At 47.5% G+C, this 461373-nt stretch carries 410 protein-coding genes, 7 pseudogenes, 4 riboswitches and 1 other annotated feature; of the genes and pseudogenes, 338 read left to right on the forward strand and 79 right to left on the reverse strand.

Going from position 1 to position 461373, the window contains the following annotated elements:
• Positions 1–36 precede the first annotated feature (36 nt).
• Complete coding sequence (locus ACWXW9_RS00005) at positions 37–813, reverse strand: sporulation protein (protein ID WP_494927751.1); 777 nt, start codon at positions 811–813, stop codon at positions 37–39.
• 171 nt (positions 814–984) lie between these two features.
• On the reverse strand, positions 985–1581 hold the full coding sequence (locus tag ACWXW9_RS00010; protein ID WP_134913757.1) for a thymidine kinase: 597 nt from the start codon (positions 1579–1581) through the stop codon (positions 985–987).
• 230 nt (positions 1582–1811) lie between these two features.
• Here ACWXW9_RS00010 and ACWXW9_RS00015 point away from each other — a divergent pair, with 230 nt between their 5' ends.
• The 6 genes from ACWXW9_RS00015 (at position 1812) to lipB (ending at position 7955) form a co-directional block, all read left to right on the forward strand.
• Entirely contained in the window at positions 1812–2024 is a 213-nt protein-coding gene (locus tag ACWXW9_RS00015) for a hypothetical protein (protein ID WP_494927752.1), read from the forward strand.
• 127 nt (positions 2025–2151) lie between these two features.
• Positions 2152–3573 carry a dihydrolipoyl dehydrogenase gene (gene lpdA / locus ACWXW9_RS00020; RefSeq protein ID WP_494927753.1) on the forward strand — a complete coding sequence of 474 codons (1422 nt, stop codon included), beginning with the start codon at positions 2152–2154 and terminating at the stop codon, positions 3571–3573.
• Positions 3574–3714: 141 nt separating this feature from the next.
• Positions 3715–4743: a thiamine pyrophosphate-dependent dehydrogenase E1 component subunit alpha gene (locus ACWXW9_RS00025; protein ID WP_494927754.1), complete on the forward strand. Its 1029-nt coding sequence runs from the start codon at positions 3715–3717 to the stop codon at positions 4741–4743.
• Positions 4744–4745: 2 nt separating this feature from the next.
• Positions 4746–5732, forward strand: coding sequence for an alpha-ketoacid dehydrogenase subunit beta (locus ACWXW9_RS00030; protein ID WP_192510863.1), 987 nt, complete (start codon positions 4746–4748; stop codon positions 5730–5732).
• An 87-nt stretch (positions 5733–5819) separates the two neighbouring features.
• On the forward strand, positions 5820–7211 hold the full coding sequence (locus tag ACWXW9_RS00035; RefSeq protein WP_494927755.1) for a dihydrolipoamide acetyltransferase family protein: 1392 nt from the start codon (positions 5820–5822) through the stop codon (positions 7209–7211).
• Between the two features lie 45 nt (positions 7212–7256).
• Positions 7257–7955, forward strand: a complete 699-nt coding sequence (gene lipB / locus ACWXW9_RS00040) for a lipoyl(octanoyl) transferase LipB (RefSeq protein ID WP_494927756.1) — start codon at positions 7257–7259, stop codon at positions 7953–7955.
• Positions 7956–8077: 122 nt separating this feature from the next.
• Here the strand turns inward: lipB and prli42 are convergent, their stop codons facing one another.
• Positions 8078–8182 carry a stressosome-associated protein Prli42 gene (gene prli42, locus ACWXW9_RS00045; RefSeq protein WP_014282171.1) on the reverse strand — a complete coding sequence of 35 codons (105 nt, stop codon included), beginning with the start codon at positions 8180–8182 and terminating at the stop codon, positions 8078–8080.
• A gap of 85 nt (positions 8183–8267) precedes the next feature.
• On the opposite strand from prli42, the gene ACWXW9_RS00050 reads away from it, so the two are divergent.
• Positions 8268–9401: a tripeptidase T gene (locus ACWXW9_RS00050; protein WP_494927757.1), complete on the forward strand. Its 1134-nt coding sequence runs from the start codon at positions 8268–8270 to the stop codon at positions 9399–9401.
• A 57-nt stretch (positions 9402–9458) separates the two neighbouring features.
• Here the strand turns inward: ACWXW9_RS00050 and mciZ are convergent, their stop codons facing one another.
• On the reverse strand, positions 9459–9602 hold the full coding sequence (gene mciZ, locus ACWXW9_RS00055; RefSeq protein ID WP_494927758.1) for a Z-ring formation inhibitor MciZ: 144 nt from the start codon (positions 9600–9602) through the stop codon (positions 9459–9461).
• Positions 9603–9724: 122 nt separating this feature from the next.
• On the opposite strand from mciZ, the gene ACWXW9_RS00060 reads away from it, so the two are divergent.
• From ACWXW9_RS00060 to ACWXW9_RS00090, 7 genes are all read left to right on the forward strand, one after another.
• Entirely contained in the window at positions 9725–10336 is a 612-nt protein-coding gene (locus ACWXW9_RS00060) for an NUDIX domain-containing protein (protein ID WP_494927759.1), read from the forward strand.
• Between the two features lie 5 nt (positions 10337–10341).
• Complete coding sequence (locus ACWXW9_RS00065; protein WP_494927760.1) at positions 10342–11538, forward strand: endonuclease Q family protein; 1197 nt, start codon at positions 10342–10344, stop codon at positions 11536–11538.
• A 186-nt stretch (positions 11539–11724) separates the two neighbouring features.
• Positions 11725–12378 carry a stage II sporulation protein M gene (gene spoIIM, locus ACWXW9_RS00070; RefSeq protein ID WP_494927761.1) on the forward strand — a complete coding sequence of 218 codons (654 nt, stop codon included), beginning with the start codon at positions 11725–11727 and terminating at the stop codon, positions 12376–12378.
• Positions 12379–12481: 103 nt separating this feature from the next.
• On the forward strand, positions 12482–12979 hold the full coding sequence (fur, locus tag ACWXW9_RS00075; protein WP_149093554.1) for a ferric iron uptake transcriptional regulator: 498 nt from the start codon (positions 12482–12484) through the stop codon (positions 12977–12979).
• Between the two features lie 168 nt (positions 12980–13147).
• Entirely contained in the window at positions 13148–13390 is a 243-nt protein-coding gene (locus tag ACWXW9_RS00080) for a YqzK family protein (RefSeq protein WP_134913777.1), read from the forward strand.
• Between the two features lie 67 nt (positions 13391–13457).
• Positions 13458–14402 carry a site-specific tyrosine recombinase XerD gene (xerD, locus tag ACWXW9_RS00085; RefSeq protein ID WP_494927762.1) on the forward strand — a complete coding sequence of 315 codons (945 nt, stop codon included), beginning with the start codon at positions 13458–13460 and terminating at the stop codon, positions 14400–14402.
• A gap of 109 nt (positions 14403–14511) precedes the next feature.
• Entirely contained in the window at positions 14512–15336 is an 825-nt protein-coding gene (locus tag ACWXW9_RS00090; protein WP_494927763.1) for a purine-nucleoside phosphorylase, read from the forward strand.
• A 91-nt stretch (positions 15337–15427) separates the two neighbouring features.
• Here ACWXW9_RS00090 and ACWXW9_RS00095 read toward each other — a convergent pair whose 3' ends face one another.
• A complete protein-coding gene (locus ACWXW9_RS00095) occupies positions 15428–16639 on the reverse strand; it encodes an O-antigen ligase family protein (RefSeq protein WP_494927764.1) in 1212 nt (403 codons plus the stop codon).
• Positions 16640–16807: 168 nt separating this feature from the next.
• Between ACWXW9_RS00095 and ACWXW9_RS00100 the strand changes: the two genes are divergently transcribed.
• The 27 genes from ACWXW9_RS00100 (at position 16808) to ytfJ (ending at position 45807) form a co-directional block, all read left to right on the forward strand.
• Complete coding sequence (locus ACWXW9_RS00100; protein ID WP_494927765.1) at positions 16808–18469, forward strand: glycosyl hydrolase family 28-related protein; 1662 nt, start codon at positions 16808–16810, stop codon at positions 18467–18469.
• Positions 18470–18680: 211 nt separating this feature from the next.
• Complete coding sequence (locus tag ACWXW9_RS00105) at positions 18681–19874, forward strand: D-alanyl-D-alanine carboxypeptidase family protein (protein WP_149093561.1); 1194 nt, start codon at positions 18681–18683, stop codon at positions 19872–19874.
• Between the two features lie 96 nt (positions 19875–19970).
• Positions 19971–20324 (forward strand): anti-sigma F factor antagonist, encoded by a 354-nt coding sequence (gene spoIIAA / locus ACWXW9_RS00110; protein WP_014282157.1) that lies wholly within the window; start codon positions 19971–19973, stop codon positions 20322–20324.
• Positions 20321–20776 carry an anti-sigma F factor gene (gene spoIIAB / locus ACWXW9_RS00115; protein ID WP_134913783.1) on the forward strand — a complete coding sequence of 152 codons (456 nt, stop codon included), beginning with the start codon at positions 20321–20323 and terminating at the stop codon, positions 20774–20776. Before spoIIAA ends, spoIIAB begins: the two co-directional genes overlap by 4 nt.
• 11 nt (positions 20777–20787) lie before the next feature.
• Complete coding sequence (gene sigF, locus ACWXW9_RS00120) at positions 20788–21543, forward strand: RNA polymerase sporulation sigma factor SigF (RefSeq protein ID WP_014282155.1); 756 nt, start codon at positions 20788–20790, stop codon at positions 21541–21543.
• 175 nt (positions 21544–21718) lie between these two features.
• Complete coding sequence (locus ACWXW9_RS00125; protein WP_494927766.1) at positions 21719–22372, forward strand: stage V sporulation protein AA; 654 nt, start codon at positions 21719–21721, stop codon at positions 22370–22372.
• Positions 22372–22794: a stage V sporulation protein AB gene (locus ACWXW9_RS00130; protein ID WP_494928144.1), complete on the forward strand. Its 423-nt coding sequence runs from the start codon at positions 22372–22374 to the stop codon at positions 22792–22794. Before ACWXW9_RS00125 ends, ACWXW9_RS00130 begins: the two co-directional genes overlap by 1 nt.
• A gap of 26 nt (positions 22795–22820) precedes the next feature.
• The gene (locus tag ACWXW9_RS00135; RefSeq protein WP_494927767.1) at positions 22821–24506 is read left to right on the forward strand and encodes a spore germination protein; all 1686 of its coding nucleotides are present in this window, start codon (positions 22821–22823) and stop codon (positions 24504–24506) included.
• Positions 24507–24616: 110 nt separating this feature from the next.
• Positions 24617–25984, forward strand: a complete 1368-nt coding sequence (gene lysA, locus ACWXW9_RS00140) for a diaminopimelate decarboxylase (RefSeq protein ID WP_494927768.1) — start codon at positions 24617–24619, stop codon at positions 25982–25984.
• Between the two features lie 161 nt (positions 25985–26145).
• Positions 26146–26580 (forward strand): peptidylprolyl isomerase, encoded by a 435-nt coding sequence (locus ACWXW9_RS00145; protein ID WP_014282150.1) that lies wholly within the window; start codon positions 26146–26148, stop codon positions 26578–26580.
• Positions 26581–26830: 250 nt separating this feature from the next.
• A complete protein-coding gene (locus ACWXW9_RS00150; RefSeq protein ID WP_494927769.1) occupies positions 26831–27844 on the forward strand; it encodes a 2-oxoacid:acceptor oxidoreductase family protein in 1014 nt (337 codons plus the stop codon).
• On the forward strand, positions 27844–30132 hold the full coding sequence (locus tag ACWXW9_RS00155; protein ID WP_494927770.1) for a thiamine pyrophosphate-dependent enzyme: 2289 nt from the start codon (positions 27844–27846) through the stop codon (positions 30130–30132). The genes ACWXW9_RS00150 and ACWXW9_RS00155 overlap by 1 nt, the downstream gene beginning before the upstream one ends.
• Before the next feature lie 220 nt (positions 30133–30352).
• Positions 30353–30820 (forward strand): IDEAL domain-containing protein, encoded by a 468-nt coding sequence (locus tag ACWXW9_RS00160; RefSeq protein WP_134913797.1) that lies wholly within the window; start codon positions 30353–30355, stop codon positions 30818–30820.
• A 67-nt stretch (positions 30821–30887) separates the two neighbouring features.
• A riboswitch (FMN riboswitch) is annotated at positions 30888–31061 on the forward strand.
• Positions 31062–31395: 334 nt separating this feature from the next.
• Complete coding sequence (gene ribE, locus ACWXW9_RS00165) at positions 31396–32061, forward strand: riboflavin synthase (RefSeq protein ID WP_494927771.1); 666 nt, start codon at positions 31396–31398, stop codon at positions 32059–32061.
• Positions 32062–32089: 28 nt separating this feature from the next.
• The gene (gene ribB / locus ACWXW9_RS00170; RefSeq protein WP_494927772.1) at positions 32090–32782 is read left to right on the forward strand and encodes a 3,4-dihydroxy-2-butanone-4-phosphate synthase; all 693 of its coding nucleotides are present in this window, start codon (positions 32090–32092) and stop codon (positions 32780–32782) included.
• Between the two features lie 45 nt (positions 32783–32827).
• Positions 32828–33292, forward strand: coding sequence for a 6,7-dimethyl-8-ribityllumazine synthase (gene ribH / locus ACWXW9_RS00175; RefSeq protein WP_044646811.1), 465 nt, complete (start codon positions 32828–32830; stop codon positions 33290–33292).
• A gap of 173 nt (positions 33293–33465) precedes the next feature.
• Positions 33466–34260, forward strand: coding sequence for a segregation and condensation protein A (locus ACWXW9_RS00180; protein WP_025685827.1), 795 nt, complete (start codon positions 33466–33468; stop codon positions 34258–34260).
• Complete coding sequence (gene scpB / locus ACWXW9_RS00185; protein ID WP_025685826.1) at positions 34229–34831, forward strand: SMC-Scp complex subunit ScpB; 603 nt, start codon at positions 34229–34231, stop codon at positions 34829–34831. Before ACWXW9_RS00180 ends, scpB begins: the two co-directional genes overlap by 32 nt.
• Positions 34832–35017: 186 nt before the next feature.
• Positions 35018–35731 (forward strand): DUF2953 domain-containing protein, encoded by a 714-nt coding sequence (locus ACWXW9_RS00190; protein ID WP_431088218.1) that lies wholly within the window; start codon positions 35018–35020, stop codon positions 35729–35731.
• A gap of 164 nt (positions 35732–35895) precedes the next feature.
• Entirely contained in the window at positions 35896–37950 is a 2055-nt protein-coding gene (locus tag ACWXW9_RS00195; protein ID WP_494927773.1) for a hydantoinase/oxoprolinase family protein, read from the forward strand.
• Positions 37947–39914, forward strand: a complete 1968-nt coding sequence (locus ACWXW9_RS00200; protein WP_494927774.1) for a hydantoinase B/oxoprolinase family protein — start codon at positions 37947–37949, stop codon at positions 39912–39914. Before ACWXW9_RS00195 ends, ACWXW9_RS00200 begins: the two co-directional genes overlap by 4 nt.
• A 36-nt stretch (positions 39915–39950) precedes the next feature.
• Positions 39951–41069 carry an ABC transporter substrate-binding protein gene (locus ACWXW9_RS00205; protein ID WP_494927775.1) on the forward strand — a complete coding sequence of 373 codons (1119 nt, stop codon included), beginning with the start codon at positions 39951–39953 and terminating at the stop codon, positions 41067–41069.
• Positions 41066–42172, forward strand: a complete 1107-nt coding sequence (locus ACWXW9_RS00210) for an ABC transporter ATP-binding protein (RefSeq protein ID WP_494927776.1) — start codon at positions 41066–41068, stop codon at positions 42170–42172. Before ACWXW9_RS00205 ends, ACWXW9_RS00210 begins: the two co-directional genes overlap by 4 nt.
• A 2-nt stretch (positions 42173–42174) precedes the next feature.
• Positions 42175–43053 carry an ABC transporter permease gene (locus tag ACWXW9_RS00215; RefSeq protein ID WP_494927777.1) on the forward strand — a complete coding sequence of 293 codons (879 nt, stop codon included), beginning with the start codon at positions 42175–42177 and terminating at the stop codon, positions 43051–43053.
• Between the two features lie 37 nt (positions 43054–43090).
• Positions 43091–43912: an ABC transporter permease gene (locus ACWXW9_RS00220; RefSeq protein WP_494928145.1), complete on the forward strand. Its 822-nt coding sequence runs from the start codon at positions 43091–43093 to the stop codon at positions 43910–43912.
• A gap of 103 nt (positions 43913–44015) precedes the next feature.
• Positions 44016–45209 carry an amidohydrolase gene (locus ACWXW9_RS00225; protein WP_494927778.1) on the forward strand — a complete coding sequence of 398 codons (1194 nt, stop codon included), beginning with the start codon at positions 44016–44018 and terminating at the stop codon, positions 45207–45209.
• A 106-nt stretch (positions 45210–45315) separates the two neighbouring features.
• Positions 45316–45807 (forward strand): GerW family sporulation protein, encoded by a 492-nt coding sequence (gene ytfJ / locus ACWXW9_RS00230; RefSeq protein WP_494927779.1) that lies wholly within the window; start codon positions 45316–45318, stop codon positions 45805–45807.
• A 98-nt stretch (positions 45808–45905) separates the two neighbouring features.
• Here the strand turns inward: ytfJ and tgl are convergent, their stop codons facing one another.
• Positions 45906–46622 carry a spore coat transglutaminase TGL gene (tgl, locus tag ACWXW9_RS00235; protein ID WP_494927780.1) on the reverse strand — a complete coding sequence of 239 codons (717 nt, stop codon included), beginning with the start codon at positions 46620–46622 and terminating at the stop codon, positions 45906–45908.
• A gap of 208 nt (positions 46623–46830) precedes the next feature.
• On the opposite strand from tgl, the gene ACWXW9_RS00240 reads away from it, so the two are divergent.
• The 6 genes from ACWXW9_RS00240 to ACWXW9_RS00265 all read left to right on the forward strand — a co-directional run bounded on the left by ACWXW9_RS00240 (position 46831) and on the right by ACWXW9_RS00265 (position 52544).
• Positions 46831–48093: a D-alanyl-D-alanine carboxypeptidase family protein gene (locus tag ACWXW9_RS00240; RefSeq protein WP_494927781.1), complete on the forward strand. Its 1263-nt coding sequence runs from the start codon at positions 46831–46833 to the stop codon at positions 48091–48093.
• Positions 48094–48133: 40 nt separating this feature from the next.
• Positions 48134–48886 carry a nucleoside recognition domain-containing protein gene (locus tag ACWXW9_RS00245; RefSeq protein WP_494927782.1) on the forward strand — a complete coding sequence of 251 codons (753 nt, stop codon included), beginning with the start codon at positions 48134–48136 and terminating at the stop codon, positions 48884–48886.
• A 7-nt stretch (positions 48887–48893) separates the two neighbouring features.
• Positions 48894–49424 carry a spore maturation protein gene (locus ACWXW9_RS00250; RefSeq protein WP_494927783.1) on the forward strand — a complete coding sequence of 177 codons (531 nt, stop codon included), beginning with the start codon at positions 48894–48896 and terminating at the stop codon, positions 49422–49424.
• Positions 49425–49502: 78 nt separating this feature from the next.
• Complete coding sequence (locus ACWXW9_RS00255; protein ID WP_025685819.1) at positions 49503–50261, forward strand: pseudouridine synthase; 759 nt, start codon at positions 49503–49505, stop codon at positions 50259–50261.
• A gap of 110 nt (positions 50262–50371) precedes the next feature.
• Complete coding sequence (locus tag ACWXW9_RS00260) at positions 50372–51088, forward strand: response regulator transcription factor (protein WP_025685818.1); 717 nt, start codon at positions 50372–50374, stop codon at positions 51086–51088.
• 1 nt (position 51089) lies between these two features.
• The gene (locus ACWXW9_RS00265; RefSeq protein ID WP_494927784.1) at positions 51090–52544 is read left to right on the forward strand and encodes an ATP-binding protein; all 1455 of its coding nucleotides are present in this window, start codon (positions 51090–51092) and stop codon (positions 52542–52544) included.
• Between the two features lie 228 nt (positions 52545–52772).
• Here the strand turns inward: ACWXW9_RS00265 and serA are convergent, their stop codons facing one another.
• Entirely contained in the window at positions 52773–54365 is a 1593-nt protein-coding gene (gene serA, locus ACWXW9_RS00270) for a phosphoglycerate dehydrogenase (protein WP_494927785.1), read from the reverse strand.
• A gap of 259 nt (positions 54366–54624) precedes the next feature.
• Positions 54625–54876 (reverse strand) — a binding site (T-box leader).
• Between the two features lie 185 nt (positions 54877–55061).
• Here serA and ACWXW9_RS00275 point away from each other — a divergent pair.
• Together ACWXW9_RS00275 and ACWXW9_RS00280 are read left to right on the forward strand one after the other, a co-directional pair.
• A complete protein-coding gene (locus ACWXW9_RS00275) occupies positions 55062–55649 on the forward strand; it encodes a type II CAAX endopeptidase family protein (RefSeq protein ID WP_149093578.1) in 588 nt (195 codons plus the stop codon).
• Complete coding sequence (locus ACWXW9_RS00280; protein ID WP_494927786.1) at positions 55646–55981, forward strand: hypothetical protein; 336 nt, start codon at positions 55646–55648, stop codon at positions 55979–55981. The genes ACWXW9_RS00275 and ACWXW9_RS00280 overlap by 4 nt, the downstream gene beginning before the upstream one ends.
• A gap of 128 nt (positions 55982–56109) precedes the next feature.
• On the opposite strand, the gene ACWXW9_RS00285 is transcribed toward ACWXW9_RS00280, so the two are convergent.
• Entirely contained in the window at positions 56110–57042 is a 933-nt protein-coding gene (locus ACWXW9_RS00285) for a polysaccharide deacetylase family protein (RefSeq protein WP_494927787.1), read from the reverse strand.
• 93 nt (positions 57043–57135) lie between these two features.
• On the opposite strand from ACWXW9_RS00285, the gene ACWXW9_RS00290 reads away from it, so the two are divergent.
• From ACWXW9_RS00290 to spoIVA, 16 genes are all read left to right on the forward strand, one after another.
• Positions 57136–57513, forward strand: a complete 378-nt coding sequence (locus ACWXW9_RS00290) for a hypothetical protein (protein ID WP_494927788.1) — start codon at positions 57136–57138, stop codon at positions 57511–57513.
• A gap of 197 nt (positions 57514–57710) precedes the next feature.
• The gene (locus tag ACWXW9_RS00295) at positions 57711–58325 is read left to right on the forward strand and encodes a genetic competence negative regulator (protein WP_014282120.1); all 615 of its coding nucleotides are present in this window, start codon (positions 57711–57713) and stop codon (positions 58323–58325) included.
• An 87-nt stretch (positions 58326–58412) separates the two neighbouring features.
• On the forward strand, positions 58413–59108 hold the full coding sequence (gene prsW / locus ACWXW9_RS00300) for a glutamic-type intramembrane protease PrsW (RefSeq protein WP_494927789.1): 696 nt from the start codon (positions 58413–58415) through the stop codon (positions 59106–59108).
• 266 nt (positions 59109–59374) lie between these two features.
• Positions 59375–60757 (forward strand): germination protein YpeB, encoded by a 1383-nt coding sequence (gene ypeB, locus ACWXW9_RS00305; RefSeq protein ID WP_494927790.1) that lies wholly within the window; start codon positions 59375–59377, stop codon positions 60755–60757.
• 176 nt (positions 60758–60933) lie between these two features.
• Positions 60934–61590: a flagellar brake protein gene (locus tag ACWXW9_RS00310; RefSeq protein WP_494927791.1), complete on the forward strand. Its 657-nt coding sequence runs from the start codon at positions 60934–60936 to the stop codon at positions 61588–61590.
• A 132-nt stretch (positions 61591–61722) separates the two neighbouring features.
• On the forward strand, positions 61723–62430 hold the full coding sequence (gene cmk / locus ACWXW9_RS00315) for a (d)CMP kinase (protein WP_149093583.1): 708 nt from the start codon (positions 61723–61725) through the stop codon (positions 62428–62430).
• Positions 62427–63020: a lysophospholipid acyltransferase family protein gene (locus ACWXW9_RS00320; RefSeq protein ID WP_494927792.1), complete on the forward strand. Its 594-nt coding sequence runs from the start codon at positions 62427–62429 to the stop codon at positions 63018–63020. Before cmk ends, ACWXW9_RS00320 begins: the two co-directional genes overlap by 4 nt.
• A gap of 120 nt (positions 63021–63140) precedes the next feature.
• Positions 63141–64367, forward strand: coding sequence for a 30S ribosomal protein S1 (gene rpsA, locus ACWXW9_RS00325; RefSeq protein ID WP_431088242.1), 1227 nt, complete (start codon positions 63141–63143; stop codon positions 64365–64367).
• A 144-nt stretch (positions 64368–64511) separates the two neighbouring features.
• Positions 64512–65834 carry a ribosome biogenesis GTPase Der gene (der, locus tag ACWXW9_RS00330; RefSeq protein WP_025682256.1) on the forward strand — a complete coding sequence of 441 codons (1323 nt, stop codon included), beginning with the start codon at positions 64512–64514 and terminating at the stop codon, positions 65832–65834.
• Positions 65835–65845: 11 nt separating this feature from the next.
• Positions 65846–66454 carry a glycerol-3-phosphate 1-O-acyltransferase PlsY gene (gene plsY, locus ACWXW9_RS00335; RefSeq protein ID WP_494927793.1) on the forward strand — a complete coding sequence of 203 codons (609 nt, stop codon included), beginning with the start codon at positions 65846–65848 and terminating at the stop codon, positions 66452–66454.
• Positions 66447–67487, forward strand: coding sequence for an NAD(P)H-dependent glycerol-3-phosphate dehydrogenase (locus ACWXW9_RS00340; RefSeq protein ID WP_494927794.1), 1041 nt, complete (start codon positions 66447–66449; stop codon positions 67485–67487). The genes plsY and ACWXW9_RS00340 overlap by 8 nt, the downstream gene beginning before the upstream one ends.
• A 171-nt stretch (positions 67488–67658) precedes the next feature.
• Positions 67659–67934, forward strand: coding sequence for a stage VI sporulation protein F (locus tag ACWXW9_RS00345; protein WP_494927795.1), 276 nt, complete (start codon positions 67659–67661; stop codon positions 67932–67934).
• A 183-nt stretch (positions 67935–68117) separates the two neighbouring features.
• Entirely contained in the window at positions 68118–68747 is a 630-nt protein-coding gene (locus tag ACWXW9_RS00350) for a hypothetical protein (RefSeq protein ID WP_494927796.1), read from the forward strand.
• A gap of 53 nt (positions 68748–68800) precedes the next feature.
• The gene (locus ACWXW9_RS00355; RefSeq protein ID WP_494927797.1) at positions 68801–69151 is read left to right on the forward strand and encodes a 2Fe-2S iron-sulfur cluster-binding protein; all 351 of its coding nucleotides are present in this window, start codon (positions 68801–68803) and stop codon (positions 69149–69151) included.
• 202 nt (positions 69152–69353) lie between these two features.
• Positions 69354–69635, forward strand: coding sequence for a hypothetical protein (locus ACWXW9_RS00360; RefSeq protein ID WP_494927798.1), 282 nt, complete (start codon positions 69354–69356; stop codon positions 69633–69635).
• 13 nt (positions 69636–69648) lie between these two features.
• Positions 69649–71127 (forward strand): stage IV sporulation protein A, encoded by a 1479-nt coding sequence (spoIVA, locus tag ACWXW9_RS00365; protein WP_494927799.1) that lies wholly within the window; start codon positions 69649–69651, stop codon positions 71125–71127.
• 328 nt (positions 71128–71455) lie between these two features.
• Here spoIVA and ACWXW9_RS00370 read toward each other — a convergent pair whose 3' ends face one another.
• Positions 71456–72367 carry an MmyB family transcriptional regulator gene (locus ACWXW9_RS00370; protein ID WP_494927800.1) on the reverse strand — a complete coding sequence of 304 codons (912 nt, stop codon included), beginning with the start codon at positions 72365–72367 and terminating at the stop codon, positions 71456–71458.
• A 134-nt stretch (positions 72368–72501) separates the two neighbouring features.
• Between ACWXW9_RS00370 and ACWXW9_RS00375 the strand changes: the two genes are divergently transcribed.
• From ACWXW9_RS00375 to ACWXW9_RS00395, 5 genes are all read left to right on the forward strand, one after another.
• Positions 72502–73434 carry a zinc-binding dehydrogenase gene (locus ACWXW9_RS00375; protein ID WP_494927801.1) on the forward strand — a complete coding sequence of 311 codons (933 nt, stop codon included), beginning with the start codon at positions 72502–72504 and terminating at the stop codon, positions 73432–73434.
• Between the two features lie 392 nt (positions 73435–73826).
• The gene (locus tag ACWXW9_RS00380; protein ID WP_494927802.1) at positions 73827–74930 is read left to right on the forward strand and encodes a sugar ABC transporter substrate-binding protein; all 1104 of its coding nucleotides are present in this window, start codon (positions 73827–73829) and stop codon (positions 74928–74930) included.
• Positions 74931–74997: 67 nt separating this feature from the next.
• Complete coding sequence (locus tag ACWXW9_RS00385) at positions 74998–76515, forward strand: sugar ABC transporter ATP-binding protein (RefSeq protein WP_494927803.1); 1518 nt, start codon at positions 74998–75000, stop codon at positions 76513–76515.
• On the forward strand, positions 76512–77498 hold the full coding sequence (locus ACWXW9_RS00390; RefSeq protein WP_149093591.1) for an ABC transporter permease: 987 nt from the start codon (positions 76512–76514) through the stop codon (positions 77496–77498). Before ACWXW9_RS00385 ends, ACWXW9_RS00390 begins: the two co-directional genes overlap by 4 nt.
• Positions 77499–77755: 257 nt before the next feature.
• Positions 77756–78028: an HU family DNA-binding protein gene (locus ACWXW9_RS00395; RefSeq protein WP_137063469.1), complete on the forward strand. Its 273-nt coding sequence runs from the start codon at positions 77756–77758 to the stop codon at positions 78026–78028.
• 70 nt (positions 78029–78098) lie between these two features.
• Here ACWXW9_RS00395 and ACWXW9_RS00400 read toward each other — a convergent pair whose 3' ends face one another.
• Positions 78099–78272, reverse strand: coding sequence for a hypothetical protein (locus ACWXW9_RS00400; protein WP_162833902.1), 174 nt, complete (start codon positions 78270–78272; stop codon positions 78099–78101).
• Between the two features lie 154 nt (positions 78273–78426).
• On the opposite strand from ACWXW9_RS00400, the gene mtrB reads away from it, so the two are divergent.
• From mtrB to ACWXW9_RS00545, 29 genes are all read left to right on the forward strand, one after another.
• Complete coding sequence (gene mtrB, locus ACWXW9_RS00405; protein WP_354452766.1) at positions 78427–78657, forward strand: trp RNA-binding attenuation protein MtrB; 231 nt, start codon at positions 78427–78429, stop codon at positions 78655–78657.
• Positions 78658–78752: 95 nt separating this feature from the next.
• The gene (locus ACWXW9_RS00410) at positions 78753–79304 is read left to right on the forward strand and encodes a hypothetical protein (protein ID WP_494927804.1); all 552 of its coding nucleotides are present in this window, start codon (positions 78753–78755) and stop codon (positions 79302–79304) included.
• A 116-nt stretch (positions 79305–79420) separates the two neighbouring features.
• Entirely contained in the window at positions 79421–80290 is an 870-nt protein-coding gene (locus tag ACWXW9_RS00415; protein WP_494927805.1) for a heptaprenyl diphosphate synthase component 1, read from the forward strand.
• Between the two features lie 9 nt (positions 80291–80299).
• A complete protein-coding gene (locus tag ACWXW9_RS00420; protein WP_431091420.1) occupies positions 80300–81028 on the forward strand; it encodes a demethylmenaquinone methyltransferase in 729 nt (242 codons plus the stop codon).
• Positions 81021–81896 carry a UbiA-like polyprenyltransferase gene (locus ACWXW9_RS00425; RefSeq protein WP_494927806.1) on the forward strand — a complete coding sequence of 292 codons (876 nt, stop codon included), beginning with the start codon at positions 81021–81023 and terminating at the stop codon, positions 81894–81896. Before ACWXW9_RS00420 ends, ACWXW9_RS00425 begins: the two co-directional genes overlap by 8 nt.
• Complete coding sequence (locus ACWXW9_RS00430) at positions 81893–82555, forward strand: UbiX family flavin prenyltransferase (protein ID WP_494927807.1); 663 nt, start codon at positions 81893–81895, stop codon at positions 82553–82555. Before ACWXW9_RS00425 ends, ACWXW9_RS00430 begins: the two co-directional genes overlap by 4 nt.
• On the forward strand, positions 82512–83378 hold the full coding sequence (locus ACWXW9_RS00435; RefSeq protein ID WP_494927808.1) for a menaquinone biosynthetic enzyme MqnA/MqnD family protein: 867 nt from the start codon (positions 82512–82514) through the stop codon (positions 83376–83378). Before ACWXW9_RS00430 ends, ACWXW9_RS00435 begins: the two co-directional genes overlap by 44 nt.
• Complete coding sequence (locus tag ACWXW9_RS00440) at positions 83375–84349, forward strand: polyprenyl synthetase family protein (RefSeq protein ID WP_494927809.1); 975 nt, start codon at positions 83375–83377, stop codon at positions 84347–84349. Before ACWXW9_RS00435 ends, ACWXW9_RS00440 begins: the two co-directional genes overlap by 4 nt.
• A gap of 110 nt (positions 84350–84459) precedes the next feature.
• On the forward strand, positions 84460–84903 hold the full coding sequence (ndk, locus tag ACWXW9_RS00445) for a nucleoside-diphosphate kinase (protein ID WP_494927810.1): 444 nt from the start codon (positions 84460–84462) through the stop codon (positions 84901–84903).
• 30 nt (positions 84904–84933) lie between these two features.
• Positions 84934–85734, forward strand: coding sequence for a CheR family methyltransferase (locus tag ACWXW9_RS00450; protein WP_494928146.1), 801 nt, complete (start codon positions 84934–84936; stop codon positions 85732–85734).
• A 229-nt stretch (positions 85735–85963) separates the two neighbouring features.
• The gene (aroC, locus tag ACWXW9_RS00455) at positions 85964–87133 is read left to right on the forward strand and encodes a chorismate synthase (RefSeq protein WP_494927811.1); all 1170 of its coding nucleotides are present in this window, start codon (positions 85964–85966) and stop codon (positions 87131–87133) included.
• A gap of 1 nt (position 87134) precedes the next feature.
• Complete coding sequence (aroB, locus tag ACWXW9_RS00460; protein WP_494928147.1) at positions 87135–88229, forward strand: 3-dehydroquinate synthase; 1095 nt, start codon at positions 87135–87137, stop codon at positions 88227–88229.
• Positions 88230–88231: 2 nt separating this feature from the next.
• Positions 88232–88606: a chorismate mutase gene (aroH, locus tag ACWXW9_RS00465; protein ID WP_134913873.1), complete on the forward strand. Its 375-nt coding sequence runs from the start codon at positions 88232–88234 to the stop codon at positions 88604–88606.
• A 374-nt stretch (positions 88607–88980) separates the two neighbouring features.
• Entirely contained in the window at positions 88981–90531 is a 1551-nt protein-coding gene (trpE, locus tag ACWXW9_RS00470) for an anthranilate synthase component I (protein ID WP_494927812.1), read from the forward strand.
• Positions 90532–90566: 35 nt separating this feature from the next.
• Entirely contained in the window at positions 90567–91613 is a 1047-nt protein-coding gene (gene trpD, locus ACWXW9_RS00475; protein ID WP_494927813.1) for an anthranilate phosphoribosyltransferase, read from the forward strand.
• Positions 91603–92397, forward strand: a complete 795-nt coding sequence (gene trpC / locus ACWXW9_RS00480) for an indole-3-glycerol phosphate synthase TrpC (protein ID WP_494927814.1) — start codon at positions 91603–91605, stop codon at positions 92395–92397. Before trpD ends, trpC begins: the two co-directional genes overlap by 11 nt.
• A complete protein-coding gene (locus ACWXW9_RS00485; RefSeq protein WP_494927815.1) occupies positions 92394–93080 on the forward strand; it encodes a phosphoribosylanthranilate isomerase in 687 nt (228 codons plus the stop codon). The genes trpC and ACWXW9_RS00485 overlap by 4 nt, the downstream gene beginning before the upstream one ends.
• Positions 93077–94273, forward strand: coding sequence for a tryptophan synthase subunit beta (gene trpB, locus ACWXW9_RS00490; RefSeq protein WP_044646764.1), 1197 nt, complete (start codon positions 93077–93079; stop codon positions 94271–94273). The genes ACWXW9_RS00485 and trpB overlap by 4 nt, the downstream gene beginning before the upstream one ends.
• Positions 94270–95076 carry a tryptophan synthase subunit alpha gene (gene trpA, locus ACWXW9_RS00495; RefSeq protein WP_025682229.1) on the forward strand — a complete coding sequence of 269 codons (807 nt, stop codon included), beginning with the start codon at positions 94270–94272 and terminating at the stop codon, positions 95074–95076. The genes trpB and trpA overlap by 4 nt, the downstream gene beginning before the upstream one ends.
• Before the next feature lie 59 nt (positions 95077–95135).
• Complete coding sequence (gene hisC / locus ACWXW9_RS00500) at positions 95136–96239, forward strand: histidinol-phosphate transaminase (protein WP_149093608.1); 1104 nt, start codon at positions 95136–95138, stop codon at positions 96237–96239.
• 26 nt (positions 96240–96265) lie between these two features.
• Entirely contained in the window at positions 96266–97354 is a 1089-nt protein-coding gene (locus ACWXW9_RS00505) for a prephenate dehydrogenase (protein ID WP_149093609.1), read from the forward strand.
• Positions 97355–98332: 978 nt separating this feature from the next.
• Entirely contained in the window at positions 98333–98929 is a 597-nt protein-coding gene (locus ACWXW9_RS00510; protein WP_014282079.1) for an RNA polymerase sigma factor, read from the forward strand.
• The gene (locus ACWXW9_RS00515) at positions 98926–99552 is read left to right on the forward strand and encodes an anti-sigma factor (protein WP_134913888.1); all 627 of its coding nucleotides are present in this window, start codon (positions 98926–98928) and stop codon (positions 99550–99552) included. The genes ACWXW9_RS00510 and ACWXW9_RS00515 overlap by 4 nt, the downstream gene beginning before the upstream one ends.
• A gap of 70 nt (positions 99553–99622) precedes the next feature.
• Positions 99623–100225 (forward strand): histidine phosphatase family protein, encoded by a 603-nt coding sequence (locus ACWXW9_RS00520; protein ID WP_494927816.1) that lies wholly within the window; start codon positions 99623–99625, stop codon positions 100223–100225.
• Between the two features lie 165 nt (positions 100226–100390).
• Complete coding sequence (locus tag ACWXW9_RS00525) at positions 100391–101500, forward strand: hypothetical protein (RefSeq protein WP_494927817.1); 1110 nt, start codon at positions 100391–100393, stop codon at positions 101498–101500.
• A gap of 51 nt (positions 101501–101551) precedes the next feature.
• Complete coding sequence (locus tag ACWXW9_RS00530) at positions 101552–102058, forward strand: gamma carbonic anhydrase family protein (RefSeq protein WP_134913894.1); 507 nt, start codon at positions 101552–101554, stop codon at positions 102056–102058.
• A gap of 22 nt (positions 102059–102080) precedes the next feature.
• Positions 102081–102260, forward strand: a complete 180-nt coding sequence (locus tag ACWXW9_RS00535) for an IDEAL domain-containing protein (protein ID WP_025682222.1) — start codon at positions 102081–102083, stop codon at positions 102258–102260.
• Positions 102261–102431: 171 nt separating this feature from the next.
• Positions 102432–103091: a DUF1405 domain-containing protein gene (locus ACWXW9_RS00540; RefSeq protein ID WP_494927818.1), complete on the forward strand. Its 660-nt coding sequence runs from the start codon at positions 102432–102434 to the stop codon at positions 103089–103091.
• A gap of 56 nt (positions 103092–103147) precedes the next feature.
• Positions 103148–103993, forward strand: coding sequence for a sporulation protein YpjB (locus ACWXW9_RS00545; RefSeq protein WP_494927819.1), 846 nt, complete (start codon positions 103148–103150; stop codon positions 103991–103993).
• Positions 103994–104069: 76 nt separating this feature from the next.
• Here ACWXW9_RS00545 and ACWXW9_RS00550 read toward each other — a convergent pair whose 3' ends face one another.
• On the reverse strand, positions 104070–104939 hold the full coding sequence (locus ACWXW9_RS00550; protein WP_494927820.1) for a YitT family protein: 870 nt from the start codon (positions 104937–104939) through the stop codon (positions 104070–104072).
• Positions 104940–105151: 212 nt separating this feature from the next.
• Between ACWXW9_RS00550 and ACWXW9_RS00555 the strand changes: the two genes are divergently transcribed.
• The 31 genes from ACWXW9_RS00555 to thiE all read left to right on the forward strand — a co-directional run bounded on the left by ACWXW9_RS00555 (position 105152) and on the right by thiE (position 135386).
• Positions 105152–105481: a nucleotide pyrophosphohydrolase gene (locus ACWXW9_RS00555; protein WP_354452799.1), complete on the forward strand. Its 330-nt coding sequence runs from the start codon at positions 105152–105154 to the stop codon at positions 105479–105481.
• Positions 105482–105531: 50 nt separating this feature from the next.
• Positions 105532–106050, forward strand: a complete 519-nt coding sequence (locus tag ACWXW9_RS00560; protein ID WP_025685879.1) for a tetratricopeptide repeat protein — start codon at positions 105532–105534, stop codon at positions 106048–106050.
• A 30-nt stretch (positions 106051–106080) separates the two neighbouring features.
• Entirely contained in the window at positions 106081–106884 is an 804-nt protein-coding gene (gene dapB / locus ACWXW9_RS00565; RefSeq protein WP_494927821.1) for a 4-hydroxy-tetrahydrodipicolinate reductase, read from the forward strand.
• A gap of 57 nt (positions 106885–106941) precedes the next feature.
• A complete protein-coding gene (mgsA, locus tag ACWXW9_RS00570; RefSeq protein ID WP_134913910.1) occupies positions 106942–107379 on the forward strand; it encodes a methylglyoxal synthase in 438 nt (145 codons plus the stop codon).
• Positions 107376–108068: a bacillithiol biosynthesis deacetylase BshB1 gene (bshB1, locus tag ACWXW9_RS00575; protein ID WP_494927822.1), complete on the forward strand. Its 693-nt coding sequence runs from the start codon at positions 107376–107378 to the stop codon at positions 108066–108068. The genes mgsA and bshB1 overlap by 4 nt, the downstream gene beginning before the upstream one ends.
• 132 nt (positions 108069–108200) lie before the next feature.
• On the forward strand, positions 108201–109364 hold the full coding sequence (bshA, locus tag ACWXW9_RS00580) for an N-acetyl-alpha-D-glucosaminyl L-malate synthase BshA (protein ID WP_494927823.1): 1164 nt from the start codon (positions 108201–108203) through the stop codon (positions 109362–109364).
• Between the two features lie 88 nt (positions 109365–109452).
• Positions 109453–110775, forward strand: coding sequence for a CCA tRNA nucleotidyltransferase (locus ACWXW9_RS00585; protein ID WP_494927824.1), 1323 nt, complete (start codon positions 109453–109455; stop codon positions 110773–110775).
• On the forward strand, positions 110768–111748 hold the full coding sequence (locus ACWXW9_RS00590; protein ID WP_494927825.1) for a biotin--[acetyl-CoA-carboxylase] ligase: 981 nt from the start codon (positions 110768–110770) through the stop codon (positions 111746–111748). The genes ACWXW9_RS00585 and ACWXW9_RS00590 overlap by 8 nt, the downstream gene beginning before the upstream one ends.
• A gap of 338 nt (positions 111749–112086) precedes the next feature.
• A complete protein-coding gene (gene panB / locus ACWXW9_RS00595) occupies positions 112087–113016 on the forward strand; it encodes a 3-methyl-2-oxobutanoate hydroxymethyltransferase (protein ID WP_494927826.1) in 930 nt (309 codons plus the stop codon).
• A complete protein-coding gene (panC, locus tag ACWXW9_RS00600; protein ID WP_494927827.1) occupies positions 113013–113951 on the forward strand; it encodes a pantoate--beta-alanine ligase in 939 nt (312 codons plus the stop codon). The genes panB and panC overlap by 4 nt, the downstream gene beginning before the upstream one ends.
• Positions 113944–114327, forward strand: coding sequence for an aspartate 1-decarboxylase (gene panD / locus ACWXW9_RS00605; protein ID WP_494927828.1), 384 nt, complete (start codon positions 113944–113946; stop codon positions 114325–114327). Before panC ends, panD begins: the two co-directional genes overlap by 8 nt.
• An 82-nt stretch (positions 114328–114409) precedes the next feature.
• Complete coding sequence (locus tag ACWXW9_RS00610; RefSeq protein ID WP_494927829.1) at positions 114410–115042, forward strand: tetratricopeptide repeat protein; 633 nt, start codon at positions 114410–114412, stop codon at positions 115040–115042.
• Between the two features lie 156 nt (positions 115043–115198).
• Complete coding sequence (dinG, locus tag ACWXW9_RS00615) at positions 115199–118066, forward strand: ATP-dependent DNA helicase DinG (RefSeq protein WP_494927830.1); 2868 nt, start codon at positions 115199–115201, stop codon at positions 118064–118066.
• A gap of 45 nt (positions 118067–118111) precedes the next feature.
• Positions 118112–118765: a redox-sensing transcriptional repressor Rex gene (locus tag ACWXW9_RS00620; protein ID WP_494927831.1), complete on the forward strand. Its 654-nt coding sequence runs from the start codon at positions 118112–118114 to the stop codon at positions 118763–118765.
• On the forward strand, positions 118752–120053 hold the full coding sequence (locus ACWXW9_RS00625; protein ID WP_494927832.1) for an amidohydrolase: 1302 nt from the start codon (positions 118752–118754) through the stop codon (positions 120051–120053). The genes ACWXW9_RS00620 and ACWXW9_RS00625 overlap by 14 nt, the downstream gene beginning before the upstream one ends.
• Before the next feature lie 37 nt (positions 120054–120090).
• Positions 120091–120615 carry a cell wall elongation regulator TseB-like domain-containing protein gene (locus ACWXW9_RS00630; RefSeq protein WP_494927833.1) on the forward strand — a complete coding sequence of 175 codons (525 nt, stop codon included), beginning with the start codon at positions 120091–120093 and terminating at the stop codon, positions 120613–120615.
• Between the two features lie 3 nt (positions 120616–120618).
• Positions 120619–120843, forward strand: coding sequence for a hypothetical protein (locus ACWXW9_RS00635; RefSeq protein WP_494927834.1), 225 nt, complete (start codon positions 120619–120621; stop codon positions 120841–120843).
• Positions 120844–121487: 644 nt separating this feature from the next.
• Positions 121488–122270 (forward strand): (S)-acetoin forming diacetyl reductase, encoded by a 783-nt coding sequence (locus ACWXW9_RS00640; RefSeq protein WP_494927835.1) that lies wholly within the window; start codon positions 121488–121490, stop codon positions 122268–122270.
• 721 nt (positions 122271–122991) lie between these two features.
• The gene (locus tag ACWXW9_RS00645) at positions 122992–123525 is read left to right on the forward strand and encodes a hypothetical protein (protein WP_494927836.1); all 534 of its coding nucleotides are present in this window, start codon (positions 122992–122994) and stop codon (positions 123523–123525) included.
• Positions 123518–125020, forward strand: coding sequence for an AAA family ATPase (locus ACWXW9_RS00650; RefSeq protein ID WP_494927837.1), 1503 nt, complete (start codon positions 123518–123520; stop codon positions 125018–125020). Before ACWXW9_RS00645 ends, ACWXW9_RS00650 begins: the two co-directional genes overlap by 8 nt.
• A 136-nt stretch (positions 125021–125156) precedes the next feature.
• Positions 125157–126029, forward strand: coding sequence for a 3-hydroxyacyl-CoA dehydrogenase family protein (locus tag ACWXW9_RS00655; protein ID WP_044648436.1), 873 nt, complete (start codon positions 125157–125159; stop codon positions 126027–126029).
• Positions 126026–127222, forward strand: coding sequence for an acetate/propionate family kinase (locus ACWXW9_RS00660; RefSeq protein WP_431088308.1), 1197 nt, complete (start codon positions 126026–126028; stop codon positions 127220–127222). Before ACWXW9_RS00655 ends, ACWXW9_RS00660 begins: the two co-directional genes overlap by 4 nt.
• A 135-nt stretch (positions 127223–127357) precedes the next feature.
• Positions 127358–128653, forward strand: a complete 1296-nt coding sequence (asnS, locus tag ACWXW9_RS00665; RefSeq protein WP_494927838.1) for an asparagine--tRNA ligase — start codon at positions 127358–127360, stop codon at positions 128651–128653.
• A gap of 3 nt (positions 128654–128656) precedes the next feature.
• The gene (locus tag ACWXW9_RS00670; RefSeq protein ID WP_494927839.1) at positions 128657–129385 is read left to right on the forward strand and encodes a DnaD domain protein; all 729 of its coding nucleotides are present in this window, start codon (positions 128657–128659) and stop codon (positions 129383–129385) included.
• Positions 129386–129617: 232 nt separating this feature from the next.
• On the forward strand, positions 129618–130106 hold the full coding sequence (locus tag ACWXW9_RS00675; protein ID WP_494927840.1) for an RNA polymerase sigma factor: 489 nt from the start codon (positions 129618–129620) through the stop codon (positions 130104–130106).
• The gene (locus tag ACWXW9_RS00680) at positions 130103–130573 is read left to right on the forward strand and encodes a hypothetical protein (protein ID WP_494927841.1); all 471 of its coding nucleotides are present in this window, start codon (positions 130103–130105) and stop codon (positions 130571–130573) included. The genes ACWXW9_RS00675 and ACWXW9_RS00680 overlap by 4 nt, the downstream gene beginning before the upstream one ends.
• Positions 130574–130663: 90 nt before the next feature.
• Positions 130664–131926: a multi-tm2 domain protein gene (locus ACWXW9_RS00685; RefSeq protein WP_494927842.1), complete on the forward strand. Its 1263-nt coding sequence runs from the start codon at positions 130664–130666 to the stop codon at positions 131924–131926.
• A 4-nt stretch (positions 131927–131930) separates the two neighbouring features.
• A complete protein-coding gene (locus tag ACWXW9_RS00690) occupies positions 131931–132710 on the forward strand; it encodes a hypothetical protein (protein ID WP_494927843.1) in 780 nt (259 codons plus the stop codon).
• Between the two features lie 183 nt (positions 132711–132893).
• Complete coding sequence (locus tag ACWXW9_RS00695; protein ID WP_494927844.1) at positions 132894–133505, forward strand: flavin reductase family protein; 612 nt, start codon at positions 132894–132896, stop codon at positions 133503–133505.
• A gap of 362 nt (positions 133506–133867) precedes the next feature.
• Positions 133868–134737, forward strand: a complete 870-nt coding sequence (gene thiD, locus ACWXW9_RS00700; RefSeq protein ID WP_494927845.1) for a bifunctional hydroxymethylpyrimidine kinase/phosphomethylpyrimidine kinase — start codon at positions 133868–133870, stop codon at positions 134735–134737.
• A complete protein-coding gene (gene thiE, locus ACWXW9_RS00705) occupies positions 134724–135386 on the forward strand; it encodes a thiamine phosphate synthase (RefSeq protein ID WP_494927846.1) in 663 nt (220 codons plus the stop codon). The genes thiD and thiE overlap by 14 nt, the downstream gene beginning before the upstream one ends.
• Positions 135387–135748: 362 nt before the next feature.
• Here thiE and ACWXW9_RS00710 read toward each other — a convergent pair whose 3' ends face one another.
• The 7 genes from ACWXW9_RS00710 to ACWXW9_RS00740 all read right to left on the reverse strand — a co-directional run bounded on the left by ACWXW9_RS00710 (position 135749) and on the right by ACWXW9_RS00740 (position 143140).
• Positions 135749–136399 (reverse strand): methylthioribulose 1-phosphate dehydratase, encoded by a 651-nt coding sequence (locus ACWXW9_RS00710; RefSeq protein WP_494927847.1) that lies wholly within the window; start codon positions 136397–136399, stop codon positions 135749–135751.
• Entirely contained in the window at positions 136400–137077 is a 678-nt protein-coding gene (locus ACWXW9_RS00715; protein WP_494927848.1) for a 2-hydroxy-3-keto-5-methylthiopentenyl-1-phosphate phosphatase, read from the reverse strand.
• Positions 137074–138285, reverse strand: coding sequence for a 2,3-diketo-5-methylthiopentyl-1-phosphate enolase (locus ACWXW9_RS00720; protein ID WP_494927849.1), 1212 nt, complete (start codon positions 138283–138285; stop codon positions 137074–137076). The genes ACWXW9_RS00715 and ACWXW9_RS00720 overlap by 4 nt, the downstream gene beginning before the upstream one ends.
• On the reverse strand, positions 138282–139148 hold the full coding sequence (gene proC, locus ACWXW9_RS00725; protein WP_494927850.1) for a pyrroline-5-carboxylate reductase: 867 nt from the start codon (positions 139146–139148) through the stop codon (positions 138282–138284). The genes ACWXW9_RS00720 and proC overlap by 4 nt, the downstream gene beginning before the upstream one ends.
• A 39-nt stretch (positions 139149–139187) precedes the next feature.
• The gene (locus ACWXW9_RS00730) at positions 139188–140480 is read right to left on the reverse strand and encodes a glutamate-5-semialdehyde dehydrogenase (RefSeq protein WP_494927851.1); all 1293 of its coding nucleotides are present in this window, start codon (positions 140478–140480) and stop codon (positions 139188–139190) included.
• Positions 140481–140498: 18 nt separating this feature from the next.
• Positions 140499–141599: a glutamate 5-kinase gene (proB, locus tag ACWXW9_RS00735; RefSeq protein ID WP_494927852.1), complete on the reverse strand. Its 1101-nt coding sequence runs from the start codon at positions 141597–141599 to the stop codon at positions 140499–140501.
• Positions 141600–141958: 359 nt separating this feature from the next.
• A complete protein-coding gene (locus tag ACWXW9_RS00740; protein WP_494928148.1) occupies positions 141959–143140 on the reverse strand; it encodes a pyridoxal phosphate-dependent aminotransferase in 1182 nt (393 codons plus the stop codon).
• Between the two features lie 176 nt (positions 143141–143316).
• Between ACWXW9_RS00740 and ACWXW9_RS00745 the strand changes: the two genes are divergently transcribed.
• The 5 genes from ACWXW9_RS00745 to ACWXW9_RS00765 all read left to right on the forward strand — a co-directional run bounded on the left by ACWXW9_RS00745 (position 143317) and on the right by ACWXW9_RS00765 (position 147349).
• Positions 143317–144135 carry a carbon-nitrogen family hydrolase gene (locus ACWXW9_RS00745; protein ID WP_494927853.1) on the forward strand — a complete coding sequence of 273 codons (819 nt, stop codon included), beginning with the start codon at positions 143317–143319 and terminating at the stop codon, positions 144133–144135.
• 32 nt (positions 144136–144167) lie between these two features.
• Positions 144168–145448, forward strand: a complete 1281-nt coding sequence (locus ACWXW9_RS00750) for a helix-turn-helix domain-containing protein (protein ID WP_494927854.1) — start codon at positions 144168–144170, stop codon at positions 145446–145448.
• A 235-nt stretch (positions 145449–145683) separates the two neighbouring features.
• On the forward strand, positions 145684–146103 hold the full coding sequence (locus ACWXW9_RS00755; RefSeq protein WP_494927855.1) for a hypothetical protein: 420 nt from the start codon (positions 145684–145686) through the stop codon (positions 146101–146103).
• A 225-nt stretch (positions 146104–146328) separates the two neighbouring features.
• On the forward strand, positions 146329–147129 hold the full coding sequence (locus ACWXW9_RS00760; protein ID WP_494927856.1) for a hypothetical protein: 801 nt from the start codon (positions 146329–146331) through the stop codon (positions 147127–147129).
• Between the two features lie 79 nt (positions 147130–147208).
• The gene (locus ACWXW9_RS00765; RefSeq protein WP_162833909.1) at positions 147209–147349 is read left to right on the forward strand and encodes a hypothetical protein; all 141 of its coding nucleotides are present in this window, start codon (positions 147209–147211) and stop codon (positions 147347–147349) included.
• Between the two features lie 338 nt (positions 147350–147687).
• On the opposite strand, the gene ACWXW9_RS00770 is transcribed toward ACWXW9_RS00765, so the two are convergent.
• Positions 147688–148605 carry a LysR family transcriptional regulator gene (locus tag ACWXW9_RS00770; protein ID WP_494927857.1) on the reverse strand — a complete coding sequence of 306 codons (918 nt, stop codon included), beginning with the start codon at positions 148603–148605 and terminating at the stop codon, positions 147688–147690.
• 341 nt (positions 148606–148946) lie between these two features.
• Here ACWXW9_RS00770 and ACWXW9_RS00775 point away from each other — a divergent pair, with 341 nt between their 5' ends.
• The 10 genes from ACWXW9_RS00775 to hydG all read left to right on the forward strand — a co-directional run bounded on the left by ACWXW9_RS00775 (position 148947) and on the right by hydG (position 160836).
• Positions 148947–150551: an ABC transporter substrate-binding protein gene (locus tag ACWXW9_RS00775; protein WP_494927858.1), complete on the forward strand. Its 1605-nt coding sequence runs from the start codon at positions 148947–148949 to the stop codon at positions 150549–150551.
• Between the two features lie 40 nt (positions 150552–150591).
• Positions 150592–151554 (forward strand): ABC transporter permease, encoded by a 963-nt coding sequence (locus ACWXW9_RS00780; RefSeq protein WP_494928149.1) that lies wholly within the window; start codon positions 150592–150594, stop codon positions 151552–151554.
• Positions 151551–152417: an ABC transporter permease gene (locus ACWXW9_RS00785; RefSeq protein WP_494927859.1), complete on the forward strand. Its 867-nt coding sequence runs from the start codon at positions 151551–151553 to the stop codon at positions 152415–152417. Before ACWXW9_RS00780 ends, ACWXW9_RS00785 begins: the two co-directional genes overlap by 4 nt.
• Positions 152402–153172, forward strand: a complete 771-nt coding sequence (locus ACWXW9_RS00790; protein ID WP_494927860.1) for an ABC transporter ATP-binding protein — start codon at positions 152402–152404, stop codon at positions 153170–153172. Before ACWXW9_RS00785 ends, ACWXW9_RS00790 begins: the two co-directional genes overlap by 16 nt.
• Positions 153172–153957 carry an ABC transporter ATP-binding protein gene (locus tag ACWXW9_RS00795; protein WP_494927861.1) on the forward strand — a complete coding sequence of 262 codons (786 nt, stop codon included), beginning with the start codon at positions 153172–153174 and terminating at the stop codon, positions 153955–153957. Before ACWXW9_RS00790 ends, ACWXW9_RS00795 begins: the two co-directional genes overlap by 1 nt.
• Entirely contained in the window at positions 153941–155011 is a 1071-nt protein-coding gene (locus ACWXW9_RS00800) for an aminotransferase class V-fold PLP-dependent enzyme (protein ID WP_494927862.1), read from the forward strand. Before ACWXW9_RS00795 ends, ACWXW9_RS00800 begins: the two co-directional genes overlap by 17 nt.
• Positions 155001–156137 (forward strand): amidohydrolase family protein, encoded by a 1137-nt coding sequence (locus ACWXW9_RS00805; RefSeq protein ID WP_494927863.1) that lies wholly within the window; start codon positions 155001–155003, stop codon positions 156135–156137. Before ACWXW9_RS00800 ends, ACWXW9_RS00805 begins: the two co-directional genes overlap by 11 nt.
• 312 nt (positions 156138–156449) lie before the next feature.
• Complete coding sequence (locus ACWXW9_RS00810) at positions 156450–158069, forward strand: alkaline phosphatase (protein ID WP_494927864.1); 1620 nt, start codon at positions 156450–156452, stop codon at positions 158067–158069.
• Between the two features lie 245 nt (positions 158070–158314).
• The gene (hydE, locus tag ACWXW9_RS00815) at positions 158315–159358 is read left to right on the forward strand and encodes a [FeFe] hydrogenase H-cluster radical SAM maturase HydE (RefSeq protein ID WP_494928150.1); all 1044 of its coding nucleotides are present in this window, start codon (positions 158315–158317) and stop codon (positions 159356–159358) included.
• 65 nt (positions 159359–159423) lie between these two features.
• On the forward strand, positions 159424–160836 hold the full coding sequence (gene hydG, locus ACWXW9_RS00820; RefSeq protein WP_494927865.1) for a [FeFe] hydrogenase H-cluster radical SAM maturase HydG: 1413 nt from the start codon (positions 159424–159426) through the stop codon (positions 160834–160836).
• 112 nt (positions 160837–160948) lie between these two features.
• Here hydG and hydF read toward each other — a convergent pair whose 3' ends face one another.
• From hydF to ACWXW9_RS00870, 10 genes and pseudogenes are all read right to left on the reverse strand, one after another.
• On the reverse strand, positions 160949–162202 hold the full coding sequence (hydF, locus tag ACWXW9_RS00825; protein WP_494927866.1) for a [FeFe] hydrogenase H-cluster maturation GTPase HydF: 1254 nt from the start codon (positions 162200–162202) through the stop codon (positions 160949–160951).
• Complete coding sequence (locus ACWXW9_RS00830) at positions 162189–163637, reverse strand: aspartate ammonia-lyase (RefSeq protein ID WP_494927867.1); 1449 nt, start codon at positions 163635–163637, stop codon at positions 162189–162191. Before ACWXW9_RS00830 ends, hydF begins: the two co-directional genes overlap by 14 nt.
• A 1-nt stretch (position 163638) precedes the next feature.
• Complete coding sequence (locus ACWXW9_RS00835) at positions 163639–164229, reverse strand: 4Fe-4S dicluster domain-containing protein (protein ID WP_431088351.1); 591 nt, start codon at positions 164227–164229, stop codon at positions 163639–163641.
• 186 nt (positions 164230–164415) lie between these two features.
• Positions 164416–165921, reverse strand: coding sequence for a [FeFe] hydrogenase, group A (locus tag ACWXW9_RS00840; RefSeq protein ID WP_494927868.1), 1506 nt, complete (start codon positions 165919–165921; stop codon positions 164416–164418).
• A 33-nt stretch (positions 165922–165954) separates the two neighbouring features.
• Positions 165955–166554: a 4Fe-4S dicluster domain-containing protein gene (locus tag ACWXW9_RS00845; RefSeq protein WP_494927869.1), complete on the reverse strand. Its 600-nt coding sequence runs from the start codon at positions 166552–166554 to the stop codon at positions 165955–165957.
• Between the two features lie 47 nt (positions 166555–166601).
• Positions 166602–168764, reverse strand: coding sequence for a formate dehydrogenase subunit alpha (gene fdhF, locus ACWXW9_RS00850; RefSeq protein WP_494927870.1), 2163 nt, complete (start codon positions 168762–168764; stop codon positions 166602–166604).
• Between the two features lie 129 nt (positions 168765–168893).
• Complete coding sequence (locus ACWXW9_RS00855; protein WP_494927871.1) at positions 168894–169376, reverse strand: DUF2294 domain-containing protein; 483 nt, start codon at positions 169374–169376, stop codon at positions 168894–168896.
• Positions 169377–169588: 212 nt separating this feature from the next.
• A pseudogene (locus ACWXW9_RS00860) lies at positions 169589–169687 on the reverse strand (MerR family DNA-binding transcriptional regulator); the annotation flags it as partial.
• Positions 169688–169785: 98 nt separating this feature from the next.
• The gene (locus ACWXW9_RS00865; protein ID WP_494927872.1) at positions 169786–170766 is read right to left on the reverse strand and encodes an aldo/keto reductase; all 981 of its coding nucleotides are present in this window, start codon (positions 170764–170766) and stop codon (positions 169786–169788) included.
• A gap of 505 nt (positions 170767–171271) precedes the next feature.
• Positions 171272–172228 carry a copper amine oxidase N-terminal domain-containing protein gene (locus ACWXW9_RS00870; protein ID WP_494927873.1) on the reverse strand — a complete coding sequence of 319 codons (957 nt, stop codon included), beginning with the start codon at positions 172226–172228 and terminating at the stop codon, positions 171272–171274.
• Positions 172229–172623: 395 nt separating this feature from the next.
• Between ACWXW9_RS00870 and leuC the strand changes: the two genes are divergently transcribed.
• The 23 genes from leuC (at position 172624) to ACWXW9_RS00985 (ending at position 203176) form a co-directional block, all read left to right on the forward strand.
• Entirely contained in the window at positions 172624–174048 is a 1425-nt protein-coding gene (gene leuC / locus ACWXW9_RS00875; protein WP_494928151.1) for a 3-isopropylmalate dehydratase large subunit, read from the forward strand.
• A 21-nt stretch (positions 174049–174069) separates the two neighbouring features.
• Positions 174070–174672 (forward strand): 3-isopropylmalate dehydratase small subunit, encoded by a 603-nt coding sequence (gene leuD / locus ACWXW9_RS00880; protein WP_025683287.1) that lies wholly within the window; start codon positions 174070–174072, stop codon positions 174670–174672.
• 224 nt (positions 174673–174896) lie between these two features.
• Positions 174897–176471 (forward strand): N-acetylmuramoyl-L-alanine amidase family protein, encoded by a 1575-nt coding sequence (locus tag ACWXW9_RS00885; protein ID WP_494927874.1) that lies wholly within the window; start codon positions 174897–174899, stop codon positions 176469–176471.
• 316 nt (positions 176472–176787) lie between these two features.
• A complete protein-coding gene (locus ACWXW9_RS00890; RefSeq protein ID WP_494927875.1) occupies positions 176788–178287 on the forward strand; it encodes an N-acetylmuramoyl-L-alanine amidase family protein in 1500 nt (499 codons plus the stop codon).
• A gap of 45 nt (positions 178288–178332) precedes the next feature.
• The gene (locus tag ACWXW9_RS00895; RefSeq protein WP_494927876.1) at positions 178333–178983 is read left to right on the forward strand and encodes a GerMN domain-containing protein; all 651 of its coding nucleotides are present in this window, start codon (positions 178333–178335) and stop codon (positions 178981–178983) included.
• 211 nt (positions 178984–179194) lie between these two features.
• Positions 179195–179869 (forward strand): endonuclease III, encoded by a 675-nt coding sequence (gene nth / locus ACWXW9_RS00900; protein ID WP_494927877.1) that lies wholly within the window; start codon positions 179195–179197, stop codon positions 179867–179869.
• 57 nt (positions 179870–179926) lie between these two features.
• The gene (locus tag ACWXW9_RS00905; protein WP_014282011.1) at positions 179927–180199 is read left to right on the forward strand and encodes a hypothetical protein; all 273 of its coding nucleotides are present in this window, start codon (positions 179927–179929) and stop codon (positions 180197–180199) included.
• A 161-nt stretch (positions 180200–180360) separates the two neighbouring features.
• Entirely contained in the window at positions 180361–180906 is a 546-nt protein-coding gene (locus ACWXW9_RS00910) for a glutathione peroxidase (protein WP_431088367.1), read from the forward strand.
• A gap of 192 nt (positions 180907–181098) precedes the next feature.
• Positions 181099–184773 carry a dynamin family protein gene (locus ACWXW9_RS00915; protein WP_494927878.1) on the forward strand — a complete coding sequence of 1225 codons (3675 nt, stop codon included), beginning with the start codon at positions 181099–181101 and terminating at the stop codon, positions 184771–184773.
• A 267-nt stretch (positions 184774–185040) separates the two neighbouring features.
• Entirely contained in the window at positions 185041–186816 is a 1776-nt protein-coding gene (locus ACWXW9_RS00920; RefSeq protein WP_494927879.1) for an ABC transporter ATP-binding protein, read from the forward strand.
• Positions 186813–188651 carry an ABC transporter ATP-binding protein gene (locus ACWXW9_RS00925; protein ID WP_494927880.1) on the forward strand — a complete coding sequence of 613 codons (1839 nt, stop codon included), beginning with the start codon at positions 186813–186815 and terminating at the stop codon, positions 188649–188651. Before ACWXW9_RS00920 ends, ACWXW9_RS00925 begins: the two co-directional genes overlap by 4 nt.
• A 130-nt stretch (positions 188652–188781) precedes the next feature.
• On the forward strand, positions 188782–189966 hold the full coding sequence (gene purT / locus ACWXW9_RS00930; protein WP_494927881.1) for a formate-dependent phosphoribosylglycinamide formyltransferase: 1185 nt from the start codon (positions 188782–188784) through the stop codon (positions 189964–189966).
• A complete protein-coding gene (locus tag ACWXW9_RS00935; RefSeq protein ID WP_137063378.1) occupies positions 189959–190420 on the forward strand; it encodes a GNAT family N-acetyltransferase in 462 nt (153 codons plus the stop codon). Before purT ends, ACWXW9_RS00935 begins: the two co-directional genes overlap by 8 nt.
• A 221-nt stretch (positions 190421–190641) precedes the next feature.
• Positions 190642–191379 (forward strand): CAP domain-containing protein, encoded by a 738-nt coding sequence (locus ACWXW9_RS00940; RefSeq protein ID WP_494927882.1) that lies wholly within the window; start codon positions 190642–190644, stop codon positions 191377–191379.
• Between the two features lie 246 nt (positions 191380–191625).
• Positions 191626–192306 carry a TIGR00266 family protein gene (locus tag ACWXW9_RS00945; RefSeq protein ID WP_494927883.1) on the forward strand — a complete coding sequence of 227 codons (681 nt, stop codon included), beginning with the start codon at positions 191626–191628 and terminating at the stop codon, positions 192304–192306.
• Positions 192307–192545: 239 nt separating this feature from the next.
• Positions 192546–193493: a GDSL-type esterase/lipase family protein gene (locus ACWXW9_RS00950; RefSeq protein WP_494927884.1), complete on the forward strand. Its 948-nt coding sequence runs from the start codon at positions 192546–192548 to the stop codon at positions 193491–193493.
• The gene (locus ACWXW9_RS00955; protein WP_494927885.1) at positions 193493–194569 is read left to right on the forward strand and encodes an ABC transporter ATP-binding protein; all 1077 of its coding nucleotides are present in this window, start codon (positions 193493–193495) and stop codon (positions 194567–194569) included. The genes ACWXW9_RS00950 and ACWXW9_RS00955 overlap by 1 nt, the downstream gene beginning before the upstream one ends.
• Entirely contained in the window at positions 194562–195551 is a 990-nt protein-coding gene (locus ACWXW9_RS00960) for an ABC transporter permease (protein ID WP_494927886.1), read from the forward strand. The genes ACWXW9_RS00955 and ACWXW9_RS00960 overlap by 8 nt, the downstream gene beginning before the upstream one ends.
• A gap of 98 nt (positions 195552–195649) precedes the next feature.
• On the forward strand, positions 195650–197629 hold the full coding sequence (gene parE / locus ACWXW9_RS00965; protein ID WP_494927887.1) for a DNA topoisomerase IV subunit B: 1980 nt from the start codon (positions 195650–195652) through the stop codon (positions 197627–197629).
• Positions 197630–197651: 22 nt separating this feature from the next.
• Positions 197652–200114, forward strand: coding sequence for a DNA gyrase subunit A (gyrA, locus tag ACWXW9_RS00970; RefSeq protein WP_494927888.1), 2463 nt, complete (start codon positions 197652–197654; stop codon positions 200112–200114).
• Positions 200115–200389: 275 nt separating this feature from the next.
• The gene (locus tag ACWXW9_RS00975; protein WP_134914017.1) at positions 200390–200860 is read left to right on the forward strand and encodes a MarR family winged helix-turn-helix transcriptional regulator; all 471 of its coding nucleotides are present in this window, start codon (positions 200390–200392) and stop codon (positions 200858–200860) included.
• Between the two features lie 344 nt (positions 200861–201204).
• Positions 201205–201690, forward strand: coding sequence for a MarR family winged helix-turn-helix transcriptional regulator (locus ACWXW9_RS00980; protein WP_137063370.1), 486 nt, complete (start codon positions 201205–201207; stop codon positions 201688–201690).
• Entirely contained in the window at positions 201674–203176 is a 1503-nt protein-coding gene (locus ACWXW9_RS00985; RefSeq protein WP_134914021.1) for a DHA2 family efflux MFS transporter permease subunit, read from the forward strand. Before ACWXW9_RS00980 ends, ACWXW9_RS00985 begins: the two co-directional genes overlap by 17 nt.
• 94 nt (positions 203177–203270) lie before the next feature.
• Here ACWXW9_RS00985 and ACWXW9_RS00990 read toward each other — a convergent pair whose 3' ends face one another.
• From ACWXW9_RS00990 to ACWXW9_RS01000, 3 genes are all read right to left on the reverse strand, one after another.
• Entirely contained in the window at positions 203271–204017 is a 747-nt protein-coding gene (locus ACWXW9_RS00990; protein ID WP_494927889.1) for an RluA family pseudouridine synthase, read from the reverse strand.
• Positions 204018–204025: 8 nt separating this feature from the next.
• A complete protein-coding gene (locus ACWXW9_RS00995) occupies positions 204026–204889 on the reverse strand; it encodes a class I SAM-dependent methyltransferase (RefSeq protein ID WP_014281993.1) in 864 nt (287 codons plus the stop codon).
• A gap of 745 nt (positions 204890–205634) precedes the next feature.
• A complete protein-coding gene (locus ACWXW9_RS01000; RefSeq protein ID WP_494927890.1) occupies positions 205635–206027 on the reverse strand; it encodes a transposase in 393 nt (130 codons plus the stop codon).
• Here ACWXW9_RS01000 and ACWXW9_RS01005 point away from each other — a divergent pair.
• The 15 genes and pseudogenes from ACWXW9_RS01005 (at position 206026) to ACWXW9_RS01075 (ending at position 230277) form a co-directional block, all read left to right on the forward strand.
• The gene (locus ACWXW9_RS01005; RefSeq protein ID WP_494927891.1) at positions 206026–206526 is read left to right on the forward strand and encodes a hypothetical protein; all 501 of its coding nucleotides are present in this window, start codon (positions 206026–206028) and stop codon (positions 206524–206526) included. The two genes, ACWXW9_RS01000 and ACWXW9_RS01005, sit on opposite strands and share 2 nt — an antisense overlap.
• Positions 206527–206668: 142 nt before the next feature.
• On the forward strand, positions 206669–206935 hold the full coding sequence (locus ACWXW9_RS01010) for a hypothetical protein (RefSeq protein WP_494927892.1): 267 nt from the start codon (positions 206669–206671) through the stop codon (positions 206933–206935).
• Positions 206917–207465 carry an MFS transporter gene (locus tag ACWXW9_RS01015; protein WP_494927893.1) on the forward strand — a complete coding sequence of 183 codons (549 nt, stop codon included), beginning with the start codon at positions 206917–206919 and terminating at the stop codon, positions 207463–207465. The genes ACWXW9_RS01010 and ACWXW9_RS01015 overlap by 19 nt, the downstream gene beginning before the upstream one ends.
• An 860-nt stretch (positions 207466–208325) precedes the next feature.
• Positions 208326–217196: pseudogene (locus ACWXW9_RS01020) on the forward strand (amino acid adenylation domain-containing protein); the annotation flags it as partial.
• Positions 217197–217571: 375 nt separating this feature from the next.
• Positions 217572–219053, forward strand: a complete 1482-nt coding sequence (gene araA, locus ACWXW9_RS01025; protein ID WP_431088388.1) for an L-arabinose isomerase — start codon at positions 217572–217574, stop codon at positions 219051–219053.
• A 206-nt stretch (positions 219054–219259) separates the two neighbouring features.
• Positions 219260–219718 (forward strand): flavodoxin, encoded by a 459-nt coding sequence (locus ACWXW9_RS01030; protein ID WP_043922447.1) that lies wholly within the window; start codon positions 219260–219262, stop codon positions 219716–219718.
• A gap of 20 nt (positions 219719–219738) precedes the next feature.
• The gene (locus ACWXW9_RS01035; RefSeq protein WP_494927894.1) at positions 219739–220557 is read left to right on the forward strand and encodes a hypothetical protein; all 819 of its coding nucleotides are present in this window, start codon (positions 219739–219741) and stop codon (positions 220555–220557) included.
• Positions 220558–220920: 363 nt separating this feature from the next.
• Complete coding sequence (locus ACWXW9_RS01040) at positions 220921–221574, forward strand: HlyD family efflux transporter periplasmic adaptor subunit (protein WP_431088391.1); 654 nt, start codon at positions 220921–220923, stop codon at positions 221572–221574.
• Between the two features lie 15 nt (positions 221575–221589).
• Positions 221590–223110 carry a DHA2 family efflux MFS transporter permease subunit gene (locus ACWXW9_RS01045; RefSeq protein WP_494927895.1) on the forward strand — a complete coding sequence of 507 codons (1521 nt, stop codon included), beginning with the start codon at positions 221590–221592 and terminating at the stop codon, positions 223108–223110.
• A 65-nt stretch (positions 223111–223175) separates the two neighbouring features.
• Entirely contained in the window at positions 223176–224642 is a 1467-nt protein-coding gene (locus ACWXW9_RS01050; protein ID WP_494927896.1) for an efflux RND transporter periplasmic adaptor subunit, read from the forward strand.
• A gap of 247 nt (positions 224643–224889) precedes the next feature.
• Positions 224890–225732 (forward strand): STM4015 family protein, encoded by an 843-nt coding sequence (locus tag ACWXW9_RS01055; RefSeq protein ID WP_494927897.1) that lies wholly within the window; start codon positions 224890–224892, stop codon positions 225730–225732.
• 59 nt (positions 225733–225791) lie between these two features.
• Positions 225792–227129, forward strand: coding sequence for an STM4014 family protein (locus ACWXW9_RS01060; protein WP_494927898.1), 1338 nt, complete (start codon positions 225792–225794; stop codon positions 227127–227129).
• Positions 227126–227908: an STM4013/SEN3800 family hydrolase gene (locus tag ACWXW9_RS01065; protein ID WP_134914720.1), complete on the forward strand. Its 783-nt coding sequence runs from the start codon at positions 227126–227128 to the stop codon at positions 227906–227908. The genes ACWXW9_RS01060 and ACWXW9_RS01065 overlap by 4 nt, the downstream gene beginning before the upstream one ends.
• Positions 227909–227977: 69 nt before the next feature.
• Complete coding sequence (locus ACWXW9_RS01070; protein WP_494927899.1) at positions 227978–229402, forward strand: STM4012 family radical SAM protein; 1425 nt, start codon at positions 227978–227980, stop codon at positions 229400–229402.
• A complete protein-coding gene (locus ACWXW9_RS01075; protein ID WP_494927900.1) occupies positions 229399–230277 on the forward strand; it encodes an STM4011 family radical SAM protein in 879 nt (292 codons plus the stop codon). The genes ACWXW9_RS01070 and ACWXW9_RS01075 overlap by 4 nt, the downstream gene beginning before the upstream one ends.
• Positions 230278–230383: 106 nt before the next feature.
• On the opposite strand, the gene ACWXW9_RS01080 is transcribed toward ACWXW9_RS01075, so the two are convergent.
• The 4 genes from ACWXW9_RS01080 to ACWXW9_RS01095 all read right to left on the reverse strand — a co-directional run bounded on the left by ACWXW9_RS01080 (position 230384) and on the right by ACWXW9_RS01095 (position 232656).
• On the reverse strand, positions 230384–230662 hold the full coding sequence (locus tag ACWXW9_RS01080; RefSeq protein ID WP_134914723.1) for a YxcD family protein: 279 nt from the start codon (positions 230660–230662) through the stop codon (positions 230384–230386).
• A 3-nt stretch (positions 230663–230665) separates the two neighbouring features.
• Positions 230666–231121 (reverse strand): hypothetical protein, encoded by a 456-nt coding sequence (locus ACWXW9_RS01085; RefSeq protein WP_044647776.1) that lies wholly within the window; start codon positions 231119–231121, stop codon positions 230666–230668.
• 156 nt (positions 231122–231277) lie between these two features.
• On the reverse strand, positions 231278–231844 hold the full coding sequence (locus ACWXW9_RS01090; protein ID WP_044647777.1) for a PadR family transcriptional regulator: 567 nt from the start codon (positions 231842–231844) through the stop codon (positions 231278–231280).
• A gap of 251 nt (positions 231845–232095) precedes the next feature.
• Entirely contained in the window at positions 232096–232656 is a 561-nt protein-coding gene (locus ACWXW9_RS01095) for a beta-class carbonic anhydrase (protein ID WP_494927901.1), read from the reverse strand.
• A 257-nt stretch (positions 232657–232913) separates the two neighbouring features.
• Between ACWXW9_RS01095 and ACWXW9_RS01100 the strand changes: the two genes are divergently transcribed.
• From ACWXW9_RS01100 to ACWXW9_RS01120, 5 genes are all read left to right on the forward strand, one after another.
• Entirely contained in the window at positions 232914–234431 is a 1518-nt protein-coding gene (locus tag ACWXW9_RS01100) for a carboxypeptidase M32 (protein ID WP_494927902.1), read from the forward strand.
• A gap of 145 nt (positions 234432–234576) precedes the next feature.
• Positions 234577–235665 (forward strand): ABC transporter substrate-binding protein, encoded by a 1089-nt coding sequence (locus ACWXW9_RS01105; RefSeq protein WP_494927903.1) that lies wholly within the window; start codon positions 234577–234579, stop codon positions 235663–235665.
• A complete protein-coding gene (locus ACWXW9_RS01110) occupies positions 235662–236474 on the forward strand; it encodes an ABC transporter ATP-binding protein (RefSeq protein WP_494927904.1) in 813 nt (270 codons plus the stop codon). The genes ACWXW9_RS01105 and ACWXW9_RS01110 overlap by 4 nt, the downstream gene beginning before the upstream one ends.
• An 8-nt stretch (positions 236475–236482) precedes the next feature.
• Positions 236483–237316, forward strand: a complete 834-nt coding sequence (locus tag ACWXW9_RS01115; protein WP_494927905.1) for an ABC transporter permease — start codon at positions 236483–236485, stop codon at positions 237314–237316.
• Positions 237317–237427: 111 nt separating this feature from the next.
• Positions 237428–238384, forward strand: a complete 957-nt coding sequence (locus ACWXW9_RS01120) for an aromatic acid exporter family protein (protein WP_149094966.1) — start codon at positions 237428–237430, stop codon at positions 238382–238384.
• A gap of 30 nt (positions 238385–238414) precedes the next feature.
• Here the strand turns inward: ACWXW9_RS01120 and ACWXW9_RS01125 are convergent, their stop codons facing one another.
• Positions 238415–239725, reverse strand: a complete 1311-nt coding sequence (locus tag ACWXW9_RS01125; protein ID WP_494927906.1) for an amino acid permease — start codon at positions 239723–239725, stop codon at positions 238415–238417.
• 115 nt (positions 239726–239840) lie between these two features.
• Here ACWXW9_RS01125 and ACWXW9_RS01130 point away from each other — a divergent pair, with 115 nt between their 5' ends.
• The 16 genes from ACWXW9_RS01130 to glnA all read left to right on the forward strand — a co-directional run bounded on the left by ACWXW9_RS01130 (position 239841) and on the right by glnA (position 260074).
• Positions 239841–240737: a LysR family transcriptional regulator gene (locus tag ACWXW9_RS01130; RefSeq protein ID WP_483871880.1), complete on the forward strand. Its 897-nt coding sequence runs from the start codon at positions 239841–239843 to the stop codon at positions 240735–240737.
• 126 nt (positions 240738–240863) lie between these two features.
• Complete coding sequence (locus ACWXW9_RS01135) at positions 240864–241421, forward strand: outer spore coat protein CotE (RefSeq protein ID WP_014281435.1); 558 nt, start codon at positions 240864–240866, stop codon at positions 241419–241421.
• Positions 241422–241555: 134 nt separating this feature from the next.
• Positions 241556–242779, forward strand: a complete 1224-nt coding sequence (locus ACWXW9_RS01140) for a putative amidoligase domain-containing protein (protein WP_494927907.1) — start codon at positions 241556–241558, stop codon at positions 242777–242779.
• A 112-nt stretch (positions 242780–242891) separates the two neighbouring features.
• A complete protein-coding gene (gene mutS / locus ACWXW9_RS01145) occupies positions 242892–245636 on the forward strand; it encodes a DNA mismatch repair protein MutS (protein WP_494927908.1) in 2745 nt (914 codons plus the stop codon).
• 60 nt (positions 245637–245696) lie between these two features.
• On the forward strand, positions 245697–247886 hold the full coding sequence (mutL, locus tag ACWXW9_RS01150; protein WP_494927909.1) for a DNA mismatch repair endonuclease MutL: 2190 nt from the start codon (positions 245697–245699) through the stop codon (positions 247884–247886).
• A gap of 12 nt (positions 247887–247898) precedes the next feature.
• Positions 247899–248750, forward strand: coding sequence for a class I SAM-dependent methyltransferase (locus tag ACWXW9_RS01155; RefSeq protein WP_494927910.1), 852 nt, complete (start codon positions 247899–247901; stop codon positions 248748–248750).
• Positions 248734–249714: a tRNA (adenosine(37)-N6)-dimethylallyltransferase MiaA gene (gene miaA / locus ACWXW9_RS01160; RefSeq protein ID WP_494927911.1), complete on the forward strand. Its 981-nt coding sequence runs from the start codon at positions 248734–248736 to the stop codon at positions 249712–249714. The genes ACWXW9_RS01155 and miaA overlap by 17 nt, the downstream gene beginning before the upstream one ends.
• Before the next feature lie 20 nt (positions 249715–249734).
• Complete coding sequence (gene hfq / locus ACWXW9_RS01165; RefSeq protein ID WP_023989043.1) at positions 249735–249980, forward strand: RNA chaperone Hfq; 246 nt, start codon at positions 249735–249737, stop codon at positions 249978–249980.
• A 188-nt stretch (positions 249981–250168) separates the two neighbouring features.
• Positions 250169–252814, forward strand: a complete 2646-nt coding sequence (locus tag ACWXW9_RS01170; protein WP_494927912.1) for a PBP1A family penicillin-binding protein — start codon at positions 250169–250171, stop codon at positions 252812–252814.
• Between the two features lie 166 nt (positions 252815–252980).
• Positions 252981–253538: a ribonuclease FAU-1 family protein gene (locus ACWXW9_RS01175; protein ID WP_494927913.1), complete on the forward strand. Its 558-nt coding sequence runs from the start codon at positions 252981–252983 to the stop codon at positions 253536–253538.
• The gene (locus tag ACWXW9_RS01180; protein ID WP_494927914.1) at positions 253535–254230 is read left to right on the forward strand and encodes a YdcF family protein; all 696 of its coding nucleotides are present in this window, start codon (positions 253535–253537) and stop codon (positions 254228–254230) included. Before ACWXW9_RS01175 ends, ACWXW9_RS01180 begins: the two co-directional genes overlap by 4 nt.
• Before the next feature lie 150 nt (positions 254231–254380).
• Positions 254381–255364 (forward strand): AAA family ATPase, encoded by a 984-nt coding sequence (locus ACWXW9_RS01185; RefSeq protein WP_025684039.1) that lies wholly within the window; start codon positions 254381–254383, stop codon positions 255362–255364.
• A 114-nt stretch (positions 255365–255478) separates the two neighbouring features.
• On the forward strand, positions 255479–256765 hold the full coding sequence (gene hflX / locus ACWXW9_RS01190; RefSeq protein ID WP_494927915.1) for a GTPase HflX: 1287 nt from the start codon (positions 255479–255481) through the stop codon (positions 256763–256765).
• 112 nt (positions 256766–256877) lie between these two features.
• Positions 256878–258131: a methionine gamma-lyase family protein gene (locus tag ACWXW9_RS01195; RefSeq protein WP_494927916.1), complete on the forward strand. Its 1254-nt coding sequence runs from the start codon at positions 256878–256880 to the stop codon at positions 258129–258131.
• Positions 258132–258214: 83 nt separating this feature from the next.
• Positions 258215–258628 carry a MerR family transcriptional regulator gene (locus tag ACWXW9_RS01200; protein ID WP_007430683.1) on the forward strand — a complete coding sequence of 138 codons (414 nt, stop codon included), beginning with the start codon at positions 258215–258217 and terminating at the stop codon, positions 258626–258628.
• Between the two features lie 117 nt (positions 258629–258745).
• On the forward strand, positions 258746–260074 hold the full coding sequence (gene glnA / locus ACWXW9_RS01205) for a type I glutamate--ammonia ligase (RefSeq protein ID WP_494927917.1): 1329 nt from the start codon (positions 258746–258748) through the stop codon (positions 260072–260074).
• A gap of 103 nt (positions 260075–260177) precedes the next feature.
• Here glnA and ACWXW9_RS01210 read toward each other — a convergent pair.
• From ACWXW9_RS01210 to ACWXW9_RS01220, 3 genes and pseudogenes are all read right to left on the reverse strand, one after another.
• Positions 260178–260379, reverse strand: a pseudogene (locus tag ACWXW9_RS01210) (site-specific integrase); the annotation flags it as partial.
• A 427-nt stretch (positions 260380–260806) separates the two neighbouring features.
• Positions 260807–261685 carry a (Fe-S)-binding protein gene (locus tag ACWXW9_RS01215; RefSeq protein WP_494927918.1) on the reverse strand — a complete coding sequence of 293 codons (879 nt, stop codon included), beginning with the start codon at positions 261683–261685 and terminating at the stop codon, positions 260807–260809.
• Positions 261686–261948: 263 nt separating this feature from the next.
• A complete protein-coding gene (locus ACWXW9_RS01220; protein ID WP_494927919.1) occupies positions 261949–262404 on the reverse strand; it encodes a MarR family winged helix-turn-helix transcriptional regulator in 456 nt (151 codons plus the stop codon).
• Between the two features lie 302 nt (positions 262405–262706).
• Here ACWXW9_RS01220 and ACWXW9_RS01225 point away from each other — a divergent pair, with 302 nt between their 5' ends.
• From ACWXW9_RS01225 to ACWXW9_RS01240, 4 genes are read left to right on the forward strand one after another with little or no spacing between them, the layout of a single operon-like run.
• Positions 262707–263339, forward strand: a complete 633-nt coding sequence (locus tag ACWXW9_RS01225; RefSeq protein WP_494927920.1) for a hypothetical protein — start codon at positions 262707–262709, stop codon at positions 263337–263339.
• The gene (locus ACWXW9_RS01230) at positions 263317–263847 is read left to right on the forward strand and encodes an accessory gene regulator B family protein (RefSeq protein ID WP_494927921.1); all 531 of its coding nucleotides are present in this window, start codon (positions 263317–263319) and stop codon (positions 263845–263847) included. The genes ACWXW9_RS01225 and ACWXW9_RS01230 overlap by 23 nt, the downstream gene beginning before the upstream one ends.
• Before the next feature lie 4 nt (positions 263848–263851).
• Entirely contained in the window at positions 263852–263998 is a 147-nt protein-coding gene (locus tag ACWXW9_RS01235; RefSeq protein WP_494927922.1) for a cyclic lactone autoinducer peptide, read from the forward strand.
• A gap of 7 nt (positions 263999–264005) precedes the next feature.
• Positions 264006–264410 carry a LytTR family transcriptional regulator DNA-binding domain-containing protein gene (locus tag ACWXW9_RS01240; RefSeq protein ID WP_494927923.1) on the forward strand — a complete coding sequence of 135 codons (405 nt, stop codon included), beginning with the start codon at positions 264006–264008 and terminating at the stop codon, positions 264408–264410.
• Positions 264411–265160: 750 nt separating this feature from the next.
• Here ACWXW9_RS01240 and ACWXW9_RS01245 read toward each other — a convergent pair.
• From ACWXW9_RS01245 to lexA, 4 genes and pseudogenes are all read right to left on the reverse strand, one after another.
• Positions 265161–265334 (reverse strand): annotated as a pseudogene (locus ACWXW9_RS01245) (ran-binding protein 10); the annotation flags it as partial.
• 261 nt (positions 265335–265595) lie between these two features.
• Positions 265596–265772 (reverse strand): hypothetical protein, encoded by a 177-nt coding sequence (locus ACWXW9_RS01250; RefSeq protein ID WP_494927924.1) that lies wholly within the window; start codon positions 265770–265772, stop codon positions 265596–265598.
• Positions 265773–266042: 270 nt separating this feature from the next.
• Positions 266043–266339 carry a hypothetical protein gene (locus ACWXW9_RS01255; RefSeq protein ID WP_494927925.1) on the reverse strand — a complete coding sequence of 99 codons (297 nt, stop codon included), beginning with the start codon at positions 266337–266339 and terminating at the stop codon, positions 266043–266045.
• Positions 266340–266598: 259 nt separating this feature from the next.
• On the reverse strand, positions 266599–267225 hold the full coding sequence (gene lexA, locus ACWXW9_RS01260; protein WP_013310545.1) for a transcriptional repressor LexA: 627 nt from the start codon (positions 267223–267225) through the stop codon (positions 266599–266601).
• Between the two features lie 190 nt (positions 267226–267415).
• Here lexA and ACWXW9_RS01265 point away from each other — a divergent pair, with 190 nt between their 5' ends.
• From ACWXW9_RS01265 to ACWXW9_RS01280, 4 genes are all read left to right on the forward strand, one after another.
• Entirely contained in the window at positions 267416–267784 is a 369-nt protein-coding gene (locus ACWXW9_RS01265) for a LysM peptidoglycan-binding domain-containing protein (protein ID WP_494928152.1), read from the forward strand.
• 107 nt (positions 267785–267891) lie between these two features.
• Positions 267892–268098, forward strand: a complete 207-nt coding sequence (locus tag ACWXW9_RS01270) for a DUF896 domain-containing protein (RefSeq protein ID WP_025685283.1) — start codon at positions 267892–267894, stop codon at positions 268096–268098.
• Between the two features lie 114 nt (positions 268099–268212).
• On the forward strand, positions 268213–268722 hold the full coding sequence (locus ACWXW9_RS01275) for a hypothetical protein (RefSeq protein ID WP_025685282.1): 510 nt from the start codon (positions 268213–268215) through the stop codon (positions 268720–268722).
• A 191-nt stretch (positions 268723–268913) separates the two neighbouring features.
• Positions 268914–269708 (forward strand): HAD family hydrolase, encoded by a 795-nt coding sequence (locus ACWXW9_RS01280; RefSeq protein WP_494928153.1) that lies wholly within the window; start codon positions 268914–268916, stop codon positions 269706–269708.
• Positions 269709–269820: 112 nt separating this feature from the next.
• Here the strand turns inward: ACWXW9_RS01280 and ACWXW9_RS01285 are convergent, their stop codons facing one another.
• Complete coding sequence (locus ACWXW9_RS01285) at positions 269821–270363, reverse strand: 1,2-dihydroxy-3-keto-5-methylthiopentene dioxygenase (RefSeq protein ID WP_494927926.1); 543 nt, start codon at positions 270361–270363, stop codon at positions 269821–269823.
• Positions 270364–270593: 230 nt separating this feature from the next.
• On the opposite strand from ACWXW9_RS01285, the gene metH reads away from it, so the two are divergent.
• From metH to ACWXW9_RS01415, 26 genes are all read left to right on the forward strand, one after another.
• The gene (gene metH / locus ACWXW9_RS01290; RefSeq protein WP_494927927.1) at positions 270594–274034 is read left to right on the forward strand and encodes a methionine synthase; all 3441 of its coding nucleotides are present in this window, start codon (positions 270594–270596) and stop codon (positions 274032–274034) included.
• Between the two features lie 79 nt (positions 274035–274113).
• A complete protein-coding gene (gene rnz / locus ACWXW9_RS01295; RefSeq protein ID WP_494927928.1) occupies positions 274114–275046 on the forward strand; it encodes a ribonuclease Z in 933 nt (310 codons plus the stop codon).
• A 507-nt stretch (positions 275047–275553) separates the two neighbouring features.
• Complete coding sequence (locus ACWXW9_RS01300) at positions 275554–276360, forward strand: TIGR01457 family HAD-type hydrolase (protein WP_494927929.1); 807 nt, start codon at positions 275554–275556, stop codon at positions 276358–276360.
• A gap of 73 nt (positions 276361–276433) precedes the next feature.
• Positions 276434–277252: an Fpg/Nei family DNA glycosylase gene (locus ACWXW9_RS01305; protein ID WP_494927930.1), complete on the forward strand. Its 819-nt coding sequence runs from the start codon at positions 276434–276436 to the stop codon at positions 277250–277252.
• Positions 277242–278090, forward strand: a complete 849-nt coding sequence (locus ACWXW9_RS01310; protein WP_494928154.1) for a deoxyribonuclease IV — start codon at positions 277242–277244, stop codon at positions 278088–278090. Before ACWXW9_RS01305 ends, ACWXW9_RS01310 begins: the two co-directional genes overlap by 11 nt.
• Before the next feature lie 73 nt (positions 278091–278163).
• On the forward strand, positions 278164–278502 hold the full coding sequence (locus ACWXW9_RS01315; protein WP_494927931.1) for a cyclic-phosphate processing receiver domain-containing protein: 339 nt from the start codon (positions 278164–278166) through the stop codon (positions 278500–278502).
• A complete protein-coding gene (locus ACWXW9_RS01320) occupies positions 278499–278813 on the forward strand; it encodes a thioredoxin family protein (RefSeq protein ID WP_134914746.1) in 315 nt (104 codons plus the stop codon). The genes ACWXW9_RS01315 and ACWXW9_RS01320 overlap by 4 nt, the downstream gene beginning before the upstream one ends.
• A complete protein-coding gene (locus tag ACWXW9_RS01325; protein ID WP_494927932.1) occupies positions 278810–279583 on the forward strand; it encodes an ABC transporter ATP-binding protein in 774 nt (257 codons plus the stop codon). The genes ACWXW9_RS01320 and ACWXW9_RS01325 overlap by 4 nt, the downstream gene beginning before the upstream one ends.
• Before the next feature lie 22 nt (positions 279584–279605).
• Positions 279606–280664, forward strand: a complete 1059-nt coding sequence (locus tag ACWXW9_RS01330) for a 23S rRNA (cytidine(2498)-2'-O)-methyltransferase RlmM (protein WP_494927933.1) — start codon at positions 279606–279608, stop codon at positions 280662–280664.
• Between the two features lie 186 nt (positions 280665–280850).
• Complete coding sequence (locus tag ACWXW9_RS01335) at positions 280851–282344, forward strand: serine/threonine protein kinase (RefSeq protein ID WP_494927934.1); 1494 nt, start codon at positions 280851–280853, stop codon at positions 282342–282344.
• Positions 282345–282382: 38 nt separating this feature from the next.
• Positions 282383–283369, forward strand: coding sequence for an SAF domain-containing protein (locus ACWXW9_RS01340; RefSeq protein WP_494927935.1), 987 nt, complete (start codon positions 282383–282385; stop codon positions 283367–283369).
• Between the two features lie 22 nt (positions 283370–283391).
• Positions 283392–284105: a hypothetical protein gene (locus ACWXW9_RS01345; protein ID WP_494927936.1), complete on the forward strand. Its 714-nt coding sequence runs from the start codon at positions 283392–283394 to the stop codon at positions 284103–284105.
• Positions 284102–284959, forward strand: coding sequence for a hypothetical protein (locus tag ACWXW9_RS01350; protein WP_494927937.1), 858 nt, complete (start codon positions 284102–284104; stop codon positions 284957–284959). The genes ACWXW9_RS01345 and ACWXW9_RS01350 overlap by 4 nt, the downstream gene beginning before the upstream one ends.
• The gene (locus ACWXW9_RS01355; RefSeq protein WP_494927938.1) at positions 284960–286795 is read left to right on the forward strand and encodes a pilus assembly protein CpaF; all 1836 of its coding nucleotides are present in this window, start codon (positions 284960–284962) and stop codon (positions 286793–286795) included.
• On the forward strand, positions 286785–288869 hold the full coding sequence (locus ACWXW9_RS01360; protein ID WP_494927939.1) for a hypothetical protein: 2085 nt from the start codon (positions 286785–286787) through the stop codon (positions 288867–288869). Before ACWXW9_RS01355 ends, ACWXW9_RS01360 begins: the two co-directional genes overlap by 11 nt.
• 48 nt (positions 288870–288917) lie before the next feature.
• Positions 288918–289397 (forward strand): hypothetical protein, encoded by a 480-nt coding sequence (locus ACWXW9_RS01365; RefSeq protein ID WP_029517430.1) that lies wholly within the window; start codon positions 288918–288920, stop codon positions 289395–289397.
• Positions 289398–289438: 41 nt separating this feature from the next.
• On the forward strand, positions 289439–289834 hold the full coding sequence (locus ACWXW9_RS01370; protein WP_354452902.1) for a hypothetical protein: 396 nt from the start codon (positions 289439–289441) through the stop codon (positions 289832–289834).
• A 1-nt stretch (position 289835) separates the two neighbouring features.
• Positions 289836–290390, forward strand: a complete 555-nt coding sequence (locus ACWXW9_RS01375; protein WP_494927940.1) for a hypothetical protein — start codon at positions 289836–289838, stop codon at positions 290388–290390.
• Positions 290377–291366: a hypothetical protein gene (locus ACWXW9_RS01380; protein ID WP_494927941.1), complete on the forward strand. Its 990-nt coding sequence runs from the start codon at positions 290377–290379 to the stop codon at positions 291364–291366. The genes ACWXW9_RS01375 and ACWXW9_RS01380 overlap by 14 nt, the downstream gene beginning before the upstream one ends.
• Before the next feature lie 204 nt (positions 291367–291570).
• Entirely contained in the window at positions 291571–293124 is a 1554-nt protein-coding gene (gene abc-f, locus ACWXW9_RS01385) for a ribosomal protection-like ABC-F family protein (RefSeq protein ID WP_149095101.1), read from the forward strand.
• Positions 293125–293222: 98 nt separating this feature from the next.
• A riboswitch (TPP riboswitch) is annotated at positions 293223–293331 on the forward strand.
• Between the two features lie 294 nt (positions 293332–293625).
• A complete protein-coding gene (locus ACWXW9_RS01390; protein ID WP_494927942.1) occupies positions 293626–294225 on the forward strand; it encodes a thiamine phosphate synthase in 600 nt (199 codons plus the stop codon).
• A 64-nt stretch (positions 294226–294289) separates the two neighbouring features.
• Positions 294290–295438, forward strand: coding sequence for a glycine oxidase ThiO (gene thiO / locus ACWXW9_RS01395; protein ID WP_494927943.1), 1149 nt, complete (start codon positions 294290–294292; stop codon positions 295436–295438).
• The gene (gene thiS, locus ACWXW9_RS01400) at positions 295435–295638 is read left to right on the forward strand and encodes a sulfur carrier protein ThiS (protein ID WP_014281483.1); all 204 of its coding nucleotides are present in this window, start codon (positions 295435–295437) and stop codon (positions 295636–295638) included. The genes thiO and thiS overlap by 4 nt, the downstream gene beginning before the upstream one ends.
• 2 nt (positions 295639–295640) lie before the next feature.
• A complete protein-coding gene (locus tag ACWXW9_RS01405; RefSeq protein ID WP_494927944.1) occupies positions 295641–296408 on the forward strand; it encodes a thiazole synthase in 768 nt (255 codons plus the stop codon).
• Positions 296405–297463, forward strand: coding sequence for a ThiF family adenylyltransferase (locus tag ACWXW9_RS01410; RefSeq protein WP_494927945.1), 1059 nt, complete (start codon positions 296405–296407; stop codon positions 297461–297463). Before ACWXW9_RS01405 ends, ACWXW9_RS01410 begins: the two co-directional genes overlap by 4 nt.
• Before the next feature lie 144 nt (positions 297464–297607).
• The gene (locus tag ACWXW9_RS01415) at positions 297608–298303 is read left to right on the forward strand and encodes a response regulator transcription factor (protein WP_494927946.1); all 696 of its coding nucleotides are present in this window, start codon (positions 297608–297610) and stop codon (positions 298301–298303) included.
• 71 nt (positions 298304–298374) lie between these two features.
• Here ACWXW9_RS01415 and ACWXW9_RS01420 read toward each other — a convergent pair whose 3' ends face one another.
• Positions 298375–298872 (reverse strand): C40 family peptidase, encoded by a 498-nt coding sequence (locus ACWXW9_RS01420; RefSeq protein ID WP_494927947.1) that lies wholly within the window; start codon positions 298870–298872, stop codon positions 298375–298377.
• A 280-nt stretch (positions 298873–299152) separates the two neighbouring features.
• On the reverse strand, positions 299153–299794 hold the full coding sequence (locus ACWXW9_RS01425; RefSeq protein ID WP_494927948.1) for a thiamine diphosphokinase: 642 nt from the start codon (positions 299792–299794) through the stop codon (positions 299153–299155).
• Between the two features lie 149 nt (positions 299795–299943).
• Here ACWXW9_RS01425 and ACWXW9_RS01430 point away from each other — a divergent pair, with 149 nt between their 5' ends.
• Positions 299944–300408: a low molecular weight protein-tyrosine-phosphatase gene (locus ACWXW9_RS01430; RefSeq protein ID WP_483871926.1), complete on the forward strand. Its 465-nt coding sequence runs from the start codon at positions 299944–299946 to the stop codon at positions 300406–300408.
• 155 nt (positions 300409–300563) lie between these two features.
• Here ACWXW9_RS01430 and ACWXW9_RS01435 read toward each other — a convergent pair whose 3' ends face one another.
• Positions 300564–301298 carry an alpha/beta hydrolase gene (locus ACWXW9_RS01435; protein ID WP_134914783.1) on the reverse strand — a complete coding sequence of 245 codons (735 nt, stop codon included), beginning with the start codon at positions 301296–301298 and terminating at the stop codon, positions 300564–300566.
• Positions 301299–301553: 255 nt separating this feature from the next.
• Between ACWXW9_RS01435 and pdhA the strand changes: the two genes are divergently transcribed.
• The 11 genes from pdhA to ACWXW9_RS01490 all read left to right on the forward strand — a co-directional run bounded on the left by pdhA (position 301554) and on the right by ACWXW9_RS01490 (position 325866).
• Positions 301554–302621, forward strand: a complete 1068-nt coding sequence (gene pdhA / locus ACWXW9_RS01440) for a pyruvate dehydrogenase (acetyl-transferring) E1 component subunit alpha (protein WP_137063862.1) — start codon at positions 301554–301556, stop codon at positions 302619–302621.
• 110 nt (positions 302622–302731) lie between these two features.
• Positions 302732–303712, forward strand: a complete 981-nt coding sequence (locus ACWXW9_RS01445; protein WP_494927949.1) for an alpha-ketoacid dehydrogenase subunit beta — start codon at positions 302732–302734, stop codon at positions 303710–303712.
• Between the two features lie 34 nt (positions 303713–303746).
• On the forward strand, positions 303747–305360 hold the full coding sequence (locus ACWXW9_RS01450; protein WP_494927950.1) for a 2-oxo acid dehydrogenase subunit E2: 1614 nt from the start codon (positions 303747–303749) through the stop codon (positions 305358–305360).
• 3 nt (positions 305361–305363) lie between these two features.
• The gene (gene lpdA / locus ACWXW9_RS01455) at positions 305364–306785 is read left to right on the forward strand and encodes a dihydrolipoyl dehydrogenase (protein WP_494927951.1); all 1422 of its coding nucleotides are present in this window, start codon (positions 305364–305366) and stop codon (positions 306783–306785) included.
• 328 nt (positions 306786–307113) lie between these two features.
• Positions 307114–307908, forward strand: coding sequence for a thymidylate synthase (gene thyA, locus ACWXW9_RS01460; RefSeq protein WP_476124920.1), 795 nt, complete (start codon positions 307114–307116; stop codon positions 307906–307908).
• Positions 307909–307927: 19 nt separating this feature from the next.
• On the forward strand, positions 307928–308416 hold the full coding sequence (locus ACWXW9_RS01465; protein WP_494927952.1) for a dihydrofolate reductase: 489 nt from the start codon (positions 307928–307930) through the stop codon (positions 308414–308416).
• Between the two features lie 236 nt (positions 308417–308652).
• Positions 308653–310140, forward strand: coding sequence for a glutamate synthase subunit beta (locus ACWXW9_RS01470; protein WP_134914778.1), 1488 nt, complete (start codon positions 308653–308655; stop codon positions 310138–310140).
• A 754-nt stretch (positions 310141–310894) separates the two neighbouring features.
• Entirely contained in the window at positions 310895–313282 is a 2388-nt protein-coding gene (locus tag ACWXW9_RS01475) for a type IA DNA topoisomerase (protein WP_494927953.1), read from the forward strand.
• Positions 313283–313644: 362 nt separating this feature from the next.
• The gene (locus ACWXW9_RS01480; protein WP_494928155.1) at positions 313645–314655 is read left to right on the forward strand and encodes an aldo/keto reductase; all 1011 of its coding nucleotides are present in this window, start codon (positions 313645–313647) and stop codon (positions 314653–314655) included.
• Between the two features lie 742 nt (positions 314656–315397).
• Positions 315398–315487, forward strand: a riboswitch (cyclic di-GMP riboswitch).
• Between the two features lie 131 nt (positions 315488–315618).
• Positions 315619–324540 carry a non-ribosomal peptide synthetase gene (locus ACWXW9_RS01485; protein ID WP_494927954.1) on the forward strand — a complete coding sequence of 2974 codons (8922 nt, stop codon included), beginning with the start codon at positions 315619–315621 and terminating at the stop codon, positions 324538–324540.
• Between the two features lie 27 nt (positions 324541–324567).
• Positions 324568–325866 carry a hypothetical protein gene (locus tag ACWXW9_RS01490; protein ID WP_494927955.1) on the forward strand — a complete coding sequence of 433 codons (1299 nt, stop codon included), beginning with the start codon at positions 324568–324570 and terminating at the stop codon, positions 325864–325866.
• Positions 325867–326050: 184 nt separating this feature from the next.
• Here ACWXW9_RS01490 and ACWXW9_RS01495 read toward each other — a convergent pair whose 3' ends face one another.
• Both ACWXW9_RS01495 and ACWXW9_RS01500 read right to left on the reverse strand, forming a co-directional pair.
• Entirely contained in the window at positions 326051–326815 is a 765-nt protein-coding gene (locus tag ACWXW9_RS01495; protein WP_494927956.1) for an HAD family hydrolase, read from the reverse strand.
• Between the two features lie 64 nt (positions 326816–326879).
• Positions 326880–327797 carry an ArsR family transcriptional regulator gene (locus ACWXW9_RS01500; protein WP_134914773.1) on the reverse strand — a complete coding sequence of 306 codons (918 nt, stop codon included), beginning with the start codon at positions 327795–327797 and terminating at the stop codon, positions 326880–326882.
• A 440-nt stretch (positions 327798–328237) separates the two neighbouring features.
• Between ACWXW9_RS01500 and ACWXW9_RS01505 the strand changes: the two genes are divergently transcribed.
• The 5 genes from ACWXW9_RS01505 to ACWXW9_RS01525 all read left to right on the forward strand — a co-directional run bounded on the left by ACWXW9_RS01505 (position 328238) and on the right by ACWXW9_RS01525 (position 333655).
• Positions 328238–329395, forward strand: a complete 1158-nt coding sequence (locus ACWXW9_RS01505) for an MFS transporter (protein ID WP_494927957.1) — start codon at positions 328238–328240, stop codon at positions 329393–329395.
• Positions 329396–329477: 82 nt separating this feature from the next.
• Entirely contained in the window at positions 329478–330203 is a 726-nt protein-coding gene (locus ACWXW9_RS01510; protein ID WP_494927958.1) for a phosphonate ABC transporter ATP-binding protein, read from the forward strand.
• On the forward strand, positions 330200–331534 hold the full coding sequence (locus ACWXW9_RS01515) for a hypothetical protein (RefSeq protein ID WP_494927959.1): 1335 nt from the start codon (positions 330200–330202) through the stop codon (positions 331532–331534). The genes ACWXW9_RS01510 and ACWXW9_RS01515 overlap by 4 nt, the downstream gene beginning before the upstream one ends.
• A 1-nt stretch (position 331535) precedes the next feature.
• On the forward strand, positions 331536–332234 hold the full coding sequence (locus ACWXW9_RS01520) for a response regulator transcription factor (protein WP_025682710.1): 699 nt from the start codon (positions 331536–331538) through the stop codon (positions 332232–332234).
• The gene (locus ACWXW9_RS01525; protein ID WP_494927960.1) at positions 332231–333655 is read left to right on the forward strand and encodes a sensor histidine kinase; all 1425 of its coding nucleotides are present in this window, start codon (positions 332231–332233) and stop codon (positions 333653–333655) included. The genes ACWXW9_RS01520 and ACWXW9_RS01525 overlap by 4 nt, the downstream gene beginning before the upstream one ends.
• Positions 333656–333752: 97 nt before the next feature.
• On the opposite strand, the gene ACWXW9_RS01530 is transcribed toward ACWXW9_RS01525, so the two are convergent.
• Positions 333753–334979, reverse strand: a complete 1227-nt coding sequence (locus ACWXW9_RS01530) for a glucose-1-phosphate adenylyltransferase (RefSeq protein WP_494927961.1) — start codon at positions 334977–334979, stop codon at positions 333753–333755.
• A 238-nt stretch (positions 334980–335217) separates the two neighbouring features.
• On the opposite strand from ACWXW9_RS01530, the gene glgB reads away from it, so the two are divergent.
• Complete coding sequence (gene glgB / locus ACWXW9_RS01535; protein ID WP_494927962.1) at positions 335218–337140, forward strand: 1,4-alpha-glucan branching protein GlgB; 1923 nt, start codon at positions 335218–335220, stop codon at positions 337138–337140.
• 54 nt (positions 337141–337194) lie between these two features.
• A complete protein-coding gene (gene glgA, locus ACWXW9_RS01540; protein ID WP_494927963.1) occupies positions 337195–338637 on the forward strand; it encodes a glycogen synthase GlgA in 1443 nt (480 codons plus the stop codon).
• A 108-nt stretch (positions 338638–338745) separates the two neighbouring features.
• Here the strand turns inward: glgA and ACWXW9_RS01545 are convergent, their stop codons facing one another.
• Positions 338746–339822: a UCP032817 domain-containing protein gene (locus tag ACWXW9_RS01545; RefSeq protein ID WP_494927964.1), complete on the reverse strand. Its 1077-nt coding sequence runs from the start codon at positions 339820–339822 to the stop codon at positions 338746–338748.
• Between the two features lie 42 nt (positions 339823–339864).
• Positions 339865–341043 carry a M20 family metallopeptidase gene (locus tag ACWXW9_RS01550; protein WP_494927965.1) on the reverse strand — a complete coding sequence of 393 codons (1179 nt, stop codon included), beginning with the start codon at positions 341041–341043 and terminating at the stop codon, positions 339865–339867.
• Positions 341044–341190: 147 nt separating this feature from the next.
• Between ACWXW9_RS01550 and ACWXW9_RS01555 the strand changes: the two genes are divergently transcribed.
• The 3 genes from ACWXW9_RS01555 to ACWXW9_RS01565 all read left to right on the forward strand — a co-directional run bounded on the left by ACWXW9_RS01555 (position 341191) and on the right by ACWXW9_RS01565 (position 344460).
• Positions 341191–342654, forward strand: coding sequence for an ABC transporter substrate-binding protein/permease (locus ACWXW9_RS01555; RefSeq protein WP_494927966.1), 1464 nt, complete (start codon positions 341191–341193; stop codon positions 342652–342654).
• Complete coding sequence (locus ACWXW9_RS01560) at positions 342641–343363, forward strand: amino acid ABC transporter ATP-binding protein (protein WP_494927967.1); 723 nt, start codon at positions 342641–342643, stop codon at positions 343361–343363. Before ACWXW9_RS01555 ends, ACWXW9_RS01560 begins: the two co-directional genes overlap by 14 nt.
• Before the next feature lie 246 nt (positions 343364–343609).
• A riboswitch (cyclic di-AMP (ydaO/yuaA leader) is annotated at positions 343610–343784 on the forward strand.
• Between the two features lie 7 nt (positions 343785–343791).
• A complete protein-coding gene (locus ACWXW9_RS01565; RefSeq protein ID WP_494927968.1) occupies positions 343792–344460 on the forward strand; it encodes a 3D domain-containing protein in 669 nt (222 codons plus the stop codon).
• 156 nt (positions 344461–344616) lie between these two features.
• Here ACWXW9_RS01565 and ACWXW9_RS01570 read toward each other — a convergent pair whose 3' ends face one another.
• Complete coding sequence (locus ACWXW9_RS01570; RefSeq protein WP_494927969.1) at positions 344617–345423, reverse strand: polysaccharide deacetylase family protein; 807 nt, start codon at positions 345421–345423, stop codon at positions 344617–344619.
• 303 nt (positions 345424–345726) lie between these two features.
• Between ACWXW9_RS01570 and ACWXW9_RS01575 the strand changes: the two genes are divergently transcribed.
• The 7 genes from ACWXW9_RS01575 to mobB all read left to right on the forward strand — a co-directional run bounded on the left by ACWXW9_RS01575 (position 345727) and on the right by mobB (position 351387).
• Positions 345727–346749 (forward strand): NADH:flavin oxidoreductase/NADH oxidase, encoded by a 1023-nt coding sequence (locus tag ACWXW9_RS01575; RefSeq protein WP_494928156.1) that lies wholly within the window; start codon positions 345727–345729, stop codon positions 346747–346749.
• A 116-nt stretch (positions 346750–346865) separates the two neighbouring features.
• Entirely contained in the window at positions 346866–347534 is a 669-nt protein-coding gene (locus tag ACWXW9_RS01580) for a PspA/IM30 family protein (RefSeq protein ID WP_025682699.1), read from the forward strand.
• Between the two features lie 130 nt (positions 347535–347664).
• Entirely contained in the window at positions 347665–348072 is a 408-nt protein-coding gene (locus tag ACWXW9_RS01585) for a DUF350 domain-containing protein (protein ID WP_025682698.1), read from the forward strand.
• A gap of 26 nt (positions 348073–348098) precedes the next feature.
• Complete coding sequence (locus ACWXW9_RS01590; protein ID WP_494927970.1) at positions 348099–348605, forward strand: DUF4178 domain-containing protein; 507 nt, start codon at positions 348099–348101, stop codon at positions 348603–348605.
• Positions 348606–348618: 13 nt separating this feature from the next.
• The gene (locus tag ACWXW9_RS01595; RefSeq protein ID WP_494927971.1) at positions 348619–349377 is read left to right on the forward strand and encodes a DUF4247 domain-containing protein; all 759 of its coding nucleotides are present in this window, start codon (positions 348619–348621) and stop codon (positions 349375–349377) included.
• Positions 349378–349570: 193 nt separating this feature from the next.
• Positions 349571–350848: a molybdopterin molybdotransferase MoeA gene (locus tag ACWXW9_RS01600; RefSeq protein ID WP_494927972.1), complete on the forward strand. Its 1278-nt coding sequence runs from the start codon at positions 349571–349573 to the stop codon at positions 350846–350848.
• On the forward strand, positions 350845–351387 hold the full coding sequence (gene mobB, locus ACWXW9_RS01605; RefSeq protein WP_494927973.1) for a molybdopterin-guanine dinucleotide biosynthesis protein B: 543 nt from the start codon (positions 350845–350847) through the stop codon (positions 351385–351387). Before ACWXW9_RS01600 ends, mobB begins: the two co-directional genes overlap by 4 nt.
• A gap of 10 nt (positions 351388–351397) precedes the next feature.
• Here the strand turns inward: mobB and xerS are convergent, their stop codons facing one another.
• Entirely contained in the window at positions 351398–352498 is a 1101-nt protein-coding gene (gene xerS, locus ACWXW9_RS01610; protein ID WP_494927974.1) for a tyrosine recombinase XerS, read from the reverse strand.
• A 125-nt stretch (positions 352499–352623) separates the two neighbouring features.
• Here xerS and ACWXW9_RS01615 point away from each other — a divergent pair, with 125 nt between their 5' ends.
• From ACWXW9_RS01615 to ACWXW9_RS01645, 7 genes are all read left to right on the forward strand, one after another.
• Complete coding sequence (locus ACWXW9_RS01615; protein WP_494927975.1) at positions 352624–353133, forward strand: GNAT family N-acetyltransferase; 510 nt, start codon at positions 352624–352626, stop codon at positions 353131–353133.
• A 287-nt stretch (positions 353134–353420) separates the two neighbouring features.
• Positions 353421–355037 carry an ABC transporter substrate-binding protein gene (locus tag ACWXW9_RS01620; RefSeq protein WP_494927976.1) on the forward strand — a complete coding sequence of 539 codons (1617 nt, stop codon included), beginning with the start codon at positions 353421–353423 and terminating at the stop codon, positions 355035–355037.
• Between the two features lie 51 nt (positions 355038–355088).
• Entirely contained in the window at positions 355089–356009 is a 921-nt protein-coding gene (locus ACWXW9_RS01625; RefSeq protein WP_494927977.1) for an ABC transporter permease, read from the forward strand.
• Positions 356010–356045: 36 nt separating this feature from the next.
• Positions 356046–356942 carry an ABC transporter permease gene (locus tag ACWXW9_RS01630; RefSeq protein WP_494927978.1) on the forward strand — a complete coding sequence of 299 codons (897 nt, stop codon included), beginning with the start codon at positions 356046–356048 and terminating at the stop codon, positions 356940–356942.
• 45 nt (positions 356943–356987) lie between these two features.
• A complete protein-coding gene (locus ACWXW9_RS01635) occupies positions 356988–359120 on the forward strand; it encodes an ABC transporter ATP-binding protein (protein WP_494927979.1) in 2133 nt (710 codons plus the stop codon).
• Positions 359121–359231: 111 nt separating this feature from the next.
• Entirely contained in the window at positions 359232–360404 is a 1173-nt protein-coding gene (locus ACWXW9_RS01640) for a M20 metallopeptidase family protein (RefSeq protein ID WP_494927980.1), read from the forward strand.
• Between the two features lie 483 nt (positions 360405–360887).
• Complete coding sequence (locus ACWXW9_RS01645) at positions 360888–363959, forward strand: cellulose binding domain-containing protein (RefSeq protein WP_494927981.1); 3072 nt, start codon at positions 360888–360890, stop codon at positions 363957–363959.
• Positions 363960–364483: 524 nt separating this feature from the next.
• Here the strand turns inward: ACWXW9_RS01645 and ACWXW9_RS01650 are convergent.
• Complete coding sequence (locus ACWXW9_RS01650) at positions 364484–365401, reverse strand: AEC family transporter (RefSeq protein WP_494927982.1); 918 nt, start codon at positions 365399–365401, stop codon at positions 364484–364486.
• Positions 365402–365582: 181 nt separating this feature from the next.
• On the opposite strand from ACWXW9_RS01650, the gene ACWXW9_RS01655 reads away from it, so the two are divergent.
• Positions 365583–366371 (forward strand): SDR family oxidoreductase, encoded by a 789-nt coding sequence (locus tag ACWXW9_RS01655; RefSeq protein WP_494927983.1) that lies wholly within the window; start codon positions 365583–365585, stop codon positions 366369–366371.
• 102 nt (positions 366372–366473) lie between these two features.
• On the opposite strand, the gene ACWXW9_RS01660 is transcribed toward ACWXW9_RS01655, so the two are convergent.
• Complete coding sequence (locus ACWXW9_RS01660; RefSeq protein ID WP_494927984.1) at positions 366474–367199, reverse strand: DsbA family oxidoreductase; 726 nt, start codon at positions 367197–367199, stop codon at positions 366474–366476.
• 209 nt (positions 367200–367408) lie between these two features.
• On the opposite strand from ACWXW9_RS01660, the gene ACWXW9_RS01665 reads away from it, so the two are divergent.
• The 11 genes and pseudogenes from ACWXW9_RS01665 to ACWXW9_RS01715 all read left to right on the forward strand — a co-directional run bounded on the left by ACWXW9_RS01665 (position 367409) and on the right by ACWXW9_RS01715 (position 379530).
• Positions 367409–368437, forward strand: coding sequence for a LacI family DNA-binding transcriptional regulator (locus tag ACWXW9_RS01665; protein ID WP_494927985.1), 1029 nt, complete (start codon positions 367409–367411; stop codon positions 368435–368437).
• Positions 368430–369308 (forward strand): ribokinase, encoded by an 879-nt coding sequence (rbsK, locus tag ACWXW9_RS01670; protein ID WP_494927986.1) that lies wholly within the window; start codon positions 368430–368432, stop codon positions 369306–369308. The genes ACWXW9_RS01665 and rbsK overlap by 8 nt, the downstream gene beginning before the upstream one ends.
• Before the next feature lies 1 nt (position 369309).
• A complete protein-coding gene (gene rbsD, locus ACWXW9_RS01675) occupies positions 369310–369744 on the forward strand; it encodes a D-ribose pyranase (protein ID WP_494927987.1) in 435 nt (144 codons plus the stop codon).
• Positions 369745–369789: 45 nt separating this feature from the next.
• Positions 369790–371271, forward strand: coding sequence for a sugar ABC transporter ATP-binding protein (locus ACWXW9_RS01680; RefSeq protein ID WP_494927988.1), 1482 nt, complete (start codon positions 369790–369792; stop codon positions 371269–371271).
• A 1-nt stretch (position 371272) separates the two neighbouring features.
• Positions 371273–372241, forward strand: coding sequence for a ribose ABC transporter permease RbsC (rbsC, locus tag ACWXW9_RS01685; RefSeq protein ID WP_014281544.1), 969 nt, complete (start codon positions 371273–371275; stop codon positions 372239–372241).
• A gap of 33 nt (positions 372242–372274) precedes the next feature.
• Positions 372275–373195, forward strand: coding sequence for a ribose ABC transporter substrate-binding protein RbsB (gene rbsB, locus ACWXW9_RS01690; protein WP_494927989.1), 921 nt, complete (start codon positions 372275–372277; stop codon positions 373193–373195).
• A gap of 215 nt (positions 373196–373410) precedes the next feature.
• A pseudogene (locus ACWXW9_RS01695) lies at positions 373411–374419 on the forward strand (ABC transporter substrate-binding protein).
• Between the two features lie 32 nt (positions 374420–374451).
• Complete coding sequence (locus ACWXW9_RS01700; protein WP_494927990.1) at positions 374452–376167, forward strand: ABC transporter ATP-binding protein; 1716 nt, start codon at positions 374452–374454, stop codon at positions 376165–376167.
• A 33-nt stretch (positions 376168–376200) separates the two neighbouring features.
• The gene (locus ACWXW9_RS01705) at positions 376201–377184 is read left to right on the forward strand and encodes an ABC transporter substrate-binding protein (RefSeq protein WP_494927991.1); all 984 of its coding nucleotides are present in this window, start codon (positions 376201–376203) and stop codon (positions 377182–377184) included.
• A gap of 233 nt (positions 377185–377417) precedes the next feature.
• Complete coding sequence (locus ACWXW9_RS01710; protein WP_494927992.1) at positions 377418–378482, forward strand: FecCD family ABC transporter permease; 1065 nt, start codon at positions 377418–377420, stop codon at positions 378480–378482.
• 1 nt (position 378483) lies between these two features.
• The gene (locus ACWXW9_RS01715) at positions 378484–379530 is read left to right on the forward strand and encodes a FecCD family ABC transporter permease (RefSeq protein ID WP_483871428.1); all 1047 of its coding nucleotides are present in this window, start codon (positions 378484–378486) and stop codon (positions 379528–379530) included.
• 125 nt (positions 379531–379655) lie between these two features.
• Here the strand turns inward: ACWXW9_RS01715 and ACWXW9_RS01720 are convergent, their stop codons facing one another.
• Positions 379656–379970, reverse strand: coding sequence for a hypothetical protein (locus ACWXW9_RS01720; RefSeq protein WP_494927993.1), 315 nt, complete (start codon positions 379968–379970; stop codon positions 379656–379658).
• 206 nt (positions 379971–380176) lie between these two features.
• Here ACWXW9_RS01720 and ACWXW9_RS01725 point away from each other — a divergent pair, with 206 nt between their 5' ends.
• The 4 genes from ACWXW9_RS01725 (at position 380177) to ACWXW9_RS01740 (ending at position 383829) form a co-directional block, all read left to right on the forward strand.
• Positions 380177–381145: an ROK family protein gene (locus ACWXW9_RS01725; RefSeq protein WP_494927994.1), complete on the forward strand. Its 969-nt coding sequence runs from the start codon at positions 380177–380179 to the stop codon at positions 381143–381145.
• A gap of 210 nt (positions 381146–381355) precedes the next feature.
• Positions 381356–382318, forward strand: coding sequence for a tyrosine-type recombinase/integrase (locus ACWXW9_RS01730; RefSeq protein WP_494927995.1), 963 nt, complete (start codon positions 381356–381358; stop codon positions 382316–382318).
• A gap of 471 nt (positions 382319–382789) precedes the next feature.
• Positions 382790–383188 carry a hypothetical protein gene (locus ACWXW9_RS01735; RefSeq protein ID WP_494927996.1) on the forward strand — a complete coding sequence of 133 codons (399 nt, stop codon included), beginning with the start codon at positions 382790–382792 and terminating at the stop codon, positions 383186–383188.
• A gap of 305 nt (positions 383189–383493) precedes the next feature.
• Complete coding sequence (locus tag ACWXW9_RS01740; protein WP_494927997.1) at positions 383494–383829, forward strand: RNA polymerase sigma factor; 336 nt, start codon at positions 383494–383496, stop codon at positions 383827–383829.
• Between the two features lie 1025 nt (positions 383830–384854).
• Here the strand turns inward: ACWXW9_RS01740 and ACWXW9_RS01745 are convergent.
• Complete coding sequence (locus ACWXW9_RS01745; RefSeq protein ID WP_494927998.1) at positions 384855–386816, reverse strand: endonuclease MutS2; 1962 nt, start codon at positions 386814–386816, stop codon at positions 384855–384857.
• A 693-nt stretch (positions 386817–387509) separates the two neighbouring features.
• On the opposite strand from ACWXW9_RS01745, the gene ACWXW9_RS01750 reads away from it, so the two are divergent.
• The 5 genes and pseudogenes from ACWXW9_RS01750 to ACWXW9_RS01770 all read left to right on the forward strand — a co-directional run bounded on the left by ACWXW9_RS01750 (position 387510) and on the right by ACWXW9_RS01770 (position 392754).
• Positions 387510–387935, forward strand: coding sequence for a hypothetical protein (locus tag ACWXW9_RS01750; protein WP_494927999.1), 426 nt, complete (start codon positions 387510–387512; stop codon positions 387933–387935).
• Positions 387936–387962: 27 nt separating this feature from the next.
• The gene (locus ACWXW9_RS01755) at positions 387963–388499 is read left to right on the forward strand and encodes a helix-turn-helix transcriptional regulator (RefSeq protein WP_494928157.1); all 537 of its coding nucleotides are present in this window, start codon (positions 387963–387965) and stop codon (positions 388497–388499) included.
• A gap of 145 nt (positions 388500–388644) precedes the next feature.
• Positions 388645–390514: pseudogene (locus tag ACWXW9_RS01760) on the forward strand (ABC transporter ATP-binding protein).
• Positions 390483–391388: an ATP-binding cassette domain-containing protein gene (locus ACWXW9_RS01765; RefSeq protein ID WP_494928000.1), complete on the forward strand. Its 906-nt coding sequence runs from the start codon at positions 390483–390485 to the stop codon at positions 391386–391388. The pseudogene ACWXW9_RS01760 and the gene ACWXW9_RS01765 overlap by 32 nt, the downstream one beginning before the upstream one ends.
• Positions 391389–391650: 262 nt before the next feature.
• The gene (locus ACWXW9_RS01770) at positions 391651–392754 is read left to right on the forward strand and encodes a DUF3900 domain-containing protein (protein ID WP_494928001.1); all 1104 of its coding nucleotides are present in this window, start codon (positions 391651–391653) and stop codon (positions 392752–392754) included.
• Between the two features lie 115 nt (positions 392755–392869).
• On the opposite strand, the gene ACWXW9_RS01775 is transcribed toward ACWXW9_RS01770, so the two are convergent.
• The gene (locus ACWXW9_RS01775) at positions 392870–393799 is read right to left on the reverse strand and encodes an L-lactate dehydrogenase (protein WP_137063240.1); all 930 of its coding nucleotides are present in this window, start codon (positions 393797–393799) and stop codon (positions 392870–392872) included.
• A gap of 229 nt (positions 393800–394028) precedes the next feature.
• Here ACWXW9_RS01775 and bcaP point away from each other — a divergent pair, with 229 nt between their 5' ends.
• From bcaP to ACWXW9_RS01830, 11 genes are all read left to right on the forward strand, one after another.
• On the forward strand, positions 394029–395420 hold the full coding sequence (gene bcaP, locus ACWXW9_RS01780; protein ID WP_494928002.1) for a branched-chain amino acid transporter BcaP: 1392 nt from the start codon (positions 394029–394031) through the stop codon (positions 395418–395420).
• A 164-nt stretch (positions 395421–395584) separates the two neighbouring features.
• The gene (locus ACWXW9_RS01785; protein ID WP_494928003.1) at positions 395585–396835 is read left to right on the forward strand and encodes a YCF48-related protein; all 1251 of its coding nucleotides are present in this window, start codon (positions 395585–395587) and stop codon (positions 396833–396835) included.
• Between the two features lie 198 nt (positions 396836–397033).
• Complete coding sequence (locus ACWXW9_RS01790) at positions 397034–397216, forward strand: hypothetical protein (RefSeq protein WP_025684293.1); 183 nt, start codon at positions 397034–397036, stop codon at positions 397214–397216.
• A 188-nt stretch (positions 397217–397404) separates the two neighbouring features.
• Positions 397405–397800, forward strand: a complete 396-nt coding sequence (locus tag ACWXW9_RS01795; protein ID WP_137063236.1) for a DUF2500 domain-containing protein — start codon at positions 397405–397407, stop codon at positions 397798–397800.
• Between the two features lie 132 nt (positions 397801–397932).
• The gene (locus ACWXW9_RS01800) at positions 397933–398682 is read left to right on the forward strand and encodes an SDR family NAD(P)-dependent oxidoreductase (protein WP_494928004.1); all 750 of its coding nucleotides are present in this window, start codon (positions 397933–397935) and stop codon (positions 398680–398682) included.
• A 126-nt stretch (positions 398683–398808) separates the two neighbouring features.
• Positions 398809–399231 (forward strand): cell wall hydrolase, encoded by a 423-nt coding sequence (locus ACWXW9_RS01805; protein ID WP_044647384.1) that lies wholly within the window; start codon positions 398809–398811, stop codon positions 399229–399231.
• Positions 399232–399283: 52 nt separating this feature from the next.
• Positions 399284–399736, forward strand: coding sequence for a spore coat protein GerQ (gerQ, locus tag ACWXW9_RS01810; protein ID WP_494928005.1), 453 nt, complete (start codon positions 399284–399286; stop codon positions 399734–399736).
• Between the two features lie 396 nt (positions 399737–400132).
• Complete coding sequence (locus ACWXW9_RS01815; RefSeq protein WP_494928006.1) at positions 400133–401434, forward strand: hemolysin family protein; 1302 nt, start codon at positions 400133–400135, stop codon at positions 401432–401434.
• Between the two features lie 242 nt (positions 401435–401676).
• A complete protein-coding gene (bioB, locus tag ACWXW9_RS01820) occupies positions 401677–402684 on the forward strand; it encodes a biotin synthase BioB (protein WP_494928007.1) in 1008 nt (335 codons plus the stop codon).
• Positions 402685–402720: 36 nt separating this feature from the next.
• Positions 402721–403839: a glycerol dehydrogenase gene (locus ACWXW9_RS01825; RefSeq protein ID WP_494928008.1), complete on the forward strand. Its 1119-nt coding sequence runs from the start codon at positions 402721–402723 to the stop codon at positions 403837–403839.
• A gap of 154 nt (positions 403840–403993) precedes the next feature.
• A complete protein-coding gene (locus ACWXW9_RS01830) occupies positions 403994–404485 on the forward strand; it encodes a hypothetical protein (RefSeq protein WP_494928009.1) in 492 nt (163 codons plus the stop codon).
• 77 nt (positions 404486–404562) lie between these two features.
• On the opposite strand, the gene ACWXW9_RS01835 is transcribed toward ACWXW9_RS01830, so the two are convergent.
• Positions 404563–405795, reverse strand: a complete 1233-nt coding sequence (locus ACWXW9_RS01835; protein WP_192511095.1) for an aminopeptidase — start codon at positions 405793–405795, stop codon at positions 404563–404565.
• A gap of 164 nt (positions 405796–405959) precedes the next feature.
• On the opposite strand from ACWXW9_RS01835, the gene ACWXW9_RS01840 reads away from it, so the two are divergent.
• The 8 genes from ACWXW9_RS01840 (at position 405960) to ACWXW9_RS01875 (ending at position 415529) form a co-directional block, all read left to right on the forward strand.
• Positions 405960–406256 carry a hypothetical protein gene (locus tag ACWXW9_RS01840; RefSeq protein WP_494928010.1) on the forward strand — a complete coding sequence of 99 codons (297 nt, stop codon included), beginning with the start codon at positions 405960–405962 and terminating at the stop codon, positions 406254–406256.
• Positions 406257–406383: 127 nt separating this feature from the next.
• Positions 406384–407187, forward strand: a complete 804-nt coding sequence (locus ACWXW9_RS01845; RefSeq protein ID WP_494928011.1) for an MBL fold metallo-hydrolase — start codon at positions 406384–406386, stop codon at positions 407185–407187.
• A 136-nt stretch (positions 407188–407323) separates the two neighbouring features.
• Positions 407324–408343, forward strand: a complete 1020-nt coding sequence (locus ACWXW9_RS01850; RefSeq protein ID WP_494928012.1) for an aldose 1-epimerase — start codon at positions 407324–407326, stop codon at positions 408341–408343.
• A gap of 181 nt (positions 408344–408524) precedes the next feature.
• The gene (locus tag ACWXW9_RS01855) at positions 408525–409235 is read left to right on the forward strand and encodes a FadR/GntR family transcriptional regulator (protein ID WP_494928013.1); all 711 of its coding nucleotides are present in this window, start codon (positions 408525–408527) and stop codon (positions 409233–409235) included.
• Positions 409236–409334: 99 nt separating this feature from the next.
• Complete coding sequence (locus tag ACWXW9_RS01860; RefSeq protein ID WP_494928014.1) at positions 409335–410879, forward strand: 2-isopropylmalate synthase; 1545 nt, start codon at positions 409335–409337, stop codon at positions 410877–410879.
• A 159-nt stretch (positions 410880–411038) separates the two neighbouring features.
• Positions 411039–412427, forward strand: a complete 1389-nt coding sequence (fumC, locus tag ACWXW9_RS01865; protein WP_494928015.1) for a class II fumarate hydratase — start codon at positions 411039–411041, stop codon at positions 412425–412427.
• Positions 412428–412629: 202 nt separating this feature from the next.
• Positions 412630–414096 carry a potassium/proton antiporter gene (locus ACWXW9_RS01870; RefSeq protein ID WP_134914678.1) on the forward strand — a complete coding sequence of 489 codons (1467 nt, stop codon included), beginning with the start codon at positions 412630–412632 and terminating at the stop codon, positions 414094–414096.
• A 311-nt stretch (positions 414097–414407) separates the two neighbouring features.
• The gene (locus tag ACWXW9_RS01875) at positions 414408–415529 is read left to right on the forward strand and encodes a phosphodiester glycosidase family protein (protein ID WP_494928016.1); all 1122 of its coding nucleotides are present in this window, start codon (positions 414408–414410) and stop codon (positions 415527–415529) included.
• 90 nt (positions 415530–415619) lie between these two features.
• Here the strand turns inward: ACWXW9_RS01875 and ACWXW9_RS01880 are convergent, their stop codons facing one another.
• Positions 415620–416159 (reverse strand): helix-turn-helix domain-containing protein, encoded by a 540-nt coding sequence (locus tag ACWXW9_RS01880; protein WP_494928017.1) that lies wholly within the window; start codon positions 416157–416159, stop codon positions 415620–415622.
• A gap of 271 nt (positions 416160–416430) precedes the next feature.
• Between ACWXW9_RS01880 and ACWXW9_RS01885 the strand changes: the two genes are divergently transcribed.
• Positions 416431–416844 (forward strand): DoxX family protein, encoded by a 414-nt coding sequence (locus ACWXW9_RS01885; protein ID WP_494928018.1) that lies wholly within the window; start codon positions 416431–416433, stop codon positions 416842–416844.
• Between the two features lie 48 nt (positions 416845–416892).
• Complete coding sequence (locus ACWXW9_RS01890) at positions 416893–417759, forward strand: VOC family protein (RefSeq protein WP_494928019.1); 867 nt, start codon at positions 416893–416895, stop codon at positions 417757–417759.
• 73 nt (positions 417760–417832) lie between these two features.
• On the opposite strand, the gene glsA is transcribed toward ACWXW9_RS01890, so the two are convergent.
• Positions 417833–418771 carry a glutaminase A gene (gene glsA / locus ACWXW9_RS01895; protein WP_494928020.1) on the reverse strand — a complete coding sequence of 313 codons (939 nt, stop codon included), beginning with the start codon at positions 418769–418771 and terminating at the stop codon, positions 417833–417835.
• A gap of 137 nt (positions 418772–418908) precedes the next feature.
• Between glsA and ACWXW9_RS01900 the strand changes: the two genes are divergently transcribed.
• The 10 genes from ACWXW9_RS01900 (at position 418909) to katA (ending at position 437500) form a co-directional block, all read left to right on the forward strand.
• The gene (locus ACWXW9_RS01900; RefSeq protein WP_494928021.1) at positions 418909–419772 is read left to right on the forward strand and encodes a DUF1835 domain-containing protein; all 864 of its coding nucleotides are present in this window, start codon (positions 418909–418911) and stop codon (positions 419770–419772) included.
• A 261-nt stretch (positions 419773–420033) separates the two neighbouring features.
• The gene (locus ACWXW9_RS01905) at positions 420034–423462 is read left to right on the forward strand and encodes an amino acid adenylation domain-containing protein (protein WP_494928022.1); all 3429 of its coding nucleotides are present in this window, start codon (positions 420034–420036) and stop codon (positions 423460–423462) included.
• The gene (locus ACWXW9_RS01910) at positions 423463–431997 is read left to right on the forward strand and encodes an amino acid adenylation domain-containing protein (protein ID WP_494928023.1); all 8535 of its coding nucleotides are present in this window, start codon (positions 423463–423465) and stop codon (positions 431995–431997) included. It begins immediately after the preceding gene.
• Positions 431994–432875, forward strand: a complete 882-nt coding sequence (locus tag ACWXW9_RS01915) for a hypothetical protein (RefSeq protein WP_494928024.1) — start codon at positions 431994–431996, stop codon at positions 432873–432875. Before ACWXW9_RS01910 ends, ACWXW9_RS01915 begins: the two co-directional genes overlap by 4 nt.
• A 235-nt stretch (positions 432876–433110) precedes the next feature.
• Positions 433111–434016, forward strand: coding sequence for an NUDIX hydrolase (locus tag ACWXW9_RS01920; protein ID WP_494928025.1), 906 nt, complete (start codon positions 433111–433113; stop codon positions 434014–434016).
• 29 nt (positions 434017–434045) lie between these two features.
• Positions 434046–434528: a riboflavin biosynthesis intermediates N-glycosidase gene (gene ybiA, locus ACWXW9_RS01925; RefSeq protein ID WP_494928026.1), complete on the forward strand. Its 483-nt coding sequence runs from the start codon at positions 434046–434048 to the stop codon at positions 434526–434528.
• A 5-nt stretch (positions 434529–434533) separates the two neighbouring features.
• The gene (locus ACWXW9_RS01930; protein ID WP_494928027.1) at positions 434534–434803 is read left to right on the forward strand and encodes a hypothetical protein; all 270 of its coding nucleotides are present in this window, start codon (positions 434534–434536) and stop codon (positions 434801–434803) included.
• Positions 434739–435179, forward strand: coding sequence for a TIGR02452 family protein (locus ACWXW9_RS01935; RefSeq protein WP_494928028.1), 441 nt, complete (start codon positions 434739–434741; stop codon positions 435177–435179). Before ACWXW9_RS01930 ends, ACWXW9_RS01935 begins: the two co-directional genes overlap by 65 nt.
• A 62-nt stretch (positions 435180–435241) precedes the next feature.
• Positions 435242–435844, forward strand: a complete 603-nt coding sequence (gene cysC, locus ACWXW9_RS01940; RefSeq protein ID WP_494928029.1) for an adenylyl-sulfate kinase — start codon at positions 435242–435244, stop codon at positions 435842–435844.
• A 198-nt stretch (positions 435845–436042) separates the two neighbouring features.
• A complete protein-coding gene (katA, locus tag ACWXW9_RS01945) occupies positions 436043–437500 on the forward strand; it encodes a catalase KatA (protein ID WP_494928158.1) in 1458 nt (485 codons plus the stop codon).
• Between the two features lie 503 nt (positions 437501–438003).
• Here the strand turns inward: katA and ACWXW9_RS01950 are convergent.
• From ACWXW9_RS01950 to ACWXW9_RS01980, 7 genes are all read right to left on the reverse strand, one after another.
• A complete protein-coding gene (locus tag ACWXW9_RS01950; RefSeq protein WP_494928030.1) occupies positions 438004–439314 on the reverse strand; it encodes an MATE family efflux transporter in 1311 nt (436 codons plus the stop codon).
• The gene (locus ACWXW9_RS01955) at positions 439281–440123 is read right to left on the reverse strand and encodes an ABC transporter ATP-binding protein (RefSeq protein WP_494928031.1); all 843 of its coding nucleotides are present in this window, start codon (positions 440121–440123) and stop codon (positions 439281–439283) included. The genes ACWXW9_RS01950 and ACWXW9_RS01955 overlap by 34 nt, the downstream gene beginning before the upstream one ends.
• Complete coding sequence (locus ACWXW9_RS01960) at positions 440116–440949, reverse strand: ABC transporter ATP-binding protein (protein ID WP_494928032.1); 834 nt, start codon at positions 440947–440949, stop codon at positions 440116–440118. Before ACWXW9_RS01960 ends, ACWXW9_RS01955 begins: the two co-directional genes overlap by 8 nt.
• 7 nt (positions 440950–440956) lie before the next feature.
• Positions 440957–441811 carry a nickel transporter permease gene (gene nikC / locus ACWXW9_RS01965; protein WP_494928033.1) on the reverse strand — a complete coding sequence of 285 codons (855 nt, stop codon included), beginning with the start codon at positions 441809–441811 and terminating at the stop codon, positions 440957–440959.
• The gene (nikB, locus tag ACWXW9_RS01970; protein WP_494928034.1) at positions 441808–442752 is read right to left on the reverse strand and encodes a nickel ABC transporter permease; all 945 of its coding nucleotides are present in this window, start codon (positions 442750–442752) and stop codon (positions 441808–441810) included. The genes nikC and nikB overlap by 4 nt, the downstream gene beginning before the upstream one ends.
• A gap of 1 nt (position 442753) precedes the next feature.
• Positions 442754–444295 (reverse strand): nickel ABC transporter substrate-binding protein, encoded by a 1542-nt coding sequence (gene nikA, locus ACWXW9_RS01975; RefSeq protein ID WP_494928035.1) that lies wholly within the window; start codon positions 444293–444295, stop codon positions 442754–442756.
• A 207-nt stretch (positions 444296–444502) separates the two neighbouring features.
• A complete protein-coding gene (locus ACWXW9_RS01980) occupies positions 444503–445966 on the reverse strand; it encodes a DHA2 family efflux MFS transporter permease subunit (protein ID WP_494928159.1) in 1464 nt (487 codons plus the stop codon).
• A 137-nt stretch (positions 445967–446103) separates the two neighbouring features.
• On the opposite strand from ACWXW9_RS01980, the gene ACWXW9_RS01985 reads away from it, so the two are divergent.
• The gene (locus tag ACWXW9_RS01985; RefSeq protein WP_494928036.1) at positions 446104–446673 is read left to right on the forward strand and encodes a TetR/AcrR family transcriptional regulator; all 570 of its coding nucleotides are present in this window, start codon (positions 446104–446106) and stop codon (positions 446671–446673) included.
• 183 nt (positions 446674–446856) lie between these two features.
• Positions 446857–447108, forward strand: coding sequence for a YolD-like family protein (locus ACWXW9_RS01990; protein WP_025685709.1), 252 nt, complete (start codon positions 446857–446859; stop codon positions 447106–447108).
• Positions 447109–447320: 212 nt separating this feature from the next.
• Here ACWXW9_RS01990 and ACWXW9_RS01995 read toward each other — a convergent pair whose 3' ends face one another.
• A complete protein-coding gene (locus tag ACWXW9_RS01995) occupies positions 447321–447650 on the reverse strand; it encodes a DUF3817 domain-containing protein (RefSeq protein ID WP_494928037.1) in 330 nt (109 codons plus the stop codon).
• A 659-nt stretch (positions 447651–448309) separates the two neighbouring features.
• Here ACWXW9_RS01995 and ACWXW9_RS02000 point away from each other — a divergent pair.
• On the forward strand, positions 448310–450331 hold the full coding sequence (locus ACWXW9_RS02000) for an oxidoreductase (protein WP_494928038.1): 2022 nt from the start codon (positions 448310–448312) through the stop codon (positions 450329–450331).
• A 68-nt stretch (positions 450332–450399) separates the two neighbouring features.
• Positions 450400–450879, forward strand: coding sequence for a hypothetical protein (locus ACWXW9_RS02005; protein WP_494928039.1), 480 nt, complete (start codon positions 450400–450402; stop codon positions 450877–450879).
• Between the two features lie 84 nt (positions 450880–450963).
• Here the strand turns inward: ACWXW9_RS02005 and ACWXW9_RS02010 are convergent, their stop codons facing one another.
• Positions 450964–451395, reverse strand: a complete 432-nt coding sequence (locus ACWXW9_RS02010; protein WP_494928040.1) for a hypothetical protein — start codon at positions 451393–451395, stop codon at positions 450964–450966.
• Positions 451396–451615: 220 nt separating this feature from the next.
• On the opposite strand from ACWXW9_RS02010, the gene ACWXW9_RS02015 reads away from it, so the two are divergent.
• The 4 genes from ACWXW9_RS02015 (at position 451616) to ACWXW9_RS02030 (ending at position 455110) form a co-directional block, all read left to right on the forward strand.
• Entirely contained in the window at positions 451616–451789 is a 174-nt protein-coding gene (locus ACWXW9_RS02015; protein ID WP_494928041.1) for a hypothetical protein, read from the forward strand.
• Positions 451790–452062: 273 nt separating this feature from the next.
• A complete protein-coding gene (locus ACWXW9_RS02020) occupies positions 452063–453046 on the forward strand; it encodes an ABC transporter substrate-binding protein (protein ID WP_494928042.1) in 984 nt (327 codons plus the stop codon).
• 34 nt (positions 453047–453080) lie between these two features.
• Positions 453081–454106: a FecCD family ABC transporter permease gene (locus tag ACWXW9_RS02025; RefSeq protein ID WP_494928043.1), complete on the forward strand. Its 1026-nt coding sequence runs from the start codon at positions 453081–453083 to the stop codon at positions 454104–454106.
• Positions 454103–455110, forward strand: a complete 1008-nt coding sequence (locus ACWXW9_RS02030; RefSeq protein ID WP_494928044.1) for a FecCD family ABC transporter permease — start codon at positions 454103–454105, stop codon at positions 455108–455110. The genes ACWXW9_RS02025 and ACWXW9_RS02030 overlap by 4 nt, the downstream gene beginning before the upstream one ends.
• 69 nt (positions 455111–455179) lie before the next feature.
• Here the strand turns inward: ACWXW9_RS02030 and ACWXW9_RS02035 are convergent, their stop codons facing one another.
• On the reverse strand, positions 455180–455599 hold the full coding sequence (locus tag ACWXW9_RS02035; RefSeq protein ID WP_354453278.1) for a VOC family protein: 420 nt from the start codon (positions 455597–455599) through the stop codon (positions 455180–455182).
• Between the two features lie 269 nt (positions 455600–455868).
• On the opposite strand from ACWXW9_RS02035, the gene ACWXW9_RS02040 reads away from it, so the two are divergent.
• From ACWXW9_RS02040 to ACWXW9_RS02050, 3 genes are all read left to right on the forward strand, one after another.
• Complete coding sequence (locus ACWXW9_RS02040) at positions 455869–456066, forward strand: DUF3934 family protein (RefSeq protein WP_134914697.1); 198 nt, start codon at positions 455869–455871, stop codon at positions 456064–456066.
• Positions 456067–456205: 139 nt separating this feature from the next.
• Positions 456206–456898 (forward strand): pseudouridine synthase, encoded by a 693-nt coding sequence (locus ACWXW9_RS02045; RefSeq protein WP_494928045.1) that lies wholly within the window; start codon positions 456206–456208, stop codon positions 456896–456898.
• Between the two features lie 187 nt (positions 456899–457085).
• The gene (locus ACWXW9_RS02050; protein ID WP_494928046.1) at positions 457086–457439 is read left to right on the forward strand and encodes a VOC family protein; all 354 of its coding nucleotides are present in this window, start codon (positions 457086–457088) and stop codon (positions 457437–457439) included.
• A gap of 66 nt (positions 457440–457505) precedes the next feature.
• Here ACWXW9_RS02050 and ACWXW9_RS02055 read toward each other — a convergent pair.
• The 5 genes and pseudogenes from ACWXW9_RS02055 to ACWXW9_RS02075 all read right to left on the reverse strand — a co-directional run.
• Positions 457506–457862, reverse strand: a pseudogene (locus ACWXW9_RS02055) (thioredoxin reductase); the annotation flags it as partial.
• Between the two features lie 243 nt (positions 457863–458105).
• Positions 458106–458705: a hypothetical protein gene (locus ACWXW9_RS02060; protein WP_494928047.1), complete on the reverse strand. Its 600-nt coding sequence runs from the start codon at positions 458703–458705 to the stop codon at positions 458106–458108.
• 641 nt (positions 458706–459346) lie between these two features.
• On the reverse strand, positions 459347–459544 hold the full coding sequence (locus ACWXW9_RS02065) for a hypothetical protein (RefSeq protein ID WP_494928048.1): 198 nt from the start codon (positions 459542–459544) through the stop codon (positions 459347–459349).
• Positions 459545–459555: 11 nt separating this feature from the next.
• Entirely contained in the window at positions 459556–459882 is a 327-nt protein-coding gene (locus ACWXW9_RS02070; protein WP_494928049.1) for a hypothetical protein, read from the reverse strand.
• Between the two features lie 430 nt (positions 459883–460312).
• The gene (locus ACWXW9_RS02075; protein WP_494928050.1) at positions 460313–460531 is read right to left on the reverse strand and encodes a helix-turn-helix domain-containing protein; all 219 of its coding nucleotides are present in this window, start codon (positions 460529–460531) and stop codon (positions 460313–460315) included.
• Between the two features lie 114 nt (positions 460532–460645).
• On the opposite strand from ACWXW9_RS02075, the gene ACWXW9_RS02080 reads away from it, so the two are divergent.
• Positions 460646–460924: a DUF6809 family protein gene (locus ACWXW9_RS02080; protein WP_404592270.1), complete on the forward strand. Its 279-nt coding sequence runs from the start codon at positions 460646–460648 to the stop codon at positions 460922–460924.
• A gap of 89 nt (positions 460925–461013) precedes the next feature.
• On the opposite strand, the gene ACWXW9_RS02085 is transcribed toward ACWXW9_RS02080, so the two are convergent.
• The gene (locus tag ACWXW9_RS02085) at positions 461014–461232 is read right to left on the reverse strand and encodes a helix-turn-helix domain-containing protein (RefSeq protein WP_494928051.1); all 219 of its coding nucleotides are present in this window, start codon (positions 461230–461232) and stop codon (positions 461014–461016) included.
• Positions 461233–461373 lie beyond the last annotated feature (141 nt).

The following is a 461373-nucleotide window of genomic DNA, read 5'->3' on the forward strand; positions in this document are numbered from 1 at the left end:
TTAAACGGCGGGGATTTTTTTGTTATATCTACATATTTACCGAATCTGTCTGTCGATCAGTTCCTCCAGCGCATCTGCGATATGATCTGGTCCATAAGACAGCTCTTGTCTGCTTAAGCTCAACCAGGCATGACACTCGTCCATATCAAAGGCAGTCTCCAGCCAGCCGGATAACCCTCTGCCTCTGCGATCCACCTCGACAAGCACATGCACGCCTTCGGGCTCCAACTGCATAATCAGCTCCAGCTCCTCGATATCGCGTGCATATTCCGATCCGGGCGTAAATTCAAATTCCTGCACGTACGGAACACCGCGTCCCAGCTTGGGATGACGTTCGCAGGTGGAGGAACGGAATCGGAAGCCCAACAGGTGAACGGCCTCAAACACCGTACTCATATAAGGATGCGGCTCGATTTTGAGCGAGTCACGGTCGGTCGGGTCCAAGGCCATACCGATGTCTAATGCTGTATCCAGCCATACGGGCTGTTTGGCATGAGTGACAGGTGTTTCCAATGGCAACCGAAAAGAAAAAGGGATTTCAAGCTCCTGTCCTTGCTTTAAATGAAAGCCGTCGGATACCTTGACCCGAGCGATGCAGCAGGTGGAAGTGGTTTTCTTGTCATCGTGCTCTTCGATATATTCTGTTTTGAGTTCGATGTCAATTTTGCCGATTTCCTGATCAATTTTACCGCCTTTGATGCGCATGATGCCACTAAGCTCCTCACCAGGGACATACACGGCCTGGTCCACCAATGTATCGACTTTAGCTGAACCGATTCCTGCGCTTGCCAAGATCTTGTTGAAAAAACTCATAAGTAAGCCCCCCGATAATATCATGGTCATAGTGTTCAAACGAAAACTAAGAAAACTTGTACAGCTTAACCGGATATACGGGGTAATTGCTCGAATCGTTCCAAAAAAATACAAGAAAAGAATCTGCTGGTTGTCGTGCCTTTATCGCAGTCTGACGGCAAATTCTCCGTGCTAATCGCAGTTCACTTTATGGGGTGGTATAAAGCAATTACGGCAACGTGGCTCATACGCCTCAGAGTCGCCAATCATTACAATGGGTCCTACAGTGGAAGGCTTTCCGTTCACCATACGCTGGGTATATACAGCTTCCGAACTTCCACATACGGCGCAAAAGGAAGCTAGCTTTTCGATGTCATCTGCCATGGCGAGTAAACCGCCAACATATCCGAATTCCTTACCCCGGTAGTCCAAATTGAGTCCATCTGCAATGACGTGCTTGCCACAGTAGGCTAACTCCTCCACTAACATCATAATATGACGGCTGAAAAACTGTACTTCGTCAAAGGCGACCACATCGGCATCCTTCGTTTCTTCCAAAATCCGCTGAACGAGCTCATCTGTGAGCTTTTTCGGAATGGAGATGGCGGGCAGCCGATATCCGATGCGGCTTACAATTTCATCCTTGGCGTAGCGGTTATCTTCAGCCGGTTTGTAAGCGACCACCTTACGGTGCCCGTATTGAATTAATTTTTGACAGCGGCGAATCAGTTCGCCGGATTTTTCGCTAAACATGGGGCCTGTAATGATCGTAATTCGTCCTGTAGGCAACGCGAATTCCCCTCTCTGTAACATGCGCATAACGCTGTTAATCATCATTCCCGAAAGAAAAGGCCATTATAGATTACCATAATGTGCAGCAAACAGACTAGAGAAAATATATTGTTTTTCGACATGTTACTGTATATCTATTCTTTGAACGTAAATGTGGACGTCATTGCCCTGTTGCCGTGAGCATGATATGGTGAAGTATAGTGGAATAGAGGGAAGAGGGGACAGGCATGAACCAAAATGATACGGATTATAGTGCCAAAATAGAAGCATTACTGGAGCAAGGGCTGGTAAGCCCAGAGGCACAGGAATTGATCACGGAGCTGGAGACAGAGCTGGATCTTCTGCGCAAGCAAAATGAATCCTTTCGCAAAGCGCTACGGGCCAAAACAGCCCAAACTCCAAGAATGTCTACCAAGTTACGGGACGCCTTGTACGAGTAATATACAGCAGATGTCGGGAACAGGTTGTTAGACGTCCTATAGTCTATGTATAAACACTTTATTTTGTACAGAGAAATAAAGAGAGTACAATAAGCTATATATAATCAATGTTAAATGGAGGAGAAGCATGACTATACATTGTGATGTCGCTATTTTGGGCGGAGGAACCGGAGGGTATGTTGCAGCGATTCGCGCTGCTCAGCTCGGCAAGGAAGTCGTTATTATAGAAAAGGACAAGCTAGGTGGAACCTGTCTGCACCGTGGATGTATCCCAAGCAAGGCTTTGCTGCGCAGTGCAGAAGTGTATGCGACGATCAAGGAAAGTGCGAAATACGGCATTGAGACCTCGGGAGCGCAGCTTGTTTTTCCCAAGGTACAAGAGCGCAAGGAGGCCGTTGTAGAGCAGTTACATCAGGGCGTGCAATTTTTGATGCGTAAAAATAAAATCACGGTGCTGAGCGGCAAAGGGCGCGTGATTGGGCCATCGATTTTTTCTCCAAAAAGCGGCGCAGTTGCCGTGGAGCTGGAAGATGGCGAGATGGAGACGATTGTTCCTACCCATCTCATTATTGCAACGGGATCACGACCGCGTGTGTTACCCGGATTGGAGCCGGATGGCGAATTTATTTTGAGTAGTGACGAAGCGTTGACGATGGAAGAATTACCGGCCTCCCTGATTATCGTAGGTGGTGGCGTTATTGGCGTGGAATGGGCTTCCATGCTGAATGATTTTGGCGTGGAGGTTACGGTGGTCGAGGCGGCGAATCGGCTTATTCCAACCGAGGACGAGGATGTTTCGCGTGAAATGCAGCGCCTGCTAACCAAGCGCGGTGTCAAGGTGCTGACAGGCTCGCAAGTGCTGGCTGAAACGTACGGCAAGGATGAGGAAGGCGTACAGATTGACGTGCAAAAAGGGGATGAAACCGAAACACTCAGCGCTTCCAAGCTGCTCATTTCAGTAGGTCGTCAGGCGAATGTGGAGAATATCGGATTGGAAAATACGGATATCCGCGTAGAGCGTGGCTTTATCTCGATTAATGAGCATTTGCAGACGAATGAACCACATATTTATGCGATCGGTGATTGCATCGGAGGATTACAACTGGCGCATGCAGCGAGCCATGAAGGGCTGCATGCGGTACATCATCTGGCGGGCGAAGTGGTTCACAGTGTACCGAATCATCTTATCCCTCGTTGTATTTATACGCGTCCTGAGGCAGCTAGTGTGGGCTTAACTGAGCAAGAAGCTCGTGAGCGTGGACATCAGGTGAAGACAGGGAAGTTCCCTTTTCAGGCTATCGGAAAATCGCTGGTGTATGGCAGTCGGGATGGCTTCGTCAAAGTAGTTGCCGACGAGGAAACGAATGATATTCTCGGTGTACATATGATCGGTACGCATGTAACGGATCTCATCAGCGAGGCGGCTCTTGCGCAGCTGTTGGATGCTACGCCGTGGGAAGTCGGACAGCTGGCTCATCCGCATCCAACATTGTCGGAGATTTTGGGAGAAGCGATGCTGGCGGTTGATGGACAGGCGATAGGGATATAATTTTATCTTAATAAATCGGTGCTTTTCTTTTTGGCGAGAAAAGGATTATAATGGGGTTAGCCAGAGTTTAGTACCAGGTTTTAAGACAAGATGGTACTAGGTGCTGGTAGTAGGATGTTTGATACTTAAGGAGGTGCCTCAATGAGTTCAAAAGGCGCTGTAGACGCTGGCTTCAGACATGAGCAGCTGGGACTTACTAACGGACAAGTTATTGACATGTACAGATATATGCTGCTCGCAAGAAGATTTGACGAGCGCAACATGCTCCTGCAACGGGCAGGGAAAATTAATTTTCACGTTTCCGGCATTGGGCAGGAGGCGGCACAAGTAGGTGCGGCTTTTGCACTGGACCGGGAGAAGGACTATTTTCTTCCCTATTACCGGGATTACGGATTCGTACTTGCGGTTGGTATGACGCCACGCGAACTGATGCTGTCGCAATTTGCCAAGGCAGATGATCCCAACAGCGGTGGCCGGCAGATGCCCGGTCATTTCGGCAGTAAACGGCTGCGTATTGTGACAGGCTCCAGCCCGGTGACGACGCAGGTTCCACACGCAGTAGGTGTAGCGCTGGCTGCCAAGATGCAGAAGAAGGATTTTGTATCGTTCGTTACATTTGGTGAAGGCTCCAGCAACCAGGGGGATTTTCATGAAGGTTGTAACTTTGCAGGTGTGCAGAAGCTGCCGGTCATCATTATGTGTGAAAACAATCAATATGCGATATCAGTTCCGGTTCATAAGCAAATGGCAGGCAAGGTGAGCGACCGTGCTTTGGGATACGGATTCCCTGGGATTCGGGTCGATGGTAACGATGCGCTGGCAGTGTATGCAGCCGTCAAGGAAGCGCGTGAACGTGCTATTCGTGGTGAGGGGCCAACGCTTATTGAAGCGATGATGTACCGCCTGTCTCCTCACTCCACCTCGGATAACGATCTGGCTTACCGGACCAAAGAGGAAGTGGATGAGAACTGGGCCAAGGACGGCGTAGCCCGTATGAAAAATTATTTGCTGGAATGCGGCATTTGGGATGAGGCCAAGGACGCGGATTTGTCGGCTGAGCTGCTGCTCGAGGTCAAGGAAGCGATTGAATATGCGGATAATGCGCCTTTTCCGAAGCCCGAAGATACGCTACTGCATGTCTATGCTGACAGCGATGGGGAGGGCCGGTAATTATGGCGGTTATGGAATATATTGATGCGATTCGTCTTGCCATGAAGGAAGAGATGGAGCAGGATGAAACGGTTTTTGTGTTAGGTGAGGATGTTGGTGTGAAAGGTGGTGTCTTTACGACCACCAAGGGTCTTATGGATCAATTCGGTGAGCAGCGTGTCATGGATACGCCGTTGGCAGAATCGGCTATAGCTGGTGTTGCCATTGGTGCAGCCATGTATGGAATGAAGCCGATTGCCGAAATGCAATATTCTGACTTCATGCTCCCGGCAACCAATCAGATTATTAGTGAAGCAGCTAAAATTCGCTATCGCTCTAATAACGACTGGAGCTGTCCTGTTGTGATACGTGCGCCTATCGGTGGCGGTATTTTTGGCGGCTTGTATCATTCACAGTGTCCGGAATCTATCTTTTTTGGTACACCGGGTCTGAAAATTGTAGCTCCTTTTACCGCGTATGATGCCAAGGGACTGCTGAAAGCAGCGATCCGCGACCCTGATCCGGTGCTGTATTTTGAGAACAAAAAGTGCTACAAGCTGATCAAGGGTGAAGTACCTGAGGACGATTATATTGTTCCAATTGGCAAAGCCAATTTGTTGCGTGAAGGTGACGATATTACAGTCATCGGATACAGCCAGCCGCTGCATTTTGTCATGCAGGCTGCTGAGGAGCTGGAGAAGGAAGAGGGCATTACCGCACACGTTGTGGATTTGCGTACACTCCAGCCGCTGGACCGTCAGGCCATCATTGAAGCTGCAAGACATACAGGCAAGGTGCTCATCGTGCATGAAGACAACAAAACGGGTGGCATCGGTGCCGAGGTTTCCGCAATTATTAATGAGGAATGTCTGTTCGAGCTGGATGCGCCGATTGAGCGTCTGTGCGCTCCAGACGTGCCTGCAATGCCGATCAGCCCGCCGATGGAGAAGTTTTATATGTTAAACAAGGATAAGGTTAAGGAAGCGATGCGCCGTCTTGCAATGTATTAATTGGAGCGGATTGGACGAAAGCATTCCAAAAGTGTAGCGGGGGTAGCGGTAAAACCCGCCCTCCTATGATGTTAAGGAGTTGAAAAAATGTCAGACCAAACACAATGGACCGACGTAACCATGCCCCAATTGGCAGAGTCGCTTGTATCGGCGACAATTGCAAAATGGCTGAAACAACCTGGCGAAACGGTGGAGCAATTCGAGCCGATTTGCGAGGTCATTACAGATAAAGTGAACGCGGAAATTCCATCGACATTGGATGGTATTATGGGTGATCTGTTAGCAGAGGAAGGTCAGACGGTAGCCGTTGGAGAATTGATTTGCCGTATTCAGACAAAGTCAGCCGCACCTGCAGCATCAACTGGAGCGACATCCGCTGCGCCGGTACCTCAGAGCAACGCACAAGCACAATCCCAACAGGGTGCTGCTTCGGATCAATCCATGCGAGGACGGTTTTCCCCGGCGGTGCAAACATTGGCTGCTCAGCATAGCATAGACTTGAATCAGGTGACAGGCACGGGCATGGGCGGACGAATTACCCGTAAAGATGTGCTGAATTATGTTCAACAGGGAGGTTCTACTCAGGCTGGAGTGTCTGAGCAGCCGACTGAGGCGACATCAGGACAAGGCTCTCCTTTTGCTGGAAGACAGCAGTCTGCCGCGCAGCATAGTATACCGATTCAAAATATGGACCCTGCTATTCCAGTTCGTAACAGTGGCATTCATTTGACGGAGGCTCCAAAAGCTCCTGTGATTGAAGTTGAGGCTGGCAACAACAACAGATCCGAGTATTTTATTGATGTTACACCGATTCGCAGTGCGATCGCCCGCAATATGCGGCAAAGTGTCTCGGAAATTCCACATGCCTGGACGACGATTGAGGTGGATGTGACCAACCTGGTGATGCTCCGCAACAAGATCAAAAACGAGTTCAAGCAAAAAGAAGGCATCAATATTACGTATCTGGCTTTCCTCATGAAAGCGGTCGTGAATGCCATCAAGGAATATCCGATCATGAATTCGGTGTGGGCTGTGGACAAAATTATCGTCAAAAGAGATATCAACATCTCGCTGGCCGTGGGTACAGAGGATGCAGTTCTGACGCCAGTTATTAAAAAAGCGGATCAGAAAAACATTGCCGGACTGGCGCGTGAAATTGACGATTTGGCACGTAAAACACGGGAAGGTACGCTCAAGCTGGACGATATGCAGGGCGGGACGTTTACCGTGAACAACACAGGCTCCTTTGGTTCAATTCTGTCTTATCCGGTGATTAACTATCCGCAGGCTGCGATTCTTACCTTTGAATCCATCGTCAAAAGACCAGTGGTCATTGATGATATGATCGCGGTTCGCTCGATGGCTAACCTGTGTCTGTCGCTGGATCATCGCATTTTGGATGGTGTGATCTGTGGACGATTCCTGCAACGGATCAAAGAAAACCTGGAAGGCTACACCTTGGATACGAAGCTGTACTAATCATCCGAACAGTTGGGTAAATGGACGGAGAGGAAGTGACAGGCCGTGAACAGACGACCGCTTGAGGTAACCTATACGAATAGGATGGAGTACGCCCATGCATGGGATGTCCAGAAGGATATTGTGGGGAAGCTGGATGCCGGGGAGGCGAGGGAAACGCTTATGCTTCTCCAGCACCCGCCGACCTACACGATTGGCTCACAGCGGCATCCTGAGCATCTGCTTCTCACACCGGAGCAGTTGAAAGCTCAGGGAATCAGCGTCTTTCAGATTGACCGTGGGGGAGATATTACATATCATGGGCCGGGGCAACTTGTCGGATATCCCCTGATGATGCTCGGCAACCGGGAGGCGCTTGACCTGCACGGATACCTCCGGAGTTTGGAAGAGGTGATCATTCGATTGCTGGCGTCCCATGGTATTGAAGGAAGTCGCAAGCCTGAATACACAGGGGTATGGGTCGGGAATCTTAAAATCGCGGCCATAGGCGTCAAATTCAACAAATGTAAGCACCGCCGGGGCTTTGTGACCAGTCATGGTTTTGCCTTCAATATCAAATCAGGGATACAGCATGAGGGCTTTCAAGGTATCGTTCCATGCGGAATCCAGGAATACGGAGTGACTTCATTGGAGGACTGCACACAGCAGACCTTTTCAGTGGAGCAGATTGCGAAGGAGATTGTACCTTACTTTGAGGAGCAATTTTCATTTGCGGCGGAATGGCAAAGTCATTCCCTCCAATAAAGCAAAGGCGGGCTATTCTGTGATGTACACGGAAGCCCGCCTGTTTTCTTGCGCCACAGCTTGTCCGCCTACAGCCTCCATAGAGCATGGAGACGGCAGAATATCTTGAGCGGCGCATTCCATTATAGAGGCATAATCAACGGCTCAATCACCATAAACAGCGTAGAGCCAATCATCGCGGCGAGCATAATGTAGACGAAAAAACGAACCCATTTTTTGTTCGGCATGTGTAACTCCTTTAGGATAGGTTTAAGTCAGAAATAAGACTATCTATCCGTATTGTAGCGTAAACGGGAAAGAGAGGGAAGTTCAATGACAGCAAAAGTAGTGAAAGAACGAATCGTACAAGAATTTATGGAACTCGTACAGGTGGATAGCGAAACCAAGCACGAGCAGGAAATATCGCGTGTTCTGAAAGAAAAATTCAATGCACTCGGGCTGGAGGTAACAGAAGATGATTCCCGCGAAAGAACCGGACATGGTTCGGGTAATCTGATCGTAACCTGGAAAGCGGAAGGCGCGGAGCAAGCACCTAAATTGTTTTTTACCTGCCACATGGATACCGTTACACCAGGCCAAGGCATTAAGCCGCAGCTAGGTGAGGATGGATGGATTCGCAGTGACGGTTCAACCATTTTGGGGGCAGACGATAAGGCGGGGATTGCCGCTTTGTTCGAGGCGATTCGTGTCGTGCAAGAGCAGAAAATTCCCCATGGACAAATTCAGTTTGTGATTACGGCAGGTGAGGAGTCCGGTCTGTTCGGCGCGCGGGCAATGAAACCGGAATTGCTGGATGCAGACTTTGGGTATGCATTGGATTCCAATGGTGAAGTTGGCTCCATTTGTGTAGCTGCGCCAACGCAGGCTCGTATTGAAATGAAAATTACAGGAAAGTCCGCTCATGCAGGTGTAAATCCCGAAGATGGCATCAGTGCCATTCAAGTAGCCTCCAAGGCCATTTCCAAGATGAAGCTGGGACGGATTGATAAGGAAACAACTGCTAACATTGGTAGCTTCGAGGGTGGCGGAGCAACGAATGTGGTATGCGATTTTGTGCTGATCCGGGCGGAAGCACGCAGTATTGTGCAGGAGAAGGTGGATCAGCAAATTCAGCATATGCGTGAAGCTCTGGAAACTACCGCGCGCGAATTTGGTGCACAGGGCGAGTTCCGCAGCGAAGTCATTTATCCGGCATTCAGCTTTACGGAGCATGATGAAATTGTACAGGTGGCGCAGCGTGCTATACAAGGGCTGGGGCTGGCAACGCCGACCTTCCATTCGGGTGGTGGCTCGGACGCCAATGTATTCAACGGGCTGGGGGTTCCCACGGTGAATCTGGCTGTTGGCTACCAGAACATTCATACGACACAGGAAAAAATCAAGGTAGACGATCTGGTGAAGGTTGCCGAGGTGGTCGTAGCTCTTATTCAACAGGCGACGAAGTAAGACTCGGATGATACACATAAGGTTCAGGCAAAAGACAGGAACAGCGTTCCCTTGTCTTTAGACCTGAACCTTTTTTTGAACCATGAGCGAGGCGATAGTGGCAGCGGAGCCGTATTCTTTTTGCCATTGCCGCAGGAGGGCTTGAATTTGCCAGGCTTTGCCGACAATATGGAGAGTGGTTTCGGTACGGTAGCTTTTCATTGGCGAATCTCCTTTGAACAGGGAAATTTGTTATAATACCACCATATGTCCGAAATGGACAAGTTAGACTAAAGCCGGAGATAGCGAATGAAGAGATAGATGACGAAGGAGGAAACATACTAATGAACAACCAAAAGAATGATCCGGTGAACGATCCAGTGAACAACCCAGACCGCAAGCCTTATTCCAATCCTGCGTTGGAGGAAAAAACGGTATCCACGCAGCCCATTTTTGAAGGAAAAGTGATTACGTTGCAGGTGGACACGGTAGAGCTTCCAGACGGCTCCACGGGTAAGCGTGAAATCGTGAAGCATCCGGGGGCGGTGGCTGTGTTGGCGCTGCATGAGGGGAAAATGCTGGTTGTGGATCAGTACAGACAGGCGATGGGCCGCTGTGAGGTGGAAATCCCGGCAGGCAAGCTTGAGCGGGGAGAGGACCCGATGGAAGCAGCGGGACGCGAGCTGAGAGAAGAGACAGGCTATACTGCCAAGTCACTGAAGCTGCTTCACTCCTTTTATACTTCCCCCGGATTTGCGGATGAAATCATTCATCTGTATGTGGCTGAAGAGCTGGAGTTGGGAGAAATGGAACCGGATGAGGATGAATTTCTGGAGCTGTTTGAGGTGACGCTGGAGGAAGCACAGGCGCTCATTCGTGAAGGTCGGATTAGTGACGCCAAAACGATTCTGGCTGTCTATGCGTGGCAAATTTACCAATATACAGGGATCTTTTAAGCGGTATGAACGGAAATACGGTTGAACTTACAGATTACTATGCTGATCTCCATATTCATATCGGCAGAACGGAAAAGGGAGCTCCGGTCAAAATCAGTGGCAGTCGCGACCTGACCTTTGCCAACATTGCCAAGGAATCATCCGGTCGCAAGGGCATTGAACTGATCGGGATCATTGACTGCCACGCACCGAACGTTCAAGAGGATATCCACGCTTATTTGCATACGGGTGAAATGACGGAAATCAACGGTGGTGGTATCGCGTACCGGGATACGGTTGTGCTGCTGGGAACGGAGCTGGAGATTCGGGCGGAAGGTCGTCCCGAGGCGCACATTCTGGCCTATTTTCCCCATTTGGCGGCGATGGAGGATTTTACGCAATGGATAGCTCGGCACATGAAAAATGTCAATCTCAGCTCGCAGCGTATCTATGCCCCGCCACGCGAGCTACAGCAGCAAATTTACGGCCGTGGAGGCATTATGGTGCCAGCGCATGTGTTCACCCCTCATAAGGGCATATACGGCAGCTCTGCGGCCCGTATGGAGGAACTGCTGGATATGCAGCTCATTAGCGGAGTGGAGCTGGGGTTAAGTGCGGATTCGTCTATGGCCGGATTGATCTCGGAGCTGGATCGTTTCAGCTTCCTGACCAATTCGGATGCCCATTCGCTCGGCAAAATTGGACGGGAGTACAACAAATTATCCATGACAAAGCCGAGCTTTGATGAATTCAGAATGGCTTTGGAGCGCCGGGAAGGACGACGGGTGTCTGCCAATTACGGATTAAATCCGAAGCTGGGCAAGTACCATCGTTCCTATTGTCAAAGCTGCGGTACGATTATGGACGAGCAAGAGATGGCGGACGAACGCTGCCCTGCCTGTGGTCATACCAAGCTGGTGCGGGGCGTACTGGATCGGATATGGAGTATTGCCGATCGTGAGCAGCCCGTGATTCCATCACATCGGCCGCCATACATTTACCAGATTCCGCTGGAATTTATTCCCGGTCTGGGCAAAGCCAAGCTGAACCACCTGCTGAATGCGTTCGGAACAGAAATGAATATTTTACATGAAGTCGCACAGGAGGAACTGGCGGCGGTTGTCGGAGACGCGTTGGCAGAGCAAATTGTCCTTTCCCGGGAGGGACGACTTTCCCTCGTATCCGGTGGTGGCGGAACCTACGGCAAAATAGCTAGGCCATAGTAGTCATGTCCTATTAGAGTCATATCGGGGTCTGCTTGTTCATAACCATTAAATATCTATGCCGTTGGCTTGGCATTCACTCGTGAATCTTCTTTTGCAGCGCAAGCTGCCCCGAATCCTAGCCATCAGCCGTCGGATTACGGTTGTTTTTTGGACAAACAAGCAGATGAAAGGGGCAGGACGTCGATGCAATGGTTTCGTCATACGTTAAAGGATCAGACGCCGTATTATGTTTTTTTGGCCGTGCTGTTTCTGGTGGGAGTCGTCTTTGGTGCACTGATGGTGAACGCGCTCTCGCTGGAGCAGCTCCAGGATTTGTCGCGTTATCTGAAGGATTTTTTTGTGACGGTTAATCAAAATGAGCAGGGCTTTGCTGGTTCGCAAGCGACCTCAACCTTTTGGGATAGTGTGTCTCTACATCTAAAATGGGTAGGTTTAATCTGGGTATGCGGTCTTTCGGTCATCGGTCTTCCTGGCATTCTCGTACTGAATTTCCTCAAGGGTGTGTTGATCGGATTTTCCGTAGGCTATATGGTAGGGCAATATTCGTGGAAAGGGCTGTTATTTTCCCTCGTCTCCGTGGCTCCTCACAATTTAATCGTCATTCCGGTGCTGCTCGTGTGCAGTGTGGCTGCGATGACCTTTTCCATTCATATGATCAAAACTAAAATACTCGCTACACGGCCATCTGTCGGCATGCTTCGTCCGTTGCTGTCCTACGCAGGGCTGACCGCTGCAATGATGTTGCTCCTCGTTGGTAGCGCGTCCTTTGAAACTTGGGTCACCCCAGTCATGATGCAGTGGGTTACTCCCATGCTGACTGCCTCCGCGTCTCCCTAACCCCCGTTTCAAAATGTTTGACTTTATTTGTATAGACCCCCTATAATAATAGGAGTGAAAAAAAGTGCAGTGGGCAGTAGCTTTTGCAGGGGGAGGGAGACACATGGAAGCACGGATCGAAAAAATTAAGCAGCAGCTGCAATCCCAGGGCTACAAACTAACGCCTCAGCGGGAAGCCACCGTCAGAGTTTTACTTGAGAACGAAGATGATCATCTGAGTGCGGAAGATGTATTTATGCTCGTTAAAGAGAAAGCTCCCGAAATCGGTCTGGCAACCGTATACCGTACCCTAGAACTGCTAAGTGAACTGCACGTCGTGGAGAAAATCAATTTTGGTGATGGCGTTGCGCGTTATGACCTGCGCGGCGATACGACCAAGCATCACCACCACCATTTGATATGTGTGCAGTGCGGCAGTGTGGATGAAATACTGGAGGATTGGCTTGGACCGCTGGAAGAGCGTCTGGAACGGGAATATAACTTTACCGTAGTGGACCACCGTTTGGACTTTCACGGTATTTGTTATCGTTGCAAGACGAAGAACGATACGACCGCCCAGAAATTTTTGGGTAAAACCAAGAAAAACAAATCTCAGGATTAATAAGCTGACAACCCAAGCTCTCACCGGCGAAGACGCGTTCGGGGGGAGCTTTTTTGGTTCGGGATCTGCTATACGACATTAAGCGGTATAAAAAGGAACAGCTTGTCATACCCTTCCATAGAGAGCCTTAACAAGGCCTATAATCTGGAAAAAAGGCGGCTGATTCACATGGTACTATCGTTGCGGAGAGGACTAAAATGGTTGCGTCTGTTCATACTGTTCGGGGTTTTGGCATGTATGTTCTACTATAGCCTCGGGTTGTTCAGGGACTGGATTACACCTGTGGATCATTACCGGATACCGGAAGGACATGCAGTCAAGGTATTCGGCGGGCAGGAATTATCCGACGTACCCGAGCATAAGACGGCTGTGTCGGAGCGTCTGCGTTTCTTTTACTGGTATGGAGAATAGTCCATGTAGATGCTGAGACTGATCCGACTGAACCGTTGTATGCAGGACAAGGAGACTTCTGGAACTCATGAAAATGTATATTCAACCTTTTGTTCGATATATGGAAGAGGAAAAGGGTTTGTCGCCCAGCACATTGGAAGCGTATCATCGGGACGTACAGCAGTTTGTCGAGTTCGCTGAAAGCTGCGACATCGAGCAGCCGGACCATGTTCAACGCTCTCATCTGGTGCTTTATTTGGGACGCTTGAAGGAACAGGGAAAAGCCGCGGCGACGATTTCGCGCAGTGTAGCCTCTATCCGCTCCTTTTTCCATTTTCTCATTCGGGAGGGGATTACGGGTCATGACCCGTCTGTCTTGCTGGAGCTGCCTAAGGCCAACAAAAAGAAGCCTTCAGTGCTCACGCAGGATGAGATAGAGCGTCTGCTGGCAGCGCCGAATGTTTCCACCCCGCAAGGGGGACGGGACAAGGCGATGCTGGAACTGCTGTATGCGACAGGAATTCGAGTATCCGAGCTGATCGCCCTGAACGTACGTGATGTACGTACCGATCTGCGTTTCGTTCACTGTGGAGGCGAGGCGGGCAAGGAGCGTGTTGTGCCGATCAGCCGTGAGGCATCGCAGTGGGCACAAGCGTATATGGACGAGCAACGTGCGTTGTTGCTGCGATCCGGGCAGGATGAGGAATCTCGGGTAAAACAGGAAGCCTTGTTCCTCAATGTATCCGGTCAGCGTCTCAGCAGACAGGGTTTCTGGAAAATGATCAAGAAGTACGGTCAGGAAGCAGACATAAGCGGGGATATTACACCGCATACCCTGCGGCATTCTTTTGCGGTACATATGCTGGAGGGCGGAGCGGATTTGCGCTCCGTACAGGAGATGCTAGGCCATGCCGATCTGTCCACGACGCAGGTTTATGCGCAGACAGCCAAGCGAAGTATGAAGGAAGTCTACGAAAAGTATCATCCGCACGGCGGCAATCGTCCGTCCAGCGACAGCAAGGATCGTATGTGACGAGACATTTACTAATGGTGATGATTATAGTCATTATTATAGTAATGATCACAGTAATAACGATCACAGCAACTATAACTAACGATTGTACAAGACAGGAGAGATGTTGATGTCAACAGCCAACCAAGCAATGATTCAGGAAGCAGCAGATTATATCCGTGCCAAGAGCGGAATCCGTCCGGAAATCGGTCTTATTTTGGGCTCGGGTCTCGGCATTCTGGCCGATTTGATTCAGGATGGAATTAGTATTCCTTATCAGGATATTCCCCATTTTCCCGTATCGACGGTAGAAGGTCATGAAGGAGAATTGCTGCTAGGTACCATTGAAGGTCGCGCTGTAGTTATGATGAAGGGCCGCTTCCATATGTATGAGGGCTATGGCCCTCAGCTTACGGCTTTCCCGGTTCGGGTCATGAAGCAATTGGGTATTCAAAGTCTGCTGGTGACAAATGCGGCAGGCGGTGTCAATACGTCTTATGAGGCAGGCGATCTGATGGTTATCTCGGATCATCTCAATCTGACCGGACAAAATCCGCTGATTGGACCGAACGATGCAGCTCTGGGCGTTCGCTTCCCTGACATGTCGGAGGCATACAGCCGTCGTTTGCGCGAGATTGCCAAGCAAACCGCTGCTCAGCAGGGCTTCAGCTTGCAGGAAGGCGTATATGCCGGATTGCTGGGTCCAAACTATGAAACGCCTGCTGAAATCGTTATGCTGCGCACACTGGGTGCAGACGCGGTGGGTATGTCCACGGTGTCCGAAGTAATCGTAGCCCGTCATGCAGGCATTGAGGTGCTGGGCTTCTCTTGTATCACGAATATGGCGGCAGGCATCTTGGATCAGCCCCTGTCCCACGATGAAGTAATGGATACAGCAGAGAAGGTACGTGAGAAATTTTTAAATCTCGTTTTGGCGATCATTCCACAAATGTAGATTGTTATATCCCAAGAACCCCGTTTCCGAACGCCATCTAAGGCCGTAGGAAAACGGGGTTCTTTTTTTACGTACTGATCAATTGTAGCCCCTAATGTGGCGGGGGTGTGCCGCATACTGTCGTGTTCGCCTTTTCTGCTATTAATAGTCTATGCCGTTCCTGTACCTTAATCACAATAACGATGAATATGATCCAGTAGATGGCCAGAGAATTTAGGAAGCGGCTGTCCGTAATGTTGTTTAACACGATGAATAAGAAGAATACGGCTGCTGTCAGCCATGTATACATATCGGTTTTACCGATTCTGAATTTAAATAAAGTGGTTATGACAAGTGTAATGGTTGCCAACAGTCCCGTAAGGCCGATATCGATCCACAGATCCCGAAACCCGCTGTGGCTGCTTGTCAGATCAAATCGGATTCCATTGGCATAGATGCTAGGCCGGTTTGCCCAGAAGGAACCGTAGCCATGACCAAACCAGTAGTGACTTTCAATGGCGCCTGCAATTCCCTGCCAGATTTCTGTTCTTCCAGTCAAGGTTGTTGTTTTGCCAAATTCCGATGCAATCGCATCCCCGTAACTAAAAGCGAACACGAGACCCAAAAGCATAAGCAGGCAGGAACTGCTAATGAAGAAACCACGCAGTGCAACGCTTCGGATTCTTTTGAATAGCAATATAAAAAGGATGAACATGAACAGGGAAGAAGTCAGCAGCAACGAAGTAGTGGATTGGCATTTGATGAGCAGTAAGGCATTCAGCAAAATAAAGCCAACATGCAAAGTTTTGCGTGTCCCCCTGAAAAAATAAATGACGTGTGAAACAAAACATAGAAGAGAGAGTGTTCCCAGTGTGTTTTTATGACCGGAAATGCCTTTCCACAGCCCTGTATGTTCGACGCCCCCATGAATGGCAAAGGAGGGAATGAGCAATACCGCCAGTAGATTGAGTATGCTCAAAATACTTAACGTAATGACCAACAGGCGGATGCAGCCTTGCGTCGTATAATGGGTAACCAGATAAAGTCCGAAGGTGGAAAAAGCAACGAATTTAAGCACCATCAGAATGGATGAGGTCTGTTCCTGTTCAGCCCATAAACAGGAGACAGTTATGTACATTATGAGCAAGGTCAGCAACGGATTATCAGCCAAGGTTGCAATTAGCGGCTTTAGCGAGGGCAGCAGCATCAGATAGCTAAACAGCAGGATGAGCAGAGAAATTGCGATCACTCTGGGAGACAAGCCCTGACAGGCATAAGGAATCGAAAAAGCCAGTAAACCGGTCACTGTAAGGACAGTCTTCACACATTCACCACCTAGATACGATATGTATCTATTTTATACAAAACGTATCATTTTGTACAATAATAAAAATGTATTCGCATATACTCAATCCATATTCAGAGAATAGAATCCTTCAGCCCTGTCTGAAAGAAGATATTTTCGTTGTTTTCAAAAAGTGGAGGTGTTGGGGTGGCGGATCAGTATACAGATCATTTGAAATTGAACTTGAGTAGTTTGGGTGGTGTAAGCTTGAACCAACGGCAACTGGAAGAAAATTTTAAAAAGGTTGATAAAGAATTCAATCAACGTAGTGTGAATGCCAGTTGGTTTGGAGCCGTAGGTGACGGTGTTCAGGACGACACGGCCGCTTTGCAGCAAATGATCGATAGCACGCCTGACTACTCCATGCTTCGCATTCCCAGTGGTCGCTATAAAATAACGTCTACCTTGCATATCCGCAAACAGGGTATCCGCTTTTTTGGTACGCATAAGGGCAGATATCGACAGGGTAAGGGGGTTACTTCCATTGAATACTATGGCACGGGTCCATGTTTTCAAATTGGGGATGAGAGCCTCCCTACATTCAGTGGCTTTCAAAATGTACAATTCCACGATTTGTCGATCCGATACGAGGGTGCCGTAAGAACCGCATTAAATAATCCGTTTTCACAGGCGGCGAAGCGTGGCTATTATGGCAAAGGTACTTTGGGGATTCAGGACTGGAAGGGCGGGGGAGTTGTACTGGATAATGTCTTGATCGAGCATTTCGAGACTGGTTTTTGGGGTTATGAAAGTGATGTGGATTTTTTGAAGAACGCGGAAATTAACTATAATAAAAGAGGAATTCATCTGGAAAACCGAAGCTCACAGTTTACGAGCCTGGGGCTATTAACCATGGGCAATGATGCAGCGCTCGATCTGAATAGCTCCAACGGGGCCAGATTTTTTGCCAGCCAGCACATAAAGGACGGAAGCTCAAGTGATATTCCCATTCGAATTGATGATTTTATGAATGCTGAATTTATAGGCTGCTGGTTTGAGGGGCTGAGCTTAGAACATAGGGTGACGGTTCCGTCTTTTATTCAAATTGGTGCCACGAAGGAGACGAAAAATGTTGCTCTTCGCGACTCCATTTTAGCCATCGCGGACAAATTCAGGGACAAAAACGACGACAACTACTGGTCAGTATGTGATTATTTTGTAGATGTGGTCATTGGTAAAAAAATTTTAGTAGATGAGGTGGGTGGATATCCACGCAATTTGAGGCATCTGGTTTCCTTCTCCGGCAGCTCATCCACGCAGCAGGTGACGCTTCGTTCGCATTTGGATTTCAATTACATGGATAACCGTTATTATAAAAACAACGGGACAGGGCAGGCTTTGCTGCTAGTGGAGAAATATTCAAACAACGGAATCGAGCACTTGGATGAAACCTTTGTCAAGGCCTATCTGGGAGCAAGACAAAATATTCCCGCAGGCAGTTGGCAGAAGGTAAATTTCAACCAGATCAGCTATGATGAACTGACCGAGTTTGAGGCGGTGGGCAACCGTTGGCAGGCCAAACAAGCAGGGAAGTACAGAATACAAGCCTATATTTCGACCGATTCTCAAGTGGATGGCAACCGTACACGGCTGGCGCTCCATGTGAATGATGAACAGGTTACTGGAGGGTCGGCGTATGCTTATCTCGATGATCGGGTGATTGGCGGGCCGAACTACAGTGCTTTGAGTGGAACGATTGAACTGAAACTGGAGCCCGATTCTTTTATTGATATACGGGTGTTCAGCCAAAATAAAACGGATATTTTACCGGGTGGAGGTCTTACGTACCTCACGATCAGCCGATTGTAAGTCGCTGTTACGCAGACGATAGACGTTCTTTCATTTTAATTTTGGAAAATCCGCACCATGCTGACTCAGCTTGGTGCTATTTGATGTTTTCAGGCGTATGGAATATTTTTCTTCCATTCTGACGACAATGGTTAGCAGCACGCGAATAGGCTGGAGGACTACATAACGGGCTCCGGTGCTTTACGCCAATATGTTGAGGAGGGAACCGATTGTGAAGAAAAAAGTGGTAGCGTTCATCCTGGCTTGTCTGGTAGCCTTGACTGCTGTCCCCGTCGGCGGTTGGGCCGAGGAAAGCAAACCTGAAAGCAAGCCCAAGGAGGGTTCTGCGGCTGAGCTTGCTCCCGAGGCTCTCTCGGCGATCCTGATGGATGCGGATACGGGTACAGTCATCTATGAAAAAAATAGCCGTGAAAAGCTTCCTCCGGCGAGTATTACTAAAATTATGACCATGCTGCTGACGATGGAGGCTATTCATGATGGAAAACTCAAGCTGACCGACAAAGTACGGGCCAGCGAATATGCGGCTTCGATGGGCGGATCGCAAATTTTTCTGGAGCCGGGAGAAGAAATGACGGTCGATGAGATGCTTAAAGGAGTCGCGATGGCTTCCGGCAATGATGCTTCCGTGGCGATGGCTGAGAAAATTGCGGGCTCTGAGCAGGCTTTTGTCGAATTGATGAATGCCAAGGCGCAGCAGCTTGGTTTAAAGGATACCCATTTTGCCAATTGCAATGGTCTGCCAGTAAAAAATCACTATTCTTCTGCGCATGATATTGCAGTCATGAGCCGTGAGCTGCTGAAATATCCCCAAATTACGAAATATACAGGAGCGTATCAGGACTATTTACGCAAATCCTCGGCCAAGCCGTTTTGGCTGGTGAATACGAATAAGCTGGTTCGCTTTTATACTGGAGCGGACGGGCTGAAAACAGGCTACACAGGGGAAGCGAAATTTTGCCTTTCCGCTACGGCCAAGCGTGATGGTATGCGTGTAGTCGCTGTCGTACTTGGCGAACCGAATACCAAAACACGCAACAATGAAGTATCCTCCATGTTCGATTATGCATTTTCCCAATACACGATGAAATCAGTGTACAAGCCGGGTGACCTGCTGGGAAGCGTAAAAGTCGAGAAGGGAGTACTGCCGGAGCTGAAAATTCAGGCAGATCGTTCCTACAGTGTGCTGGTGAAAAAGGGCGGAACAAAAGATACGCTGCGTCATGAGCTGCAACTCGCTCCAAGTCTGAAAGCTCCTGTCCGTGCAGGTGATCCGGTTGGCAAGCTGGTTGTCTATCAGGATGGTAAACGGCTCAAGGAGTTTAACATAACCTCACCCGTGGCGGTGGAGAAGGCTGGATGGTGGAAATTGTTTAAACGTACCATGTCGAACCTGTTTTCTTTGTAGATTTTAAGGGGTTTTCTTCTAGTTTTGTCGGAGGGCAGGAATCGTCTGCGGCTGCGTAGAAATCCTTGTCCAAGACCGGGAGGAGAGTGAGTAAGCATGAACCTGCAAATTGAAATGGAGCATCACCGGGGGGTGCTGATTGTAAGGCTGTCCGGTGAGCTTGATCACCATACGTCGGACATGGTCCGTATGCAAATGGATGAAGCGATTCAGCGCCGCCAATGCGAGCATATCGTGCTCAGCCTGAAAAATCTCCAGTTTATGGACAGCTCCGGCCTTGGCGTTATCTTGGGACGTTACAAGCTGATTAAACAAAAGGGCGGCAAGATGGCTGTCTGCGATGTCAATCCGCCGGTACACCGACTGCTGGATATGTCAGGCTTGTTTAAAATCATGCCTGTATATGAAAACGAGGGAAATGCGCTCACGGAACTGGAGGTGGTGTCATGAGAGAAAGTACGGGAAACAATTTCATGAGCTTGCAATTTGCCGCCAAATCCGAGAATGAAGCGTTTGCCCGCGTCGCTGTCGCTGCCTTTATTTCCCGGCTTGATCCGACGATGGACGAGCTGAGCGATCTGAAAACCGTGGTGTCCGAGGCGGTAACGAACAGCATTATTCACGGCTATGACAGCGATCCGTCTGGAGTCGTGACAATCAAGGTCGGGATTGAAATGGACGTGGTTACACTGGTGATTGAAGATGCAGGAAGAGGGATCGAGGATCTGGAGCTGGCGAAGCAGCCACTGTATACCTCCAAGCCTGAACTGGAACGCTCGGGTATGGGTTTTACCATTATGGAAAATTTCATGGATGAGTTTGAAGCAGTCAGTGAGCCGGGCGGAGGCACGTCGGTCCGGATGAAGAAAAGGATTGAATCCAAGAAAGCTTTATATAATTAGGGGTTGATCCTATGGAAGCAGGAGGAAAAAAAACTTCGAACAGCTATTTGGAGGATGCGGAAGTCAAACGGCTCATTGCACTGAGTCAATCCGGTGATAATGATGCCCGTGAGACGCTGGTCAATAGTAATATCCGGCTCGTATGGTCTGTCGTGCAGCGCTTTATGAACCGGGGATATGAACCTGACGATCTTTTTCAGATCGGCTGCATCGGTTTGTTAAAATCGGTGGACAAATTCGATCTAAGCTATGAAGTCAAATTTTCAACGTATGCGGTTCCGATGATTATTGGGGAAATTCAACGTTTTCTGCGCGATGACGGCACGCTTAAGGTTAGCCGCTCCCTCAAGGAGACGGCCAATAAGGTCCGCAAAATGAAGGACGAGCTGTCCAAACGGCTGAACCGTTTACCTACGATCAAGGAAGTCGCAGATGAACTGGGAGTTACACCGGAAGATGTTGTTTTTGCCCAAGAGGCTAACAAGCCGCCAACCTCGATTCACGAAACGGTGTTCGAAAATGACGGCGATCCGATTACGCTTATGGATCAGATTGCAGATGAATCGCAGGAGCGGTGGTTCGACAAGCTGGCGTTGAATGAGGCTATCGGGGGGCTGACTGAGCGGGAACGACTCATTGTATATCTGCGTTATTATCGCGATCAGACTCAATCGGAGGTTGCAAGCCGACTTGGTATTTCCCAGGTGCAGGTATCGCGGCTCGAAAAAAAGATTTTGCAGTCGATTCGCGATCAGATTGCTCAATAATATCGGTGAGGATTTTTGTTAAATTCTCATGTATACGTAATTACAAAGGGTATTCCCAAGCCATGTTAATGGTCAGGGGTACCCTTTTTGCGTGGAGAAACAGAAAGTGCACAGAATATGTTTCCTGGCTTCGCCTCATACTAACCAGTAATTACGAGGATAAGGAGGGGATCGGATGACTCATAATCCGGCTCCTACAGTGGCTCCCATAGTCTATTTACGTCTCCGCAGTCGTGTACGCATGTTAAAGGGGCGTGACTTGCATTTGGGGGATGTAGCCCATCTGCTGGCAGATCCCGAATGGGAAAACGAGCTGCTGGAGCTTGTTCTTAAGCGGCCGCAGCAGCAGGACGGCAATCTGATACTGGTGGACATGCTGCAAATCATATCGAAAATTAGAGAACGCATTCCGGGTGTTGTCGTGGAATCTCTCGGCAAGCCGCATGTGCTTGTGGAAATCGTGGAGAAACCGCGTAAGCCATCCAGAATATTATTTGTTCTGGTGTGGGTGCTTCTGTTCTTTGGCTCTGCGCTCACGATTATGAATTTTCACGCTGACGTCAGCATGATGGAGGTGCAGGTTCGGATTGTTGAGATGATTACCGGACACAAGGATGAGCATCCATATCTGTTTCAGATTGCGTATTCGATCGGTATTGGCTTCGGCATGATTGTGTTCTTTAATCATTTATTTAAAAAAAAATGGAACGAGGAGCCGACGCCGCTGGAAGTTGAAATGTATCTGTATCAGGAAAATGTGGATCAGTATGTTGTGGCGGAGGAATATGAAAAGATGGCCCGTATGCATACGAAGGATAAGCACAGATGATGATAAATGTACAGGGTGCACTTCAGATCATTTTAGGCATCGCCGGAGGCGTTGCGGTGGGTGGTGGCGTGATCGCACTTTTTATTGTGCTGGATATGATTCCTCGGCTTGCACAGCTTACCCGTACCTATAACAAATCACGAGCATACGAAAAATCTATGATTTTGGGTTCAGTGGTGGGAACGGTAGCCGATTTTTGGAATATATGCTTGCCGTTGCCGGGCGTACTTACGTGGATACCGGGGTTGTTTTGCGGAGTGTTTATCGGTTTACTCGCCGCAGCACTGACGGAGGTACTAAATCTATTGCCTATACTCGCCAAACGGCTCCATATGACCGTGTATATGTTTGGCCTGCTGATGGCGATGGTGTTGGGCAAGGTGACGGGTTCGTTTTTTGACTGGTTCGTATACAACCGATAACAAGGAAAGTGAAGGGGGCAAGAGATATGGAGCATAGACCGGATCAAGAACACCAGGAGGACGGAGCCATCGGGAATGAAGGTCATACTGCTGGCAAGGAAGAGATGAGCCCGTGGAAAAAAAGGCTGGCACAGGAGTCAGAACGTTTTAAGCACAAAAAAGAGAGTGAGCGTTCTGATAACGTAGAGGAATCCGTCCTTTACTGGCAGGGTAAGGATGATATATCACCAAGAATGAAGGAAAATCAGGAAACACTCAAAACAGTAATCGGTCTGGGAGAGACCTTTGATGTCGTATTTAGGGAGATGACACTAGGCGGGCGTCATATCGGCTATCTGTTTCTGAATACCTTTGCCAAGGACCTGGTCATGGTTGAAGTGCTGAAGCGGCTCACCTATCTGACACCGGATGATCTGTCTACGGACGGACTGCAATCGTATTTTGAAAATTATATTCCGCATATTCAGGTGGAAAAGACAGACAAAATGTCGGTTGTCATCAACAAGGTGCTGACAGGCTATAGCGCCTTCTTTATGGAAGGTGAGCGCTTTTCGATCATTTTGGACACCCGTAATTATCCGGTACGTAATCCCGAGGAACCGTCACTGGAGCGCGTCGTACGTGGTGCCCGTGACGGCTTTACAGAGACGATGCTGACAAATGTGGGATTGGTTCGTCGCCGCTTGCGGGACCCCGGGCTTAAATTTGAGGCGATGCAGGTTGGCCGCCGCACCCGGACAGACGTATGCTTGGGCTATATTGATGATATCGTGGATAAAGTGATGGTGGACACGGTACGCGATAAAATTAAAAACGTCAATCTGGACGGCATCCCGCTGGCGGATAAGCAATTAGAGGAGACGATTATTAATAAAGGCTGGAATCCATATCCATTAGTGCGGTATTCGGAGCGACCAGATGTTGTGGCTTCGCATATTATGGAAGGCCGACTCGTTATTTTCGTCGATACCTCACCCAGCGTGATGATCTTGCCCACCACCTTTTTTGACCTGTGTCAGCATGCGGAAGAGAATCGGCAAACGGCTTTTATGGGGAGCTATTTGCGTTGGGTTCGCTTTATAGGGATTTTTGCCTCGATGTTTTTGCTTCCGATGTGGCTGCTTATGGTCATCAATCCCGAGCTAAAACCGGCGTTTCTCGATTTTATCGGTCCTCAAAAGGAAGCCCACCTGCCGCTGATCGCCCAGTTTATCATTGTGGAGCTGGGGGTCGATCTCATGCGCATGGCGGCTGTTCATACACCGACACCGCTGGCTTCCGCCATGGGCTTGATCGCCGCCATTTTGGTCGGGGATATTGCGGTCAAAACGGGACTTTTCGTCAACGAAGTTGTGCTGTATATGGCTGTGGCTGCTATCGGGATGTTCGCAACGCCGAGCTATGAATTGGGATTGGCGAATCGGTTAATTCGGCTGGTTTTGCTGATCGCTGTGGCTATCTTCCACGTTCCGGGCTTTATCGTAGGCACGACACTGATCATTTTGATGCTGACGCTGCACCGGTCATACAATTCTTCTTACCTGTGGCCGTTCATTCCTTTTAATGCCAAGGCGATGGCTTCCATCTTGTTCCGTATGCCTGTACTGAGTTCGCCTAACCGTCCGTCATCTAACAAAACGCGGGACAATACACGCATGCCGGGTACGGATGCAAACACGGATTCGAACTCTGGCAACGGGCAGGAACATTAATATAAATGATCTGTATAAAAATCCATTCTTCTTAATGCTTTTTTTGCTATACTGGTGTTAACATTCGATGGAATATGACTTGCTTGTTCCAGAAAGAGAGGCGCCAGAACATGTATTTGCATGGAAGCAGTAAAATTAACAGCACTGGACATTTGGAGATTGGCGGATGCGACACGACCCTTCTGAAGGAACGTTTTGGAACACCGCTATATATTGTAGATGAACAGTTAGTACGTCAGCGTTGCCGGGAGTTTATAGAAGCTTTTCATGAAACCGGGTTGAAGTTTCAAGTCGCTTATGCAAGCAAAGCATTTTGCGTGATGGCGATGTGTGCTTTGGCTGCAGAAGAAGGGATGTCGCTCGACGTCGTTTCCAGTGGAGAGCTGTTCACCGCGCTGCAAGCTGGATTTCCGGCAGAGCGAATCCATTTTCACGGCAACAACAAAACACCGGAAGAAATTGAAATGGCGTTAGATGCGCAAATTGGTTGCTTCGTGGTCGACAGCGAGATGGAACTGCATTTGCTTCAGGCCCTTGCCTCCGAGCGGAAACAGCAGGTAAATATTTTATTGCGGGTTACACCGGGGGTTGAAGCACATACGCACGAATATATGGCCACAGGCCAAGAGGATTCAAAATTCGGTTTTGACATTGCGAACGGTACAGCAAGCCATGCGGTGGAGCAGGCTATCAGGCTAGATCATCTGAACCTGCTGGGGGTACATTCCCATATCGGATCGCAAATTTTTGAAGTGAACGGCTTCCAAATGGCTGCCGAACGGGTTGCCGCTTTTTCCAGAGAAATCAAGGAACAGCTTCAGTTTTCTTTCAAGGTTATTAATCTGGGTGGGGGATTTGGCATTCGTTACACAGAAGAGGACACACCACTGAAAATTTCCACCTATGTACAGGCTATCGGCGAAGCGGTAAAAACCCATTTTTCCGGGCTGTATGACGAGCTTCCTGAAATCTGGATTGAACCGGGACGGAGCATTGTAGGCGACTCCGGCACCACCTTGTATACCGTGGGCAGCGTCAAGGATATCCCACAGGTGCGCAAGTATGTCTCGGTTGACGGCGGAATGACGGATAATCCACGTCCAGCGCTATATCAGGCGAAGTATGAAGCCATGCTGGCTAACCGGGCGCACGATGCGAACGAGGAGACGGTATCCATTGCGGGCAAATGCTGTGAAAGTGGCGATATGCTCATTTGGGATGTGGAGCTGCCGCGTCCGACCAGCGGGGATTTGCTCGCTGTTGCTTCAACCGGAGCTTACAATTATTCCATGGCGAGTAATTATAACCGGATACGTCGACCAGCGGTTGTATTTGTAAACAATGGTGAGGCCGAACTGGTGGTACGCCGGGAAAGCTATGAGGATATCGTTCGGAATGATGTCGTGCCACAGCGTCTGGTTCGAGACCAAACCGGTTCATCGGTTCATCCCAACGCCAAGATTACGGTTTCTTCCTGATTTTGAATACGTGTGACGAAACTGGCCATTCATCCGGAGTGATATACCGGGGACAATGGTCTCTTTTTTTGGACAAGGCTTTGCTAAGCGCGGCAATTCATAGTAAACTGGAGCTTGATGCTATTTAGCTTTCAAAACAGGTTGAAAAGGAGCTACAAACAATGAAAAAAGGTAGAATAGATCTTGAAAACGGCGGTATCGTCGAAATTGATTTTTTTCCAGAAGAAGCGCCAAACACGGTTGCTAACTTTGAAAAGCTGGCAAACAGCGGTTACTACAACGGCTTGAGCTTTCACCGTGTAATTCCAGGCTTTGTTGCCCAAGGTGGTTGTCCTAATGGAACAGGCACAGGTGGCCCTGGCTACACGATCGACTGCGAAACAGCTACGAACACAACGAAGCATGCCAAAGGCGTTCTGTCCATGGCGCATGCAGGCCGTAACACAGGCGGAAGCCAATTCTTCATCTGCTACGCTCCACAGCCGCATTTGGATGGAGTACATACTGTATTTGGTCAAGTGACCAAAGGTATGGAATTCATTGATGCTGTAAAACAAGGCGACAAAATGAAAGAGGTTAAAGTATTTGACGCGTAATATACCGTTAAATGCATAATCTTTTTGTATAACGTTACACTTAAGCCGTTCTGTCTTTGGACAGGGCGGCTTTTTGTTGTCTTTTGTTTGACGTTTTGCTGATTTTCGCATTCACGCAGGTATTAAAGTGAACAAAATCACATTCGAAAAGTAAGTGTTGTGATAGCCTTTTCATTAGAATGCATTTTCCATTTTTTATATGAGTTGTTCAAGCTCAGCTCAGGGTTGCAAAAGAAGGGGGCTTATCACATTGTCTATTTTAACGCGCACAAATCGACTCGGATTTTTTGAAATCCGGCTGGAATCCATTGGTGGACTCGGCGCTAATCTGGCTGGTAAAATGCTGGCCGAAACGGGCGTGCTTGGTCTGGGGCTAAATGCCTCGAATTTTTCGTCCTATGGTTCGGAAAAGAAGGGAACCCCGGTCAAAAGCTTTGTACGCTTCTGTGATCCCGGGGTCGATATCCGCGATCACAGTCCGATCGAGCAACCGCATGTGGTAGGCATTTTTCATGAAACATTGTACAAAACGGTAAATGTCATCAGCGGACTTCCGGCGGATGGGATCGTTGTGGTCAATTCCACGCGTCCAGCAGAGGAAATACGGGCTGATTTGGGACTGGTATCCGGTACGCTGGCGGTGGTGGATGCGATGGGCATCGCCCTGGAGGAGCGGACCAAGCTGAATACGTCCATGCTGGGTGCGCTATTCCGCGTCTGTGATTTTTTAGATCCGGAGGCGATGAGATCGGTTATTCGCAGTACTTTTGAAAAGAAAAATCCACAGTTGGTGGAGCCTAATTTGCGTACGTTTAACCGTGGTTTTGAAGAAATGGAACTGCACGTATATCCGGTTACTGATGACGCGCAGGATCGGGTTTTTGAACGTCCGCAGCCTTTACTGGGGTACGAAACGCAGCCATCGGGGGGCGTTATTGCGACTCAGGGGAACAGCATGACGAGAGATGTTAGTGGTTCACGTCAGGGTTATGTGCCTGAATATGAAGCTGACAAATGTACCCATTGTGCCAAGTGTGATTCGATTTGCCCCGATTATTGTTTCGTATGGGAAGAGCAAGCAGACAAACGCGGAAGAATGCTGCCATTTTTGCAAGGGATTGATTACCAGTATTGCAAAGGTTGTCTGAAATGCGTAGATATTTGCCCATCGGGGGCATTAAGCTCACGCCGTGAGCAATGGGGATGGGCAGAGCAGCATCGGGTTGCCCATCAATTTCCGGTATATGAAGGAGGTGGCGTGTAATGGCCAAACTGGAGGAGGAACTCAAGCAGACAGGCGCCGCACAGGTGACGACGTTCGAATCCGGCAATGAAATGGCGGCTACGGCGGCTGCGCAGATCAATTATCATATGATGGGATATTTTCCGATCACACCATCGACTGAGGTGGCGCAGTATCTGGATCAAATGAGAACGAGAGGTCAACATGACATTAAGCTGGTCGCAGCAGACGGTGAGCATGGATCGGCAGGGATATGTTATGGCGCTGCGGCAGCGGGAGCGAGGGTTGTGAACGCAACAAGTTCGCAAGGCTTCCTGTATATGCTTGAGCAGTTGCCTGTGCAGTCCGGCACTCGTTTTCCTATGGTTATGAATCTGGTGACCCGGGCTATCAGTGGCCCACTGGATATCCGTGGGGATCATTCGGACTTGTACTATGGTTTGAATACGGGCTGGGTGATTTTGACCGCAAGCACGCCGCAGGCTGTGTATGATATGAATATCATGGCCCTGAAAATTGCAGAGCACAGCGATGTTCGGTTGCCTGTGATGGTCGCGTATGACGGTTTTTACACGTCCCATCAAAAGCGTAAAGTGCAATATTTTGCCGATGCCGAAACCGTACGCAATTTTGTGGGTCCTAACCCGAATCTAAATTATCCGAATATTTCGGATTTCGACCATCCGGTCACGGTGGGTGCGCATATGAACGGGGATGATCTGACGAATAATCATGCTCAGTTATCCAAGGCATTAAAGCTGTCGGAAGGAGTATATGAGCAGGTTGCCGCAGAATATGCCGCATTATCCGGGCGGGAATATCCGATTTTGGATCTCTATCATATGGAGGATGCCGAGGTTGCGGTATTCTTGCTGAATTCGGCAGCTGAATCGGCCAAAGATGTAGCTGATCAGCTCCGCGCGCGCGGCATTAAGGCCGGTGTAATTCGTCCGAATATCATTCGGCCGTTTCCTGCCGAGCAGCTTCGCGAGGCATTGCGCCATGTCAAGGCGCTGCTGGTGGGTGAACGTGCGGATTCGTACGGCGCCGATGGCGGTAATTTGACGCACGAAATCAAGGCGGCCTTGCAGGAGGACCCGCTGAACCGGACACTCGTATTGTGTCGCATTTTTGGCTTGGGCGGCAAGGATTTTTATGCGGAAGACGCTGAGGCATTCTTCCAGCTTGCTATTGAGACGGCGGAAACCGGGCGGATTGAGGAGCCTTTTGATTATTACGGGCTTAATCCGGGCTCCCCGGACAAGGTCATGCGGCAGGTTATGCAGCCGCCACGGGGCGATGCGTATCGTACGGGTCTCATTCAGGTTACACCGGATGAGGTGACCGGGAAGCTCAAGGTCAAGGTACCGCCGCTGCGTTCGCTGACGACCAAACCACGCCGTCTTACGCCGGGTCATGGGGCGTGTCCAGGCTGTGGAGCGCTGTCTGCGCTGGAGCTGTTTTTCAAAGGCATCGAGGGAGATATCGTCGTGCTGTTCCAGACCGGTTGTGTATACGTGGTGACAACAGGTTATCCGTATACGTCACACAAGCAGCCGATGATTCATAATCTTTTTCAAAATGGGGCTGCTACGCTCTCTGGAGCGCTGGAGGCTTACATGGAGATGAAGCGCCGCAATGAAATTAAGATGGCGGATGATCCGACCTTTATCATGATCAGTGGGGACGGCGGGATGGATATTGGTATGGGTTCTGCAATTGGTGCGGCTCTTCGTAATCATAAGCTGATCATGCTGGAATATGATAACGAGGGGTACATGAATACAGGATCGCAGCAATCGTACTCGACTCCGGTCGGCCATATGACGAGCACGTCAGGTGTAGGGAAGATGCAAAAAGGCAAGCAGGGCCATCACAAGGATACGGTGCAAATTATGGCTGCCTGCAATATTCCATATGCCTTCACGGCAGCCGAAAGCCATCCGCAGGATATGCTGCGTAAAGCGGCCAAAGCACAATGGTATGCAAATAACGTGGGGACGGCCTATGGTAAAATCCTGTGCGCCTGTCCACTGAACTGGAAATCCGAGGATAGACTGGGTACCAGCATTGTGGGGGCTGCTGTGGAGTCTTGCTTCTTCCCGCTGTACGAGATTGAGCAAGGCAGTACGACGATTACGTACAATCCGGAGGACAAGGGAAAACGGATTCCAGCCGCAGAATGGCTCAAATTAATGGGCAAAACAAAACATCTTCTTAAGGAGGAAGCCACGCTGGCTACCTTTGAGCAGGAGATTGAACGCCGATGGAATATTCTGAAAAAGAAACATGAAATTTCGGAGCTATAATCCAGTTTTTTGCATAATACACTTTGAACATTGTTATAAGATGTTGCGGTACCGGTTCGATCAAGATTCTTTGCGCTTGTTGCGCGAAGAATCTTTTTTGTCGTTTATGGGATGAAGCATAAAAAATCAGGTAATGATTTCCGATATAGGAGTGGAGGCCTACGTGAAACATGTTGAATTAGTGCTTTCTCTGAATTTTAAGACGCAATGAGGTGCAGGTATGATTAAGCTGAATACAGTTGAGATAATCGAAATTATAAAGAAGCAAATACCCAAGGTCATGAATATCACGCCAGTGGAATTGAAATTTACGGATGACTTTGGACGGACTTCGCTGGCAGCGACGGATCACAAATTTACGTTGACGAACCAGCACTATTCAGCCAAGGTGATGGATTGTGTGCTGGAAACGCAGGTGCGTCCCATTTTAATGTGCGAGATTATTTATTTTCTGAAATGCGAGTTTATCGACGGGCATGTTGATGTACGGCTGGATTACGATATATGCACGGAGGGTGGCCGCGGACCAACCGCTTCAGCGGTCATTACGTTCGATCATGCTACGCAGCTCGGGATCGAAGAACTGGCCGATCTGATTGATCTGGCGCTTCACATGAATGATAGGGCCTGGTTTGAAGAGCTTTCCAGCCAATATGTCAAAACAAAAGCAGAAGCGTCTATCAGATAACTTGCTTTTTTTAGAAGTCGGTGCTAATATACGTAACAAGTTTAATGCTAATTCAATTGAATAAAGCAAGATCCTTCGGGGCGGGGCGCAATTCCCCACCGGCGGTGATGACGTGTCTGTAAATCGCTTCTGCGATGAACAGCGCGGCTTAGTCCGTGACCCGGATGCTGAGCGATCAGCAGAAGGTGGACCTGGTGCAATTCCGGGACCGACAGTATAGTCTGGATGGGAGAAGGATACGAAGCGCATGGGCATGACATGACATGTGCCGATTTTTAGCATACGTAATGGTACGTACGGCTTATTTCGTTGCAGGTAGCAAATGGAAGATTGCTTGTTCTACAAGCTTTCATTTTCGCATGCGCTCTGAGCGTATTTAGTTGTATGGTCAGTTATGCTTTCTATTGGCAAACTTATCATTCATGTGGTCTTAGGATGTATATGGACTGCGCTTGTATACTGCAAATTCGACTCTCATCACCCCCATGACGGATATTATCCGGACTGGGGGTTTTTTGCGCTTACGCCTGATGAATCAGGGATAAACTGAACTTTAGATGGGAAGGAGTGAAGACATGTTTACCGGATTGGTCGAGGAAGTAGGACGCATTCAGCAGATTTCCAGAAGTGGAGAAGCGATGGTGCTGGGCATTGCGGGTTCTGTGGTATTGGGCGATTTGAAAATAGGAGACAGTGTTTCCGTGAATGGTGTTTGTCTGACCGCAACACAGGTGGGTACTAAGGATTTTAAGGTTGATGTGATGCCTGAAACCTACCGCAGCAGCAATCTGAAAGAGTTGAAATCCGGTAGCCGGGTCAATCTGGAACGGGCTATGGCGGCGAACGGCAGGTTCGGAGGGCATATCGTGCAAGGACATGTGGATGGAACGGGCACGATTCGTCGGGTGACATCAGACCAGAATGCGGTTGTGTACGAAGTTGCACCTACAGATCAGGCAATATTCAAATATATTCTTCTCAAAGGCTCGATTACACTCGACGGTATCAGCTTGACGGTTGCCCAGCGCACAGGAGATACCTTTGCCGTATCTATCATCCCCCATACCTTATCTGAGACGGCCTTGCAGGCCAAACGTGAGGGAGACACCGTCAATATTGAATGCGACATTTTAGGTAAATATGTGGAGCAGCTTTTGAATTACGGAAGATCAGCGGCGACGCAGGGAACGGAGAAAGCTTCTATGAGTCTGGATTATTTGGCGAAACACGGCTTTGCCTGATACTACAAGAAATAAGGAGGAAAGCGTAATGGGAAGCGGGAGCAGAGAGAGCCATTCAAATATAGCGGCTGATATCGTGGAGTATGGTGTGTTGGAACAGGAAGTGGAAATTCGTCTGGATTCCATTGAGGAAGCGTTGGAGGATCTAAAGAACGGTAAAGTCGTGATCGTGGTGGATGATGAGAAACGGGAAAACGAAGGCGATTTTGTCGCTCTGGCTGAAAAAGCGTCCCCCGAGGTCATTAATTTCATGATTACCGAAGGCCGCGGGTTGGTCTGTGTGCCGATTACAGGGCAAAGAGCCGAGGCACTGGAATTGCAGCCGATGGTGGAGCAAAATACAGATTTCCACGGCACAGCCTTTACCGTGTCGGTGGATCATAGAGAGACGACAACGGGGATATCAGCAGCCGAGCGATCATTGACCGTGCGTGCGCTGACCGACGAGACTGCCACAGGAAGCGATTTCCGCAAGCCAGGTCACATGTTTCCGCTGATCGCCCGCGACGGGGGTGTTTTGCAGCGTGCGGGTCATACCGAGGCGGCTGTTGATCTGGCCCGGCTCTGCGGCTCCAAACCCGCCGGGGTCATTTGCGAAATTATAAAGGAAGATGGGTCCATGGCTCGGGTGCCTGATTTGGCAGTGATCGCCAAGCGTCATCATTTGAAGCTGATCAGTATTCAGGATTTGATTGATTATCGTCGTCGTTTGTCAATGTAAGTACAGTTTTGTAACTCATTATTTTAAAAAGAGAGGTTGATTTATATGGCACGTTTTCTGGAAGGTAATCTCGTATCGGATGGTTTGAAGTATGGTATTGTGGTGGGCAGATTTAATGAGTTTATTACAAGTAAGCTGTTAAGCGGTGCAATCGATGCGCTTCAACGGCATGGAGCGCAGGAAGATGAGATTGATGTAGCCTGGGTGCCAGGTGCTTTTGAAATTTCACTGATTGCTCAAAAAATGGCTGCAAGCGGTAAATACGATGCCGTTATTACGCTGGGTACGGTGATCCGTGGTTCTACCTCGCATTATGATATCGTCTGCAATGAAGTGGCCAAGGGTGTGGCGGCAAGCAGTCTGAAAACAGGTGTGCCTGTTATTTTCGGTGTAGTGACGACGGAAAACATTGAGCAGGCTATTGAGCGTGCAGGTACGAAGGCTGGTAATAAAGGCTGGGATTCCGCACTGGCTGCGATTGAGATGGCGAATCTGGGCAAGCAGTTTTAATTTTGCGAATACCTGAATAGAACGACATAACTATAGCCGGAAAAAGGGATTGGATTGTTAAGCAAGGCGATGACGTATATACTACAGAAAGAGGGATTGATAAAGTCGAGCATAAGTGCTAACGGGGAAAGGTATTGTTGAATGATGATTGGAGTAAGGCAGGGGGAAGCACATTGACAGTCGTAAATTACAAGCTGGAAACATTCGAGGGTCCGCTGGACCTGCTGTTGCATCTGATTGATAAGGCCGAGATCGATATTCAGGATATCCCGATTAGTGATATTACCGATCAGTATATGGCTTTTTTGCACAGTATGCAGGAGCTGGAGCTGGACATTACGAGCGAGTTTCTGGTGATGGCGGCGACGCTCTTATCCATTAAGAGTAAATTGCTGCTTCCCAAGCCACCTGTAATGGAATATGATGATTTGGATTTTTATGAAGAAGAGGATTATGATCCACGGGATGAACTGGTTCGCAAGCTGGTGGAGTATCGTAAATATAAAGGGATTGCCCGCCATCTGAGTGAGCGTGAATGGGAACGAAGTCTGATCTATGGCAAGGAGCCGGAGGATTTGAGCGCATACCTGCCCACCGAACCCGCCAATCCGGTGCATGGGCTGCATGCAAGCGATTTGGTCGCGGCTTTTCAGCGTGCGCTGCGCAAAGCAGAACGACGTACGACGGTAACCCGTATTCACCGGGATGAGATTTCGGTCAAGGACCGTATTCGGCAGGTCATCGGGGCGTTGGAGATGGTAGGAACGGGGGGACGGCTTCTGTTCTCCAAGCTGATGCATGAGGATATGTATCGGCATGAAGTGGTAGTTACCTTTTTGGCTATCCTCGAACTGATGAAGATGAAGCAGATTTTCTGCTATCAGGAGAAGCTTTTCGATGATATTGTAATGGAGTGGAGAGGGGATTTACGGGTTAATGGATTATCTGAAGCTGAAATCAATTATTGAGGGACTGCTGTTTCTCGCGGGAGAGGAAGGGTTGTCCGCCAAGCAGATCGCCGACATTGTAGAGCAGCAGCAAGAGCTGGTTGAAAAGGGTCTGGAGGATATGAAGCAGGACATGGAGCAGGGAGGAAGAGGTCTGCAAATTGTCCGTATCGCCGGGCACTATCAGCTTGCAACCTTATCCGAACATGCACCTTATTTTGAAAAGCTCGCCTACTCTCCGGCACGTGCCTCGTTGTCGCAAGCGGCCTTGGAGACACTTGCCATTGTGGCCTACCGCCAGCCCATTACAAGAGTTGAAATCGAAGATATTCGCGGTGTCAAATCTGAGCGGGCCATACATACTCTGGTCAACAAGGAGCTTATTGAGGAAAAAGGTCGGGCTGAGGCTATCGGACGGCCGATTTTGTACGGTACGACGAAGTCATTTCTTGATTATTTTGGTCTGGGATCTTTGGCGGATTTGCCGCAGCCTGAGCTGTTTGAGGACTCGGATAATTTGGAGGAAGAGACACAATTGTTGTTCGAACGTTTGGAGAGTAATCACCCGGATATGAACGATACGGAATCTTGATGCCTGACAGGAGCCTGTTTTACAGGTTTCTCTTCATTGTTAAAGGTTTCGAAATTTAGAAAACAGCCAGTCCTTGCTAATGGGGCTGGCTGTTTAGCGTTTCAGGATGCATGTTTTCCGGGTGAAGGGTCATACTATTTTTGCCATGGTATATCTATGTAGAAAAAAGGAAGGGAGGATTCGCCAGTGTGGAAATGGATCGGTATCGCCATCATCGTCGTCTTGTTACTTGTGCTGGCTGTTCTGCTCTCCCGTATCCGATTGAAGCTGGATATTGCCAAGCATGATAATGATGACCGGGCGCATCTGGAGATCAGATTTCTGTACGGGTGGATTAAAATAAACTATGACATTCCGGCTATTCTGCTGGCAAGTTTGCAGAAAGGGCTACTCTATCGACTCGATCGCAACAAAAACATACATAAAACCGATGCTTCTATTGACAGCGGCACCATCGATAAAGAGAAAATCAAGCGATTTATACATGATATTCGGATTCTGCTGAAAGGAACACGCTCCTTTCACCGATGGATACGTCATACGCTATCCCATGTGAAAATGTCGAAAATGGAATGGTCCACCAATATCAGTCTTGCTGACGCTGCTTATACGGCTACCTCTACCGGTATTCTCTGGGGACTGAAAACGTCACTGATCGGTTTTGCCTCCAGCTTTGTGCGCATGAACTGCACGCCCAAGCTGTTTGTTGTGCCCTATTGGGTAGATCGCCTGCGTTTTACTACCACTTTGACATGTGAGGCAAGTATTTCACTAGGTTATGTCGTTTATTCGATGCTCATGTTGGCTTACCGCATATGGCGCGTACCGGGCGGTCCAGAGGCGTGGAAGCGCGTATTCTCCAAGAAACCTGAGAATCGTCAGGTCAGCAGTGAAGAGTAAAGAGCGATGGAATCCATCCTTCTCTGAACTTAGGGTAGCACAAAAAAACTCTTGATAATATTGTCGAATTTTATCGAAATATCTTGATTTATTTATATAATGTCGATAGAATTAGTCGTAATTATAGCAGAGAGATCGTGCGTAACAAGAGGAGGCAGTAAAGGTTGGGCGATTCATGGAGATTAGGGATTGATATTGGGGGAACATTTACGGATTTAACCATATTGGACAATCAGAACGGCAAGCTATGGGGAGTGAAAACTCCAACCGTTCCGTTGGACCCTGCACAGGGGATTGCAAATGGATTAGCCTTGTTGAAAGAGCGTGGCATCAAGCCGGAGGACATACATTACTTCGTGCACGGCACTACAATAGGTCTAAATACGTTACTACAGCGTCGCGGTGAGGCGATTGCACTCATTGTAACCGAGGGATTCCGGGATTTGCTGGCTCTCCAGCGTTTACGGCTGCCGATACCATATGATTTTCGTTCCAGACTGCCTGAGCCGCTTGTGCCGAGAGAACGGGTCTTTACGGTAAAAGAGCGCATGCTGCATGACGGTACGGTACATACCTCATTAGATTCTGATAGTCTGGATCAAGCGATTCGCGGGGCGCTGGATTCCGGGGTGAGCGGGGTAGTGGTTTGCTTCCTGCATAGCTATAAAAACCCGCAGCATGAGCAATTGGCTGTTCAGCGGATACGTGAGATCGCTCCTCAGTTGGGTGTGAATGCGTCTTCCGCCTTGTGGCCTCAGATGAGGGAATACGAGCGGGCGGCTATGACGTCCGTTAACTTGTATATTCAGCCAAACGTCCAGCGTTACTTTGAAACGCTTCGTGAACGTTTGAATGAAGAAGGAGTCCAGACGCAGCCTTTTATTACGCAATCGAATGGCGGTATTATGGATATTGGCACAGCTGCACAGGCGCCAGTACGAACTTTATTTTCCGGACCCGCCGCAGGGGTAATCGGTGCAGTACAAGCCGCAAAATCTGCAGATATTGCCAATGTCATCACTTTTGATATGGGGGGCACGAGCGCTGATATATCCATTATTGAAGGCGGTAAGCCTACATTCACACAAACCAATCAGTTGGCAGGGATGCCGATTATGCTACCTTCCGTTTCGATGTATTCGGTAGGGGCAGGCGGCGGTTCCTTTGCCTGGATTGACAATGGAGGGCTGCTTAAGGTAGGACCTGAGTCAGTCGGTTCGTCTCCGGGGCCTGCCTGTTACGGCACGGGGGAAAGAGCTGCTTTGACGGATGCGTTTCTTTTGTGCGGATATTTGAATCCGGATAGGTTCGCCGCAGGGCATGTACAGCTTTTCCCTGAACGTTCTGCGCAAGCAATTCGTCCCATTGCCGAGCACTTGGGAACAGATGAACGAATGGCCGCCGACCGAATGATTCAGGTAGCTGTGGCGAATATGTATGCAGAGCTAAGCGCGGTGATGGAGCAGCACGGCTTTGATCCACGGGAATTCAGTCTGCTTGCCTTTGGCGGCGGCGGACCGGTAACGGCTAATTTTTTGGCAGAGGAAATTCAGGCACAGAGTGTTCTGGTTCCACCGAATCCCGGTACGCTGTGTGCGCTAGGAGCACTGTCGGCTGATTTTGCCTATGATGCAGTATTATCTTTACAGCAGCGGTTTGATGAGTATCCTTCCGATTCGCTCGCGCGTGAATTTGATGTTTTGGCAGAACAGGCGCGGCAGTGGCTTGATCAGCAACAGGTGGAGGGGCTGGAAGGGATCGCACTTCATTACTCGATGGATGCACGTTACAGCGGACAAGCCTTTGAAATTGAGCTTCCGCTGGATCGCTCCATGCTGGAAGACGGAAACGGTGAGCGGATTGTCACCGCTTTTCACGAACTGCATCATCGTCAATACGGGCACAGTGATCCTTCTGCCGTATTAGAGCTGATTAACCTGCGGGTACGGTTGGCAGGCCATACGATTAAACCTCAGATTGCCTCCATTCCAGAGGCGACGGATCAAATTCAGCCTTCGGGAACACGACGTATTGTCTATGGTGGAACGGAGTATACCGCTGATGTATACGCTCGTACCGAGCTGCGTGCAGGCCATCGGTTCGAAGGACCAGCTATTGTCGAACAGGATGACACAACCGTTCTTGTGCTAAACGGCTGGTATGGCGTGACGGATCCGTCCGGCAACCTGATTTTGAAACGAAAAGAGGTACGCGGATGAAGACAGATCCGGCAACACTGGAAATCATGCGAAGTTATTATAATGCGATTGCGGCGGGAATGGGCCACATTATTGAACGGACATCGTTCACGACATTTGTGAAGGAGTCAGCGGATTTTGCCACTGCCTTAGCGACGCCTTCGGGAGAGTTTTTTGTTTATCCAAAAACGGTTGGTGTAACTATATTTTTGGGTTTAAGCTTACAGCGTGCAGCAGACGCGTGTGAGCCGCTGGAACCGGGCGATATTATCATTACCAATGAGCCGTATTCCACTGACGGATTGGCGACACATTTGCCAGATGTTCATGTATTCAAACCTATTTTTGTTGACGGTGAGCTGATATCCTACGCCTGGGCATTTGTTCATTGCAGTGATGTAGGCGGTCTGGTACCCTCCAGTATTTCACCTGAGGCCACGGATATTCACCAGGAAGGCTTACGTATACCTCCGGTGAAGCTTTATAAGCGTGGTCAAGCCAATGCGGACGTCCATTTGTTTCTGAATGCGAACAGCCGGGCGCCACAGCTCAATCTGGGTGATTTTAATGCGATGGTGGCTGCTGTCAATACAGCCGAACAGCGGATGCATACGCTGGTGAACAAGTTTGGTGTTCAAGCCGTGAAGGACAGTATGCAGGACCTAATGGATCAGGGGGAGCTTCGTGCCCGCAAGGTCATCGAACAAATTCCCGACGGCACTTACAGCTTTGCTGATTATCTGGACGATGATATGATTTCGGATACCCCTGTGCGTCTGGCCGTGTCGGTTGTAGTCAAGGATGGAAGCATTACGCTTGATTTTTCCAACTGTGATCCACAGGTGAGAACGGCATTTAATCTCGTGACGAACGGGAAAAAGCATTCATTTCTGTTCCAGGGATTAATCAACTATATTATTAGTTCTGATCCGTTCATTCCGGTTAACGGAGGTATTACACGACCCATTTCGGTCATTGCACCGGCGGGTACGCTGGTTAATCCGGTATATCCGGCTGCGGTGGGCGTGAGGCATACGATTACGATGCGGTTGTATAACGCTGTGCTTGGGGCGCTTGCAAAAGCTATTCCAAATGAAATCCCGGCGGCGGGTGCCGGGCAATCTGCGATTGTGGTGTTGTCCACCCCTGACGTTTTGAGTGGTTCGCGTAATATGGCTGTAGTTCAGCCGATGGGCGGTGGAGGCGGAGGTCACAGTGATATGGAAGGAGCGGACGGAATCGATCATGCTTCCGGTTTTCTCCGAAATACCCCGATTGAAAGTCTGGAGCAGCACATTGAAGTGCTGGTTCATCGCTATGAATTGTTGGAAAACACGGCAGGTGCCGGACTGCATCGCGGGGGTCACGCCATCCGGCTTGATTTTGAGATTCGGGAGGAAGGTTCGATAGTAACGGCTAGAGGCATGGAACGTCTCCGCTTTCATCCTTGGGGACTGGCAGGCGGACAAGCCGGTTCCTTGGGACAGGTCACATTGAACCCCGGCCGTGCGAATGAACGAAAACTACCCAAAATTAGTGTACTTCATCCGGAGCCAGGCGATGTGGTCAGCATTCAGTCTCCAGGTGGGGGCGGCTGGGGCAGTCCGTTCAAGCGCGATCCCCAAGATGTATTGGAGGAAGTGCGCGCTGGTCTACTCGGGGTGCAGCAGGCAGAGAACTTATACGACGTTGCCGTTCAAATACAAGATGGTGCGTGGGTAGTGGATGAAGCATTGACGCGCCAGTACCGGGCTGGCAAGACTGCGGAAGTCGCGGACTTGTGGGATTTCGGGAGCGCAAGAGAAGCCTATGAAGCTGTCTGGACATCCGAAGCAAGCGACCGCCTAGCGCAGTTGCTCCAACAACTTCCGCCGACTCAACGTGCTATTCGCAAGCAGTTGGTTCATGAACGTGCTGAACAGATTTATCCGCAGCAGAAGCTGTCCGCCGAGTCGATTGAGCAATTGTGGCAGGATTTAGTGTAGAAGGTATTTTATTATTCATAAAAGGTGGTTATGTCCATGAAAAACAAGAGAAAATTTACATTTGCTTCCCTATTCCTTAGCTTGGCGGTCCTCATTTCTGCTTGCGGCAATCAACAGAGCGGAGCGGAAACCGATAATCAAGCCAGCGGCGAGCTGCCGAAAACAAACAAAGTGGTCATTGGTGTGTCCGGTGGAGATTGGGAAAAAAATATCCGTAAAGCAGCATTGGATCAATTTCAAAAGGATACCGGGATTGAAGTGGAGGTTGTCACGGGTACGGATGCCGAATGGTATCCAAAGCTGAAAGCGGGCAATGGTAAAAATGCAGCTTATGACGTGCTTGTTCTACAACCGGACACCATTCAACGGGCAGCAGATTCCAATTTGTTGCAGCCTTTGGACACTAAAAATGTTCCTAATCTGGCTGATTTATACCCTTCTGTTGAGGAACGGTTCACGAAAGACGGCAATGTATACGCGGCAGGCTTTAGTATGGGGCAATTAGGACTTATTTATCGTAAAGATTTAGTTAAAACCCCGCCGACCAGTTGGCTGGATTTGTGGAACCCTGAATATAAAGGCCATGTTGCAATATCCTCGCCGACTTATTCTGCTGGTTTGCAGTTCTTCTCCGGTCTTGTTAATGCCTTGGGTGGCAAGGAGAGCAACCCTGCTGACGTCGATAAAACCTTTGCCAAACTTGCAGAGCTAAAACAGAATGCTACGGCGTTCCCGGATAACTCCGGTTCCATTCAAACCTTGCTGGAGCGTGGGGATGCGTGGGTTGTACCGTTTTGGGACGGTCGCGCGTTTGCTATGCAAAAAGCTGGCTTGAATGTTGGCTTCACGTATCCGAAGGATGGACCGGTTGCTGCTGTGGCGAGCTGGGTTATTCCGAAAGGAAGCCAGAACCTGGAAAATGCCTATAAGCTGGTTGACTATTTGTCCAGTCCTGATGCACAGAAATCATTCTCTGATCTGTCTCTGTACGGTATGACCAATAAAAATGTAAAGTATAGTGATGACTTGAAAAACAAAGTACAAGTCGGCGAAGAAGCCTACAAAAAGCTGAAATGGGTTGATTATACGACAGCTACCCCTAACTTGGCAGATTGGACCAATCGCTGGACACAGGCATTGGGGGGCAGCAAGTGAGTGGGATTCACATTGATGATGTGAGCCGCCAATTTGGAGATTTCATGGCTCTGGAAGAGGTCCAGCTACAGGTTCGGGAAGGGGAGTTCTTCTCCCTTCTCGGACCTAGCGGTTGTGGTAAAACGACGTTGCTGAATATGATTGCGGGTTTTCTGGACCCCTCCACGGGACGAATTCTTATTGGTGAACAGGATGTGACTGGACTGCCTCCTTATCGACGAGGTTTGGGTGTCGTATTTCAGGATTATGCGTTGTTTCCCCATCTTTCGGTGTTTGATAACGTGGCCTACGGCCTGCAAGTACGCAAGCTGCCTAAAAAAGAAATAAAGCGCCGTGTCGACGAGACACTGGCACTTGTCCAGCTCTCATCCATGGCAGACCGCAGACCTCATCAGTTAAGCGGAGGACAGCGGCAACGGGTGGCGATTGCGAGAGCCTTGGCTATTGAACCCTCTGTATTGCTGCTGGATGAGCCGTTAAGCAATCTGGACGCAAAGCTGCGCAAGGATATGCAGACAGAGCTGCGGACGATTCAACGCCGGACCGGAATCACTACTATCTTGGTCACTCATGATCAGGAAGAGGCGCTCAGCTTGTCCGACCGTATCGGTATTTTGGGGCATGGACGTCTTCAACAGGTTGGTTCTCCACTGGAAATATATCGACAGCCAGCTAATCGGTTTGTAGCAGATTTTATCGGACAGGTGAATCTGTTTCATACCCGTTCAATGGGGGGTGCAGCTTCGGGAGGCAATATACGCCTTCAGGTCGAACATTATGAGCTGGCCAACGGTTCTCCGTTAATTCTGGAAACGGCTGTGCCGGATTCTGTGGAGGCAGCTACGTATATGCTGCGTCCAGAGAGAATACGGATTTCCTTCATATCCGGAAGTGAAGGTCAGCCCAATCGTACACCAGGAATCATTCAGCATGTCAGCTATGCGGGAGATCAGGTAAGGTTAAAAGTAGCCCTTCCCGGTAAAGGGGAGCTGCTAGTCGTTGCTCCTGATCCTGTATTCCCGACTCTTCCGGTACAGGGAGACCCGTGTGAATTATACTGGGCTGCTGAGGATGTCATTCCTCTTCCGACGGAAGGAGGGTAACCATGGCACGTACAACTGCTGTTCGACGTACGAACTCATTTTATTGGCTTTTGCTTACCCCGGCGCTGCTCTTTCTGACAGCTTTTCTGGTTGCGCCGTTCATTATGCTGATTGTACTCAGTTTTCGGGAAGTAGATAGTTTATTAAATGTGCTTCCTACGTATACGTTGAATCAGTATATCCAGGTGTTTACGACAGGCGCATATATGACAACCATCCGGTCGACATTGGGTGTTGCGTTGCTGACGACAGTCATTTGTATTGTCCTGGCTTATCCGGCGGCATATCTGCTGGTACGAACCGAGAAACCGGGCATGCGCACATTCTTTTATATTCTGCTGATTTCGCCCTTGTTGACCAGTGTGGTTATTCGTACGTTCGCATGGATTGTCATTCTGGCTCAAAATGGTCTGCTGAATGCAGTGCTGCTCAAGCTGCACCTGATTGATCAGCCGTTATCACTTTTATGGAGTATGAAGGCTGTTATTATCGCTTATGTGCAGGTTATGCTGCCATTCGCGGTACTGCCTATTGCAACGTCCATGGGAGATATTCAGCCCAAGCTGCGGCAGGCATCCATGAGTCTGGGAGCTGGGCGGATTCGAACCTTTTTCCGGGTGACGCTTCCGCTTACGTTGCCGGGAATGTTGTCTGGTGCGGCTATTGTTTTCTCGCTTGCAGCGGGTAGTTATATCACGCCATTGCTCGTTGGCGGTCGTCTACAGCCCCTGCTGCCGCTGGCGATTTATCAGCAGGCCGTGCAGGTATTCAATATGCCATTCGCTGCCGCCCTGTCTGTAACGCTGTTGCTGCTGGTCGGTATTGTGGTTGCTCTGATCGGCTGGATATCGAAGAGATGGGAGGCCAGGCTGCATGACTGATTCTTCAAGCAAGGCCTCAGCTCCTGTCGTCAACAACATGAACAAGGCCGATCGACCGTCGCAGCGAAAACGCAAAATATCGGTGCTGACAACTCTAATTTGGGCGGCTGGTATTCTGGTGTATCTGTTTCTGATTTCACCCATTCTGGTTATTTTCCTGTCTGCCTTTAGTCCGACGGAGTATCCGCAATTTCCGCCGACCTCTTTTTCAGTAAGATGGTTTCACTCATTGTTTACAAACAGCGACTGGGCATCAGCATTACAGGTGAGCAGTTTGCTGCTTCTTATCGTCACACCGTTAACCGTCATTTTGGGAACGGCTGCTGCTTATGCTCTGGGTCGATTAAAGTTTCGAGGTCGGGAAGCCATTCAGTCTCTTATGCTGTCACCGCTTATGATTCCGCAGGTTGTGCTGGGGATTGCGTTGCTGTATGAGTTTACATCCCTGGGGCTTATTAACTCTTTAACCGGGCTGGTCATTGGGCATATGGTTGTTGCCTTTCCATACGTAGTCCGCACGGTGAGTGTCAGTGTATCCGGGCTTGATCCCAAACTGGAATCGGCTTCGATGAGCTTGGGAGCGGGAAGACTGAAAACTTTTGTAAGAATCACGATTCCGCTGATCAAGCCGGGGATTATCGCAGGTACGGTGTTCTCCATCGTGGAGTCTTTTGGGGAAGTGTCGATCAGTTTATTTGTATCCTCACCTGGAAATATAACCGTGCCTGTGCGGATTTTTAACTATATTGATCAGACATTTGATCCATCCGTCAACGCCATCTCCGTTTTGTTCATAGGAGTTGCCGTGCTGGCTATTATTATTATGGAGAAGACAGTCGGATTAACGAAAGTGATGTAAGCATGAAGAAAAGGAGGGCAGGCGAAGGGCGTAAAGCCCTTGAGCTTGTCCTCTTGCTATGTAGAAATGAGAAATGAACAGTTGAAGGAGTGGAGAAACTAACATGGAACATGAAACATGGATTGCACAAGCAGAAGCCATAAAAGAACAGGTTGTGGAGTGGCGCAGACATTTTCATCGTCAACCGGAGCTTTCTTTTCAAGAGGTTCAAACGTCTGCATACATTGAAGAACAATTGAGAGGCTTTGGAAACCTGCAAATTTCACGTCCGACTCCAACAAGCGTCATGGCTCGACTTAAGGGTGAACAGCCTGGCAGAGTACTGGCACTGCGCGCTGATATTGATGCATTGCCCATTCATGAGGAGAATCAATTCGAATTCGCCTCTCAGACCGACAATGTGATGCATGCCTGCGGACATGATAGTCATGCGTCCATTTTGCTGGGCGTGGCGAAAATTCTTTCAGGGGAAAAACAGTCTATCCGTGGAGAGGTGCGCTTTATATTCCAGCATGCGGAAGAACAAGTACCAGGTGGGGCAGAGCAGTTGGTAGAAGCAGGTGTCATGGACAATGTAGATGCCATATTTGCCCTGCATCTGATTTCCTGGCTGGATACGGGAAAAATCGGGCTGCTGGCAGGCCCGGTTATGGCGGGTAACGATGCCTTTGATATAACGATTACGGGCTCTGGGGGACATGCGGCTTATCCTCATCAGGCCGTTGATGCGATTTCGGTAGCAGCACAGGTCATTGTCAATCTTCAGCATGTGGTGGCCCGCCATATTGATCCGCTGCGCCCTGCGGTTTTGTCGCTCACACAAATTCATGGTGGTTCCGGCTACAACTCATTTCCCGAGCAGGTGAAGCTTGGGGGTACGTTCCGCTCCTTCGATCAGTCAGAACGGAACCGTATGCCGGGATTGATTCATCAGATTATAGATGGGGTAACAACTGCCCATGGAGCAACCTGTGAGCTGCATTACCAGCCGGGGTATCGGCCACTGTATAATGACACGAAACTGGTGGAATTCGCGCGTGAAGCGGCTGTCGATTACTTTGGTGCTGATGTGCTGGAACAGATACAACCTACACTGGGAGCCGAAGATTTTTCTGCCTATTTGCAGAAGGCACCGGGAGCCTTTATTTACATCGGATCACGCAATGGGGCAAAAGAAAGTGACTTCCCGCATCACCATCCGCGATTTACTGTGGATGAGGACGCAATGGAAACGGGATTAAAGATGCTCCTGTTGTTGGTTGATCGGTGGCAGAACACACAGAATCCTCTTGACTAAGGGATTACGAATCGAATGACATGACGTACATATTTCCTTGAACCCCTGCGCACACTAGCGAAAGAAAAGGCAGTCTACGCTTGAACAAAGCAGAGGAGGAATAATCATGTCAGATCACCCGATTCAAGGGCTCATGCAAACCGCGATGGAGAACATCAAAGCCATGGTGGATGTGAATACGATTGTGGGAGACGCCGTGGAAACACCCGATGGTTCCGTTATTTTGCCAATCAGTAAGGTAGGATTTGGTTTCGCAGCTGGGGGAAGTGATTTTAACGTAGATGAAGAGGCGCTTCATACTTCCTCGGCGTCGGATAATCATAGCGGGAAGGAAGGACATCCTTTTGGTGGCGGTAGCGGTGGTGGTGTATCTATTCACCCGATTGCTTTTCTGGTTGTCGGCAAACAGGGGGCACAAATCGTTCCATTGGACAATCAAACGCATCTGATTGAGAAACTCATCGACTCCACACCATACCTGATTGATAAGGTTCAGTCTATCTTCCGGAATGCAGGCGGCGACTTGCATACTCCACCCCCACAGGTACCTGTAGATGTCACTACTGATCACAGTCACTCTGGCCCGGCTTATTTGTAACAGTAATTGAATAGGATTATTTGCACAGGAGGGTATTCCAAAGTCAGCTATTGGCTAAGGAACACCCTCTTTTTTTACATACACCCAGCCATAATAATTTATGCACGAATATACTGTCTTCCACCGATACTCGCATGTATACGAGGAGTGTGCACGTGTGAAGGGCTCGGCTCAAGTTCTTCTTCCCGGTTTCCCTCAGGGGCAAACTGTGACAGATAGACAAAATCGGGGTAGATCACTTCATTTGTCAAATAAGCAGAAGTGGTGGACCCCGGTCGCCGATGATGATTGAGGGAGTCGATGATGCCTTCCGCTGTGTGGATGCCAATCCCGTGACCATAAAACGAGTTTTCCTTTAGCTTGACAACGTTTTCTCCTTTCCACTCCGGCGTTTTGGGTGATACATCGGGATTGTTAAAATACAGGATATCACCAGGAACGGCCTTTTGAATCCCCTGCTCCTGTATGAGTCTGAGATCACTGTCATAGTGCCAATCATACAGCAGCATATCGGCAAAAATCCGGTTAAATTCACTTAACAGAATGGAATCCAGCACTCCTTTGTAGAGCACAATGACCATAGCTGTCGCACACTCAAAGGCATATTTATGCCCATTTACAAAAATATCCCTGATCCCCTGCGCTGGTGTAACACCTGCTTTAATCTGAAATCCGCCTTTCTCCGTCAACTCCCAAAATTGCGCGTTGCTGCGTGCGGTATCAAAGGTGGCAAAGGATACACCGCTTCGATTCAAGGCTTCCGCTGCCTCGACAATTCGGCTTCTTAAGATCGTTTCAAACTGTTGCCGTTGCATGTAGTACCTCCATTCATTCATCATGTTTAGTAACTATTATATATATGTAAGCAGGAGTGCAAGTTGCCTAGTTTACTCCAAAAAGTATGCGGAAGAGAGGGACGATACACCATATCCCTAGAGGGATTTTCTGCTATAAAGGTGGACATACTTTGAACAGCTTGGACATAGAATGGTACAAGACTTGTTCAAAACCGGAGGAATCCAAATGTTTAAAAGAATGCCAAAAATCCACGCGGGTAGCATCCGATTTTTTTCAAAGACACACACATTTGTGTTGCCGCTGGCACTGCTGCTCGTCCTGACATTGCCGCTCACATTGCTGAATCCTCAGCCTGCTCGGGGAGCAGTGAAGAAGGAGGAAGTTCCACCAGCTTTGACTACACATGCTCAGGCTTCCTCTCTTATTGATGTCACATCAGGAAGAATCATATATTCCGCCGAGGGTGACCGGGAGCTACGCATCGCCAGTCTAACCAAAATCATGACCGCGATCGTAGCCATTGAACATGGGCGCTTGCAGGATCGGGTAAAGGTGAGTCCGACGGCTTATGCCAAAGAGGGTTCCTCGCTTTTTCTCCAAAAGGGTGAACAAATGACACTGGAAAATATGTTGTACGGCTTAATGCTTCGTTCCGGTAACGATGCGGCTTCCGCCATTGCGGAGCATGTGGGAGGGACGGAAGAAGGATTTGTTCATTTGATGAATGAGAAGGCGGTTCAGCTTGGACTAAGCCATTCTCACTTTGCTAATCCGCACGGACTGGATGCCGAGGGACACTATTCCTCTGCCAATGATATGGCCCGGCTTACCGCTTATGCACTGCATAATCCAACCTTTGCTCGCATTGTGAAAACGGAGTTGAAAAAAGCACCCAATCCGAATGAATCTTGGGATTATTCATGGCATAACAAGAACAAGATGCTGAGGCTCTATGAGGGAGCTGATGGTGTGAAAACGGGTTTTACGAAAAAAGCGTTTCGCTGTCTGGTCAGCTCAGCCACACGGGACGGTCGCCAGCTTGCCGCTGTTACCTTGAATGACGGAGATGATTGGAATGACCATGCCCGCATGCTCGACTACGGTTTCCGATACTACCCGCTCATTCCGATTACGGACAATCAACAGCCGATTGATGGTTACCCGCTGCTTACAGGCGCAAGCTTTGCCTATCCTTTGCATGATGGGGAGAAGGTGCAGCTGCACAAAAGACTGGTCCTGTATAAAAAGTCCAAGTCTAACAGAGCTGACGTATCCTTCGGTTTGCGGGGACGTGTCGAGTTCCTGCTAGAGGGTAAGCTTATTGGCTCCGTTCCTGTGTATGAAAAAGGCAGTAAGCTGCCCGCTCGGAGCACAGTACAGCCACAACAGGAAATTACGACGGCACAAGCTCCTGCAAGCCGTGGCAACCAAGAGCGCACCTGGGCGAGCGGATGGAGCGATATTTTAAGAAAACTGTTCAGAGCATAGGGATTGCGTCACATTCATCGGTGAAAGGGAGGGATCGGTCTTGATTCATCTCATATGGGTGGCCCTGATTTGTATTGGATTTGTGTTTGCCGCCGCACAGGGAAATATTGAAGTGGTGACCAAAGCGGCATTTGACGGGGCGGCTACGGGTGTCACGGTATGCTTTGGACTGATTAGTGTGCTTGTGTTCTGGATGGGCATGATGAAGCTGGCGGAAGATGGGGGGCTTTTGCAGAAAATATCCAAACTGCTTGCCCCGCTAGTTGCTTTTCTGTTTCCTGATGTCCCGCGTAATCATCCGGCTATGGGGTATATCTTGTCCAATATGAGCGCTAATCTGCTCGGCTTGGGAAATGCAGCGACCCCGATGGGCATCAAGGCGATGCAAGAGCTGCAATCGCTCAATCCCGACAAGCAGACCGCTACGCCCGCTATGTGTACGCTGCTCGCGTTGAACACGGCCAGTATTACGCTTATTCCGACCACACTGATTGCGATTCGTCTCAATTATCATTCCGCCAATCCGACCGAAATCGTCGGAACGACGCTGGTGGCGACTGCGATAGCCACCTTTGCCGCGATTGCGGCGGATCGCTGGTACCGTAGCCGGGAGTTGCGTCGCCCTCCAGCCAGTCCACCGTCCACATCATCATTGCCGCCGCAGAAAACACAGGCACCACAAGCTACGCCAGCATCTGCGTCCTCTCCGGCTACGCCGCCCGTTTCTTCACCTGCCGTTCCTAGATCAGGAATGACGGCTGCCAAGGGCAGAAACACCACTTGGAAAGGATGAGGGAGGCATGCTTTATTTCATTAATCTCGTATCGACTTGGGCCATTCCGGTTATTCTTGCCTTTATTCCTTTATATGCATATGCCAAAAAGGTACCAGTCTACGATTCCTTTGTGGATGGAGCCAAAGACGGCTTCTCCACGGCCATCAGCATCATTCCTCATCTCGTAGGCATGATGGTGGCTATCAGCATTTTTCGGGCGTCCGGCGCTCTGGATTACTTGATATCCTGGGTAACGCCCTGGATCAAAAGCTGGGGCGTACCCGGTGAGGTACTGCCATTAGGACTGTTGCGCCCGTTGACGGGCACCGGCTCGCTTGCGTTTACAACGGATCTGATCCGCACGTATGGCCCGGATTCCATGATCGGTCGTATTGCCTCCACGATTCAGGGCAGTACGGACACGACACTCTATGTGCTGACTGTATATTTTGGCGCGGTAGGTATCCAAAATGGACGGTACGCCTTGAAGGTGGGACTGTTTTCAGACGTAGTCGGTTTTGTGGCAGCGATTGCGATTTGCCTGCTTGTATTTTGATTCCTGCATTGATTTGTGAACGGGGCTTGTGATTTTGTTCATGGATGGGTATCATTAGCATGAGGTGAATTAGCGAACATGGAAAGATTGCAGAAAATATTGGCTCAGGCTGGCGTAGCTTCCCGACGTAAATGTGAGGAGCTTATTCAGGCGGGCAGCGTGGAAGTAAACGGGGTTACCGTAACAGAGCTGGGAACGAAGGCAGACCCTGATCAGGATATAATTACGGTAAAGGGCAGACCGATCAAAACCGAGAAAAAAATCTACTTAATGATGAACAAGCCTAAAGGCGTAATTACGAGCGCTTCCGATCCGGAAGGCCGTAAAATTGTGTCCGACTATCTGAAAGGCGTTAAGGAACGCGTCTATCCGGTAGGTCGTCTTGATTACGATACTGAAGGGCTGTTGTTGCTCACCAATGACGGCGAGTTCGCCAATCTGCTCACTCATCCGAAGCATCATGTGCCCAAGACGTACGTGGCGACAGTCAAAGGCGTTCCACACGGAACCGAGTTGGACAAGCTGAAAAAAGGAATCGTGCTAGAGGACGGTATTACCGCACCTGCTGAAGTGGAATACAAGGATGTGGACCCGAACGGCAAGGAGTCTGTGATCCAGATTACCATTTATGAAGGCAGAAACCGTCAGGTCAGACGGATGTTTGAGGCCATTTCCCATCCGGTTATCAAGCTTAAGCGGATTGCTTTCGGCGATCTTCTGCTGCAAAACCTGAAGCGCGGTCTGACGAGACCTCTTACTAAGGACGAAATCAACCGTCTCATTCAACTTGCACAGTCAGACAACACGAAAAAGAAACGGACAGGACGGGGGTCATAACCCCGGCCTTTTTGGTGTAAAGAGAGCTGAATGAACAGAGTAAGGTTTGACCGGACACGGGAAAATAGTAAAATAGAGAGAATGCTTTTTTTAGCGAAGGGGCTGGGAATATGTCAGAACATAGCAACCGCATATTAATTGTAGATGATGAAGAACGCATTCGCCGCCTTCTGCGGATGTACCTGGAAAAAGAAGGATACGAAATTGATGAAGCTGAGGATGGCGAAATTGCGCTCCAGAAAGCGACTGCAAGCGATTACAGTATTATTCTACTCGATGTGATGTTACCGGGCATGGATGGAATTGAAGTTTGCACACGTCTGCGTCAGACCAAAGCTACACCTGTAATTATGCTGACCGCCAAAGGCGAGGAAGTAAACCGCGTACAGGGCTTTGAAGTCGGAGCCGATGATTATGTGGTCAAGCCCTTTAGCCCGCGTGAGGTGATTTATCGGGTGAAGGCGATTTTGCGCCGTTCGTCGGAAACTGCTTTTTTGACCAAGGAGACGGTGCCGAGCAACAGCATTGTTTTTCCGAATCTTATTATTGAGCATGATGCGCACCGCGTAAGTGCAGGCGGGATTGAAATCAGTCTCACACCTAAAGAGTACGAGCTGCTGCATTATTTGGCTGTGTCGCCGGATAAGGTGTTTTCGCGCGAAGAACTGCTGAAAGACGTATGGAATTATGAATTTTTTGGTGATCTACGAACGGTGGATACGCATGTCAAACGGCTTCGTGAAAAGCTGAACAAAGTATCGCCGGAGGCAGCCGCTATGATTACGACGGTTTGGGGCGTGGGCTACAAGCTGGAGGTTCCAAAATAACGTGAGCTTCTGGAGATCGCTGGTAGGCAAGCTGTGGATCACCATCATTTGTTTGGTAGGCTGTGTGCTTATTTTTCTGGGACTTTTTTTGTTGCCTTACATCAACAGGAATTTCGCCGCATATGAATCGACGGAAATCAAGCATTTGTTCACCTATACATGCATTGTCGGCTTTTTACTGACGACTTTTTTTGCTCTGTTTCTTTTTACTAAAATCACGCAGCCTATGCAGCTGTTGATTCAGGCGGCGAATGCGATCCGTGAGGGAAGATATGATACACGGCTTTCGCTGGTAACGAGTGACGAGATTGGCGAACTGGCGAAAACTTTTAATCATATGTCTACGGAGCTGGAGGCGACGATCCGCAGTCTGAATGAGGAGAAGAATCATCTGTCCAGCGTGCTGAGAAGCATGTCTGATGCTGTTATGACCTTCGACAGAAGCGGACAAATCATTTTGACGAATCCGCCTGCGCAAAGTCTACTGGATAGATGGAAAAAGCTGGAGTGGCAAGAGCGCGACCAGGAGGAATTCGGAGTGTCTGTACCCGGGCCATTGCTGCCGTTATTCCATACCGTTATGGACAGGGGAGAGGACGGCGGAGACTATATTCATGTAAAACAGGGCTCCTGGTCGGTGCAGATGGCACCGTTGTACACAGATAATGTAATTCGTGGCGCTGTGGCTGTGCTCAGAGACATCACGGAGGAAGTCAAGCTGGAGAAGATGCGGAGCGATTTTGTGGCCAATGTATCCCATGAAATCCGTACACCGCTTTCCATGATGCAGGGCTACAGCGAGGCCTTGCTCGATGGAATGGCTGGCTCACCGGAAGAATCCGAGGAACTGGTACGCGTCATCCATGATGAATCGTTGCGTATGGGAAGGCTGGTCAAGGATCTGCTTGATCTGGCCCGAATGGAGGCAGGTCATACAGACATGCATCGTCAGGAAGTGGATGTGAATGAGCTGATCGAGCGTGTTCATCGTAAATTTACGGTGCGCTCAAAGGAACAGGGGCTGACGCTCGATTATCATGAGCAAGGCCAGCATCTACTGCTGCCTGAAGCAGATGAAGACCGATTGGAACAGGTACTGACCAATTTGCTGGATAATGCGTTCAGGCATACGCCCGGTGGAAAAAGTGTTACCATTAGTGCCGATCGGATTTTGGGGAAACGGCATGAGCTGATCCGCATTCGGATTAAGGATGAAGGTGTGGGCATTGCCAGCGAGGATCTGCCTTATATTTTTGACCGCTTTTACAAGGCGGACAAGGCCAGAGTGCGGGGAGTGGACAAAGGAACCGGTCTGGGGCTTGCGATTGTCAAAAATATTGTGGAGGCTCACGGAGGCTCTGTCACTGCAGCCAGCGTATTGGGAGAAGGGACGGAGTTCACTATTTTGCTGCCGATCTCCAAAAAACAAAGTCGGGCTCTGCAACAGGGCTTATAAGCCAACAGCAGAATATACCCCGGTTCGCAGGCATCCTCGGAAGAGGGTGCTTTTTGTTGAAAAATCAACATTTATCTTGTTCAACGTGGAACATTCAGCTTCTCAGAACAGGTAGGTCTGATGCTGGTCACGGATATGCGTCGTGGATATATAAAAAAAGACGCCCGGTTCGCCGGGCGCCTCTCCGATTAGGCAAAGCATGTTAACATTATTCGCACTGCTGATAGCTTAATCGAGTACCACTTCTTGAGCGGTATTCAGTTCCGGCAAGCCAACCAGTTGGATCAGCACGTCTTTAGGAACGGCTTTATCAACAGTCAGAATCATGATGGCTTCACCACCGACAATTTTACGTCCTACCTGCATGGAGGCGATATTCACGCCGTTCTCCCCGAGCAGAGTGCCGACACGGCCAATAATGCCGGGTTTGTCATTGTGGGAGATGAGCAGAAAATGCGCTTCTGGTGCCACGTCCACCGGGAACTGGTTCAATCGGACGATACGTTCGCCATAGCCTGCGAGCAGGGTACCCGCTACACGTTGCTCCTCGCCGCTTTGCGTTTTGAGCGTGACGGTAATCAGGTTGGTAAAGCCCTTGGTAGCCGGAGCCTGAGACACGACAAGATGGATGTCACGTGTTTTGGCAAGGTGGACCGAGTTTACAATGTTAACATCGCTACCTAGATGGCGACTGAGCACACCTTTCAAAATATAACGTGTCAGCGGTTGTGTATCTACAGAAGACAGATCACCTGCGTAATCCACCTGGATTTCACGTACAGCCTGATTTGTCACTTGAGCGGCAAAGCTGCCCAGTTTCTCGCCAAGCGAGAAATACGGCTGCAATTGCGTCATCACGTTGGATGGCACCGGAGGCATGTTGACCGCATTTTTGAACGGCTCATCACGCAAAATGTGCAGCACCTGCTCGGATACGTCGATCGCTACATTTTCCTGAGCCTCTACTGTGGATGCACCCAGATGCGGTGTAACGATAATTTTCGGATGGCTCAGGAAAGGGTGATCCTGTGCTGGCGGCTCCGATTCGAATACGTCAAAGGCTGCGCCAGCAACGATGCCTTCATCAATGGCTTCAACGAGAGCCATTTCATCGACAACGCCGCCGCGGGCACAGTTGATGATACGCATCCCTTTTTTCATCACTTCAAACTGCGGACGGGCAATCATATGCTTCGTTTCCGGTGTTAACGGTGTGTGTACCGTCATGAAATCTGCGTTGCGGATAATTTCGTCCACACTTGCCAGCTTGATGCCTAGCTTCTCAGCGCGCTCTTCCGTCAGAAACGGATCATAGCCGAGAATGCTCATGCCGAAGGCTTTGGCACGTTTGGCTACCTCGCTGCCGATGCGTCCCATACCGAGTACACCAAGCGTCTTGTTACGCAGCTCAACACCGAGAAACGTTTTACGATCCCATGTACCGCCGATGGTTTTAGCATACGCCTGTGGAATATGACGCGCTAGAGCCATCATCATGGCAAAAGTATGCTCACACGTCGTAATCGTGTTGCCGTCAGGGGCGTTAATGACGATAATTCCGCGTTGTGTTGCTGCTTCCAGGTCGATGTTATCCACTCCGACACCGGCACGTCCGACAACCTTGAGGTTCTTACCTGCTGTCATGATACGTTCGGTTACACGGGTTTGGCTACGAACGAGCAGTGCGTCATAGTCACCAATAATTTGAACCAATTTGTCCTCGCTGAGACCTGTGTTCTTGTCCACCGTGACATCGTCTGCATCCATCAGTTGCTGGATGCCCAGGTCACTGATCGGATCGGATACTAACACTTTAAACATTTTGGTTTCCTCCTCAAAGTTAACTTCTTTTATGGACAGGATGTACTTTGAAATACATTCCATAAAGAACGTGAAAAAACTTGAAATGCTTCTGAAAAAAACAGAAGATCGCGGACAGCGCTAACGTGATAACGCATTGACGCAGAAAAGGGATGAAATAGCATTATGCACCAAACTGACAGTTAAAAAGGTCATATGCAGAACCGCTTGGCGGTTTCCGGGCATCAAAAAAACTCCCGAATCACATACTATCTCCATAGTAAGGGACGAGAGTTTATCGTGGTACCACCCTAATTCGCAGCCGTTTCGCAACGGACTGCCTTCAGCGGTCATAAATATGACCGAAAGGATAACGGTTTTCTGCCGATTGCATCTAATGCCGGGATATCATCCCAAGGCTTCGGTGCAATAACTCAGGAGCGCTGAAAGTAGTTACTTCGCCACCGGCTTCCACCCAAGCACCGGCTCTCTGAGGACGAAATCAATACCTTTTCTCCATCATTGTTGTTGTCGCTAATAATTTTTTCATAATGTATCATGGCTTACATGGACATGTCAATAGGACATGTGACATGTGTGGACACCGGGCTAGATACATAGCTATAGAATGCGGAATAATAAGATTTAAGCCTTCTTGAATCCGTCCGACTTTTTGGCTATGATGCTTAAGAAGACTATGCAGAGGACTAACTAACTATGAAAAAGCTTAAAGTGAAATGGAAAAGAGCGCAAATTCATGAATTGAATGACCGCTTGCTGCTTTACAATTTGTATCTAACCCAGGGGCTGACCCTGTTGGTCGGCGCCATCTGGATTATTTTTCAGAAAAGAAATGTGCTTGAGCTATTTGTGTGGCCAAACAGTTTGCATGTTTTATGGTGGGGACTGGGACTGGCAGCGGCTATGCTGCTGGTGGACCTGCTTCTGTCGCGGGTGATGCCCGAGGATGCTATGGATGACGGGGGCATTAACCAGATGCTGTTTCAAAACCGCCCGATCTGGCATATTGTATGTATAGCAGCCATCGTTTCAATCTGTGAAGAACTATTGTTCAGAGGGGCGATTCAGTACAGCTTTGGACCTTACTGGACAAGTATCTTGTTTGCGGTCATTCATATCCGGTATTTGCGGCATTGGATTCCGACAGGCTGGGTTTTTCTGAGCAGTTACGGTTTGGGCTACATATACGTGCAGACCGGTAGCCTGTGGGCGCCGATCATTTGTCATTTTGTGATAGACCTCATATCCGGTTTGGCGCTACGTTTTCGGAGGTATGAAGCATGAATCAGGAACTTAGCAGAGTGCAGACTTACGGCAGCCGCCGAAATGGACGCAAGAGCAAGGAAGAAAACAGTCCAAAACCGGTTCGCTCCCGTGCTTCACGGCCCGTACCGGAATTAGTTCAAGTTGCTGCTGCACCGGAAGTTGCTGTGACTGTGGAGGATGATGCTCCTGTCAGCGAGTACCGGACACGGGCAGAAATGTTTCCGTCCCGCCGTATCCGGGTGAGCAAGTGGTTTTTGAATTTTTTGAGTACACTTTTTGTGCTCATTACAGCAGCATTGCTGTGGTGGGGCATCAAAGGGGCACCTTCCATTAGTGAAATGTTCTGGTAATGATAAGCCTGTGTCATCGCTTGTACTTACGCCAAAAGAGCCTCCTTACCCGCTTGTGCCTTGCGGGAAATGGAGGCTCTTTTGCAATCGTTCAGGATCGAAAATAGAAGTACGAACACAAGGGCCTGTTAGCTGGCAGGGACCTCAATGCTTTGGGGATCGACAAATTGGTAACCTTTTTGCTCCAGACGAGTCAACAGACTATCCAACGCTTCTGCGGTCCAAGGTAGCTCATGCATCAAAATATTGCTGCCCGGATGTAATTGTTCCGTCACATTTTTGAGAAGTGCATCGGTTTTATTCGGCTGACTCTTTTTCATCGTCCAATCAAGCGAACCGACGGACCATGTCATGTACAAAAGTCCGTTTTCTTTGGCAACTTTGCGGCCGACATCCCCACCTGCGCCATGAGGAGGACGGAAGAACACTGGCGTTTGACCCGTTGTATCCTTAACAATTTTTTGCACCGATTCAATTTGTTTCTTCACTTCGGCCTCGGATTTGTTCTTTAGCACGATGTGATCCCAGCTATGGTTGCCGATGGGCTGCCCACGGTCATGAATGAGCTTGAGCAGCTCAGGGTGCTCCTTCACGCGGTAACCGTTTACGAAGAAAATGGCTTTCGCCTTGTGCTTGTCCAGTATGTCGATGATTTTGTTGATCATGACCGCTTCCTTGGGACCGTCGTCAAAGGTCAGCAAAACAACCTTTTTCTCAGCCCCTTGCTGGTTAGGGATCACGTTGTAAGCCTTGTCCAAATGGTACGTTTTGTTAACGTTAGCCGTAGCCGTTGAATTTGTAGCCTCGTTGCTGTCGGGGACGGTCTTGCCAGTTTGCGGCGATGTTTGGGCCGTTGAGTTGTTACCATGATGACTGCCTGCTTGCGCACTGCTGTTGGTTGGAGAAGAAGCTGCGCCCTGCCCTTTGTCTGTGTTGTCACTGGTTTCAGACGTTGCCGGGGTCTGGTTATTGCTTGTGGCTGCCGATTCCGGCTTGGCCGCAGTGCAAGCACTTAGCAGCAGACATGCGGTCAACAAAATGGCTGCTGTTTTTGTACCCATTAATTCATCTCACCTTCCTGTATTTATACCGTATGAGTTTGTCTCTGCTGACGAACACTATGCTTGATTCTACCACAAAGGGAGGTTCTAATTGTGAAAACATCTTCATTTTTCCTGGGAATCGTTTTGGGCGCAGTGGCGAGCGCTATGATCTCCCGAAACCGCAGCATGTTAGGCTTATCTATGGACATGGATGGAAAAAAAGGCGGTAATCTGGTTCAAAAAGCTCGCACCAAAATGATGGACGCGGCGTTCCCCGGAATGGGTGATATTACGCTTAACAAGCAAGACGCCCATAATGATCACGATCACCGTTCCACAACAGATAAGACAGCTCATAGCGCCCATACAGTCCAAAATAAAGAAGAAAATATGAAGCTGATTAAAGAGTTTATCAGCACCAGTCCCGATGTTAAGCGTGAGGTTGAGCAAATCCTGAAAGAAACTCATACAGCCGTACCGGGTTTGTAACCCGGAACCTCTATCTCGAATCATTTTGCGGCTTTTTTGTAAAAGCCGTTCAAATGATTCTTTTTTTTATCATTTTTATTTCGTGCATTTACGATTATAAAATGATAACATGATTACATAGAACCATTTTCATCACAGGCACCATAAATGCATCATAATCTGTTAATAACACTCGGCTGCCAGGAGGAGGGTCCAGTATGAAAATAGAAAGATTAAGCCAGGACAAGATACGGATTTTCCTTACCTTTGACGATTTGAGCGAACGCGGTATTCAAAAAGACGACATGTGGCAAGAAATTCCAAGAGTCCATGAGCTGTTCACCGAAATGATGGATCAGGCATATAGTGAGCTGGGCTTCGACGCCACGGGACCGTTAGCTGTCGAAGTATTTGCGCTTCCTGCTCAGGGCATGGTAGTTATCGTCACTCGGGGGAAATACGATCACCAGCAATATGGCTCGGGTCCCGATGATGAGCTTCCGGAGGAAGTCTACGAAATGGAAGTTACGCTGGAGCACAGCGATTCCATCGTCTACGCGTTTAGCGATTTCGAAGTACTCATAGAAGCGGCTCACATGCTCCGTAGCAACACCACGGATGCAGGTAAGCTGTATCATTATAGAGGAAAATGGATTCTGCATTTGGAGCCGGAAGAAGTAGAAGAGCCCAAGCTTGCGGCCTTGATCGCGGTTCTTGCTGAATTTGGGGAAGGCTCATCCGTAACACCGGCAATGCTGGAGGAGTATGGCAAGCTGGTCATTCCTGAACAGGCGATTGACGTCATCTGCACTCATTTTGACAGCCGCTCTTAATGGGGCTTAAAGAAAAGTAATATCGAAGTGACTTTGTCGGCTCTGCGGTGAATGCAGGGCCGACTCATTTTTATGGAGGGATGATCGGTGCTTCTGTTTTCTGTTTTAGCGGCAGCAACTGCGCCGGGTCTCGCCTTATTAATGTATTTTTACTTGAAGGACAGATATGAATCCGAGCCGCTGCACATGGTCATCAAAGTGTTTTTGCTCGGTTTTTTGGTGGTACTGCCTGTCATGATTTTTCAACGCGGGCTGCTGCTTTGGCTGGGGGATCACACGTTGATCCAGGTGTTCGGCATTTCGGCCGGAGTAGAAGAGTTTTTCAAATGGTTTTTGCTGTACCACATTATATATAATCACACCGAGTTCGATGAACCTTATGACGGTATATTGTATGCCGCCGCAATCTCGCTTGGGTTTGCAACCGTTGAAAATCTGCTGTACGCATGGGCGGGCCACGCTTCTGTTAGTATGATGCTGATGAGATCATTGCTTCCGGTATCTGGTCATGCAATGTTTGGAGTCATGATGGGCTATTACATGGGGAAGGCCAAGTTTTCCCAGGACTGGAAAAGCAAATATATGTTGTTTCTGTCATTGGTGCTTCCATGGTTCTGGCATGGAATATACGACCTGGTTCTGACGACAATTTCGCATGACTGGATCTGGTTTATCATTCCTCTGATGGTATTTCTCTGGTATGGAGGGATGGCGAAAATCAGTCGGGCCAACAACCGATCTCCATTTCGACTATTCAAACGGGAAGAAAAGGTTAATATGTAACAAATTGGGGCACACTGATCTGACAAACCTGTTAGAGAAAGAGGTGTCTTTTTTTTTGCGTATTAAAGTGAGGATATATTGTAAAAGGTGTGGTGAACGTTTCGTACTGAGAGGACGGATGGAGCAAGGGAGTGTTCAGACCGGATTTAAGCGCTGTATCTGCGATAACTGTGAGTTTATTATCGAAGTTATGGAAAACCATGCATAAGAGAGCATTCTTCTTGTCACACTATCGGTAGTGTACTTGAAGAAAGGAGACTCCCAATATGTATAGACGACTTAGTGCCGTAATGTTTCCGATTGTTGCCCTGATTATGATAGGAGCATTTGTGTGGGGTTATCGGGAAAGCCAGATGAGAAAAGAGGTATCTCTTCAGGCAAAAAGCATGTCGATTAAAGCGGAAAATCAATATCAGCGTGCGTTTCATGATTTGTCGTTTCGTATGGACCAGTTGCACTCCCAACTTGGTAACGCGGTTGCTGTCCATAATACTTCACACGCGATGCATCGCAAATGTTTGATGAACGTGTGGAGGATTACAAGTGAGGCACAAAATGATGTTAATCAGTTGCCTCTCAATGTAATGCCATTTAATCATGCTAAGGATTTGCTTTCGCATGTATCTGCATTTTCGTATCAGACTGCCGTACGTGATCTGGACCACGAGCCTTTGAATGAGAAAGAAATATCAAATCTAAAAGCGTTATATAACAATTCCAAAGAAATTTCGAAAAATATGCACGAAGTTCGGCAAAAAGTTATTAGCAAAAACTTGCGCTGGACGGATGTAGACGTGGCGCCAGGCTCACAAACGGGTCCAAAGGATAACACCATTATTGATGGCTTCCAAACTGTGGACAAAAAGGTGGAGAGCTACAAGGAGCTGGATTGGGGACCATCCGTGGCAAGCATCTATGATAAGCGCTCTGTGAAGAAGCTGAGTCTTCCTGCTGTAAGCGCGGAGCAAATTAAGCGGAATGCGGCAGAATTTACAGGGAAACCGGAAAGCCAAATCCGTGTCCATGAAAATGGTAAAGGAACGGAATGGGCATCTTATACAGCTACTCTGTATAACAAACAGAAGCCTGTAGCCACCATGGATTATACCAAAAAAGGCGGCAAGCTTATTTCTTACCATGATATGAGAACGGTTGGCCCGAAAAAATCAACTCGCAATGAGGCGGTCCGCTATGCGAGTGAATACCTCCAACGTAAGGGATATCCGGGGATGAAGCCTGTTTCTTATGATGAAAGTGGAAATTTAGCCAGTATCACATTCGCCACCCAAAAAGGGGATGTGATCATCTATCCAGAAAAAATCACAGTTAGATCCGGTCTCGATAACGGGCAAGTGATCGGTTTTCAATCGAGTGACTATGTGTACGAGCACAGCCATCTCCGCCGTATTCCGAAGGCCAAGCTGGATGTGAAGGCAGCACGTGCGAAGCTGAACCCTGAGTTTCGTGAAACTTATCACCGGAAAGCACTGATTGAAAATGAACTGTCCAAAGAGGTTCTGTGCTACGAATTTGGTGGAAAAATCAACGGTTCCATTTACCGTATTTACATTAACGCTGATACGGGGATGGAAGAAACAATTGAACAAGTTAAAGATTCGGACGAACCGGCTTCAGCAAGTCATGTTTAATTGCAAATAGGATAAATACGTAAAAATGAACCATTAGTCACGCTAAACCTCCTTTATGAAGGGGGTTTTTTGTGCTTTTGACATAGGTATAACAAATATAATGTTTAAAATGGGTACAAAGTCGTGGTATTATATACCTTATTACAGCTTTTAAATGGACAAGGATGGTGGGCGGTTTGTTTCCTAAAATTAATGATGTGCTATACATACAAGTGGCTGGTACCGATCATACGGACGAACATTTTGAATTTAAGTCGCGTATTGCGGAAGAGGAGTCTCAGAACTTTCTGATAGAAGTACCCATGTCTCAAACGAGCGGCCATCTGAAAAAACTGTTTTTGGGAGAAGAACTGTCGATATTTTTTATGAGCGAGGGCGGGATAAAAAACTATTTCAATACCCACGTTACCGGCTTTAAAGAGGATGTGCTCCGGATGGTCCGCATTCACAAGCCTGCCCCAGACAGCATCAGTAAAATTCAGCGTCGAAATTTTCTACGGGTTCAGGCCAACCTGGAAATAGCGGTGAAGTATGGATCAAACGAATCAAGGTTTGTAGCTGAGACGCATGATGTCGGCGGTGGAGGCGTTTCTTTTCAGACTCAAGGCCCGCATCATCTGGAAGAAGGTGAATCATTGTCCTGTTGGATTCTGGTCCCTTATAAAAATGGAACTCAGGAGCATGTCCCGTTCCAATCCGAAATTGTACGTATTCAGCAAATGGAAAACGGTCGCAAGCTGATCATGCTGAAATATGAGAAAATTGCTGATCAGGAGCGTCAAAAGCTCATCAAATATTGCTTTGAGCGTCAGTTGGAATTCCGGGGGAGATAGCAATCATCCGAAGGTTTTCTTTTTTTGTTAACCTGCCGTTCATTTTGCATCAACTCTGAATGTGTGGTATAATTTTCACGTCGCAGGCAATGCCTGCTTTTTTCTTGAGGTTAGGTTAGGAGGAATTACCCGTTGGCAAGGCAGCATGGATCTTCAAGTAATAAAATAAATGTAGCCATTGATGGACCTGCTGGTGCAGGGAAAAGTACGGTGGCCCGCTTGGTAGCGAAAGCACTTTCTTATGTTTATGTAGATACCGGAGCGATGTACCGAGCAGCAACGTGGTACATGATGTGCAAGGAAATTCCGGCGGAAAATGTACAAAAAGTGCTTCAATATGTGCCTGAGCTGGTGATTGAATTAGTACCGGACCCTACAGGCCAAAAGGTTTATTGTAACGGGGAAGATGTAACGACAGTGATTCGTTCGATGGAAGTGACAGGCAAGGTGTCACAGTATTCGAGTATTGCGGGGTTACGTTCGCGTTTGACTGAAAACCAGCGTGAAATGGCCGCACGTAAAGGTGTCGTTATGGATGGTCGCGATATTGGAACTACTGTGCTTCCTGATGCTGAAGTCAAGGTGTTTATGACCGCAAGTGTTCAGGAACGTGCCTCTCGCCGGTTTAAAGAACTGAGCGGAGCTGATGATATCACTCTGGAGCAGCTCGAACGTGACATTGCGGCGCGTGACAAGCTTGATGAGGAGAGGGAGGTATCCCCGCTTCGTTGCAGTGACGACGCTATCGTGCTGGATACGACCCATATGGGCATTCAGGATGTCGTCGATACCATTGTATCTTACTGCACCACGGCGAAGGATGGAGAGATCAGACAATGATATATACTGTATGCGTCCGTATTTTGCGTCTCATATACCGCTTTCTGTTCAGACTTGAGGCGGTAGGCAGGGAAAATGTTCCTGCTGAGGGCGGAGTACTGTTGTGTTCTAATCATATTAGTAATCTGGACCCTCCTACAGTTGGCATTTTGCTGGATCGAAAGGTTCACTTTATGGCGAAAGCCGAGCTATTTAATACTCCTGTACTTGGTCCGTTAATCGACAAGCTGGGAGCTTTTCCGGTCAAACGCGGTGGTGTGAGCAAGGAATCCATTAAGCTGGCTTTGACCATTTTGCGTGACGGCAAGGTTATGGGGATCTTTCCTGAAGGCTCCAGAGGAGCCGGGGGAATCGGTAAAAAGGGTGCTGCCAGCTTTGCGCTGCGTAGTGGAGCGGCTGCCGTTCCGGTCGCCATTGTTGGTGATTACAAGCTTTTCCGGAAAACGAAAGTGATATACGGCAAACCTGTTAATTTGGATGCTTACCAAAAAGGTGCCGTTATCGAAGGAGATCCGCTTGAGCTGGCAACAGAAGAGATTATGTCTCGTATTCGTACAATGCGAGAAACCGGCGAGCCTACGAATAACTGAAAGGCTTGCATGAATTGTGTCTAATCTCGGAAAACTAGAACAGAAGTTTAACAATGTTTTGAACTCTGCCATGCGCAGGTTTAAATAAATGGTTTTTTTTGAATTGAGGAGGGTATTGACATGTCGGAAGAAATTAAAAATCAAGAAGCTGCTGAAGCGGCAAATCAAGACGAGCTCGATCAAATCGTCTCCCTGAAAAAAGGTGACACCGTTAAAGGTACAATCGTGAAATTGGAAGATAACCAAGCGGTAGTAAGCATTGGATATAAATACGATGGAATTATTCCAATTCGCGAGTTGTCTTCTGGTTTGGACAACGCAGAAGAAGCAGTACAAGTAGGCCAAGAGGTTGAAGCTAGAATTATTAGCATCGACGATGGCAAAGAAAAACTTGTCCTGTCCAAACGCGCAATCGACAGTGAAAATGCTTGGGAAAAGCTGGAGCAACTGTTTGAAAGCAAAGAAGTATTTGAAGTGGTTGTTAATGATGTCGTTAAAGGCGGCATCGTTGTAGACGTGGGTCTGCGCGGATTTATCCCTGCATCCATGGTAGAACGCCATTTCGTTGAAGATTTCAGCGATTATAAAGGCCGCACATTGCGTGTTGTCGTAAAAGAGCTGGATCGTGAGAACAACAAAGTGATCCTTTCTCAAAAAGACGTTCTGGAAGCAGAATTCGAAGCCAACAAGCTTAAAGTAATGGCTGAGCTGAAAGAAGGACAAGAAATCGTGGGTACGGTTCAACGTCTCACTCAATTCGGTGCTTTCGTTGACGTAGGCGGCGTGGATGGTTTGGTTCACGTATCTGAAATTGCCTGGACTCATGTCGACAAACCTTCCGATGCGGTTTCTGAAGGAGAACAAGTAAAAGTGAAAGTCCTGAAAGTGGACCCTGAAAAAGGAAAAATCAGCCTGAGCATGAAAGCTGCACAGCCTGGTCCTTGGGAATCTGCTGCTGGACAATTTAACAATGGTGACGTTGTAACAGGCGTTGTTAAACGTCTGGTTAACTTCGGTGCATTCGTTGAAATCGCTCCTGGCGTGGAAGGTTTGGTTCATATCTCCCAAATTTCCCACAAACACATCGGAACTCCACAAGAAGTTCTGGAAGAAGGACAAGAAGTTAAAGTTAAAATTCTTGAAATGAGTCCTACTGAAAAACGTGTTAGCCTGAGCATTAAAGAAACTGAGGAAGCTCCAGAAGCTGCTCCAAGAGCAGAAAGAGCGCCACGTGCATCCCGCGCACCTCGTGAGGAACTGAACAATCCGAACGTTTCTTTGAATAATTCCGGTCTGAGCATTACGCTTGGCGAACGTTTTGGCGATAAACTTAACAAATTTAAATGAGTTTGAGTCAATACACTTTATAAGCATAACGTACACCATCGGCGGACCCAGAGGGTTCGCCGATTGTTGTTACGTGACAATATCGCTAACAGGCATGTTTTTTGCTATGATGATAGCGGAAGAATTGACAGGAGGAGTGAATTTATGGCAAGACCCGTTGTGGCTATTGTCGGTCGTCCGAATGTGGGTAAATCCACCATTTTTAATCGGATTATCGGGGATCGTTTATCCATAGTGGAAGATAAGCCTGGAATCACCCGTGACCGTATTTACGGTATATCGGAGTGGAACGGTAAATCCTTCAGTATTATTGATACTGGCGGCATTGAGATTGATGGAGAAGATGAAATCTTGAAATCCATCCGGATGCAAGCTGAACTGGCTATAGAAGAAGCAGATGTGATCGTATTTATGAGCGATGCGAAGGCAGGGATTACGCAATCTGATGAAGAGGTAGCCCAAATGCTGTATCGTTCGGGCAAACCTGTTATTGTGGCTGTAAACAAGGTGGACAATCTGGAACGTGCGGATCTGATTTATGAGTTTTATTCCTATGGATTCGGCGACCCCATTGCCATTTCCGGTAGCCACGGTATAGGTATTGGTGACCTGTTGGATGCGATCACGTCCAATTTGCCTGAGCTGGAAGAGGACATTTATGATGAAGATGTTATCCGTGTTGCCTTGATCGGCCGCCCGAACGTAGGTAAATCCTCGCTCGTTAACGCCATCCTGGGAGAGGAACGGGTTATTGTTAGTGACATTGCTGGTACAACGCGTGATGCAATTGATACGCCTTTTGAAAAAGACGGTCAGAAGTATGTACTGATCGATACGGCGGGTATGCGCAAACGTGGTAAAGTATATGAAACGACAGAAAAATATAGTGTGATGCGTGCAATGCGTGCTATTGAGCGTGCAGATGTCGTGCTGGTCGTTATTAACGGCGAGGAAGGCATTATTGAGCAGGATAAGCACATTGCCGGTTACGCTTATGAAGCGGGTAAAGCTTCGCTGTTTGTTGTGAACAAATGGGATGTCGTGGACAAGGACGACAAAACGATGCGCCAGTTTGAAACTAAAATTCGCGATCACTTTCTGTTCATGACCTATGCTCCGATTGTGTTCTTGTCTGCGAAAACAAAGCAGCGCTTGCAAAAGCTGCTCCCTGTTGTCCAGCATGTGGCGCAGCAGCATGTCTTGCGTATTCAGACGCATTTGCTGAACGATGTTATTTCCGATGCGGTTGCGATTAATCCTCCGCCAACTGACAAAGGACGCCGTCTGCGTATTAACTATGTGACTCAGGTTGCTGTTAAGCCGCCTACGATGGTTGTATTCGTCAATGATCCGGAAATGATGCACTTCTCTTACGAGCGTTATCTGGAGAACAAAATTCGCGCCGCCTTCAACTTTGAGGGAACTCCAATTCGTATCTTTACACGGCGCAAGTCTGACGAAAGTTAGGAGCGAATAGGTTGATTTTACAGATCATTGCCATCGTACTCAGTTACTTGCTTGGCTCTGTCAGCTTCAGTCTGCTGTATGGAAAATTAAAAGGAATCGACATTCGCCAGCACGGAAGTGGCAATGCTGGCGCGACGAATACGCTGCGCGTGCTAGGAAAAGGCCCTGCCATTCTGGTACTGCTGCTGGACGTACTTAAAGGGATTGTTGCGGTGCTGATAGGGCATTGGCTTGGCGGAAATTCATCCTGGTTACCGGGTTTGTGTGGCATTGCGGCGATTGCAGGTCATAACTGGCCGGTATATTTCCACTTTCGCGGAGGAAAAGGTATTGCTACCGCTATTGGTGTATTGGTCTCGATTGCCTTACTCCCCGCATTATATGCCGGAATTATTGCGATTCTTGCAATCGTAATTACGCGCTATGTATCCCTTGGCTCGCTGATTTTTGTCATTTTGACACCTTGGATTTTACTGGTACTTGGTTATGCATGGCCGCTCTTCTGGACGGCTCTGGTCATTTGTGTGTTTGCTGTGTGGAGACACCGCACCAACATTGCCAAGCTGGTACGGGGGAAAGAAAACAAGCTTGGCTCCAAAGGAGGAGATCGTCTTGTCTGAGAAAATAGCTGTGCTGGTCGCGGGCAGTTGGGGAACAGCTCTGGCTTCCGTCCTTGCGGCCAATAACAACGATGTCTCTGTCTGGACGAGAAACGAACAGCAAGCTGCTGAAATCAATGAGAAGCATACAAATGAGCATTATTTACCTGGTTCTGTCCTGTCTGAGCGGATTACGGCTACAACTGATATGGAAGCTGTGGTGTCTGGTGCCAAAGCGGTCATAATCGTAGCTCCTTCCGCTGCTGCGCGTCAGGTGGCGCGTAGTCTGAAAGCATTCTTTACCAAGGATATGCTGATTGTTCATGCCATAAAAGGCTTTGAAACGGAAACACTCAAACGTATGTCTACGGTGATTTCAGAAGAGCTGGAAGTCGCGGAGGGTGATATTGCCGTGCTGTCCGGTCCGAGCCATGCGGAAGAAGTAGTGCGGAAATGCCCTACGACGGTTGTCGTAGCCTCGTCTAATGAGAAGGCTGCACAGGCTGCACAGGAGCTGTTTATGAACTCCTATTTCCGCGTATATACGAACCGGGATTTGTTGGGTGTGGAGCTGTCTGGGGCGTTGAAGAACATTATTGCTTTGGGTGCGGGTATGTCGGACGGACTAGGCTTCGGAGATAATGCAAAAGCGGCTTTGCTCACCCGTGGGTTGGCAGAGATTACCCGTGCCGGAGTAGAAATGGGAGCCAATCCTTTGACCTTTGCCGGGCTTGCAGGCATCGGCGATTTGGTTGTTACCGCAACAAGCCGTCACAGTCGTAACTGGCGTGCAGGCTCGCTGCTTGGGCAGGGGCGAAAGCTTGATGATGTGCTAGAGTCTATGGGCATGGTGGTAGAAGGCATTCGGACGACAAAGGCGGCCTATGCGATCTCGCAAAAGCTGGGCGTTCAGATGCCTATTACGGAAGTGCTGTACGGGGTACTGTTTGAAGGGCGAGATGTCCGTAAGGCCGTCGAGGCGCTCATGGGTCGCGATCCGAAAACCGAAATGGAAGTCATGCCCTTGCAAACATGGGAACAATGGCATTCGTAAGGGCTTAGCTCCACATATAAAACTTACAAAAGGCTGTCTCGAAAGTAGATTTTATCTGCGGTTGAGACAGCTTTTTTCAGTTAGGCATAAGGCATGTCTTTTGTAAGCTTAATCACCTTTGACCTCCATCATTCATAAACTGAGTTGAGTAATGGCGGAGGAGGGGATAATGTGAATAAAAACTTTCCGAAAGATGCGTTGAAGGCCATTAACAAAAAAGGTGGCAAAAACATATCTGAAAATGCGGTGAAGAAGCTGGCAGGCACCGTGAAGGCGGACACGCTTCAAAATGAAGCGCAGTTGCGTCAGTTGATAAAGCAGGTATCTGCGATGGCCAATATTCCGGTGTCGGAAGATACAGTAAGGGATATTGTCGGTGCCGTCAAAAAGAGCGGAATGAGTCCTTCCAATATGGAAGCGTTGATGAAAATGATGATGAAAAAATAAAAGTTACAGTCGTTTAAAGGCTGGTTGTATTCTCCGTGAACCGGACAGGTTCACGGCTTTTTTTATTATTTCAGCAGATTCTCGGCTGTTCTCTTATGCATAAAATGTCGAACTGCCATACGTAACATGTTATAATGGTGCCCAACAGGAAACGGGATGATGGACTGAAAGGGAGGAAACAATGTGAAGGAGGCTATATCTTCGCTGCGATTGAACAAGCTGCCTCACGAGCTGACAGCTGCGCTGAGCAGCTTGGCGGACGGTTGGGCGTCCATTGCTGTTCCGTGGATGCTGGGAGGAAGCTGTTCGCTGCTTGTGCAGGAGGTTGAACTGGATCGACTGCCCCGAGATATTGATATTTACGCAGATATTCATGCAGCGAAGCAGCTCCATGCGAAACCACCGGGTGTAATGATCGACCGACAGCAGGTAGATCGTAGTGGTTCGTACGTTTCATTGCTGAGCCATTATGAACTGGAGGGATTTCCAGTTGAGCTTGTGGGAGGTTTCGAGGTGCTGTGTGACGGAGCTTTATATCGATTGGAGGTCGAACGGTTGCTGTGGTCGGCTGGAATCCGGTTTGATCTGGGGCACTCTTCACTGCGTCTGATGCCACTCAGTCATGAGTTGTTATTTAATCTATTACGAAATCGATCCGACCGATATGAGGCGATAGCGGACGCCATGAAGCGTGATCCGCAGCGACATATAGCGGTGCTGAATCAACTGCTGATCAGCAACATTTGGACAGATGACCAACTGGGTAAGCTGCAAGAGCTTTTGCCTTGGCCCGAGTTGCATTCCAAAAGCTGAATAAGGCTGTAATTGGCAGATTTCGTGGTTGCTACAAGAATGGAGGACCGTTCATGGATGTGCATATTACGTTTAAGCCGTCAGGCAGGCGCGTACAGGTCGGTCAAGGCACGATATTGCTCCAGGCCGCACGTAAAGCGAACGTGTATATTCCAACCCGTTGTGATGGAAAAGCGGCCTGTCTCATGTGCAAGGTGCATATTTCACAGGAATGGGCTGTACACGCAGGCCAGCCAAGTGATGCAGAGCGTCTCAAGCTGGGACCTTTGCTGGATGAAGGCATCCGCTTGTCCTGTCAGGCTCGCGCCCAGAGTGATGTTGAGGTGATGATACCGGAGGATAGGCTCAAGGCGGCTGTTCGGCGACAGCTTGAGCGTCAGGCGCAGGAAGACGAACTATGGTGAAGCTTTAAACCCTAAAGCCTAAACTCAAAAGAATAAGAAACAAAGGATGTTATCCGACGACTTTGATGCTTATACCCCTAAGTGAACGCTCAAAAAAGTGTTCACTTAGGGGTATGAGTTGCATAGAGAGTCAGAGAAACATCCTTTTTTATTATAAATCTAGCGTCGAAGTCATGGGGAAACCCTGCTACGCATATATTAGGTGAGTGGACCCAAACGTAAAATATCGTTTTGCAGTAATCGCTGTGGCGAACTCTATTTTTTCAAAAACCTGAACATATTTTACGGAGGGGATACATATGATGGTATCAGTCCAAATGCATGTACGAGTTTACGCCGTTTCGCCGATTCCATCAGTCTCCTGAATCTCGGCGGCGGACGACTTCCGGGCATTTTAAAGGCTGTTCTGCCGCATCTGGGATCAAGCAGTTGGTTGAACACGAAGCGGATGCTCTTTAAGCATTTTTCCTTCGGAGACTTTTGAGGAGGGGATTTCATTGGAGAAAGTGGACATTTTTAAAGACATTGCCGAACGCACCGGAGGAGATATTTATCTAGGGGTCGTCGGCGCAGTCCGAACAGGTAAATCAACTTTTATCAAGCGGTTTATGGAGACAATTGTTCTGCCGAACATCACAAGTGAGGCGGACCGTGCCCGCGCCGTAGATGAGCTGCCACAAAGTGCGGCAGGGAAAACAATCATGACGACGGAGCCTAAATTCGTACCGAATAATGCTGTCCAGATCAAAGTAACGGAAGGACTGGATGTGAATGTTCGTCTGGTCGACTGTGTAGGATACGCAGTAGAGGGTGCGAAGGGGTATGAGGATGAAAATGGCCCACGGATGATCTCCACGCCATGGTTTGAAGAACCGATTCCGTTTCAGGAAGCGGCGGAGATTGGCACGCGCAAGGTCATTCAGGAGCATTCGACGCTCGGTGTTGTCGTTACGACAGACGGCACGATTGCGGAAATCCCGCGTAGCTCTTATGTAGAGTCGGAAGAACGAGTCATTGAGGAGTTGAAAGAAGTAGGCAAGCCGTTTGTGCTGGTCATCAATTCCACGCATCCGCGCAGCGATGAAACACTACAACTTCGCAGTGAGTTGGCGGCCAAGTATGATATTCCTGTCATGACGCTCAGTGCGGCTACGATGACAGAAGATGATGTTACAGGCGTGCTTCGTGAAGTATTATATGAATTCCCGGTGCATGAGGTGAATGTGAATTTGCCGAGCTGGGTTATGGTGCTGAATGAAGATCACTGGCTGCGCAGCAATTATGAGAATTCCGTCCGCGATACGGTAAAAGACATTCGACGCCTGCGTGATGTAGACCGGGTGGTCGGCCAGTTTATGGAGTATGAATTCATCGACAGGGCCGGTCTGAGCGGAATGAATATGGGTCAGGGTGTGGCGGAAATTGATCTGTTCGCACCGGATGAGCTGTACGATCAGATTTTGGTCGAGGTGGTTGGGGTAGAGATTCGCGGCAAGGATCATCTGCTGCAAATGATGCAGGATTTTGCCCATGCCAAGCGGGAATATGACCGTTTCGCCGAGGCGTTGGAAATGGTCAAGACGACCGGATACGGCATTGCTGCTCCGTCGCTGGCAGAGATGGCCTTGGATGAACCTCAACTGATTCGCCAAGGTACGAGGTTTGGTGTGCGCCTCAAGGCCACAGCTCCTTCTATTCACATGATTCGTGTCGATGTGGAATCGGAGTTTGCCCCGATTATCGGGACAGAGAAGCAAAGTGAGGATCTTGTGCGCTATCTGATGCAGGATTTTGAAAATGACCCGATCAAAATCTGGGAGTCGGACATATTCGGTCGCTCGCTGCATGCCATTGTCCGTGAAGGCATTCAGGGCAAGATTGCCATGATGCCGGACAATGCACGCTATAAGCTTCAGGAAACGCTAGGTCGTATTATTAATGAAGGCTCCGGTGGTCTCATTGCTATTATTCTTTAAGCGTAATCAAATGAAAAGGTGCAGGAAAAATATCGTAGAGAGTAGACTCTCTTTGCGGTTCGCAGAAAATAAAGTAGTAGATTGACCTCCAAAACGAGACAGCGGCAGCCACGGACGAAAAATAAAGTCCTAAGCTGCCGCTGTTTTTTTGAACTAATGTTTCTCGTTAGCGGAATGTAGTTTTTATTGCAACGATATGATTGAAAAGAGTTTCATCACTCAAAAACCCCGGTGGTAATTCTCATACTTTGCCTCTTCATACATAGCACCGCGGAAATTTGTAATAAACGATTCTTCTTCTGGATCAATCCTGTAGCAATTTGACTGACTATGGATTGACACCGTAGTTCTGACACTCGGCAGGACACCCCAAGTATTCAAATACTTTGCGTGCAGAATCGTCAACCGGCAAGAAAACTTCAATTCCAGGATACATATGGCTGCTTACAGAAAGATGAATCTGCTTGTAGCGAATGGGGATGAACTCGCCCGAGGTTTCCATTCTGGCCAAAATGATTTTCGATTGCTCAACTTCGGCGGCCGAGCCCTTTGCCTGCGTATTCCAATACTTATTAATATCGTCGTATTTCTGAAATCTTTCAATTAACTTTTTATACCAGTGGTCGTAGCGGGAATACATGTTATTTCTTTTGAAAGCTTGTATACCGTAAATGGCATGTGACTCCCACTGCTCGAACGACGCCGCATCGAAGGTAGAACGGGGACGAATGGGAATATCGGAGTTAAAATGAAAATCAGCTATATTCAGTTTGTCATTAATAAAAGAATCGAAGGGGATGTCGAATAAATGGCGAAATGGCTCATTTAACCCCTTAATATCTAAGGTATGGGTGACGATCATTGCCGGAAACGGCAAATTACTCATGATCTGTTGCGCTTGCTCCAGCGCCAGTTCCAGAGACCGTCCTTCCAATTCGTGATAGATCGGAATATAATCGGCGGCCAGGAGCAGTTCGTTGCGCTCATCGGAAGTGCACTCCAGATATTCAGCAATATGGATAATGGTTTGGCGGTTAGGCACTCGATGCGAACGTCCAACCAGTAGATTTTTATACGTAGTACATGCCTCATCATTAAGCTCCTGCTGAGTAAACCGTTTCAACAGCGGGTGAGATTGATCAGCATATTCCCGTTGACGTTTCATGCGAAGAGCTTCAATCTCTCCCAATACGATTTTTAACGTTTTATACTGGAAGTCCTCGTCCTTATGCACGGTCATCTTTTTTCAATCCTTTTCACATTAATGAGGTGTAGTTCTACACTTGGTGCAGGTGATCCTCCACAGTATACTACATTGTGAAAAAGGGAGCTATTTTACAAAAAGTTCTCAATTACACTTATGGAGGAGATCATATGAATCGTGCAATTGTAACAGATCCGTTTGCTTCAGAATTTTTCAGTATAAAGGAAGTTGCTGCCCCACAAACCCAGCCTTGGGAAGCGATCGTTCAAGTACAAGCCTTCTCCCTTAATCGAGGTGAAGTGGTAGATGCAAGGGATAATGGAGAGCAAATCAGGCCGGGCTGGGATTTTGCCGGAATCGTCATCGAGCAGGCCAAAAACGGAACTGGTCCGAAACAAGGAAGCCGTGTCGTTGGCCTTCTCCCGATGGGAGCATGGGCCGAACAAGTTGCTGCCCCTACTTCATTACTGGCTGAAATTCCTGATGATATTACCTTAGCACAGGCCGCTACTTTACCGGTAGCTGGTCTGTCAGCACTCTATACGCTTAGAAAAGGAGGAATGCTGCTCGGTAAGCGAATATTGATAACTGGCTCGACTGGCGGAGTTGGGATTTTCGTACATCAGCTAGCAGCGCAATCTGGAGCTTTTACAGTAGGGATATCCAGAACAAAGGAAAAAGCCTTACTTGTTCAAGAAGCTGGTGCTAATGAGGTTATCGTTGGAGATACGGCGATTTCATCGGTCGATACATTCGGACCTTATCATTTAATTATCGATTCAGTAGGTGGCGATACGCTAGCTGCCTTACTGCCTCAGCTTGTACCTGAGGGGATATGTGTATCCATGGGGCATTCGTCCTCACCTTACGCAACGATTAATATCAGGGGCTTAGGTGGTAGAACCTTGTACAGCTTCTTTCTAGGAGAGGAGATAAATCGCTATTCGCCGGCAGAAGATCTAAAATTACTAGGCGAGCTTGTTTCAAAAGGCCAGTTAGTACCTAGGATTGAAGTGGAGGCATCATGGAAGGAGATTGGAACTATCGCCCAACAACTGATAGAACGGAAGTTTTCCGGTAAAGCAGTGCTCCTAATAAATTAGATGTGAGCTTCACCATATTGAAAATGACAAGGAGATCGTATCTCCGGGCTAGCTTCGCTCGTGATGTTCACATTTAGCATAAGGAAAAATCGATCCAGTGGTCATCCCCTGTCAAGTAAAGAACTAAAAAGACACCTTTATGCAGCAACCGTTTCCTGATATTCAATCGGGGAACGGTTGTTTAATTTTTTCTGAAATCTATTTAGATGTAAAACGAAATATAATCTCACACCAACATCTACGTTATATTCCTATAAAATTGTCGTATTTTGTCATATATGATCGTAAAATATTTTTATATTCACAAAACCTATTTACATACTTGGTTTAACGCGATATATTAAGTATCAAATTTGAATCATTTTGTTGAATGAACGAGGGGGAAACGAAACATGTATATCCAAAAAAACAAAAAGCTAGGACTAGGGGCTATGATGCTGTTGGTGCTGGTTTTGCTGGTCACTGCATGTGGCGCGCCGAAAACAGAGAGCGGTGCTCAAGGGACAAGCAGTACAGGATCGAACACAACGGATGCAAAAACAGACAGTTTAAACTTAAAAGGAAAACGAGTTGCATTAATTATGGAGTTTAACACAGGCACGTTCTCACAGCAGTATGTTCAGGGCGTGGAAGGGGAAGTTAAGAAATTTGGTGGTACGCTGACAAAGTTTGTGGCAGACAACGATAAAGCAAAAATGGCCTCCTTGCTCGATAGCGCGATTAACCAGCAGTTTGATGTCATTTTGACAGACCATGGTGATGCGTTACTGGAAACAGGGTTGAAAAAAGCGGTTTCCCGCAATATCCCGGTTATCGTCTTCGATGCTGCGGTCAACGTTCCGGGGGCTGTCGTGCTTTCACAGGATGACCAAAGCATGGCTGAGCTGACGCTGGAGCAAATGAAAAAGGATATCGGCGGCAAAGGTAACATTGTAAAAGTGTGGGTTGCTGGGTTTGCACCGATGGAGCGTCGTCAGGTTGCTTACGATAAGTTCTTAAAAGCTAATCCGGATATTAAAGAAATTGCAACTTTTGGCTCAGCTCAGAATCCGGCTTTGGACACACAAGCCAAAATGGAAGCTGTGTTGAAACAATATCCTAAGGGTCAAATTACAGCGATCTGGGCTGCCTGGGATGAATTTGCCAAAGGTGCAGCACGCGCCATCCAACAGGCTGGACGCACGGAAATTAAAGTCTACGGCATTGATATGAGTGACGAGGATTTGCAAATGATTCAGGACCCGAAAAATCCTTGGGTAGCTTCGGCGGCTGTAGATCCGACAGATATCGGACGTGTACAAGTTCGCTATGCATACCAGAAGCTGCACGGGGATAACCCGGAGGAGCAAGTGGTACTGAAGGCGGTATACGTGCAGCGTGAAGCATTGCCAGATAAGCAAATCTCCACCTCCGAGCTGTCTCAATATGTAAAGGGATGGGGCCAAAGCGAGCAAGGCTACAAGGATTGGATGAAAGAATATGAAACGGCCAAATAAACTTTAAGATAAAGCACAAGGCGCGCTTCGGCGCGCTTTTATCATAAGCAGGCGTGAGGGAGGTACCATGAGTTCACAAGTGTATACACTGGAAATGAAGAAAATCAGCAAACAGTTTGCTGGTGTGGATGCGCTACGGTCCGTGGATTTTACGGTGCATGGCGGCGAAATTCACGCTCTGCTGGGCGCAAACGGAGCAGGTAAAAGTACACTGATGAAAATTTTATCCGGCGCGTATCGTTCCGATCAGGGGAGCATTGTTGCAGGAGGCAAGGAACTGAGCATTGGTTCGCCGTGGGAGGCGAAGAGAGCGGGAATTCACTGTGTCTATCAGGAAATTGATTCAGCGCTTGTACCGCAGCTGAGCGTTGCGGAGAACATTGTCCTGGATGATTTGTCTGCACCTGAAGGACGCTGGTGGGCTGCGCCGGGTTCCATGCGCAAACGTGCGCGCGAGGCGTTGGAACGGCTGGAGGCCGATATTGATGTACGGCAATACGTATCTGAGTTGACGTTGGCAGAAAAGCAGCTTGTACTCATTGCGCGTATTTTGACACAGCAAGCGAATACGATCATCTTCGATGAGCCTACAGCGCCACTCAGTGAAGAAGAAACGCGGCGTTTGTTCCGCACTATTCATACGCTCAAGGCAGAGGGCGTTGCATGTATTCTTATCACCCACCGATTGCCAGAGGTCATTGAACACAGCGACCGTGTTACGGTGATGCGTGATGGAGAGCGAGTGTTCAACGGTCCATCCTCCGATTTGAGTGTAGGCGACATCGTTACACATATGCTTGGTAAAACATTTGAGGAGGAATTTCCAAAAACGGATGTTCCTATCGGTGAAACGGTGTTGGAAGCCAAAGGGCTTCACAAGGGATTACGGGTTCACGGTGTCGATTTGCAGGTCAGACGCGGGGAAATCTTGTCTATCGTAGGTTTGGTCGGTGCGGGCAAAACGGAGCTGTCCCGGCTTCTTACAGGCGCCGATAAACCCGATAAGGGGGAACTGGTCTTCAAAGGCCGTTCCATTCGTCTGAGAGAGCCTGCGGACGCGATAGTTCAGGGGATTGTGTCCATACCTGAGGAACGGCGCAAGCAAGGTGTATTCATCGAAGAGACGGTAGAACGAAACCTTAGTCTTCCGCTATTGGGCAAGTTGAGTGTACTTGGTTTTATCAGTCGTCGCAAAGAACGTACGAACGGTAACGAAGTCGTTGCTTCCCTTGGCATTAAGACCCCGTCTCTGCGTCAGAATGTTAAATATTTGAGTGGCGGGAATCAGCAAAAGGTTGCGATAGGTAAATGGCTGCATTCCGGGGCAGATGTGTTTGTTTTTGACGAGCCGACCAAGGGTGTGGATATCGGGGCGAAAAGTGATATTTTCCGTATCATTGGTGATTTGGCGGCCCAGGGAAAAGCGGTCATTTATTTAACTTGTGAATTTGCTGAGGGTATCGGCATTGGTGATCGAATTGCAGTGATGTATGACGGAAAAATAATAAAGGAATTTGCGCGGGGCGAAGTGGAGCAGGAAGAGCTTCTGTTGTATGCCAGCGGCGGTGAAGAGGTGCATTCATGAAGGAAAAATGGTTAAATGTCTCATTTCGTTATGGGGCTGTAGTCGTAATTATGGGTGTGTTGGCGTTTTTTTCAGCCACATTGCCCTATTTCTGGACGTACGACAATTTGATGGACATTCTTGGCTCTATTGCAATTGTGACTTTTGTCGCAATTGGTGTGACATTGTCTCTCATCGTGGACGGTTTTGATCTTTCCGTCGGTGCTACGGTATCTCTGACTACCATTGTTTCAGCTTCGCTGATGGTCTGGTATGAGCAGCCCGTTGCGGTGGTCATTATTGTATCTCTGGTTGTCGGTGCAGTCGTGGGACTACTGAACTCATTACTGATCGTAAAGCTTCGTATTCCCGATTTGCTGGCAACCCTTGCGATGATGTATATTGTAAGCGGGATTCATAAAACGTACGCTCAAGGCTACACCATTTATAATCATATGCAGTTTCCTGATGGCAGCAAGGCGCCAGGGGAAATATCTCCTGCTTTTCTTATTTTGGGACAAGGCAAATGGTTGGGGATCCCGATTTCGGTTATATTGCTTCTACTGGCGGTAGCGGCGGTGCATATTTTCTTAACTTACACAAAGCATGGGCGTCAAATGTATGTGACCGGAGGGAATGAGGAAGCTGCTCGTTTGTCGGGCATACGGGTAAAAAAAGTTCGTACACTGGCCTACGTCGCTTCAGGCGTATTTGCAGCCATTGCCGGTATTTTGTATGCTTCGCGAGTAGGATCGGGTCAAATTGATGCAGGTTCTCCCTTGCTGATGGAGGCGGTGGCGGCAGTTTTTGTCGGCTTTTCGGTTTTTGGAGCGGGGAAACCGAATGTCATCGGTACATTTATCGGTGCGGTTTTGATCGGGGTATTGGTGAACGGTCTGACTATGATGAATGTGCAGTATTTTGCTCATGATATCGTCAAAGGAATTGTGCTGGTGCTCGCGCTGGCCGTCACTTTTTATGTGCTAAACCGTCGCCGTACTTGAAATTGTCTGTGGACTGTATTACTATAAACCTTGTTCCACGCAAGAAGGGTGCCATAAAACGCCAGTTTCGGCGATATTGTCTCTATATTGCGGAGGTTAGGTATATTCTATGTATATTTAACGGCGAAACGGAAACAGATGATAACATTATGGAAGGCATATGCCGCCCGGGTTATTTTATACAGGCGACTTCATATCGGTTCTACAACACCGATAACCTTAATGCTGGACTACACTTGAATTGGGAGGTGAATATTATGAATAAAACGGATTTGATCAATCAGGTTTCCGAAAGCACTGAATTGTCCAAAAAGGACGTAACTAAAGCCGTTGACGCTGTATTCGAAGCGATCTCCGGAGCGCTGCAAAGCGGAGACAAGGTGCAACTGGTAGGTTTCGGGAACTTTGAGGTTCGTGAACGTTCTGCACGTAAAGGACGTAACCCGCAAACAGGAGAAGAAATCGAAATCCCTGCGAGCAAAATTCCGGCATTTAAACCGGGTAAAGCGCTCAAGGACGGAATTAAATAAGATTTCTTACATATTCCCATTGCGCTGGAAAGACCGTGAATTTGATTCACGGCCTTTTCTTTTTGTCCTGTTATTCCGTAGCAGATGCAATGCGGGACGAAGAAGGGGAAGCGGTTCTGTCGTTCCGTGAGGCATAGGCGATCAGCACCAGCGGTTCACCCGTCAGCTCGGCAAATTCATGCTCCAACTGCTGAAGCCGCTCTACTTGGGCAGGGCTCAGATTAGCGGGACGATAGTTTTTCATCAGATTCGCTCCTTTCGTTAGCGGGGGCTGCACGGATAGTATGGCTCGGGACGCGGTAATTGTTGCAGTTAGCGCCAAAAGCATGTGGTTGACAAAACAAGCTTGAATCTCCATCATAAAAAGTATAGCTTCGGCTCTCAGGGGGGAAATGGATATGGAAGATAACGTGAAGGGTAGCAGTGAGTACGTTGTGATTAAAGCAAAAAGCAACGGATGTCAGGTTTTTGGTCTGACAAGAGGCCAGGATACACGCCTGCATCATTCAGAAAAATTGGACAAGGGTGAGGTGCTGATCGTCCAATTTACCGATCATACCTCTGCTATTAAAATTCGCGGCAAGGCCGTTGTGATGACCAAACACGGAGTTGTGGATACGGAGGATTAAAATGCAGGCATAGCCTGCTTTTTTTTGTTGTACAATGAGAGTGAGGACCTTTACCGTAATAACCCATAACAGGGTAGGGGTCAGGGGAGGCTCTGATGAAACCTTGGATTGTGCTAGGTGGCTCGATTCTCATAACCACCGCCGCTGCTGTACTGCTGCCATCCTTACAGGCGCTGGATTCGGGAACCACAGCTGTTCGTGAGACACAGGCGACGATATCGTCGCAACAGCGGGTGCTGCTGACCGATGACAATCTGGTGGATACGCTGAAGGAGCTTCCTTTGACGACACCGATTGCCAGCGTAAGCTGGGAACATTCAGTCCTGACTCTGGATGTAAAGCTGTCCAAGGAAGAAACCGCCCCGCTTGAAATCTATCAAAATATGGCGGAGATTGCCACCTTTAGTTTTTATGGAACGACGAATGTAAGGCAATTACTGCTTCGGGTAGTGACGCAGGACGAATGGTCAGGAGAACGTCATCTGCTGCTGGCATCTGATATACGCCGGAACGAGTGGACGAGTGAAGCGCTGGATCAGTTGAGAAGCCGGGAAGGTGCGGACTTGCCGGAGGAACTGAAAGTCCGCTTCCGTATTACGGTAACTCCAATGTGGCAAAGCAGGTTTAACGGTGTATATACAGATTAGGTGTTTCTGTCATTGGACCTACACTACTTTAGTCGCGAATCATTTTAAATTGTGATATAATATAAGGCATTGCAATTATTTGAGTACACCAGAAAGTCATGGCTCGGAGGCTTAGGATGAAACCGTATCGCGTACCCCAATTAGCAAGGAAATATGTGGAATACGACATGATTCAACAACATACGGAAATGCCGGCTTTTCCTGACAGCCGTACCCGCCTGTTGTTTATGTTTTTGAACCGGAATGCGCAGGAGCTACATACAAGCGAGGATGAACTATACGCACTGGTCACCTCACTCGTGCAGATGGGGCTGGATACGCATGATATGATTGATACTTTATCCGGCATACGGAGTCCGGAGGAAATGCGTTCCAGACAGCTTAAAGTGTTGGCCGGGGACTATTTTAGCAGCCGTTTTTATCAGTTGCTCGCATTGGCAGGTCGCATAACAGCCATTTCGAAGCTGAGTGATGCGGTGTGTGAAGTGAATGCAGGTAAAATGAGCCTGTATTGGGAGATGAAGCATTTTCGTCTGAATGCGGCACAGTATTTAACTCATATGGTTCGTTTTAAAAAGGAGCTTTTTCTATCCTTTACTTCACTTGTGGCAGAACAGGATCGGGAAGTTTGGGAGCAGCTTCTCAACGAATTTGCCCTCTGTGATACGTTGGCAGAGGAATGGGACAAGCGTGCAGAACCGGATAAATCCCGTTTCGGATATATGTTCTGGCATGTTTACGGTAAAGGTGACCAGAACGAACGGGAGCTGCTCTCAGAGAATAGTCCAGACGCGGATGCATGGCGCAAGCTTGTTCTGAAGTACAAGGCCGAGGAAGCTGTATTGGACAAGCTCCGAACGGCTGCTATACACATCCGGCAGATCCTGTCAGATGATCAAAATACGGGGATTGAGGAATTCGAACGCATGCTGGAGCCTTTCCTGAAGCTGCTGAATAGTCCACACCCGGTTGTGAGGGAAGGTTAGGTGAACGTTATGGGATCAAGCGACACCAAGCCGAAAGAGCAATTCGTTCACGGCGTGTTTGAAAGCATCGCAGGTAAATACGACTTGATGAACGATATACTGAGCTTTCGCAGACATAAGGCTTGGCGTAAATTTACGATGAAAAAAATGAATATGCACCATGGGGATACGGCAATCGACCTATGCTGTGGTACATGTGACTGGACGCTCGCGATGGCGCGTGCAAGTGAAAGTGGTCACATCGTAGGGCTAGATTTTAGCCAGAACATGCTGAATGTAGGCGAGCGCAAGATTGCATCGGAAGCCCGTGAAAAGCAAATCACGCTTGTTCAGGGTAACGCGATGGAACTCCCTTTTGAAGACAATTTTTTTGACTACGCAACGATTGGCTTTGGTCTGCGTAATGTGCCTGATCTGCGCCGCGTTTTAGAGGAAATGCAGCGTGTCGTCAAACCGGGCGGGCAGGTCGTATGTCTGGAATTGTCCAAGCCTACATGGCAGCCGTTCAAGGGGATTTACTATTCATACTTTAAACACATCTTGCCCATGCTCGGCAAATTGTTCGCCAAACGTTATGAGCAATACAAATGGCTCCCTGATTCGTTGGCGCTTTTTCCGGGAAGGGATGAGCTTGCTGGCATCTTCCGTGAAGTCGGACTAAAGGATGTACAGGCTCATTCTCTCACTGGAGGCATTGCGGCATTGCATATTGGAATCAAGGAGAGTCAGCATGTTTAAGAAAATTGCTATTTTTTTGGAAATGATTAAAATTGAACATACGTTATTTGCGCTCCCATTTGCATTTATGGGGGCTGTATTAGGGTCAGTTGTCGTGACAGGCACGCTTCCTTCATGGTCACAGATCGGATGGATCTTGCTGGCTATGGTCGGCGCACGTAGCGCTGCTTTTGGCTTCAATCGCATGATTGACCGTGTAATTGACGGGAAAAACCCGCGTACGGCAGGGCGTGCCATCCCGGCGGGGCTGCTCAAGTCGAGCGAAGTTGTGATTTTCATCATCGTCAGTTTGGTACTGTTGTTCTGGGCATCGTTCAAGTTAAGTCCGCTGGCGTTCAAGCTGTTCCCGCTGGCCTTTTTTATGCTTGTTTTTTACTCTTATACCAAGCGTTTTACTTGGCTTTGTCATATCGTACTCGGTCTGACAATCGGATTGGCGCCGTTGGGCGCGTGGGTTGCCGTGACGGGACAAATCGATTTAATCGCTATCGTATTATATCTCACGATTGCATTTTGGACAGCTGGCTTTGACATTATATATGCTTGTCAGGATATTGATTTTGATCAGAACGAGGGCGTTTATTCCATTCCTGCCCGCTTTGGTGTGTCGGGTGCCCTTAATATCGCTCGGGCATTCCATGTCATTACGGCGATCGGATTTATTGTGCTGTTTTTTATTACAGATTTAAGCTGGTGGTATCTGGCGGGCATGATTATTTCGTACATTATCTTATTCTATGAGCACTATATCGTATCTCCGAAGGACCTGAGTCGTGTGCAGACGGCGTTCTTTACGATGAACGGTGTACTAAGCATGGTCGTATTTGCTTTTACACTGATTGATTTGGTGGTGCGTCAATACTTATGAATCATAATCAGGTGAACAACCATCAAGGCAAACGAATCGTTATTGGCATTACAGGCGCGAGCGGAAGCATTTATGGAGTACGGCTGGTAGAAACACTGCTGGATTTGCAGTACACAGTTCACCTGATTGTTTCCAACGCCGGCTGGCGGGTACTGAAAGAGGAATTAGGCTGGAACGTGACTGACCGGGAGGGGGCGCTGAATGACAAATTCGGAGGCCGTCCCGGTTCTCTTGTATACCATCCATTCACAGACATTGGCGCTTCAATTGCGAGCGGCTCTTATCTGGTGGATGCGATGGTTATCATGCCTTGCTCAATGGGTACGTTGTCCGCAGTGGCGCACGGCTCGTCCGATAATCTCATGGCGCGAGCAGCAGACGTGATGATGAAGGAAGGCCGTCCACTCATTCTGGTGCCTCGTGAGACGCCGCTACATGCCATTCATTTGGAAAATATGCTTAAGCTTGCAAGGCTCGGGGTCAAAATGATTCCGGCTATGCCAGCTTTTTACTTTCATCCTAAGACGCTGGATGATATCGTACTGTTCCTCGTAGGCAAAGTTTTGGACAGCTTGCGTATCGAACATCAACTGTTTACGAGATGGGGGGATTCCGATGCCGACACCGGACACCAAGATAATCACAATCGGAAAAATTAAATATACAAATGCTTGGCCCATTTTTCATTATTTTAATCCTTCACAGCTTCTCCATCCGGCGGAGCTGGTTTCTAGAGTCCCGGCTGAATTGAACCGAAGCATGCTGAAAGGAGATTTGGACATCAGTGCGATGTCCTCCTTTGCTTATGCATCCGGTGCCGAAGATATGCTGCTGTTGCCGGATCTGTCTGTCAGCGCAGACGGTCCTGTGCACTCCATTTTGCTGTTCTCACGCAAACCGCTGGATGAAATCAAAAACGGAACGATTGCGTTGACGAATACTTCTGCTACATCCGTGAATTTGTTAAAAATTTTAATGGAGAAGGCATGGGAAGGCCGACCTTCCTATTTCGACTGCGAGCCGGATCTGGATTTGATGCTGGGGCAGGCGGATGCAGGGTTGCTGATTGGAGATCACGCGATCAAGGCATCCTGGCGGCGTGATGGCCTGTATGTTACGGATCTCGGAGAAGAGTGGAAACGCTGGACAGGGTACAGCATGACCTTTGCAGTATGGGCAGTGCGTCGTCCTTTTGCTACACAGAATCCTGATGCGGTGGCTGAAGTAGCAGATGCCTTTCGTGTAAGCAAGCAGCGCAGCCTGTCTGATCTGACGTCTGTTATTTCTGAAGCCTGCAAGGAAATTGGGGGCCTGCGGGATTATTGGGAGCGCTACTTTACTAATCTGTGTTATGATTTTGGAGAGAAGGAACAAAAGGGCTTAGAGCTTTATTTTCAGTATGCACATGAACTGGGGCTGCTTGACCGACGAGTGAAGCCGCTTCTCTGGAGTGACAATACGCTGACACGGGTGAAAGAATGAAACGATTGGATTTGTTCGGTTTATTAAAGAAGGATATGAACTTCATAGAAGAAGAGCTATACCGCAGCATCGACAGCACGGAGCCGTTGATTAATGATACGTCGCTTCATTTGCTCAAGGCGGGAGGCAAGCGTTTGCGGCCGGTCTTTGTGCTGCTGGGAGGCAAGTTTGGGGAATACGATCTGGACAAGCTCAAACGCATAGCAGTACCGCTGGAACTGATTCATTCTGCTTCCCTCGTTCACGACGATGTGATTGACGATGCGGAGATGAGGCGCGGCCAGCCAACCGTGAAGTCCAAATGGGACAATAGGGTGGCCATGTACACCGGAGACTACATATATGCACGTGCGCTTTCGATAGCCGCAGGACTGCCGAATCCCGACATTCACCGGGTATTGTCCAAGGCGCTGGTGCAAATGTCCATCGGTGAAATGGAACAAATCCGCGATTTTTTTAATGTCGATCAGAGTGTACGTAATTATTTGCTTCGCATACGTCGTAAAACGGCATTGTTGATTGCGGTCAGTTGCCAGTTGGGAGCTATGGCTTCGGGTGCGCAGGAAAGAGTGAATTCCCTGTTGTATACTTATGGCTACAATGTGGGTATGGCTTTTCAAATTCAGGATGATTTGCTTGATCTGTGTGGCACGGAAAAAAAGATTGGCAAACCGCCGGGCAGTGATATGAGACAGGGAAACATTACGCTTCCGGTCATTTATGCGCTTGGACAGCCTGAGCTGCGCGACGATCTATTGGCTGAAATTGGTCGTATTCAGTCCGGGGATGGGCAGGGAGATGCACGCAAAGCGGTGGATATAATTAAAAAAAGTGAAGGAATCGCTAAAGCGGAAATTCTCGCCGACCGATATATTAAAAAAGCGCTACACGCGCTGGACTTACTACCAGATGTCAAAACGAAAAAGACGCTGCGCGATATTGCTCATTTTGTGACCCGCCGCTCCTACTAAAGTTGTGTTTTGGGTTTGCTGTGACAAAATACTTTAATCGTTTCCAAGCTTTCTGTTACAATACAGTTTAGTACTGTATAAATACATTAGATTGGATTGGGAGTGAGCCGATGGATCGTACGTTTTTGATGGTTAAACCGGATGGAGTACAACGTGGACTAATTGGACGTATTATTAGTCGTTTGGAGGACAAAGGCTTCAAAATGACGGCTGGCAAACTTGTGCAGGTATCTAGAGAACAGGCGGAACGGCATTATGCGGAGCATGTGGGCAAGCCTTTTTTTGAAGAACTTGTAGGCTTTATCACTTCTGGCCCTGTATTCGCCATGGTTTGGGAAGGGGATAACATCGTTACCCTGTCCCGCCTGCTGATTGGTAAAACACAAGTGACAGAGGCTCTTCCGGGCACAATCCGGGGAGACTTTGCTGCACATACACCGTTTAACCTCATTCACGGTTCAGATTCACCGGAGAGCGCGGAGCGCGAGATTGCGAATTTTTTCACGCCGGAGGAAACCGTTCCGTATGAAAAAAGTGTGGCGACCTGGGTGTAAGTTTAATTTCGAATGAAGAAGGATGGTAGCATGACGGATATGGAACTGGGTCAGACGGACCCCGATTACACAGCGTTTATCCGCAAAATCAAGGACAGCACAGGTATTGATCTTGCACAATACAAGGAAGCACAGATGAAAAGGCGGTTAACGACGCTTCGCAACAAAAACGGGTTTCCCAGTTTTGTTTCTTTTTATGATGCCATGATGAAAGAAAAGCCCCTGTTCTATGAGTTTCTGGATCGGATGACGATCAATGTTTCAGAGTTTTGGCGTAATCCCAACCGGTGGGAAGTGCTGCGGGATACGATTTTGCCAGAACTGCTAGTAGGCAAGCAGAAGCTCAAGCTGTGGAGTGCGGCCTGCTCGACTGGTGAGGAGCCGTACAGCTTGGCTATGGTGCTGGACGGCAAGGGAATTTTGGGGAATTGCTCCATTACGGCTTCTGACATTGATGACGGCGCACTGGCTAAGGCCAAGGAAGGCAGATATTTGGAGCGTTCGCTCAAGGATGTGCCTGAGCAGGTAGCCAGCAAGTATTTCAAGCCGGATGGTGCGATGTATCGGATTGATGATCGTTTGAAGCAGGCTGTGAAATTTCAAAAGCAAAATTTGCTGTTGGATCGGTTTGAGGACGGCTACGATCTCATTATCTGCCGTAATGTCATGATTTATTTTACGGAAGAGGCCAAGCATAAGCTGTACCAGAAGTTTGCAGCCAGTCTTCGTCCCGGCGGTGTGCTGTTTGTCGGCAGTACAGAGCAAATTTTTTCTCCAAACCAATATGGTTTGGAATCGACGGAAACCTTTTTTTATCGTAAAAAAGCATAAACCTGAACATATAGTCCATTGTTTTGTAGTTAGTTGTGCCTAACAACGAGTACGTTGGCTATTGGCTTATCAGGAGCGCACGTCCTTTGGCTTTGACCATAGGGCGTGTTTTTTTGTTTATCTGCACTCTCGTGGCTTTTCTTGTCAAAGAAAGGTGCGTATACTATAATGAAGCACAGTTAAAGATTTTAGCGATGCACAGTTTAACAGTTTAAAGGGGGAACGCGTCATGAGTTTACGTTACTTAACCGCGGGGGAAACGCATGGTCCCCAGCTTACTGCGATTGTAGAGGGCATGCCGAGCAATTTAAAATTGGATTTTGAAGAATTGAATTTTCAGCTACACCGTCGTCAGAAGGGATATGGACGGGGTCGGCGTATGCAGATTGAAAAAGATACGGCCAACATTGCCGGAGGCGTTCGTCACGGGTATACCACAGGTGCGCCGATTGCTCTGATTGTGGAAAACAACGATTGGAAGCATTGGCAGAACATTATGAATATTGAGCCTATTGAAGGCAGTGACGAGGAAAAGCGCCGGGTTCACCGTCCGCGTCCGGGTCATGCAGATTTGAACGGCGGATTGAAATACAATCTGAAGGATCTGCGCAACGTGTTGGAACGTTCCAGTGCCCGTGAGACGGCAATTCGTGTTGCCTGCGGCAGTTTGGCCCGTCAATTGCTGGCAGAGTTTGGAATCAAGGTGGCTGGTCAGGTTATCCGCATTGGAGAAATCGAGGCACCTTACCGCGAATTGCCGATTGACGAGCTGATGGCCGTGACAGAAGCTTCTTCAGTGAGAGTAACCGATCCGGAAACCGAAAAGAAAATGGAAGCCTACATTGATCAAATCAAGCAAGAAGGCGATTCCGTTGGTGGCGTAGTGGAATGTATCGTGGAAGGTGTTCCAATCGGTCTGGGCAGTCATGTTCAGTATGATCGGAAGCTGGATGCACGCATTGCCCAAGGAGTCATGTCCATTAATGCGTTCAAAGGCGTGGAAATCGGTATTGGCTTTGAAGCTGGAGAGCTGCGCGGTTCGCAGGTGCATGATGAGATCCTGCATGATGACGAACGTGGATATCACCGCCGTACCAATCGTTTGGGCGGTTTTGAGGGTGGCATGACCAACGGAATGCCTGTCGTGGTTCGCGGCGTGATGAAGCCGATCCCGACGCTGTACAAGCCGCTGCAAAGCGTCGATATTGATACGAAGGAAGCGTTCACCGCTCAGGTTGAGCGTTCGGATGCGTGTGCGGTACCAGCGGCAAGCGTAGTCATGGAGCATGTCGTAGCTTGGGAGATTGCGAAGGCTTTGCTTGAAAAATTCGGCGGGGATTCGATTGAAGAGATCCGTGCGAACATTGCATCCTATGAAGAACAACTGGGACGGTACTAAGATGAGTACGCTAACGGTACAACTTGGAGAACGTTCCTATCCCATTCATATCGGGCGTGGACTGCTGCATCGGGCCGGAGAGCTTTTGAAGGAACGAGAAATTGCGCAAAAAAGTCCATTGTTGATTGTTTCTGACGAACATACAGCGGCATTTTACTTGGCGACACTGGAGAGTAATCTTCAGGATTCGGGGTACAAGACGGTATCCTTTGTCGTCAAGCCGGGTGAAAAGTCCAAATCCCTTTCTGTGTATGAGCAGGTGATTACAGCAGCTATCGAGGGCAGTTTGGACCGCAATTCAGCCGTTATCGCACTTGGTGGTGGTGTAGTGGGCGATCTGGCAGGATTTGTAGCGGCTTCTTTTATGAGAGGCGTCAAGTTCGTACAGATTCCAACTACAATCCTTGCGCATGACAGTAGCGTGGGCGGCAAGGTCGGTATCAACCATCCTTTGGCTAAAAATATGATTGGAGCTTTCCATCAGCCGGAATTGGTATTGTATGACGTGGATACGTTGTCTACATTACCTCCGCGAGAGGTATCCGCCGGGCTTGCTGAAATGATCAAGCATGGCTTGATCTGGGATGCTGATTTTGCCCACTGGTGCCGCGATCATGCGGCTGACTTGCTGGCTTTGGATACGGCAGCTCTGGAGTACGGTCTGGAAAAGGGATGCTCCGTGAAAGCCGAAGTGGTGTCGCGCGATGAACGTGAAAACGATTTACGTGCTATTCTAAACCTCGGTCACACTATTGGTCATGCAATAGAGGCGATTGCGGGGTATGGTGAGTTTTTACACGGGGAAGCGATTTCTATTGGTATGGTCGGTTCTGCACTTCTGGGTGTGAAGCTGGGGGCAGATCCTTCATTGGTAACAGAAACAAGGGATATGCTGGCTTCGCTTCGTCTACCGACTTCTCTTCCCGCTCATCTCGAAACGGATCGTCTGCTGGATGCTATGATGCATGACAAAAAGTTTAAGGAAGGCAGTATTACTTTTGTCGTCCCACGCAGCATCGGGCGCGTGGAGGTAGTGAAGGATATTTCCGTCTCTTACATCCGACAAGTAATTGAACAGCTAAAAGAGGAGGCGTAACGATGTACAATCGTGGAATTCGTGGGGCGACGACCGTAGCGAACAATGAAGAAAACGAAATTTTGGAAGCCACATGTCTTCTGTTGGAGGAAATTGTGTCCTACAATGAAGTGCAGCCGGAGGATATTAGCAACGTATGGATTACGGTGACCCACGATCTGAATGCTACTTTCCCGGCGAAGGCGATCCGTCAGCTAGACGGTTGGGATATGGTTCCGCTTATGTGTTCGTTGGAAATTCCCGTAGAGGGCAGCTTGCCAAAATGCATCCGTTTGATGGTACAGGTGAATACGGTTAAAACACAGCGGGAAATCAAACATGTATATTTGAACGGAGCGCAGGCTCTGAGACCGGATTTGGCATCCCAAGGGAAGTAATCGCCTGTTTTTAAAGTTGATGGTTGCCAAAGTAACATCGTATGAGATATAGTGTGTGTAGCAGAGTTGAGTAGAGTTAGCCAGAGCTGAGATGAGAAGAGTGCAGTTGAGCCAATTCCATATGATTGATTACAGAGACCGGCGGTAGCGGGTAAGCTTTTGTCCACGGAGAACCTTCCTAGGCGGAGAGGCTTATTTGAAGTAACCCAGGTTATACAAAGGGATGAGTGTATACTTTGTATATTTGTTGTAGTCATTTTGCATATGGTAGCATTCTTATAATTTCAATAACTGACAGCCTCTACCTTCCGGGTGGAGGCTTTTTTATATTCTCTCCTTTGGGTTCTGCGCCAATTTGGAAAGGAAGTGATCTCATGTTAACGCCGCATGTGGAGCAAGTGATAACGATGGCGAATGAATTTAACCTGATTCCTGTGTACAAAAAAGTGCTGGCCGATATGGAGACGCCAATTCGGATTTTCCGTCGGTACGCTGAGCGGGACCGGGCCTTTCTGCTGGAGAGTGTAGAGGGAGGCGAGCAATGGGCGCGACATTCATTCATCGGGACCGACCCGTTCCTGATGGTTTCCGGCAAAAAAGGCCGTTTAATCCTGGAACAGCATGGTGAGCGACAAATATTAAACGACAAGCCGCTTGAAGCGCTCAAGGCGTTGCTTCGCAAGTACCGTAGCCCGAAGCTGAAAGAGATGCCTCCATTTACAGGCGGGGCCATCGGATTTTTTGGATATGATTTGCTGCAATACTATGAAAAACTGCCAGAACATGCAGTAGATGATTTGAATATGGATGATATTCGTTTTATGTTCTGTGATCAAGTTATCGTCTTTGACCACGTGAAGCAGCAAATTTTGCTGGTGGGCAATGTTCATATAGGAGAAGGCTTCAGCGATGAGGACATCCGCGCTGCTTATGTCGAGGTGGAACGCAAGCTGGAGGCAACGGCGCAGTACCTGCGTAAGCAGACACCTCCAGAGACGATGGGAGCAGCCTCTATTCCTGACGATGTGGAGTTGGGTGAGATTCAGTCGAATGTAACGAAGGAGCAGTTTATTTCAAACGTGGAGCAGGCGAAGGAATATATTCGCTCAGGTGATATTTTTCAGGTCGTGCTGTCCCAGCGCTTTCATATTGACACAGATGCATCTCCTTTACAGGTATACCGCGTGCTGCGCACGATGAACCCGTCTCCTTATATGTATTATTTGAAAATGGATGACGAGATCATCGTGGGCACTTCGCCGGAGGCACTCGTCAAGGTGGAAAACGGTCGGGTAGAAACCCGTCCTATTGCCGGAACGAGGCCGCGTGGCGTGACGGAAGCAGAAGATATAGCGCTCGCTGAAGAGCTGCTGAAGGATGAAAAAGAACGTGCCGAGCATCTGATGCTGGTCGATTTGGGAAGAAATGATCTGGGGCGTGTATCTCAGTTCGGTACGGTCAAATGCGATACGTTTATGGAAATTGAACGCTATTCCCACGTGATGCACATTGTATCCAATGTATCGGGTGAGCTACGGGAGGATAAAGATTTCTTCGATGCTTTCCTGTCCTGCTTGCCAGCGGGTACAGTATCAGGGGCTCCGAAGCTGCGGGCGATGGAGATTATTGCCGAGCTGGAGCGGGAAGCGCGTGGGCCTTATGCAGGAGCCATCGGCTACTTGGGCTTCTCGGGCAATATGGATGCTTGTATCACGATTCGTACGATTGTGTTTAAAAAGAACCGGGCTTATGTTCAGGCGGGTGCTGGGATTGTGTGGGACTCGGTTCCGGAAAGCGAGTATCAGGAGACGGTAAACAAGGCCAAGGCACTGCTGAAAGCGATCCGCACGGCTGAAGCGATGTTCCCGGCCACGGTACAGCCCTACAACAGCGTCATCAATCAGGATTATTTGTATACTCCGTAACACACAAAAAATCTGATTTTTAGGAGGAGACGACGATGGAACGACATGACATGATGCAAGTGGGGTTAAGCCGGGTCATTGAGGGGCAGCATCTTTCACGTACAGAAGCCCGTAGCATGATGGAACAGATTATGAGTGGGAGTGCCACGCAGGCGCAAATTGGTGGGCTATTGACGGCTCTGCGCATCAAGGGGGAGACGGTGGATGAAATCACCGGATTTGCCGAAGCTATGCGCAGCTATGCCAGTCCTGTGCAAATCGGAGAAGGTGATACCCATTTGCTGGACACATGTGGAACCGGAGGTTCGGGTATTCACAAGTTTAATATTTCCACGATATCCGCTATTATTGCGGCTTCGGTATCTGTACGGGTAGCGAAGCATGGCAATCGCTCTGCAAGCGGACGTGCCGGGAGCGCCGATGTGCTGGAGGCCCTAGGGGTCAATATCCATTTGACGAGTGATCAGGCGCGGTCATGTCTGGATCGTATCGGCATCTGCTTTTTATTTGCGCAGTTGTACCATCCGTCTATGAAGCATGCTGCCGCTCCACGCCGGGAGCTTGGAGTACGAACGGTGTTTAACATGCTCGGTCCCTTGACGAATCCGGCAGGTGCAGATCGCCAGTTGTTGGGCATTTATGACGCGGGAAAAACGGAAGTGATCGCTGAGGTGCTGAATCGACTCGGCTCCAAGCGGGCCATGGTCGTCAGCAGTCTGGACGGATTGGATGAAATCAGCATTTCGGCACCGACACGGGTATCTGAGCTGAAGGATGGTCAGGTCCATACGTTTGAACTTAACCCGTCGGACCTGGGTTTGCAGACGTACCGTCTCGATGAAGTGCTGGGTGGAGACGCACAGGTTAACGCCGACATTATCGGTCGGATTTTGAACGGGGAGCGCGGGGCTTATCGGGACGTCGTGTTAGCGAATGCCGGCGCGTGCATCTATGTATCGGGCGCAGCAGCTACCTTAACGGACGGAGTAGCACGGGCGGCTGAAGCTATTGACTCGGGGCTGGCCCTGTCCAAGCTGGATCAATTAATACAGGCAACGGGGGAATATCAATATGTATCTTGATCGAATTGTAGTGACGAAGCGACAGGAAGTAGAGCAGCTTAAGAAGCATTTCCAAATCAGTAAAGCCGAACGATTGGTTGCCGATTTACCTGCGACGAGAGGATTCGAGGATGCTATAGCTCTGCGCCGCAATCGTCCGCTCGGACTGATTGCCGAAGTGAAGAAGGCTTCCCCCTCCAAGGGGTTGATCCGACCGGATTTTCATCCGGTAGACATTGCACGGGCATATGAGGAAGCTGGAGCCGATTGTATTTCTGTCTTGACGGATGTGACGTACTTTCAGGGGAGTCCTGAATATTTGCACCAAATTCGTGAACAGGTAAAGATTCCACTGCTGCGCAAGGATTTTATCATTGATGAACGGCAAATTTATGAAGCTCGTCTGCTGGGAGCGGATGCGGTGCTGTTGATTGCGGCTATACTGGAGCCACGTGTTTTGGGGTCATTTTTACAGATTGCCAAGAACCTAGGGCTGGACGCATTGGTAGAGGTGCATGACAGTGAGGAGCTTAAAGCTGTGCTGGATCTGGGGACAGCTACCTTGATTGGCGTGAACAACCGAAATTTGCGGACATTTGAGACCCGCCTCCAGACGACAGAGGAACTGATCGAACTGATTCCTAAAGGAGTTACGTTTATCAGCGAAAGCGGCATTGCCGGACCCGAAGATGTAAATTATTTGTATTCGGTAGGCGCACACGGCATCCTGGTAGGAGAGCATCTGATGCGCAAGGATGATGTAGGACAGGCTGTAGCCGATTTGATGGACGGGGTTAGAGCATGAATAAAACGGGCGTAAAAATTTGTGGACTTCAAAGCGTTGAAGTGCTAAAATCTATGGTAAACTTACCGGTCGATTATATAGGTTTTGTGTTTGCCGACAGCAAGCGCCGGATTGACGGCGCGCAGGCTGGAGAGCTGCTTCGCGTATTGGATGAATGGACCCCAGGCAGCAGACCGCGCAGTGTGGGCGTATTTGTGAACCCTGATGATGCACTGTTAAATGATGTCATGGAGAAAGCACCATTAGATGTCATTCAACTGCACGGGCAGGAGAGTCCGCAGCGCTGCCGGGAGATCAGGGAGCATTTTGGCGTACAGGTATTCAAGGCATGGTCTGTGGACAGTAAAGGGCAGACGGTGAAGGGCCAGACAGAACGCCCGACGGACGAATTGGATGCCTATGTCGGGACGATTGACGCTTTATTGCTGGATACATATGATCCCCTGTATGGTGGCGGTTCCGGCAAAACGTTTGCGTGGGATCGGATTCCTGCCTATCACACCTGGACCCAACAACATGGAATTCCTTTGTTTGTAGCTGGCGGGCTGACTACCGATAATGCGGAAAAGTTGGTTACTGAGTATCATCCCGAAGGGCTGGATGTGTCCAGCGGTGTAGAGACGGATGGAGTCAAGGACATTGCAAAAATCACATCATTCGTAGAAAGGGTGAAGCAGGCATGACACAATTACCTGATAACAACGGACGTTTCGGAACATTTGGCGGACGTTTTGTACCGGAAACGTTGATGAACGCACTGATTGAATTGGAGGAATCCTACCGGAAGTATGCGGATGATCCTGATTTTAACGCTGAGCTGAACGGACTACTAAAGGATTATTCGGGCCGGGAAACGCCTCTCTATTATGCAGAGCGTCTGAGTCAGCATTTGGGCAAGGCTAAAATTTACTTGAAACGTGAAGACCTGAACCATACCGGAGCCCACAAAATTAATAATGCGCTGGCGCAGGGACTGCTGGCGAAGCGTATGGGTAAGCAGAAGGTCATTGCAGAAACAGGCGCAGGTCAGCATGGTGTTGCAACGGCGACCGTCGCGGCATTGCTCGGACTGGAGTGTAAGGTGTTCATGGGAGAAGAGGATACCGTACGTCAGCAGCTAAATGTATTCCGTATGCAACTGTTGGGTGCAGAGGTCATTCCGGTTACATCGGGCACACGTACACTCAAGGATGCCGGGAATGAAGCTTTGCGGTATTGGGTGAGCCATGTCCATGATACGTTCTATATTTTGGGCTCGGCGGTCGGACCACATCCGTATCCAATGATGGTGCGCAACTTCCAGCGTGTCATTGGCGACGAAACCCGCCGTCAAATTCTCGAAAAAGAAGGCAGACTTCCAGATGTCGTGGTAGCGGCGATTGGTGGCGGAAGTAATGCCATCGGTATGTTCTATCCATTTATCGAGGATCACGAGGTTGCTTTACTTGGGGTCGAGGCGGCTGGAAAAGGCGTGGAAACGGAATTTCATGCAGCAACGATGAGCAAGGGAACGCAAGGTGTCTTCCAAGGCTCAATGAGCTATCTGCTTCAGGATGAATATGGACAGGTACAGCCTGCGCATTCCATCTCGGCGGGATTGGACTATCCGGGGGTTGGACCGGAGCATTCGTATTTGAAGGATATCGAGCGGGCCAAGTATGTTCCGATTACCGATCAGGAAGCGCTGGATGCTCTCCAATTGTTATGCCGCACGGAAGGTATTCTTCCGGCATTGGAGTCGGCACATGCAGTCGCGCAGGTCGTTAAACTGGCACCTACCTTGACGGCGGATGATATTATTGTTATCTGTTTATCAGGTCGCGGTGATAAAGATGTGGACTCCATTATTAAGCATTTGGGAGGAAATCCGTCATGAATTTAATTGATCAGGTGTTTGGACGCCTCAAAAATGAAGGCAAAACGGCATTAATTCCTTTCTTGACGGTAGGCGATCCGGATGTGGACACGACGGTAGAAATCATTCGGCAACTGGAGTCGGCCGGAGCCGATATATTGGAGCTGGGCGTGCCATATTCGGACCCGCTGGCTGACGGACCTGTCATTCAGCGTGCGTCTGAGCGTGCGTTGAAACGGCAAATTTCGATCCGCACGTGTATGGAGACGGCTTCTTTGGCCCGGGCGGCGGGATCAAGCCTGCCTTTTATTTTGTTCACGTATTATAATCCTGTGTTGCAGATGGGCATGGATGCTTTCTTTGCAGGCTTGCAGAAGCATGGCATCAGCGGCCTGATTATTCCCGATCTTCCGCTTGAGGAAGCAGAAGAGCTGGGAGGACGGGCGGCAGAGGTTGGTGTGCATTTGATTCCGTTGGTGGCTCCAACTTCTGAACAGCGGATTGAACGAATTGTTCGTCAAGCACGTGGATTTGTATACTGTGTATCCTCCCTTGGGGTGACCGGGGAAAGAGCTTCCTTTTTTGAGGGTATAGAAGGCTTCATCGCGCAGGTCAAGCGGCATACGGATATTCCGGTAGCGGTTGGGTTCGGTATCTCCACCCGGGAGCAGGTAATTCGTTTTTCGGACATTTGCGATGGAGTTGTCGTCGGAAGTGCCATTGTGCGTCAGGTGGAGGAAGCAATCCCGTTGCTGGACGATTCTGCACGCAGAGAAGAAGGACTTTTGCAAATTCGCAATTTTGTGGCACAATTAAAGCAGTAACTGGCGTCAGTATAGAAAGCAGCAAATTTAGTTTTGAATGGATTAGAGGAGGTAGGGGCATGCGACCTAAACCGCATATTGTACATTTGCCGGTATATCAGCCCGGTAAACCGATTGAAGATGTGAAGCGCGAGCTGGGACTTGATGAAGTGATCAAGCTCGCCTCGAATGAAAATCCGTATGGCAGCTCTCCCAAAGTATTGCAGGCCATTCAGGAGGAATTTGCGAATATTAGTGTATATCCTGACGGCAGCGCGGTAGCTTTAACACAGGCGCTGGCTAAACATACGGGCTTGAAAGAGGATCAGTTTATCTATGGCTGTGGCTCTGACGAGATTATTGCGTTGATTACGCGTGCTTTTCTTCTTCCCGGGGAAGAAAGCATCATGGCCGATCAGACCTTCTCTGTGTATAAGAGCAATGTGGAGATTGAGGGAGCGGTTGCTGTTGAGGTGCCTTTGCGTGACGGGGTGCATGATCTGGAAGCTATGTTGTCTCAGATTAACGACCGTACGAAAATGATCTGGATCTGTAATCCGAACAACCCGACAGGCACGATTGTACCTGAAGCAGAGTTGATCGCATTTTTGGATCGAGTGCCAAAGCATGTTTTGGTCGTGCTGGATGAGGCGTATTTCGAGTTTGTGACAGACAGCACGTATCCAGACGGTATTCGTTTGTTACCGGCCTATGAAAATCTGCTTGTATTACGCACCTTCTCCAAAATCTATGGCCTAGCATCGCTTCGCATCGGATACGGAATGGGGACTGCGGCAACGATCCGCATGATTAATCAGGTTCGTGAGCCGTTCAATACTTCACGGGTAGCACAGGCTGCAGCGATTGCGGCGTTGGAAGATCAGGATTTTGTGCAGGAATGCCGTGACCGCAACGCAGAGGGCAGAGCCTATTTGCAAAATGAGTTGAAGCGCCTTGGACTGGAATCTTTTCCGGCACATGGAAACTTTATTATGCTGAATGTACGTCGCCCGTCGGGTGAAGTGTTTCAGGAATTGCTTCAAAAAGGCGTAATTATTCGCGCTGGTCATTACAAATATCCGACATATATTAGGGTGTCGGTTGGATCACAGCCGCAAAATGAGTGGTTTATCCGTGCGCTGGAACAGGTCCTGGGGGCGGAAGCGGCGAAAGCGCGTCTATAATTTCCGCAGATGGGATTTGATAATTGATGAAGATTGCCATTTTCGGCGTGGGACTGATTGGTGGGTCCCTTGCGCTTTGTTTTAAAGGGAAGCCGGGCATTACCGTTGTCGGTCATGCCCATCTTCCCGAACTGATGGAGCCGATGTTGAGCCGTGGTGTCGTGGACACCGTGACTCTTTCGGTTGAAGAGGCGGCAGAGGATGCCGATTTTATTTTTTTATGCGTACCTGTCGGATTACTGGAGCATTACTTGGAGTTGTTAAGCAGGCTACCGCTTAAAGAGGGTTGCATTATTACCGATGTAGGCAGCACAAAATCGTCGATTGCCAAAAAAGCGTCGGAAATCTCTTTACGTAATGCTTATTTTATCGGTGGCCATCCGATGGCCGGCTCGGAGCGTTCCGGTGTGAAGGCTGCTTCCGCATTGTTGTTTGAGAATGCCTACTATGTACTTTCCCCGGCAGAGGGTGTGCCTGAGGAAGCATACAGTTCGCTGGAGCGTCTGTTGAAATATACAGGAGCTCAGGTTGTGCGTGTCCAGCCTGATATGCACGATGACATTGTCGGGGCGATCAGCCATCTTCCGCATATTATTGCAGCGGCGCTGGTGAATCAGGTGCGCAAGCACAATGACGAAAATCCATTGTACCGTACGCTGGCTGCCGGCGGCTTCCGCGATATTACGCGAATTGCTTCCAGTGATCCTATTGTGTGGCGGGACATTTTGCTGAGCAATCGTGATGTTTTGCTAGGTCTGCTGGAAGAGTGGAACGGGCAGATTGAGCGTTTTACCCATTTACTGAGAATACAAGACGGAGAGGGAATTGCTGACGAGTTTTTGACGGCGGGGCATTTCCGCAGTGAGCTGCCGGAACGCCGCAAAGGTGTCATCGTCTCAACGTTTGATCTGTATATTGATGTACCGGATACCCCGGGGATTATCGGTCGAATTGCAACAGAGCTGGGGGACAACAGCATTAACCTGAGCAATATGCAAATCATCGAAAGCCGGGAGGATGTTCCCGGTATTATGCGACTTTCCTTCCGCCAAGAACGGGACTGGGAGCGCGCCAAGGCACTGCTGGATTCAATGAGCTATAAAGTGGTGGTATAGAAAGGAAAGTATGATTGTTGGTTAAGGCGGATAGCACCGCTTCGCGTTCCATTTGATCTTACGATCGCTGTTGCCTCCGAAGCGAGCTTTCTTACAGAAAGCTTTCAGGCGAACGCTACGCTTCTCCAGATTCAAATGGACCGCTCCGCTACTGACCGCCTTAAAAGCAACGCACTTTCTGGGAGTGAAAGTAGCAGGAAAGATTTAAAACGGGCGTGAGATCCTCTTTGCCCGTTTTTTTTGTTATTTTATGACCTAAAGCCCGGTTGAGGTGATATAGCTGGGTAAGTATATTTTCTTTGTTATATAAGCTAAATTCGAAAATTTTATATAAAAAACGGAGTAGGCGGGATGGTGCTGGACAACAGCGATGGGAAGCACCATCCGACTGCGCAGTTGGCACCTTACGTTACTTTCCAGTTCAGCTTAGTATAAGAGTTCAAAAAAAAGACCACCCGGGTAAAGCCCCGGGTGGTAGCTGCTCTTATGGAGTAGCTGAGTAGGATAGGAGTGGAGAGAAACCATACTGTACTTTCATTATATGTATACGTTTTCATTTTGTCAATGATTTTTTAAAGCGTTTTCTTTTGGGTAATTATTCTTACCAGCGTATTCAAAAGGGATAGACTCAAGCTTATGTGACTTTATCTTGAAAAAACTTAAAATAGGTCGGAAATGCCGTATATCGGAAACAGCTGCTAGCGTTACGTAGCCTGTGATGGAAATCATGGGGATTTTGGACTTTTTTACTGACGACTATTTTGTGGTACAATGGGTAAGTCCATTTTGGATGTTGAGAAATGTTGGGGATAGCACCGTTATTGTTGGCACTACATAGGGTAAGAAAAAAACAAATGTTCCATGATGCTGTTTCATCCATTTGCGCAGAGTGCGCAACTTTTTTTGGCCTGTTCGGTATATATAGACAGAATCGAATGGGAGAACAGCACATGTATGGGCGAGGAGGGTCTCACTCGGATGATGACAGATTCCCAGATGATTCAGGAAATCAAACAAGGTAATGTTGAGGTTTATTCAGAATTAATGAGGCGGCACCAACGTAAAATTTTAGCTTTTGTTTATCATATGCTGAAAAGTTCGAACCTGGAAATGATCGCTGAGGACTTGTGCTCGGAGACGTTTTATAAAGCGTACCGGAGCCTGCACTCTTTTCGCGAGGTAGATGCATCGTTCTCCACATGGTTATATACGATTGCACGTAATACGGTGCTGAGCGAGCTTCGCAAGCATCGTAGCGGTCAGGTTCCATTGGAGGAGAGCGGTTATGTGCCGGTTGCTCCATTGGATGTGATTCCAGAGCAGGCTGTCCTTCGCGGCGAGAAGGTAGAGATGGTTCGTGAAGCGATCAACAGATTGCCAGAGAAGCAGCGGTCTGCGCTGATTTTGCGCGAATACGAGCAATTGGATTATCAGGAGATTGCTACGATTTTGGGGCAGACGGTCAGTGCGGTGAAATCGTTGCTTTTCCGGGCCAGAACCAGTGTGAAGACGCAGTTGGAGCCTTATTTTTTTGAGCCTCTCTATGAGGAAAACGAAGGGATGAGCAGCCAATGAAATCCAGGGACGCTGAGGATTTGTTCGCTACAGGCAAAAATGTATCGAAACAAGACTCGGAGCGCAGACGGGCCAAAAGCTCGTCTGCCGGATGGGAGCATGGTTCGGAAGAAAATGAGTGGAATTTGTCAAAAGAAAGTCGATCCGCTATTCGCGATATTTCCTTTGAGATAACAGATGAGCAGGCGGAATCTATGAATCGCAGGGTCATGGATCGAATTTATGAAGAGTCACCGTGGCTTGTTCCCGGCGAGCATCGGCGTGCGCGTGTGAACCCGGCAGCCCGTAAGTATATGTCCGTATGGATCGCCGGATTTTTGGCGGTATTTTTGTGTAGCTTTTTGTTTTTGAACTGGAATGGAAGCTCCTCTCAAGAAAATCCTCCTCAAGCGGCACCTGTCATGGATACGGGTATTTTACCGACAGGCTTGCTAGAAACTACAAGTACATCTTCACAATATCAATACCACATTAAAAATGTGAATAGTGGCATTATGGACCCGCTGGTTGCAAGCATTGTTCCTACTTACCCGCAATATTGGATGTTGTTGTCTGTGTTGGCACTTGCGCTTGCCTTATTTTCTTTGGGCTGGATTCATCGTGCGAGACGGGTTAGAAATTAGCAGCACGGCTGGGCTCCAATACGGATTCAAAACAATGCCTGAATAACTAAATAGCGGAGGAAACAACACGATGCTTATTGGCTTGATCAGACATGGATTAACGGATTGGAATGCGGTAGGTAAAATCCAGGGCCACAGTGATATTCCGTTAAATGAGGAAGGGCGCTGGCAAGCACGCTTGCTAGCAGAACGATTAAAGGATGAGCCCTATCATTGGGATGGTCTTATTACAAGCAGCCTTTCGAGAGCCAAGGAGACGGGGGAGATTATTGCTTCTGTTCTTCACCTTCCTATACTGGAGCCGGATGATCGGCTGAGAGAACGTGCTTATGGTCAGGTCGAGGGCATGACGCAGGTCGAGCGTGAGAAGAAGTGGGGGAGCGACTGGCATCTGCTGGATCTGGGACAGGAGAGCGATGAAGCTCTTCAACTTCGAGGGTTGGCTTTTATGGAGGCCATTTGGTCGGAAAATCGGGACAAGAACCTGCTGGTCGTTTCTCATGGTGGTTTTTTGGCTAATTTGTATAAGGCTTTGTATCAGGAAAAGTTTACGGAACGAATTGGTAATCTGTCACTGAGTGTTCTCCAGCGTGAGGATACGAATTGGACGCCGCTGTTGTATAATTGCACCAGACATTTACAGGAAAAAAGCGATTGTAACTTAAAAGTTTGACGAAAGACCACGAATTTCTACTCAGCGTAGAAGCCGTGGTCTTTTTATTTTTTAATTATAGCTTTGAAAAAAAGAGGTTTAGAGTCTGAACATTCCGTCAAAGCTGTGGGTACAACAGGTAAGAATCAATTCCGGATGACAGTCCAGTGACGAGGCGATGGAACGATGAATCTGGCGGAAATGCTGACATTTGCGGATATTGTGCATTTGAACAGAATCGCGGTGTATTACGAGTGTGACTGTAAGCCCAATTCCAAACATGAGCTGATCCAGGGCATTTTAACAAAGCTCGGCAGCAGCAGTTTTTTTGAGATGCAAGTCAGGGAGCTAAAGCTGTCAGAGGTAAGGTTTTTGAACACACTGCTATTCGATGACCGACCTTATTTCAGTATGGAGGAATTGATTGCGGTTGCCAAACAATCTGCCGAGGAGGATGGGGATTCCGGTGAGCGACCGCGGGACATCGTGGCCCGTTTACGCAACAGTGGCTGGTTATTCAACGGTTCGACGCACAATACGAGGTATTTGTATCAAATTCCGTTGGACATGAAAGAGCGTTTCCGTCGTGTCATGGTGCAAGACTTGCAAAACGGAATGATCCGGATAAGTGAGCCAACGTCGTACCGGGATGAAGGACATCTTTTGGCGGAGGATTTACGACTTTTCCTTCAGTACATGGAGCAGCATGAAGTTCCGCTTAACCCCGAGGGGGCTTGGTATCGTCGCAATCAGCAGCAATTAATGGAGCATTTGCACATTGCGGAGCCACTTCTGGGTAAAGGAGGCTGGCGTTTCGGATATGGTTCCTCCTTTAAGTTTTATCCCGACCGAATGGCACTGCTGTATGATTATGCACGTCACTCCAGGTTTATTGAGGAGAAGGGGGATCGAGTTGTGCTGACGGCAAAGGGGGAGGCACGCAGGGAGTACGCGATCGAGGATGAGATGATACAGCTATTCAGGTTTTGGTTAAGATTGTATAAAGGAGCCGTTCCCAATCTACTTTCTCTGGTCTACTGGATAGGAGAATGTGCCAGGACCTGGACGTCCTCGGAGTCACTTTTTGTACATATCGGCCCCCTGATCAGACCGTTCTACTATGATACGCCCCGTTCGGTTTTTGATCAGAGAATTATACGAATGATGCTCCACTTGGGTATGCTTCGTCTGGGTGAGCATTCGACGGGGCCATCTGTACAGATGACCGCCTGGGGGCTGAAGCTGGCAGGGGAGTGCCGCATTGGGCGGAACGACCCGGGTATGCGGCTCCATTGACAAGCAACATACATGTTGATAGAATTCACCCAAAATGAGAGGGTGAAGTTGATGCTGATTCACTATAACGGGAACATGCCACAGCTCCATTCATCTGTCTATGTGGCAGAAGGAGCAAAAGTTGTCGGAAAGGTAACGATCGGCCAAGATTCCTCAGTTTGGTTCAATGCCGTACTGCGCGGGGATATGGCGCCTGTCATCATCGGTGAACGCTGCAATATCCAGGACGGTGTCGTGGGACATGTGAACACGGACCAGCCCCTGGTGCTGGCGGATGATATTTCGGTGGGACATGCTGCGATTATCCATGGTTGTACGGTAGGCAAAGGCACTTTAATCGGTATGGGGGCCATTGTACTCAACGGAGCTGAGCTTGGTGAATATGCTTTAATAGGAGCAGGGTCGGTCGTTACGGAAAATACCAAAATACCACCCTATACTCTTTCTCTCGGTACACCTGCCAAAGTGGTGCGAGAATTGACAGACGCAGATTTGCAGCGGATGTCACGGACGGCACTCAGCTATGTGGCGAAAGGAAAAGAATATAGGATCTCTTAAACTCATGTTGGAGGTGCATCCTATGGATAAAATGAAGGTTACTTATGAAGTAATGTTGGGCCTGTCTGCTGAAATGGTTTTGGACGAGGCATTACGTAAACACCGGAGTGAAAAGCTCTACAAGGATATTGATGAGGCGCTGGCCTCCGGAGATGAAGTAGCTTTTCGTCATCTTACGGATGAACTGAAAGCGATCAATTGAGCCGTTTCAGGAGATCTGATCTTGGGTAACAAACCCATTGGCAGTACAAGACCATAATCATCAAGCCTGACCGTAGCAGCGGCCAGGTTTTTTTGATACGCTTTTATATGATATAGTCTTTGTAGATGGAGCCTTTACGGGGCATCTATCGTATGAACGGAGGATGAGGACGTGTCGTTGTCTTATTTGTGGAGCCGGTCGTTCTTGACGAGCCGGCCCTTTTTGTGGCTGTTGTTCTGGTGTAACCTGGTTGGAACCGTGTATGGGTACATATGGTATGGGGGGCAATTGGAATACACACTAAACTACCACCCGATATGGCAGATTGTATTTGTGCCCGATAGTCCGACGGCCAGCCTGTTTTTTACGATTTCTGTATTATTCCTGCTTTACCCTCCGCGCCTGAAGGGCTTGAAGGTCATTCGCCAGCTGATGGAGGCGTTAGCTGTGGTTACGAGTGTAAAATACGGCATATGGGCCTCAGCTATTATTTTTTGGGGTGTCGCGCAGGGAGGGCATATGATATGGCAGGATTGGATGCTGGTAGCATCTCATACGGCAATGGCAGTCGAAGCCTTGCTGTTCGTTCGTTTTTTTACCTGCAAATGGGCGGCTCTGTGCGTAGCAGCTTTGTGGACACTGTTAAATGATACGGTCGATTATACATTCGGCATATATCCGTATCTTCCGAAGTCGCTAACGGATGATGTACCACAAGTGCGTACTTTTACCTATATGCTGACCCTTTTCAGTATCGCAGCCTCATGGCTTGCCATGTACGTGCGCAATCGGATAGCCTTTCCTATTGCCCAAGATGCGGCTGAGCGCTAAAGCCAAGTTCTAGTCCCTGTAACCTTGCCATACAGTAAGGTGAGGAGGGATGTCCCATGGTTTGGAATCAGGCGTTTCGTGGTGTGCTGCGTGTTGTTTCGGGAGTTGTGTTATCTATGGTTTTGTTGCTTTCCCTATGTTTCCCTCCGGGCATTGCGGAAGCGCGGGATCAGCCCAAGTCTACCAGTAATGCAAAGGAAATAGAGGAACTGGATCGTGCAGCTGCGATATTGTACCGGGATGTAATGGATGGAAATATTGAAAAAGCGCGCGCCGATGTAGCGGAGGTAAGCCGATGGTTCAGCACGGGTCAGGTACAGACTGCGCTGTCAGTGGAGGCTATTCATGCTTTGTCGGGCAGTATCCTTGAGGTACAGCAAGCTACACAATCCGTGCAAGCATCGCCGGATGAATGGGTGAAGGCCGCTGCCAATTTGCGGCTTGCGGCAGATGCGATAGCGCATCCGCGCCAGCCATTATGGCAGCAGTATTATAAAATTTTAAAAGAAGATGTCAGCGGCTTAAATAGCCAGTTTGCTAAAGGAAATATGAAGGGTTTCGCCGCCGGAGCAGCAGTGCTGGAGGATCATTACGAGACGATCCGAACGGCGGCGTTGATCAGCGGCAAAACAACCGAGGTTGTTCGAACGGATTCATGGATTTCTTACGTTAAGGGATTGGGGAATCAGCAAAATGCGGATGCTTCAGCGATTAGAGGGGCACTGGAGCAGGGAAACCCGACATTCAATGCCTTGTTTGGACGTGAAAAAGATGCTACCGCACTGGCTCCATTCATCCCGCATGAAAGCGAGCGCCGGGCAGAACTGGCAATCGGTTTGACGATCCTGCTGACCCTGGCTTATGTGGGTTACCGTAAGTATCGATCCGGTTTCTCTAGTTAAGGCTGAAATGCTGCCACCGACTTCGCTGTCATTGATAAAATGAATATATGCCCTGCTACTTGCCCGGATTTCCGGGCTATTCCTCTTTGAAGCCCTCTCCGTGTACATCATGCACATCCTGAATGATGATGAACGCTCGTGGATCAACCGATTTCACAATTTGATGCAAACGTCGTATTTCCTGACGGGATACGACACAGTAAGCAACATGCTTGGTCTGCTTGGAAAATGCACCCATAGCCGGAATAATAGTAACACCGCGATCCATATCCTGTGTAATGATATCCGCAATATCCATCGTATGGTCACTGATAATCATAAAGGCTCTGGCGGAGTAGGCCCCTTCCTGTATAAAATCAATGATCTTCGATGCGATAAACACAGCGACCAGCGTATACAGGATTTTTTCCTTGGGTATGTACAGCAGCGATGCACCGATGATGACGATATCGATCACCAGCAAAATCCTTCCCATACTCCAGCCAAACTTCCGGTTCAAAATACGAGCGATAATATCTGACCCGCCGGTGGTACCACCAAACCGGAATACGATGCCTAGCCCGGCCCCGAGCGTAACCCCGGCATATAATGAAGAAAGTATAAAATCGTGCTCGGTCTGAAACGTGCCCATCCACCCGAGGTGAATCATTTTTTCAAACAACCACAGAAAAAAAGTGAGCGCCCCGATGCCAACCCCGGTATAAATAATTTGCTTGCCGCCAAGCATTTTCCATCCGATTAAAAATAGAGGAATGTTCAGGAGTAATGTAGAAAGGGATGGGGAAATCGAGAAAGCATAGTTCAGCAGGAGGGTGATGCCTGTGATGCCGCCTTCCATCAGCTTGCTGGGTATAATGAAATAAAGCAGGCCGAATGCATAAATAGCAGTGCCGAGCACAATGGGTAAAATGATTTTAAGCTGTTCAATAGACCTAGATGTTTTCATATAATCCCTCACAATGGCAAATTGGGATGAACGATTTGATATTGATTTTGGAGCAGATCGTAGATCCTTATGTTTAGTATACCTTTTTACGGTAGCTTTAAAAGACAGACCATTACAAGATGTGAGTAATTTCACATTAAAAAATATTTGTTTTCAAATGTGCTTTACGATAACATATGAATAAACCTGCACATTAGAGGGGATTGTGTTTCATGGAAAAATCGCTTGATGAAATTCAACGTGAGGTAGACCAATATATTTCCCAATTCAAAGAAGGATATTTCAGCCCGCTGGCAATGCTGGCCCGGATGTCTGAGGAAGTCGGGGAGCTGGCCAGAGAAGTCAATCATTCCTTTGGCGAGAAACCGAAAAAAACGGATGAGGCCGACAATTCGATTGAGCTGGAGCTGGGAGATATTTTGTTCATTACGGTCTGCTTTGCAAACTCGCTGGGTATTAATTTGACCGATGCCCATGATAAGGTCATGCATAAATTTAACACACGTGACGCGAATCGCTGGACCAAAAAGGACACCGATTAGGCGTTTTGTACATATGCTGTACCAAACCGGTTACCCGGAGGTGCGGTGTCATGAAGGCGGAGGAATACGTTCAGAAAGCTTATCAGTGTATTTTACAAAACGATTTTGAGCAGGCCGTGGAATGGTTCGAAAAAGCAATTTCCGCTCAGCCTGATCATGCGGAGCATTATTTCCGCTGTTCGGTCACCTATGCCCGCAGCGGGCGGATAGAGCAGGCGCTTGCTTATGCGGGCGATGCGGTTCGTCTGGCCCCGCAGCAGGATGAATATGTGCTGCATTTGCATACGTTGGAGGCCAGACAGCAGACGGAGAAAGCCAGAAAGATGCTGGATGTCGATAAAGCTACGCCACAGGTGCGCAGAGATGCAATCTTGCTGCTGGAACGGGCAATTGCCCTTGATCCGCTATGTGGTGACGCTTTTATGCTGCTTGCATTGGTTTATGCTGAAATGAATGAATATAAGCTGGCTGTGCAGGCTGCTCGTGAGGCGGCCGCTTTGTTTCCTCACAATGAACAGCTTGCCAATCTCATGAAGAAGTTATGCCAGCAAATGAATGAACAGATCTAGCACGAATTGATGCGTAAGGAGTTGTAAGATATGCCAGAGCAAATAAAAGTGGTTGTCGTTGGAGCAGCCGGGCGTATGGGCCGTGAGGTTGTCAAATTGGTTCTCCAGGATGAAGAACTTCGGCTGGTAGCCGCAGTAAACAGAACGCACGCCGGCAGTGATGCCGGCCTTCTCGTCGGACTTCCAGAAGCGGGCGTTGCTATTGTGGAGGATGTGGAGCAGGCTTTGCTGGATAGTCGCCCGGATGTGATGGTCGATTTTACAGGTCCTCGTTTTGCGTACGCACATACAGCGCTTGCGATCAAACATGGCGTTCGTCCAGTTATTGGGACAACAGGATTTACACCGGAACAGATTGACGAACTGGACAAGCAGTGCCGGGAACAGCAAATTGGCGGTTTGATTGCGCCTAACTTTTCAATAGGAGTTATTTTGATGATGCGGTTTGCGGCTCAAGCTGCCAAATACTTCCCTCATCTGGAGATTATCGAATATCATGGCGACCAGAAATTGGACGCGCCATCGGGAACGGCAATTAAGACCGCAGAACTCATCGCTGAGCAGCGACAGGAGTTGCGTCAAGGGAACCCGGAGGAGGAAGAAACGCTCGAAGGATCACGCGGCGGCTACTACCAAGGGTTCCGTATCCATAGTGTCCGTCTTCCCGGTGTATTCGCACAGCAGGAAGTTATTTTCGGAGGATTTGGACAATCCCTCAAAATTCGTCAGGACTCCTACGAACGGGCAGGCTACATGCCTGGCGTCAAAATCGGCATTCAAAAGGTAATGGAGCAATCCGGACTTGTATACGGTTTTGAGCATTACATTGATTAAGAATAACGCGAATGAATTGACGAACGGAATTATAGAATGAGGCAGGGGGAATTTGGAATGTTCAAGATTGCATTTATAGCGCATGACCGCAAAAAAGATGAAATGGTTAACTTTATAACCGCGTATGAGCATGTTTTTACAGGACATCAATTGTATTCAACAGGTACAACGGGTCTGCGCATTATGGAGCAAACGAAGCTTCAAATTCACCGCTTTATGTCAGGGCCGCTCGGAGGTGACCAGCAGATCGGGGCCATGGTCGCGCAAAATGATATGGATCTGATTATCTTCCTGCGTGATCCGCTAATGGCACAGCCGCATGAACCGGATATTAGTGCACTGCTGCGTCTGTGTGACGTGCAGGGTATTCCTTTGGCGACCAATGTTGCGACTGCTGAAATATTGGTCAAGGCGCTGGATCGGGGCGATTTTGCTTGGCGTGAGCTGGTACATAAATATAAACCAGGCATTGATCAGCAGGATGATATAAAATGACACTGGACATATTGATTTTTGGAGCTCATGCCGATGATGCTGAGATTGGTATGGGAGGCACGATTGCCAAGCATACAGCCGCTGGTTTAAAGGTGGGCGTATGTGATTTGACGCGTGCTGAAATGTCATCCAATGGCGATGTAGATACCCGTATGGCAGAAGCCGAAGATGCTTCAAAAGTGCTGGGCCTTGCTGCACGGACGAATTTGGGACTGCCTGATCGGGGTTTGTATGTTACACCGGAGAATGTAGCCGCAGTGACCGCGGAAATTCGGCGTCATGCGCCGAAAATCGTATTTGCTCCCTACTGGGAGGATCGGCACCCGGATCATGTCATGTGCAGCAAGCTGGTGGAGGAAGCGGTGTTTAACGCCAAGCTACGTCGATTTATGCCGGAACAGCCTGCGGTGCTGGTGGAGCAGTTATATTTTTATTTCATTAACGATATCGGCAGAACGGATCTGATTGTGGACATTACGGAGCATGTTGAAGCCAAGGAGCAGGCATTACTAAGCTATGCTTCCCAATTTCAGGCTGCACCGGGTAAAGACACGGTATCCACGCCATTAAACCAGGGGTATGTTGAACGTGTAAAAGCCCGGGATTCGCTGTTGGGTCAGCGCAAGCTGATTTCGTATGCAGAGGGCTTTGCGTCCAAAACGCCTCATCTGGTTAAGCTATTCACATAAGGGATTATAAAAATCCTGACACATAAACGATAAACTGAATCCGTTCGTGTAACGGTTATAAATGCATACTGTATTTGGTATGTCACAAACATTGAAAAGTCATCATCGGTGGACGGAAGGGGGCAGCTTAACTTGAATGACAAATTGAAAATCGGAATTACCTGCTATCCGTCGTTGGGCGGTTCCGGCGTAGTGGCTACAGAGCTGGGCAAGCTGCTTGCCGAAAAAGGGCATGAGGTCCATTTTATTGCCAATAGCATTCCGTTCAGATTAGGCGGGGAATTCCAGAAAAATATTTTTTATCATGAGGTTGAGGTTAACGACTATTACGTGTTCAGATATCCGCCTTATGATCTGTCGCTGGCGACCAAAATGGCTCAGGTCGCACAAATGAAAAATTTGGATGTACTCCATGTTCACTATGCTGTACCGCATGCGGTATGTGCTTATTTGGCGAAGGAAATGGTGGGCGACCATCTCAAAGTGGTAACTACGCTTCACGGCACAGACATTACGGTGTTGGCGCAGGATGAATCGTTGAAGGATCTAATCCGGCTGGCAATCAACAAAAGTGATGCTGTAACAGCGGTTTCCAAGGATTTGATTCGCGAGACGATAGATGCGCTGGAGATTACACGCCCTATTGATTTGACTTACAATTTTGTGGATAAACGAGTGTATTATCCGCGGGATGCAGCTGCGTTGCGGAGAGATTTTGCCCTGCCTAATGAAAAAATTATGATGCACATTTCAAACTTCCGTCCTGTCAAAAGAGTGGGAGACGTGCTGGATATATTTGAAAGAGTGCAACGCAAAGTACCTGCAAAGCTACTGTTGGTTGGGGAAGGACCGGACCTTCCGAAAATTCGCTGGAAAATCGAAAGTCTGGGCTTGCAGGATAAGGTTTTCTTTTTAGGCAAGCAGGATCAGATTGCTGAAGTGATTTCCATGGCGGATGTGCTGCTGCTTCCATCGGAAAAAGAAAGCTTTGGACTGGTTGCGCTGGAAGCGATGGCTTGTGGAGTGCCAACGATTGGTTCCGAGGCAGGAGGCGTGCCTGAACTGGTTGTTCACGGGAGTACAGGTTATCTTGCTGAAATCGGCAATACCGAGGCGATGGCGGAATATGCGGTGCAGCTGTTATCGGATGAAGCGATGGCAGAGCGTTTTCGTGAAGCCTGTCTGGTGCGGGCTCGTACCGTATTCTGTGATAAGCTGATTACTCGTCAATATGAAGAAATATATTACCGTGTGTTGGGACGCGAGGTGCCGGATCTTAAACCGATCAGCGTTTAAGGAGGCGGACTCGCGTCCGTTTTTTTTATGATAAGTCATTTGTATAATAAATCTTTTTGAAAACTTTATAAGCAAAGGGGGAAACCCTGTGAAAATAAACACTTGGCAATATGCTGACCCAGAGATGACTCTTCATGGCAAGGAAGTCATACATATTCTAACCACAGCCGGCTACGAGGCTTACTGGGTCGGCGGTTGTGTGCGGGATGAACTATTAGGCCGAGCTATTCATGATATGGATATGACCACATCGGCTGAACCTGAACAGGTCATAGCACTGTTCCCCCATGTAATTCCGACTGGGATTCAGCATGGGACGGTTACGGTGATGCAGGGTGGGCATCCGTTCGAGGTGACTACTTTTCGGACAGAAAGCGGTTATGCTGACCATCGCCGTCCGACAGAAGTCGCTTTCGTGAAGGATATCCGCGAAGACCTGATGCGGCGGGATTTCACGATGAACGCGATTGCCATGAATGAACATGGGGAAACGGTGGACCCGTTCGGAGGGGAAGTCGATTTGCGTGCCGCTATTGTTCGTTGTGTAGGACGAGCTGAGGAACGATTTGAGGAGGATGGGCTGCGAATGCTACGTTGCATTCGTTTTGCCTCCGTATTCCGGTTTCGTATAGCCTATAACACATGGAAAGGCATGATCCGTCGTAAAGAGGGACTTCGTTACATTGCGATGGAACGTGTGCGTGTTGAGCTGGAAAAGATGCTGGCAGGGCCAGACCCTTTGCGTGGACTGGAAATGCTGGGTCGAAGCGGCTTGCTCTCGTGTACGAAGGTTCCGGTTCCCTGGGAACAATGCGAAGCTCAGACGCTCGGTGGAATGGTACAACTGCCGGAAGAACTGCGGTGGGGGTTACTGTTGCTGTCTTGCAGACTTACCTCAGAGGCAGCGGACGAGCTGTTAAGAGCATGGACTTTCTCCAACGGTGTACGCTTACGGTTGGTGCATCTGTTGGAATGGGAGCGCGTGTTAACGGACAGTGCTGTTTCGATAGCAGACAGTTCCACTTCGGTGGAAGGTGAAGGAATCAACGATGAGGCGTTACGCCGTAGCTGGATTCGACTGTTAATTAAATGGGGACGGGATATCTCGTCTGACTGGCTACAGCTTTATAAGTCATTGCCTGCTTCGTTTCGTGGATTACCCCCACGGGCAGAAAAGCATGTAGCGAGAATGGCAGAGCTGGCAGAGGCGTGGACTAAGGATGCCGCAGTTGTTCGTATCAAAGATTTAAATATTACTGGAAATGAATTGGTTCAGGCGATGAATCGACCGGGTGGTCCTTGGCTGGGTCAGACGATGGAACGACTTTTGCTGGCTGCCGCCTGCGGAGATATTCCAAATGAATTAGAAGCATTGCTTCAAGAAGCGAAACGGGTGATGAGTAGTGAATAATCATGAAAGACTATTAGGCATACTGGAGGAAGATCCATCCGATTACGTATCCGGGGAGGAAATCAGCCGTCGCCTCTCGGTTAGCCGTACGGCTATATGGAAGCAGATCAACAAGCTGCGTGAGCTGGGCTACAACATTGAAGCTTCCTCGCGTCGGGGCTATCGGATTGTTTCCCGACCCGATCGGTTGGAGGTCTCCAAACTGGCATATATGCTAACTACCCAAACGTTTGGACAGCGTATCGTTGTGTTGGACTCGACGGTATCCACCCAGCAGGATGCGATGCGTCTGGCAGAAGAGGGGGCACCGCAGGGGACGGTAGTGTTGGCGGAGGAACAGACGGCGGGGCGGGGACGTTTGGGCCGAAAGTGGTTTTCACCTCGGGGCAAAGGCGTCTGGATGAGCATTGTATTGCGTCCGAACCAGCCCTTGGCCTTTACTCCGCAGTTGACGCTGCTTACAGGCGTAGCGATATGTAGGGCCATTCGTCGGTTGACGGGTGTGGAAGCTGGCATCAAGTGGCCGAATGATCTGCTGGTTCATGGTCGCAAAGTGTGCGGTATTTTGCTGGAATCTGCAACAGAGGATCAGCGTGTCCGCTACTGTATTGCAGGTATCGGTATTGATGTTAATTTAAATACAGAGGATTACCCGGATGAGCTATCAAGGTTGGGGACATCCCTGAAAATAGAGGCTGGTCGCGAAATCGACCGTACGGCACTAATTGCTGCCGTGCTGGAAGAGATGGAGCAGCTATGTGCGTTATATGCGGATGAGGGCTTTCAGCCAGTCGCGATGCTGTGGGAGGCGCTATCCGTGACGATGAATCGCTTCGTGCGGGCACATACGGGACAAGGGAAAGCGGTAGAAGGTACAGCCATCGGTTTGGACCCTTCCGGTGCACTAGTGGTTGAAACGGAGCAGGGAGAGCGAATACAGATCGTTTCCGGTGATGTACAATTGCAGGTGTAGCCTTAGCTGAGCATAGCGACTACAATTGTTCTTTTTCTATGCAAAACTTCACGTGAAAAAGCTGATGTTTTTTGTTATACTGTGCAGGAGGCGGCATCGGACGGTCCGAGCTGCACTCCGGGGCACATGCTCCACCACTGCAAGCAAGTTAGACCATCATAACTTCATTTGAAGGTTACGTTGGATTCTGCTCTGAGCCGAACAGGACCGAGACAGAAGGGACGATCTCAAAATGAGTGTCTTTTTTGGCTGTTCGGACCTTTTGATGACGCAAATGTACAGGCGTTCATAAAAGGTTATTTTTTGTGCCAAAAAAAGATGGAAGGGAGCCATGTACCATGGCAGGAAAGCACGCACTGAACATTGTGAAAATGAAAAAAATGAAGCAGGAGGGCATTCCGCTCAGTATGCTGACCGCCTACGATTATCCATCGGCTAAAATAGCCGAGGAGGCGGGAATTGATATGATTCTCGTGGGTGACTCGCTGGGCAACGTCGTTCTCGGCTATGATTCGACCATTCCCGTAACATTGGATGATATCGTGTATCATTCCCGAGCGGTAGCGAGAGGCGTGGAGCATACGTTTATTGTAGCGGACATGCCGTTTATGACATATCACGGCAGCGTGTCGGAAAGCCTCCAGGGCATCCGCCGTCTGATGCAGGAAGGACATGCGCATGCTGTCAAATTGGAGGGCGGCGCAGAAATTGCCGACGTCGTAAAAGCGACTGTTCAGGCAGGTGTACCCGTGCTTGGTCATATCGGCCTTACACCGCAGTCGGTTAATCAGCTTGGCGGCTACCGCATTCAAGGCAAGGACGAAGCGGACGCACGGCGGCTGATGGCAGACGCCAAGGCGCTGGAGCAGGCGGGTGCCTTTGGCATCGTGCTGGAGTTGGTGACCGAGGAAGTGGCAGCGGCAATTTCCAAAGAACTGTCCATTCCGACCATCGGTATTGGTGCAGGACGCGGGTGTGACGGTCAGGTGCTTGTTTATCACGATCTGATTCAATATGCATCGCCTTATTACAGCAAACGTTTTGTCAAAACCTATGCCGATGTCGGCGGCTTGATCCGTAGTAGCATTGAGCAGTATGTGAGCGATGTGAAGGGGCGGGCCTTTCCGGCTGAAGAGCATGTGTTCAGCGCCGACGACAGTGTTGTAGAGGCTCTCTACGGCCATAAGAAAGGTCAGGAAAAGGCGCAAGTGCAGGAACAAGAAGAACAAGAGGAACAAGCTAAGGAAAAGGTGGAATCCCGGTCATGATTATCGTAAGAGAAGTGGCTAAGCTGCGGCAGGCCATTGCTGAACGCCGACAGCTCGGCGCAGACGGAGCAAAAGCGGAACAAGGTTCCGCTGCTATACGGCCACATACAGTCGGCTTTGTGCCGACGATGGGGTATTTACATGAAGGCCATGCGAGCTTGATGCACAAGGCGCGTGAAATGGCAGATACGGTGGTACTTAGCATTTTTGTAAACCCGATTCAATTCGGACCTAACGAGGATCTCGATAGCTACCCCCGCGATGAAGCGCGTGATTTAGAGGTGGCGCGGCGTGAGGGCGTGGATATCGTATTTTTACCAACTGTAGCAGAAATGTATCCACAGCCAACCCGTACGAAAATAAGCGTATCTGCTTTGACGGATCGGTTATGTGGCGCTTCCCGTCCAGGACATTTTGATGGTGTGACCACCGTAGTTGCCAAGCTTTTTAACATGATAGGTCCTGATCTGGCCTTCTTCGGCATGAAGGATGCGCAGCAGGTAGCGGTGCTCCAGCAGATGGTGAACGACCTCAATATGAACGTGACCATCGTTCCTTGTCCTATCGTCAGAGAGGCCGACGGTTTGGCCCTCAGCTCGCGTAATGTGTATTTGAGCGCGGAACAGCGGGAGGAGGCGTTGGTGCTGTCACAGTCACTGCGCAAGGTGCGTGAAGTGAGCGAAGATGATGTGCAGAACACGTTTACGATCCGTCAGTTATACCAAATGGTGGAGACTAAGATTACCTCCTCACCATTGGCTGACATTGACTACATTGAAATCTTGACCTTTCCAAGTCTGGAGCCCCTTCTTCCCGAGCAGCGACTAAGTGATGTCGAAGAAGACATCATTGTAGCGCTGGCTGTAAAGTTTGGGAACACTCGACTGATTGATAATATGAGAATACAGAAGGCGGAGGTGCTTTCCCATGTTTAGAACGATGATGAAATCCAAAATTCACCGGGCAACGGTTACCGAAGCCAACCTTAACTATGTGGGCAGTATTACTATTGATGAGGATCTGATGGAGACTTCCGATCTGCTGGAGAATGAAAAGGTTCAAATTGTGAACAATAACAATGGAGCCCGGCTGGAAACTTACGTTATCCCCGGACCGCGTGGTAGCGGTGTGATTTGTCTCAACGGCGCAGCAGCGCGTTTGGTGCAGCCTGGTGATACGGTCATTATTATTTCCTACGCTTGCATGTCGAATGAAGAGGCCAAAACATACAAACCGACCGTTGTATTCGTCGATGAACATAATAAACCCGCCCAAACGGCGAACAAGGAAGTACACGCTACGATCATGTAATGAATGGGAGTGCGGATGAAACCCGTCCTTTAAGCGAAAAATGTGAGTGTATTAATCCATCTTTCGTAAGGGCGGGATGCACATGTTCCAGCATGTATTCGCAGAAATGAACAGCATGTTAGATGATATCGTGAAGCATTACCCATCAGCCCAGGGCTCCCGCAGGCAGGAGCTGCTACAGCACTGGAGCTTGCTGCGGAGAATGAGTGACGGAATTATGGATGAATGGCTGGCCTTTGAGGAAAAAATGGTTCGCCTGCGTGCTGCAGGTTTTTCCGCGGAGTCTGGTATGTCTGACGCTGAGCTGCCTGAAAAGGAGCTGCCAGCTTTTACTCGGGGTCAAGGGTATTATCGACTGCTCATGTATCCTGAGGCCATCCGCCAATTTGAACAGGTGCTACAGCATTTTCCGAACAGTTGGCAAAGCCAGATGTATATGGGGATGGCGTATTTCCAACTGGAGGACACAGTGGAGGCTGTACGCCATTTTCAGAAGGTGCTGCACCTGACAGACCAGCCCGGGCTGAAAGCGGTCATTTATAATGCGCTGGGCTGTCTTATGGCGAAGCAGGCTGATGTAGAGGAGGCACAAAAATGTTTTGCTCTCGCGCATCAGTTCGATCCTGCTTTGCCCGAGCCGTTGCACAATATGGAAGCCTGTTTGTCCGGTGCCGGAATGCTTCGGTACGACAGCTCCATGATGACCTGGCTATAGTTGTCAGACACCGAGCGAGACGATGCATACCCACCTCCCCAGGCGGCGTGTGCATCGTCTTTTTTGGCTGTCTTAATTTCCAAACAGGCGATCTTCTGCTATGCTGTTATACAGAGTTATTATTTTTGTATGTGTCAAAAGAAAGGATTAAGTTGAATGAAATTTGCGGTATTGGATTTTGAAACTACAGGCACCCAGTCCGCGGATGACATCATTCAAGTCGGACTTGCAATTATAGATCATGATAACAGCATTTCCCGTGTTTACGGTTCTTATGTGAACCCTGGCAGATCCATTCCGCCTTTTATTACCGGGTTGACCGGGATTACAGACGATGACGTCAAGGATGCTCCTCCGCTCGAAGAGATGATGATGGAGCTTGTGCCTATGCTGGACGATGTCGTACTGGTCGGTCATAATGTGGCGTTTGATTTTAATTTTTTGCAAAACGCTTTGGATCGGTGCGGATACTTGCCGTTTACCGGCAGGATTTTGGATACGATGGATTTTCTGAAAATCATGTTTCCATCGCTATCTTCCTATCAGTTGGGTTTTGTTTCTTCTGAGTTTGGGCTGGCGCATGACCGACCTCATCAAGCAGACAGCGACGCGTTGGCTACGGCTGAGGTGTTTTTAAAATGTCTGGATGAGCTTCATGCGCTGCCTTTGATTACGATACAGCGGCTCAGTGATTTGTTCGCAGAGGAAGACAGTGACCTCGGATGGTTTTTGGACGGGGTGCGTGAAGACAAAGAGCATGATCCTATTCAGGATTTGGAGGGTCATCAGTTTTTTCGTCAGCTTGCACTGAAGGTGGAGGATTGGACGGAGCTAAATGCCCCTCGCAGAGAAGACGACCCCAATCCGCTGGCAGGTATTTCCTTTGAGGAATACATGGATGATGTGCGAGACAATTTACGTTCATCCTTGAGTCAATATGAGGAGCGCGAAGCGCAGACGCAAATGATTGAGGGTGTGAATCAGGCGCTGAGTGAAGACAAGCACCTGTTGATCGAGGCGGGTACGGGGACAGGCAAGTCCCTTGGTTATTTGCTCCCTTCGCTGTATCACAGTGTGAAAAATGGACAGCGAGTCATGGTAAGTACGCATACGATCAACCTGCAGGAGCAATTACGCGAGCGTGATATTCCGATGCTGACCAAGGTGATCCCGTTCCCGTTCCGGGCTGCCATTTTTAAGGGCCGGGGACATTATTTGTGTCTGCGTAAGTTTGAACATAAAATAAACAGAAGAGACTTCGCAACGCCGAAGGAAGATTTAATTACAGCCGCCCAGATGATCGTCTGGCTGACGTTGACGGAAACCGGCGATGATGAAGAACTCAATCTGAGTAATCGTGGCGGAGATTTTTGGGAAACGGTGGCCAGTGATTCCGAGTCCTGTCTTGGTCGTTCATGTCCGTGGTTCCGCAAATGCTTTTATCATCGTGCGCGCCATGAGGCGGGAATAGCGGATGTGGTTATTACGAATCACTCCAAGCTGTTCACGGACGTAAAAGCAAGTCATCAGCTATTGCCGAGCTATGAGCATCTGGTGATTGATGAAGCCCATCACCTGGAGGAAGTTGCTGGAAAGCATCTGGGCATGCATATGAAATATTTCACACTCGTGCATACGCTGACCCGGTTGTTCAAGGACAGCAAGAACGGACAATTGCCTTCGCTGCGTCAGCAGTTGGCAAAGTCGGGGCATGAGAAGTCGACGGATTGGGCCACTACTATCGACCAGTTATATCCGCTCGTGCTGGAGGTTAAGGAGTCTTGGGATTTGCTGAGCGACAAGCTGTTTGGCATGCTGCCAGAGCGAAGTGATGCGACACCGGGCGAAACAGGGCAGTTTTCTTCCCGTCTCAAGCCATCGGCCAAGCCTGCCAAGTGGGATCAGGCGGCTGCGCTGGAAAATCAGCTTTATGTAACGATGAGCGAAATTTTGCGCAAGGGCGACAAGCTGATGCTCGATGTGAAGGAAGAACATGACGATTATGCGGCTGACAGCCTCATTACGGATATCACGGGGCTGCTCAAGGATTTGGCAGGCATTAGGGAAAGCTTGCGCTTTTTCATACGGCTGGATGATGAAACGACCGTATACTGGCTTGAAGCGAGCGGGCAATTCCGCAGCAAGTCGCTGCAATTTTATGCGGTGCCCGTCGATGTGAGCCGCCAGCTGAAAGAAATGTTTTTTGACAAAAAAAGAAGCATTATTCTGACATCTGCTACCTTATCGGTGGATAAGTCGTTTCAGTACATGACCGATCAGCTCGGCTTGCAGGAGGCCGCAGATCAAGGACGGCTGATGACTACGCAGCTCCCGTCACCCTTTAACTACAGGGATCAGGTGCTGCTAGTCATTCCAAGGGATTTCCCGAGCGTGAAGGGCAGTGTAGGAGATGAGCATTTTGTAGATATGCTCGTCAGCTCGCTAGGCGCGACTGCTCAAGCGACGCGGGGGAGAATGCTCGTTCTCTTTACTTCCTACCGCATGCTCCGGCAGGTGTATGAGCCGCTTAAAGAGGCGTTGTCTTCCAGCGACATCACTGTGCTGGGGCAGGGCGTGGACAGTGGAAGCCGCAGCAAGCTGACCCGACGTTTTCAGGAAGCCAAAGCTTCTGTGTTGCTGGGAACCAGCAGCTTCTGGGAAGGCGTCGATATTCCGGGCAAAGCGCTAACGTGTCTGGCCATCGTGCGCTTGCCGTTCCAACCGCCCAATCACCCGCTGCTGGAGGCTAAAAGTGAGCTACTCCAGCAGCAGAAGAAAAATCCTTTTATGAAGCTGTCTGTTCCACAGGCTGTCATTCGCTTCAAACAGGGATTTGGACGTTTGGTACGTACGGCGAGCGACCACGGGGTCGTTATCGTTTACGATACGCGTGTGATCGAATCCTATTACGGGAAGCATTTTTTGTACTCATTACCGGGACCAAAAATGGAGCATATGCCGACGGAGCAAATGGTGCCTCGCATCGCCGAATGGCTCCAATCCGCCCCGGAGACAGAGGCATAACGGACGGACATCTAAACATGTCCGTTACAATTAGGGGGAGCAAGTATGAAATCAGATAAAATTTCAGAGGCTGTCGTACGGAGGTTACCCGTATATTTACGTTATCTGAATGCACTGCACAAACGGGAGGTGACTACGGTCTCTTCCCAGGAGCTGGGACAAAGACTGGATCTGAATCCGGCTCAAATTCGTAAGGATCTCGCGTATTTTGGAGATTTTGGCCGTAAGGGTATCGGCTATGATGTTACTTATCTTATCGAGAAAATACGCCATATCCTGAAAATCGACCAGCAAATTAACGTGGTATTGGTCGGAGCAGGTAATCTGGGGCAAGCCCTTTCGAATTATAATGCTTATTTAAAAGACAATATGAAAATTGTAGCTGTATTTGATGCTGTTCCAGATAAAGTTGGAACCAGGATCAATACGCTGGTCGTACAGCCGATGGATGAACTGGAAGCGACCGTGAAAGAACAAAACATTCGGATCGGGATTATTACCGTACCGGATTTTGAAGCACAGCACGTCGCTGACAGGCTCATTGAGAGTGGGATTGGAGCAATTTTGAACTTTGCACCCACTACTCTCAAGACACCGGCAAACATTCGGGTACATGCCACAGATTTTACAACGGATTTGTTAAGCCTTGCTTATTATTTGGAGGACGGAAAGGAAGATACGCAACATGACAGCGAATAAATGGATGATTAAAAACGGCTCCTTTGCCGTGAACAGACCGGAAGCCGGGGTAATCCACGGCTATATGATCGTGGAGGATAGCCGAATCACCTACATTGGCGAGACTTTGCCAGCGGGTGAGGAAGAGACGGACGCGATTGACGGTAACGGGCTGCTGTTTTTACCTGGCCTGATGAATACACATGGTCATGCGGCGATGTCTCTGCTACGTGGGTATGGGGACGATCTGGCTCTCCAAGTATGGCTTCAGGAAAAAATGTGGCCGATGGAAGCCAAGTTTACGTCTACGGATGTGTACTGGGGTACGTCCTTGTCTGTGCTGGAAATGCTGAAAGGCGGTACAACGACTTTCCTGGACATGTACGATCATATGGACGAGGTGGCTCGTGTAGCTGAAGAGTCCGGCATCCGTGCCAGTCTGATGCGTGGAGCGATTGGACTATGTTCAGAGGAAGAGCAGCGGATCAAGCTGGCTGAGGCTGTGACTTTTGCGCGTAATTGGCATGGAAAAGCAGACGGTCGAATTACGACCATGATGTCTCCGCATGCGCCGTATACGTGCCCGCCTGCGTTTATCGAAAAATTCGTACAGGCAGCGCATGATCTGGACTTACCGTTGCATACGCATATGTCCGAAACGATTGCCGAAGTAGAGCAAAACGTACGCGACTACGGCTTGCGTCCGGTTGCACATCTGGATAAGCTCGGCTTTTTCTCCCGTCCATCGCTTGTTGCCCATGGCGTTCATTTGAATGACGAAGAAATAGCTTTGCTGGCTGAACGTGGTGTAGCGGTTTCGCATAATCCAGGCAGCAACTTGAAGCTCGCAAGTGGTGTAGCAAGAGTTCCTGACCTGCTGCGTGCAGGCGTTACTGTCTCTCTCGGAACAGATGGTCCCGCCAGTAACAATAACCTGGATATGTTTGAGGAAATGCGTCTGGCAGCGCTCATTCACAAAGGAGTATCTGGCGACCCAACCGCAGTTCCTGCGGGTGAGGCGTTGCGTCTGGCAACGGAGTACGGAGCGAAGTCGATTGGCTTGAAAGAGGTAGGAGTGCTGGCAGCAGGCAACAAGGCAGACTTTATCGCGCTCGATCTGAATCAGGCGCATTTCTTGCCGCGTACGGATCTCATTTCCCATGCCGTATATTCTGCAAGCGCCAAAGACGTGGCTCATGTATGGGTAGACGGTCGTCAGGTTGTGAAAAACGGAGAGTGCCTGACTATGGATGAGGAACGTATCAAGCATGAGGCCCAAGCCGCCTTTGAAGGGCTGCTGTCGCGCTAATTCAGGTGTCACATCCCCTTAGAGAGGAAGCACAGGTTTGAAAAATAAGAAGAAATGGATAGCGGTCGCCATTCTGGCCGTCATACTGATCCTGGTCAGCATTTTCTGGTATTATTCCTATGTTACTCAAGACCAGGTGACTGAGAGAAATGCCGCTATCGTAAAGGCCAAGCAATCGGGTGGTCTGGTCAGCACGACGCAGACGTGGAAGTCGGTGTGGGATCAGGTATATTGGGTAGTTCAAGGGGAAAATGCTCAGAACGAAAATATTATGGTGTGGGTTCCTTTTCAAAAAGTGGAGGGCCAACCGAATGTACCTGTCACAGATAATAGTGGTGTTCATACCGAGCTACTGAAAAACGGAGTCGACGAGCAAAAAATGACGGCGATGATCCAGCAGCAGCTTCCGGGTGCAGATATTGTGAGTCTTCAGCCGAGTGTGTTTAACGGTCAATATGTGTGGCAGCTGTTTTATGATGACGGCAGTCATCATTACTATACCTTTTATCGCTTCTCGGATGGGGGATCGGTGGGGGTAAAGTATACTTTGCCCAATTACTAGAGTGTGTTTAGAATGGGGATTGGTGGTATTGGAGTGTTAGGAGCGCTGCGTAGTCCATTTGATCTTACGATCGCTGTTGCCGCCGGATTTTTTTCGATTAGATTCTTATGGGGAAAATCCGGCGGCAAAGGCGAACGCTTCGCTTCTTCAGATTCAAATGGCCCACTCCGCTGGCTGACCGCCATGGAGTCACTCCAAACACCATCTTTTCATGGGAGGTGGGGGTAGGGGCTACGGACGCCGCTGCGCTTGTCTCCGTTTTGGGTTTTACACCAAACTAATTCTGTATGAACTGGAAAATCGTTTTTACTAAAAAAGATATGTGAATTTAGAAGACATTGTCTTATAAAAAGAATGGCTAGTTTGAATGGTTGAAGCTAAAAAAGACGTAAATACGTTTAAATTCGTATTTGCGTCTTTTTTAGCTTTTTTTGTTGGGTAAGTGTTTATCATGGAATGACTGATTGAGTTTAACTTAAAAAATGTTATATAAGCCGAACTCGAAAATGTACATAAAAACGGAGTAGGCGGAATGGTGCTGTACAAGCGGTAGTGTTCGCTTTAAAAGCTTTCCGTAGGAAAGCTCGCTTCGAAAGCATCACCTCCCGGATTTCTACCCATGTGTACTCATTCAAGAAATCCGGGGGCAACAGCGATGGGAAGCACCATCCGCCTGCGCAGTGGCTCCGCATGTATCTTTCAAGCTCAACTATCACTTGAATTTCCCTTAAACAGGTTAAATATGAAGTATATTACATAGATCATAATAATTTTTTCCTTATAATGGTTTAATTATAGGTGCAGACTAACGTAACCCATAATTTTGTGGCTATGTTATCATGACTACTTGTACAAAAAGGAGATTCATGGACATGGGAAAAGTGGATGGGAAAGTTGCATTAGTAGCGGGTGGAGGTCAAGGGATTGGACGGGCTATTGCTTTACGCCTGAGCCAAGACGGCTTCGCAGTGGCGGTTGTAGATTTAAATGAAGAAACAGCGCAAAGTGCTGCTGGTGAGATTACAAAGGCAGGAGGGCGATCGCTTGCCCTTAAAGTCGATGTTTCCGACCGGGATCAGGTTTTTGCGGCTGTAAAGGAAGCATCTGAGAAGCTCGGTGGCTTTGATGTCATTGTAAATAATGCAGGGATTGCTCCCGCCAAGCTATTGGAGGATGTTACGCTGGCTGATTTTGATAAGCTGTTCCACATCAATGTGACCAGTGTGCTTTGGGGCATTCAGGCAGCCGCTGCCAAGTTCAAGGAGTTGGGTCATGGTGGTAAAATCATCAATGCCTCTTCTCAGGCAGGCCATGTTGGTAATGCCAATCTCGGTATTTACTCCGCGACCAAATTCGCGGTTCGTGCCCTGACACAAACCGCCGCTCAGGAATATGCCCAATATGGTATTACAGCTAACGCCTACTGCCCCGGCATTGTACAAACCCCAATGTGGAGCGGTATCGATAAAGAAATTACGGCATCCAAAGGCGAAGCTACAGGGGATGCAACCAAGGAATTCGGCAGCAAAATTGCCCTTGGCCGTCTGTCTACACCAGAAGACGTATCCGCCTTCGTATCCTTTCTGGCAAGCCCCGATTCCGATTACATGACAGGACAATCCCCTCTGATCGACGGCGGGATGATGTTCCTTTAAAAGATTTAATAGTGAGGTAATAGACCTCTTGTATAAACGTAGTATTAGGTCGCCATGCAATATAAGGGCTATAATGGTGCAAGTAAATTTCGTTTCAATATGGTTATAGCCAGCTACTTCCCTAAGGTAATAGGTGCTGAAAAGAAGACAAAGAAAATGCAGAAAAGTAAAATAGCAAAGAAACAAAGAAGATGATAAAGATCAATCAAAAGCCAAAATAAATAATAAAAAGACGTAAATACGATAAAATTCGTATTTACGTCTTTTTATTATCACCTCAAGCTAAGCTTGGCTGCAAGCCAGCGAAGCATATTTACCTACCCAACTTTCCTCATAAGGCGAAATATTCTTTTATGGCTGTGCAGTAGCGGAGTGGAGGATTTGAATCTGGAGAAGCGATAGCGTTCGCCTTTGTCATGGGATTCTAACCGTTAAATGTTTTATTTAATCAAAAGAATCCTATGGCAACAGCGATCGTAAGATCAAATCCTACACGCAGCGTCACACATTACAGCCATAACCAATGATTTTGCCCAACCACAACTCACCCACACATTGCCTTCGATATTAGATATACGTTATGATATACTATATTTTATAAGTGATAGACAAAAATGATAGAAAAAGACTTGCGGATCATTGTAAGATCATGCAGTCTGGTTGTTTGTTGACATTCGTCCCGTTTCTTCTGGGTTTTCACATTTTGAGAGGAGGATGTTATTTGAAATTTCGTGCAGTTCCTATCGTTGTTGCGGCGGTTCTGGCAGCATCGCTGTTGTTTGGAGGATGGTTCATTTACCGTCAGGTTACAATGCAAAGTCCTCTGGAAAAACTGGTTTCCCAATATCCCGGCGTGACAAGCGCTCAAATAGATATTAAACCGGATCAGGTTGTTTTGAATCTGGATCTCAAACCGCAGGCAGATGTCGCCGGATTGGTCAATGTAGTTAAGCAAAAAGGACAGTCCATCATTGGCAGCCGTACAGTTAAGCTGGAAATTGCGGATCATTCTAATCCAGCGTTGAACCAGTGGTGGTCTGAGGCTATGTTTCCGGTAGCGGAAGCGATGGAAAATAAAAAATACACCCAAATTTCATCTACCGTCGAGCAGATGAAAAAGAAAAAAGCCGGTATCGAGGCCGATACCGATATGGATTCAAACAACGTCTATATCCGACTCAGCGAAGGCAAAGCGACCAAGTTTATCGTTTTGCCACGTCAATCTCAGCAAATGGGGGTATGGTCTAATGCCTAGATGGATCAAGGAAGCACTAATCGGCATTGTGCCGGTGACCATTATATTTCTCATTTTTATCGGGGTGAATATTATCCCTTTTCTTATCGCAGGTTTGATGCTCAGCGGCTTGTTAATGCTCATGCATGCACGTGGAGGCTTGGCTGTAGGGGCCGGGCAAGAACGTAAACGCAAAAAGAATGGCCCGGACAAGCTGACTTTTGAGGAAATCGGTGGGCAAGAAAGCGCCAAGCAGGAGCTGCGCGAAGCGCTGGATTTTTTGAATCGGCATGATGAAATTTCCAAGTTTGGCATTCGTCCATTAAAAGGTGTTTTGCTTACAGGCCCTCCGGGAACCGGGAAAACATTGATGGCGAAGGCAGCAGCGCACTATACCAATTCCGTATTTGTTGCCGCTTCAGGCAGTGAGTTTGTTGAAATGTACGTGGGTGTCGGTGCAGGCCGTGTCCGTGAGCTGTTTCGGGAGGCCCGCACTCGTGCAGCCAAGGAAAAGAAAGAAAATGCCATTATTTTTATTGACGAGATCGACGTGATTGGCGGCAAGCGTGAGGGTGGACAGCAGCGTGAATATGACCAAACCTTGAATCAGTTGCTGACAGAAATGGACGGCATTTATTCGGCAGATACTCCACGCATTTTGATCATTGCAGCTACAAACCGTAAAGAAATGCTGGACAGCGCCTTAACGCGTCCAGGGCGTTTTGACCGTCATATTCAAGTGGATTTGCCTGATAAGAAGGGCCGTCTTCATATTCTTAAAATCCATGCCAAAAACAAACCGATTCAGGAAGATGCGAATCTGGACAAAATTGCTGAGGAATCCTACGGGTTTTCCGGTGCACAGCTGGAAAGTGTCATGAACGAAGCGGCAATCTATGCGATGAGACAGGAACAGGAAATGATTGCGCAAAAGCATCTGTCGATGGCAATTGACAAGGTGATGATGGGTGAGAAAACGGATCGTGAATCCACGCTGGAAGAGAAAAAACGTGTAGCGATTCATGAACTGGGACATGCTATTATGGCTGAAATCGTTCGTCCGGGCAGTGTCAGCCAGGTAGCACTTAGCCCGCGTGGGAAAGCGCTCGGCTATGTGCGGCACAATCCACAGCAAGAGCATTATTTGTATACCAAGCAGTTCCTGGAGGAGCAGATCATGATCTCGCTCGCAGGGGCTACGGCGGAAGAAATGTACTATGGCGGTCGCAGTACAGGCTCTAGTAACGATTTTGAGCAGGCGCTGAACATTGTTCATACGATGATGACTTCCGGTTTGACTTCACTCGGTATTATTAACATGGAAATGGTAACAAAAGAAGAGCTCATGCGCGAAAATGGTGAGATTATGGACGACCTGCATAGCCGTACTTTGGAGTTGCTCGAAAAGCATCGTCCAGTGTTCGACAACTCTCTTGACATCCTCATGAAGGAAGAAACCCTGTCTGGGGATCAATTTAGATGTCAATTTAGTGAAAATGCTCTATTACCAGCATAATTTTTTATGCTGGTTATTTTTTTTTACTTTTAGTCCGTGCTAAGATATTATTATCTATTGGGACATAAACATGTATTTTTCGACAAAGAAGGATACAATATAAGAGAGTGACCAGGAAAGGGTGGAGTAAAGAACCATGCAATTTAAAAAAATCGGCGTCATCGGCGGCGGCACCATGGGACAGGGTATTTCTGAAATGCTCGCGTCCAAAGGAATTGATGTGCTGTTGGTAGAGCAGACACCAGAGAAACTAGACTACGCCTACAATATGATTGAAACGAGTCTGGACAAGCAACTGGAAAAATGGGCAATCACACAAGCGGAGAAAAAATTGATTTTATCCCGCATCCAGAAAGTTTCCCATTTGGCTGAGCTTGGAAGCTGTGACATGGTCATTGAAACCATTACAGAAAATCTGGACGAGAAGAAAGCTGTTTTCCAAGAACTGGACTATGTGTGTCCAAACAACATTATTCTTGCAAGTAATACATCCACGCTGAGCCTGACCGAGCTTGCCAGCTCGACCAAGTATCCTGAGCGTGTTATTGGCATGCACTTTATCTATCCAGTATCCCGCATTGATCTTGTGGAAATTATTCGTGGCTTGAAAACTTCGGACGATACGTTTGAAAACACAAAAATGTTTGTTGAAGAAGTAGTGGAGAAAAAAGGGGTTATGATTTATGAATCCCCGGGCTTTGTAACAAGCCGTATCATTTGCCTGCTGATTAATGAAGCAGCTCATGTTCTTCAAGAGGGCGTAGCTTCCGCTGAAGATATCGACGATGCTATGCGAATCGGCTACAGCTTCCAAAGCGGTCCTTTGGAAATGGCTGACCGCTTTGGTCTGGATTCCGTTTTGGCTGCTCTGGAGCGCATGTTCCGTGAATTCGGCGAATTGAAATATCGTCCGTCCATCGTCCTGAAGAAAATGGTGCGTGCAGGTAATCTGGGCGTGAAATCAGGCGAAGGCTTCTTTAAGTACGACAAGGATGGTGACCGGGTATGAAAATTCTCGTAATTAATGCAGGGAGTTCTTCCCTGAAATACCAGCTGTATGATATGACGGACGAGTCCGTTCTGGCAAAAGGATTGGTCGAGCGCATCGGTATGGATTCATCCATCCTGACGCATAAGCCAACCAACAAAGAAGAATACACTGAGGTTAGCGAAATTCTGGAGCATACTACAGCGATCCGCAAAGTGCTGAATGCACTCACTGATGCGGAACATGGTGTAATCTCCAGCACTAGCGAAATTCAGGCTGTGGGACACCGCGTTGTTCATGGAGGCGAAATCTTCAAGCAGTCAGCGGTTGTAACGCCTGAAGCGAAGAGTGAAATCCGCCGCTTGTTCGACCTTGCGCCATTGCATAACCCGGCCTCTATGATGGGTATTAAAGCGGCTGAATTGAATATGCCTGATGTACCGCAGGTTGTTGTATTTGATACCTCGTTCCATCAAACGATGCCTGAAAAAGCTTATATGTACGCCATTCCAAGAGTGTTGTACAATAAGTACAAGGTTCGTCGCTACGGTGCACACGGTACTTCCCATGATTATGTAAGCAAAGAAGCTGCCAAATTCGTCGGTCGTCCTTTGGAAGAGTTGAAAATCATCACTTGTCACATCGGTAACGGTGGTAGTGTAACAGCGGTTCAAGGCGGTTTGTCCGTAGATACTTCCATGGGTATGACTCCACTGGAAGGACTTATGATGGGGACACGTAGTGGTGATTTGGACCCGGCAATCGTGCCTTATGTGATGAACAAACAAGAATTGACCGTCAATGAAGTCAACTCCATGCTGAACAAGCACAGTGGACTTTTGGCTATTTCCGGTATCAGCAGTGATATGCGTGAAATCACGGAAGGTATGGAAAAAGGCGAAGCTAATTCTACATTGGCATTTGAAATGTATGAATACCGTCTGCGCAAATACATTGGTTCGTATGCCGCGGCAATGAATGGGGTAGACGTGATCGTATTCACGGCAGGTGTAGGCGAAAACTCCGTCGTTCTGCGTAAGAGAGTGTTGGAGCAATTGACATTCCTCGGTATCGAGCTGGATGAATCGTTGAACGCTATTCGTTCTGGCGAGCCTCGCCGGATTACAACAGCAAATTCGAAGGTTGATGTATTGATCGTTCCGACGAACGAAGAGCTGGTTATTGCTCGCGACACGTACCGTCTGGTTCAGTAGTTCGACCCGAAGTTTAAACTTTATGCATACGGGCTTTCACTTAAATAGGTTCCGTATGTACCAAACAGCGAGAGCAAACAGCCTGACCCAGGGGGAAGGGCTGTTTGATTTTCGGTTAAGAGGAGAGAGACGGTCATGACGAATAAAAGTACGATTGCCCTAGTGGGCCGCCATGTAGGGGAAACGGTTACAATCGGCGCTTGGGTAAATAATAAACGATCTAGCGGTAAAATCCAGTTCCTGCAACTGCGCGATGGTACCGGATATATTCAAGGGGTTATCGTGAAAAGCGAGGTGTCCGAGGACATTTGGAATGATGCCAAATCCTTGACACAGGAAAGCTCTTTGTATGTTACCGGAGTTGTGCGCGAAGAACCGCGTAGCCAATCCGGCTTTGAATTGACGGTAACAGGCATTGAAATCATTCATTTGACAGAAAACTACCCGATCACGCCTAAAGAACACGGTGTAGATTTCCTGATGGATCACCGTCACCTGTGGTTGCGTTCCGCCAAGCAACGCGCGGTTCTGATCGTACGAGCGGAAATTATTCGTGCGGTACAGGAATTTTTTAACGGCAATGGCTTCACAAAGGTGGACCCGCCAATTTTGACCCCTTCTTCCGCAGAAGGCACAACTGAGCTGTTCCATATCAAATATTTTGACGAGGATGCTTATCTGACACAAAGCGGACAGTTGTATATGGAAGCGGCTGCCATGGCGCTTGGCAAAGTATACTCGTTTGGTCCAACGTTCCGTGCGGAAAAGTCCAAAACACGTCGTCACCTGATTGAGTTCTGGATGATCGAGCCGGAGATGGCTTTTGTAGATCATGAGGAATCTTTGCGCGTACAGGAGCAATTTGTGAGTCATATCGTACAATCAGTGCTGAAAAATTGTGCAAAAGAGCTTGAAACGATCGGACGCGATGTTTCGAAGCTGGAGCAAATTCAGGGAGAATTCCCACGCATTACGTATGATGAGGCGATTGCTTTCCTTCAAGGAGAAGGATTCGATATCCCTTGGGGCGAGGACTTTGGCGCTCCGCATGAAACGGCTATTGCTGAGAGATACAATAAGCCAGTGTTCATTACACATTGGCCGACTCACATTAAAGCATTTTATATGAAGCCTGATCCAACTCGTCCAGAGGTTGTCCTGTGCGCTGATATGATCGCTCCTGAAGGCTACGGCGAAATTATCGGGGGTTCCCAACGGATTGATGATCCGGCCTTGATGGAAGAACGTTTTAACGAGCATAACCTGGCGCGTGAAGCTTACCAATGGTATATGGATCTGCGCACCTACGGCACCGTTCCGCATTCCGGCTTTGGACTGGGACTGGAGCGTACGGTAGCATGGATTTGTGGACTTGATCATGTACGTGAAACGATTCCGTTCCCACGTATGCTGTATCGTCTGTATCCGTAACCAATGACCGGATCATTCGACAAGACATCAGCGGCAGGGTGGGCGGAGGGAGTAGCCTTTGCTATGGAAGCCGGAATGGTCCAGATTCCCTATGCCCTGCTCAAGCATTACCAGACGCTTCGGCTGACGGATGGCGAAATGCTTCTGCTTATGCAGTTGCTTGCTTTTAAACAAGCCGAACGCAATGAATTTCCAACCTGGGAACAATTGCAGGCCCGTATCGGATGTACTGCGAACGAAATTGCACTCCATTTCAGCAAGCTGATGAAGGAAGGTTTTCTGCGGATTGATACTGTGGAGGACCGCAACTCGTCCGTTCAATTCGAACGCTACAATCTAACGGGGATGTACCGTAAGTTGGCGGAATGTATGATACCCGAGCGCATGGAGCAGTACGATGACGATGATATTTTGTTTGCTGGGAAACCGGATGTGCTAAATGGTATATCGGAATCTTTACCTTCAGAGGAACGGAATTTGTTTACGATTTTCGAGAAGGAATTCGGCCGACCGTTGTCACCGATGGAATACGAGACGATCACCAGTTGGGTGGATCAGGATCGTTATCCCGAGGAGCTGATTTTGCTCGCTTTGAAGGAAGCGGTGTTTGCAGGGAAGGTACATTTCCGGTATATTGACCGCATTTTGCTGGAGTGGAGCCGCAACCGTGTCCGTAATGCACAAGATGCAAAGGAATACGCCCAGCGTTTCCGTGGCGGCGGACGCAGCTAAAGCGATAGACCGAGGTTTTCAGGCGTAAAATATTCTAGCATACAGCAGCTTTAGCCATAAAGGACACACCATTCCAACAGGAGGGTGTGTCCTTTTTTAAATATTTTTTTAGAAATATGCAGGGGGAGGAAAATTCTCCGGCGTCTATAGTATTGGGAAGGGGGAGAGCATCATTGATATAGAGAGAATCATTGAACGAATACGGTCTGGCGACCGGCAGGCGTTCCGTGAGATGGTAGAGCTGTACAGCAAGCATGTGTATCATGTGGCCTATTCGGTACTGCATGATAGCAAAGAAGCGGAAGATGCCGCGCAGGAAGCGTTCGTACAGGTGTATAAGTCTCTCCCCCAGTACCGGAACGAAGGTTTTAAAACGTGGTTGACCCGAATTGCGCTCCACAAGGCGCTGGATATCAAGCGCAAACAGGACAGGCGGCCCGCAGAACTGATAGATGTGGCAGAAACCCTCGTTCAACTCCCTTCCCGGGATGAGGATGTGCTGGTCCGTCTGATCCGCGAGGAACGAAATGTGGAACTATCGCATAAAATTGCCCAGTTGCCCCAGCAGCATCGGGATATTATCCAGGCCTATTATATGCAGGGCAAAACCTATGACCAAATTGCAGAAGAGATGCAGGTAGCCTTAAAAACGGTGGAGTCCAGACTCTACCGGGCACGGCAGTGGATTCGAAATCACTGGAAGGAGGAGGAATGGCAATGACTGACCAACATGATAAACCGTGGACTGAAGGGCATATGAATGACTGGCACGCCTATATTACAGGAGCTTGCACGACAGAGGAATCTGAACGGCTGGAAAAGCTTCTGCTGGAAGACGAACAGGTGCTGGTTTTATATCTTGCCGCACTGGAGCAGTTAGAATCGACATTGGGCGATTGTTCTGCCTGGATGGATACGGAGCGCTTCACAGATCAGGTAATGGCTGCTCTTCCCGATATGGAAGCAGAAGCGAGTCAAGCTACCCTCAATAAACGCCGCTGGTTTGAAAAACCTGTGTTTCACTATGTAATTGCGGCAAGCCTGACACTAATCCTGCTGTCCAGTGGTGCTTTTGACAAAATGATGCCGCAAACCGGCGGTAAGCCCATTCCTCCAAAAGAACGCGTCTCTTACAGTGAAGAGGTCATGCGGGCTACGACAAGCTGGCTGGACAAATTAAAGCCCTAAAATAAATTAAAGTGGCAGATAAAAAGGTTTAATTCAAACCTTCAGATGAGGATTTAATCAAAATCCCAAGATTAGAGAGGAAGTGTATCGGTGCCTTATACGGAACGAAGCAAGCTTCTGGCATTTCTGTTGAACATCATTCCCGGTGTGGGACACTATTACTGGACCAGAAAAGCCAGTGCGTTTGTATATACGATTCTGTTTTTTGGATGTCTGGCGGGAGGATTATTTTTTTCGGTGGTTTTAAGAGACGAATTGCCTTTATTGGCCAGTATGCTTGTTTCCGCTCTTTTTTGGGGGCTGAGTATGCTCCATATCATTATTAGCTTGTTGCGTTATGACCCTCGTGTAGTCTCTGCTCCATATCCCCCTTATACGGGCCTGAATCCATATGGTTTTTCCAAAAAAGGTGCGCCTTATGGAGATGGAGGCTTGGCGGGCCAGGTTCCGGAAGGATCGCAGAACGCTGATACGGATATCCCTGAAGCAGGAGCGGATTTTGACGCAGGCTATAATCAATTTGCACAGGGACACTACGGTGTGGCAGGTTCGCCTACTTTTCAAAAAGGATCAGACAATGAACGTTTTTTTACGATTTTACTGTCGTTCATTCCAGGACTGGGACACCTTCATTTGGGGCTGATGCAGCGTGGTTTGTCTTTCCTGATGTCCTTCTTTGGCTTTGGAGCGATTCTCGTTTTTATTTCCAGCATCACAAACGAATCGGGATTTATGGCGTTTGCGGGCGTGTTGCCGATCATATGGCTGTATTGTATGTTTGATGCGGTGCAGCATGTACACCGTAAACAAGCGGGAGAAATCCTTCAGGATCGGACTTTATTTGAAGAACTGGAGCATGGAAGAGTCGAGGGGCGGCGTAGCAAAATGCTGGCTACCATTCTATCGGTATTTCCCGGGGCGGGACATATGTATATCGGTCTGCAAAAACGTGGTCTTCAGCTGATGCTTCTGTTCTTAGGCGGCATTTACGTGCTGGATGTGCTGCATTTGTCTCTGTTTTTGTTCCTGATCCCGGTGGTCTGGTTTTACAGCTTTTTTGATGCATTGCAGCAAGTAAGCCGTTATGGACGGGAACCGTTGATTGACAAGCCTGTGATCGGTATGTTTGCACAATATCACCGCTGGGTAGGTTTGGGGTTGCTATTGCTGGGTGCCTATTACATCTTGATCAACGTACTTGTTCCTACTCTGGATCGTCTGTTTCCGAACGGAGAGATTTATAATTTGGTTGACATGTATCTACGGACGATTATCGTATCCTTATTGTTGATTGGCGGTGGTATTTGGATGATGATTGGTAATTCCAAATCTAAACGGGTAAAGGAGAAATAATAGGATGGATACTGAGTTTTCAAAGAGTGAGGCTCCCTTTAAGGGAGTCCATCATCCTCATAGCGATACAGGAGGCTCTACAGGATTTGGTACATCAACCAACAAAAGCAGCTCCTCCAAAACGTCAAACGCCCCGGCAGGGGTTTGGAAGGTCGGAAGGCTGTCGATGGGACTTTTTCTGGTCTTGTTGGGAGGAGTAACGTTAGCCTCCAAGTTTTGGGGAGCGGGCATATTGGATCAGGCGTTGACGTGGTGGCCTGTCGTTTTTGTTTTGCTGGGGCTCGAAATTTTAATGTATACGGCGTGGAAAGGGACACGTGAGCGCATCCGTTATGATTTGTTCAGTATGTTTATTACAGCAGTCCTGGTTTTTTGTTGTATCGGATTTGCTTTGGTCAGTTCACTGGGACTTACTTCGCAAGTCAGGGATATGATGAGCTCGGTTCAGGAAACAAGGGTCCTTCCTGATTGGCATGAAAAACTGCCTGCCGGAGTGACCAAGGTGATCGTGCAGGGTGAGAATCCCTATGCGGTCAAAATTGACGCAACCACCTCACCAGAGGTGCATGTGTTCGGAAGTTATGTCTATGCAGGCAACGAGGATGAATCAAAAGGACAGGAGCTGTATCAGACAAAGCATATCGGAGATACGTTGTATGTGCTACTGAGCCAAATCCCGACACGTTATATGCAGCCCCAGCATCAGCTCGACGTTACAATCGCTGTACCCGAGGGGATTACGGTTACTGTGCGCGATAGTCAGGGAAATATAATTGAAAAATAGAGAGACTCTTCGGCTCCGGCTTTACATCCTGCGTCATTCACGCGATACTTGAAGGAGAAGCTTCAATATAAACCCAAAGTGCTTGTGAGCTGCTCATTTAGTAGAGTGGGAACCTGCGGGTGGACATGGGTTAAGCTGAATCTGAATGTAAATGCGAATGTGACCAGGAAAGAGGGAGAAACCATGATAGCATTAAATCCTGATACGCTTACCGGGCGTGAAAATTATAAGCTGTTAAGCGGAAGCATTATCCCAAGGCCGGTCGCCTTTGTGACGACACTGAGTAGCGAAGGGGTGCTGAATGGTGCGCCGTTCAGTTATTTTTCCATCGTAGCTTCCGAGCCGCCGCTTCTGTCTGTGTCCGTGCAACGTGTCGATGGGGTGTCCAAGGATACAGCACGTAATGCAATGGAGCAAAAAGCCTTTGTCGTTCATATTACGGATGAGGACAATGTGGGTGCGGTGAATGTGACGGCTTCCCGTCTGTCGCCGGAGGAAAGTGAAATCACTCTAGCCGGACTGACGCCGATAAAAAGTACAAAAATTGTGGTTCCTGGCGTGGTTGAAGCGAAAATACGTATGGAATGTGTCCTGGAGCAGGCGATACCGCTGGGGGGCACAGAGGGCGCACCTGCCTGCGATCTGCTGATCGGGCGCGTGGTGCAGTATCATTTGTCCGAGGAAGCGTATCAAAATACATACATAATCGCCAAGGAGCTGCGTCCGGTGAGTCGTTTGGCCGGCAATGATTATGCAAAGCTCGGAGAGCAATTTAAGCTGGAGCGTCCCCAATAGGGGACGTTGCTTTTTACAGCATAAAGGGTTACGATTATAAAAAAATAGCACGGGAGCCTGCGGAAGCAAGCTGAGAGTACGACTATTCTGTCGTAGACCGTATGAACCTGTTGGATAATGCCAGCGCAGGGACCTTAGTGTAGGAACACTCTGCTTTTGCATAGTGTTTTTTTGCTATTTCATACACTTGAGCATGTACATGCAGAAAACCATATCTCTCGGCTGGAAAGAAACGCAGGCTCCTGTCATCAAAGGAGCAGGGTTCGCTTGATATTGAAATTCATTTTACTTTATACCAAAAATCAGATTCAGGATGAGCGGCAGAATTGGAAGCGGCAAGACGTTGTCAGGGGGCCACAACTATGACCCATACGTTGTACAAAGCATTGACCATTGCAGGCTCGGACAGCGGAGGGGGCGCAGGCATACAGGCTGATTTAAAAACCTTTCAGGAGCTGGGCGTGTACGGCATGTCTGCCCTGACGGGAGTTACTGCTCAAAATACACGCGGTGTACAAGCTGTTCATCCTGTCCCTGTTGCCATGGTGGAGGCTCAATTACAGTCCATAGGTATGGATTTATCGCCCGATGCCGTTAAAACGGGTATGCTCGTGGGGGCTGAGGTCATTCGTCAGGTGGCCGCGCAAATTCGCCAGTTTCGGTGGCCTAATGTTGTCGTAGACCCGGTGATGATCGCCAAAGGCGGAGCTTCTCTACTTCATGACGAGGCAGTGGAAACGCTAAAATCGTATTTATTACCTTTGGCAAAGGTAGTCACCCCGAATTTTCCGGAAGCGGAGGCGTTGACAGGCTTAACCCTCTCCAGTCGTGAGGATGCGAAGGAAGCGGCTCGAATGCTGGCTGGTTTGGGGACCAGCTACGTAATCATCAAGGGAGGACATAGCATGGAAGCGGAACGGTCCGTGGATTTGTTGTTCGACGGGCGCGATTTTACCGAACTGGACGGGCCAAGAATTCATACCCCGCATACCCATGGAACGGGGTGCACCTTTTCAGCGGCGCTGGCGGCTGGATTGGCGGCAGGACGCAGTGTACCTGTGGCGGCGCAGACGGCCAAGGCTTTTATACAGGCGGCGATTGAGCAGGGCTTGGGCATCGGAATTGGGCATGGACCGACGAACCATTGGGCATGGAATGCACGCTGGACAGGAGAAGGAGCGTCTGTGTGGAGTAGGGCAATGAGGGAGGAACGAAGCGATGCCAAGAGTTGATATAGGGCGTATGCGGGAGCATCTGCGTCTTTATTTGGTCATGGGGAGTGTGAATTGCGGCCGTGACCCGCTGGTGGTTTTGGAGGAAGCGTTGCAGGGAGGTGTGACCCTTTTTCAATTGCGTGAAAAGGGTGCGGGCTGTCTGACGGGAAGTCGCTTGCACGAATTTGCCCAAGCCGCCCGGAGGCTATGCCATCAGTATGACGTTCCATTTCTCGTCAATGATGATGTCGAGCTTGCTTTGGCTGTGGATGCAGATGGCGTCCATCTCGGACAAGATGACGAGCCTGCAGACCGCGTGCGCTCCCGAATGGGCGACAAAATCATCGGCGTATCGGTACACAGCCTAACGGAAGCGGAGCAGGCGGTACGCGCTGGCGCTGATTATGCGGGCGCAGGGCCGATGTTCCCGACTCGTTCCAAGCCGGATGCACATCCTGTGCAGGGACCGGAACTGGTCCGCAGGCTACGTGCAGGTGGTGCAAGCCTTCCGCTGGTAGGCATTGGCGGCATTACAGCGGACAATGCAGCTAGCGTCCTACAGGCTGGCGCGGACGGCATAGCGGTCATTTCAGCCATTTCATGGGCAGAAGCCCCCCGTGAGGCTGCACAAAGCCTGAGGAGCATCCTTTCTCGCAGCGTGCTATAATGACGTGAAATGATCAGAGTTTATTTAATAGCAGTGCAAAATAATATGCCGGGATTGTGATAGGATATGGTTGTCTGCGACGGCTACCATGCTGGCGTGCTTTTTAATAAGTTACAGCTACGGGCGGATACTTGTGAGCAATGGTTACTAAATAAATAACTAGAGACTCTATCCCGCATGTATAATCAGGTTGATTCCATAATGATACAAAGGCAGTCCGGGACTTGATGTACACGTCCAAGGCTGCCTTTGTATTTAAAAAAAGAGAACGCTCCCCTGCTCTCGCTGGGGCTACGTTCTCTTCATTCACTTTGCACTTTCTAATTAAAGCAAGCGCGCATGTAGCAAGTTGTTCTTCATTATTAAGGTCTCAGCAGCAGGGAGCGGTACGTCGTTTCAAATAAAAATTCAAACGCCTCCAGATGCTTTTTAGCCTCAAACACATCACGCCCCCACGCATAAATGCCGTGGTTGCGCAGCAAGATCCCCGGTACCTGATCATCCAGCACACCCGGCACCAGTTTGGCAATCGCAGCAATATCCGCGTAATTCGGCAGCACGGGAATGTCAATCGCGGCATTTTCCTCCCAAATGTTAAAAGCCTTAATGAGTTCAATGCCTTGCACAGGTACAGAGCCTTGTTCCCCGTAATATTCGGAAATGAGATTGTTGAACACCGTATGCACATGGAAAACGGCTCCGCAGCCTGTCAGGCGGTAAATTTCGCAATGAATCAGCGTTTCGGCGCTCGGCTTGAGGTTCGTGGCTTCTGCCGCTTTTCCGAGCTGGTCCACAAACAGAAAATCTTCCGGTGTCCGCTTGGTTTTATCCTTGCCGCTGGCAGTAACTGCAAAATAAAATTGTTCAGGATGAAAATCCCCGATCCGTATCGATAAATTGCCGCTCGTGCCGGGGAACCAGTTGCGAGATGCGAATAGCTCCTTGACATCAGCGAGTTCTTCGAGTGCACGGCGTTTTTCTTCCAACGTAATGTCTGCCAAGCTATAGCTCATTTACAGCACCCCTTGCTCCTGTTTTTGCTTTAAATCCTTAATAATGTCGTCAAATGTTTCAAAGGGCACATATGGTACGCCCAGCTCCTGGCACTTTAAAGTCAGGTGCGAGCGGGAGTACACGAGGTCAGCAATTTTGGCTCCTTCAAAATCCGTCAGGCTGTCCCCGATCAAAATTCGATCGTACTGTTCGGCAGGGTACTGACGAATTACAGTTGTTTTGCACATACCGCAATCGTTTGTACACAGCTCCTGACAGGGATGAGGCCACGTAATTTCAATGTGATCGCCGGAAAAATCGGCTCCATTGCAGTAAACGTGATCCTGTGGAATGCCGAAAGGCTCCAGCAGGGGATCAATAAAGAAATCAATACCGCCGCTGGTGACAAAAAATTCAATATCCTGTTCCCGTACATAGTCCAAAAAACGGGCAAAGCCCTCGCGTATACCAGCTTGTCCAAGTACATAAGAGATGATTTCATCTTTTTGCGTCGAGGGCATCAGAGCGAACATCGCACCCACGCCTTCACGAATGGACGTCTGTCCGTTCACGATATTATGCATAATCGGCTCATAGCCCGACGGTTGAAAATGCTTCATAATGGCGACAATATTGTCGCTGTTCGTAATCGTCCCGTCAAAATCGCAAAAAATGACAGGTTTCTTCGCTGTACTCATCGTTCACCTCCCCATGTGTCGAGCGCGGATTGCAGTTCGGGGTGCGTGCGGGCGTATTCCGCCAGCGGCACAGCCTGACGCACAGCTTCAATCGCCTGCACAAAGGCGCGTCCGCCTGCTTCGGTGCCGAGCGGATGGCCGTGAATGCCGCCCCCGGCGTTAACGACAACATCTGTGCCGAAATCACGCACAATTAACGGCACCAGGCCGGGGTGAATCCCTGCGGATGGCACAGGCATGCTGGCCTTCAGCGGCAGCTCAGGGGTGATCAGCTCATCGCGGATCGCCATGTTTTCCTCCCGCGGCATCGTAACCGAGCCGTAAGGAGAAGGGAAGAGGACGAGGTCGGCTCCTGCCAGTCGCATGAGCTGACCGAGCAGCACCGATGCCGAAATACCATAATGCGGCGAAGGATAAGAAGCACCCGCCAACGAAGGGTGGGCTGCAATCGGCACCGAGATAGCGGGATCGCTGCTCAGTTCATGCAGCACATCGTAGCCGTAGGCCAGCACGTTGAACAGCAGGGCATTTGCGCCTGCGTCGATGGCCTTGAGGGCTTGCGCTTTGAGCTGTGAGGTTGATCCAGTTAAATTAGCTGCGTACAGCAGCTTTTTACCGGTTTCACGCTCAGCGGCTTCGGCGGCTTTGATGCAGACTTCGACGCGTTTTTCAATCGGCGTCAGCGTATTTTCAAATAAAATCTCGTCGTCCTTGATCAGATCGACGCCGCCCAGGGCTTGTCGGGTAAACTGCTCGCGCAGCTCGTCCAGATTAAGGCCAATCACCGATTTGAAAATGCTCATAAGCAGTGGACGGTCATACACGCCGAGCTGCTCACGCAAGCCGCTGATGCCGAACTTCGGCCCCGGAAAAGCGGAACGGAATGCTTCCGAGAAGCCCAGCTTCGTCAGCTTGATACGGCCGTCCATCGAAATTTTGCCGAAGACCGTCACCAGCAGTGCGGGAATGTCCCGGCTGAAATTGACATCCGGGTAAGCGATGGTCAGGTCGGCATACCGTTCACCGGGCCCTCCATCGTGAACGTCCACGGATTGAACCGAGCCGAGATGCTTTTGCATTGCGTCCCGCTTGGCTTGCGGAAGCTCGGTCCAGCTGCCCACCGTCATGCCGATGGCAATGGATTGGGCCTTTTTGTTAAAATCGGCTTTGTCATCGTATACCCGGTAGGTCGCCAAGCAATAGCTCATTCAATTCCCTCCTTTAGTACAGCTCCCATCTCACGGGATCGTTCAGCACAACGCTGTACCGCTGCAATTACCGTTTCGTAGAAATCGCCTTTGTCCAGCGTTTCCAACGCAGCTACCGTGGAGCCGTTGGGTGACATGATTTTGTGGCGCAGGGCAGAAGGCTCCTCCCCGGTTTGTTGTACCATGCGTGCCGCGCCAAGCGCGGTTTGCACCGCCAGTTCGTGCGCTTGCTCAGGAGTCAAGCCGCCACGGATTCCTCCAGCAATCATGGCTTCCATCAAGTAGTAGACATAGGCAGGGCCGCTTCCGGAAATCCCGGTCAAAACATCCATTTTCTCTTCTTCTATAACCGTCACCGTACCCACAGATTCGAATATCGTAAGTACGTTTTTACGCTGGTCTTCGCTAATCTCCTTAGAAAAGCTGATGCCTGTGGCTCCCAATCCAATTGAGCTGGATGTGTTCGGCATCGTCCGGGCGATGGGTTGCTTGCGACCGAGCAACGTTTGCATCGTACGAATGGACAGTCCGGCGATCACCGAAATGATCAACTGCCCATCTGACAGGAGCGGGCCGAGCTGTCCAAGGGCTTGTGCAGCATCTTTGGGCTTCATGGCAAGCACAATCACCGGAGAACGGCGCAGTAGCTCGGTTTTGGCGGCATCCTCGGTTTGGAACAACACCCCATATTGTTGTTGAAGTTCCTCCAGGCGAGCCTGATTGCTACGGTTGATGACGGTAATACCACCACGTTTGACAACGGAACGGGCCATCATCCCGCGAATAATAGCCTCTGCCATCGAGCCTGCTCCGAAAAACGTAATTTGCTCTTGAATTAAAGCCTTTGTTTGTGATTCACACATGGTTTCATAACCTCCAAGGATACGGATTGATAAATGATATTATTCCCTGATTTGTCCAGTGCCGTACACGCGATACTTGGTTGAAGTTAGCGCAGGCAGTCCCATCGGACCACGGGCATGTAATTTTTGCGTACTGATCCCAATCTCGGCACCAAATCCAAACTCAAAGCCATCCGTGAAGCGGGTGGAGGCATTGTGATATACGGCTGCCGCGTCCACTTCTTGCAGAAAACGTTCGGCATGAGCTTCATCTGCGGTCACAATACACTCCGAGTGCATCGTACCGTACCGGGCAATATGCTCTAGCACTTCGTCCAAATTGTCTACTACCTTGACGTTCATAATGTAATCATTATACTCGGTGCCATAATCCTCTTCCGTGGCTGGAACAGCCCAGGGAGCCAGTTTCCGTGTCCGTGCGCAGCCGCGCAGCTCGACCCCGGCCTCACGGAAGCGTTCTGCCAAACTCGTCAGATGTGCCTGTGCATAATCCGAGTGAACGAGCAGGGTTTCCATGGAGTTACATACGGACGGTCTTTGCACCTTGGCGTTCAGCGTAATGGCCTCAGCCATTTGTGTATCGGCCGTAGCGTCCAAATAGGTGTGGCACACACCAGCACCGGTTTCAATGACAGGTACAGTAGAATTCTGAACAACATTTTGAATAAGCGAGCGCCCGCCGCGTGGAATGATCACATCCAGCAAGCCGTTCAGCGTGAGCATTTCATTGACAGAGGCGCGGTCTGAATCTTCAATGAGCTGAAGCGCATCACGCGGTACAGCAGTTGTATCCAATGCCTGTTGGAGGACTTCAATGATTTTGCGGTTGGAAAATAGGGCAGCCGAGCCACCGCGCAGCACAACCGGATTTCCTGTTTTCAGACATAGGCCTGCAGCATCTACCGTCACATTAGGACGCGCTTCATAGATGATGCCGATGACACCTAGCGGCACACGTATTTTCTCAATACGCAGACCGTTTGGACGCTCGATATGCTCCAGCGTGTCACCAACCGGATCAGGCAGCTCCACAATTTGGCGTAAGCCTTCGGCGATGGCCCCGATACGGTCCTCGGTCAGCTTGAGGCGGTCGAGCAGCGATTCCGACGTTCCCAGTTCCCGTCCGCGCTTCAAGTCGTTTTTGTTCGCTGCAATCAGCTCTTCCGTATGATGTACCAGTGCTTCAGCCATGGCGAGCAGCGCTTCATTTTTTTGTACTGTCGTCAGTCGGTTCATGACCCCGGCGCTTTTTTTGGCCAAAGTCGCTTTGGCGTGTACTTCACTGAACTGGCTTTCATCTGTTGTGGTTGTGTTCGTCGTTAATTCACTCATGTTACGGCCTCCCCGCATTTATAATGTAATCCATTCATCCCTGTGAATCACCTCAAGCCGGTGAATGGGACCGATTTTGCCCACAACCTCGCCGCTTGGTAATCCTTGTACGCTTCGAAGCTGTCCATCGTCATAATTGACAATGCCGCGCCCCAATACCTTATTTTCTGGCCCCAGCACCTCAACGACATCTCCAGCATGAAAGCTGCCTTCCACGCACCGTACGCCAACGGGAAGCAAGCTATGACCACCGTTCACCAGCGCTTCCTCAGCTCCCTGGTCTACATGCACCGTGCCGAGCGGCGTCGACATGAAGCCAAGCCATTGTTTTTTCATCGGCAGGGAAGAGAGGTGGGTGTCAAAATAAGTCCCCGGCCCGTGTCCCTCCACGGCTGCATCCAAATCGCCGTCTGCGTTGACGCGTCCTACAAACACAGGCACACCGCCGCGTGTGGCGACTTTGGCAGCTTCGATCTTGGATCGCATACCGCCAGTCCCTACGGCTGACCCGGAACCTCCAGCCAATGCATAAATTTCCTCGGTAATCTCGTCGATGCGTTCAAAACGTACGGCGTTCGGATGCTTGCGCGGATCTGCCGTATATACGCCATCGGTATCTGTGATAATGATCAAATGCTGTGCCTTGACCAGATTGGCGACCAGCGCAGACAGCATATCGTTATCACCGAATTTCAATTCGTCAATCGATACAGTATCATTTTCGTTAAAGACCGGAATGACCTGCTGGCGCAGCAGTTCTTCCACAGTCATCCCAGCATTGTTCATCCGTTTTCGGCTCAAAAAGTCACTGCGTGTCAGCAGGATTTGTGCGCTCACCAGATCATAATCTCTAAAAGCCTGCTGATAGGCTTGCATAAGCAGCGCCTGACCTACGGCTGCCGCCGCTTGTTTCTCATGCAGCAGCTTGGGGCGAAACGGGTACCCGATCTCCCGAAACCCGGCGGCGACTGCCCCTGATGTAACCAGCAGCACTTCATGGCCCTTCGAACGAAGTCCGGCGATTTCGCGGGCAAAATAAGCAATGGCTTCCCGATTCAAGCCCCCCTCGACTCCGGTTAAGGAGCTGCTTCCGATTTTAATGACGATTCGTGTTGACAAGACGTCCACTTCCTTAATTTGTACTCTTTTTAATATACAAAAAAACTTTCATCCTTTGTATGCAAAGGACGAAAGTTTGTGCTTCCGCGGTACCACCTTCATTGATGATTCATGATCATCCCACTTGAAACCTGTTAACGGCAGGAACCGCCTGACTGTGCAGGGCGCTCGGGGATAGGAGTTGGGAGAGGGTCCAGGTAAATTCTTGCAGCCTATCGGAATTTACTCTCTGAACAGGACGGGTCTCTCTTAATAGTCCCTTCAACACGCTAAATGATATAGGTAACTAAATGATATTGGTAACAGAATACCATGAAAAGGTCGGGTTTGGCAAAGAAGTTGTAGCTGGAAAATACGGCTTAGCCAAACAGGCTCAGCTTGCCAATTCGTTCAACCGCCTCGCTCAGTCGAGCTTCCGAGCTTAGCAACCCCGCCCGCACATATCCTTCGCCGCCGTTACCGAAGCCGATCCCTGGAGCGACAGCCACCTTGGCTTCCCGCAGCAGCAGATCGGCAAAGGAAGCTGAGGTATAACTCTGCGGCACGGGCAACCAGCTAAAAAAGGAACCGCTTGGACGCGTCGCCTTCCAGCCTATTTGCCCAAGTGCATCATAAAAAGCGTTGCGGCGCGATTCATAGCGTGCAACCAGCTCGCCCACGCAGTCCTGCGAGGATGTCAGAGCGGTTGCCGCCGCTGCCTGAATGCCGCCAAACAGGCTTACATAAATATGATCCTGTAGCAGATTAATCATCGAGATAATTTCGGCATTGCCGAGCGCGAAACCGACCCGCCAGCCCGCCATATTGTACGTTTTGGACAGGGTATAAAACTCAATACCTACGTCCTTGGCACCCTCGGCCTGAAGAAAGCTCACCGGACGTTCGCCGTCAAAACCTATAGCGCCATAGGCAAAATCACTGGCCACCACAATGCCGTTACGCTTCGCAAATTCAACCGTTTCCTCATAGAAGGAAAGAGGCGCGGTGGCTGAGGTCGGATTATTCGGATAATTGAGGAACATCAGCTTGGCTCGGCGGCGGTCTTCCTCGGAAATAGCCTCATAATCGGGCAGAAAACGGTTCTCTTCCTTTAATGGGAGAAAGGACATTTCCGCTTTAGCCAGGGCTACGCCAGACCAGTAATCCGGATAGCCGGGATCAGGTACGAGACACACATCGCCGGGATTGAGTAAAATTTGCGGTAGCTGCACCAAGCCTGTTTTTCCGCCAAACAGGATGGCGACCTCAGTTTCCGGGTCGAGTGTCACACCGTAATCCTCCTGATAGCGCTGTGCAACGGCTTCCTTGAGAAAGCTGTAACCGCGAAAAGGTGAATATTTATGATATAGCGGGTTATCCGCTGATTCTTGCAAGGCTTTTACAATATGAGGTGGCGTAGGTGTATCCGGGTTCCCTTGCCCGAGATTAATGACATCATGCCCTGCCGCAATTTCACGGTTTACATTTTGTACGAGTGTGGCAAAAAATTGAGTGGGCAATTGCTTCATCACATCAGCGGAGGGGATGGAAAACTTACTCATCATTTCACACGACCTTTTGGAATAGTTTGAGGATTAATTTATCACGATTTAACCAAGTTGTATAGAGGGGATTGGGCTTATGCGGTTGCGTGGCCGAGCCTGATCGGGCTATGATGGGAGAAAATGCCGGACAAGCGCTCACCGGAAGCTCCGGTTCACAAGGAGGATGAACGATTTTGACGTATCATGAAGCTCAGCCGTTCAGTGTTGCACTCATACAAGCTCATATTGAGCTGGGGAATCCCACGGAAAACCGCAGTCATATTCGTACGTTAATGGAACAAGCGGTGACAGCCGAATTAAAGCCGGACCTGATTGTACTGCCGGAAATGTGGAACACGGGGTATGCGCTGGATCGCATTCATGAGCTGGCGGATCAGGAAGGAGCGGAAACCCGCGAATGGATATCGGCATTCGCTTCTACTCATCAGGTGAACGTGGTGGCCGGATCTATCGCGGAGAAGAAAAGCGACGGTCATGTGTACAATACGATGCTCGTTTTTGACCGATCCGGTGCAGAGGTTGCTTCGTATTCCAAGATTCATTTGTTCCGGCTTATGGACGAAGAAAAATATTTGCAGCCTGGCGAGGAAAAGGTTTTATTCACGCTGGATGGAGGGATTCAGGCGGGTGCGTCGATCTGCTACGACATCCGTTTTCCCGAACTAGCCCGCAGTTTGGCCCTGTCTGGCGCAAATCTGCTTATCGTACCTGCGGAATGGCCACATCCCCGTCTTCATCACTGGCGTACGTTGCTGACTGCACGGGCCATTGAAAATCAAATGTACGTCATCGCCTGTAATCGGGTAGGACGCAGTGGAGATACGGATTTCTTCGGGCATTCTCTCATTATTGATCCGTGGGGAGAAATCATTGCCGAGGGCGGAGAGCAGGAGGATATCATCACAGGAACAATTGAGTCAGCCTTGGTGCAGGACGTGCGTGGGCGCATACCGGTGTTCGAGGACCGTCGTACATCTCTGTATGATCTGTAATTTGGCAACCTTTAATCAGAAAGGAAACGTTCATGCTGAAGGAACGCATTGAATTTTTGTGTAAAAAGAAAAACCTGTCCCGTAAGGAGCTGGTGGACGGGCTGGTGACCCCCGCACATTTTGCGAATATTCTGGCTGACCGTTACCCGTTGGCCGAAGATTTGGCCGAGCAAATCGCTGAGCGTCTGGGTGTAAATCCGTCCTACCTGCTGCGTGCAGACGCAGAGGATGAGGAGACGCTGGCTACAGCGGAAATGATTTTTACGGAGCTGTCCAAGCTGGCTAATCCCGCCACGGAAAGCTTTGTGGATCAGTTGGAGGATCGCAACGACTCGCTTGTGGTGGAGATGACCACTTATTTGATGAAGGCGGTCTATTTTCAGCAGTTAAATGATCCGACGGCTTATGAATATTTGCATCAGTCCTATTTGAATTTTTATTTGGAGAAGTTTGGGCGTTCGGATGAGGTGGAGCTGCCTGCACCGTTGAAAAAAGCAATTTTATTTTATAAAATCCAGTATTTCAGATCCAAAAATCATTATTATGATGTACTGAATAACGTTACACAGCTAAGCCGTCTGGTGGAAGAGGGCACGGAAAACTGGCTGAACGCGCAAAATATAATGATGGAAGCCTGCATTCAGGTCAAACAATTTGATCAGGCGAAGCAGGTATTCGAGCAGACGATGAGAAGGGTGTACGATGATCGGCTTTTTCACCGTTTGACGGGCTTGTATGTGGCTTACAGCGGGTATTGCTTTGCTATGGGTTCCGTACAGGAAGCGTTGTTAACGCTGTCTATGGCGGAGGCCAATCTGGTCTATTTGGAAAATGCGGCGGATATGCTTACAACCATCTTGAACAATCGGATTATTATGCTGGCGTCGATTGGCGAGCTGGATAAGGCATTGGAGGAAGTGGCGCGTTTTGAAGCGTTGGTTAGCCGGGAGCGGGAGGAAATGCAGCAGCTGATGCGGCCCGTGACACTGGTGTACCGCTGCGAAATTGCGTTTACCCGCAAAAACTGGGGACTGCTGTCACAGCATCTGGACCAACTGCGCCAAACCAGCCTGACGACGGATCAGCAGATGGGGCTTTATTTCTATGAAAGTCAGTTGGCGCTTGCCAAAGGAGATCAGGACGCTTTTTGGACGCATGCCCTGGAATGCTTGCCTTATTTTGAAGCTTTACAGCATCCGGGTCGGCTTGAACAATTGTATGAGACGCTCGCGGTTCTATCCGAGGACAGTCGTCGCTATAAGGAATCTTCGGCGTATTATCGGAAATTGGTCTATCTTTTGCGCAAAAAATAGCCTGAAATCACTCGCTTTTCACAAAATAGTGGGCTGATCGAGCGAAAGAATGCTTCAAATTGCGCAAAGTTTTGTGTAAAGCATCCCATTGTTCAAAAATCAACCGGAAAAATCCAGGTTAAAACTCCTGTTTTTCCGGTTTGTTTGTATGCTCCAAAACGTATTGTGATGCCGGATAGGGCCCCATATACTGAATACATAAGGATCGACAATACAAAAAACGAGGTGCAACTACATGATGAACTTTTTCGGTAAAAAGAAAAAACAAAAGGATGCTTTGGAGCAAGCAGATCAATTGATGAATAAAGGCTTGTCGGGATTGTTTATGAAGGGTTTTGTACCCAAAGAGCATCGCGAGCAGATCAATCAAAGTCTAAACTCGGCAAAGCAGGCTCAAATGGCAGCTAACGGAGGCTTGGCGATGGCGGCGACTGCGGTTGTCATTTCCGTGACAGATACCGGGAAGCTCGTGAATTTTGACCCGATTGTTGTGCTCGCACTGGATGTAACGGAAGCCAACGGCAACAGATACCAAAAGACACTGGAAACGCTCGTATCCAAACTGCAAATTCCACGTACGGGTGATACGGTCGGCCTCGGCAGCAATCCCGCTAATCCGTCCGAACTGATATATATGGGTTTGGTCACAGCCTAATTGATTGAACATCTACAAGCTTAATTACAAAAATTCACATGGAAAACGAAGTAGTCGGAATAGTGCTGTACAAGCGAAGCGGTTGCTTTTGTCCCCTGATTAGAGGTTTTATTCAAGAAGTCCAGGGGGCGGTGGCGATGGGAAGCACTATCCGACTGCGAAGTGGCATCATAGGTAACTTTTAAGCTCAGCTTATATAGATGATAAAAAAGGGGGGTATGAACGATGAAAGGGTTTTTGACTATGATTGGGGTACTGCTGGTATTTGGTGTAGGGTTCTCGCCTTTCTTGGCCGACTATTTATGGGATGACCCGTTTCTGATCATGGAATCTCCGTGGTTTAAGCCGTTGATCTTCACAGGGTTTGCCCTTATTTTTCTACCTAGCATTTTAAGTGTGTTTTTTGGAGGCGGTAAAGTCAAAAATGGGGTTTCCGGTGTAGGAATCATCACGAGTATTCAGCAAACAGGCATTTGTGTGAACGATCAGCCGCAGGTGAAGCTCGGACTGACCGTAACCAAGCATGGGGAAGACAAATATGATACCACTTTGACGACGATTATTCCTTTGACCTCCATGGCTCAATTTCAGCCTGGGATCATCATTCCGCTGGTCGTATCGGAGAAAGACAAAATGAAGGTGGGCATTGACCTGAACGGCCAGGTTTCACAGTCGGATTTGCAGGCACTATTGAATGAGCAGTTGGTGAAGCAGGGCGTATCGCCTGAGCTGATGGAAATTGCCAAAACAGGTGAGCAAGCGTATGCGAAGGTGCTGGATGTTACACCGCTGGGCGAAGCGGGGCCTAACAAAATCAAGCTTCAATTTACACTGAGTGTAACAAAAAGCAATGGCGACACATTTAAGGTAACCATACAAAAGGATATTTTCTCTTCCCAACTCTCCAAGCTACAGCAGGGAAGCATTATAGAGGTTATTTATTCACCGCAAGATCCATCGAAGCTGGTCTTTAAGACACAAGCGAATGAAGCGGACGTACAGCAAGCGTTTGGTTCTTCCCGATAAAAAAATATTACTGTTCCTGTTTCAGATACAGACCATAGGTGTATTATAATAGTATCCCGACACCAGGAGGTTGATAACGATGGATAACCAAAGTAGATCCGAACTGGCGAATAGGGATGGCCTGTCACGGCCGAGAGGCTTAAATAGACAGGTTGTCGGCAATAATCACGAAATGGGCTATGATCAGGATAAAAGTCCACCAGATTCAGGGCGACCTTGATCACGATAAGGCGAGGACAGGCACTTTGGGATCACACAGCACATTGGAACTGAGGTAGGATATTCTTGGGAAACCAGGGCATGAGACCTTATGGAAAGAAGTGATGCGGGATGGATAAAGTGGAGTTTCCGAGCAAGGTTAAGGTAATCAGGCGAGGCTGACATGGATTCAAGGGAACATGAAATAAGGTTCGTTGAAACCAGGTGGAGCAGCATAGCAACATTGTAATCGAACCTAATGGAACTGAACATTAAATGTGTAATGTATAGGGGTGTAGCCCCGGGACCGTCTTCTTCTCTGGCTTTGGCTGGGGAGGAAGACGGTCTTTTTCGCGAGAACTACTTTTGGGAAAGCTGTTTGACCGTTTCGCGGAAAGTTTCAATAAAAGCCTCGGCGGCTTTGGATAAATAACGCCCATTCCGATACGCAATAGCCAGCGTGCGGCTTGGTGTCGGTTCAGCCAGTGGCAGCAATGCCGGAACAAACTCGCTGCTGGCAGCCCGGGCGATAAAACGAGGCACAAGTGTCACTCCCATCCCTGTCGCTACGAGCGATTGGAGGGTTTCCATATTAGTGCTTTCAAACACCACATTCGGCTCAAAGCCCGCTTGATGGCACAAGTCCATCGTCAGCTTTCGGAAGCCTTGCCCTTTTTTCAGGACGACAAACGGTTCGTCTTTCAGCTCTTCCAGATGCACTGGCTGAGGCTGGTCACCGTTTTTGCGCAGAGCCAGCGGGTGACCCGGGGGAACAGCGAGATCAATGCATTCTTCACCGATAGGCACATAGGAAAGTGTCGGCTCTACTAACGGGAGAGAAAGCAGGCTGAGATCGGTATCGCCGCTGGCTGTTTTTTTCTCCAGATTCATGGATGAATCCTCGACCAAAACAATTTCAATGTCCGGATGAGCTTTTTTAAATACAGGCAACACATGTGGAAGCAAATGGGAACCCGTGATAGGCATACTGCCGACGACGACCTTCCCTTTGCGCAGCTGAGAAATATCGTCCATTTCCTGCCGGAGCTGCTCGACTGCATCGACGATCTTTTTCGCTTGTTCCACAAAGCTTGCTCCTGCATGCGTTAATTCCACCGCGCTTGTATTGCGTTGAAATAGCAGGACTCCTAGCTCTTTCTCCAGCTTGGACAATTGCTGGCTCAGGGAAGGCTGAGCAATGTGCAGTTTTTCCGCTGCACGTGAGAAGTTCTTTTCCGCTGCAATTTGCAGGGTGTATTGAAGCTGTCTGAATTCCATCGAATTTTGGACTCCTTTTATCATCGTATCTTATAAGATTTACCTATTACATCATAGAGTGATTATACAATATTTCAATCAAAATCCCAATCCCAATCCCAATCCCAATCCCAATGAGCTCCATGTGTCACAATTTTTATATAGATGAAGCGTTTTTTCACAAATAGAGTCTTTTCTGACGAGCGATGGGGAGGATGCAAGCTGGAAAATCCCTATGCTTACTTTTATCTATGAATTTTTAAATTATGGTATTTAATTCTGTTTGACATGGCAAATGGGTTCATCCATAATACTATTCATATTAAAACAATATGTTTTATTGGAGAAAAGGGGAAAATGGGATGTCTAAACTTATTGTATCTTTTAGGAAGCCGTTATTGGTTGGATCTTTAGTACTTCTTTTATTGGTTCTCGTGGCAGGATGCTCCGGCTCCAAAAATGATGCAGGTCAAAATACAAACGCAACTCCTAATCCAAGCAAAACCGCTGATCAAGCCGCAGAAGGGGGAACCTTTACATATGGTCGCCCGGCTTCCGTAACCTCGTTTGATTTGCATAATCAGATTACATCCAATAATGCTTTTACTATCGACAAAGTATTTGAGCCGCTGGTCGCCTTTAACAGTGATGGAAAGATTGTGGATTGGCTTGCAGAGTCGCACAGTATAAGCGCAGATGGTTTAACCTATACTTTTGTTTTACGCGATGGCTTGAAGTTTTCAAACGGAACCGGAGTTACTGCCAAGGATGCGGTTTTTTCAATTCAGCGTCATTTGAATGTAGGAGGTCCTCTTGCAATAGCTGCACAGGTGGCTTCGCTTTCGGCTAAAGATGAAAAAACACTTGTAATTAAGCTTAAAGCGCCGTATACGCCGTTTATTTCTGAACTCTCAAACTTTTCCAATGGTATCCTTCCAAAGGATTTCGGCGGGGTCTCGGAAAAAGAATTCTTCAAGAATCCGGTCGGTACCGGTCCCTTCGTCGTTAAAAAATGGGATTCTGCCGGTGATCTTACTTTCAGCAAAAATAAATACTATTGGCAGAAAGGCAAGCCCTATATCAATGAACTTGTCTACAAGCTCATTGAAGATGACAGCCAAGCGATTAACCAGCTGAAGGCTGGCGCGATTGATGCTATTGAGTCTGTAGCTCTTGAAAATGTAAATGAATTAAAACAAGGTACGGATACCAAGGTGGCGACCAATGGAAGCTGGGTGACAGAGCAATTGTTCTTCAATACCCTGGACAAACATTTTTCGGATGTGCACGTTCGCCGTGCGCTAGCGTTGGCACTTGACCGTAATGGATTGACCAATGCGGTTACCTTTGGTTTCGCAAAGCCAGCCAATTCGCTTTTGCCGCCAGCCATTCCCTACAACACGAACGATACGATTAAAGCGCTCAGCTTTGATACAAACGCTGCCAAAGCAGAGCTTGCAAAATCAAAGTTCCCTAATGGGTTTTCTACAAAATTGCTCATTGCCTCTGGAAACAACTCAAGAACTCAGGAGGCACAGATTATTCAGGCGGCCGCCAAAACGATCGGCATAGACATTCAAATCGAATCTGTTGAGTTGGCCTCATTCCGCGAGCGTTTCTTTGCCTATGATTTTTCGGCAATGATCAACAGCGGACAAGCGGATTCTCCAGAAGCCAACTCGATCCTCGCTTTCCAGACAGACCCGGAAGGCTTTAGCAAGTCGTATTGGACTCATTACACGAACAATGAAGTTACCAAGCTCCTGCACGAGGGGCAAAAAACACCTGATGGGGAAGAACGTGCGGGAATTTACGCCAAGCTTCAACAAATCCTTGCAGATGAGGTGCCTTACATCCCGCTTTATTATCCGGATATTCTGAAAGGTGTTCGTTCTTCCATTGATGGCCTGATCGTGCTTCCCAATAACAGCGTTCGTTTTGAAGATGTACGTGTGAAGGGTAATTAGATTCTTGACGGCCCACAATTTATTTAAAAAGTCTGCCGGATTGTCTGCAAATCTAACTTCCCCACACAAATGGCTTGTGCGCGCTATGATAAGAGCGGCATCAGTAGTCATCTGTGTGGTGGTGGCAGTCTTCTTCATCATAAGGCTGGTGCCGGGAGACCCCGCCAAAATGATTCTGGGGGAATACGCCACAGCTGAGGCTATTGAGAGTATGCGTCATAGGTTGGGGCTGGATCGTTCTCTTTGGGAGCAGTTTATAGGCTTTGTGCACAATTTCTTTACACACGGTGATACCGGCGTTTCGATTGTTTTTGAGACTTCTTCAAGAGAGTTGATTGCAGAGCGCGCTCCCGTGACGCTGCTGCTCATTGCAATGACCTGTCTTTTTGCCATCATTGTTTCGCTGGTGCTGGCCACCCTTGCGGCAACACATAAAGACGGACTGCTTGATCATATTATACGCATCTTGCCTGCTGTAACGCTCGGTATGCCAATTTTTTGGGTTGGACTGCTACTGATTCTGGTATTTAGCGTTCGGCTTCGCTGGTTTCCCGTTGGGGGAGTCGGCGAGGGTTGGCTTGGAATCTTGTACAGTCTCGCCCTTCCTGCGATAACTGTCGGATTGTCGCAAATTCCCTCCCTTGTTCGTTCTTTAAGAGCGCAGATGCTGGAAGTACTGGAATCGGATTTTGTTGTGACCTTGAAGGCTGCGGGAATCCCCGCCCGGGTTATACTGGTAAAGCATGTCCTGCGCAATTCTGCTCTTCCCGCGCTTATGCTTCTTGGCGTAAATATTGCCTACCTGATGGGCGGCACGTTGGTAATTGAACAGGTTTTTGGCCTCAAGGGTATCGGAAGCCTGTTATTTTCAGCCATTTCAAACCGGGATTTTCCTGTGATACAGGGGATTGCTCTTTATTGTGCGATATCTGTGGTCATCATCGGCTTCGTGATTGAGGTTGCTTCTGGGTATCTTGATCCCAGGACGAAAGGAGAACAATGAAACGCACGCAATTAGATCTTCAGATTCAGAAGGCCGGCAGGAGCAACAGCTCATGGGGAAAAATACTAAACACTCCATCGCTTATATGGGGCAGCATTATGTTTGCGTTACTCATAGGTATTGCAGTGTTTGCGCCTTTTATGAGTCCCTACCAGCCTTCTGATCAAAATATTTCGGCAACTTTACAATCCCCTTCGTCTGCACACTGGCTGGGAACCGATCAACTGGGGCGTGATTTGTTTACACGACTGATCTATGCCGCACGGACTGATTTGAAGATCATGGTGCTGGCAGAGATCATCCCTTTTTGTATGGGGGTGTTTCTGGGGATGCTTGCCGGGTATTACGGTAAATGGGTAGACACGATTATCACGCTTTTGACCGATACGTTTATTGCGTTCCCTTTTTATTTGATTGTCATTATCGTGGCGTTTGCAAGCGGTGCGGGTGAAAAGGGGATATATATTACGTTTGCTCTCGTTGGTTGGATCGTATACGCTCGTGTGGTCAAGGGTCTTAGCGCATCCTTTCGCAAGCAGGAATGGATAGCCGCTGCCAAGACACTGGGAATCCCGAATATTAAAATCATACTGCGCCATCTTCTGCCGAATGTGCTACCGCAAGCAGTGGTAGTGCTTATGACGGATATGGCTGTTCTGCTTGTGGCCATTGTTACGCTAGGCTATCTCGGTATTGGTATTGCGCCGCCAACTCCGGATTGGGGAACGATGATTTCTGATGGGCAGCCCTTTATATCTACAAAGTGGTGGCTTTCAGCCATCCCGGGCTTTGCGGTGGTATATACGGGGATAGCCTTATCCCTTGTGGGCGATGGGCTGGCAGATATATGGAGAAGAAAATGAATGCTATGAATCCAATTTTAGAAGTGGAAAATTTGTCGCTCAGGACGCGATCGAATCATCAATTGGTCACCGATGTGAATATTACAGTTGAAGCGGGCGAAAGCATAGGACTTGTGGGGGAATCCGGATCGGGAAAATCACTCACCCTGCGCTCCATCATAGGGTTGCTTCCCTCCGGTATTGAACAAGTTGGCGGGAATATCAGGAGCAATGGCAGATGCGCAATGATTTTTCAAGACCCGATAGGGGCACTTGACCCTCTTTGCCCGGTGGCCCGGCAGCTTGCCGAGGTTGTGTACTACAGGCAAAAGGTGAGCCGGAAGGTCGCGCGTACAATAGCTTTGGAACTGCTTGAAATGCTTGGTCTTCCCGATTCCTTAAAGCATACTGACCGTTACCCCCGCCAGCTTTCAGGCGGCCAGTGCCAACGTATTGTTATTGCGATGGCTTTGGCGTGCAAGCCGCGCATCCTTCTTTGTGATGAGCCAACAACGGCGCTTGATGTAACGGTTCAACGGCAAATCCTTGACGTTATTTCACGTCTTCAAAAGGAGTTGGGTTTTGCCATGGTGTTTGTTACGCACAATCTTGCCGTAGCTGCTTCGATGTGCTCAAAGCTTTGCGTTATGAAAGAGGGAAGAATCATAGAACGGGGAGACACTTTGCCCCTTTTACAAAACCCGCAAAATCCGTATACGCAGATGCTGATAAGCTCAGTGCTTCCTCTCCCGGATCTTGAAAGGAGCGCCGATTGATGAAAACAGCCTTGCGGATAGAAAATATAACGGTTGCTTATGGTAAGTTCACCGCGCTTGATCAAGTAAGCCTGGAGCTGCAGGAGCGTACCACGCTTGGTCTTGTGGGAGAATCGGGTTCAGGAAAATCTACCCTCGCGCGGGTAATAGCCGGGCTGATCGTCCCGGATGAGGGCCGGATCATGCTGGGTTCTCAGGTATTGGGCAAGCGACGGAGCCGGGAGCAGCATAAAAGGATACAAATGGTTTTTCAAAATCCGGATTCCTCGCTAAATCCAAAGCATACGATCAGGCAAATCCTTGCCGAAGCCTTGCTTTTTCACAAGATTGTTGACCGCGCTCAAGTGGACAAGAGATGTAGGGAACTGCTTACACGTGTTCACATCGATGAAAGCGCCCTTGGCAGATTCCCTCACGAATTTTCCGGCGGTCAGCGTCAGCGGATAGCGATTGCCCGCGCATTAAGCGTTGAGCCAAGCATACTTATCGCAGATGAACCAACGAGCGCACTGGATGTTTCAGTACAACGGAGTATGCTTGAACTGTTGAGCACACTCAAATCGGAGCTTAATCTTACGATGCTTTTTATCTCTCATGACCTGGGAGTTATCCATGCGATAAGCGATATTGTTGCTGTAATGCGGCAGGGGAAGCTGGTTGAGATTAGCCCTAAAGAGAAATTCTTTTCTCATCCTGAAACGCTCTATAGTCGTGAGCTTTTGTCCGCTGTACCCAAGATGCCAATATCCCATTCTGCAGGAGGTATTTATGAGTCGAAATTATAAAGGATTTGTACCTCTTACAATATCGGAGTTTAATACGTTAACTAACCTGCTCGCCAAACTCCTGTCCACCCAGGAATCACCAGTCATCATACCGGGCGAGGCGATCCTGGGAATCGAGGCCATAGCAGCAGGCATAGCTGCGCCCAACCGTACAATTCTAAACATTGTGACAGGTCCCTATGGAACGATCTTCGGGAACTGGCTTGCGCGCGGCGGAGCAGAAGTTATTGAACTTAAAACTTCTTTTGATGAAGTTGTAACCGTAGATGAAGTCGCCGCAGCGATTGAACGATATAACCCATGCGCGCTTTCTTTCGTGCAGGCGGAAGTAGTCACAGGAGGCTCCAATCCAACAAGGGAAATATTGGAGCTTGCGCGCCGGTCAAACCTCATAACCGTGATAGATTCAGTGTCGGCAATCGGGGGCGAACCGGTGCTGATGGACGAGTGGGGAATTGATTTTGTAGCTGTGGGTGCGCAAAAAGCATTAGCCGGCCCTAACGGGATCAGCGCTGTGGGGATTTCTTCACGTGGTTGGGAGTTTCTGGCCTCCAACAAAAATGCGCCGCGCAATTCCATTCTGTCTTTGCTTGACCTAAAGCGTTCTCATGATAGTGCGACTCCCTTACGGGTTCCTCCCAACATCCCTGTTTTGGAAGCCCGGGCGCTTATAGAGGCCTTAAAGCTTATTGAAGAAGAAGGTCTGGAAGCGGTCAACCGCCGTCATCGTTTAACTACGTCCGCTGCAATTGCTGGCATTACAGCCTTGGGCCTTGAACCGTGGCAGCGGAACAAAGACAGCTACTCAACGTTGACTACAACGGTTCGGATTCCTCAAGGCGGCCATTTCAATATCGAACAGCCCATAGGTATTGTCGCTCCCGGAGACGGAGAATTGCATCATAAACTCTTACGCATTAACCATTTTGGAGCGAAGGCAAATCAGCAAAGCGTTGAAGAAGCCATCCTGACGCTTGCAGAGCTTATGCATCAAGATCCTGATCATGCGCTGGCGGCCCAAAGGTCAATCTGGGGGAATAAAGATGGGAAATAACATTCAAAAACAGCTAACATATCATAATATATTTGTGGCCGGGATTGATGGGAAACGATTCGATATTACGATCAGCAATGGTCGTTTTTCGTCCATTGCAGAGTCCGTATCTCCGTATGCGCAACAAAATAGTCCAGATGGCGACTTATGGATCAGCCCCGGCGTAATCGATCTTCATACGCATTTGGCATGGACGGATTTTGATCATTCTGACCAGGAGAAGCGCGATAAACTGGAGATAGAAGTGTTACAGGCGCAAGCCTTTGAGGCCACTCTCCGGGCTGGAGTGACTTCAGTGCGTGATGCAGGCGGGCTTTTGCCAAGCACTGTTCAGCATATCAGTCAGCATTATAGCCAGCCTTTAAGAGTTTACACCTGTGGTGATATGCTTGGAGTCGGAGATGCACGAGGTCTTAAGCATTTAGAACGGCGGGTAACAGAAATTAAGAATTCCGGGGCAAGCTGGATTAAGATTCTTGCAACGGGGGGGCTAGGGGCGTCGCCAGATACAGTGCTGAACCCGATTTTTTCTGAGGAAGAATTCTCTTTTATTGTGCGCAGCGCCCATGCACGCAACCTGAAAGTCATGGTTCATACCTGGGGCGGACCTACTGTAGACTGGTCTATTGTCGCTGGTGTGGAATCTATAGAGCATGGAATGTATTTGACCGAGGCTCAGGCCAACCGGCTTGCGCAATCCAGGACAGTCTTTGTGCCTACTGCTTCCATCTATCGTATTGCAGCAGACCCGTCTGGAGTTCTTTCACTCGACAGGGAAATTTGTGATCGCGCCGCCCGCGCCGCCGAAGCCCACCCTAAAGCCGTTAGCTATGCCAAAAGAGCAGGCGTACGAATTGCGTTCGGTACAGATTTTGCCACACCTTCGTTACATGGACGCAACCTCGAGGAATTAGACACACTCATAGACTGTGGATTAAGTCGAAAAGAGGCCTGGCAGGCTGCCACGGAGTTCGCCGCTGAAATTTTGGGATATGGGGACAGATTGGGACGTATAAAAGAAAACTACACTGCAGATACAATCCTTTTTAATGCTGATCCATATAAGTCACAAAACGCCAAAGCACTGCGTGAAAGTATCGTATCGGTAATTACAGGGGCAATTTGAGTGAGACCAATACTCCAGAGAGCATCTTTAATGGTGCTCTCTTTGCTTGTTCAGTTTCTGAGAAACTGAAGATTAGGAGCAAGCCATTCTCTGGCCCTGCTTTGGCCTAAGCAGCGCAGGAGTGCTATCCTGAATACAGGAACGCAGATGCTTTTCCATTTTCCGGCTGTCCCTAGCCTTCAATTTGTATGTCAAGCACTGATTTTGGTTTTGAACCTTTAATATAGTTAGACAATTCCCTTAACATTCTCCTGACAAAATATGATTAATCTTAGTTCTGGTTGTACAATAAAGTTTCTGGGAGGAAATTGAATGTTAAAATGTTGGGGGATACATACGAAAAAATCGGTGGCTGCACTTGTAGCGGCGACTATGATGTTAGCAGTAAGCAGCGGAACGGCGATGGCAGTCGAAAAGGACACGTCGATTAAAAATGTAATTATTCTCATTCCGGACGGTATGGCTAATGATGCCACTGCACTGGCTAGATGGTATAAAGGTTCTTCCTTAACGTTAGACAGCATGGCAAGTGGCATGGTGCGCACGCATTCTGCGGATGCTCCGATTGCGGATTCCGCTCCGGCGGGTACTGCTTTTGCCACAGGACACAAATCGCACACGGGCTATGTAGGCGTCCTTCCGGACGAAGCGACCATGCCTGGACAACAAGCGATTGCAGCGGGTGACGCCAAAAAGCCCGTAGCTTCCATTCTAGAGGCTTCCAAGCTGGCGGGGAAATCGACCGGGATTATTGCTACCTCGGAGATTATGCATGCCACTCCGGCTGATTTCACCGCCCATTATCCTGATCGTAAAAATTATGATGCACTCAGCATGCAGCAAGCCTATAACGGGGTTGATGTAGTCTTGGGTGGAGGCGGCAAGTTTTTGGAGGCAGCCGAACGTAAGGACGGCCAAGATTTGGTCGCTCAGATAAAAGACCAGGGCTATGATTATGTCACGACACCTGAAGGATTGAAAAACTCTACTTCCAGCAAGTTGTGGGGTAGCTTCTCTCCAGAAGCCCTCGCGTATAACCTGGATCGTGATGCATCCAAGGAACCTAGTTTGGCCGAAATGACAACCAAAGCGATTGATGTGTTGTCCAAGAACGACAAAGGCTTCTTCCTGATGGTAGAAGGCAGTAAAGTGGACTGGGCGGCACATGCAAACGATCCGACGGGGATTATCAGTGACGTACTTTCGTTTGACGATGCTGTGAAGGTCGCTTTGGACTACGCCAAGCAAAACCAAAATACCGTTGTTGTAGCAGTAACAGATCACGGAAACGGTGGATTGACGATTGGCAGCAGCAATACAACAGGCAATTATGACAAAACGCCATTAGCTTCTTTTATTGATCCGCTGAAAAAAGCGAAGCTGACAGGTGAAGGCTTGGAAGCCAAGCTGAATGCAGATCGCAGCAACATTAAAGAAGTGCTGTCCACGTATTTTGGCATTACGGATCTGACAGATGAAGAAGTAAAAACGATCAAAGATGCCAAAGAAGGCAGCATGAACTATGCGGTCGGACCGATCATTAGCAAACGCGCAAATATTGGCTGGACTACAGGGGGTCATACGGGTGGTGATGTTGTACTGTACACGTATGCGCCGAACGGGGATCGTCCATCAGGCGTGATCGACAACACGGATGTCAATAAATACATGACACGTGTGCTCGGACTGGATTTGGAGACCGTGAGCAAGCAATTGTTTGTTCCTGCAAAAACTGCTTTTGAAGCAAAAGGTGCCAAGTTCACTGCGGACACGAAGGTGATTACAGTGACGAAGGGCAGCAACAAGCTGGAGCTTCCGGTATACAAAAATATCGCCACGTTGAATGGTAAAAATACAGCACTGAACGGTGTTGTCGTATATAACGGCGTTGATTACTTTGTACCACAGCAGGCGGTTGATTTGATTCAATAATAAACATGATTAGAGCTGTTTCTTCCATAGAGGAGGAGACAGCTTTTTTTGTTGCGGTAAATATGTATTTTTTGCGGCAGATGCTGGAGTTTACATTCAGAAAATGGGATTTTTTGTGAAGCTAGTCACGTTCTATTCCCACCGATGTTGCTAGAATAATACATGTACGGTACAAGCTGCTGACGACGTTGAGTCCAGAGGGACAAGGGAAGAAGGGATGAGTCACGGACGAATTATTACTGCGTCTGGCTGACGGCAAGGAATGGACGCATACGGAAATGACGGAGCTGCTGGCACGTCTGGAGGAAGAACCGACGGTGCGGGCACAGTTACGAAAATTGGCAGCTCGCATCAAAATGGAGCGTTACGGCAAAGGTGTTTTTTTACGTGGATTAATTGAATTCTCCAGCATATGTCGTCAGGACTGCATGTATTGCGGGCTGCGTGCCTCGAATAAACAGGCGGATCGCTATCGTTTGCGACCGGAAGAAATTTTGTCCTGTTGCGCGGAGGGGTATGAGCTGGGATATCGGACCTTTGTACTGCAAAGCGGCGAAGATTACTGGTTCACGGCAGCACGGCTGGCGAAGCTGATCCGGGAGATCAAAAGCCGTTTTACCGATGTGGCGGTTACATTGTCTATTGGTGAACGGGATGATGAAACCTATGAGCTACTATACGAGGCGGGGGCGGACCGCTTTTTGCTACGGCATGAGACAGCTTCACCGCATTTGTACGCCAAGCTGCATCCGACGATGACGATAGAAAGCAGGCGCAGTCGACTGCTGGCGTTGCAGCGAATCGGATTTCAGATCGGGGCTGGATGTATGGTGGGGTTGCCCGGACAAACGAACAGTGATTTGGCAGACGATTTGGTCTATTTGCACAGCTTGTCGCCGGATATGATCGGGATTGGACCGTTTTTACCGCATAGCAACACGCCGCTCCGGGATGCCGGTCAGGGAAGCATGGAAAAGGCGCTGGATATTGTTTCGTTGTCCCGGTTGGTCGTTCCAGATGCGCTTATTCCAGCATCGACAGCGATGGGAACGATTCATCCCCAAGGCCGGGAGAAGGCGCTTCAGGCAGGGGCAAATGTAGTTATGCCCAATTTGTCACCACTCGCGGTGAGGCCGAAGTATGCCATTTATGAAAACAAAATATGTTTGGGTGATGAATCTGCCCAATGCAGACATTGTCTGGAGCTGCGCATCCGTGGAGCGGGGTTTGAAGTCGATATGGGGCGTGGCGATAGTCTGAGGGTACAACGACAGCTCATGAGTCAATAGAAAAAACAGTAGTTAACCATAAGGATTTTGCGAAATCCTCACCATAATAAGGGAGATGGATCTACGTGAGTGAAGTACGGGAGAAAGTGTCGGCGGATTTCATTAATGAGGCAGAGATTATGGCAGCGGTGGAGCAGGGAAAGCAGGAAGCAACAGACCGCAACCGTATTTTAGACATTTTGGAGAAGGGAAGAGCTTGCCGGGGGTTGAGTGCGACTGAAGCGGCGGCTCTTTTGCATGTGGATGACCCTGAACTGCTGGAGGAAATGTTTAGATCCTCACGGGCGGTGAAAGAGCAGATTTACGGCAATCGGATTGTGTTGTTTGCCCCTCTATATGTGAGTAACCACTGTGTCAATAACTGCGAATACTGCGGCTATAAGCATACCAATGACAGCTTTACCCGCAGCCGTTTGACACCGGAGGAACTGGTCGAGGAGGTCAGAGTGCTTCAGCAAATGGGGCATAAGCGACTCGCACTGGAAGCGGGGGAAGACCCGCTCCATTGTTCTATTGATTATATCGTTGATTGTTTACGTCAGATTTACGATGTAAAGGTAGACAATGGAAGTATCCGGCGGGTTAATGTCAATATCGCCGCAACGACGGAGGAGGATTATCGGAAGCTGGTGGAGGTTGGGATCGGAACGTATATTTTGTTCCAGGAAACGTATCATCGCGAAAGCTACCGCAAATATCATCTTCAAGGGCCAAAACGGAATTATGACTGGCACACGACTGCCATGGACCGCGCTATGCGAGCAGGGATAGACGATGTGGGTATCGGTGTGTTGTATGGTTTATATGATTTCCGTTATGAGACGATAGCCATGCTTAAGCATGCTGAGCACCTGGAGGAAGTGTTTGGCTGCGGTCCTCACACCGTTTCTGTTCCCCGGCTTCGTCCGGCTGAAAATGTGGACCCGGAGCACTATCCATATTTGGTGAGCAACGAGGATTTTATGAAAATTGTAGCAGTTCTTAGGCTGGCTGTACCTTATGCGGGGATGATCCTGTCAACGCGTGAGGATTCTGAATTCAGGGACCGTGTCATTGGTTTGGGTGTATCGCAAATCAGTGCAGGTTCTGCTACCGGAGTAGGGGCATATGCGAGACAAGAGACGAATGATAAGCCCCAGTTTGAGGTTGGGGATCATCGCTCGCCGCTGGAAATCATCAAAAGTCTGTGCCGTGGCGGCTACATGCCGAGCTACTGCACAGCTTGCTACCGTGAAGGACGTACAGGGGATCGGTTTATGGAACTCGCCAAATCAGGCCAGATTCATAATGTATGCCAGCCCAATTCGCTGCTGACCTTTCAGGAATATCTGCTGGACTATGGGGATGAAGAGGCGCGTGAGCTAGGAGCTGAAGCCCTGCGTGATAATTTGGAGCGTATCCCGCGTGAGTCGACACGCCGTTTGACACTTGATAAGCTGGAACGCTTGGAAGCGGGCGAGCGGGATTTGTATTTTTAGAATATCGACCTTCTCTTTGAAATTGGGCAAATAAAAAGCAGCCGCGTGAGAGTCAGCGCGGCTGCTTTTGCGTGTATGGGGCGGAATTTGTTGCTTCAATGATTCGTCTCATTCAGGAATGGCTGCCAGCACCAACGGCTTGCTCCCATGCCAGCATAGCGGATGGGAAGCATTCGATGGCACGGGGGAATACTCCCTGAACATAGGCGATGAAAATACCATAGTTCACAATGGGTACCCCGGCGGCTTCCGTTTCTGCCATCCGGTGCAGCATGGTACGTCGATTGAGCATGCAGGCCCCGCAGTGAATAACCAGCGCATATTCCCTCAGATCGGCAGGAAAGCTGGAACCGGATGCGTGCTCGATGATGAGGCGTTTGCCTATCGTTTGACGGAGCCAACGGGGTATTTTCACACGACCGATATCGTCAGATTGACATTGGTGCGTGCAGGCTTCTGCAATGAGTATGCGGTCGCCATCCTTGAGACGATCAATAGCTCTTGCACCTCGTACGAGTTCGTCAAGGTCACCTTTATGACGGGCGAACAGGATGGAAAAGGAAGTCAGGGGCACATCCTTGGGAGTGTCCGCTGCTACTTTCATAAAAGCCTGTGAATCGGTAATGACCAAGCGAGGCTTGCGTCCCAATTGCTCCAACGTCAGTCGTAGCTCATGCTCTTTGGTCACTATGGCGATGGCATCGCTCTCTAACGTATCGCGGATCGTCTGCTGCTGTGGCAGAATCAGCCGGCCTTTGGGCGCAGCTTTGTCGATTGGAACGACCAGTACGACAAAATCGCCGGGTGACAGCAGGTCACCAATGATACGGAAACGATCCTCATTTTGGGGAAGGGCATCCATGATGGCCTTTTTCAGTTCCGCGTCTCCCCATAGCTTAGAGGCACTGAAAGGAATGAGGGGTAAATCCAGTTCAGCCTTTAGGGCTGCGGTCATTTTCTCTGCCTCTGCCAAGATGTCCGTCTTGTTTAATACACCAATGACGGGAATCTTCTTGGCATGCAGCTTTTCGAGTAGCCCATGTTCAAATGCGCTAACCCCAACAGTAGCATCGATGATTAGCAGCGCCAGATCGGTGCTATTTAATATTTCTAGCGTTTTGTTGCGGCGCAGCGCTCCGATCTCACCCTCATCGTCCAGTCCGGCGGTATCCACCAGAACAATGGGGCCAGCAGGCAGCAGCTCCATCGGCTTGAAAACCGGGTCCGTGGTTGTTCCTCCTATGGGAGATACCACGGCGGCGGGCTGGCCGGTCAGGGTGTTCAAAATGCTGGATTTGCCAGCGTTGCGGCGACCGAGCAGGGTGATGTGTGGTCGGTTGCTGCGGGGGGTATCATTCATTCCCAACGTGAATTCCTTCTTCCTGCCCCGGAATTCCGGGCTTGGTTACTGTATAGGGATGGCACAATTGCTCAATGCGCGAGCGGGTCAGCAGACCGCGTTCTTCGGCAATATCCTCCGGTGTGCGGCCCTGGGCAATGGCTGCTGAAGCAATGGAGGCAGCTTCATCATAGCCAAGCTCCGCGACAAGCGCAGAAGCCATCACAGCGGAGATACGCAGATTAGCTGAACAGCGTTCCTCGCTTACGATCAGACCGCGCACACATCGTTCCTCGAACAGCCGAACCGCCCCGTCCAGAATATGTAGCGATTCCAGCAGCGATTCGGCAATCAGCGGCAGGAACGCGTTCAGCTCTAGCTGCCCGGAGGCAGCCGCCATCGTAATCGCTGCATCTTCGGCTATCACGCGCAACGCCGTTAGTCCGGCCAGTTCAGCCATCACCGGGTTAACCTTGCCGGGCATAATGGATGATCCGGCCTGGACTGGAGGCAGAGTGAACTCGCCAATACCCCCGAGAGGACCGGAGGCCAGCAGGCGAAAATCGCCTGATATTTTGAACAGGTTCACAGCGGCGGCTTTGAGCAGACCGGATACCTCCACAAAGACATCCATATTCTGAATCGGGTCCATCGGGTGGTCACTTCGGGATAGCCCAAAGCCAGTCTCGTCCGCCAGTTTCTCGACCATCCGATAGCTGTAAGCGCGAGGCGCATTCATGCCTGTGCCAATCGCCGTACCGCCAATAGGGATTTCCCGAAGCCGTTCCTCGGCTTTGTAAAGACGCCAGCGGTCACGTGCCACAGCCTTTGCATAAGCGCCAAAGCCTTGCCCCGCCATCATGGGCAGGGCACCCATTAGCTGTGTGCGACCTAGCTTGAGCAGATCGGCATATTCCGTTTCTTTGTGCTGTAAAGACTCCTGTAACGAAGCCATCGCATCGCATAAGGGGCGAAGCAGTCGAATGGCTGCAATTCGTAATGCTGTGGGATAAACATCGTTCGTGGACTGGCAGCAGTTCACATCATCCAACGGATGTACCAGCTCGTACTGTCCGGGTTTTCCACCAAGCCGCATAATCGCCAAATTAGCAATGACCTCATTGACGTTCATGTTGGTGCTGGTGCCTGCACCGCCCTGCAGGGCATCGACTGCAAACATATCCAGATGCCGTCCAGCGAGCAATTCATCGCAGGCGTCTATCATTGCAGCCGCCCGGTGGGGAGGGAGCCGTTTCTGCTCACAGTTCACTTGAGCGGCTGCCTTTTTTACCAGCACGAGAGCGTGAATCAGTTTCCGGTTTACAGGTCTGCCGCTGACCGCAAAGTTGTTCATCGCACGTGCGGTATGAATGCCGTAATAGGCGTTGGCGGGAATCTCCATTTCCCCTAGCGCATCCCGCTCGGTCCGCGTATCTTTTTGCAGAGGAAGGGCTTCAGTCATGTCAGAGACCCGTTGCCGGAATGCGCGTCATATGCAGTAACTGGCGTGCGCTCGCAGCTCGCTTTTCCTCAACACGGGCGTGAACCAGATCTGGCTCAACCAGCTTGAGGGCACGTGTTGGGCATTTTCCAATGCAGGCGGGCCCCCCCTCTACGCCTACACACAGATCACATTTGCTGGCAATCATGCGTTCCTTGGGCTGCAAACGCCCTGACACATTGGTGTACAGTCCGTCCTGAACTACAGCTCGCCCGTCCCGATATTCGGGTACCATGGTAATGGCGCCGTAAGGGCAGGCGATCATACAGGTTTTACAACCGATACAGCTCTCGCTGTTAATGAGAATACAGCCGTCCGCATTTGTAATGGAGCCGTTCGGGCAAGCGTTGGCACAAGGGGCATCCTCACAGTGACGGCATTGGACAGGGGCAGTGACTCCAATGGATTTAATAACCTTCAGACGTGGGTGAAAATGAAATTCGTCATCTGGCGAGATAAAAGGGTTACCTGCTGAATGTGCGATGACACATGCGATTTCACAGGTACGACAACCGATACACTGATCGGGATCAGCTAAAACAAAACGGTTCATACAACTCGACTCCTTTCTAACTAACGACAAAATACAATGGATACCGTATCAAAAAAGTTTTAAAATGCAGTTTTTGTTGGTTCAGAACATGATGAGCACAGGATGAACACGGATAAGACCCAGTAGCCTCTTATTAAGCATGGAGAGGCAGGATGCCGCCATGGTTCACCCCTTTAACTTAACGTGCTAATGAATGGAGTTACCTGTATTCTCTTTAGCGGGAGCATCACAGCTACGGCTTTGCTTGCCTGGTCCGCGCTTTTGGAAGGTCGTGTGCAGCAGATGATGCGATACATGACCAAGCGGCTCACCTAAAAATTCATCGTACAGCTTAATAATGTGAGGATTTTCATGCGATTTTCGCACCTGAAGCCCCGCATCATGTCCATAAATAGAGGATTTGCGTGCACGGTAAGCTTCAATCCGGTGTTTTTCCAGCATGAGCTTGGGTTGACCGCCTCCGCTAATACATCCGGCAGGACAGCCCATTACCTCAATAAAATGATAATCACATTCGCCTGCCTGCACACGATCCAGCAGTCCATAGGCATGTTGTAGCCCCGCGACGACCGCTACCTTAAGTTGTAGCTCACCCACCTGAACCTCCGCGACTCGAATGCCTTCCTCACCGCGAACAAAATCCAGTTGGAGTTTCGGTAGCTTTTCATTCGTCAGCAGCTCATAACCTGTACGGATGGCGGCTTCCATAACGCCTCCGGTTACACCAAAAATGGACCCTGCTCCTGAATAACGTCCTAGCGGTGAATCGAATTCTTCATCTGGCAGATTCATAAAATCAATGCCGCTTTTCTTGATCCAGTATGCCAGTTCACGCGTTGTCAGTACCTCATCCACGTCACGGTACCCGTCGGATTCCATTTCAGGACGATCACATTCGAATTGCTTGCAGGTACAAGGCATGATCGCAACGCTATAAATGTTCGCAGGTTCCACCTCGTCCAGTTGTGCACCATAGGTTTTGACCAGCGAGCCTAGCATTTGCATAGGTGATTTGCAACTGGATAGATGGTCCAACAGATCGGGATATTCAATCTCAGCAAACCGAACCCATGCCGGACAGCAGGAGGTAAACATCGGTAGCGGCCCACCTTCGGTTACACGACGAATCAGTTCGGTGCCTTCCTCCATAATGGTGACATCAGCTCCAAAGTTGGTGTCATATACCCGGTCAAAGCCCAGACGGCGCAGTGCTGCGGCCATTTTACCTGGCGTGAGCGTGCCAAATGGCATACCAAATTCCTCCGCGATTGAAACGCGAATGGCTGGAGCACATTGGACGATCCGAAACTGTCCCGGTTTCGTCATCATATCGGTTACCTTATTCAGACTACCGCTATAATAGGCAGCGAATAGCGGTTCTCCGATGTCAGCAGGCATATCGCGCTCACGCATACGCTCCTGACGTCTGCTTGCGGCTTCCTGTGGAGATGAATCTGCCCAATCGGATGCGTATACGCTGCATATTTGTACACACTGGCCACAGATCACGCAACGGTCTGCATTCACGGTTTGCGGCTCTCCGGGGTGTCCTTCTATGGCATCTACCGGACAAACCCCTGCACAGCGTCTACACCCGGTACACATACTGGGGTCAATATGAATAATGGGGTTGGTGCAATCTGTCGTCTCCATACAAGGAGCCGAAGAGGCATTGTTAGTTGTTATGGACATCTTATTTCTACCTTTCTGCGGCTGATTTTGGCCTTACAGGCGAGGGAAGAAGACTTCCCGCCGACGCTCGGGAAGCGGATCGGACTCGACTATAGCCAGCCGTAGGACATCGTTTGGACAGGCTTCTACACATGCAGGCTGTCCTCCGTTTGTGTCTGCGCACAGGTCGCATTTGCCTGCCGCGGTCCGGGGGAGAGCCTTGTGAGCGGCACGGTCGGTCAAGCCGGGCTGCGTCATGACTCGTCCTTCCCGGTAGACGGTAGATACCTCAATGGCCCCGAAGGGACAGGCCAATACACAAGAGGTACAGCCGATGCACAGTTCCTCATCAATCATGACCACACCGTTCTCCTGTCGAATGGCCTGAACCGGACAGGCATGTGCGCAGGGCGCATTTTCACAATGCCGGCATTGAATTGGCACATATGTGCTTCCGCTACGCACCACATACACCTTGGGCATTACCGGCACGTTGACAGTACCAATAGAAGCGCCCACGTTGTTACTCTGTCCGTGGACGGCGAAGCAGGCCAGCTCGCACGCTTTGCAGCCGATGCAGTGTCCGGCATCTGCGACTACAAAGGAAGAAGCGACAGTGTTTGTTCTACTGGCTGCTCCCATTCTACTCGTCAAAGCTGACCGGGTATTTGCCGAACTGTGCAGTATGTTCCGCGTGCCGCTCATCTCGTCACCTTATCAGCTAAAACGGCTTCCTGGACGTTCATCTGTTTACGAATCCGTTGGTACGATTCATGTACATCACGTTCGGCCTGCGCTTGGTCGGCGATCCGTTCCAGCCGGATGGCGCAGTATTTTAATTCCGGTGTTTTGGACACCGGATCAAGAAAATCGGCGGTCAGCTCGTTACATGCTCCAACCCACCAGTGATAGGTCATGTAGGTTGCCCCTTGTTGCACGCGGTCACTGATCTGTGCCCGTGCCATGATGCGTCCCCGACGGGAGGATATGGCAACAATTTCGCCATCCAGAATGTTCAGATCTGCTCCGTCTTCCGGACTAATCTGAATAAAGCCAGGCTCATCAGACAGTTGGCGTAGCGCACGGCAATTGCCAGTCATGGTACGCACGGAGTAATGGCCTACCTCACGAACTGTAGATAAGACAAGTGGGAATTTCTCATCCGGCTGTTCTTGCGGTGGACGCCATTCGCAGGCGAATAATCGGCCTTTGCCACTAGGTGTAGAAAATTGATTCCCTTTGTACAAATACGGTGTACCTGGGTGATCCTCTGTAGGGCAGGGCCATTGCACGCCGCCTTGCTCCTCCATTTTTTGGTAGCTTGCACCAGCGAATAACGGGCAGAGGCTTCGCATTTCATCCCAAATTTCCTCTGTGTTTGTATAGGACATAGGGTAGCCCATAGCGGTAGCAACCTCGCTAATAATGGCCCAGTCCGGCTTTACGTCACCTTGCGGCTCGACCGCTTTGCGAATGCGCTGAAAGCCGCGGTCTGCCGAGGAATACACACCATCATGCTCGCCCCAGGAGGTAGAAGGGAGGATGACATCGGCGTGCAGTGCCGTTTTATTCATGAAAATATCCTGTACCACGACAAATTCCAATTGGTCTAGCGCTTCACGTAACTCGGCGGCGTTCGGATCACTTTGTACAGGGTCCTCGCCGAAAATATAATAAGCTTTCAGCTTGTTCTCCTTCAGGATGAGGTGTGGCACCTCCGTAAGGGGATATCCTTTTTTACGCGGCAGCTCAACACCGTATGCTTTTTCAAACTTTTTACGAACCGTGCTATCCGTTACATCCTGATAACCAGGATATACATTCGGCAATGCGCCCATGTCGCAGGAGCCCTGGACATTGTTTTGCCCCCGCACAGGCCCAATCCCCACATTCGGCTTGCCCAGATTTCCGGTCAACAGCGCAAGAGAGGCGAGTCCCTTTACCACGTCAACGGCCTGTGAAAATTGACATACGCCCATTCCATACAGAATTGTAGCGGTAGGGGCCTTTGCATATTCCCTCATAGCTGCTCGAATGTCAGCCGCCTTGACCCCCGTAATGCCTTCTGCATATTCGGGCGTATATTTTTTAATGCTTTCTACGTATTCGGCAAAGCCTTCTGTGTTTGCTTCCACATATCGTTTGTCGTACAGTCCTTCATGTACAAGCACATGACCAAAAGCATTCACCAAAGCCATGTTCGAACCGCCTTTTAGAGGTAGCCACATATCTGAAATGCGTCCAGTTTCAGTCATGCGCGGATCGCATACAATAATTTTGGCACCTCTTTGCTTGGCAGCTACAATGCGTCTTGCGACGATCGGATGTGTTTCGGGTGCATTATACCCAAACACGAAAATAAGATCAGAGTGTTCAATTTCAGGAATTGAGTTGGACATGGCCCCGTCCCCGAGTGAGTATGTCAAACCAGCCACAGAAGGACCATGGCATACACGAGCGCAATGGTCAATATTGTTCGTGCCAATGACCGCCCGCATGAACTTTTGCATGACATAGTTGGCCTCGTTTCCCGGACCGCGTGCGGAGCCTGTTCCCATAATGGAATCGGGTCCGTATTTTTCCTTGATTGCTAAAAGGCGTTCAGCGGTATACTGGATGGCTTCTTCCCATTCTACTTCCTCCATAACCCCATTTTTGCGAATCAGGGGCTTACGCAAGCGTGCAGTCAGAATTTGTGGGTCATTCAGAAAATCCCATCCATAGTGTCCTTTCAGACACAGTGTTCCTTCATTTGTACGACCACCAGCCGGCTCTGCGCCAATTACCTGTCCCTTGTCTACCAGCAAATGAAGCTGGCAACCGCTTCCGCAGTAGGGACATACGGTCAATACCTTGTCTGCCATGTGTGCAGCACCTCTTTTTATATGAAATAGATGAAGCTCGTAACATGAAAAAAAGCCAATACAAAAATGCCGCTTTACGCTGCATCCTGTACTGGCTTATCCGCGGGCGAGGAGACAAGCCCCTTCCCGCTAATCCAACCGGTGTATGTGTTTTAATTCAAGAGTAAAGATAATGTGTCCGTCTCCATGGGCGGAGGGGCAGACTTCCCAAGTATAGTTGAAGGGACTGCCAAGTGTTTTTTCCGCTTCGCTCATAAATTCCTTTTCCAAGTAAGGACGGAGGACGTTCCAATATTCTCTGACCGTTTCCCCAGCCCCTTCATGAACCAGAATTTCAGACAGATTGGACAATGTTCCCCAAACTTCTACCGTAATCCGGAGCGGCGACTCCAGTGAGACCTTGACGTTGTCCGGTCCTTTTCCCCGGTAATGCTTGACAATATAGACGGCCAGCTTCCTGATGCGCTCACGGTATTCCCATTCGGTATTCAACATCTGGACAACTCCGCTTCGAATCAAAATAAAAGCGTGCTTGCCGCACATGCCAGACAGCCTGTGTAGCTGATTTGCAGCAGAACGCACCCGTCCCGCCCAAGATGGTCTGCCTAGCACGGCGTATCACCCTTCTATGGTAAAACAGGTTGACCCGGAAAGATGTGAAATTCATTACACTGAGCCATAATTTTACATAGAAGAGGTTGGAGTGGACCTGATTGGCGGTTAGTGAGGTCAATCGAATGACTTTAGTTTGCGGCCAGCATATATGAAAAAGCCCTCTTAAACGGAGGGCTTTTACTCTTTTATCGTAATTTACTTTTTTTCCATTTATTGAGGTTCACACGTGGAATAAGTCCGATGCGTTCATAATAGCGGAGTGTATCCTGTGATAGATCAAATTTTTTACTTACTTCTGCTATCAGCATGCAGATTTCACCTCCCGATTTTCGCACAAGGACGCCCCAAGTAAATGGATAGGGCGTTCTTATCGTTTCTTATATCAAAACGGTCATCGCATCAAAATTTACTGAGCGCCAATTACCGGATGAGGAACATACGGATCTTCCAGCAACACAATTTCTTCAGGTGTTAACGTAATCGAGAGCGCAGCTACCGCATCTTCGAGATGAGACGTTTTTGTAGCACCGATAATGGGTGCTGTTACCGGTTCTTTCTGCAGCAACCAGGCAAGTGCGATTTGGACACGGGGAACTCCACGTTGTTCTGCGATTGCCGCAACCTGATCCACGATCAATTGATCGGTATGTGCAGTCGCATCATATTTAGATTTCGCAACTTGATCGGTTTCGGAACGATGTGTTGTTTCCTGCGCATCACGCGTCAATCTTCCTCCTGCAAGAGGGCTGTATGGAACCACACCGATTTTTTCTTCCTTACAAAGCGGCAGCATCTCCCGCTCCTCTTCACGATATAAGAGGTTTAAATGATTCTGCATCGATACAAACCGGGTCCATCCATTTTTCTCAGCTACATGTAACGCCTTCAGAAACTGCCATGCGTACATGGCAGAAGCACCAATATATCTTGCCTTTCCGGCCTTCACCACATCATGTAATGCTTCCATCGTCTCTTCGATGGGAGTATTATAATCCCAGCGGTGAATTTGGTACAAATCCACATAATCTGTTCCCAGTCTCTTAAGGCTTTTATCTATTTCACTCATGATTGCCTTTCGGGAAAGTCCCGCACCGTTGGGACCTTGATGCATACGGAAATGAACCTTCGTTGCGAGGACAATTTCATCTCGATTCGCATAATCCTTTAAAGCCCGTCCAACAATTTCCTCGCTTGTTCCGTCTGAATATACATTCGCAGTATCAAAAAAATTGATACCAAGCTCCAGGGCTTTTTTTATAATTGGGCGACTGCGTTCTTCATCAAGTATCCATGGATGAATCCACCGCTCTGCAACACCAAAGCCCATACAGCCAAGACAAAGCTGAGATACATCCAAGCCGGTACTTCCAAGTTTCACATATTCCATTTGATTGTTCCTCACTTTGCTGGATATTGTTTCCTTCAAATGTAGTTTACTCCGATTACTCTTCACCTACTTACATCCGATATTATTACATTTGGAGTTAACTCCAAGTCAAGCGATTTTTTTACTACGCAGTGCATTAAAAATAGGCCGATCTGTTGACAAAATGGTCTACGAACCCAGGGGTTAACATCCTCGTGTATAGCGTAATATTTTTGTGAAATACAGGGTATTGAGGAATAAGAAGTGGAATTGTCGATGAATATAGCTGGGTGATTTTAAATAAGTTAGGTATTGTGATAATAACGAGGGAGCTGGATCACGGGTAAGTCGTCAGTTAGATAGTATGCTGATAGAACAAAAGTAAGGTTCATAGTGAAATAGTAAAAGCTCTACTGACCTTAATGGGTCGGCAGAGCTTTTTGTCTAGTCAGTTTTATAGTGATCTTCGAAGTATTTGATAAAATCAATTACACTGTCGTGTTGATTCTCAGAAAAAAGTCTAATATTATCTTTGAGACACCAAAATATCCAATTGAGGATATTCAGAATGCATACTTTTGTACAATCGGATATAATAAGAATTTCGACCGACATTGTAGTAATCGGTTAATGAGAGATTACCTAAAGACAGGTCTTCCGCCCATTTACTCTGATCTTTTCCTCGTGGTCGCTCCTTATCAACTGGTGTACCGTATGATAATTGCATTTTAGAACTAATTTTAAAGAATCGATCTATATAGTTTTGCATGTTACTAAATTTTTCAGGAAATACAATCTGGCCGTCATACAGTTTAGTGTTGTTCTTATCCTTCCCAGTTAGGATATAAGTGTAAACTGCTTTGTACCCGCTGTATTCACCTTTGTAGTCCAAATAAGTATAGTACATATTACTCATGCCGTAATCATCCAATTCAGTGACAGCATTGATGAGAGGCAGTGTCTCGGATCTTTTAATTTGCTGAACTGTCATACCCCATACAGCATTTCTAAAATCTTTCCCTTGCAATTCTGGGGGAATGTTTTGGTTTTTACTCGGTGCAACTCCAATCCAGGCGTACTGTTCTGTAGGGTTACTGCCAAATGGTTTCCCGAGCGCTTGCGAAATTGCGCGCAGAGGAAGGTAAGTTACTCCATTGTATGATTTAGAGCTAATAGGCATACGAATTTCTTTTCCGTTAATATACATATTTTTAGCACCAATCACAAAGGTAATCGAATTATTCGAATTTGTTATTTTTACACGATCAGGAATATCGGGATCTACAGCAGCTGTATAGCCTAATTTTTTTAACAACGGGACAACTGGAACCATAAGGGTGTTACTTTCAATGCGAGGGGCAGATTGAAGTGTCACAATTTTTCCATCCAAAAAAATACGATAATTCGACGGATTTGCATGAATTGTTGGAATCGTTCCAAAATAGACAACAAAAATTAACAATAAGGTAAGAAGGCGCTTCATAATAATCTCCTCTTTTAATATTTCAGGACTTTGCAAAATCCTCATTTTACAAGTAGTCTATCAGACCTAGGAATATTTTTCTATCTGTAAATTTATCAAACAGAACATATGTTCTGTTTGATCTATACACGTTTACCTCAATAAACACAAGCAGATGTGAAGTAAAGCTGTCTCGTTGGGAAATGTTCATGGCGTATGTATACCAATATATATCCTAATATATATCCTAATATCTATCCCATGTTGCCTGAACCCGCCTTATAGCCTTAACCTATCACTTCTATAGATATCATATCTTGGATCAATCAAGCATGCCGTGGTATATTGTTGACATCCAAGAGAAAGCCGTACAGCCTTCTCTACAATAGGTTCGAAAAACACAGGGGTGAATTATGATGAGCAAAAAGACCATGTTCGAGAAAATTTGGGATAACCATGTCATCTATCAGGAAGAGGGAAAGCCAAGTATTTTGTACATTGACCTTCACTTGGTTCATGAGGTAACCTCGCCACAGGCGTTTGAGGGGCTTCGTCTTAGCGGACGCAAGGTGCGTCGTCCAGAGCTTACGTTTGCGACGATGGATCATAACGTACCGACGAAGGATCGTTACAATATTACGGACCCGATTTCCAAGCAGCAGATTGATACTTTGACTCAAAATTGCCGTGATTTCGGGGTCACTTTATATGATCTGGATACGATTGATCAAGGTGTCGTTCACGTTATGGGACCAGAGCTTGGTCTGACTCATCCGGGGAAAACAATCGTTTGTGGTGATAGCCATACTTCCACGCATGGCGCGTTCGGAGCGCTCGCTTTTGGTATCGGAACCAGCGAAGTAGAGCATGTCATGGCAACCCAATGTCTCCAGCAAGCCAAAGCAAAAACGATGGAAGTCCGATTTGTAGGACGCCGTAAACCGGGTGTGACAGCGAAGGATATGATTTTGGGCGTTATCGCCAAATACGGCACGGATTTCGCTACTGGTTATGTTATTGAGTATACAGGTGAATCTATCCGTGAATTGAGCATGGAAGAGCGCATGACCGTGTGCAACATGTCCATTGAAGGCGGAGCCAGAGCTGGTATGATCGCACCGGACGAAACAACCTTCAACTACTTGCGTGGACGTGAACATGTAGCGCAAGGAACTGCTTTTGAGCAGGCGGTTGCCGAGTGGAAAGAACTCGTAACAGATGAAGGCGCTGAGTTTGACGTTGTGCTGGAGTTTGATGTAGATTCTCTTATTCCGCAAGTAACCTGGGGTACTAGCCCGGGCATGGGTACAAATATTTCCGCCACTGTACCGATTCCGGCAGAATTGCCAACAGAGAATGAACGCAAAGCTGCTGAAAAAGCACTTGAATATATGGATTTGAAGCCAGGCACACCGATCACGGATATTGCTATTGATTATGTGTTTATCGGCTCATGCACGAACGGGCGGATTGAAGACTTGCGTGCTGCGGCTGAGGTTGCCAAGGGCTACCAGGTATCTGACAAAGTAACGGCAATCGTCGTACCAGGCTCAGGTCGTGTGAAAATTCAGGCCGAGGAAGAAGGATTGGACGTCATTTTCAAGGATGCAGGCTTTGAGTGGCGTGAAGCGGGATGCAGCATGTGTCTTGCAATGAATCCGGACGTGCTTCAACCGGGACAGCGCTGTGCGTCGACCTCCAACCGTAACTTTGAAGGACGTCAGGGACGCGGAGGACGGACTCACCTCGTATCTCCTGCAATGGCAGCCGCTGCGGCGATTCATGGACATTTTGTCGATGTACGTGACTGGAAGTTCAAGCAGGAAGCAGTAGTCCAATAGGATACGGAGGAGGAATTTACAATGGAAGCATTCACAACTTTAAAAGGGATTGTAGCACCTGTGGATCGGGTGAACGTAGATACAGATGCTATTATCCCCAAGCAGTTTTTGAAACGAATTGAGCGCACAGGGTTTGGACAGTTTCTGTTTTACGAGTGGCGCTTTGATGAAGCGGGAAATATAAATCCTGAATTTGAACCGAACAAGCCTCGCTATGCAGGGGCATCTGTTCTGATCTCCCGTGCCAACTTTGGCTGTGGCTCCTCACGTGAGCATGCGCCGTGGGCGATCATGGATTATGGATTCCGTTGTGTAATCGCACCGTCTTATGCGGATATCTTCTATAATAACTGTTTTAAAAATGGTATTTTGCCGATCAAGCTGTCTGAGGAGCAGGTAGAGGATCTGTTCCAGCGCACGGCAAAGAATGATAACTACCAATTGAACGTAGACCTGGACGCAAAAACAGTTACCGACGATTATGGTCTGCATATTGATTTTGATCTGGATGAGCACCGCCGTCAATTTTTGCTGCAAGGTCTGGATGACATTGGCCTGACGCTCCAGCATGAGTCGGAAATTTTAGCTTATGAACAGAAGCGTGCTGCAAAGCAAGGCGCATAACTCCAGCTCTGTTTGAGTTTGTAGCATTAAAATGAACTGGTTTGTTGGACAGAAAGCCCGATTGGCAACTCTTTTGCCTGCGGGCTTTTGTCATGTCATAAGATAAATTGGTAAATAAGGGGTTGACGGTTCGATTCAGCATGGTATGGTAATGTAAAATGGCTAAAGGACTATCCCTATTACAGTAGCACAAAAAAATACATATATAAGTTAGGGGAATGAAGATGAAGAAATATGGTTGGTTGATACTGGCGGCTGTCTTAATTTGGTTGTGGCCGTCCTCCTCTCATGTGAATGCGGCTGAAGCAGATTTGTTTTTAGATGGAAAAAGGATAGAAGCGCCCGTAGATGCCAAGCCTGAAATGGTCAATGGAAAAGTCATGGTTCCGCTTCGAGTGGTTGGTGAACAGCTTGGATATCAATTTAAATGGGAACCACAAGCCTATAAAATCTCCATTCAAAAAAACAGCACGGATATGTCCATGTATGTGGGCCGTACGTCGGCTGACGTAAATGGAAAAACGGTTAATTTGGATGCACCTCCTGTGCTGCGTGGTAACTCCACCATGGTTCCACTGCGTTTTGTCGGGGAGCAAATGGGGCTGAAGGTGGATTGGAATAATAAAAATAAATCCGTAAATCTCAGTCAGAAAGTGACAGCACAGCAGACAGAAAAACAGCCTCAATCCCAAAAATCGTCACCAACGCAAGTAAAAAACACAAGCACACCAAAATCGTCTACGTCAACGACGACAATTACCAATCTCACTGGATCAGACAAGCTTACACAGGATGTACTCGCATCATCCAAGCAGCAGGATACAGAACAGCTAAAAGCAAATACGCTACTGGTGCAAAACATTACCTTTCAAGATGAAGCGTTACAGATTTCATTGAACAGAGATGTAACGCCCAAAGTGACCAAAATGACGGGACCTGACCGCATTGTTGTAGATCTGGCAGAAGCGGCGCTGACGACAGAGCTTTCTCAGCAGTTTCCGGTTCGTAGCGATGGATTACGAGTGCTGACGAATATTGACAGCGAGGATGTGCAGGAAGTTAGGTTTGCTCCCGCCGATGGACAAAAGGGCGGCGTCCGCATTGTAATTGCTTTAAACCAGGTACGTGATTACGAGCTTTCAACTAACGGCACAGGTGAAGTCACAATTCAGTTGCGTGAACGCAATGTTGATCAGGCTGTGACACCAACCAATAGCGGCGGACGGAAAATTGTCGTCATTGATCCAGGGCATGGGGGCAAGGACCCTGGAGCAGGCAGTATCACTGGAAGACACGAAAAGGAGTTTGCACTGGCTGTAGGGTTAAAGGTCAAGCAGCTTTTGCAAAACGATCCTGACATTCAGGTAGTCATGACCCGAGATGGAGATACGTATCCTACGCTGGATGAACGCCCCCAGCTAGCAAACGAACAGCAGGCAAGCGTGTTTGTTTCGATCCATGGAAACAGTATGCTGGCCTCCAATAAAGGAAAAGCCAACGGTTCTGAAACCTACTATGCACGTCAGGAAAGTCTGGGACTTGCAACAACGATGCATAAGCATCTTGTAGCAGCTACCGGATTTAAGGATAACGGGATTAAGGTGGCGAATCATATCGTGACGAGAAAAGCGCTAATGCCAGCCGTGCTACTGGAATGCGGCTACCTTAGTAATCTGTCTGATGAAGCGGCCATGTTCTCGGAAGAAACACAGGAAAGGATTGCGGAAGGGATTGTGGGCGGTCTAAAGGAATATCTCGGGACTGTGACTGGCAATGTCACGAGTGAATCTATTAATTGATAATTTTGAAAATTTTAAATTAGATCGTATGATACTCACCAAAAAGCTGCTTTTCATCCCTAGCTATGTATAGGGAGAAAGCAGCTTTTTTTTGTAATCGGGCAATGACTTTAGCCGCAAAGCGAATGAACTATATTTTTAGTCAAAATTCGACAAAACTAGTTCTTTGGCACGTATATTTCTGTTATGATGGAATATATTCGCAACTTTTGGTGTGGAATTACGTCTAAAAGGTTGTCTGATATTACATAAGCGCGTATATCAGGTCGCCGCACCGGAGCATGTGGCAAAAAAATTATGAATGGAAGGGTGACGAATGAAGAAATTTGGTTTTTTGTTGTTATTATTTGTCTTCATGTGGGCGGTTCCGGGTTATGGACATGCGGCTTCGAGTGGAACACAAATCTATCTCGACGATCAACAGTTAAGTGTCCCGAGCGGTGCTAAGGCACAAGTAATTAGTGGAAATACAATGGTTCCGCTACGCGTAATTTCTGAAAATTTAGGTTATGACGTGACATGGAAGCAGCAGGCGCGAACCATAACGATTGAGAAGGACAGTACCTCGATCCGAATGATAATCGGAAGCAAGACGGCGACTGTCAATGGAAGCGACATTAGTCTGGATGCTTCGCCTCTGCTGCGTTCCAATTATGCCCTTGTACCGCTTCGCTTTATCGGCGAGCAAATGGGACTGGACGTAAAATGGGACAGTAGCTCCAAGTCCGTAAAATTATATACCCGCAGCAGCGGGTCGGGAAACGGGGAATTTACTCCTCCCAAATCCGGGAATAGCAGCACAGATACAGGAAGTGTAACTGTACCAACGAATAATGCCAGTTCAGGTGTAATGCAGGTGCAGGGGATCAGTTTCAGTCAAAACCGCTTAACCATTACGACTACGGGTGCGGTAAAACCCAAAGCATTTACAATGACAACCCCTGATCGGGTGGTTGTGGATTTGCCGGCTACTGCGTTTGCTGACAACTTTGGGGATCAGCAAAAACTGGACAGCAACTTGAATGGTTCACTGGATATTCAGGATGAAGCGGATGTATCCGGTATCCGCTATGCTTTATTCCAAAAGGAACCTTCAACGGTTCGCGTTGTGGTTGATCTGAAGCATGCCATGAATTACACCGCATACAATGACGGCTCGAATCGTGTAATCGTCGATCTGGCATCGAAGGATTCAGTGAATACAACACCTGACTCTACCTTACCAGATGGTTCACAGCCGGATGATACACAGACCTCACCAGTTAACAGCAATGGCAAAAAAGTCGTTGTTATTGATGCCGGTCATGGAGCGAAGGATTCCGGAGCCGTTGGGATTTCGAGAAAAAATTACGAAAAGACCTTCAACTTGGCTATGGCTCTGAAAGTAGAAAGCATTTTGAAGCAGAACCCGAAACTTGAGGTTGTGTTGACACGCAGCGATGATACGTTTTTGGAGCTTAAACAGCGCGTAAAAGTGGCTGAAAATCTCAATGCCAACGTATTCGTGTCCATTCACGCCAACAGCAGCGGCAGCTCGGCCTCCAACGGTACAGAGACGTATTACCAGCGTAGTGCAAGCAAAGCGTTCGCCAACGTCATGCATAAGTACTTTGCTCCAGCGACAGGTTTGACAGACCGGGGCATTCGTTATGGCAATTTCCATGTCATTCGGGAAACGACGATGCCTGCTGTTTTGCTTGAGGTAGGATATCTCAGTAATGCGAAAGAGGAAGCCACACTGTTTGATGAAGATTTCCAAAACCGGGTAGCTCAAGGGATTGCAGACGGCATCACAGAGTATCTTGGTGTAAAATAAATCTTCAACAAATCGCTTGCCAACGTCAAGCAAGGAGGGGGACATATGAACAAGAAAATCGTAATCGCAGGTCTGCTGGCAATGTTTGCTATTGCAGGTGCAGGATGCGCCTCCAAGCAGACTGCCGCTCCTGCGGCTCCATCTCAGGAAACAAAAACGTCTGCGGCGCAAAATAGCACGCCAGAACAAACGGCCCCTGATTCATCTACTCAGACTGTTGAGAGTAACGGAGCGAGTCAAACACCTGCATCCTCGTCAACGGAGCCTACAAACACCAAGACGAATACGGAAAAAACAGGAGACCGCCAATCTCAGCAGATTACGGTGTACTACACCGATACACAAGAGACAGGCTTGAAGGAACAGAAAAAGGAAATCACCTACCCAAGCGAGCTGGAAAAATTCCAAAAGACGTTTGAAGCTCTGCAAAAAAGTGGGAATTCTGCTCTGATACCGTTATGGTCCGACAAAATTTCCGTGCATAAGATCAAATTGGACAATGGAGCTTTGACGTTTGATATTTCCCTGCCGGACGAGGCCCGTCTGGGTGCTGGCGGCGAGGAATTGGCTATCGACGCTTTGAAGAAAACGATGTTCCAGTTCAAGGAAGTCAAAACGCTGGATTTGCTCGTAGATGGTCAATCCCTGGAATCCTTAATGGGACATGTAGATCTGGATCATCCGATGAACCGTTAACAGATCAGACTGTATGAAAAATTCTTGGGAATTACACACTTTTCACGTGCAATCTGTGACAGTTAATGATAATATAGGAGTGTATTTCTCGCCTATGCAGGCAGTCATGCACAAATAGTATTCGTTTCTTTCCGGATGATTATTTAGAGTGACCGTCTTGATGCGGGCTATCCCGTATCAAGACGTTTTTTTTGGTAGGAGGTAGGATTCCGTGAATGCAGCAACCGCACGTCATATATTGGACACCATCGGTACAATGTTTCCGGATGCCCATTGTGAGCTGAACCATGATAATGCTTTTGAATTAACGATTGCTGTGTTATTGTCCGCTCAATGCTCCGATCAGATGGTGAATAAAGTAACGGCAGACCTGTTTCAAAAATACAAGACACCCGAGGATTATTTGACTGTTCCCATTGAAGAGTTGGAGCAGGATATCCGCAGAATCGGCTTGTACCGAAACAAGGCTAAGCATATTCATAACCTGTGCCGTATATTGATAGACCAGTACGGGGGAGAAATACCGTCTGAGCATGATGAGTTGGTCAAGCTTCCCGGTGTTGGGCGCAAGACGGCTAATGTCGTTGTGTCCACCGCTTTTAATGTACCTGCCATTGCGGTAGATACGCATGTAGAGCGTGTTTCCAAACGACTCGGCTTTGCGGGATGGGACGATTCAGTACTTGAGGTTGAAAAGAAACTGATGAAAAGGGTGCCAAGGGACGAATGGTCCTTGACCCATCACAGAATCATTTTTTTCGGTCGCTACCACTGTAAAGCCCAAAATCCTCAATGTCAGGTATGTCCGTTGCTCGATGTATGCAGGGAAGGCAAGAAACGTATGAAAACGTCCCCGATCAGGAAAGATAAGGAACGTAGAGCTTAAAGACCCGACAGAGATTACGAGGGTTTAACCATTTAAGTGTAGAAAAGGATGAAGAGTATGAAATGCATTTCGGTATATACAGACAATTTTGAGGCTTTCTCCGATATTTTTGAACAAATCGTAACATCGGAGTTTGCTGAAAATGAAGAACGCGAGCTTGAAGGAATTACGGTTAGCCATTCTGGTGATGTACCCGAGCATTATCTGGAGCGTATGTCTCAGAAGCCGGAAGTAGTCGTAATGAAGGACAAATCCCGCGGAATTACGATTTTGCAGCATGGTCAAGTATTTGAAATTTTGCTGCCAGTGCTTGAGACGGCAACCAATTAAGTTCAATTAGCGGACATGCTTGCATGGTCCGCCGAAGGCGGCTCGGCTGGTCTAACCAGCCTGGGGGCGCATGGCGTGCACAGTCCTTGAAGTCTATCATGGACGATTCCACATATCTAAATATGAAATGTTCAATTACATCTTCAGAGGAGTTATTCTTAATGAGCATTTATGATTATTCAGCCGTGGCAATGAACGGCAAGGAAATCGCCCTTAGAGATTTTAAAGATAAGGTGGTGTTGATTGTAAATACGGCCAGCCAATGCGGGTTTACATTTCAATATCAGGATTTGCAGCGTCTGTATGATCACTATAAGGATAGAGGTTTGGTAATTCTCGGCTTTCCGTGCAATCAGTTTGCCGATCAGGAGCCAGATTCCAATGACAGCGTGCATACATTTTGTACCTTGAATTATGGGGTCGCATTCCCGATGTTCCAAAAGGTGGATGTACGTGACAAGCAGGCTCACCCGTTATTTACATATCTTGCTTCGTCGTTGCCCTTTGAGGGCTTTGATGAAACGCATTCGGTTGCCAAAATACTTATACCTTTAATTCACGAGCGTCATCCTGAATACTTGGCGGGAGATTCGATCAAATGGAATTTCACGAAATTCCTGATTGATCGGAACGGGAAAGTGGTCAAACGCTTTGAAGCGACGACTGATCCTCTGGATATGGAAGAGGATATTGAAGCTTTATTATAATGACCGTTTTGGACAGAATGAAACGAACTTATTTTTATGATTGATGAAAAGGCGGTTTCCCCAAAGTCGTGCACTTGAGGGTAACGCCTTTTTTTTACAACTTTTTAATTGTGATGATTCTCACAGCGACTTAGGGATGCTACAATAAAGCTATTTGAGGCAGCTAAGAGACAAGGAGTGGAACTGTAGCTTATGATGCAAACGATTACAGGAGATACCGGGGAAGAATGGAATACGATAGAACGGCTGCGGGATTTTTTGCGCACAGCTGGGGATGAGGAAGGAGCAAAAGCTGTAGCTGAATTGATGGAAAAGGCGGAAGCAGAGGAACTAACCATTGCATTTTGTGGACATTTTTCGGCTGGGAAGTCGAGTTTAATCAACAGTTTGTGCGGCAAAACAGTACTGCCGTCCGGGCCGATTCCTACGAGCGCTAATGTGGTGTCCATCCGTTACGGACGTTCGAGAGCGCTCATTCATCCGGCCAAAACATTAGAAAACCCGGAGCCGGAGGTACTGGAAACCTCTTTATTCGAGCTGGATGAATATTGTAAAAATGGCGGAGCTTATGAATCGGTTCAGGTATGGGAGGATGTCCCGATGTTGGCTGGCGGAGGGGTATTGATGGATACGCCTGGTGTTGACTCCACGGACCATGGTCATGCGCTGGCGACACATTCAGCTTTACACTGGGCGGATATTGTTTTTTATGTGATGGATTATAACCATGTCCAATCGGAAAATAATTTGTCCTTTGCCAAAAGCCTGTCAGATTGGGGCAAGCCGTTATATTTGATTATTAACCAAATAGATAAGCATCGAGAGCGAGAGCTTTCATTTACACGTTATTGTAGTGAGGTGGAGGCCAGCTTTCATGCATGGCAGGTTAATTACACGGATATACTGTTCACCTCCTTGAAAGTGCAAAGTCATCCTTGGAACCAGTGGAAAGAGCTACCATTGCTGATTAAAGCACTGCTGGAGCGAAAAACAGAGCTATTGTTGTACAGTTTGGTTTCCTCCATGCGCCATTTGGCGGATCAACATGTGGAGGCTGTACAGGCTGCTGAGAAAGAGGAACTGAACACGTTGATGGAAGAGGCAGGCGGGGAGGAAGCAATTTCGCGTCTGGATACGGAGCTGGAAATCTTGCAGCAAGAGGATGAACGCTGGCAGATGCTGCCGGAGCAGGAGTATAAACGGCTACGGCAAGAGCTGGATCAGCTGCTGGAGCATGCACATTTGACACCAGCAGAGCTGCGAGAGGCGGCGGGCGAATATCTGGAGAGCCGCAGGCCGGGTTTCAAGACCGGGTTGTGGTTCGCTGGAGGTAAGACGGAGCGAGAGAAGGGAGTACGTTTGGAACGACTGACTGGTATGTTGGCTGATCAGGTAGAGGGTCAGTTGCTCCCCCACGTTCGAGAGCTGCTGCGTTCCTGGGGGGACGGGCATGGTTTGTGGTCTGCTGCGCTGGAGCAAGAACTGGAGAAAATTCGTCCTGTGACAGATCGACAGCTGGTTGAGCAGACGGTGAAAGAAGCAGCGTTGTCGCCAGAGTATACGCTGAACTATTGCAAGGATTTGCGCAGCACCGTCACGGCAGATTGCCGTCACAAGGCGTTGGCGCTGGCAGACCGCCTGCTGGCGCAACTGACTGCGCAGACCGAGACACGCCGCGCGGCTCTCGCATCCGCACGCACCGAGCTGCTGGCGCAGGCGGACGCGGCAGGCCGTTATTGCGCCCGCCTAAGCGCATCGGCTGCGCACGCCACCGCGCTGCGCAGTCTGCTGCCGCAAGCTGCTGTGCCCGGCGCGTTGCCTCGCGCGGCAACGCCTGCGCCTGTGGCGGAAACCGCCGTCGCGGCTTCGCCCGCGACAGTGAGCGCTGCGCGTACCACCACCGCTGGCGCAGGGGCCGCATCGGCGCAGCCGCTGGCGGGCACGGCGATAGCACAGCCCGCCGCCGGAGGCCGCCGCACGCGGCTGGATGCAGCAGCGTCCCGGTTGGAGGCTGCCGCTGCATTAGTGAGTCCGTACCCTGCCATGCAGGCGGTGGTACGGGATTTACACGCCCGCGCCGCTGCGCTGGAGGGCGGGCGGTTCACGCTGGCGCTGTTCGGAGCGTTCAGCGCCGGGAAGTCCAGCTTCGCCAACGCTTTGCTGGGCGAGGCGGTGTTGCCCGTATCGCCGCATCCGACGACAGCGGCGATTAACCGGATTATGGTGCCCGCAAGCCAGGAGCGTCATGCCACCGCTGACGTCCAAATGAAATCCGTGGACGCTTTGCGTGAAGACCTTAGATACTCGTTCCGTCTGCTAGGACTGGGAGAACCAGGTGTAGAAGGATGGCAGGATGCCGTACATGCGTTGTCGCCGGAAGGTATTCACCCTGCCGGACGGCCCCATTACAGCTTTTTGAAGGCCGCCGCAGCCGGATGGGCAGAAGCTGAAAGCTTGCTGGGCCAGCAGCTTCAAGTAAATCTGGAGCAATATCGGGACTTTGTTGCCTCTGAGCATAAGTCATGCTTTGTAGAGCATATTGACCTTTATTATGACTGCCCTTTGACCCGTCAGGGGATCGTGCTGGTGGATACGCCCGGAGCGGATTCAGTAAATGCGCGCCACACAGGCGTAACCTTCAATTATATGAAGCATGCGGACGCTCTTGTATTTGTCACCTACTATAATCATGCGTTTACCCAGGGAGATCGTCAATTTTTGAATCAATTGGGTCGGGTGAAAGAGACGTTGGCGTTGGATCAGACCTTTTTTATCGTCAATGCAGCGGATCTCGCTTCGTCCGAAGCAGAGCTACTATCCGTGACCAAACATGTGCAAGAGCAACTGCAAGCAAACGGGATTCGTAAGCCGCGTATTTATCCGCTGTCAAGTATGCTGGCGCTGGAAGCAGCCGAGCAGGGAGAGGCTTCGCTGCGTGCGTCCTCACTTTTTGATGCGTTTGAAAATGATTTTTCAGCATTCGCAGCCGAAGAACTGGCCGGATTGTCCATTGCGTCCGCCATGCAGGAGCTGGCGCGGCTGCGGAGCCGGATAGAGCAACACGCCGTCGATGCCAGGTATAGCCTGGAGGAACGCGAAGGGCGGTTGGAGCGATTAACCCATATCCGCGAAGAACTGGAGCAAACCCTCTTGAGTCTTTCTGACAGCAGCGGTGCAGCCGTGTTGTCTGGGGAAACCGATGAACTGTTGTTTCACGTACGCCAACGGCTTGCTTATCGGACTGGAGAGTTTATGGCGGAGGCGTTTCATCCGTCTGTCCTGCGGGAAGGCGTGGGCGATCTTCGCTCAGCCTTTGCATCCTGTGGCCGTGAACTAATGCGCCTGATCGAACTGGAGCTGTCACAGGAATTGCTGGCAACCACGCTCAGGCTGGAAAAAACGGGACAAGGCTTGGTACGCAAGGCTGTACAACGGTGCGTAGAGGATATGAACCATCAACTGGAAGGACTGGATTGCACGGTTCCTGAACCCCGAGAGTGGGCTGTTCCCGAACTGATCGAAATTTCCTTGCAGGAGTCCATCCATTGGAAGGATTATTGGAACAGCTTTAAAAATCCAAAGTTATTTTTTGAAGGAGCTGGTCGCGCGGGTCTGCAAACCAAGCTGGAGCCGGTGCTGCGCGAGCGAATCGGGGAAGCTGTAGAGCAACAGCGAGAACAACTATCCTCTTTTTACATTACGCTGGTGCAGGAGGAACAAACGTGGCAGATGGCTCTGCTTCGGGAGCAGATGCTGGAGACGATTGGTGGTATGGAGCATGCACTAACGGGTGGTGAACAGCCACAGGTTTGGGAAGAGCTTGCTAGCCGGATCGCCGCCTTGGAGAAGGAAGAATCTCTGAGATAAAGTATATAAATATGCACACAAGCATAGCTTTCATCAGGACACCGGGTTGCGGGACAACCCGGTGTTTTACGCATGCTCCAAAAAGAAAGCAATGTTGAGCAATCAGCCATATTCAATGATAAGAAAGCGATTTAATTTGCCTAATCACCCGCCAATTGCGAACCTGCCTGAAAACGGCCTCTTATCCTCTTTGCCGCCTTGGAATGCGAATGGTAAACTTCACTAAGCCATATAACAACGTCGTGCAACTAATGGAGGGACATTGACATGGAAGTGCTCAGGCAATTGCAGGGCTTTTTTCGTGAGAGGAGACATTATCTGTTTCTTTCTATTCTATGCCTTGCGATAGCGACGGCCCTGGGACTGGTGTATCCAAACCTGCTCCAAAGGCTAATTGATAACGCTATCATCCCCGGTGACTTCGGGAAAGTCCCGGCACTGGCTCTAACTGTGCTGGGAGTAGTGATCGTCAAAGGGTTTATGCAATTTTTACACGGATTTTTTGGTGGACGGCTGGGTAACTATCTGGCCTACCGACTCCGCAATGCTTGTTATGAAAAGCTGCAATTTTTGTCCTTCAGATATTATGACACTGCCAAAACGGGCGATCTCATGTCCCGTTTGACGGGTGATCTGGAGGCGATTCGCAATTTTATCGGGTTTGGTTTTGCCCAACTCCTCAATGTCGTACTGATGGTCGTATTCGGATCTATGATGATGCTGTACATCAACTGGCAGCTCACCCTCTTTACAATGATCAGCATGCCTCTGCTGCTCTTCGTCACGTTTAAGTTCGAATCCCGAATTCACCCCACCTTTCAGGAAATGCGGCTTGCACTAAGCGCCTTGACGACAGCGGTGCAGGAAAATATAACAGGTGTGCGCACCGTCAAATCTTTTGCCCGCGAATCATATGAGGTTGAAAAATTTTCAGTGCGAAATGAGCAGTACAAAAGTAATCAAATTCAAGCAGCTTCCCTGTGGAGCCGTTTCTTCCCTGCCATGGAGCTGATTGCTTCTGTCAGTGTGGTTCTCCTGCTGGGCATGGGGGGCTATCTGGTTATTGAAAAATCGCTGACCCTGGGTCAGCTTGTCGCTTTTTTTAGCTTAATTTGGTACATTATCGGCCCCATCTGGAACATTGGCTTTCATATCAATAACTATACGCAGTCCAAAGCTTCGGGTGAACGGGTCTTGGAGCTTTTGAATCAACCGGTGGATGTTACCGATGAAGCTGATGCGCTGACACTTGATGCTGATGAGGTAGAGGGTCATGTTACATTTGAACATGTCACTTTTGCTTACGGGAATAAGCTACCCGCTGTGGTAGACATCAACCTGGATGCGCCCCCGGGATCAGTTATCGGTATTTTGGGCGGAACGGGATCAGGTAAATCCACTATTATTCAACTGCTTATGCGAGCTTACAATGTGAACGCAGGCAGCATCAAGCTGGATGGAACGGATATACGCCATTTGAAAATCCGTGATTTACGTGCTCAAATTTCTTCAGTGTTTCAGGAGACGTTCCTGTTCTCATCATCCATTCGTAACAACATCGCCTATGGACTAAGCCATGTCAGCATGGATGACATTATACGCGTATCCAAGCTGGCTCAGGCACATGAATTTATTACCGAGCTGCCATTGGGTTATGACACTGTCGTCGGTGAACGGGGACTGGGGCTGTCCGGTGGGCAAAAACAACGGATTGCCATCGCACGGGCCTTACTCAAAAATCCGAAAATTCTGGTGCTTGACGATGCGACCAGCGCGGTCGACATGGAGACGGAGCATGAAATCCAGACCGGTTTTCAAGAGGTTATGCGGGGACGGACGACCTTTATTATTGCTCACCGTATTTCTTCACTTCGTCATGCTAATGAAATCGTAGTGCTGGAGGAAGGACGCATAGTTCAGCGAGGAACGCATGAACAGCTCATTGCAACTCCAGGTCCATATCAGGATGTGTATCATATTCAATACGCCGACTACATAGCCCAAACTCCTGACGGTGTATCCGAAAGGCAGGTGAGACCATGAATATACCCGCTGAAAAAGCCAAACCGCTTCAAAAACCAATGAATGAGCGATTTGTGTACCAGGATGATGATATCATCGACAAACCGTTTAACTGGTCGGAGTTCAAACGGTTGCTTGCTTACATGAAGCCTTATGCCCGGCAGATTCTGCCGATTCTGCTGGTTATGATGATTCTCGGTACCATTACCAAGCTGACCGTTCCCTATCTGATCAGTCTGGCCATTGACAAGGCGATTGCTCCCACATGGCCTGCACTGCCCAGTGTAAAATTACTGATGTTTATAACCGGGGCTGTGCTGTTGCTATATTTGATTCAATGGGCAGCCAGCACATATCGCATTAAATTCACCAATATTATCGGTCAACGTGTCATTTATGATCTGCGTGAGGATCTGTTTAAGCATATTCAGAAGCTTTCCTTCAACTTCTTTGATAAAAGACCGGCTGGCTCTGTCTTGGTACGCGTTACGAATGACATCAACTCACTTCAGGATCTATTTACGAATGGTGCGGTGAATGTCCTGATTGACTGCGTACAGCTCACTGGAATCATTGTCATTTTGCTACTGATTAACTGGAAGCTTGGTCTGGCAGTGATTGTGACTGTTCCAATCATGTTTTTGATCTCTACCAAGCTGCGTGTGCGCATCCGTCGTGCCTGGCAGGAAGTACGTATGAAGAATTCCCGTATCAACTCCCATCTGAATGAGTCCATTCAGGGTATCCGTGTGACACAGGCGTACACGCAGGAACAGGAAAACATGGCTTATTTCGATAACATGAACAGCTCCAGCAGGCGGTCTTGGGATAAAGCTTCCGCCATGAATCAGGTTTTTGGACCGCTCATTGATATTACCGGAGGATTGGGCACGCTTGTGCTGTTCTGGTTCGGGGCGCATTTGATTCAGACGGATCAACTTACGGTAGGTCTGCTGGTTGCGTTTGCCAACTATGTGGGGAACTTTTGGGACCCGATTAATCGACTGGGGCAAATGTACAACCAGTTGCTGGTTGCGATGGCTTCGTCGGAAAGAATTTTTGAGTTTATGGATGAACAGCCGAATATTGCGAATAAGCCGGGAGCCAAAGACCTGCCGTCCATTCGCGGCGATATTCATTTTGAAGAAGTTGTTTTTGAATATGAAAAGGGACGTCAGGCGCTTAAAGGCATTAATCTTTCTGTCGAGGCGGGTCAATCCATTGCGCTTGTCGGGCATACCGGATCTGGTAAAAGCACCATCATTAATCTGCTCAGCCGGTTTTATGACATTACATCAGGGCGACTTACGATTGACGGCCATGATGTGCGTGATGTAACGGTGGAGAGCTTGCGTAGTCAAATTAGCATTGTACTTCAGGATACGTTTATTTTTTCAGGCACGATTCGCGATAATATTCGATTCGGTCGCCTGGATGCAACGGATGAGGAAATTGAAGCGGCTGCGAAAGCAGTTAATGCTCATGAATTCATCGTTCATTTGCCGGGTGGTTATGAAACGGAGGTCGAGGAGCGGGGCGGTATGCTGTCCATGGGCCAGCGCCAACTGTTATCCTTTGCCCGCGCATTGCTCGCTAATCCGCGAATTCTTATTTTGGATGAAGCCACAGCGAGTATAGATACAGAAACAGAGCTCAAAATTCAGGAGGCTCTTCAGGTGCTGCTGGATGGCAGAACCTCCTTCATGGTTGCTCACCGTTTGTCCACGATTCGGAATGCCGATCATATCGTCGTGCTGGATCATGGGCAGATCCAAGAAAGTGGGAATCATGAACAATTGATGAAAAAACATGGAATTTATCGGGGGCTGGTGGAAGCACAGTTCAGATTTTTGTAAAAAAAAGAGCAAAAAATCGCGGTTTTTGTAAATTTAAATGCGGAGCGCTATTGCAATCTTGGAGCTAAACCCTGAAAATAAAGATGAAAAGAGATCAGAGCAATTTTCGTCAGAGGGGGAAGAGTTCAAGATGTGGGGTGCTCCTTTTTCTGCCGGGGCTATAAAGATGCTGCTGCTGGGTAGCGGCGAATTGGGAAAAGAAGTCATTATTGAAGCTCAGCGGCTTGGCGTGGAATGCATTGCTGTAGACCGTTATGAACTGGCCCCAGCAATGCAGGTTGCCCATCGTTCTCATTGTTTGGATATGCAGGATGCTGAGGCGTTGAAGGCACTGATTCGCAAGGAAAAGCCCGACATAATTGTACCTGAAATCGAAGCTATTGCTACGGGTGCTTTGGAAGAATTGGAGCAAGAGGGATTTCACGTAGTTCCAACGGCCCGGGCCGCCCGTCTTACGATGGACCGGGAGGGTATTCGCAGACTTGCTGCCGAGAAGTTGCAACTTCCGACTGCCGCCTACCGCTTTGCAGATGATTTTGAGCAATTGCGGTCAGCGGTTCATGAGCTGGGCACGCCATGCGTGGTCAAGCCCTTGATGAGTTCGTCGGGGAAAGGGCAGTCTGTGTGCCGGACACCCGTAGACGCTGAATCCTGTTGGAATACGGCGCTGGAAGGCGCACGTGCCAAAACAACACGTGTCATTGTTGAAGCTTTTGTTCCGTTTGAGAGTGAAATTACGTTATTGACCGTCAGATCAGTATCGGGTACGACTTTTTGCCCACCGATTGGTCATATTCAGAAGGATGGGGATTATGTCGAATCTTGGCAACCTCATGGCATGACGGACAAGCAGCTTTCGGACGCGCAGGACATTGCCCGTACAATTACGGATGAACTGGGTGGTTACGGATTGTTTGGCGTGGAGCTGTTTTTAACGGCTGATGGCGTCGTATTCAGTGAAGTATCCCCCCGTCCGCATGATACGGGAATGGTGACGATGATTACGCAGGATTTGTCGGAATTTGCGCTTCATGTGCGGGCCATTCTCGGATTTCCGATACCGTCGGTCACACTGCTAACCCCTGGGGCTTCGGCTACCTTGAAGGCAGAAGGGGCTACACGGGATTTTGTAATCGGTGGTCTGCATGATGCATTATTGCTACCCCGGACACAGGTGCGAGTGTTCGGGAAGCCTGAAACCAAGCCGGGACGCCGGATGGCTGTAGCGCTTAGCGCTGCGGGAGATGTGGAAACAGCACGGAAGACGGCCAAAGAAGCTGCCAATATGCTGAAAGTGGAGGTAAATCATGTCTAACAATGTGATGATTCCAGTACTGACAATTCGTTCCGTAGAGCTTGGCGATTGCGAAGCCGTAACAGGACTGCTAAGAGAAGTCGGATATCCGATGACTTGTGGTGTGATGAAAGAAGTTATGGGAACTACGCAGGAGGACTGTCAAGCCAATATGATGGTTGCAGAAATGGATGGTCGTGTTGTCGGCGTAATCGGCATGCATACGGCTCAAAGCTTGGCTTATCCTGATCCTGCCGTACAAATCACCATGCTGGTCGTGAGCAAGGAGTATCGCGGCGAGGGCATCGGCAAGCGCCTGGTGGCATGTGGTGAGGAGTGGGGACGTGAGCAAGGAAGTCTCCATTTGTTCATTACCGGAGCGAATAACCGCATCAAACAAATAGAGGCACATGCATTCTACAACCGAATCGGCTTTGAAAAGCAAGGCTACCGTTTTAGCAAAAAGCTTAAATAATATTCCTGTATAAGCCGGGATTATATTCAGAGCCTCATTACCATAGATCAGTCCTGTTTAGGCCATTGCCGAGCGGGGCTATTTTTTTACCAACTTTTACACCATTGATCCTGCTAGGAAACATGATATACTGCTAGAGTAAAGATTACAAAGTTGTAACCACGCATGTTCAGAGCGAACATGTGCACACCAAGAAATTAATACAACAAGGAGATGACGAAATGAAGAATATGTTGAAAAAAACACTGGTGATGGGAAGTTTAAGCGCCGTTTTATCCGCAGGATTCATCGTTCCGGCATCAGCAGCACCGGCTGACGATTTGTCAGCGCAGCTACAACAGTGGCTACAAAATAGCGGAAACTCTGTTCAATTGTCCAATGGGACGACGACAGTAACGAAGAACGTAACTACGGATTGTTTCGGACAGGACAAGGCTAAAACTCAAACAGGGAATCCTTCTTCGGGCAAGCAAGTAACCAAACAGGGAAACCAAAATGCTTCACAGTCTGCTAACCAGCAGCAGAATCAAGCTCAAAACACCAATGCAGGTGCAGGTCAGTCCGCAGGATCGGATGCACAGCCCAGCAAGTCTCAATTTGCAGCAGAGGTTGTAAAGCTGGTAAACAACGAGCGCAGCAAAAATGGTCTGAAGCCACTGACTTCCGACGCGAAGCTTACGGAAGTAGCTTTGGCTAAAGCGAAGGATATGAGTACTAATAATTACTTTTCTCATACATCTCCAACCTATGGCTCACCATTTGATATGATGAAGAAATTCGGCGTAAGTTATACGTATGCGGGTGAAAATATTGCAATGGGACAACAAACACCACAAGAAGTGATGAAGGCCTGGATGAACAGTCAGGGACACCGTGAAAATATTTTGAAGGCAGAATATACACAAATCGGTGTAGCTTACTATAATGGATATTGGGTTCAGGAATTTACACGTAACTAAAAGTCGATCATAAAAAAGCGTTTTAAACGTCATTATGTTAAGGTATTATACTGACAGCCTAACGCTAGATTTAAGGGCCTGCTGACACGTTCAGCGGGCTTTTTTTACGTTGTTGCCCTGCTAATGCTGCGCCTTAACTATTATTCTTGCTTATATGCAAGGACAGGCATAAGTGCGGCAAGTATAGTATGATAGCACCAAGCTATATTGATAACTAATAAACTTATAAGAAAGTCAGGTGAACGAATGAGCTATGAAATTGTGCATGAAGGTGCTTTTGCTATGCTCAAGGTGCAATTGAATCCTGGGGAAACGATTAAAGCGGAGATGGGAGCCATGGTTTCCATGTCGTCCAGCGTGGATATAAAGGGGACTGTCGATGGTGGGTTATTGCGCGGTTTAGGCCGGATGCTGAGCGGGGAGAAATTTTTTTTTCAGGAGCTAAGAGCAGCTCGGGGGCCGGCTGAAGTGATGCTTGCTCCGGCAAGTATAGGTGATGTGCAAGCGGTGGAATTGGACGGTAGTTATAGACTTTTGGTGCAAAAGGATGGCTTCTTGGCATGCACGGAGGGTATTGAGGTCAGCACCAAAATGCAAAATCTGATGAAAGGATTGTTCTCGGGCGAAGGTTTTTTTATCGTTGAAATCAGCGGTCGCGGAACAGTGTTTTTGTCCTCTTATGGAGCTATTCATCCTATTTATATAGCCCCTGGAGAGGAACGTATTATTGATAATGCTCATCTGGTGGCATGGCCGGACTATATGGATTACAAAATTGAAAAAGCGTCCAAAGGCTGGTTGTCCAGTGTAACGAGCGGAGAAGCACTTGTATGCCGTTTTCGCGGTGAGGGGACGGTATTGATCCAAAGTAGAAATCCGGGCAGCTTTGGACAATGGATCAAAAGCTTTATACCTGACAGCAAGTAGTTTTTTCGTCTGTGTAGAGGTAAAGGATGAGCTGTTCGAACCAAAAAGGTGTAATAAAAAGGATGGCTCTATGCCATCCTTTTTTACATACTTATGTAAAAAAAGAACTAAAACGGTACGTTTTTTTGTAGAAAATTACATTTATTTCGATTTTAAAAGTATAACTTTTTGCTTTCTTTTGATATGTATGCTTCATAATACTCAGAACTGTTTATTTGCAAAATGATATGAGAAGCTTTATGTTTATTTCACCAAGTGATCAGGAGGGAACACGAGTGAATTCATCAAAATGGATCTGGCGGTCTGTCGGTTCCGTGTCCATCGCCGCCACACTGCTATTATTGTACGGATTTATTGCTGCAGTACGAAGCATTACGGCTCCAGAGCCGCTCGCTAGCACCATACCTGCAAATTCGGGTTCATCACAAATACAAAATGCGCCATCCGCTGCAACTCAGGTGGGGGAGTTTAGGGTAGCTGCCATAGGAGATTCGCTGGCAAAAGGAACCGGCGATGACTCGGGCAGTGGTTTTGTACGACGGTCGGTAACCTTGTTAAATGATCAGGAAGGTCATAAGGCTCAGCTCATTAATAACCTTGGCATTAACGGGCTGACGACTCAAGGACTTTTGACCAAACTGGATGAGCCCGGCGTGGCTTATGTGTTGAAAAAGGCTAATGTTATTATTGTGTCCATTGGCGGAAATGATTTGTTTCAGGGGGCACAAGCTGCCCAAACTGGCAAAGAGCCACCTACGCTTAATGGCATGCGCAAGGCTCTGCCTGATGCAGCCAAGCGTTTGCAAAAAGTGCTGACAAAAGTCGGAAAAATCAATCCGAAGGCTAAAATTATATACGTTGGACTATATAATCCATTCAGTGACCTGCCGGAAATGAAAATTCCGGGAAATCTCGTCGTGACGGAATGGAATCTGGCTGCTATGGCGATTACCAATCAAAACAGTAATATGACGCTGATTCCAACCTTCGATTTATTTCAGCAAAATTTGCCGGTTTATTTATCCTCTGATCATTTTCATCCTAACGGACAGGGCTATCAGGCAATTGCTGAGCGTATCGCTCAAGGGTTTGCGGTAGTAGCGGCCAAGGAAGGCGACAATACGGAGGATGGACAAAAGTCCACGAGCAGCCAACCCGCTGATATGAAGAAGGGAGGGAACAAGTGATGGGTATCCAATCTGCTGACAAGACCGAGACCGATGTAGCAAGGGCTTCGACAACCACAGATGGAGCATCCAGCTATCATTCCGACAATCAGTTCGGCAGTGCAGACGGAAGCAGAAGCGACAACGAAACCGTTCTCTCTGTTCAGCACGTCAAAAAACGTATCGGACGAAAAATGATCATTCACGATGTGACATTCGATGTGCGTGCGGGCGAAATTTTTGGCTTTCTTGGTCCCAATGGAGCTGGAAAAACAACGACCATCCGTATGCTGGTTGATCTGATCAAGCCCACCGAGGGCACCATTACCGTATGTGGTCATAATGTAAACCGTGATCCAGAGCAGGCATTGCGGCATATCGGTTCTATTGTGGAAAATCCGGAGGTGTACGGTTACCTGACAGGGTGGGAGAATCTGGAGCATTTTGCCCGGATGCAGCCTGGTGTGGATGAACAGCGTATTCGTGAAGTGGTGGAGCTGGTGCGGCTGGATCGCCGTATTCATGATAAAGTAAGTACGTATTCTCTCGGGATGCGTCAGCGTCTCGGTATTGCCCAGGCCTTGCTTGGCAAACCCAAGCTGCTTATTCTGGACGAACCGACAAACGGGCTGGACCCCAAGGGGATCAAGGAGATGAGAGCTTTTATCCGTCTGTTGGCGGCAGAGGGCATGGCAGTATTTGTTTCCAGTCATTTGCTTAGTGAAATCCAGTTGTTGTGTGATCGTGTAGCGATTATTAGCCGGGGACGGGTGCTTGCTGTTGGCGGTGTGCGGGAATTGGTTGAAACGCATTCGCGTATGGCCGTATGGCAACTGGAGCCTCATGATCAGGGTCTTGCCCTGTTGGATGGCTCTCCGCATGTACAAATCATTACAAACGCCGATGAACTGATTGATGACAGCATTGTTGCAGGCAGCGGAGCGGATGCCATTTTTACTGAAATGGACGAAGAACATATTGCGGAGCTGGTCGTACAAATGACGGCTTCCGGCATTTCCGTTAAAGGGGTAACCAAAATCAACCCTACACTGGAGCAGCTATTCCTGAAAATGACGGAAGGTGAGATTCTTGAATAACATTTTACCGCTCGTACAAAATGAAACACTCAAAATCATCAAGAAGAAACGATTTTATGTCATTTTACTTGTTTTGCTTGTGCTTGTGCCGATTTTTACGTACGCTCAGATGAAGGTGGCGGAAAATAACCGCGAAAAATTCGGCAATGACTGGCGGCTGGAGCTGCGTCAGGCCATTACGGATAACCAAAATTCGCTGGGCAGCGACCGGGTTCCGGAGGAATGGAAGACCTACAGGCGAGTATTTGTTCAACAAATGCAATATTATCTGGAAAATGACGTGAACCCGAATGAGCCAAGTGGTGTAACCTTTACCAGAGAGTTTATGGACAATTCTATTAATTTGTTCGTTCCATTGCTAATTATGGCGATTGCCTCCGATCTAGTTTCAGGAGAACGGACGACGGGTACCATAAAAATGCTGCTGACCCGTCCTGTCAGGCGGTGGAAGGTGCTGCTGAGCAAGCTGCTAACACTGTATATGTTCGTTTCGCTCATCATTTTGGCTGTGTTTGTGATCAGTTATCTTATATCTAGCTTGTTTTTTGGCTTTCGCGGCTTTAATGTTCCGGTATTTACGGGCTTCCAAATTGTTGGATCGACGGTGGATATGTCTGCGGTACATGCGATCCCGCAATGGTACTATCTGATGTTACAAGCCGGATTGATCTGGTTCGTCAGTCTCGTGATAGCCTCGCTTGCCTTTATGGTATCGGTGCTGGTACGCAGTACGGCGGCAAGCATTGTGGTAATGATGGCTGCGCTTATTTCAGGCACAATTTTAACGAACATGGCCTCATCCTGGCAGAGTGCAAAATATTTATTTATGGTCAACCTCGAATTGACCGATTATTTATCAGGAAGCCCCGCCCCGATTGAGGGGATGACCTTGCCGTTTTCTTTGGCTGTACTGGGCATTTGGGGGGCTGCGGCGCTGATTGTTTCATTCGCCGTCTTTACGAAACGGGATATATTGAATTAAAATGGACAAGGTAAAAGAAAACATCTGTTTGCATTTTTGGTGAAAATCATCAAGAATAAGGCAAAACACGGTTACGATTAGACAAAGGGGGAGCATGAATGGTCGACAAAATCGACTTGTCTGCGGGAGCGTCCGGCACTCAGAACGGAGCTTTGGAATATGGCGTGGACGACATTCAAGTGCTCGAAGGGCTTGTGGCAGTTCGCAAACGGCCGGGCATGTATATTGGGAGCACCAGTTCTTCGGGACTACATCATTTGGTATGGGAAATTGTGGACAACGCGGTTGATGAACATCTTGCCAAGTTTTGCTCCCGCATTGACATTACAATGCATAAGGACGGTTCCGTTACAGTAACTGATAACGGGCGTGGTATTCCTACGGGAATGCACAAAACAGGAATTCCAACACCGCAGGTAGTATTTACCATTTTGCACGCCGGAGGTAAGTTCGGCGGTTCGGGTTATAAAAAGTCCGGGGGTCTGCACGGTGTGGGCGCGTCCGTAACGAACGCTCTTTCGGAATGGCTTGAAGTGGAAATTTACCGGGACGGCAAGATTCACCGTCAGCGGTTTGAATATTGGCAGGACAAGAAGGGCGTGGAGCATGTCGGGGAACCGACCACAGGCCTTGAAGTGCTGGGCAATACCAACAAGACGGGCACCAAAATTACTTTTAAACCGGATATTCGCGTATTCCAGGCAGGCATTCATTTCAACTACGATACGCTGGCCGAACGGCTTCAAGAAATTGCTTTTCTGAACTCGGGTCTTCGTATCCAGCTTAAAGATGAACGCAGCGGGAAGTCGGATGAGTATTTTTACGAGGGCGGAGCGAGTCAGTTTGTCGCTTTTCTGAATGAAGGCAAGGACGTGCTGCATGACATCATTCACTTCAATGCAGAGAAGGAAGACGTTGAGGTGGAAATTGCCATTCAGTACAATGCAGGTTATACCGAAACGATTGCTTCGTTTGTTAACTCCATTCCGACACGGGGCGGGGGTACACATGAAACGGGCTTCAAAACCGCTTACACCCGTGTCATGAACGATTATGCGCGACGCACAGTAATGCTGAAGGAAAAGGATAAAAATCTGGAAGGCAATGATTTGCGAGAGGGAATGATGGCTGTAATCAGTGTCAAGATGGCTGAGGTTGAATTCGTCGGTCAGACAAAGGATCAACTGGGCAGCGCTTCCGCACGCAGTACCGTGGATGCGATTGTATCCGAGCAGATGCAGCGTTTTCTGGAGGAAAATCCGCAGGTCGCGCAAACATTAATCAAAAAGGCAGTTCAGGCATCCAGAGCGCGTGAAGCTGCGCGTAAAGCTCGGGACGAAATGCGTACCGGCAAGAAACGCAGTGAAAGCTCTAATCTGAACGGCAAGCTGTCGCCTGCACAGTCCAAGGATTTTACACGAAATGAGCTGTTTATCGTGGAAGGTGATTCGGCTGGCGGATCGGCCAAACAGGGACGTGATTCCAAAATTCAGGCTATTTTGCCATTGAAGGGTAAGCCGATGAACCCGGAGAAATCCAAGCTGGCGGATGTTATGAAAAATGATGAGTACCGCGCCATTACAGCAGCAATCGGGGCGGGAGTAGGAACAGAGTTTACGCTGGAAGACAGCAATTATTCCAAAATCATCATTATGACTGATGCGGATACGGACGGCGCGCACATTCAAGTGCTGCTGCTGACGTTCTTTTATCGGTATATGAAAGAGCTGATTGATGCGGGACGCATATTTATCGCTCAACCGCCATTGTATAAAATAACCCGGAAGTCGGGTAAGCTCGAAACGGTACGTTATGCCTGGACTGACGAGCAGCTTGACAATTACTTAAAGGAATTTGGACGGAATTTTGAGCTTCAACGCTATAAAGGACTCGGGGAGATGAACCCGGATCAGCTATGGGAAACGACGATGAATCCCGAGTCACGTACCTTGCTGCGCGTCCAGATTGAGGATGCAGCCAAGGCTGAACGCCGTGTATCGACATTGATGGGCGACAAGGTTGATCCCCGCAAGCGCTGGATTGTGGAAAACGTAGATTTTACGGAATATGTAGAGTAGTGCTAACAAATGAGGTGTATACATGAGCTTATCGGAGCAATTTTTGCCAGCTTTTCTGGAGGAAGTGGTCGGTGACCGCTTTGGCCGATATTCCAAATATATTATTCAGGATCGGGCGATACCCGATGTGCGGGATGGATTAAAGCCAGTACAGCGCCGGATTTTGTACTCCATGTATGATTCCGGCAACACACCGGATAAAGCGTATCGTAAATCTGCCAAAACGGTCGGGGACGTTATGGGTAATTATCACCCCCACGGTGACTCGTCAATTTACGACGGAATGGTGCGGATGGCGCAGCCTTGGAAAATGAGTCACGTACTTGTGGACGGTCACGGCAACTGGGGTTCCCAGGACGATGACCCGGCAGCCGCTATGCGGTACACGGAGGCCCGTCTGTCTCCTATCGCGATGGAAATGCTGCGTGATATCGAAAAACGCACGGTTATGTTCAAGGATAACTTTGATAACTCGGCAAAGGAGCCGGTTGTGCTACCTTCCCGCTATCCGAATCTGCTAGTAAACGGCTCTAGTGGGATTTCGGCCGGATTTGCGACTGAAATTCCGACGCACAGCTTACGCGAGGTCATTGACGCCAGCATTGCTGTGATGGAAAAGCCGGATATTGAGCTGGAAGAGATTATGACCTTTATTAAAGGTCCTGATTTCCCGACGGGCGGACTAATTATGGGTGGCGAAGGCATTAAAGACGCTTATCGCACAGGTAAAGGGCGTATTTATATCCGTTCCAAAACGGAAATTCAATCTTTGCGCGGAGGTAAGCAGCAACTGGTCATTACGGAGATTCCATACCAGATTGTTAAATCAAGGCTCGTAACCGCCATGGAGAATATCCGTCTGGAGAAAAAGGTGGAAGGGATTGCCGAGGTTCGTGACGAGAGTGGACGGAATGGTTTGCGAATTGTGGTGGAACTGAAGAAGGAAGCCGATGCGGAAGGGATTTTGGCCTATTTGCTAAAAAAAACCGACCTTCAGGTGGCATACAACTTCAACATGGTAGCCATTGTGAACAAAGCGCCGCATCAGCTTGGATTGAAGTCCATTTTGGAAGCGTATATCGCCCATCAACGCGAAGTTGTCACACACCGTATCCAGTTTGAGCTGGAAAAGGCGGAGGATCGCGCCCATGTGCTGGAAGGTTTGGTCAAGGCGCTGAACATTCTGGATGAGGTCATTGCGGCCATTAAAGCTTCCAAAAATCGCCAGGACGCGCAAAATAATTTGCAATGGATGTTTGGCTTTAGCGAACGTCAGGCCGATTCTATTTTGACCTTACAGCTTTACCGCCTCACGAATCTGGAAATCACCACGCTGGAAAAGGAATTAAGTGAAATTCAGAAAAAAATTACGCAGTACCGTTCTATTTTGGAAAGTGATCGTAAGCTGATCAGTTTGATCCGCAAGGAACTGCTGGAAATCCGTGAGAAGTACGGCATTGACCGCCGTTCGGACATACAGGGTGAGGTTGAAGAGATTAAGGTAAATCTGGAGGTCATGGTTGGGGCGGAGGATGTATTGCTGACTCTTTCCAAAGACGGCTATGTGAAGCGTACAGGTATGCTGTCCTTCACCCGTTCCGGTGGGGAGCGCTCAGCTTCTGGCGTTAAGGAAGGGGATTATGTCACCCAGTTGCTTGATGTCAACACACTGGATGTGTTGCTCGTCTTCACTCAGCGCGGACAATATTTCTTATTGCCTGTGCACCAGGTGCCGGAGTACAAGTGGAAAGAGCCGGGAACTCCGATTGTTAACGTGATTTCGTTAACCAAGGATGATCGTATCGTGAGTGTCATTCCGATCAAAAACATTGAGGAAATCGGCAAAAGTCTGGTGTTTGTAACGAAGAAGGGCCAAGTGAAGCGGACAGAGCTGACGGAATATGCAACGAAACGTTCCAGTGCTGTAGCAGCCTGCAAGGTAGCAGGGGACGATGAAGTGTTGTCGGTAACGCTAAGCGACGGCACCCGGGATATTATGCTGATTACCCGTGCAGGGATGAGCATACGATTCAAGGAGCAAGAGGTTAATGCGATGGGTCGCGTCTCGGCTGGTGTCAAAGGTATACAACTGGCGGAAGGCGATGAAATTGTCTCAGCGCTGTGGGTGGAAGAGGATGAAGGAGAAGTGCTGGTGCTGACCGAGTCCGGTTATGGCAAGCGCACGCTTCTGCTGGATTATCCTGCTCAGGGACGAGGCGGTAAAGGAATCACCACCTTTGAGTTCAAGGAAGGTAAACGAGTACGTTCGAATGGAACTCGGATCGTAGCTGCCTTCTATTGCCGTGAAGCTATTCAATTGTTTGCGATCACTGCAGAAGGGCAGACGATGTCTTTCCTTTCAGAAAAAGCTCCTTTGACCGACCGCAAGGATACAGGCAAATTGCTGGCTCCTGTGGAGAAGAAGGACGAAATTGTGAATGTGCTGCCGCGTAATGAGCCGCAGGCTTCCCAGTCTATAGAATAACAGGAAAGTCAATCGCTTTTTAGCTCGAAAAAGAGAGGTCCTCTCGTGCCATTCTGGCACGAATGAGGACCTTTTTGCCGTCATGCTGTCGAACCTTGACCACCCTCCAAAACCGAAGTGAGACTTCCTTCCCCTTTTCAATTGATGCTCCAAAAACGGCAGGAAACCGGGGCTGAATGGCGAAAATTTAATGTGATGAAATACAATCCGGACGGTGGCCCATACGGTAACTTTGATGCTTTTACTGACCCTGTTATTCAAAGGAGTGAGGCAAAATGCAAACGACCGAATTTGCGAAAATCTGGTCCAGAATGGCTAAGGATTACAAGGTTCATATGGAGCAGCAGTTGGCTCCATCATTGACTGAGGCTCAGCTTACAGTACTGGAGGTTTTGAACGAATACGGCCGTATGAAACCGTCTCAATTGATCCCGTATCTCGCAACCACACCTGCCGCGGTTACAATGCTGCTGGACCGGATGGAGCGGAATCGCCTGGTCACCCGCTTTAGAGATGTAAAGGACCGTAGAATCGTATGGATTGTTATTTCGGATCAAGGGAGAGAAGAAGCTGAACGGGGATTGCAGATAAGAGATGATTTTCTGGGCTCTGCACTAAACCGGATTTCGCAGCATAATCAAAATTTGCTGGTTTATCTGTTGGGTAAAATCACCACAAAGACGAAACCGTCTGCATCGGCAAGCGAGGCAAAGGGAGTAAAGGAACAAATAGAGCGAGCTGAATAAGCGGAACATCAGTTGAATGAAAAACGGCTTACATGAACAAACCGTCTCTTTAATATTCTAAATAAAAATGCGCGGATAATGCTGGCCAAAAGGGCCACACATGTCCGCGTTTTTTGTGCTGAAAAAACACATACTGTAGCTATTGTTACGTTTTTAAATGACTTGTTGTATCCTGCAAGTTTCAGTTGCTCTTTTCAATACCTATATCTGTTACAGGGGTGAATGTTGACATTTACATATAACATGATAAAATTAGTTATACATAAATAACATTTCGTATGCGAATAGTTGCTTGAATATGTATATGGAATGTGAATTGGGTAATGGGAAGAAGGATGGTTCCAGTGAGTGACAGAGAGGAAGACAGACTTGAGGTGTACCGGATTATTCAGTCGGTAAGGGAGGTTAACAAAACGATATTTTATGCCTTCTGGAATGAGGAGCAGCATTTGGAACTGACAGCCGTTCAGCACATGGCTTTGGCGATTCTGAATAAACGACCCAATATCGGGTTATCCGAGCTGGCAGACATAGCCCATATGGGGTGTAGCTCCATGAGCGGGGTGGTTGACCGCTTGACCAAGGCAGGATATATCGCTCGCGGACGGCATGAGCATGATCGCAGATCCTTAGTGCTGACGCTTACCCCGGAAGGAAAAGACATCATGCAAAAAGTAGACGTCATGTGGATGGAGCGCGTCTTGCCCATTCTGGACATCCCGAAGGAGCATCTGGACATGGTTCTGGATATCCATAAACAAATGATAATGAAATTGACACCGAAGGGAATGAATCAACTTGAGCAGTCCTCAAATGACACTACCAGGTAATGTACGCAGAGCACCCATTGTGGCCGCTCTGTTGATTGGCGCGTTTGTTGCGATTTTAAACCAGACGTTGATAAGTGTGGCTTTACCGAAAATGATGAGTGATCTGAATGTAGATGCCAATGTGGCTCAGTGGCTTAGTACGGGCTTTATGCTCGTGAACGGGGTATTGATCCCGGTGACCGCATTTTTGATTGCGCGTTTTTCCACTCGTAAATTGTTTATTAGTGCGATGATTATCTTTTCAATCGGCACGCTGTTGTGCGCTATTGCGCCGAGCTTTAGCATATTGCTGATCGGACGTCTCATTCAGGCCGCGGGTGCGGGTATTATGATGCCTTTAATGATGGTCGTTATCTTGAACATCTACCCAATAGAGCGTCGTGGCCGGGCGATGGGAACGCTGGGGATTGCAATGGGTTTTGCTCCAGCCATTGGACCAACCTTATCCGGTTATATAGTCCAGCATTATGACTGGCGAGTGCTGTTCTGGATCATTCTGCCGATTTCAGTGATTTCGATTGTGATCGGATTTATTTTTCTGAAAAATGTAACGGAGCAGTCCAAGCCTAAGCTGGACATTCCCGGCATCATTTTGTCTACGCTCGGTTTCGGCGGACTGTTATACGGCTTTAGTGATGCAGGAACATCGGGCTGGGGAAGTATTCCGGTCCTGTCTACGCTTATTGTGGGGACGATTGCGCTCATTCTGTTTATTGTTCGCCAACTGAAGGTTGATGAACCTATGCTGGAGTTCCGTATCTTCAAATACGACGTGTATAGCTTGACGACAATCATTAATGTCATTGTGACGATGGCTTTGTACGCCGGTATGATATTACTGCCGATTTATTTGCAAAATATCCGCGGCTTTTCACCGATTGAGTCCGGTATGCTGATGTTGCCGGGGGCGATTCTGATGGGGGTGATGTCTCCTGTAACCGGGGCTATTTTTGACCGGATCGGAGCACGATGGTTGTCTGTGATCGGTTTATTGATCATGGCTGTGACGACTTGGGAGTTCACACGCTTGACCGAGACAACGACCTACATGACGCTGCTGGCTAATTATACGGTTCGGATGTTCGGGATGTCATTGCTGATGATGCCGATCCAAACGGCCGGATTAAACCAGCTTCCGCAACGATTGAATGCGCATGGTACTGCGATGAGTAATACACTGCGTATGATTTCCGGTTCAATCGGAACAGCAATTCTGGTGACGGTGATGTCGACTCAAAGCAGCAACCGTCTGACGAATATTGTTGCATCTGAGGGATTATCTGTTACAAATAAAGCAGAGATGCTGGCAGCAGGCAACCAGGCTACGATTTATGGTATCAACTCAGCCTTTATCATTGCGACGCTGTTGAGTGTGACGGCCCTGATTTTGGCATTTTTCATCAAGAATACGAATGCTCAAAACGCTCTGCCCCGTCAGCAGTTGGTGAACAGCAAGAAAGGGCAGTCTGTGGTCTCCTCGTCATAAGGGTGGGAGGAGTATCAGATTTTTAACAAAAAAGAACCGGCAATGCATGTTTGTTTGATTACATGCATTGCCGGTTCTTTTGGTATATGCCTGCTCAATGCCCAGCTTTGAGCATACTTTCATAAAGCGATTTGGGCCACTCACTCCATGGGAATTGGGCTGGAGGGAACGAGTGGAAGCTCATGTTCTCCTTGCTAACAGGATGAGGTGCTCCAGCAAGCAGAGACCAGAGCGCCAACTGTTGACCCGGACGGCTCAGGTTGCCACCGTATTTTTGATCCCCGTATAGAGGACAGCCGATAGCCTGCATCTGTACACGAATCTGATGCGAGCGTCCGGTGTGTAGCTCAATTTGTACAAGACTGAGACCATCTGCTTGTCCAAGCACTTGGTACTCTAAAATGGCCTCTTTGGCCCCGGCCGTACCGGGACGAACTGCCTGGACCGTGTTAGTGCGACTGTCCTTTAGCAGATGATGGGTCAGACGGCCTTGTGGGGCCGCGGGAACACCGTTTAGAACCGCTGCATACATCTTGCGGAAACTACGGCCTCGAACCGACTCTGACAGCCGAGAAGCGGCTTTGGACGTCTTGGCAAAGATCATGGCACCGCCTACAGGCCGATCCAGTCTGTGAACCAGTCCTAAAAAGACATTACCAGGCTTATCGTGTCTGATTTTGAGGTCTTCCTTGAGTAAAGACAGCAGATCAGGATCACCGCTGGCGTCTTCTTGTGTCGGAACGTTGACAGGCTTTACAACGGCCAGAACATGGTTGTCCTCATATAGAACAGGGATATTCAGCTGGGCATGCCCGTGCCGGGTAAGTTCATCTGGAGTCATAGGAGGAATTAAGCCTCCCAGCGTCCGAGAATACCACAAGGCAGATTCAGCCCCGAGCGGGTAATCGGCAATCCGATTTCACCAGCGCTGATTTGACCGCCATACTTCTGCTGCATCGTCATGCTCAGCATGTTGCGCAGTACGGTAGGCGAAATCCCTGTGGTATAGGAGTTAATCAGCATGAACAACGGTTGATCGGAAATGATGCTCATGCAGGATTCCAGAAACGGATACAGGCTTTCTTCCAGCTTCCATGTTTCTCCGTTGGGTCCGCGCCCGTAAGAAGGAGGGTCCATAATGATCGCATCATACCGGTTTCCCCGGCGTTGCTCCCGCTGTACGAACTTGAATACGTCGTCTGTGATGAAGCGTACCGGACGGTCAGCTAAACCGGACAATTGCACGTTTTCCTTCGCCCATTGCACCATGCCTTTGGCCGCATCGACGTGGACAACACTTGCTCCAGCATACGCTGCGGCAGTAGTGGCTCCCCCAGTGTAGGCGAACAGATTCAGTACCGAAATCGGCCTGCCAGCGCCTTTGATTTTATCCATCATCCAGCTCCAGTTCGCTGCTTGCTCCGGAAAAAGACCGGTATGCTTGAAGCTGGTCGGTTTAATGTGGAATTTAAGCGGCCCGTAGCTGATCGTCCAACGCTCGGGAGTAGGCTTCTTCATATCCCAGCTACCGCCCCCGGAGGAACTGCGGTGGTAATGTCCATGAACATCGCGCCACTCGGCTGTTTCCTGGGACAACGGCCATATAATTTGCGGATCAGGCCGCCGCAGGACAATATCGCCCCAACGCTCCAGCTTTTCGCCGCCGCCTGTATCCACTACTTCGTAATCTTTCCATTCTTGTGCTACATACATGTACAATCCATCCTTCGGCATTCAATTCAGGATTCCGGCAGTCCTCTGCGCAAAAATCCCCATATGGAGTCTATTGTACAACAAACCTTAGCAACAATCGAATGATTCCATGGAGAAGCTGGTACTGACCGTTATAGGTCCCAGCATTTTTTGTCGCTTTATGGCGGTTAGTGATGTGCAAATATTTGTTATGTTGCAGAATTGTTTATTTTCCAAATAATTTATATTAAAGGAATTTAAAAATCATTGACATTTTTCGAATTTATATTTTATGATATTAATTAATTGTTATATCTATAGTGTTTTCTTAGTGAACACAACAACTTTTATCACCTCGATGTTATCTTATTAATCTCATCTATGATACTGAAATCCTTAGCTCTAAATCTAAGGTTTCAGCCTACTCCCAGTTTTACCTACTTCTATGAACACACACTTCAATTTGAAATATCTTACTCACACCCTGAAATACTTTTCGATCCAGGCCTGTTGATTAACTAATTATTGTGAATTTAAGAATGAAAGATATCCTTCATATTCAAGGTACATAGAAGGTATCTCCAATGAGCAGAAAGCTTATTTAGCAAGAGCAGGCGCGCAAAACGAACAAACTCCAGTGCTTCATGCTTGGGAACACGAAGGCCTACGCGATCCTACATCGTTTTTAACAGTGCGTATACGATAAGCGCTGAGAACAACTGTCCATACATCGCATTTTCGGTGGTTCCAAACCGTGTTGGAATATTCAATGTTGCTTGATCCAGCGAAAAAACAGTTCAATCTGCCAACGAGCTTTATACATCAAGGCTATTTTTTCAGCTGTGATGTGCATGAGCTTCGTCACCACGCGGATGTCATGACCGTGCCCATCCTCAAAAACCACCACACGATGCCGTTTTTGAGAACGGTTCGCAGGCGTGCCTAACGGACAAGTGATATCCTGTTTCACGGGAGAGTTATCTGGATTCCACTGTCGTAACGCCCGAGGAGTAACGAGGTACACATTCTCTTTTAAGCGAATCACAAACCCTTGCTTTTGTTCCATGTATCGATTGAAACGCTCGATTTTACCATAGGCTCGATCTTGAACTAGCGTGTAAGACGGATCGGCGAGGACTTCACCCAGGGGGGCCGTCATGACATATATTTCATTGCCTTGTGTGGATCTTTCGATCTATCCGGTCCATACCCAACAGCAGCTTCTTTCATCCCTCATGTCGAATCTTTACTTTGAACCATATGAGCAGAAACACGCTCTGCAATACTGGATGATGCTGGTTCGCTTGAATTTGCGGGAACATTTACTGCTACTGCCATGCTCACATATCATCTTTGATGCGACGAGTGGTGTAGTTTTGCATAATCAGCTTCTAGAGGAATACGATCATATACAGCAAAGTCAGACAGTTAAAACATTCCATTATCACGATTATGTCGATCATATCCGCCAAGGTCCTCAAGGACTCAGTGATCCGCAGATTGTGGAGCAATTTAAGCTCCCGGCATTTGAGGATCATAATAGTCGTATCCATGAACGGATGCTGAGGTGTAATTATGCAGCACCTACTTCATATCGTTGGAATCTAACCCTGCAGGAAGAAGGAACAGGCAAACGGAGGAAAAGCGATTTTCTTTGAGTCTGTATACACAGAAAGTGTATTGCTGATTTCTCTATCCCTTCCCTTTGAAGAGGATCACGAGAAAATTCATCGAATCTTCCAAGCTGCCAGTGACAGGCTCTTAAACGCTTTGACCATTTCGCAGTAAGGAGATGAAGATGTGAATCAATTGTTTAAGGATCGTCGTTTTATCCGTTTCTTTGCTTCCCGTACTTCTGCCAACATCGCGGACAGCATTTATTCTATCGTCCTGCTGTATTTTGTACAGCAATCGACACAGTTGGTGGCGATGACCAGCTTGGCTGTCCTGTTTCTCATTCAGGACGGGATGATTCATCTGGTCGCTATCCTTGTTATTGTTTTTATTGCATCCTGCTTTACTACACTGTTTTTCCGGCCAACAGTAAAATGCTGCCACAACTGGTAGGCTCGCCGGATTTGATTGTCCGGGCGAATTCCATGATTTCGTCGACGGATCAGGTAATTAACATCGCCGGGTATCTGGCTGGAGCCTGGCTCATTATCGCCATGGGGATGAAAAACACGTTTTTTCTAGCCAGCGCAATGCTGTTTCTGGCAGGCTTTGTGTATATCAGGCTCAGCAAGCAAATCGACGCTCCTGCGATGGAAGACACGAACGGTAAAGGTTCACTGAAGCTGGGGTACTATCTGAGGGAGCTGAAAGAAGGGTATCTCTTTGTAAAACGGCACGCCTTCCTGAGAATTATGCTCCCATTCTTTGCTTTGACGAATTTTTCGATGGCCATTTTAATTATTGCCATACCTTCCATTGCGGTATCCTATGGCTCACCGATCTATTACAGCTTACTGTATGTGGCCTATTTTATCGGTATTTTTGTCGGTTCCTTTCTGGTCAAGGATATTCGCCAGTTTGAGATTCCTTCAGAGGAAATTGGAAGAGTAACCCCAACTTCCGTTACTGAGGACATAAGCTAGAGCTTGATCCAAATTCATAAGCCACGCATGCAAAATGCCAGGCCCTCATCACAGGGCTTGGCATTTTTAGTATTTCTGGCTCTGGAACGGTTTTGGTGCTGGTTTTACATCCGAATCAGCCTACTGTATACGCAGTTTGAACTGTTGCTGCTCTGTAGGTTTCGCCTTCCAGTCGGTATAGATTTCTAGTTTGCTTCGCTCGGCTATACTAGAATGAGTATAACCCGTGGTGTGATTCTCCTTGTCTGAATGGTGTATGGTAACTTCATTCGACACGAATCTCCTATGGACTTTCTCAGTTTAGATGTCTCACTTCATATTACAATCCGTCATATTTAAAAAACATTGACATTTTTCGATTTTATATTTTATCATGTAATAAATTGTTATATATAACGTTTTCTTAACGAAGATAACAATTTATATTACCTCGACATTTTTCATCAATTTTATTTATGCTACTGGAACATTCAACTCTAAACCTATGGCTTCGATTCGCCCCTAGTTTTAAAACTTCTAAGATCACACACTCACATTTCGACTTATTTTACTCACACCACGATACGCAATTCATAAAATCCTATTCCGTTTTAAATCCCTTATATTAAACTGTAAATTGATCTTTTTTAACATTGGAACAATGATAACTATATATATGAATTAAATACATTAATTTCAAGTTAACTATTATTAATTATATCATTTTGGGGAGGGGAACTTCATGGCATAGCGGCTTTATAGCTGCGAAACGTTTATTGAAGGACTGCTGTTATTTTGGGAAATGATCTGGAGTTGGACGAGTTTGAAAGAATATGGAGCAATTTTATGAGAGCCAATAATTATTCCACGGGAGGAATCCGATGAGTACAAGCCTTGAAATCGAAAAAGTGGCTAATTTGACTCCTTTGCAGGAAGGGATGCTCTTTCATACGGTGATGGAGCCAGAATCACAGGCGTATTATGAGCAGGTGCGGATTACCATCCGGGGAGTGCTGAACTTGGAGGCTCTGCAAAAGAGCTTTCAGACTTTGGTACAGCGTCATGAATCGCTTCGTTCAAACATTTATCATAAAAGTGTCTCCCGCGCGCGGCTCATTGTGTTTAAGCAGCGGAATGCCACCCTTCGTTATGAGAATTTGACGGATATCCCTGAGATAGATAGAGCTGAAGTTATTCGTAAATATGCAGACACAGTCCGGAACGAACGTTACGATCTGAGTAAAGATTTACTCGTTCGTTTGACTGTGCTTCAAACCCAGGAAGATGCATATACGTTGCTTTTAAGCTTTCATCATATTATTATGGACGGCTGGTGCCTCGGAATCGTAAAGGAAGAGTTATTTGGTGCTTATGAGACACTGAAAGCGGGGAAACCTGTCCTACTGCCTGTGCCACAGTCATACACCGACTATGCCCGCTGGTTGGATAAGCAGGATAAGGATGCAGCCAAGGGGTACTGGCGGTCTATACTGGATGGCTATGATCAGCTGGCAGTATTGCCGACCCTACCTGTATCCCGTGAGCTTCAGGCAGACGCCGGGTACTCTTTATGTGAGCATAAAACATCGCTTGCGGAAGAAACGACCCGTCAATTGCGAACTGTAGCCGAACGCAATGGGGCGACCCTCAGTAACCTGTTTTTGGCTACGTGGGGGATTGTGTTGGGGGCTTATAACCATAGTGAAGATGTCGTCTTTGGCACAGTTGTTTCCGGTCGTCCGCCCACGCTTGAAGGTGTAGAACAGATGTTGGGACTATTCATTAATACGATACCCGTACGAATAAAATTTGATGCGGAACAGTCGTTCTCAGACTTGCTTCGTGATGTGCAACGGATGGCCGTTCAATCACAGGCGTACGATTATTGCTCACTTGCTGAAATTCAGTCTCAATCAGCGATCAAGCAGCAATTGCTAGATCATTTTGTTGTTTTTGAAAACTACCCGCTGGAGGGTATGATTGGACGCCCTGATTTAGAGGAACGACTTGGATTCATCGTGGAGGACGTTCATCTATATGAAGAAACGCCCTACCACTTCAACATTGAAGTGGAAGATGGAACAGCACTGAACTTTATACTTTCTTATAACAGCTATGTCTATAGCAATGAAGCAATGACACGGTTAGCCGGACATCTGGAACAAGTGCTTGTGCAGATTGCACGGACACCGGAAATCCTGCTGCGGGATATCCGTCTGCTGACCATCGCTGAAGAGACAGAACTGACGAAGATATGGAGCGGACCCGTTGCCAATTATCCTGCTGGGACGATTCATGAGATATTTGAGTTACAGGCAGAACGTACACCGGAACAGACCGCTGTAATTTACGAAGATATTGCACTGACCTATTGTGAGTTGAACGAACGGTCGAACCGACTGGCTCGTACGCTACGTAGTTATGGTGTGACGGCAGATTGTTTGGTTGGTCTAATGAGTGAGCGTTCGGTGGATATGATCGTTGGGATTTTCGGAATCTTAAAGGCCGGGGGCGCGTATGTGCCTATTGACCCGACGTATCCAGAAGAGCGCATCCGTTACATGCTGGACGACTCGGGAGCACATCTGCTGTTGACGCAAAATCATCTGGTGGAGAACGTAGCTTTCAACGGCAAGATACTGGTGCTGGATGGGGAGCCATCTGTATATCACGAGGATGGTTCAAATCTGGAGCCAGTGTCTGGATCTAAGGATCTGGCTTACATGATTTACACATCCGGAACGACCGGGCAGCCAAAAGGAGTCATGATTGAGCAAGGCAGTGTAAGCAATCTGGTTCATGCTTTGGCTGAGCGTGTATACAGCCGTTATGACCAGCCTTTACAGGTGGCGTGGCTGTCAGCGTATGTGTTTGACGCCTCAGTACAGCAGATATTTGCAAGTCTCCTATTAGGCCACACCCTGCACGTCGTTTCGCGTGAGGTCAGTTTGAATGGTGAGCAGCTCATCGCATACTACCGGAAGCACCAGATTGACCTATCTGATGGCACGCCAGCACATTTGTATATTTTGAGCGAAACCGTATTGGTTACGGAGGCACCAAGGGTGAGGCATTTTCTGATTGGTGGCGAGGCGTTGTCGGTACAGTTGGTAAACGCATTCCTACATAAATGGTCCGGGTACCATCCGGTCATCACCAATGTGTATGGCCCCACGGAAACGACGGTAGATGCTACCGCTTATACAATTGAAGATCCAGAAGACCTGAATGTTCTTATGGAAAAAGGAGTACACACTCTATCCATTGGAACCCCGCTAGTGAACCAGTCGGTGTACATTCTAGATACGCATCAAAAACCGGTGCCGATTGGCGTTGCCGGTGAGTTGTACATCAGTGGTGTAGGTGTAGCACGTGGCTATATGAACCGTGGAGATCTAACGGCAGAAAAATTTATGAAAAATCCGTTTTCGGGTGGAGTATTTGGCTATGAGCGGATGTATCGGACAGGAGATTTGGCAAGATGGATGGCGGACGGCGATATTGAGTATCTGGGGCGGCTCGACCATCAGGTAAAAATCCGGGGGTATCGGATTGAACTGGGCGAGGTCGAATCGCAGTTGCTGAAAGTGGAACGAGTACGGGAAGTAGTAGTGATTGCCCATGCAGACGAATCAGGACAAAAGCAGATGGTGGCGTACTACGTTGCCGCGCAGGAAATTGCCGCAGCCGATTTGAGAAGCGAACTAGGCGAGAAAATGCCAAGTTATATGATCCCGTTGTACTTCGTGCAACTGGAGCGGATGCCTTTAAGTCCGAACGGTAAAATCGACCGCAAGGCATTGCCAGCACCGGAAGCCAGTCTGCAAAGCGGAGTGGAATATATTGCAGCACAGACATGGGTGGAATCAAAACTGGTGCAAATTTGGCAGGACGTGCTGAGTTTGCCACAGGTTGGCATGAAGGAAAACTTCTTTGAAATTGGTGGACATTCACTACGGGCGATGACGCTGGTTTCCAAGATTCATAAAGAATTAAACAAATCACTTTCACTACGCAGTATTTTTGAAGCTCCGACGATCGAGCAGTTGGCGGCTGTAATGGAAAGTCTGGATCAAGTGGCGTATGCATCGATTCCGGTGATGAAAGAGCGCTCCTTCTATCCGCTATCCTCTGCACAAAAACGGATGTATGTACTGAACCGAATCGATCCGGATGATGTAAACTACAACATGCCAGCGGTGATCCAGGTGAGTGGCCCTCTGGATGTAAAACGGGTGGAAGAAGCGTTCCGTCAGATAATTTTACGCCATGCAACCCTTCGTACTAGCTTTGAATTGGTGAACGGTGAGCCTATGCAGCGGATTCAGGGCACCGTACCGTTTGAAGTGGAATATATGAAGATAGAAGAACAACATACTGTAACGGATGTGCTTGCTTTAGATGTGAAAATAGATTCACTCGTTCGCGCTTTTGTACGTCCGTTTAATCTGCAAGCCGCTCCGTTACTGCGGGTAGCATTGGTAGATCTGGGTGTACAAAAAATAGAAGAGGGGCCGCAGCATTTGCTTATGCTCGACATGCATCATATCATCTCGGACGGTGTGTCGACGGGGGTTCTCACCAACGAGTTTGTTCGATTGTATAGCGGTGAGGAGTTGTCTTCACTACGCATTCAATACAAAGACTATGCCATATGGCAACAAAGCCAGGCGCAACAGGAGTGGATGAAGCGTCAGGAAGCATATTGGCTCAATACTTTCCAGGGTGAGCTGCCTGTGCTGGACTTGCCAACTGATTTTGCCCGCCCAGCGGTGAGGAGTACAGCAGGCGACACGGTGATGTTTGGATTGGAGCGCGAAGTTAGTGAATGCTTGAAGGAGTTGGCGGCGCAAACCGGCTCCACGCTGTACATGGTACTGCTGGCAGCCTACACGGCACTATTGCATCAGTACACAGGGCAGGAAGACATCATTGTTGGCACCCCAATTGCGGGACGCCCACATGCCGATCTTGAGCCCATCATTGGGATGTTTGTCGGAACCCTGGCACTACGCAATTATCCGACTGCAGAGCAGACGTTCCGCAGCTATCTAGAAGATGTGAAAATCCGGGCTTTACAAGCCTACGAGCACCAGGACTATCCATTTGAAAACCTGGTGGACAAGCTGAATGTGAAGCGGGATATGAGCCGGAATCCGATCTTCGATACGATGTTTGTACTGCAAAACACCGAGCAAAGCGAGTTGAAGCTCAAAGATCTGAGCTTCCGTCTATACGATATGGAGCAAACTCCAGTGAAGTTTGACCTGACGCTGGAAGCAAGAGAGGAAGAATCCGGAATACAGTTCGGATTGCAGTATGCGACCACGCTGTACCAGCGGGAAACAATTGAGCAGATCACACGCCACTTTGTACGATTGGCTGAAGTGATTGCGGCTAGCCCAGATACCGCATTGAGTGAGCTGGAATGGATTACAGTGGAAGAAACAGTGGATGTACTGAAAGTGCATCAAGAACGTCAGAAGGCTTCTCGTTACTGGAGCGCATACCTGGATGGGTATGAAGAAAAGGCCCGTTTGCCACAGGCCAAAATACCAGGTGACCCGGAATATCAGGCAGAGCGTCTGGATTTTGATCTGGGCGCAAGTCTGACGGCCGGAATTGGACAGATTGCCCAACGTGATCAGGTAACGATGAATGCGCTAGTACAAACCGTTTGGGGCATTTTGCTTCAAAAATATAATGGTATGGATGATGTCGTGTTTGGCAGTGTGGTTCTAGAGAGTACTACGGATATAATGAATGCCGAGCCCGAGACCAGTTCGCTCCTGAACCTGGTGCCTATTCGTATTTGCAGCAACGAGGATAGTCTGTTCTCTGATATGGTGAAGCAAAATCAGGAACAATCTAAAGCTTCCCTTTCATATAACATGTATTCGCTGGATGATATTCAAGCGCTAACGGAGCTAAAGCAGGATTTGATTAACCATAGAATTATTTTCGCAAATGCTCTGATGGAGGAACAAGTGGAGCACCGGGGTGACGGTGGGCAGGCCAGCTTAGACAATGCCGGGATCGAGTCTGCTGAGCCTACCAACTATGACTTTAATCTGGTGGTACGATCTGGGGAAACCATTCAAACGAGCTTTGGCTACAATGCACGGGCATTTGAGCGCGAAAGTATAGAGCAAATTCAAGGGCATTTGGTGCGATTGCTAGAGCAGGTGGTGGCGAACCCAGATATCAGGGTGAGTGAGCTGGACATGGTGACCGAATTGGAGCGTGAGCAAATCGTTGGTGTTTGGGGCAAAACATCGGCGGAATATCCACGTGAGCAAACGATTCACGAGTTATTCGAAGCGCAAACGGCACTGACACCAGAGCAGGCGGCATTGTTCTTCGAGGGAGAGCAGCTTACCTATCGCGAGCTGAACGAGCGTGCCAATCGTCTGGCTCGTACCTTGCGGAGCCACGGTGTGACGACAGACCGTTTGGTGGGTTTGATGACCGAGCGTTCGGTGGATATGATCGTGGGCATCTTCGGTATATTGAAAGCAGGAGGTGCGTACGTACCTTTAGATCCGACGTATCCAGAGGAACGTATCCGCTACATGCTTGACAATTCCGGGGCGGACATTTTATTGACACAAAGCCGACTGGCGGAAAAAGTGTCCTTCGATGGCAAAGTGCTGATATTGGACGGGGAACAGGCTGAGAGCGCAGCGGCTGCTGTGAATGCTTTTTTCACAGGAACACAGACAGCCGCATCAAGTGAAAAGGCTCAGAATCGGCTTATCTACACGTCCGTGTATCACGAGGATGGTTCAAATCTGGAACCTGTGTCTGGCTCGAACGATCTAGCGTATGTGATTTATACGTCAGGAACCACAGGACAACCGAAAGGAGTTATGGTAGAGCATCGTGGGCTATGTAATCTGAAAACGTATTTCGATCAGACGCTATGCATAGGCTTGTCAGATCATACGATGCTGTTTGCCAGTTATTCGTTTGATGTCGCTTGCTGGGAAATTTTCCAGGCGTTGTTCTGTGGGGCAACGTTGTATGTACCGACGATGGAGACAATTTTGGACTATAAGGAATTTGAACAGTATATCGCAGAGCACCGAATTACTGTTTTGATGCTGCCGCCGACGTATGCGGTGTATCTGGAACCGGAACGAATGCCGAATCTGCGTATTCTCCTTACAGCGGGATCGGCGGCAACGACGGAGCTGGTGCACAAGTGGAAGGATTCTGTGGTGTATTACAATGCTTATGGCCCAACGGAAGACTCGATCATAACGTCGATCTGGCCCTTGCCCGAAGATCCAAGCGCCGGAAAAGTGATTTCCATCGGACGTCCGGTGCCGAACCACCGGGTATATGTCGTTGATGTACATGGACATTTAGCACCAGTAGGTGTAGCAGGAGAATTGTGCGTTTCGGGAGACGGATTGGCGCGCGGATATCTGCATCGTCCTGAGCTGACGGAGGAGAAATTTATACCGAATCCGTTTACGAACGGGGAAACAGGATATGAACGGATGTACCGGACGGGGGACTTGGCGAGATGGATGCCGGACGGTAACATTGAGCATTTGGGTCGGATCGATCACCAAGTAAAAATTCGGGGCTACCGGATTGAGCTGGGTGAGGTTGAGACGAATATGCTGAAGGTGGAAAAAGTGCAAGAAGTAATCGTGCTGGCTCATGAGGACGAGCAGGGGCAACATCAACTCGTCGCATACTATGTGGCGGAACAGGAAGTGAGTGCAGGTGAGCTACGCAGCTTGCTTAGCGAGAAACTCCCGAACTACATGGTGCCTTCGTTCTTCGTACAACTGGAGCAGATGCCACTGACACCGAACGGCAAAATCGACCGTAAAGCGCTGCCTGTACCTGAATTGGCAAGTCATTCGGGTATGGGATACGTTGCTCCAAGAAATGAAGTGGAACAACAATTGGCGCACCTCTGGCAAGCAGTGCTCGGTGTAGAAAAGGTAGGCATCGACGACAACTTCTTTGAGCTCGGAGGTCATTCTTTAAAGGCCATTCAGCTCGTCTCCAAAGCACAGGAATCAGGTATTCTGTTGGGTATACATCAAGTGCTGCAACATCAAACCATTCGAATTTTGTCCGATCTGTTATCTGTTGACGAAGTTGACTCAAACCAAGACACAGGAATCACGGATTTCGTGGAAACCGAACAATGGATTAGCGAAACCTTTGGCGTACAGGCTAAGATTGAACCTGTATCTGCCGATGAGCGGAACTATTTGTTTTTGCAAGTGTATCCATTCCGTGCAGATCAGGTGGATGAGATCGCAGCCACGATCTCGTCCCACGTCCATCCCGACCTACACCCCCATTATATTGTCCCAATGGGTGAGAAGGACGCAAGCCAAATGCTCAGAACAGGGCACACAGAGATTGAACAAACAGATGAGGAACAAGAAAATAGCCTTCAACGCCAGGCTGAGGAATGGATTCCGAAAATCGCTAAAATGAATGCGCACTGGAATGAACATATACTCAACTCAGAGGCTGTCCATCGTTTTCCGCTGGCACCTGCTCAGCATTACCATCTGCTGTACCCTGCCTCCTCGGGTACAGTGATCCGGCTTGACCACTACGTGGATGTGGAGCGGCTGTCCGCAGCGGTTCGGCAGCTAATTCATCGTCATGAATTACTGAGAAGTGTGCTTGTACAATCGGATGGAGTCTGGGAATGGGAAGTAAAAGCACCACCGGAGCACATTTCCTTACCCTTTGTGGATCTTTCGGTCTATCCGGTACAGACACAACATCAGCTCCTTTCATCCATCATGTCGAACCTTTATTTTGAACCGCATGAACAGATTCAATCTCTTCAATACAAGATAGTGCTGGTTCGCTTGAATTTGCGGGACCATCTGCTGCTACTTCCATGCTCACACATCATTTATGATGGCACGAGCGGCGTAGTTCTGCAAAGCCAACTCCTTGAAGCATACGATCATACACAGCAGGTGGAGACGGCAGAAGGGTTTCATTACCGGGATTATGTGGATCATATCCTTCAAGGCCCTCGGGAAATCAGTGATCAGCAGATTGTGGAGCAATTCAAGCTCCAGTCGTTTGAAGATCATAATAGTCGCATCCATGAACGAACCCGGGAGTGCAACTATGCTAAATCTACCCAATATAGCTGGAAATTGAAGTTACCCGATATTCCAACGCAGAATAGGGCTGCAAGCCTGTGGAATATTACGTTGCACATGGCGTTCCAGTTTTTTAGCGACTATTTCGAGCAGCTAGAAGTTCCAATATGGTTGACGCAGTATGGAAGACAGTATGGGGATCGGAACTTCTTTGGTTCAGTGGGAGAATATATTGATCATATTCCTGTCTTACTCCATAAGGAAGGGATGATATCCTATGAAAACGATATCCAGAGACTATTGGATATCGCCACAAATCGTCACTTGAATTTCTTAAATCTGATCTTTAACAAAGAGATGGAACCTGCTTATCCACAATCCAGCAGCATCCTAAAAAAGGGACTTGAACAGTTGCCTATCGTGTTCAACTACTTGGGTAAAATGCAGGAAGACATAAACATGCTCAGCACTTTGAAGGCTGGGGAGGAGCAGGTTGGCGGGGGAAAAGCGATTTTCTTTGAGTCTGCACATACAGGAAGTGGTCTTCAAATTTCTCTATTCCTTCCGTATGAGGAAGATCGTGAAGATATCCATCGAATCTTCCAAGCTGTAAATGTTAAGGTTCTATCCGATCTGACCGTAACCAAGTAAGGAATTGAGATGTATTACTTGACGGGAATTATACGATAGTAATCAAGGAAATAAGTTGATCCTGTCCGTCATGCGAAAAATGCCAGGTCCTAATCATAGGGCTTGGCATTTTTCATAAGTGCGTTCATGAGAATACAGAAGCATACAGCCTTTATGAAGAAGCCAACAGCCTGACAGGCCAAAAAATATTTTTTTGCCGAATACACTTGTAATTAGAGCGCTTCCATATTAAAATGAAATCAATCCCACTTGTACGTACAACTAATCATTTTTCATCATAATTATGAGAAATAGATTGGATTGTACGTACATAATAGTTTATCTGTTAACACAGCTACAATTATACTTATTTCCTGACAGGAGGAATTTTTAATTATGAAACCGTTTAAATTTTGGTTTGCTACAGGAAGTCAGCATTTGTATGGCCCCGAGACGCTCGATCAGGTACAAGAGCATTCTCGTCAAATTGTAGAGGGATTGAACCGAAGTGGTCATTTACCATTTGAAGTGGTATTAAAGCCGGTTCTGACGAATTCTGACGCGATTCGCCGTCTTATTATTGATGCGAACGGGGATGACCTGTGCGCAGGGATTATTACCTGGATGCATACATTTTCTCCAGCGAAAATGTGGATTGCTGGCTTGACGCGTTTGGCAAAGCCTTTGCTGCACCTGCATACTCAATTTAACCGTGATATCCCTTGGGATAGTATTGATATGGACTTTATGAACCTGAACCAATCCGCGCATGGTGACCGTGAATTTGGCTTTATCGGTGCCCGTTTGGGTGTAACTCGTAAAGTTGTTGTCGGCTATTGGGAGGAAGAAGGCGTTCAGAAACGCATCGGCGGCTGGATGTCCACGGCTGCTGCTTATAGCGAAAGCCAAAATCTCAAAGTAGCCCGCTTTGGTGACAATATGCGTGAAGTAGCTGTTACTGACGGTAACAAAGTATCTGCTCAGGCCCAGTTGGGCTGGTCGATCAACGGCTATGGTGTCGGTGATCTGGTTGAGGTCGTTAATAACGTGTCAGAAGGGGATATCAACTCTCTGTTCGAGGAATACCATGACCTGTATGAGCTGTCCGCAGAAGCCAAACAGCCGGGTGCAGTACGTGATTCTATTTTGGAGCAGGCTCGTATTGAGCTGGGCTTGAAAAAGTTTTTGCAGGACGGAGAATTTGGAGCCTTTACGACAACGTTTGAAGACCTGCATGGTCTGAAACAATTGCCTGGTTTGGCGGTTCAGCGTTTGATGGCCCAAGGTTACGGATTCGGCGGCGAGGGTGACTGGAAAACGGCAGCGTTAACGCGTCTGATGAAGCTGATGGCCAACAATGTGGATACTTCCTTTATGGAAGATTACACGTATCATTTGGAGCCGGGCAATGAACTGAATTTGGGTTCTCATATGCTGGAGGTCTGTCCGACGATTGCTGTAAACAAACCGCGTATTGATGTTCAACCATTAGGTATTGGCGGCAAAGCCGATCCAGCTCGTCTTATTTTTGAAGGCAAGCCGGGTAAGGCGCTCGTAGCATCCATCATTGAGCTGGGAGGACGTTACCGTCTGATCATTAACCAAATCCAAGCTGTGGAAAATAAAAAGCAAATGCCGAAGCTGCCTGTAGCCAGCGTGTTGTGGAAACCAGAGCCTTCGCTTGAAGTATCTGCAGAAGCATGGATTCATGCGGGTGGAGCACATCATACGGTGTTGTCCTATGCTGTAACCACTGAGCAGTTGCTGGATTATGCAGAGCTGACAGGCATAGAAGCCGTCGTTATTGACAACAACACGAACATCCGTCAGTTCCGTCAGGAGCTGCAATGGAATGAACTGTACTGGCGTAATAAATAATGGAGCAATAAATAACAAGCTTCTTGTTAAAGCAGCTTATTCATAGGTTTTATCAGCGAACAGCCGCATGTTATGCGGCTGTTTTGCGTATGTTTTACCAAGTATAAAACACTTTTTAAAATTAATATTTGACAATGAGAATCATTATCAAATATTATTTGAGTAGTAGGAATGAATGCATTCCATATGCCAAACAAAAGTGAGGGATGAACTTGGGTAAAATCATGATTGCTTATGCCAGTATGACTGGTAATACAGAGGAAATTGCAGAATTGATCGCCGAAGGCGTCCGCCAGGCAGGACATGAGGCGGAGTTGAAGGCTTCGTATGATTGCAGCGCGCAGGAACTGCTCGGTTATGACGGATTCCTGTTGGGTGTATATACATGGGGAGATGGTGAGCTTCCTGATGAATTTTTAGATTTTTACGAGGAACTGGATGAGCTTGATCTATCCGGTAAAAAGACCGCTGTATTTGGCAGCGGAGATACATCCTATACACAATTCTGCGGCGCGGTTGACCTGGTAGAGGAAAAAGTCAAAGAACGCGGCGCAACTGTTATTCAGGAGAGCTTGAAGATCGAATTCAACCCACTGGACGATGAGAAGGAAAATTGCCGGGCTTACGGAAGACAATTTGCACAGGCTGGTATTGGGGTGTCCTGAGAAGAGAGCGAGGGATAGGTATGCGCAATAGCGATAGCTTAAGCGGCTTTCCTCTTCTGCACGACTATCAGCTTGAGGAGATGTGGAGAACTCCGCAGTCTACCCGCCAATCGCAGGGAAAACGCGGGCGTGAAGGCTGGAATTGGAGGCAACGGGTTCAATATGCGGTAGGGCATGCGCTAAATGAATACTTCGGAATGGAAGTAGAGGTGCGGCGGGAAATCCCCGTCCAGTACGTGCTTGAGAAATGGTGGCCCAAACAACCAACCGGCTTCGAATCGTTGTTCCATTACTGGGACGTTAAAAATAAAGTGTCAGGCGAGCTGTCTAAAATTTGTGCGTTAAATAGGGACTTGTCAGTGCCGGTGATGTTGTATGAGCAATTTTGCACGCCGGTCCCTGAGCTTGAGGTCGACGTTTCACTTATTGTGCAGGCTGCCTGGCAACTGTCAGCTGGAGCCGATTCCTTGCTGATTCAGAAATACATCGTGGATTATAATTCCAACGTTATTCATACATTTCAACATTTGACGAATGTTTTTTGTTATTATGCATTTGGCGCTCTTCCGCAGCTTATTGAGGTCTACTGTCTGCTGGAAGGCAAAAAAATCCGCTTTATCCCGGGCTCTGCTTCTTTACAGCAATCTCTGGATTACGTTCGGCTATTGCGGGACTCCAGAGAGGATGTACACGCGACAACAGAACGATGTCGTTGCGGAGCCTGCCTGGGGGAACAACGATCACAGGGCAATAGCAACAGGCTGGATAAGAACAAAAAAGAGCAGCAGGAGGCCAAAAACCGTAAAGAACGGTCAGGGGGACCTTTGCTTTTCTCTTAGTTTATTTTTTTGAAACCCTTTAAATGTAAGTAACACCTTTTCGTTGAAAGAGCCTTGTTTCCCAAGGCTCTTTTTTATGAAAATTTTTTTTGAAAAACTGAAAATTTATATTGCCTGAATAGATAAATGTAACTATAATATTTCAATGTACGATATTTATATGAAAATATTTAAATATAAAAGGAGACGGTGTGTGAGCATAGACAAGGATTGCCTATGTACATAGATAATGTTCTTTCTTTTTGCATGGTATGCTGCCATGTGCTTATTTTACGTTCTCGGTTTGGTTTGATGGCCTAATATTTCAAAATTAAAATATTAGCGTTGAATAATAAAATTTTTTGGACAACAGGGGTGGAAGAAGTGAGTAAGAAAACCGTACTGCCAATCCTCATCGTACTGCTCGTTCTGAGCGGTGGAGCCATTGGCTACTATTATTGGTATCAGGCAACACACTTTGTTAAGAGTGACGATGCGCGCATTCAAGCGGATCAGTATAAGGTAATGCCGCAAATTTCCGGAGAGATTACACACATTGATGTAGAGGAAGGCGATGTCCTTCAGCGTAATGAACCGATTGCCGAGCAGGATGTATCGGGGTTGGATTCCAGCATGATCAGCAAGTCCGTACTGCGTGCGCCGATCAACGGTACCGTCATTAAGATTTATTCGAAGGAGCATGAAATCGGTTCTCCGGGCAGTGCTGTTGCGACCATGGTTGATATGAACAGCCTGTATGTCTCTACGAATATTGAAGAAACCGATATTGACCGTATTAAACCGGGACAGCTTGTTGACATTACGCTTGATGCAGCAGGTGACAAGACGATTCAGGGCAAAGTGCGTAAAGTGGGCGAAGCCTCAAATGCGGTGTTCTCGCTCATTCCTGCGGTAAACACAAGCGGTAACTTTAACAAGGTGACCCAGCGTGTGCCTGTAGAAATTGCTGTTAACAAGCCGAAGGATATGAAGCTCATTCCAGGAACGAACGTGGAAGTTAAAATTCATACACCTTAAAAAGGAGGGGTCCATGTGGCTGCCAATGAAACTGCTGCTGCTCCTTCGACAGATTCTTCCAAAGAACGCTGGCTTGCTTTTTTTGCCATTGTTTTAGGCGCCTTTGTCGCCATTCTGAACAACAGTCTGATCAATGTCGCCATTCCTCGATTGACGACGGACTTAGGATCAACGACGACACGTATTCAGTGGGTTATTACAGGTTACACGCTTGCATCTGGTGTAATCGTCCCGATTACCGGATATATGGAGCAGCGCATCGGATACAAAAAGTTTTTAATACTTGCGCTCAGCGTGTTCTCGCTGGGAACGGGAATATGTATTTTTGCATGGAGTGATTCTTCCCTGATCGCAGCACGGGTGCTGGCTGGTCTGGGAGGCGGTGTCATTATGCCGCTGAGTATGACGATTATTTACAAAATCATGCCGCGTGAACAAATCGGTATGTCCCTTGGGATATGGGGAATCGCCGCAATGGCTGCGCCAGCTGTAGGACCTACGCTGAGCGGATACTTGATTGAATGGTTTAACTGGCGTTTCTTGTTTATTGTCAGTCTGCCCGTAGCTTTATTTGCAATTTTAATGGTCATTCTCCTAATCAAAGAGCCGCCTAAAGCAACACCGAAGCCGTTTGATTTGCCGGGCTTTTTGCTGGCCGCGACTTGCGCAGGAACACTCTTGTACGCACTGACCAACGGTCAGCATGATGGTTGGACTTCTTTTAAAATCGTATCTCTGCTGTTCGTCGCCTTCTGGGCACTTGTCTTTCTCATTTTTGTAGAAAGCGGCAAAGATAATGCTGTAATTGAAATTTCATTATTCAAGAATTCAAGATTTACGATTAGTGTTATTGCTTCTAGTCTTGTCATGATGGGGATGTACGGAGGAACGTTCTTAACACCGTTGTTTTTGCAAAATATTCAGCGTGTGTCGCCGATTGATACGGGTATTATCCTCATTCCACAGGCAATTGCTATGGCGGCTATGATGCCTATTGCCGGGCGGATGTTTGATAAGTTCGGTATTGTGCCTCTGGGACTTGTCGGTCTGACACTAACCAGCTTTATGACGTATCATCTTCATCAGCTTACGCCAGATACTTCTCATGCTTGGTTGGAAATCGTAATGTCATTACGTGGGCTGGGAATCGGTATTTGTATGATGCCATTGTCCACGGTCGGCATGAACGCTGTTCATCCGAGCAAGGTAGGCAATGCATCTACTGCATCTAATCTGGTACGTACTGTTGCTTCATCTATGGCTATTGCGGTGCTGACCTCAATCATGCAAAGCCGTTCGGCAGCTCATGCCCAACAAATTTCGGAGACTATTACACCGGACGCGGCTCATACACTGCAAGCGTCGTTGGGCAGCTCATGGATGTCATCCATAAGTAGCTTAATCACACTGGATGCCACATCAAGAGGAATTGGGGATACATTCCTCATTTCATCCATACCGCTGTTTTGCACGATTCCACTAATCTTTTTGTTTATTCAGAGGAAGAAAGCAAAGACACAGCCGGAAGCTTTATAAAGAACTACAAAATATCGACTGGATGGCTTACATTATTTCCACGGACAGAAAGAAAGGAAATTATCATGAAAATATTGAGAGTAGAAAGTACATTAGCAGCCTTAGTGCTCGGCGGCGCAGTGCTGGCAGGCTGCTCCAGTAATAGCGGAGCGGCGCAGGATATGGTCGTTCCTGTCAAGATCAGCCAAGCGCAGCAGGGTATCATTGGGCAAGGGAACATTTATACAGGAACGGTAACACCTTCGGAGACGGTGAATATCGTTCCAAAAGTGGGCGGTAAAGTAGCTGAACTACCTGTGGATATTGGCTCAGAGGTCAAAAAAGGTCAAGTGCTGTTCAAGCTTGATGACAAGGATATGCGGAATAATGTAGCGAAAGCCCGCGCCGCAGCAGCTGCGGCAGCAGCAGGAGTGAGTTCTGCTCAGGCATCCCATGAATCGACGATGGTTCAAGCCAACTCGGGCGTAGTACAATCCAAAAGCGGCGTGATTCAGTCCCAAAGCGCAATCAATCAGGCGCAGGGAGCCATTAATCAGGCTACTACAGCTGTAGAACAGGCGACACACGGCGTTTCCTCGGCGGCCAATACAGTGAAGCAAACGCAGCAAGCGCTGGCGGATGCTCAGAAAAATGTAACGCGTACTCAAAGCCTGTTTGATGCGGGTGCGAGTACTCAAGCACAATTGGAACAAGCAAAAACAGCCGTTGTGAACGCTGAAGCGGCATACAACAATGCGCAAAACGCACAGGCTAATGCCCAGGACCAACTGGTAGCTGCTCAGAAGGCGCTCACTACGGCCCGTAACAGCTACGATTCAGCAAAAAACAGCTACAGTAATGCTAACAGCGGCTACAGCAATGCACAAAATCAACTGAAGGTATCTCAAAATACAGCGGTTATCGAGTCCAGCCAACAGTCTCTCAATCAGGCTCAGCTAAATGTGAGCATCGCTCAGGACGCACTCGACGATACAGTGATTACATCACCGATTAATGGTATTGTAGGTGCGAAAAATGCAGAAGTGGGCGAAATGGTATCCGCACAGGCGCCTGCGCTGGTCATTGCCAACCTGAGTACAGTTAATACACTGATCTATGTACCGGCTGAGCAAATCAACAATGTAAAAACAGGCGACAAGGTACAGGTACGTGTAGCAGCTTCCAATATTGTGACAACAGGTACCGTTAAAAATGTAAGCCCGTTGGACGCAAGTGGAAAAGGATATCCTGTGAAAATATCGGTGGCTAATCCGGACGTGAAACTGAAATCCGGTATGCTGGCTGATATCAGCTTTGTCGCTGCAAATGCGCAAGAAGGTATTGTCGTTCCTACCGCAGCGATTCAAAAGGATCAAGGTAAACAATATGTATACGTTGTGAATGGTGACCATGCGAAACGCAAGGAAGTGAAGACGGTTCAGACGACAGGCTCACAAACACTGGTTACCAGTGGCTTGAGCAACGAAGAGAATGTAATCGTGAATAATCTGGCGTTGCTGTCTGATAACTCACCGATCACCATTAGCCAATAATTCGGCTTCAAAATCTCTTGCATTATATAGTAGAGATTTATTAGGGAGTTTAAGCGCAGGGCAGACCGGAGCAGTTTACCGGGCTGCCTTGTTTAATTTCATCGCTTACATTTTACATAGGATTGATGTCGTCAGGGGTCTATTTTTGACGAACATTGGTATGATAGGATAGACTAAACTGGAAATAGATAGTTTACGAGATAGGGATTTATTACATTTTCAGATCAGTGATCGGAGGTATTACGAGATGGAAGTAAAGCTGGTTGTGGATTATGAAGCTTATGAGAATGGTCAAACGATGGCTAAGTCTATTGAAGAACAGGCAGGTAAGCCAGAGAGCGCGGAAATTACAGATTTGATTATTGGAGACTGGGGCGGAGCCTATGAACAATCACCGGAGGATTTTATTCCGGTACTGGTAAAGCACAAAGATCAATTTCCGAAGTTGCGTAAGCTGTTTATCGGGGATATGGAATATGATGAGTGTGAGGTTTCGTGGATTAACCAGACGAATCTGTCTCCGCTGTTGGAGGCGTTTCCAGCTTTGGAATCCTTTTATGTCAAAGGAAGTCAGGACCTGAGCCTGGAGCCGTTACGGCATAAAAACCTTCAGGAATTGGTTATTATTTGCGGAGGTTTACCTGCGAGTGTCCTTCAGGAAATTCGTAATGCCGAGCTGCCTGAGCTGCGCAAGCTGGAGTTGTATTTGGGCGTGGATCAATACGGTTTTGACGGTGATATGAAGGATGTATTACCGTTTCTGAATGACAATCTTTTTCCAAAGCTGACCTATTTGGGGCTGAAGGATAGTGAAATACAGGATGAAATCGCGATTGCTGCGGCAAACGCACCTGTGATTGGACAACTGGAGGTACTGGATCTGTCTCAAGGCACGTTGTCCGATAAAGGGGCTGAGGCACTGCTCGCTAGTGAAAGTATCAAAGGGCTGAAGCATCTGGATTTAAGCTATCATTATATGTCGGATGAAATGGTAAAACGTTGGAAAAACTCCGGACTGTCTGTGAATGTAGAAGATCAGCAGCAAGCGGACGAGGAAGATGATTGGCGTTATCCATCGTTGACCGAGTAATTCATAAAAAGGATTCTTTACGATCGAAGCTTATTCAAAAATTAAAGTGAGGCGGCTTTATGGTTGGGATATCAGACAGCAATATCAGCGAGCCGTTTATTTTGTTCGGCAATCCGGGGAATCGGCGGACCACAGGACTACAGGAGGCGCGAAGCAGATTGAAGCTGACGCCCGCTGTTGAGATTTCCTATAAAAATGTGCTGGAAGCCATCCGGGAGAAGCAAAGTCTGGGGGAGTTGTTGGCCCGAATAGCTGCACAGGCTGCGCCAGACAGCGTAAATGCTAGTGTTTATGTGCAAGAGAGCATTCGCCAGTTACAGACGGGAAGGGCGGACATTAGTCCGCTGCTTCGTCTGGATGCACCGGGTGAAAGCTTTGAGGTAGAGCGTGAATTGATCGCTTTGGGTGCCTCGGATGCAGAAGGAGACGATTCTTTGTTTCTGTGTGCAGAATCAGCACATGGCACAAGTATATCTTCGGCAGAAGCGCGAGCCCTGCTGGAGCAGCACGGTCGTATTTGGCACCCGGCACAATGGTTCCGGGGCTATTGCCGTCTGCTGGCGTGGTTGCGGTATGAAGCGGCCCTGCTATGGCCCTCCTCGCGCTGGATGAATGACCCGGCGGAAGTGGCTGTGATGTTCGACAAACGGCGTTGCAGCATCGTATTGGACAAGGCGGGTATAAGGATACCACCTGTGCTTGTATCATCAGATGGTGCCTTTCGTGATGTTGCTGATCTGCACGCGGCGATGAAGGAGAGCGGGATTCACCGCCTGTTTGTGAAAATATTTTGCGGGTCCGGTGCTTCCGGTGTAATAGCCTATCAGGTGCATCCGCGGACACGGGCAGAGCTGGCAGTAACCACCATTGGAACGGAAATCGCACACGGACAGCGTGTGTATTACAATGCGGGACGCTTGCGCCGTTATACGGACAAGCAGGATATTCATGCTATCCTGGGCTGGCTATGCTCGGAAGGGGTGCATGTGGAACGCTGGATACCTAAAGCGAGTCTGAACGGATGTGTTTACGATGTACGCCAGCTTGTTTGCGGATCAGAGGCTTGTCATGCCGTTTTACGTTTAAGCCGAAGCCCAATTACGAATCTGCATTTGCGTAATGAACGGCTGTTGCTGGAGGACGCCGGGTTGCCTCAGGATACGGTAGAATCGGTTCGGCAAACTGCGGAAGCCGCGATGAGCGCTTTTCCGGCCTCTATGGTTGCCGGGCTGGATGTGCTGGTTCCTGCGCATGGTGGTCGTCCCTACGTGCTGGATGTAAATCCTTTCGGCGATCTGTTATACCGGGTGAAACATCAGGGGTGGAATCCATATGAATGGGAAATGCTGAATCTCGCCAATGGGACTGCAACTTTGGAAAGGAATGGCTTATTATGACCGATATGAACCAGATTGTCGGTTCTCATGATATTGTCATGATTACGCTTGACACGCTGCGTTACGATGTAGCCAAGCTGGAGGAAGAAAACTGTCCGAACCTGTGTGGCTCCGGGCCGTGGGAAAAACGCCATACGCCGGGCAGCTTTACCTATGCTGCACATCATGCGTTTTTTGGCGGATTCTTGCCTACACCGGCTAATACGGATAAGGCATCTCACATACGGCTGTTTCATACTAAAGATACGGGACTGCGTACGCATCCGCATACGTGGCTGTTTGATGCACCGGATATTGTATCCGGACTGGCGGGTGAGGGCTACCGGACTATTTGCATCGGCGGTGTTATTTTTTTTACGAAAAAAAACAAGCTTGCCAAGGTGCTGCCGGGGTATTTTCAGGAAAGCTACTGGCGTATGACCTTCGGCGTTACGAATCACCGTTCAACCGAGCATCAGGTGAATCATGCCCTAAAGCTGCTGGAGAAGGCAGACCCGGCGCAGCGGCTGTTTTTGTTCCTGAATGTGTCAGCTATTCATGGCCCTAATCACTATTTTTTGGAGGGCTCAGCCAAGGATTCGGTAGAGTCCCAACGCGCAGCCTTGCGTTATGTGGATGGGCAGCTTGGACGTTTGTTCGACGCATTACGAGAACGGGGAAAGACGTTTTGCATGGCCTTTTCCGATCATGGTACGGCTTATGGGGAAGACGGCTACGAAGGGCATCGTCTGGCGCATGAGGTAGTATGGAATGTACCTTATCGCGAATTTGTATTGTAGGGAAAAAGAAATGATAGACTGCACTGGTAAAATGTAAAGAAATCAATCCAGCGCGAGGAGGGAGCAGAAATGAAAGCCATGAATCTGAATCAATCGCTTCTAACGGGAGCAGGAGCCAATACCCCTGCGGGGCTGGACACAAACTCGACATCAAGGTCTTTATGGCCTGAGAACCCTGTTGAATGGGCACGCACGATCCGTGAAGCTCCCTACCGCTCCTATTTGTACTCTTACCCGCATAAAACGGCCTATCGGTCGTTTGATACACCGCTCTCACTGCAAGAATTGTGGGAGAAGGAGGAGCTGGAGAGCTATTTTTTGTATATGCATATTCCGTTTTGCGCGGCTCGTTGTGGGTTTTGTAATCTGTTCACTTTGCCGGACAAGCGGCTGGATGTGCATAAGGAGTATGTGGATGCGCTTGAAAGACAAGCTAGGCAATGGGCACTAATTATGGGAGGTCGGCCTTTTTCACGCTTTGCGATCGGCGGCGGTACGCCAAGCTTGCTGGAGGCTCCTTTGGTTGAACGATTGTTTGAAATTGCGGAGAATATAATGGGCTTAGACCCGGAACATGCTTCCATTTCGGTGGAAACGTCACCGGATACGGTAACCGAAGATCGGCTGGAGGTGCTCAAGCGCCGCCGAACGGACCGTGTCAGCATGGGAATCCAGAGCTTTGTGGAGTCGGAGAGTGCGGCCATATACCGCCCTCAGAAGCCCAAGCTGGTACGCGAAGCGCTTGCGCGGCTGGTAGAGTACGATTTTCCGCTGTTGAACGTGGATTTGATCTATGGTCTCCCTGGTCAAACGGCAGAAACCTGGCTGTATTCTCTGGAAGAGGCGTTATCATATGAACCGGGTGAAATTTTTATTTATCCATTATACATTCGGGAAAATACGATTTTAAAGCCGGGCTATACCGGGCTGGAGCATGATATTCGTCTGAGCTTGTACGAAGTAGCACGTGAAAGACTCCAACAGGCGGGATATGTGCAGTACTCCATGCGCCGTTTTGCCAAAAATGAGGGTGCACCCGGCAAGGAGCTGCTGCCATATAGCTGTCAGGAGGAAGGCATGGCCGGTCTGGGCTGCGGTGCGCGTTCTTATACGCGTAATGTCCATTATGCTAGTCGATACGGTGTTAGTGCAGCGGCAACGCGTGGCATTATTGCTGATTATGTCGCGGCCGAGCGTCATGATCTGGCTGACTACGGCTTTATTTTAAATGTGGAGGAGAGCAAGCGGCGCTTTATTCTTAAGGCGCTTCTCCATCGGGAAGGTCTGGAGCTAGCTGCTTATGCGGCGCGCTTCGATGCGTCTCTGGCGGACGATTTTGCAGGAATGTCCTTGCTATTGCAATCTGGTATGGCGATGGTTGTGGATGGCACACTGCGACTGACCGAGGAAGGAATGGCTTATTCCGATGCGATTGGCGATTGGATGATCTCCACGGCAGTACGGGAGCGCATGGAAGGCTACGTAGGCACATGAGAGCAACCCTGTATTATCGTGGCTCGTTGACTTCTTGTAACTATGCTTGCCCTTACTGCCCGTTCAGCAAAAACGTGGATAGTCGTGAAACATTGGACAAGGATCGGGCGCAACTGGAGCGTTTTGCCGATTGGGTACGGGAGCAGGGAACTTTGGGGCATCGACTATCCGTATTCTTTAATCCGTATGGAGAAGCTCTCATTCATTCCTGGTACCGTAAGACCATGATTGAGTTTTCCCATATGGCGCATGTGGATAAAGTGGCTGTACAGACGAATCTGTCTACTAAGCTGGATTGGGCCAGGGAACTGAATCCGAAGACGGCTGCGCTGTGGGCGACGTATCATCCGGGAGAGACGAAGGAGCAGGCTTTTATATCTCAAGGTATGAAGCTATATGAACTTGGTATTTCCTATAGTGTCGGTACCGTCGGGTTAAGACAGGCATTCCCAGCTATTCGTTCCTTGCGATCACAGCTTCCGAAGGATGTTTATTTGTGGGTCAACGCTTACAAGGATCGACCACATTATTATACCGATGCCGAGATTGCTGAATTAACTTCTATAGATCCCTATTTCCAATGGAATTTGCAGGATTATAGTAGTCAGGGCCTGGCGTGTCGCGCTGGAGAGGATGTATTTTACGTACAGGGTGATGGGCGTGTAAAACATTGCTACCAGGATCGGCGAGTGCTGGGTCACTTGTACAGAGATGGCCTTGAAGGACTAAGTGCCAAGCGTCCGTGCCGGATGAAGGAATGCGGCTGTTATATTGGGTACATTCATATGGAGGAGCAGCCATTTCGGGAAATGTACGGCAGTGGTCTGCTCGAAAGGGCGCCCCAGGTTCCGGTATTCTCAGTTCCACACATTTAGCTATGTCCTATAGAACGCAAAAAAAAGAACCGACCCTTGCATCAAGCGAAGGTCGGTTCTTCCGTTTCACTGCATATTCTGTTAGATGTCCCTATGCGTTATTCCATCAAGTCTGGACAATGGCAGTGATTTCTTCGTCCAGATCCAGTCTGACTTGCTCGCGATAGGCACGGATATTGTACTCGGAATGCAGGTATCTCAGGATAGCCTCGATCATGTTGGCTTCCACCAGATACTGGCTGCGACCCTGTACATGGACTTCTGCCGAGTATCCTGTATCCTCTTCCCAGCTTAATTCTACTGTCACATCAGTGGGCTGGACGCCTTTGCGTTCAGCCATATGCAGACAGATGGCGTTGACAATTTCATCCATACTTAAAATCATAGCTTAGTAACGTCCTCCACGGGAATCATCAGGTCTGCGACGATTTTTAATGGCACGGTAGATACCTACTCCGACCATGATCAGGACGTATATAGCGAGAACGTTGACCGCAAGGCCAAGCAAGCTTCCCAGTGCGCCCATGTTGCCAAACAATCCGCCGAAGAGCATACCTGCCAAACCACCCAGCATCATTCCTTTCAGGAATCCGCCGCCACCGCCAAGGAATCCACCCGTTCTGCTTGTATTACCCGCAGTTGCACTGGATTTGGTGCCGCTATCGGACTTATTGACACCGTTGCTGTTTGTGGCCTTGCTCGGTGTAGATTGGTACGTTTTTTGCCCGGATTTAAATCCGCCGCCTCGCCTCGCGTCGGCTGTAGATGGTGCGACCATAACAATCAGCAGGGTAAAAGCCATCATCAGCATCATCATATTTTTCAAAGTAAATGTTTTTTTCATGTAAATATAATCCCCCTTGGTATGTTGGTTTGATATAGGTCAAACAGCCACTTACCAGTAATACGAAACGGATAGAAAAGGGTTTCAAAAAAATTAAAAAATTCAAATTTTATTGATATATAAAGCCTATGCATGATTGGACTAAAGCATTCAGTCTTATGGTTTAAGTGAAAATGGATTAGTGTCCGCTCTTACATCTCCGGCAAGCAACATACGCAGTACCATTTGGCACCACTCCAGACCCGCTTTGGCATTCATAAGCCCTTTTTGCACGAGAATGTAATCGCCGAAGTTTTTGCTACCAAAATGCAGATCTTCGTCGGGAATGTCGTTCAGAATATCCTCAAGGTGCCGTATTCGCTGAATAAAATGACGCTTGCGTTCCTCCAGCATACGGTTGGCACTGCTTTTGTCCGTCAGCCAGAGACAGAACAGCCGAAGGCTTAATTCGTCCCGTGTGACCGGAGCGGCCAGTGATTCCTGGGACCATTGCTGAAGCATATGAATTCCCTTGTCTGTAATGGTATACATTTTTTTATCAGGTTTGTCGGACTGCTGAATCCAGCGGGAAGCAAGCAATTCCTTGCTTTCCATACGCGCTAGCAGTGGATAGATCTGACTGTGCTTGGCCTGCCAAAAAGGCTGGATACGCAGCATCAGATCATAGCCGGAGGATTCTTCTCTGGCGAGAAGGCCCAACAGACCATACGATAGTAAATTCATAGATTTTATCTCCTTCATCCATCTTAGTAACGGTTATAGCGGCTCTACGGCAGGTGTTCTGCCGCTTCATGAAAAGTGTACACTGAAACTGTATGGTTTGACAACTTTCAGATAGGCCGTTCACAGGTTAGCCAAAATTAGATCCGGTCAACATACACTCATATGTGCTTATTTTCATAAAAAAGAGGTACCTCCAGGTCGTATATTACGACCTAAAGATACCCTTTTTAACGTTAATTATGGGATTTTTATTACTTATTTCCATCAACAACCAGCGTTAACTCCCCGGTGTCCGGATGGATGACCATACCGTGAACAGGCGCATTAGGCGGGAGCAAGGGGTGATTCTTAATAAGCTTTACGGTACTTCTAACCCCTTCCTCAATGTTGTCAAAACCTTTCAGCCATTTGTTTAGTTTAATCCCTGAATTTTCCAGAGTGCTTAGTACCTCTTGTGAAATCCCGCGCTCCAGCATTTCATTGACCATGTGGTCGGCATTCAGCGCGGCCATACCGCATTCGTAATGGCCTATGACGAGCACTTCATCCGCTTCCAGCTCATACAGGGCAACGAGCACACTACGCATAACGCTTCCAAAAGGCTGGGAGATAATCGCACCCGCATTTTTAATAATTTTGACATCGCCGTTGCGCAGATTCATGGCTTTGGGCAGCAGTTCAGTCAGACGCGTATCCATACAGGTAATGATGACCATCCTTTTATTGGGGAACTTGCCTGTACGATAGGCTTCGTATTCTTTGTTTTCCACGAAAACGCGGTTGTATTCCAAAATCTCTTTGATGTGATCCACGATTGTTCCCTCCGTATGCTATTTAATGTTGAACTATTTTTTTGCAGCAGACCAGCATGGAAAAAGCCTAATCCAGGTTTTAGCAGGCCAGAAATCAGGCTTTACCCCTTGACAAATATGTACTATCTGACGGTTTTTTAAAGCCTTCAGGAGCTGGTCGCAAATGTTGTGTGTTGATTATACTTTTTAATATAAGTATCATCAAGTATAAGAAGTATAAAGTTTTATCCATTTTAGATAAAGAGGTGACCTCGATTATGGCGCAACAGACGTTGGACCAATTGGCAGCTTTAAAAGAACTAGCACACAAAATCAAAAGTTATGGCGAGGCCGTGGGCTTGATGCACTGGGACTTACGAACAGGTGCTCCGCGCAAGGGCGTTGATATTCGTTCGGAAACGTTGGGTATGTTGTCCACTGAGATGTTCAAGCTGATTATTTCGGATGAAATGGGACAATTGCTGCAATTTTTTACCGCAGAATACAAACTGGAGCAATTGGAGGACAATGATCGCAGATTGGTGGAGGAATGCCGCAAAAATTATGAGCTGAACCGTTCCGTTCCGGCTGACCGTTACCGGGAATACAGCGTACTCGCTGCTCAGGCTGAGAGCAAGTGGGAGGATGCGAAGGAACACAGCGATTTTGCCGGGTTCGAGCCTTATTTGTCTAAAATCGTAGAGATGAAACGTGAGTTTATCGGTTATTGGGGAGTCAAGGATACGGAATACGACACGCTTTTGGATCAATATGAGCCGGGGATGACGGTTGAAAAGCTGGATGCTGTGTTTGATCGTCTCAAAAAGCGTCTTGTGCCGCTGTTGTCTAAAATTCAGGCTTCACCCAATCAGCCGGATAAGAGCTTTCTGGACGGTGTGTTTGATGTGAAGCAGCAAGAGAAGTTCGGCCTGTTCATTTTGAAACAGATGGGTTATGACTTCGACGCAGGTCGTTTGGATGAGAGCGTGCATCCTTTTGCGACAGGATTAAATCCGGGCGATGTGCGCATAACCACACATTATTTGCAAGATGATGTGACTAGCGCGATTTTCAGCTCATTGCATGAAGGCGGTCATGCGCTGTATGAGCAAAATATTGCGCCTGAACTGGCAGGATCGCTGCTTTCTGAAGGAACCTCCATGGGGATACATGAATCCCAGTCTCGCTTGTGGGAAAATATGATTGGACGCAGCCGTGCTTTTTGGGATCGGTATTATGCTGACCTGCAAAAGCATTTTCCAGACCGTCTTGCGAAGGTTACAGCAGAGCAATTCTACCTGGCCGTTAACCGTGTGGAAAATTCACTGATTCGTATTGAAGCGGATGAGTTGACATATAACTTACATATCATTATCCGCTATGAGATTGAAAAAATGCTGTTTAACGAAAAACTGGATGTGAAGCGCCTTCCAGAAGTATGGAATGCAAAATATAAGGAATATCTGGGACTTCTTCCGCCGAATGACGGGCATGGCGTTCTACAGGATGTTCACTGGTCCGGTGGTGATTTTGGTTATTTTGCCTCTTACTCGCTTGGCAATATGTATGCAGCACAAATTTTGGCGACACTGCGCAAGGAGCTTCCAAATCTGGATGAGCTGATTGCTGCGGGAGAGCTGGAGCCGATCAAGCAATGGCTGACCGAACGGATCTACCGCTATGGCAAGAGCCGGACGCCGTCCGAGCTGATTGTAGCCATTACAGGTGAGGATCTGAACCCGGATTATCTGGCTGATTATCTGGAAGAAAAATACACTTCCATTTACAAGCTGTGATTTACAAGCTATAACATCATCATTTGTGCATCTACCCCGCGTTCCTGGGCGAACGTGGGGTTTTTGTGTGCGATTAACCATTGGGTAGACAGCCGCATAACAATATATGAAGTCTATAATGCAAAAAGGTGGGGAGGGAACAGGGATGAACATCGGCGCTCGTTTCAAAGCTGTGGCGGCTGCGGCACTGCTCGGATTGCTGCTTCTCGGCGGGTGCGCACCCAAAGGGGGGCAGACGATTGAGATAAGACTGGGCGAAGTAGCCCGAACGGTCTTTTATGCGCCACAGTATGTAGCCTTGAGGCAGGGGATGTTTGCTCAGGAGGGACTGGATGTCCAACTGGCGACGATTCCCGGTGGCGACAAGACGATGACGGCGTTGTTGTCCAATCAGGCGGATATCGCGCTTATTGGTGCGGAAACATCTATTTATGTGTACCAGCAAGGGGCAGAGGACCCCATCATTAATTTTGCCCAACTGACGCAGACGGACGGAACCTTTCTGTTTGCCCGGCAAACGCAGGGTAGCTTTGACTGGGAAGAGCTGAAAGGACAAAATTTTCTTGGACAAAGAAAGGGAGGAATGCCACAAATGTCGTTGGAATTTGCGCTGCGCAAACACGGCATTGATCCACACAAGGATTTGAAGCTGATTCAAAATATTGATTTTGCCAATGTTGCCTCTGCTTTCGGTTCCGGTACGGGGGATTATGTGCAGTTATTCGAGCCCCAGGCATCTATTTTCGAAAAAGAAGGTCGGGGACGGGTAGTGGCCTCCATTGGTGTGGAGAGCGGCGAGCTACCCTATACCGTATATATGGCTAAACAAAGCTATCTAAACGAAAATGGTGGGGCCACGCAAAAATTTACAAAGGCTGTATACCGGGCACAACAGTGGATTACTACGCATTCACCAGAGCAAATTGCCGAAGCCATTACGCCTTATTTCAAGGATACAGATATGGCGGTTCTGACCAGTAGTGTCAAGCGTTACAAGGAACAAGGCACCTATGCTGTGAACCCAATAATTGATAAAAAGGAATGGAAAAATTTGCAGGATGTCATGGCTTCGGCGGGTGAATTGAAAAGCCCGGTTGCGCTGGATCAACTGGTGAATCGGAGCTTTGCAGAGAAGGCGATTGCAACAGACTCATCGGGGAACGCTGATCAGCCTACAAAAGCGGGAACAAGTGGAGTCACAGATACAGGTGTAGACGCCGGAGGATCGCCATGATCGAAGAACGGAGTAGTCTCACTTCAGCTGCAACGGTCCCGGTTGTGGAGCTGAAGCAAGTGACGCATGTGTATGTAACGGACCGTGAGGCGTCGTTGGCGGTTGAGAATATAGACTTTGCGGTAGGGGTAGGGGAGTTTATCAGTCTGGTTGGTCCGAGCGGCTGCGGAAAGACGACAATTCTGTCCATGATCGCCGGTCTATTGCGCCCGGCGATGGGTCAGGTGCTGCTGCAAGGCCGACCTGTAAGCGGTCCGAGTACGGAGGTCGGCTACATGTTGCAGCAGGATTATCTGTTTCCGTGGCGTACGATCATGGATAATGCGCTGCTGGGTCTGGAGCTGGGCAACCGGGTAGATGAGGACTCGCGTGAACGAACCCGACTGCTGCTGGAAGGCATGGGGCTGGGAGGAAAGGAGCATCTGCATCCGTCCCAGTTATCCGGGGGGATGCGCCAACGTGTGGCACTGGTACGGACACTGGCGACCAATCCTGGGCTGCTGCTGCTCGATGAGCCGTTCTCCGCGCTGGATTATCAGACCAAGCTCCAACTGGAAGATCTGATTGCCGAAACCTTGCGTGAGCGGGGGAAGACGGCTATTTTGGTCACACATGATTTGGCCGAGGCGATTGCGGTCAGCGACCGGATAATTGTGTTGGGCCGAAATCCGGGCCACATCCAGCGTACCTTTGAAATTCCGGATTCGATCCGGGAAGTTCAGCCTTTTTATGCGCGCGAGCAGCCGGGCTTTAATGAGCTTTTTCATGAAATATGGGGTGAACTGGAGGCTTCGGGAGCAAAGGAGTGAATCAAAGGATGAAGGACGAATCGGACCGGCTTGGACAGCACTGGATTCAAGGGCTGTATCAGGAGTATCGACGCAGAAGGCGTTCGGAGCGGCGGTTGGTAACGGGTGTACAGACAGCTATTTTAGTGTTTTTATTCGTGTTGTGGGAAATTGCGGGTCGGATGAAATGGATTGATGTACTGCTGTTTAGCTATCCAAGCAAAATATTTATCCAAATTGGCAAGGATGCGGTCAGCGGCGAGCTGTGGGGGCATGTCGGTGTCACGGTAGGAGAGACGCTGGCGGGTTTTTTACTCGGGACGCTGCTGGGAACACTGCTGGCTGTGCTGATCTGGTGGTCACCGTTTTTGTCGAAGGTACTGGACCCCTACATGGTCGTCTTTAATAGTATGCCCAAGGTGGCACTGGGACCGATTTTTATCGTCATGTTCGGTGCCGGATTTACCGCTATTCTAATGACGACCCTCTCGATTACGGTCATTATTACGACGTTAGTCGTGTATAACAGCTTTCAGGAAGTGGATTCGAATCTGATCAAAGTTGTTCGTACATTTGGTGGATCGCGGCGCGATACGTTTAGCAAGGTGATTCTGCCTGCATCTTTTCCGGCTATCGTCTCTACACTGAAGGTGAATGTCGGCATGGCCTGGGTTGGCGTGATCGTCGGTGAATTTCTAGTGGCTAAAAACGGGTTGGGCTATTTGATCATCTACGGCTTTCAGGTATTTAATTTTACGCTGGTGATGTCCAGTCTGCTTATCATTGCGGTCGTAGCGACACTGATGTATCAGGCGGTCGTGTATGTCGAGCGTCTGTTGCTGTCTGATCGTCCTCAGCGATAGGAGCCAAGCTTCTATACATTTGTGTAAAACGTGAAAATAAAGTACCATGAAAATGAAAATGATTCAAAATTTACGAAAACAGATTTCATCCAGAGAGGACAGAATTTTTTCATGGGCTTTCGTACGATTAAAACGGCTATTGCCGCATTAATGGCCGTACTCATTGCGGATGGTTTTGGCATTCATGGAGCCACCTCGGCAGGGCTTTTGGCTATTTTGGGGGTGGATGTCACGCGCAAGAGAAGCCTCCGTACCATTTCGGCGAGATTTTTTGCATCCGTCGTGGGGCTTCTTTTTGCTTGTGTTTTGTTTGTTGTATTCGGATTCCATGATTGGGTACTGGCATTATATATTTTAACGGCGTTTCCGGTTATTGTACGGGTTGGCTTTAAGGAAGGAATCGTCACGGGTTCGGTCGTGGTTTTCCGCGTTTTCAGCGGTGGTGTGATTGATATGCAGGTGCTGCTGACCCAACTGTGTCTGCTGGTCATCGGATTAGGGTCCGCGATGGTCGTCAATTTGGCCTACATGCCGCGCTCCGATAACACCATGCAGCAAATCCGGCAGGAGGTAGACCGGACGTTTTCCATTATATTCAGAAATATGGCCAACACACTGCGCAGTCCGGCATACATATGGGATGGCAAGGAAGTTATAGAGGCAAACAGCGTCATAGCCAGAGGGGTGACCGAGGCAGGGCGTTCATTGGAAAATCAGATGCTTCGTCCGCAAGAGGGCTGGAATGTGTACTTTTATATGCGCAGGGAACAGCTGGAATCCATTCAAAATATGATGCAGTTGATCTCACAGATGTACCAGCATATGCCGCAGGCCAAACTTTTGGCCGAGCTATTTGATCAGCTCAGCAATGACGTTCTGGCCGGACATTATACGGGACAGACGGAGAAGTTGCTGGAGCAGGTACGTGAGGAATTCAAAAAAATGGAGCTCCCCTCAACCCGGGAGGAATTCGAAATTCGTTCGGCATTGTTACAGCTTACACATGAATTACATCAGTATTTGAAAATCGCCAAAAAGGACAAGGCCCCCACTCCAGTCAAAGCTTAGAGTCGAGGGCCCAAACTAAAAAGCTACTGTCTAACGATGGACAGTGGCTTTTTCTTGTTCAGTGATGACGGGCGGAGCAGGAAGGGGGCGTTTGTTCCGAATTCGACCTGCGATCCATAAGGCAACGGTGATCAGGCAAGGATAAAGCATGGCCCAGCCGACAAAAGGGAACACCACCGCAGTCGAGATGAACGACACCCAACTGATGGCTACACCCCAGCGATTACCTCGTAGCAGCTTGATACCCGCAGCACACCCGCCCAGATAGGTCAGGATAAAGGTGGCATTGGGGAACTGGATCAGGTTGGTAAGTGAAACAGTACCGCTACCGTAAAGAAACATAATGACGACAAAACAAAGGGAAAGAAACGCGATACCCCCAATTGGCGTATGAAAGCGCCGGGACAAGAGACCCATCCAGCGGAAGGCATGGCCTTGCCGGGATAAAGCATACGCGACGCGTGAAGCAGCACCCACATAAGCAATAATCGTAGCTGTACATATAAAGATGCCTGTCAAGCCGGCTATCACTGCGCCCCACGGACCAATGGCCCGGCTAATCACCCATACGAGCGAAGCGTCCGATCCGCCTGCAAGGTAGCTTTGCGTCCCGACTGTAGCCAGTGCAGTAAGAAAATAAAGCAAGCCGACGATAACGGCTGCAACGGTGACACCCTTAACAGCCGCCCGTTGTGGATTGGTGAATTCCTCCGACAAATGGGAGACAGCCTCCCAACCGATGAAGCACCAGAACAGAATTGCTGCCGCCTGACCAACAGGAAGCCAGCCGTGCGGAGCAAACGGTGTGAAGTGTACCGATTTCATTTGTGGCAGCGCTGCGACAATGGCGAAGATAAGGACAGCAACGATAGCAATGACAACGGCGATCTGAATACGTCCGGCAACCTTCATACCGATCCAGTTAATGATCAGTCCAACCGCCAGCATGGCGGCGGCCAATCCCATCCGGCTTCCCTCTCCCCAGCCCATGGCGGCGGTCATATAGCCAGCTCCGGTGAGTGCGGCAACAGGCGCCCCAATCGGAACTGACATCAGAAAAAACCATCCGATATAAGAGCCTGCACGCGGCGAAAAAGCCAGCGAAACAAAATGCGATACTCCTCCAGCGTTCGGGAATTTGGCGGACAACAGTCCCATGGACAGAGCCATCGGCAAGATGAGCAGGGTCATAAAGCCCCACGCCAATAGGGAGGCCGGACCTGCCATTTCGGCGGCAAGACCGGGCACAATCAATATCCCCGAACCCAGCACCGCCCCGATATATAGCGCAATGGCCTGTGGAAGACCAATGGTAGATTGCAGTTTATGTTCATTTGTCATTCAGGTAAGCCTTCTTTCTCTTGTCATTTCCTTCAGCTTATCAGATAATCAATCTATCGGAAAAACGGAATATAACGATGGCTTACATCGAAAAAAACGATCGAAGGAGCAATTTATGGAATCACGGCATTTGTTTACGTTTTTAAATGTGGTTGAGGCAGGCAGCTTTACCCGGGCGGCGCGTATATTAGACTATGCACAATCAAGTATAACTGCCCAAATTCAGACGCTGGAGACAGAGCTGGGCACACCTCTTTTTGACCGCATAGGTAAGAAAATCATGCTGACAGATGCCGGACGACGCTTGCTGCCTTATGCGCAAGAAATTTCCAAGATGCATGCCCTTGCCAAGGATGCGCTACGTTCGGAAACGGTGCTGACGGGCACGCTGAAAATCGGAGCGCCAGAGTCTCTGGCGGCTTTCCGCCTGCCGAGCCTGATCCGTGAGTACAGGGAACGGTATCCAAAGGTGAAAATCGTGCTTAAACCGGGAGAATGCTGGGAATTGCGCGATATGACCCGCTCAGGTGAGCTGGATTTGGCCTTTTTGCTTCAGCCGGAGACGGAGGATAGAGAACTGCATGTCACTACACTCATTCACGAGCCGATGGCATTGGTCGCGCCACTGGGTCATCCATTAGTTTCCTATAATAATGTGGAGCCTGTTGACTTAAAGGACGAAACCATTTTGCACACAGAGGCGGGCTGCACCTATCGTATCCTTTTTGAGCAATATTTGAATAGACACGGTATTTTTGCAGACCCGAGTCTGGAGTTTTGGAGTATTGAAGCGATCAAGCAATGTGTCATGGCCGGATTGGGCGTTGCGCTGCTTCCGCTGGTTACGGTGCAAAATGAATTGCGTGAAGGGAAGATGGCGCGTTTAAGCTGGGATGACAGCGAACAGCAGGTGGCTACCCAGGTCGCCTATCACACGAAAAAATGGAAATCCCCGGCGCTCAGCGAATTTTTACGGATTGTCGAGCAGCATGTAACACATTGGCGTGCATGAGTTCAAGCCGTTAGAGCATATGCTTATACAAATAATATTTTTTCCTTTTCGCCTATTCACTCAACATTCGCCTACTTCCTGCATACATATGTATGGAATGATTGATTGTATGGAGGAGGTTCAAGAATGGCATTGAGTCATAAAAATCGTAGAGAGATTATTACAAAAGCGATCTGCGGTAAAGGTCGCAAATTCTCTACCGTAACCCATACCGTAACTCCGCCTAATAATCCGACCAGCATTTTGGGGGCGTGGATTATTAACCACCAGTATGAGGCTGTGGCGGCTGGAGACGGCATTGAGGTCGTGGGGACGTATGATATCAATATCTGGTACTCATACGATAAAAACTCGCAGACCGATGTGGCTAAGGAAACGGTGTCGTATGTTGAAAATGTGCCGCTCTCGTATCTTGATCCGAAACACCGGGCGTCTACAGTGGAAGTATCCGCCGAGGCGACACAGGAGCCAAGCTGCGTTGAGGCCAGTGTGTCTTCAGGGGGCGGCAGTGTAATTATCCGGGTCGAGCGGGAATTTGCGGTGGAGCTGGTGGCGGAAACGAAGATTGTTGTAGAAGTATTCCCGAATGGCAGCAGTGACGATTTTGACAAGGACTATGATTTTGGAGCGGAAGAAGGGGACTATGAGGAGCTCGACCCCGACCTCATCGACGACGAGCTCTGACGGAAGTAACCAAAAAGAGGGCCGCTTTACTCTTTGCGTCGGCTGAGACTGCGCAGGGGGCAAAGGCCCTCCTTTTTCTTGTTATAGGGAAGGAAAATTTTCCAGTCGTCCGTAATCTGGTAGGGAGGGGTAAGATGATGCAGCAGGCGGGACAGACGCTTAGACGTTTCAGACAGATGCCGGATGATGAAAAGCAGCGCAGGCTGGAACGTTCCGGCATATCGGTTCGCTGGATTGACGACAACGCAGCAGATTTTGCGGTAGGCTATGCAGTGCAAATCCATCAACTGCGAATGCTGGAAATTCGAAGACGCACGATTGAAGGACACTCCAAAGTCCGCGCTTATGATCCGACTGCGCTGGATAGCAGCTCTCAACTGTCCATCAGAATGGAGCGATTGGCTGTACGTACTTTATACACACTCGGCCTCGACAGCGGTGAAGTGGCGCTGACACTGCTGGGCGAGCGCAGTTGTCAGGTACGTGAAGTCGTGGCGCAGCCATGGCTAAATGATAGACGCCTAGACACGCTATATGAAGCCGCAGCTCGTGAAGAACAAGACCCTCCAGCAGCACAAGGGGATAAGCAGCTGCTAATCGGGATGGACCCTGAATTTGTGCTGGTCCGCATGCCAGAAGGACGGGTCGTACCGGCTTCACGATATTTGGGCCGCCTTGGCGTGGCAGGATGCGATGCGGTTACGCGCCGGGGGCGGACGTTGTACCCGGTCGCTGAGCTTCGACCCACGCCAAGTGGCGATCCTGCCCTTTTGCTGACACATTTACGCCATGCCTTTGCGGTGGCAGCCCGGCGCATTGCCGACCATACGCTGATTTGGCAAGCGGGCGGGATGCCGCAGTCGGGTTTTCCGCTGGGAGGGCATCTGCATTTTAGCGGAATTCCGCTGAACGGGGCACTGTTGCGTGCGCTGGACAATTATTTAGCGCTGCCTTTGGCGTTGTTAGAAGATAAACGAGCAGCTCGGCGCAGACCGCATTACGGCAATTTGGGCGATTTTCGCCGCCAGCCGTACGGGGGTTTTGAATACCGTACGCTACCCAGCTTTCTCGTTTCGCCACAGCTCGCAAAAGGTGTAATTGGAATGGCGTTTCTTATTGCGTCTCAATATCCGCGTTTGCAGCGTAGGCCACTGGGTGAGGAGGAGGCTCACCGAGCCTTTTATGAAGGAAACCATATTTTACTTAAGGAGTATATGGAGCCTCTTATTCCGGATATCGTTTCACTGGAGGTATATCCGCAATATGAAGCTTATATCGGGCCTTTGCTGGATAGCCTCAGCAAGGGCAAGCAGTGGGATGAATCGCGGGATCTGCGTCCATTTTGGAAACTTTCGTAAAATTCAGCTGGAGGCGACCGGATGCTTTCATGTTATCGACTTTCATTTTTGCTATAATGAGAGGTAATGTAAGTTAAAAAAACGGAACAATGCGTGGGGGTTAGTAAAAGGTATGGCCAAATATACACCGATGATTGAGCAATATTTATCGATAAAAGATCAGGCGCAGGATGCGTTTTTGTTTTTCCGCCTGGGGGATTTTTACGAGATGTTTTTTGATGATGCGATTCTTGCATCCAAAGAGCTGGAGATTACACTTACCGGGCGTGAGGGTGGCGGCACGGAAAAAATTCCGATGTGCGGCGTGCCTTATCATTCGGCGGAAAATTACATACAGCGCCTTATAGAAAAGGGCTATAAAGTTGCCATTTGCGAACAGATGGAGGATGCCTCGGCTACGAAGGGGATGGTACGGCGAGATATTGTCCGTGTCGTCACTCCGGGTACGGTAATGGAAGGCAAGGTGCTGGGTGACAAATCCAACAACTACATGGTATGTGTCACCGAGACGGACGGGATGCTGGCACTGGCGGCTTGCGATTTGTCCACAGGTGAGCTGTATGTGACCTCTGTACCGGATTCGAAGGAATGGCTATTGGATGAAATTAATATTTATGAGCCATCAGAAATGCTGGGGGATGGCCATCTGCTCGATTTTGTGACCTCCCGAATGTCACCCGTTGGGCGTCGTGTTGTATACACAGCCTGGGACAAGTCTAAGGATGATCTTGTGCGTGGTCAATTTGGTGAAGCAACGTGGGCCAGACTCAACGAGGAACGTAGGCATTGTGTATCGCGTTTGATTGCTTATTTGAATGAAACGCAAAAAAGATCATTAGGCCAATTGACACAGATTTCTGCTTATGAGCCGAACCATTTTATGATTCTTGATCCATTTACCCGCCGTAATCTGGAACTGGTGGAGACGGTTCGTGAGCGCTCCAAGAAGGGCTCGTTGCTGTGGCTGCTGGATCGGACTGAGACGTCGATGGGAGCGCGGTTGCTGCGACGCTGGATCGACAAGCCGCTGCTTAGCAGTAATCTGATCGAGGAACGGCTTGAAGCGGTAGACAAGCTGTACCATCAGTTTATTTTTCGGGAGGATGTGCGTGCACAGCTCAAGGAAATTTACGATCTGGAGCGCTTGGTTGGGCGAATTGCCTTTGGCAGCGCCAATGCACGCGACCTGATTGCACTCAAGCTGTCATTGACCCGGATTCCGGCTTTGCGTGAGTTATGCGCAGAATCGGAATCGGAGACACTGCGCCGAATTGCCCAAACGCTGGATAGCTGTACAGACTTGTGCGCGTTGATTGAGGAAGCCGTGACGAACGAGCCGCCTATTTCCGTAAGGGACGGGGGTCTCATTAAGGAAGGCTACCATCAGCGTCTGGACGAACTGCGGGAAGCAAGTGTGAACGGCAAGCGCTGGATCGCCGAGCTGGAGGCCAAGGAACGTGTAGCGACTGGTATCCGGTCGCTCAAAATTGGATACAACAAAGTATTTGGCTATTATATCGAGGTAACCAAATCCAATCTGGCTTCATTGCCAGAAGGACGATATGAACGCAAGCAAACGCTGGCGAATGCAGAACGTTATATTACACCGGAGCTGAAGGAAAAGGAATCTCTGATTTTGGAAGCCGAGGATAAGATGGTGGACCTGGAGTACTCTCTCTTCTCCGAGCTTCGCAGTAAACTAAATACTGAAATTCCACGTCTGCAAAAGCTGGCAGAGCGGGTGGCTGAAATTGATGTGTACCAGTCACTGGCATCGGTCAGCGCAGAGCGTGGCTTCGTGAAGCCTGAACTGACCAAGGGATATGATTTCGTGGTGGAGCAGGGGCGGCATCCCGTTGTGGAAGCCGTGATGAAGGATGGCAGCTTTATCGCTAATGGTACGGCACTGGAAGAAAAAGATGCGCATATTTTGCTGATCACCGGTCCGAATATGGCTGGGAAAAGCACGTATATGCGTCAGGTCGCGCTTATCGCAATCATGGCGCAGATCGGTTGCTTCGTTCCGGCTGCACATGCCAAAGTGCCGATGCTGGATCGCATTTTTACGCGCATTGGTGCAGCGGATGATCTGATCGGTGGACAGAGTACGTTCATGGTGGAAATGGCTGATATTCAGGTCATGACAGACAAGGCGACTCCGCGAAGCCTCATCATTATTGACGAGTTGGGACGCGGTACGTCCACCAGTGAAGGGATGGCGATTGCGCAGGCGGTCATCGAGTTTGTGCATGATACGATCGGCTGTAAGGCGCTGGTGTCTACGCATTTTCATGAGCTGGCTCATTTGGAGCAAAGCCTGTCCTCGCTGCGGAATTACTCTATGGCAGTACAGGAAAGCGGCGACAAGGTGAATTTCCTGCGCAAGCTCATACCGGGTGCGGCCAGTAGCAGTTACGGTATTTATTGTGCCCGCCTTGCAGGTTTGCCGGATAATATCATTGAACGCGCGAACGGGCTGTTGCACGGCTTTGAGCACGCAGCTGCCCAAGTAACGGCAGGCACCGAGGTTGTTGCAGCAGCGAGGGAAAACGTTGTAAGAGAAGCTGCATTGCAGGCTCCATTTGTGTCACAGCAAGCCACCGTTGTAAAAGAAGACACTCAGCAGGCTGTGGAAGACTCCAGTGTGCTGAACCATACGGCTACCGGAGTCGTACAGTTGTCCATTTTCGGAGAGCAAGAGCTTGCTCCTGCCAAGCCGCAGCCAGAGACGGCCGAGGTTAATCCGATTGTGCGCCAGATTTTACGCAAGGTGAAAAACGCCGATGTCATGAACATGACACCTTTGCAGGCGATGCAGTTGTTAAATGAACTGAAAAACAAGGCTAACGGCCTTTAGTTCACGATATGATATTTCTAGTTTTTCATCACACTTTGAGGTCAGGGGGAGGTTAAAAGGATGTCTAAAATTCGGGTACTGGATGAGCATATTGCCAACCAGATTGCTGCCGGTGAGGTTGTGGAACGTCCAGCCTCCGTCGTGAAGGAACTGGTGGAAAATGCGATTGATGCGGGCGGTACGCGCGTAGATGTATGGGTGGAAGAAGGCGGGCTGCAAAGCATCCGGGTGACGGATAATGGCAGTGGCATTGAGCCTGAAGATGTGGAAACGGCGTTCTATCGGCATGCGACAAGCAAAATCGGACATGGACGCGATCTGTTCCAGATCACGAGCCTGGGCTTCCGTGGAGAAGCGCTGCCGAGTATTGCGGCTGTATCGAAAGTGGAGCTGCTCACAGCAGCCGCAGATGACGGACGTGCCCGCAAATTGATTATTGAGGGCGGCAAGCTGGTACTGCACGAGGATGCAGCCGCCCGGCAAGGGACGGATTTTACCGTCCGGGAGCTGTTTTATAATACACCTGCAAGACTGAAATATATGAAAACGATCCAGACGGAGCTGGGGCACATTTCGGATGTGCTTTACCGAATGGCGCTTTCGCACCCGGAAGTTGCCTTCACTTTACGACATAACGGGAATACACTGCTTCAAACGCTGGGTAATGGTGATTTGCTTCAGGTGATTGCTGCTGTTTACGGAACTTCTGCGGCCAAATCCATGCTGCTGCTGGAAGGAGAAAGTCTCGATTATCGTATTAGCGGCTACGTCAGCCGCCCGGAGTGGACCAGATCGAATCGAAACGCCATCTCGACGGTTGTGAATGGACGCTTTGTGCGCAGCTATGGACTGAATCAGGCGTTGCTTAAGGCGTATCATACGCTGCTGCCGATCAATCGTTTTCCGCTGGCTGTGATCCAGTTGGAGATGCATCCTTCACTGGTGGATGTTAACGTTCATCCCGCCAAGCTGGAGGTGCGTTTCAGCAAAGAAGCAGAGCTGTTTCAGTTGATTGAGGATTCGGTAAAAGCTGTTCTAGGACAGCAGGTGCTGATTCCGAAGGCAGTCAAGCGCGAAATCGGCGGCAAGGATAGCGGCTCGTTTGTGCAGGAGCAGTTTCATTTCTCGAAGGGAAACGGTATGGAAGGAAATTCTTCTGCTGGCGAGAGCCGAGTGGAGGCGCAGCCGCTTACCGGAGCTTACCCAGAGGGCCGTGACCCTCGCCAATCTATTCGGTTGGATGGAAATGAGGAGAACCGTGGGCATGGGGCGGATCGTGAGCAACGTCAAGATAGGGAGAGGCTCCCTGTCATTGGTTGGGTGAACCCGCCTTCTGGGCAACGTGTCAGTGACGAAGAGCTAGATGCAGATTTTGTGGATGGAAACGATGGAAATGGCGTTAGAGGGAGCGCTCCATTGCCTGATGGTGCTGCCGGGCAGACGCCCGATACTCAAGAAATACAAGGAAGTAGAGCCGGATCGGGCTCATCTTCCTTGTATAGCGGCGGAGTACAGGAAGCGGCTGCTTCTGTGGCTTATCGGTCTTCTGCTTCACCGGGTGCAGGAAACGCTGTGGATTCCCGCTATTTCACGGATCAGAAGCCACGTCAGTCACGACTGAATGCAGAGCAGTTGGCGGTGGTATCGGGTGAGGCTCCCGAACTGCCCGCTTTTCCTGAGCTAAATTTAATCGGTCAGCACCATGGAACCTATTTGATTGCGCAGAACGATCAGGGGCTGTATTTAATTGACCAGCATGCTGCGCATGAACGGGTTAACTACGAATTTTATTATGAGAAATTTGGAAATCCCGAGGCCGTATCGCAGGAGCTACTGCTGCCGATTACATTAGAGTTTACGCCTTCAGAGACGGAAAAGCTGAAAACAAGGCTACACTGGTTTGAGCAGGCGGGAGTGTATTTGGAGCATTTTGGTGGTCAAACCTTCCGGGTTAGCTCTTATCCTTACTGGCTTCCTCAAGGGGAAGAAGCGGATGTTATTGAGGAGATGGCAGGATGGGTACTGGATGAAAAAGCAATTGATCTTGCTAAGCTACGGGAGGCAGCCTCGATCATGTGCTCCTGTCGGGCTTCGATTAAAGCGAACCAGAAGCTGACTGACCGACAGGCTGTCGTATTACTGGAGCGTTTGGCGGCGTGCAGACAGCCGTACACCTGCCCGCATGGGCGACCTATCGTTGTATCCTTTTCCACATATGATTTGGAGAAGCTGTTTAAAAGAGTAATGTAAGGGAGTTTATATATGTTGCAGGATCGGGAAAACCATGAAGAAGAAAGGCAGACAAGGCTTCGGAAGGAACAAGCCGATTTACTGGTGACGACGGGGGATTCTCCCTCGGCTGAGGTTGTGCAGCGGGCGGAAATGCTTGCAGCCGAGCTGGGGGTGCTATATGCCCCCCGTCGTGGTATATCGGTAGCAAGGCTGACTGCTGCTCATAAAGTTCGTCAGGCGCTGGTGCTAGTGCAAGGCGGGGTGAGGCTGATTAGTCCGGAACAACCACCGATGACTTTTCACCCAAGTATGGGCTTCATCCGCGCCAAGCGGGTGTTGAAAGGGGAGCCTGATCCGATGTTGACCGCCGCTCGGCTCGTTCCGGGGGACACCGTGCTGGATTGCACCGCAGGACTCGGAACGGATTCCCTCCTGTTTGCAATTGGAACAGGAAGCTCTGGACAAGTAATTGCGGTGGAAAGTTCTTTTCCTGTCTATGCTTTAATCAAGGATGGAATGAGGCATTACCGTTCCGGTAACGCAGCGGTAGATGCGGCATTTTCCGGCATTGATGTTCGTTTTGGTCATCATTTGGACTATTTGCGGAGCTTGTCGGATCGCAGTGTGGATATTATCTATTTTGACCCGATGTTTCGTGATCCGTTGCTCGATTCCAGTGCCATCGGTCCATTGAGAGGGTTGGCTAACCCGGATGCGCTGGATGAGGAAAGTATTGCTCAGGCAAAACGGATTGCAAGGAAAACAATTGTATTGAAGGAAAAACGGGGCAGCGGGGAATTTGCCCGCCTCGGCTTCCGTGTGGAGCAACGGGGCACAACGAAAACAGTGTACGGAGTGATTGATATTGACAGCGGCATCTAAGCCTAAACTACTTGTTCTTGTTGGCCCGACAGCGGTCGGCAAGACAAAATTAAGCATCGAGATGGCACGGCAATTTGACGGGGAAATTATTTCCGGAGATTCCATGCAGGTGTATCGTCATATGGATATTGGAACTGCCAAAATTTCCGAACAGGAAATGGAAGGAATTAAGCACCATTTGATTGATATTCATGAGCCGGAATACCCATATTCGGTAGCTGCATTTCAGGAAGATTGCCGTCGCCTTATACCGGATATTCATGCCAGAGGAAAACTACCGTTTATCGTAGGTGGGACTGGTTTGTATGTGGAGTCTGTCTGCTATGAATACCAGTTTTCTGAGGTTGGAGCTGATGAAGCTTTTCGTCAGGAACAGCTTGATTATGCCGAGCAATTTGGAGCCGAGGCGCTTCATGCGCGACTACAGGCGGTTGATCCCGAAAGTGCACGTCGTCTGCATCCCAATGATCGTCGCCGAGTCGTTCGAGCATTGGAAATTTATCATGTTAGCGGAACGACTCTTAGCTCACAATTGGCCAATCAAAAAAAGGAATCTCCTTATCAGCTATGCATCGTAGGTTTGACAATGGATAGGCAAATGCTATATAAACGTATTGAAGACCGAATTGACGGGATGCTCGATCAAGGGCTTGTTGCTGAGGTAACCTCCTTAATGGAACGGGGAGTGCGAAGCGATGCCATCTCCATGCAAGGTCTAGGCTATAAAGAGATATCCTCCTACCTGCGAGGAGAGGTGTCTTTGGAAGAGGCGGTGACTTGGCTAAAACGGGATACGCGTCATTTTGCGAAGCGACAGCTCTCGTGGTTTCGCCATATGAAGGATATCCAGTGGGTAGATGTCACCGATTTCGGAAATTTTTCTGCTCATGCAGCCCGAATACACGAAATTATAGCAGGAAAGTTCCGGACAGACCTTGAATATACTTCAAAACAATCCAAATGATTATTGGGGGTACGGCTAAAATGAACAAGTCCATTAATATCCAAGATACGTTTCTGAATCAATTGCGCAAGGATTCTATACCGGTAACGGTGTACCTGATCAATGGATTTCAGGTGCGGGGAACGATTAAAGCATTTGACAACTTCACAATTGTTATCGACTCGGATGGAAAGCAACAGTTGATCTACAAGCATGCTATTTCCACTTTTACACCGCAGCGCAATGTGTCGCTTGTGCAGCAACAGGATAACGCAAGCGATAACTGATTACGGCCTGACGGTCGCCCGGGTTGATGAAACTTTTCAAGCGTCCGTCTCGTCTAACCGTATAGGAATGTGACCGGGAGCAACCTGAACAGGGTTGTTCTTTTCATTCCGTTTGCTTTCATGATGCCGACAGCAAGCTATATATACTTTCGGCAACATATGATTATTCGCGAAAGGGAGTCAGGGGAATGCCAAACGATTCATTGTCCAGATCCGGCAATCGCAATAGAAACACACCTAAAGAGAAGCCGAAGGGCAAGAAAAAGAAAATTACAGGTAAGCAAATTGGATGGACACTGTTTATTACGGCGGCGTTAGCCATATTTTGCGCGCTTGGTGGATATTTGTTTGTCATGGTTAATGGTGAAAAAATCTATAAGGCCAATCAAGACAAAATTACAGTGAATGAGACATCGAAGGTTTACGATCGTAACGGTGTGCTCATGGGCGAGCTATCCGTACAAAAAAGTGATCCTGTCACAAGTAAAGAAATACCAGACCTGCTGAAAAAGGCCTTTGTGGCAACTGAGGATAAACGGTTTTATGAGCATCAGGGTGTCGATATTTGGTCCATTGGCCGGGCGGCTGTTAAGGACATCGTAGCCCGTTCGGCAGTTGAGGGCGGCAGTACGCTGACCCAGCAGTTGGCGAAAAACCTGTTTTTGACGCGTGACAAGACCTTTTTCCGTAAAGCGACCGAAGTATCCATTGCGATGGCCCTGGAGCGGAATTTGAATAAAGAACAAATTATTACGCTTTATCTGAACCGTATTTGGTTTGGTCGCTCTTACTCTGGTATCAAGGCGGCGTCGGAAGGTTATTTTGGAGTGTCAGACTTAAATGAATTAAAGTTATGGCAGATCGCTACATTGGCAGCTATTCCAAAAGGGCCTTCCAAATATAATCCAATTAGTAATCCGGAAAACTCAAAGGAACGACGTGCAGTGGTTCTCCAGTTGATGTTCGAGCAGGGAATGATCGGCAAGCAGGAAATGGAAGAAGCCAAGGCTGTAGATTATAATTATAAGCAGCCGGAAAAAGTTCAAAAGTATCAGAATTTTATGGAATATGTGATGAATGAGGCGGAGGAAGCCCTGCCAGAAGTCAGCGGAGACGACTTGATCGTTGGCGGATATAAAATTCATACGACGATGGATGCTCAGGCCCAAAATGCGCTGGATCAGGCGATGGCGGATGATAGTATGTTCGAAAAAAGTCCGGACGATCAGCCTGTTCAGGGTTCCATGGTCATCATCAACAACCAGACGGGCGGAATTGCCGCGATGGCACCCGGACGGGATTACAAAAAGGGAACCTTTAACCGTGCAACACAAAGCCGTAGACAGCCAGGCTCGGCCTTTAAACCTATTGCGGCGTATGCGCCGGCTCTCGAATCTGGCAAATTTACAATGGATACACCATTGAGTAATGAGCGACAGAGTTTTAACGGGTACAGCCCGAAAAACTTGCACGGTTACTCTTCGACCATCAGTATGACTGATGCGATTACCAAGTCTGAAAATATCCCGCCAGTATGGCTGCTGAACCAAATTGGTGTGGAAAAAGGAGTTCAATTCGCAGAGAGCGTAGGAATTCCGATGGACAAAAATGATCACTCGCTCGCTATCGCTTTGGGTGGATTAAGCAAAGGAACAAATACCCTTGAAATGGCACAGGCGTACAGTTCTTTTGCCAATAACGGACAGTTCCAAAAGGCTTATTCCATCAAGCAAATTAATGATAGTGATGACAAAACGGTTTACACTCACAAAGAAGAATTTAAAACCGTAATGAGCGAGAAAACAGCTTATGAAATGACGCAGATGATGCAAAATGTCGTCAATAGCGGTACTGGTCGTAAAGCCCGTATTGATTGGCCTGTAGCCGGTAAAACGGGTACCACCCAGAGTGGAATTAGCGGTAACAGTGGCAACCGTGATATCTGGTTTGTTGGTTATACGCCGGAATATACTGGTGCGGTATGGATGGGCTATGATAAGCCGGACAGCAAGCATATGCTGAGAAACTACAGTGGGCAGTCGGCAGCCTTTTTCGGAAGGGTCATGGGTGAAGCCCTCAAGGGGCACCCGGTTACGCAATTCAGCCAGCCGAAGGGATATGAACCACCAGTTGAGCAGAAGCCAGATGAGCCGGTTCAGGCTACCGCTCCAAGCGGACTGAGCGGGTCTTATAGTCAGGACACCCAAATTGTATCGCTGTCCTGGAATGCCGCGGCGGGAGATAATGTGCAATACCGTGTGTATCGCAAAGAGGCTTCCGAAGCTGGCTTTACGGCGATTATGGAGGCGATGAAAGGCACGAGTGGTGAAGATACGTCTCCATTAGCCGGAGCCAAGTATGATTATTATGTAACGGCTTATGGAGCGGATGGTAAGGAATCTGGTCCATCGAATACAATCCGAGTGGAAATTCCGGCAGAAACCACTCCGGTGGATCCTCAGCAGGGAACCGATCCGAATCAGAATGGAACATTACCGGATAACAGCGGGACTACAGATGGTCAGAACGGCACCGATCAGGGGAATACATTCCCTGGAGGTAACGATAATAGCACCAGCCCGGGACAGGTTCCGACGACTCCTGGAGACACTAGCGGTACAGGCAATAATACTGGCAGCTCTGGCACCGGAAGTGACCCGAATCAGGGGAATGGCCAGACAACAACACCGGATGCAGGTACCTTCAATAGTGATACAACGGTGAATCCGGATAACACGGATTCACCTACCACAGGAACCACAACGGATGGAAGTCAGGAAACCAATTCCAACGGTCAGCCGAACTCCAATCGTGGACATCGCAATCGAAATTAGAAGGCATATGTTGTACGCAAGTTGAATTTGTCTCAAACCAAAGGTATTTTCGGACCATTTCATGGTCTGAGAATACCTTTTTTGCTGTGATGAAGAGTGTTATTTTTGAGTGTACAGTTTAAATATGGTAAGCTGGTTTTACCAATGTTGGAGAGGAACATCATTTATGAAGCGCAAATTCGGAGACCGGGCCAACTGGCGCAGAATAACGAACCGCAAGTTTGCTTGCCGGTATGTGGAAAGTGACGTGTTTACAGGATATGTGACCTTGTATACCATTTTGAGTCTCAAGGAGCCGTTATGGAAAAGCTACGGCGGTCATACGTTTTGCATAGCGGATAAAGCTTATTCCTGGTTGCAATATTATCCGAAGGGTGAGCATTATGTTGTGACTGCTATGTTCGACAATCGGGAGCAGATTGTGGAATGGTATATTGATACCTGCCGTAATCAGGGTGTGACCGATCAGGGAGTTCCCTGGTTTGACGATTTGTATTTGGATGTGGTGGTACTTAAAAATGGCGAAATCTTTTTGGTGGACGAGGATGAGCTGGAGGATGCGTTACAGCGCGGGCATATCTCGGCACAGGAGGCAGAATTGGCTAATCGTACGGCTGCTGACGTTTTACGACGAATAGATGCCCATACATTCCCCTATTTTAAAATGTCGCTGAAACACCGGGAAGAATGGTTTCACAATGGTGATTTTAAGAGGGATCGGTGAAGGTTTTGCAGTGGATGAGAAGCACTGGGCGAAAAGAATCTGAATTAAAAAGCAGGCTGAACCGCCCGAAGAAAAAGTTTACAGTAGCCAAACGCCTTATGATTTGTCTGCTGGTCATCTTTATCATCGGTTTGGTATGGGTGGGTATTCGATTTTGGAATATGAATAACGCAGCCTCTACCACTCCGCTTCAGCAGGCGCAGGTAGGTATTGTACTTGGGGCGTCCATGTGGGGAGCAGAGCCAAGTCCGGGGCTGAAGGAGAGGTTGAACGAAGCCTTGCATCTATACCGCAACGGGACAGTGAAGCATCTGATTGTAAGCGGAGGATTGGACAAACCAACTTACCCGTATACGGAAGCTGAGGGGATGCAACGCTATTTGGTCGACAGAGGTATTCCGGCGCAGCATATTGTGTTGGAAAACCATGCGACCAGCACCTATGAAAACCTGTTATATAGCCAGCGTATCATGAAGAAGTATGGTTGGACCTCAACCGTGATTATTACACATAGCTATCATGGTCCACGGGCGCTGGAGATTGCCCGATTTTTGAATTTGGATCATCCCCAGATGGCTCTGGCGGAATCCAAAGTGCTGAATATGCCGCTTCACCAGTCAAGAGAGGTGCTGGCTTACACCAAATGGACGCTGCAACGGTGGTGGCTTGGTGCCCAAACCTGGATGTCCTGAAATGTGCATCGTTTTTCCATAAAGGTCTCATCTCCATATACAAAATGCTTCTGCGTAAGCTTTCGTCGCTTTTGTGCTAATAAGGACATGCCGGGCCGAATACATTAGTAGGGTAAGCTGTGCCTGAAGAAATGTTGAGGTGATGGATGCATGAACGGACGGGGAATCGCCGCGGGCAAGCGGACGGAGGAGAGACCTTCCAGGCAAATCAATGTCGTGCTGCGTAGCCCGGAGCCGATAGCTTCGGTAAATGTTGACGAGACGGATGCAGCAACTTCGACCAAGTCGCAGGCATTACCGCAGTATCTTAGTCTCTATCAGGAAATTCAGAAGGAACTCGATCATCTCGTCGGTCTGGATAACATCAAAGAACTGGTATTTGAAGTATATGCATTTTTGCAAATTGCCCATATGCGTACTGATGCGGGACTGTTGAGTAATGCGCACGTATACCACATGATTTTCAAAGGGAACCCGGGTACGGGTAAAACAACGGTAGCCCGCATTATCGCTAAAATGCTGCAAAAAATGGGGGTACTGAGCAAAGGCCATCTGATTGAGGTGGAAAGGGCTGATTTGGTAGGCGAGTATATTGGGCATACAGCGCAAAAAACGCGGGATCTGGTCAAGAAGTCTCTGGGTGGAGTGCTGTTTATTGATGAGGCATACAGTTTGGCGCGGGGAGGAGAAAAGGATTTTGGAAAGGAAGCTATTGATACCTTAGTAAAATCCATGGAGGATCAGAAAAATCAATTTATTTTGATCCTTGCCGGATACTCGGGTGAGATGGACTTCTTTTTGCGTACAAATCCAGGCTTGCCTTCCCGTTTTCCCATCCAGCTTGATTTTCCAGACTATACCGTGGATCAGCTTATCCAAATTTCCGAAATGATGGCCAAAGAACGGGATTATATTCTCATGCCCCAGTCCATACTCAAAATGAAAGAGCATCTGTTGAATGAACGCAACGACAGTCTTCATGCTTTCAGCAATGCGCGTTATGTCCGCAATGTGATCGAAAAAGCGATTCGGCATCAGGCTGTACGGTTGCTCAATCAATACAGGAGCGGGCAGCCGGGAAAGCAGGAACTGATGACGCTGCGTCCTGAGGATTTGAAAATGGACAAAAGATAGGCGATAATAGAAATCTGAATCACATCAAATTGTATAACATCAAACGGGGGCCGGCCTGAATATCAGGTCGGTCTCTGTGCGAGAGTTAACATGGAAAATAAAGGAGCAAACAATATGGCGAACTCCACTTATGATACACAAACCGAAATGCAGGATAAGGCGGTACTGGTCAGTCTGATTACGGATGAAGTCAAACGTTCTGGCATCAATACAGAATACTCTCTGAATGAACTCGTGAAGCTGGCTGAGACGGCTGGTGTTGAAGTGCTTAGCGTTTTGACCCAGAACAAGGAAGCAAAGGATTCCAAATGGTTTATCGGCAAAGGTAAGGTAGAAGAGCTGCGTGCGGCTGCCGAGGAATTGGGTGCGAATACGGCTATTTTTGATCAGGAGCTGTCGGGGGCTCAGGTGCGTAATCTGGAAGAAAGTCTGGATCTCAAAATTATCGACCGTACGCAGCTCATTCTGGACATTTTTGCCCAACGTGCGAAAACACGGGAAGGTATTATTCAGGTTGAGCTGGCGCAGTTGTCCTATTTGTTACCCCGTTTGTCTGGTCACGGCAAAAATCTGTCACGACTCGGCGGCGGTATCGGAACACGTGGTCCCGGTGAAAGCAAGCTGGAGACAGATCGCCGTCACATCCGTGATCGTATCAGCGATTTGAAACGTCAGTTGGAGGAAGTGACCCGTCATCGTTATTTGCACAGAGAGCGCAGACAAAAGAGTGGTATTGTGCAGGTAGCGCTTGTTGGCTACACGAATGCGGGTAAATCAACGCTGTTAAAGCAACTGACGGCGGCTGATGTATATATTGAGAACCAACTGTTTGCGACACTGGACCCTACCTCCAGAACGATGGAACTCCCGAGCGGTAAAGAGATTATTCTTACAGATACAGTTGGTTTTATTCAAAATCTGCCCCATGATTTGGTTGCTTCTTTCCGCGCTACTCTGGAGGAAGTGAATGAGGCGCATCTTATTTTACACGTGGTGGATGCTTCTTCGGATATGCGTGACGAACAGATGAAAGTCGTGGAAACGATTTTGCAGCAACTGGGGGCTGCGGACAAGCCTCAGATCGTATTGTTTAATAAAAAGGACGCTTGTACTCCTGAGCAACTGGAAATGCTACCTTCCGGCGATGGCTATTTGAAAATTAGCTCATTTGACGAAAGTGATCTGTTGCGTCTTCGGGAGCTGATACAGGAGCATCTGAGCGGAGATACACTGAGATTCCGCATACCGGCAGACCGTGGGGACCTGACATCAGTCCTTTATCGGATCGGGGATGTACTTGTGACTGAGTATGATGGCAATGATGTCATTTATGAGGTAGAAGTTCAACGAGGCGAGTATGAAAAATATGGTCATGCCCTTAAGGACTTCACAGAAGGTTAACATCTGATGACGTTTTTAGGTCAATTCAATGATAATGCACATCATTCAAAGCAAACGATAGTATAACATCAATAGTCTAAGGCTGCGTAAGAGAGAGGGTTAGAAAGGTAAAATGGTAGTTTTTAGTCCAGAAATCCAACATATTCAGGAAACAGCAGAGCGTAAAATACAGGAACGGCTACAGCGTATAGATCATATTGTAGATGCAAATCAGTGGAAGGTTATTCAGGCATTTCAGCGGAAGCAAGTGAGCGATTTTCATTTTGCTGGGTCTACGGGATATGCGTACAATGACCGGGGGCGTGAGGTACTGGAAGAGGTCTACGCCGATGTGTTCGGTGCCGAGTCGGCACTGGTACGTCCGCATTTTGCCTCGGGAACGCATACGATTTCAATTGCTTTATTCGGCGTTCTACGTCCGGGTGATGAACTGTTGTATATTACGGGGCAACCGTATGACACGCTTCACAAAGTGATCGGCAAGCCCGGCGACGGGACCGGGTCATTGCAGGATTTTGGCATTACTTATCGAGAAACTGCACTGACAGCCGAAGGTAAAGTAGATTGGACAGCGGTGGAGGCTGCAATCCATGCCAATACGAAGGTGATTGGTATCCAGCGTTCACGTGGCTATGATTGGAGAGCTTCCTTTAGTGTGGCAGATATCGAGGAAATGACAGCCCGTGTAAAGGCGATTAAACCTGACGTTATTGTCTTTGTGGATAATTGCTATGGTGAATTTACCGAAAAGCTGGAGCCTACTCAGGTCGGTGTCGATTTGATGGCAGGTTCACTAATTAAAAATCCCGGCGGCGGCATTGCCGAAACGGGAGGATATATTTGTGGTAAACAAGAGTATGTGGAACTGGCGGCCTACCGCTTAACTGCACCTGGAATAGGTGGAGAAGTAGGAGCTATGTTAGGTACTACGAGAGGCATCTTTCAGGGATTATTTCTCGCCCCAACATTGGTTGGTCAAGCGGTTAAAGGAAGTATTTTTGCGGCTGTGGTCTTTGAGGAAATGGGCTTTGAAACAAAACCTGCCTGGCATGAGGAGCGCACTGATTTGATTCAGGCCATTTCTTTTAGCGGACCTGAGCATTTAATTGCTTTTGTTCAAGGAATTCAGCGTGCCGCCGCCGTGGATAGCCATGTGGTACCGGAGCCGTGGGATATGCCGGGCTACGAGCATCCGGTTATTATGGCCGCAGGCACTTTTATACAAGGAGGGAGTCTGGAATTATCCGCAGATGCTCCGATTCGTGAACCCTATATTGGTTACATGCAAGGGGGCTTAACCTACTCTCATGTGAAATATGGAGTGCTGATGGCCCTGCAAACGATGAAAGAACGTAAATTATTGTGAGTTTTTCTAACATATCATTGACACTTTGCATCAGCTAAATGTACAATAAGGTGGAGAATAGATCACTGGAAGGTTGATGACAAATGGGCGACGAAATTCGCAGAAACATGGCCTTATTTCCAATAGGTATTGTCATGAAGCTAACGGACTTGTCAGCACGTCAGATTCGTTATTATGAACAGCATAACTTGATAGTTCCTGCCCGTACGTCGGGTAACCAACGTCTTTTTTCTTTTAATGATGTAGAGCGTTTGCTTGAAATCAAGGCGTTGATTGAGAAGGGTGTTAACATTGCGGGAATTAAACAAGTCATGAATCCGGTCACCAAGGAATCGGAAGAAGCGACGGTTATTACTGCAGATACGGAAGTCAAACGCCGTGAAATGTCCGATACCCAGCTTCATCGCTTGCTGAAACAACAGCTTGTGGCAGGTAAAAGACCAGGACAGGTATCCCTGATCCAAGGTGAATTATCACGTTTTTTCAATAAGAGATAATGTATAGCCTGCATTTTGGCATACTACCGTTTTACTTGAAGACTAGACCTCATTTATTTAAGACAATTACGGAACAGCTAATTTGTATATAGTCGCTACAGAAAGGGAGAGGTTAGTGTGAGTTATACCAGAGAAGATATTCTTCGGATTGCCAAAGAAGAAAATGTTCGTTTTATTCGTTTGCAGTTTACAGATTTGCTTGGTACGATCAAGAATGTAGAAATTCCAGTTAGCCAGTTGCCAAAAGCGCTGGATAACAAAATGATGTTTGACGGTTCTTCCATTGAAGGTTATGTGCGCATTGAAGAATCTGACATGTACTTATACCCGGATCTGGATACATGGGTAGTATTCCCTTGGGTAACCTCAGATCGTGTAGCTCGTTTGATCTGCGATATTTATAAGCCGGACGGAATCCCCTTTGCTGGAGACCCGCGCGGTATTTTGAAACGTGTACTTAAGGAAGCAGAAGAGATGGGCTATACTTCGATGAATGTCGGACCTGAGCCTGAATTCTTTCTGTTCAAAACCGATGAAAAAGGCGAACCGACTACAGAGTTGAATGACCAAGGTGGATATTTTGACTTGGCACCGATGGATCTGGGTGAAAACTGCCGTCGGGAAATTGTTCTTAAGCTTGAAGAGATGGGCTTTGAAATTGAAGCGTCCCATCATGAAGTTGCACCCGGTCAGCATGAGATTGACTTTAAATATGCAGATGCAGTCAAAGCTGCCGATCAGATTCAAACGTTCAAGCTCGTTGTTAAGACCATTGCACGTCAGCACGGTCTGCACGCCACCTTTATGCCAAAACCTTTGTTTGGCGTGAATGGCTCCGGTATGCACTGTAACCAATCATTGTTCAAGGAAAATGAAAACGTATTTTATGATGAATCAGATGAACTCGGACTGAGCCAGACGGCCCGCCATTATATGGCTGGTATTCTCAAGCATGCACGGGCGATGGCAGCAATCACGAATCCAACGGTGAATTCATACAAACGTCTTGTACCGGGTTATGAAGCTCCTTGTTATGTTGCCTGGTCTGCCAGTAATCGTAGTCCGATGATTCGAATTCCGGCATCTCGTGGTCTGAGTACCCGCGTCGAAGTTCGTAATCCTGACCCGGCTGCGAACCCTTATCTGGCACTGGCTGTGATGCTGAGAGCCGGTTTGGATGGCATCAAACGTCAAATGGCTTTGCCAGCTCCGATTGATCGTAACATCTATGTTATGTCTGAGGAAGAACGGATTGAAGAGGGTATTCCAAGCCTACCTGCGGACTTGAAGGAAGCTCTGTCCGAGCTGATTCGAAGCGAAGTTATCTCGGATGCTTTGGGTGACCACGCGTTGGCTTACTTCTACGAGCTTAAGGAAATTGAATGGGATATGTATCGCACCCAAGTACATCAATGGGAACGTGATCAATATCTGACGCTTTACTAAAACATAGAATCCCTTGGCGCTCTAAGTGTTGAGGGATTTTTAGTTTTGTGGGGAAGCCATAGATAGACTTTATAATTATTACCCACTGCTCCTAAAATTTTTATTATCGAAATAACTTTTCAGTAAAAGATTCATATTTCTCCATGTTATTCATCTCTATTTTTTTAGATATATTTGCAAAGATGTCCGAAGTTATTTGAATGCTACCGAGACCCAAACGTTCCTGTACATATTTCATTTCTGCCCCAGCTTCGAGTTGTAGTACTGTGGGTATGTCGAAGTGAATGGATAGGTAAGGGTGGAAGTGTCCTGTTGGGCGATGAGTTGTTAGTGGTTGTAGACTATGGAGACACTATAGAAAAGCTTTCACCAAGGTCAGTCAAAGTCACCGGAAAATATTATATGAAGGGTTAGTTTGAATTTGGAGTAGATGTAAATGGCTCTGTTGGTTAACTGGTATGAGTTTTTTTGAGTAGGACAGGGTTCCCCTTACATTGTTAATAAAGTAACAGGAGAGACGTCGAGTTCCAACAATTGCGGAATTGTCCAGCGAGTTGTCTGTTTGGGAGCAGGCCCACAATCAGAGTCAAACGGGAGTCGATTGGCAGTTTACTACCTCGACGCCCGCATCAAGTTAAAGCGTCTTTATCCACAATTTAAAGACTGATGGAGTACTGCATGATCTTTTGTACTAAAAAACCTTGAGAATGGCGGTTCTCAAGGTTTCCATATTCACCGGACGGTCCGCATCGGATTCCTGCTCTCGCAAGGCACCTTGGTTTGGCACAGTCCGCAGCCGGCGCCCGATTTGGCCTCACCGCCGTTTAGCACCGCAAAGTCCCGCGATGCCTGGCCGTACACAAATTTCATGCAGGCGATTTTGTCATGTCCGCCCTCCTTGCTGATGGCCTGAACAGGGCAGCGGGTAATGCATACACCGCAGATGCCCTTGCTGCACAGCAGGCAGTTTCCGGTATGGCCTGTGGCTGAAGATGCTCTGGCATCAGGTGGCACCTTGAGATCGGTCACCACGGACAGCAGGCGGATGGCAATTCCTTTTTCGGTGATGAATCCGTCATTGATACTGAAGGTGCCGAGACCCGCAGCATATGCAATGTGGCGCTCCGACCAGTTGGATAACGGCCCTCCTGCGGCGCTATGGATGCTGTACCAATCCGTATCCAGCGGGGCAACCGCACGGTAACCAAGGCCTGTTAAGTATCCCGTCAAATGCTGCCTCGCAGACTGTACAAAATATTCATCGCCGAAGGTCCGCAGCAGCGCCCATTCCCTTGAGGCTCTATCTTTTTGCGCACGATTAGCCTTGCGGATCGTCTCGCTGATCGGTAGCACAACGCTGATAACGGTGCTTCCATCAAAACTCCCCATTCCAAATGAACGTTCAAATGCTTCCTGCGGCGTGGCGTGGTCGGGCCCCACCACTCTTTTGTACTCCTCAAACAAAGGATCATCGGCCTTGGCAAATTGAATAATCGGCTCCTCGTAATAAGGACTCTGCAGTTCTTCACATACATTGCCTTTGTCTTTGCTCACATAGGCCTTTATCTCGGTGGTGACGATTTCTCTCATATCCGGTACGGATTCAACCATCCTATCTACATCCCTCTCCGTGGTTTTTGTTCACAGCAAAGCTTCCTTTCAGAAGCCTTGTAACGGGCTAACGTATATCACTGACCTCTTACTACAGCTGGCAGTATTTCTCCGATGACCGCCCAGCGATGCCCAAGTGCAATACGGTCGCTATTATAGCATTCCAAAGACATTTCTAGCCTTGATACGCGATAAACATTTCAATCTTTTTCGTGTATATACACGAATTGAGCAAAACACCTCATGTATGAGAGGGCGGCTAATCACAAACCCAAATTTTCAATTTTGGATAAGAGTGCGGTCAGTATCTGCAGCTCTCCGTTTCCCAATGACTCCTGCAAAAAACGCTGCGCCTCCTCCCAAAACTCTGCTGCGTCGTTATATATCGTTCTTCCACTCTCCGTCAAAGTAAGGCAACGGTTGCGACTGCCCTCAGCGGATGTATCCTCCACATACCCGTTATGCTCCAGCGCCTTCAAATTGCGCACAATCGTGGTCCGGTCGAGCCTCATCTCCAGTGCCAATTCACTTACACTTGCCGGTCCCAGCGCAATTAAGTGCTTGAGCAGCGAGAATTGGCCAATATTGAGTCCGCTCGGGGCCAGATACTGGTCATACAGTCGCGTAACAGCCATCGAGGAACGGCGCAGATTGATGCAGGTACAGACTGAGGCTGATCGCTCCTGCGAAGATTTCTTATTCTTCCTTGTCGTTGTCATAGGTTCTCCTTACTTCGCGCTGTTTCGTGTATCTACACTATTTCAAAAATAATAGGTTTTGTCAGGGAGATTTGTCACAGCAATCGCAGTGAGGTCTCCGTGACCGTATTTAGCCGTTCGACGACACGGTGATGAACTTAGCTGGATTAAGCTGGAGAATATCGTTTCGGCAAAGTAAAAATAATTACCTCACATAATACATAAATAATTCCAATTAAATTAGTAATTGGATTGCCTCTAACAAGTAACGAATATAGAATTAAAGGATATCTATTACCATTTACGTGAAGGGGATATGTGTTATGTGGGAGCCGATACGGTTCTTACTTTTTTCAACTATAGAAACGTTTGCGGCGTTTGTTTTAATGTTAACTATATTTAGACTTAGGGCTTTAGATTATATATGGCCTGCATTATTTATTGGATTGATCATGAATTTACAGAGTTTCATTCTGAGAGAAGAAACATCTTTATCTTTCTTTGCTCCAACCATAAACATTATATTGTTCATTTTTCTTATAACTACTGTTGTAAATATACCAGTTATTTGGTCTGCTATAATTTCCATTACAGGCACATTTTTGTATACGTTATTCCAAGCGGTAATTATAGTGATGCTTTTTGGAACATTAACAACAGAAATGCAGACCTCAGCAGAGGGATCATTGGCGCAAGCCGTAACCAGTGCATGGGTACTCGCTATATCGTTGTTTTTATATAAATTCAACATTGGATTTACAGCAGATTACGAGAATCTAAGGTTTAGATGGGAACATGTACTGGTTATTTTTTTAATAATCGGAGTATTAGCTGCCTGTACTTTTATGTTTTATTTTAATAACTTTCCATTAAGCATATTATTTATAGCATTGGCATCTGGAATGTTCCTGTATTATGCGTTAAAAACGGAGCGTGAGTATTATAAAAAGCCTTGATTCCATCGCCCTTGATATTGCCACACATATAAAAAATGTTGTGCCAGATCATCCATCCTCTATAAATGTTTTAAAGCACGGAATAGCCGTGGTGATTAATACAGCGTCAATCATTTTGTTAACAATTGGGATTTCATTATTGACAGGACATGTGCAGGGAGCTATATTGGCAATGTTATCTTTTTCATTATTACGCCAAGTTGTAGGTGGGATACATTTAAAAAGTAGTATGGTGTGCATTATTGTATCTACAGTTTTACTTACCGCTTTATCCTTCGCAAATCTGAACCACAATTTAATTGTTGTTACGTCGATATTAAGTACTATACTAGTCTTGCTATATGGTCCGTCTCGGATAGAGGGGAAGACTCGTATACCAAAGCGGTACTACCCGTTGTTAAAAGTTTGTGGGGTTGCCTTGATCGCCCTTAATTTGTGGCTGGCTTTACCGGTAGTAGCTGCTAGTTTTTTTGTTCAGAGCTTAACACTAATAAGGAGGAGGTTGTGAAGAAATGAAGAATCCTAAATTCAGTAAATTAAAGATTAGTATGTACTACAATGTTGCTGTTCTATTAACTACTCTCGCAGTTGCTTCTGTGAGTACAGCGAGTTTATCCTGGATTCATAATCCCGAGCCACCGGAAGAGTTGTTAAAATAAGTGGGGTGTGATTAAATTGTTAAACCTAACGGTAGCAACAGATCCCGAGGCTATTAGTGGTGGAGAAAACATACCAATAAATAAGGTTCTCTATATATCTAGAGGTCGTAAGAGGAACCAAATCATGGTTCACACGTTCGATAAAATCTTCTATATGACAGGGACGCTAAAGTATTGGGAAACGTTCCTTAACAATAGCGGGTTTAAATTTTTGAATGTAGATAGAGGCAAAACGTTAAATGTGGAAAAAGTCAAAATTGTGAACGGTATTTTCAAAGACGCTTACTTCGAGTGTGAAATAGCTAAGCTGTCACAGCGATGCCCTATTGCTTATCATCGCTATAACGAAGTTATAAAGGAATTGGGGATTATGAACCCAAGTATAATATTTACAGGAGCCGCTACTACATAGTGGCTTTTTTTGTCGGAAATAATTGTCCTATAATGCCGAAATATGAAACACTTCAGCGCCTGAATTTATGTTGTTAATGTCCCTGATTTTTGGGATTTAGTATATATAAGAGGTTTGATGCCTAACTATAGGAAAGGAGATGTGAGATTTTCTCCCTCCGTTTGCCTAAGCAACAGTCAATCATGTAGATCTTCCATGTTGCCATTAGGTATCAGGGAAGCGCTCATAGTATGCTCATAAGAAAACAACTTTTTTCCAGCAATGATTTGGGAAATGAATGCAGCCATTTTTCACCCCATACCAAAATATACTTTTAAGGCTTGCATGGAGAGTATACAGGATATAGACTCGACAGAAAACCACTTTTTAATGACACACTTGGGAGAGGTTCTTTATGGTAGGTCATTAGATACCTTTATTGAAAATGGAGTGATCGAGGGGGTTAGTGTATAGTGGACTAAGTGAAAAAGCATGTTGAAATCTGAACAGTATTTTGCGCTTTTGTATCGTACCCAAGTGTATCAATGGGGACGTGATCAATATCTGGCGCTTTACTAAAACGTGGAAACCCTTGACGCTCTAAGCGTTGAGGGATTTTTAATTATGTGGGGAGCAGGGGGGAGTTAAGCAATATCATGAGGTTTGCCCCAAATTGCCCCCGCGAAACAATACTATTGCAGAGATTTTCGTGAAGGATTCGTATGGAGATGAATTCGATACCAGTGTGGTTCCTTTTCGTATGTATCTGGATGAATATTCGCTTACTTCAAATGTTAAAATTCTGTTGAAAATGATAAAGTCCTTCCGGCTGCTAAAGGGTCCTTTATTATTGGCATGCTTGTCAATGGCATAAGATGCTGTGCCTGACCCGGCCTGTTTTGCTTCGTACCAAGAGATGAAGGAGTTAACCATTGCAGAAGAAACACACTGATCGTATTGTGGGATGGTGTATACCGTGGCGCAAAAAAAGCGGGAAGAAATCCTTCCCGCTTAAAAATGATCTTTAACGTCTGCGTTGTCTATCATTTACGCTAAACAGATTAACAGCCAGTGCATTACCTCTAGCGCGCGCAATGGCTCTCTGATTTGAACGGATCGATAATCCTCTTCTTCTCACATGACGTTTGAAATGTTTTTTACACATGATATCACCTCCTTTCACAGGAAAAGAAGGTACGATGAATCTTAGAAGCGTTTATGATTCCGCTTACGGTTGCGCTTGGAAATTTTAATGTTCAATGCATTGGTGGCTAGTGCGTTACCGCTTCTTGTTTGGGCAGCAGCGGCTTGAAAGACTTTTACGACCAGAAATTTGTTCTTACCAATACGATGCTTATACGTTTTGACTCTATTTTTGATCATCTGCATATCTCCTTTGCTAAGGTCTACTTTATTCATATGTCAGTAGCACTAACTATGTATCAGCATAAATCTATTAATACCAAAAAGAAGCTATTACCTATGACCCTGATATTCAGACACTAATAAAGTATAAAGGTAAGGAACGCAAAAAAACTCATGCTTACCTGCCTTATCCTTACCAACTTTACGTTGTAGGGAAAGTTACAGCAGATCAGCATGAGTAAAATGATAAAAAGTGAAGATAAGAAATGGGGAGAAGTATATTACTTACTATAAAAGGGCTTTAAGTTTTTTCTGGTAATATATTTCCTGCTCAAGAATGTGATTCATTTGTTCAGAAAGCTCTTTATATTCTGGACTGTCCTCTGGGAAGTTATTTCTTTCGGAAATTACAGCTTCAAGTTGCTTTTCCAATGATTTAAAATGGATAATTATTTGTATGTAATGAATGCGATCAAAGGTTGTTCTGGTTGAATTCTCCTTAGCATACACATAATCCATTGTTGGACCTGTAAAACCTATTACGATAAAAGTCACTATAAACACTGAAATTATAATTTTTTTCATTTAATCTCTCCTTAATAAAACTATAAATATTAATATACCATATTTATCTAAAATAATTACAAAGTTATTTTTGACCCGCCAATAAGCAGAACAGTAATTGCAGATTGCAGATATATACCGATTAATCCATGGGTTATCAAAAGGGAAAGGGATAGTAGTGAGGTAGATTCTATGTACATAAGATCAATACAAAACCGGCTTGCTATGGGCAGCCGGTTTTGTTGTAGCGAAAAGAATAACGAGGCTGAAAAATGAAAAATCAGTGGAAGTCCCGGAAGAGTCCTACAACCTTGCCCAAAATACTGACGTGCGTCAGACGAAGCGGTTCAAAGGCCGGATTTTCCGGTTGAAGTCGGATATGATCTTTTTCCTTGTAAAAAGTTTTAACAGTAGCTTCGTCCTCGTCCGTCATGGCGACGACAATATCGCCGTTATCGGCTGTCTGCTGCTGACGTACAATGACATAGTCTCCGTTGGCAATACCAGCCTCAATCATGCTTTCTCCTACAACAGATAACATGAATATTTTATCCTCACCAACAAAATGTTGGGGAAGAGGAAAGTAATCTTCAATATTTTCTGTTGCTGTAATAGGCAGACCAGCTGTTACTTTGCCGACGACCGGAACACGACTAATAGAGTAATTAATCAAGTTGCTGTTATCCGATTCGTCTTGGCCGAGTAACTCGATAGCCCGTGGTTTCGTTGGATCACGACGAATCAGTCCCTTTTTCTCCAAACGATCCAAGTGACCGTGAACCGTAGAACTGGAGGCCAATCCGACAGCCTCACCTATTTCGCGCACAGAAGGGGGATACCCCTTTAGACGCACTTCATTGCGGATAAATTCAAGAATGGCCTGCTGGCGGCTTGAAATCTTAGACATACCGTATCAACCCCATTTAGTAACGTTTGGGAAAATTATAGCATAGAACCTCCGTTCGTACAAACATAAGTTCTAAATAATCCCTAAAAATAATTACGAACTTTTGTTCTCTTTTCTATTGAACAAAACAAACGTTCGTGTTATATTGTGAAAAAACATAAGAACAAACGTTTGGAGGACGCAGCCAATGATGAAATATAGCACATACCAAAGTATTTTTCCAATGAATTTAGAAAAGATGCAAAATGTCCGAAATGAGAGAAGGGGGCAGCTTGTACAGAGCGTTTCCAATAGCCTTCTGCCCAAACTTCTCATTTTGCTTATTGTGGCATGGATTGCAGGTGCAGGTGTACGGACAGTATTCGCGGCTCCTTTGGTTTCGAATGAAGAGGTGACCAAACTTATTGTACAACCTGGGGATACATTGTGGCAGATTGCCTCCAATCATAAACCGGAACGAATGGATACACGGGTATATATAGAAGGAATTGTTCGGATTAACGGACTGGAAGATCGGGGAGTGCAGGCAGGCCAGGTTTTAAAGCTTCCGCATTTCTGATCTGTCACGATTAGAGCTTGTCAGGGGACGTAATGAGGGAACCTTGACAAGCTCTTTTCTACATGTCAAAGTGTATTATATCTTTGCTTATATGGAGGGGACAGAATTTGGATATAGACAGCTTGGTACAGCGAATCAATGAATTGGCTCGCAAAGCAAAAGCCGAAGGATTGACGGAAGAAGAAACAGTAGAGCGCGCCAATCTTCGGGAAATTTATTTGGATAACATCCGCCGTAATTTCCGGCAGCAACTTGATACGATTGAAATTGTGGACGAAGATACATCGAAGGGAAATGGTGGGCTGACGCATTAATGTTGCTGAAGCGGCTTAGCCCACGTAATTTGCTTTTCGTTTTTTAGGTATCTATATAGATTAGAATTGGTGGAAATTATTTTGACGTAATATATATGGGAAGGGAATTGAGAGATGGCCCGGTCATTTGAAAGAAAAGTTCGCAAAAACACAGCGCATTTGAATAAATCGCGTAAAAAGCAAGGTATTCAAACCATTAGTGGTGCCGGTTCTGCAATGGATATTTTCCGTGGGCGTAATATTACCGTGCCAATCATGCTGGCTGGACTTGCAGTTTTGTACATGCTCATGAGTTATTTTTTGACTAAGACTGGCATGCGGGGAATGGACTGGCTTGTATTCGGTTTGTATTTGATGCTGGCTGTTATCTTTTTCATCCGTCGTCCTTATTTGAAGGTTGGAAAGAGCACGCTGTATATGCTGAAGGGTGGCAGAGAGCGTCCAATGACAGCAGAGGATATGAAAGCCATCAAGATTGAAAAGGGCTACGTAACCGTTGAAAGAAAAGGTAAGGGTGGCAATTTTATTTTCACAAAATCACTGGGCCGTTATGATACGGATGCCATTGCAGAGCGGCTTGAGAAGTTTGCCCTATCTAATCAGGTTCAAATAGACAAAAAATAACGACTTCTTTGGTACGAATCGTTTAAATTGTCTGTGGGCTGTAGCCTCTGTAAATAAGGTCGCATGATGTTATTTCATATAACACATCGCGGCCTCTTGCTTAATATGGGAACATACCGATTGGAATGCTTGTAGACGCAACAAGGCAGAACAAGCGTACATATAAAGTGGAAAGAGAGTGGATAATTCAGATGACGATTCAGGCGGTAATGTTCGATCTTGATGATACACTTCTGTGGGATGAGCGCAGCGTAGAAGAGGCATTTGACGCGGCGTGCCAGACAGGTTCCCTGGAAGCAGGCGTTGATCCGAAAGCTTTGGAAGAAGCAGCTCGCAAGGAAGCACGTGCTTTGTATGAGTCTTATGAAACCTTTAGTTTTACTCAATTGATTGGTATTAATCCGTTTGAAGGATTGTGGGCGAATTTTACGGCAGGAGAGCAGCCTGAGTTCCGGCAATTGGAACAGCTGGCCCCTGCTTATCGTAAGGAATCTTGGCGTAGAGGTCTTCAAAAGCTAGGGATTGATAATGAAGAGTTGGCGCAAAAGCTGGCAACCCAATTTGCCTTGGAAAGACGCTCCCGCCCCCATGTTTATGAAGAAACGTTTGAGATTCTGGAGCAGCTAAAAGGGCAGTATAAGCTGCTTTTGTTGACAAACGGTTCCCCTGATCTACAACAGGAAAAGCTGGATGGGGTTCCGCAGCTAGCTCCATTTTTTGATCACGTTGTTATTTCAGGTTCGTTTGGTAAAGGAAAGCCTGATCCGTCTATTTTCCAGCATGCTTTGGGACTTCTCGGTATTGAGCCTGAACATGCTTTAATGGTGGGGGATAAGCTGACGACTGATATTCAAGGGGCTCTGGCGGCAGGTGTGCATTCCGTATGGGTGAACCGAAACGCCAAAACCAATACTACAGAAATCAAGCCAAAGTTCGAAATTAAGCATCTGTCCGAATTGGATGGGATTATTCAATCGTTTAAGTAAGTGCTTTTCGGCTCTTATTTATAGTAACAAGTTAAAAAACTCCCTCCGCTCAGGTGTCTCAGAGCAGAGGGAGTTGCTTTATCCACATTAGGATGAATTCGCTATTATAGTATTATGCCTTAATAAACGATGGATCTTCAAACGGCTCGGCAATCCAGCCATTTTCTTCGATGAACAAACGTACTGCGACGATCTTCTGATTTTCCATTAAGGTGAAGAAGTGAGGAATATTTTCTGGTACCGAAATAACGTCACCCGGCGAAAGCTCAACATTAAAATAACCGATTTCTTCAGGGCCTTTAATGATGAAAATGCCTTTGCCTGCCACAATAGCACGAATTTCATCTTCAGTATGCGTATGAATTTGCTCAAACTTGGCAAGTAACTCATCCAGATTTGGCGTCGCTTCGGACAAGGTGATAACATCCCATATTTTATACCCGCGACGGGCGGCTAAATCCTTGATTTCGGGTTCAAAAGTTCTTAGAACAGCCGCTTTTTGCTCATCCGTCAGGATAAAGTTTTCTTGCAGCTCCCCGGCCAGCTTGGAAGCATCCCAATGCTCGTACAATACCTCTTGGCTCTCCAAAAATTCACGTACCTTGTCTTCATCGCTAATTCGTACATTCGTATTGCGTATTAGGATTTCAGCCATCAGTTATCCCTCTTTTCCACTTGGTTTAATATTGTATACAGGATACCATGTCTTGAATCGTTGTACAATATAGGTTTGTAACATTTTATACTACAAACTGTAAAAATGAATATCGAGAGTGGCTTTTGTACGGAAGAAGCCGTATAAAACGTATGATTTTACTTCAATCTATCTAAATGATAAGGTTTCTGCTAAACTAGGATTTAACGTTTTGCGGGGGTGAAGAGATTTTGGATAAAGTTAGCTTACAGGATGCATTACAACGAAGAATACTCATTCTTGATGGGGCCATGGGCACCATGATCCAGCAAGAGGATCTTTCCCCCGACGATTTTGGTGGGGAAGAGCTGGAGGGCTGCAACGAGATGTTGGTCTTGACCAGACCGGATGTCATTCAAGGGATACATGAAGCATACTTGGAGGCCGGATCAGACCTGATTGAAACGAATACTTTTGGAGCGACATCCGTTGTTTTGGCGGATTATGATATACCGGAGCGTGCCCGTGAGATTAATCTCGTTGCAGCTAGATTGGCGCGTAACGCGGTGGATAAGTACAGCACACCGGACAAGCCTCGTTTTGTTGTAGGAGCCATGGGACCGACGACGAAAACATTATCCGTGACAGGTGGTGTTACGTTTGCGGAGCTGATCGAGAGCTATGAAGAGCAAGCCTTGGCGCTAATTGAAGGCGGCGTGGATGCCCTGCTTTTGGAGACATCGCAGGATACGCTTAACGTCAAAGCCGGAAGTATTGGAATTCGGCAGGCTTTTGAGAAGACGGGTATGGAGCTTCCCATAATGATTTCGGGAACGATTGAACCGATGGGAACGACGTTGGCAGGGCAAAATATCGAATCCTTCTGCATTTCGCTGGAACACTTGCACCCGGTGTCGATCGGGCTGAATTGTGCTACAGGACCGGAGTTTATGCGGGATCACATTCGCTCTCTCTCCGATATGTCCTCAGCAGCAATTAGCTGTTATCCGAATGCAGGTTTGCCCGATGAAAACGGCCAATATCATGAATCACCTGATTCATTGGCCCGTAAAATGGCCGCTTTCGCCGAAAAAGGCTGGCTGAATATCGCAGGGGGGTGCTGTGGTACCACGCCTGAGCATATCCGGGTTATGAGTGAACGCATGGCGCAGTTTGAGCCGCGCCCGCTGGAAGGTCATCACCCACCGGCTGTATCCGGCATTGAGCCTGTATATATTGAACAGGAAAATCGTCCCTATATGGTTGGTGAACGAACGAATGTTCTCGGCTCCCGAAAATTCAAGCGTTTGATCGTGGAAGGCAAATATGAAGAGGCATCTGAAATTGCCCGCGCTCAGGTAAAGAGCGGAGCGCACGTTATAGATATTTGTGTACAGGACCCGGATCGCGATGAAATGACGGATATGGAAGCCTTTTTGAAGCTGGTCGTGAATAAGGTAAAGGTTCCTCTTGTAATTGATACCACGGATATTCAGGTCATTGATACCGCCTTGCAATATTCGCAAGGGAAGGCGATCATTAACTCCATTAATTTGGAGGATGGCGAAGAGAAATTCGAGAAAATGGCACCTCTTATTCATAAATACGGCGCGGCTGTTGTTGTAGGAACCATTGATGAACGTGGTCAGGCTATTTCACGTGAGGATAAGCTTGAGGTGGCAAAACGTTCTTATGATCTGCTGGTGAACCGTTACGGTCTGGCACCCGAGGATCTTATTTTTGATACACTCGTATTTCCCGTGGGAACAGGTGATGAGCAGTACATCGGTTCGGCCAAGGAAACGATTGAAGGTATTCGGATTATTAAAGAGGCACTTCCAGGGGTTCACACCATTCTGGGTATCAGTAACGTGTCCTTTGGCTTACCGGAGGCGGGGCGTGAAGTGCTCAATTCCGTCTATTTGTACGAGTGTACCAAAGCAGGCTTGGACTACGCGATTGTAAATACGGAGAAGCTCGAACGTTATGCTTCGATACCCGAGCATGAACGGAAGCTCGCCGAAGACCTGATTTATAAAACGAACGACGAAACTTTAGCCGCTTTTGTGGCTGCTTTCCGTAATAAGAAAGTGGAGAAGAAGGAGAAGGTGTCCAATCTGTCGCTCGAAGAGCGGCTGGCTTCCTATGTAGTAGAAGGCAGTAAGGAGGGACTGATTCCGGATCTGGAGCAAGCGCTCGCCAAGTATTCTTCGCTGGAGATTATTAATGGGCCGCTGATGAAAGGTATGGAAGAGGTAGGCCGTCTGTTTAACAATAATGAATTGATTGTTGCAGAGGTGCTGCAAAGCGCTGAAGTCATGAAGGCATCGGTAGCTTACCTGGAGCCGTATATGGAGAAAAATGAATCCTCGGTAAAAGGGAAGATTTTGCTGGCTACGGTCAAAGGCGATGTGCATGACATCGGCAAAAACCTGGTGGAGATTATTCTATCCAACAATGGTTACCATATTGTGAATCTGGGTATAAAAGTACCACCAGAACGCATTATCGAGGCTTATCGTGAAGAAAAGGCCGACGCGATTGGCTTATCCGGTTTGCTTGTTAAATCGGCTCAACAGATGGTGTTGACTGCACAGGATTTGAAAAATGCGAATATTGATATCCCGATTATGGTTGGCGGAGCTGCTTTGACGCGTAAGTTTACGAAAAACCGTATCCGTCCCGAGTATGACGGAATGGTTGTCTATGCGAAAGATGCAATGGATGGTTTGGACATAGCTAACAAGCTGATGAATCCTGAGTCCCGCAAGAAAATGGCTGAGGAAATGGAGGCTGAACGGGAAGCGGAAGCCGCGACGGTCGTGGAAGCCAAGCCGTTGCCTAAACTTACCCGGGCTGTTCGCTCTAAAATCGCTCAGGATTTGCCCGTCTATATTCCGCCGGATACGGATCGTCATGTACTGCGTAACTATCCGCTCAATTATATTTTGCCTTATGTGAATATGCAGATGCTGATGGGGCACCATCTTGGATTAAAAGGAAATGTAGAGCAATTGCTGGCTTCGGGGAATCCGAAAGCGACTCAGTTGAAGGAAACCGTAGATAGCATTATGTTTGAAGCCGTTACGGATGGAATTATTCAGGCACATGCTGTATATCGTTTCTTCCCGGCGCAGTCACAGGGAGATCAGATTTTGGTTTATGATCCATCAGATGTGAGCAAGGTACTGCACACATTTACGTTTCCGCGTCAACAAGTAGAGCCTTATTTATGTCTGGCTGACTACTTGAAATCGGTGGAATCTGGAGTTATGGATTATGTAGGTTTTATGGTCGTTACGGCGGGTCATGGTATTCAGAAGCTTTCCACGCAATGGAAAGAAAAAGGGGATTACTTACGCTCTCATGCACTTCAGTCGGTAGCGCTGGAAGTGGCAGAAGGACTCGCCGAGCGACTTCATCATATTATAAGGGACAGCTGGGGCTTCCCGGACTCGGCAGACATGACGATGAAACAGCGGCATGGGGCTAGATATCAGGGCATACGGGTATCTTTTGGCTATCCGGCATGTCCTGATCTGGAGGATCAGGGGCCATTGTTCCAGCTGTTGAAACCTGAGGATATTGGCGTTGAGCTGACGGAAGGGTTTATGATGGAACCGGAGGCTTCTGTATCAGCCATGGTGTTCAGTCACCCTCAGGCGCAGTATTTTAACGTCGAAAAGGTATAACACCTTTATCATATGGGATAGCAAAGACCCTCCGAGCTTCGGAGGTTTTTTGCTGGTCAGCAGGAAGAAGGTTAAAGTCATGGAATTTTATTTTCTCGGCACGAATGCAGGTGTGCCTACGATCCAGCGGAACGTGACGTCCATCGCACTCCGTTTGCTGGAGGAACGAAGAAGCATGTGGTTGTTTGATTGCGGCGAAGGAACTCAGCAGGAGGTGCTACGTTCGCCGCTTAAGCTAAGCAGGCTTGAAAAAATATTCATTACCCATTTGCATGGAGACCATCTCTTTGGTCTGCCAGGCCTGCTGTCGACCAGGGCGTATCAGGGAGGTACGACGCCGCTGACGGTATACGGGCCGCCTGGCCTCAAGCAGTACATCGAATTATCGCTGGGAATCAGCCAATCCCGTATCAACTACCAACTACATATTGTGGAGCATACGGGAGGACTATTGTTTGATGACGGGCAATTCCGTGTCGAGTCGGCTCTGCTGGATCATCGTATTGACAGCTACGGTTATCGTATTGTAGAGATGGATAAGCCCGGCAAGCTGAATCAGGAGCTGCTGGAGCGATACGGAATTAAGCCCGGCCCGGTGTATGGTAAGCTGAAACGTGGAGAAAGCGTAGAGGTGGAGGGGGGAGTCATGCTTCATCCCCAGGATGTATTGGGTGCACCGAAAAAAGGACGTATCATCACTATTCTCGGTGACACTCGACCTTGTCCGAATACCGTAGTATTGGCTAAAGATGCAACGGTTGTCGTTCATGAAGCTACTTTTCTGCATGAGTTGGCGGATACGGCGTATGAATATCATCATAGTACAGCGCTCCAGGCAGCGGAAGCAGCAAAAGCGGCAGGTGCAGGTCAGTTGATCATGACGCATTTTAGTTCCAGATATAAAGATCAGGAGCAGCTTCAGCCGTTGCTGGAGGAAGCGCGGAGTGTATTCCCCAATTCATTGCTGGCGGAGCAGCATGTGCTGTTACCGGTGCCCGATATCGGTTCATAAACGGTAGTTATAAAAGATAGACGTGTATGGTGCCGGGGCTTGCTCCGGTGCCTTTGTTTTTCCTGCAAAATTATTTTCCGGGAAAGCGCAGGATGCGACAAGAGATGAGGACGACATATGGGCGGGGTCGAATGAATTTGTACTACCACATATGGAGGCGCGTCATATTCGGTTTTCTATATATCGAATTTTAAGCATTTTGTATTTTGAGCAGGGCCAGGAAATACAGGAAATTTCCCTTGTAGAAAAGGCATCTTCGATGGATTTCGACGGAGATGTAAGCTTATTCCCTGGGAAAGCGACGGCTTTTAGCGAGGAATGGCATTATTTTGAACGGTTTATCAGCAATTCATGGACTTCATACGTATTTTTGACTTAAGATAGATAAGATGAAATGGGGAGGCCAACTTATTTTATGACCTGAATGATTAAGGTGATTAAATAAGAGGGTGAACATCATTTATGGGATGAATTATAATTTCAATGTTTATGATGAATTGATTTGAAGTGCGGGAGGGAATTACGATAAAATCGTTACTAATTGATCTGGATGGAACATTGTATCATGGGGACCGGATGATCAAGGGTGCGGATCTGCTCATATCCCAATTGCGTACGAACCAGATACCTTACGCTTATGTTACGAACAATGCTTCACGCACACCCGAGTCGGTGGCGGAGCATTTGGTAAGTATGGGAATTGAAGCGGTTAGTGATGAAGTATGTACTTCAGCGCTGGCAGCTGCACAATATGTTGCACAGCAAGGTCCTGGAGCACGAGTATATTGTATTGGTGAAACGGGATTACGTCAGGCGCTCACGGATGCCGGATTGCAGCTTGTTGAGGATCATCCTGATTATGTGGTTCAGGGGATAGATCGCCAATTTACATATGATAAGCTGGTTGCTGCTATGCGATGGATTCGGGAAGGAGCAACTTTTATTTTGACAAACCCGGATCTCCAATTACCTTCACAAGATGGACTCACGCCGGGGGCAGGAACGATTGGAGCTGCGATTGAGGCGGCATCACAGGTAAAGCCCGTCGTCATCGGCAAGCCTTCAAGTGTGTTAATGAACTATGCGCTGGATCGCTTGAACATTAGAGCGGATGAAGCTCTGGTTGTGGGCGATAATATGCTTACCGATATTGCGGCAGGTGCGGCGGCAGGTTGCAAAACAGCTCTCATACTATCGGGTGTTTCGACCCGCGCTAATATGGACGGACATATGCGTGCCGTTGGAGTAAAACCTGACCTGATATTTGACAATCTGGATGAATTGCAGGATTGGCTCCAGGAAGAGTGTAAGTAATAGTAATTATACATTTTAAAAAAATCTGCAAGAATCAAAAGCCATTTGCAGCTACGAAAGGAAAGATGTTGACATGCCGGAACTTCCTGAGATGGAGAACTACAGAACGCTATTGTCAAAACAAATTTTGGACATTCCGATTACCGGAGTGACGGTTAACCGTGTGAAATCCATTAATACCGAAGTGGAAACGTTTGAGAAGCAATTGCTGGGAACTACCGTTGTATATATGGAGCGTCGAGGCAAGCACTTGATTTTTCATCTGAACACGGGCGGGCGGCTTGTGCTGCATCTGATGCTGGGAGGACTGCTGTATCTGGGAACGGAGGAGCAGCGTCCTGACCGTACAGTTCAGATTGAACTGGATTTCAGTGGAGTAAAGCTTTATTTTATCGGGCTGCGCTTGGGTTACCTGCACCTGCTGACAGCTAAAGAAACAGAAGAGGCGATGTCTGAACTCGGACCTGACCCGCTGGATCGTCGTATGACACTGGAAAAGTTCACTGCACGTTTGAAGGGACGTCGGGGTATTTTGAAAACAATGCTGGTAAATCAGCATGTTTTTTCCGGTATCGGGAATTGTTATTCAGACGAAATTGCTTATATCGCTGGATTTACACCAGGTTCCAAAGTACAAAACATTGTACAGTCGCCAGAAAAAGTGGAAAAGCTGTATCATGCTACGCAATCCGTGCTTCGTGAAGCTACCGCGGAAGGCGGTTATATGGAAATGCCTTTCATGGAGGGGGATACACTAACGGGCGGTTTTGACCATCAGTGCCGGGTGTATGACCGTGAAGGAGAAGAATCGCCAAGTGGCGGGAAAATTGTACGGGTGGAGCTGGCGGGAAAAAAAGCTTTTTATTGCCCGGTACAGCAGCATGATGCCTAAATTGCTGATCGGTTCTCATGTTAGTACGCGTGGTGGTTTTTCCAAAGCCGTTGCGCGTGCACGAGAGCAGGGAGGGCGTTCTTTTCAATATTTTCCAAAAAACCCGCGTAGTCTCAGGCTAAAGGAATGGAATGAGGCTGATGCAGCCGCTTGCAAAGCTTACTGTGTAAAGCACGAACTCCAATCTATTGCCCACTCGCCATATCCCGTTAATCCAGCCCACGGACGCGAACGCGGTCAGGAGTTTTATGATCTGACAGTTGCTTCGTTGCGGAATGATCTGGATATTGCCGAAGCCTGTGGCTCCAAGGGGATTGTCGTTCATTTTGGCCACACTCATACGTCTGATCCGCTGGAGGGCTACCGGAATATCATTGGTTGCCTTGATGATGTGCTGGAAGGATGGAAAGGAAATGCTAAAATATTGATTGAAAATCAGGCGGGGGATCACGGTTTGATGGGAACGACGCTGGAGGAATTGGTGCAAATTCGCCAGTTGTGTCAATACCCTGACAGCATCGGCTTTTGTCTGGATACCTGTCATGCCTATGCAGCAGGATTGTGGAACGGTGGAAATGATGAGGCGTTGATCGAAAAAGGGGATCGTCTTGGCTATTGGCCTGCCCTCTGCGGAGTTCATTTAAACGATTCCAAGTACCCGTATGGCTCAAGAAAAGACAGACATGCGCGTGTTGCGCAGGGATGTATTGGTCTGGAGGGTATGCGTTGGATGACGGAACAGGAGCCTGTAAGGGGCATTCCAGTCGTTTTGGAAAATGAAACGGGACCTGATGGGACCCATCGCGAAGATATTCAATTAATCCTAAGCTGGCAGTAATACAGTTTGGCGGATGTTCTTCATCTTTAAGGCTTAGGAAGCTTGCATCCTTGGGAAAAAGGAGGAGACGTTAATGCATTTGTTTATGGACGATTATCGGCCTTGTCCTCCAGGCTTTAAGCTGGCAAGGGATGCGGAGGAGTGTTTGTTATTGCTTCATGAATACCCGATTTCGGTGTTATCGCTGGATTATGATTTGGGGCCGGGTCAGCCAACGGGGAAAGATGTAGCTGCTGCCATTGCAGAAAAGCAGTTGTATCCGCGTGAAATTTATTTGCATTCCTCCAGTGCCGAGGGCAGACGCGCCATGTATGAGCTGCTGTATGCCAACAAGCCGGAAGGAGTCACCGTGTATAACGGCCCGGTACCAGAGGAACGTATGCGTGAGATCAGAAAAGAGTTGGAGCGATGAAGGAACTGGGACAAAAGGAGGTACGTCGTGCCATATGGGAGGGATGCAAGCTGGCTTTGTTTGTGTACACTCCCATGTGCGGAACCTGCGCGGCGACCCGGCGGATGCTGGAGGTGGCAGAGCATTTGCTACCCGAAGGAGTCGTAGTGCAGAGCAACATTAACTATATTCCCGAACTGGTACAGGAGTACCGAATTTCCAGTGTTCCTGCGCTGCTTTTATATAACGGTGAGAACGAAATTCCTGAGATTATCTACAAAATGGAATCTGTGGAACACTTGCTGAGCAGGATAAGGAGCGTGGTGGAATGATATCCATGAAGAACATTACATTGCAGCGGGAAGATAAACGAATATTGGACGATGTGAGCCTTGAAATACGGGAAAATGAGCATTGGGCCATTCTGGGGCGTAACGGCTCTGGTAAAACAACATTGCTGGAAATGATGACCGGGTATATGTTTCCAAGTCGTGGAACGGTCGAGGTGCTTGGGCAAACATATGGTCAATGTGACGTACGGGAAGTACGCAAGCAGATTGGATATATCAGCCAGACGTTGCTGGAAAAATTGGCTTTAAAAGATCCGGTATGGGAAGTAGTTGCTACTGGAGCGTATGCTTTTTTGCGTTTTTATCAGGAGATTCCGACAGAGATAAAGGAAAAAGCCGTATCTCTGCTGGAGGGGATGAATTTAGGTGCGCTGATGAATCATCCGTTGGGTACTTTATCTCAGGGAGAACGCAAAAAGGTAATGCTCGCTCGTTCGTTGATGGCGGAGCCTCGTTTGCTGATTATGGATGAGCCTTGCGCCGGGCTGGATCTATTTGAGCGGGAAAAAATGCTGGTTGAAATTGATCGGCTTCGCAAAAGGGATTTGTCAGTGGTCTATGTAACCCACCATATTGAGGAGATTGTTCCCCTCTTTACCCATGTGGCACTTATCCGTGATGGCAAGGTGGCAGCAGCCGGACCGAAAAAAGAGGTTTTAACGAAAGAATTGATTATGCATACCTATGAAGTTCCAGTTGAGCTGGATTGGGATGGAGACCGTCCCTGGATTCGGGTGTGCACTGGAGGGTAACGTTATTTTGGAGGAAATATATATGAGTACAGATGAACAGGGTGGAACCGCTTTGTCATCATCAAGATTTGTTTGTACGGCTAACCATGGGTTTGCACCTTATGCCCAGGAGGAGCTTAGAAGAATGTTTGGCTCGGTGAAAAGCACAATACTTTTACCTGGTGAAATTTTTCTGGCTACATTACCTGCGGATGCAAGTGAGGCTGTGGGAACGATTACGGGTCAGCCGCCAATGTTTTTGCGTCACTTATTTCCTGTGCATTTTCAGGAGGAAGGAACGAACTTGGCTCAGGTGCTGGAACGTTTGGTTTCTTTTATCCGTAACCGCCGAGAACTGATAGATCAGCGCGTTTCTTTGCAGGTGCGCAAAGGAGCTGACAGTAGTTGGGCTGAAAGCGCAGGTGCGCTCAAGCAGGCTTTGAGTGAGCAATTAAGTGATCTTCCTATGGAGTTTACGGTGCAGGGAGCAGAGGTTATTGTGTCCGTTTTTGCGGATACGGATACATGGTATGCAGGTGTGTCGTATCCTCAGGATAATCTATCGGATTGGAGCGGAGGAGCAGTTCGTTTTCAAAAAGAGGACGGGCAAATCTCTCGTGCCAAATTCAAGCTGCTGGAAGCAGAAGCGACGTTTGGCATTGATTTTAGCGCTTTTCATCAAGGACTGGATATCGGGGCGGCACCGGGTGGATGGACTTCCTTTTTGCTGGAGCGTGGACTCAAAGTAACGGCGGTTGATCCGGCAAAGATGGAGCCTTCGTTGATGAAGTATGCCAATCTGACTTTTTTGCGTAAAAATGCGAGTGAGGTCAAATTCAAAGAAAATACATTTGATCTGCTGGTCTGTGATATGAGTTGGAGTCCAAAGCAGATGGCAAGGCTTGTCACTGATTTGCTGTATAGTTTATGCAGCGGCGGTACCGCCATCGTAACGGTCAAGCTAATGCATAAAAAGCCTTTGGCGCTTATTCATGATGTGATCGCTTCGTTCGAGCAGTCCGGCATGCAGATCCAGCGGGCCAAGCAGCTATTCCATAACCGGGATGAGATTACATTGTATATGATCAAGTATGGAAAATAATGCTTTACAATCGGTATAGGTGTGCTATATAATAAACCCAAATTGTTCCTTAAAAATAGTATAACCACGTTTAAATAAAGGGAAAGCATCCCGCGAACATCGTTTTCATGGTGACATGAAGATTGTGTTTTTGCGGTAGGCTTTCCCTTTTTTGCGTTGTTTGCTTATAGAAAGGAGGCAAGAGAGATGAAAAAACAATCGCATTTGGAATACGGTTCGGTTGTGGGTGAGCGTTACCGGATTGTCCGCACGTTGGGTACGGGAGGGATGAGTAGCGTGTTTATGGCAGAGGATCTGAAGCTGCCAGGTAAGCAATGGGCTGTGAAGGAGTCCGTTGCCAACCCGCAAATGATGAAGATTGTACGCGCGGAGGCCGAAATGCTGATTTCGCTGAGTCACCCACGATTACCGAGAATTGTTGACTTCTTCGAGCATCCGCCATCCGGGGCGGTATATCTGGTTATGGACTATATTGATGGAATTACGCTGGAAGCGTACATGAAGGGTTACCAAGGCCATATTCCGCAGGAGCAAATTGTTCCATTAGCTTTGCAGTTGCTGGATGTGCTGGATTACTTGCACACTCGCCAGTCCCCTGTCATCTACCGGGATCTGAAACCAACGAATATTATGCTTACACCGGAAATGGAATTTAAGCTTATTGATTTTGGCATAGCGCGGAGCTATAAGGCTGAGATGAATCAGGATACGGTAAAGCTGGGCACAGTGGGCTTCGCAGCCCCGGAGCAATATGGAGCAGGTCAAACGGATGCCCGTTCGGACTTGTACAGTTTGGGAGCGTTGTTGTTGTATCTCTGTACAGGTGGCAAATATAGCGAGTGGACGGCCGGAGTAGAAGGATATATTCGTGGAGAATTACCTCGTCATTTGATCCCGGTGATTCGTAAGCTGCTACGTCATCATCCAGGGGAGCGATTTCAGTCTGCCGGAGAGGTGATTGGGGAGCTTCGACGCAGTGCAGATTTTCAGCCTGCTCAACAAGGAGTGTCCGTTGGCGATGCTTCTATCGAATACGGAGGTACAAGGGTTGTAGCTGTACTGGGCGTGTCTTCTGGTTCCGGTGCAACGCACACAGCGATTGCGGTGAGCCACTATCTGGCCCGAAGGTCCCGTTCAGTGGCCTTGGTCGAACTGCATAGTACAGCCAAAGCATTTGCCCGGCTTCAAGAAGTGGTAGACGGAGTACCCGTTGGGCGAGCGAGTTCAAACCGACGCTTTGAGGTAGACGGAGTACACTATTGGCGCCAAACATCCCGTGCCGATGTCATTGCGTTGCTGGGGGGCTCTTACCAATTTATTGTGCTGGATTTGGGGAGCGGGCAGGATAATGAGCGCTTGGAAGAATTTTTGAGAGCCGATTACCCGTTAGTGGTCGGTTCTGGAGCTGAGTGGAGAATTCAAGATATAGCAGGACTGGCTCGTTCTCTCCAGCGCCATCCGCAGCATAAATGGAATTACTGTTTGCCGCTGGCAGCAACGGAGGCTATACGCAGGCTGCGTAAGGAATTGGATCACGACAAAGTGTTTGCTTTACCATTCCATTCCGATCCATTTGAGCAAGAGGACGAGATGGATCAAGTGCTGGATGAAATGTTTCGTGGGGCCATTCCCGATACGCGAAAGAAACGTTTTGGATTCCTCAAACGCAGTCAGCGCTAGATAAAAGGTATATATCAAAAAGGCAGGGGAGAAGTTGTGTGTCCAAGCTAAGAAAAAGCAGTAAGCAAAAGCTTTATGCCGGTTGTATTGGTGCGGGTATTGTTGGGGTTGTCTTCGCGAGCTACCTTATAATTAACACCCATCAATTGAATGATGTCAGGAAGCAGGCCGAAGCAGAGGCAGCACAAAAATGGAAAGGCTATGAGCAAGAACAACGAACAGCGAAAAAAGGATGGGTTGTCGTTCGTGACATTTCTCCGGGTGAGCAGATTGCACCTAGTGATTTGAAGGGAATTACGGTTCCTGGCTCTCAGTCTCCAGCCAATTTGGTTGCGGGTAAAAATGAAGCTTCCGGCAGCACGGCTAAAATTGAGCTAAAAAAAGGGTCCGTGCTTACATCTGCTATGATTACTGCCGAAGAACCTACATCTAAAGACTTACGTAATCGGGAGCTGAAGGTGGTGGTCCTCCCAAACAGCCTCAAAGCCGGAGAGGAAGTAGATATTCGTATTCAATTTCCAACGGGCCAGGATTATATTCTGCTAGCCAAAAAGAAAATTTCCAAGCTGGAAGGTCCGGTCATCTGGGTTACGTTGAATGAGCAGGAGATATTATCGCTTTCGAGTGGGATTGTTGACGCCTATCTGCATAAAGCATCTATCTATGCATTAACGTATGTCGATCCGCAATTCCAGCCGAAGGCGATTCCAACCTATCCACCCAATTCGAAGGTGATAGAGTTAATGAATAGTGATCCTAATTTGATCCGCGTTGCTGAACAAAAGCTGTCCAAGCAGTTGCGTGGCTCTCTTGAAAATGCACTTAGTGCGTCAAACAATGTTATATCGACACCTATAGAAAGGAGCCTGAGTGAGGAAGTTGCAGCACAGCATGCGGGAGCGAATTCAGGTGGAGCTTTGAATGAGAACACAGGTACAGGGGACGGATATGAAAACGGACAGGATGCCAAAGAACAATCAGACATCTTGACGCAGAGCGGAAGCTCTGATCCATATGGTAAATAAATCAAAGAAAAGGGACAAACGTATGAAAACTTGGATATTTGCCGGGCTATGTGATAAAAGCGATACCTTGTTATACATCAGCAGTATATTGGCAGCATCCGGTCAACAGGTATTAATTGTGGATGCAACGCTGCGAGGACAGTATCGATACAGCATAGGGATGCTCGACAAACCACTTCCCATTGTGCAGTTTGGCGATTTTGATGTCGCCACGGGTTTTACATCTTGGGATGATCTGCATATCGCTATGATGGCTGATCGGAAAGCAGGTTTGACTTATGACATTGTTATTCTGGATGTAGAGTCACCTGATTTCTGCCCCGTATCTGTTTGGCAAGAGGCAGAACAGCGGGTTTGGGTCAGTGACTATAGCCGGATGTTAATGGACAACGGACAGGTGTGGCTTGAGCGTTTGTTTAGTCAACCTGAATTTCCGAAGAATCTTGTATTTCACAAGTTATTTATACAGGCTGTAGATTGTGGCGTGGAGGAGCCGTATTTGTGGGAATACATGAACCGCTTTCCGGCCTCTTGGCAGCAGGAGCCGTATATACTGCCATGGGATGAAGGGCATCTTGCCCTGAAGCTGGAAAATGAGCACAAACAACAGCTCAAGCTTAGGCCATTGTCCAGAATGTATAAGAAAGAACTGAGTCGTTGTATTGGAGAATTAATGGGTTGGGAACCCCAAGAGAGCCGTCATGCGTTAAAGCGTGCGGAAAGGAGGAAAGCATGAGTACCATTTTGTTTTGGAGCCCGGTTAAGGGGGCGAGTGGAAGCAGTTCTTTGGCGGCATCCATCGCTGTTACCATAGGTAATCTATATAGAGGGCGACTGCTGCTGACCCATCTGGGGCGCAGACAGAGCGGGATTGAGTCAGGATTTCCCATACAAGAACATCGGATGGACGATCCAAGCTTACAGCTTCAGGAGGGAGGTTGGGATGCTCTTGCACGATTAGCTCTGCGAGGGACATTATCCAGAGAAAATATTCGCAATTATACGACGCCTGTACTGGAGCAGACTCTTGATGTGCTTGAGGGAACCTCAAGCTTTGGAGCCGCGCCGCCACTGTTATCCTCTGCTCTTGTACGAGCAGTGATGGATACGGCAGATCAGTATTATGATTTGACGCTGGTTGATGCAGGGAGCGGGGCAGGATGGGGAGCTGTACAGCATGAAACATGTGTGCGAGCCAAGCTGGCAGTTCTTTCGCTGACTCAAAATATGAGAGAACTGGATGCCTACTTTGAATCTGTGTCTCCATTATCCACTTACTCAGAATTGCCACTATTGATCGTACTTGGAAAATATGATGTGCACTCTCAAGCAAATGTGGCGAATATTCGCAGGAGATATGGCTACAAGGGAGCACTCCATACCGTTCCTTATAGCACTGAATTTATGGATGCGTGGAACCGCAGAGACGTGATCGGTCATGTGCAGCGGGATGTACGAAGTGGTAAAGAAAAGGATCGTAAGCTTTTTATGCCTGTGGGATGGGCACAGAGCATGCGTCAGATCAGCAAGGCTATTCTGGAGACGGCAGAGTCCGATCTTCGGCTCAAGGCTTTGGAGAGGGGCGCTTAAATGCTGTCCGCTCAAATGATTAATGGGCTGCTTCTTACCTGCATTGTTCTGTTGTGTATCATACTGGTTATCGTTAAATACCGCAGGAGCCTTCGCTTGCGGCATTCAACCATTCGGGTAGCTCCAGAGAGTAAAGATGCCACATTGGAGGCGCTGATGGAGTATATCAAAAATGCGCTACATGAGCTAAGTCATAGTCAGATGGCGGATGCCGGATTGCATGAGGAGGAATACAGGCGGCGTATCCATCAAAGGGCCGAATTGCGCAGGGCGTTAAAGGACTGTGCCAATGGCAGCAGTGGAGACAAACGGTTTGTGAAAAACCTGATGGCTGAGCTGCTGATTAACGGTTACGGCTTGAACGAAAAGATCGTCGATACCGTTATGCCATTCTCCAGACCAGAACTGTTTAGCGTACAAGATCAATTCGAGATTGTATTTTATCAATATCAGCAAAAGTTTGGTGTCGATGCTCTTTCACGCTTACTGGATACTTATGATTTGGCGGAAATGAGATATTCGCAGCAAGATGAAGAGGATGGAAGCTATCATATCACAGCAGAGGATATCCGCTATATCTATGACTGTGAGCATCGCCCTCTCTCCTTTCTGGAGAAGGTAGATATTATTGTGCAGCGGATTTATCAGCACTATAAAGGCTTTTCCGTCATTGATGATATTCGTGACCAGCGGATCGACGGTGTCAGTGGGGGCGTTAGCGGTGTGCCGGAAGGCGGAATCCCTGTATCGGCTGATTGGCCTCAGGATCAATATGCATTCGAACAAACATCTGAATCGATAGCGAATGGCTATGAGAGTGTTTGGATTTTTTATAAAGGCAAGACCATTTACCTTTCATTCCTTTCCTTCGGTTCAGAGCGGGAGCTTAAAAGGGTATGCCAAAATATTTACAAATATAACTACCCGGGGCAGCTTTCCGAAGCCAATGGTTATAAGGTTAACGAAATGAAGGATGGGTCACGGGTTGTTGTGGTACGACCTCCTTTTTCAGAATCGTGGGCTTTCTTTGTCCGTAAATTCGATATTCAAAGCGCATCGCTCGAGCAATTAATTAAGGGAGAAAATGCCGAGTTTCCGATACAGTTACTTTCTTATTTAATGAAAGGCAGCCGCATCACAGCAATCACCGGAGCGCAAGGTTCAGGTAAAACGACGTTGCTGATGGCGATGGTCAAGCATATTTATGCTTCGTATACGCTTCGTGTGCAGGAAATGGCCTTTGAGCTGCATCTGCGTAGCATTTACAGCCGTCGTAACATTCTGACCTTTCGGGAAACGGATCATATTTCAGGGCAACAAGGGCTCGATTTGCAGAAAAAGACAGATGGAACCGTCAATATCCTTGGTGAAGTAGCGAGTGACGAGGTAGCCGCATGGATGATTCAAATGTCGCAGGTTGCCAGTCTGTTTACCATTTTCACCCATCACGCCAAAACCTTTCGTGATCTTGTGTTCTCCCTTCGTAATTCACTGCTCAAAACAGGAGTGTTTCAGCATGAAGGTATTGCTGAGGAACAGGTCGTTCATGTCATTAACTTTGATGTGCATCTCAAGCGTGATGCTGAGGGACGGCGATATATTGAACGGATTACGGAATGTGTGCCGCGCGATCCCGATCATACAGATTCAGACTCCAGCTCTGCATCGAGTTATAGCTACCGTCATGTTATGGAATATCGGAATGGGAGATATATGGCGATGGAGCCCCTGACTGTCAAAAGCGCAGAAGAAATGTGTGAGCAGATGAACGTCAAGGATGCCGGAGATTTTCGCAGATTCCTGACTCGCTATTGGGAGGAAGCCTATGAGTCTTAAAGTAATTTTACTGTGGGTTTTGCTCTTTTCGGGTGGATGCTTTGCGCTCCTCTATGTGGCTTTGTGGTGGCTGCGTAAGCGCAATGGTCATGCACTCCACGGAGGGCGAATTCATTCTGTGCGAGAGGGACGGAAGGGAAAAGCAGTGCTGCAACGGCACATGCAATCTGGAATGCACAAGTTGTACACGCTAGGCATGAGATTCCCTGTTACATCCGGGTATATCACGAGTGTACGCAAACGATTATCCGGTTTGCACGCTTACGATGAATATAAGCTTCGCCTTGAGACGATGAAAATGACGCTGTTCATCTGGGTGGCTTTTGCTTGTAGCGGCATTGTGTTGCTTATGATGAAACCGGGGCTAGAGTTTGCCGTACTGGCTCTGTTATGCGGAGTGGTGATTAACAGTCTCATTTTGGATATGGCGATTAGCCGGATGGAAAAAAGGCTGCTTGCACAGATGATCGAATTGTTCGCCAATGTACGCCATCATTATCATCAGCACGGCATGGTGGAGGAGGCAATATCCGAGGCGGCCGATTTGGCAGGGGCTGAGGCTGGAAGGCATGCGCGACTTATTCATGAGGCGCTGACGGACGCTGATCCGCACGAAGCGCTGGAAAGATACTATGAGTCCGCTCCTAATCGGTTTTTAAAAGCATTTGCCGGTATTTCATATATGGTAATGGAGTTTGGTGACCGGATTGAAGAGGGAGGCTCCATTTATTTAAAGGGACTTGGCAGTCTTGCGCGCGAAATCCAACTGGAGCTACTGCGGAGAAATAAACTGGACTACCTGCTTAAAAGTTTAAATGTGATCGCACTTGCACCTGTTTTTTTTACAATGCCAATTGAAAGATGGGCAAGGTCCAGCTTTCCATCTATGGATGAGTTTTATCAGGGGAAATGGGGCTTTATCACAAAATTGTCCGTCTATATTGTAATTATAGTATCTTACTTCCTGCTCCAAAAGCTGCAACAGACCGACGAGACTGGATATCGTGCGGGCAAAGGAAAACGGGTCTGGGAGCAAAAGCTGTACCGTTTCCCCATTATTCGTAATGTGGTGGATGCTTTAATTCCGCGACAGCATATGCCCTCTTATTTCCAACTGACCCGGCTGCTAAAGGAAAGCGGTGCAGAGGTCAAGCTGGAGTGGTTGTACATACGCAGAATCACTCTTTTTATTGCAGGATTGGTGTTCAGCATCAGTACGGTATTTATTTTACATCAAGCTGAGAAAACACATATCCTTCACGCTCCGGTTCAATCGGGACAAATGTTCGGGCGTTTGGGTCCAGCGGAGGAAAAAGAAGCTTTCAAGCAGAGTGAGATTGACCGCAAAATGATGCATGCGCTAAACATGAGGGCAGACAGCACCTATGAGCAGACGTATGCAGCATTGGAGCAGGTTTCTGGTGGTAAATTTACTCCGGAGCAGCTTTCCGAAAATACGCGTCGTATCCTGCAAAAGCTGGAAGCGTGGAACGAGGAATACATCAAGTGGTGGGAAGTGCTGATCAGTTTGGTTGCCGGGTATGTAGCCTATCAGATGCCTATGCTTTTATTGTACTTGCAGCGAAAAATGCGGCGCTTGGATATGAGGCATGAGGTTTACCAGTTTCAGACGGTCATTTCGATTTTGCGAGCTATGGAACGAATGTCTGTTGAGGAAATATTGGAATGGCTGAACCGATTTTCGGTTATTTTCAAAAGACCTTTGCAAAAATGTTTGCTTCATTATGAGCACGGGCCTGAGGCAGCACTTGACTTGTTGAAAGAAGAAGCGCCACTCCCCGAATTTCAACGCTTGGTGGACAAGCTGCATCTGTCTTTGGGCAAAATTACAATTCGGGAGGCCTTCGACGATTTGGATTCCCATATGTCCTACTATTTTGAACAAAGAAAACAGGAGTATGAAAAAATTATAGACAGCAAGGCCATCTGGGGAAGGATGATCGGTTTTGCTCCGATGTACGGTCTTATCTTTTTATATTTGGTCATTCCTTTGATCGGTATGAGCTTTGTCCAAATGGATAGCTATTACGAGCAAATACAAAAGATTCAATAGCAGTTCTAATATGACTATTACGATATCACAGCTAAGGAGAGAAAAATAATGAATAACGCATCAACAGCCTTAAAAGTAGCTGCTGGCATATTTTTGACCATTGCACTGATCACAATTGTAGTTATTTTGTTTATTTCAGCACAGGAGGCAACCAAAACGGCACAAAACAATTTTGCTGATATCCAGACCGAGTTGTCTCAAGCCTCTTTTACGGTGTATGACGGTACAACGATTAGCGGGTCCCAGGTGACTAATGCGCTGCGGAAGTTCCAAGGCAAAGATCAATTCGGGATTCAGATTAAAACCGGAAAAAACATGGCAGGTCAGTGGTACGGAAATGCGCTGAACATTAGCCCTGACAGTGAACAGTATGGAGCGGTGAACGGTGGAAGTGATAAGACCGGAAAAATAACGAATACGCTGAATGAGAAAGAAAACGAATACGTAAATCCAAGTGGTAAATTCAAGGCCGAGATCGTCAAGGATAAATCGAACGTTGTACGCGGGTTGCTTTTTATCCAATCCTAGGATGCAGAATAAGGATATCAATTGTAAGGGAGATGAGTAGCATGTCTGATCACGCTTCAAGTATGCTGCGGCTTGGTGTGTCAGTTACGCTGTTTATAACCGCATGTGCAGCGGCAGCAGAACTGTCCAGTCAGATGGGCACTACACTGGAATTAAGATCGCAGCAGGAGGAGCATTCCGAGGGGCGTATCAATCGTACTTTAGAGGTGAGTATGCCAGAACGGGTCAAAGGAACTCAAGTTATGCAGGCAATCCGTATGAACTTGCAGGAAGGCATTCCTGTCCAAGTCGATGGTACAGTGTACGATATGTATTCTGAACCGTTCGAGCCCGATGTATCAGCCCTCGATGCCTCCTCTTTATATTCCATGCATCCACAGCGTGATCAGTATGGAGAAATAAAATCCATGCGTTTTGAGAAATTGGGGGAGGACTGAAGTGGTTCAATCTATATCCAAGCTGTTGGGGGCACTGCTCGCTGTATTGCTCTTGTACATAGTGCCCGCAGCTCAAGCCGCTGAACGACAGGACGATATATCCGGATTAAATACGTATCATTCAACCGTACGTTTTGTTGATATGGTGAGAACCAAGGGATATATTACACCGACGATGTATAACGATTTTATGCGTGAGCTGGAGCTGACGGGTAATACGTATGAGGTTGAATTGGAGCATATGCACAAAAAATATGTACCGGACTATTCAGATGCTGCGAAGCCGGATAGCTTTCTCGGCTACTATTCCTCCGTATATGACGGATACTATAACCCGCAAATCTTGCCTGTACTGTTCCCTGACAATCAGCAGGCAAAGTCGGATCAAACACGTCGATATACCATGATCTCAGGAGATTATTTTACAGTGCGGGTACACAATACGAATCGGACTCCTGCGGACTTGTACAAATCATGGCTCCTTGGTGGGGCAGATAGCGGAAAACCGGCGGTTACAGCTTCTTACGGGGGCATGGTTCTGAATGAAGATTACTGATTTTGCAGTTATATTTATACTGCTCTTTCTGCCCTTTGGCGTGGTTAGTGACCTGCGGGTGCAGAATCAGCGCGAAGTACAGCAATTGGAAATGAAATATACCTCGGCGCTCCGTACCGCAGTTCAGGATGCAGGTGTCGTGCTTTCACAGAATGAGCGTCAGGAACGAGAGGCTGGGTATGGATCGGACAAGTTTTTTCGTGTAGATAAAGAAGAAGCGCTGCACACGTTCCTGCATACCCTTTTTCTTAATATGGGGATTGATGGGAATCCAGTCGCGCAACGTGCACTATTGGATTATATGCCTGCCCTTATGGTTCTGGACTATGACGGCTATTATGCGTTCGCTTCCGAATCTTACACAGATGAGCATGGACAAGCTGTCCAGGGACCCAAATGGAGTGAAAAAAAACCTTATGCCTACGTTGATTCAGCAGGTAACAGTGTAGGGTTTACTTTGGACAATTATGTACATGCCTATGATGCTCGGAATCACAGGTGGATAGAGGGCTTTCAGAAGGAACTTCAGGGACAGACAACGATCTCGTTGCTTAATGACCCGGAAGCTTTTGAGCAAGTACGACGTTCTACCATTGTCCACAGCATTCAGGAGGATCTGGGCCGACTCATTAATCTCCATAACGAAAAGGCAGCACATAATGGTGTATCCTATACTTTCACGCTACCGCTCATCTCGCAAGAGGAATGGTATAACACTGTAGATGATGTGGGGCTGATGGCGTTTATCCAGGGAATTCCGGTTGGAGACAGGTACTATAATAACTATGGGTTTGGTGGCGGAAGAGTCGTGAGGAAGCAAGCCATTATCGGCGGCGTAGAGCCGGATACCGGAATGAAATATTTTTACAGAGATTCTTGTCCAGCTCCATTTAAAGCGACAGAGCGTTTTACGGATGAAAAATCTGCGGCAGCCGCAGGGTATTTTGAATATAAATGTTATAATGAATATAAATAAATCTTTAAACAATCTTTAAATAAATCACTCCTACGAGTGGTTTTTCTTTTTTTATAAGCAGACAATATCAAAATCCTTCAAATTCACCCATTTTCAATATTCCGATAAGGCTACTGGATGTGCTACAATAAGGCTTTGAAAGAAATGCATATGAAATAAGAACAGTCGGCATTGCCGATGACAATAAGGAGCCAAAAACAGCTTATGAGTTTATTGACTGTAGAAAATGTATCCCATAACTTTGGGGACCGCGCATTGTTTAAAAATGTATCCTTCCGATTGCTCGGAGGGGAACGTGTAGGTTTGGTGGGAGCCAATGGTGTTGGTAAATCGACACTGATGAACATTCTGACCGGAAAATTGCTTAAGGATGAAGGCAAAGTGGAATGGACTCCACGTGTACGTTATGGGTATCTGGATCAGCACACCAAGCTGACACCTGGCAAAACCGTGCGGGATGTACTGAAGGATGCCTTTCTCCCGTTGTTGGAATTGGAAAAGGAAATGATGCAGATCACTGACAAGATGGGGGAAGCTTCTCCCGAAGAACTGGAAGTGCTGCTGGAAGAGATGGGTGAAATTCAGGAGCAACTGGATATGGGGGATTTTTACCTCATCGATGTGAAAGTTGAAGAAATGGCGAATGGATTGGGCCTTTCCGCGATAGGACTGGATCGGGATGTATCCGCACTTAGCGGTGGACAACGGACCAAGGTGCTTCTTGCCAAGCTGCTGCTGGAAAAGCCGAATGTGTTACTGCTGGATGAGCCTACCAACTATTTGGATGTAGAGCATATTGAATGGCTTACACGTTATCTGAAGGATTATCCATATGCATTTATTCTTATTTCTCATGATACTGAGTTTATGAATCAGGTCGTTAATGTCATCTATCATCTTGAATTTGCCAAGATGACCCGTTATTCAGCCAACTATGAAAAGTTCCTTGAAATGGCGGACCTGAACAAAAGCCAGCATATTGAAGCTTATGAGAAGCAGCAGGATTTTATTAAGAAACAGGAAGATTTCATTCAACGTAATAAGGCGCGCGCCTCTACGTCAGGTCGGGCGAAGAGCCGTGAGAAGCAGCTTGATCGAATCGAGCGCATCGATAAACCGGAAGAAGCGGCTAAACCAACATTTCAATTTAAAGAAGCACGTGCGAGTGGGAAAACGGTATTTGAGGGTATTGATTTTGAAATTGGCTACACCCATGCCCTGTTGCCTAAAATGTCCATGACGATTGAACGTGGCGATAAAATTGCGATTGTGGGCTATAATGGTGTCGGTAAATCGACATTGCTCAAAACCATTCTGGGAAAAATTCCGCCGATTAGCGGCAAGACCTATCAAGGGGATTTCTTGCAGCCAGCTTATTTTGAGCAAGAGGTACGCGCAGAGAAAGTTACACCGATTGAGGATGTGTGGAATGAATTCCCGCACTTGAACCAGCATGAAGTAAGGGCACATTTGGCGCGTTGCGGTTTGAAAAATGAGCATATCACCCGTCCACTATCCGCGCTCAGTGGTGGTGAGCAGGCCAAAGTCCGCCTATGCAAACTGCTAATGCGGGAAAGCAACTGGGTGCTTTTCGATGAGCCTACCAATCACTTGGATATCAAAGCGAAGGATGAGCTGAAACGTGCCTTGAAGGAATACAAAGGAACGGTACTGCTCGTATCTCACGAACCGGACTTTTATGAGGATTGGGTAACCAAAACGTGGAATGTGGAAGAATGGTCAAGTAAAGTCAATTAAATTAAATTAAATATCCAGTTTTGTACCAAGCTTCACAAGAAGCAGGGTTTGCAGGATTAGGAAAATATGCTAAGCTATCTTTAGCTGATACAATAAAATAGTTACACTAGGGGAGCCGCCCATGCGGCTGAGACGGAATAAATGGATTTCGGACCCTTTGCACCTGATCTGGGTTATGCCAGCGTAGGGAAGTGAGCGCCGTACAAACGAGGTAACGAATTTATTACTTTGTTTGTACGTGGGACGATATACGTATACGGATATAATGGTCCGTTCGGTTATTGGACGTACGTTAAACCACTTCCTTCGGGAAGTGGTTTTTTGCGTTTTCGTTCGTGTTCATATGTTCGTATTCATATACCGTACCCCTTCATTTTTTGCTGGTAAACGTGGCTAGTCCATACCGTATGGCACGATATGAGACTGTAAAGATACAGGGTCAGCTTACAACTATTTAGTCCATTGTGAGGTGAGAAAAAGATCGAATTGCACGTAATTACGATGGAAGGCAATTCCGATGCATATGCACATACTGCCCAAGTGGCTGCTGCTATTCATCCATATGTTCATTATGTACACGTGCGCTTGAAGCAGAAGGGTGCATCAGAGATGCTTGCTTTGACCCGCAGTATGGTAAAGCTGGGAGTTCCTTTACAGAAAATTGCAGTAAATGACCGAATGGATGTTGCTTTGCTGACCTCCGTTGGAGCTATCCAGCTACCGGCTAACGGATTACCTGTGGCAGCTGTCAAAAGCTTACTTTCAGAGGATACGCGCTGTGGGGTGTCGGTGCATTCCTTGGAGGAGGCACAGGCTGCTGAACGGGCAGGAGCGCATTATGTACTCTATGGACATGTGTATGAGACTCACTGCAAGCCTGGTGTTACTCCGCGAGGTATAGCACAGCTTGAGCGCATAAGCAGGTTATTGAGCATTCCTGTGATTGCTCTAGGCGGCATACAACCACGCCATATTCACGAGCTGTATACTGCGGGTGCAAGCGGGATTGCCGTAATGTCCGGCATCTGGGAGGCAGAGTCCCCTGTTGCGGCTGCGATGGCGTACAGGCAAATGGCGGATCTGGTAGTTCACAGCCTGTAGTGGTGAAACGGAAGCAGGAGATCGTTGCAAGCAGAATCGTAAGTGGAGGGGAGAGATGAAACATATGCCAGAGATAAAAACAGAGGCACCAGCCATTGGACACGCTGAATGCTTGGTCATTGGTGGAGGTGTCATCGGTAGCTCGATTGCTTATCATATGGCCAAGGAGGGGCGCAGTACGATATTGCTGGAGCGCTTCATTCCAGGCGAGGGAGCCTCAGGAGCTGCGGTCGGGATGCTGGCAGCAGAGAGTGAGGAATTCACCGACCCGGAGTTGGCACAGTTCGCTCGCACAAGCCGGGATGCATTTCCCGAGCTGGTTCGTGACCTGGAGCGTTTGTCTGGTGTTTCGGTGGAATTCCGTACAGAAGGATTTGTGACTCCCTTCCGTTCGGAAGCAGAGGGGCAAAAACGCTGGAATGCGGCTATTGCGCAAGAGGTTGATCATCCTGTGTGGTGGGATGCCAGAGAATTGGCCCGCAGAATTCCAGGTTTGGATGGTCAAGTGATCGGGGCTATATACCGATCAAAGGAGACGCAAATTTCTCCTGCCCAGCTTTGTCGTGCTTATACGGGGGCAGCTGTCGTACTGGGAGCAACAATATGCTCTGGTACACAGGCGGAGCAACTCGTAGTACAGAATGGGCGAGTTTGTGGCGTACAAACAGACAGTGGTTTTTTTTCCTGCAAACAGGTCATTATTGCTGGAGGCTTGGATAGTATGAGACTGCTGGAGCAGGTCGGTTTTGAATATCCGCTTTATCCGGTCAAGGGTGAGGCTGTTTCAGTCTCCTTGAAGGATCATCCACTGGAATATACCCTTTACGCCGATGATATTTACCTGGTGCCCAAGCGGAATAACGAGCTTTGGATTGGGGCGACGAGTCTACCACATCAGTATGACAAAGAGGTCACCATTGGAAGCCTGGAGGGGCTGCTGGCCCGTGCTTCTACCTGGCTGCCTCGCGTCCGTGAAGCTTCTTTTATACGCACTTGGGCGGGCTTGCGTCCCCAGGCAGTAGCAGGGCGACCTTGTATTGGGTCTGTTCCCGGCGTAAAAGGGGTATATGTCGCGGTCGGGCACTACCGGAACGGCGTGTTGCTGAGCGAAGCTACCGGGCGTGCGGTAGCAGCTCTGTTAAAAGGGGCTGGTGAGGCTGAGTTTGGAATAAGCGGTTTTTCTCCTGAACGTATAAAGGAGGCGAGCAAATGAAGCTGACGATTAACGGTCAGAACATGACCTTTTCCAATCGGATCATTCATGTGGATCAGCTGCTGAAAGAGCTGGATTTGAAAGTGAAAACTGTAGTGGTGGAGCTGAATCGTCACATATTGACTCGTGAAGATCATGATGAAGCGGTACTGAAGGATGGAGATAGCTTGGAAATTGTACATTTTGTGGGAGGTGGTTAATCATGTTCATAATTGGCAAAGCATCTTTTACGTCAAGGCTATTATTGGGTACAGGGAAATTCCACGATCTGGATATTCAATCCAAAGCGGTAGAAGCTGCGGAGACCGAAATATTGACGTTTGCCGTGCGGAGATTAAATTTGGAGGAACGGGATAAGCAACATTTTCTGGATACGCTGGATTTGAGTCGTTATACGTTGCTGCCTAATACGGCAGGAGCGACGACAGCGGATGAGGCAGTGCGTATCGCTAAGCTGGCGAGAGCCTCAGGTCTGTGCGATATGATTAAGGTGGAGGTCATTGGAGATAGCAAGACCTTGCTTCCTGATCCTTTTGAAACGCTCAAGGCCAGCGAAAAACTGCTGGAGGAAGGTTTTATCGTGCTGCCTTACATATCGGATGACGTGATTCTTGCCAAAAGGCTGCAAAAGCTTGGTGTACATGCCGTTATGCCTGGAGCTTCACCCATTGGTACCGGACGCGGCTTGCTAAACCCGTTCTCATTGGAGCTCATTATTGAACAAGCGGAGGTTCCGGTTATCGTCGATGCTGGCATTCGTTCACCTGGAGATGCGGTAATGGCGATGCAACTGGGGGCAGATGCCGTGCTGTTGAATACAGCTGTATCAGGAGCTCAGGACCCTGTGAAAATGGCTGAGGCGATGAAGCTGGCTGTTCGCGCGGGCAGATACGGTTTTGAGGCGGGGATGATTCCTGTAAAACGTTATGCCTCGGCAAGCAGCCCGATTGAAGGCTTGGTTCAGGCATGAAGGCGACTGAAAAAACTGGTGTGCAAGTACAACAAAATGATCGTTATTCCAGACAGGAAAGATTCGCCCCTTTCGGGCCGGAAGGGCAACGTCGACTAGCTTTGTCTCACGTACTGATCATAGGTGCTGGAGCGCTGGGTACCGGAATTGCGGAAACTCTCGTTCGCGGAGGCGTAGGCACTGTGACCATCGCAGACCGGGATTATGTGGAATGGAGTAACTTGCAGCGCCAACAGCTTTTTCAGGAGAGTGACGCCGCAGAGAGGTGCCCCAAAGCAGTAGCTGCCCAGCGAAGACTAAAGGAAATCAATTCGGAAACGATCATACATGCACATGTACTGGATGTTGGGGTAGAGGAATTGGAGGAGCTGATTCAGGGAGTGGACCTCATTATGGATGCCACCGACAACTTTGATACCCGGCTACTTATGAACGATATGGCACAAAAGCATCGCATTCCTTGGATTTATGGGGGATGTGTTGGCAGCTATGGTGTAACCTATACCATTTTACCAGGGAAAACGCCTTGTCTTCATTGTCTGCTTGGAGCTGTACCGTTCGGCGGAGAAACCTGTGATACCGCGGGAATTATAGCACAGGCGGTGCAGATGGTCACGGCCAACCAGACCACGGAAGCCTTCAAGCTACTTGGTGGATACCCGGAGGATCTTAGGGGGAAGCTGCTTTCGTTTGATCTGTGGCAAAATGAGTATGTAACGATAGCAGTAGACAGTGTCAAAAAAGCGGATTGTCCTTCTTGTGGCACTCATCCGACCTACCCTTATTTGTCGGCAGCCCATCGCCAGAAAACAGATGTACTGTGCGGCCGGGATACCGTTCAAATTAGACCAGCAGAGCCGATACAGGTGAATCTTAAAGAAACAGCAGACAGACTGGCTTCTTTGGGAGAGGGAAGAGTGGAGCAAAATCCGTTTCTGGTTTCTTTTAGTCAGGGAGTGCACCGTTTAGTTATTTTTGCAGATGGAAGAGCCTTGATACACGGAACGAAGGACGTAACAGAAGCAAGGAAAATCTATCAGCGCTATTTAGGCTAAACCGTAAAAGCAGGAAGTCTTCCCCCGGGGAATGATTTCTCTGCTTTTTTGTTACAATATAATAAATAATGCTTAAATCGTTTGTATCAAATACGTCTGTACCCATATCGCAGTCCTATGTCCAAACACAGGTGGGTGAGAAGAATGAACCCGTTAATTTTACTCGTGAATGGGAATGAAGCATCTGCTACTACGTACGTGCACCAGTTGAAGCAGGAAGGCTATCAGGTTGTTTACGCCCGCAATGTAGCGGAGGGAGAGTCCTATTTAGACGAAAATTCTGTGAATTTGCTGTTACTCAATATGGAGAATGAGCAGGCCAATACACAAGGCTTGATCCGCATCATGCAGCAAAATGATCCCACTGTTCCCATATTCGTAATGACCTCATCGGACGATGAGAACCATATTGTTTCCTGTTTTGAGCAGGGAGCACACGATGTGATTGTCCAACCCTTTTCCCCTAAAGTGTTTCAAGCCAGAGTGGCTAATTTATTGCGGATTTTTGGTACTGCACGTGATGTGAAAAGACCAATGCAGGCGGGTGATTTACATATTGATAGTGGAAGTAGACTGGTAAGCAGAGGCGGACAGAAGCTGGAATTAACTCCGAAAGAATTTGATCTTTTGTTTCATCTGGCTATTCATCTAAATCAGGTTTGCAGCAGGCAGCAAATTTTGAAGGATGTCTGGAAGCATGATTATATTGTTGATACGAACGTAGTAGACGTGTATATCAGGCATTTAAGAGTCAAGGTAGACAAAGGACAAAGATTCAAAATGATTCGCACGGAACGAGGCATCGGCTATTCACTCAGAACACCCCCTGAAACAGAGTAGTAAAGTATGGAAAAATATAAAAAAGCCGAGACCCAGAGTCCCGGCTTGAATAGGCTAAATTAAAATGAATGCTACAGCACGCGGCGTGCTTTGATGTATGTTCTTTTCCAGTTGCCGGAGTTCAAATCGGAGTAAGTAACCCCAGGTCCGCCATATGTGTGTAAAATTTTTCCTCCACCTACATAGACCGCTACATGTGTAATGTTGCTTCCTGTGGCGCGGCTACCGCTCGAAAAGAACACGAGGTCACCCTTTTTCAGATTGGACTTGGATACGGCATGTCCTACTTTGGATTGTGCAACAGAGGTACGAGGTAAGTCGACGCCGTATTTCTGAAATATGTGCTTCATAAAGGAAGAACAATCAAAATTGCGTGTAGTGCTTGTGGAAGCTCCAAATTTATAGGGAGTCCCCATATAGTTTTCGCCGTAGTTAATTATTTTTTGACCTACAGAAGTAGCGGTGGCAGCTTGAGCCGTATTTGTTCCCTCTAATGCAAACGTTCCAAAGCCGATAGTGGCTGCCATTCCTACGATAATTGCCTTTTTTATGATTTTATGCATGTTCATGTTGTAAGTACCTCCAGAAATCGATTTGTGCAATATTTTGCTGAGTTGCTAACTAACTGACAGCGTTGAGTATAACAGCTTTGAAACCGCCTAATAGTTGGAAAAACACTCTCAAATGCTTGAGGGACAAGGCTTACACACCAATTATTAAAAAACGATTAAAAATTACAATTTGTAAAAGATATCGTTTTTCACAAATCAGGATAAATGATAAAACTCTTGATTAGCAAGGGTTTAAGCAGGAAAAAGTTCTTTTGCAAAGGTTACAATAATGTCATAATCAATCTTTGCTTTGGATTACAAGCAGCAGCCCGCTTTCAATGGAAATCGTTCCTTTTGGAGCTAAGAGTTGGTTGCTGACTCCACGTGATTGTCCCATTTTAAGTGTGGCATTGTGCAGTGGATACATAAATCCATCCAGTTCTATACCGGTTACTTCGGCAGTCATAGGAATGAGCGATGTATATGTATAGCCCATAGGCTCAATCTCCAGCGTGGATCCAGTGAGTTCAATATAGTTATGGGCGTCCATAATGGCACAGCTTATATGATGTTGCATCGCACGTACCAATATTTGAACATTAGCCAGCGTATGATCCATCCGTGTCCCCGTAACACCAAGCATAAGCACATGTTCCGCCTGCTCATCCATGGCAATTTCCAGAGCAAGCTCTGTATCTGTCAGGTCCTTGAGCACGGGATCGCACGAAAGCATACGTTTGCTTGCGGATTCAACCCGTGACTTTTCCTCAGGTGTTACTGAATCAAAGTCTCCTACAGATACGTGTGGCGTAATGCCGTGTTCGATCAGGAATAGGGCACCTTTATCTGCACCAATAATGAAATCTCCAGGTTGTATTTGTTGTAGATCTTCCTCGACAAGACGGCCGCCGGAAAATACAATCGCGCGCTTCTTCGTCATATCCAACATCCTTTCTGTCTGTCTAGCGTCTGCATAGCTCATCAGCTTTTAAGTATAACGCGTTAAATATGGCTTGCACAATTTTGGAGGGCATAGCTACAATGAAACAGAAAAAAGGAATTGTAACGCGCAGTAGGAAGGAGAGACAAATGATTAACGTTTTGTTTGTGTGTTTGGGTAATATTTGCCGTTCCCCGATGGGGGAGGCGGTACTGAGACATAAAGCGGAGGAACGGGGACTGGGTGCAAAAATTCGGGTAGACTCGGCAGGAACAGGAGACTGGCATATTGGGAATCCCCCGCATGAGGGAACGCTAAACCAACTCAAGCTGCACGGAATCAGTGAACATGGCCTACAGGCGCGGCAAATGAAAGGTCATGATTTTGAAGCGTTTGATTATATCGTGTGCATGGATGACTCCAATGAGCGAAACATACGCAAAATCGCGGGCGGAGCAGAGGCTGACATATTAAAATTCATGGACCTGCTGCCACAAGAAAAGCTGAGAGAGGTGCCGGATCCATATTTCACCGGGAACTTTGAAGAGACATACCGATTAATGGATGCGGGGTGCAATGCCTTGCTGGACAAAATCATAGAAGAAAAGCTATAATGTGAACGACAGAAGACGGCAAAAATTGCCGTTTTTCGTTATCCAGTTTTGAAAGCGTATCCAATATGCAAAAAAAGAGGAAAGAGCATAACGACCCGCTCTGGTCAACAAATGCCCAATCCCCATTAGTCTCTGTAGCTTTGGAAAAGCTTCACTCAGGCGCGATCTAAAAAATACATTAGCGCGTCAGGCAGCTCATTTTGCCAAAAGCCCCACAAATGCTTGCCGTCCTTTTCTCGATAGGAAACATCGGCGTTCCGTTCGCGTAGCAAATCTGCGCATTGGCGGTTAAGTTCTACAAAATTGTAAATGCCGGTGTCGCTCTCAAACGCATCTTCTTGAAGACCAACCGTCATCCATACCCGCAGATGGGACAAATCACGCTCACGAGCGATAATTTCTTGTGAAGCTTCATAGTAAGCACCGGACAGGCTGATAATACGATTGAACAGTTGGGGATATAGCAAGGCTAAATGCAGAGACACACTGCCTCCCAGTGAATCTCCAGCCAGAATTCGGGACGATGCATCTCTTCTTATAGGATACTTCTGTTCCACATAGGGAATAATCTCTTCTGCAAAACAGGCGGTGTACGCCTCAAAGCGATTGCCAAAGGGAGCATACTCCTGAGTTCTGATTTTCGTGTTAACTTCAACGCCGACGATGATGAAAGGCTCAACGCCTTCGTCCAGAATGAGACGGTTCGCCTGTGTTGCTATACGGCCAAAATTGAAAAATTCCTCTCCGTCCTGACAGTACACGACCGGGTAGCTCAAAATTTCATTATAACCGGGCGGTAAATAAATACGGAGTGTTCTGGTTTCGCCAAGAAAGCGGCTGTTTATTTCGTCTTTTAGGATGGTTCGTTTCAAATACCGGGAATCCGTCATTATTTGTCACCTTTCTGGGGTATGATTTTGCATTCGGGATCACAATAAGTTAAGATTACCCTGATTGCAATAGATGTTTAAAATTTCAATCATGTACTAAGCTGTTATAGTAAAAAATGTTCCCTGTTACACAAACAAAAATGTGGCGAACTCAAAAAAAATAACTAAATCTTTGACGCAAGCAATATAACAGGTGTATAATAATCCTATAACAGCGGAACTTGATATTCAAATTTTTTTGTTGAGGTGAAGAAAATGAGCAAGGTTCCTTATGAAGTGTACACAGAGGAAGTTGAGGCTCTGTCCGTGCTTTCTCCGGATGGTGAAATTATCAATAAAGATAAATTGCCTGAACTTACAGATGATCAGTTGAAAGAAATTATGTATCGCATGGTATTTACACGTACTTGGGATGATCGTGCCGTTAACTTGGGTCGTCAAGGACGTCTCGGCTTCTACGCTCCGGTATCCGGACAAGAAGCAACAATGATTGGTAGTGAATATGCACTCCAAAAAGAAGACTTTATTGCCCCAGGCTACCGCGATATTCCGCAAATCGTATGGCATGGCCTGCCATTATATCAAGCATTCCTGTATTCCCGTGGTCATCAACACGGCGGCCAAGTGCCGGACGGTGTTAATGTATTGATGCCGCAAATCATCATCGGCGCGCAAATTTTGCACGCTATGGGTATTGCAATGGGATACAAACTGAAAAAACAAAAACAAGTCGCCATTACATATACAGGTGACGGCGGTTCTTCCGAAGGTGACTTCTACGAAGGCCTGAACTATGCTGGTGTTTACAAGCTGCCAGTTATTTTCTTTGTGCAAAACAATGGCTACGCAATCACAACTCCATTTGCGAAGCAAACGGCTGCTCTTTCTATCGCTCACAAAGCCGTTGCTGCCGGTATTAAAGGCGTGAAAATCGACGGAATGGACGTACTCGCAGTTATCAAGGCTGTTCAAGAAGCTGCTGAACGCGGACGTAACGGCGAAGGCGCGACATTGATCGAAGCTGTAACTTACCGTTTCCGTCCACATTCCCTGTCTGACGATGCAAGTAAGTATCGTTCGAAAGAAGAAGAGGGCGAATGGAATGCGAAAGATCCGATTGCCCGTTTTGCGAAATATCTTGAGAAAAAAGGTCTTTGGACTGAAGAAGATACAGCTCGCGTAAAAGAAGAAGCTAAAGCGAAAGTGAACGAAGAGATCAAAAAAGCCGAGAAAACAGAAAAAATGACCATTTCCGGCCTGATCGACAGCATGTTCGAATCTACGCCTAAGCATCTGGAAGAACAAAAAGCTGATTTTAAATAATTGAGCTTGAAATAAATCAGAGAGACCGGGCGGCATCCCGATCCGGTCTGTCTTTCAATTGGACCTGAACTGAAACTGATCTGTCAATGTTTAAGGAGGAAATGAAGCAAATGGCACAAATGAACATGAAAGAAGCGATTCGTGACGCACTGCGCGTAGAGTTGAAACGCGACCCTAACGTCCTGCTTTTCGGTGAAGATGTAGGTCATGTAGGCGGTGTATTCCGTGCAACAGAAGGTCTGCAAAAAGAGTTTGGCGAAGAACGTGTATTTGATACTCCGTTGGCGGAATCCGCAATCGGGGGTCTTGCTGTGGGTCTGGGTGTCCAAGGATTCCGCCCTGTAGCTGAAATCCAGTTCGTAGGCTTTATCTTTGAAGCACTCGACCAAATGGCAATTCAAGCATCCCGTATGCGTTACCGTTCCGGTGGACGCTACAATTCTCCAATCGTATTCCGTACGCCTTTTGGTGGCGGGGTTAAAGCGGCTGAGCTGCATACAGATTCCCTGGAAGGACTTTTGGCTCAAACACCTGGTATCAAGGTTGTTGTTCCTTCCAATCCTTACGATGCAAAAGGTCTGATGATCGCGGCTATTCGCGATAACGATCCAGTATTTTTCATGGAGCATTTGAACTTGTACCATGCATTCCGCGCTGAAGTTCCTGAGAATGATTACACAGTTGAACTGGGTAAAGCGAACGTAGTTCGTGAAGGTTCCGATGTTACAATCATCACTTATGGTTTGATGGTACACACTTCTGTCAAAGCTGCTGATGAACTGGAAAAAACAAAAGGTATTAAAGTCGAAATTATTGACCTGCGTACTGTTAGCCCAATTGACATTGATACAATCGTGGCTTCCATTCAAAAAACAAATCGTGCCATCGTTGTTCAAGAAGCGCAAAAGAGCTCTGGCGTAGCTGCTGAAGTGATTGCACAAATTAACGAAAAAGCAATTCTGCATCTGGAAGCACCAGTTCTGCGTGTGGCAGGTCCAGATACCGTTTATCCTTTTGCTCAAATTGAAGATACTTGGTTGCCAACGCCAACACGTATCATTGATGCGGTTAATAAAGTACTGGAATTTTAATTAAAGCACACCGTAAATTTGGGAGGTTTTAAACGTGGCTAAATTTGAATATAAATTCCCGGAGCTGGGTGAAGGTCTTCACGAAGGCGAAATCATCAAGATGCACATCAAGCCCGGCGACAAAGTAACAGATGAAGATATCATCATGGAAGTACAAAACGACAAGGCTGTAGTTGAAGTTCCATGTCCGGTCAATGGTACGGTTCAAGAAGTATTTGCCAAAGACGGAGACATCTTTAACATAGGTCAAGTCGTAGCTGTAATCGATGCAGAAGGTGAACTTCCTGAACAAGAAGAAGCACCGGAAGCACCAGCTGCTAGCTCTGAGCCAAGTGCTGCTGCACAAGGCGGAGCTGCAGGTACAGCTAGATTTGAATATAAATTCCCAGAGCTAGGCGAAGGTCTTCACGAAGGCGAAATCATCAAGATACACATCAAGCCCGGCGATAAAGTAACAGATGAAGATATCATCATGGAAGTACAAAACGACAAGGCTGTAGTTGAAGTTCCATGTCCGGTCAATGGTACGGTTCAAGAAGTATTTGCCAAAGACGGAGACATCTTTAACGTAGGTCAAGTTGTGGCAGTAATTGCTGCAGAGGGTGAGCTTCCTGAACAAGAAGAAGCACCGGCTGCCGCTAAACAAGAACAGGATGCTGCACAAGGCGGAGCTAACACAAAACCGGCTGCAACTCCTGCTGCAACAAATAAAGACGTGCTGGCTACTCCTAGCGTACGCAAATTTGCACGTGAGCAAGGTGTAAACATCGCTCAAGTGAGTGGCTCCGGCAAAAATGGTAAAATCACTAAAGAAGATGTAGAAGCTTTCAAAAATGGTGGAGGCCAAGCGGCTGCACCAGCAGCGAAAGAAACTGCAAAAGCACAAGAGCCAGCTAAAAAAGAAGCGAAAGCTGCAGCTCCATCCGCACCAACAGCAGATCCACGTGCTGAGGAAGAGCGCGTACCATTTAAAGGTATCCGCAAAGCGATTTCCAACGCTATGGTTAAATCGGCTTACACAGCTCCACACGTTACGATTATGGACGAAGTGGACGTAACCGAGCTGGTTGCTTTCCGTACTCGTATGAAACCAATCGCTGAGAAGAAAGGCACGAAAGTAACATACCTGCCATTCATCGTAAAAGCATTGGTTGCAGCTTCCCGTCAATTCCCAGCTCTGAATGCCTCGATCGACGAAGAAGCAAACGAAATCGTCTACAAAAAATACTACAACATCGGTATTGCTACAGATACAGACAACGGTCTGATCGTTCCTGTAATTAAAGATGCTGACCGTAAGAGCATTTGGATGATCGCTGATTCCATTCGTGATCTGGCTGTACGCGGTCGTGATGGTAAACTGGCTGCCAATGAGATGAGAGGAAGCACAATTTCTATCTCTAACATCGGTTCCGCAGGCGGTATGTTCTTTACTCCAATCATCAACTTCCCTGAAGTAGCGATCTTGGGAACTGGCCGTATCAGTGAAAAAGCAGTAGTGAAAAACGGTGAAATTGTTGCCGCTCCTGTAATGGCTCTTTCCTTGAGCTTTGACCACCGTATTATTGACGGTGCAACTGCTCAAAACTTCATGAACTATATCAAACAGCTGCTCGCTAACCCTGAGTTGCTTGTTATGGAGGTGTAATCAATGGTAGTAGGAGACGCTTCTCTGGATATTGACACATTGGTTATCGGTGCGGGTCCTGGCGGCTATGTAGCTGCTATCCGTGCTGCACAATTGGGACAAAGTGTATTGATCGTTGACCAATCGGAGCTGGGCGGTGTCTGTCTGAACCGTGGATGTATTCCTTCCAAAGCTTTGATCTCTGCAGCTCATCAATACGAAGCTGCCCAACACGGCGAGTCTTTCGGTATTACGGCTGAGAACGTAAAAGTTGATTTTGCTAAAACACAAGAATTCAAAAACAGTGTTGTTAAGAAAATGACTGGCGGCGTAAGCGGTCTGCTTAAAGGCAACAAAGTTGAAGTTTTCAACGGTGAATGCATGTTCATCAACGAAAATGAAGCGCGTGTATTCAACGAACATGAATCACCACGCTACCGTTTTAAAAATGCGATTATCGCAACAGGTTCCCGTCCAATTGAATTGAAACCATTCCCGTTTGGCGGACGTATTCTGTCTTCTACAGAAGCATTGAACCTGCCTGAAATTCCGAAAAGCCTGATCGTAATCGGCGGTGGATACATTGGTGCAGAGCTCGGACAAATGTACTCCAAATTCGGTTCCAAAGTAACAATCATTGAAGGTATGGATACTGTTCTTCCTGGCTTCGACAAGGATATGACTTCGATCGTTGCGAAGAGCATGAAGAAAACCGGTATTGAAATCTTCACTGGTGCTAAAGCGGAAAGTGCAGAACAAACAGATAAAGACGTAACGGTGAAATTCTCTGTTAACGGCGAAAGCAAAGAAGTAACTGCTGATTACCTGCTTGTAACTGTTGGACGTCGTCCAAACACAGACGGTGAACTGGGTCTGGATCTGATCGGTGTAGAACTGGATGAGCGCGGATTGGTGAAAGTTGACCACCAAGGACGCACCAGCATTCCTCATATCTTTGCAATCGGCGATATCGTTGCTGGTCTTGCTCTGGCTCACAAAGCTTCTTACGAAGGTAAAGTGGCTGCTGAAGCGATCGCAGGCGAACCGTCTGTAGTGGACTACAAATGTATTCCGGCTGTTGTTTTCACAGATCCAGAATGTTCCAGCGTAGGCTACACTGAGACACAAGCTAAAGAAAAAGGCCACAATGTCAAAGTCGGCAAGTTCTCTTATGGAGCAAACGGCCGTGCCGTTTCCCTGAACGCTACTGAAGGCTTTGTTAAAATCGTAGCTGATGCTGACACAGGTCTGGTACTGGGTACGCAAATCGTAGGTCTGGAAGCTTCCAACCTTATTGCTGAGCTGGGTCTGGCGATTGAAATGGGTGCTACACTCGAAGATATCTCCTTGACTATTCATGCTCACCCTACACTGGGCGAAATCGTTATGGAAGCAGCGGAAGTTGTGCTGGGTCATCCGATTCATGCATTGGCACCGCGTCGCTAATCCCAATTCATTATCTCATTTTTGGTTTTCATACATGGAAAGAGAGGCAAGGAGCGCTATATCTGCGTTCTTTGTCTCTTTTTTTCATATTTTAGGATTTTCAGGACGTCCATGAAAATTCACACAGTAGATAGTCAATAAAGCGTAGTCCATGATAAACTAAATATAGATATGGGTGCAGAATAGCAGGTCTTTTCTAGATTAGAATTTGACGCTGCGGGCATTGAATACTGGATACTGTACGTGAACGTGATATGCTTTTAACGTTCATATACGTTCGGATTTTATTAATGCCGATGTTTATTCATGCTTAAAGGAGAGAAATAAAATGCGCAATTACTTGGATTTGCTGGAGGATATATTGGAAAATGGAGTGAAAAAAGAGGACCGTACTGGAACGGGAACACTCTCTGTTTTCGGAAGACAGCTCCGCTTTGATCTGGCCAAGGGCTTTCCCTTGGTAACAACTAAAAGAGTACACTTGAAATCCGTTATCCATGAGTTGCTGTGGTTCTTGCGGGGAGATACCAACATTTCTTACCTCAAGGAGAACGGGGTTACCATTTGGGACGAATGGGCAGATGAGCAGGGGAATCTGGGCCCTGTATATGGATCGCAATGGCGTGCGTGGGAAACAACAGACGGACAACATATTGATCAGATTACAAATGTCATTGAAGCGATTAAAAACAACCCGGATTCCCGACGACATATCGTCAGCGCTTGGAATGTGGCTGAAATCGATTCAATGAAGCTCCCGCCATGCCATTTCGTATTTCAGTTTTATGTGGCCGGAGGGAAGCTTTCCTGCATGCTGACCATGCGTTCAGTCGATACCTTCCTTGGTCTTCCTTTCAATATCGCCAGTTATGCATTGCTAACGCATATGGTTGCACAGCAGTGTGGTTTGGAGCCGGGCGAATTCATTTGGTCAGGCGGCGATGTGCATATTTATTCAAATCATATGCAACAAGTGCATACGCAGCTGGAGCGTGATCCTTATCCATTGCCTCAGCTCAAAATCCTTCGTAAACCGGATTCAATATTTGATTATACGTACGAGGACTTTGCTTTCGAGAACTATGAATATCATCCGGGTATCAAGGCGCCTGTCGCTATCTGATTTGGGGGAGCTGTGAGTTATGAGCATTTCGATGATATGGGCTATGGCACAAAACGGCGTCATTGGTCGGGATAACAGTCTTCCTTGGCGCCTGCCGAGAGATATGGCATTTTTCAAGGAGCAGACCATCGGTAAAACCGTACTCATGGGGCGCAAGACATGGGAATCCTTTGGCGGAAAAAGCCTGCCTAAGCGGCGTAACGTTATTTTGACCCGTGATCAGAGCTATCTGGCGGAGGGCGCAGAAGTGATCCATTCTCTGGAAGAAGGTCTCCAATTGGCGGCGCAGGAAGAACTGATGATCATCGGCGGCGCGGAGATTTATTCACTGTTCTGGACACATGCTGATCGGTTAATCGTAACCAGGATTAATGAGATTTTCGAGGGAGATACGACTTTGCCAGAGCTGGATTGGAATGGCTGGAATGTAGTCAGTGAGACTCCCGGTGTCAAGGATGAAAGAAACCCGTACGACTACCGTTTTGTCGTTTACGAGAGGACGAAGTAAGATTGGGGTACATTTGACCTCGCTCATTTGAAAAATTAATGAACCATATAAAAAATCCTTTTGGCTGTTGATGCAGAAAGTTGCATAAGTTTTCATTACTTTTGCGCTGTATTGTGATACAATAAATCAAATTCAACGAGAATAGACCCTTTCATGATACAAACAGACAAATTCGAATTTGACTTGAGTTCGATGGATGAACGGGGTTCATAAGCGAAGAGATGGGGGAACGTAACATGTCTACACCAACTGGATTTATGGAATACACACGACAGCTTCCTACAGACCGGGATCCGGCAGAGCGTATTAAGGATTGGGAAGAATTCCATAAGCATATGTCCGAAGAAGAGCTGCGTACCCAAGGGGCACGTTGTATGGACTGCGGAACTCCTTATTGTCATACGGGGATGGACATCATGGGAGCGACTTTGGGCTGCCCAGTTCATAATCTGATTCCGGAATGGAACAATCTCGTATATCGCGGTTTGTGGAAGGAAGCACTGGATCGGTTGCACAAAACAAATAATTTCCCGGAATTTACTGGGCGTGTCTGTCCTGCGCCATGTGAAGGTTCCTGTACGGTCGGCCTGATCGGACAATCTGTTACGATCAAGACGATTGAGGAAGCTATTATCGAAAAAGGCTTTGAGGAAGGCTGGGTTGTCCCTAATCCGCCGGAGAAGCGTACAGGCAGACGAGTGGCTATTGTCGGCTCGGGTCCGGCAGGATTGGCTGCTGCTGCGCAGCTTAACAAAGCAGGACACAGCGTAACTGTGTACGAGCGCGCGGATCGTGTTGGCGGGCTGCTGATGTACGGCATTCCTTCTATGAAGCTGGACAAAAAGGTTGTTCAGCGTCGTGTGGATTTGCTGGAGGCGGAAGGCATTCAGTTCATTACGAATACCGAGATTGGAAAGGATATTCCTACCGATCAGCTTATTGCTGAGTATGATGCGGTTGTACTGTGTGGTGGTTCCACAAAGCCGAGAGAATTCAACATTGAAGGTAGCGATTTGAATGGCGTTCATTATGCGATGGATTATTTGAACGGTACCATCAAGAGCTACCTGGATTCCAATCTGGAAGATGGCAATTATTTGTCCTCCCAAGGTAAGGATGTTATTGTAATCGGTGGTGGTGATACAGGTTCGGACTGTGTGGCTACTTCGTTGCGTCATGGCTGTCGAAGTGTTACACAATTTGGTACACATGCCAAAGCTCCTGTGGAACGTGACCCTATTGCCAATCCTTGGCCACAATTTCCGAATGTGTACACTCTTGATTATGCACAGCAGGAAGCGAAGGCGATATTTGGGGAAGATCCGCGTGAGTTCTCCATCATGACCACCAAGTTTGTAGGTGATGAGAACGGTAATTTGAAAGAGCTGCACACGATTCAAATTCAGCGTATTGTGGATGAGACAGGTCGCAAGATCTATCAGCCTGTTCCGGGTACGGAGCGCGTATTTCCGGCACAGATTGCTCTCATTGCGATTGGATTCGACGGTCCTGAGCAAACAATTGTGGAGCAAATTGGTTTGGAAACCGATCGTCGTTCCAACGTTAAAGCACGTTACGGGAAATATGTTACGAATGTAGATAAGGTTTTTGCTGCTGGTGATATGCGTCGCGGGCAAAGCCTTGTTGTGTGGGCCATTAATGAAGGTCGGGAAGCCGCACGTGAGGTCGATAAATACCTGATGGGCGCTACCGTTTTGGTGTAAATATAGCTCTATATTAGTTACCAGTCAAAGCTCCATCCTCGGATGGGGCTTTGTTGCGTTCACAGGATTGTCATGATCAGGGTTGTAAAATGCCGAAACAGCATTTGTTATCATTGTATGTAAAGTATTGTGAATTTAATGTTAAATAATATGACTTTATATGATTTTCAAATCTTTGTTTCTATTTTCTACAGCGATCATAACATAAAAACAGGAGTGAAGTGTAGCTTTTTTATTGAATAATGAAATTATTTTGCGAAAATAAAGATAAAACTCAATTTTAATGTAATATAAAATAACATGAATATAACTCATGTTGATATGTGAAGAGTGATTTTAAATGAAACTTCATCTGAATTATCATATAAGTCGAACTGAAAAAGGTATAGGGAAAACCGAGTAGGTGGAAGGGGGCTATACAAGCGAAAAGTGGTGGCGATGGGAAGTAACATCCCTTTGCGCAATGGCACTATAGTAACTTTTAAGTTCAATTTATAAAGCTCTTTTACATGGCCTTATAGAAAATGAAAGGGCTACTATCATTTTATGGCTTCGTTAATCATCACCTGAGAGTATGATTGTATCTATGGTATAATACACGTATATTGTTGAAGCGCTAATGGACAAAGGAGCTTTCGCCGGGAGAAGGCTCCTTTTGCATGAGGCCCTGCCTGTATTTCATTTACCTCTCGTTTGTTATACGTGTGAGTCAGGGAAGGGAAGCAGAAGGCCGTCAGGAAGGAATGGAATACGAATGAAGACGTTGATTATTGCTGAAAAACCGGATATGGGGCGCACCATTGCGGCTGTTATGGAGCCGAGGGCTAAAAATAACCGAACCTATCTGGAGGGGGAGAAATATATTGTAACTTGGGCGATCGGTCATTTGCTGGGTCTTGCTGAGCCGGATGCATACGATGCCAAGTACAAACGCTGGAATATTAAAGATCTTCCCATTATCCCTGAGCAGTTTAAAATCGTACCGAATCCGAAAACAAAAGATCAGTTAAAAATAATTGGTGAGTTGGCCAAACGCTGCAATGCAATCGTGAATGCTTGTGATGCAGGGCGAGAAGGGCAATATATTTTTGCGTTGATTCAACAGCAGTTAAAGCTGCGTCAGCCGGTCAAGCGCCTGTGGATCTCGGATTTAACGGCAGAGAGTATTGCGTCAGGCTTCGAACGCTTGCGAGATGCTTCGGAGTTTGAATTTCTGACTCAGGCTGCGCGGGCACGAAGTGAAGCAGACTGGTTGATTGGTATGAATGCCTCCAGAGCCTTTACAACACGGCATAACGCGTTACTGTCAGTCGGACGGGTGCAGACCCCTGTGTTGGCATTGATTCATGACCGGGAAAAGGAAATTGAGGCGTTTCAGTCTCAAACCTTTTATGACGTGTGGGCCGAGTTTAAGCAAGATCAGATCAAGTACAAAGGTGCGTGGCAGGGAGATCGGCTCACCAAACCGGAAGAAGCTGAGGCGATAGCAGCCGCAGTTCGCGGAAAAATAGGTAAAATCACCAAATATGATGTGAAGCAGACCAAGGAATATCCGTTCAAGTTGTACGATTTGACGCTGCTTCAACGCGAGGCGAATGCCAAGTATAGTTATTCAGCCAAAAAAACACTGGATGTAGCACAAGCGCTTTATGAGCGGCATAAGGTCATTTCCTATCCGCGTACTAATTCCAACTATGTAACGGAGCAAAATATAGACGGTATGCACAAGGCGCTTCGTATGCTGGGCACAGGTCCTTATGCTGATCTGGTACAGCAAGCGAACCCCAATTTGGTCCATAAACAGAATAAAGCTGTCTGCAATCCATCCCGTGTTGAGGATCACCATGCCATATTGCCGACGTTGAAAAGACCGGGAACACTCAGCAAAGAGGAACAAAATGTATATGACCTGATAATCCGCAGGTTTTTGTCACATTTCTTCCCGCCTGCCGAATATAAAATGCATACCGTGATGACTCAGGTGGACAAGCATCTGTTCAAAACAAGCATTAAGGAACTTCTGTCCTTGGGCTGGAAGGTAGTTCTGAGCAAGGCAGATCAGGATAAAGGCAAAAAGAGCAAAGCACCGAAGAAAGAGGAAGAAGAGGAAACGGACGAATGGACGGACAAGAAGTTTGAGATTGATGCAGGTCGTCCGGTGGATTGCACTCGTGCTGAGATGAAAGAGAAGGCCACGCAGCCGCCTAAAAGCTACACAGAGGGCACGTTGCTTAAAGCCATGGAGAGCGCAGGCAAGCAGATGGAGAACGAGGAGCTGCGCGAGGTCATGAAGGATGCGGGACTGGGTACGCCGGCGACACGTGCTGCCACGATTGAACGCTTGAAGAAGGTTGGCTACATTGAAATGAAGGGTAAAAAGATCCTCATTACGGATAAGGGGAAAATGGCTATTGACCTGATTCGTCATGCGGGGGTTGACCTGCTTGCATCGCCGGAAATGACAGGTCAATGGGAACGCCGTTTGCATCAAATTTCCAAGGGGGAAGCTGCCCAGGAAAAGTTTATGGATAACGTTAAAAAGTTTACCTTATCCATCATTGACAAGGTGAGGCAGCAACCACCGGCTCCAGCGAACGCTTTTGGCGAGGAAGCAAGAGGTAAACGCTCGGGTAGTAAGGTAGGCGCCCGTAGTGGAGGCGCAAGCGGAAGCACCACCACCCAAGGGGCTGCACGCGCTCCGTCACGGCGTACCAACAACTCGGGCGAAGCATCGTCACTGGAGCAAGTGCTATCGAGTGCAGGAGGGCGTACTGCGGCTGCATCGGGTTCAGCTGGGAGTAGCTCAAGCGCAGGTGCAGCGCGAGCTTCGTCCGCCGAGCCGTCGGGCACTTCTCCGGGCCAAAGGCAGACTTTAGGCAGCTGCCCGCGGTCGAATTGCGGCGGGAGCATTATCGAAGGCCGTAAAGGATATGGATGCAGCCACTACAAGCAGGGCTGCGGCTTTGTCGTCTGGAAGGAATATGCTGGCAAGCAGATTACGGAAACGATGCTCAAGTCTCTGTTGACGAAGGGACAGACACAGCTGCTATCTTTTAAGCGTAAAGATGGTTCGACCGTCAAAGCAAGAATTGTTCTGAATGAACCAGGTACAGGGCAACTTAGCGTTCGTGAGGAAAACTGATACAGGTACAGAGTATGATTTTCGACAGATTGAAAAAGAAGGCCATTTCTAGCTGTCATCAGATGATTTCTGAATTCATCAGGAGTCATCTTTTTTTATGTTCCGTACACCAAAATTACCCATAAGAGATGCTTGTATAACATTTTATTAAACATTTGTAAGCTTCCAACCGATAAAACAAATATGGGTTATGCAAAAGTATTTTTTTTAGGTAGTTTATAAAGCAGACTCTATGCATAGCGTTCAAAAAACTTTCCATAGTGGACTGTGCAAATCAGGAAGAAAAGTTGTGTTATGTGCTTTAAAACGTGAAGGCAATCGTTTCACATGAAAACTTTTTTACGGGAGATGATGGAAGGATCGTGGAAGAGAAAACGGTAAGTGTGGCAGGCTCACTGCAATTACGTAAGCTGGGCAACTCGGATTTAAAGCTGTCACCGCTGGGGCTTGGGTGTTGGCAGTTCAGCAATGGAAAAGGGATAGTCGGGAAATTCTGGCCAGTGCTGCGGCGGGAGGATATACGGCAAATCGTTCAGACCAGTTTAGAAGGTGGAGTTAATTGGTTTGATACTGCCGAAGCATACGGTGGCGGACAGTCTGAGCAGCTACTAGCCGGCACGCTGAATGAGATCGGAGGACCGCTCGCGGAACAGGCGAATATCGCTACGAAATGGTGGCCGGCCTTTCGGACCGCAGGCAGTATCACAGCAACGATTGATGAACGTATTCGCCATTTGGATCAACGGACGATTCACCTCTACCAGGTGCATTCGCCTTACTCCTTTGCTTCGGTTGGCGCCGTGATGAATGCGATGGCTAAACTGGTTGGGCAAGGAAAGATTAAATATGTGGGCGTAAGTAACTTTTCCACGCAACAAATACGTGAAGCCGATCGTGTGCTGCGTGAGCACGGCCTTCGCCTAGTTTCGAATCAAGTGAAATACAGCCTGCTTGACCGGAGAATCGAACAGAACGGAATTCTGGACACGGCTAAAGAGCTTGGCGTGGCGATCATCGCATACTCTCCGCTAATGCAGGGGGTCTTAAGTGGAAAATTCCATAATAATCCGTCTCTGGTCAAGTCGATCAAGGGTCCGCGCAAGTGGACGGCGGCATTCCGGGATTCGGGGCTGCGGAGATCAAAGCCACTAATTGAAACATTGGAACAACTGGCTCAACAATATAACGTGACGCCAACCCAGATTGCCCTGAATTGGCTGATTAACGCTCACGGAGAGAACGTATTTGCGATACCTGGGGCTTCAAAAGTACATCATGCCGTGGAAAATGTGAAGGCGATGCAGTTTACCTTGACAGCCGGTGAGATTGAGATGGTTAGCCACGTTTCCAACCAAGTGCTCAGATCAAAGTGATCATGGCTCAAATCGTGGAATATTCCGTTGGAAAATGAACTTCGCTGGTACGCTGTCTAACACCTCCATGACTAGGACGATATTGTCCATGTGCACTCCTTGACGCTTGGTTGACATTAATGCTTCGTTCGCAGGTGGAAGAATGGCATGCTTCTTCCTTGCTAAAGGTTAGGCGCGACATTTCTTGCAAGGACATTCTTTTCTTCGGGGTGCTACGCTTTGTGACTAGACCTTGGATATATCTTCCGCAGTAAGCTTATTTGTTCTTAATCAGTTGTGGAGGGGGTTCCCTCTTGTTTTCCTGGTTTGATTTTGGTTTTATCCTAGAAAATGTTGGAAAAAGCACGTTTTACTCTTCCGAAGTTGCACTCCAACTGTCCTTCACTCCCCGTGTACACTCACGTCGCTATTTTCGGCGAAACATCGAATGCGAGAGAAGCTTTGGAACGTCATTTTTAGGTGGATCACAAATCCATCATTTTAAAAAAAGCTAAGCCGCTAAAGTTGTACAGGTTGTTATCTCTTAATCTTGGGGGATAAGGGAAATTAAGTAAAATGAACTGGAGTTGTCGGATGACAGGAATTTAGTGGCTTGCTGAAGTATTTTAATCAGCACCTAACAACGTATTGTAAAACTATATCAAGGTAAATGCTTTGAAAACTCAAGGTCAGCTCCTACCGAATGTAGGAGGAAGAAGCATAAGAACATGCTCAAAAGATGTAAAAAATATACGAATGTATTTCCCGTTAATCGTAAACACCTCGAAAGTGGTGGACACAAAGCCATGGGTCTAAAGCTGGATTAAACAGCCATGATTGCCAGGTTGCCGAAGGAAACCGGGCGAAGTCTGCTGTCTGTTCCTGTGCTTTTTATATGGGAATAGGCTTCTTTTATTTGTAGCGGAAATGATTTGGGCATACGGAGTAGAACGCATGAAATGTTTAACAACAGGAGGGGATTTTATGCAAACAAGTGTAATAAGTGTCAAGGAGTATCCGTTAAGTTCCTATCAGAAAGATATATGGTTCGAACAGTGCATGTACCCTGGAAAGCCTATTTACAATATCGGTGGGTATGTTGAGGTTAAAGGAAACCTGAATACGGCTATCATTAGGCAGTCCATGCAGTTATTAATCAGGCAAAATGATTCTCTGAGTGCCCGTTTTATTGATAAAAAGGGAGAGCCTTATTTAACATTTTTGCCAGAAGCTGACTATGAAGTTCCGTTTCATGATTTTTCGGTAAAGAAAAATCCAAACTCTTTTTGCATCAACTGGATGAAAAAAGAGTTTTTAAAACCTTTTCAACCAGAGGATTTCTATTTTCAATTTGTTTTGTTGAAAGGTGCCCCGAACACATACTTCATTTTACTTAAAGTTCATCATTTGGTGATCGACGGATGGGGATTTGCTCTCTTAATCAGTCAAATGTTTGACAATTACAATAAATTGGTGCAAGGAATTGGCGAAATGAACAGAACGGTCTATTCCTATGCTGATTTTATTTCCGATAATCAGAATTATCTGAATTCTCCGGCCTTTTTAAAAGATAGGGTGTTCTGGCAGAACAAATATCTGACCATTCCCGAGCCTCTGTTGAGCAGAGGCATGGATATCGATGATGGTGACGGCGATTCCGTTTGGAGTGATCGGCGAACCTTAACTATAAACAAGGCGTTATACAATCAAATGATTGAATTTTGCAAAGAGGAAGGATGCTCGTCATTCCACTATTTTTTAGGCATACTGTTCCTGTATTTCAGCAAGATTTGCAATCGGAACGAAATGGTGATCGGCGTCCCGGTTTTTAATCGGAGCAAAGCAAAATATAAGCAGACTATGGGACATTTCGCCAACGTGCTGCCGCTGCGGATCAGCCCCGAGAAAGATATAAGCTTCAAAGAACTGATTAAGAGCATCAAACGTGAGCTTATGCAATGCTATCGTCATCAGAAAATGTCTTTTGGTGAAATTTACCGGGCGGTTTACGAGAATAGCAATGAGAAAGGCAAACTGTTTGATATATCGCTTTCTTTCGAGGAACAGGAAACGAGAGAAGCATTGATCGGCGCAGCAAGCCGGATTGTAAGTATGCCGCATCATCATGAAAGAAATGCACTCAATCTCCTGATATGGGGACAAGAAGGTGAAGCGGATGTAGCCGTTAATTTTGACTATCAGATACAGGCTTTTGAAAGATTCATCCCCATTGAGAACGTTATCTCCCACTTTGAATATTTATTTGCTCAAGTCATGGAGCAAAGTGAAACTCTTATTTCGCAAATCGAAATCGTGCCAGAGGAAGAAAGGAGTACGTTAGTTCGCGGTTTTAACCATACGGAGACGGAATATCCAAAGGATCAAACGATCCACGGGTTGTTCGAGGAACGAGCGGAGCAAAGAGCAGATCACCTGGCTTTGGTCTGGGGAGAGCAAACGCTGACCTACCAGGAGCTGAACGAGCAGGCGAATCGGCTGGCCACAGTCTTGAGAGAGCGTGGAGTGAAGCCGAACGATATCATCGCCATCATGGCGGAGCGTTCCATGGAAATGGTCATAGGCATCCTGGGAACACTCAAAGCGGGCGGCGCCTACCTGCCGATAGATCCGAATTATCCGGAGGAACGGATTCACTACATGCTGGAGGACAGCGGTGCGTCCATTGTACTGACGCAAAAGCATCTCCAGGACAAGCTCACCTATCACGGGGCAATCATGGACTTGGATGACGAAAGCCTGAGGTATATAGAGCTAGACCGTGCCAATCCGGAGCCTGTTAACAATCCGGAGGATTTGGCTTATATCATTTATACCTCGGGATCTACGGGGAAACCCAAAGGGGTCATGGTAGAACACCGGGGAATCATCAACCTCCAGCATTTCTTCCAGGAAAAATGGGGCGTGGACGGATCGGACCGGATGCTGCAATTTGCCAGCAGTTCGTTTGACGCCTCGGTCTGGGAAATGTTCACGATTTTGCTGGGAGGTGGAACGCTGTATCTGGTTTCGCGGGATATTATTAATAATCTGAATGAATTTGCGCGCTTCATGAACGAAAACGAAATTACGATTGCCCTGCTGCCGCCTACTTATCTGGCGGGGATTGAACCGGACAGGCTGCCAGCGCTGAAAAAACTGGTGACGGGCGGATCAGCGATTACCAAAGAGCTGGTTATGCGGTGGAAGGACAGCGTGGAGTATATGAACGCCTATGGTCCGAGCGAATCGAGCGTAATTGCAACCGCGTGGACGTACCGAGAAGAGGATATGGGGTATCCATCGGTACCGATTGGCAAACCGATTGCCAATACTCGAATTTACATTATGGATACACATCAAAAGCTGCTGCCGCTGGGAGCAGCCGGGGAAATGTGCATTGCGGGAGACGGATTGGCCAGGGGATATTTGCACCGGCTGGAGCTAACGGCGGAGAAGTTTGTGGCGAATCCTTACGAAGCTGGAGAGAAGCTGTACCGGACAGGCGATCTGGTGCGCTGGCTACCGGACGGGAATATCGAATTTTTGGGAAGAATCGACGATCAGGTGAAAATTCGCGGCTTCCGCATTGAGCTGGGGGAAATCGAAGCGCAGCTAATGAAGCATCCGCTTGTCCGGGAAGTAGCGGTGATCGCCAGGGAAGACAAGCAAGGCGAGAAGTATCTGGCGGCGTATTTTACAGCAGAGGGCAAACCGGGAGCGGAAGAGCTGCGGGACCAGCTTATGCAGGAGCTGCCTGATTATATGGTGCCGTCCAGCTTTATGCAACTGGACGACATGCCGATGACTCCGAGCGGAAAAATTGACCGAAAGGCATTGCCTGAGCCCGATCTGAGCGTGAATGCAACGGAGGAATATGTGGCACCGAGAGACAAAATAGAGGAGATATTGGCTGAAATATGGGGAAAAGTCCTGAAAGTCGAACGAGTAGGCATTAAGGATCACTTTCTGAATCTGGGGGGAGATTCTATTAAAGCCATCCAGGTCGTGTCCAAGCTTCACGATTATAAGCTAAAGCTGCAACTGAAGGATCTTTTTGACCATCCTGTGATTGAACAATTGAGTGCCTATGTACAATCTGTCGAACATACTGCTTTTCAAGGAATGGTAACAGGAGAAATCATGCTCACGCCCATCCAAAGCTGGTTTTTCGAGCAGCCTTTTGCAGCAAAAAATCACTTCAACCAGTCTGTTCTGTTACATAGGAAACAGGGCTTTGACGAAAAGGTGTTAAGAAAAGTGTTAGATGGCTTGGTGGAACACCATGATGCTTTGCGTATTGTAGTGCGTGAGAAGGCGGGACAGGTGGTTCTGTTCAACCGGGGCACGGAAGGCGAACTATATTCGCTGGAGGTAAAGGATCTTACAAATGATGATATATATGATAGCTCCGTAAAAGAAGAAGCCGCCCAGCTTCAGTCCCGCATGGATTTAGAATGTGGACCTCTGATGCAAGCGGGCTTGTTCAAAAAGAAAGACGGTGACTATCTGTGCATAAGTATTCACCACCTGGTGGTTGACGGGATTTCTTGGCGGATTCTTTTTGAGGATATTTCTACAGGATACCGACAGGCGGAGAAGGGGGAAGAAGTCACATTCAGAGGCAAAACGGACTCTTTCCTGGCATGGTCTGAACAACTTTATACGTATGCCAGCAGCGGGGAGCTTCTGCAAGAAATCACGTATTGGTCCGAACTGGAGCAGAATGAAATCAAGCCAATTCCCAAGGATCATTCTGTTCATGGCAGAAAATATATGGATAGCGATCATATCGAAATCGTGCTGGATGAAGTCCAAACCGCCAAGCTGCTTAGAGAAGTGAATAAGGCTTACAATACTGAAATCAACGATGTTCTTTTGACGGCATTGGGAGAGGCTATTCGGGAATGGACAGGAGAAGACAAGGTGCTTGTTAACCTGGAAGGGCACGGACGCGAAGAAATCATTCAGGATATGGATATCAGCAGAACCGTAGGCTGGTTTACCGCCCAATACCCTGTGATTTTGGATATGGCAGACGTCAAGAACGTGTCTTCCCGGCTTAAAGCCGTTAAAGAAAGCCTCCGGCGCATTCCGCAAAAAGGCATCGGCTACGGCATTTTAAAATACCAGACGTTCTCTCGGGACGAGGAAATCTTAAGGTTTAATTTGCACCCTGAGATCAGCTTCAACTACCTGGGGCAGTTTGACCAGGATATCGATACTGACATATTTACCATCTCCGATGTTCTTAGCGATGAGACGGTTTCACCCGACATGCAAAGACCTTACTGCTTGGACATTAACGGAAGGGTGACTGATGGAAAACTAAGACTGAGTTTCGCCTATCACAAGCACGAATATGAAAAGGCCACGCTGATCACAGTGGCGGAAGGCTTTAAGCGAAATCTGGAGCAAATTATCGAGCATTGCGCATCACAGGAATATACGGAACTGACAGCCAGTGATGTAAGCTCCAGCAACATTACAACGGCGGAGGTAGAAGAGGTATATCGCGCGCTGGGGGATTCTAAGCCCAATATCACGGATATTTATACACTGACCCCTATGCAGTCGGGAATGCTCTACCACTTCCTCAGAGAACAAAACTCTCATGCGTATTTTGAGCAAGCCGTAATCAGTTTTCAGGGTGAGATCGATAGAAGCTTGTTTGAGCGTGCTTTCCAGCAGGTGATTCAAAGACATGATATTTTGCGGACCGCCTTTGTTTATGAGAAGGTGGAAAAACCGGTTCAGGTCGTTTTAAAGGACAGACCAGCTGAAATGTTTTTCGAGTATATTTCCTTCTTGACGGAGGAAGAGAAAGAAAACTATCTCCAAGCCTATTTGGACAAGGATAGAGAAAAGGGCTTTGACCTCACCCGGGAGCCGCTGATCAGATTTGCCTTGATTAGAGTGAGTACCGACAGCTACCGTTTCATTTTGAGTTTTCATCATATCATTATAGATGGATGGTGCCTTGGCATTGTATTTAAAGAGCTGCTGGAAATTTACAGTGCGCTTCATAAAGGAAGCATACCGCAATTAGGCACGGTGTATCCTTATCGTCAATATATCCAGTGGCTGGAACAAAGGGATGACCGGGAGACGGGGGCTTACTGGGAGAATTATCTGACAGAGTACGAACAGCCGCCCGCGCTGCTGCCTCAAACCAAAAGTAATAGGGCTAATTCGGGATACATTCAGGAGGAATACGATTTTACGATAAATAAGGAAATGAAGGCGAGTTTGGAGAGAATCGCAAGAGAAAACGGGGCCACGTTAAGTACGGTGATACAGGCCATATGGGGAATCCTGCTGCAACGGTACAACAATACCCAGGATGTGGTGTTCGGAACGGTTGTCTCGGGAAGACCGGCAGAAATTCAAGGCGTTGAACAGATGGTAGGGCTGTTTATCAATACGATTCCTGTCAGAGTCCGGGCAGAAAAGGAAGAAAGCTTTTCAGCCTTGGTTGCCAAACTGCAGCAGGAGGCATGGGCATCGGAGCGGCATCATTATTATCCACTGGCGGAAATTCAGTCACGGACCGCCCATGGAGGCGGATTGGTGCAAAACCTGCTGGCCTTTGAAAACTATCCGATAGAGGAAGCTGTCAAAGGACAGGGCGACCACGGAACAGATTTGAGGATTCTGTCTACAAAGGTCTCCGAACAGACGAATTTTGATTTTAATTTCATTGTTGTGCCTGAGAACGATTTGCAGATCAAATTCCGTTACAATAGCTTGGCCTATGACAGAGGCTTTATGGAGCGGGTAGCCGGACAGATTAAAATGATCATCCGTGAAATCATCCGTAGTCCAAAGATGAGGATCGAAGATATCGAGATTGTACCGGAGGAAGAGAGCAGCGTGCAGCTCCGTGATTTTAACCGCACGGAGGCGGAATATCCGAAGGATCACACGATTCACGGACTGTTTGAGGAACGAGCGGAGCAAAGAACAGATCATCCGGCTTTGGTCTCGGGAGAGCAAACGCTGACCTACCGGGAGCTGAACGAGCAGGCGAATCGGCTGGCCATTGTCTTGAGAGAGCGTGGAGTGAAGCCGAACGATATTATCGCCATCATGGCGGAGCGTTCCATGGAAATGGTCATAGGCATCCTGGGAACACTCAAAGTGGGCGGCGCCTATCTGCCGATAGATCCGAATTATCCGGAGGAACGGATTCACTACATGCTGGAGGACAGCAGTGCGTCCATGGTACTGACGCAAAAGCATCTCCGGGGCAAGCTCACCTATCACGGGGCAGTCATGGATTTGGATGACGAAAGCCTGAAGCATATAGAGCTAGACCGTGCCAATCTGGAGCCTGTTAACAAGCCGGAGGATTTGGCTTATATCATCTATACCTCGGGATCTACAGGGAAACCCAAAGGGGTCATGGTAGAACACCGGGGAATCATCAACCTCCAGCATTTCTTCCAGGAGCAATGGGGCGTGGATGGATCAGACCGGATGCTGCAATTTGCCAGCAGTTCGTTTGATGCCTCGGTCTGGGAAATGTTTACGATTTTGCTGGGAGGTGGAACGCTATATCTGGTTTCGCGAGATATTATTAATAATCTGAATGAATTCGCACGCTTCATGAACGAAAACCAAATTACGATTGCCCTGCTGCCGCCAACCTATCTGGCAGGGATTGAGCCGGACAGGCTGCCGACGCTGAAAAAACTGGTGACAGGCGGATCAGCGATTACCAAAGAGCTGGTGACGCAGTGGAAGGACTGCGTGGAGTATATGAACGCCTATGGTCCGAGCGAATCGAGCGTAATTGCAACCGCGTGGACGTACCGGGAAGAGGATATGGGGTATCCATCGGTGCCGATTGGCAAACCGATTGCCAATACTCGAATTTACATTATGGATCAACATCAAAAGCTGCTGCCGCTGGGAGCAGCCGGGGAAATGTGCATTGCTGGAGACGGATTGGCCAGGGGGTATCTGCACCGGCCGGAGCTGACAGCGGAGAAGTTTGTGGCGAATCCTTACGAGGCTGGAGAGAAGCTGTACCGCACAGGCGATCTGGTGCGCTGGCTGCCGGACGGGAATATCGAATTTTTGGGAAGAATCGACGATCAGGTGAAGATTCGGGGCTTCCGCATTGAGCTGGGGGAAATCGAAGCACAGTTGCAAAAGCATCCGCTTGTCCGGGAAGTAGCGGTGATCGCCAGGAAAGACAAGCAAGGCGAGAAGTATCTGGCGGCGTATTTTACAGCAGAGGGCGAACCGGGAGCAGAGGAGCTGCGGGAACAGCTTATGCAGGAGCTGCCTGATTTTATGGTGCCATCCAGCTTTATGCAACTGGATAACATGCCGATGACTCCGAGCGGAAAAATTGACCGGAAGACATTGCCCGAGCCTGAATGGCAGGGAAGCGACCACACAGTCAGCAGCCCAAGAAATGACGTTGATTTGAAAATCCAGAAGGTATGGCAGGAGATTCTCGGCATGGAGTCGATCGGAATTGATGAGCATTTCTTTAGACTGGGTGGCAATTCGATCAAGGCGATTCAGGTGGTTTCAAGGCTGGCGCTGGATTTTGAAGTGGGCATTAACGACATCTTTCAATATCCGACGATTCGGGCCTTGGCGGATAACATCAAGTATTCCAAAGACAGATTAAAACAATTCGTGTACACCTTACGGGAAGCGGCAGCTTCCGGGGAAAACGGCGTACCTGGTGTTGTCTGGAAAATGCGTGAGAGTCTCAAAGAATACCGGAAGAAAAATCAGGGTTATGAAAACATTGATCTTTCTGAACGGGCTGACTACCGTAATGTTCTGCTGGTAGGAGGAACAGGGTATCTGGGAATTCATATTTTGTTCCAACTGTTGAAAAATACGGAATATAAGGTATATGTACCTGTTCGGGGAACGAGTGACGATGAGGCGCTGGAAAGACTGTGGGCGAAGCTGAAGTTTCATTTTGGTCTTGAGCTTGGGGGGAATGCCTGGGAAGACAGAGTGTGCGTGTTTTGCGGAGACTTAACCCAGGACTACTTTGGACTGAGCCGGGAGCGCTATGAGGATTTGGCTGGAAGCATTGATGCGATCATTAACTCGGCGGCAAATGTGAAGCATTTTGGGCATTACTCGGAATTTCAGGCGGTCAATGTGGAAGGGAACGAAAGACTGATCGAATTTGCCGGTACAGGGAAGAAAAAAACCTACAATTTCGTTTCCACCACCAGCGTAGGTAGTGGCTGGATAGAAGACCAGAGCAGCATCATGTTCACTGAATATGATTGCAATGTCGAACAAAGCTCTGATAACTATTACGTTATGACAAAGCTCGAAGCCGAGAAAGAGATTGTTAAAGCAAGGCAACAAGGGCTTGATTCCAATGTGTTCAGAGTCGGGAACCTTGTGTTTGATTCCAATTCGGGGATCTTCCAGGAAAATATCATGGATAATGCATTTTATTCATTGGTAAAGTCGATGATCACACTTGGCCGGGTCCCCGCAATTCAAGATAAGACCATGAACTTCTCCTTTGTGGATGAGGTGGCCAAGGCAGTTGTACTCCTGTTCGACCGGAAAAATTTAATCAATGAAACCTATCATCTGTTTAACAGCCATCAGGTTAGCATGATATCTTTTTCCAAGCTTTTGAAGCAAGCGGATATAAATGTAAAGCCAATGCCAGTGGAGGATTTTACCGAATACATGTTTGAAAAATACGATGAACCAGAGACGGAGCAGGAGGTTGCCCGGATTCTTGTTCATTCCAACGTCTTCTTTGAGGGAGCAAGCAAAACGTTGTTCATGACGATGAACAAAAAGACTGACGGTATTTTGCAGGCGCTGGGGTTTGAGTGGTCCAGGCTGGACGGTCAAAAAGTGAAGCTGATGATGGATCATGTCAAAAAAGTAGGGTTTATGTAAAATAATAGAAGAGAAGGAGGGGGAAAAATGGATGCGATTAAACTGGCGAGCACCTACTTTTTCGGAACTGAAGATTATATTTTATCCAATAGCATGATCGCAACGGTTACTTTTAAAAGAAGAATCGACGCTGAAAAATTGTTTTTCAGCTATCGTTCGCTCATCATGGACAATCCTTTGCTGCAAGCCAAAAGGGTGGAACAATTCGAAAAAGACACGTTTGTATGGGGGCGTTTTTCTCAGGAAGAGCTGGAACATTTTCTGGAGGCTGAAAAGGTGAAGCTTTCCCAATATTTTACGGAGGAGGAGGTACTGGCTCAGTACAGACCGACCAATGCCAGACTTCCGTTTCGTATTTACCCTATAAATGAATATACAATGATATTTACGATGAACCATGCGGTGGCTAATGGGCTGAGCTTGGTTTTCTGGATTAAGAGATGGCTGGAATATTACTCAGGCGAACCAGATTTCGAGTCGAAAAATAAGGCGGCAAAGGGCGACGTCTCCAAAGACAGGCTGTTGCGTATGAAAAGAAGATTTTCCGCTTTTATGTGGATGCCGGTTTTTGTTGCAGGTTTTATGTCCAGGGTTAGGGGAAAAGGGACAGGCGCTGGCGAAACCGTTGATTTAAGTTACGGCAGAAGGCCGGAACAAGGCGGTGGTTATGTCAAAAAATCGTATAGATTCAGCAAAGAGGAGACTGGTGAGATTTTACGACGATGCCGGAGCCTAAAAATGACATTAACCGAATACATCTGTTATCGAATGACTGATGGACTACTGCAGCATGCTCCCGGCAAGCAACGCGTGTTTGTCTCCATGCCTATGGATTTGAGTTTTCTGCATAACTACTCGCCAGAAACTATGCACGGTAATTACGTCGCAAGCCTTCCAATGCAATTTTTCCGGGATGGAAATTTGGAAAAACAGGTGAAATCCGCGTTCAAATGGTTCAAAAGGGGGGTTCCTTATGCGTTGTCGCTCTTTTTTGCTTCGTTTTCCAATTCATATCGGAAATATAAACAACAGTGTCTTGAATTGGTTATGAAAACAATGCCTGAAAGATTCCCCCTGTGGAATTTTACCATCACCTTGTCCAATCTGGGAGTCATATCGTATCCGATTATGGAGGAATGGGTGGATACCATCTATTTTTCCATCAAAAACCAGTCTTTATTGCTCACAACGGCTACGCTTTCGGGACGTTTAATGATGGAGGTCAGCGTATTGGAGAATCTTTACGATTCGGAAGAAGTCTTTGGTCTTTTTGACCGGATTTTATCCGTGGAACATTTGTTGAATGGTTATCCCCCTGTCAAGTAGATAAATAAAAAAAGACTAAGCAGCCAGCGCGTGCCGATACTTAATCGGCGCGCGCTGTTTGAATTTGACTGAAATCGTTAGTAGTTATAAAAGTAAAAAATATCCCCTCCAAGTTCTCTCTAGCCTCATGATACCATGTGGACTTTTTTGAGTGTCTACTTGAAGGGGATATTAGCGGTGCTATCTAGCCGAGAGTTCTTTTTTGTTGATGCAATTGAATGCTTTCGTGTATCACTCGAGGTACTTCTGTTAGCTTCTGTATCGTATACATCACGGAGTTAATGTTTTTTTGCAGCTCTACCATATTGTAAACCCATTCCTTGGGCTGCTTGAGATACACGGCATGAATGCCTGCCGCAAGGGCGGGAGATACATCGGTGCGCAGGGAGTTTCCAATCATCCAGGTGATGCTTCGGTCAAAGCGGTTCATCTGAATAATTTCCTCCAGTGCCTCGACATTTTTATGCTGGCGAATGTAGATGCGATCATCAAAATAGTTAGCCAGCTTCATCTGATCAATCTTCTTTTCCTGAATGACCTGCTCACCGCCGGTGTACAGATGCAGGGAATGTCCAGCTTTTTGGAGCGAATTTAACGTTTCGACCATACCGGGATACGGTTCGATTTCCTGCTCGTACACACTTCGCCCAAGCGAGCGAAGCTCCTGCTCTTCCCGCGGATCGGTACGGCGTCCAAACTGTTCCGAAAAAAAGTGGTACGTATCAATCAAGGACTGTGGAAAATGCTCGCTGGCAAAGCCCACCTGATGCACTCCAGCTACATCAATTTCGATTTGCTTTTCACGAATTGTATTTTTCGTCAGGTTATGGGCTGCAAACCATTCCTGAAGCAAATCAAAAAAGTGGTTGAGAATAAGGTCGAAATACTTGTTACAGTGGACCAAAGTGTCATCAAGATCAAATAAAATATGCTGCTTCGGATACGACATGTTGCATACTCCTTCCAAGCCAACGCTTTAACGATGTTCGTTATAACTGAGGGTGCAGTTTAAATTACAGTCCGATATAGGATTCCAAAAATACCTGTAAATCAGCCGCTCCGTCGGGGCGAATGCTGAATTTTTCCTTGTGATAACGTCCAATGTGGATACGGAGCAGGCCAGCTACTCGTAAAATCATCATATCAGACATGAGCGTGTCTTCCAATCGGCTCAAATCATGACGCATATCCTCAAGAGATTTAGGGCCTTGAGCCACGTAACGCAGAATCCGCAGGCGTTGCGGGTCATTTACCGCCCGGGTCAGCCGAAGCAGGAGTGTGGGCGGTTCTTCCTCACTTTCTTCGGGAACGTCTACCGGATACTGGATCAGCAGCATACGGGTATAAAAACAGTACGAATTAATCGGACGATTATGGACGACTGGAAACAGAACAACGGTATCCAAATCTTCCATATGAGGCACGATCAGTCCGGCTGTAGCGTATTCAACCAGTGCTTCCGGCTCCATTTTGCTCAGCAGCATGCGTTTCTCTGCAGCGTCTTCCTCTGCCAGCACACGCAGTTCGCTTTCCATGGCCCGGAAATAGTCCCGATCCCATAATTTGAGGAGAGGGGCGTACACCTTGCGAATGCGCAAAGATTCTTCAAAGGTTAAAAAAGGAACATGCGGTACAATCAGCTCGAACATGTCTTCATCCGGGCCGTTGTCCAAATAAGCGATATAATCGGATATTTCATCCGATTCCGGTCGAAGCAAAGCCCATACATAAAGCGCGTCATAATCGCTAAAAGGGCAATCCTGCGCCGTAGCAAGCTCGGAGCGCACTTCGTTTTGCAGCCGTGCATCCACCTTGTCGATCCACTCATGGCCCAAGTCCATGTCGTGTACCCACTTTTTGGTTACATAGGCCATAAAGCTACCGAGTAATTCGTAAATTGGAGAAGTGTCTATTTTAATTTGATAACTCATGGAATCAAATGCCTCCTATTCTGTCTTCGAGCCCAGAGCGGTGAACGTAATTAAGCCCGTCCATAAGCACAACATGAGCATTTTGAAATTGCTCACTTATTTATTATGGCTTGTTCTGCTGGGCATTGTCCACTATAATATGAAATAGTGCGCTGTGACGTGATTTGGTTCGGATTGAACATACAAGGCTCCCTAACGATGCGGAGTCGGTTACTTATCAGACAGGCTTTCCGTAAAATCGTCATCTTAGATGGCGATTTTTTTCATCCTTTCTTTTATGCACTAAAAATACCGGAATTTGCATGTAGTTTGGTTGTGTTTGCGTGACCGCTATACATAGTAATAAGAATATCTATTGATTATGGAATCAAATGCAAATCATTCCTTAACATTCATTTTACGATATTGATATTTTATATGTTATATCTGGAGGAAGCATAATGTCGTCGTCCATGCGGGTGCATTACTTTATCTTAATTGCGGTTATTGTTGTGGCCGGACTGTGTCAAGGGCTACTGCTGCCGATTTTGTCTATATCTTTGGAACAGATGGGAGTTTCTTCTTCGCTGAACGGAATGAATGCCGCAGCGTTGTATATTGGTTCATTTGCTATGACGCTGGTAGCTGAACGGACATTGGGATGGTTGGGCTTCAAAAAGCTGATGGCTGGAGGACTTGTGCTTGTGCTTTTTACGCTGCTGCTATTCCCTCTAATCCCCGATATCCGGGTGTGGTTCATACTGCGATTGCTAGTCGGAATCGGGGACAGTGCATTGCATTATTCTGCCCAACTGTGGATACTGCTAGTGACTCCGGCAGAGAATCGTGGGCGCAACATTTCTTTTTATGGCATGTCCTACGGTCTGGGGTTTGCATTGGGACCGCTTGGATTGTGGTTACTTGATTACGGGCTGCTGGTTCCATTTGCAGCGCTGGCCTTGCTGTGCTTGCTCGTTCTGCTGCTGGTGCTCCTTAAGCTGCCGGATTCCAGACCGGAAAAGCTGGAAACCGAGGCGCGTCCAGCACAAAGATTCCGGCGCAGCTATAGCTGGGCATGGTACGCGCTGCTGCCTGCATTTTTGTACGGTTATATGGAAGCCAGCCTGAACAGCAACTTTCCGGTATATGGTCTTCGCATTGGCTTTCATACCGATGAGATTGCCGCGTTGCTGCCCTTTGTCAGCTTAGGTGGATTAGTACTTCAACTGCCGCTAGGTATATGGAGTGATCGTTGGGGCCGTAAAAAGGTGCTTATAAGCGTAGGGATAACGGGTGGATTGATCTTTATGTTGATACCGTGGAGCGGCAATCATTTTATGCTGACATTAGTATTGTTGGCGGTGGCAGGCGGTTTGGTCGGCTCCTTTTTCTCCCTGGGTCTGGCCTATGCTGCCGATTTGCTACCCAAATCGTTATTAGCCGCCGCCAATGTGCTGGCATCCTTTCATTTTAATCTGGGAAGTGTGATTGGACCTAACATTAGCGGGGCGCTACTGGACTATGGAACCCAAGGCAGCATGTTTCTGGTTCTCGGGGGCTGCTACGTCGTTTTCGGGTTGTTGGGATTGTTATTCCGAAAAAGAATATCGACGGCATAAAACTGCGGTTTGCATGGTATTTGTTTCACATTTACTATAAACTATAGACAGTATTGATGGCGGACAAAGGGGAATCACAAAGATGATCAGAATACAGAAGCTGACCAAGCAAGTGGGGCCAGAACGGACCCCGTTACTTCGCGGGATTAATGCTGAAATTCACCCGGGCGAACTGATAGCCGTAGTGGGACCGAGCGGAAGTGGAAAAACCACACTGCTGCGCTGTCTTGCTTTGCAAGATCCATGGGAGGAAGGCAGTCTGATGGTGGACGGTCATGATGTGCTGAAATCGGGATGGACGGGCAAAATGAAAATAAAGCGGGAATGGGCATACCTGGAGCAAAATCCGCATTTAAATATGAATCGGACCGCTCTCAAAAATGTGCTGATCGGCAGATCGGGTCAGACTCCATTATGGAGAATGGTGACCGGAATGGTACGTTCTGACGATTATATGGGAGCAATGGACGTATTGGAGGAACTGGGCTTGCTGGATAAGGCCCATGACAAATGCGACAAGCTTAGTGGTGGTGAGCGGCAAAGGGTAGCGACTGCACGAGCGCTCGTTCACGGAGCCAAGGTCATTTTGGCTGATGAGCCTGTAAATGGACTTGACCCGACTTCAGCAGCTCATGTGATGGATACCTTCCGAAAGCTGTGCTCAGACGAACGGGTGACCGTAATCACCGTACTGCCGCTGGAAATGGCTGAACGCTTTGCTTCACGCATATGGGGATTGAACGGCGGCGAACTCGTATTTGATATTCAGGGCAGACGACTGACACAGGTGGAAAAGAACAAATTGTGAAGGGGACGGCAAGTGAAGTGAAAATGATGTTGTTGAGAATATTAACCGGTTGCTGTGCATCACTGCTCCTTGTTGGATTTTTAAGCGGCTGTAATGTCATTAGTGACCCGATTTCGCTGATGCAGTCACCGATGATGTCTGACGAGAAACAGCAGTTGAATGGTGCAGTGGTTACGCAGCTTGGAATGGTGCAGCCTCTGCGCCCGAATGACCCCGATGACCCGACGCCGATTCGTACGGGGGATCTGAACAATGATGGTACAGACGAAGCGGTACTTTTTTATGAAACGCCAGATGAAAGTGTAAAAATACACGGAGCGTTGTTCGAGGATCAGAACGGCACGTGGGTAAAGAAGCTGACGTTTGACGGAGAAGGTACTGTACTGGAATCGTTCAAACTGGTTGATGTAACGAATGATGGCACGCTAGATATTGTAGCAGGCTTTTCCAGCGGGGATAGCAGTGATGGTAACGATCAGAAGGGACTCATCGTGTATTCTTATACCGGAGGAACTTTGGAGAAAATATATGCTACTGGTTATACGGACTTCGTCGTAGACGATTTTAATCATAACAAGATGGACTTGAACGGGGACAATTTGAATGACTTGACGATTATCACGCTGCGCCGTAATGAATTTTTCACGGTCAAAACATTTCAATTCAGCGGGGGAACGTTTAAGGAAATCGGATCGCTGGATTTGGACAGTCAGACGCTTAGTATCTACAATGTCGTCGCTGGTAAGGTAGCCGAGGGCAGGCAGGGTATCATTATAGATACCAAGATTGCCCAGACAACTACGGTGTCCAACGTCATTGTGATGGACCATAGCAAGCTCAAAAAACTTGATCTCATGGATGTGACCTTTAAGGATGCTACCATTACTAGCGGTGATGTGGATGGTGATGGCATTCTGGAATTTGGCAATCTGGAGAAGCCGAAAGGATGGTCCAACAGGCCGCTGGATGAAGTCCCGTATTTTGTCTCGTTCTATCAGTGGGATGGTGCAAAGGGAACGATTTTCAAACAGCAACAGTATCGCGACTCCAATGATCAGATCTATTTCAGACTGCCGAAGGAACTGCACGGCAAGGTAACCATTGATCCGAAAGTATCAAGGAAGGATAGCTATTTGCGGTTCATTCTGGACAATACAGACAAAACGATTGCAGAAATTAAATATTTCTCGTTGTCGCAATGGGAGCGAAATAATGAAGGATATAGCCAATTATGGCGAACCAATGCACAGGTGATTGGAATCAAGCGATCAAGTGAGCTGGAACCACGTAAAACCATTAAAAACAAGTTGGGGGAAAGGCAGGTAGAATAGAGTGAGTAAAGTTTTAATCATGGAAGACGAGGAATCCATTCGCAGCTTTATCGTTATAAATTTGAAACGAAACGGTTTCGAGGTGTTGGAGGCGTCGGATGGGCATGAGGCTCTTAATATTTTGAACACGGTACGGGATATTGATATCGCATTGCTCGATGTAATGGTGCCGGGCATGGACGGTTTCGAGGTCTGTCGAAGAATTCGGGAAACGAATGAGCGAATTGGTATTATTTTTCTCACGGCGAAGGTTCAGGAGCAAGATAAAGTATATGCCCTGTCGGTAGGGGCTGATGATCATGTCAGCAAGCCCTTCAGCCCGACGGAGCTCATTGCCCGTATTCAATCGCTGCTGCGGAGGGTAAATGTGCACCGAGAGACGGCAGCCAAAGTATCCTTTCAGTCCGGTCCGTTCACGCTGGATCTGATTGCCAAGCAATTTAAGAAAAACGGACAGTTGATTGAGCTGACGCCAACAGAGTTTTCCCTGATTCAATTTTTTCTTGAAAAAGAAAATACACCGCTCAGCCGGGATGTTTTGCTTGACCACGTGTGGGGCAAGGAATATATGGGGGATCCAAAAATCGTGGATGTGAACATCCGGCGGTTGCGTCAAAAAATTGAAAACAATCCTTCTGAGCCCGCCTTTTTGCAAACGGTTTGGGGACATGGATATAAATGGAAAGGTCAGGCTCAATGATTAAAAAAGGAATTCGCAGACAGATTGTGCTTCACTATTTTTTTGTGGTGTTCTTGGCGCTTCTGTTGGTAGAAACCATTTTCATGTTTGCAATCCGGGGGTACTACTACGACACGATTTATAAACACATCGAAAGCCGTATTGAATCAGTAGGTGAGTTTGCACCTAAATTCAAAGACCCAGAACAGTCTTTGCAATCTTATTTGTTGAATACATTTTCTTTGCCCAACACGGAATTTCAATTACTTGATGAACAGGGAAATGTAATTGATAACTCGACGAACTTCGCGGCAGATATAAGTGTGCAAACGAGCGATGTGCCACAAGCGTTAGCAGGGGATACGGGTAGCTGGATCGGGAAGCAACCGGGTACGGGACAACAGGTAATGGCGGTATCCAAAAAACTGGACAATATTGTCGGAGATCAGGTCTACATTGTACGGTTTACCACCTCTCTGGAAAAGGTCAACGACAAGCTGTTTACGATTACGCTGTTTTCCCTTGGCATCATGGCAGCCGTACTAATTATTGTATTTGTGGTCAGTACAGGTCTCGCTAATTCCATCGTTAGGCCGATTAACAATATCCGCGATGTATCAGCTCAGATGGCGCAAGGACGATTTGATGCACGTATTAAAGGCGATTATCGTTATGAGTTGGGTGAGCTGGCTTCGACACTAAATTACATGGCGCAAGAAATTGTCAGAACGAATCAAATCAAAGATGATTTTATTTCATCCATATCTCATGAACTGCGCACGCCGTTGACTTCCATTAAAGGCTGGAGTGAAACGCTAGATTCCGGCGGCTTTGACCCAGAGGAGACGAAGATTGGGATGCGAATTATTTCCAAAGAAACTGACAGGTTAATCGGTCTGGTGGAGGAAATTCTCGATTTTTCCAAGCTGGAGCAAAACGCAATGAAGCTTGTCATGGGAACAGTGGATCTACGGGAGCTTTTACAGGAAGTTATGCTGAACGTATGGGCCAAGGCGGAAATGAAGCAAATTAAACTCCAACTGGACTCGGAGAAAACAGCATATCTGGTTCATGGCGACGGCAACCGTCTGAAACAGGTGTTTTTAAACATTGTGGACAATGCCATCAAGTTTTCGCATGAAAGCTCTATTATTTTTCTGTCTCTGCAACGGATCGCAGACAACATCGAGGTATCTGTGCAAGACACAGGAATCGGGATTAGCGCGGAGAATCTTGCCAGAGTAAGAGACCGCTTTTTCCAGGTAGACCATCAGAATGGTGGTACGGGATTGGGATTGGCAATCTCACAGCAGTTTGTGGAGCGCCATCAAGGGCAAATGCTCATCAAGAGTGAATTGGGAGCAGGCACCACCATTACAGTTTCATTGCCTGCATTGCAAGCCGAGCAACTCGTAGAGCCACCGCAACTCACTCAAGGCTAGTTATGTAACCTAAAAGTTAGTTAAACAGATTTAAATTAGAAAAACAGCCAGCACCTTACTATAGCAGGGTGCTGGCTGTTTGACGTTTTTCGTTCCATTATGAAGTAAAACCTTCAGCGCGCAAGCGTGTGTTGCGCTCATAAGCTTCTTTCAGCATGCGGGCCGTTTGTGGGCGTACCGCCATTTTGCCGAACACTGTTTCATTCGGTCCGATAACCATAATTTCACTCGGGTTACCCTTGATGACTGCACCGTCACGAATTACAGCACCTTCCCCGATAATCGCGTGCTCAATATGCACATTACGTCCGATACGGGTATCAGGCATAACGATACTTTCCTTAATAGCTGATCCTTTACCTACCTCGACGCCGCTAAATACGACGGAACGTTCGATCTGACCTTCTACTTGGCAAGAATCATGCAGGAGGCTATCCAGTGAATCCGTTTTGCGGTTAGATAGCTTGTGTGCGCTCAACCTTGTACGGCGTTCACGCGTATACATAGGCCAGTCCTTCCGTTGAAGGTCAATGGCGCAATCCTCTTGCAACAGATCCATATGGGAATCCCACAGGCTTTTAACAGTACCTACGTCCTTCCAGTAGCCTTGGAATTCATAAACGAATAGGGATTCTTGATCGGCCAGCATTTTTGGAATGATGTCTTTACCAAAATCATGGCTGGATTGGGCATCCTCTGCGTCCTCAAGTAGATATTTTCTCAGATAATCCCACTTAAACAGGTAAATACCCATGGAGGCCAGGTTACTTTCCGGTTTTTCTGGCTTCTCGGCAAATTCTGTGACACGCAAATGCTCATCGGCGCTCATGACTCCGAATCGGTGCGCCTCATCCCAAGGCACTTCCATAACGGAAATCGTAGCCACTGCACCTTTTTCTTTATGGTAGTTCAGCATTTCACGATAATTCATATAGTAAATATGATCACCGGATAAAATAAGCACATGCTCCGGGTTTTGGCTGTCAATATATTCGATATTTTTATGAATGGCGTCTGCCGTTCCTAAATATTCAGCGTTATCTGTATTATAAGATGGAAGTAAGGTAACTCCCTTGTCGTTCGTTTTGGTAAGACCCCAAGGAGTTCCATCCCCAATATGCTCGTGCAAGGATTCCGCCTCATATTGCGTCAGCACACCTACAGTATCGATGTCTGAATTAACACAGTTGCTGAGAGGAAAATCGATAATTCGGTAATGACCGCCAAAGGGTACGGCGGGTTTTGCAATCGTTGAAGTAAGGGGAGCAAGACGGCGTCCCTCTCCGCCTGCCAGCAGCATGGCAATGCATTCTTTATTAAACATTTCGTTTCCCTCCCGGTTTAGTTGTCTGTTGTAGTACATACATAAACGGTATGGGGTGCTCTTGAAACCATCAGGTGTGTAAGATCCCCCAAAATTTAAGGTTTATTTTTTTCATAGTCATTTTTCTGTTCATTGTGGCTAGAATGGGGTAATAACTCAAGTCAGCTTTGACCGGAAAGTAAATGCATTTCCGAATCATACATTTTGTACGAAACAAACATATAGAGGTGGTGACGTGATGACAGACCAAACTCTCCCGCAACAGGCTGTATCGCCGGAAGATATTTATTTGTTTCACGAAGGAACGCTTTATCACAGCTACCGATCTTTGGGTTCCCGCCTTACTGTGGAGAACGGAGAACAGGGCGTCCGTTTTACGGTCTGGGCTCCTCATGCTCTCCATGTCGGGCTTGCTACAGATCGTAACAACTGGAATGGGGAACAGGATTCCTTATATAGAGTTCCCGAATCCGGCTTTTGGAGTCGTTTTTTTCCGGGTATATCCCAAGGAACTTTTTACAAATATCATATAACGGGTGCAAATGGTGAATGTTTTCTAAAAGCAGACCCTTACGCGGTACGCGCAGAATTAAGGCCGGCAACGGCTTCCGTGGTCGCTTCACTGGAGGGCTATGTTTGGAACGACGCGGCTTGGCGGCGTAAACGGAGAGAGCCTTATGGAAAACCCCTTCATATATACGAGCTGCATTTGGGCACCTGGAGACAAAAAGAAGACGGTACGTTTTATACATACAGGGAAATGGCTGAGCTTCTTGTGCCCTATGTAACGGAAATGGGTTATACACATATCGAGCTTATGCCGCTCAGTGAGCATCCGTATGATCTTTCCTGGGGATACCAGCTTACCGGATATTTTGCGCTGACAAGCCGTTATGGGGAACCGCATGATTTTATGTACTTGGTGGATTGTTGTCATCAGGCGGGCATTGGGGTGCTTATGGATTGGGTTCCGGCTCATTTCGCCAAGGATGCTCATGGTTTGAGACTGTTTGATGGATCGCCGCTGTTCGAATACGCGGACCCGCTGATTGCGGAAAAGCCCGGCTGGGGAACGCTGACGTTCGATTACAGCAAGCCGGAGGTGCGTTCTTTCCTGATATCCAATGCGTTGTTCTGGATGGACGTGTACCACATTGACGGCCTGCGCGTAGATGCTGTGACGAGTATGCTGCGGCTGGATTTTGAAAAGCCGGAGGGTCAATATCGTTTTAACTCCAAGGGAGGTATTGAAAATGAGGAGGCTATTGCCTTCCTTCAACAACTGAATGAAACAGTCTTCCGCTATTATCCGTATGCGTTGATGATGGCAGAGGAGTCCAGTGCATGGCCGATGGTGACTTCCCCGGTAAGTGATGGAGGACTCGGCTTCAATTACAAATGGAATATGGGCTGGATGAACGATACGCTTGATTATATCGAAACGGATTTCGATCAGAGACCCGAGCGCCACAACTTACTGACGTTCCCCATAGCCTATGCATACAGCGAGAATTTTACACTGCCGTTGTCGCACGATGAGGTCGTTCATGGTAAAAAGTCGCTGCTTGATAAAATGCCGGGTAGCTATGAACAAAAATTTGCCGGGCTTCGAGCGCTTCTCGGTTACCAAATCACCTCACCGGGTAAAAAGCTGTTATTTATGGGAGGGGAATTCGGCCAATTCATCGAATGGAAAGATGAGGAGCAGCTTGACTGGTTTCTGCTGGATTATGACAGCCACCGTGCGCTGCACGCTTTTACGAAAGCGCTGAACCATTTGTATATCCAGGAAAAAGCATTATGGGAGCTGGATCATTCGTGGGATGGCTATCAGTGGATTGAGGCAGAGGACTGTGGGCAGAGCGTAATTACGTATCTACGTAAAGGTAAAAAACCGGGAGATACACTGGTCGTTCTCATCAATTTTCAGCCTGTGGCAAGAGAGCACTACCGAATTGGTCTGGAAAAATCAGGCAGATATATCGAGTTGCTGAATAGTGATCACTCGGACTTCGGTGGTAGTGGCCAGTTGAACACCGAAGTGCTGCGCACGACCAAGATCCCTTGCCATGGACAACTGCACAGCCTGGAGGTGACCATTCCGCCGCTGAGCGTCGTTATATTGAAGAAAGCATCCCGGAGAGCTAAAAAGCCGGATTAATCCATGTTACAACTGGTTTAAAATAGGGTTGAGGTCATTAAGGAGGAAGCATATATGAAGATTCTATTTGCAGCAGCAGAAGCACATCCATTTATTAAAACAGGCGGGTTGGCTGATGTCATTGGTGCACTGCCGAAGGCCCTTCTTCAGGCAGGGTGCGATGTCCGAATCATTTTGCCTAAATATGCGGGGATTCCCGATACTTATAAGAAGTCACTGCGTCCGGTAACGGTCAAGCATGTCGCTGTAGGTTGGCGTGATCAGTATTGTGGAGTAGAGGAACTGACGTTGGACGGAATTAAGGTTTATTTTATAGATAATGAATATTACTTCGGTCGTGAAGGGATTTACGGTTATATGGATGATGGCGAACGCTTCTCCTTTTTCAACCGGGCGATTTTGGAAGTATTGCCTGATTTGAATTTCCAGCCGGATATTTTGCATTGTCATGATTGGCATACCGCGATGGTACCGTTGCTATTGAACGCCAATTACCGTCATTTGCCCTTTTACAGTGATATTCGCACCGTGTTTACGATACATAACCTGCTGTATCAGGGGGATTTTCCGTATGAGGTTTTAACGGAACTGCTGAATCTCGACAGTAGCTATTTTACCCCTGAGGGTGTGGAGTATCATGGCAGACTGAATTTTATGAAGGGCGGACTGACCTACTCGGATCATGTCACCACAGTAAGTCCTACCTATGCAGAGGAGATTCAGACAGAATTTTACGGCTACGGGCTGGAAGGGCTGCTGCGTAAGCTGGGAGAGCAGGGGCGTTTATCGGGTATAGTGAACGGAATTGATACCAAAAGCTACAATCCTGCTACGGACAATCGTATTTATACGAAGTACCGCACCAGTCTGGTCAAGAAAAAGGAAAACAAGATCGGTCTGCAAAAGGAACTGGGTTTGCCGGTACGACCGGATGTGCCTTTAATTGCGATGGTAACCCGACTTGTGGATATGAAGGGACTGGATCTGGTAACAAGGATACTTGATGAGATCATGTACTATGATGATATTCAGTTTGTCGTGCTAGGCACGGGAGATCCGGCCTTTGAGCACTGGTTCCGGGAAGCGGCCGGACGTTATCCCTTGAAAATGTCGGCACAGCTGGCATTCAGTGAACCGTTGTCCCGTAAAATTTATGCTGCAAGCGATATGTACCTTATGCCGTCGAGGTTTGAGCCTTGCGGGATCAGCCAGTTGCTGGCGCTTCGCTATGGTAGCATTCCCATTGTACGGGAAACGGGCGGTCTGAACGATACCGTACATGCTTACAATGAGTCTACAGGCGAAGGGAACGGTTTTAGCTTTAAAAACTACAATGCACATGATATGCTGCATACGATTCGTCGTGCGGTTGATTTTTATCGCCAGCCTGAGCATTGGTCCAAGCTTACACACACTGCTTTTGCAGGAGAGTACAGCTGGGATGTGTCGGCGGGAGCGTATCTGGATATTTATCGTTCACTAATTGGAAACGAATGAACTGAGTGTACTGGGTAAAAGTGTTCAAATGATGCAGAATGTACAATGGAAAAAGGGCATTCCTCAAAAAGCCAATAGTGGCTGGGGAATGCCCTTTTTTTGATGTGATCAGTCGCCTCCGCCTCCACCACAGCTGCTTCCGCATGAGGAGCTACTGCTGCACGAGGAATGGCTGCCGCCGGAATCACCTGAATCGTGGTGAGATGAGCCTCCATCATGGGAGCTACCGTGGGAAGAGTGATGGTGCGAGTGGTGCGTATCCCAGTTCGAGCAGCCACTTGCTGAACTACAGCCTGATGAGCTTGCTAATGCGGCACTTCCTGTAGCATCCGGATGCATGTGCAAGGCAAACTGTTTGGGTTGATACCAGGAATACCATACAACGGCCAGCAGTAGATAATCACTTTGCAAATAGTTGACCTTCGGCAGTCGCTTGCCATCTGGATCATCTACAGCTTCATTTACCCGGATACGTAGATGGTCCAAGATCCTCTGAACCGCTTGCTGTGCCTGCTGAGAGATGCCCATACCCTCTTGCGTATTCCAACGGTCGCCTGCTGGCTGCCCGGAAGCTGCCAGCTTGTAATAGTGTGCAAGCTCGTTATTCGGTAATGGATGATTAAAAAAAGCCCCCCATAAGCTCGCGCTATAGCGGTTCCAGCCAAAGCATTCCACATACAGCCAGTCAAACCATGCCCTTTCATCCGGCATCGGCTGTGAGCCGGAATGAGGGGCGTGGTGCAGCATGCGACCAAAGAAGGCTTCCGAGAATTGCTGGTACTCCCGTGTAAACATCAGCATTTCGTGCCACAATTCATCTACATCCGGACTAAACATCGGCACCCGATTCATAATGGCGCATAGCATAAAATATCGTTTTAGCTCATTCCAGCGCCAATCGTATTCCTTCTCCGTCAGGTGAGGATGGGCTTTTATTACACGCTGCCTGACGCTATGAGCGTAGGAGGCTGGAATAGATCGTTCCAAAAGCTGCATCAGTTCTACAATTTCTTTATGGCGCCCCTGTTCAAGGGAAGAGGGGGACGGGGAGCTAAGAAAAAATGCATTACGTCGACGTGTCTTTCGGTTTCCACGGTTCCTTCGGTATAATGCTCGGAAAAAAAACCACAAAATAATGATGTCGACCACAATAAACAACGCCCAAAAGCTGCTCATATTATTCATTTTGAATGCTCCTTTCTGGAAAGAAGGCGTAATTAAAAAAAATTAACGTTCGCTTTTCAGCAGAGCGAATTCTTCCTTGATTTGAGCCAGCAATTCAGGTTTCGTAATTACATCACAGGCGGTCCATGCCAGGGTTCTGGCGGCTAACAACATTCCTTCCAGCGCCCGATCCTGCATCGCTAAATCGCGGAATTCAGGTGTATGCAAGGCGTGCTTCTCGTCCATAACTTGAATGTAAGGATGAATGGCAGGACAGTGCAGCGACACATTTCCAATATCCATAGAGCCGTGATCTTCACCCTCTGTTATATTCTCCTGCGCAATGCCCGCCAGCACCAGGTTAGCGGTAAAGGCATCGGAAAGCGCGCGGTTGGTCACCATTTCATCATAAGATGTTTCATAATTCGAGGTTTCCAGACGGCACCCAGCTTGTAAGGCAGCACCTTCAGCAATTTGAACGACACGGCGAGTCAATGAATTCAGTTCATGACGTGTAGCAGCCCGTACATAAAATTGAGCAGAAGCATAATCAGGAATAATGTTCGCTGCCTGGCCTCCTTGATTAATAATGCCGTGAATACGTACCGTACTCTTCACCTGCTGGCGGAACGCATTGATGCCGTTGAACGTTTGAATCACTGCATCCAGCGCGTTAATACCTTCGTGGGGACTGGCAGCGGCGTGAGCGGATTTCCCAAAGAATTCGAACTGTACAGCATCAATTGCCAACGATTTGCCGGATTTTTCATAGCGGTCATAAGGATGTGTCATGAGCGCTATATCGCAATCATCAAACAAACCGGCAGCCGCCATGGGAATCTTGGCACCGCGCGTTTCCTCGGCAGGTGTGCCGTATACTCGTATTTCTCCGCCGATCTCGTCAATGACTGATTTGAGGCCGACAGCAGCTCCTGTACTCATCATACAGATCAAGTGATGTCCACATGCGTGTCCCAAGCCTTTCAGAGCGTCATATTCCGCCAGAAAAGCGATGACCGGCCCGGGTTTGGCTGCTTTAAAAGTCGCAATAAAAGCCGTTTCTATATCCACAACAGGGGACTGAACTTCAAATCCGTGAAAAGCCAATTCCTCTTTCAGACGGGCAGAGGCCAAAAATTCCTCATTTCCCAGTTCAGGGTTGGCGCCAATATATAAAGAAATGTCCTTAAAACGTTGGGCATGCTGCTCAATGGTACGTTGGATCGTATTTTTGTAATTCATGGAAAAACTCCTTTGTAAAAGCTGTAATGTAGGTATTACGTTAGGTATGCTGAAATAGTACTATAACATTCATTGCATATTCATGCATATTCATTTATAATGACACAATCTTATTTATTATAAAGAATTTAAGGAGAGAAAAAAAGATTGAAAAAGGCATATCGTTTTACCGCCCTGATTTTGACGGCGGTTATCTTGCTGCTGGCTGGTCTTCCTATGCTCACTGCATACGGAACGGAAGCGAAGACACAGCAAAAACTTGTACTCGGCATGAGTGCCGATTTTCCGCCGTATGAGTTTCATAAAGTAATTAACGGTAAGGATACCATTGTTGGCTTTGATGTTGATATCGCCAATGAAATTGCCAAGGATCTGGGTGCAGAGCTGGTCATTGAGGACATGAGCTTTGACTCGTTGCTGCCTGCTCTGCAAAGTGGCCGCGTAGACTTGGTTCTGTCAGGTATGACACCGACGGATGAACGCAAAAAGAGTATTGATTTTTCGGATGTGTACTACCACTCCAAGCAAGTGATTATGGTACGCCCGGAGGATAAGGACAAATATTCGACGATGGCTGCTTTGAAAGGCGAGAAGATCGGAGCACAAAAGGGGAGTATCCAAGAGGAAATTGCTCAGAAAGTGCCCAATGCCTCAGTAACTTCACTGGACAAAATATCCGATCTGGTGCTCCAGCTTCGGACCCAACGTGTGAATGCTGTAGTGATTGAAGACACTGTCGCTAAAGGATACACATTGGATGGCACTGTAACACTTGCCAAGGCGGTGCCTGAGGAAGCAGGAGCAGAAACGGCTGTAGGTATTCGTAAAGGAAATACTGAACTGCTGGCATCTGTAAATAAAACGCTGGCTCGTCTGAAAGCAGACGGGTCTATTGAAAAGTTTTCCACGGAAGCGAGTGCGCTCTCTGCGGATCGACAGGCTTCTTCCCATAACATTGTGGATATATTTTGGAAATATCGCAGTTTTTACGTTACGGGTATCGGCTACACATTGTTGCTGTCCGCCCTCGGGGTACTGTTCGGATTTATCATTGGTCTGATCATTTCTCTGTTGCGGATGAGCGGTGTACGTATCATTGAGTGGTTGGGTACAGCGTACGTGGAGGTGCTGCGTGGCACACCTATGCTGGTACAGCTTATGATCATCCATTACGGGGTTGCATTGACGCTGGGCGTCAATTTTACGCCACTTCAGTCCGGTATTATTACGTTATCTCTAAATAGCTCGGCATATCTGGCAGAAATTTTCCGTGCAGGTATTCAGGGAGTAGACCGTGGTCAGATGGAAGCAGCCCGTTCACTCGGTATGGGACGAGGCAAAGCTATGCGTCACGTCATTTTACCGCAAGCGTTCAAGTCCGTACTGCCTGCCATCGGTAATGAATTTATTACGATTATTAAAGAATCATCCATCATTTCTACCATCGGTATGGTGGATATTATGTATCAGGCCCAAGTCATTAAGAACATTACCTACGAAGGATTAAGTCCGTTCGTAATCGCGGCAGCTATTTATTTTGTAATGACATTCAGCTTGTCGAAGCTGTTGGGTTTATGGGAAAGGAAGTTGAGAGCCAGTGATCACCGTTAAACAACTGCGTAAATCGTTCGGCAGAAATGAAATTTTAAAAGGCATTAATGTAGATATTGCCAAAGGCGAGGTTGTTGTCGTCATTGGACCGAGTGGCTCGGGAAAAAGTACATTTTTGCGTTGTATGAATCTGCTGGAGCAGCCGACTGACGGGGAGATTCTGTTTGAGGGTGAGCCGATTACGGCACGCGGTCACAACATTAATGCAACTCGTGAGAAAATGGGCATGGTGTTCCAGCACTTCAATCTGTTCCCACACAAAACAGTACTGCAAAATCTGACACTTGCGCCGACCCAGGTTAGAGGCCAGTCAGCAAAGGAAGCAGAGAAAATTGCGTTGGAGCTGCTGCGTACCGTTGGACTTGAAGACAAAAAAGACACCTATCCAAACCAGTTGTCCGGTGGACAGAAACAGCGGATTGCAATTGCACGCGCCTTGGCGATGCAGCCGCATGTGATGCTCTTCGATGAGCCGACCTCCGCCTTGGACCCTGAAATGGTCGGAGAGGTGCTGGACGTGATGAAGAAGCTGGCTGAGGGTGGCATGACGATGGTCATCGTAACGCATGAGATGGGCTTTGCCCGCGAGGTAGGAGACCGCATTATTTTTATGGATAATGGTCAAATTGTGGAGCAAGGTACACCGGAGCAGGTTTTTGGTACACCAAGCCATGACCGTACCCGGGATTTTCTTGCCAAGGTTTTATAAGAAATGAGCTTTTAAAGGCTATGAAGCAAGCCCTCCACGGCAGAAGTTTGACGGGAGGGCTTTTTCTTTTTTTTGTCATCCTCGTTCAGACTTTTGTAACTCTTTTCGATTTCTTGATGACAAAATTGTAACGGATATAGTATGATGTTCGAGGTTCCCAACATTTTCATGCAGATAAGGTTACAAAATTGTGATATTATGCAGTGAGCCAAAACTTACCTGGGCAGCAGACAGCAACGAGAGGCGCTGAATGCGGGACCCAAAATCATGGGAAGTGCGGGGGACGTAACAACGGCAGTCACTTCTGATCCGTCTTCATACGAATGGATGGAAGGTGCCTAGGGGTGAATTGCATTAAGCATAGGGCTTCTCCTGAGTCCGAATCCGACAGCTAACTTCGCAGGCATATTAGAGGAGGTACATATCTTTTGAAACATCTGAAACGTATTGGAAAAACAATGAAATTTGCAGTGCTGGCCACAGCTATAGCAGGATTGGCACAGACAGCAGGGGTAGCCGACGCCGCTTCGCTTCATACCGCCAAGGAAGGTGATACCTTCTTTTTGCTTGCTCAGCGTTACGGGGTATCCGTAGAGGATCTGCAAAAGGAGAACCCGGATGTTGCTGCCAGCAATATATATGCAGGAGTACAAATTAAGGTTCCGGACGAGAACAAGGTAAATGTTGCTTCAGATTCGAAGCCTCAGCTTTTGTCCGAGAAAGAGCCGGCCGGTGACGGTCAACAGGTTGAAGCATGGGGCAAAACATTTAACTACAGCAAAGTAGTTGATGTGAAGGCCACAGCGTATTCCGCAGCAGCCAGTGAAAATGGAAAATGGGGAGCGGTAGACTATTTCGGAAATCCGCTTAAGCTCGGTACGATTGCCGTAGACCCAAGCGTAATTCCGTTGGGTACGAAAGTGTTGGTTACAGGCTATTCCCATCCAGGGCTGCCGGATCAATCTTTTGTAGCGGTAGCCCGCGATAAGGGCAGCGCCATTACGGGGAAACGGATTGATATTTTCATTCCGGGAAGTCCATCTTTTGTGAATGACTTTGGTTTCCAAAATGTGAAGCTGTACGTCATTGATAAATAGACTGTATAAGCCATGAATTTTGTTTACATAATATATATTATGTAAACAAATATCAAATAACTTAATCGCCGGTCCTGATTCATATGGGCTTTGTCGATTAAAAAAGGGCTGTCTTGACGAGCAGAATGCATCTGCTCGTAAGACAGCCCTTTACTGTTATTTCCGCTCCGAGGTGTGAAGTAGCCGTGGAACCGTGACAAATTTGTACCCCTTGGCTTTCAGCGCTTGAATAAGACCCGGCAGGGATTGAACAGTGCCTTTCAGGTTGGAGCTTTGACCACCGCCTGCGTGCATTAAAATGATGGAGCCTGGTCCGGTAGCCGGGATCACATTACGATGAATTTGTGTTTTACTCAGTCCCTTCCAATCGAGGGAGTCTACGTTCCAATTTACAATCATGTAGCCGTGACGACGCGCCCACTGGATCTGAGGCTCCGTTATTTCACCATAGGGCGGGCGAATCAGCTTGGGTCGAAAGCCCACGGTGGCCTCCAAAATATGTTCTGTTTTCTTAATCTGGTTGCGAAAGCGTTCCGGTGAAGCCTTCCTAAAATCCGGGTGGGTATAGGAATGGTTGCCTATGGCATGGCCTTCACGTATGATACGGCGAATCATGCCCGGGTGTTTTTCCGCACGGTGACCGACGATAAAGAAGGTGGCTTTGATACCATTCGCGTGCAAAATGTCCAGAACCTGCGGCGTATACCGGGAATCAGGCACGTCATCAAAAGTCAGGGCAATTTGCTGAGTATGTGGGCCGCACATTTTAAAAATATCCGCATGTTTTTTTCGAAGCATGGCTAATGTGGGAGTGGCTCGTTGTCTGCTCTTTTGTGCTGAAGAAACAACAACCGCTTCCTTGGGATGAGTCGTTCCGGTATCGGGAGGCGCATCCGCGTGAACGGGAAAACTCGAAAATGCTAGTAACAGTGCCATGATTGGCAATATTCCCCTGTACGGCATATGTATCCCCCTTTCCGTGCAGTGGTACCTTCTGTTGCTTTCATTTATTATGTACCTGACATGTTGAAATTATGCTGTTAAACAGGTTAGACTATTGAATGGTTGAGTGGAAATGCAGCACAATACGGATGTAAGTGCAGATCTCGAAGCTAAACGCACATATTCTATTAAACCTGACCGAAAACAACAGCATTTTCGCAAGTTTTAGCCTTTTAATGGATTCGGTATCCAGTGATAGCTGGTGTATAATGAGGTTGCAATTCATATTGTACAGAATTGGAATTAAAGGAAGGATGGATAAAAGTGACCGACTTGTTTACTCCTTATCAATTAAAGGGACTTTCTTTAAAAAACCGGATTGTAATGCCCCCCATGTGCCAATATAGTGTGGAGGCCAAAGATGGAAAGCCAAATGATTGGCATCATGTCCATTATGTTAGCCGGGCAGTAGGTGGTACCGGGCTGATTATTGTGGAAATGACGGCGGTCCACCCAGATGGACGTATTACTGATCATGATCTGGGCATTTGGAGTGACGAGCATATTCCTGCATACCGTAAAATAGTGGAGGAAGTCCACAAGTACGGTGCCAAAATCGGAATTCAATTAGGTCATGCCGGACGAAAGGCTGAAGATGCCGACTTGCCTGTTGCACCGTCCTCGATTGCTTTTAGCGAACGTTTCAAGGAGCCGCATGCTTTGACGACAGTCGAAGCCAGGGAGCTGGTTCAGGCTTATAAGGAAGGCGCGCGCCGCGCGGTGGAAGCCGGGTTTGATACGGTAGAAATTCATGGCGCTCACGGTTATCTGATCCATCAATTTCATTCACCTTTAACGAACACCAGAGAAGATGAGTATGGACAGGATCTATCGCTGTTCGGTGTTGAAGTGATTCAGGCTGTTAAAGAGGTACTTCCGTCTGATATGCCTGTGTTGATGCGGATATCCGCCAAAGAGTATGTCGAAAACGGATATAATGTGGAATACATAGCGGGCATAGGGGAACGATATCGTGATGCAGGTGTGGATATTTTTCACATCTCCTCTGGTGGCGAGGGGCCGATTGGTTCTAACGGCGGTCCATCTGCGCGAGCGGGATATCAGGTGGATTTGGCACATAAAATACGTGAAAAGCTGAATGTACCTGTAATCGCTGTCGGTCTGCTGGACGATTATGAGGATGCCCGGCGGGTGATTCAGCAAAAAGAAGCTGATCTGGTAGCGATAGGACGCGCCATGCTGCGCGATCCGTATTGGGCGTTGCATGCATCGCGGGATCTAAAAGTACAGGCGGATATCCCGGAGCCATACTTGCGTGGTTTTTAGAATGTACTTTAAATGTACTTTATCGGATAATATTTTTGAAACTCTATTTGCAAAGCTTGCGTAAACATGTGTACAGAGCTTAAAATTTAAGCATTCAACTCTAGGAGGAACTTCACATGTCTATTTTCAAACGTTTAAGAGATCTTACGATGTCCAATATCAACTCCATTATTGACAAGGCCGAAGATCCAATTAAAATGACGGATCAATACATTCGTGATATGCAAGAGGACTTGGAAGATGCAGAGAAAGCGGTAGCCGCTCAGATTGCCATTGAGAAGAGATTCAAACAGCAATATGAAGAGCAGGCCGCTTTGGTGAAAAAACGTGAAGAACAGGCTCATACGGCAGCAAAAGCGCAAAATGTGGATCTGGCTCGCCGCGCGTTGGAAGAAAAGAAATCTGCTGAGCAAAAAATGACCGAGTTCAAGACGGGCTACGAGCAGAATAAAGCGGCAGCCGATAACCTGCGTGGTAAGTTGGATGAAATGCGCAGACAACTGACGGAAATGAAGAACAAGCGTGAAACGCTGGTTGCCCGTTATAATGCAGCCAAAGCGCAAACAGAAATTAACAAAGCGATGAACGGTTTTAGCTCCGATACGGCAACTGCCGGACTGAAGCGTATGGAAGAAAAAATGCTGCAAGCAGAAGCGCGTGCAGAAGCAAGCAACGAAATGTCCTCTAAGGAAAAATCGCTGGATGAGGAATTTAAGGAGCTTGATAAGAAAAGCGCCGTGGACGATGAGCTTGCCGCTTTGTTGAAGCAATACGACAATAAATAAGGTTATAAGCATGGCCGCCTGCGTGGCTGCTAAGGAAGCGAAGGGGAACCGTTTTCTCCTTCGCTTTTCCCTGCCCGGAGGCGTAAATCAACATATATGAAGGTCAAGAAGATGTGGAGGATGGTATGAAATGCATTTTTTAGAAACGATGAAAGCGATGCTTGTATGGACTGGCGCGGGTGCCGTTTTGTTGTTCGTATTGATGTACATTGATTCTTTATTTACGAAGTATAAGGATTTTGCAGAAGTGAAAGCCGGTAATATGGCCGTAACGGTCCGGTTAATTATGAAGCTGTTTGCACAAGGGTATATTTTGTCAAGCTCGATTGCTACAGCTAACAATTTGCTGGAGGCGCTTGTGTATTCTGTGATCGCCTTTGTCATTCTGTTTGTTTTGGAAGTTATCGTTCGTCTGTTGCTTCGGTACTGGGCACAGCTTGATCTGGATAAAGGGACGCAGGAAGGCAAAATTGGCTTTGGTCTGTTTTCAGGTACGCTGCATCTGGTCGGCGCTTTGATCATTGCAGCATGTTTCTAGGCTAAAGAAAAGCAGGGGGAATCATCATGGGTGTATGGAAACGTATTTCAAATCTGTTTGCCAAGCCGGAGCCACCAAAAGCGGAAAAAAGCATGCTTCATTTAAATCCGGGCGATATCTGTGAAGTGTCTCTTGTCACATATGAAGTGGTAGGCCGAGTACACAACCGCGCTCGGAATGCCGTTGTTTTGACGCTCCAGGATGGTAATCAAGTCAGCTACCTTCACATTGAGGAACGGGAAACGCTGCAATTTGGACTGTACCAGGCTATCGACGGCAGACTGGACAACCCGGAGGAAGTGCCAACGATTCTGGAGCTGGATGATACAACATATTATTTGGAAGAGCAGTATTTTGGGCATGTTACGGTTATGGGCCGTGCTCCTTTTCAACAGGGTGGAGAACAGCACGTTTGGCAGTATCAGTCAGATGATTACCATTTGCTGCGTGTAGAGTGGCAGGATGGTCGCTTTATGCTATATGAAGGAGAAGAAGTAATTACCGGAGACGTCAAGGTTATTCGGGCAAGCTAGGAGAGGGTGACACATGGGCAAACGCACCTGGCAGTATGCATTAAAGGTCATTGTGGCGCTGAGCTTGTTCGTATCCGTGTTAAGCGGCTGCGGTGCGCCAAATGTGAAAGATACGTACCCACTGGAATCGGTCAGCGGCAGCGGCAACTCGACCTCGTACGTGTATCGCGCCGCAGGCAAAACGGTTCCGGAAGTGGCGGAGGAACTGAAAGAACAGCGTGAACCGGAACAAATGTCACCGCAGAGCAATGAGCGGATGTTTCTGGTGTACAGCGATGAATGGTACCATTTACAGCAAGATCCAGCCAAGAAGGAAGACACATTAATTGAAATTGACAGCAAGAAGTATGTCGAGCAAAATTACAGTTCCAGCTTTCTAAAAGGATACTTAACGGCAACCGTACTGGATGCTCTGTTTGATTCGTTACGCGGTTCCGGCTCTTACCGGGGGTATTCAAGCAGAGATGTATACCGACCTTCTCAGGGCCAGTATCGTGCACCTACGGTGCAGGAGAAGAAAGCGATCCCGCCGATTACGGTGGAGCGGAAGGGTTCCGTTACCCGCAGGGGTAAGGGGTCTGATTCCAGTGTCGGTTCCAGCGGAAGTCTGTTCGACAGAGGCTCCAGCAGCAGTTCACCGAGCAGGGGCTCGATTTCACGTGACCGGGGCAGCAGCGGCGGTTCCAGCATTTTTGATTCGCCGCGGAAATCTTACAACAAGCCTAAAACACGCAGCGGTTCAGGTAAAATCAGCCGACGAAGCCGACGATGATGGGGTCAAGAAGTGTAATGATGATTAAAATTCTAAAATAGTACCTGCCAAAACAGCCTGGGTATGAGATTCCGGGCTGTTTTTTTGCGCAAAGAGACTGACCACGACCCAATAAATACTGTCCGGATTTGCCAGATAACGGTTTTAGCGTTATAACAGAAAGAGAGCATTTTCAGAAGAACGGAGTGAAGATATGAATCAGGTACAATTAAATTCGGACAAATTTCAGCGCAAAGCGGTTCAAGTGGAAGAAGCGCAAAGCAGAATAGCTGCTCATGTCAAACGGGGAGAGCGGGAGGATGTAGGACTCGAGCAGGCCCATGGACGTTATTTGGCGATGGATTTGACCGCACCACACCCATATCCCAGCTTCCGTCGTTCAGGCATGGATGGATACGCCATCCTTGGTTCGGACACTGAAGTCTGTTCGTCCGGTCAGGAAATCTGGCTACGTGTGATTGATGAAATTCCATGCGGCACCGTATCGGACAAGCGGGTGGAGACGGGATTGGCGGCGCGCATCATGACAGGAGCACAATTGCCTGAAGGGGCAGACACGGTTGTTATGCTGGAAGCGACACAGCTACGTGAGGAAGATGGACAGGTATATGTCGGCCTGAAGAAGCGCATGGAAATCGGCAAAAATGTGACACCAATCGGCCATGAGATTCAGGAAGATCAGCTTCTACTCAGCAAAGGAACCTGTCTGGGGGCAGGGCACATCTCGGTGCTGGCTACCTTTGGTGTACATCGGGTACCCGTCTACAGGAAGCCACGGGTGGCCGTTTTTTCCACAGGTTCGGAATTGCTTGCCGTGGATGAGCCGTTGCAGCCGGGGAAAATTCGGAACAGCAATACATATATGCTGGCTTCACAAATCAGGGAGGCAGGGGGGGAGCCGTTCATCTTGCAAGCCATTCATGATGATTTGGTTCTCGCCCGTGCTTCTGTACGTGAAGCGATAGCTGCCTACGATATCGTCGTCACGAGTGGCGGTGTATCGGTGGGGGATTTTGATATTATGGGCGATCTGGTACGACAGGAAGATGTGGATATGCTGTTTAACAAGGTCACCATGCGTCCAGGCAGTGTGACTACAGCCGCGGTCATTGACGGTAAGCTGTTATTTGCGCTTTCTGGCAATCCCGGTGCGTGCTTTGTAGGCTGTGAGTTGTTTGTGCGACCCACCATCCAAATGATGCTGTCTTCAGAGCAGCCGTATTTGCAAACCTGGACGGCACGGTTGGGAGCAGATTACACGAAGGTAAATAATTTTACCCGTTTTGTACGCAGCTCCCTGGAAATACGCAATGGACAAGTATACGCGATTCCTGCGCGAGTAGATGAATCCAGCGTCATGGTGACGATTAAGGACACCGACTGTCTGATCGTGATTCCTCCAACAACAGAAGGCTTGCGTGCAGGAGAAGAGGTACGTGTGCTGGTGCTTCTAGGCGGTCATGTGACGTGAATAGGATAAATCCGTATGTATGTCAGGTCGTCGGATTCAAAAATACGGGGAAAACGACCTTCCTCGGAGGGTTGATTCGTTATTTGCGGGAGTCCGGGCTACGCGTAGCTGTGATCAAGCATGATGGACATGAATTTGAGATGGATCATGAGGGAACAGATACGTACAAGCACCGACAAGCGGGAGCCGAAGGCGTAGCCATTGTTTCAGGTGAAAGAACAGCCATTTTAGAGGAGCATAGTCGGCCTGTCACCGAACTAATCCGGCATTTTCAGGCATACGACTGCGTGTTGCTGGAAGGTTTTAAACAAGAGCATTATCCAAAGCTGGTTATGGTGCGGAAACAATCGGATGCCCAGCTTACCACTGAGCTGACAAATGTACAGGGAGTAGCGGTTTGGGTAGATCATACGGGTTGGGCACAGAGCCACTTTTCAGATAAAACGATACAGATATTTCCCGCCGATGCCAACGGCCCGGCAGGCCGCTGGTTACTTGGACAGATTCAGAAGCAGAGAGAAGGAGTCCGGAATGAGTAGGGCTGAGACATCAATCGGCTGAGTCGGTTTGAGACTCCACCCGTCGTTCAATCGCTTGGGACATGGTCTTGTCGGTCAGATGGGCATAGACTTCCGTTGTTTCCGTGGAAGCATGACCGAGCTGTTCCTTCGTTTTGTAAATATCGTTTTGCAAATAGTAGTCGGTGGCAAAGGAATGACGGAGCTTGTGAACAGTCAGGTAAGGTTTGCCGAACCGTTTGGCGTACTTGATAATCATCGCCTGAATCGCTCTTTTTGTCATCCGTTTGCCTTCTGTACTGCCGTTGGGACGTGCGACAAAGAGCGCCTTTTCCTTTTTGGGTGCGCGATAACGGGTATGCCGCAGGGATAAATAGAGTGCCAGATCATCTTTGGACTGCTCGCGGAAATATACTGGCGTTTTAAAGGTTTCGTCGTTGTTGCCTTTACGATACACATATAGTAATTTATTGTTTACATCCAGATCGTCCATATTCAGATTGACGATTTCAGATACGCGCAGGCCCGAGTTTAGAATGAGACTGGCAATGCAGGCGTCCCGTTCCTTGTTCAGTTCATAGGAGTACAGTGCCTGCTTGTTATCGGCCAAATCCTGTCCATAGCCTTCATAAATATAGCCGATAAATTCAAGCAGCTCTTCCTCCTCCAGTATCTTTCCTTTGAGCTTGGCGGCCGTGTCCTTAGGTTTATGTATGCGCTTGATTTCGACCTTGGCCATAATGTTGCGTTTGAGCAAAGGATAAAAGTTTTCATCTTCAGCGATCTGGCTCAAATAATGAAAGAGGGAACGCAGGGACGATAGCTTACGTGAAATCGTAATACGGGAGTTGGAGCCTTCACGCTTAGTCGATAGGAACAAACGGTAGCCCGTAATACTATCCATATGGAGCGTCTCCAATTCTTCCAGCGTAACTTGGGCGTTCGTCTCTCCGGCAGACAAGCCTTCTGAGCGAAGCCATGTAAAAAAAGCTTCATAATCCCGTACATATTCCAGCAATGTGGAGGGGGACAGGTCGGGCAGCTTGTAATCCATAAATTGCTGCACGTACCATGGTAATCCCGGCATTTTTTCGTCCAGTTTGCGCCGGTCGATAATCTTTTGTATATTCATTGGGTTCCACCTCGTCCGGTCATAATATATGTATTTTAGCATATTTTGAACAGCATCGGATGGAAGGGAAGATGGAATGCAAATCAAAGTAAAGAACGAACTGATCCGTCAAGAGAGGTGAAAGTATGGGGTATGACATTCAGTCGGAATTGAAGCTGTCCATCAAAAGTGTTCCGGAGTCGCAGAGGGACGTTATTGTTCAGCTCATGCAATTTTATTTATATGATTTTACAGCCTATCTTCGAATTGATGTTACTGAAAACGGCACATTCCCGGCTTACCCGGACTTGTATCAATACTGGACAAGCGGTGAACAAAAGCTGCCTTTTCTGATCTGGAGGCAGGACGTTCCCGTAGGTTTTGCGCTGGTTGACCGAATGTCCAGTAATCGGGAGGCTGACTACTACATGGCTGAGTTTTTTGTGCTGCGTCCTTATCGGCATAATGGGGTCGGGACGTGGGCGGCTCATGAGCTATTTGGACGTTTTGCTGGGCGTTGGAAGGTGACGCAGATGAGCACGAACAGGCCAGCGCAGTCCTTTTGGCGTAAGGTGATTGGCAGTTATACGGGTGGGGAGTACAGGGAGCAGACTCATCCGGTACGAGGGAATATAAGTCAGTTTTTCAATACCTGAAAAATTCAAAATTGTAATTAGCAACGAAAAAGGGTCGGGGAGAGCATTCCTGTCGGCTCTTTTTTGCGTTGTCAATTTAAGTCTTCTATCTATCCATAGATCATTCCAATTAGAACTTGCATTGACACTATAAAAACACGGGTATACAGTTATTTGTACAATTCATATATATCTGATTGGAATTATCAACAATGTAACATCGGCCTCAAATATGCAATGCATTCATAAAATTACCCACGAGAACGGAGAGTGTTTTACAGGTGAAACGAACAAGTCGATATGCGAAAATGTTAGCTCTAACCCTGTCGCTGATGCTGGTATTATCGGCATGCTCAGGCAATGGAGGAGCCAATTCTACGAATACCGGGGCAAATGCAGCGGGAGGCGGGCAAGCCGCAGAAGGTGGGGACCTAACCTATGCGCTGGCGACATCGCCGGATTCACTGGACCCGCATAAGAGTGGATTGGCGGTAGCATCCCGGGTGTATCGTGGGATATTCGATAATTTGGTTGTAAAGCTGCCGGACAATACGATTAAACCTTGGCTGGCGACCGAATGGAGCGTTTCCGAGGATGGAAAAAGCTATACGTTCAAGCTGCGCAAGGACGTTAAGTTCCATGACGGAACTCCGTTTAATGCGGAAGCAGTCAAATTCAGCTATGACCGGATTATTGATCCGCAAGCTGTAGTTGGTAATGCTGCTAACTTGCTGGCCCCGTATGAATCCTCACAAGTGATAGACGAATACACGATTAAGCTGAATCTGAAACGACCATCGCAGGCATTTTTGAGCAATTTAAGTATTCCGGCAGTAGCAATTGTTTCTCCTGCAGGAGTCAAAAAATATGGAGATCAATTCGGCAAGCATCCGGTGGGCACAGGCCCGTTTAAGTTTGTAAAGTGGGACGAAAATGCAGAAATCAAAATCGAACGTAACCCGGATTACAAATGGGCGCCGGAAACTGTCGAGAACAAGGGAGCGCCGTATTTGGATAGCGTGACCTTTAAAATCGTGCCGGAGGAAGCGACACGGATCGGCAGTGTGCAGAGCGGGCAGGCATTGGCCGCAGAAACAGTTCCGCCGCAAAATATTTTAACACTGAAGAGTGACCCTAATTTTCAATTGCTGCAGGTCAATACCCTGGGTTTACCATACACGCTGTTCATTAACCAAAAGAAGGCACCGTGGAATGAATTGAAGGCCAGACAGGCGTTGCAATACGGTGTTGATGTGGGGACGATTGTCAAAACGCTTTACCTGGGTACCTATGAGCAGGCTTGGTCGCCACTCACTCCGGGTATTTTTGGATATGATAAATCATTGGAAAACGGCTTGCAGCCGGATGCTAACAAAGCCAATCAGTTGCTGGATGAACTGGGTTGGGTCAAAGGTGCGGATGGTTTCCGTGTGAAGGATGGGAAACGTCTGACGCTGCATTATGTAGACGGCACTCCGAACCGTGAAAAACGCAACGACATTGCAGCTATTATTCAGCAGCAGCTAAAGAAAATCGGTGTTGATGTGAAGATTGAAATTACCAAGGATGTTGCAACGGTTGTATATACGAACGGAAACTATGATTTCTACGGGAATAGCCAGGTCAATGTGGACCCGAACGCGTTATATGCTTTTTACCACACAGCGGCTCCAAATCAGCGGCCTACACTGCCTAACTTCTCCAATCCTGAGGTCGATAAGCTGTTGGAGCAGGGAGCGATTGAAAAGGATGATGCCAAGCGGGAGGGGATTTACAAAAAGGTACAACAATTGATCCGTGATCAGGCTGTTATCATTCCGATTTATGTATTCCCTTATACCGTTGGAGCCGCCAAGTCGGTGCAAGGTCTCAAATTCGATTTAGTGGGTTATCCGCTGTTCAACGATGTGCGCATTCAAAAATAGTATGGCTAAATTGTTTCTGGCGAGCCATCCAGACGGAAAGGAGTGGGCTTCATGATCAGAGCTGTTGCAGAACGACTGGTTACCTCTTTGTTGGTGATTGTGGGTTCTTGTATTCTGGTGTTCAGTATTTTGTATCTGCTTCCGGGGGACCCGGTGGATTCTATTCTGGACCCTTCGACGGCCACGCCAGAAATGATCGCCAATTTGCGTCATAAGTTGGGAGTGGATCAGCCTTTTCATGTTCAGTTTTTGAACTATTTCGGAAATCTGCTACAAGGTGATTTTGGAAAATCACTCCTCAATGCTGATCCGGTGCTACCTAAAATATGGGTCAATCTCCCGCCTACATTGGCGTTGACGCTTGCCGGTTCTGCCATTTCGGTCATCATCGGTGTCCTGCTTGGAGTGCTGTCGGCCATTCATCGGAATAAGCCCATTGATATCATCGCGCGAATCGTCGGATTGTTCGGCATTTCCATGCCCACATTCTGGTCAGGAATTCTGCTGTTGCTCATTTTCTCCATTCATTTGGGGTGGCTGCCTGCAATGGGCTCGGACGGCTGGAAAACCCTTGTGCTTCCGTCTCTCACTTTGGGCATTGTCGGTGCGGGGTTCATTGTCAGAATGGTACGCAACAGTATGCTGGAGGTCATTAATGAGCAGTTTATCGTTACGCTCCGTTCCAAAGGCTTATCGGAGAAGGTCATTATGTATCGCCATGCGCTGCGTAATGCGTTGATTCCTGCGATAACGATGATCGGGATGCTGATGGGAGAAATGCTGGCCGGAGCAGTTGTGAGTGAGACGGTATTTTCGCGACAAGGTATTGGGCGTTTAATTGCGGATGCGATTATGGCTAAGGATTTACCAGTTGTGCAGGGAGTTGTGTTGTTCTCTGCTATCATGTACGTGATCGTAAATCTATTGGTGGATATATCTTATACGTTCATTGATCCGAGGGTTAGACGCTAGGCGTAAGTCGGCAGGAATAAGGGAGGAGGAAGACAGTTGAGAGAAACGATGGCGGCCAAAACAGTCTGGAAGGAAAGAAAGCAGCGGGTTGTTCGGAAAACCGGAAGGTTATGGTTCGGAGGAGTGTCGGATGGATTCGTATATGCGGCAGGGCTAATTATTGTGTTCGTGGTCGCCTGTGCAGCGTTTCCGCAATGGATTGCTTCCTATGTGCCAACAGAAATGTTAAGCGACCAGATTTTACAGGGCCCAAGCGCTGCTCACTGGTTCGGAACGGATTATTTTGGACGGGATGTATTCAGTCTGGTCGTTCATGGAAGTCGGGACTCCCTGTTTATCGGCTTTATGTCGGTGCTCGTCGGTGGTCTGGCTGGTGGAATTATAGGAGCACTGTCAGGCTACATCGGTGGGATCGTGGACACAGTGCTGATGCGATTGATTGATATTTTGATGACAATTCCCGGCATTCTGTTGGCTTTGGCGATTGCGGCAGCTCTAGGACCGAGTTTGTTTAATATCGTACTGGCGGTAGCCATATCTGCTATTCCGGGTTATGCAAGGGTGATGCGGGGACAGATTATGAGCATAAAAGGACGTTCTTACGTCACAGCTTCACGCTCCATCGGAGTTACACCTTTTGGTATCTTTTGGCGTCATGTGCTTCCTAATTCCCTGCCCCCTCTGCTCGTAATGGCGACGCTTGGAATCGGTAGTGCCATTTTGGCCGGATCGGGATTAAGCTTTCTGGGGCTTGGCACGGTAAAAGAAATTCCGGATTGGGGAACGGTATTGTCTCAGGGACGCGGATATTTGACAGTGGCTTGGTGGATATGTACCTTTCCTGGTCTAGCCATTACGTTGTTCGTGCTGTCGGTCAATATTTTGGGAGACAGGCTGAGAGATGAGCTGGACCCGAAAAAGAACGCAAACTAGCATCAGGAAGCCTATTCGTTAGTGCTATAGAAGGAGGGAGTTCGTTTGTCATCATTGTTGGAGATAGAGCATCTGTCGGTCGATTTTCACACTAAAAAAGGTTTGCTGCAAGCACTCGACAACATATCGCTGACGATCGGGGCGGGGGAAACGGTCTGCCTCGTTGGTGAATCCGGTAGCGGAAAAACGATTACCTCCAAGGCGATTATGCGGCTGATCGATTATGAGGGCGGACGAATTGCCCAAGGGAAAATTCGGTTGAAGGGCATCGATTTGACTGTTTTGTCGCAGCAGGAATTGCGCTCACTTCGCGGCAAAAAGATGGCGATGGTATTTCAGGAGCCGATGGCGGCGTTTGATCCGGTGTACACCATTGGATATCAACTGATGGAAATCATTATGGAGCATGATCGGAAGACACGGAAGCAGGCATGGGCTCATGCGGTTCATTTGCTGAACAGGGTAGGGATTCCTGAGCCGGAAATCCGTATGAAGCAGTATCCCGGAGAGCTGTCCGGCGGGATGCTGCAACGGGCGATGATTGCGATGGCGCTGTCATGTGGCCCTGAACTGCTGATTGCGGATGAACCGACGACGGCGCTGGATGTAACGATTCAATCGCAAATTTTGCAGTTGCTTCAGGAATTAAAGGTGGAATTCAACATGTCGATTCTGCTAATTACGCATGATTTGGGTATTGCAGCGGAGATTGCGGATCGAATAGTTGTGATGTATGCCGGGCGAGTCGTGGAGCAGGCCGCAACGGAAGAGCTGTTCGAGCTGCCGCTGCATCCGTACACAAGAGGATTGCTTCGTTCGGTGGCAACGCTGGATACAGATCGCAGCAGCAAGCTATTTTCGATCCCGGGGGCCATCCCCAGCCTGGGCGCTTTGCCGTCCGGCTGCTTGTTCCACCCACGTTGCCCGCATGCAACGGATCAATGCAAAAACGAAGCCCCTCCCTTGGCTGCCAAGAATGGACGTGAGGTAGCTTGCTGGCATTCGGAGCAATTGGCTGCGTCCGGTGATTGGCGTATTTCAGAGGTATCTGTGGAAGGGCGAGTCTCGGCAGATGCTGATGAAGAGGCGGCAGAAGCAAAGGAAGAAGTGACGTATGTATCTGCTGTTGATGGGGTCAAAGTGAGCGGTGATGGTGTACAGGTAAAGGAATCTGCAAAATCCAATGTAACTGTTGCGGACACAGGGCATGACAAGCAGAATTTGTTTCGGGTGGATGGACTTCGCAAGTATTATCCGGTGAAAAGAAGCTTTCCCGGTCGGGCAGGTGCTTCAATCCGGGCGGTGGATGATGTATCGTTTTCGATCCGACAGGGTGAAACCTTCGGACTAGTCGGTGAATCCGGCAGCGGTAAATCTACCTTAGGTCGTCTTCTGATGCAGTTAGAACGCCCAACCTCAGGGCAGGTATGGTTTCAGGACCGGGAGCTGACAAAGTTAGGGAATTCCGAATTACGATCTGCTCGCCGTGATATGCAGATGATTTTTCAAGATCCTTACGGGTCGCTTGATCCGCGTTGGAATGTGGGGGATATTATCGGTGAACCGCTTGCGGTTCATGAAGGGCTGAATGGCAAGGCCAAACGGGAACGAGTCGAGGAACTGCTGAGTGCAGTCGGATTGTCACCTTCGCTGATCACGCGGTTTCCGCATGAATTTTCGGGAGGCCAGCGCCAGCGGATCGGGATTGCTCGTGCAATTGCGCTGCAACCGCAGTTTATTTTGGCGGATGAGGCAGTTTCGGCTTTGGATGTTTCTGTTCAGGCGCAAATTGTCAATCTGCTTCAGGATTTACAGCGTAAGCTGGATACGACCTATTTGTTTATCGCGCACGGATTGCACATTGTCCGACATATATCGGACCGGATTGGGGTCATGTACTTGGGTAAGCTTGTAGAAATTGCGCCAAGCGAGGAGATTTTCCGGCATCCGGCACATCCCTATACCCGAGGGCTTGTTGCTTCCATACCCAATCCGAATCCGAAAAACCGACGGGAGCTGATTACGGTACAAGGTGAGATTCCTTCGCCTGCGAAGCCACCGTCTGGCTGTCGTTTTCATACTCGTTGTCCGCTGGCGACCTCGCTTTGCAGTGAGGAAGCGCCGGAACTGACAGCGATTGGCACAGGACATTATGCCGCTTGTCACTACCCGGCTTAAATCAAAGACATATCTTCTTTGGCTTGTTATCGGCAGGATAGAAGATTCTACAGTAAATTCATGGTAAGATAAACATATAATTAAATAAATTCAATAGGAAAAGAGGGTATTATGCTAGAGAAATGGGTTCAGGAATTGAAAGACGGTGAGCAAGACCTGATTGCGTGGAGAAGACATCTGCATCAGCATCCCGAGCTTTCTTTTGAAGAAACGAATACGTCTGTATTTATCGCTGATCAATTGCGATCTTTTGGCATTGAGGTGAGAACGAATGTGGGCGGGAACGGTGTGCTCGGGTTTTTGGAGGGCGGCCAACCAGGCAGAACGATCGCATTTCGTGCCGATTTTGATGCGCTTCCTATTCAGGATGAAAAGGATGCGCCCTATAAATCCACGGTTCCCGGTGTTATGCATGCTTGTGGACATGATGGCCATACGGCTGCGCTACTAGGAGCAGCACGTGTATTAAGCCATAACCGGGAGGCTCTGAAGGGCAAGCTCGTGTTTATTTTTCAACATGCGGAAGAAAAGCCGCCCGGCGGAGCCAAGTTTATGATTGAGGATGGCTGTCTGGATGGGGTAGAGGCGGTATATGGTATTCACCTCGCATCTGAAATTCCACTTGGTAAAATTGGATTAAAGAGTGGGCCTGCGATGGCGGCTGTCGACGCATTTACGATCCAGATCATCGGCAAAGGCGGGCATGGCGCGCGACCGCATCAGACGGTAGACTCTATTGTCATCGGTAGCCAAATTGTGAACGGATTGCAGCAGGTGGTCAGTCGCAGGGTGGACCCTATTGAATCAGCTGTGCTGACCATTGGTGTTTTTCAGGCGGGAACCGCCTTCAATGTTATTGCGGATAAGGCTAAAATCGAAGGGACCGTGCGTACGTTCAATAAAGAAGTGCGCAAGGAGGTCGAGAATGAAATCCGCAGTATTGTCAAGGGTTTGACTGAGGCTTATCATGCAGGATATGAAATTGATTATCTGAATGGCTATCCTTCTCTGGTGAATGCTGAAGCTGAAACCGAACGTGTACGCGAGCTTGTCGGCAGGCTGTATGGAGCTGACGCTTTTCTGGATCTGAAGCCGGTCATGGGAGCAGAGGATTTTGCTTATTATTTGGAGCAGCGACCGGGAGCCTTCATTCATGTCGGGGCGCGTAATGAGGATGAACGAACACATTATGCTCACCACCATCCTCATTTTGATTTTGATGAACGTGCATTGCTTGTGTCAGGCCACATATTTTTGGCACTGGCGCTTGAATATTTGCAATAATAAAGGATATATTTAATATTTACCGTTGGCATTCACAGAAGCCGAAACCGCGCATAGCGCGGTTTTTTGGCGTATATCAAAGTATTTTGACGGGGGTTAAAGAATGAGAAATAAAGTAATTATTTCAATATATGAAAAATTCATAATAGTAATATATAAAAGGTATCAATGCCCAGGAGAAGGATCAAACCCACATTGTAAGCCGCGGAGCAATTGATGATATTAACATAATCTTGATTTTTTACACAAGGAACCGAGAAAAAGATGACGAATCTATTGAGCAAGATAAAATGTAAGCGCTTTATAAAAAGTAATTCCTGTTGCATTTCATTGATAACGACTGGAGGTGAGGCCGAGAGAAGCATTGATCAGACTATGTTGGTTGGAGATACAATGATAGGAACGAATCCGGAATCGGCTGATTTCTTTCATCTGGAAATGACTCGCATATTCAAATGAAAATGGAGAAGGAGGTTGAATTCAATGACGAAGGCAAAAAGCAGGTTTAGGATCGCGTGTCTGGCGTTAGTGGTAGCGGGTGCTTCCTGGACGGGATTGATAACGCCGACACATGCCGCTCCAAGTGATGAGTATACCTGGAAGAGTGTGGTCACGGGTGGAGGTGGCGGTTTTGTGCCCGGTATCATTTTTAATGAGAAGGAAAAAAATCTGATCTATGCCCGTACGGATATTGGAGGTGCTTACCGCTGGAACCCCACTGACGAGAGCTGGATTCCGTTGACGGATTCTGTGGGCTGGGAAGACTGGAACAAAAATGGCGTGGATGCGTTGGCGACCGATCCTGTTGATCCAAATCGTGTATATTTAGCTACAGGTACGTATACCAATTCATGGGACAAGCAAAACGGACAGATTATGCGGTCAACCGACCGGGGCAATACGTGGCAGACAACGAAGCTTCCTTTTAAGGTGGGAGGTAATATGCCAGGCCGCTCGATGGGGGAGAGGCTGACGATTGATCCCAATAAGAACAATATTTTGTTCTTCGGGGCACGGAGTGGTAATGGACTATGGAAAAGCTCGGATTACGGGGTAACCTGGAGCAAGGTAAGCAGCTTCCCAAATCCGGGCACGTATGTTCAGGACCCTTCCAATGAGTACACCAGTGATATCGTCGGTTTAGCCTGGATTACGTTTGACAAAAAGACGGGCTCTTCCAGCAAAGCTACACAGACGATTTATGTGGGGGTAGCTGATAAGAATCAAAGTGTCTATCGCAGTACAGATGGCGGGACAACCTGGTCTGCTGTAGCAGGGCAACCTAAGGGCTATTTGCCACATCATGGCGTGTTGTCATCGGACGACAACCTGTATATCTCTTATAGCGATGGAGCAGGTCCATATGACGGGACAAAGGGTGATGTGTGGAAATTGAATACAGCCAGTGGTCAGTGGACCAATATAAGTCCTGTTGCCAGTAGCAGCACGGATAATTATTTTGGATATGGTGGACTGACAGTAGACGCGCAGAAGCCGGGTACTCTTATGGTGGCTACGCTGAATTCATGGTGGCCGGATGCAACGATTTATCGCAGCACCGACAGCGGGGCAACCTGGAGCCCCATTTGGGAATTCGATGGTTATCCAACTCGCAAGCTGAAATACAATTTGGATATAACAGCTGCACCTTGGCTGACTTTCAATGCCAACCCTGCTCCGCCGGAAGTATCGCCCAAGCTGGGCTGGATGATCGGGGATCTGGAGATTGATCCATTTAATTCAGACCATATGTTATACGGCACAGGAGCTACTATTTACGGCTCCAAAAATTTGACGAACTGGGACAAGGGCGGTAAGCTGGACATTTCGGTTGCAGCTAAGGGGGTAGAGGAAACTGCGATTTTGGATCTTGTAAGCCCTCCAACCGGTGCACCTTTGGTGAGCGCAGTAGGGGATGTCTCCGGTTTCAGACATGACGATCTGTTCAAGGCTCCAGCTAAAATGCTGGATAATCCCACTTTTACAAGCAGTGAAAGTATCGATTATGCCGAGCTGAATCCAGCTTTTATGGCGCGGGTAGGCAAAGCAGATTACCAAAAAGATTCGAATGCCAAATCCATCGGCTTCTCCAATGATGGCGGAGCAAACTGGTATAAAGCGAACAGTGAGCCTTCCGGCACAGCAGGAGGGGGAAGCATAGCCGTTGCGGCCGATGGTAATGGCTTGCTCTGGAGTACATCGGACAAAGGCGTATTTTACTCCAAAACAGGCGGCAACTCATGGACCGCAAGTACAGGGATTCCAGCGAATGCGAAGATTGCCTCAGACCGGGTGAATCCTAACAAATACTATGCGTTCGCCGCCGGAAAAATATATATAAGCACCAATGGAGGCGTATCGTTCACGGCTTCGGCGGTATCTGGCTTGCCAACTGAAGGCAATGCCGATATTGATGCAGTACGTGGAGCAGAAGGGGATGTATGGTTCGCTGGGGGCTCTGAGGATGGAGAGCCATACGGCTTGTGGCATTCCAAGGATTCCGGCGTTACGTTCACCAAGCTCGCTAATGTGCAGGAGGCAGACTTTGTAGGCTTTGGTAAAGCAGCACAGAATCGTACCAATGCAACTGTATTCATCGTTGGTAAAATCGACGGTACACGCGGATTTTACCGTTCGGACGATGCTGGCGCAAACTGGGTACGCATTAATGACGACAAGCATCAATATGCACGGGTGACGACCATTATCGGTGACCCCCGAGTTTATGGACGTGCTTATCTGGGAACAAATGGCCGCGGTATTCTGGTGGCAGATCGAGTGGGCGGTGATCAACCATCTGCCGGCCAGTCCAGCATTACGCCGACGACTGCAACCTATGGACAGGATAACGCAAATACCGATATTTCCGTCAAGCTTACACTTAGCGGTAATACGTTAGACGCCATTAAGCAGGGCAGCGTGGTACTGAAAAAAGGTGAAGATTATACGATCAATGGCGAAACGGTTACCTTCTCCAATAGTTATTTGTCCAAACTCCCTAAAGGAGACACAGCGCTAACGTTTCATTTTAATGCAGGTAGCGATGTGCTGTTCACGGTGAAAGTAAAGGAAAATACACCAAGCGAGCCAGGAACAGAACAGGGTGTTCTCAAGGTACAGACCTTCAACGGTAATGTATCTGAAACAAGTAACACGATCAGCTCCAAGTTTAAAATTACGAATACGGGAACCTCGTCCGTTTCCCTTGCGGATGTGACGCTGCGTTATTATTACACTATAAATGGGGATAAACCCCAAAACTTCTTCGCGGATTGGTCAAGTATTGGTCCTGAGAATGTGGTCGCCAGCTTCAAAACACTATCCAATGTTAGACCGGGAGCAGATTCTTATGTGGAAATCGGCTTTAAGTCAGGTGCGGGTTCTTTAGAACCCGGTCAAAGTGTGGAGCTGCAAACCCGGATATCCAAAGCGGACTGGAGCAATTACACCCAAACCGATGATTATTCCTTTGATGCCACAGCAACCAGTTTAAAAGATTCCACTAAGGTAATCGCTTACTTGGCTGGAAGCAAGCAATGGGGGATAGAGCCTTAAATCCTGATAAGGTAAGGGCAATCGGAACGAAAAGGGCACCATTACCAAAATGGCTGCTAAACTGCTTTTCAGCATTTAACATGAAACAACCCTAGAGTCAGCCACTCTTGATTTAGTGAGCTGGCTTTAGGGTTGTTGGTCTTGTAGACTCTCAGTCCATTTTCGGTAACAGACCATCGACAAATTGGAACCAGCAACGAATAGAGCAGCTTTAATAACATCATTTATAATTATTTCACTATATGAAAAATTCATAATAGAAAAACAATTCTTTCACGCATACAATCTCCATAAAACACACATACCACTTTAAACAGGAAAAGGTGAATCGTCCCAAACGTATGTTCTTTTTTGAAGAAAAGAAATGCTCTTGTCCTCAGACAAAAGTATTTCTTTATATGCGGAACTCGAAAAATGAACGTTAAAAACGGAGTGGGCGGAATGGTACTGTACAAGCGAAGCGGTAGCAAGGGGGAAGCAACGGGAAGCACTTATCCGACTGCACAGTGGCACGATAGGTAACATCAAATAAGGTACCGGGATGCTGAAATCAACAGCGTCATCGTAATGACATTCACAATGGTTGAGAGCAGTACCGTTTGAGCTGCGAAATCGGGTTCATTTTTATATTCCTCAGCCAAAATACTTGTATTAACACCGGTAGGCATACCGGATGCAATCAGCAGGGCTTGTGCTGGAATCCCTTTAAGCCCAAGCAAGAGTACGAGCAGAAAACCGACCGCAGGACCGGCAATCAGACGCAGCACCATACTGATATACACAGCTGTACGCCGCAGACGAAAGGGATATTGCACAATTTGCGCTCCCAACGTAAGCAGAGCAACGGCAACCATCGACTGGCTGATATAATTCAACGGCTCTGCCAGTAAATTGGGCAATGGACTGTGTAACAGATTCAGCAGCAAGCCCAGCACGAGGGCATAAGGAACCGGCATTTTCAAAAAATTAATCAGAATTTTTCGAGTGTCGGCCTTGCCGTTCTGTACAACAAAGGTACCGTATGTAAACGTGACAAAGCTTTGAAAGGTCATAATCAGTGCTTGAACGGACGTAGCCAGCGGATCACCTTTGAATACTAGCTGATTGATCGGCAGGCCATAATTTCCAGAATTATCAAGCATGACACTGTTTGTAAAAGCTCCCCGCATTCCGGGGCTATACTTCAGAGATCTGGCAACGGTCGTACTGATGACGTACAGAATGGCTATGTACAAGGCATAAAAAAGAGAAACCTCACCCATAAGCAATAACGAAATTTCCGAATTATACAGTCCGGTAAACACAACCGCAGGGGTAATATAGTAAAAATTGATCTTAGCTAAAGTATACAAATCCAGTCGAAAATAATATTGCATGATACAACCAAAACCAATGAGTACAAAAATAGGTAAAACCACGTCTAAAAGAATGGTGCCGAACATATCTGGTTCATCTTCTTTCTATTGTGCGATTTCTTAAAAATGCATGTGCATTGTCCATTATACTGTGGAAATAGGTTGGGCGTATAATGAAATTTTATATAACCCAAGAGGGGCTACTCGCATTACGTGCTGTTCATGTGTACAATTAAATAGAGAACACAGAGAAAAGGGAGTGGCATAGATGGATTTAGGATTAACGGGAAAAGCTGCCTTTGTTGCAGGCTCCAGCAAAGGGCTTGGCAAGGCAAGCGCACGGGAGCTGGCACGTGAAGGTGCGAATGTCGTGATTTCGGGACGGGACGAAGCGGAGCTTCAACATACACAGGCTGAACTCCAGGAAACGGCCAGCGGGCGCGTAGAATATGTGGTTTGCGATGTAACGAAACCCGAGCATATCTCTGAGGCTATCCGTCGTACGGCAGATTTGTTCGGCACCATCGATATTTTAGTTAACAATGCAGGCGGGCCTCCTGCGGGAACCTTTGATGATTTTACAGATGAAGTATGGCTGCAAGCCTTTGAGCAAAATTTGCTTAGTCATATCCGGTTAATTCGTGAAGCTCTACCATATATGAAAAAACAACAAAGCGGCCGAATTTTAAATATTGCATCCTCCTCGGTTAAGCAGCCGATTCCGGGTCTTATTATCTCGAATACACTACGTACGGGTGTCGCTGGATTAGCGAAAACACTGTCTCTGGAATTAGCTCCTTATAATATCCTGGTACATACCGTAGCGCCGGGAAGAATCGCAACCGATCGTGTGCGAAGCTTGGACGAGCATCGGGCCGAAAAGACTCAGCAAACATTGGATCAGGTTCGCAAACAAGCAGAAGAGGGTATTCCGTTGGGAAGATATGGGGAGCCAGAAGAGTTCGGCAGAGTGGTTGCTTTTCTGGCATCCGAAGCCTCATCCTATTTGACAGGCAGTACCATTCTTGTCGATGGCGGGATGATCAAATCATTGTAGCAATTATTAAAAAAGCGCGCCAGCATACGGTCTAATCCGATGTCGGCACGCTTTTTTAATGAAAATTCGTTAAGAGGTTGTGAATCGCTGCTCACTGACCCATCAGTTCTTGCGATGTGGCAGCTCACAACCGTCGTCGGTGCATACACCTGCATCGCCTGCGGAGGAGTTTGCACTTACCATTGTGAAAGGAGAACGTTCGTCCCATGCTTTTTGCAGGGCATCATGGAATACTTCGTCCGGCTGAGCACCCGAAACAGCAAATTTTCGATCAAACACAAAGAAAGGCACACCACGAACACCCAACCCAGCACCTTCGGCTTCATCAGCTCTAACTTCGTCCGTAAAGCGGTCACTGGCCAGCACGGCAGCGGCTTGGTCTCGATCCAAACCAACCTCCGCAGCCAGCGCCGTCAGCACTTCATGATCGCCCGTATGTTTTCCTTCTATGAACACAGCCTGGAATAAGCGCTCGCTCAGCTCCAGCATTTTGCCTTGTGTTTGAGCCCAAAGTGTTAAGCGGTGAGCATCCAGAGAATTGGTTGGCACCATAGCATGAATATTGTACTGCAGACCCGCCGTGCGTGCGTTTTCGTTCATACGATCATTCATGGCCTGAGCCTCTTGCAGACTGACGCCATATTTGGCTGACAGCTCTTCATTGATCGTTTTACCACTGTCTTTTACAGCATCCGGGTTCAACTCAAAGCTCTTAAATGTCAATTGCACCTCATCGTGGTGCGGGAATTGCTTCACTACTTGTTCCAAACGGCGTTTGCCGATATAACAGAACGGACACATATAATCAGACCAAACTTCGATATTCATAAGGAAAAGCCTCCATGTATACGTATTTTATCGAGTAACCAGGAATAAGTAAGGTCACGTTTAGAATGTCAAAGGTGAAACTTAATCAGTTACAATAAGAATTATAAGGCCAAAACCTGCTGTGTGCAAATATTTAGTGCTTGTCAAAAAATAAATGCTGTGATATTTTATATGTGTAACCGGTTACACATTGGAGTTGAAACCACACAATGACAACAATTAAACAGGTCGCCAGCTATGCCGGCGTTTCCGTAGCAACCGTATCCAGAGTTATTAATGAAACCGGATATGTGCATGAGGATACACGCCGCAAGGTTGAGGCCGCTGTTAAGCAACTAAATTACAAACCCAACGAAGTTGCTCGTTCTTTGTACAAAAAGAAATCCAGATTGATCGGCCTGCTTCTACCGGATATTACGAATCCTTATTTTCCCTTGCTAGCCCGTGGAGTGGAGGATCGAATGCAGGAAAATGATTTTCGAATTATTTTTGGCAATAGTGATGAGGATCGGCAAAAAGAACTGGATTACATGGATACCTTTATTCAAAATAATGTCGTTGGCGTCATTTCATCTACAAATGATCCCAATGCTGATTGCTACGCCAAGTTGAAAATCCCTGTCGTTTTTCTTGATCGAACTTCCAATGACAGTCCTTCCGTATATGCGGATGGTGCTCATGGCGGTCGACTTGCAGCGCAGGAAATCGTGGCCCGTGGTAGCAAACAAATTACGGTCATGCAGGGGCCGGCGCATATTCGTCCAGCACAGGATCGTTTTCGCGGGGCGGTTGAAGAACTTCAGCAATCGAGTATTGCTTATCATGTTGTCAAGACGACGTCCTTTTCGTTCAAGGAAGCCGAGCTGTGGGCCAAAGAGCTGTTCAGCAAGCATCCGGATACGGACGGAGTCATTGCGAGTAACGATATTGTGGCTACAGCGGTGATGCATGAGGCACATAGATTAGGAAAAAAAATCCCGGATGATGTTCAGATTATCGGGTTTGATGATATACCGTTAAGCAGCTTGTTATTCCCGCCATTGTCAACCATTCGGCAGCCTGCTTATGAAATGGGATGGGAAGCAGCAGGCTTGCTGATTCAACTGATTGAGCAGTCGCAAGCAACGAAGTCAAGCGTACCTAATCTTCATTCGAGCATACTTACTCATTCAAGCATACAATTGCCCGTCAAATTCATTGAACGGGAAACGACCAGAAAGGTGGATTATCATGGCTAAAATCACGATTATCGGAAGCAGCTCTATGGATCTTGTAGTGACTTCATCCAAGCGCCCCGGTGCAGGAGAAACGGTACTGGGTGAAAGCTTTACAACCGTGCCCGGAGGGAAAGGAGCCAATCAGGCAGTAGCCGCAGCCCGTCTCGGAGCGGACGTTACGATGATTGGACGTGTAGGGGATGATCATTTAGGCCAACAGATTTTACGGAACTTTGAAGAAAATCATGTTCATGTTGGCTATGTGAAACCGGTTACACATATGAAAAGCGGTACAGCACATATCGTACTGGCTGAAGGAGATAACAGTATTGTCGTTGTAAAAGCAGCGAATAATGAAATAACTCCAGCCTATGTAGCGGAAGCGATCGATGTGATCCGAAATTCGGATATGGTGCTCATTCAACAGGAAATACCGGAGGAAACGGTCGTATACGTGAGCAAAATTTGCGCCAAGTATGAGGTGCCGCTGTTGCTGAATCCTGCTCCGGCTCGTGAGGTGGAAGCAAGTGTGATTGAGAATGCGACATACATTACGCCAAATGAGCATGAAGCCGCTATTATGTTCAAGGGCCAAAGCCTTCAAGAGGCTCTACGTCAATATCCGAACAAGTTGTTTGTTACAGAAGGCAGCAATGGTGTACGGTTTTTCGACGGAGAACAGGAGATCGTTGTCCCTACTTATAAAGTAGAAGCCGTGGATACGACAGGTGCAGGGGATACATTTAACGCTGCATTTGCAGTGGCGCTGGCTGAGGGGAAATCGCTGGCAGACAGTGTGAAATTCGCCAATCGTGCTGCATCACTGTCCGTTACCAAATTTGGGGCACAGGGTGGTATGCCAACGCGGCGTGAAGTGGAGGAGCAATTATAATATGAAAAAACATGGAATCCTGAACAGTCATATATCCAAGGTACTGTCAGATCTCGGTCACACGGACTATATTGTCGTGGCCGATGCCGGCTTACCCATTCCTGAAGGCGTTACCAAAATTGATTTGGCTCTCAAATTGGGCGTACCGTCCTTTCAGGATGTCGTTGATGTAATCGCAGCAGACATGGTGGTCGAAAAGGTAACGTTGGCTGAAGAAATTAAACAGGGGAATAAGGAAGCTTTACGGTATATTAGCCGCACATTTGCAGGGGAACAGTCAGAAAATTCGCAGACCACGGCGCAAACCGCCGCCATTGAGTTTTGTTCGCATGAGCAATTCAAGGAGTTGACCCGTCATGCCAAGGTGGTCATTCGCACAGGAGAAAATAAGCCGTTTGCCAATTGTATTTTGCAGGCCGGGGTTTATTTTGGATAAACCTATTTTGGATAAGTTCATTTTGGATATAAAGGAGGGGACAGCATGCAGATTCAAATGAAGGGAATTCACAAAGCCTTTGGAACCAATCAGGTGCTGAGTGGTGTGGATTTTGATCTCCATGAAGGAGAGGTTCATGCACTCATGGGTGAAAATGGTGCAGGCAAATCAACGCTAATGAATATTTTAATTGGGCTGCATCGCCGTGATGAAGGAACCATCATCATTGACGGTCAGGAAACCTATTTTGCTAACCCTAAAGAAGCGGAGCAAAAGGGAATTGCTTTTATCCACCAGGAGCTGAATGTGTGGCCGGAAATGACGGTGCTGGAAAATCTGTTTATCGGCAAGGAAATGACATCCAAGTGGGGATTGCTGGATAGCACCAAAATGAAAGCGCTAGCAAATGAACAATTCGCTAAGCTTGCAGTGAATCTGCCTTTGAATGGGGAAGCAGGCGAATGTTCCGTAGGTCAACAGCAGATGATTGAAATAGCTAAAGCATTGATGACGGATGCCAAAGTAATCGTAATGGATGAGCCGACAGCCGCGCTAACTGAACGGGAAATTCAAAAGCTATTTGAGGTTATTACTTCCTTGAAAAAAGAAGGCGTTTCCATAGTGTATATTTCACACCGTATGGAGGAAATATTCGCAATCTGCGACCGGATTACCGTCATGCGTGATGGAAAAACAGTGGATACCCAAGCGATTCCTGATACCGATTTTGATGAGGTTGTGCGGAAAATGGTCGGCAGGGAGCTAACTGAGCGCTATCCGGCGAGAATACCTGCTTTGGGAGAAGTGGTGCTGGAGGTCAAAAATGCCTCGCACAAAGGTTTATTTAAAAATGTGAATTTTACCGTGCGATCCGGGGAAATTGTAGGCTTTTCGGGCTTGATGGGTTCGGGGCGGACAGAAATTATGCGAGCGCTTTTTGGATTGGATGCTTTGGATAGCGGTGAAATCCATGTGCGGGGAAAAAAGGTAGCTATCCGCAAGCCGGATGACGCGGTTAAGCTGGGAATCGGCTTTATTACAGAGGACCGCAAGGATGAGGGATTGGTGCTGGATTTTTCGATCCGGGAAAACATGGTGCTGCCCAATCTGTTCAGCTTTACGTCGAAAGGATTTATTTCAGGCAAAAAAGAGCTGGATTTTGTTAATACATTAATTAAGCGCTTACAAATAAAAACTCAATCAGGCGAAACGACGGTACGCAGTTTGTCAGGTGGCAATCAGCAAAAGGTGGTTATTGCTAAATGGGTGGGCATTGGCCCAAGCGTACTTATTCTTGACGAACCAACGAGAGGCGTGGATGTAGGTGCCAAACGGGAAATCTACCAGTTGATGAACGAGCTGACCGAGCGCGGAGTAGCGATCATCATGGTATCCTCAGAACTTCCTGAGGTGCTCGGCATGAGTGATCGTATTATTGTGGTTCATGAGGGGAAAATCACCGGGGAACTGAGCAGGGAAGAAGCCACACAAGAACACATTATGACGTTAGCTACAGGGGGACAGTAATATGACAACTATGAATGAAACTAAAGGTGGCAAAGGGTTTCAAATGTCGCAAATCACGCAAAAGCTCGGCCCGTTACTGGGACTCATTATTTTGGTCATCATCGTATCAGTCTTGAATCCCAGCTTTTTGGAACCCCTTAATATTCTAAATCTGTTGCGCCAAGTATCTATTAATGCGCTGATTGCGTTTGGTATGACCTTCGTGATTCTCACAGGCGGGATTGATTTGTCTGTTGGCTCGATCCTAGCTCTATCCAGTGCATTTGTCGCGAATATGATGCTGGCCGGGTTCGATCCGATTTTGGCGATTATCATTGGCTGTGCGCTGGGTGGCGTCATGGGGATGATTAATGGCTTGATGATTACCAAAGGTAAAATGGCTCCTTTTATTGCCACATTGGCGACCATGACTATTTTTAGAGGATTGACGCTGGTCTATACCAACGGTAATCCAATTACAGGACTCGGAGACAGCCTGGTATTTCAGTTGTTCGGCCGCGGCTACCAGTTTGGCATTCCGGTTCCGGCGATTACGATGCTTATTACCTTTGCCGTACTGTGGATCATTTTGCATAAAACGCCGTTTGGACGCAAAACGTATGCCATCGGTGGTAACGAGAAGGCTTCGATTGTATCCGGTATTAAAGTACCGCGCGTGAAAATTTGGATTTACTCTCTGGCTGGAATGCTCTCTGCTTTGGCGGGTGCTATTTTGACCTCACGTTTGAACTCGGCGCAGCCGACAGCAGGTACTTCTTATGAACTGGATGCCATTGCGGCTGTCGTACTGGGTGGAACAAGCCTGTCAGGCGGACGGGGGCGAATAGTAGGTACGTTAATCGGTGTACTCATCATCGGGACGCTGAACAATGGCTTGAATTTGCTGGGTGTGAACTCTTTTTATCAAATGGTGGTCAAAGGGATTGTAATCGCCATCGCTGTATTGATTGACCGTAAGAAATCTGCATAAACCACCTAATCTGTATATAAGGAGACCACATATATGAAAAAGCTTACATTAATTATGACAGCCTTGCTGCTCCTGCTCATGACAGGCTGTTCTTTGGAACCGCCGGAATGGGCGAAACCTAAAGCAGCCGCGAACTTGAAGGACATTAAAATAGGCTTGTCTATCTCCACGCTGAATAATCCATTTTTCGTCTCTCTCAAAGATGGAGTCGTTGCAGAGGCCAAAAAACAAGGATTACAGGTCATTGTCGTTGATGCGCAAAATGATTCGGCGAAGCAAAGCAATGATGTGGACGATCTGATCCAGCAAGGCGTAAATACGTTGTTAATTAACCCGACAGATTCGTCGGCTATCTCCACGGTCGTTCAATCCGCGAACGCTTTGAACATCCCGGTCATTACGCTGGATCGTTCGGCTGACAAAGGAGATGTAAAAGCGCTTGTCGCTTCGGACAATGTAGAGGGTGGACGCATAGCTGCCAGATACGTGATTGATCAAGTCGGAAAAGGTGCCAAGGTCATTGAGTTGGAAGGCGTACCAGGTGCATCGGCTACCCGCGAACGGGGCAAAGGCTTCCACGAAGTAGCGGATAAGGAACTGAACGTTATTGCCAAACAGTCGGCCGATTTTGACCGGACCAAAGGTTTGAATGTCATGGAAAACCTGCTGCAAGGCAACCCGGATGTTCAGGCGGTATTTGCCCATAATGATGAAATGGCGCTTGGGGCGATTGAAGCCATTCAAAGCTCGGGTAAAAATATTCCGGTGATCGGCTTTGACGGTAATGAGGATGCGTTGAAATCAATTAAGGAAGGCAAGCTCACGGCAACCGTGGCTCAGCAACCTGAACTGATTGGACAATTGGCAGTTCGGGCGGCACAGGATGTACTCCAGGGTAAAACCGTGAAAAAATCAATTCCTGCCAAGCTGGAGCTAGTGGATCAGAAGAAATAAACCGAGTGTATAACCCAACTTTATAAATCAATACACCATGAGGCTACCTTATAGCAGGTGGCTTTTTGGTTTTTCTATTGTGATGATACATAAATATTAATGGAAGTTTTTAATTTTGGTGTTGTAAGAAGTAGTGGTAAAAGATAGAATAACAAATGTATGATAATGAGAATCACTATCATTTTCGATATATATAACTAAGGAGGATTTGTAATATGCAACAAAGTAACAGATTAAAATGGGAAATCACGCTTTGTCTTGTGGTTCTGCTGACGGTTGTACTGGGTGCTTGTGGAAACGCAGATACCCGCAATCAGACTAACGGAAAGACCAGCATTAACAACTCTTCCGGGCAATCCCAAACAGTTGCTATGCGTGAATATACAGATGCCACTGGCAACAAGATCAATATCCCTGTAAATCCGCAACGAGTTATTACAACACAATATTTGGATGCGATACTGGCCTTAGGAGTTAAACCGGTAGGTGCCGCTTCCCATTTGTTGGAGGGTGACTATTTAAAAGGTAAGATTGACGGAGTTGCGGATATTGGGAACCCGACGAATGTAGAAAAGGTGCTGGAGCTACAACCAGACCTGATCATAACATCAGAAGATACCACTCCCGAAGTGAAGGAGCAGCTGGAGAAAATTGCTCCAACTGTAGTCGTTTCTTTTGGAGCAGGGGATGTGTTCAAGCAATTTCGGGATGTTGCCGCCGTGCTAGGTAAGGACAAGGAAGCTGAGCAGTGGATTGCTAATCTGGATCAAAAGGCTGCCGAAGGCCCGGAAGAAGCTGGCTGGAAAATTTAAGAAATACGAAACGGTCACGATTTACATGACCTACGGCAAGGATGTGCTGAGAGTGTACGGGGCGCGGAATGTAGGACATGTCATTTATCGCTCGCTGGAATTGAATCCTCCTGAGTACATACGCCAAAAGCTGGCGAAGGACCCGAACTTTAATTTTGTTTACGATAGCATCTCGATGGAAAAGCTGCCTGAACTGTCAGGGGACCGAATTATTATGCTGGTTTATGATGAAGAGAGCAAGGATGGAATCCTCAAGGAAATCGAGCAAAGCGCACTGTGGAGAAATCTCCCTGCGGTCAAAAATCACAAAGTATATTTCATCAAAGCTGACCCGTGGTTTACGTATTCACCGCTTGCTATCGACCAATCGCTGGATGAAGCCATTACCATGCTTTCCACCGATCCTCAATAATCACTCCAAATAAGAAGGGAGAAGTCATAACCATGCTGAGACGTTTTTTTGAATACTACCGTCCTTACCGGACTTTGTTTATTATTGATTTCTCTTGCGCCTTGCTGGCTGCACTGCTGGAGCTGGCTTTTCCACTTGCCGTCAACCGGGTGGTCGATGATTTGCTGCCTAGCGGGAACTGGAAGTGGATTTTATATGCCTGCCTAGGACTGCTTGGTATTTATGTAGTTAGTGCCGGTTTAAATTATGTGGTTACCTATTGGGGGCATAAGCTGGGGATTAATATCGAATCGGACATGCGTAAAAAGCTGTTTGATCGAGTGCAGAAGCAATCCTTCCGTTTTTTTGATAATAACAAAACAGGGCATCTCGTTTCCCGTATGACCAACGATCTGATGGATATCGGGGAAATTGCTCACCACGGACCCGAAGATTTGTTTATCGCGCTGATGACATTGGGAGGGGCCTTCGGCATCATGCTAGGCATTAACTGGAAGCTGGCTGTGCTGACGTTCATTATTGTGCCGCTCATGATTTACTTGTCCTTGTATTTTAGCCGTAAAATGAATGCTGCTTTCCATCGTATGTTTTCAGATATCGCAGATTACAACGCTCGTATTGAAAATAACGTCAGCGGTATCCGCGTCGTTCAAGCATTTTCGAATGAAGAACATGAAATGGAGCGTTTTGCTGAAAATAACGGACGCTTCCGTAAAACGAAGCTGGTCGCTTATCGCATTATGGCCTGGAATTCTTCAATTAGCTTTATCCTGATGAAGCTGGTTTCGCTGTTTGTACTCGTGTGCGGTACATGGTTTGTGATTGAAGGGCAAATGACGTACGGGGAATTTATCGCGTTTGTGATGCTGTCCAACGTATTTCTCGCACCAATCAAGCAGATTAACTCCGTTATTGAAACGTATCCCAAAGGCATTGCCGGCTTCCGCCGATACCTGGATTTGTTGGAAAGTGAATCGGATGTAGAAGATCTGCCAGGGGCCAAGACCGTTACCCATCTCAATGGAGAGATCCAATTTGCAGGTGTAACATTTGGCTATGAAAACAAAGACAAGGTATTGCGTAAAGTGGACCTATCCATTCATGCTGGAGAAACTGTAGCACTGGTCGGCCCTTCAGGAGCAGGTAAAACGACGCTTTGCAGTTTATTGCCACGCTTCTATGATGTGGAGGAAGGCAGCATTACCATTGATGGTATGGATATCCGTGAAATGAAGCTGGAATCGTTGCGCTCCATGATTGGGATCGTACAGCAGGATGTGTTCCTGTTTGATGGAACAGTTCGTGAAAATATTGCATATGGCAAGCTCGATGCTTCGGAAGAAGAAATTTGGGATGCCGCCCGACGGGCTCAGATTGAAGACCTTGTTCGTTCCTATCCGGAAGGTTTGGATACGATGATTGGTGAACGGGGCGTGAAGCTGTCCGGGGGCCAAAAGCAACGTTTGTCTATTGCTCGGATGTTCCTCAAAAATCCTCCTATTCTCATCTTGGATGAAGCGACATCCGCACTGGATACGGAGACGGAAGCCGCGATTCAGCAGGCGTTGACGGAGTTGTCGCAAGGACGCACAACGCTCGTTATTGCGCATCGTCTGGCAACGATCAAAAACGCCGACCGCATTATCGTAGTTGCCGATCAGGGCATCGCCGAGCAAGGTAGACATGAAGAATTGCTGGCGGTAAAAGGTCCATATAGCCGCCTGCATCAAGCCCAGTACGGTACCTAAATAGAATAGTATGAAAGGTAAGTAGAGAGAGGAATGAATGTTTTGAAAAAGAAAATGTGGATTGCAATGATGCTCCTGTCACTCATCCTGGTTCTGAACGCTTGTGGGGGAAAGACGGAGCAGGCTGACGGAAAGCAGAATCAAACTTCTACCGAGCAGAAGACGGCGGCAACGAAAACAGTCAAAACGATTCACGGTGATATTACGATCCCAACTCATCCTCAACGGATCGTCGTAGATATGTATCAGAATAATTTATTAGCTCTTGGTATTAAACCTGTGGGGAGTGTGAAGTATTATTTGGACAATCCGTTTTCCAGGGATCTTGTACAAGGCATTACAAGCATTGGAGATCGCGATAGCGTGTCCTTTGAAAAGGTACTTACTCTGGAGCCGGATTTGATTCTGATTGGTTCCAAAGATGCTTCTCAATATGAGAATTACAGTAAAATTGCCCCGACCGTCGCTATTCCTTATGGCACGTATAAGGATGTGCATGAGGAATTAACTGCTTTTGGAGAGCTTCTTGGTAAAGAGCAGGAGGCTAAAGCGTGGCTAGCCCAATACGATCAGCGGATGCAGGCAGCACGCGACAAGTTAAAGGGAATCATTCAACCTGAGGATACCTTCACTGTCATGGAGGCTTCAACGAAGGAATATTATGTATATGGCGATAACTTTGGCAGAGGAGGACAGGCGGTATACAGTGGACTGGGTTTGACGCCTCCACCTTTTGTCCAAAAAGAACTATTAGGTGATACTCAATGGAAATCGGTATCGAAAGAAGTTATTAATCAGTATGCTGGCTCTTATATTTTTCTGACGGTTAACAAGGAAACCGCCGGTTATACAGGGGACAGTATATGGAAGTCACTGGATGCCGTTCGAAATGACAGGGTCTTTGAGTTACAAGAGGATCGCTATTGGTACTTTGACCCGATTGCCATTGTAGGACAAGCAGAAGAAATCGCAGACATGCTCGTCGAGCGGAATAAAGAGAAGGCTTCACAGAAGTAGTTACTCAGGTGTTGCTGGCAGCCCTTTGGTATTTATTTATGCCAAAGGGCTTTATTTTTTCACAAAATTGCAGGGCTTCACGGGTTCGTCGAAATTTACTATTGAAGCCATTGTCGCATTAATTTACAATAGTAAAGATTGCATGATAATAATTCTCATTATCAAACGCCTTCATGAGCACAGGTTTGTGTGATAGCCTACATACTATTCAACAGTAAGGGTGAAAAATAGTCATGAAATTATCAGAATCATCGGAGAGCCCCGGCCAGAGTAGCAATAGCCAGCCGCCGACTCCATTCCACTCACGGCCATGGGCGGCTTCGTTCATCTTAACAGCCGGGTTAGCCCTTTTGGCGTTCGGTATCGCTTTATCCCTATCTTTTGGTGCAGCTCCTATTAGGCTGTTTGAGGTATGGAACGCAGTCTTTCATTTTAATCCTGAAATACAAAATCATCAAATTATTTGGGAAATCCGGCTACCACGGATTTTGGGTGGTGTGTTGATCGGAGTCTGCTTCGCTGTGGCGGGGGCGATTATGCAGGGGATGACCCGTAATCCGCTTGCTGACTCGGGCTTGCTTGGATTGAATTCGGGAGCCAGTTTGGCGATGGCGATTTGTTTTGCCCTTTTTCCCGGTTCATCCTTTTTACAGCTGATGCTGTACTCCTTTGTTGGTGCGGCCTTAGCTGTTGTGATGGTATATGGTACAAGCTCCATATCCAAGGCTGGACTTACGCCAGTACGCCTTGTGTTGGCGGGTGCAGCTGTAACGGCCTTACTGTCTGCCTTGGGTGACGCGATCAGCTTGTATTTTAATGTCGGACAGGATCTGGCCTTCTGGTATGCAGGAGGACTTAGCGGAACCAAGTGGGTGCAACTGGGGATTGTCTTGCCTTGGGTTGTGGCTGCTTTCGTCGGTGCGCTTATGCTGTCCCGGTCTATTACGTTGCTCAGTCTCGGGGACGAAATTGCGCTCAGTCTCGGTCAGCGAACAGGGCTGGTGAAGGTAGCCGGGATGATTCTCGTTCTGGTCCTGGCGGGAGCGGCGGTATCGCTAGTAGGGTCTATCGGTTTTGTAGGATTGATCATTCCTCATATGACCCGAAAGCTGGTCGGTGTCGATTATCGATGGATCATTCCTTGTTCGGCCATTATGGGAGCTTTGCTCATCGTGTTTGCCGATCTGGCGGCCCGCATGATTAATGCACCGGAGGAAACACCAGTAGGCGTGCTTATTGCCCTGATTGGGGTGCCATTCTTCCTTTATCTGGCTCGTAAAGAAAGGAGAGCACTGTAAGATGAATAACATCACGACTGGAGCTATTGCCAAAGCAGGCCACCGAAAAAAAATCCATGATTGGATCGTTGTTATCGTTCTGCTCATTCTACTCATTGTTGCATTCACCATTAGTGCGAATACAGGAACCATTCGACTTTCGCCAATGGAGCTTTTTAGAACCTTATTTGGGCAAGGGACTCCACAGCAGGAATTAATCTTATTTGAATTCCGATTGCCACGAATGGTTATTTCCGTTTTGATCGGTGCAGGTCTGGCTGTTTCTGGCTGTATCATGCAGGGTGTTTCACGTAATGGCTTGGCGGACCCTGGTATTTTGGGGATTAATGCCGGAGCCGGGCTGATGGTTATGCTGTTTGTATTGCTTTTCCCAACGATGCAAACAACGAATTCATTGTTTTTACTACCTGCCCTTGCGCTGATTGGATCGGGAGCGGCTGCTATTTTGATCTACGCGCTTTCTTACAAAAAGGGTGAAGGGATTTCTCCGACAAGGTTACTGTTAAGCGGAATTGGTGTAGCGGCGGGGATCAGTGCTGCGATGATCATCATGACCCTCAAGCTTACGCCTGAAAGTTATACGTTTGTTGCCAGTTGGCTGGCAGGAAGTATATGGGGGTCCAACTGGAAATTTGTAATGGCACTGTTACCTTGGCTTGTTGTGTTGCTGCCTTTCGCATACTACAAGGCCAATGTAATGAATGTGCTTAATCTGGGGGATCAGACGGCATCCGGGTTAGGTACATCAATTGAAAAAGAACGTATCCTTTTACTCGCTGCTGCGGTTGGATTGGCCAGTTCCAGCGTATCGGTTAGTGGTGGAATCGGCTTCGTCGGTTTAGTCGCTCCACATTTGGCGAGAAAGCTGGTGGGACCGAAGCATAAGATGCTGTTAGTAGCCTGTGCATTGGTCGGGGCACTGTTAGTGCTTGTGGCCGATACGATCACACGATCCTTACCTTTACAGAAGGAAATCCCGACAGGTTTAATTGTGGCCATTATTGGGGCGCCATACTTCCTGTATCTGCTGAGTCGCTCCAAGGGATAATCTTGCGAAGAAATCATAACTTACTCATTAAAAGCTATACACGACAAAATAACCTTCAACACCACTAAGGAAGTGGGGCTGAAGGTTATTTTGCATTTAAAATTTAGCAATCGCATTCTTTCATATCAACGGGAAGTATTCAAGGCGTGAGAAGTTTGATGAAGCTCTCTGATCATTTTGTGCAAAGTGTAATTTTCCTGACGCGTCACGCCGTGTTGATTTTCCTGAACCAGCAACTGATGGATGTTCCGTTTTAGAATTTCACTTCGACGTTCCAACATTTCGGTACTCATAAATAAAAGAACACTCCCTTTGTCATGAATAACTTGCATTTTTGAAATGAACATAGGCTGAATATAAGGTTGCCTTTCGACTTCTTTAAGTATAGCGTGCTGAATGATGGAGGGAAAATGGAGTGAGACAGCAAAATTCTTTTTCACATTAGCCTTGTTGCTCCAAGAAGTGCTCATCTCGTGTAATCTTAGATATGCTTGTCGATACTGACGATCACGCCAGATTAGGCGGAAATCAATCGGAGTGAACCTGTGTATTATTTGCAATCATGAGCTAATCAAACGAAATCCGAACTTTTTCAATGCAATTTTCATTGATATGGATCTCGTTAATTGTTAATATTTTAGGTGTAATGATGTCAAAATTTTATAAGCTGGATAAGCTTTATCTCCTCAATGAAAGGGACGTTGCTATCATGAAAAATAAAATACTAGTTTTTGATATTGGAGGCTCTTTTATAAAATTTAGTTTATTTTCCCAGAATGGTTTTTTCAAAAAGGGTAAAGTTGTAACACCGATGGACTCACTCGATGACCTTATTGTAACTTTAGAACAAATCCATAGTCAGTTTGTGGATGAAATCGAAGGTGTAGCTATAAGTTTGCCAGGCATTGTGAATTCCACTAGCGGTCATATGGTGCATGGAGGCTCCTTAAAGTATATAAATGATTTGAATATGGTTGAAGTTCTCGAAAAAAGATTTCGTTTACCTGTAACGATTGAAAATGATGGAAAGTGCGCTGCTCTTGGAGAAGCCTGGAGAGGTGCATTACAAGGGGTTAACGATGGGGTTGTCCTAGTGGTTGGCACAGGCATGGGAGGTGGAATCATATCTCAAGGGAAATTATTGAAAGGCCATCATCTATCCGCAGGAGAATTCTCCTTCATTAGAACGAATAATGAAGATGCAGACAATCTTGATTATTTTCTTGGCTTTCAAGGAAGTAGTCTGACCTTAACTAAAAACGTTGCGAAAAATAAAAATCTTCCCGTTGGTTCAGTTACAGGCGAAAAAGTATTTGAATTCATTGAAAAAGATGATCCTGTTGTGCATTCTGTTTTCCGAGGATATTGCAGAAATATAGCTATACAAATCATTAATCTGCAATCAGTGCTTGATCCTGAAAAGTTTGTTATTGGTGGAGGTATATCTGAAAATCCTCTACTCGTGAGTACCATTAGACAAGAATTAGAGAAACTTTATTCGGAGTCTACGTTTAATTTTGTTTACGCGCAGATTGAACAAAGTAAATTAGGTAATGAAGCCAATTTGCTAGGTGCTATTTATAATTACAAACAATTACATAATATTGCATTGTAAAAAACTCAAAAAGTGCGGGTTATCTATTGGAGGATAGCCCGCTTTTTTAGTTGAAAAGCGTTCAAAAAACAGCGTATAATATAAATTATACGCTGTTTAGGTTTAAATCGACTTTCATTAGCCCTCACGCATTAGTTGTCGATAAAAATTAGGCGAAAATGGACGTTTTCCAGCATATTTGGAAGATGAATCGAAGCGGAGGGAATCGGGATGAAAAAAGGGGCACATCAAATGGAGTTGGATACGATAGAAGATATTGATGAAGTGTATGCTGAGGAGCTGGAAGCTTTTTTGATCTGGATGAAGGATGCCGGATATACGCTACATACACAAAAAAACTATACAGGGGATGTGAAGCAGTTTTTGCGCACACTCCGTGAAAAGCCGCTTGATCAGGTGAAGAAAATTCATGTGATGTCGTATCTGTCTAAAGCTCGGGAAGGCGGAGCTGGAGATAGTACCCGGAACCGCAAGCATGCAGCGGTGAGCAGCTTTTTTAAAGCGCTACAGGAATTTGAATTGTGCAGCACGAATCCGGCTTTCGGAATTAAAAAAGCAAAGACCGAAAAGAATCGTATGCCCGTCTATCTGGATGAAAAGGAAATTCAGCCGTTTTTACTCGCGGTGGAGGGAAAATATGCAAATCGCAACATGGCTATTTTTCTGCTCATGGTATATATGGGATTACGGGTGGGTGAGGTTCATTCTTTGAATGTCTCGGATTTTAGCAGAGAACGGCGCACACTAGATGTATTTGGTAAAGGGCGCAAGTGGCGTACGCTTCCTGTACCTGAGGCTGTGTGTGATATTGTGGAACGTGCGCTGGAGGAAAGATTAACGCCGTGGAGGGGGAAGGAGGACGCGATGTTCGTGTCGCAAAAAGGCCGCCGCTTGGCGGTGCGCTCTATTCAGCAGATTGCTACGGAAACGTTCGAGCGATTCCAGCAGGATAAGAGTGCGGAACGTCGGGTGTCTTACTCCAGTCACAAGCTACGCCATACGTTTGCAACGATGCTTTTGCGTAAGGGTGCCGATCTGCGTACTGTACAGGAGCTGCTGGGACACTCATCCATCCAGACGACCACGGTATATACGCATGTCACGGATCGGGAAAAAGAAAAAGCGATGGACAAGCTGGATATTCAGGTACCTATGATGGAATTAAAGAGGTAGGGCTAACAAGAGAAAAAGGGGAATAAAGTGTTCAATAGTGAAAAGTGAAATATTGACAGTAATATGATAGGTATATGTAGGAAGAATAAAAAGATTAAGTTTACATAATAATTATTATGTAAACTTAATAGAGTGAAACCCAATTTCATAACTTCATATCAACGAAAATTACCAACATATTATATTTGTTTTAACGATTATATAAACTTAACTAAAAATGTCTTGGAAAACGGAGTAGGCGGAATGGTGCTGTACAAGCGAAGCACCATCCGTCTGCGAAGTGGCACGATAGGTAACTTTTAAGTTCAGCTTATATAGCTTTGCTTTTGATTAATTTGCTCCAAATGATGCCGCATATGTTGAATATAATCGTCAACCAACTATGAAAAAAACACTTCTATTAAATCGTCCAAGCATCTACTTAAAAAAAACATAAGATAGAGTATCTTATACAAAAGGAGATGATAGAAGATGGCAACAGCAACAATAACGACTGGCCCAGTCCTGAACGGCTCAGAAACAGGCGCTCGCGCTCAAATCGTACGGGTACTGATCAGCAATGATGACTCTGTACCGGCGACTTTTGAAATTGAAGTGTTCTCCATACCGGATAACGCGAACAATTCGCCGAAAGTTCCGATCGCGCATCAATTGTTCTCCATAGGGGCTCTTACCGCCAAAAATGTTGATATCCCGATTTTTGGAGCCCCGATATTCGAGGTTCAACTCCGGGGAACATCGAGTAATCCTACTCAAGTGGATACGATCACTACCGTTGTCGGCGTAGATGCCGGCGGTAAAATCGTGGATAATCTTCAATTTCTAAACTCTGAATTAGTCGGTATTACGGCATTGACGCCTATTGCCTAATAAGGATTTTCCAACATCACAAAGCTGATGGCATTTCGGGGGCTGTTTGAACGCAATAGAATTACGAAGAACTTCCCTGGGCGTCATCTCAACCTAAGATCAACTTTGGAGAGCCGTGCAGCCGCACTGCTCATTTTTTTATTTTAAAAACCTGTATACATATATCCGCTTCATGTCGTTATTAGAGTGGAAAGAAGCAGATCATGATCGATGACGAGTTGATGAGACAACTGCTTCAGAGAGGCAAAGTCATTAAACATTATTTGGTGCGGATCGGTGCAAACCCGCCCGATACGGAGTAAATCGTGCAGGACAGATTGCTAAAAAGCATAATGCATATCGATTCCATCAAACCGGCAAAGTTCATGTCCTGGCTTGTTAAAGTCGCAACGCATAAATATTATGACCTGTACAGGAAGGAAACCCGGCGAGGAAAAACCGTATCGATCGAGCTTTTATTTTTAAAGGATGAACATTCACCTGAAGATCATTATATGCAAAGGGAAAAGAGTCAAGGGGTAAAGGAAATGTTGAACCGGATTCCGCAAAGATGCAAACAGATGCTTATCCTGAAATACGAACTGGGATTGACCTACGATGACATCGGTAGGTTGCTGAACGTAAAAACCGAGCTTCAATAAGTAATAAAACTCTTGCTTGAGAATTAAAATGATTTATTGGTGAGACGATTCGATTTAATTTCTGATACAGACAAGCATAGAGAGTCTTATGGCTTTAATAGAGCTTTAGAGATTGTTAATGAAGGAACTGCACACTCGACATTGAACGTTACGTTCAATAAGAACGAAGGCACACTGATGTTTTTTGATTCTCATTTTAAAGCAGTATCTACGCAGGTTGAGAAGCTGATTATTAGCAGTATACGTATCCGGAAAATACCGTCCGTCTAGCCTGGGGATCGAGTAGAATCGGTACAGCTGCCGGTGGAACATGGAATAATACTTTCGGGAATCATCGTTTTCTATGACGATTTATACTATGCTGTATCGAGAAGGTTCATCCTCCGATAATATATCATAAAGGAAGTATATCATTGAGGAGTGATTAATTGGCAGATCGGAAATTTGAAATAATCATACGAAAAGTCAAGGACAATAAGTATACAAAGAAGTTTGGATCTAAAATTGGTCCGTGTGATATCTATTTTGAAAATTCAACACAAATTGTAACGGATCGAGGAAGATACATCTGTTTTATTTGACGGCATGTATTGAAAAATTGTAGTGCGCAAGCAAATATTTAATAACTCAACTTTCTCACCTCTTAAGTCTTAGCATTGTGCTCCATTTCGAATCGCTTATTTCATCTACGCGTGTACGAGTGTTCATCATCGACGATTCCATTTTGAGCCGAAACAAGAGGTATATATGATAGGGTTTTGGAGTATTTATCAGTTCTCAAAATAACGGAAGCAGATTGAGTTAACATAATAAATATTATGCTAACTCAATCTGCTTTGCCAATTCTAATTATAAATTTTGAGTGGCTATATTAGCTGAGCTGAAAAATGTACATGGAAAACGGAGTAGACGGAATGGTGCTGTACAAGCGAAGCGGTGGCTATGGGAAACACCAAATGTCTGTGCAGTTGCACTGTAGGTAACTTTTAAGTTCAGCTTATATAGAGTTGAATCTACAATTGTTTTTACACTTTATCTTCCGGAGGAGATTCAATCATCAGGCCTTCGATATGCTTCCGGCCTAGAAGCTTCCGTTTTTTGCGGTTTTCCTTAGTTTCCAAAACGATGTCCAGATCATAGTCGTCGGGATACAACTCGGTAGCTGCAATATGAAGAACAAGCCTCTTTTTGTTTATGGTGAGCTTTTGTCCTTGGATCAAAACCCCGACATTGCCTCGTTCATCTTCGGTTTTGTACACAATTCCAGTCCGGTTCAGGTAGGCTGCGTAAACACTGTCACCAAGGGCAAACGGCTTAGGTTCGGCAGTGTGTTCTTGTTTCACCTGTTTTGTGGCTGTATGCTTTAAAGACGCTCTTTTAGGAGAGAGTTCACTTATTGTGTTCTGCTTTACATCATCAGAAGCTGGGGGAATCACAAATGATTCCCGTGTATTTTGAGACGTCCTACCCGAAGAAATAGCCTGAGAACGGTCAATAATGCGATTCCACATCCCCAGCTTCAAGGCAATGGCGTATGCGTAGCTTTTCCCGGCCTCGCCGATCCGAAGACGATACAAGGGTTGCAGCGTTTCGGTATCAAACTCCATACGAGCATTTTGGAATCCCGGTGTATTTTCAGCAAAATGCTTAATTTCGCTAAAGTGTGTAGTAGCCACTACGGTTGCCCGGCGGCGATGGAATTCTTCCAGCAGCGCGATAGAAAGGCCCACGCCTTCGCCCGGATCGGTTCCAGATGCCATTTCGTCAATCAGGATCAGAGTGGAGTTGCCTGTCGTTTCCAAAATACCGATCATGTTACGGATATGTGCAGAAAAGGTGCTCAAGGCATGCTCGATGCTTTGTCCGTCTCCGATATCTACCTCAATTTCCTCAAATACAGCCATTCGGCTGCCTTCTGAAACAGGTACCAGCAATCCGGACTGCACCATCAGGGTCAACAGGCCGACACTTTTGAGAGCCATCGTTTTTCCACCTGTATTGGGTCCGGTAATGATGAGTGAGGAGTAGCCTTCACCGATTGAGAAATCAAGTGGAACCATGGAATTTCCCATCAACGGGTGACGTGCCCCTCGAATGTCTATAATTCCGTCAAGGTTAAGCTCGACAGGCACAGCATCCATCGTTAAGGCATATTTGGCTTTGGCTAATAAAAAGTCGAGTATGCCTACTGTCTCTGTGTTGATGCTCAGCTCCCGGTTATATGACTCAGCAAGTGTCGTCAGATCTCCCAGCACTTTCATTTCTTCTTTGGATTCTTCGGCCATGTTCGCACTCTGATCGAATTGCAGACTTACGATCTCGGCAGGCTCGATGTAAACCGTTTGACCACTACCTGATTCATCCAGCACGTTGCCTTTCACCTGTTTGCGAAACTCTTTTTTGATCGGAAGCACGTAACGGCCACCGCGCTGACTGATCATATTTTCCTGCATGATGGATCGGTGATGGCTGGTGAGAGAATCGAGTTTCCTTTTGATCCGTTCTTCCGTGACCGCTATTTTTTTGCGGATTTTAGCCAGTTCTTTACTGGCGGTGTCCGTCACTTTTCCTGAATAAATACATCTTTCAATTTCAGACAGAAGGGGTTCCATACCATACATGGAAGAAGCATAGGCACTGACGCTTGGAGCGGTATTCGACTTGGAGCCCATATATTTTATCAGTTGAATGCAACTTCTGATAAATTGGGCAATGTAAGAAAAATCCCGCTCGCTGAACAAATATCCGGTTCCCAGTAAGTGAAGTATGTGTTCCATCCCTTCCAGCGAGGGAATGGGAACACTTGCACCGTGGCGAATGAGCTGCAAGGCTTCGGTCGCTTCGTCAAGTCTGGTCTTGATCGTACGGATGTCTGTAATTGGTTGCATAGAAGCGGCATGCCGCTTACCAAGGTAAGAAAAAGCACATTCGGAAACTCTTGTTTTGATCCGGTCGTATTCCAAACGCTGCATTGTGGTTTCTTTCATGAATAAATCTCTCCTTTAGTGTGTGATTTTAGGATTGTTTAGAGCCTTCTCTGTGAAATAAAAAAAGGGCGGAGAATGAACAAATCGTTCATTCTCCGCCCTGAAGGAAGAGGGAATTTATCTTCAAATAAGCCTATAATCCAGCTTTTGCAGCTCTAATTTATGCGTCCCCAAATCATCCATGAGTAAACCAATTTGTAAACTAATTAGTCCATGAATAGGAGGTGTATAAAGGAGTTCACAAAATCTGAAAACAAAAAAACCGCGCTGAACACAGCACGGAATAAGGCCTAGAAGAAAATAATCCCTGAGGCGATTTATGATATCCGCATGTTCTTAACTAATGTCAGGGTAAAAACACAGTATCAAACAAACCTGTCCCCGGAGGGCACAAGCGCCTGAATGGTCTTCCCTGAATATGAAGTTGCTTAGTTAAGAACGTTCACCGACATCAAAATCTCTCCCTTGATTACAGATATATCCACACTATACGATCAGTCAGCACCGAAGTCAAGTTTATTCTAAAAACAGCAAATGAGCTACGTAATATATATTATGTTAACCGAAAATGTTCCAAGCACTATGAAAGAAATTTTTTATCTTTCAAATGAGAATGATAATCATTATATTTGTAATCAAGAATGAAACGCGTATGCACTGCGAATCCAGCTAAAGGGGGGAAACGATAACAAGATGAAAATACATACCAATCCGTCTACATTTAATGATTACTACAATGAAATAGTCGATGCCAACTCTATGAGCCATGAACAAGACCCCATTCAGGCGTCCGCGAAACATGAGCATATTTATCATATACCTGAGCAATGGGGAGAGGGTGTGCATCGAACGCATTTTTTGCGCAAAGGCTTCGAGCTTTCACATAGTCAAATGCTGTTTCATGAGCCAGTCCAAATTGCAAGAAGGTTTGACACCCCGTATCTGGAGCTGGCATTGAACCTGGATTATTCGGCTAGCTGGTCCATCGATGGTTTCCGTTCAGATCGTGAACATGGAGGGCATGTGCAGCTCATTTATATGAACGAAGTGGAGATCCAAGTGGAAATGCCGGGGAATAAAGCAATGAATCATATTGAGCTGCGTTTTAATCCTTCGTAGTGGGGTGAGCTTTTACAGGAACTGAGTATTCGTCTGGAACAATCGTTTGCTTGTATGGAAACAGTGATTACGCCCGGTATGCGAGCGATTGCTCAGGAACTGTCGTTTCATCCTTATCAGGGCATGACCCGGCAGCTTTTTCTGGAGAGCAAGGCACTGGAGCTGATGGCCCTTTTTCTGCAAGAAACACGCAATGCTCCGCCTAAATCGACCATGACGATCAAACCCAATGATATACAGTGTCTTCACGAGGCGAGAGATATTTTGCTTCGTACGCTGGTTCAGCCTCCGAGTCTGATTCGGCTGGCACAGATGGTACATATTAATGAACAAAAGCTCAAAAACGGCTTCAAGGAGCTATTCGGCACAACGGTATTTGGCTTTGTACGCGAACAAAGATTGGAAAGAGCCAAACAACTGCTGGAAAACGAGCAGATCACCGTCAGTGAAGCGTCAGCGATGGTGGGCTATAGCAACTTTAGTCATTTTGCCGCGTTATTCCGTAAAACATATGGCTATAACCCGAGTGCCTACCGAAAAAACAATCATTTGTCTTCGTTATAAAATCCTCCATTAAAAAAACTTCTCCCTCCAGCGTTGGTGATTCTCCGGGAATCGGCGGCGGGAAGCAGGATGAGAGCCGTACAATAGAACTAGGCTCAAGCTCAAGCGTACTGCAACTGCCGTGATTTGAAAGGAGAAATGATTCATGCAACAAAAGGCGGGTATTGCCCGATTATTGCAAATCGCCGGGGAAAAGCGCGGGTTATTAACCTTTTCTGCGCTATTTTCCGGTTTAAGCGCCATTCTGATGCTGGTGCCCTATGCATCTGTGTATTTTGTGCTCAAGGAACTACTCGAACATGCTGCACAACCAACAACAGCAGACGGGCCGTTTATGATTCGATGGGGGCTGATCGCGCTCGCAGGTTTATTGGCCAGCCTCATTACGATGTACATCGGTGGGCTTATCTCTCATATTGCAGCCTTCCGTATTTTATAAGGTCTGCGAGTCAAGCTGTCAGCGCATATCGGCAAGCTACCGTTAGGCTGGCTCAATGGTACTTCCACGGGTGCTGTCAAAAAGACACTGGAGCAGAACGTGGAAAAAGTAGAGACATTTGTCGCTCACCAACTACCGGATCTGGTGCAGGTCATCGTGACGGCGGCGGTGATGATTGTCGCTATGTTTAGCTTGAACGTTTGGCTGGCACTTGCTTGTGTTGTGCCCATTTTGCTCGCTTTTACTGTCCAGATGACGTTGATAGGTGGTTCCAAAACGCGGGATAATGTCAGAGAATATTACAATTCACTGGAGCGTCTGAACGGATCGGCTGTGCAATATGTACGGGGTATGCCTGCGATTAAGGTATTTGGGCAGACGGTGCATTCGTTCCGTAAGTTTTACTCCGATATGGTGCATTACCGCGAGTATTGTGTAAAATTCACCGACCAATTCCAAACCGGCTTTCTCGTATTTAAGGTGATTATTAGCTCATTTGCCGCTTTTGTCCTGCCTGTGGGCGTTTATCTGCTGAGTGGTAATCCGGGGAATGTTGCTTTTGCCTCGGTGCTGCTGTTTTTCCTGGTGATGGCTCCCGGAGTTTCGGCTCCGATGTTTAAAATTATGCATCTCATGTCGTCCATGCGTGATATTAATGAAGGTGTTGATCGGATCGACCGTATTTTTAACGAGCCTGAAATGCAGGAGCCTGCACATCCGCAGAAGCCGACTACCTACGATGTGCAGTTTGAGCAGGTTTCCTTTTCCTATGGCAGCACGGAAGAGGTTAAGGAGCCTCAAGACGGCGGGGAAACTCAACCGATTCGCGTATTGTTCGATATTTCTTTTACCGCAAGACAGGGGGAAATGACAGCATTAGTCGGACCTTCCGGCTCCGGGAAATCCACGATCGCTAATCTGGTGCCACGCTTTTGGGACGTGCAGGAGGGGGCGATCCGTATTGGTGGCGCGGATATCCGACAGATGAGTACGTCCAACCTGATGGATATGGTCGCTTTTGTATTTCAGGAAACCTTTCTGTTCTTTGACTCGGTGTTCAACAATATTGCAGTAGGCGATACGAGGGCTTCCATGGAGCAGGTTATCGTAGCGGCAAAGGCAGCGCAGTGCCATGAGTTCATCTGTAAGCTGCCGAATGGCTATGATACGCTCATCGGGGAAGGCGGAGTATATCTGTCGGGTGGCGAAGAGCAGCGGCTTGCGGTAGCACGCGCTATTCTCAAAAATGCACCCATTCTGGTGCTGGATGAAGCCACGGCATTTGCTGACCCTGAAAATGAATACGAGATGCAGCTAGCCTTGAAGGAGCTGATGAAGAACAAGACGGTGATCGTAATCGCACACCGGTTGTCCACTATTCAGCATGCAGATCAAATTCTGGTGCTTCAGGAAGGCCATATTGCTGAGCGGGGACAGCATAGAGAGCTACTTCGTGCAGATGGTCTGTATGCCCGCTTGTGGCAAGCGTATACAGATGCCGGACAATGGCAGATTGGGGCACCAGGAGAGGAGGCGGCTAAACGATGAGTATGCTGCAAAATATAACGGCGGGTAATCCGCGGGTACTGTTAAAGCCGGTATTGTACACAACTGTGGCTAATGTTGCGGGGCTGATTCCATTTGCGTTGCTGGTAGGGGCGGCTCGTCTTATTTTCGAGCCTTTCATTCATCCGGGAGCTTCGCTCCAATCGGCTGGCTTGTGGTGGATAAGTGGAGGGCTGCTAATATCGTTGATCCTGCTGTATCTGTGTGAAGTTCCGCCTTATCGTTCCCAGTACCGGGGAGCCTATGACGCTTCTGTAACCGGGAGATCGCGTTTGGCTGAGCATTTGCGCAAGCTGTCACTCGGTTTTCTAAACAAGCGTGATCCGGGTGATTTGGCGAATATGATGATGGGTGATTTCACGATGGTGGAGCATGGGATTTCCCATTTGGTTCCGCAAATGATCGGGGCGGTGACGATGCCGCTTCTGGCGTTGATCGGCTTATCCTTTTTGGATTGGCGCATGGCGCTGGCACTGGAAGCTGCCGCTCGTCAAGCTTGCTGTCACGATTTTATCTCCAAGCTGCCGAATGGGTATGACACGTGGGTAGGTGAGGGCGGCAGTACGTTGTCAGGTGGGGAAAAGCAACGGATTTCCATCGCACGAGCCATTCTCAAGGATTCTCCGATCGTATTGCTGGATGAGGCTACGTCTTCGCTTGATCCTGAGAATGAAAAGGATATTCAGCAGGCGATTGATCGCCTTGTACAAGGCAGAACCGTTATCGCTATTGCTCATCGGCTCAAAACAGTACGAAATGCGGACCGCATCGTTGTACTGGACAAAGGAAGGGTTGTAGAGCAGGGACGACATGATGAACTGCTGGATGACAACGGTCTGTATGCACGATTGTGGAAAAGACAGCATGAAGGAAGAGAGTCATAGGTATGAAATTATGAAATAATGATGAGATCATAAAAAACCGATCCTTAGCGGATGGCAGGCTACACCTCCATTCCAATAAGGATCGGTTTTTTGCGTTACTTAGATTCCCCGGATACGACAGCTTGCACAAAAGATTACATAATAAATATTATGTTAACTTAAATGTATATCTTAACGATGAGGACTTGAATCGGATGTACGTTTTAAATCCATAGTGATATAATTACGCGTACATGCCTGAAAAGGAGCGTATGAAACGCAAATGAACTTTCAAGTGGACTTTTTATCTTTTTTTGTAATTCAGGTGGACGGAAAAGAAGGACAGGGCGGTAAGTCCTACAAGCATTATGCTACGATGGATGACTATGATTATGACGAGAGTGATGTTAAAAAATTTCTGGACGGGGAATTTGCCCGCATTAGCAAGCGGAAGGTCGAGAAAAATCCGAGCACAGAGCAGGCACCGACCAAAATTGGCCGCTTTATCGTCGAACCGGAGCATGAACTGAGCAGTAATCCCAATTTCAATATGTTCGCCCGGCTGCGGGCAGCAGAGGATAAGGAAGATTTTAAAAATGCCTGCGACGATCTGGTGCGGATGTATCTGGATACGAGCGCGGTACGCGGCGGAGCGCTGATCATTGTACAGACTACCTTGAATACACACTCCGATGATCCCTTTATTTTTGTGCTCAAATGTGATTTTGAACCTAAAATTGCCCGTATTACCGAAAGCAGTCTGGTCAGTGAGGTCGAAATGGCCATTTCAGCCCGTAATATGAAATCTATCATGTATCCTTACATGCTGGAGGAGGGGATGAACGATGAATGGGAGCTTAAAATTCACCAGTCCTCGCATGCCCGGTATTTTGAGGATTTTCTGAAATTTGTGACCTACGAGCAATCCATGCCAGAAATCGTTAATGAGCATGTCATGGGCTTCGTCCAGAACTATGTAGAGACGAAATGGCCGGATGCTTCCAATGAGGAAAGACAGCAAGAGGAACGTGATCTGGAACTGTGGGCTGCCAGTGAAAAACGGGATTTGCAAGGGAAATGGGAACCCCTTCAGGTCGTAGAGGCTGCGCAGCATATTGTTGAGCTAAAGCCTGAAATTGAAGTTCGCTTCAAGCTGGATGATACGGCTGTACGTGGACTGCTGTCCGACTTTGGGGCCAAGCTGCATATTACGAAGCTGCACGACAGGTACGCGCTTATCATTGAAGGCGATGCATTTACGTTTGAAAAAGGCTTTTCACCGATTGAGCTGCTTCAACCTGAATCGTTCGAAACGGTGGCTGAGCGTCTGAAAGAGAAACGCCTGCAAGAAGACGAATTTGCCGATGGCGATACGCCGCCTTGGTAATCTGAGTAAACTGTTTACGATAAGCTGAACTCTTATATGACATAATCAAAGGGCCTCTCAACGGTATTTTCGCCGCTGTGGAGGCCCTTTTTGTCTACAATTTCAATTTGTTCATCTACAGGTTGAGTTTACTGATTTGATCTTTCAGCTTGTCCGCAGATTGGTGTAGCCCTTGACGTTCCTTGTCATTCAGTGGAAGATCCAAAATTTCACGTACCCCGTTGTGATCTACGATACTCGGAACACCCAGATAAACGTCAGACACTCCGTTATAATCTTCCAGCAAGGTGGACACATTAAGTACCGACCCTTCGTCTCCCAGAATGGCGGCTACGATCCGGTCGAGAGCCAGCCCGATGGCGTAAGAAGTCGCGCCTTTGGCATCTATAATTTCATAGGCTGCATTTTTGGTGCTTTCAAAAATCTCATTTTTCGTTTCTTCGCCCAGCTCCAATGGAGTTCCTGCGATGTTGGCCGTGCTCCATACAGGCAGTTCGGAGTCGCCATGTTCTCCAATAATATGGGCGTGGATGCTGCGAGGGTCAATGCCCTTTTGCTTACCAATCAAATAACGGAAGCGTGCGCTGTCCAGCAATGTTCCCGAACCGATAACTCTGCTCGAAGGCCAGCCACTACGTTTCCAGGAAATGTAGGAGAGAATGTCCACTGGATTGGTTGCGATCAGCAAAATGCCGTGTGTGTTTACCTTGACGATATTATCAATAATGCTTTCAAAAATTTCGGCATTACGCTTGAGCAGATCAATGCGTGTTTCTCCCGGTTTTTGTGATGCGCCCGCTGTAACAATGATGATATCCGCATCACGGCAGTCTTCATAATCACCTGCCCACACTTTGACACCGCCGAGAAAGGGAAGCCCGTGGTTCATATCGAGCATTTCCCCCTGCGCCTTTTTGACGTTTACATCGATAAAGACAAGTTCTGACATGCGTTGGCGTAGCAGGAGGGTGTAACCGGTCGTTGTACCGACCGCTCCCATGCCGACAATGGCCACTCTGCTTCGTTTGTAAGGTTTTAAGCTCATAAAATCCTCATCTCCTTCTCGGGTTGAATACCTTTTCAATTTTAATAATACAAAATTTATCTTTCCAACTTAGTTTACCGTATATGTGCCCTCCACTGCAAAGAAATATGACATTTCTCCTTGACTTCAAACAGGGACTCGCCAATAATTAATCGAATGACAGAAACACACACTAAAGCGTTGCAGTAGCAATATTGGCGTAGGACATTATGGAAAGAGGATTATGATTATGGACTTATTTCGAAAAAAGACAGGTATGCTCCCGCATGGGGAAAACGGAACGACGGGTCACTTGAAGAGAACGATGGGCGCCTTCGATCTGACTATGCTGGGTGTAGGATGTATCATCGGTACCGGGATTTTTGTGATCACAGGCAAGGCAGCAGCGGAAAATGCGGGTCCTGGCCTGATGATCTCCTTTGTTATTGCAGGAATTGCCTGCGTGCTGGCAGCCTTGTGTTATGCGGAGCTTTCATCTACGGTTCCCGCTGCCGGCAGTGCTTATGCGTATAGCTATATTGTGTTTGGGGAAATTCTGGCCTGGGTGCTGGGTTGGGACTTAATTCTGGAATACGGGGTGGCGGCTGCCTCTGTGAGTAGTGGCTGGTCTGCTTATTTTCAAGGCTTGCTGGCCGGCTTCGATATACATTTACCACTGGCTCTAACCGCAGCCTTCGATTCAGCCAAGGGAACCATTATTGACCTGCCCGCTGTGAGTATCATTATGTTGATTACACTGCTGCTGAGTCTCGGAGCCAAGGAAACGGTCCGATTTAATTTCGTTATGGTTTGTGTCAAAGTCGGAGTTGTGCTGCTGTTTATCGGAATCGGAATTTTTTATGTTAAGCCTGCTAATTGGACACCGTTTCTCCCCTATGGTTTTTCCGGTGTTTTGAGTGCTGCGGCAATCGTATTTTTTGCTTATTTGGGCTTCGATGCCATTTCAACGGCAGCAGAGGAGGTACGTAATCCGCAACGGAATATGCCAATCGGTATTATTTCCTCTCTTGCGATTTGTACAGTACTGTATATAGCGGTCTCGGTTGTACTTACTGGAATGGTACCTTATACGCAACTGGGGGTAAATGATCCTGTTGCGTTTGCTTTGCGCTTTATTCATCAAGATTTTGCGGCAGGATTGATTTCTGTCGGTGCGATTGCCGGGATGACCACGGTTTTACTTGTGCTGTTGTATGGTCAGACACGGCTAATCTTTTCGATGTCCCGTGATGGTCTGTTACCGATATTTTTTTCTAAAATCAATCCCAAAACTCAAACACCCATCCGAAGTACCTGGCTGGTCGGAAGCATCATTGCATTGTCTAGTGGATTTTTTCCATTACATGCACTGACGAACCTGACGAGTATCGGAACCCTGTTCGCTTTTGCCGTTGTATCGGTTGGGGTGATCGTTCTTCGGAAGAGACGTCCGGATTTGAAAAGAGGCTTTACCGTACCTTGGGTTCCGTTGCTCCCGCTTTTGAGTGCCCTGGTTTGCGTCGGTTTGATGCTTCAGCTTCATATCAGCACGTGGATTGGATTTATCGTGTGGCTTCTGCTGGGTTTGCTGATTTATTTCTTCTACGGATATCACAAAAGTTTGTTAAACCGTAAATCCTAATAGGTATAAATGTTAAAAAGCCGGCATCCTGCATGTAGTTAAGGGTGGCTGGCTTTTTGGTATGAGCATGCGAAAAGTGTCACTTAGGGTCGTTTATGGTATAATTCTGTTTCAGATAAGCTTTTGGCACGGATTACCGCATGCCATCGAGGGAGGATTTTTATATGAAACTGCGCTGGCGTGCGCTCCTGGGGGGAGTATTGCTGCTAACAGGCATTCTGCTAACTGGCTGTTCTTCCGAACCCACAGAAACCGTAACCAAACCTCAGGTTGAGGAACCGGATGACCAGGGACAAACGATAACTATTAATCCACCATTGACGCCGAAGGTGGGCGATCCCAATGCCAAATATGTAGTTCAGACACGAATAGCTGATTTCCATCTGATTGATGATACCAAAGGTTTCGTTTGGGGAGTTACTCGTAATGAGCTTCGGCTCTATTATACGCATGATGGCGGAAAGACCTGGAATAATATTTCTCCTTCCGAAAACGTTCAATTTCAAGACAAGCTTGAATATGGGAAGGATATCAGCTTTACCGATTCCCGGCACGGCTGGGTTGTTCGTCAAAATCTGGACAAAACGGCAACCGTCATCCTCAGAACTGCTGATGCGGGACAGAGTTGGGACATTTCAGCGCTCCCGAGCGGGGAACATGTGAGCGCTATCCAGTATGTAGATCCGTCTAACGGATGGGTTATGGCTTCTACAAACTTGAATGAGCAGGATCAACAAAAGTTGTTGTATCATACCACTGACGGAGGAGCCACATGGAAGAAGGTTGCGCAAAGTTCTGGCATGTCATCCAATGAGTCAGGCTCGGGCTTACCCGATCAGGGCAGCATGGCGGGAATGAGCTTTGATGGCAACAAGCAGGGTTTTGTTGCGATTAATCTGGATAGCAGTGTTAAGCTTTATAAAACTTCGAATCGAGGGAAGACCTGGACTCCAGTAGCCAATAAAATGAATGGTTGTCCTCAAGCAAAAGCCGAAGCTCCGCAGTCTCTTAAAGGAAGTAGTTCCTCATACTGGATTCCTGTTCTCTGTTATTTGGATAGCGGCACAAAATATAGCGGACTGTTTACTGCTGATACAGGCACGCAATGGAACAATGTGTCTTTGGGGCTAAGCAGTAAAAGAAACTCCATTATTCCCGGCCGCACCTTTCTAAATGATAAGGAAGGGTGGATCATAACCCCAGCCGGAATGAGCCGAACAATGGATGGGGGCAAGACGTGGACAACCCTTACTGGCAGCAAAGTGCTGCCATCGAAGCTAAAGGATTACCCGCGATCGGTCAAGCTCCGTTTTGCTTCTTCTACGGTAGGTTGGCTGCTTCTGGAACGATTGGATGACAAGAAATCACTGTTACTTAAAACGACGGATGGCGGTGCCAGCTGGAGGATCCTATAACCTTCACCAGGGTGATTGCCCTGTGCTTTTCCCCTCATTTTGCACGTCCTCAAAAGGTCATGCAGATCTGGGAAGAGGCACAGGGCGTTTTATTTTTAAAAAACTTAAATTTTATATGACAATATGTGAAAAAAATCACAATCTACCGGATGAGTCGCTGTTATACTGAACCTGTAAACAACGATAGGAGTGATAATCATGAGAACGAATCAGGATCATATGTTAACTCAATACTACCTTCAATTTTGTTACACTTGCCAGGATGCCTATGGTTGCACGACTGAAGAGGATTGCAAACAGTGTGCAGAGCGTTATGCGGAAACAGAAGAAAATGAAGTTCTGGATGAGACACAACGTTATCTCCAGCTTGTACATGTATAAACAGATGCGCCATTCTGATATCGCCATATGTTGAGCCTCCCGGATCATTCCGTGGGGGCTCTTGGCGTTCTTAAGGGTTGCTATCAAATTTGGGCAGGAACGTACATATACTATTACAGAAAGCTTAGGTCATGTGAGGATGCCCGGCCGTTTCCCTGTGGAATGCCTGGCGGAGAGGAGTGCAGTGCATGGGATTTGAGTCATTATGGATGTTCGATTGGCTGGGTACGGTACTGCCCGTTTTTTTCGTAGTCGTGTTGGGTATTGTCGTACTGTCTGCGGGCAAGGAAGTCATGGAATGGAGCCGGAATAAAAAGCAGCCTGTATTGACGGTCGGTTCCCGAATTACGGCCAGAAGGACACATCTCCAACAGAGGCGGCAGGAGGAACAAGGGACTCGTACCTATACTTTCTATTATGTAACCTTCGAGGTGGAGAGTGGTGACCGGATGGAGTTCAAGGTAAGCGGGGAAGAATATGGTCAATGTGCCGAGGGAGATGAGGGGCGGCTTACCTTTCAGGGTACACGGTACATCGGGTTCCAGCGTCTCAATCGCTATAGTTTAGAACAGGTTAAAATGTAGACAGCAGCTTATTCTCCCGTTCATTCATGGGTAGCCCCCTGCAATACAACATGGCCAGGGGGCTGTCTTTGTTTCTTGTGCAGCACATTTTGGTACATATATACTAGGGAAATGTATAGAGGAGGATAAGCCATGTCATTTGAGGGACAAGTTGTTATCGTAACAGGAGCGGCACATGGAATCGGAAGGGAGGTCGCTTTGGCCTATGCTGGCAAGGGTGCCAAGGTCGTATTTGCTGATCACAATGAGGAAGAGGGGGCCGCTGTTGCGGCTGCGGCACGGAATGAAGGACATCTGGCGATCTTTGTTCCCTGTGATGTGCGTAAGGAGGAAGATATTGTTGCGCTGATCCGTGCCACGGAAGAGGAATATGGCACCATTCACACGCTGATTAACAATGCGGGCGTGTCCAAATGGAAATCTCCATATGAGTTAACGGTTGCGGAATGGGATGACATTTTGAATACGAATGTACGCAGTTGCTTTATTGCAACACGAGAAGTGGCCAAGGTGATGAAGCGCAATCGGGAAGGGGGCTCGGTGGTCAATATGACTTCGACACGGGCTTTTATGTCAGAACCGGATACAGAAGCCTATGCAGCGTCCAAAGGAGCCATTGCAGCCCTTACACACGCGATGGCCATATCACTAGGAAAGGATGGCATCCGGGTCAACTGTATTAGTCCGGGTTGGATTGAGACAGGGGATTACGGGCAACTGCGTCCCGAAGACCATCAGCAGCATCCGTCTGGTCGAGTGGGAACCCCTGCCGACATCGCGCGGGCGTGCCTGTATTTGACCCAACCCGGCAACGACTTTGTTACAGGCACAAATCTGGTAGTGAACGGCGGGATGACGCGTAAAATGATTTACGAGCCGTAAGCTGTCTGAAGAAATAGTCCCGAATTTCGGGGCTATTTTTTTATCTTTTTTTCGCTGGAGCTGTCACCCCTTAGGCATTTGTACCATACGATACGATATATGATTGAGCAGTAAGGAGGGAAGACGTTGGCTGTTATTAATGTCAACTCAGAGGATGTAAGGACACTGGCCCGGCTTATGCGAGCAGAGGCCGAAGGAGAAGGGGAGCAGGGAATGCTCATGGTCGGCAATGTCGGTGTTAATCGGATTTTGGCCAATTGTCTGGATTTTCAGGGAATTCGCCTCATGAATGACATGGTGTTTCAAAGTCCCGGCGGATTTGAAGCTACCCAAAAGGGGTACTTTTATCAAAGAGCCCGTGACCGTGACATTCGTCTTGCCCGGCGTGTCATTAATGGGGAAAAGATTCGCCCGGCTTCGAATGCATTGTGGTTTTTCAGACCTTCCGGGGACTGTCCGGATACCTGGTATAACCAGACTAACACCGGCCGTTACAAGGCCCATTGCTTCTTTAGTCCAACTGCACAGGATTGCCCTGCCGTCTATTAATGTGTAACAACATGAGTTTGGATGATTTAAAACCATTTTAGGAGGAATTAACATGATTTCACAGCAAGCTTACCGTCCTGTCTCTTATCCTGCTGGCGGCGGGTTTCCCGAATGGCCTAGGTTGGCTCCAATGGGAACCATGCAGCCCATGAGCGGCTTTCCCCCTCAAGTAAATAGTGGTAGCGCAATGACACCGACTGGCACAGTGGTACAGACTCAGACTCCACAATATGAGCAATCTTATATTGAAAATATTTTACGCTTGAACTTGGGTAAAACAGGAACCTTCTATATGACGTATGAGAATAACCGGGAGTGGAACGCTAAAATATTCAAAGGTATGCTGGAAGCGGCAGGTCGTGACCACATTATTATCAGTGATCCGTCTACCGGAAGACGCACCATTCTGTTGATGGTGAATCTGGACTATGCGACTTTTGATGAGCCGCTGCTGTACCAATATCCTGGCGTCATGGGTAATCCGGGCTCGTCCCCGGTTCGATGATGTCTTCATATATATAGTTTATCCCCCAATCCTCTGCCTTACGGCGGGGGATTTATTTTATTTATATTCTTTCTCAAATATAGTAGCTTCCCTTGTGGTAAGAGGCGGAAAATGGCGATTTCCGGTCAAAATGACCGCGTTAGCCGATTTTTCTGACATACCTTGCGGATTGACTGTGTAGTGTATAACTATATAATTAAATATAAGCTGATGAATGGCTCCGTCATTCATGCGAAAATATGGCTTGTGAAAGCCGGAAGGAGTGATTGTGTTGGGAAGTTGACGCTGCTTATGATGTGTTATCGTTCTGTCTATGATGAAATTATCCGAAGGAGGTGCGCCTGTCTGCCGTAATGACGGCTGATGGGGAGCATATTGAGTGACCCTTTACCGAGTATGTTTAACTTATTTATTGTTTTTGCATTAGTATTATTGAACGGTTTTTTTGTATCAGCAGAATTTGCAATGGTGAAAGTCAGAAGCAGCCGTATTGACACATTGGTAGAGGCGGGCAACAAAAAAGCCGTATATGCCGCGAATATGTTACACAATTTGGACGCTTATCTGTCTGCCTGCCAGTTGGGTATTACACTGGCTTCGCTGGGACTTGGGTGGATCGGAGAACCGGCCATTGCACATTTGATCGAACCTGTGTTTACAGCCGCCGGGCTGGGACCGGTATATGTACACGGTACTGCCGTGGTCATTGCATTTATTGTGATTACGATTCTGCATATTGTGCTGGGTGAATTGGCGCCCAAAACAATAGCTATTCGTAAAGCTGAAACCATTACGCTGTATTCGGCCATGCTGATGACTTGGTTTTACAAGCTGATGTATCCATTCATATGGGCGTTGAATGGCATGGCGAACAACCTGCTGCGTTTATTCCGTCTGGAGCCGGTATCCGAATATGACGATTCCGCGCATACGGGGGATGAAATACGCATTCTGATGAAAGAAAGCAATAAGAGCGGACTAATTGATAATACGGAATTGGCGCTTGTTGATAATATATTTGATTTTACCGACACGACCGCCAGGGAAATCATGATTCCGCGTACCGAGATGATCTGTTTGTACAGCAATGAGTCCACAGAGGAAAATCTCGCGATTGCGACGGAGAGCATGAGAACGCGTTATCCAATCTGCGCCGAGGACAAGGACCATATTATCGGCTTTATCCATATCAAGGATCTTCTGCGGGCGAACAAACTGGATACCCGTACGATGATCCGTCCGATTCTTGCCGTTCCTGAATCAACGCAAATTAGTGATTTGCTCAAACGTATGCAGCGTAGCAAGACACAAATTGCGATTCTGATTGATGAATACGGCGGTACATCGGGTATGGTAACGCTGGAGGATATTATGGAAGAGATCGTTGGTGAAATTCAGGATGAGTTCGATCAGGAGCGTCCTGGTTGTGAGCAGATTACTGACGAGGAATTTTCCATTGACGGTATGCTGTTAATCGATGAAGTAAATGATCGCTTTGGACTGAATCTGGATCATGAGGATTATGATACAGTAGGGGGCTGGCTGTACTCGCATGTTGAAGTCATCCCGCCACAGCCGGGTCAGTCTGTAGAATTTGAAGGTTGTCTGTTCGTTGTAGAAGAAATCGAGAACAAGCGGATTTCACGTATCCGGCTGTTGAAGCAGCCAATCCTTATGGAGGAAGCGGGAGTCTCGTAAATCAGGATTCACCAGATAAAAGAGTAGAAATTCTATAATTGAATCATTCTTGAAGCGACCCTTGAACGATAGAGGGCCGCTTTTTTTGATTTTGGCATCTTTACACATGAGACATGAATTGATATGATGAACTGTATTATTGTCAACCTATTATATTTTTATTTGGTTGACAATTAAAAAGGGAATTTCGCCTGAGAAACGTATCTGTTAGCATGTTCATTTAAAATAGGGAGGTATAACGTATGAAATGGTCCAATGAGGTTATGGATTGGTACTCGCTGGCTGAAAATGTGATCCACGGCGGCAATGTGACACTCGAAGAAGGGTTGGCGGTGCTGGAAGCGGACGATGAGGAAATTTTGTCGATTATGCAAGCTGCATTTCGGGTGCGTCATCATTTTTACGGTAAAAAGGTAAAGCTCAACATGATTATGAATGCCAAAAGCGGTCTGTGCCCGGAGGATTGCGGCTATTGCTCACAATCCATCGTATCCACCGCACCTGTCAGCAAATACAGTATGCTGGACAAGGAGTCTCTGCTGGCCGGAGCCCGTGAAGCGTTAGCGAGGAAAGCAGGTACATATTGTATCGTAGCTTCCGGCAAGGGTCCAACAAATCGAGAGTTGGATCAGGTAATTGAGGCGGTACAGGAAATTACCAGTACGATGCCACTTAAAATTTGTGCGTGCCTTGGGATTCTCAAAGGAGATCAGGCCCGCCGGTTGGCAGAGGCGGGAGTCCATCGTTACAATCACAATTTAAACACGAGCAAGGCCAACTATCCGTCCATTACAACCACACATACATACGATCAACGTGTTGAAACGGTTAAAACGGCTCAATCTCACGGGATGTCACCATGCTCCGGCGTGATTATCGGAATGGGGGAAACAAATGAGGAAATCGTCCAAATGGGTTATGCGTTAAGGGAAATCGGTGCCGACTCCATCCCAGTCAATTTCTTGAATCCGATCCCTGGAACCCCGCTGGAAGGAGCAAAGCGCACATCTCCGATCAGAGCATTAAAGGTACTGGCGCTGTTTCGTTTCATTTGTCCATCCAAGGAAATTCGTGTCGCAGGCGGACGGGAGCTGAATTTGGGGACACTGCAACCCTTATCCCTGTATGCAGCCAATTCGATTTTCGTAGGCGATTATTTAACGACAGATGGACAAGAAGTCACAGCCGATCATCAAATGATTGAAGATCTGGGGTTTGAAATTGAGATGTGTGCTCTTCCGGCTGTATAATAGGAATTGTACAAACTTGGAAGGGAGCGTTGAACGATGAGCGAAAAAGTATTTATTAGTCCGGGTAAATATGTGCAAGGGAAAAATGTGATTGATAAAACGGGTGAATATGTCAAGCCATTAGGTCATACTGCTCTGGTTATTGCCGACAAGCTGGTATGGGGTATCGCAGCCGACCGGGTAGTGAAAAGTCTGGCACAGGCGGGGATTACATCGGTAAAGGTGGAGTTTCAAGGGGAAGCGTCCAAAAACGAAGTGAACCGTATTGCTGATCAGGGACGAAGCGGGCATGTCGATATTGTCATTGGTGTAGGCGGCGGCAAGACGCTGGATACCGCCAAGGCGGTTAATGAGGTGCTTGGTTCCTCGGTAGTCATTATCCCAACGACAGCCTCCACGGATGCTCCGACCAGTGCGCTATCTGTCTTGTACACGGATGAGGGCGCATTTGATACGTATTCTTTTTTTAGTAAAAATCCAAGCTTGATCCTGGTCGACACAAAGGTTATTTCCCAAGCACCGCCATTGTTCCTCTCTTCCGGCATTGCGGATGCAATGGCAACATGGATTGAAGCTCGTGCCGTCATCGAGGCGCGGGCGACAACGATGGCTGGCGGCTTGCCAACCTTGGCAGCCGAAGCAATTGCGGCCAAGTGCGAAGAGGTTCTATTCGATTACGGGCTGCAAGCCTATGAATCCGTGAAGCGCAAAGTGGTTACACCTGCGCTTGAAGCAGTGGTAGAAGCCAATACGCTGCTGAGTGGGCTAGGATTCGAAAGTGGTGGCTTGGCAGGCGCACATGCGATACACAACGGTTTTACCGTGCTGGAAGGGGATATTCATCACTTGACGCATGGTCAGAAGGTGGCTTTCGGTACCTTGGTACAGCTTACGTTAGAAAAAAGAACTTTGGCCGAGGTGGAACGGTATATCGATTTTTATCTGAAGCTGGATCTGCCCGTCACGCTGGAGGACGTCAAGCTCCAGGAAGCCTCCCGCGAGGATCTGTACCGTGTAGCTCAGGCGGCGACGAAAGAAGGCGAAACTGCTCATAATCTGCCATTTGCAGTAACAGCGGACGATGTGCTGGATGCGATTTTAGCTGCTGACCAGTATTCCCTTGCTTACAAAGCTAAAATTGGACATACGAACTAACACCAATACAATATGAAATACACGAAGAGGTCGCTAATAAGCGGCCTTTTTCCATTATTTAACTTGCAGCTTATGTTATGATTTTTACAGTACATAATTAGGAAATGTCGGAAGTATATCTACGGCTAGCCTAAAACTTGAGAGGAGTAGAGCAATGACAAAATGGAATGTAGAAGATAATGGAACTCAGTATGAAATTGAGTACAAGCGTAGCCTCGGCGGAGGGAAAATTATTGTGAATGGAAGCGTACAGAAGGTTAAAAGCCAGAATGCTTTTTTGAATTTGGTCGATTTCCCCATCAGATTGACGAATAAAGCTGTAAATGTTGTCGTCATCGGCAACAAAGCGGATTTGGCCGTGGATGGCGTATATCTGGGTTCCAATCAGCCTTACGTGCCCGTGTCTAAAGTTCCGGGCTGGAGTTGGGCTTTTGTAGTGGTGAGCTTGGTCATAGGCTGGCTGTTTGCGGGTATCTTTGGTTTGTGTTTTGGGATATTGGGCAGCATGTTTTATGTAAAATCCGCTTTATCCATGCACCAATCCACGAATCGAAGAATCGTAAGTTGCCTTATTGTCTTTTTAATCATCAGCATAGTGCAAGTTGTCTTTGGAATTACAGTAAATCAGTGGCTTCGTAATTTGTAAAGTATCTGTGACATAACCCGTTGAATGAAGAAAAAAGGCTCCTCCGCATGACAGCGGCGTGAGCCTTTTTTGTCTTTTTAGATCGCCCAGTTTCCTTTGCGGAAGATGGGTTCCTCGGTACCGTCCTCGGTGACGCCGTTAATGTCCATTTCACCTGAGCCGATCATAAAATCGACGTGTGTCAGACTGGAATTCAGGCCGTTGGCTGCCAACTGCTCCTGATTCATGTCCTTGCCGCCTTTGAGGTTAAATGCATAGGCATTGCCGATGGCCAGATGGTTGGAAGCATTTTCATCAAACAACGTATTATAGAACAAAATGTTCTTATCCGAAATGGGGGAATGGTGAGGCACAAGAGCGACTTCGCCCAAGTAGTGGGAGCCTTCATCCATTTCAACGAGATGCTGAAGAGTCTCCAAGCCTGTTTCAGCCTGCACATCGATAATGCGTCCGTTTTCAAAGGTCAGCGTAAAGTTGTCGATAATATTTCCGCTGTAGCTGAGCGGTTTGGTACTGCTTACTTTGCCGTTCACTCCGGTTTTGAGCGGGGCAGTAAACACTTCCTCGGTAGGCATATTGGCTACGAAGGTATGTCCTTGCTGATTGACGCTTTCGGCTGCAACCCACAGGTGATCTTTAGCCAATTCGATGGTAAGATCGGTACCTGGGGCCAAATAATGCAGCTTTTTATAGCGTTTGGCATTCAAAATATCTGATTTGCTGGAGAGTGTTTTCAAATGCTCTTTCCATGCTTCTACCGGGTTGTCCAGATCCACACGCACGGTGCTGAAAATGGCTTCCCACAGCTTATCCATTTGTTCGGAAGCTGGCAGATTCGGGAATACTTTGGCAGCCCATTCTTCGGAAGGGTAAGCAATCAGAGCCCAACTGAATTTGTCGGCCATTTGAAGTTCGCGGTATTGGCGCAATTCATGTGAACGCACACGCTGAGCCGCAGTAATGCGACTGGACGGGATACCTTGAAGCAAATCCGGATTTTCTGCTATGATATGCAGTACCGCTGCGCCGTTCTCGACCTCTTCGGTCATTTCAGCCGCATACCATTTGGGAGGAATATTAAAAGTCTCATCAGGAGCCAGTTCATATTGCAGGCGAGTGATGGCTTCGTCGCTCCATTTTACCTTAACCAGCTTGGCTCCGACGGTATACGCGGATTTGACAATAAGCCGCACAAGTTCAGCGGACAGGATGGGAGCATGAACGATGAGTGTTTGCCCAGGCTGGACATTAGCCCCCACCCGAACAGCTAACTCGGCATATTTTTGCAATTTTTGTTGAAAATCTGACATGTAACTTTCCTCCATTTCACGAAAAGGCCCTTAACAGGGCTTGGGGTTGCCTGCGCAGTTTTTTTGCAAATTCCACACACGGCTTATATATTGTACAATGTAACGAAAAGGTTCACAAATCCATTTTGGTACATTTTGGCGAAAATGAAAGGGCGGATAGAGGAATGACGGATCAAAATGCATCTCAGGAAGTACAGGAAGTACATATTCAGCAGGCACAGATGACTAGAGATGAGAATGGTGCATACTTGGGTCAGGTCGTGTTTGGAGTAGACGGACAGACCTCTGTATACGAAATTACGTTCCATAGCAAAAGGGGCAAAGAGTGGGATTACAGTCTCCATTTTGCAGGGGAGCCACGGGTAGAGGAAGAGATGCTGCGTATGGATGCATGGATTGAAGAGAACGATGATTTGTTTGATTATTTGCTTGATGCGGCATGGAGTAAATTACCCGAGTAATGTAAACATGGTCTATTTTCGTGACAAGCGGATTATATTTAGCAGTGTCCGCATAATCTGCCGACATGGGGGAAGCCTATAGGTCGATAATGACAGCAATTTCCATGTGAATGGGGAGGATGACGGTTTGGCAAATCATCTGTTCACCGAAGGAATGACGGCAAATGAAGAGGCTGCTCCCGATCTTCTGAGCTTACGGACGCTGTTTGTAAATGTGTGTTTTATCGGGGAGCCGGGAAGTCGATCCTGGGTACTGGTGGATACGGGGATGACGGGGTTTACAGACTCGATTATTCGCTTGGCTGAGGAACGGTTCGCTGGCCCTCCCGTTGCTATTGTGCTCACTCACGGGCATTTTGACCATGTGGGATCGGTCATTGAACTGGTTCAGCATTGGGGTACCCCTGTGTATGCGCACCCGCTGGAGCTCCCTTACTTGACGGGGATGAAGGATTACCAACAACCTGATCCCAGCGTGGGTGGAGGTCTGCTGTCGAGCGTTTCCTTTTTATATCCCAATGATGCCATTGATCTGGATGATCGCATCACCCGTCTGCCTGAGGATGGCAGTGTGCCGGGTGCGCCTGGGTGGAAGTGGCTGCATACACCTGGACATACGCCGGGTCACATATCGCTTTTTCATGAACGCAGACGGTTGCTGGTAGCTGGAGATGCTTTTATTACAGTAAAACAGGAATCGGCGCTGGCAGTTATTTTACAGGAAAAAGAAATACATGGTCCGCCTGCATATTTTACGACAGATTGGCAGGCAGCGCAGCGGTCAGTGGAACTGCTGTCCGGTTTAAAGCCGGAGATTGCTGTTACGGGACATGGTCACTACATGCAGGGAAATGAGCTGACAACCCAGTTGGAACGACTGGCGGAGGATTTTGAGCACAAGGCTGTACCCAAGCAGGGGCGCTATGTGTAGTGACGTGGAAAGGACGATGCCTTACGGGGCATCGTTTTTTTGTGTTGGCATGGAATTTTTTTGCTCAGCATGGTATAGTCAAGCCAAAAGCTAAACGCTTTCATTAACCATCGTCATTCATCAAGGAGGATTTTTGATGACACATCAGCATGCTGCAATTGGTGACCTTTATTATGGAATACCGGCGATTCGCCTTAAATTCGGGCGTTATGAAGCGGTAGCCCTGCCGGGAAACGGCGCAAATCTGATTTCTTTTCGTGACAATGAGACAGGATATTCATTTCTCCGCGAGCCGGAAGCTGACAGCATAGAGGCTTTTAAACAAAGTCCGTCAGTCTATGGGATTCCGTTCCTGTTTCCTCCGAATCGGTATGAGGATGGCAAATTTCTGTGGAATGGAGTTACATATGAACTGCCCATCAATGAAACGGCGACCCATAACCATTTGCACGGCTTTTTACACACCGTCCGGTGGGAGGTTGAGGACTACGGATCTGGAGAACAGGGCAGCTATGTGGTAATGAATCAGCATGTAAGGGAAGGACATCCCATGTTCCGGTATTTGCCGTTCACCTTTACCATCAAGCTGACGTACAGCCTGGACGAATTTGGACTGCATCAGCGTTATGTGATCCACAACGAGGGTGATCAGCCGATTCCAAACCTGTATGCCTTTCACACGGCGATTCGGGTTCCGTTCGTACCGGATAGTTCGCCGGAAGACTACAAAATTAAGGTTACCATCGGTGAGCGTCGCGAGCTGACGGAGCGGTTGTTAGCCACAGGACAGTTCCAGCCATTGTCACCGGAAGAGGAACTGCTGAAGACAACGGGAGTGAGTCCTTATTTTGCCTCCATGGATAATCATTACACGGCAGCTCCGCAAAATGGACGCAACTATATGGAGCTGACACACAGTAAGACAGGCGCTACTCTCGTATACGATGTAGGCACGGCCTATAAGCATTGGATGATCTGGAATAACAAAGCGAACAAGGAATTCATCTGTCCTGAGCCGCAAATGAACATGATCAATGCACCGAATCGTCCGGACTTGCCTGCGGAGGAGATCGGGTTGATTGCACTTGCTCCAGGCCATATTTTTGAAGCAACCAGCCGTTTATATTGTGTCACACCTGCACAATCGAAATCCTAGCCTATATTTTATCGGAATAAGCCTGTATCGTGTCCAACGGTGCGGGCTTTATTTTGTTGATGGGAGAGGTGGAGAAGACAAATATTACAGGTAGAAGAATGTTTAGTGAGGAAAGGAACATGAAAAACAGGTTGCAGGATGGCAAGCCGTCATAGTATGATACGAAACAGGAGATGATCAGATGAATCAGGAAATGATACCTTTTCAAGCTGTCAAACGCAAGCAAATCGCTGATGAAGTGGCTGAACAGCTGCAACGAAAAATAGCTACTGGTGAATGGGATGTGGGTACAAAAATTCCGACAGAGCCTGAGCTGATGAAGCTTTTTGGAGTAGGGCGTTCCACGGTGCGTGAAGCGGTCAGCGTTCTCGTACATGCCGGTCTATTAGAGAAAAAACAAGGACACGGAACCTTTGTATGCCAACCGATGACTTCCCAGGAGCCTCTGGATTACCGACTGAGTCGCGCTGAAATAATTGAAGTCTATGAGGTGCGGAGTGTATTGGAGCTGGAAATTGCCAGGCTGGCTGCTTTACGACGTAAGGATGAAGATTTACGCTTGATGCGCGAGGCGCTGGACCGTCGTGCCGTGACATTGGCCGCTGGAGATTTGAACGGGTATCTGGATGCGGATATCACTTTTCACTTGGCTGTTGCCGGGGCTACACGTAATAAAGTGCTTATAGATGTGTATCGCAGCTTTGTAGAGGCGATTCGGAAGGCGCTGAAAAATCTCGTAACCGATCCGGCGATGCAAAATCCTTTTACACTTCAGCATGAGAAAATATATGAAGCGATCCGCGATCAGGATGCCAAGGCTGCCGAGCTGTACAGTATTCAGCATTTGGATGGAACCAAGCTGGAGCTGCAAAAGCATATGGGAAATTCATAATTTTTTTAATCTTAAACATCAGATGATCGGATGAATAAATTGAATTGTAAATCTTTTTTATCGAACATCTCCTAAAATAAAACCAAAGGTGGGTTCTGAATGCGCAAAATATGGGTGTTGGACACAACGTTAAGAGATGGAGAACAATCACCAGGAGTTAGTCTGACCAGTACAGAAAAGGTGGAAATCGCCCTTCAACTGCAAAAATTGGGCGTAGATCGGATAGAAACCGGTTTTCCGGCTACCTCGCCAGGTGAGATATTCAGCATGCAGGAGATTGCCAAACAGGTTACCAACTCAACCTTGGTTGGTTTTGCACGTTCGAAAGAGCAGGATATAGATGCGGTCAGAGAGGCACTACGGGGAGCGGAGGACGCCTGTCTTCATCTGTTTTTGGCTACCTCACCCATTCACCGCCAGCACAAGCTGCGAATGGATAAGACGAAGGTACTGGAGACCGCAGCCGCAGCTATTCGTTATGGACGAAAGTATTTTGATAAGGTGGAATTTTCGGCGGAGGATGCCAGTCGTACTGAACTGGACTTTATTTGCGAGGTCGTGGATATGGCGATCCGTGCTGGAGCAACGGTTGTCAATCTACCGGACACCGTTGGGTATGCTTCGCCGGATCAGTTCGGCGAAATGTTCAGAATCGTAAAAGCCCAAGTGCCGGGCATCGAAAAAATACAGCTCAGCACCCACTGTCATGATGATCTCGGCATGGCAACAGCTAACACATTGGCGGCCATCCGTAATGGTGTAGATCAGTTTGAAGGCACAATCAATGGCATCGGGGAACGTGCTGGAAATACACCTGTGGAGGAGGTCGCGCTGGCCCTTGATACCAGAACCGAGCTTTATGATGCAAAAACGGATCTCGTTCTGGAGGAATTGTATGCCACCAGTCGCCTGGTGAGCAAACGCACGGGGATGTCCGTACCAGGGAACAAGGCCATTGTTGGAGTGAATGCTTTTGCCCACGAGTCCGGTATTCACCAGGACGGGATGCTTAAGGAGCGTACGACATATGAAATCGTGTCCCCGGAGCGCATCGGCTTGAAGACGAGTAAGCTTGTGCTCGGCAAGCACTCGGGGCGACATGCGTTCAAGGAAAAGCTCGCGGACATGGGGTTTGATGCTTTGACAGAGGAGCAGCTTCAGGAGGCGTTCCGTAAATTCAAAGCCTTGACGGACAAGAAAAAACAGGTGCTGGATGAAGATTTGCTCGTCCTGATGGATGAGAGTCGCAGCGCCTCCCCGCAGATTTACACGCTGGATTCCATCCAGGTATCCTATGGCAATCAGTCGGTTCCGGTGGCATCCATTCGACTGATTAAGCAGGATGGAGCAGTTATTGATGAAGTGGCGATGGGCAACGGCTCCGTAGACGCGATTTTTCATGCTATAGACAAGGCTAGTGGTGAAGAAGTGGAATTGGAGGATTATTCGATCCAATCTGTAACGTACGGTAAGGATGCGCTCGGAGAAGTGCATGCTGTTCTGAGACAAGGAGAATACACCGCCCGTGGAAGAGGCACAAGTACAGATATTCTGGAAGCCAGTGCCAAAGCTTACATCGACGCGCTGAATAAGCTGCTGGGCAGAAAAGAGGTTCGAGCTAAAGGCAATATCACCATTAGCTGAACCGACCTCCCTGGTATGTCGCTGACGATACATTCCTCCTCCGGCCTATCGTAAAAAAGCGCTTGCAATATATATGATAACCTTTGAAATTTAATGTATAATAGGCAAGGAAGTCACCATATATTGTCTGAATTACATAGGCCAAGAGGAGGAAATGAATTGAACTACCGCATCGAAAAAGATACGTTGGGTGAAATCAAAGTACCGGCAGACCGTCTGTGGGGAGCGCAAACACAGCGCAGCAAGGAAAATTTCCCGATTGGCTCGGAGAAAATGCCGTTAGAGGTTATTCAGGCGTTCGCAGTGCTCAAGAAGAGTGCAGCGATCAGCAACTATAAGTTGGGCAAGCTGTCACAGGAGAAGCAGGACGCTATTATTTATGCGGCGGACGAAATTCTTGCTGGTCGGGTCGATGACCATTTCCCATTGGTCGTATGGCAGACAGGAAGCGGTACGCAATCCAATATGAATGTGAACGAAGTGATTGCTCATCTTGGAAGCCAATGGCTGCAAGAGCAGGGACAGGATGCAAAGCTGCATCCCAATGACGATGTGAACATGTCGCAAAGCTCGAATGATACATTTCCGACGGCGCTTCATGTAGCGGGTGTCATTGCAGTGGAGGATCACTTGCTGCCTGCTATTGATAAGCTGAAAGAAACCTTCCAGCAGAAGTCAGAGCAATTTAAGGATATTATTAAAATCGGTCGTACTCATTTGCAGGATGCCACGCCGCTTACTCTGGGTCAAGAAATCAGCGGCTGGTATGCCATGCTGGACAAAAGCAAGCGAATTATCATCGACACGGTGCAATATATGAAGGACCTGGCGATAGGTGGTACAGCCGTGGGCACGGGTATTAACGCTCATCCGGAGTTCGGTGACCGAACCTCTGCGGAAATTTCCATCTTCACTGGCAAAACGTTTACGTCCGCACCAAACAAATTCCATGCGCTGACCAGCCATGATGAAGTGGTTGCCGTACACGGAGCAGTTAAAGCACTCGCTGCTGATTTAATGAAAATCGCCAATGATGTTCGCTGGCTGGCAAGTGGTCCGCGTAGCGGCTTGGGTGAAATTACGATTCCTGCTAACGAGCCAGGCAGCTCGATCATGCCGGGCAAGGTCAATCCGACCCAGAGCGAGGCACTTACGATGGTCGTAACGCAGGTCATGGGTAATGATGCCGCTATCGGCTTTGCTGCGAGTCAGGGGAATTTTGAGCTGAACGTGTTTAAGCCAGTCATTATTTATAACTTCCTGCAGTCCGTGAATCTGCTAGCCGATTCAATTGTTGCCTTTAATGACAACTGCGCGATTGGTATCGAGCCGGATCTCACTAAAATTGAGCACAATTTGAACAATTCGCTGATGCTGGTGACAGCATTAAATCCGTATATCGGATATGAAAATGCGGCTAAAATCGCCAAACTCGCGCATACCGAAGGACTGTCTCTCAAAGAAGCGGCTCTGCGTAGTGGATTGTTGACCGAAGAGCAGTTCGACCAATATGTCGTACCGGCGAATATGATTCAGCCCAAAGCATAAAGCGCTGAGAATTTCGCAGTTCAAGGCCCTATAAAATCAAAAAATCCAGTTCATGGAGTGCCGATTAGCACAGCTCATGAGCTGGATTTTTTGATTTTATATATATTTTTTTATCTGAGATTAGTATTCTGTGTGATTTGAGGGTATATAGATAAAAGGCGAAAAAATGAACATCTATTTTCAAGATAGGAGAAGCCGTCGTATGGAACAGACAACTATTATTAATTTTATTGTGCTTTTGCTGTCCGGCTTGCTGCTGGTCGGCGTACTGACTACCAAATTTTCCAGTCGTTTCGGCATGCCTGCGCTCGTATTGTTTATTGCCGTCGGCATGGTGCTCAGTCAGTTTATTTATTTTGATAATGCGTTTATTACGCAGTTGGTGGGGATTCTCGCGCTCATCGTTATTTTGTTTGAAGGCGGGATGCAAACGAAGTTTGCAGATGTTAAGCCAGTCATTCGACCTGCGATGTCATTATCGACGCTTGGCGTCATTATTACGACGGTGGTCATTGGCGTTTGCGCCAAGTTTATTTTAGGTGTGAGCTGGATGGAATCCATGCTGTTCGGCGCAATTGTCGGATCGACGGATGCGGCAGCGGTGTTTTCTGTTTTAGGTGGTAAAAACATCAAAAAACGAATTACATCCACGCTTGAAGCGGAGTCCGGCAGTAATGATCCGATGGCCGTATTCCTCACGGTAACATTGATTGAGCTGATACATCACCCTGAGCAATCCATTTGGGTACATATTCTACTATTTTTGTGGGAAATGGGTTTTGGTCTGGTCGTTGGTTTTGTGCTCGGACGCATAGCTGTATATGCCATTAATAAAATGAATTTTGATTCATCCGGTCTGTATCCCGTCATGGCGCTGGCATTTGCGGTCTTAACGTATGCGGCGGCATCCTTACTGGAGGCAAGCGGCTTGCTGGCAGTATATGTCATGGCCATCGTGCTGGGTAATTCGGACCTGACCTACAAGCGGTCAATTATTCATTTTAACAACGGCTTCGCCTGGATGGTGCAAATCATGATGTTCGTCCTGCTGGGACTGCTGGTTTTTCCCGATCAGTTGCTCGGTATTGCGTGGCAAAGTTTGGCGCTTTCCTTTATTCTGATGCTCGTAGCCCGTCCAATTGGCGTGTTCCTGAGTCTGCTTTTCTCCCGATACTCTATACGTGAAAAGACGCTGTTATCCTGGGCAGGGCTAAGGGGAGCGGTACCGATTGTACTGGCTACCTATCCACTGCTGGATGAAATGGACGTGGGGCCGATGTTTTTTAATGTCGTATTCTTCGTCGTGCTTACCTCCGCCATTATACAAGGTACGACCATATCGTGGCTGGCGGTGAAACTCGGCTTAATGGACCCTAACGAAACGTCATCACCTTCGCTCTTGGAATTGGTATCTCTGGGGAAAACCACATCGGAGATCAATCACATTCAAGTGCAGGAAGGGATGTCCATTGTGGGCAAAGCAATACAGGACATGCAGCTTCCCGATGACATTTTGTTCACCGCTATTATTCGAGAAGAGCAAATTATAGCTCCGAGAGGCACAACTGTGATTAAGCCGGGAGATACCCTGTATGTGCTCAGTCCGAAGCTCAAGCGACAACAAATGAAAGAACTGTTCATGCTGCTTGAACCGGAGGTCGCACCGTAAAAGAGATTGCAATGGAAATGAAACAGGTTCCGACCCCACGTGGTTTCTAACGTAATTTTCCAAATAGTCCTTCACATTGATGTGAAGGGCTGTTTTATTGTGTTCTTTTTCGGTATGATGAATCTGTTAAAAAATTGACACTATCATTCTACAAAATTAGTTTATGATATTGTCGTTAGATGTCGCTGCCGATATGTTACCCTCTGAGGATCAGAATCAGCAGCATGGCTGTCCTGAAAAACAAACCATATCAGCTCGTTGAGAGAACGGTTATATTCAAGGCAGAAGTCAGCATACAGGAGAGATGGCGAATGAAACCGGAAGTCTTGCCACAGCGTGCAACAGCTCGCAGGCAGAAAAACAAAAAAAAGAAACGAAAAGGAAAATTCGGTCGCTTTATGGGGCGGCTTTTTATTGTACTGTTGCTCGCTGGAATCGGGGGCGGCGCGTGGCTGTTTTTAACACCATCTGGCAAGGACATGCGCTACTTGGCTGCGGATACGCTGATCACTACACAACATCGTCACTGGGCAAAATATTTTATTGGTGAGGCGGAGGCGCAGAAGCGAGTGGCCGAATATTCGGCCCGTTTCGAGCAGATGGGCGAGGAGAAGGACAGACATACGATCAAGCTGCCTGATCTGACACCGACCAAGGTGCAGCAAACGCCACTGGTTGAGGTTGAAGAGGTATCTGGCCGCAATTATCACGGCTATGTAATGACGGTGCATGACCCGACTAAAATCAGACTCGGGATTCCTGCCAATATAGGCAAGGGAGAAAGAGTATCCAGTATGGTAGAGCGCTTGGGAGCCGTTGCAGGCGTAAATGGTGGCGGCTTTGCCGATCCTAACTGGAATGGGAATGGCTTTAAGCCGATCGGCGTTGTTATTTCACAGGGCCAGCTATACTACAACGATATGGGAAAAAACGCTTCTGCCCAAATCGTAGGGATTGATAAGCAAGGCAAAATGGTGGCCGGGCATTATTCGCTGTCCGAGCTAGCCAAAATGAACGTGCAAGAAGCGGTTACCTTTCAGCCACGCCTGATCGTGAATGGTAAAGGTCTCATTCGCAATGCAAGCGAAGGATGGGGAATTGCTCCCCGTACGGCAATGGGGCAAAGAGCAGACGGCGCCATTATTTTTGTGACTATCGATGGTCGTCAGCCGGGTTACAGCATCGGTGCCAATTTGTATGATATGCAAAACATTTTACTTAAACACGGAGCGGTTATCGGTGCTAATCTGGATGGTGGATCATCGACTGTGCTCGTCAAGGATCATGCCATTGTGAATAAACCTTCTTCTGAATACGGCGAGCGGTATTTACCGACAGCGTTCCTCGTATTCGAGCATCCCGAGACCGTTAATATTCCGAATATCTGGCAAGGTTTGAATCCTGGAGACATTGACGCAGCCAAGAAAAAATAGAGTTGGACCTGTTAAGTGAGAACAATATAAAAAGTGCGTACCGTGGAAGTGAAAAAACGACTTCCCGGTACGCGCTTTTTTTGATGAAATTTAAGCTTCATTCTCTGCTTCGAGAAATACAGAAATCAAAATACGGGCGTTGTTTTCTCCAATGTTTTTGGCATAATGCGGAATGGCTGCTCTCCAGCTAAAGGAATCTCCTGCTTCGAGGGTAGCCGAATCCTCGCCTTGCTCCACATATACTGTGCCTTCCATAACAAAATGAATCTCATCGCCCGCATGAGCATGCTCTTCTTCCGTGGATGAGCCTGGCGGCATGTCCACCAGCATCATTTTGATGTTACCTTGGCCCCCCAAATGGTCAACTTGAAGCTTATTTTTGCCATAAACCGTTTTGCGGCGCTCATCCTTCCGAATCACCTGCATTCGTTCCTCTTCTTTGAGCAGCAGAAAAGCGAGGGGTACCTTAAGTGCATTAGCGATGCTGTCTAGTGTAGCAATGGAAGGGGAGGTTTTATTGTTTTCCACTTGACTCATAAAACCTTGAGATAATCCGGTTCGTTCGCATATTTGCTGGATGGATAAATTTTTACGTTTACGCGCGGCGCGTATGTTGCATCCTATACCCATGGAGCGTTCCTCCTTCAAGGGAATATAATATATACTAATTTATTATTTATTATACCAAATATTTTGTTGACAGACTATAGTTTCTTATGATAAATTCACATTACAAAATAATTATTCGTATTACTAATAATTTGAGCTTGAATCGTACTTATATAAGTTACAACTTAGAGCAAGATCATTTTATTTTTTAACCAAATTATTAGTAATATAAAATAATTATTATTATGTGCTCATACGAGTGCAAAAAAATATTCAGAATGGAGAGATAAATATGAGTTCAGCAAGCAGAAACATTTCAACAATTATGCGGGTGGCGTTGGGTATCTTGTTTTTGGCGCACGGAATTGCTAAATTTCAAATGGGGCTGGGCAATGTAGCTGGCTGGTTTTCCAGTATTGGCGTCCCAGGATTTTTAGGTTATGTTGTTGCAGTAATTGAGCTAGTCGGAGGAATTGCTTTAATTCTTGGGTTGTTTACTCGTTATGTCTCTGGACTTTTTGTTATTGTATTGATCGGAGCGATTTTCACAGCAAAATTGTCCGGTGGTTTGATGGGTAATGGACAGGGAGCAGGTTATGAACTGGATATTGCCTTTATTCTGGTAGCTCTGCATTTGGTATTTGCGCCAACGTCTCGTTTGTCACTGGACTCTTTGTTTAACCGCCGTACCTCATCAGAACAGTAATTTATCATTAGCGTAGTCCTCCAATCCATGTAGAAAGAGGGAAATCTCATGACAGCACATATCCATGACAACACCAGAATCGGGCAGGTTTCATTAAAGGTTAGTAACTTGGAGCGCTCTATTCAATTTTATACCGAGGTCGTTGGTTTTCAACTGCTGCGTCAAACGGCGGATACCGCTGAATTGACAGTCGATGGAAAGCAACCGCTGCTAACCCTTAAGTTTATTGAAAATGCAGTTATTCTCCCTCGCCAATCCGCAGCCGGATTGTATCACTTTGCTATTCTTGTTCCGAACCGCGTGGCTCTGGGCCTGTCTCTGCGTAATCTGCTTGCTCATGAGGTTGAAATCGGACAGGGGGACCATGATGTAAGTGAAGCTCTGTATATCCATGATCCTGATAATAACGGGATTGAGATCTATGCGGATCGTCCTCGTGATCAGTGGAAGAAAGATGCTATTGGATATTACATTATGGGAGCAGATCCTGTGGATGCAGAAGGCTTGGTCGAAATTTCCGAAAATGTACTATGGCAAGGGTTGCCCGAGGGAACGGTAATTGGGCATGTTCACTTCCATGTGTCTAATTTGCTCAAGGCGCAGCAATTTTATTGCGATGTGCTCGGTTTTGATATTACATGCCGCTATGGCTCGTCTGCTATGTTCGTATCCGCAGGTGGTTACCACCACCACATGGGTTTGAATACATGGGCAGGGGAAGGCGCGCTTCCAGCTCCCGAGCATGCCGCAGGCCTGGACTATTTTGAATTGATTGTGCCGGATCAGAAGGAACTGGAGGCCGTTGTCGCCCGTTTGACTGCGGCAGGATATGAAGTGCAGGAACGCGATGGTGGCAAGTATGTAGCTGATCCGTTCCGCATTCATATCAAACTGGTTAATGGCCAAACCATTTAACATATCAGGTAAGTAAAATAAAAGGGTATTCCCGTAAGCCTTAAAAGGCTGGGAATACCCTTTTATTCGTAAACTAAAACAAGCTCCAATCCAAATCCCGTGACATGGTCTCCAGCAAGTGTACACCCGCTGTACTGTTGCCCATGCGGTTCAGAGAAGGTCCGACCAGTCCAATGCCATATCGTCCGGGCACCATCGTCATAATGCTGCCAGATACGCCACTTTTGGCGGGCAGTCCGACCTGAATAGCGAATTCTCCGGATGCGTCATACATGCCGCATGTGGTCATAAAGGTTTTGGCGATCTGTACATAGCGGCGGGGAATCAGCGGTACACCCGTGACCGGATCACGTCCATTGTAGGCTAATACGAGTCCCATGCGTGCCAAATCCGTACAATTCAATTTTACAGCGCAATGCCTGAAGTAAACCTCCAGCACATCCTCAACATGTCCGCGCAGAATTCCCTTTTCCATCAAGAAATAGGCAAGGGAACGGTTCAAATGGCCTGTAGCAGATTCCGAATCGTAGACATCCTGGTCATATTCCAGCTTGTCATTACGGGTAAGCAGACGGAAAAATTGCAGGACACGGGCAAACTTCTCATCAGGACTGTTTCCGCGAATCAAAGAGGACACGGCGATGGCTCCGGCATTAATAAGCGGGTTAAACGGGATGCCCGGCTCGACCAGCTCCAGCTTCAGCATGGAATTAAAACGGTCTCCGGTAGGCTCCATACCGACCTTGGAGAAGACAACATCTTCACCATTATCCATCAAGGCCAAAATAAGCGTGAATACCTTCGAGATGCTTTGCATCGTAAAGCTTATTTCGGTATCTCCGGCTACCACGGTCTCGCCGGTTCCGTTCATCACAACAACACCCAGCGCGTCGGCCGGGGCTTTGGACAATTCGGGAATATACGCTGCCACCTTGCCATGGATATACTGATGGCGGCTTTGTTCCACCCATTCCGGCAGTTTGGTCTGTATTCTCTGCCACTCCGATGTCATTTCTTTTCCTCCAGTCGAGTAACCATCCTGTGGTATTGTTATTGTGGAGCAAGATGTGATAGCTATACGCCTATTCTAAAGATATTTCTGGTCGAAAGACAAGATATTATTGATCACAGTGAAAGGAGGCAGTTGGCTTGTCATCTAACAATGTACACCTGCTGTTCTCTCAGTCCGCTGCTGGCTCCATGAAAGTAGGCCTTTCGGGAGCAGGATTGCGTTATGAGAGTGAAGTACTGTCTTTTAATGACCTATTTTCCATAGGGCCGTTGTGGAGGCTGGAAACACCAGAAGGACAAGAGAACCGTCACAACTGGTTGGCTGAACGGATCGTGGATTATGAATTTTTCCATTACGCAAATTGGGAGCACCGCATTGAACAGATGACGGCTACTCTTACTACAATTTCTGATGATAAGTCGATCACGATCTGGTGCGGCTCTAATGCTCACGAGCAGATCGGATTACGTTTTGCATTATACCTTTTGCGGAATAGAACTGCTCCTATCGGGGTCGTAAATGTAACAGATTCCATGGAACGGGAGCCGAGTGATCCTCTATACATGGAAAGTAAGTTTCCTCTATCCATGAACGTGGTGTATTCGAAAGAAATTGCACGGTTCATGACACAAAATAAAGATAAAATTCATGCTTTAAGCATGGAAGATCGACATCGACATGAACAAGATTGGCTGGAGCTTAGTGAACAGGAAAGTGTGCTGAGATTATGGGAAAATGACCATATCAATCCTGTGCCAGAAGATTACTTTGATCAGGCTTTGCTGGATTTGATCGGTCAACTGCGGGTAGAGGATAATCGGCAATATGTACTCGCGGGAAAAATAATAGGTGAGGCATTATCACAATGGCCCCAGCTGAGAAGCGACACCTTTTTAGAATATCGGATTCAATATTTAATTGCTCATGACAGACTTGAATTTCTGGAAATGCCAGAAATGTCGGGAATGCAATATCGCTATGCTGTGAAACTAAAGGCGTAAAAAAAGGGAAAAAGTATACTATTATGTCATCTGATGTCATTTCTTCATCTCCAGCTAAATTCCCATTTTAATGTAAAGTTGTGATTATAGTTTATCCATAAACGACTTCTACGTTCCATACATACTTTTTTTTTGGCATAAGCTTATACAAAATCTTCTAATTTTTCGTTGCATTCCCTATCAGGTAGTTTTGAAAAAGATGCTTGTAGAGCAAACCTTAAATCGTATGAATGTTAATGGGAGAAGGAGATGAGGCGGAGCATGTTACACGGTACGTTAGCGGATTACCCGCGGGATACAACGATTCATCAGTTGTTTGAGTGGGAGGCCGAGCGCACACCTGAGCAAGTGGCCGTTGTATTGGGAGACAAGCACTTGACGTATGCTGATCTGAACAAACAGTCTAATCAGCTTGCCCGGGTTCTGCGGAACAAAGGCGTAAATAAAGGCGACCCCGTCGGGATAATGGCCGAATGCTCATTGGAAATGATCCTTGGTATTTTCGGGATTTTAAAAGCCGGGGGAGCCTATGTACCGATTGACCCGGAATACCCCAAGGAACGTATATGCTATATGCTGAAAGATTCTGGCGCAAAGCTCCTGCTAACCCGGCTACCAATTGAGCAACAAGTGGAGCTCAACGTTCCTGTACTGGATTTGTCGGACAAGCGAAATAACAGGGAAGAAACAGGGAATCTCACCTCCATTCATGGCTCAGATGCACTAGCCTGCATTATGTATACGTCAGGCTCTACGGGCGAACCGAAGGGAAACCTGACGATGCACTACAATATTACACGTGTTGTCAAAGAGACAAATTACATCCGATTCGCGGCAAAGGATCGGATATTGCAATTGGCCAGTTTATCGTTCGATGGTTCTACATTTGGCATTTACGGGGCACTGCTCAACGGAGCCACCCTCGTTTTGACCCCACAAGCCCACATCATGAATGCACGTGAGCTATCGAGTGTACTGCGGACACAACAGATTACAAAATGCTTCATCACAACAGCACTTTTTAATGCATTGGTGGATATTGATCCGGATTGCTTTGCCACACTTGAAACCTTGCTATTCGGTGGTGAAAAGGTGTCGGTCAGCCATGTGCGCAAAGCATTTGCCCGTCTGGGCTCTGGCCGTTTAATTCATGTCTACGGACCGACCGAGAGTACGGTATTTGCAACGTTTTACCGGATTGATCATTTGGATGAAGCAGCAAATACCGTACCGATCGGTAAACCCATCAGCAATACGTCGGTTTACATCATGGATCATGACCAGCATCCTTTGCCACAAGGAGTTGCAGGAGAACTGTACATCGCTGGCGATGGATTAGTGAAAGGTTATTTGAACCGTCCAGAGCTGACAGAGGAAAGGTTTATTCCGTTTCCAGGGGTGCCGGGGGGCAGGTTGTACCGAACCGGAGATTGGGCAAAAGAGCAGGCGGACGGAAACATTGAATATATCGGCCGGATCGACGAGCAAGTGAAAATACGGGGCTACCGAATTGAGCCAGGGGAAATTGAGGCACAGCTATTAAAAATAAAGGATATACAAGCAGCGGTTGTTATCGTGCGTGAAGATGGGAACGGACAGAAGCAACTAGGAGCGTACTTTAGGGCCAGCCAAAGGCTGACGGCAGATGAAATTAAAAACACGCTTTCTGCAAAGCTGCCGAATTACATGATCCCCTCTTTTTTTATGCAATTAGAGCAGATGCCACTGACACGGAATGGAAAGCTGGATCGCAAGGTACTGTTGTCCTTTGAAGACAATGGACATACCATGGCAGCAAACATTTCTCCTGAGGCAGGGCTGGAAGCCAAGCTGATGGAAATCTGGCAGGATGTATTAGGTATTCAGCAGTTCAGCGTTGTAGACAGCTTCTTCGACCTTGGTGGACATTCTATTCATGCGCTTACGCTAATGTCAAGGATGGAGGGGGCTGGATATCATACCACTTTGACAGATATTTACCACTATAAGACGATCCGTGCGCTCGCTGCTTATCTAGAATCGGCTCAAGATAGTAAAAGAACCTTGAAGCAGCAGGGCACTATAGAAACCAAGCAAGAGTTGATTTCCTGGCTGCACCAAGAAACAGATGGCGTGTACGATCTGGTGAAGTACCAAGTGCGGGATTTTCTTCACGAAGTGAGAGATATTCGGGTGCTTTACTTGAACTCCGTGGACGACGTTAATCCTGTCATGCGGATCATGAACGGGAAAGTCGTTAAAGAACTGCAGCCGCATTATATTGTACCACTGCATCAAAAAGTAAAAATGGATAATCAATACCAGGTCATCGATGAAGAGGAGTTTGTCCAGCGTCTGGGCTTGAAAACCATGGACACGGATCAGGTGGCGAAGTTGCGCGAGCAACTGGAAGACGATTATTTAAAAAGTGATCAGTGGGTTAAAACGGGGCAAGTGGCACAAGAATATCCGTTAAGTGGAATTCAACAAATGCAAATTTCATTTCATACACCGCCGAGTATTGGCCTATTTAGGCTGGACGAGTATGTGAATTATGATTTTTTGAATCAGGCTTATGCTCAATTTGTACAAAGTCAAGGATTACTGAGAAGCATTCCTGTACAAAGAGATGAATGGACGTATTGGAGGGAATACGTCCTTCCCGGCGCCGATTTGCCAACACTCACCATCCTCGACGTAACGGACTGCAATCCATATGGCCCCTTTATGGAAATGATTAATGACTACATGACGAATACCCGATACACGGGAGAGCGTACTCTGTTTCAGATGTTTGTGCTAAAACGAAATCTGCGTGAGCATGTTGTTATTACGATTTATCATCATGCGATATGCGATCGGGTGACTTCGGAAGTAGCTGAACGACAGGTAATGGCTTGCTATAGGAGTCTGCTTCAAAACGGATCCCTTCCTACGGATGAAGTAAAGCCCTATAAGGATTATGTAGAACAAATCCAAAGCGGGCCCAGCGGAATCACTGAACAGGCATTGATATCCGAATTTCATCTGGAAGCGTTCCAGCAAAGCAAGCAGGACCTGCTACAAACTCCGAAGCTAAGAACGAGCACAGAAGCCTATCTGTTTAGCGTGAGCATCCCGGCTAAAAACCCATCCTTGGAGTTTGCGCTCTCTGTCTTTACAAGGGGCTTGCAAATTTATTTAGGTATGGACCAGTTGCCATTGTTATTTTTATATGATGGAAGAAGGTACGATGAGGCGACGTATTATAACACGGTCGGTGAGTTTATTGATTTTGTGCCTATGCTGATGGATATGAAGCAGAACCCGGATGAAATGCTGCTGTCTGTCAGAAGCAGGCTAGATTTATTAAAACGCCACACAATTAATTTTATGAACCTGCTTACAGGACCTGCCTACAAAAACAGGTGGGAACGTGCCAGAACACTTGTACAGTTTGGGAAGCAGTATGAGCAGCTAGATGTATTCATGTTTAACTATTTGGCCAATAGCGCAAAGGAAGGGTTGAAGTGTAGCCAATTTTACGATGATACGGTCATAAAGCAACCGAATCCGCTGCCGATCTATTCGCTGTTCAACTGCATCGCTTCCTCCTACACAGACGGTCTTATTTTTTCAATGCGGTGCAGTTACGAGATTGGGGTTGAGGAAGTCAGGGCTGCTTTTTATCAGGCTGCCAGTATAGCATCTCAGAAAGGGGAGGTTCAATAAGTGATCCAACCTTACTTGCCTTTATTTTCCCATCGAAGAGGGGATGCCAGACAGACTGAAGACAAAGATCAAGTCCTTTACCATATTCGTTTGGAAACAAGACAGGTCAAAACGATCATGGAGTTTGTACAGCAGCATCAGTTGGGTATGCCTTCTTTTATCGCAGCCATATGGTCTGTGCTTTTATCCCATTATGCCAATCAATATACAGTACCTGTTTTATATTCCATGTTATCAGACAGAGAGGGGACACAACGTCGTCAGGACTATCCGCTTTTTATCCATATTCAGAAGGAAGATCATCTTCTCTCCTTGATACAAAGAATAAAGGCAAATTGGGATAAGCGAGATAGCAGCAGTGAGTGGAGTGAGGATCTTTCGCAGTACATGAAAGTGGATTCCCCACCAGAAATAGATGGAGATTTTTTCAATGTGGGCATCGTAGAAACTTGTGGTGATCTCTCGCATTCAAGTTCGAGCACAAAAGCACTAGCTCCTCTATATGGTATAAATCCGCCAGAGATTGCGCTCTGCTACCGTTATGGTTCGGAAAGATTAGAATGCGCAATACACTATGATAGCAGGTATTTCGGTAAAAAGCAGATCGCTAATCTCGCAGGCCACTTTCAGATACTACTGGCCAATGCACTCCATCTTCCGGAGAAAGCGGTACTCCTTCACCCCATACTGACAACGAAAGAATACGAGCAGATGCAACAATGGAATGATACGGAACAAGCATATCCTTTGGATAAAACTGTGGTTCAACTGATTGAGGAGCAGGCTGCCAGAACTCCTGATGCAATCGCATTGGAGTTTGAAGGGCAGAAGCTGACCTACTCGGAGTTAAATCAGCGGGCTAATCAAATCGGCCGCGTGATTCTAGAGTCGTTTTCCGCAGGAGAGGAGAACGCTTTACAACCCGGCACGCTGATTGCCATCTTTATGGATAGAAGCGCAGATGTAATCCCGACAATACTAGGAGTTATGAAGGCAGGGGCCGCTTATCTTCCGATCGATCCCCAATATCCTGGAGAACGGGTTCGATTTATTTTAGAAGATGCGCAGGCCAAAATGATTATCACGCACAGCCAACTGGTAAATAAGCTAAATCCATCTATGAATCAAATGAGTATGAAAGCGCATTCGCTTATTTGTGTAGATGAATGCCTGGTGCAGCAGAACGATCATCCCGACGAGAATTTGAATATTCAGGTTAAACAGAACGACCTGGCCTATGTCATCTACACATCCGGCTCCACTGGAAATCCGAAGGGGACGCTTATTGAGCACGCCGGACTGGTTACGTTAATCCCTTACCTTGTTGAAAAGTTTTGTATTACCCCTGACTCCAGAGTTATGCAATTCGCTTCCATCAGTTTCGACGCTTCGGTCTACGAATGGATCGGAACGTTGACAGTAGGCGGGACACTTGTTGTGTTGTCGAATGAGGAGCTGCCTCCTTATGCGGATATTTCAGATGTACTCGAAGAGAAAAATATCCACATTGCCATGCTGACGCCGTCTGTGCTGCGAACCATGAAACCAAGAGAACTACCTGGACTGCATACAATCGTATCCGCGGGAGAACCCTGTACGCCTGATATTGTGAATTATTGGGGAAGAGGACGACTTTTTGTGAACGCTTATGGACCCACCGAAGTGACGATTTTATGTTCCACCTCGGTATGCAAACCAGAGGCAGAAATCACGATTGGCAAACCCGCCTATAACAAACGATTGTTTGTATTCAATCCATTTGATAATTCTGTGCCGGTCGGTGTTCCCGGTGAATTATGGGTGGGCGGCATAGGGCTTGCCAGAGGATACCTGAATCGTGAGGAGCTGACCCAGGAGCGTTTTGTTCACAAAGAGATGAGCATCGGAAATGAGTATTCACAGCGCGAGCGGTTATATCGAACCGGGGACATCGTGAAATGGACGCCAGATGGTGAACTGGTATTTATCGGCCGTAGTGATGAACAGATTAAAATCAGAGGCTACCGTATCGAACTGGGTGAAATAGAGCATCAGCTTCGCCTGCACCCTGACATCCGTCAATGTGTCGTTCGAGCCTGGAAGGACGAGTCCTTCCATAAACTGGTGGCTTACTATACTGCCTTAAAAAGGCTGACTGAGGCTGAATTGGCCCAGTATGCAAGCTCTATTTTACCTGCTTATATGGTTCCTGCTTATTTTTGTCAGTTGGATTCAATCCCCGTAAATACAAACGGGAAAGTTGATCGTCAAGCTCTTCCTGATCCGACCACATTATTTGTCCCTGCTGAGAATGCTGCGGAAGCAGGGGAGGGCAGTTTCGAAAAGCGACTGCTTTGCATTTGGCGACAAATTTTAAAAAGAGGAGATATCGGTGTAAACGATCATTTTTACGCGGCCGGGGGAGATTCAATCCTTGCCATTCAGGTCGTCTCTATGGCCAGAGATCACGGTATGATGCTGACTCCAAGACAAGTTGCAGAGCATCCAACTATCAAGGAATTAGCTGCTGTGGTTACTTGGACAGAACGTGAGAAGAAGGAAGATAGTATGGTTGATTTGACAGGCGAATTTGGTCTGACGCCGATCCAGCACTGGTTTTTCGAGCAGCAGTTCAAAGAACCGCATTATTTCAATCAATCCCAGCTGTTTCTACTCCGTGGTTGTGATCCCGTAAAGCTGGAAACGGCCATCAAACAATTGATCAGACTTCATCCAGAGCTCTCGATGCAGTTCGTAGCTGGCAAGCATGGATATTCGCAGCGCTACCGAAAGGATACCACCATTCAACTTGCCAGTCACACCATTCAGCAAATTGCTGATCCCGAATCTGAAATTTCAAGCATATGTGATGCATGGAACAGACAACTGAATTACGCGACAGGCCAAATGATTTATGCAGGGGTAATCCAGGGTCACCCTGACGGTCAAGTCCGCTTTTTTATGACGATTCATCATTTGGTTATTGATGGCGTGTCCTGGAGAATATTGGTACAGGAATTGGATCAATTGTATCAAGGTACCGAGTTGTCACCTGTTTCAAATCCGTACAAAAAGTGGCAGTCCGTAATGATGAATTATGCCAAAAATGAAGATACTTTAAGTCATATAGATTACTGGAAAAAAGTACAGCTCCAAAATGCAGCATTTGTGCTGCCGGTAGACCATTGCGTGGACCATAAAATGAGCAGTGAATCTTCGGAATTGGTTACAATGCTTACTCCCAACGATACGCAGCTACTTTTGTACCATTGCTCCCAGGCATATCATACCGAGATCAATGATCTGCTGCTTACGGCCTGGTCGCTGGCGCTCTCCGCTTGGTCTGGGCAGAAGACGATCGCGTTTCGGTTAGAGGGTCATGGACGTGAGCATTTTGTAGCCGATATGGATCTGACAAGAACCGTCGGCTGGTTTACCTCAATGTTTCCGGTATGCATTCGGATGACGGACAATTGCAGCTTGGGGGAGACGATTAAATCTGTCAAAGAGCAGTTACGTTCTATTCCTCACCGTGGCATGTCATACGGTGCTGTGAGATACTGCCATCCGAACGAAGAAGTCCGTTCCGAGCTAACAGCTTCCGAGCCACAGGCTCTATTCAATTATTTGGGTCAATTCGATCAGACAAATACGAGCGGGCTAGAGCAGTGGATAGGTTTTACACGTGAAGCAGCACAGGACCATAGCTCACCGCTTAATCATGGAACAAGCCTGTTGGAACTTAACTGTTCCATCGTTCATGGACAACTGCATTTGTTCATGAAATATAGCAAACGTCACTATGAAGAAACGACCACTACTCAGTTGATAAATACTTTCATATCACGTTTGCTTTCTATCATCGAGCATTGCAGCCAGGCTAATTACGAAGAGTTTACACCAAGTGATTTTCCATCGGTGTCACTGGAGCAGCATTCGCTGGATCAGATCGTAAAGACCTATTCTAAGCAGTATGGTCTGAATAAAATGATGCATTTAAGTCCTTTGCAGGAAGGTCTGCTATTCCATTATTTAGATCATCCATCTTCCGATCAATACTTCGTACAGGTTAGCTGGAAATATCACGGCAGGCTGGAGGTAAACCGTTACCAGGAAGCATGGAGCCACGTCATTGCTGAAAATGATTGCTTACGGACATGTTACGTTTGGGAAGAATTGGACAAGCCCATACAATGTGTCCTTCGAAATGTAGAATTGGATTGGACTTTTTTGGATTTTAGAACAGAGTCTCCAGATCAGCAACAGAAGTATATCAAACAATGGGCAACGTCGGATCGTAATCGGCGTTTCGATCTGCATCAGCCTGCGTACCGCATAACACTGATTCAGACTACCCCAGAGGAATGGACAATGATCTGGAGTTACCACCATATTTTGCTGGACGGTTGGAGCCTGCCGCTGCTGCTGAATCGGGTTCATGAAATCTATGATTGCAGCTTAAAAGGCATGGTGCCGCAGCATAGCCTGTCTCGCTCTTTTGAGACTTACATTCGTTGGCTGAACAATAAAGATCGAACAGAAGCTGAGTCATTCTGGAAAGATTATTTGTCCGACCTAACGGAGCCAACCCTCCTGCCGATGGGGAAGAGAGGCATGCTTACTGATGTGCATCAACCGATTGAGAAGCAACAGATTGAGACCATTCATATCGATTCAAGCATGACCAAGCGCATCGCGGCATTTGTACAACAAGCGCAAATTTCACTAAACACCTTGGTACAGTTCGCTTGGGGGAAAGTGCTGCAAGTCTATCATGATGCAGATGTAACCGTATTCGGCATGATCGTGTCCGGTAGAGGATCCGATCTTTCAAAAGCAGACCACATTACGGGCCTGTTGATCAATACGCTTCCTCTGGTTATGCATTGGAACGTGGAACAGAGCATTACCGAATATGTTAAGGAGCTTCACCAAACGATTCAAAAGCTGAACGATTACTGCTATGTGAGCCTGAACGAACTGAAGGGCTGGAGTGCCATCCAAGGACATACATTTTTTCACAGCATCGTGGCCTTCGAGAATTATATGAACGACTACCGTCAGCCTGAACATGGGTTGGAGTTGTCAGCTATGAAGGAACGAGAGAAAACCAATTACCCGATGACTATCACCATTGCCAATGACGGGGAACAGATCACTATCAAGTTGATTTACGATGCAGATCGCTTGAAGCAAGCAACGGTTAGTCGCCTAGCTGAGCATCTGCTAAATACATTGCAATATGCAGTGGAATATCCAGATCGCGCGGTTGGAGACGTTTGTTTAATAGACAAGGATGAATATGATCGAGTCGTCTACGATTGGAACAATACGTATACAGAGTACCCTAGGGAGAGTTCCATTGTTGACTTGTTCCATGAACAAGCGAAGCTACGCCCTTCACAGCCCGCTATAATTGAGCATAATCAGGTAATGTCTTACCACGCCCTCAACCAAATGTCCCAGTACATGGCCAATAAGCTAACGGATGATACCGACAGTCATGGGAAGTTTATCGGGGTTTACTTGCCGCGCTCTCTCGAATTCATTGTCTCCATCCTGGCGATCATGAAAACAGGATGTGCCTATGTTCCCATAGATCCCGATTTTCCGGCAGAAAGAACGCGCGAATTGATCAAGGATGCCAGACTGGACACCATTATCACCTCACAGAAAGGGGCAGAAAGTATCTCGGAAGCCTGTAAGGGAATCCGTTTAAAACTGATTTATACGGAGCATATTGACCAGTCTGGAGTTGTACCACAAGAAGAGAAGGAGAACATGAATGCTCCCAGCGACCTTGCTTACCTGATGTATACATCAGGCTCGACGGGAAAACCCAAAGGCGTGATGGTAGAACATCGCAATGTCGTCCGCTTGGTCAAAAACACCAGCTACTTCCCGTTTTCCTCTGACATCAGGTTGCTCTATACGGGTTCGCCTGTTTTTGACGCTTCTACGTTTGAAATTTGGGGAACATTGCTGAATGGAGGCCATCTGTATGTAGTTTCAAAAGATGATCTTCTAAATATCCATATGCTGGAGCATCGAATGAAGGAGTGGAAAATTAATACACTATGGCTAAGCTCCGCATTGTGCAATCAATGGATTGAAGAAAATGAAAAGATGTTTGCTGGGCTCAAATGGCTGGCTGTAGGTGGTGAAGCTTTATCGGTTAAACATATAAACCGTATCCGGCTTGCCTATCCAGAGCTTTCGATTCTCAATGTATATGGTCCAACGGAGAACACCACGTTTTCGACGAGCTATCGGATCGAAGAGCCTTTTGAGCAGGATATACCCATTGGCAGGCCCATTAGTAATTCAACTTGTTATATTCTGGACAAACGGGGCTGTGTCCAGCCTGTCGGAGCAGTCGGGGAATTATATGTGGGAGGAGACGGGGTTGCAAGGGGATATTGGCTGCAAAACCAGCTGACACAGCAAGCGTTTACTCCAAATCCATATACTTCTGCCAAAGATCGTGAAAGAGGAGTAAATCCAGTTCTCTACCACACAGGAGATCGGGCGAGATGGTTGCCAGACGGTAATATCGAATATATTGGACGGGTTGACGATCAGGTGAAGCTTCGCGGCTATCGAATCGAACCCGGAGAAGTCGAGTTCCGTCTTGGCGGCTACCCTGTCGTAAAAGATTGTCTGGTCGTTGCCCGCGAGATTCACGGGGATATGCGGCTGATCGCTTACTATACAGCGGAAAAGGAAGAGCGGGAGGAACAGCTTCATACTTTTATGGCTGACGGTCTTCCATCTTATATGCTACCCTCTCGTTACGTTTGGCTGAAGACGTTCCCATTAACGGTCAACGGGAAAATCGATCGTAAAAAGCTTCCTTTGCCAGAAATCCATAGGGGCGATAAAAAATCAAATTCTGGACCAAAAACCGAATTGGAACAAATAATAGAAGAGATTTGGGGCAGGGTTCTGAAGCTTGATCACATCCGCAAGGATGAAGACTTTCACGCGTTGGGAGGACATTCGCTTTCTGCGCTGCGTATAGCCAGCCTACTGCAAAAAAATGGTTATTCGGTTACAGTCAACCAGATATTTCGCGAGCAGACCATTGAACGCTTGGCCCTTTCATTGAGCAGGGGAGTGGCGGATACAGCCACTGTTATTAGTCCGAATATGGATATCCCAACTATTCAGTCTACAACAAAAGTATACCCGGATGATGGATTTCCGCTGTCTGCCGTACAAAAACGTTTTTTTCAAAGAGATCTGGCAAATCGCAACATGTTTAATGTGCCTTACCTGGCTCTGCTCAAGAAATATATTCCCAGAGAATTACTGAACGCTTCGCTGGAGGTACTATTGAACAAACATGCGGCCCTACGGCTGTCATTTGCTCAACTGGATCATGATGATTGGTATCAGTATGAGCAGAAAATGAGTGTGGAACAGGTTGTTTCCTACGTGCAGCTGCAAGCGATCCCAGGGTCACATGATACCTACATTTCGGATTACTGCGCGAAGGTTCAGCATGAATTTGACATCGAGGAGGGTCCTTTATGGAAGGTCGTGCTGTTTGATCACTATTGCGAAGAGAGACGGCAGGTGATATTGCTCCTGTTCCATCATTTAATTTTTGACGGCATATCCATAAACATTTTTTTAGAGGATTTGAAGCATCTTCTCTTGCCGGGAATGGGGAGTGATTTGACGTTACATGGGAAGGAGGAAAGCAGTTATCAGGATTGGTGCATGGCGTTGACACAATATGCGGCGAAAGACGTTTCTTCTAAAGCATCAATTTACTGGAGAAAGGTTGTAGAAGGTGGTGAGTCTTTACAGGTCGACAGGGATTCGGAGATCCAGCCTCTCCACCGTCACATGACAACAATAACGCAAGATTTGCTTGAAGGAGAGGAACAAATTCGCCTTTTAAAAGCGTTGGCTGTCAAGCAGCATACTACACCGCTTAGCATGATACTAACAGCATTGTCACAGGCTTGCTACCAATTGAAAAAGCAAGCCGATTTGCTGCTGCATGTGATGTCTTATCAACGCGAGTCATTTTTGCCGGGGGTTGTGATTGATCGTACGATCGGTTTTTTTGCCGGAGCTTATCCCATTCGAATCCAGATTCCCGAAGAGGAGCCTTCAAATAATTGGGAAATCATTCTAGAACATGTCAAACACACGTTGCAGCATATTCCATCTGAAGGACTGGATTACTTTATTTTACGATATATGATACAGGATATTTATCCCAATATGGAGTCACTAAAAGACGAAACACACATGCTTTTCCATTACCAATCAGAGGAAATAAATGGGCTAGCCGACGATTTTTATGAGCCTTTGGCTGTTCCTGTCGGGAATACCAATGCGGCCGACAATCCCTCCGCCTACTGGTTAAATATGACGGCAAGCTTAAAACACGATAGATTAAGTTTAACCTGCTATTACAGTTCACTGCACTATGAAGACCAGACCATCGCCGAGCTTGTACGTTTAATTTCCGGGCATCTTTGTCGCAGTATCAATGTTCATCCGTACACTACGATAGTAGAGGGGAGCTTCCGGTTATGAAAATATACGAATTTTGTCCTTTTTTTAATGAAAATCGGATTGCAGATATTAAAATAAGAGAAAATGACCGCTGGATTGACGAGCTGCATGTGGTCGAAGCTAACAAGACTTTCAGTTATTTAGATAAGCCACGCAACTTCAATTCAAATTATCTTGGCCCGAAGGTGATTCATCATCCATTTCATGCTGATGATCTGTTTCGTGAACCCGTGAAGCATCAATTGTATTTTGATGTGGCCACCTGTGGTGCGGATAACTTTGACCGTTGGTATTGGCGTCTGCTCAGCTACAACAGCGCATTTCATAATGAGGCTTGTCAAAGAAACAGGAGTACCTCTATCTTGCGGGATAGGGTCGAGGATGATGATGTGATCATTCTGGCTGACTTCGATGAGATCATTGATAGTCGGATGGCGGATCGGATTGTTTCGGAAGTGAAGAAACACCAGATTATTACAATTAAAATGCACTATTCCGTATTCTTTCTGAACCTTTTTTGCCAATCTAATCACGGTGCTCCTCATTGGAGCTATCGCGTGTTCGCGATGACGGGTCGTTACTTCAAAAGTATGCCTTTCTCATCGGACTATCTCAGGAAGAAGGGGATTGCCGAAGTGTTGTATCATGACATCTATTGCTTGGAAGAACCAGCCGGATTCCATCATTCATGGCTTGAATATCAGAAAACCGCGCTTCCCAAGTTGCAGGCATTTGCCGCCAATGTAGAGGATAAAAGTATATTGAATGCAGATTATATTGATCAATGCTTAAACGATAAAAAACTGTACTATATCGACACTGAACTTTATGTTGACAACTCAAAATCGTTTTTGAGCAGTCTTCAAGAAGTTGAAACGAATGATCTTTGGTATGAATAAAGAAGGCTTTACTTAGCTTGTCGAGAAACCCAGTCTATACAAGACCAGGGTTTCTCTTTTGGTTTTTTTGAGACATAGGATTGCTGTTGACGAAGCTGGAATTATATATTATTGTATTGATATTAACATCTTGTTTTTATCATTGAGTTAAAATAAAAGAATGTTACATAAGCTGTTTTCGCTGCTTGATTTAGAAAGCGACTATTACCCATATATGAACAGGTAGGTGACGCAAGTGACAGATATATCGAAGCACAATCATAACGGCTTGTCGGAGGAACAATTTTTGGCCGCATATGATGCCAATCAGTACGAGCGTCCATCGGTAACGGTAGATATGCTGCTTTTTACCGTGATGGATCAGCTTCAGCACAATTACCGCAAGCTACCTGAGAAGACACTCCAGTTGCTTCTGATCCAGAGGGGGGAGCATCCGTTTCTGGGACAATGGGCGTTGCCAGGCGGCTTTGTAGGGATGGATGAAAGCCTGGAAGAGGCTGCACGACGTGAGCTTAAGACAGAAACGAATGTAGACCGGATTTATATGGAGCAGCTATATACGTGGGGAGATGTAACACGTGATCCACGTACGCGGGTCATCAGTTGCGCCTACATGGCATTGGTAGACCACGATTCACTGGAGGTACAAGCCGGAGATGATGCTGCGGATGCCCAATGGTTTGAGTTGGACTACAGTGTGGCTCAGGAGACGCGGACGAACCAGTCGGACGGTTACAGATGGGAACAAGACATTAACATTACATTGAAGCATGGGGATATTCACCTGTCAGCCAAAGTAAAAGTGACTGAAATTCTCAAGGGGAAAACCATTGAGGTCAAGCGAGAAGTGCTGAAATCCCAAGGAATTGCTTTTGACCATGCCAAAATTATTGTGTATGGAATTGAGCGTTTGCGCAGCAAAATAGAATATACAGATATCGCTTTCCACCTGATGCCAGCCCTGTTTACATTGAGCGAGCTTCAACAGGTATATGAAATTATTCTGGGTAAGGAGCTGTTGGCCGCAGCCTTCCGTCGCAAAATAGCCGAACTTGTGGAAGAGACGAATGAATATAGAAAGGCGGCCGGACATCGTCCGTCCAAGTTATACCGATTCAAGCCCCGGTCGCGTTTTATGTAGCATGAAGTAATATGAAATGAGGAATTAACGTGGAAAAGTTTACATTTTTTTATCGCAATCAGTCGCCATTTTCGCAATGGTATCCCTCTGTGTTTACCGTAAATGAATTGGAATTCAACTGCGCAGAGCAATATATGATGTTTAAAAAAGCACATCTTTTTGGGGATGAAGAGGCAGCCAGTAAAATTATGCAAACCCCTACCTCGCGGGAGCAAAAAGCCCGTGGCCGTAGTGTGCGCGGATTTGATCAATCCTTGTGGGAGGCGAATTGCCGACAATTTGTGTATGACGGCAACTACGCCAAATTTACGCAAAATCCGAATTTGCTTAAGCACCTGCTCAAAACGAAAGGAACTACACTGGTTGAGGCCAGTCCGACGGACACGATTTGGGGTGTAGGATTGGCTGAAAATGATGCCCGCATACGGAACCGCAAATCATGGCGAGGCACCAATTGGCTTGGAGAAATATTGACGAAACTACGTGAGGATGTCTTGCAAAAGGAGGAATAGCCATCATGAAACATACCATGAACCCCCGGAGCAACCGGGATATTCGATCACATATGGCGCAGGAAACGCTATCTGTTTTGGAGAATGGATATTATACGAATACCAAACAGGCACAAGTGAATATTGCACAAGAGGTAAGCAATGCCATCACAGGAGGAAAGCTAGGCTCGTTCGTCAGCATTGTATCCCTGTATTTCACAAATGGAAGAAATGTACCAGCACAACCGGAAGCTGCGGAGCTGTTTTTATTCGGATTATATGATTTATTCGCCTGATGTTCCGGTGTTCCGGGATGATCAGGGAATGCTGCTGGAGAAGCCGTATCAAGTCGCTTTCCTGACCGCACCTGCTGTTAATGCTGGAGTCGTGCGAGAACGGGAGCCAGAGCAGGTAAATCGGATTAGCGAAGTGATGCTGGAGCGAATCCGTTACATACTCAGTTTGGCTGCGCAAAACGGGGTAGAGCATCTTTTGCTGGGAGCCTATGGCTGTGGGGTATTCCGCAATAAGCCGGAAGAGGTTGCCGTCTGGTTCAAGCAAGTGCTTGTAGATGAAGGATATGGATTGTTGTTTGACCGGATTGTTTTTGCGGTACTGGATCACACAGCAGGGCAGCGTACCTTGAGCGCCTTTAAACACGGTCTTTCCTAAAGCTGGGGGACGTGTTTCAAAAACCATATACAGTGATAAGTTATGAAAAAGGAGAGTGCTGAATGAATCCAAATCCAAACATCACCTGGCATGCGTCAGACGTTGACAAGCAAGCGCGCCAGCTTCTGAATGGGCATAAAAGCCCGGTACTTTGGTTTACGGGGCTGTCTGGCTCGGGAAAATCAACGGTATCCTCCACACTGGAAAAAGCACTATTTGCACGAGGCATACACACGTTTATTTTGGATGGGGATAATGTTCGGCATGGTTTAAATCGCAATCTGGGTTTCCTGCCCGCTGACCGCAAAGAAAACATCCGTCGTATTGCTGAAGTAGCGAAGCTGATGTCACATGCGGGGGTGTTGACGATTTGCGCTACGATCTCTCCTTATCGTGAGGATCGTGAAATGGTAAAGGATATTTTGCAGCAGGAAGGCTGTTATGAAATCTATATCCAGTGCAGTCTGGAGGAATGCGAGCGACGTGATCCCAAAGGCATGTACAAGAAGGCAAGAGTCGGAGAAATACGCCATTTTACCGGTATTGATGCGCCTTATGAAGCACCTTTGGAGCCTGAACTCATCGTATCCACTGAAGGCCGGGAGATTACCCAGTCGGTTCAGGATATACTGGATTTTCTCGATAGGGAATCATTGTTGCTCTAATCTTCGTCAAACCTTTTTCAAATCTTCCTGAAATCTTCATTATCTAAAATGGAATTCATGTTTAAATAGAATAGACCTCTCGATCTTGAAGCCGTCTGAAATTTCCCCCTAGTTTTTTCAGATGTTCGGCGCTAGAGGCGGGAGGTTTTTTGTTTACAGCACATAGCCAACCAATTCATTCAAGAGGTGATTTCAATGATGAATAAACAACCAGCCAACCTGACTACCAGCTGGGGCGCTCCTGTCGGTGATAATCAAAATTCTATAACGGCTGGATCACGCGGACCTATATTGATTCAGGATGTGCATCTGCTGGAAAAGCTTGCACATTTTAACCGGGAACGTGTGCCGGAGCGTGTGGTTCATGCCAAGGGCGCAGGAGCGCACGGCTATTTTGAAGTCACTAAGGATTTATCTGCCTATACAAAAGCAAGCTTTTTATCTGAGGTGGGAAAGCGAACACCGATGTTTATCCGTTTTTCTACGGTTGCAGGTGAGCAAGGCTCGTCTGATACGGTACGCGACCCGCGTGGTTTTGCGGTGAAGTTTTATACCGAGGAAGGCAACTACGATCTTGTAGGTAACAACACACCCGTATTTTTCATCCGGGATGCTATCAAATTTCCGGACTTTATTCATACGCAAAAACGTCACCCCCAAACTCATCTGAAAAACCCTAATGCCGTTTGGGATTTCTGGTCCTTATCTCCTGAGTCGCTGCATCAAGTAAGTATTCTGATGTCCGATCGCGGCATTCCTGCTACACTTAGACATATGCATGGATTCGGTAGCCACACGTTCAAGTGGATCAATGCCGAAGGGCAGGCGGTATGGGTGAAATATCATTTTAAAACAGAGCAAGGCGTACAAAATCTTGATGTAGAACTGGCTGCCAAAATTGCCGGTGAAAACCCGGATTATCATACCGAAGATCTGTTTAATGCCATTGACAAGGGTGATTTTCCTGCATGGAGGCTTCATGTGCAAATTATGCCTGTGGAGGATGCGGACACATACCGCTTTGATCCATTTGATGTGACGAAAGTATGGTCGCAAAAGGATTACCCGCTGATCGAACTGGGACGCATGGTATTAAATCGCAATCCTGAGAACTATTTTGCAGAAGTAGAACAGGCAACGTTCTCTCCAGGCTCGTTCGTTCCCGGTATTGAAGCGTCTCCGGATAAAATGCTGCAAGGACGCCTGTTTGCCTACGGAGACGCACATCGCTACCGTGTAGGCGCAAATCACAATTCACTTCCGATCAACCGACCACATGCAGAAGTACACAACTATCAACGTGATGGTGCATTGCGCAGTGACGACAATGGAGGTGGATCGGTCTATTATGAGCCCAATAGCCTCGGTGGGCCGAAAGAGTCTCCAGCGCACAACATCGCTCCTTTTGAAGTGAGTGGAGAAGCACAAAGTGTGGGTTATGATCATCATGATCACTATACTCAACCGGGCGATCTGTACCGCTTGCTCAGCGAAGAAGAACGGGCGCGACTGGTACAAAACATCGTGGGTGCGATGAAGCCTGTGGAAAGTGATGAAATCAAGCTGCGTCAGATCGGACATTTCTACAAGGCTGATCCTGAGTACGGACGCCGTGTAGCCGAAGGTTTGGGCTTGACCGTTCCTCAAGGGGAATAAGGTATTTGCATACGTTAGTTTCATGGCTTCTCCATAAAATTAAAGGATGTCCCAACGCCGTCATATAGATGGTTGATGGGACATCCTTTGCTTTTGAGTATGATGTAAAGCGGGTGTTTGTGGTGGACGCTCCGCGAACAGAACGTTGCTCCAATCGCTGTTGTCTCCAGATGTATTCAATTACACTCAGCGGTGTAAATCTGGAGACAAAGGCGACCGCTGCCGCTTTTCCGCAATCGTTCCACCCTCTCCGCTGCTTTTAGTGTGGCCAGTTTATAAGCCGAAGGACAAGAATTCAAAAATCAGAAAAGTCGCAAGCCTTCATGAGGTTTTGCGACTTATTTAGGTGTGTTTTGTGTTTGAAAATATAATTGATGCAAACAGCATAAAGCCAGCGGAGAGGACGGAATCGTTCTGTAGAAGCGTCAGCGATCGTAAGAATGATCCGTTCTCGTAGCGGTCATAGATCCATGCATGTACACATCCGCCAGCACTATAAGCTGCTATATCCTCTGCAACCGAGGCAAATAGATCACAAGAAACAGCGACCGCCCTACAGCAAATACGATGAACGACAGCCAAAGCCCATGATTCCCATAGTGGGGAACGCACCAGAACAGCGCGATCAGAAAGAAGACCAATGAAATGAGCATGGAATTACGGATCGGGTACGTCACCGTCATGCCTGTAAATACACCATAGAATACCAGTCCCAGTCCGGCGGCCAACGGAAAGGCGACTAGCCAAGCGTTATATGGATCCGTAAGGCTGATCACCGTAGCATTATCGGTAAACAGACGGATAAGCGGCTCCTTCAGTGCAAAATACAGCCCACCCGTCAGCACGCTAGTTACAATCGTCCAGAACCAGGATAAATGAATAACTCTTTGCAGCATTTTTGGATCCCTTGCACCTCGGGCTTGACCCGTCATGATACTGCTGGCGTTGGCAAAACCGTCAAAAAAGTAAGCCATAAGGTAGTGGATTTGCAGCAAAATAGCGTTCGCTGCCAGTTGATCAGTTCCAAAACTCGCACTGCGCGATGTAAACAGATTAAACATTGTCAGCAGACAAGCCGTGCGAATCATAAGGTCAAGGTTCGTTGCCATGACGTTTTTCAGCTCCGAAGCTCCAAACCACCCCCGCCAATCCCGCTGTCCGCTGCGCTTCCATTCCTTCCAGACCGACGAACGAAGCACCAGCACAAAACCCAGCACACATGCGAAGACCTCAGCAATCAGAGTAGCACCAGCCACACCTGCTACATCCCATTGCATGATTTGTGTGAACAAAATAGCCAGCACCATATTGATGACATTCATGGAAATTTGCAAAAGCAGTGTCGCCTTTACGCGAGACAATCCCATTAGCCAGCCGAGCAGTACATAGTTCACCAGCGTGAGGGGCGCTCCCCAAATACGAATGTTAAAATAAATTGATGCCTGCGCCGCCACATCCGCAGCAGGATGAATAAGCTGGAGAGAAGCGAGCAGAATCGGCTTATGCAGCAGTATGAACAAGGCCCCGATCACCAAAGCAATCCCCATTGGACGCATGAGGGCGGCTATACCCTGGTCGTTATTTTTAGCCCCGGCAGCCTGTGCGGTAAAAGCCGATGTGCTGACGCGCAGAAAGCCAAACAGCCAATATAAAGTATTGAAAATAAGAGTACCCACTGCCACACCGCCCAAATAGGCAGAATGGCTCAAATGACCGATTACCGCAGTATCTACCGCACCGAGTAGCGGGGTCGTAATCGTTGAGATAATTAAAGGAATGGCTAAAGTAAGATAGGCTCGGTGGGAAGGCAACATGTTGAAAAAACCTCCAGTAGCGATTGTGTATAGGAATGGCGATCTGAGTGAAATAATGCTTCCTTGGAAAAATGCTCAAGGACACTGCCATCTTTCAGAACCATGATCCGGTCACTCATAAAGTGCACGGCTGCCAGGTCATGGGAAATAAATAGATATGCCAATCCCAGCTCATCCTGCAAATCCTTTAGCAGGTTTAAAACAGTGGCCTGTGTGGTCACATCCAGACTGGCCGTCGGCTCATCCAGCACGATAAAATCTGGTTCGGTGCTGATAGCACGCGCAATGGTTACGCGTTGCTTTTCCCCGCCGCTGAGCTGATGGGGATACTTATCCAGATAGCTGGAGGGAAGCTTCACCATACCGAGCAAGTGCTCGGCCATGTCTCTACGTCCCGAAGGCATACCCGTCATATAGGAGGGAACATAGCCTTTGAGCTGATCCAGCGGTTCCATCAACGATTGCAGGATGGTCAGTCTGGAGTTCAAAGCCGCAGCGGGATGCTGAAACACGGCGCCAAGTCTGCTACGAATACGCTTTAATTCGCTTCGCTTTAATCCCCGGACTGCACGCCCATCTAGCACCAGCTCGCCTTGATCCAACGGGTCCAGTGTCAACATACAGCGAGCGAGCGTGCTTTTCCCGCTGCCGCTTTCCCCGACGACACCCAGACATTCTCCGGCGGAAATCGACAGGGAGATATCTTGCAGCACAGCTTTGCCCCCGGCGTAAGCCTTCGTCAAACCGGAAACAGTGACAACAGGCTTGGAGATGTCAAGTCGCTGAGGAGGTACCGCTTCATTATCCATGTGATCCGCTCCTATCTGGTGTGTCCTGTTCTTCGGTGCTGTAGGGCAAACGTGCGGGAGCGCCTGGAGACAATGGCGGAATGGCCGCCAGCAGCCGGCGTGTATACGGATGCGAAGAATGATCCAGCACGGCTTGCGTCTCTCCAGTCTCCACCAGTGAACCTGTACGCATCACCGCAATTCGGTCCGCATACTTGCGGACATGCCGTAGATCGTGAGTGATCCACAATACGGAAATCCCTGTTTCCATCCGTATCCGGTTGATGAGTTGGAGCACCCGGTGGGCTGTCAGTGTATCGAGCGCGGTTGTTGGCTCGTCGGCAATGAGCAGCTTTGGTTCCAGCAGCAGTGCAGCAGCAATAGCGGCTCGTTGTAACTGTCCGCCGCTGAGCTGGAACGGATAACTGCGATACACACGCTCTGCAGGAAGCTGTACACACTCCAGCACCTCCATACAGCGTTGTTTGCGAGCTTTACGATCCTGTCTGCCATGGGCACGTATCAGCTCGTCCAACTGGCTTCCAATACAAAGGAAGGGGGTGAATGCCCCGTGATAGTCTTGAAAAATATAAGAGATTTCATTGCCTAGCAAGGAACGCATTTGCTTGGCCGATAGGGCAAGTAAATTATTCTCCTTCCACGCAATAATCCCTTTGGCTGTAACGGAAGAGGGAAGAAGACCGCCGATGGCAGACGCGGTCATGCTTTTTCCGCTACCACTTTCCCCGGCGAGAGCAAACCATTCCCCCGGACGAACGGCAAGCTCCAGCCGGTTTACGATCGTTTTTGTTTTGGTCTGAATCGTTAGGTCTTTAATAGACAGCATAACCGATTCACACCTCCGTCCGGGTTTTGACATCATATTGGTCACGAAGCTTGTCTCCCAGAACATTCGCCAGGAGTACCGTGAGTGAGACAGCAACCCCGGGAACTAGCATCAGGTGGGGAGCTATTTGAAAATATGCTCGCCCTTCATTCAGCATTGCGCCCCATTCGGGAATCGGTGGCTGTGGACCCAAGCCCAAAAAGGACAGAGAGGCAATCATCAAAATGATTTTGCCAATATCCAGCGTAGCCAGTACCAGTACATTCCCGATCGCGTGGGGCAGAATATGTCGCATGACAATTCGCAGGGAGGATGTACCCGCCAGTATGGATAATGAAATGTAATCCTTTTGCTTCTCAGCCAGAACGATACTGCGCACGAGCCGTGCATAACTAACCCATTTTACTGCGGTCACGGCGAAAATAAGATTCAATAAGCCCGGCCCGAGCAGGCCGCTCAGTACAATGGCAAAGATATAATCAGGTAATGTCATAAAAGCATCAACCACCCGCTTGAACACGCGATCAATCCAGCCTCCAACAAACCCGGACAGTAGTCCGAGTGGAACCCCAACAACCAGTGAAACGGTCAATATTAATAAACTGGTTCCGACAGTCGTCCGAAGTCCTGACATTACCCTTGACAGCATATCTCTGCCTAAATGGTCAGTTCCCAGCCAATGCATAGCACTGATCGGTTGGAGTCGATTCCCCATCTGGACACGGTACGGATCTTGCGGGGCAAGAAGGGGAAGCACTACAATTGCTGCAAAAATGAACAGGATGGAGAGCGTTACGCTCCACGGTTTGGACAGTCGCATCTTGATGAGCTGCCTGCTTTCGGCCTGTATGGATTTTATCATGATAATCGTTTCTCCTTCAAAGCAATTTCAGGATTAACCCAACGGTAGGACAGTTCTACCAAAATATTGATGCATACGATAAACACAGCCATAAATAGCGTATAGCCCTGAATAATCGGGTAATCCCTCGCAGCAATAGCATCGACAATCCATTTGCCCAGCCCCGGATAGGCAAACAGTACCTCAATCACCACAGTACCTCCCAGTAGGCTGCCTATGCTCTCACTGAACACCGTAATGAGTGGCACAAGACTGTGACGGAACATATGCCTGAAAAAGATGCGCACCGGACCGATTCCACGTGCTTGTGCTGCCTTAATAAAGTCCTGTCCCGAGCTTTCGATCAGACTAGCACGAATCATCCGTACATAGACAGCAGACATTGCCAGCCCCAAGGTAAGGGAAGGGAGCACCAGATGAAAAACGGTTCCCTCTCCCATGGACGGTAAAATTCGCAGTTTAACCGCAAACCACTCCATAAACAAGAGACCCATCCAGAAGCTGGGGATCGAGGAGCCGATTAAGGAAAATACGCGACTGACGCTGTCAATCCAGCGATTTCGATACAACGCTGACAGGGTTCCCAATGGAAGAGCAATCAGCAGCATGATGAACAGGGAGGCTCCAGTAAGGAGGAGTGTATAAGGCAGCTTTTCCATGAACTCTGTGAATACCGGACGATGGGTTAAATAAGACTGTCCAAAATCAAACTGAAGTAATTGAATCAGCCACTTGCCATATTGCACTGGTAACGGTTGATCCAGTCCCAGTTGACTGCGCATATCCGCAATTTGCTGATTGGACACCGCGACATCATCTACCCGGAGAATGCTCCGGACGGGATCGCCCGGAACAAGCATGAGCAGGCAGAAGCTGACAAAGGAGAGAATAAGAAAGAACAATACAAGTTCGAAAAGCTTTTTGCCAATGGATTTGAGCATCTTAGTTCACATCCAGATCCTGAGTCAGCAGATAGTGTTCACTTTGACTTGTCACCCAGTTATGTACGTAATTTCGATAGGCCACTACGTTATTCGGATGAACAAGGAAGGATTGCAGGTTTTCTTGATCAATTAGTATAACGGCTTCCAGCGCTAGCTTGTTACGTTGTTCCTCGTTCACTGTCATGTTCAGCTTCGTGATCAGAGCTTCCATTTCCGGTAAATGCACACGTCCATAATTCAACGCTCCCTCAGGCATGTAAGTCGCATTCAGGAAGTAACTTGCATCGCCACGCGGGGCTGTAATACTGCTATAAGTCGCCAAATCCCAATCCTGATTAGCCGCAAGGTATTCGTCGATATTATCAACCTGGCGGATATCAATCGTAATGCCCAACTCCTTGGCGTTAGCCTGAATCAGCTGTGAAATGAGTGGGAGCTCTGCTCTCGACTGGTAAGTCAGTAATATAAGATGAAGCGGCTTGCCTTCGGGCGTTGTAACTTTACCATCCTGCACTTTGTATCCAGCCTGCTTGAAGCCTTCTCGCGCAGCAGTCAAATCAAACTTTTTCGTAGTATACTTTGGTGAAAAAGGAAAGTCAGACAAGAATGGACCTTGAGCAGGGGTTCCTTGACCGGACATAATACCGCTGGCAATCTCATCCCGATTAATCAGGCTATCGAATGCTTTACGCACCGTCGTTTTTTTCAGATCGTTGTTATTCATATTGTAAATGAGCTGATGCGTCCGCAGGCTGGGAAGAGAGTCAACCTTAACGGTGGGATCGGCTTTCAGCAAATCAAGACTTTCAATCGGCGGGCGGTACACAATATCGGCATCCTTGGCTTGAAAGGCAAGCTGGCGTGCATTGGCGTCTTCGTTAAACATGAATTTGGCATGCTTCAGCTTCACTTCGCCATTCCAGTATTGCTCATTACGATCCAGATTCAGTTCACTTCCGGCGCGGAAGCTGGCGGCCTTGAACGGGCCTGTCCCTGATGGAAGATCACCTGTAAAGGTGGTATCTATCACCGCCGTATTCGGATGAATCAGCTCAGATACAAATTCCGGAAAAGGCTTGTCTGTCGTGATGTTTAAAATCTGACCATCTGCTTGAATATCACGGATATGCAGCGCATTTTTAACCGATGGATTGAGTTTTTGTGCTCTTTCCAGAGAGTCTTTGACAGCAGCGGCATCGACAGCTTTACCGCTATGGAAGATCACGCCTGAACGAATGTTGAAGGTCCAGTGTTGTCCGTCCTTACTGTCCCATTTCTCTGCAAGCCAAGCTTCCAGCTTGAGATCCTTGTTCACCTTGACAAGCGTTTCACTCACTCCGGCACGAACGGCTGTGTAATTCACATCCGTATGAGGATCTACAGAAGGGCTTTGCACATTGAACAATAGGGTAACACTTTTATCTTGTGGTACATTTGCAGCAGATGAAGAGGGTGAAGCTGATGGTGCTGAAGAGCACGCCGCCATCATCCCTGCCAGTACCGACAGTATGAAGAGTTTAAAATACTGATTCTTAAACAACAGATATTCCTCCTTGATCGTAATCGTAATTTTTACACTTTAACTCATAAAGCATATCGTAACCAAATGGAGAAGGTTTGTAAATATGTAATTATAGAAATATGTATATAGGGTCATAAAAGAAAAAAGCTGCTTGACCATGGAGATAGTCAGCAGCCTTTTCACTTTTAGGATATTTTTGAACATAGATAGCTATAAAATTATCTATTAATGCATGGGAGCTTGAGCAGCCCCTTTTTCTACATGAACTCTGCGAATGAAGAACGCAAGAATTAATCCAATTACACTGATGATCATGGCAAAGAAGAAAGAATTCTGTGATCCAAACGCCATAGCATTCGCCAATTCTTCTACAGATTTCGGCATGCTGGATTGGCTCAAATAGCTTTCCATGCCCTTGGAGAGAATGCTAACCGCCACAGCTGTACCGATTGCACCGGCAACTTGCTGGAGCGTACTCATAATGGCTGTACCGTCCGGGTACAGATCCATCGGCAACTGATTCAGACCGTTCGTCTGAGCAGGCATCATGATCATAGAAATACCGATCATCAGGCAGCTATGCAGCACAATAATGAGTACGATAGCTGATGTCGTCGTAATGCCTGACAGGAAAAACAAGACAGCGGCAACGATCACAAGTCCCGGAATAACGAGCCATTTTGGACCGAATTTATCGAACAGGGAGCCCATGATGGGTGACAACAGACCATTGATAATTCCGCCGGGCAGAAGCACCAATCCTGCGGACAGAGCGGACAGGGCCAGCCCTTTTTGCAAAAAGAGCGGGAGAATCAGCATTGTAGAAAGGATCGTCATCATACACAGGAAGACCATCACAACGCCGATAACAAACATCGGATATTTAAAGACGCGCAAATTCAACATCGGTTGCTTCATTTTCAACTGGCGTACAGAGAACAGAATCAAAGATACCAATCCGATGATCAGAGGGAGCAAAACTACCAGACTAGCCCAGCCTTCGCCGCCTTCTCCAGATTTACTGAAACCGAACACAACGCCACCGAAGCCAATAGAAGACAGCAGAATTGATAAAACGTCAATTTTCGGTTTTGTAATCTCCGAAACATTCTGCATAAACAAGATACCGCAAATTAGCGAAAGAATCAGAAACGGAAGGGAGATCCAGAAAATCCAGTGCCAGGACAGATTTTGCAGCACCAGACCCGCAATCGTAGGTCCAACCGCAGGAGCAAACATAATAACCAATCCGATGATCCCCATAGCTGCGCCCCTCTTTTCAGCCGGGAAAATGATCAAGATCGTATTAAACATCAACGGCAATAAAAGTGCTGTACCGACGGCTTGAAGAATGCGTGCGATCAATAACACTGAAAAGGTTGGTGCCAACGCAGCAACGAGACACCCCGCAATAGAGAACAGCAGTGATGTGACGAAAAGCTGTCTTGTCGTAAAGGTTTGAAGCAGCAAGCCCGATACAGGTACCAAAATACCGAGTGTAAGCAGAAAGGCCGTGGTCAGCCATTGAGCTGTTGCTGTTGTAATGTGCAAAATCTGCATCAAATCATTCAGCGCAATGTTCAACGCCGTTTCACTGAACATTCCGATAAAGCCGCTAAGCAGCAGGGCAATCATAATAGGCAGCACCTTGAACGTCTTGGGATCAGACGGAGGGCTTGTTTGAGTCATTGTACTCATGTTGTTTTTGTTCCTCCAATAAATTGATGGTATTGAATTATAACGATCGGTCTATATATAATAAACATGAAGTTATTTCTTTGTCAAAATAAAAATTGTAAATATTATATTAATGAAGGATGCTGTATATGGCTGCTAAACCCGCATCATATGAAAATATTGTACAAACCGCTTCGAGGCTCTTTTTTCATCAGGGCTACCATGCTACTGGACTCAATCAGATTCTTGCCGAGAGTGGCTCACCGAAGGGCTCGCTCTATTATTATTTTCCGCGTGGAAAAGAGGAATTGGCTCTGGAGTGCATCAGAAGAGGAAATGAGTATATTAAGCAAAAGTTGAAAGAAACGCTATCAGGGAACGAGGATCCTGTGCTCGCCATACAGGATTTCATCCGCAATGCAGCTGAGGAAGCGGACCAAACGAACTTTAATGGCTTTATGCCCATCGGATTTTGGACTGCTGCGGAAACTTCCTGCATCAGCGAATCGCTTCGACATGCTTGTGTGAATACGTTTACAGATTGGCAACATATCTATATGGAGCGTCTTCAGACGGCGGGATGGACGGAGACAAAGGCACATAGTCTGGCGGTACTTATTATTTCCATGCTGGAAGGCGCCTTAATTCTGGCCGTTACTCAGCAGAACAGCGCACCTATTTATAATGTAGCGGATTACATTCCACAGCTGATAAAATAAAAAAGGATATGGAATTGCTTCCTGGCTGACCAGCTTTGAGAACCGATTTTCTTGTTCGTGAGAAAATCGGTTCTTTTTTATACGCAAGTGACACGATTTAACTCAGATTCCCAGCACCAAATGATGAAAAGTATGGTAAAATAGAATGAATTTGATTTTGCAGTAAAGGAAGGGTGAAAGCAAGTGGCAAAGGCGAAGGTGGCCAAACGGCCTACCCGGGATGAATTTGTGCTGGAGGAAATCGGGAACCAGCTTGCAGAAGCACAGCAAGAGCAATCCGAAGTCGTGTTGACCGTATGGGGACGTCAAGAAACAACCCGCGGGCAGATCGTTAAAATGGATCCGAGAACGGGCAGAGTGCACGTAGAGAATAATGGTGAAACGGACAAAGTTCCTTTTATGGATATCATGAGTGTGAATTACCCAAGAGATTAGTGGGGGTTTTGTCTATAAGATTACATAATATAAAGGAATGAAATCATGACAAAGTGGGGCGCCCCTTTTTCAATCTCCGTCAGATGACTATTATGAAAGCTTGGAGAACTTCGGAAAATAACATTTTACAATACCAAATAAAAACACGGTTTTCCAAGGTTACAGAGGTCCCGGAAAGCCGTGTTTTTACGTAAAATTATTTTTGTATGTGCCTATGTAGCTTTTACCGGAGTAGCACCATTATCGCGCACTTCGGCTTTCTTCAATACCTTACGGTCAAAAATGAAAGGCCCGAAGGGCAGCAATGAGGCAATCAGGGCTACAAGCCCTTGCAGTACCGAAAGCTTTCGCAAAATCAGCATGACCACAATCGCAACTACATAAGTCACGAACAGTATACCATGGATCATACCGACCCATCTTACCATTTGCGGCATCCCGGCTGCGTATTTAAGCGGCATAGCGATACATACGAGCAACATATATGAAATCGCTTCAATATTACCAATGACTCCAAATGTCTTAAAAGCATTTTTGAACATGAATAAACCTCCCTTGTTACTTTTACTTAAAATTTAATATAGCCTATAAAATGATTTTGTTAAACGGTAGAAAGTTACGAAATATTGAATATTTACAGCTTTTTCTTCGTTTTTAAGGAGAATGACGGATATCCACACCCGATGAACGATTCTCGTTACTCCAACGATATGTCTGGATTTTCACATAATACGCATATTTATTGCCCAACGAAGCTGGTAATCAGGAGAAGAGCTTGTTCAGTATTTGGCGGATATCATGTACAAAGATGAAGTTTCCAAGCGTATTCAAGAAAACTGGGGACTGTCGCCTGCGACATTGAAGCATATCCTGTTAGCACTCGATTGGGTGCGTTTAAGGGAGATGGATATGCTAAAATGCGCAAGCTGCTCGACAGATATGTGAGCGAAAATTTTATGACAAAAAAGGGACATTCCTCAGAGATTGTTCCTTTTTTTGAACTCAATCTATAGATTGAAACTATGATTCTATACATAAAATAGCATTAGAATTTATAGATCAGATGATATAAAATCAAATCATAAGGAACGGTCGTACTCAAAAGTACCTCGACGTTCCTAAAAGTGAAAAAAATCACATTTGAGAATGCTTTAATGAAAACTTGAACATGAAATTTGCAAACTCGCAAGGAGGAAGAACAATGAACCACTATCCTGCTATTTTTGAGCCTCTAACAATTCGGCGCATGACGTTAAAAAACCGGATTGTTATGCCACCGATGGGTACTAACTTTGCGGCTATGGACGGAAGCTTCGTTCAGGATCATATTGACTATTACGTGCAGCGGGCCAAAGGTGGTACCGGCCTGATAACAGTAGAAAATGTTTGTCTGGATTTCCCAATGGGTACGAACGGAACGACCCAGTTGCGTATGGATAACGATCAGTTTATTCCCGGATTGTTTAGACTAACAGAAGCATTGCACTCTTATGGAGCTTGCGTCTCTGTCCAAATTAACCACGCAGGTGCTTCCGCTTATGCTGGGCGATTGAATGGAGTTCAGCCTATATCTTCTTCGAATATTCCTTCTAAAAAGGGTGGAGCGATTCCAAGACCTTTGCAAAAAGAAGAAATTTACGCCATTGTACGCAAATACGGGGAGGCAGCGGGAAGAGCGCAACGGGCCGGCTTTGACTGCGTGGAAATACATGCGGGTCATTCCTACTTGCTGAGTCAGTTCCTGTCCCCTATGTATAATAAACGTACGGATGAATTTGGTGGCAGCGCAGAAAACCGCACACGATTTGCCAGATTGGTGATTGATGAAATTCGCTCGGTGGTTGGCCCATTCTTCCCGATCTGCTTACGCTTTAGTGCGGAAGAGTTCACAGAAGGCGGCAACACACTGGAAGATACATTGGAATTGCTGGAGTATTTGAATGATGAGGTAGATATTCTGAACGTGTCTGCTGCTCTGAATGATTCCATCCAGTTCCAGATTGACGGGATGAACCTGCCGGATGGCTGGCGCTCTTATATGGCCAAGGCGGTAAAAGAAAAATTCGGTAAGGTCACCATGACCTCAGGTAATATTCGGAGCCCGCAGGCTGCCAAGGATATTTTGGAGAGAGGGGACGCTGATCTTCTGGCGATGGGTAGGGGACTGATTGCAGAACCCAACTGGGTGCTTAAAGTACAGAACGGCTACGAACATTTGCTTAGAAAATGTATTTCCTGCAACATCGGCTGTGCCGATCATCGCATTTCCAAGAGTAAACCGATTTGCTGTACTGTAAATCCTGACCTGTTCAGAGAAGCAGAATACCGGAAACAACGTGTTAAGAATAACGTTCAAGTAGTTGTGATTGGCGGCGGTACCGCAGGGCTGGAAGCGGCATGTACAGCGGCAGAAGTAGGCTGCAAAGTAACCCTTTTCGAAGAAAAACCAGAATTGGGTGGCTTGGCTCGTGATATTGCCCGATTGCCGGACAAAACGCGTATTAATGATTTCCCGGACTATCTGATTCAACGCGCCAAACAACTGACCAATCTGGATATTATCACAGGAACCCAAGCGGATCTGCCGATGATTACGGCTTTGAATCCTGATATTATTGTCAATGCAACAGGTGCCAAACCACTGCTTTCGCCGATTGCAGGTCTGCATGATCAACTAGGTAAACCGGGTACCAAAGTATTCTCTATCTTTGATCTTTTGCACAATATGGAGAACTTCCAAGAGTTTGAAGGCAAACGCATTGCTGTAGTAGGTGGCGGAGCCGTGGGATTGGACGTTGTCGAATATTACGCAGAGCGTGGCGCTCAAGAAGTTTCCATTATTGAGATGATGCCCTTACTGGGCAAAGACCTTGATATGATTACCCGTATTTCCATGATGAAAATGGTGGAGGAGCGGGAAGTGAACGTTCATACGGAAACTGCTTTGACAGAAGTGTGCAGCGACCGTTTCAAAGTAAAACACGGAGAACAGGAGTTTGAGATTCCTTTTGACCTCGGTTTCGTATGCTTGGGTATGCGTTCATTCAGTCCGCTTATGGACAGCTTGCTCGAATATGGTAAGGAACATCAAGTAGAAGTCGTTAATATCGGGGACAGCAAACAAGCTCGTCGTATTATTGATGGCACTCGTGAAGGTCGCAATATTCTGCATATCATCCAACGGGTAGATGAATTCAAAAATGAGCTTTCTTATTCTTACTAATCTGACGGTACAAAGTGATGGGTATTCACTATGACAGCTCACTTAATATTAAGGTTAAAGAGACAGCAATGAGTGAACGCCCAAACTTTACATCGTGGGAAGAGTATTTTATGCGTCCTATAGAGGAATATTCGAAGAGGCTGGATGCCACTTTACAGGAGCAGACCGGAATGGCTGTAGCAGATTTAATCCAGATTACTGGCCAGGCAAACGGCAAAAAAATCATTGTGGATGGCTTTTTTTCAGCAGAGCTATTAAAGCAGATATCCGCCCATAGCCGAGTTGTATTTTTACTCGCGTCTGTAGAAGTGGTTCGTAACGATTATTTTAATCGGGATTGTAAGCAAGATATGTATGATTGCATTCAGGGTCTTAATCATCCTGAAGTCGCGATGGAGAATGTTTTCCGAACGATACTTTGCAATGAAGATAAACACAAGCATGCTATTCGGGATAGTGGCTTCAAATGTTTAAAAAGAAAATCCTTAGGAACTGACATTATGGATACAATACAACAGGTTGAAGAACATTTCTGTCTAACAAAGTAAAGGAATTATGTTTCTTAGCATAAATTGTCCTTGTAAAAACGAAGACCGCCGCTCCTGGGAGTGACGGTCTATTTTTACGTTCTATTATTGTTTTTTGATCTTGTACGTAAATTCCCAAACTGCCTGATTGCCTGAATAGCGTCCGCGGTTTTCAGTGACAGTAACTCTTAGCTTAACGGTAGAACCTTTGGCAGAAATGGTGGAGACTTTTACGTTTTTGCGGGCTTCGCCCTCGTCAGGGATTTTATCCTGTTCCTCGGCATAGGCATATAACTGAATACTACCGCCCGGTTTGACCTTGACCTTCACGCTGCTGCCTTCCTCAATGGATTTGCCGCCTGCTTGGGCAGCAATCGCCCATTCGTTGCCTACATGATCATTCGATACCAAGGTCGCCTGCTGGAACGTAACTACATAAGTGGATGTTGCCGAAGCTGCGAGCGCGTACGTTCCGTTGAATAACAGGGACACTACTACCAATAGAATAGCCGATGCCTTCGTCCATACTCTATTCATTCGCCTGTCTCCTCCAGTTTGAAATATAGAAGGGAAAATCCCCTCTATTCTAATTATCGTTTGCACCAAAAAAATTGTTAATAGTTGGTAAAAAATAAGTTTCACTTCTTATTGCAACACTAGTAATTTAATGATATTAAACGGTCATTCATGTATCGTTTATTTGTTTGATAAAATGAGTTGAAGATTGTGAAAGGAAGAGAAAATCTGATGAAAAAAAATGTATAGCGAACAAGAAATCATAGATCTGACTATTAAGCTGCTTGAACGAACTTCGATGTATGAAGACCAGTATGAGCAATATGTAAGTCGACCTTTCCGTACGGATTTTTACGATGATCTTAGCCCGTATGTACAAGTTAGCGAGCGGGGCTATACTCTTCTCATAACATAAATACTCATTTAAAATATACCAAGGAGATCATGAAGGAGCTGGCAACTGCAATTAACACAGCGTCTTATGAAATTGGGGGTATCTATCAGGAATGGCATGAAGCCAATAGAAGAAGTAAGCTGGAGAACCCATTAAAGTAAAACAAAAAGGTTAAAGAAACAGTTGACAATAACTCAGGTGAAATTTACAATTTTATATTAGTGATAATGATTATCAATATCACTAATTTTAAGTATGTTCTACACTTACTATATTTCAAAGGAGTTTTACAACATGAATCGTATGATGAACAAGAAATTTCACATGGTTTTATGTGTACTATTCGTAATGATCTTCGTTATTTCAGGGTGTGGTAATGCTGGCAGTTCCTCCGATTCATCTGCTAAACCTGCATCCTCCACAAAGGAAGAGGTAAGTAGTGATTCTGATACGCGTACAGTCTCTACGGTAAAAGGAGATGTTAAGGTGCCCGCTAATCCTCAACGGGTAGTGGTGAACTGGTATGTTGGCGATGTATTTACACTAGGGATCAAGCCAGCAGCGGTAATGGGCTGGAAACAAGAAACGATGCCTTTTTACGATAAGTTTAACGACATCCCCAATATTGAAAAGTGGGAAACCGAGGAAATTATGAAGTATGATCCGGATCTCATCATTACATATGATACAAAGGATTATGATAAGCTGTCCAAAATTGCGCCTGTTCTCGTGGTGCCTGAGGATAAAATGACTTCTCTTGAACGGATCAAACTCCTCGGTCAGGCGACAGGTCATGAAGATGAAGCGGACAAGGCCATTGCACTCTTTGAGAGCAAGCTGAGTCAGGCGAAAGAGAAACTAAATTCCGACATATTCAAGGACAAAACGTTTAGCATTTTTGAAGATTGGGGTAGTGACTCCTACGGAGTATATTATGAAACAGGCTCACGTGGAGGAACGTTGCTTTACGATTATCTTGGACTTCACAAGCCGGAAAAACTCAATACGTTGATTAAGGATTCCGGAGAAGGTCGAGGCTCTTTATCCTATGAAGTAGCTGCTGAATATTTTGGAGATTACGTCCTCTGGTTCAAAAAAGAGGGGAAGGAATCCGAATATGCTAAAACGAAAATCTGGAGCAGTATCCCGGCAGTTAAAAATGGACACATCATTGAAATTCCAGCAGAATATGCGGGACTGTTCTATTATTCGGACGTTGCCAGTATGACAGGACAACTGGATTATATGATTAATAAATTACTGGACCAAGCGAAGTAACCGATGCATAATTGACCAACTAAGGGTGTAATTCATGTCTACTCACAAAGAACAAAGTAAAAAAGGAATGTTTCATTTTATAAGCTATATGATCGTGGGCGTGTTCCTGCTATTCATGGTTACCGCAGCTTCGATTACCTTTGGTGCTGCGGAAATGAGCCTGAATCTGGCGTGGGGTGCTGTATTTCAGTTTGATCCCAATATTACGGAACACCAGATTATTCATACCTTGCGTTTTCCGCGTACCGTGGCAGACATCATTGTAGGGTGCAGCTTGGCTGTGTGTGGGGCGATTATGCAGGGAACCACTCGCAATCCACTGGCGGATTCAGGGCTTATAGGGATTAGCTCTGGAGCGACATTTGCTATTGCGCTATGTATGGCCTTTTTGCCTGGTCGTTCCTATGGAGAAACCATGCTGTACTCCTGTCTGGGTGCGGCAGTCACTACAGCGATTACGTATTACATCGCATCTATAGGCAAGCGAGGAATGACGCCTCAGCGCCTAGTGCTGGCAGGAATGTCCATCTCGATGCTTTTTGGTGCATTTAGCACTTTTATCGCTATTAAGTATGAGATTGGTCAAGCACTTGATTATTGGTCTGCTGGTGGTACGGCCAGTGCTCAGTGGAACGAATTGGCTTTTATTGCACCATTGTTTGTATTGGGTTTGATCTGTGCTATCGCTCTTTCTCCCTCAATTACGATCTTGAGCTTTGGAGAGGATGTGGCATCGGGCTTGGGAATCCGCGCGAACAGGATCAAGGTTTTCTCAACTCTGATTGTATTAATCCTGACGGGAATATCGGTCATTGTCGTTGGTCCTGTTGGCTTCGTTGGGTTGATTGTGCCACACATCATGCGCCATTTGGTCGGAACGGACTACCGATATATTATTCCAGCCTCAGCGCTGTATGGTGCAGTCTTTCTGGTTGCAGCAGATTTACTGGGACGATTGATTAACCGCCCTCATGAAACACCGCTTGGCATTATTTTTGCGTTGGTGGGTGTACCCTATTTTCTCTACCTTGTGCGCAAGCAGAGGAGGGAGTTTAGTTGAACAAGTCCCGCAATGCCAAAGGGATAGGTATTATTTTGCTGTTAGCTGTGTTGACTCTGCTAGTTGCCGTACTCAGTATGAATGTTGGGAAGATGAATCTGTCTCCTATCGAAGTTTTCAAGGTCATCATTGGCGAAGGAACGAGCAAGCAGAACCTGATTGTGTTTGATTTTCGACTGCCCCGAATTGTGCTTTCCATATTGGTAGGTATAGGCATGGCCATATCGGGCTGTATTATGCAAAGTTTGCTCAAAAACGACATGGCCAGCCCAGGTACGCTGGGAATCAGCTCAGGCTCGGGTTTATTTGTACTTTTGTATATTACGTTATTCGCCAGTGATGGATTATTATCACCTGTTATTCTTCCAGGGCTGGCTTTTGCAGGCGGCCTTACGGCAGCATTTTTGATTTTTATGTTTGCTTTCAGGCGGGGAAGAGACATTTCACCTACGGGTTTAATTTTAACGGGAGTTGCGATGGGCAGTGGCTACAGCGCATTATCTCTGATGATGACGCTCCGGCTAGACAAGCAGCAATATGACTTTGCTCTGCGATGGCAGGCCGGAAACCTGTGGGGGGACGACTGGAGCTATATCATGGTGCTGCTCCCATGGGTGCTTATCCTTAGTTTTTACGCATTTTACAGGTCGAACACGCTTAATACGTTGAACTTGGGAAATCAGACGGCATCGGGGCTTGGCGTAGCGATTAAAAGGGAATTTATCGGCTTGACGATTGCTGCCGTGGCGCTCGCTTCTGGTAGCGTGGCACTAGGTGGAAATTTCTTTTTTGTAGGCATGGTCAGTCCCCATCTAGCCCGCAAGCTAGTAGGGCCCAATCATAAACTGTTGCTACCTACGACTGTATTGGTTGGTGCACTAGTCATTTTGATTGCTGATACACTTACTCGGACTATCAGTTTTGGTGCTGATATTCCAACCGGAATTATTATCACGATCCTGGTTACCCCTTATTTTCTGTACTTATTATCGAAGGCCAGCTAATGTTTTATTAATGGAAAAGACGCTAACCCAGGCAAGATTTGATCCGGGTTAACGTCTTTTTATTTGCTTCTACGCTTCACTGTCATAACTCAATTGCCATTCAATTCCGAACTTATCTTTAAGGCTGCCGTAGCATTTGCTCCAGAATGTTTCTTGAAGCTCCATACTTACGGTTCCGCCTTCTTTTAGCTTATGAAAAAACGAACGAATTCTCTCTTCATCCTTATTGACGATGGCGAGGCTGATGTTAGTTCCAGCAACAAAAGGCATCCCGGGAAAAACGTCTGAAAACATCACATTACTACCATCAATATTAAGCCGCGTGTGCATGACCAAATTTTTTGCTTCTTCCGGTAGAGGATAATCGGGGTTGGGCGGTGCTTCTCCGAACGTCATGATTTGTGGTTTTTCCGTACCAAAAACCTCTGCGTAAAACTCTGCTGCCTCACGACAGTTCCCATTAAAGTTAAGATAAACATCAACCGACATATGCTTCGCTCCTTCAAGACTAAGTATTTTACATTCTATAGTTTCATATTTCATTATTACCTGTGCATAGGTAAAAATACTACAAATTCATGGATAAATCTAACGTGTATCGTTTAAAAGGACAGGTTTATGCGTATCTTTATTGTGTACAGCCTTTAGCCAGAGGAACGAGGTTATTTGTCGCTATTTTTAAATCAAGCAGGCATTATGTCAAAAGTAATGGTATGATAGCTTAGTTAAGTCTGAACGAAAACTATTGGAGTGATCACATGGGTGCAAAAAGTAAGGGCGGCGGAACAGGCAGAGGTACAGGTAGTAAGGGCTGGACACGCTGGAACAAAACAGCGAAGCCCGTCAGGGTAAAAAGCGCTTCTACAGGCGCACCGGGAAGCAAAGCGACAGGTGGCGCAAAAGGCGGTACTGTCAAACCAACCAGAAATAAAAGCGGCGGCAGCAGTAGCAAATAAGCCGGGCAAGCATAGTGTAGTCCTAAAAGGCGAACATCTGATTAAGCAAGAACAATCAGGTGTTTTTTTAGTCGGAAAAATAGTACAAGCTTCATAGTTTCATTTAGAACCCAATACTACAACCAGAAGCAGGTGGATTATGCGAATTAACAAGTACATAAGCGAAACCGGATTCTGCTCACGCCGGGAAACCAACAGATTGATTGCAGCAGGTCGAATTATGATAAATGGAAATGTTTGTGAAGCAGGAGCGGATGTAGAGCCACAGGATATTGTATTGATCGATGGGAAAGCCATTCCTACTAATCATAGCGAACCTGTATATTTAGCCCTGAATAAGCCTGTTGGCATTATTTGTACGGCAGCGGAACAGGTCGCGGGCAATATTATTACGTATGTCAACTATCCTTCACGAATTTTTGCCATCGGCAGGCTGGATAAAGCGTCGGAGGGACTGATTTTATTAACCAACGACGGAGGGATTGTGAATCAAATGATGCGTTCCGAGCATGGTCATGAGAAGGAATATGTAGTAACCGTTGATAAAGCCGTTACAGACGAGTTTACGGGGGCCATGTCTCGCGGTGTCGAAATATTGGACGTCATCACCAAACCCTGTGAGGTATATTGGCAAAGCGAATATGAGTTTCGAATTATTTTAACCCAAGGTCTTAATCTACAAATCCGTAGAATGTGCAAGGCTTTGGGATATAGGGTGCTGAAGCTGGAGCGGATCCGAATCATGAATATTACCTTGGACAAGCTGGAGCGGGGGCAATGGAGACATTTGGACGAAGGAGAGCTGGGGTTGCTTCTTTCTAAACTGAAATAGAACTATTGCCTGGACGAAAGGACAATATGTTGCAAAGCAAGCATTCAGATAGAAAAGTGGCTTTGGTAGCAGATGCCGACACGTTGCGGATCGATGAATAACTACCACGATTTTATATCGTGTCATATACTTTGTAGTATAACCTTGAAAGGGGCTGATCGTCATTCATATCTCTCGATTGGATCATTTGGTTTTGACTGTTAAAAATATGGATATAACCTGTGATTTTTATAGCCGAGTATTAGGGATGGGAATTATCACTTTTGGAGAGGGAAGAAAGGCACTTCACTTTGGACAACAGAAAATAAACCTGCATGAAGTAGGTAAAGAGTTTGAACCCAAAGCAAAAACACCCATGTCCGGTAGTGCTGATCTATGTTTTATAACAGACGTCCAACTATCAGATGTGATGCTCCATTTGGATAGCTGTGGGATACCTGTTGAAGAAGGTCCTGTAAAGAGAACTGGAGCATTAGCTCCCATAACATCCGTGTATATAAGAGATCCTGATGGTAACCTGATCGAAATTTCTAACTATTAAGTTGGACCCCTAGCTCAATCGATTCAGCGCTGGAAATTATATCTTATTTGTCCAGTGTTGGTTGTTTTATGCTTCTTCCTCAATAATTCCTAATTCGAGGTTCTTCTCTTTAAAACGCTCATTGTGGGAGGAAACATATGCCATAATGGGCGCGTCCGGGTCCATATACTGCTTGGCGCTGTTTAGAGCCAGGATGCCGCTGGTGAAGGTGCCTGCAATCAGTTCAACCTTGTTCTCATAAGCTACGAAGTCGCCTGCGGCGAAAACGCCAGGGATGTTTGTCGTCATTCCGTCTCCAACCTGCAAGTTCCACTCACCAAGGTCCAGACCCCATTCCCGTATAGCACCGTAATCGCATTTCATCTCTTGATTAACGATCACGGCATCGACCTGCAACTGCTCACGCTCATTCGTTTCTGTATGTAGAGAGATTCCAGTATTGCCGTCGTCAAGATTGGTAAGTGTGGAGCTATTAAAGTTGATGACACCAGGTATCTTAGCTCCTCTTTTCACTAGGTATATTAATATAGTATGTCATAAAGTGGAAGAAAGAGGGGTTAATCTGGAAAGAAAAAATGATAGTCTAAAATACCACCGGAGTAGTGTTTTTATTATTACAAAAGTCTCCACTTTAAGACATGGCTCCAAGTTTCCCTTCTTACAGATTTAGTTCCTGGGAAGTATCGTCACAACATCAAGTAATAAAAAAGAGGGACTATTACCGCCATTTACCCTAATCTCCAAATCAACGTTAGATTGCCCATTCACATCTGCATCGGAAAAAAATATACTAAAAGGCTGATAGCTTGTATAAGGTAAAGTGTTTAGAGGTATTGTTCTAGATACAGCAGTATTCAATAGGCTTATCTGCAACACGCCGTTGTTATTGTTACGATCTACAAGTACATAGTAGGTTAATCTATATCCGTTAGAGCCCGGTTGTCCTAGAGTAACTCGTTGCCTGAGATAGGCGCTCCTGCCTGGTTGTACAGCAAAGAAAGCAGATTGTGGACCGGTGTAAGGGCGAAGCGTCGATAAATATACTGCTCCTTCTGCCCGCCAAGGGAAAAAATTCGGCATATCAAATCCATAATTTACAACTTGATTCACACGATATTTTCTACTATTGAGTCCTTTTTTTGGACTTGGGTTTTTCATTTGGGATTCGAGCCCTGGTTTTATAAGTGGGGTATTTTTTTTCTTATTAACATGATTATTTCGAGTTAAGCTTGTCTTGGATTGTTTAATTTTCGATCTTATTGACATGATACCACTCCTTCAATTCATGATGAAATAATATACACAAGGAATGATGAACAAGTGTTAGTCAAAGGTCTCATTTTTGTTAATGTTTTGCTTACAAGTTGAAGATAAGAACAGAGCGGGGAGAAACGGAGAGAAAGATTGGAACTGTAGGAGCGATAGCGACCGCCTTTGTTTTTGGATTTCGCCGGGGTGAAGAGCTAAGATAATGAAAGAAATCCAAAAACAACAGCGGCAAAAAGTCCAATCCTTTTTCGGAGTATCGGTTAAGACCCCTTATGCAAATCTTAAGTTCAGCTTATATAGTAATTAGTGAGGATTTTTTAAAAATTTCGCTTGTTATGACTTCTAACTTTAATGCGCAGAAGATGCTGTCCCAAGGGCAGTTACTATAAAATAAAGAGCATTGTCCAAGCCGATGTTATCGACAGGGCAATGCTCTTTGTATTTGCAGTCGGTCATACTATAAAAAGAAGTCCTGCTTATTTTCCAAGAAGAGCAGTATTCACTTCGTCCAGCACTTGCCCATAAGCAATCGGACCGAAGCCGGTAACCCATACGGTGTTATCCACGATGTGTACGTGATTCTTTTTCACCACGTTCAGGCCTTTCCATACTCTATTACTGCGCAGATCGTTAAGCGCTTACTCATTTTCCGCTTCCCCGCCAGACACAATCAGGAAAATATGATCAGGATTGAGTTGAGGCAAAATTTCCAGCGATACGTTCTCGATCACTTCATTCATGACAATGCCTGCTTTGGCAAAGTCAGGTGCTTTCAAACCTGCAACGGCATGAATAGAGTTATGCTGTTTGGTGAGTAGCTTCTTGGCCTGTTGCATTCGAATGCCCGTCAGGTAATCCTGCAGGCATTGGCCCACGTTCTTTTTAAAGAACCTTGAATAATATGCTTCGGAAAACCCCGCTCGCTGCCCATCTCTTGTATGGTTAATAGGAACAAGCGTAGCTTGCCGGAAGAAACTTGCTTCCCTTGTAGCTCTTTGCTGTTCTGAAGGAATAGAAGCTGTCCCGGCTTCAGGTGCTTTTGCACATGCTTGCACGTAAGTTCGACTTCACCATCCTCCAGTACAAGCAGCAGATGATAGTCTGTGTCTGCCGACAGTTTGTCGCCTAAGGGAAGTTGGGTATGTACATAGATTTCTTTGAGCATATAGTTCATGATGTTTCCCCTCCGCTCCTTCGTAAAGCCAATGAAATGACCCGTACCATGTTCGGTATCCCTCATTCTAGCGATTTAAAGGGATGCTTTCAATGAGAGTGGGGAGAAGGTAGCTCAAACGAGCTTTTCAGCTATATATCGTGCCACTACGCAGTCGGATGATGCTTCCCATCGCCACCGCCCCCGGATTTCTGGAATTAAAGCCTATAATCAGCGGTAGAAATCCGGGGAGGTGAACTTCCGAAGCGAGCTTTCCTACGGAAAGCTTTTAAAGCAACCGATTCGCTTGTACAGCACCATTCCGCCTACTCTGTTTTTATGTTCATTTTTCGAGTTTGGATTATATAGTTGTTGAGTTTGAAAACTTGTGTAAGTTAGGCTATAAAACATTGATTTTATAGGCTTAAAAGTATTGGGTATTCCTAGGGTTCTATCCTGCGGGGTAGGGCTTTTTTTGTTTCGTTCTATTTAGTAAATAGTCTGTACTTGTATTATGAAAGTCGGCTAGTTTAATTAAAATCGTCGTTGGAATATCTACATCTCCACGTTCGTAATTACTATATATTCGCTGACTACAATTCAGATACTCGGCCATTTGAGTTTGAGTTAAATCTTTATCTTCGCGCAAATCTCGAATCCGTTGATACATCTTGTTCACCTCTAAACAAGAATATCTTAGCGAAATAATCGCTATTGATTTTTAGCGAATATTTCGCTAAAATTAGTCAGAGGATTAATAATACATATCAAGAAGGAGTAGATCATGAGTATCTTGGAGAACTTTTATTACGGAAAATGTAACCCAAGTGAACGGATCAAATCGAAAGACACTGAGTTTGAACTGGTTTCTCAGAGAATAGCCGATGCTGAGGAAGCCCTCAAAACAAAATTGCCAGAACAGGATTACAAATTAATTGAAGAACTTTCGGATTTACATGATGTTTTAATTTCCTTATTGTCCGCTTCCGCTTATATTGAGGGTTATAAAATGGGAGCATTAATGATGATTGAAGTATTTGACGGGAAAGAAGGAATAATATAGGCAGTTCAGAAGAATGAAGGAGTCGATTATAAAAATTTTTGAAAGGTAGCTCCTTCATGCGGAGTTACCTTTTTTATTTCTAAAAGGAGCTAACCTGCCGGGTAAGGCTTTTTTTGTTTCGTTCTGTTTAACAAGTAGTCTGTGCTTGTGCTATGGAAATCAGCTAGTTTGATTAGAATCCTCGTAGGAATATCAACATCACCGCGTTCGTAATTGCTATATATTCGCTGACTGCAATTCAAATATTCAGCCATTTGGGTTTGAGTCAAATCTCTATCTTCACGCAAATCTCGGATTCTTTGGTACATCTTACTCACCTCCAAACCAAGAATATATCAGCGAAATAATCGCTATTTATTTTTAGCGATTATTTCGCTATTTAGTCGGAGGATTTTCATTTAGATTTAGAGCAAGAAGGGATGCTGACGAAAACGAATCCATTTATTGCT

The organism is Paenibacillus sp. LT-B23 (genome assembly GCF_059417685.1).

Excerpts from the sequence above, each read along its gene's own strand:
- ACWXW9_RS01140 (WP_494927907.1), top strand. The coding sequence starts at position 241,556 with ATGATGCAGCAGGCGGGACAGACGCTTAGACGTTTCAGACAGATGCCG.
- ACWXW9_RS00895 (WP_494927876.1), top strand. The coding sequence starts at position 178,333 with ATGAACAAGAAAATCGTAATCGCAGGTCTGCTGGCAATGTTTGCTATT.
- ACWXW9_RS01550 (WP_494927965.1), bottom strand. The coding sequence starts at position 341,043 with ATGAATTACAAAAATACGATCCAACGTACCATTGAGCAGCATGCCCAA.
- scpB (WP_025685826.1), top strand. The coding sequence starts at position 34,229 with ATGGATTATCTGAAGCTGAAATCAATTATTGAGGGACTGCTGTTTCTC.
- ACWXW9_RS00950 (WP_494927884.1), top strand. The coding sequence starts at position 192,546 with ATGTTTATTTCACCAAGTGATCAGGAGGGAACACGAGTGAATTCATCA.
- hflX (WP_494927915.1), top strand. The coding sequence starts at position 255,479 with ATGGCGAACTCCACTTATGATACACAAACCGAAATGCAGGATAAGGCG.
- rbsK (WP_494927986.1), top strand. The coding sequence starts at position 368,430 with ATGGCTAAAATCACGATTATCGGAAGCAGCTCTATGGATCTTGTAGTG.
- ACWXW9_RS01680 (WP_494927988.1), top strand. The coding sequence starts at position 369,790 with ATGCAGATTCAAATGAAGGGAATTCACAAAGCCTTTGGAACCAATCAG.
- ACWXW9_RS01100 (WP_494927902.1), top strand. The coding sequence starts at position 232,914 with ATGGCGCAACAGACGTTGGACCAATTGGCAGCTTTAAAAGAACTAGCA.
- ACWXW9_RS00295 (WP_014282120.1), top strand. The coding sequence starts at position 57,711 with ATGAAAATAGAAAGATTAAGCCAGGACAAGATACGGATTTTCCTTACC.
- ACWXW9_RS01310 (WP_494928154.1), top strand. The coding sequence starts at position 277,242 with ATGATGCCTAAATTGCTGATCGGTTCTCATGTTAGTACGCGTGGTGGT.
- ACWXW9_RS00280 (WP_494927786.1), top strand. The coding sequence starts at position 55,646 with ATGAATCAGGAACTTAGCAGAGTGCAGACTTACGGCAGCCGCCGAAAT.
- hisC (WP_149093608.1), top strand. The coding sequence starts at position 95,136 with ATGCGACCTAAACCGCATATTGTACATTTGCCGGTATATCAGCCCGGT.
- ACWXW9_RS00415 (WP_494927805.1), top strand. The coding sequence starts at position 79,421 with ATGAAACCGTATCGCGTACCCCAATTAGCAAGGAAATATGTGGAATAC.
- ribE (WP_494927771.1), top strand. The coding sequence starts at position 31,396 with ATGTTTACCGGATTGGTCGAGGAAGTAGGACGCATTCAGCAGATTTCC.
- ACWXW9_RS00380 (WP_494927802.1), top strand. The coding sequence starts at position 73,827 with ATGTATATCCAAAAAAACAAAAAGCTAGGACTAGGGGCTATGATGCTG.
- ACWXW9_RS01880 (WP_494928017.1), bottom strand. The coding sequence starts at position 416,159 with ATGGGTATAGGATGCAACATACGCGCCGCGCGTAAACGTAAAAATTTA.
- ACWXW9_RS00660 (WP_431088308.1), top strand. The coding sequence starts at position 126,026 with ATGAAAATTCTCGTAATTAATGCAGGGAGTTCTTCCCTGAAATACCAG.
- ACWXW9_RS01955 (WP_494928031.1), bottom strand. The coding sequence starts at position 440,123 with ATGGATAATGAAGCGGTACCTCCTCAGCGACTTGACATCTCCAAGCCT.
- ACWXW9_RS01170 (WP_494927912.1), top strand. The coding sequence starts at position 250,169 with ATGCCAAACGATTCATTGTCCAGATCCGGCAATCGCAATAGAAACACA.
- rbsC (WP_014281544.1), top strand. The coding sequence starts at position 371,273 with ATGACAACTATGAATGAAACTAAAGGTGGCAAAGGGTTTCAAATGTCG.
- ACWXW9_RS00840 (WP_494927868.1), bottom strand. The coding sequence starts at position 165,921 with ATGTCCATAACAACTAACAATGCCTCTTCGGCTCCTTGTATGGAGACG.
- ACWXW9_RS01665 (WP_494927985.1), top strand. The coding sequence starts at position 367,409 with ATGACAACAATTAAACAGGTCGCCAGCTATGCCGGCGTTTCCGTAGCA.
- ACWXW9_RS01125 (WP_494927906.1), bottom strand. The coding sequence starts at position 239,725 with ATGACAAATGAACATAAACTGCAATCTACCATTGGTCTTCCACAGGCC.
- ACWXW9_RS02010 (WP_494928040.1), bottom strand. The coding sequence starts at position 451,395 with ATGAATAGAGTATGGACGAAGGCATCGGCTATTCTATTGGTAGTAGTG.
- ACWXW9_RS00130 (WP_494928144.1), top strand. The coding sequence starts at position 22,372 with ATGATAAATGTACAGGGTGCACTTCAGATCATTTTAGGCATCGCCGGA.
- ACWXW9_RS01660 (WP_494927984.1), bottom strand. The coding sequence starts at position 367,199 with ATGAATATCGAAGTTTGGTCTGATTATATGTGTCCGTTCTGTTATATC.
- proC (WP_494927850.1), bottom strand. The coding sequence starts at position 139,148 with ATGTGTGAATCACAAACAAAGGCTTTAATTCAAGAGCAAATTACGTTT.
- ACWXW9_RS01650 (WP_494927982.1), bottom strand. The coding sequence starts at position 365,401 with ATGTTCGGCACCATTCTTTTAGACGTGGTTTTACCTATTTTTGTACTC.
- ACWXW9_RS02000 (WP_494928038.1), top strand. The coding sequence starts at position 448,310 with ATGAACCACTATCCTGCTATTTTTGAGCCTCTAACAATTCGGCGCATG.
- ACWXW9_RS01320 (WP_134914746.1), top strand. The coding sequence starts at position 278,499 with ATGAAGGAACTGGGACAAAAGGAGGTACGTCGTGCCATATGGGAGGGA.
- ACWXW9_RS01980 (WP_494928159.1), bottom strand. The coding sequence starts at position 445,966 with ATGACTCAAACAAGCCCTCCGTCTGATCCCAAGACGTTCAAGGTGCTG.
- trpE (WP_494927812.1), top strand. The coding sequence starts at position 88,981 with ATGTTAACGCCGCATGTGGAGCAAGTGATAACGATGGCGAATGAATTT.
- ACWXW9_RS01950 (WP_494928030.1), bottom strand. The coding sequence starts at position 439,314 with ATGTTGCCTTCCCACCGAGCCTATCTTACTTTAGCCATTCCTTTAATT.
- ACWXW9_RS01750 (WP_494927999.1), top strand. The coding sequence starts at position 387,510 with ATGAAAATACATACCAATCCGTCTACATTTAATGATTACTACAATGAA.
- glsA (WP_494928020.1), bottom strand. The coding sequence starts at position 418,771 with ATGACATCGGAGTGGCAGAGAATACAGACCAAACTGCCGGAATGGGTG.
- panC (WP_494927827.1), top strand. The coding sequence starts at position 113,013 with ATGATTATCGTAAGAGAAGTGGCTAAGCTGCGGCAGGCCATTGCTGAA.
- sigF (WP_014282155.1), top strand. The coding sequence starts at position 20,788 with ATGGAAGCAGGAGGAAAAAAAACTTCGAACAGCTATTTGGAGGATGCG.
- ACWXW9_RS01860 (WP_494928014.1), top strand. The coding sequence starts at position 409,335 with ATGCGCAAAATATGGGTGTTGGACACAACGTTAAGAGATGGAGAACAA.
- ACWXW9_RS01405 (WP_494927944.1), top strand. The coding sequence starts at position 295,641 with ATGTTCATAATTGGCAAAGCATCTTTTACGTCAAGGCTATTATTGGGT.
- ACWXW9_RS01745 (WP_494927998.1), bottom strand. The coding sequence starts at position 386,816 with ATGAAAGAAACCACAATGCAGCGTTTGGAATACGACCGGATCAAAACA.
- ACWXW9_RS01510 (WP_494927958.1), top strand. The coding sequence starts at position 329,478 with ATGATCAGAATACAGAAGCTGACCAAGCAAGTGGGGCCAGAACGGACC.
- dapB (WP_494927821.1), top strand. The coding sequence starts at position 106,081 with ATGCCAGAGCAAATAAAAGTGGTTGTCGTTGGAGCAGCCGGGCGTATG.
- ACWXW9_RS00710 (WP_494927847.1), bottom strand. The coding sequence starts at position 136,399 with ATGAGCTATAGCTTGGCAGACATTACGTTGGAAGAAAAACGCCGTGCA.
- ACWXW9_RS00320 (WP_494927792.1), top strand. The coding sequence starts at position 62,427 with ATGATATATACTGTATGCGTCCGTATTTTGCGTCTCATATACCGCTTT.
- mgsA (WP_134913910.1), top strand. The coding sequence starts at position 106,942 with ATGTTCAAGATTGCATTTATAGCGCATGACCGCAAAAAAGATGAAATG.
- ACWXW9_RS00770 (WP_494927857.1), bottom strand. The coding sequence starts at position 148,605 with ATGGAATTCAGACAGCTTCAATACACCCTGCAAATTGCAGCGGAAAAG.
- ACWXW9_RS02015 (WP_494928041.1), top strand. The coding sequence starts at position 451,616 with ATGTATAGCGAACAAGAAATCATAGATCTGACTATTAAGCTGCTTGAA.
- ACWXW9_RS01120 (WP_149094966.1), top strand. The coding sequence starts at position 237,428 with ATGGGCTTTCGTACGATTAAAACGGCTATTGCCGCATTAATGGCCGTA.
- ACWXW9_RS02040 (WP_134914697.1), top strand. The coding sequence starts at position 455,869 with ATGGGTGCAAAAAGTAAGGGCGGCGGAACAGGCAGAGGTACAGGTAGT.
- ACWXW9_RS01495 (WP_494927956.1), bottom strand. The coding sequence starts at position 326,815 with ATGTCGTATCCGAAGCAGCATATTTTATTTGATCTTGATGACACTTTG.
- ACWXW9_RS01545 (WP_494927964.1), bottom strand. The coding sequence starts at position 339,822 with ATGAATAATATGAGCAGCTTTTGGGCGTTGTTTATTGTGGTCGACATC.
- ACWXW9_RS01830 (WP_494928009.1), top strand. The coding sequence starts at position 403,994 with ATGACAAAATGGAATGTAGAAGATAATGGAACTCAGTATGAAATTGAG.
- ACWXW9_RS00835 (WP_431088351.1), bottom strand. The coding sequence starts at position 164,229 with ATGAACCGTTTTGTTTTAGCTGATCCCGATCAGTGTATCGGTTGTCGT.
- ACWXW9_RS01775 (WP_137063240.1), bottom strand. The coding sequence starts at position 393,799 with ATGAGCTTAAAACCTTACAAACGAAGCAGAGTGGCCATTGTCGGCATG.
- ACWXW9_RS01465 (WP_494927952.1), top strand. The coding sequence starts at position 307,928 with ATGAGCATTTCGATGATATGGGCTATGGCACAAAACGGCGTCATTGGT.
- ACWXW9_RS01705 (WP_494927991.1), top strand. The coding sequence starts at position 376,201 with ATGAATGTTTTGAAAAAGAAAATGTGGATTGCAATGATGCTCCTGTCA.
- panB (WP_494927826.1), top strand. The coding sequence starts at position 112,087 with ATGGCAGGAAAGCACGCACTGAACATTGTGAAAATGAAAAAAATGAAG.
- parE (WP_494927887.1), top strand. The coding sequence starts at position 195,650 with ATGGTCGACAAAATCGACTTGTCTGCGGGAGCGTCCGGCACTCAGAAC.
- ACWXW9_RS00740 (WP_494928148.1), bottom strand. The coding sequence starts at position 143,140 with ATGAGTAAGTTTTCCATCCCCTCCGCTGATGTGATGAAGCAATTGCCC.
- ACWXW9_RS01360 (WP_494927939.1), top strand. The coding sequence starts at position 286,785 with ATGAGTCTTAAAGTAATTTTACTGTGGGTTTTGCTCTTTTCGGGTGGA.
- ACWXW9_RS00060 (WP_494927759.1), top strand. The coding sequence starts at position 9,725 with ATGAACAACCAAAAGAATGATCCGGTGAACGATCCAGTGAACAACCCA.
- araA (WP_431088388.1), top strand. The coding sequence starts at position 217,572 with ATGAAACCGTTTAAATTTTGGTTTGCTACAGGAAGTCAGCATTTGTAT.
- panD (WP_494927828.1), top strand. The coding sequence starts at position 113,944 with ATGTTTAGAACGATGATGAAATCCAAAATTCACCGGGCAACGGTTACC.
- mutL (WP_494927909.1), top strand. The coding sequence starts at position 245,697 with ATGTCTAAAATTCGGGTACTGGATGAGCATATTGCCAACCAGATTGCT.
- ACWXW9_RS01590 (WP_494927970.1), top strand. The coding sequence starts at position 348,099 with ATGGGTGTATGGAAACGTATTTCAAATCTGTTTGCCAAGCCGGAGCCA.
- ACWXW9_RS00870 (WP_494927873.1), bottom strand. The coding sequence starts at position 172,228 with ATGAAGCGCCTTCTTACCTTATTGTTAATTTTTGTTGTCTATTTTGGA.
- ACWXW9_RS00680 (WP_494927841.1), top strand. The coding sequence starts at position 130,103 with ATGACTGACCAACATGATAAACCGTGGACTGAAGGGCATATGAATGAC.
- ACWXW9_RS00125 (WP_494927766.1), top strand. The coding sequence starts at position 21,719 with ATGACTCATAATCCGGCTCCTACAGTGGCTCCCATAGTCTATTTACGT.
- ACWXW9_RS02025 (WP_494928043.1), top strand. The coding sequence starts at position 453,081 with ATGTCTACTCACAAAGAACAAAGTAAAAAAGGAATGTTTCATTTTATA.
- ACWXW9_RS00985 (WP_134914021.1), top strand. The coding sequence starts at position 201,674 with ATGACACTACCAGGTAATGTACGCAGAGCACCCATTGTGGCCGCTCTG.
- ACWXW9_RS00790 (WP_494927860.1), top strand. The coding sequence starts at position 152,402 with ATGGAGAAGAAAATGAATGCTATGAATCCAATTTTAGAAGTGGAAAAT.
- ndk (WP_494927810.1), top strand. The coding sequence starts at position 84,460 with ATGGATCGTACGTTTTTGATGGTTAAACCGGATGGAGTACAACGTGGA.
- ACWXW9_RS01770 (WP_494928001.1), top strand. The coding sequence starts at position 391,651 with ATGAACTTTCAAGTGGACTTTTTATCTTTTTTTGTAATTCAGGTGGAC.
- ACWXW9_RS01285 (WP_494927926.1), bottom strand. The coding sequence starts at position 270,363 with ATGGCTGAAATCCTAATACGCAATACGAATGTACGAATTAGCGATGAA.
- bshB1 (WP_494927822.1), top strand. The coding sequence starts at position 107,376 with ATGACACTGGACATATTGATTTTTGGAGCTCATGCCGATGATGCTGAG.
- ACWXW9_RS00390 (WP_149093591.1), top strand. The coding sequence starts at position 76,512 with ATGAAGGAAAAATGGTTAAATGTCTCATTTCGTTATGGGGCTGTAGTC.
- ACWXW9_RS00755 (WP_494927855.1), top strand. The coding sequence starts at position 145,684 with ATGATGAACTTTTTCGGTAAAAAGAAAAAACAAAAGGATGCTTTGGAG.
- ACWXW9_RS00865 (WP_494927872.1), bottom strand. The coding sequence starts at position 170,766 with ATGGAATATGTGAAACTTGGAAGTACCGGCTTGGATGTATCTCAGCTT.
- ACWXW9_RS00015 (WP_494927752.1), top strand. The coding sequence starts at position 1,812 with ATGAACCAAAATGATACGGATTATAGTGCCAAAATAGAAGCATTACTG.
- ACWXW9_RS00990 (WP_494927889.1), bottom strand. The coding sequence starts at position 204,017 with ATGACTCCAGATGAACTTACCCGGCACGGGCATGCCCAGCTGAATATC.
- pdhA (WP_137063862.1), top strand. The coding sequence starts at position 301,554 with ATGAGCAAGGTTCCTTATGAAGTGTACACAGAGGAAGTTGAGGCTCTG.
- ACWXW9_RS00375 (WP_494927801.1), top strand. The coding sequence starts at position 72,502 with ATGAATCGTGCAATTGTAACAGATCCGTTTGCTTCAGAATTTTTCAGT.
- ACWXW9_RS01470 (WP_134914778.1), top strand. The coding sequence starts at position 308,653 with ATGTCTACACCAACTGGATTTATGGAATACACACGACAGCTTCCTACA.
- rbsD (WP_494927987.1), top strand. The coding sequence starts at position 369,310 with ATGAAAAAACATGGAATCCTGAACAGTCATATATCCAAGGTACTGTCA.
- ACWXW9_RS00410 (WP_494927804.1), top strand. The coding sequence starts at position 78,753 with ATGAAACCTTGGATTGTGCTAGGTGGCTCGATTCTCATAACCACCGCC.
- ACWXW9_RS00945 (WP_494927883.1), top strand. The coding sequence starts at position 191,626 with ATGAGCTATGAAATTGTGCATGAAGGTGCTTTTGCTATGCTCAAGGTG.
- ACWXW9_RS00135 (WP_494927767.1), top strand. The coding sequence starts at position 22,821 with ATGGAGCATAGACCGGATCAAGAACACCAGGAGGACGGAGCCATCGGG.
- ACWXW9_RS01850 (WP_494928012.1), top strand. The coding sequence starts at position 407,324 with ATGACACATCAGCATGCTGCAATTGGTGACCTTTATTATGGAATACCG.
- ACWXW9_RS00200 (WP_494927774.1), top strand. The coding sequence starts at position 37,947 with ATGAAGACAGATCCGGCAACACTGGAAATCATGCGAAGTTATTATAAT.
- leuC (WP_494928151.1), top strand. The coding sequence starts at position 172,624 with ATGAGCAAAAAGACCATGTTCGAGAAAATTTGGGATAACCATGTCATC.
- ACWXW9_RS00670 (WP_494927839.1), top strand. The coding sequence starts at position 128,657 with ATGACCGGATCATTCGACAAGACATCAGCGGCAGGGTGGGCGGAGGGA.
- ACWXW9_RS01110 (WP_494927904.1), top strand. The coding sequence starts at position 235,662 with ATGATCGAAGAACGGAGTAGTCTCACTTCAGCTGCAACGGTCCCGGTT.
- aroH (WP_134913873.1), top strand. The coding sequence starts at position 88,232 with ATGTACAATCGTGGAATTCGTGGGGCGACGACCGTAGCGAACAATGAA.
- ACWXW9_RS01105 (WP_494927903.1), top strand. The coding sequence starts at position 234,577 with ATGAACATCGGCGCTCGTTTCAAAGCTGTGGCGGCTGCGGCACTGCTC.
- ACWXW9_RS02085 (WP_494928051.1), bottom strand. The coding sequence starts at position 461,232 with ATGTACCAAAGAATCCGAGATTTGCGTGAAGATAGAGATTTGACTCAA.
- ACWXW9_RS00675 (WP_494927840.1), top strand. The coding sequence starts at position 129,618 with ATGGTAGAGCTGTACAGCAAGCATGTGTATCATGTGGCCTATTCGGTA.
- ACWXW9_RS01350 (WP_494927937.1), top strand. The coding sequence starts at position 284,102 with ATGAGTACCATTTTGTTTTGGAGCCCGGTTAAGGGGGCGAGTGGAAGC.
- ACWXW9_RS00145 (WP_014282150.1), top strand. The coding sequence starts at position 26,146 with ATGAAAAAAGGTAGAATAGATCTTGAAAACGGCGGTATCGTCGAAATT.
- ACWXW9_RS01130 (WP_483871880.1), top strand. The coding sequence starts at position 239,841 with ATGGAATCACGGCATTTGTTTACGTTTTTAAATGTGGTTGAGGCAGGC.
- ACWXW9_RS01075 (WP_494927900.1), top strand. The coding sequence starts at position 229,399 with ATGAGAGCAACCCTGTATTATCGTGGCTCGTTGACTTCTTGTAACTAT.
- ACWXW9_RS00420 (WP_431091420.1), top strand. The coding sequence starts at position 80,300 with ATGGGATCAAGCGACACCAAGCCGAAAGAGCAATTCGTTCACGGCGTG.
- ACWXW9_RS01595 (WP_494927971.1), top strand. The coding sequence starts at position 348,619 with ATGGGCAAACGCACCTGGCAGTATGCATTAAAGGTCATTGTGGCGCTG.
- ACWXW9_RS00285 (WP_494927787.1), bottom strand. The coding sequence starts at position 57,042 with ATGGGTACAAAAACAGCAGCCATTTTGTTGACCGCATGTCTGCTGCTA.
- xerD (WP_494927762.1), top strand. The coding sequence starts at position 13,458 with ATGAAAATGTATATTCAACCTTTTGTTCGATATATGGAAGAGGAAAAG.
- ACWXW9_RS00080 (WP_134913777.1), top strand. The coding sequence starts at position 13,148 with ATGGTACTATCGTTGCGGAGAGGACTAAAATGGTTGCGTCTGTTCATA.
- ACWXW9_RS01330 (WP_494927933.1), top strand. The coding sequence starts at position 279,606 with ATGAGTACAGATGAACAGGGTGGAACCGCTTTGTCATCATCAAGATTT.
- ACWXW9_RS01735 (WP_494927996.1), top strand. The coding sequence starts at position 382,790 with ATGGCAACAGCAACAATAACGACTGGCCCAGTCCTGAACGGCTCAGAA.
- ACWXW9_RS00975 (WP_134914017.1), top strand. The coding sequence starts at position 200,390 with ATGCAAACGACCGAATTTGCGAAAATCTGGTCCAGAATGGCTAAGGAT.
- aroC (WP_494927811.1), top strand. The coding sequence starts at position 85,964 with ATGAGTTTACGTTACTTAACCGCGGGGGAAACGCATGGTCCCCAGCTT.
- ACWXW9_RS01345 (WP_494927936.1), top strand. The coding sequence starts at position 283,392 with ATGAAAACTTGGATATTTGCCGGGCTATGTGATAAAAGCGATACCTTG.
- ACWXW9_RS02065 (WP_494928048.1), bottom strand. The coding sequence starts at position 459,544 with ATGCAACAGGCCAAGAAGCTACTCACCAAACAGCATAACTCTATTCAT.
- ACWXW9_RS01030 (WP_043922447.1), top strand. The coding sequence starts at position 219,260 with ATGAACTTGGGTAAAATCATGATTGCTTATGCCAGTATGACTGGTAAT.
- gerQ (WP_494928005.1), top strand. The coding sequence starts at position 399,284 with ATGATTTCACAGCAAGCTTACCGTCCTGTCTCTTATCCTGCTGGCGGC.
- ACWXW9_RS01715 (WP_483871428.1), top strand. The coding sequence starts at position 378,484 with ATGAATAACATCACGACTGGAGCTATTGCCAAAGCAGGCCACCGAAAA.
- ACWXW9_RS00545 (WP_494927819.1), top strand. The coding sequence starts at position 103,148 with ATGGTTTGGAATCAGGCGTTTCGTGGTGTGCTGCGTGTTGTTTCGGGA.
- ACWXW9_RS01525 (WP_494927960.1), top strand. The coding sequence starts at position 332,231 with ATGATTAAAAAAGGAATTCGCAGACAGATTGTGCTTCACTATTTTTTT.
- ACWXW9_RS00510 (WP_014282079.1), top strand. The coding sequence starts at position 98,333 with ATGATGACAGATTCCCAGATGATTCAGGAAATCAAACAAGGTAATGTT.
- ACWXW9_RS01625 (WP_494927977.1), top strand. The coding sequence starts at position 355,089 with ATGATCAGAGCTGTTGCAGAACGACTGGTTACCTCTTTGTTGGTGATT.
- ACWXW9_RS00775 (WP_494927858.1), top strand. The coding sequence starts at position 148,947 with ATGTCTAAACTTATTGTATCTTTTAGGAAGCCGTTATTGGTTGGATCT.
- ACWXW9_RS00255 (WP_025685819.1), top strand. The coding sequence starts at position 49,503 with ATGGAAAGATTGCAGAAAATATTGGCTCAGGCTGGCGTAGCTTCCCGA.
- ACWXW9_RS01855 (WP_494928013.1), top strand. The coding sequence starts at position 408,525 with ATGAATCAGGAAATGATACCTTTTCAAGCTGTCAAACGCAAGCAAATC.
- trpB (WP_044646764.1), top strand. The coding sequence starts at position 93,077 with ATGACACAATTACCTGATAACAACGGACGTTTCGGAACATTTGGCGGA.
- ACWXW9_RS00425 (WP_494927806.1), top strand. The coding sequence starts at position 81,021 with ATGTTTAAGAAAATTGCTATTTTTTTGGAAATGATTAAAATTGAACAT.
- glgB (WP_494927962.1), top strand. The coding sequence starts at position 335,218 with ATGACAGACCAAACTCTCCCGCAACAGGCTGTATCGCCGGAAGATATT.
- lysA (WP_494927768.1), top strand. The coding sequence starts at position 24,617 with ATGTATTTGCATGGAAGCAGTAAAATTAACAGCACTGGACATTTGGAG.
- ACWXW9_RS01700 (WP_494927990.1), top strand. The coding sequence starts at position 374,452 with ATGCTGAGACGTTTTTTTGAATACTACCGTCCTTACCGGACTTTGTTT.
- ACWXW9_RS00560 (WP_025685879.1), top strand. The coding sequence starts at position 105,532 with ATGAAGGCGGAGGAATACGTTCAGAAAGCTTATCAGTGTATTTTACAA.
- ACWXW9_RS01080 (WP_134914723.1), bottom strand. The coding sequence starts at position 230,662 with ATGATTTTAAGTATGGATGAAATTGTCAACGCCATCTGTCTGCATATG.
- ACWXW9_RS00760 (WP_494927856.1), top strand. The coding sequence starts at position 146,329 with ATGAAAGGGTTTTTGACTATGATTGGGGTACTGCTGGTATTTGGTGTA.
- ribB (WP_494927772.1), top strand. The coding sequence starts at position 32,090 with ATGGGAAGCGGGAGCAGAGAGAGCCATTCAAATATAGCGGCTGATATC.
- ACWXW9_RS00275 (WP_149093578.1), top strand. The coding sequence starts at position 55,062 with ATGAAAAAGCTTAAAGTGAAATGGAAAAGAGCGCAAATTCATGAATTG.
- ACWXW9_RS01615 (WP_494927975.1), top strand. The coding sequence starts at position 352,624 with ATGGGGTATGACATTCAGTCGGAATTGAAGCTGTCCATCAAAAGTGTT.
- ACWXW9_RS01250 (WP_494927924.1), bottom strand. The coding sequence starts at position 265,772 with ATGATCAAAAATAGAGTCAAAACGTATAAGCATCGTATTGGTAAGAAC.
- ACWXW9_RS01115 (WP_494927905.1), top strand. The coding sequence starts at position 236,483 with ATGAAGGACGAATCGGACCGGCTTGGACAGCACTGGATTCAAGGGCTG.
- ACWXW9_RS01580 (WP_025682699.1), top strand. The coding sequence starts at position 346,866 with ATGTCTATTTTCAAACGTTTAAGAGATCTTACGATGTCCAATATCAAC.
- ACWXW9_RS00765 (WP_162833909.1), top strand. The coding sequence starts at position 147,209 with ATGGATAACCAAAGTAGATCCGAACTGGCGAATAGGGATGGCCTGTCA.
- ACWXW9_RS01055 (WP_494927897.1), top strand. The coding sequence starts at position 224,890 with ATGGAAGTAAAGCTGGTTGTGGATTATGAAGCTTATGAGAATGGTCAA.
- spoIIAA (WP_014282157.1), top strand. The coding sequence starts at position 19,971 with ATGAACCTGCAAATTGAAATGGAGCATCACCGGGGGGTGCTGATTGTA.
- ACWXW9_RS01505 (WP_494927957.1), top strand. The coding sequence starts at position 328,238 with ATGTCGTCGTCCATGCGGGTGCATTACTTTATCTTAATTGCGGTTATT.
- ACWXW9_RS02005 (WP_494928039.1), top strand. The coding sequence starts at position 450,400 with ATGAGTGAACGCCCAAACTTTACATCGTGGGAAGAGTATTTTATGCGT.
- ACWXW9_RS01585 (WP_025682698.1), top strand. The coding sequence starts at position 347,665 with ATGCATTTTTTAGAAACGATGAAAGCGATGCTTGTATGGACTGGCGCG.
- ACWXW9_RS00830 (WP_494927867.1), bottom strand. The coding sequence starts at position 163,637 with ATGACTGAAGCCCTTCCTCTGCAAAAAGATACGCGGACCGAGCGGGAT.
- ACWXW9_RS01000 (WP_494927890.1), bottom strand. The coding sequence starts at position 206,027 with ATGACGGCCCCCCTGGGTGAAGTCCTCGCCGATCCGTCTTACACGCTA.
- ACWXW9_RS00920 (WP_494927879.1), top strand. The coding sequence starts at position 185,041 with ATGGAAGTGCTCAGGCAATTGCAGGGCTTTTTTCGTGAGAGGAGACAT.
- ACWXW9_RS01995 (WP_494928037.1), bottom strand. The coding sequence starts at position 447,650 with ATGTTCAAAAATGCTTTTAAGACATTTGGAGTCATTGGTAATATTGAA.
- abc-f (WP_149095101.1), top strand. The coding sequence starts at position 291,571 with ATGAGTTTATTGACTGTAGAAAATGTATCCCATAACTTTGGGGACCGC.
- ACWXW9_RS01215 (WP_494927918.1), bottom strand. The coding sequence starts at position 261,685 with ATGGTTGAATCCGTACCGGATATGAGAGAAATCGTCACCACCGAGATA.
- ACWXW9_RS01710 (WP_494927992.1), top strand. The coding sequence starts at position 377,418 with ATGAAATTATCAGAATCATCGGAGAGCCCCGGCCAGAGTAGCAATAGC.
- ACWXW9_RS00715 (WP_494927848.1), bottom strand. The coding sequence starts at position 137,077 with ATGAGTACAGCGAAGAAACCTGTCATTTTTTGCGATTTTGACGGGACG.
- ACWXW9_RS00730 (WP_494927851.1), bottom strand. The coding sequence starts at position 140,480 with ATGAGTGAATTAACGACGAACACAACCACAACAGATGAAAGCCAGTTC.
- ACWXW9_RS00485 (WP_494927815.1), top strand. The coding sequence starts at position 92,394 with ATGAATAAAACGGGCGTAAAAATTTGTGGACTTCAAAGCGTTGAAGTG.
- ypeB (WP_494927790.1), top strand. The coding sequence starts at position 59,375 with ATGTATAGACGACTTAGTGCCGTAATGTTTCCGATTGTTGCCCTGATT.
- ACWXW9_RS01410 (WP_494927945.1), top strand. The coding sequence starts at position 296,405 with ATGAAGGCGACTGAAAAAACTGGTGTGCAAGTACAACAAAATGATCGT.
- ACWXW9_RS00005 (WP_494927751.1), bottom strand. The coding sequence starts at position 813 with ATGAGTTTTTTCAACAAGATCTTGGCAAGCGCAGGAATCGGTTCAGCT.
- fur (WP_149093554.1), top strand. The coding sequence starts at position 12,482 with ATGGAAGCACGGATCGAAAAAATTAAGCAGCAGCTGCAATCCCAGGGC.
- ACWXW9_RS00090 (WP_494927763.1), top strand. The coding sequence starts at position 14,512 with ATGTCAACAGCCAACCAAGCAATGATTCAGGAAGCAGCAGATTATATC.
- ACWXW9_RS00905 (WP_014282011.1), top strand. The coding sequence starts at position 179,927 with ATGAAATGCATTTCGGTATATACAGACAATTTTGAGGCTTTCTCCGAT.
- ACWXW9_RS00620 (WP_494927831.1), top strand. The coding sequence starts at position 118,112 with ATGAAATCAGATAAAATTTCAGAGGCTGTCGTACGGAGGTTACCCGTA.
- ACWXW9_RS01255 (WP_494927925.1), bottom strand. The coding sequence starts at position 266,339 with ATGAAAAAAATTATAATTTCAGTGTTTATAGTGACTTTTATCGTAATA.
- ACWXW9_RS00435 (WP_494927808.1), top strand. The coding sequence starts at position 82,512 with ATGCCGACACCGGACACCAAGATAATCACAATCGGAAAAATTAAATAT.
- ACWXW9_RS01155 (WP_494927910.1), top strand. The coding sequence starts at position 247,899 with ATGTTGCAGGATCGGGAAAACCATGAAGAAGAAAGGCAGACAAGGCTT.
- ACWXW9_RS01765 (WP_494928000.1), top strand. The coding sequence starts at position 390,483 with ATGAGTATGCTGCAAAATATAACGGCGGGTAATCCGCGGGTACTGTTA.
- ACWXW9_RS01225 (WP_494927920.1), top strand. The coding sequence starts at position 262,707 with ATGTGGGAGCCGATACGGTTCTTACTTTTTTCAACTATAGAAACGTTT.
- ACWXW9_RS00995 (WP_014281993.1), bottom strand. The coding sequence starts at position 204,889 with ATGTATGTAGCACAAGAATGGAAAGATTACGAAGTAGTGGATACAGGC.
- lexA (WP_013310545.1), bottom strand. The coding sequence starts at position 267,225 with ATGTCTAAGATTTCAAGCCGCCAGCAGGCCATTCTTGAATTTATCCGC.
- ACWXW9_RS00355 (WP_494927797.1), top strand. The coding sequence starts at position 68,801 with ATGGATGTGCATATTACGTTTAAGCCGTCAGGCAGGCGCGTACAGGTC.
- ACWXW9_RS00535 (WP_025682222.1), top strand. The coding sequence starts at position 102,081 with ATGGATAAAATGAAGGTTACTTATGAAGTAATGTTGGGCCTGTCTGCT.
- thiD (WP_494927845.1), top strand. The coding sequence starts at position 133,868 with ATGACCCATACGTTGTACAAAGCATTGACCATTGCAGGCTCGGACAGC.
- ACWXW9_RS01475 (WP_494927953.1), top strand. The coding sequence starts at position 310,895 with ATGAAGACGTTGATTATTGCTGAAAAACCGGATATGGGGCGCACCATT.
- ACWXW9_RS00640 (WP_494927835.1), top strand. The coding sequence starts at position 121,488 with ATGGGAAAAGTGGATGGGAAAGTTGCATTAGTAGCGGGTGGAGGTCAA.
- ACWXW9_RS00215 (WP_494927777.1), top strand. The coding sequence starts at position 42,175 with ATGGCACGTACAACTGCTGTTCGACGTACGAACTCATTTTATTGGCTT.
- ACWXW9_RS01325 (WP_494927932.1), top strand. The coding sequence starts at position 278,810 with ATGATATCCATGAAGAACATTACATTGCAGCGGGAAGATAAACGAATA.
- thiS (WP_014281483.1), top strand. The coding sequence starts at position 295,435 with ATGAAGCTGACGATTAACGGTCAGAACATGACCTTTTCCAATCGGATC.
- serA (WP_494927785.1), bottom strand. The coding sequence starts at position 54,365 with ATGTTTAAAGTGTTAGTATCCGATCCGATCAGTGACCTGGGCATCCAG.
- ACWXW9_RS01005 (WP_494927891.1), top strand. The coding sequence starts at position 206,026 with ATGACATATATTTCATTGCCTTGTGTGGATCTTTCGATCTATCCGGTC.
- ACWXW9_RS00370 (WP_494927800.1), bottom strand. The coding sequence starts at position 72,367 with ATGACCGTGCATAAGGACGAGGACTTCCAGTATAAAACGTTAAAAATC.
- thyA (WP_476124920.1), top strand. The coding sequence starts at position 307,114 with ATGCGCAATTACTTGGATTTGCTGGAGGATATATTGGAAAATGGAGTG.
- ACWXW9_RS01835 (WP_192511095.1), bottom strand. The coding sequence starts at position 405,795 with ATGTCAGATTTTCAACAAAAATTGCAAAAATATGCCGAGTTAGCTGTT.
- rpsA (WP_431088242.1), top strand. The coding sequence starts at position 63,141 with ATGTCGGAAGAAATTAAAAATCAAGAAGCTGCTGAAGCGGCAAATCAA.
- trpA (WP_025682229.1), top strand. The coding sequence starts at position 94,270 with ATGAATTTAATTGATCAGGTGTTTGGACGCCTCAAAAATGAAGGCAAA.
- thiO (WP_494927943.1), top strand. The coding sequence starts at position 294,290 with ATGCCAGAGATAAAAACAGAGGCACCAGCCATTGGACACGCTGAATGC.
- ACWXW9_RS01915 (WP_494928024.1), top strand. The coding sequence starts at position 431,994 with ATGAAAATATACGAATTTTGTCCTTTTTTTAATGAAAATCGGATTGCA.
- ACWXW9_RS00525 (WP_494927817.1), top strand. The coding sequence starts at position 100,391 with ATGAATCTGGCGGAAATGCTGACATTTGCGGATATTGTGCATTTGAAC.
- ACWXW9_RS01085 (WP_044647776.1), bottom strand. The coding sequence starts at position 231,121 with ATGAAAAAAACATTTACTTTGAAAAATATGATGATGCTGATGATGGCT.
- ACWXW9_RS01800 (WP_494928004.1), top strand. The coding sequence starts at position 397,933 with ATGTCATTTGAGGGACAAGTTGTTATCGTAACAGGAGCGGCACATGGA.
- ACWXW9_RS01090 (WP_044647777.1), bottom strand. The coding sequence starts at position 231,844 with ATGAATTTACTATCGTATGGTCTGTTGGGCCTTCTCGCCAGAGAAGAA.
- ACWXW9_RS01795 (WP_137063236.1), top strand. The coding sequence starts at position 397,405 with ATGGGATTTGAGTCATTATGGATGTTCGATTGGCTGGGTACGGTACTG.
- ACWXW9_RS01425 (WP_494927948.1), bottom strand. The coding sequence starts at position 299,794 with ATGACGAAGAAGCGCGCGATTGTATTTTCCGGCGGCCGTCTTGTCGAG.
- ACWXW9_RS01060 (WP_494927898.1), top strand. The coding sequence starts at position 225,792 with ATGGTTGGGATATCAGACAGCAATATCAGCGAGCCGTTTATTTTGTTC.
- nikC (WP_494928033.1), bottom strand. The coding sequence starts at position 441,811 with ATGATAAAATCCATACAGGCCGAAAGCAGGCAGCTCATCAAGATGCGA.
- ACWXW9_RS01370 (WP_354452902.1), top strand. The coding sequence starts at position 289,439 with ATGTCTGATCACGCTTCAAGTATGCTGCGGCTTGGTGTGTCAGTTACG.
- ACWXW9_RS01985 (WP_494928036.1), top strand. The coding sequence starts at position 446,104 with ATGGCTGCTAAACCCGCATCATATGAAAATATTGTACAAACCGCTTCG.
- ACWXW9_RS02060 (WP_494928047.1), bottom strand. The coding sequence starts at position 458,705 with ATGTCAATAAGATCGAAAATTAAACAATCCAAGACAAGCTTAACTCGA.
- ACWXW9_RS00940 (WP_494927882.1), top strand. The coding sequence starts at position 190,642 with ATGAAGAATATGTTGAAAAAAACACTGGTGATGGGAAGTTTAAGCGCC.
- mtrB (WP_354452766.1), top strand. The coding sequence starts at position 78,427 with ATGGAAGATAACGTGAAGGGTAGCAGTGAGTACGTTGTGATTAAAGCA.
- thiE (WP_494927846.1), top strand. The coding sequence starts at position 134,724 with ATGCCAAGAGTTGATATAGGGCGTATGCGGGAGCATCTGCGTCTTTAT.
- ACWXW9_RS01355 (WP_494927938.1), top strand. The coding sequence starts at position 284,960 with ATGCTGTCCGCTCAAATGATTAATGGGCTGCTTCTTACCTGCATTGTT.
- ACWXW9_RS02020 (WP_494928042.1), top strand. The coding sequence starts at position 452,063 with ATGAATCGTATGATGAACAAGAAATTTCACATGGTTTTATGTGTACTA.
- ACWXW9_RS00035 (WP_494927755.1), top strand. The coding sequence starts at position 5,820 with ATGTCAGACCAAACACAATGGACCGACGTAACCATGCCCCAATTGGCA.
- ACWXW9_RS00695 (WP_494927844.1), top strand. The coding sequence starts at position 132,894 with ATGATAGCATTAAATCCTGATACGCTTACCGGGCGTGAAAATTATAAG.
- ribH (WP_044646811.1), top strand. The coding sequence starts at position 32,828 with ATGGCACGTTTTCTGGAAGGTAATCTCGTATCGGATGGTTTGAAGTAT.
- ACWXW9_RS00260 (WP_025685818.1), top strand. The coding sequence starts at position 50,372 with ATGTCAGAACATAGCAACCGCATATTAATTGTAGATGATGAAGAACGC.
- ACWXW9_RS01960 (WP_494928032.1), bottom strand. The coding sequence starts at position 440,949 with ATGCTGTCTATTAAAGACCTAACGATTCAGACCAAAACAAAAACGATC.
- fdhF (WP_494927870.1), bottom strand. The coding sequence starts at position 168,764 with ATGGCAGACAAGGTATTGACCGTATGTCCCTACTGCGGAAGCGGTTGC.
- katA (WP_494928158.1), top strand. The coding sequence starts at position 436,043 with ATGAATAAACAACCAGCCAACCTGACTACCAGCTGGGGCGCTCCTGTC.
- ACWXW9_RS00450 (WP_494928146.1), top strand. The coding sequence starts at position 84,934 with ATGACGGATATGGAACTGGGTCAGACGGACCCCGATTACACAGCGTTT.
- mciZ (WP_494927758.1), bottom strand. The coding sequence starts at position 9,602 with ATGAAAAGCTACCGTACCGAAACCACTCTCCATATTGTCGGCAAAGCC.
- ACWXW9_RS00650 (WP_494927837.1), top strand. The coding sequence starts at position 123,518 with ATGCCTAGATGGATCAAGGAAGCACTAATCGGCATTGTGCCGGTGACC.
- xerS (WP_494927974.1), bottom strand. The coding sequence starts at position 352,498 with ATGAATATACAAAAGATTATCGACCGGCGCAAACTGGACGAAAAAATG.
- mutS (WP_494927908.1), top strand. The coding sequence starts at position 242,892 with ATGGCCAAATATACACCGATGATTGAGCAATATTTATCGATAAAAGAT.
- ACWXW9_RS01365 (WP_029517430.1), top strand. The coding sequence starts at position 288,918 with ATGAATAACGCATCAACAGCCTTAAAAGTAGCTGCTGGCATATTTTTG.
- ACWXW9_RS02035 (WP_354453278.1), bottom strand. The coding sequence starts at position 455,599 with ATGTCGGTTGATGTTTATCTTAACTTTAATGGGAACTGTCGTGAGGCA.
- ACWXW9_RS00530 (WP_134913894.1), top strand. The coding sequence starts at position 101,552 with ATGCTGATTCACTATAACGGGAACATGCCACAGCTCCATTCATCTGTC.
- ACWXW9_RS01280 (WP_494928153.1), top strand. The coding sequence starts at position 268,914 with ATGACGATTCAGGCGGTAATGTTCGATCTTGATGATACACTTCTGTGG.
- ACWXW9_RS00395 (WP_137063469.1), top strand. The coding sequence starts at position 77,756 with ATGAATAAAACGGATTTGATCAATCAGGTTTCCGAAAGCACTGAATTG.
- ACWXW9_RS01790 (WP_025684293.1), top strand. The coding sequence starts at position 397,034 with ATGAGAACGAATCAGGATCATATGTTAACTCAATACTACCTTCAATTT.
- hfq (WP_023989043.1), top strand. The coding sequence starts at position 249,735 with ATGAACAAGTCCATTAATATCCAAGATACGTTTCTGAATCAATTGCGC.
- ACWXW9_RS00520 (WP_494927816.1), top strand. The coding sequence starts at position 99,623 with ATGCTTATTGGCTTGATCAGACATGGATTAACGGATTGGAATGCGGTA.
- ACWXW9_RS00785 (WP_494927859.1), top strand. The coding sequence starts at position 151,551 with ATGAAACGCACGCAATTAGATCTTCAGATTCAGAAGGCCGGCAGGAGC.
- ACWXW9_RS01640 (WP_494927980.1), top strand. The coding sequence starts at position 359,232 with ATGCTAGAGAAATGGGTTCAGGAATTGAAAGACGGTGAGCAAGACCTG.
- ACWXW9_RS00690 (WP_494927843.1), top strand. The coding sequence starts at position 131,931 with ATGGATACTGAGTTTTCAAAGAGTGAGGCTCCCTTTAAGGGAGTCCAT.
- ACWXW9_RS02070 (WP_494928049.1), bottom strand. The coding sequence starts at position 459,882 with ATGAACTATATGCTCAAAGAAATCTATGTACATACCCAACTTCCCTTA.
- bcaP (WP_494928002.1), top strand. The coding sequence starts at position 394,029 with ATGGACTTATTTCGAAAAAAGACAGGTATGCTCCCGCATGGGGAAAAC.
- ACWXW9_RS00155 (WP_494927770.1), top strand. The coding sequence starts at position 27,844 with ATGGCCAAACTGGAGGAGGAACTCAAGCAGACAGGCGCCGCACAGGTG.
- ACWXW9_RS01485 (WP_494927954.1), top strand. The coding sequence starts at position 315,619 with ATGCAAACAAGTGTAATAAGTGTCAAGGAGTATCCGTTAAGTTCCTAT.
- ACWXW9_RS01730 (WP_494927995.1), top strand. The coding sequence starts at position 381,356 with ATGAAAAAAGGGGCACATCAAATGGAGTTGGATACGATAGAAGATATT.
- ACWXW9_RS01065 (WP_134914720.1), top strand. The coding sequence starts at position 227,126 with ATGACCGATATGAACCAGATTGTCGGTTCTCATGATATTGTCATGATT.
- ACWXW9_RS01175 (WP_494927913.1), top strand. The coding sequence starts at position 252,981 with ATGAAGCGCAAATTCGGAGACCGGGCCAACTGGCGCAGAATAACGAAC.
- ACWXW9_RS02045 (WP_494928045.1), top strand. The coding sequence starts at position 456,206 with ATGCGAATTAACAAGTACATAAGCGAAACCGGATTCTGCTCACGCCGG.
- ACWXW9_RS00385 (WP_494927803.1), top strand. The coding sequence starts at position 74,998 with ATGAGTTCACAAGTGTATACACTGGAAATGAAGAAAATCAGCAAACAG.
- ACWXW9_RS01380 (WP_494927941.1), top strand. The coding sequence starts at position 290,377 with ATGAAGATTACTGATTTTGCAGTTATATTTATACTGCTCTTTCTGCCC.
- ACWXW9_RS01905 (WP_494928022.1), top strand. The coding sequence starts at position 420,034 with ATGTTACACGGTACGTTAGCGGATTACCCGCGGGATACAACGATTCAT.
- ACWXW9_RS01935 (WP_494928028.1), top strand. The coding sequence starts at position 434,739 with ATGTACCAGCACAACCGGAAGCTGCGGAGCTGTTTTTATTCGGATTAT.
- ACWXW9_RS01645 (WP_494927981.1), top strand. The coding sequence starts at position 360,888 with ATGACGAAGGCAAAAAGCAGGTTTAGGATCGCGTGTCTGGCGTTAGTG.
- ACWXW9_RS01875 (WP_494928016.1), top strand. The coding sequence starts at position 414,408 with ATGAAACCGGAAGTCTTGCCACAGCGTGCAACAGCTCGCAGGCAGAAA.
- ACWXW9_RS01315 (WP_494927931.1), top strand. The coding sequence starts at position 278,164 with ATGCATTTGTTTATGGACGATTATCGGCCTTGTCCTCCAGGCTTTAAG.
- ACWXW9_RS00885 (WP_494927874.1), top strand. The coding sequence starts at position 174,897 with ATGAAGAAATATGGTTGGTTGATACTGGCGGCTGTCTTAATTTGGTTG.
- ACWXW9_RS01275 (WP_025685282.1), top strand. The coding sequence starts at position 268,213 with ATGGCCCGGTCATTTGAAAGAAAAGTTCGCAAAAACACAGCGCATTTG.
- ACWXW9_RS01785 (WP_494928003.1), top strand. The coding sequence starts at position 395,585 with ATGAAACTGCGCTGGCGTGCGCTCCTGGGGGGAGTATTGCTGCTAACA.
- ACWXW9_RS00160 (WP_134913797.1), top strand. The coding sequence starts at position 30,353 with ATGATTAAGCTGAATACAGTTGAGATAATCGAAATTATAAAGAAGCAA.
- ACWXW9_RS01235 (WP_494927922.1), top strand. The coding sequence starts at position 263,852 with ATGAAGAATCCTAAATTCAGTAAATTAAAGATTAGTATGTACTACAAT.
- asnS (WP_494927838.1), top strand. The coding sequence starts at position 127,358 with ATGACGAATAAAAGTACGATTGCCCTAGTGGGCCGCCATGTAGGGGAA.
- ACWXW9_RS00205 (WP_494927775.1), top strand. The coding sequence starts at position 39,951 with ATGAAAAACAAGAGAAAATTTACATTTGCTTCCCTATTCCTTAGCTTG.
- ACWXW9_RS01815 (WP_494928006.1), top strand. The coding sequence starts at position 400,133 with ATGTTTAACTTATTTATTGTTTTTGCATTAGTATTATTGAACGGTTTT.
- bioB (WP_494928007.1), top strand. The coding sequence starts at position 401,677 with ATGAAATGGTCCAATGAGGTTATGGATTGGTACTCGCTGGCTGAAAAT.
- ACWXW9_RS02075 (WP_494928050.1), bottom strand. The coding sequence starts at position 460,531 with ATGTATCAACGGATTCGAGATTTGCGCGAAGATAAAGATTTAACTCAA.
- ACWXW9_RS00240 (WP_494927781.1), top strand. The coding sequence starts at position 46,831 with ATGTTTAAAAGAATGCCAAAAATCCACGCGGGTAGCATCCGATTTTTT.
- ACWXW9_RS00810 (WP_494927864.1), top strand. The coding sequence starts at position 156,450 with ATGTTAAAATGTTGGGGGATACATACGAAAAAATCGGTGGCTGCACTT.
- lpdA (WP_494927753.1), top strand. The coding sequence starts at position 2,152 with ATGACTATACATTGTGATGTCGCTATTTTGGGCGGAGGAACCGGAGGG.
- ACWXW9_RS01840 (WP_494928010.1), top strand. The coding sequence starts at position 405,960 with ATGACGGATCAAAATGCATCTCAGGAAGTACAGGAAGTACATATTCAG.
- ACWXW9_RS00915 (WP_494927878.1), top strand. The coding sequence starts at position 181,099 with ATGATGCAAACGATTACAGGAGATACCGGGGAAGAATGGAATACGATA.
- ACWXW9_RS01600 (WP_494927972.1), top strand. The coding sequence starts at position 349,571 with ATGAATCAGGTACAATTAAATTCGGACAAATTTCAGCGCAAAGCGGTT.
- ACWXW9_RS00925 (WP_494927880.1), top strand. The coding sequence starts at position 186,813 with ATGAATATACCCGCTGAAAAAGCCAAACCGCTTCAAAAACCAATGAAT.
- ACWXW9_RS01335 (WP_494927934.1), top strand. The coding sequence starts at position 280,851 with ATGAAAAAACAATCGCATTTGGAATACGGTTCGGTTGTGGGTGAGCGT.
- tgl (WP_494927780.1), bottom strand. The coding sequence starts at position 46,622 with ATGCAACGGCAACAGTTTGAAACGATCTTAAGAAGCCGAATTGTCGAG.
- trpC (WP_494927814.1), top strand. The coding sequence starts at position 91,603 with ATGTATCTTGATCGAATTGTAGTGACGAAGCGACAGGAAGTAGAGCAG.
- ACWXW9_RS01135 (WP_014281435.1), top strand. The coding sequence starts at position 240,864 with ATGGCATTGAGTCATAAAAATCGTAGAGAGATTATTACAAAAGCGATC.
- ACWXW9_RS01305 (WP_494927930.1), top strand. The coding sequence starts at position 276,434 with ATGCCGGAACTTCCTGAGATGGAGAACTACAGAACGCTATTGTCAAAA.
- gyrA (WP_494927888.1), top strand. The coding sequence starts at position 197,652 with ATGAGCTTATCGGAGCAATTTTTGCCAGCTTTTCTGGAGGAAGTGGTC.
- ACWXW9_RS01620 (WP_494927976.1), top strand. The coding sequence starts at position 353,421 with ATGTTAGCTCTAACCCTGTCGCTGATGCTGGTATTATCGGCATGCTCA.
- ACWXW9_RS01655 (WP_494927983.1), top strand. The coding sequence starts at position 365,583 with ATGGATTTAGGATTAACGGGAAAAGCTGCCTTTGTTGCAGGCTCCAGC.
- ACWXW9_RS00720 (WP_494927849.1), bottom strand. The coding sequence starts at position 138,285 with ATGAGCTATTGCTTGGCGACCTACCGGGTATACGATGACAAAGCCGAT.
- ACWXW9_RS01885 (WP_494928018.1), top strand. The coding sequence starts at position 416,431 with ATGAGTTCAGCAAGCAGAAACATTTCAACAATTATGCGGGTGGCGTTG.
- ACWXW9_RS00400 (WP_162833902.1), bottom strand. The coding sequence starts at position 78,272 with ATGAAAAACTATCGTCCCGCTAATCTGAGCCCTGCCCAAGTAGAGCGG.
- rnz (WP_494927928.1), top strand. The coding sequence starts at position 274,114 with ATGGAATTTTATTTTCTCGGCACGAATGCAGGTGTGCCTACGATCCAG.
- ACWXW9_RS01220 (WP_494927919.1), bottom strand. The coding sequence starts at position 262,404 with ATGACAACGACAAGGAAGAATAAGAAATCTTCGCAGGAGCGATCAGCC.
- ACWXW9_RS01430 (WP_483871926.1), top strand. The coding sequence starts at position 299,944 with ATGATTAACGTTTTGTTTGTGTGTTTGGGTAATATTTGCCGTTCCCCG.
- ACWXW9_RS00430 (WP_494927807.1), top strand. The coding sequence starts at position 81,893 with ATGAATCATAATCAGGTGAACAACCATCAAGGCAAACGAATCGTTATT.
- ACWXW9_RS01890 (WP_494928019.1), top strand. The coding sequence starts at position 416,893 with ATGACAGCACATATCCATGACAACACCAGAATCGGGCAGGTTTCATTA.
- ACWXW9_RS00250 (WP_494927783.1), top strand. The coding sequence starts at position 48,894 with ATGCTTTATTTCATTAATCTCGTATCGACTTGGGCCATTCCGGTTATT.
- ACWXW9_RS01200 (WP_007430683.1), top strand. The coding sequence starts at position 258,215 with ATGGGCGACGAAATTCGCAGAAACATGGCCTTATTTCCAATAGGTATT.
- ACWXW9_RS00440 (WP_494927809.1), top strand. The coding sequence starts at position 83,375 with ATGAAACGATTGGATTTGTTCGGTTTATTAAAGAAGGATATGAACTTC.
- purT (WP_494927881.1), top strand. The coding sequence starts at position 188,782 with ATGTGGGGTGCTCCTTTTTCTGCCGGGGCTATAAAGATGCTGCTGCTG.
- spoIIM (WP_494927761.1), top strand. The coding sequence starts at position 11,725 with ATGCAATGGTTTCGTCATACGTTAAAGGATCAGACGCCGTATTATGTT.
- leuD (WP_025683287.1), top strand. The coding sequence starts at position 174,070 with ATGGAAGCATTCACAACTTTAAAAGGGATTGTAGCACCTGTGGATCGG.
- ACWXW9_RS01500 (WP_134914773.1), bottom strand. The coding sequence starts at position 327,797 with ATGAGTTATCAAATTAAAATAGACACTTCTCCAATTTACGAATTACTC.
- ACWXW9_RS00655 (WP_044648436.1), top strand. The coding sequence starts at position 125,157 with ATGCAATTTAAAAAAATCGGCGTCATCGGCGGCGGCACCATGGGACAG.
- ACWXW9_RS00805 (WP_494927863.1), top strand. The coding sequence starts at position 155,001 with ATGGGAAATAACATTCAAAAACAGCTAACATATCATAATATATTTGTG.
- ACWXW9_RS01015 (WP_494927893.1), top strand. The coding sequence starts at position 206,917 with ATGCTGCCACAACTGGTAGGCTCGCCGGATTTGATTGTCCGGGCGAAT.
- ACWXW9_RS00955 (WP_494927885.1), top strand. The coding sequence starts at position 193,493 with ATGGGTATCCAATCTGCTGACAAGACCGAGACCGATGTAGCAAGGGCT.
- ACWXW9_RS01185 (WP_025684039.1), top strand. The coding sequence starts at position 254,381 with ATGAACGGACGGGGAATCGCCGCGGGCAAGCGGACGGAGGAGAGACCT.
- ACWXW9_RS00795 (WP_494927861.1), top strand. The coding sequence starts at position 153,172 with ATGAAAACAGCCTTGCGGATAGAAAATATAACGGTTGCTTATGGTAAG.
- der (WP_025682256.1), top strand. The coding sequence starts at position 64,512 with ATGGCAAGACCCGTTGTGGCTATTGTCGGTCGTCCGAATGTGGGTAAA.
- ytfJ (WP_494927779.1), top strand. The coding sequence starts at position 45,316 with ATGTCAGATCACCCGATTCAAGGGCTCATGCAAACCGCGATGGAGAAC.
- ACWXW9_RS00050 (WP_494927757.1), top strand. The coding sequence starts at position 8,268 with ATGACAGCAAAAGTAGTGAAAGAACGAATCGTACAAGAATTTATGGAA.
- ACWXW9_RS00030 (WP_192510863.1), top strand. The coding sequence starts at position 4,746 with ATGGCGGTTATGGAATATATTGATGCGATTCGTCTTGCCATGAAGGAA.
- ACWXW9_RS00555 (WP_354452799.1), top strand. The coding sequence starts at position 105,152 with ATGGAAAAATCGCTTGATGAAATTCAACGTGAGGTAGACCAATATATT.
- ACWXW9_RS00225 (WP_494927778.1), top strand. The coding sequence starts at position 44,016 with ATGGAACATGAAACATGGATTGCACAAGCAGAAGCCATAAAAGAACAG.
- ACWXW9_RS01530 (WP_494927961.1), bottom strand. The coding sequence starts at position 334,979 with ATGTTTAATAAAGAATGCATTGCCATGCTGCTGGCAGGCGGAGAGGGA.
- glgA (WP_494927963.1), top strand. The coding sequence starts at position 337,195 with ATGAAGATTCTATTTGCAGCAGCAGAAGCACATCCATTTATTAAAACA.
- ACWXW9_RS01930 (WP_494928027.1), top strand. The coding sequence starts at position 434,534 with ATGAAACATACCATGAACCCCCGGAGCAACCGGGATATTCGATCACAT.
- dinG (WP_494927830.1), top strand. The coding sequence starts at position 115,199 with ATGAAATTTGCGGTATTGGATTTTGAAACTACAGGCACCCAGTCCGCG.
- ACWXW9_RS01435 (WP_134914783.1), bottom strand. The coding sequence starts at position 301,298 with ATGACGGATTCCCGGTATTTGAAACGAACCATCCTAAAAGACGAAATA.
- lpdA (WP_494927951.1), top strand. The coding sequence starts at position 305,364 with ATGGTAGTAGGAGACGCTTCTCTGGATATTGACACATTGGTTATCGGT.
- ACWXW9_RS01035 (WP_494927894.1), top strand. The coding sequence starts at position 219,739 with ATGCGCAATAGCGATAGCTTAAGCGGCTTTCCTCTTCTGCACGACTAT.
- ACWXW9_RS00935 (WP_137063378.1), top strand. The coding sequence starts at position 189,959 with ATGTCTAACAATGTGATGATTCCAGTACTGACAATTCGTTCCGTAGAG.
- rbsB (WP_494927989.1), top strand. The coding sequence starts at position 372,275 with ATGAAAAAGCTTACATTAATTATGACAGCCTTGCTGCTCCTGCTCATG.
- ACWXW9_RS01415 (WP_494927946.1), top strand. The coding sequence starts at position 297,608 with ATGAACCCGTTAATTTTACTCGTGAATGGGAATGAAGCATCTGCTACT.
- aroB (WP_494928147.1), top strand. The coding sequence starts at position 87,135 with ATGAGTACGCTAACGGTACAACTTGGAGAACGTTCCTATCCCATTCAT.
- ACWXW9_RS01050 (WP_494927896.1), top strand. The coding sequence starts at position 223,176 with ATGAAAATATTGAGAGTAGAAAGTACATTAGCAGCCTTAGTGCTCGGC.
- ACWXW9_RS00610 (WP_494927829.1), top strand. The coding sequence starts at position 114,410 with ATGTTCCAGCATGTATTCGCAGAAATGAACAGCATGTTAGATGATATC.
- ACWXW9_RS00625 (WP_494927832.1), top strand. The coding sequence starts at position 118,752 with ATGACAGCGAATAAATGGATGATTAAAAACGGCTCCTTTGCCGTGAAC.
- ACWXW9_RS01725 (WP_494927994.1), top strand. The coding sequence starts at position 380,177 with ATGATGTCAAAATTTTATAAGCTGGATAAGCTTTATCTCCTCAATGAA.
- ACWXW9_RS01490 (WP_494927955.1), top strand. The coding sequence starts at position 324,568 with ATGGATGCGATTAAACTGGCGAGCACCTACTTTTTCGGAACTGAAGAT.
- trpD (WP_494927813.1), top strand. The coding sequence starts at position 90,567 with ATGGAACGACATGACATGATGCAAGTGGGGTTAAGCCGGGTCATTGAG.
- ACWXW9_RS00220 (WP_494928145.1), top strand. The coding sequence starts at position 43,091 with ATGAACAAGGCCGATCGACCGTCGCAGCGAAAACGCAAAATATCGGTG.
- ACWXW9_RS01195 (WP_494927916.1), top strand. The coding sequence starts at position 256,878 with ATGGTAGTTTTTAGTCCAGAAATCCAACATATTCAGGAAACAGCAGAG.
- ACWXW9_RS00910 (WP_431088367.1), top strand. The coding sequence starts at position 180,361 with ATGAGCATTTATGATTATTCAGCCGTGGCAATGAACGGCAAGGAAATC.
- ACWXW9_RS00025 (WP_494927754.1), top strand. The coding sequence starts at position 3,715 with ATGAGTTCAAAAGGCGCTGTAGACGCTGGCTTCAGACATGAGCAGCTG.
- ACWXW9_RS00065 (WP_494927760.1), top strand. The coding sequence starts at position 10,342 with ATGAACGGAAATACGGTTGAACTTACAGATTACTATGCTGATCTCCAT.
- ACWXW9_RS00890 (WP_494927875.1), top strand. The coding sequence starts at position 176,788 with ATGAAGAAATTTGGTTTTTTGTTGTTATTATTTGTCTTCATGTGGGCG.
- ACWXW9_RS00750 (WP_494927854.1), top strand. The coding sequence starts at position 144,168 with ATGCTGAAGGAACGCATTGAATTTTTGTGTAAAAAGAAAAACCTGTCC.
- ACWXW9_RS02080 (WP_404592270.1), top strand. The coding sequence starts at position 460,646 with ATGAGTATCTTGGAGAACTTTTATTACGGAAAATGTAACCCAAGTGAA.
- ACWXW9_RS01070 (WP_494927899.1), top strand. The coding sequence starts at position 227,978 with ATGAAAGCCATGAATCTGAATCAATCGCTTCTAACGGGAGCAGGAGCC.
- ACWXW9_RS00800 (WP_494927862.1), top strand. The coding sequence starts at position 153,941 with ATGAGTCGAAATTATAAAGGATTTGTACCTCTTACAATATCGGAGTTT.
- prli42 (WP_014282171.1), bottom strand. The coding sequence starts at position 8,182 with ATGCCGAACAAAAAATGGGTTCGTTTTTTCGTCTACATTATGCTCGCC.
- ACWXW9_RS01390 (WP_494927942.1), top strand. The coding sequence starts at position 293,626 with ATGGAAGGCAATTCCGATGCATATGCACATACTGCCCAAGTGGCTGCT.
- ACWXW9_RS01570 (WP_494927969.1), bottom strand. The coding sequence starts at position 345,423 with ATGCCGTACAGGGGAATATTGCCAATCATGGCACTGTTACTAGCATTT.
- cysC (WP_494928029.1), top strand. The coding sequence starts at position 435,242 with ATGAATCCAAATCCAAACATCACCTGGCATGCGTCAGACGTTGACAAG.
- ACWXW9_RS01870 (WP_134914678.1), top strand. The coding sequence starts at position 412,630 with ATGGAACAGACAACTATTATTAATTTTATTGTGCTTTTGCTGTCCGGC.
- spoIIAB (WP_134913783.1), top strand. The coding sequence starts at position 20,321 with ATGAGAGAAAGTACGGGAAACAATTTCATGAGCTTGCAATTTGCCGCC.
- ACWXW9_RS01420 (WP_494927947.1), bottom strand. The coding sequence starts at position 298,872 with ATGAACATGCATAAAATCATAAAAAAGGCAATTATCGTAGGAATGGCA.
- ACWXW9_RS01445 (WP_494927949.1), top strand. The coding sequence starts at position 302,732 with ATGGCACAAATGAACATGAAAGAAGCGATTCGTGACGCACTGCGCGTA.
- nikB (WP_494928034.1), bottom strand. The coding sequence starts at position 442,752 with ATGCTCAAATCCATTGGCAAAAAGCTTTTCGAACTTGTATTGTTCTTT.
- ACWXW9_RS00505 (WP_149093609.1), top strand. The coding sequence starts at position 96,266 with ATGAAGATTGCCATTTTCGGCGTGGGACTGATTGGTGGGTCCCTTGCG.
- ACWXW9_RS00515 (WP_134913888.1), top strand. The coding sequence starts at position 98,926 with ATGAAATCCAGGGACGCTGAGGATTTGTTCGCTACAGGCAAAAATGTA.
- ACWXW9_RS01825 (WP_494928008.1), top strand. The coding sequence starts at position 402,721 with ATGAGCGAAAAAGTATTTATTAGTCCGGGTAAATATGTGCAAGGGAAA.
- ACWXW9_RS01265 (WP_494928152.1), top strand. The coding sequence starts at position 267,416 with ATGAAATATAGCACATACCAAAGTATTTTTCCAATGAATTTAGAAAAG.
- ACWXW9_RS00550 (WP_494927820.1), bottom strand. The coding sequence starts at position 104,939 with ATGAAAACATCTAGGTCTATTGAACAGCTTAAAATCATTTTACCCATT.